Annotated in this window: 339 protein-coding genes and 5 pseudogenes (1 of these 344 only partly in view); 203 read left to right on the forward strand and 141 right to left on the reverse strand. The window is 38.0% G+C overall.

The window, feature by feature from the left end; all coding sequences use genetic code 11:
- Both OLW01_RS16040 and OLW01_RS16045 read left to right on the forward strand, forming a co-directional pair.
- Entirely contained in the window at positions 1 to 1,107 is a 1,107-nt protein-coding gene (locus tag OLW01_RS16040) for a hypothetical protein (RefSeq protein ID WP_268076966.1), read from the forward strand.
- 54 nt (positions 1,108 to 1,161) lie between these two features.
- Positions 1,162 to 2,016, forward strand: a complete 855-nt coding sequence (locus OLW01_RS16045) for a DMT family transporter (RefSeq protein WP_268076967.1) — start codon at positions 1,162 to 1,164, stop codon at positions 2,014 to 2,016.
- A gap of 247 nt (positions 2,017 to 2,263) precedes the next feature.
- On the opposite strand, the gene OLW01_RS16050 is transcribed toward OLW01_RS16045, so the two are convergent.
- Positions 2,264 to 3,244 (reverse strand): aldo/keto reductase, encoded by a 981-nt coding sequence (locus OLW01_RS16050; RefSeq protein WP_268076968.1) that lies wholly within the window; start codon positions 3,242 to 3,244, stop codon positions 2,264 to 2,266.
- A gap of 252 nt (positions 3,245 to 3,496) precedes the next feature.
- The gene (locus tag OLW01_RS16055; RefSeq protein WP_268076969.1) at positions 3,497 to 4,963 is read right to left on the reverse strand and encodes a mannitol dehydrogenase family protein; all 1,467 of its coding nucleotides are present in this window, start codon (positions 4,961 to 4,963) and stop codon (positions 3,497 to 3,499) included.
- A gap of 325 nt (positions 4,964 to 5,288) precedes the next feature.
- On the opposite strand from OLW01_RS16055, the gene OLW01_RS16060 reads away from it, so the two are divergent.
- A complete protein-coding gene (locus tag OLW01_RS16060; RefSeq protein WP_268076970.1) occupies positions 5,289 to 6,185 on the forward strand; it encodes a hypothetical protein in 897 nt (298 codons plus the stop codon).
- Between the two features lie 148 nt (positions 6,186 to 6,333).
- On the opposite strand, the gene OLW01_RS16065 is transcribed toward OLW01_RS16060, so the two are convergent.
- Positions 6,334 to 7,041 (reverse strand): FadR/GntR family transcriptional regulator, encoded by a 708-nt coding sequence (locus tag OLW01_RS16065; RefSeq protein ID WP_268076971.1) that lies wholly within the window; start codon positions 7,039 to 7,041, stop codon positions 6,334 to 6,336.
- A 441-nt stretch (positions 7,042 to 7,482) separates the two neighbouring features.
- On the opposite strand from OLW01_RS16065, the gene OLW01_RS16070 reads away from it, so the two are divergent.
- From OLW01_RS16070 to kduI, 6 genes are all read left to right on the forward strand, one after another.
- The gene (locus OLW01_RS16070) at positions 7,483 to 10,377 is read left to right on the forward strand and encodes a TonB-dependent receptor (RefSeq protein ID WP_268076972.1); all 2,895 of its coding nucleotides are present in this window, start codon (positions 7,483 to 7,485) and stop codon (positions 10,375 to 10,377) included.
- Positions 10,378 to 10,504: 127 nt separating this feature from the next.
- Entirely contained in the window at positions 10,505 to 12,187 is a 1,683-nt protein-coding gene (locus OLW01_RS16075) for a glycoside hydrolase family 88 protein (protein WP_268076973.1), read from the forward strand.
- Between the two features lies 1 nt (position 12,188).
- Complete coding sequence (locus OLW01_RS16080) at positions 12,189 to 13,838, forward strand: hypothetical protein (protein ID WP_268076974.1); 1,650 nt, start codon at positions 12,189 to 12,191, stop codon at positions 13,836 to 13,838.
- Positions 13,839 to 14,303: 465 nt separating this feature from the next.
- Positions 14,304 to 15,035: a FadR/GntR family transcriptional regulator gene (locus tag OLW01_RS16085; RefSeq protein WP_268076975.1), complete on the forward strand. Its 732-nt coding sequence runs from the start codon at positions 14,304 to 14,306 to the stop codon at positions 15,033 to 15,035.
- A 191-nt stretch (positions 15,036 to 15,226) separates the two neighbouring features.
- Entirely contained in the window at positions 15,227 to 15,994 is a 768-nt protein-coding gene (locus OLW01_RS16090; protein ID WP_268076976.1) for a glucose 1-dehydrogenase, read from the forward strand.
- A gap of 29 nt (positions 15,995 to 16,023) precedes the next feature.
- Positions 16,024 to 16,866, forward strand: a complete 843-nt coding sequence (kduI, locus tag OLW01_RS16095; protein ID WP_268076977.1) for a 5-dehydro-4-deoxy-D-glucuronate isomerase — start codon at positions 16,024 to 16,026, stop codon at positions 16,864 to 16,866.
- 97 nt (positions 16,867 to 16,963) lie between these two features.
- Here kduI and OLW01_RS16100 read toward each other — a convergent pair whose 3' ends face one another.
- The 3 genes from OLW01_RS16100 to OLW01_RS16110 all read right to left on the reverse strand — a co-directional run bounded on the left by OLW01_RS16100 (position 16,964) and on the right by OLW01_RS16110 (position 21,166).
- Complete coding sequence (locus tag OLW01_RS16100) at positions 16,964 to 18,244, reverse strand: alginate lyase family protein (RefSeq protein WP_268076978.1); 1,281 nt, start codon at positions 18,242 to 18,244, stop codon at positions 16,964 to 16,966.
- A gap of 62 nt (positions 18,245 to 18,306) precedes the next feature.
- On the reverse strand, positions 18,307 to 20,775 hold the full coding sequence (locus OLW01_RS16105; protein WP_268076979.1) for a glycoside hydrolase family 2 protein: 2,469 nt from the start codon (positions 20,773 to 20,775) through the stop codon (positions 18,307 to 18,309).
- 97 nt (positions 20,776 to 20,872) lie between these two features.
- The gene (locus tag OLW01_RS16110; RefSeq protein WP_268076980.1) at positions 20,873 to 21,166 is read right to left on the reverse strand and encodes a hypothetical protein; all 294 of its coding nucleotides are present in this window, start codon (positions 21,164 to 21,166) and stop codon (positions 20,873 to 20,875) included.
- 625 nt (positions 21,167 to 21,791) lie between these two features.
- On the opposite strand from OLW01_RS16110, the gene uxaC reads away from it, so the two are divergent.
- The 11 genes from uxaC to OLW01_RS16165 all read left to right on the forward strand — a co-directional run bounded on the left by uxaC (position 21,792) and on the right by OLW01_RS16165 (position 32,023).
- Positions 21,792 to 23,225, forward strand: coding sequence for a glucuronate isomerase (uxaC, locus tag OLW01_RS16115; RefSeq protein ID WP_268076981.1), 1,434 nt, complete (start codon positions 21,792 to 21,794; stop codon positions 23,223 to 23,225).
- Between the two features lie 30 nt (positions 23,226 to 23,255).
- Positions 23,256 to 24,242, forward strand: a complete 987-nt coding sequence (locus OLW01_RS16120; RefSeq protein WP_268076982.1) for a TRAP transporter substrate-binding protein — start codon at positions 23,256 to 23,258, stop codon at positions 24,240 to 24,242.
- 5 nt (positions 24,243 to 24,247) lie between these two features.
- A complete protein-coding gene (locus OLW01_RS16125) occupies positions 24,248 to 24,739 on the forward strand; it encodes a TRAP transporter small permease (RefSeq protein ID WP_268076983.1) in 492 nt (163 codons plus the stop codon).
- Positions 24,740 to 24,749: 10 nt separating this feature from the next.
- A complete protein-coding gene (locus OLW01_RS16130) occupies positions 24,750 to 26,048 on the forward strand; it encodes a TRAP transporter large permease (RefSeq protein WP_268076984.1) in 1,299 nt (432 codons plus the stop codon).
- A 25-nt stretch (positions 26,049 to 26,073) separates the two neighbouring features.
- Positions 26,074 to 26,556, forward strand: coding sequence for a gluconokinase (locus OLW01_RS16135; protein WP_268076985.1), 483 nt, complete (start codon positions 26,074 to 26,076; stop codon positions 26,554 to 26,556).
- The gene (locus OLW01_RS16140; RefSeq protein WP_268076986.1) at positions 26,556 to 27,848 is read left to right on the forward strand and encodes a nickel-dependent putative hexonate epimerase; all 1,293 of its coding nucleotides are present in this window, start codon (positions 26,556 to 26,558) and stop codon (positions 27,846 to 27,848) included. Before OLW01_RS16135 ends, OLW01_RS16140 begins: the two co-directional genes overlap by 1 nt.
- Positions 27,848 to 28,789: a nickel pincer cofactor biosynthesis protein LarC gene (gene larC / locus OLW01_RS16145; RefSeq protein WP_268076987.1), complete on the forward strand. Its 942-nt coding sequence runs from the start codon at positions 27,848 to 27,850 to the stop codon at positions 28,787 to 28,789. The genes OLW01_RS16140 and larC overlap by 1 nt, the downstream gene beginning before the upstream one ends.
- A gap of 79 nt (positions 28,790 to 28,868) precedes the next feature.
- Positions 28,869 to 29,681: an ATP-dependent sacrificial sulfur transferase LarE gene (larE, locus tag OLW01_RS16150; protein WP_268076988.1), complete on the forward strand. Its 813-nt coding sequence runs from the start codon at positions 28,869 to 28,871 to the stop codon at positions 29,679 to 29,681.
- On the forward strand, positions 29,668 to 30,354 hold the full coding sequence (gene larB, locus OLW01_RS16155; protein WP_268076989.1) for a nickel pincer cofactor biosynthesis protein LarB: 687 nt from the start codon (positions 29,668 to 29,670) through the stop codon (positions 30,352 to 30,354). The genes larE and larB overlap by 14 nt, the downstream gene beginning before the upstream one ends.
- Positions 30,354 to 31,040, forward strand: a complete 687-nt coding sequence (locus tag OLW01_RS16160; RefSeq protein WP_268076990.1) for a hypothetical protein — start codon at positions 30,354 to 30,356, stop codon at positions 31,038 to 31,040. Before larB ends, OLW01_RS16160 begins: the two co-directional genes overlap by 1 nt.
- A gap of 38 nt (positions 31,041 to 31,078) precedes the next feature.
- Complete coding sequence (locus OLW01_RS16165; RefSeq protein ID WP_268076991.1) at positions 31,079 to 32,023, forward strand: DUF4861 family protein; 945 nt, start codon at positions 31,079 to 31,081, stop codon at positions 32,021 to 32,023.
- Positions 32,024 to 32,116: 93 nt separating this feature from the next.
- Here OLW01_RS16165 and OLW01_RS16170 read toward each other — a convergent pair whose 3' ends face one another.
- The 3 genes from OLW01_RS16170 to OLW01_RS16180 all read right to left on the reverse strand — a co-directional run bounded on the left by OLW01_RS16170 (position 32,117) and on the right by OLW01_RS16180 (position 35,109).
- Positions 32,117 to 32,257: a hypothetical protein gene (locus OLW01_RS16170; protein WP_268076992.1), complete on the reverse strand. Its 141-nt coding sequence runs from the start codon at positions 32,255 to 32,257 to the stop codon at positions 32,117 to 32,119.
- A gap of 456 nt (positions 32,258 to 32,713) precedes the next feature.
- Complete coding sequence (locus OLW01_RS16175) at positions 32,714 to 33,784, reverse strand: transposase (RefSeq protein WP_268076993.1); 1,071 nt, start codon at positions 33,782 to 33,784, stop codon at positions 32,714 to 32,716.
- A gap of 458 nt (positions 33,785 to 34,242) precedes the next feature.
- The gene (locus OLW01_RS16180) at positions 34,243 to 35,109 is read right to left on the reverse strand and encodes a LytTR family DNA-binding domain-containing protein (protein ID WP_268076994.1); all 867 of its coding nucleotides are present in this window, start codon (positions 35,107 to 35,109) and stop codon (positions 34,243 to 34,245) included.
- Positions 35,110 to 35,476: 367 nt separating this feature from the next.
- On the opposite strand from OLW01_RS16180, the gene OLW01_RS16185 reads away from it, so the two are divergent.
- The 4 genes from OLW01_RS16185 to OLW01_RS16200 all read left to right on the forward strand — a co-directional run bounded on the left by OLW01_RS16185 (position 35,477) and on the right by OLW01_RS16200 (position 39,582).
- Positions 35,477 to 36,298, forward strand: coding sequence for a MipA/OmpV family protein (locus tag OLW01_RS16185; RefSeq protein WP_268076995.1), 822 nt, complete (start codon positions 35,477 to 35,479; stop codon positions 36,296 to 36,298).
- A 711-nt stretch (positions 36,299 to 37,009) separates the two neighbouring features.
- Positions 37,010 to 38,482, forward strand: coding sequence for a group II intron reverse transcriptase/maturase (gene ltrA, locus OLW01_RS16190; protein WP_268076996.1), 1,473 nt, complete (start codon positions 37,010 to 37,012; stop codon positions 38,480 to 38,482).
- A gap of 336 nt (positions 38,483 to 38,818) precedes the next feature.
- Positions 38,819 to 38,989: a hypothetical protein gene (locus OLW01_RS16195; protein ID WP_268076997.1), complete on the forward strand. Its 171-nt coding sequence runs from the start codon at positions 38,819 to 38,821 to the stop codon at positions 38,987 to 38,989.
- A complete protein-coding gene (locus OLW01_RS16200) occupies positions 38,989 to 39,582 on the forward strand; it encodes a hypothetical protein (RefSeq protein WP_268076998.1) in 594 nt (197 codons plus the stop codon). The genes OLW01_RS16195 and OLW01_RS16200 overlap by 1 nt, the downstream gene beginning before the upstream one ends.
- 184 nt (positions 39,583 to 39,766) lie before the next feature.
- On the opposite strand, the gene OLW01_RS16205 is transcribed toward OLW01_RS16200, so the two are convergent.
- Positions 39,767 to 40,372: an acyl carrier protein phosphodiesterase gene (locus tag OLW01_RS16205; protein WP_268076999.1), complete on the reverse strand. Its 606-nt coding sequence runs from the start codon at positions 40,370 to 40,372 to the stop codon at positions 39,767 to 39,769.
- 375 nt (positions 40,373 to 40,747) lie between these two features.
- Complete coding sequence (locus OLW01_RS16210; protein WP_268077000.1) at positions 40,748 to 41,647, reverse strand: hypothetical protein; 900 nt, start codon at positions 41,645 to 41,647, stop codon at positions 40,748 to 40,750.
- Positions 41,648 to 41,842: 195 nt separating this feature from the next.
- Between OLW01_RS16210 and OLW01_RS16215 the strand changes: the two are divergent.
- Together OLW01_RS16215 and OLW01_RS16220 are read left to right on the forward strand one after the other, a co-directional pair.
- Positions 41,843 to 41,962, forward strand: a pseudogene (locus tag OLW01_RS16215) (helix-turn-helix domain-containing protein); the annotation flags it as partial.
- A gap of 409 nt (positions 41,963 to 42,371) precedes the next feature.
- A complete protein-coding gene (locus OLW01_RS16220) occupies positions 42,372 to 44,657 on the forward strand; it encodes an RICIN domain-containing protein (RefSeq protein WP_268077001.1) in 2,286 nt (761 codons plus the stop codon).
- A gap of 613 nt (positions 44,658 to 45,270) precedes the next feature.
- Here the strand turns inward: OLW01_RS16220 and lldD are convergent.
- Positions 45,271 to 46,410, reverse strand: coding sequence for an FMN-dependent L-lactate dehydrogenase LldD (lldD, locus tag OLW01_RS16225; RefSeq protein ID WP_268077002.1), 1,140 nt, complete (start codon positions 46,408 to 46,410; stop codon positions 45,271 to 45,273).
- A 187-nt stretch (positions 46,411 to 46,597) separates the two neighbouring features.
- Between lldD and OLW01_RS16230 the strand changes: the two genes are divergently transcribed.
- The gene (locus OLW01_RS16230) at positions 46,598 to 47,512 is read left to right on the forward strand and encodes a LysR family transcriptional regulator (protein WP_268077283.1); all 915 of its coding nucleotides are present in this window, start codon (positions 46,598 to 46,600) and stop codon (positions 47,510 to 47,512) included.
- Between the two features lie 203 nt (positions 47,513 to 47,715).
- Here OLW01_RS16230 and OLW01_RS16235 read toward each other — a convergent pair whose 3' ends face one another.
- On the reverse strand, positions 47,716 to 48,645 hold the full coding sequence (locus OLW01_RS16235) for a D-2-hydroxyacid dehydrogenase (protein WP_268077003.1): 930 nt from the start codon (positions 48,643 to 48,645) through the stop codon (positions 47,716 to 47,718).
- Between the two features lie 78 nt (positions 48,646 to 48,723).
- Positions 48,724 to 49,773: a Gfo/Idh/MocA family protein gene (locus OLW01_RS16240; RefSeq protein ID WP_268077004.1), complete on the reverse strand. Its 1,050-nt coding sequence runs from the start codon at positions 49,771 to 49,773 to the stop codon at positions 48,724 to 48,726.
- Positions 49,774 to 50,112: 339 nt separating this feature from the next.
- Between OLW01_RS16240 and OLW01_RS16245 the strand changes: the two genes are divergently transcribed.
- Together OLW01_RS16245 and OLW01_RS16250 are read left to right on the forward strand one after the other, a co-directional pair.
- Complete coding sequence (locus tag OLW01_RS16245; protein WP_268077005.1) at positions 50,113 to 50,634, forward strand: DUF1439 domain-containing protein; 522 nt, start codon at positions 50,113 to 50,115, stop codon at positions 50,632 to 50,634.
- A 192-nt stretch (positions 50,635 to 50,826) separates the two neighbouring features.
- The gene (locus OLW01_RS16250; RefSeq protein ID WP_268077006.1) at positions 50,827 to 53,181 is read left to right on the forward strand and encodes a fatty acid cis/trans isomerase; all 2,355 of its coding nucleotides are present in this window, start codon (positions 50,827 to 50,829) and stop codon (positions 53,179 to 53,181) included.
- A gap of 56 nt (positions 53,182 to 53,237) precedes the next feature.
- Here OLW01_RS16250 and OLW01_RS16255 read toward each other — a convergent pair whose 3' ends face one another.
- Positions 53,238 to 54,128: a LysR substrate-binding domain-containing protein gene (locus tag OLW01_RS16255; protein ID WP_268077007.1), complete on the reverse strand. Its 891-nt coding sequence runs from the start codon at positions 54,126 to 54,128 to the stop codon at positions 53,238 to 53,240.
- Between the two features lie 105 nt (positions 54,129 to 54,233).
- Between OLW01_RS16255 and OLW01_RS16260 the strand changes: the two genes are divergently transcribed.
- Positions 54,234 to 55,229 carry a TDT family transporter gene (locus OLW01_RS16260; RefSeq protein WP_268077008.1) on the forward strand — a complete coding sequence of 332 codons (996 nt, stop codon included), beginning with the start codon at positions 54,234 to 54,236 and terminating at the stop codon, positions 55,227 to 55,229.
- A gap of 1 nt (position 55,230) precedes the next feature.
- Here the strand turns inward: OLW01_RS16260 and OLW01_RS16265 are convergent, their stop codons facing one another.
- A complete protein-coding gene (locus OLW01_RS16265) occupies positions 55,231 to 55,842 on the reverse strand; it encodes a DUF952 domain-containing protein (protein WP_268077009.1) in 612 nt (203 codons plus the stop codon).
- Positions 55,843 to 55,982: 140 nt separating this feature from the next.
- Between OLW01_RS16265 and OLW01_RS16270 the strand changes: the two genes are divergently transcribed.
- From OLW01_RS16270 to OLW01_RS16285, 4 genes are all read left to right on the forward strand, one after another.
- A complete protein-coding gene (locus OLW01_RS16270) occupies positions 55,983 to 58,133 on the forward strand; it encodes a UvrD-helicase domain-containing protein (protein WP_268077010.1) in 2,151 nt (716 codons plus the stop codon).
- Positions 58,134 to 58,310: 177 nt separating this feature from the next.
- Positions 58,311 to 58,877, forward strand: a complete 567-nt coding sequence (locus OLW01_RS16275; RefSeq protein WP_428980211.1) for a type 1 glutamine amidotransferase domain-containing protein — start codon at positions 58,311 to 58,313, stop codon at positions 58,875 to 58,877.
- A 408-nt stretch (positions 58,878 to 59,285) separates the two neighbouring features.
- Complete coding sequence (locus OLW01_RS16280; RefSeq protein ID WP_428980216.1) at positions 59,286 to 59,579, forward strand: HU family DNA-binding protein; 294 nt, start codon at positions 59,286 to 59,288, stop codon at positions 59,577 to 59,579.
- Between the two features lie 339 nt (positions 59,580 to 59,918).
- Complete coding sequence (locus tag OLW01_RS16285; protein ID WP_268077013.1) at positions 59,919 to 60,848, forward strand: sugar kinase; 930 nt, start codon at positions 59,919 to 59,921, stop codon at positions 60,846 to 60,848.
- Between the two features lie 67 nt (positions 60,849 to 60,915).
- On the opposite strand, the gene OLW01_RS16290 is transcribed toward OLW01_RS16285, so the two are convergent.
- Positions 60,916 to 61,629: a tRNA-uridine aminocarboxypropyltransferase gene (locus OLW01_RS16290; RefSeq protein WP_268077014.1), complete on the reverse strand. Its 714-nt coding sequence runs from the start codon at positions 61,627 to 61,629 to the stop codon at positions 60,916 to 60,918.
- Between the two features lie 156 nt (positions 61,630 to 61,785).
- On the opposite strand from OLW01_RS16290, the gene OLW01_RS16295 reads away from it, so the two are divergent.
- Complete coding sequence (locus OLW01_RS16295) at positions 61,786 to 62,391, forward strand: DUF2726 domain-containing protein (protein ID WP_268077015.1); 606 nt, start codon at positions 61,786 to 61,788, stop codon at positions 62,389 to 62,391.
- 46 nt (positions 62,392 to 62,437) lie between these two features.
- Here the strand turns inward: OLW01_RS16295 and OLW01_RS16300 are convergent, their stop codons facing one another.
- From OLW01_RS16300 to OLW01_RS16310, 3 genes are all read right to left on the reverse strand, one after another.
- On the reverse strand, positions 62,438 to 63,205 hold the full coding sequence (locus tag OLW01_RS16300) for a class II glutamine amidotransferase (RefSeq protein ID WP_268077016.1): 768 nt from the start codon (positions 63,203 to 63,205) through the stop codon (positions 62,438 to 62,440).
- Positions 63,206 to 63,377: 172 nt separating this feature from the next.
- A complete protein-coding gene (locus tag OLW01_RS16305; RefSeq protein ID WP_268077017.1) occupies positions 63,378 to 65,429 on the reverse strand; it encodes a methyl-accepting chemotaxis protein in 2,052 nt (683 codons plus the stop codon).
- A 304-nt stretch (positions 65,430 to 65,733) separates the two neighbouring features.
- A complete protein-coding gene (locus OLW01_RS16310; protein ID WP_268077018.1) occupies positions 65,734 to 68,157 on the reverse strand; it encodes a beta-galactosidase in 2,424 nt (807 codons plus the stop codon).
- A gap of 479 nt (positions 68,158 to 68,636) precedes the next feature.
- Here OLW01_RS16310 and OLW01_RS16315 point away from each other — a divergent pair, with 479 nt between their 5' ends.
- Complete coding sequence (locus tag OLW01_RS16315) at positions 68,637 to 69,716, forward strand: glycoside hydrolase family 117 protein (protein ID WP_268077021.1); 1,080 nt, start codon at positions 68,637 to 68,639, stop codon at positions 69,714 to 69,716.
- A gap of 163 nt (positions 69,717 to 69,879) precedes the next feature.
- On the opposite strand, the gene OLW01_RS16320 is transcribed toward OLW01_RS16315, so the two are convergent.
- Both OLW01_RS16320 and OLW01_RS16325 read right to left on the reverse strand, forming a co-directional pair.
- A complete protein-coding gene (locus OLW01_RS16320) occupies positions 69,880 to 70,683 on the reverse strand; it encodes an alpha/beta hydrolase (RefSeq protein ID WP_268077022.1) in 804 nt (267 codons plus the stop codon).
- Positions 70,684 to 70,697: 14 nt separating this feature from the next.
- The gene (locus tag OLW01_RS16325; RefSeq protein WP_268077024.1) at positions 70,698 to 71,804 is read right to left on the reverse strand and encodes a Zn-dependent alcohol dehydrogenase; all 1,107 of its coding nucleotides are present in this window, start codon (positions 71,802 to 71,804) and stop codon (positions 70,698 to 70,700) included.
- A gap of 150 nt (positions 71,805 to 71,954) precedes the next feature.
- Here OLW01_RS16325 and OLW01_RS16330 point away from each other — a divergent pair, with 150 nt between their 5' ends.
- Positions 71,955 to 72,818 (forward strand): AraC family transcriptional regulator, encoded by an 864-nt coding sequence (locus tag OLW01_RS16330; protein ID WP_268077025.1) that lies wholly within the window; start codon positions 71,955 to 71,957, stop codon positions 72,816 to 72,818.
- A 25-nt stretch (positions 72,819 to 72,843) separates the two neighbouring features.
- Here the strand turns inward: OLW01_RS16330 and OLW01_RS16335 are convergent, their stop codons facing one another.
- Both OLW01_RS16335 and OLW01_RS16340 read right to left on the reverse strand, forming a co-directional pair.
- Positions 72,844 to 73,515, reverse strand: coding sequence for an HAD family hydrolase (locus tag OLW01_RS16335; protein WP_268077027.1), 672 nt, complete (start codon positions 73,513 to 73,515; stop codon positions 72,844 to 72,846).
- A 71-nt stretch (positions 73,516 to 73,586) separates the two neighbouring features.
- Positions 73,587 to 74,198, reverse strand: a complete 612-nt coding sequence (locus OLW01_RS16340) for a GntR family transcriptional regulator (RefSeq protein ID WP_268077029.1) — start codon at positions 74,196 to 74,198, stop codon at positions 73,587 to 73,589.
- 379 nt (positions 74,199 to 74,577) lie between these two features.
- On the opposite strand from OLW01_RS16340, the gene OLW01_RS16345 reads away from it, so the two are divergent.
- The 9 genes from OLW01_RS16345 (at position 74,578) to OLW01_RS16385 (ending at position 88,566) form a co-directional block, all read left to right on the forward strand.
- Complete coding sequence (locus OLW01_RS16345) at positions 74,578 to 75,681, forward strand: mandelate racemase/muconate lactonizing enzyme family protein (RefSeq protein WP_268077284.1); 1,104 nt, start codon at positions 74,578 to 74,580, stop codon at positions 75,679 to 75,681.
- A gap of 11 nt (positions 75,682 to 75,692) precedes the next feature.
- Entirely contained in the window at positions 75,693 to 76,718 is a 1,026-nt protein-coding gene (locus OLW01_RS16350; protein WP_268077031.1) for a zinc-dependent alcohol dehydrogenase, read from the forward strand.
- A gap of 26 nt (positions 76,719 to 76,744) precedes the next feature.
- Positions 76,745 to 77,509: a 2,5-didehydro-3-deoxy-L-galactonate 5-reductase gene (locus tag OLW01_RS16355; RefSeq protein WP_268077033.1), complete on the forward strand. Its 765-nt coding sequence runs from the start codon at positions 76,745 to 76,747 to the stop codon at positions 77,507 to 77,509.
- Between the two features lie 3 nt (positions 77,510 to 77,512).
- Complete coding sequence (aldA, locus tag OLW01_RS16360) at positions 77,513 to 78,967, forward strand: aldehyde dehydrogenase (RefSeq protein WP_268077035.1); 1,455 nt, start codon at positions 77,513 to 77,515, stop codon at positions 78,965 to 78,967.
- Between the two features lie 545 nt (positions 78,968 to 79,512).
- A complete protein-coding gene (locus OLW01_RS16365) occupies positions 79,513 to 83,169 on the forward strand; it encodes a TonB-dependent receptor (RefSeq protein ID WP_268077036.1) in 3,657 nt (1,218 codons plus the stop codon).
- A 57-nt stretch (positions 83,170 to 83,226) separates the two neighbouring features.
- Positions 83,227 to 85,242 carry a hypothetical protein gene (locus OLW01_RS16370; protein WP_268077038.1) on the forward strand — a complete coding sequence of 672 codons (2,016 nt, stop codon included), beginning with the start codon at positions 83,227 to 83,229 and terminating at the stop codon, positions 85,240 to 85,242.
- Between the two features lie 105 nt (positions 85,243 to 85,347).
- Positions 85,348 to 86,901: a tryptophan halogenase family protein gene (locus OLW01_RS16375; RefSeq protein WP_268077040.1), complete on the forward strand. Its 1,554-nt coding sequence runs from the start codon at positions 85,348 to 85,350 to the stop codon at positions 86,899 to 86,901.
- A gap of 68 nt (positions 86,902 to 86,969) precedes the next feature.
- A complete protein-coding gene (locus OLW01_RS16380) occupies positions 86,970 to 87,677 on the forward strand; it encodes a SapC family protein (RefSeq protein WP_268077042.1) in 708 nt (235 codons plus the stop codon).
- 97 nt (positions 87,678 to 87,774) lie between these two features.
- Positions 87,775 to 88,566, forward strand: coding sequence for an IclR family transcriptional regulator (locus tag OLW01_RS16385; RefSeq protein WP_268077044.1), 792 nt, complete (start codon positions 87,775 to 87,777; stop codon positions 88,564 to 88,566).
- A 1,147-nt stretch (positions 88,567 to 89,713) separates the two neighbouring features.
- Here OLW01_RS16385 and OLW01_RS16390 read toward each other — a convergent pair.
- From OLW01_RS16390 to OLW01_RS16405, 4 genes are all read right to left on the reverse strand, one after another.
- Entirely contained in the window at positions 89,714 to 90,001 is a 288-nt protein-coding gene (locus OLW01_RS16390; RefSeq protein ID WP_268077046.1) for a type II toxin-antitoxin system RelE family toxin, read from the reverse strand.
- A complete protein-coding gene (locus OLW01_RS16395) occupies positions 89,991 to 90,242 on the reverse strand; it encodes a type II toxin-antitoxin system Phd/YefM family antitoxin (protein ID WP_268077048.1) in 252 nt (83 codons plus the stop codon). The genes OLW01_RS16390 and OLW01_RS16395 overlap by 11 nt, the downstream gene beginning before the upstream one ends.
- Positions 90,243 to 91,348: 1,106 nt before the next feature.
- Positions 91,349 to 92,218: a sugar phosphate isomerase/epimerase family protein gene (locus tag OLW01_RS16400; RefSeq protein ID WP_268077050.1), complete on the reverse strand. Its 870-nt coding sequence runs from the start codon at positions 92,216 to 92,218 to the stop codon at positions 91,349 to 91,351.
- 177 nt (positions 92,219 to 92,395) lie between these two features.
- Positions 92,396 to 92,896: a lactoylglutathione lyase family protein gene (locus tag OLW01_RS16405; RefSeq protein WP_268077052.1), complete on the reverse strand. Its 501-nt coding sequence runs from the start codon at positions 92,894 to 92,896 to the stop codon at positions 92,396 to 92,398.
- 94 nt (positions 92,897 to 92,990) lie between these two features.
- On the opposite strand from OLW01_RS16405, the gene OLW01_RS16410 reads away from it, so the two are divergent.
- On the forward strand, positions 92,991 to 93,863 hold the full coding sequence (locus tag OLW01_RS16410) for a LysR family transcriptional regulator (RefSeq protein WP_268077054.1): 873 nt from the start codon (positions 92,991 to 92,993) through the stop codon (positions 93,861 to 93,863).
- A 27-nt stretch (positions 93,864 to 93,890) separates the two neighbouring features.
- Here the strand turns inward: OLW01_RS16410 and OLW01_RS16415 are convergent, their stop codons facing one another.
- The 3 genes from OLW01_RS16415 to OLW01_RS16425 form a co-directional block, all read right to left on the reverse strand.
- Positions 93,891 to 95,606: a potassium/proton antiporter gene (locus OLW01_RS16415; RefSeq protein WP_268077056.1), complete on the reverse strand. Its 1,716-nt coding sequence runs from the start codon at positions 95,604 to 95,606 to the stop codon at positions 93,891 to 93,893.
- 121 nt (positions 95,607 to 95,727) lie between these two features.
- Positions 95,728 to 96,846 carry a PepSY-associated TM helix domain-containing protein gene (locus tag OLW01_RS16420; RefSeq protein ID WP_268077058.1) on the reverse strand — a complete coding sequence of 373 codons (1,119 nt, stop codon included), beginning with the start codon at positions 96,844 to 96,846 and terminating at the stop codon, positions 95,728 to 95,730.
- A 93-nt stretch (positions 96,847 to 96,939) separates the two neighbouring features.
- On the reverse strand, positions 96,940 to 99,072 hold the full coding sequence (locus OLW01_RS16425) for a TonB-dependent siderophore receptor (protein WP_268077059.1): 2,133 nt from the start codon (positions 99,070 to 99,072) through the stop codon (positions 96,940 to 96,942).
- A 393-nt stretch (positions 99,073 to 99,465) separates the two neighbouring features.
- On the opposite strand from OLW01_RS16425, the gene OLW01_RS16430 reads away from it, so the two are divergent.
- Positions 99,466 to 100,983: an alpha-L-fucosidase gene (locus tag OLW01_RS16430; protein WP_268077061.1), complete on the forward strand. Its 1,518-nt coding sequence runs from the start codon at positions 99,466 to 99,468 to the stop codon at positions 100,981 to 100,983.
- A gap of 173 nt (positions 100,984 to 101,156) precedes the next feature.
- Entirely contained in the window at positions 101,157 to 102,866 is a 1,710-nt protein-coding gene (locus OLW01_RS16435) for a sulfatase-like hydrolase/transferase (protein ID WP_268077062.1), read from the forward strand.
- A 188-nt stretch (positions 102,867 to 103,054) separates the two neighbouring features.
- Here OLW01_RS16435 and OLW01_RS16440 read toward each other — a convergent pair whose 3' ends face one another.
- Together OLW01_RS16440 and OLW01_RS16445 are read right to left on the reverse strand one after the other, a co-directional pair.
- Positions 103,055 to 104,473: a VCBS domain-containing protein gene (locus OLW01_RS16440; RefSeq protein WP_268077064.1), complete on the reverse strand. Its 1,419-nt coding sequence runs from the start codon at positions 104,471 to 104,473 to the stop codon at positions 103,055 to 103,057.
- 657 nt (positions 104,474 to 105,130) lie between these two features.
- On the reverse strand, positions 105,131 to 106,735 hold the full coding sequence (locus tag OLW01_RS16445; RefSeq protein ID WP_268076542.1) for an IS1634 family transposase: 1,605 nt from the start codon (positions 106,733 to 106,735) through the stop codon (positions 105,131 to 105,133).
- A gap of 268 nt (positions 106,736 to 107,003) precedes the next feature.
- Here OLW01_RS16445 and OLW01_RS16450 point away from each other — a divergent pair, with 268 nt between their 5' ends.
- Positions 107,004 to 107,912, forward strand: a complete 909-nt coding sequence (locus OLW01_RS16450) for a dienelactone hydrolase family protein (protein ID WP_268077066.1) — start codon at positions 107,004 to 107,006, stop codon at positions 107,910 to 107,912.
- 53 nt (positions 107,913 to 107,965) lie between these two features.
- Here the strand turns inward: OLW01_RS16450 and OLW01_RS16455 are convergent.
- The 3 genes and pseudogenes from OLW01_RS16455 to OLW01_RS16465 form a co-directional block, all read right to left on the reverse strand.
- Positions 107,966 to 108,346: pseudogene (locus OLW01_RS16455) on the reverse strand (tryptophan 7-halogenase).
- 259 nt (positions 108,347 to 108,605) lie between these two features.
- Positions 108,606 to 109,460 carry an inositol monophosphatase family protein gene (locus OLW01_RS16460; protein WP_268077068.1) on the reverse strand — a complete coding sequence of 285 codons (855 nt, stop codon included), beginning with the start codon at positions 109,458 to 109,460 and terminating at the stop codon, positions 108,606 to 108,608.
- Between the two features lie 185 nt (positions 109,461 to 109,645).
- Positions 109,646 to 110,757, reverse strand: a protein-coding gene (locus OLW01_RS16465) for an IS3 family transposase (protein WP_268076910.1) whose coding sequence is annotated in 2 segments (ribosomal slippage) — positions 109,646 to 110,496 and positions 110,496 to 110,757 — 1,113 coding nt in all. Because the reading frame shifts where the segments join, the coding sequence is not laid out codon by codon here.
- Between the two features lie 202 nt (positions 110,758 to 110,959).
- Here OLW01_RS16465 and OLW01_RS16470 point away from each other — a divergent pair.
- Positions 110,960 to 113,269: a CRTAC1 family protein gene (locus OLW01_RS16470; RefSeq protein ID WP_268077069.1), complete on the forward strand. Its 2,310-nt coding sequence runs from the start codon at positions 110,960 to 110,962 to the stop codon at positions 113,267 to 113,269.
- Positions 113,270 to 113,646: 377 nt separating this feature from the next.
- Positions 113,647 to 114,723 carry an AI-2E family transporter gene (locus OLW01_RS16475; RefSeq protein WP_268077071.1) on the forward strand — a complete coding sequence of 359 codons (1,077 nt, stop codon included), beginning with the start codon at positions 113,647 to 113,649 and terminating at the stop codon, positions 114,721 to 114,723.
- Between the two features lie 89 nt (positions 114,724 to 114,812).
- On the opposite strand, the gene OLW01_RS16480 is transcribed toward OLW01_RS16475, so the two are convergent.
- The gene (locus OLW01_RS16480) at positions 114,813 to 115,571 is read right to left on the reverse strand and encodes an outer membrane protein assembly factor BamD (protein WP_268077072.1); all 759 of its coding nucleotides are present in this window, start codon (positions 115,569 to 115,571) and stop codon (positions 114,813 to 114,815) included.
- 129 nt (positions 115,572 to 115,700) lie between these two features.
- On the opposite strand from OLW01_RS16480, the gene rluD reads away from it, so the two are divergent.
- From rluD to OLW01_RS16495, 3 genes are read left to right on the forward strand one after another with little or no spacing between them, the layout of a single operon-like run.
- Entirely contained in the window at positions 115,701 to 116,675 is a 975-nt protein-coding gene (rluD, locus tag OLW01_RS16485) for a 23S rRNA pseudouridine(1911/1915/1917) synthase RluD (RefSeq protein WP_268077074.1), read from the forward strand.
- Between the two features lie 28 nt (positions 116,676 to 116,703).
- Positions 116,704 to 117,453 (forward strand): peptidoglycan editing factor PgeF, encoded by a 750-nt coding sequence (pgeF, locus tag OLW01_RS16490; RefSeq protein ID WP_268077076.1) that lies wholly within the window; start codon positions 116,704 to 116,706, stop codon positions 117,451 to 117,453.
- A gap of 56 nt (positions 117,454 to 117,509) precedes the next feature.
- Positions 117,510 to 118,199, forward strand: coding sequence for a hypothetical protein (locus OLW01_RS16495; RefSeq protein WP_268077078.1), 690 nt, complete (start codon positions 117,510 to 117,512; stop codon positions 118,197 to 118,199).
- Between the two features lie 225 nt (positions 118,200 to 118,424).
- Here OLW01_RS16495 and OLW01_RS16500 read toward each other — a convergent pair whose 3' ends face one another.
- From OLW01_RS16500 to upp, 3 genes are all read right to left on the reverse strand, one after another.
- Positions 118,425 to 118,604, reverse strand: coding sequence for a DUF6435 family protein (locus tag OLW01_RS16500; RefSeq protein WP_268077080.1), 180 nt, complete (start codon positions 118,602 to 118,604; stop codon positions 118,425 to 118,427).
- 355 nt (positions 118,605 to 118,959) lie between these two features.
- Entirely contained in the window at positions 118,960 to 120,195 is a 1,236-nt protein-coding gene (locus OLW01_RS16505) for a uracil-xanthine permease family protein (RefSeq protein ID WP_268077082.1), read from the reverse strand.
- On the reverse strand, positions 120,195 to 120,824 hold the full coding sequence (upp, locus tag OLW01_RS16510) for a uracil phosphoribosyltransferase (RefSeq protein ID WP_268077083.1): 630 nt from the start codon (positions 120,822 to 120,824) through the stop codon (positions 120,195 to 120,197). Before upp ends, OLW01_RS16505 begins: the two co-directional genes overlap by 1 nt.
- Positions 120,825 to 121,015: 191 nt before the next feature.
- Between upp and OLW01_RS16515 the strand changes: the two genes are divergently transcribed.
- Positions 121,016 to 121,411 (forward strand): DUF2750 domain-containing protein, encoded by a 396-nt coding sequence (locus OLW01_RS16515; RefSeq protein WP_268077085.1) that lies wholly within the window; start codon positions 121,016 to 121,018, stop codon positions 121,409 to 121,411.
- A gap of 135 nt (positions 121,412 to 121,546) precedes the next feature.
- Here the strand turns inward: OLW01_RS16515 and dapD are convergent, their stop codons facing one another.
- The 3 genes from dapD to map all read right to left on the reverse strand — a co-directional run bounded on the left by dapD (position 121,547) and on the right by map (position 125,891).
- On the reverse strand, positions 121,547 to 122,371 hold the full coding sequence (dapD, locus tag OLW01_RS16520) for a 2,3,4,5-tetrahydropyridine-2,6-dicarboxylate N-succinyltransferase (protein WP_268077086.1): 825 nt from the start codon (positions 122,369 to 122,371) through the stop codon (positions 121,547 to 121,549).
- Between the two features lie 10 nt (positions 122,372 to 122,381).
- Positions 122,382 to 125,006: a [protein-PII] uridylyltransferase gene (glnD, locus tag OLW01_RS16525; protein WP_268077088.1), complete on the reverse strand. Its 2,625-nt coding sequence runs from the start codon at positions 125,004 to 125,006 to the stop codon at positions 122,382 to 122,384.
- A 66-nt stretch (positions 125,007 to 125,072) separates the two neighbouring features.
- A complete protein-coding gene (gene map, locus OLW01_RS16530) occupies positions 125,073 to 125,891 on the reverse strand; it encodes a type I methionyl aminopeptidase (RefSeq protein WP_268077090.1) in 819 nt (272 codons plus the stop codon).
- Positions 125,892 to 126,113: 222 nt separating this feature from the next.
- On the opposite strand from map, the gene rpsB reads away from it, so the two are divergent.
- The 19 genes from rpsB to arfB all read left to right on the forward strand — a co-directional run bounded on the left by rpsB (position 126,114) and on the right by arfB (position 147,049).
- Entirely contained in the window at positions 126,114 to 126,842 is a 729-nt protein-coding gene (gene rpsB / locus OLW01_RS16535) for a 30S ribosomal protein S2 (protein ID WP_268077092.1), read from the forward strand.
- 121 nt (positions 126,843 to 126,963) lie between these two features.
- On the forward strand, positions 126,964 to 127,812 hold the full coding sequence (gene tsf / locus OLW01_RS16540) for a translation elongation factor Ts (protein ID WP_268077094.1): 849 nt from the start codon (positions 126,964 to 126,966) through the stop codon (positions 127,810 to 127,812).
- Positions 127,813 to 127,884: 72 nt separating this feature from the next.
- The gene (gene pyrH / locus OLW01_RS16545) at positions 127,885 to 128,628 is read left to right on the forward strand and encodes a UMP kinase (RefSeq protein WP_428980212.1); all 744 of its coding nucleotides are present in this window, start codon (positions 127,885 to 127,887) and stop codon (positions 128,626 to 128,628) included.
- 20 nt (positions 128,629 to 128,648) lie between these two features.
- Positions 128,649 to 129,206 carry a ribosome recycling factor gene (gene frr / locus OLW01_RS16550; protein ID WP_268077096.1) on the forward strand — a complete coding sequence of 186 codons (558 nt, stop codon included), beginning with the start codon at positions 128,649 to 128,651 and terminating at the stop codon, positions 129,204 to 129,206.
- Between the two features lie 56 nt (positions 129,207 to 129,262).
- Positions 129,263 to 130,018: a polyprenyl diphosphate synthase gene (gene uppS / locus OLW01_RS16555; protein ID WP_268077097.1), complete on the forward strand. Its 756-nt coding sequence runs from the start codon at positions 129,263 to 129,265 to the stop codon at positions 130,016 to 130,018.
- Positions 129,996 to 130,895, forward strand: a complete 900-nt coding sequence (locus tag OLW01_RS16560; RefSeq protein WP_268077099.1) for a phosphatidate cytidylyltransferase — start codon at positions 129,996 to 129,998, stop codon at positions 130,893 to 130,895. Before uppS ends, OLW01_RS16560 begins: the two co-directional genes overlap by 23 nt.
- Entirely contained in the window at positions 130,896 to 132,083 is a 1,188-nt protein-coding gene (gene ispC, locus OLW01_RS16565) for a 1-deoxy-D-xylulose-5-phosphate reductoisomerase (RefSeq protein ID WP_268077101.1), read from the forward strand.
- Positions 132,080 to 133,426 carry a sigma E protease regulator RseP gene (rseP, locus tag OLW01_RS16570; protein WP_268077103.1) on the forward strand — a complete coding sequence of 449 codons (1,347 nt, stop codon included), beginning with the start codon at positions 132,080 to 132,082 and terminating at the stop codon, positions 133,424 to 133,426. Before ispC ends, rseP begins: the two co-directional genes overlap by 4 nt.
- Before the next feature lie 22 nt (positions 133,427 to 133,448).
- A complete protein-coding gene (gene bamA, locus OLW01_RS16575) occupies positions 133,449 to 135,950 on the forward strand; it encodes an outer membrane protein assembly factor BamA (protein WP_268077105.1) in 2,502 nt (833 codons plus the stop codon).
- A gap of 16 nt (positions 135,951 to 135,966) precedes the next feature.
- The gene (locus tag OLW01_RS16580) at positions 135,967 to 136,482 is read left to right on the forward strand and encodes an OmpH/Skp family outer membrane protein (protein WP_268077107.1); all 516 of its coding nucleotides are present in this window, start codon (positions 135,967 to 135,969) and stop codon (positions 136,480 to 136,482) included.
- A gap of 2 nt (positions 136,483 to 136,484) precedes the next feature.
- A complete protein-coding gene (lpxD, locus tag OLW01_RS16585; protein WP_268077109.1) occupies positions 136,485 to 137,513 on the forward strand; it encodes a UDP-3-O-(3-hydroxymyristoyl)glucosamine N-acyltransferase in 1,029 nt (342 codons plus the stop codon).
- Between the two features lie 76 nt (positions 137,514 to 137,589).
- A complete protein-coding gene (fabZ, locus tag OLW01_RS16590) occupies positions 137,590 to 138,057 on the forward strand; it encodes a 3-hydroxyacyl-ACP dehydratase FabZ (protein ID WP_268077111.1) in 468 nt (155 codons plus the stop codon).
- A gap of 1 nt (position 138,058) precedes the next feature.
- A complete protein-coding gene (lpxA, locus tag OLW01_RS16595) occupies positions 138,059 to 138,829 on the forward strand; it encodes an acyl-ACP--UDP-N-acetylglucosamine O-acyltransferase (protein WP_268077113.1) in 771 nt (256 codons plus the stop codon).
- Positions 138,830 to 138,831: 2 nt separating this feature from the next.
- On the forward strand, positions 138,832 to 139,986 hold the full coding sequence (gene lpxB, locus OLW01_RS16600) for a lipid-A-disaccharide synthase (RefSeq protein ID WP_268077115.1): 1,155 nt from the start codon (positions 138,832 to 138,834) through the stop codon (positions 139,984 to 139,986).
- The gene (gene rnhB, locus OLW01_RS16605; RefSeq protein ID WP_268077117.1) at positions 139,976 to 140,590 is read left to right on the forward strand and encodes a ribonuclease HII; all 615 of its coding nucleotides are present in this window, start codon (positions 139,976 to 139,978) and stop codon (positions 140,588 to 140,590) included. The genes lpxB and rnhB overlap by 11 nt, the downstream gene beginning before the upstream one ends.
- On the forward strand, positions 140,587 to 144,081 hold the full coding sequence (gene dnaE, locus OLW01_RS16610; protein WP_268077118.1) for a DNA polymerase III subunit alpha: 3,495 nt from the start codon (positions 140,587 to 140,589) through the stop codon (positions 144,079 to 144,081). Before rnhB ends, dnaE begins: the two co-directional genes overlap by 4 nt.
- A 101-nt stretch (positions 144,082 to 144,182) precedes the next feature.
- On the forward strand, positions 144,183 to 145,142 hold the full coding sequence (accA, locus tag OLW01_RS16615) for an acetyl-CoA carboxylase carboxyl transferase subunit alpha (RefSeq protein WP_268077120.1): 960 nt from the start codon (positions 144,183 to 144,185) through the stop codon (positions 145,140 to 145,142).
- A 99-nt stretch (positions 145,143 to 145,241) separates the two neighbouring features.
- The gene (tilS, locus tag OLW01_RS16620) at positions 145,242 to 146,636 is read left to right on the forward strand and encodes a tRNA lysidine(34) synthetase TilS (protein ID WP_268077122.1); all 1,395 of its coding nucleotides are present in this window, start codon (positions 145,242 to 145,244) and stop codon (positions 146,634 to 146,636) included.
- A complete protein-coding gene (arfB, locus tag OLW01_RS16625) occupies positions 146,636 to 147,049 on the forward strand; it encodes an alternative ribosome rescue aminoacyl-tRNA hydrolase ArfB (RefSeq protein ID WP_268077123.1) in 414 nt (137 codons plus the stop codon). Before tilS ends, arfB begins: the two co-directional genes overlap by 1 nt.
- Positions 147,050 to 147,152: 103 nt before the next feature.
- On the opposite strand, the gene OLW01_RS16630 is transcribed toward arfB, so the two are convergent.
- From OLW01_RS16630 to OLW01_RS16650, 5 genes are all read right to left on the reverse strand, one after another.
- On the reverse strand, positions 147,153 to 147,425 hold the full coding sequence (locus tag OLW01_RS16630) for a hypothetical protein (RefSeq protein WP_268077125.1): 273 nt from the start codon (positions 147,423 to 147,425) through the stop codon (positions 147,153 to 147,155).
- Positions 147,426 to 147,534: 109 nt separating this feature from the next.
- Positions 147,535 to 148,872: an RICIN domain-containing protein gene (locus OLW01_RS16635; RefSeq protein WP_268077127.1), complete on the reverse strand. Its 1,338-nt coding sequence runs from the start codon at positions 148,870 to 148,872 to the stop codon at positions 147,535 to 147,537.
- 353 nt (positions 148,873 to 149,225) lie between these two features.
- Complete coding sequence (locus OLW01_RS16640; protein WP_268077130.1) at positions 149,226 to 150,737, reverse strand: tryptophan halogenase family protein; 1,512 nt, start codon at positions 150,735 to 150,737, stop codon at positions 149,226 to 149,228.
- A gap of 99 nt (positions 150,738 to 150,836) precedes the next feature.
- Complete coding sequence (locus OLW01_RS16645; RefSeq protein ID WP_268077132.1) at positions 150,837 to 153,653, reverse strand: TonB-dependent receptor; 2,817 nt, start codon at positions 153,651 to 153,653, stop codon at positions 150,837 to 150,839.
- A 247-nt stretch (positions 153,654 to 153,900) separates the two neighbouring features.
- A complete protein-coding gene (locus OLW01_RS16650) occupies positions 153,901 to 154,935 on the reverse strand; it encodes a LacI family DNA-binding transcriptional regulator (protein ID WP_268077134.1) in 1,035 nt (344 codons plus the stop codon).
- Between the two features lie 185 nt (positions 154,936 to 155,120).
- Between OLW01_RS16650 and larC2 the strand changes: the two genes are divergently transcribed.
- Together larC2 and OLW01_RS16660 are read left to right on the forward strand one after the other, a co-directional pair.
- Positions 155,121 to 156,365, forward strand: coding sequence for a nickel pincer cofactor biosynthesis protein LarC2 (gene larC2, locus OLW01_RS16655; RefSeq protein ID WP_268077136.1), 1,245 nt, complete (start codon positions 155,121 to 155,123; stop codon positions 156,363 to 156,365).
- Between the two features lie 551 nt (positions 156,366 to 156,916).
- Complete coding sequence (locus OLW01_RS16660) at positions 156,917 to 158,170, forward strand: DUF3644 domain-containing protein (protein WP_268077138.1); 1,254 nt, start codon at positions 156,917 to 156,919, stop codon at positions 158,168 to 158,170.
- Positions 158,171 to 158,751: 581 nt separating this feature from the next.
- Here OLW01_RS16660 and OLW01_RS16665 read toward each other — a convergent pair.
- Positions 158,752 to 159,822: a transposase gene (locus OLW01_RS16665; RefSeq protein WP_268077140.1), complete on the reverse strand. Its 1,071-nt coding sequence runs from the start codon at positions 159,820 to 159,822 to the stop codon at positions 158,752 to 158,754.
- Positions 159,823 to 160,139: 317 nt separating this feature from the next.
- Here OLW01_RS16665 and OLW01_RS16670 point away from each other — a divergent pair, with 317 nt between their 5' ends.
- From OLW01_RS16670 to OLW01_RS16680, 3 genes are all read left to right on the forward strand, one after another.
- Entirely contained in the window at positions 160,140 to 160,688 is a 549-nt protein-coding gene (locus OLW01_RS16670) for a hypothetical protein (RefSeq protein ID WP_268077142.1), read from the forward strand.
- A gap of 657 nt (positions 160,689 to 161,345) precedes the next feature.
- Positions 161,346 to 164,624: a glycoside hydrolase family 2 TIM barrel-domain containing protein gene (locus OLW01_RS16675; RefSeq protein ID WP_268077144.1), complete on the forward strand. Its 3,279-nt coding sequence runs from the start codon at positions 161,346 to 161,348 to the stop codon at positions 164,622 to 164,624.
- Positions 164,625 to 164,638: 14 nt separating this feature from the next.
- On the forward strand, positions 164,639 to 166,195 hold the full coding sequence (locus OLW01_RS16680) for an alpha-L-fucosidase (RefSeq protein ID WP_268077146.1): 1,557 nt from the start codon (positions 164,639 to 164,641) through the stop codon (positions 166,193 to 166,195).
- A 648-nt stretch (positions 166,196 to 166,843) separates the two neighbouring features.
- Here the strand turns inward: OLW01_RS16680 and OLW01_RS16685 are convergent.
- Positions 166,844 to 167,200, reverse strand: coding sequence for a GFA family protein (locus OLW01_RS16685; RefSeq protein WP_268077148.1), 357 nt, complete (start codon positions 167,198 to 167,200; stop codon positions 166,844 to 166,846).
- Positions 167,201 to 167,561: 361 nt separating this feature from the next.
- Between OLW01_RS16685 and tpx the strand changes: the two genes are divergently transcribed.
- On the forward strand, positions 167,562 to 168,056 hold the full coding sequence (gene tpx / locus OLW01_RS16690) for a thiol peroxidase (RefSeq protein ID WP_268077149.1): 495 nt from the start codon (positions 167,562 to 167,564) through the stop codon (positions 168,054 to 168,056).
- A gap of 193 nt (positions 168,057 to 168,249) precedes the next feature.
- Here tpx and OLW01_RS16695 read toward each other — a convergent pair whose 3' ends face one another.
- A complete protein-coding gene (locus OLW01_RS16695) occupies positions 168,250 to 169,899 on the reverse strand; it encodes a sulfatase family protein (protein WP_326498614.1) in 1,650 nt (549 codons plus the stop codon).
- Positions 169,900 to 170,159: 260 nt separating this feature from the next.
- Between OLW01_RS16695 and OLW01_RS16700 the strand changes: the two genes are divergently transcribed.
- From OLW01_RS16700 to OLW01_RS16745, 10 genes are all read left to right on the forward strand, one after another.
- Positions 170,160 to 172,193 (forward strand): methyl-accepting chemotaxis protein, encoded by a 2,034-nt coding sequence (locus OLW01_RS16700; RefSeq protein WP_268077151.1) that lies wholly within the window; start codon positions 170,160 to 170,162, stop codon positions 172,191 to 172,193.
- Positions 172,194 to 172,368: 175 nt separating this feature from the next.
- Positions 172,369 to 174,198 (forward strand): arylsulfatase, encoded by a 1,830-nt coding sequence (locus OLW01_RS16705; protein WP_268077152.1) that lies wholly within the window; start codon positions 172,369 to 172,371, stop codon positions 174,196 to 174,198.
- A gap of 8 nt (positions 174,199 to 174,206) precedes the next feature.
- The gene (locus tag OLW01_RS16710) at positions 174,207 to 175,772 is read left to right on the forward strand and encodes a sulfatase family protein (RefSeq protein WP_268077154.1); all 1,566 of its coding nucleotides are present in this window, start codon (positions 174,207 to 174,209) and stop codon (positions 175,770 to 175,772) included.
- Positions 175,773 to 176,019: 247 nt separating this feature from the next.
- The gene (locus OLW01_RS16715) at positions 176,020 to 176,787 is read left to right on the forward strand and encodes an EAL domain-containing protein (protein WP_268077156.1); all 768 of its coding nucleotides are present in this window, start codon (positions 176,020 to 176,022) and stop codon (positions 176,785 to 176,787) included.
- Between the two features lie 217 nt (positions 176,788 to 177,004).
- On the forward strand, positions 177,005 to 177,661 hold the full coding sequence (locus OLW01_RS16720; RefSeq protein ID WP_268077157.1) for a class I SAM-dependent methyltransferase: 657 nt from the start codon (positions 177,005 to 177,007) through the stop codon (positions 177,659 to 177,661).
- Between the two features lie 606 nt (positions 177,662 to 178,267).
- Positions 178,268 to 179,743, forward strand: a complete 1,476-nt coding sequence (locus OLW01_RS16725; protein ID WP_268077159.1) for a mannitol dehydrogenase family protein — start codon at positions 178,268 to 178,270, stop codon at positions 179,741 to 179,743.
- A 203-nt stretch (positions 179,744 to 179,946) separates the two neighbouring features.
- Positions 179,947 to 180,960 carry a zinc-binding alcohol dehydrogenase family protein gene (locus tag OLW01_RS16730; protein WP_268077287.1) on the forward strand — a complete coding sequence of 338 codons (1,014 nt, stop codon included), beginning with the start codon at positions 179,947 to 179,949 and terminating at the stop codon, positions 180,958 to 180,960.
- Positions 180,961 to 180,992: 32 nt separating this feature from the next.
- Positions 180,993 to 181,832: an amidohydrolase family protein gene (locus tag OLW01_RS16735; RefSeq protein ID WP_268077160.1), complete on the forward strand. Its 840-nt coding sequence runs from the start codon at positions 180,993 to 180,995 to the stop codon at positions 181,830 to 181,832.
- A 6-nt stretch (positions 181,833 to 181,838) separates the two neighbouring features.
- Positions 181,839 to 182,774, forward strand: a complete 936-nt coding sequence (locus OLW01_RS16740) for an aldo/keto reductase (RefSeq protein WP_268077161.1) — start codon at positions 181,839 to 181,841, stop codon at positions 182,772 to 182,774.
- Between the two features lie 246 nt (positions 182,775 to 183,020).
- On the forward strand, positions 183,021 to 185,582 hold the full coding sequence (locus OLW01_RS16745; protein WP_268077162.1) for a glycoside hydrolase family 2 TIM barrel-domain containing protein: 2,562 nt from the start codon (positions 183,021 to 183,023) through the stop codon (positions 185,580 to 185,582).
- Between the two features lie 414 nt (positions 185,583 to 185,996).
- Here the strand turns inward: OLW01_RS16745 and OLW01_RS16750 are convergent, their stop codons facing one another.
- Positions 185,997 to 187,526 (reverse strand): UxaA family hydrolase, encoded by a 1,530-nt coding sequence (locus OLW01_RS16750; RefSeq protein ID WP_268077163.1) that lies wholly within the window; start codon positions 187,524 to 187,526, stop codon positions 185,997 to 185,999.
- Between the two features lie 114 nt (positions 187,527 to 187,640).
- Between OLW01_RS16750 and OLW01_RS16755 the strand changes: the two genes are divergently transcribed.
- Together OLW01_RS16755 and OLW01_RS16760 are read left to right on the forward strand one after the other, a co-directional pair.
- Positions 187,641 to 187,997, forward strand: a complete 357-nt coding sequence (locus OLW01_RS16755) for an L-rhamnose mutarotase (protein WP_268077164.1) — start codon at positions 187,641 to 187,643, stop codon at positions 187,995 to 187,997.
- A gap of 245 nt (positions 187,998 to 188,242) precedes the next feature.
- Positions 188,243 to 190,627, forward strand: a complete 2,385-nt coding sequence (locus OLW01_RS16760; protein ID WP_268077165.1) for an alkaline phosphatase D family protein — start codon at positions 188,243 to 188,245, stop codon at positions 190,625 to 190,627.
- A gap of 173 nt (positions 190,628 to 190,800) precedes the next feature.
- On the opposite strand, the gene OLW01_RS16765 is transcribed toward OLW01_RS16760, so the two are convergent.
- The 3 genes from OLW01_RS16765 to OLW01_RS16775 all read right to left on the reverse strand — a co-directional run bounded on the left by OLW01_RS16765 (position 190,801) and on the right by OLW01_RS16775 (position 194,044).
- Positions 190,801 to 192,030 (reverse strand): Vgb family protein, encoded by a 1,230-nt coding sequence (locus OLW01_RS16765; RefSeq protein WP_268077166.1) that lies wholly within the window; start codon positions 192,028 to 192,030, stop codon positions 190,801 to 190,803.
- 98 nt (positions 192,031 to 192,128) lie between these two features.
- Positions 192,129 to 193,352 (reverse strand): ABC transporter permease, encoded by a 1,224-nt coding sequence (locus OLW01_RS16770; protein WP_268077168.1) that lies wholly within the window; start codon positions 193,350 to 193,352, stop codon positions 192,129 to 192,131.
- The gene (locus tag OLW01_RS16775) at positions 193,346 to 194,044 is read right to left on the reverse strand and encodes an ABC transporter ATP-binding protein (RefSeq protein WP_268077169.1); all 699 of its coding nucleotides are present in this window, start codon (positions 194,042 to 194,044) and stop codon (positions 193,346 to 193,348) included. Before OLW01_RS16775 ends, OLW01_RS16770 begins: the two co-directional genes overlap by 7 nt.
- Positions 194,045 to 194,093: 49 nt before the next feature.
- Here OLW01_RS16775 and OLW01_RS16780 point away from each other — a divergent pair, with 49 nt between their 5' ends.
- Positions 194,094 to 194,738, forward strand: coding sequence for a DUF3299 domain-containing protein (locus tag OLW01_RS16780; protein WP_268077170.1), 645 nt, complete (start codon positions 194,094 to 194,096; stop codon positions 194,736 to 194,738).
- Positions 194,739 to 195,009: 271 nt separating this feature from the next.
- Here the strand turns inward: OLW01_RS16780 and OLW01_RS16785 are convergent, their stop codons facing one another.
- A complete protein-coding gene (locus tag OLW01_RS16785) occupies positions 195,010 to 195,417 on the reverse strand; it encodes a MerC domain-containing protein (RefSeq protein ID WP_268077172.1) in 408 nt (135 codons plus the stop codon).
- A gap of 449 nt (positions 195,418 to 195,866) precedes the next feature.
- A complete protein-coding gene (locus OLW01_RS16790; protein WP_268077174.1) occupies positions 195,867 to 196,979 on the reverse strand; it encodes an AraC family transcriptional regulator in 1,113 nt (370 codons plus the stop codon).
- A 591-nt stretch (positions 196,980 to 197,570) separates the two neighbouring features.
- Between OLW01_RS16790 and OLW01_RS16795 the strand changes: the two genes are divergently transcribed.
- The 3 genes from OLW01_RS16795 (at position 197,571) to OLW01_RS16805 (ending at position 203,379) form a co-directional block, all read left to right on the forward strand.
- Positions 197,571 to 200,423 (forward strand): glycoside hydrolase family 2 protein, encoded by a 2,853-nt coding sequence (locus OLW01_RS16795; RefSeq protein ID WP_268077176.1) that lies wholly within the window; start codon positions 197,571 to 197,573, stop codon positions 200,421 to 200,423.
- Positions 200,424 to 200,483: 60 nt separating this feature from the next.
- Entirely contained in the window at positions 200,484 to 202,025 is a 1,542-nt protein-coding gene (locus OLW01_RS16800) for an alpha-L-fucosidase (RefSeq protein ID WP_268077178.1), read from the forward strand.
- A 70-nt stretch (positions 202,026 to 202,095) separates the two neighbouring features.
- Complete coding sequence (locus OLW01_RS16805) at positions 202,096 to 203,379, forward strand: glycoside hydrolase family 117 protein (protein ID WP_428980213.1); 1,284 nt, start codon at positions 202,096 to 202,098, stop codon at positions 203,377 to 203,379.
- A gap of 8 nt (positions 203,380 to 203,387) precedes the next feature.
- On the opposite strand, the gene OLW01_RS16810 is transcribed toward OLW01_RS16805, so the two are convergent.
- On the reverse strand, positions 203,388 to 203,933 hold the full coding sequence (locus OLW01_RS16810) for a histidine phosphatase family protein (RefSeq protein ID WP_268077180.1): 546 nt from the start codon (positions 203,931 to 203,933) through the stop codon (positions 203,388 to 203,390).
- A 194-nt stretch (positions 203,934 to 204,127) separates the two neighbouring features.
- Here OLW01_RS16810 and OLW01_RS16815 point away from each other — a divergent pair, with 194 nt between their 5' ends.
- Together OLW01_RS16815 and OLW01_RS16820 are read left to right on the forward strand one after the other, a co-directional pair.
- Positions 204,128 to 204,469, forward strand: coding sequence for a GNAT family protein (locus tag OLW01_RS16815; RefSeq protein WP_268077182.1), 342 nt, complete (start codon positions 204,128 to 204,130; stop codon positions 204,467 to 204,469).
- 138 nt (positions 204,470 to 204,607) lie between these two features.
- Positions 204,608 to 204,838, forward strand: a complete 231-nt coding sequence (locus OLW01_RS16820) for a GNAT family N-acetyltransferase (protein WP_268077289.1) — start codon at positions 204,608 to 204,610, stop codon at positions 204,836 to 204,838.
- 80 nt (positions 204,839 to 204,918) lie between these two features.
- Here OLW01_RS16820 and OLW01_RS16825 read toward each other — a convergent pair whose 3' ends face one another.
- The 3 genes from OLW01_RS16825 to ygfZ all read right to left on the reverse strand — a co-directional run bounded on the left by OLW01_RS16825 (position 204,919) and on the right by ygfZ (position 208,152).
- Positions 204,919 to 206,547 (reverse strand): B12-binding domain-containing radical SAM protein, encoded by a 1,629-nt coding sequence (locus OLW01_RS16825; RefSeq protein WP_268077184.1) that lies wholly within the window; start codon positions 206,545 to 206,547, stop codon positions 204,919 to 204,921.
- A 196-nt stretch (positions 206,548 to 206,743) separates the two neighbouring features.
- Positions 206,744 to 207,232: an FKBP-type peptidyl-prolyl cis-trans isomerase gene (locus OLW01_RS16830; protein WP_268077186.1), complete on the reverse strand. Its 489-nt coding sequence runs from the start codon at positions 207,230 to 207,232 to the stop codon at positions 206,744 to 206,746.
- Positions 207,229 to 208,152, reverse strand: coding sequence for a CAF17-like 4Fe-4S cluster assembly/insertion protein YgfZ (gene ygfZ / locus OLW01_RS16835; RefSeq protein ID WP_268077188.1), 924 nt, complete (start codon positions 208,150 to 208,152; stop codon positions 207,229 to 207,231). The genes OLW01_RS16830 and ygfZ overlap by 4 nt, the downstream gene beginning before the upstream one ends.
- A 260-nt stretch (positions 208,153 to 208,412) precedes the next feature.
- Between ygfZ and OLW01_RS16840 the strand changes: the two genes are divergently transcribed.
- A complete protein-coding gene (locus OLW01_RS16840) occupies positions 208,413 to 208,661 on the forward strand; it encodes an FAD assembly factor SdhE (RefSeq protein ID WP_268077190.1) in 249 nt (82 codons plus the stop codon).
- Positions 208,662 to 208,692: 31 nt separating this feature from the next.
- Positions 208,693 to 209,076, forward strand: coding sequence for a hypothetical protein (locus OLW01_RS16845; protein ID WP_268077192.1), 384 nt, complete (start codon positions 208,693 to 208,695; stop codon positions 209,074 to 209,076).
- Here OLW01_RS16845 and nadB read toward each other — a convergent pair.
- Positions 209,073 to 210,683 (reverse strand): L-aspartate oxidase, encoded by a 1,611-nt coding sequence (nadB, locus tag OLW01_RS16850; RefSeq protein WP_428980214.1) that lies wholly within the window; start codon positions 210,681 to 210,683, stop codon positions 209,073 to 209,075. The genes OLW01_RS16845 and nadB overlap by 4 nt on opposite strands.
- Before the next feature lie 224 nt (positions 210,684 to 210,907).
- On the opposite strand from nadB, the gene rpoE reads away from it, so the two are divergent.
- The 4 genes from rpoE to OLW01_RS16870 all read left to right on the forward strand — a co-directional run bounded on the left by rpoE (position 210,908) and on the right by OLW01_RS16870 (position 213,612).
- Positions 210,908 to 211,489, forward strand: coding sequence for an RNA polymerase sigma factor RpoE (gene rpoE / locus OLW01_RS16855; RefSeq protein WP_268077194.1), 582 nt, complete (start codon positions 210,908 to 210,910; stop codon positions 211,487 to 211,489).
- A gap of 82 nt (positions 211,490 to 211,571) precedes the next feature.
- The gene (locus OLW01_RS16860) at positions 211,572 to 212,183 is read left to right on the forward strand and encodes a sigma-E factor negative regulatory protein (protein ID WP_268077196.1); all 612 of its coding nucleotides are present in this window, start codon (positions 211,572 to 211,574) and stop codon (positions 212,181 to 212,183) included.
- Positions 212,184 to 212,235: 52 nt separating this feature from the next.
- Positions 212,236 to 213,156 carry a MucB/RseB C-terminal domain-containing protein gene (locus OLW01_RS16865; protein WP_268077291.1) on the forward strand — a complete coding sequence of 307 codons (921 nt, stop codon included), beginning with the start codon at positions 212,236 to 212,238 and terminating at the stop codon, positions 213,154 to 213,156.
- Positions 213,157 to 213,612, forward strand: a complete 456-nt coding sequence (locus tag OLW01_RS16870; RefSeq protein ID WP_268077198.1) for a SoxR reducing system RseC family protein — start codon at positions 213,157 to 213,159, stop codon at positions 213,610 to 213,612.
- Here the strand turns inward: OLW01_RS16870 and OLW01_RS16875 are convergent.
- Both OLW01_RS16875 and OLW01_RS16880 read right to left on the reverse strand, forming a co-directional pair.
- Complete coding sequence (locus tag OLW01_RS16875) at positions 213,609 to 214,739, reverse strand: DUF748 domain-containing protein (RefSeq protein ID WP_268077200.1); 1,131 nt, start codon at positions 214,737 to 214,739, stop codon at positions 213,609 to 213,611. The two genes, OLW01_RS16870 and OLW01_RS16875, sit on opposite strands and share 4 nt — an antisense overlap.
- A 55-nt stretch (positions 214,740 to 214,794) precedes the next feature.
- A complete protein-coding gene (locus OLW01_RS16880; protein WP_268077202.1) occupies positions 214,795 to 214,953 on the reverse strand; it encodes a YqaE/Pmp3 family membrane protein in 159 nt (52 codons plus the stop codon).
- A 443-nt stretch (positions 214,954 to 215,396) separates the two neighbouring features.
- Between OLW01_RS16880 and lepA the strand changes: the two genes are divergently transcribed.
- The 12 genes from lepA (at position 215,397) to fusA (ending at position 230,856) form a co-directional block, all read left to right on the forward strand.
- Positions 215,397 to 217,196, forward strand: coding sequence for a translation elongation factor 4 (gene lepA / locus OLW01_RS16885; protein WP_268077204.1), 1,800 nt, complete (start codon positions 215,397 to 215,399; stop codon positions 217,194 to 217,196).
- 21 nt (positions 217,197 to 217,217) lie between these two features.
- A complete protein-coding gene (gene lepB, locus OLW01_RS16890) occupies positions 217,218 to 218,168 on the forward strand; it encodes a signal peptidase I (protein ID WP_268077206.1) in 951 nt (316 codons plus the stop codon).
- On the forward strand, positions 218,161 to 218,838 hold the full coding sequence (rnc, locus tag OLW01_RS16895; protein ID WP_268077292.1) for a ribonuclease III: 678 nt from the start codon (positions 218,161 to 218,163) through the stop codon (positions 218,836 to 218,838). Before lepB ends, rnc begins: the two co-directional genes overlap by 8 nt.
- A 12-nt stretch (positions 218,839 to 218,850) precedes the next feature.
- On the forward strand, positions 218,851 to 219,753 hold the full coding sequence (gene era / locus OLW01_RS16900) for a GTPase Era (RefSeq protein WP_268077208.1): 903 nt from the start codon (positions 218,851 to 218,853) through the stop codon (positions 219,751 to 219,753).
- A gap of 27 nt (positions 219,754 to 219,780) precedes the next feature.
- The gene (gene recO / locus OLW01_RS16905; protein ID WP_268077210.1) at positions 219,781 to 220,467 is read left to right on the forward strand and encodes a DNA repair protein RecO; all 687 of its coding nucleotides are present in this window, start codon (positions 219,781 to 219,783) and stop codon (positions 220,465 to 220,467) included.
- Between the two features lie 31 nt (positions 220,468 to 220,498).
- A complete protein-coding gene (gene pdxJ, locus OLW01_RS16910) occupies positions 220,499 to 221,230 on the forward strand; it encodes a pyridoxine 5'-phosphate synthase (protein WP_268077212.1) in 732 nt (243 codons plus the stop codon).
- Positions 221,231 to 221,258: 28 nt separating this feature from the next.
- Positions 221,259 to 221,624 carry a holo-ACP synthase gene (acpS, locus tag OLW01_RS16915; RefSeq protein ID WP_268077214.1) on the forward strand — a complete coding sequence of 122 codons (366 nt, stop codon included), beginning with the start codon at positions 221,259 to 221,261 and terminating at the stop codon, positions 221,622 to 221,624.
- 400 nt (positions 221,625 to 222,024) lie between these two features.
- Positions 222,025 to 223,563 carry a CHRD domain-containing protein gene (locus OLW01_RS16920; protein WP_268077216.1) on the forward strand — a complete coding sequence of 513 codons (1,539 nt, stop codon included), beginning with the start codon at positions 222,025 to 222,027 and terminating at the stop codon, positions 223,561 to 223,563.
- A 332-nt stretch (positions 223,564 to 223,895) separates the two neighbouring features.
- Positions 223,896 to 225,890, forward strand: coding sequence for a transketolase (gene tkt / locus OLW01_RS16925; RefSeq protein WP_268077217.1), 1,995 nt, complete (start codon positions 223,896 to 223,898; stop codon positions 225,888 to 225,890).
- 63 nt (positions 225,891 to 225,953) lie between these two features.
- A complete protein-coding gene (gene epd, locus OLW01_RS16930) occupies positions 225,954 to 226,967 on the forward strand; it encodes an erythrose-4-phosphate dehydrogenase (protein ID WP_268077293.1) in 1,014 nt (337 codons plus the stop codon).
- A gap of 139 nt (positions 226,968 to 227,106) precedes the next feature.
- Positions 227,107 to 228,285: a phosphoglycerate kinase gene (locus tag OLW01_RS16935; RefSeq protein WP_268077218.1), complete on the forward strand. Its 1,179-nt coding sequence runs from the start codon at positions 227,107 to 227,109 to the stop codon at positions 228,283 to 228,285.
- A gap of 480 nt (positions 228,286 to 228,765) precedes the next feature.
- Positions 228,766 to 230,856, forward strand: coding sequence for an elongation factor G (fusA, locus tag OLW01_RS16940; RefSeq protein ID WP_268077219.1), 2,091 nt, complete (start codon positions 228,766 to 228,768; stop codon positions 230,854 to 230,856).
- Between the two features lie 734 nt (positions 230,857 to 231,590).
- On the opposite strand, the gene OLW01_RS16945 is transcribed toward fusA, so the two are convergent.
- Complete coding sequence (locus OLW01_RS16945; RefSeq protein ID WP_268077220.1) at positions 231,591 to 232,322, reverse strand: NUDIX hydrolase; 732 nt, start codon at positions 232,320 to 232,322, stop codon at positions 231,591 to 231,593.
- Between the two features lie 613 nt (positions 232,323 to 232,935).
- On the opposite strand from OLW01_RS16945, the gene OLW01_RS16950 reads away from it, so the two are divergent.
- From OLW01_RS16950 to OLW01_RS16975, 6 genes are all read left to right on the forward strand, one after another.
- On the forward strand, positions 232,936 to 233,979 hold the full coding sequence (locus tag OLW01_RS16950) for a glycoside hydrolase family 43 protein (protein WP_268077221.1): 1,044 nt from the start codon (positions 232,936 to 232,938) through the stop codon (positions 233,977 to 233,979).
- 240 nt (positions 233,980 to 234,219) lie between these two features.
- Positions 234,220 to 234,405 (forward strand): hypothetical protein, encoded by a 186-nt coding sequence (locus OLW01_RS16955; RefSeq protein WP_268077222.1) that lies wholly within the window; start codon positions 234,220 to 234,222, stop codon positions 234,403 to 234,405.
- The gene (locus OLW01_RS16960; protein ID WP_268077223.1) at positions 234,386 to 234,616 is read left to right on the forward strand and encodes a carbohydrate binding domain-containing protein; all 231 of its coding nucleotides are present in this window, start codon (positions 234,386 to 234,388) and stop codon (positions 234,614 to 234,616) included. The genes OLW01_RS16955 and OLW01_RS16960 overlap by 20 nt, the downstream gene beginning before the upstream one ends.
- 191 nt (positions 234,617 to 234,807) lie before the next feature.
- Entirely contained in the window at positions 234,808 to 235,224 is a 417-nt protein-coding gene (locus tag OLW01_RS18445) for an endo-1,4-beta-xylanase (RefSeq protein WP_326498615.1), read from the forward strand.
- Positions 235,176 to 236,327 carry an endo-1,4-beta-xylanase gene (locus tag OLW01_RS18450; protein WP_326498616.1) on the forward strand — a complete coding sequence of 384 codons (1,152 nt, stop codon included), beginning with the start codon at positions 235,176 to 235,178 and terminating at the stop codon, positions 236,325 to 236,327. The genes OLW01_RS18445 and OLW01_RS18450 overlap by 49 nt, the downstream gene beginning before the upstream one ends.
- Positions 236,328 to 236,587: 260 nt before the next feature.
- Positions 236,588 to 237,892, forward strand: coding sequence for a GDSL-type esterase/lipase family protein (locus OLW01_RS16975; RefSeq protein ID WP_268077224.1), 1,305 nt, complete (start codon positions 236,588 to 236,590; stop codon positions 237,890 to 237,892).
- A 326-nt stretch (positions 237,893 to 238,218) separates the two neighbouring features.
- Here the strand turns inward: OLW01_RS16975 and OLW01_RS16980 are convergent, their stop codons facing one another.
- From OLW01_RS16980 to OLW01_RS16990, 3 genes are all read right to left on the reverse strand, one after another.
- The gene (locus OLW01_RS16980) at positions 238,219 to 241,581 is read right to left on the reverse strand and encodes a DUF7133 domain-containing protein (RefSeq protein WP_268077225.1); all 3,363 of its coding nucleotides are present in this window, start codon (positions 241,579 to 241,581) and stop codon (positions 238,219 to 238,221) included.
- A 328-nt stretch (positions 241,582 to 241,909) separates the two neighbouring features.
- Positions 241,910 to 242,161: a helix-turn-helix transcriptional regulator gene (locus tag OLW01_RS16985; protein WP_268077226.1), complete on the reverse strand. Its 252-nt coding sequence runs from the start codon at positions 242,159 to 242,161 to the stop codon at positions 241,910 to 241,912.
- 442 nt (positions 242,162 to 242,603) lie between these two features.
- Positions 242,604 to 243,524, reverse strand: a complete 921-nt coding sequence (locus OLW01_RS16990; protein ID WP_268077227.1) for a TIGR01777 family oxidoreductase — start codon at positions 243,522 to 243,524, stop codon at positions 242,604 to 242,606.
- A gap of 383 nt (positions 243,525 to 243,907) precedes the next feature.
- On the opposite strand from OLW01_RS16990, the gene OLW01_RS16995 reads away from it, so the two are divergent.
- On the forward strand, positions 243,908 to 244,759 hold the full coding sequence (locus tag OLW01_RS16995) for a family 16 glycosylhydrolase (protein WP_268077228.1): 852 nt from the start codon (positions 243,908 to 243,910) through the stop codon (positions 244,757 to 244,759).
- Positions 244,760 to 244,924: 165 nt separating this feature from the next.
- Here OLW01_RS16995 and OLW01_RS17000 read toward each other — a convergent pair whose 3' ends face one another.
- Positions 244,925 to 245,800, reverse strand: coding sequence for a 3-keto-disaccharide hydrolase (locus OLW01_RS17000; RefSeq protein ID WP_268077229.1), 876 nt, complete (start codon positions 245,798 to 245,800; stop codon positions 244,925 to 244,927).
- Positions 245,801 to 245,892: 92 nt separating this feature from the next.
- The gene (locus OLW01_RS17005) at positions 245,893 to 246,117 is read right to left on the reverse strand and encodes a hypothetical protein (protein WP_268077230.1); all 225 of its coding nucleotides are present in this window, start codon (positions 246,115 to 246,117) and stop codon (positions 245,893 to 245,895) included.
- Between the two features lie 283 nt (positions 246,118 to 246,400).
- On the opposite strand from OLW01_RS17005, the gene OLW01_RS17010 reads away from it, so the two are divergent.
- The 8 genes from OLW01_RS17010 to OLW01_RS17045 all read left to right on the forward strand — a co-directional run bounded on the left by OLW01_RS17010 (position 246,401) and on the right by OLW01_RS17045 (position 259,493).
- Entirely contained in the window at positions 246,401 to 247,717 is a 1,317-nt protein-coding gene (locus tag OLW01_RS17010; protein ID WP_268077231.1) for a c-type cytochrome, read from the forward strand.
- Positions 247,718 to 247,721: 4 nt separating this feature from the next.
- Positions 247,722 to 249,179, forward strand: coding sequence for a DUF7133 domain-containing protein (locus OLW01_RS17015; RefSeq protein ID WP_268077232.1), 1,458 nt, complete (start codon positions 247,722 to 247,724; stop codon positions 249,177 to 249,179).
- A 535-nt stretch (positions 249,180 to 249,714) separates the two neighbouring features.
- The gene (locus tag OLW01_RS17020) at positions 249,715 to 253,041 is read left to right on the forward strand and encodes a glycoside hydrolase family 2 TIM barrel-domain containing protein (RefSeq protein ID WP_268077233.1); all 3,327 of its coding nucleotides are present in this window, start codon (positions 249,715 to 249,717) and stop codon (positions 253,039 to 253,041) included.
- A 33-nt stretch (positions 253,042 to 253,074) separates the two neighbouring features.
- On the forward strand, positions 253,075 to 254,319 hold the full coding sequence (locus tag OLW01_RS17025) for a glycoside hydrolase family 117 protein (protein ID WP_428980215.1): 1,245 nt from the start codon (positions 253,075 to 253,077) through the stop codon (positions 254,317 to 254,319).
- A gap of 25 nt (positions 254,320 to 254,344) precedes the next feature.
- Entirely contained in the window at positions 254,345 to 255,814 is a 1,470-nt protein-coding gene (locus tag OLW01_RS17030; RefSeq protein WP_268077234.1) for an SEL1-like repeat protein, read from the forward strand.
- Positions 255,815 to 255,819: 5 nt separating this feature from the next.
- Entirely contained in the window at positions 255,820 to 256,443 is a 624-nt protein-coding gene (locus OLW01_RS17035; protein ID WP_268077235.1) for a hypothetical protein, read from the forward strand.
- Positions 256,436 to 258,448 (forward strand): alpha/beta hydrolase family protein, encoded by a 2,013-nt coding sequence (locus OLW01_RS17040; protein ID WP_268077236.1) that lies wholly within the window; start codon positions 256,436 to 256,438, stop codon positions 258,446 to 258,448. The genes OLW01_RS17035 and OLW01_RS17040 overlap by 8 nt, the downstream gene beginning before the upstream one ends.
- A gap of 103 nt (positions 258,449 to 258,551) precedes the next feature.
- The gene (locus tag OLW01_RS17045) at positions 258,552 to 259,493 is read left to right on the forward strand and encodes a family 16 glycosylhydrolase (RefSeq protein ID WP_268077237.1); all 942 of its coding nucleotides are present in this window, start codon (positions 258,552 to 258,554) and stop codon (positions 259,491 to 259,493) included.
- Between the two features lie 110 nt (positions 259,494 to 259,603).
- Here the strand turns inward: OLW01_RS17045 and OLW01_RS17050 are convergent, their stop codons facing one another.
- Positions 259,604 to 261,286, reverse strand: a complete 1,683-nt coding sequence (locus tag OLW01_RS17050; protein ID WP_268077238.1) for a cytochrome-c peroxidase — start codon at positions 261,284 to 261,286, stop codon at positions 259,604 to 259,606.
- Positions 261,287 to 261,625: 339 nt separating this feature from the next.
- Between OLW01_RS17050 and OLW01_RS17055 the strand changes: the two genes are divergently transcribed.
- The 6 genes from OLW01_RS17055 to OLW01_RS17080 all read left to right on the forward strand — a co-directional run bounded on the left by OLW01_RS17055 (position 261,626) and on the right by OLW01_RS17080 (position 271,670).
- Positions 261,626 to 265,162 carry an Ig-like domain-containing protein gene (locus OLW01_RS17055; protein WP_268077239.1) on the forward strand — a complete coding sequence of 1,179 codons (3,537 nt, stop codon included), beginning with the start codon at positions 261,626 to 261,628 and terminating at the stop codon, positions 265,160 to 265,162.
- A 74-nt stretch (positions 265,163 to 265,236) separates the two neighbouring features.
- Positions 265,237 to 265,854 (forward strand): PEP-CTERM sorting domain-containing protein, encoded by a 618-nt coding sequence (locus OLW01_RS17060; RefSeq protein ID WP_268077240.1) that lies wholly within the window; start codon positions 265,237 to 265,239, stop codon positions 265,852 to 265,854.
- Positions 265,855 to 266,148: 294 nt separating this feature from the next.
- Entirely contained in the window at positions 266,149 to 268,527 is a 2,379-nt protein-coding gene (locus tag OLW01_RS17065) for a TonB-dependent receptor (protein ID WP_268077241.1), read from the forward strand.
- A 49-nt stretch (positions 268,528 to 268,576) separates the two neighbouring features.
- Complete coding sequence (locus OLW01_RS17070; RefSeq protein WP_268077242.1) at positions 268,577 to 269,992, forward strand: 5-methyltetrahydrofolate--homocysteine methyltransferase; 1,416 nt, start codon at positions 268,577 to 268,579, stop codon at positions 269,990 to 269,992.
- Between the two features lie 264 nt (positions 269,993 to 270,256).
- A complete protein-coding gene (locus OLW01_RS17075; protein ID WP_268077243.1) occupies positions 270,257 to 270,514 on the forward strand; it encodes a Rho-binding antiterminator in 258 nt (85 codons plus the stop codon).
- A gap of 49 nt (positions 270,515 to 270,563) precedes the next feature.
- Positions 270,564 to 271,670 (forward strand): SGNH/GDSL hydrolase family protein, encoded by a 1,107-nt coding sequence (locus OLW01_RS17080; protein WP_268077244.1) that lies wholly within the window; start codon positions 270,564 to 270,566, stop codon positions 271,668 to 271,670.
- Between the two features lie 46 nt (positions 271,671 to 271,716).
- Here OLW01_RS17080 and OLW01_RS17085 read toward each other — a convergent pair whose 3' ends face one another.
- The 7 genes from OLW01_RS17085 to OLW01_RS17115 form a co-directional block, all read right to left on the reverse strand.
- The gene (locus tag OLW01_RS17085) at positions 271,717 to 272,046 is read right to left on the reverse strand and encodes a Na+/H+ antiporter subunit G (RefSeq protein WP_268077245.1); all 330 of its coding nucleotides are present in this window, start codon (positions 272,044 to 272,046) and stop codon (positions 271,717 to 271,719) included.
- Positions 272,046 to 272,315 carry a K+/H+ antiporter subunit F gene (locus tag OLW01_RS17090; RefSeq protein WP_268077246.1) on the reverse strand — a complete coding sequence of 90 codons (270 nt, stop codon included), beginning with the start codon at positions 272,313 to 272,315 and terminating at the stop codon, positions 272,046 to 272,048. The genes OLW01_RS17085 and OLW01_RS17090 overlap by 1 nt, the downstream gene beginning before the upstream one ends.
- Positions 272,309 to 272,845 (reverse strand): Na+/H+ antiporter subunit E, encoded by a 537-nt coding sequence (locus tag OLW01_RS17095; RefSeq protein WP_268077247.1) that lies wholly within the window; start codon positions 272,843 to 272,845, stop codon positions 272,309 to 272,311. Before OLW01_RS17095 ends, OLW01_RS17090 begins: the two co-directional genes overlap by 7 nt.
- The gene (locus OLW01_RS17100; RefSeq protein ID WP_268077248.1) at positions 272,842 to 274,362 is read right to left on the reverse strand and encodes a monovalent cation/H+ antiporter subunit D; all 1,521 of its coding nucleotides are present in this window, start codon (positions 274,360 to 274,362) and stop codon (positions 272,842 to 272,844) included. The genes OLW01_RS17095 and OLW01_RS17100 overlap by 4 nt, the downstream gene beginning before the upstream one ends.
- Positions 274,363 to 274,364: 2 nt before the next feature.
- Positions 274,365 to 274,715: a Na+/H+ antiporter subunit C gene (locus OLW01_RS17105; protein WP_268077249.1), complete on the reverse strand. Its 351-nt coding sequence runs from the start codon at positions 274,713 to 274,715 to the stop codon at positions 274,365 to 274,367.
- Positions 274,715 to 277,522, reverse strand: a complete 2,808-nt coding sequence (locus OLW01_RS17110; RefSeq protein ID WP_268077250.1) for a monovalent cation/H+ antiporter subunit A — start codon at positions 277,520 to 277,522, stop codon at positions 274,715 to 274,717. Before OLW01_RS17110 ends, OLW01_RS17105 begins: the two co-directional genes overlap by 1 nt.
- A 223-nt stretch (positions 277,523 to 277,745) precedes the next feature.
- On the reverse strand, positions 277,746 to 278,603 hold the full coding sequence (locus OLW01_RS17115; RefSeq protein WP_268077251.1) for a carboxylate/amino acid/amine transporter: 858 nt from the start codon (positions 278,601 to 278,603) through the stop codon (positions 277,746 to 277,748).
- 595 nt (positions 278,604 to 279,198) lie between these two features.
- Between OLW01_RS17115 and OLW01_RS17120 the strand changes: the two genes are divergently transcribed.
- From OLW01_RS17120 to OLW01_RS17170, 11 genes and pseudogenes are all read left to right on the forward strand, one after another.
- Positions 279,199 to 280,350, forward strand: coding sequence for a cytochrome P450 (locus OLW01_RS17120; RefSeq protein ID WP_268077252.1), 1,152 nt, complete (start codon positions 279,199 to 279,201; stop codon positions 280,348 to 280,350).
- 23 nt (positions 280,351 to 280,373) lie between these two features.
- Positions 280,374 to 280,682 (forward strand): 2Fe-2S iron-sulfur cluster-binding protein, encoded by a 309-nt coding sequence (locus OLW01_RS17125; protein WP_268077253.1) that lies wholly within the window; start codon positions 280,374 to 280,376, stop codon positions 280,680 to 280,682.
- 28 nt (positions 280,683 to 280,710) lie between these two features.
- Positions 280,711 to 281,967: an NAD(P)/FAD-dependent oxidoreductase gene (locus OLW01_RS17130; protein WP_268077254.1), complete on the forward strand. Its 1,257-nt coding sequence runs from the start codon at positions 280,711 to 280,713 to the stop codon at positions 281,965 to 281,967.
- A 204-nt stretch (positions 281,968 to 282,171) separates the two neighbouring features.
- The gene (locus tag OLW01_RS17135; protein ID WP_268077255.1) at positions 282,172 to 282,537 is read left to right on the forward strand and encodes an IS1/IS1595 family N-terminal zinc-binding domain-containing protein; all 366 of its coding nucleotides are present in this window, start codon (positions 282,172 to 282,174) and stop codon (positions 282,535 to 282,537) included.
- A 12-nt stretch (positions 282,538 to 282,549) separates the two neighbouring features.
- A pseudogene (locus tag OLW01_RS17140) lies at positions 282,550 to 283,146 on the forward strand (IS1595 family transposase); the annotation flags it as partial.
- Between the two features lie 209 nt (positions 283,147 to 283,355).
- Positions 283,356 to 284,519 (forward strand): hypothetical protein, encoded by a 1,164-nt coding sequence (locus OLW01_RS17145; protein ID WP_268077256.1) that lies wholly within the window; start codon positions 283,356 to 283,358, stop codon positions 284,517 to 284,519.
- 128 nt (positions 284,520 to 284,647) lie between these two features.
- Complete coding sequence (locus OLW01_RS17150; RefSeq protein ID WP_268077257.1) at positions 284,648 to 285,232, forward strand: class I SAM-dependent DNA methyltransferase; 585 nt, start codon at positions 284,648 to 284,650, stop codon at positions 285,230 to 285,232.
- 102 nt (positions 285,233 to 285,334) lie between these two features.
- Entirely contained in the window at positions 285,335 to 285,772 is a 438-nt protein-coding gene (locus OLW01_RS17155) for a DMP19 family protein (RefSeq protein WP_268077258.1), read from the forward strand.
- Positions 285,773 to 286,307: 535 nt separating this feature from the next.
- Positions 286,308 to 286,970, forward strand: coding sequence for a hypothetical protein (locus tag OLW01_RS17160; protein ID WP_268077259.1), 663 nt, complete (start codon positions 286,308 to 286,310; stop codon positions 286,968 to 286,970).
- 76 nt (positions 286,971 to 287,046) lie between these two features.
- The gene (locus OLW01_RS17165) at positions 287,047 to 287,484 is read left to right on the forward strand and encodes a DMP19 family protein (protein ID WP_268077260.1); all 438 of its coding nucleotides are present in this window, start codon (positions 287,047 to 287,049) and stop codon (positions 287,482 to 287,484) included.
- Between the two features lie 496 nt (positions 287,485 to 287,980).
- Complete coding sequence (locus tag OLW01_RS17170) at positions 287,981 to 288,268, forward strand: hypothetical protein (RefSeq protein ID WP_268077261.1); 288 nt, start codon at positions 287,981 to 287,983, stop codon at positions 288,266 to 288,268.
- A 578-nt stretch (positions 288,269 to 288,846) separates the two neighbouring features.
- Here OLW01_RS17170 and OLW01_RS17175 read toward each other — a convergent pair.
- The gene (locus OLW01_RS17175; protein WP_268073878.1) at positions 288,847 to 289,887 is read right to left on the reverse strand and encodes an IS110 family RNA-guided transposase; all 1,041 of its coding nucleotides are present in this window, start codon (positions 289,885 to 289,887) and stop codon (positions 288,847 to 288,849) included.
- Between the two features lie 171 nt (positions 289,888 to 290,058).
- Between OLW01_RS17175 and OLW01_RS17180 the strand changes: the two genes are divergently transcribed.
- The 5 genes from OLW01_RS17180 (at position 290,059) to OLW01_RS17200 (ending at position 292,944) form a co-directional block, all read left to right on the forward strand.
- Positions 290,059 to 290,547 carry a hypothetical protein gene (locus OLW01_RS17180; protein WP_251262110.1) on the forward strand — a complete coding sequence of 163 codons (489 nt, stop codon included), beginning with the start codon at positions 290,059 to 290,061 and terminating at the stop codon, positions 290,545 to 290,547.
- Between the two features lie 436 nt (positions 290,548 to 290,983).
- Complete coding sequence (locus OLW01_RS17185) at positions 290,984 to 291,163, forward strand: antitermination protein NusB (protein WP_268077262.1); 180 nt, start codon at positions 290,984 to 290,986, stop codon at positions 291,161 to 291,163.
- A 72-nt stretch (positions 291,164 to 291,235) separates the two neighbouring features.
- Positions 291,236 to 291,688 (forward strand): hypothetical protein, encoded by a 453-nt coding sequence (locus OLW01_RS17190; RefSeq protein ID WP_268077263.1) that lies wholly within the window; start codon positions 291,236 to 291,238, stop codon positions 291,686 to 291,688.
- Positions 291,689 to 291,768: 80 nt separating this feature from the next.
- Positions 291,769 to 292,347 (forward strand): HD domain-containing protein, encoded by a 579-nt coding sequence (locus OLW01_RS17195; protein WP_268077264.1) that lies wholly within the window; start codon positions 291,769 to 291,771, stop codon positions 292,345 to 292,347.
- Positions 292,348 to 292,716: 369 nt separating this feature from the next.
- Positions 292,717 to 292,944, forward strand: a complete 228-nt coding sequence (locus OLW01_RS17200) for a ChaB family protein (RefSeq protein ID WP_268077265.1) — start codon at positions 292,717 to 292,719, stop codon at positions 292,942 to 292,944.
- 15 nt (positions 292,945 to 292,959) lie between these two features.
- Here OLW01_RS17200 and OLW01_RS17205 read toward each other — a convergent pair whose 3' ends face one another.
- The 11 genes from OLW01_RS17205 to OLW01_RS17255 form a co-directional block, all read right to left on the reverse strand.
- Positions 292,960 to 296,802: a cellulose biosynthesis protein BcsC gene (locus OLW01_RS17205; protein ID WP_268077266.1), complete on the reverse strand. Its 3,843-nt coding sequence runs from the start codon at positions 296,800 to 296,802 to the stop codon at positions 292,960 to 292,962.
- On the reverse strand, positions 296,793 to 297,965 hold the full coding sequence (gene bcsZ, locus OLW01_RS17210; protein ID WP_268077267.1) for a cellulose synthase complex periplasmic endoglucanase BcsZ: 1,173 nt from the start codon (positions 297,963 to 297,965) through the stop codon (positions 296,793 to 296,795). Before bcsZ ends, OLW01_RS17205 begins: the two co-directional genes overlap by 10 nt.
- Positions 297,965 to 300,214 (reverse strand): cellulose biosynthesis cyclic di-GMP-binding regulatory protein BcsB, encoded by a 2,250-nt coding sequence (gene bcsB / locus OLW01_RS17215; protein ID WP_268077268.1) that lies wholly within the window; start codon positions 300,212 to 300,214, stop codon positions 297,965 to 297,967. The genes bcsZ and bcsB overlap by 1 nt, the downstream gene beginning before the upstream one ends.
- Positions 300,201 to 302,849, reverse strand: a complete 2,649-nt coding sequence (gene bcsA / locus OLW01_RS17220) for a UDP-forming cellulose synthase catalytic subunit (protein WP_268077269.1) — start codon at positions 302,847 to 302,849, stop codon at positions 300,201 to 300,203. Before bcsA ends, bcsB begins: the two co-directional genes overlap by 14 nt.
- Positions 302,846 to 303,592, reverse strand: coding sequence for a cellulose biosynthesis protein BcsQ (bcsQ, locus tag OLW01_RS17225; RefSeq protein ID WP_268077270.1), 747 nt, complete (start codon positions 303,590 to 303,592; stop codon positions 302,846 to 302,848). The genes bcsA and bcsQ overlap by 4 nt, the downstream gene beginning before the upstream one ends.
- A gap of 1 nt (position 303,593) precedes the next feature.
- Entirely contained in the window at positions 303,594 to 303,773 is a 180-nt protein-coding gene (locus tag OLW01_RS17230; protein ID WP_268077271.1) for a hypothetical protein, read from the reverse strand.
- Between the two features lie 10 nt (positions 303,774 to 303,783).
- On the reverse strand, positions 303,784 to 305,403 hold the full coding sequence (gene bcsG / locus OLW01_RS17235) for a cellulose biosynthesis protein BcsG (protein WP_268077272.1): 1,620 nt from the start codon (positions 305,401 to 305,403) through the stop codon (positions 303,784 to 303,786).
- Between the two features lie 153 nt (positions 305,404 to 305,556).
- On the reverse strand, positions 305,557 to 307,185 hold the full coding sequence (gene bcsE, locus OLW01_RS17240; RefSeq protein WP_268077273.1) for a cellulose biosynthesis protein BcsE: 1,629 nt from the start codon (positions 307,183 to 307,185) through the stop codon (positions 305,557 to 305,559).
- Positions 307,186 to 307,411: 226 nt separating this feature from the next.
- Positions 307,412 to 308,014: a hypothetical protein gene (locus tag OLW01_RS17245; protein WP_268077274.1), complete on the reverse strand. Its 603-nt coding sequence runs from the start codon at positions 308,012 to 308,014 to the stop codon at positions 307,412 to 307,414.
- Between the two features lie 74 nt (positions 308,015 to 308,088).
- Complete coding sequence (locus OLW01_RS17250; RefSeq protein ID WP_268077275.1) at positions 308,089 to 309,216, reverse strand: helix-turn-helix domain-containing protein; 1,128 nt, start codon at positions 309,214 to 309,216, stop codon at positions 308,089 to 308,091.
- Between the two features lie 62 nt (positions 309,217 to 309,278).
- Positions 309,279 to 310,541: a sugar MFS transporter gene (locus OLW01_RS17255; protein ID WP_268077276.1), complete on the reverse strand. Its 1,263-nt coding sequence runs from the start codon at positions 310,539 to 310,541 to the stop codon at positions 309,279 to 309,281.
- A gap of 344 nt (positions 310,542 to 310,885) precedes the next feature.
- Here OLW01_RS17255 and OLW01_RS17260 point away from each other — a divergent pair, with 344 nt between their 5' ends.
- The 3 genes from OLW01_RS17260 (at position 310,886) to OLW01_RS17270 (ending at position 318,615) form a co-directional block, all read left to right on the forward strand.
- On the forward strand, positions 310,886 to 313,429 hold the full coding sequence (locus tag OLW01_RS17260) for a glycoside hydrolase family 3 protein (protein WP_428980217.1): 2,544 nt from the start codon (positions 310,886 to 310,888) through the stop codon (positions 313,427 to 313,429).
- A gap of 510 nt (positions 313,430 to 313,939) precedes the next feature.
- Positions 313,940 to 316,954, forward strand: a complete 3,015-nt coding sequence (locus OLW01_RS17265; RefSeq protein WP_268077278.1) for a TonB-dependent receptor — start codon at positions 313,940 to 313,942, stop codon at positions 316,952 to 316,954.
- 158 nt (positions 316,955 to 317,112) lie between these two features.
- Positions 317,113 to 318,615 (forward strand): tryptophan halogenase family protein, encoded by a 1,503-nt coding sequence (locus OLW01_RS17270; RefSeq protein WP_268077279.1) that lies wholly within the window; start codon positions 317,113 to 317,115, stop codon positions 318,613 to 318,615.
- A gap of 73 nt (positions 318,616 to 318,688) precedes the next feature.
- On the opposite strand, the gene OLW01_RS17275 is transcribed toward OLW01_RS17270, so the two are convergent.
- The 7 genes from OLW01_RS17275 to prlC form a co-directional block, all read right to left on the reverse strand.
- The gene (locus tag OLW01_RS17275; RefSeq protein WP_268077280.1) at positions 318,689 to 319,405 is read right to left on the reverse strand and encodes a DUF6445 family protein; all 717 of its coding nucleotides are present in this window, start codon (positions 319,403 to 319,405) and stop codon (positions 318,689 to 318,691) included.
- Positions 319,406 to 319,531: 126 nt separating this feature from the next.
- Entirely contained in the window at positions 319,532 to 322,132 is a 2,601-nt protein-coding gene (locus tag OLW01_RS17280; protein WP_268077281.1) for a cellulase family glycosylhydrolase, read from the reverse strand.
- Positions 322,133 to 322,466: 334 nt separating this feature from the next.
- Positions 322,467 to 323,384 (reverse strand): DNA replication terminus site-binding protein, encoded by a 918-nt coding sequence (locus tag OLW01_RS17285; protein WP_268077282.1) that lies wholly within the window; start codon positions 323,382 to 323,384, stop codon positions 322,467 to 322,469.
- Positions 323,385 to 323,547: 163 nt separating this feature from the next.
- Positions 323,548 to 325,017: a decarboxylating NADP(+)-dependent phosphogluconate dehydrogenase gene (gene gnd / locus OLW01_RS17290; protein ID WP_268076756.1), complete on the reverse strand. Its 1,470-nt coding sequence runs from the start codon at positions 325,015 to 325,017 to the stop codon at positions 323,548 to 323,550.
- 319 nt (positions 325,018 to 325,336) lie between these two features.
- Positions 325,337 to 327,046 (reverse strand): sodium:solute symporter family protein, encoded by a 1,710-nt coding sequence (locus tag OLW01_RS17295; RefSeq protein ID WP_268076757.1) that lies wholly within the window; start codon positions 327,044 to 327,046, stop codon positions 325,337 to 325,339.
- A gap of 18 nt (positions 327,047 to 327,064) precedes the next feature.
- Positions 327,065 to 327,310, reverse strand: a complete 246-nt coding sequence (locus OLW01_RS17300; protein WP_268076758.1) for a DUF4212 domain-containing protein — start codon at positions 327,308 to 327,310, stop codon at positions 327,065 to 327,067.
- A 331-nt stretch (positions 327,311 to 327,641) separates the two neighbouring features.
- Positions 327,642 to 329,684: an oligopeptidase A gene (prlC, locus tag OLW01_RS17305; protein ID WP_268076759.1), complete on the reverse strand. Its 2,043-nt coding sequence runs from the start codon at positions 329,682 to 329,684 to the stop codon at positions 327,642 to 327,644.
- A gap of 296 nt (positions 329,685 to 329,980) precedes the next feature.
- Here prlC and OLW01_RS17310 point away from each other — a divergent pair, with 296 nt between their 5' ends.
- Positions 329,981 to 330,757 carry a 3-keto-disaccharide hydrolase gene (locus tag OLW01_RS17310; protein WP_268076760.1) on the forward strand — a complete coding sequence of 259 codons (777 nt, stop codon included), beginning with the start codon at positions 329,981 to 329,983 and terminating at the stop codon, positions 330,755 to 330,757.
- Between the two features lie 56 nt (positions 330,758 to 330,813).
- Here OLW01_RS17310 and OLW01_RS17315 read toward each other — a convergent pair whose 3' ends face one another.
- A complete protein-coding gene (locus tag OLW01_RS17315) occupies positions 330,814 to 332,250 on the reverse strand; it encodes an SGNH/GDSL hydrolase family protein (RefSeq protein ID WP_268076761.1) in 1,437 nt (478 codons plus the stop codon).
- A 675-nt stretch (positions 332,251 to 332,925) separates the two neighbouring features.
- Between OLW01_RS17315 and OLW01_RS17320 the strand changes: the two genes are divergently transcribed.
- The gene (locus tag OLW01_RS17320) at positions 332,926 to 333,822 is read left to right on the forward strand and encodes a sugar kinase (RefSeq protein WP_268076762.1); all 897 of its coding nucleotides are present in this window, start codon (positions 332,926 to 332,928) and stop codon (positions 333,820 to 333,822) included.
- A 109-nt stretch (positions 333,823 to 333,931) separates the two neighbouring features.
- On the opposite strand, the gene OLW01_RS17325 is transcribed toward OLW01_RS17320, so the two are convergent.
- Positions 333,932 to 334,309: a SpoIIAA family protein gene (locus OLW01_RS17325; RefSeq protein ID WP_268076763.1), complete on the reverse strand. Its 378-nt coding sequence runs from the start codon at positions 334,307 to 334,309 to the stop codon at positions 333,932 to 333,934.
- A gap of 221 nt (positions 334,310 to 334,530) precedes the next feature.
- Between OLW01_RS17325 and OLW01_RS17330 the strand changes: the two genes are divergently transcribed.
- Complete coding sequence (locus OLW01_RS17330) at positions 334,531 to 334,881, forward strand: Fis family transcriptional regulator (protein WP_268076764.1); 351 nt, start codon at positions 334,531 to 334,533, stop codon at positions 334,879 to 334,881.
- A gap of 79 nt (positions 334,882 to 334,960) precedes the next feature.
- Entirely contained in the window at positions 334,961 to 335,647 is a 687-nt protein-coding gene (locus tag OLW01_RS17335) for a phosphoglycolate phosphatase (RefSeq protein ID WP_268076765.1), read from the forward strand.
- 66 nt (positions 335,648 to 335,713) lie between these two features.
- On the opposite strand, the gene OLW01_RS17340 is transcribed toward OLW01_RS17335, so the two are convergent.
- The 6 genes from OLW01_RS17340 to cobA form a co-directional block, all read right to left on the reverse strand.
- A complete protein-coding gene (locus OLW01_RS17340) occupies positions 335,714 to 337,222 on the reverse strand; it encodes an FAD-dependent oxidoreductase (RefSeq protein ID WP_326498610.1) in 1,509 nt (502 codons plus the stop codon).
- Between the two features lie 505 nt (positions 337,223 to 337,727).
- The gene (locus tag OLW01_RS17345; RefSeq protein ID WP_268076766.1) at positions 337,728 to 339,443 is read right to left on the reverse strand and encodes a bifunctional protein-serine/threonine kinase/phosphatase; all 1,716 of its coding nucleotides are present in this window, start codon (positions 339,441 to 339,443) and stop codon (positions 337,728 to 337,730) included.
- A gap of 84 nt (positions 339,444 to 339,527) precedes the next feature.
- Positions 339,528 to 341,003 carry a NarK family nitrate/nitrite MFS transporter gene (locus tag OLW01_RS17350; RefSeq protein ID WP_268076767.1) on the reverse strand — a complete coding sequence of 492 codons (1,476 nt, stop codon included), beginning with the start codon at positions 341,001 to 341,003 and terminating at the stop codon, positions 339,528 to 339,530.
- Between the two features lie 411 nt (positions 341,004 to 341,414).
- Positions 341,415 to 341,747 (reverse strand): nitrite reductase small subunit NirD, encoded by a 333-nt coding sequence (gene nirD / locus OLW01_RS17355; RefSeq protein WP_268076768.1) that lies wholly within the window; start codon positions 341,745 to 341,747, stop codon positions 341,415 to 341,417.
- A gap of 18 nt (positions 341,748 to 341,765) precedes the next feature.
- A complete protein-coding gene (gene nirB / locus OLW01_RS17360; protein ID WP_268076769.1) occupies positions 341,766 to 344,336 on the reverse strand; it encodes a nitrite reductase large subunit NirB in 2,571 nt (856 codons plus the stop codon).
- 13 nt (positions 344,337 to 344,349) lie between these two features.
- On the reverse strand, positions 344,350 to 345,153 hold the full coding sequence (cobA, locus tag OLW01_RS17365) for a uroporphyrinogen-III C-methyltransferase (protein WP_268077297.1): 804 nt from the start codon (positions 345,151 to 345,153) through the stop codon (positions 344,350 to 344,352).
- A 505-nt stretch (positions 345,154 to 345,658) separates the two neighbouring features.
- Between cobA and OLW01_RS18525 the strand changes: the two are divergent.
- Together OLW01_RS18525 and OLW01_RS18530 are read left to right on the forward strand one after the other, a co-directional pair.
- A pseudogene (locus tag OLW01_RS18525) lies at positions 345,659 to 346,345 on the forward strand (PAS domain-containing protein); the annotation flags it as partial.
- Between the two features lie 102 nt (positions 346,346 to 346,447).
- Positions 346,448 to 346,879, forward strand: a pseudogene (locus OLW01_RS18530) (methyl-accepting chemotaxis protein); the annotation flags it as partial.
- Between the two features lie 110 nt (positions 346,880 to 346,989).
- Here the strand turns inward: OLW01_RS18530 and OLW01_RS17380 are convergent.
- The 6 genes from OLW01_RS17380 to OLW01_RS17405 all read right to left on the reverse strand — a co-directional run bounded on the left by OLW01_RS17380 (position 346,990) and on the right by OLW01_RS17405 (position 356,276).
- Positions 346,990 to 348,186, reverse strand: coding sequence for an alginate export family protein (locus OLW01_RS17380; protein ID WP_268076770.1), 1,197 nt, complete (start codon positions 348,184 to 348,186; stop codon positions 346,990 to 346,992).
- A gap of 329 nt (positions 348,187 to 348,515) precedes the next feature.
- Positions 348,516 to 349,532: a glycosyl transferase family protein gene (locus tag OLW01_RS17385; RefSeq protein ID WP_268076771.1), complete on the reverse strand. Its 1,017-nt coding sequence runs from the start codon at positions 349,530 to 349,532 to the stop codon at positions 348,516 to 348,518.
- Positions 349,533 to 349,595: 63 nt separating this feature from the next.
- Positions 349,596 to 352,259, reverse strand: a complete 2,664-nt coding sequence (locus OLW01_RS17390) for a nitrate reductase (protein ID WP_268076772.1) — start codon at positions 352,257 to 352,259, stop codon at positions 349,596 to 349,598.
- Positions 352,260 to 352,616: 357 nt separating this feature from the next.
- Positions 352,617 to 353,783, reverse strand: coding sequence for a carboxynorspermidine decarboxylase (gene nspC / locus OLW01_RS17395; RefSeq protein WP_268076773.1), 1,167 nt, complete (start codon positions 353,781 to 353,783; stop codon positions 352,617 to 352,619).
- A 9-nt stretch (positions 353,784 to 353,792) separates the two neighbouring features.
- Positions 353,793 to 355,004: a saccharopine dehydrogenase family protein gene (locus tag OLW01_RS17400; protein WP_268076774.1), complete on the reverse strand. Its 1,212-nt coding sequence runs from the start codon at positions 355,002 to 355,004 to the stop codon at positions 353,793 to 353,795.
- 639 nt (positions 355,005 to 355,643) lie between these two features.
- Positions 355,644 to 356,276 (reverse strand): RpiB/LacA/LacB family sugar-phosphate isomerase, encoded by a 633-nt coding sequence (locus tag OLW01_RS17405; protein ID WP_268076775.1) that lies wholly within the window; start codon positions 356,274 to 356,276, stop codon positions 355,644 to 355,646.
- Positions 356,277 to 356,558: 282 nt separating this feature from the next.
- On the opposite strand from OLW01_RS17405, the gene OLW01_RS17410 reads away from it, so the two are divergent.
- Both OLW01_RS17410 and OLW01_RS17415 read left to right on the forward strand, forming a co-directional pair.
- Complete coding sequence (locus OLW01_RS17410) at positions 356,559 to 360,560, forward strand: PAS domain S-box protein (protein WP_268076776.1); 4,002 nt, start codon at positions 356,559 to 356,561, stop codon at positions 360,558 to 360,560.
- Between the two features lie 515 nt (positions 360,561 to 361,075).
- Positions 361,076 to 362,446 carry an MBL fold metallo-hydrolase gene (locus tag OLW01_RS17415; protein WP_268076777.1) on the forward strand — a complete coding sequence of 457 codons (1,371 nt, stop codon included), beginning with the start codon at positions 361,076 to 361,078 and terminating at the stop codon, positions 362,444 to 362,446.
- A 697-nt stretch (positions 362,447 to 363,143) separates the two neighbouring features.
- Here the strand turns inward: OLW01_RS17415 and OLW01_RS17420 are convergent.
- On the reverse strand, positions 363,144 to 363,617 hold the full coding sequence (locus OLW01_RS17420; RefSeq protein ID WP_268076778.1) for an NYN domain-containing protein: 474 nt from the start codon (positions 363,615 to 363,617) through the stop codon (positions 363,144 to 363,146).
- Positions 363,618 to 363,652: 35 nt separating this feature from the next.
- On the reverse strand, positions 363,653 to 364,516 hold the full coding sequence (locus tag OLW01_RS17425) for an AraC family transcriptional regulator (protein ID WP_268076779.1): 864 nt from the start codon (positions 364,514 to 364,516) through the stop codon (positions 363,653 to 363,655).
- A 249-nt stretch (positions 364,517 to 364,765) separates the two neighbouring features.
- On the opposite strand from OLW01_RS17425, the gene OLW01_RS17430 reads away from it, so the two are divergent.
- The 10 genes from OLW01_RS17430 to OLW01_RS17475 all read left to right on the forward strand — a co-directional run bounded on the left by OLW01_RS17430 (position 364,766) and on the right by OLW01_RS17475 (position 378,452).
- Complete coding sequence (locus OLW01_RS17430) at positions 364,766 to 366,151, forward strand: c-type cytochrome domain-containing protein (protein WP_268076780.1); 1,386 nt, start codon at positions 364,766 to 364,768, stop codon at positions 366,149 to 366,151.
- 2 nt (positions 366,152 to 366,153) lie between these two features.
- Positions 366,154 to 367,314, forward strand: a complete 1,161-nt coding sequence (locus tag OLW01_RS17435; protein WP_268076781.1) for an NHL repeat-containing protein — start codon at positions 366,154 to 366,156, stop codon at positions 367,312 to 367,314.
- A complete protein-coding gene (locus OLW01_RS17440) occupies positions 367,241 to 370,618 on the forward strand; it encodes a DUF1553 domain-containing protein (RefSeq protein ID WP_268076782.1) in 3,378 nt (1,125 codons plus the stop codon). Before OLW01_RS17435 ends, OLW01_RS17440 begins: the two co-directional genes overlap by 74 nt.
- Before the next feature lie 16 nt (positions 370,619 to 370,634).
- Positions 370,635 to 372,083 (forward strand): DUF1501 domain-containing protein, encoded by a 1,449-nt coding sequence (locus OLW01_RS17445; RefSeq protein WP_268076783.1) that lies wholly within the window; start codon positions 370,635 to 370,637, stop codon positions 372,081 to 372,083.
- 490 nt (positions 372,084 to 372,573) lie between these two features.
- On the forward strand, positions 372,574 to 373,995 hold the full coding sequence (gene fucP, locus OLW01_RS17450; protein ID WP_268076784.1) for an L-fucose:H+ symporter permease: 1,422 nt from the start codon (positions 372,574 to 372,576) through the stop codon (positions 373,993 to 373,995).
- A 211-nt stretch (positions 373,996 to 374,206) separates the two neighbouring features.
- On the forward strand, positions 374,207 to 375,139 hold the full coding sequence (locus OLW01_RS17455; RefSeq protein WP_268076785.1) for an AEC family transporter: 933 nt from the start codon (positions 374,207 to 374,209) through the stop codon (positions 375,137 to 375,139).
- 227 nt (positions 375,140 to 375,366) lie between these two features.
- Positions 375,367 to 376,077: a substrate-binding periplasmic protein gene (locus tag OLW01_RS17460; RefSeq protein WP_268076786.1), complete on the forward strand. Its 711-nt coding sequence runs from the start codon at positions 375,367 to 375,369 to the stop codon at positions 376,075 to 376,077.
- A 63-nt stretch (positions 376,078 to 376,140) separates the two neighbouring features.
- Positions 376,141 to 376,740 (forward strand): RdgB/HAM1 family non-canonical purine NTP pyrophosphatase, encoded by a 600-nt coding sequence (gene rdgB / locus OLW01_RS17465; RefSeq protein ID WP_268077299.1) that lies wholly within the window; start codon positions 376,141 to 376,143, stop codon positions 376,738 to 376,740.
- Between the two features lie 2 nt (positions 376,741 to 376,742).
- On the forward strand, positions 376,743 to 377,879 hold the full coding sequence (hemW, locus tag OLW01_RS17470) for a radical SAM family heme chaperone HemW (protein ID WP_268076787.1): 1,137 nt from the start codon (positions 376,743 to 376,745) through the stop codon (positions 377,877 to 377,879).
- Positions 377,880 to 377,900: 21 nt separating this feature from the next.
- Positions 377,901 to 378,452, forward strand: a complete 552-nt coding sequence (locus tag OLW01_RS17475; RefSeq protein ID WP_268076788.1) for a Cif family virulence factor — start codon at positions 377,901 to 377,903, stop codon at positions 378,450 to 378,452.
- A 66-nt stretch (positions 378,453 to 378,518) separates the two neighbouring features.
- Here the strand turns inward: OLW01_RS17475 and OLW01_RS17480 are convergent, their stop codons facing one another.
- The 3 genes from OLW01_RS17480 to OLW01_RS17490 all read right to left on the reverse strand — a co-directional run bounded on the left by OLW01_RS17480 (position 378,519) and on the right by OLW01_RS17490 (position 381,314).
- A complete protein-coding gene (locus OLW01_RS17480) occupies positions 378,519 to 378,761 on the reverse strand; it encodes a hypothetical protein (protein WP_268076789.1) in 243 nt (80 codons plus the stop codon).
- A 173-nt stretch (positions 378,762 to 378,934) separates the two neighbouring features.
- Complete coding sequence (locus OLW01_RS17485; protein WP_268076790.1) at positions 378,935 to 379,477, reverse strand: Lcl C-terminal domain-containing protein; 543 nt, start codon at positions 379,475 to 379,477, stop codon at positions 378,935 to 378,937.
- A 34-nt stretch (positions 379,478 to 379,511) separates the two neighbouring features.
- Positions 379,512 to 381,314: an Lcl C-terminal domain-containing protein gene (locus OLW01_RS17490; RefSeq protein WP_268076791.1), complete on the reverse strand. Its 1,803-nt coding sequence runs from the start codon at positions 381,312 to 381,314 to the stop codon at positions 379,512 to 379,514.
- A gap of 370 nt (positions 381,315 to 381,684) precedes the next feature.
- Between OLW01_RS17490 and OLW01_RS17495 the strand changes: the two genes are divergently transcribed.
- Both OLW01_RS17495 and OLW01_RS17500 read left to right on the forward strand, forming a co-directional pair.
- Positions 381,685 to 384,174, forward strand: a complete 2,490-nt coding sequence (locus tag OLW01_RS17495; RefSeq protein WP_268076792.1) for a two-component system response regulator — start codon at positions 381,685 to 381,687, stop codon at positions 384,172 to 384,174.
- Between the two features lie 203 nt (positions 384,175 to 384,377).
- Complete coding sequence (locus OLW01_RS17500) at positions 384,378 to 385,085, forward strand: DUF6445 family protein (protein WP_268076793.1); 708 nt, start codon at positions 384,378 to 384,380, stop codon at positions 385,083 to 385,085.
- A gap of 44 nt (positions 385,086 to 385,129) precedes the next feature.
- Here the strand turns inward: OLW01_RS17500 and OLW01_RS17505 are convergent, their stop codons facing one another.
- Complete coding sequence (locus OLW01_RS17505; RefSeq protein WP_268076794.1) at positions 385,130 to 385,633, reverse strand: DNA-deoxyinosine glycosylase; 504 nt, start codon at positions 385,631 to 385,633, stop codon at positions 385,130 to 385,132.
- A gap of 309 nt (positions 385,634 to 385,942) precedes the next feature.
- Here OLW01_RS17505 and OLW01_RS17510 point away from each other — a divergent pair, with 309 nt between their 5' ends.
- The 8 genes from OLW01_RS17510 to OLW01_RS17545 all read left to right on the forward strand — a co-directional run bounded on the left by OLW01_RS17510 (position 385,943) and on the right by OLW01_RS17545 (position 394,621).
- Positions 385,943 to 386,899, forward strand: a complete 957-nt coding sequence (locus tag OLW01_RS17510; protein WP_268076795.1) for an AAA family ATPase — start codon at positions 385,943 to 385,945, stop codon at positions 386,897 to 386,899.
- Positions 386,900 to 386,914: 15 nt separating this feature from the next.
- Positions 386,915 to 387,868 (forward strand): DUF58 domain-containing protein, encoded by a 954-nt coding sequence (locus OLW01_RS17515; protein WP_268076796.1) that lies wholly within the window; start codon positions 386,915 to 386,917, stop codon positions 387,866 to 387,868.
- Positions 387,868 to 388,506, forward strand: a complete 639-nt coding sequence (locus tag OLW01_RS17520) for a DUF4381 domain-containing protein (RefSeq protein ID WP_268076797.1) — start codon at positions 387,868 to 387,870, stop codon at positions 388,504 to 388,506. Before OLW01_RS17515 ends, OLW01_RS17520 begins: the two co-directional genes overlap by 1 nt.
- Entirely contained in the window at positions 388,499 to 389,506 is a 1,008-nt protein-coding gene (locus OLW01_RS17525) for a vWA domain-containing protein (RefSeq protein ID WP_268076798.1), read from the forward strand. Before OLW01_RS17520 ends, OLW01_RS17525 begins: the two co-directional genes overlap by 8 nt.
- The gene (locus tag OLW01_RS17530) at positions 389,499 to 391,469 is read left to right on the forward strand and encodes a vWA domain-containing protein (protein WP_268076799.1); all 1,971 of its coding nucleotides are present in this window, start codon (positions 389,499 to 389,501) and stop codon (positions 391,467 to 391,469) included. The genes OLW01_RS17525 and OLW01_RS17530 overlap by 8 nt, the downstream gene beginning before the upstream one ends.
- Positions 391,470 to 391,474: 5 nt before the next feature.
- The gene (locus tag OLW01_RS17535; protein WP_268076800.1) at positions 391,475 to 393,196 is read left to right on the forward strand and encodes a BatD family protein; all 1,722 of its coding nucleotides are present in this window, start codon (positions 391,475 to 391,477) and stop codon (positions 393,194 to 393,196) included.
- A 116-nt stretch (positions 393,197 to 393,312) separates the two neighbouring features.
- A complete protein-coding gene (locus tag OLW01_RS17540; RefSeq protein WP_268076801.1) occupies positions 393,313 to 393,882 on the forward strand; it encodes a sigma-70 family RNA polymerase sigma factor in 570 nt (189 codons plus the stop codon).
- On the forward strand, positions 393,875 to 394,621 hold the full coding sequence (locus OLW01_RS17545; protein ID WP_268076802.1) for a DUF3379 family protein: 747 nt from the start codon (positions 393,875 to 393,877) through the stop codon (positions 394,619 to 394,621). The genes OLW01_RS17540 and OLW01_RS17545 overlap by 8 nt, the downstream gene beginning before the upstream one ends.
- A gap of 17 nt (positions 394,622 to 394,638) precedes the next feature.
- Here OLW01_RS17545 and OLW01_RS17550 read toward each other — a convergent pair whose 3' ends face one another.
- The gene (locus OLW01_RS17550; RefSeq protein ID WP_268076803.1) at positions 394,639 to 395,541 is read right to left on the reverse strand and encodes a LysR family transcriptional regulator; all 903 of its coding nucleotides are present in this window, start codon (positions 395,539 to 395,541) and stop codon (positions 394,639 to 394,641) included.
- Positions 395,542 to 395,715: 174 nt separating this feature from the next.
- Between OLW01_RS17550 and fdhD the strand changes: the two genes are divergently transcribed.
- The 3 genes from fdhD (at position 395,716) to OLW01_RS17565 (ending at position 402,449) form a co-directional block, all read left to right on the forward strand.
- Positions 395,716 to 396,504, forward strand: coding sequence for a formate dehydrogenase accessory sulfurtransferase FdhD (gene fdhD / locus OLW01_RS17555; protein ID WP_268076804.1), 789 nt, complete (start codon positions 395,716 to 395,718; stop codon positions 396,502 to 396,504).
- Positions 396,497 to 398,806, forward strand: coding sequence for an FdhF/YdeP family oxidoreductase (locus OLW01_RS17560; RefSeq protein ID WP_268076805.1), 2,310 nt, complete (start codon positions 396,497 to 396,499; stop codon positions 398,804 to 398,806). The genes fdhD and OLW01_RS17560 overlap by 8 nt, the downstream gene beginning before the upstream one ends.
- 532 nt (positions 398,807 to 399,338) lie before the next feature.
- Positions 399,339 to 402,449 (forward strand): ATP-binding protein, encoded by a 3,111-nt coding sequence (locus tag OLW01_RS17565; RefSeq protein ID WP_268076806.1) that lies wholly within the window; start codon positions 399,339 to 399,341, stop codon positions 402,447 to 402,449.
- A 146-nt stretch (positions 402,450 to 402,595) separates the two neighbouring features.
- Here the strand turns inward: OLW01_RS17565 and OLW01_RS17570 are convergent, their stop codons facing one another.
- Positions 402,596 to 403,213, reverse strand: coding sequence for a glutathione S-transferase family protein (locus OLW01_RS17570; RefSeq protein ID WP_268076807.1), 618 nt, complete (start codon positions 403,211 to 403,213; stop codon positions 402,596 to 402,598).
- A 167-nt stretch (positions 403,214 to 403,380) separates the two neighbouring features.
- Between OLW01_RS17570 and OLW01_RS17575 the strand changes: the two genes are divergently transcribed.
- Positions 403,381 to 404,250: a hypothetical protein gene (locus OLW01_RS17575; protein WP_268076808.1), complete on the forward strand. Its 870-nt coding sequence runs from the start codon at positions 403,381 to 403,383 to the stop codon at positions 404,248 to 404,250.
- A gap of 112 nt (positions 404,251 to 404,362) precedes the next feature.
- Here the strand turns inward: OLW01_RS17575 and OLW01_RS17580 are convergent, their stop codons facing one another.
- On the reverse strand, positions 404,363 to 405,940 hold the full coding sequence (locus OLW01_RS17580; RefSeq protein WP_268076809.1) for a sugar porter family MFS transporter: 1,578 nt from the start codon (positions 405,938 to 405,940) through the stop codon (positions 404,363 to 404,365).
- Positions 405,941 to 406,407: 467 nt separating this feature from the next.
- On the opposite strand from OLW01_RS17580, the gene OLW01_RS17585 reads away from it, so the two are divergent.
- Positions 406,408 to 407,181 (forward strand): phytanoyl-CoA dioxygenase family protein, encoded by a 774-nt coding sequence (locus tag OLW01_RS17585; protein ID WP_268076810.1) that lies wholly within the window; start codon positions 406,408 to 406,410, stop codon positions 407,179 to 407,181.
- Between the two features lie 198 nt (positions 407,182 to 407,379).
- On the opposite strand, the gene OLW01_RS17590 is transcribed toward OLW01_RS17585, so the two are convergent.
- From OLW01_RS17590 to OLW01_RS17615, 6 genes are all read right to left on the reverse strand, one after another.
- The gene (locus OLW01_RS17590; RefSeq protein ID WP_268076811.1) at positions 407,380 to 408,474 is read right to left on the reverse strand and encodes an NHL repeat-containing protein; all 1,095 of its coding nucleotides are present in this window, start codon (positions 408,472 to 408,474) and stop codon (positions 407,380 to 407,382) included.
- 296 nt (positions 408,475 to 408,770) lie between these two features.
- A complete protein-coding gene (locus tag OLW01_RS17595; protein ID WP_268076812.1) occupies positions 408,771 to 410,687 on the reverse strand; it encodes a sulfatase-like hydrolase/transferase in 1,917 nt (638 codons plus the stop codon).
- Between the two features lie 51 nt (positions 410,688 to 410,738).
- Positions 410,739 to 412,367 (reverse strand): sulfatase family protein, encoded by a 1,629-nt coding sequence (locus OLW01_RS17600; protein WP_268076813.1) that lies wholly within the window; start codon positions 412,365 to 412,367, stop codon positions 410,739 to 410,741.
- A gap of 30 nt (positions 412,368 to 412,397) precedes the next feature.
- On the reverse strand, positions 412,398 to 413,375 hold the full coding sequence (locus OLW01_RS17605) for a family 16 glycosylhydrolase (RefSeq protein ID WP_268076814.1): 978 nt from the start codon (positions 413,373 to 413,375) through the stop codon (positions 412,398 to 412,400).
- Positions 413,376 to 413,436: 61 nt separating this feature from the next.
- Positions 413,437 to 416,694 carry a glycoside hydrolase family 2 TIM barrel-domain containing protein gene (locus OLW01_RS17610; protein WP_268076815.1) on the reverse strand — a complete coding sequence of 1,086 codons (3,258 nt, stop codon included), beginning with the start codon at positions 416,692 to 416,694 and terminating at the stop codon, positions 413,437 to 413,439.
- A gap of 42 nt (positions 416,695 to 416,736) precedes the next feature.
- On the reverse strand, positions 416,737 to 417,612 hold the full coding sequence (locus OLW01_RS17615) for a family 16 glycosylhydrolase (RefSeq protein WP_268076816.1): 876 nt from the start codon (positions 417,610 to 417,612) through the stop codon (positions 416,737 to 416,739).
- Positions 417,613 to 417,933: 321 nt separating this feature from the next.
- On the opposite strand from OLW01_RS17615, the gene OLW01_RS17620 reads away from it, so the two are divergent.
- The 3 genes from OLW01_RS17620 (at position 417,934) to OLW01_RS17630 (ending at position 420,816) form a co-directional block, all read left to right on the forward strand.
- Entirely contained in the window at positions 417,934 to 418,608 is a 675-nt protein-coding gene (locus OLW01_RS17620; protein WP_268076817.1) for a putative glycoside hydrolase, read from the forward strand.
- 109 nt (positions 418,609 to 418,717) lie between these two features.
- On the forward strand, positions 418,718 to 419,713 hold the full coding sequence (locus OLW01_RS17625) for a ThuA domain-containing protein (RefSeq protein WP_268076818.1): 996 nt from the start codon (positions 418,718 to 418,720) through the stop codon (positions 419,711 to 419,713).
- 329 nt (positions 419,714 to 420,042) lie between these two features.
- Complete coding sequence (locus OLW01_RS17630; protein WP_268076819.1) at positions 420,043 to 420,816, forward strand: IclR family transcriptional regulator; 774 nt, start codon at positions 420,043 to 420,045, stop codon at positions 420,814 to 420,816.
- Between the two features lie 79 nt (positions 420,817 to 420,895).
- Here OLW01_RS17630 and OLW01_RS17635 read toward each other — a convergent pair whose 3' ends face one another.
- The gene (locus OLW01_RS17635; protein WP_268076820.1) at positions 420,896 to 421,672 is read right to left on the reverse strand and encodes a fumarylacetoacetate hydrolase family protein; all 777 of its coding nucleotides are present in this window, start codon (positions 421,670 to 421,672) and stop codon (positions 420,896 to 420,898) included.
- A gap of 231 nt (positions 421,673 to 421,903) precedes the next feature.
- Here OLW01_RS17635 and OLW01_RS17640 point away from each other — a divergent pair, with 231 nt between their 5' ends.
- Positions 421,904 to 422,164 (forward strand): DUF3862 domain-containing protein, encoded by a 261-nt coding sequence (locus tag OLW01_RS17640; protein WP_268076821.1) that lies wholly within the window; start codon positions 421,904 to 421,906, stop codon positions 422,162 to 422,164.
- 176 nt (positions 422,165 to 422,340) lie between these two features.
- Here OLW01_RS17640 and OLW01_RS17645 read toward each other — a convergent pair whose 3' ends face one another.
- Together OLW01_RS17645 and OLW01_RS17650 are read right to left on the reverse strand one after the other, a co-directional pair.
- Complete coding sequence (locus OLW01_RS17645) at positions 422,341 to 423,756, reverse strand: DUF7133 domain-containing protein (protein WP_268076822.1); 1,416 nt, start codon at positions 423,754 to 423,756, stop codon at positions 422,341 to 422,343.
- Complete coding sequence (locus tag OLW01_RS17650; protein WP_268076823.1) at positions 423,756 to 425,108, reverse strand: c-type cytochrome; 1,353 nt, start codon at positions 425,106 to 425,108, stop codon at positions 423,756 to 423,758. Before OLW01_RS17650 ends, OLW01_RS17645 begins: the two co-directional genes overlap by 1 nt.
- 318 nt (positions 425,109 to 425,426) lie before the next feature.
- Here OLW01_RS17650 and ycaO point away from each other — a divergent pair, with 318 nt between their 5' ends.
- A complete protein-coding gene (gene ycaO, locus OLW01_RS17655; RefSeq protein WP_268076824.1) occupies positions 425,427 to 427,169 on the forward strand; it encodes a 30S ribosomal protein S12 methylthiotransferase accessory factor YcaO in 1,743 nt (580 codons plus the stop codon).
- Between the two features lie 147 nt (positions 427,170 to 427,316).
- Positions 427,317 to 427,727 carry an MAPEG family protein gene (locus tag OLW01_RS17660; protein WP_268076825.1) on the forward strand — a complete coding sequence of 137 codons (411 nt, stop codon included), beginning with the start codon at positions 427,317 to 427,319 and terminating at the stop codon, positions 427,725 to 427,727.
- A gap of 42 nt (positions 427,728 to 427,769) precedes the next feature.
- Here OLW01_RS17660 and OLW01_RS17665 read toward each other — a convergent pair whose 3' ends face one another.
- The 5 genes from OLW01_RS17665 to OLW01_RS17685 all read right to left on the reverse strand — a co-directional run bounded on the left by OLW01_RS17665 (position 427,770) and on the right by OLW01_RS17685 (position 438,585).
- Entirely contained in the window at positions 427,770 to 429,284 is a 1,515-nt protein-coding gene (locus OLW01_RS17665; protein ID WP_268076826.1) for a tryptophan halogenase family protein, read from the reverse strand.
- 118 nt (positions 429,285 to 429,402) lie between these two features.
- A complete protein-coding gene (locus tag OLW01_RS17670) occupies positions 429,403 to 430,899 on the reverse strand; it encodes an Ig-like domain-containing protein (protein ID WP_268076827.1) in 1,497 nt (498 codons plus the stop codon).
- Between the two features lie 101 nt (positions 430,900 to 431,000).
- Positions 431,001 to 434,597, reverse strand: coding sequence for a TonB-dependent receptor domain-containing protein (locus OLW01_RS17675; protein ID WP_268076828.1), 3,597 nt, complete (start codon positions 434,595 to 434,597; stop codon positions 431,001 to 431,003).
- 594 nt (positions 434,598 to 435,191) lie between these two features.
- The gene (locus OLW01_RS17680) at positions 435,192 to 435,521 is read right to left on the reverse strand and encodes a hypothetical protein (protein ID WP_268076829.1); all 330 of its coding nucleotides are present in this window, start codon (positions 435,519 to 435,521) and stop codon (positions 435,192 to 435,194) included.
- A 457-nt stretch (positions 435,522 to 435,978) separates the two neighbouring features.
- Positions 435,979 to 438,585 carry a glycoside hydrolase family 2 protein gene (locus OLW01_RS17685; protein WP_268076830.1) on the reverse strand — a complete coding sequence of 869 codons (2,607 nt, stop codon included), beginning with the start codon at positions 438,583 to 438,585 and terminating at the stop codon, positions 435,979 to 435,981.
- Between the two features lie 149 nt (positions 438,586 to 438,734).
- Here OLW01_RS17685 and OLW01_RS17690 point away from each other — a divergent pair, with 149 nt between their 5' ends.
- Complete coding sequence (locus OLW01_RS17690; RefSeq protein ID WP_268076831.1) at positions 438,735 to 441,866, forward strand: Ig-like domain-containing protein; 3,132 nt, start codon at positions 438,735 to 438,737, stop codon at positions 441,864 to 441,866.
- 342 nt (positions 441,867 to 442,208) lie between these two features.
- Complete coding sequence (locus OLW01_RS17695; protein ID WP_428980204.1) at positions 442,209 to 443,819, forward strand: IS1634 family transposase; 1,611 nt, start codon at positions 442,209 to 442,211, stop codon at positions 443,817 to 443,819.
- Between the two features lie 68 nt (positions 443,820 to 443,887).
- Here the strand turns inward: OLW01_RS17695 and OLW01_RS17700 are convergent, their stop codons facing one another.
- On the reverse strand, positions 443,888 to 444,757 hold the full coding sequence (locus OLW01_RS17700) for a type 2 periplasmic-binding domain-containing protein (RefSeq protein ID WP_268076832.1): 870 nt from the start codon (positions 444,755 to 444,757) through the stop codon (positions 443,888 to 443,890).
- A 110-nt stretch (positions 444,758 to 444,867) separates the two neighbouring features.
- On the reverse strand, positions 444,868 to 447,183 hold the full coding sequence (locus tag OLW01_RS17705) for a chondroitinase-B domain-containing protein (protein ID WP_268076833.1): 2,316 nt from the start codon (positions 447,181 to 447,183) through the stop codon (positions 444,868 to 444,870).
- A gap of 366 nt (positions 447,184 to 447,549) precedes the next feature.
- On the opposite strand from OLW01_RS17705, the gene OLW01_RS17710 reads away from it, so the two are divergent.
- Positions 447,550 to 448,626 (forward strand): polysaccharide lyase family 7 protein, encoded by a 1,077-nt coding sequence (locus tag OLW01_RS17710; RefSeq protein WP_268076834.1) that lies wholly within the window; start codon positions 447,550 to 447,552, stop codon positions 448,624 to 448,626.
- 85 nt (positions 448,627 to 448,711) lie between these two features.
- Here OLW01_RS17710 and OLW01_RS17715 read toward each other — a convergent pair whose 3' ends face one another.
- The 3 genes from OLW01_RS17715 to OLW01_RS17725 all read right to left on the reverse strand — a co-directional run bounded on the left by OLW01_RS17715 (position 448,712) and on the right by OLW01_RS17725 (position 451,266).
- Positions 448,712 to 449,770, reverse strand: coding sequence for a site-2 protease family protein (locus OLW01_RS17715; RefSeq protein WP_268076835.1), 1,059 nt, complete (start codon positions 449,768 to 449,770; stop codon positions 448,712 to 448,714).
- A 38-nt stretch (positions 449,771 to 449,808) separates the two neighbouring features.
- A complete protein-coding gene (locus OLW01_RS17720; RefSeq protein ID WP_268076836.1) occupies positions 449,809 to 450,246 on the reverse strand; it encodes a hypothetical protein in 438 nt (145 codons plus the stop codon).
- Between the two features lie 141 nt (positions 450,247 to 450,387).
- The gene (locus tag OLW01_RS17725) at positions 450,388 to 451,266 is read right to left on the reverse strand and encodes a LysR family transcriptional regulator (protein WP_268076837.1); all 879 of its coding nucleotides are present in this window, start codon (positions 451,264 to 451,266) and stop codon (positions 450,388 to 450,390) included.
- A 110-nt stretch (positions 451,267 to 451,376) separates the two neighbouring features.
- Between OLW01_RS17725 and OLW01_RS17730 the strand changes: the two genes are divergently transcribed.
- On the forward strand, positions 451,377 to 452,144 hold the full coding sequence (locus tag OLW01_RS17730; RefSeq protein WP_428980207.1) for a haloacid dehalogenase type II: 768 nt from the start codon (positions 451,377 to 451,379) through the stop codon (positions 452,142 to 452,144).
- Between the two features lie 146 nt (positions 452,145 to 452,290).
- Here OLW01_RS17730 and OLW01_RS17735 read toward each other — a convergent pair whose 3' ends face one another.
- Positions 452,291 to 455,359 carry a glycoside hydrolase family 2 TIM barrel-domain containing protein gene (locus OLW01_RS17735; RefSeq protein WP_268076839.1) on the reverse strand — a complete coding sequence of 1,023 codons (3,069 nt, stop codon included), beginning with the start codon at positions 455,357 to 455,359 and terminating at the stop codon, positions 452,291 to 452,293.
- A gap of 12 nt (positions 455,360 to 455,371) precedes the next feature.
- Complete coding sequence (locus tag OLW01_RS17740) at positions 455,372 to 456,460, reverse strand: glycoside hydrolase family protein (protein WP_326498612.1); 1,089 nt, start codon at positions 456,458 to 456,460, stop codon at positions 455,372 to 455,374.
- Between the two features lie 297 nt (positions 456,461 to 456,757).
- On the opposite strand from OLW01_RS17740, the gene OLW01_RS17745 reads away from it, so the two are divergent.
- The 3 genes from OLW01_RS17745 to OLW01_RS17755 form a co-directional block, all read left to right on the forward strand.
- Entirely contained in the window at positions 456,758 to 457,483 is a 726-nt protein-coding gene (locus tag OLW01_RS17745; protein ID WP_268076840.1) for an IclR family transcriptional regulator, read from the forward strand.
- Positions 457,484 to 457,914: 431 nt separating this feature from the next.
- Positions 457,915 to 460,197: an FAD-dependent oxidoreductase gene (locus tag OLW01_RS17750; RefSeq protein ID WP_268076841.1), complete on the forward strand. Its 2,283-nt coding sequence runs from the start codon at positions 457,915 to 457,917 to the stop codon at positions 460,195 to 460,197.
- Positions 460,198 to 460,212: 15 nt separating this feature from the next.
- On the forward strand, positions 460,213 to 461,373 hold the 5' portion of the coding sequence (locus tag OLW01_RS17755; protein ID WP_268076842.1) for a sodium:solute symporter family protein. 504 nt of this gene lie beyond the right edge of the window; the window shows 1,161 of its 1,665 coding nt (coding positions 1–1,161); the start codon lies at positions 460,213 to 460,215; its stop codon lies off the right edge, out of view.

Consider the following 461,373-nt stretch of genomic DNA (forward strand, 5'->3'; position numbering starts at 1 on the left):
TTGAATACACTAACAACAACTGAAGATGAATTAAATGAACAAAAAGACACTCGACAAATGTCTTTGTTTTCGATGTTAGATGAGGCTGAAAAAAACTCCGAACAATATTTAGAATATACAAATTCAATTGGTAGCATAGATATTATTCCTCGTTTTTGGCGAGGGAAAAACGCAATCTTTACCAAAGAAGAAGCCGCTAAACGTTCAATAAATTGTACTAATAGCTACACCTTTTCAAATAAAAAGTTCAAAGCCGTTATTTCTCCTGCATTTGTGGTAAGACAAACCAAATCGGGTGAAACAGAGGAAGTATTCGCATACCCTGGTGATCGGGAAGAACTGATTGAAAAAGTGCTATTTTTAATCGCTGCAAAACAAGGTTTAAACCGAGTTAAAGTTGGTAATCAAACACGTTATGGTATTTTCTTTTCACTTTATCAAGTTAGAGAAGAACTAAAAAAAATAAATAAAACAAGAAGTTATGATGCAATTAAGGAATCTTTAACCATATTAAAAGATTCAAGAATTAAAATCATATCGGAAGGAAACGATGGCGTTGATTATACCGTCACTCATGACATATTTAGCGATGCAATTTTAGAAAGTTCAGGTGTTGGGCGTGGTAAAAATCGCTATTGGATTGGTTTTTCAGACTATTTAGTGGGCGAGATTTTAAAGTTAAATTATCGTCAAGTTTTATATAGTCGATTTACTAACTACTCAAGCGCTTTAAGCCGTTTTTTAGACTTATATTTAAGTAATGTTTGGAAAAACGCAACGTACCATGTAGCAACAAAAATTAGTTTAAACCGAATTATGGAAAATTTTGGTAAGAAACAAGTTAAAATTGATTCTAAACGCCGTGATATGCGCCAAGCATTGTTGGATCTAGAAAAAGCAGGCGTGATTAGAAGTGTGCCATATGCACAAAAAACGGTAGATTCTGAAGGAAATGAAGATTATGTTTACGAATTAGAACCAACTAAAAAGTTTGTAGATGAAATCATTAAATCTAATGCGAAACATAAAGGTTTAAAAAAATTAAGTGAAGCAGTTGAACAAGGCAATGCTCATTGGCTAGATGATAAAGGTGTCATGAAAGCATAAACATTTATCATGCTTATATTTAAACACACTCAATATTGCTAATGATAAAATTAAATGTCTAAATTTAAAATTTATATAAATGCTAGTATTGCAATGCTGGCATTTGCTGCTAACTCAATCATTTGCCGACTAGCTCTGCACAACGACACTATTGACCCAGCCAGTTTTACAACAATAAGACTACTCTCAGGCGCTATCATTTTAGTCATCATCACTCAGTTAATTCCTTTAAATAAAACAACGATTAAACCAAAGCAATCTCATGCGTGGATATCCGGCTTAATTTTGTTTATATATGCAGCTACGTTTTCTTTTGCTTATATAAATTTAGCTACCGCAACAGGTGCTTTATTACTTTTTGGTGCCGTACAAAGCTTCTTAATCGCTTATAGCTTGTATTCAAAAGAGCCCTTTACAATAAAACAAGGCATTGGCATTTTAACTGCTATAGCCGGACTTATTTATTTATTTCTACCTCATTTAACATCGCCCTCACTAACTGAAGCTATTTTAATGTTTTTATCTGGTGTTGCTTGGGCTGCCTATACATTACTTGGCAAAAAACAAGGTTCACCCATTAAAAATAATACAGATAGTTTTACTAAAGCTGCCATTATTTCAGTGGTTATGAGTTTATTTTGGCTACCTCAAATCCACCTAAGCACGCTAGGTATTGTATTAGCCATTTCATCTGGCGCAATTGCTTCAGGGCTAGGCTACGCAATTTGGTATTCTGTATTACCGAATTTAAAAGCCAGTAGTGCTGCAAGTATTCAATTAACAGTCCCTATCATTGCGGCTGTAGGTGGCATCATTTTTTTAAGTGAAAATGTAGATCAACGACTTATATTCGCTTCTATTGCCATTTTAGGTGGAGTCGGTTTAAGTTTATTGAACAAAAAAGCCTAAATAGAAGTAACCCTAATTGAACTTAAATAGATTAGGGTTTAATTATCACTCTATAAGCCAAGCTGTTTTATCTTTAGGTAAAAGATAAGGGCAAACTATTTTTTTAGAAAATATCCTGACAAAGTGGCTGATATTAAGCTTAAAATGATATAAAAGTCATATATTAAGCTATATTTATTATTTGATCACTTGGCACGCTCATTATATCAAAGCAATAATAACAAGACGGTTTTATATTTTTTACTACCTAAATACCACCGCGAATATGTTGGCGCACTGTATTTTTATAATAATCCTGTAACCTTTGATCTAAAGTCGGTGCTAAGCTAGGCATATTTGAAATGGCTGCATTGGCATATACCTGCGAGACTTTGGTACAACCTGCAATCAGCGTTGTCACTGCATCTTGATCTAAAATCCAGCGCATAGCTGCTTGCTGTAGTGATAAATCAGCAGGCAAAAATTGTTTAGCTTGCTCTGCTAGTTCAACCCCTTTTTCAAACTGGATCCCATTAAAAGTTTCTCCAACATGAAAAGCATCTCCATTTTGATTATAGTTACGATGATCGCCTTGCTCAAAAACACGATCTTTTTGCATATTGCCCGATAATAAACCGCTGGCTAATGGTAGGCGTGCAATAACCCCTACATTTTTTTGCTTGGCCAATGGAAATATTTGCTCAGTTGCCGTTTGTCTGAAAACATTAAATATAATTTGTAAACTCGTTACTTTGGTATGTTCTAAACAAAATAAAGCTTCATCAAGCATTTCTACACTGGCGCCATAGTGCCTAATTAGCCCCGTTTGTTGCAAAGATTGTAACCAGTTAAAAATTTCGCCATCAAATAACACGTCACGAGGAATACAATGTAATTGCAATAAGTCCAGTGCATCGATGTCTAAACGTTTTAGTGAACCTTCGATATTCGCTTTGACTTTTTCAAAGCTATAGCCGTCAGGAAATAATGCTGCATCTCGGCCTACTTTGCTTGCAATATAAGGTTTTTTGGTTTGCTTTTTTAACCAGTTTCCAATTCGTGTCTCACTTAAACCTGCGCCATAAACATCTGCCGTGTCTAAAAAGTTTATGCCATTGTGCATGCCTGCATCTAAAATATCTTCAGCTGTTTTATTTTCAATTGCGCCAAAATCATTACCCAGTTGCCAGCAACCCAAGCCGACTTCAGATACCGCATAGCCACTATGGCCCAATACTCTTTTTTTCATTTGAATGCTCCCAGATAAGTTATGATTTGAGGGGTAAGTAAATAGATAACATTTTATAAGATATTAAGTTCATTTTAGCTAAATCCAAAATATAGTCAAAATGAATCTAAGGTGGCGTAAATTTAAGTTAAAGCGGATTATTTAATGAGGTGAAATTAGTGTTAGCAGGGGAGGTGAAGGCTGTTAATGTGACAATGATAAACGACCAGAATCGCTGCACTTATCAGCACAACGATTCTTTAAGTTAATTTTTTACGATAGGGCGTTTAAAATATTCTGCTCGTCAGACAACACTTTTTTATAAGCTAAACTAACTTGCTTGATGAGTTCATTATTAATAGCTGACTCTTTTGAAAAGATGCTGCACTGCTGTATAAAGAGTTCAATATCATGGTTAGCATCTTCCCTAAACTGAGCTAACAAGGTGTTAAGTTCAATCGCTATAGGGTCATTAATTTGAGATTTCGCTTGCTGTTTTAAGCGTAAAAAGCGTATCCAGCTGGCAACCACTAAACTTAACAGTGGAGCTGATTTTTTTGATTTTATCCGTTCAATAAGCGGGGTAATGCTGCGAACTGGTACTTTGATTGAGCCATCAAACGCAATTTGTGAAAGGTAGTGTTTGATATTTGGATTTTCAAAACGCTTAATAATCGAATCTGCATATTCGTTTAAATTTAGCTCTTTTGGCGCTTGGATTGTTGATAAAATTTCATCTTGCAATAAGCGCTGCAAAAATGACTTTATTTTGGTGTCGCTCACGGCTTCATAAACCGTTTCATAACCTGCGACACTGCCTATATAAGCCATCGCTGAATGTAACCCATTTAACACTCTTAATTTAGCATGCTCATACCTAGCTACATCCTGAGTAAAGATGACACCAACTTCTTCCCAGTTAGGTAACTCATCTTTAATACAATCTTCAATGACCCATTGAGTAAAGGATTCTCTTTGAACGGGGGCTAAATCCTCAAATCCGAGTTCGGTTTGAATTAGTTTAACGGTTGAATCATCTGTTTGCGGCGTAATACTATCCACCATAGTGCAAGGGAAAGCGACCTTATTTTCAATCCAGTTTGCTAACGCTGGGTCAATTTGGTTAGCAAATTGCGTTACCGCATTTTTTAGTTTTTTTCCGTTATCGGGTAAGTTATCGCATGCAATAATATTGAACGGCTTCAGATCAGATTCAAAACGCAGCTTTAAAGCTTGAACTATGATACCAATAGCCGATTTGGGCGCCGATAAATGATTCAGATCGGCTTGAATGAGTTCATTTTTTATATCTAAATCACCTTTTGGATTTAAACAGTAGCCTTTTTCAGTCACGGTTAACGTAACTAATTTAGTGGAACTTGCGGTTAACCGGTCAAGCACTTGTTCTATTTGCTCCGCAGCGACTAAAACTTCTTTAATGGCGCCAATCACTTGATAGCCAGGGTTTTGATCTATTTCAGCAATGGTGTAGAGGTTATCTTGAGTTGCAAGTGCACTCTGCAACGTTTTATTTCGCATTGATACAGCACAAATACCCCAATCGCCACCAAATTGATTCAAGGCTTGCTCAGTATAAAAAGCTTGATGCGAGCGGTGAAAAGCACCCAAGCCTAGATGTACTATGCCAATATTTAGCTCAGTTCGGTTATATTGTGGCAAACGTAAATTTACAATATTTTTATTTTTTATTTGTTGTAGCGATTGATTATTGAGTTTCATCTTATTCTCCGAATTGACTGAGTTTGATTTACTTAAGCAAAATAAATCACTGAACAGGCTATATTTATTTTATTGGCCTTACCACCCTACATGTTAAACTGAAAGTGAGTTTTTTTCATCTGTTATTTGTTAAATACGCGGGTTTTTGCGTTTTACCCGACATTAATCTGTTTACTAAAAGCAAGATCCACAAATTAAAAGTGTTAATTTGGTAAGGCCACTTTGCTATTTGTTGCATTCTGAGTGGTGTGTGCTAACATCTTGTTAACGTGAGTAGTTGTATGATAGTAAAACAAACAGAAATAGCATAAAGGTGTTGAATTTGATGCGATATAAAAATGAATGGTTGACAGTTTTTAGTTTGGCCTTAATTACTGGATGTGGTTCTAGTGGTGAGAATCAAGATAAAGGTCAAACAGATAACGTAGAGAAACCTGCTGAAATTGTGGTTAGTACCACTAAATTAGAGGCTGATGGTCCTGATACCGGCCTTAATGCTTATCAATTGATTATTGATAAATTTGGCCCTGGTTCGATAGAATCTCCAGATTTATATGAAAGTGATCACCAAACAGATACTCATATTATTGAGCAAACAGATGATATAGTTGGGCCTCATTTTGTGTTTAAGATGCACAAAGAGCAAGATGGAAATAAAGGAGAATATATTGACCGTCAACGAAACGAAATTAAAATTTTTGATCGTTCAGATAACGCTTTAAAAGGTTTTGAGGGTGAAACTTTTGAATATGCTTGGCTGTTTAAAGTAGATTCTCAATTAGAGTTATCTAAAAATTTCTCTCACTTTTTTCAATTAAAAGCAGTAGGCGGTGATAGTAGCCATCCTATTTTGACATTAACCGGGGTTGAAAAAAGTGGTAAAAATACGCTACAAATTCGTTACAGTCCTTATGTTTCAGACCAAATTTTAGTTGCTAAAGACTGGCTTGAGTTTACGGATAAATGGTTGAGTGTGACTTGCCGGGTAACTTATGGCGAGTTTGGCCAATTAACATTTGAAATTAAAGATTATCTTGATGACTCTGTGCTTTTATCTGTTAATAGAACTAACCTTGATTTATGGCGCGGCACTAAAAATAGTGATTTTGTCCGGCCTAAGTGGGGAATTTATCGCTCACTATCAAATAGTGAAAGTTTAAGAGAAGATGAAGAAACAGTCAGATTTGCTAATTTTTCTATTACTGAACTGGTGATTGAATAAGTTAAGACTGAGCTTATAGATTGAAAAGGGAACGGCTTCTTTTCAATCTATGCTGTGTCTAGCCCGCTTTAATCTTTATGGGGGACTTTATTGAAGTTACCTATTTTTTAATGAGTTGGGCATATACGCATGCTTGCAACTATAACGCTTATTTTTCGAAGTGTTTGGCAGCATTCATGGTTGCGTTTTCAATGTGTACTTTCATTGCGTATCTAGCTTTTTCTGGGTTACGTTGCTCAAGTGCAAAAATAATCTTTTTATGATCATCAATAGAAGGATGAACGCCTTCTTTACGAATTTGCTGTAAAAACTTATTACTTAAATCAGAGTTAATACGTAATTGCCATAACCAGTCTATCGTTGCGTAAATGGCACTATTTTGACTTGCCTTAGCTATGATCAAATGAAATTTTCTATCGGCTTGCTCGGAGGCGGTCGGTAACTTTTCTTCTTCTTCCATCTCTTCGATTAATGCTTTTAGTTCGGTAATTTCATCGTCAGTAATCCGAGCTGCTGCCAAAGCGCAAACCTCCGATTCTAAAATATAGCGCATTTCTAAAATTTCAAATGGGCCTATACCTTTATCAGTTAAAACGATATCTTTTTTATCGGCTTTTGCTGAGACATAAATGCCTGAACCTGTTCTGATCTCTATGACTTGTGACAGTTCAAGCGCTATCATTGATTCGCGGATTGTCGGGCGGCTTACTCCTAGCTTTTCTGCCAACTCGCGTTCAGACGGTAATCGGTCACCAGGTTTAAAAACATTGGACTCTATTAAGGATTTAATTTGATCGGCAACTTTGATATAAAGCCTATCTGATTTAATGACTTGAAATTGATTTTCCCCACTCACAGAAATTTTCTCCCAATAATGACTGTTATAAAGGTTTATAGCAGTGAGAATAACTTAAAATTAATCTTACCACTTTACCATAATTTGCGATTAGAACGAATGCTAATCAAAGGTTTATTCACTTAATTACCGTTTTATTTTTGCATTTATCTTAAGTTGATTTAATTGTTATCTAATTACTCCTATCAATTTCTTGATATATAAAATCGTACATCTCTGTTAATTGACTTACCAGTTTACCAATTTCTATTTCAGCAAATAATTAAGCTTTTATTTTGGATTTTTAATGCTTATATTGGTCAATTTATTCCAAAATAAGCGTTTTTTTGTTTTTTTTATGTAAAATATCTTTTAATAACTTGCATTGAATAGGACTTTTGCTATATTGGTAAGGCCACTAGCCGTTAGCGGTGAGATAAATTTAAAACACAGGTACTACACATGAATCATATTAAAAAGTTGTCAACACAAAATGCAGGTTCAAGATCTGTACTAAAGAAAACTTTGTTAGCGAGTATGTTGAGCACATTATTACTTCCATCATACACCATGGCTGCTGAATCCGAAGATGCAGATTCAATTGAAACCATTACAGTGAGTGGTATTGCCGAGTCATATCGTAACGCCATCAATGAAAAGCGAGCAGCTCCTACCATTGTTGATGCTTTATCCAGCTCAGATATAGGTGCGCTACCGGATTTATCGGTTGCAGAAACACTAGAGAGAATTACGGGTGTAACTGGGGATAGATTTAAAGGTAATGCCAGCGAGATATCAATTCGTGGTTTAGGTCCATTCTTGGGGTTTTCTACTGTAAATGGTCGCGCTATTTCATCGGGTAGTGGTAACCGTTCAGTGGCTTTTAGCCAATTTCCATCGGAGTTGGTTAATGGCGTAACTGTATATAAAGCACAAACGGCTGATTTGTTAGAGGGTGGTGTATCAGGCTTAATAGACTTAGGCACTATCAGACCGCTGGATTATGGAAAAGAAAGATTACAAGCTGAAATTAAATTGGCTTACAACCCATATCAAGCTAAGTTTGATGGGGATGACGGTATTGGCCAAAGAAGTTCGCTTTCATACACTAATACTTTTGAAACTGATAATTTAGGTGAAGTTGGTTTTGCGATTGGTTATGCCGGACGACGAACCTCATCACCAGAAGAAAGCTATAATACCAGTTCAACTTTAAGAAACTGTAATTCTGATTATTTATTGGATGGTGGTAGTAATTGTAGTTTCGAAGGTGGAGCAGATGGGAATGCTGCGGCCAACGGAGGAGAAGCTATCGACGGCGATTATTATTTTATCCCTAATTCATTTTATTATCGCCAAATGGAGTCAAAAGAAAAACGAGATGCCGCTATTTTCGCTTTACAATGGCAGCCTAATGAGGATGTTGACGTCAATATTGATGGCCAATGGTCAGATCGTAATTATTTTGAAGACAGACATGATCTTTATTTTGATGATGGACGCCGCCGAATTCATGATTGGGAAACCAATGATGACCATATTTTAACCAGTTACAGCGGTGAGTCGCGTATTAGTAGCTATGGTGAATACCGAGTGCGCGATGAGGAATACAAAGGTTTAGGTGCCAATGTTGAATGGCAAGTTAATGATAATTTTAAGTTAATTGCAGACGCAGCTTATTCAGGCACAGAACGCTGGCAAACCCGAACTTATGCCCGTTTCAGAAGTGACCGTTTATTTTATCAATGGCAAGCTGGCAATGGTGATGACTTTGCCACCGTTAGTAATGTTTATACTGACAACGACGATCCAACTGGTAGCAGTATTGACTGGCTAAGCGAAATTCAAGACTTAAGCTTTTTTGGTGCTAATAGTGAAGCCAGAAGTTACCGTTTTGATATTAAAGATAGTATAAACAGTTATAAACTAGACGGTATTTATACCTTTGACGAAGGTTTTTTCAGCTCAGTTAAAATGGGGCTTGCTTCATCATCACATAAACATCTTAATTACCAAGAGGAGAGTCAAAGTTTTGCAACCCCTTCTGAAAATAACGACGCTGTTGTTGCTCAACTAAAAAGCGACTGTCAAGTTGACTGGCCACAAAGTGATTATGGCGATGATGCCAATAGTCCAGTATCGACTTGGGCTCAATTTGATACTAAATGTGCACATGCTTTAATTCTTGGCGATAATCAACTCGATCCTTCACCTAAAGATCCGACATCAGGCGATATTGACTTGGTGGAAGACGTTACTTCAGTTTATGCCGTGGGTAATTTTGTAACAGAAGTCGGTGATAAATTTTTAACCGGTAATATTGGTTTACGTTATGTCACAACAGATGTTACTTCGCAGGGGATCAGCACAGGTTATAATGTCGTAACAGGCAACAACGGTGCGATTGATTTGGTCTCAAATGGTGATGTTGAATATACGACGTTTAAAAACTCGTATAGTAACTTATTACCTAGTCTTAATTTATCATTGGAATTGAGTGATGATTTAATTTTACGAGGGGCTGTATTTGCTGGTATTTCAAGACCTGATATGTGGTACTTAGGCGCAGGCCGAGACATAGGTATTAATAATTCTGATGAAGATTTTACCACGGTTGAAGATGCGATTGAAAATCAAGTAACTGCTCGCGGTAATCCAAATCTTGAAGCCATTGAGTCAAATAACTATGACCTTAACTTAAGTTGGTATTATGAGTCAGACACTATGTTGTCTGCTGCATTATATTATAAAACCTTTAATGCCAAATTTGGCACAACATCAGCTGATGAAGATATTAGGATTGATGGCCAAACCTACACCACAACGGTTCAAGGGATCCCAGAAGTGCAAGATGAAGACTCATCTATTAAAGGGATTGAGTTAACCGCGATGCATAAGTTTAATTCATTACCAGCTCCGTTTGATGGGCTTGGGATTTCCACTACTTACAATTATGCAGACTCTGATTTTGAAACGCCTGAAGCAGGCGGCTCAATTACTCAGGAAGCACGAGATATGGTTGAACCGGGGAATTTGGCAGGCTTATCTAAGCATAACTTCACTAACCAAGTTTATTGGGAAAGCGATGATATTTCGATTCGATTATCTTACAAATATCGTTCTGAATATTTAAAACCGTTTGGCGCAAATTTAGCTCAAACTAACCGTTTTGTTGATGACACTCAATCTGTCGATTTAAGTACATCATACAAAATACATAAAAACTTTAAGCTTAAATTTCAGGCGCTTAATTTAACCAATGAATCTTATGTAGAGCAACGTGTTGCTTCTGAGTCATATAATAGAATTGAATACTCAGGGGTTAAATATTACGTTGGTTTACAGTACAGAATGTAAATTTAGCTTGATGTTTATTTAATCAATCCTCCAGTTTTAGGCTGGGGGATTTCTTATTTTTATGGCAAATACAAGCAGACGTTTTAGTGCCCTTGGTATTGTTATTATTTTTAGGAAGTTGGCCAATATGAAAAAACGAATTAGTTTATCACTTAGTCTTGCATTCGGCTTGTTAGCTTGCGGTGAGCAAGTAACAAATGAAAATATCAATCCAGTTAAGCCCAAAGCAGTAGCAGAATCGCCGGTTAAGGCAGATTCAATTTTTACTGAAGAAACAGCAAAACAAAACTTAACTTTTATTAAAAATCAGTACCTTAAAATGCTACATCAGATTGATTCTGAATCGGGTGTGGATTATGCAAAAGGTTGTTTGTCGGATGACTTGGTTTGTTATCCAAGAGCGTTAGAGCACGATAAGATATATATGGAAAAACCGGAAAAGTGGACAAATGGTTTTTTCCCTGGAGTGCTTTGGAAGTTATTAGCCGCAAAATCGGATATTCAGAATTTTACGCCAGATGAGCAGCAGACACTATTGAAACAGGCTAAATTTTATCAAGCAGCTTTGATTCCAGAAGCCAAACGAGGTAGCACTCATGATTTGGGCTTTATTTTATATGACTCTTTTGGCGAAGCCATTGATGCCAAAGTTTTATCTGAGCAAGAGTTGAGTTTATATCAGCAAACGTTAGATGAAGGGCGGCGCACGCTAGTGACAAGATTTGATCAGGAAAAAGGCGTGATTAAATCTTGGGATTTTTTGGCCAAGTTTCCGGCGCATTATATAAAAGATAATAAGATTAAAAAAACCTATTTCAATACTCAGGGAACCTGGCAATACCCTGTAATAGTAGACAACATGATGAATTTAGAGTTTTTATTCACAAGTGATAATAAAAATCAGCAAAATATAGCTTATCAGCATGCCAAACAGACGTATCTCAATCATTATTTTTATCAGGACAATGATGTAAATAAAGATTATCCGATTGCGTATCACGTTTATGATTATGCCTCAGATAAGCCGGGGAACTGGCAAGGTTTAGGGAATGTATCCGCTTGGGCAAGAGGTCAAGGTTGGTCGCTGTATGGCTTTGTTACTGTGTTAGAGTTTTTTAAACAACAAGCTCCAGAGTTAACCGATTTACCTGATTTTGAACAGCATGTTGAAAAGCTAGTGCGTTCAGTAGAGCGTCTAATGGCAACTCAAAATGCTTATGTGCCTGATTGGGATTTTTTTGCCGCGGCAGATAACGCACAACAATTGGCGGAAAACCAATCAAAAAACACTTTGGTATACCATAGAGTGTTAGATTTATGCGATTTTGAAATTGCCGATAATATACTACCTTATAAGGGTTATCGTCCGATCCAGTTTTCAGCCGATTTATTAGCGGAATCAGATTTAAATAAACTAAGCCAATTAACCTCTGTCTACCATGAACCTTTTGTGCAGGGTGAGATGATAGCGCCTTGTGGTACTCAGGCTTATCAAGATCTAGGCACTCATATCCCTAAAGATAGCTCGGCCGCAGCATTAATGGCCGCTGCATTATATCGTTTGGCGCAAATCACCGAATCAGCCAGCAAAAAAACGCATTATATTGAATTTGCTGACAAAATAATGAATGAGCTAAGCAATCAATACCTAACCTCTAAAACGCAAAATAAAAGCTATCAGCAAGGCTTTGTATTAACTCATGCGACGGGTAATTTACCCAATGGCAGTGAAATAGATACCGCTATTGTTTATGCGGATTTTTATTTTTTAGAAGCTAATATGCGTAAATTAGCTTTAGCAGGAGAGTAAAATGAAATATGGTAAATTAAATACTTGGTTGCTCTGTGCTAGCTCAATGTGTTTAAGCTTAAGTGCTGCGGCAACAAAGCTAGAAACGTATTACCCTGATTATTCTTATGCGGGTTATCAAAATAGTGAAGCTGAACCCAATACGGCTCATTGGAAAGTGATTAATGTGGATGATGAAGGCTTAACCGCTAATGATGGTTTAGATGATACGCAGGCATTAAAAAAGCTGATTGCGTCATTAGCCTCATCAGATGAACCTGTTATTTTACAATTTAATGCGGGACGGTATATTTTATCTGACATTATCTTTATCAAACGCAGTCAATTACTGATTAGAGGAGTGGGGACCGCAAGCGATAATGCACTGGCGACTGAGTTTTATTTTCCAAGGCCGTTAATGTATGCCCCACAGCCTCAAGAGTTTGACGAGCTCGCTGAATATTTAGTTAAATTTAATAAAGTGCAGAAAGAAAAAAAGCACAATATTAAATTGCCATACTCACTCTATTCTTGGTCTGGTGGCTTTTTTTGGACAGCAGCACCGGGTGATCGCTCAAAAGCTTATCTGGCCGAATATGATAAACAGCCAACCCCGTTGGCCTTGATTGAAGAGACTAACGCCGGCGTTAAAACCTTTAAGGTGGATCAGGTTGAACAATTAAAGGTTGGGCAGGTTGTGCAAATTAATTGGTATAATAAATCAGGTAAAAATGGTTCATTATTAAACACCTTGTATGGCGATAAACTGGACAACATAGGTTCACACCACTGGAACTTTCCAGATAGAGCGTTATCGCGCCAGCAAACAGAAATTGTCAACATTAAAGGCAACCAAGTCACAATTAAAACGCCTTTAATTCATCCGGTAAAAGCACAATGGCAAGTGAGTTTAACTAACTGGAATCATATTCATAATGTAGGGTTTGAGCAGTTTAAAATAACTTTCCCTGAGCACCCGTATGTGGCACATCATGTGGAGCCTGGCTTTAATGGTATTTATTTAACCGGTTTATATAATGGCTGGGTGAAAGATGTGCAAATTACTGATGCAGATAGCGCGATATTAACTGAAAAAGCCGCCAACATTACCATTGAAAGGGTGCAAACAAAAGGTAAAAGTTTAGCCCATTATTCAGTACAAATGGGAGGTGTTCACCATGTATTGGTGAAAGATCTGATTGTTAAAAACCCAGTTATGCATCCACTTAGCTTTAATACATTGGCGAATAATAATGTCTATTTAAATTCAGTGGTTGAGCAAGTGCCCGTGCTTGATCAGCACTCAGGCGCCAATCATCAAAATTTATTTGATAATATCACGGTTTATGCTGACCTTGAAAAAGGACAAACCAGTTACCCGCTGTTTAAAGGGGGCGGTGCTGGTTATTGGAAACCATCACATGGTCGTTATTCCACATTTTGGAACATCTCTGTGGTATTTAATAGCCGACCTGAAACGACTCAGCCCATTATTTTAAATGGGATGAAAGATGGTCCGGATGCTCGTTTAATTGGCGTTCATGCTAATTTACCTGTTGAAATTAGCTATGGCCCTGATGCCATTATTAAACACACGGGTGAGTATTATCAGGCGATACCTTCGTTGTTTCAGTATCAATTGCAACAGCGTTTAAAGGGTCAATCGAGATAATCTTCTTGTAGTCATATAGGTTAATAAGGCAGGGCGTTATCAAGCACGCCTTGCTATTTCGGGCACACTAAAAATTAAGCTCAGCAGATTGAATTTTAATTTAATCATTAATCACAAACTTTTTATCTAAAGTGCAGCTAAGAAAGCAAAAGTTGAAGGTTATTAAATAACCACCTAAACAAAGGTGGTTATTTTTAATGATAACTTGTATGATAACTGATAAGTTGGTAATAAAATGTCATCAGATTGAAGATGATTACGACTAGGCTAAAAGATAAATTGCGTTTGTTGTGAAGTTAAAATACGATATCTCGGGTTTAATCTCGTATTTTTGATGGGCTTAAAGCCTAAACGATAAAACATCAAGCGTATTTTTTTGTAAAACAGATGAGCTTAATACTTGAATTCAAGTTATGTTAAAGCAGAATGTTTTACGGGAATTAAATAAAATAAAGAGAATTAAATTTGCAGTCACAAGCTTTTTCAAAACTGAGCCGAACTTATAATTTAACCACAGAGTTGGCTGATTTATTACGTCAAAGAATTACCTCAGGCCAGTACACTGTCGGCCAAAAGTTGCCGTCTTCTAAATATATAGAAACGCAGGCAGGCGTAAGCCGAAGTGTTGTGAGGGAAGCCGTTGCTCAGTTAAAAGCCGAAGGCATATTAACCAGTAGGCAAGGCGTTGGGGTGTTTGTTGCGGAAAAGCCTGCTGATAATGCATTTAAAATTAATGCCTCAGAGTTTGCCTGTATTTATGATGCAATTAAAATTTTAGAATTGAGAAAAGCGGTTGAAACCGAAATGTGTGCAATGAGTGCCCAAAAACGGACCTCGGCACAATTAGCTAAAATAGAGGCTAGTTTCGACATGATTAGCCAAAAAAATCAGCAAAAACTAGACTCTATTCAAGAAGACTTTGCGTTTCACAAAGCCATTGCAGAAGCGGCCGATAACCCTTACTTTTTACGTTTTATTGAATTTATTGGCGCTGGTGTTGTGCCTGCACGAGAGATAGTCACCCAAGGGGTTGATACTCAGGTTTCTGACTATATTGAATTAATACAAGCTGAGCATGAGCAAATTGTTCGGGCTATTAGGTTAAAAGATAAAGACTTTGCCCGTGCGGCGATGAAAGCGCATTTAGATAACAGCATTGAACGCCACCGGGAAATAATTAACCTCAACTCGGGTTAAGGTTACTTAAACAAGCTGAGCTGGAGCGTTAATTTCAGCTGAAGTAGATTCATCCTATTAGGGCTTAATCTATAATAGAAGTTACATTAGCAGTCATATTAGAATTAACATAAGCAAACCTAAGTTGTACATAGTTTGCACTATTTTAACTTGTCATATAACATGACATCTAAAGGTAATTGGAGTTATCAATGTCAACATTCGATTTATTTTCAGTCACAGATAAAGTGGTATTAGTAACCGGTGCAAGCCGAGGTATTGGTAAAGCATTAGCTGTAGGTTTTGCTAAAGCAGGTGCAAAAGTGATTTGTGCCGCGTCAAGAGAAGGTGGCACAGCTGAAACTGAAGCTGAAATTAAAGCACTTGGCGGAACAGCTGCCGGGGTTTTTGCTGATTTATCTGATCATCAAGCCGTTGAAAAAATGGCAAATGATGCGTTAGCTATTTTTGGCAAAATAGATGTACTAGTGAATAACGGTGGCACGATTGCAAGATACCCAGCAGCAGAATTTCCATTTGCTGAATTTCAAAAAGTAATTGATGTTAACTTAAATTCATTGTTTTTATTAAGCCAAATTGTAGGTAAATCTATGTTGGCACAAGGCTTTGGTAAAATCATTAATACGGCATCAATGCTATCTTATACTGGTGGCTTAACGGTGCCAGCTTATACTGCTAGTAAACACGCGGTTGCCGGGGTCACTAAAGCCTTAGCAAACGAATGGGCAAGCCAAAATATACAGGTTAATGCAATTGCACCGGGTTATTTTGCAACGGACAATACGCAAGCGTTAAGAGATAACCCAGAGCGAAACCAAGAAATTAAAAAGCGCATCCCATCAGGCGAGTGGGGACAGCCTGAGCAATTAGTGGGTGCAGCAATATTTTTAGCGAGTGAAGCCAGTAATTATGTTAACGGTCATATCTTAGCCGTTGATGGTGGCTGGTTAGCTAGATAATTATTTAACAAATTTTAGAGGTATTAAAAATGAGCACGCAATACGAAACGCGCTATGCAATTGGCGCAAATGAAGCAAAAGCATTTGATACAGAACAATTAAGAAGTAACTTTTTAATTGAAGATTTATTTAAACCAAATGAAATTAAGTGGGTATACACTCACTACGATCGTCATATGGTAGGCAGCGCCTTGCCAGCAGATAAGCCGTTAACATTAGACAGCATTGATTCACTAAAAAGTCAGTGGTTTTTATCACGCCGCGAGCTAGGTATTATTAATATCGGCGGTGAAGGCACGGTTGAAGTTGATGGTGAAGTTTATACTTTAGGTAATAAAGAAGCGCTTTATGTTGGCGCTGGCGACAAAAATGTGGTTTTTGCAAGTAAAGATGCAAGCAACCCAGCTAAATTTTATATGAACTCTGCAGCGGCTCATCATGCATTTCCAGATAAAAAAGTCACTAAAGCTGATGCAAACGTATTGAAACTAGGCAGTAAAGAAACGGCCAATGAGCGTGAAATTAATCAATTATTAATTCATAGTGTCGTTCAAACTTGCCAGTTACAAATGGGTTTAACCGTACTTAAACCGGGTAGTGTTTGGAACACCATGCCGTGTCATCAGCATGATAGACGTATGGAAGCTTATTTATATATCGACCTACCAGAAGATCAAGCGGTCGCTCATTTTATGGGTGAACCTCAGCAAACTCGCGTAATGTGGGTTAAAAATGAGCAAGCCATAGTATCACCACCTTGGTCAATTCATAGTGGTGCGGGTACTTCAAACTATGCCTTTATCTGGGGCATGTCAGGTGAAAACTTAGATTACGATGATATGGACAAATATGGTCCGGCCGAAATTCGTTAAGCTTAAGTTTATCGTAAGTGAGCCCTTTTGTTGCTAAGCAGTGAAAGGACTTATACGATGACACCACCTCAGCAGAGGTGGTGTCAATAGAGATGGTTTAAATTAAAGGTATATAATTAACATCATTTGGTTTTGTTAACCAGATAACGGGATGCCGGATAGGTAAATTTCTCACCACTTCATATTCACTCGGATCAGCTTCAAAAGGCAACCAAGCTTTTAAATATTTAGGTTTTTGAAACGCAAAAGCGGCAAAAATGATGCTGTTTTGCCGAACGGGCCAATCATTCCAATATTGAATATCTGGTGCTAAAGGCCAGGCGTTTTTATTTAAAATGTAAGGTCGCATAAATTCAACAGCAAGCTGCATGCCGCGTCCGTCTGCTAACTTAAAGTGCCACAAATCATTTTGCTCATTAGAGGCTATTTGTGCAACCCCAGCCATAATATCTAAGACAAATAGTGAATAACCATAAGGTTTAGTTCTGGCAAGTTCAGCAGGAAACCCACCTTGTTGATCCATCATTTCTGTTAAGTAAACTTGTTTAAATTGCTGGCGAACCCAATTTATGGTTGATTGGTCATTCACTAAGCGTGCAAATGTAGCCGCTTGTAGTGACCAAGCAACGCCATGGTTATTAGGGTGGTGCTTTTCAGTTAAGCCATATTCATGTGTATTTAGCCAGTTCAGGTAACTTGAAAACCAAGCTAATATTTTGTTTTTATCTTCTGGGGTAAATACATTGGCTTCAATTAAAAAAGGAATACTTTTAGCTACTTCAACCAAATGTACCGTATCAATAATCCCAATGCTGCGGCCAGAGTGACGTCCTTTAATGGCTTGTCCATATAATAAGCTGGGATTCATGCGGGTTTTTTCATCGGCAAACCAAGCGCTGACATGTTGCGCTGCTTTATCAGCATAGGTTGTATCTGAACTAATGATATAGGCTGATGTTAAACTGGCGACAATTTCGCTAAAACGCATCAGCGAAAGCCTGTGTTCAACAAAATTATTGGGATTTGATTCTCCATCTCGTCGAATATAAGGGGCACTGATATCATCAGGATCTGGCCACCAATAATCCCCCTCAGAATAAAAGTCGTGTAAACCGCCTAAGCTGCGTTCTGCTTTATCTGCGGTAATCGTTTTAACGGGTGAATTTAAATACTGGTCGGCTTTTTTTATTACTCTAGCGCTTTCGCTAGTAAATAAATTAAAACCATTGTTTAAGGTCGGATCAGCAATCGAAGTGCTTGTTTTGTCAGAGGTGAGTCCCAAATCTGTTTGAGCAGAGGTGCAACCTAATATTGGCAGTAAGATACAAGTGGTTATTGCTAAATAGGCTGTTGTCCGTTTTGATATGTTTTTTAACATTTAAAGCTATCCTTTTTTGTGATAAAGAAGGGCGCTTTGAGCCCTTCTTTCTTTAATAGCGTTTATTTAGCGGGTAAGCGCAAATAAATACCTTTCACATTTTGTGTTCTGAACTCTATCGTGGTTTCTTTATTACCCGGTATAAACTCAATTTTGGCAACCCCACTGGCAATTTCAATAATGCTACTACCGGTTGGTGTGCCTTGGTTTTCCACTAATTGGCCGTGGCCTTCTAAGTTAGAAAAGTAAGCTCTTTCTGAATAATTTAAAACCCGATTCTTATTTTTATCTAAGGCTTCAACTGTGATTAAATAATTGCCATTGGCTAACTTTTTGTAGTTCATTGCAAAATGATCTTGTTTGCCATGTTTGCCCACTAAATAAGTCACCTTGAGTTGATCTTCTGCAACTTGTGAATCGCTATTAAAGCCCTTGACTGTTAACTTATTTTCGCCGTTGTTAAAAGGTGTTTTCCAAACTAAGCCGCCTGCTGGCACTTTGTTAACATCTTTTGTTTTACGTCCTAAAGATTGACCATTTAAGAATAGCTCTGCTTCTTGAGTGTTACAATAAACCGTGACATCGCGGCCTTCTTTTGGTCCGTTTCTGTGTGTCCAAGTTTTAGATTCGATATAACAAAATGGTTCTGTGGTCCAGTAGCTTTTAAAGACATAATAAACATCTTTTGGATTACCGGCTCGGTCAAATAACCCTTTTTGATTAATATACGGGATTGGATTTTCTGGACGCAATGGGGTGCCAAAATCTTTTACAGCCCACTGTGCAGTACCTGTTAAACCTGGCAAGTTTTCAGATACTTGTAAATGCCAATCAAACAGGTCAACCATATAATTTTCATTCCAATCTGAATCTTTAGCAACGCTTTTTACAACGGCCTGATTCATCGCTTCTTCAACAGAAGCTTGTGCACCTCGCATACCTTTTGCTGAGATTGGTGTTTCTGTATGGCGACCAACATGGCTAGAACCACCGTACTCCATATGAATAAAGTTAGGGTATTTTTTAGTTGAGTTGATGACGGCTGCTTCATATTGACTGTAAGAACCTCCGTACCAACCAGCCCAAATTGACGGTGAAAAAGTGTCAACTGTCGTTGCACCTGGGTAGTATTTTCGGATACTGGTTAATCGGCTAGGGTCAATTGATTTTGTTAACTGATTTAAATGCTGCAAATAAGGCATAATCACTTCGTCAGCACCGCCACCTTCAAAGTCTTCTTCCCAATAAATTTCATTACCGAGTGACCAAAAGATAATGCTTGGGTGATTAATATTTTGATTGATTTGCTCAACCCAAAGTCGCTCTGTATTAGCTTCCCATTCGGCGCCGCCTTTGCCACCACGACACCAAGGCAGTTCATCCCATAAAATTAAACCCAGCTCATCTGCGGCTTTATATATTTCAGGATCTTGAGGGTAATGGCCTAAACGAACAAAGTTAGCGCCCATTTCTTTAATCATTTCCATATCTTTTCTGTGTTGCTCGTTTGATAAAGCCGCACCGACACCCGCGCTTTCTTCGTGCCTGTGAGTGCCGCGCAATAACACACGTTCACCGTTTAGTAAAAAGCCTTTACCTGGTATGGTTTCAAACCAGCGATAACCAAATCGTTCGGTTAATTTATGCGTTGCTTTGTCTTTGTTTAATAGCTGAACCTGCACTTTGTATAAATTAGGTGTGTCTATAGACCATAACTGTGGCTTTGCGAGCGGATCAAAATCAAGGTTTACTGTTTGATTTTTAGCAGCAGCCAAGGCTTGATTGTTTAATTTTTTGCTTTGAATGATTTCTCCGGCAGGTGAAATTAAATGAGCAATTAAACTTAAATCTGGATTGATTTTAGTTTTATTTAATTTAACTTCGATTTGAGTTTTTGCCGATGATTTAGAAACCTGTGGCGTTTTAATCGTTAATTTATCGACATAATGGGTTGGTAAGGTTTTAAACCAGACGTCACGGGTTATACCACCATATAAGAAAAAGTCAGACTTTTGTGATGGGATTAAGTTTCTGTTGTAGCGATTAGAAACGCGCACCATCACATTGTTGTCCCCTTGGGTGACCCAGTCTGTAATATCAATTTCAAAACCCACATAGCCGCCAATGTGTTCACCGGCTAATTGATTATTAACATATACCTGAGTTTCGTAGTTGGCGCCTTCAAAATAAAGCACAAAATGCTGCTGATCAGTGCTGGCTAAATGAATATTTCGCTTATACCAGCTTGCGCTTCTGCGATAACCTGGCTCTGCATCTATGGTATCGGTTGCATTCCAAGTGTGAGGTAAATTAAGGGTTGTCCAATTAGCATTCGCCAGAGCTTGTGTTGGCGTGTTGGCATCATTTTCTAAATAACCCCAACTATTGTTAATTAAAACGGTTGAACTTTCGCCTTGAGCATTTGAATTAAATGCCATTGCGTGGGCGGTTCCTTGAACCTGAAGTAAACTAATAAAGCTAATTAAAAATAAATTAATAAGCTTCTTGTTTAAGTGAACGAAATTACGCATGGTAGTTCCTTAAGTGATTAATATAAACATAAAAGGTCGCAGCTTTTGACTGGGGTCTGAGCCACTATTGGTTGTGTTGGTGAAACTAGGTTGCAAATCATAATTTATTGGTGCTGTTTATCGCTTGCATGATTTGTTTAAACTGGCTTGCTAAATTAGGGTAATGCGTTGTCTTTTTATATTGTTGTTTTTGAAAAAGAGGTTGCGCAGACATTAAGGTTTTTTGAGTGCCAGATAGGCAATTTATGCTGCTTGTTGTTGCACAGAGGTGATGATTGAGTTTAAGCCAAATTTTACTCATTGGCTGAGTTAGAGCAGCTAACGAATCAGCTAATGAATAGCGTGCTATACTTAAATTATTATTTTTAATGCCACCTGATGGTAAAACCATTTTATCGTTAACCTTTGAATGAATTGAGGTTAAACAGGCATTAACTGATTTGATTGTGCACTTAAATATGGCACTAAAATAAAGCGGAATTAAGCTTAAACTGACAGGGAGGGATTTTTTAAGCTTAATAGTATTAGAGCCTGTAGGCAATATCGGAGCAGTTAAAGATAGTCGAAGTTGATATGCAGTAATGCACTTAGTTAGCCATATTAGGCGATAAATGTTTAGCATTATGGTTCCTCAAAAAATCTTTCATCAGGTAATGTGGCATTACCAATTTATAATATCGACTGGTTATTCATCTGTCAATGTATAAACTGAAACCTTTTTTTTACATTTTAATGCTAGTTCAGGTTACTATTAATGATTTTAACGGGTCGTGTACTATTTACCGCATGGCAGATTATGGTCAAAAAATGGCTTCTTTACTTTTGGTAAGGCCACTTGACTGAGGCTGCTTTTATTAATAAACTAACAAACATGTAATATAAATTAATTTTTTATTGTGAATGATGATTAAGGCAAGTGGCTATCAAAGATAAGATGCTAGCTTGTTTGCTGCGCAGAATCATAAATATGAATGCAAATTAAGCCTGAGTCACCCAATTTATTAGAAGGTATGTTTATGGATAATTCAATCTCACCCTTACACCCGGATCGGCTCTTTAGTACCGACCCAGCGGCTCGCCAGTTAAGCCAAGCGTTATATCACTCAATTGCTAAATTACCTATTATTAGCCCTCATGGCCATACCGATCCAAGCTGGTTTGCAGATAACCAAGCCTTTAAAAATGCAACTGAATTATTAATTATCCCTGATCACTATGTTTTTAGAATGCTTTACAGCCAAGGGATTTCTTTACGTGACTTAGGCATACCCACAGTTGATGGTAGTGCCACTGAAACTGACTATCGTAAAATTTGGCATGTATTTGCACAAAATTATCATTTGTTTATTGGTACGCCATCTAGAATGTGGATGGATTATGTGTTTATTGAAATATTTGGCTTGAAAGAAACTTTATCTGCTGCAAATGCTGATTTTGTTTATGATCATATTAACCAGTGTTTAGCCACTGATGCCTTTAAACCGCGAAAGTTATTAGAAACCTTTAATATTGAATTATTAGCTACGACTGAAAGCGCAATTGATGACTTAAAACACCACGCTAAATTAAAAGGCACGTGTATTGAAAATACGGTTATTACCACTTTTAGACCGGATGATGTGACTAACCCTGAATCACCCAAGTTTATTTCTTCTTTAGAAAAACTTGCTGAGATGACCAAAGAAGATACTTTTAGCTGGCAAGGCTACTTAAATGCACTGCGTAACCGGCGTGAATTTTTTAGAGAGCATGGCGCAACGGCAACGGATCATGGTCATGCTACGCCTAAAACCGCAGATTTATCAAAATCTGAATGTGAAAACTTGTTTAGTTTAATGATCAAAGGCCAGTTTACCCCAGAGCAAGCTGAGCTGTTTAGAGCGCAAATGTTAACTGAACTCGCAGGCATGAGTATTGAAGATGGCATGGTGATGCAAATTCATCCGGGCAGTTACCGTAACCACAATGAGCCTTTATTTAAAGCATTTGGTGCAGATAAAGGGGCTGATATTCCGGTGCAAGCTGAGTTTGTTAAAAATTTACAGCCGATGCTGTCTAAATATGGCAATGAAGCAAATTTACGGGTGATTTTATTTACCCTAGATGAATCTAACTATACACGTGAATTAGCACCACTGGCAGGCCATTATCCATGTTTAAAACTAGGTCCGGCTTGGTGGTTTCATGATAGCCCAGAAGGCATGTTGAGGTATCGTCATTCAGTGACAGAAACTGCTGGTTTTTATAATACAGTTGGTTTTAACGATGATACACGGGCATTTTTATCAATACCAGCCCGCCATGATGTCGCCAGACGAATTGATTGTCGCTTTTTAGCTCAAATGGTTTTAGAGCATAGAATGTCAGAAGCAGATGCTTACAAACTGGCAAAAGATCTAACGTATAACTTGGCAAAAAACGGTTATAAAAACACTTTGCAAACAGCCTAGTTAATTGATTCTATGCTTTGGAGGCGTTACATGATTAAGTCTATTATTCTCTTGTTTAGCATGGTAAGCACTTGCTTATGGCTGACCAGTTGTTCAGATTTGAATGATAAAACGGTATTAAGAATTGGCCATACTCTAGATTTGGATCATAGTGTGCATAAAGCCATGGTGCATTTGGGTAAACAGTTAGAACAATACTCAGGCGGCACAATGGCACTTAAAATTTATCCCAATGCACAGCTTGGTAACGAACGAGAAATGGTTGAATTATTACAAATAGGCTCGTTAGCGCTCACCAAAGTGTCGGCTGCCACCATTGAAGGTTTTGTGCCTGAAATGAAAGTATATGGTATTCCATATGTTTTTATTGACCGAGCGCATCGTTGGCGTGTTTTACAGGGCGAAGTCGGTAAAGCCTTATTAAAAGAAGCTGAAAAAGCCCACTTAGTGGGGTTAGGGTATTACGATGCAGGCAGTCGCAGTTTTTATTTAACCAATAAATCCGTTAAAAAGCCAAATGATCTAACAGGTAAAAAAATACGAGTGATGGAAAGCAGAACCGCGGTTAATATGGTTAAAGCGTTTGGTGGCTCGGCGACCCCTATTTCATTTGGTGAGTTATATGCAGCTTTGCAGCAAGGCGTGGTTGATGGGGCTGAAAATAACCCGCCTTCATTTTATTTATCACGGCATTATGAAATTGCTAAAAACTATACCTTAGATGAGCATACCTCAGTACCGGATGTGATTTTAGCAAGCAAACACGTGATGGATAACTTAAATGAGCAGCAAAAAATGTGGCTCAATGCGGCAATAACCGACTCTGTTGAATTACAAAAAAAGCTATGGCGCGAATCTGAAGAATCAGCACTGAGCGCCGTAAAAGCCGCCGGTGTTGAAATTGTCTATCCAGATAAACAACCTTTTATTGATGCGGTTCAACCCATGCACGATAGCTTAAAGGGCACACCTATTGGGGTTTACCTTGACAGCATTAAACAACTGGCTGCGGAGTAATTAAGATGAAAACGCTAACAGATTTAATTGATAAACTATTACAGCTTTTGTTGATTGTTTTGAGTACGACCATAGTGGCTTGTGTGACTTGGCAGGTTTTTGCCCGCTATGTTTTGCAATCTCCAAGCTCTGTCACCGAAGAACTCGCTCGGTTTTTATTAATATGGATTGGTTTATTTGGCGCAGCTTATGCCTATCGCATGGGCTCACACCTAGGGTTAGATATTTTAACTAACCGGATGAAACCAGTAAATAAACGTGCAGCTGACCTATTTTCAAATTTAACAGTGTTGTTTTTTGCCGCTTATGTCATGGTGTTAGGTGGTATTTCACTGGTTGCATTAACCATGGACCCTAGCCAAATATCAGCCTCGTTAGAGATTAAAATGGGTTACATTTATTCAGCTGTCCCTATTTCAGGTGGCTTAATTTCATTGTTTGCGATTGAAAAGATTTATATGCGTTTAACCCAGCCAATTAATACAGCTGAGTGCTAAGGGGAATTTTGTGGAATATTCAGGTTTAGTTTTAATTGCGGTATTTTTTGTATTGTTGGCATTAAATGTGCCGATTTCATTTAGCATAGGGGTGGCAACGGTTGTCACTATGTTGATCAGTATAGATTTTGTGCCAGCGGCAACCACAATCGCCCAAAGGTTAGCTGGCGGGATTAATAGTTTTGCATTGTTAGCAATTCCATTTTTTGTTTTGTCCGGATTAATTATGGGACAAGGGGGGATCGCCAAACGGTTAATTGAATGTGCGATGGCGCTCATTGGTATGTTACCCGGCGGCTTAGCCCTAGTAAATGTGCTGTCTTGTACCTTGTTTGGTGCTATTTCAGGTTCAGCGGTTGCGGCTACCAGTGCGATTGGTAGCTTTATGATCCCGCAGATGGAAAAAAAGGGTTACGATAAAAACTTTAGTGCGGCGCTGACCGCATCGGCAGCCACCACGGGCATGTTGATTCCACCGAGTAATATTTTAATTATTTATGCGATTGCTAGTGGTGGGGTTTCGATTGCCTCTTTATTTGTGGCCGGTTATTTACCGGGCATTTTAGTGGCTTTATCACTGATGTTGGTTTGTGCTGGTTATGCCAAAATGAAAGGATATCCGGTTGAAGCAAGATTACCGTTTAAATTGGTTCTAGAAAAAATAATAGCGGCTGTTCCTAGCTTATTATTAATTTTTATTGTGATTGGCGGGATTATTTCGGGTGTATTTACCGCAACCGAAGCCGGTGCTATTGCTGTGGTGTATTCATTAATTTTATCGGTTGTGGTTTATCGTGAAGTTAGTTTGCCACAACTCCCTAAAATTTTATTAAAATCGGCAGAAACCACCGCCATTGTTATGCTGCTAATTGGCGCTTCGTCGGCGATGTCATGGATATTATCGTATGAAAATATTCCACAAACTATCAGCGATACCTTATTAGCGTTAAGCCAAAACCCTTTTATTATCTTATTAATTATTAATATCACTTTACTAATTGTGGGGGCTTTTATGGATATGACCCCTGCGGTATTAATTTTTACCCCGATTTTTTTACCGGTTGCTGAAGCTTTGGGTATGTCGCCATTACATTTTGGTATTATGATAGTGTTAAACCTATCCATTGGGCTTTGCTCTCCACCGGTTGGCTCTGTGTTATTTGTTTCTTGCGCTGTGGCTAAAACCAGTATTGAAAAAATTATTAAACCGTTAATCCCACTGTATATAGCCATGTTTATTGTATTAATGCTGGTCACTTATATACCTGCGATTAGTGAATTTTTACCAGGCTTATTTGGGTTAGCTTAAACACTTAAAACAAATGGAAAATATTATGATTTATATAGTGATGGGTGTGAGCGGTTGTGGTAAATCGTCAATTGGCCAGTTATTAGCAGATAAATTGGATTTAGCTTTTTATGATGGTGACGACTTTCACCCTCAAAGCAATGTTGAGAAAATGTCTAGTGGCATTGCATTAAATGATCAAGACAGAAAACCTTGGTTAGAGGCAATGGCTCAGCATATGCTGAATTGGCAGCAGCAAGGCGGGGCTGTGTTGGCGTGTTCGGCACTTAAACAAAGCTATCGAGATATTTTGCAATCCACTTTGGGTGAACAAGTTAAATTTGTTTATTTAAAGGGCAGTAAAGCCTTAATAGGTGAAAGATTAGCTGCGAGGCAAGGCCATTTTATGGCAGCTTCATTACTAGACAGCCAATTTAATACGTTGGAAGCGCCAGAGGATGCGATTATTGCACCCATTGAACTCACGCCAGAGCAAATCGTAAATCAAATTTTAAAGAGTATAAAATAATGACTTATCCTATTCACACGGTTGATACAACTAATGGCATTTCAGATCAACAACTTACTGTGTTGCTTGATGAGTTTATTAAACAAAAAGCGGCAAATGCAAAGCGTATATTAATTTTACCGCCGGATATCACCCGTTTTTACTCTAAGGCAGGTTTTATTTCTGCTTATTTATATGAAAAGTTAAAAGATCAGGCCGAGATTTATTTTTTGCCCGCGTTAGGCACACACGATCCAATGAGCGATGCTGAAATTGACGTCATGTTTGGTAAAAAAATCCCTAAGTCGCTTTTTATTCCGCATAAATGGCGTACAGATGTTAAAAAATTAGGCGAAGTTAGCTCAGCTAGAATTAATGAGTTATCTGAAGGTAAATTGGATTACAGCATGGATGTTGCAGTCAATAAACTAGTTGATGAAGGCAATTGGGATTTAATTGTTTCAGTTGGGCAAATTGTGCCGCACGAAGTGATTGGTATGGCTAATTACACTAAAAATATTTTAGTCGGCACGGGCGGCTCAGACACCATACATAAATCACATTTTTTAGGCGCCGTGTATGGCATGGAACGCATTATGGGCCGCACCAGCACCCCAGTGCGTAAAGCGCTCAATGAAGGTTATGATCAATATTTAAGTCATTTACCCATCGAATTTATTTTAACTGTACTGGGTAAAAAAGAGAATAAACTGGCGCTGCAAGGGGTATTTTGTGGTGCTGAAGAAGAGACCTATGTTGAAGCCTGCAAACTCAGTCAAAAGCTCAACTTATCTTTATTAGCTAAACCGATAAAAAAAGCGATTGTGTATTTAGAGCCATCTGAGTTTAAAACCACATGGCTTGGCAACAAAGCCATTTATCGTACTCGTATGGCTATGGCTGATGCAGGTGAGCTCATTATTTTAGCGCCGGCTTTACACCGATTTGGTGAAGACATGGAAATTGATGCGCTAATCCGCCAATATGGCTACCGCACCACAGATGAAACCCTACAAGCCGTAAAAGCAGACAAGCAACTAGCCAATAATTTATCGGCGGCTGCGCATTTAATTCACGGTACATCGGATAATCGGTTTAATATAACCTATTGCCCGGGTGATGGGGTGAGTCGGGCAGAAATAGAGTCGGTCAATTATCAATACTGCCATTATGATGATATGGTGAAAAAATACCCGATTGAAACCTTGCAAAATGGCTGGAATACCATGCCTGATGGTGAAGAAATATTTTATGTCAGTAATCCGGCATTGGGTTTATGGTCAACTGAGTCAGGTTTTAACGGTACAAATTAATGGCACAAACGCTTGATCTTAAACAATCGCCTGCGGTGGCTAAATCTGAGCTTTTTCCAGAGCTGAGTCATATTCATTTAGATGTGGTTGGTGGCATAGCGGGCGATATGTTTATTGCCTGTATGTGCGATACTTTTCCAGTGTTAGAAGCTAAAGTACAGTCGGCCATTAAACAGGTTTTGCCGGCCCAAATAGGTGAAGGCAAGTTTTGGGCTGAAACCAATGCAGGCATTGGCGTTAAGCGCTTTAAATTAACAGAGCCTGCTAATTTGCAAGCTAGCCAGTCACAAAATCAGCTGCAAAAAATAAAGTTGCTTAAACCTATCAAATCCATGTCAATTGAATTAAAGCAAAGCGCTGGCGAGATAAAACCTTCGGTTTCTGCAATCATAAGTAAAGATGCAGATTTAAGCCATTCGCATCAGCATACAACCTATAAGGCACTGAAAAACCGGATTGATTCAAGTACATTAGCCGAGCCCATTAAGCAAATTGCCGCCAGTATTTTAAAACGCCTAGCCATTGCTGAATCAAAAATTCATCAACTCAGTTTAGACGAAGTGCATTTTCATGAACTGGCCGACTGGGACTCATTAATGGACGTAGTGGGTGCTGCGACCATTATCTCTGAGCTTAAAGAGGTTAGTTGGAGTGTATCAAAACTACCTTATGGGGGTGGGGTGATTCAAAGTGCTCATGGGTTAATTCCTGTACCTGCGCCAGCAACGGCTGAAATTTTAGTGGGCTTTAGCTTTTTTAGTGACGGCATTTTAGGCGAGCGAATTACCCCAACCGGTGCAGCTATTTTAGCTGAATTAATTGACCCACATGCTCAACCGGCCTGTGCAGCTGGGCGCATGTTAAAAACAGGGTATGGCGGAGGACAAAAGCGGTTTGCAGGTTGTCCTAATATTTTACGGGCTGTGGCATTTAAAAAGTAAGTGTTGGCGCCTGCGCATGTTAGATCTGGCCGCTAATGTTAAACTAAGTGCTAAATTAAAGTAACAAAGGGTAAGCCTTATGAGCATATTGCAAAAGTTAGATCAATTAATTGCACAGCTTAATCAATATCAAAATTTAAGCATTGCAATTAGCGGCGGTATTGACAGCATGCTGTTATGCTATGTTGCGCATGCTTATTCTAGCGCCAAAGTGTTGGCTGTACATGCGGCATCACCGGCGGTACCTAAAGCGGCTTTTGAGCGCGTTGAGCGCTTTGCTCGTGAACAGAACTGGCCACTAAAAATCATTGATGCCAATGAATTTTCAGATCCTGATTATTTAAAAAACCCAGCTAACCGCTGTTATTTTTGCAAAAGTAATTTATACAGCCGGGTGGCGAGTGTATCGGTCGGTGCGATAGCGTCTGGGACTAATATGGATGATCTCTCTGATTATCGACCAGGATTAAAAGCCGCGACCGAAAATAAAGTTGTTCATCCTTATGTTGATGCCCAGCTTAAAAAAAGTGATATTTATGCACTGGCTGAGCATTTAAATATTAAAGATTTAGAACGATTACCAGCCCAACCTTGCTTAGCTAGCCGAGTTGAAACTGGCCTTAATATAGTGGCTGAAGACTTAAGTTTTATTGATCATTGTGAAACCCAAGTTCGTCAATTTTTACCGAATATAGCCGATGTACGAACCCGAATGACTCACTCAGGGGTGTATGTTGAATTAAGTGAATTGCCACCTCAGCAAATATTAAGTCAGCTTAGCCAATTAATTAAACAAATTTGTCAGTCGAATGATTATTTGTTTGCGGGCGTTCGTTTGTACCAAAAAGGCTCCGCATTTTTAACAGAAGATAAATTTTATGCAGCAGTATGAATGGGATTATGATCGCCATCAAAGAACCAATATAGGCGAAGCCGTTTATTGTGAAAGTAAATCAGTTGAGCAAATTCAGCTTATTTTAAACCAGCACATTCAAAACCAAGCGAACGTATTATTGACGCGTTTATCGGCCGAACAATTCCAGCTGCTTGACGCTGACATTCAGCAAAAACTGGATTATTGTGCTATTTCAAAAACGGCGATATTACAGTCTAAATCGGCTCATTTGGCCGATGTTTCCCCCTTTTTTGCTAATTTTAAAGTGGGCATTATTACCGCTGGTACTTCTGATATTGCTGTGGCGAGTGAAGTTGCTCGAACCTTGTCGTTTAATCAAATTCACTCTGAAATGATTTGTGATGTGGGTGTGGCAGGTATTCATCGTTTATTAAATAAAATAGATAATATTCGTCAATTTCCGGTATTAATAGCGTGCGCAGGCATGGAAGGTGCTTTGTTTAGTGTGCTGACTGGCTTAACTCATGCGCCTGTTATCGCTGTACCCACCTCAGTTGGATATGGGGTTTCTAAGGGTGGAAAAACCGCGTTAGAAAGCGCGTTGGCCAGTTGCGCACCCGGTATTACCACAGTCAACATAGATAACGGCTTTGGCGCAGCTTGTGCGGCCATTAAATTAGCCCACATGTGCAAACAGTGGAGCCAGTAATGGATATCGCAAATTTAAGTATTTTATTATTGGCTTTAGGCATGGGCTTGCTACATGCATTAGATGCTGATCATGTTATTGCGATGTCAACGATTGTGAGCTGTGAAAATCGGTTAAAACGTATTGCTCAATACTCAATGTTATGGGGCGGCGGCCACGGTGGTATTATTTTATTGGTGACCATAGCTTTTATTTATTTTGACTGGGCTTTTCCGCAAACTTGGTCTTTGTATGCTGAAAAAACCGTGGGTATTTTATTGATTTTACTGGGCGCACAATTATTGTTTAAAATTTATGTTTCAAAGTTGCAATTGCTTTGGCACAAACATGGCAATTTAGCGCACTTTCATTTTGTAAAGCGAGATGAAATTGAGGCTCACCAACAAATCAGCAAACATAACCTTTGGCAAAAGCATAAACCTTTATTGGTAGGCATATTACATGGACTTGCGGGTAGTGCGCCCATGTTAGCTATATTACCAGGGATATCAGGTCAAAGAATGAATACAGGGTTGGCTTACGTTGCAATTTTCACATTAGGCTGTCTGGTAGGCATGTTAGCGTTTGGTTTAGGCTTAGGCTTGTGCCAGCGTAAACTAGCTCACATACACCTTGGTTTTAGCAAAGTTTTGCAAACCTTTAGTGGCGCTATCTCATTAGGTATTGGCTGTTACTGGTTAACTTAAATTGATCATTTATTCGTTAGTAAAATAAAGGTGTCAGAATGAAACTAATATGGCAAAGAACATGGAAAATAAGTCATAAAAACTTCGCTAAAACGATTTTAGTTTTAGCGGGCATGAGTGCAATAGGCTGTGCGAGTCCAGATAAACAACAAACTGAACTAAACGCTGAAAAGTTAAATAAAGCGAGCACTTTTGCGCGTTTTGTGCCTGAGCGTAAAGACGATTTTGCCTGGGAAAACGATTTAATTGCGTTTAGAGCTTATGGCCCTGCCCTGAGACCTTCAGCAGAAAATGCAGGTACAGACTGTTGGTTAAAACGGGTGGATTATCCGGTGATTGACCTTTGGTATGAGCGTGCCCAAAATGGGGTCTCATATCACAAAGATAATGGGGAGGGGCTAGATAATTATCATGTGGGTCGTTCAATGGGATGCGGCAGTACAGGGATTTGGCTAAATCAAACATTGGAGCAGCTGGAAACTTACACTAGCTGGAAAATATTAACCCAAACCCAAGAAAAAACCGTGTTTGTTTTAAGCTACAACAAAACGATAAACTCAACTCAGTATCGAGAAGAAAAACAAATAACAATTGAACTGGGCAAGCGTTTATATCAGGTTCAATCTCAGTTTTTTGTTAATGATAAAGTCGCCGCTAATTTACCGGTCGCGATTGGGTTAACCACTCATGATGAAAAAGCCGCAGTGACTTATAATGTTAAAGCAGGTTGGCTTGCCGCGAGTGAAAATTTAGAAGGGGCTTATTTAGGAACCGGCGTTTTATTAGCGCCAAATTATCCTATTAATCAAGTAATCAATCAGCTAAGCAAAGGTCAAAAAGACGCAGGCAACGCCATGTTAATAACACAGACAGACCAAAATGGCCGAGTTAAATATTGGTCAGGTTATGGCTGGGGGAAACAAGGCGACATCAGCAATATAAATGATTGGGCCGAATATTTAAATCAGTTTACAGCACCGTAATAAAAAGTATTTAGCAGCCTGCGTAGATACCATGTCTCACAACCAGCTTCAAGTATCAATTTAAGCTACTTGAAGCTGGTATTCAGTTTGATTTTATACAACACCAAAACAAATCTGCATCAGCTTTCGCATATTTGCGCCTATTGCTTGCGTTTGAGTTTCACCTAGCTTTAATAAACTTTCTTTTTGTTGCTTGACACTCAAGTTGTACCGCCCAGCAACTATGGCTGCCATATACAATTTTTCTCGTAATCGGACTGGTTCGTTTTACTTAAGGAGATCCGGCCTTTGAGCCTGCCTGGTTCATGAAATTTAGGAATCAATCCAATATAAGCGCCTACCTGCTTGGCGTTTTTAAATGTTTTGGCAAGCTAATTCCAAAGCTAACTCCAAAGCCAGCCATCTATAAACAATCCCTGTCAACTAACTCCAAAGCCAGCCATCTATAAACAATCATAAAAACAGTTGCTTAGTGATTTGTTGTCTTTGGGTTCGTTGGTTTTTATTCATGAAATTTTTAAACTTGGTAGTGATTTAACGGATGTGTCTTGTATCTTGTATCAGTTAGCTGCTGACGGGTGAAATTCAGCCGTATTGGAATAGATTTTAGTATTGTTGGTCAATTTTAGACACAAGCATGTCGGCAATTAGATTGCACGTTAAAATAAAGGCTTTGGACTTCATTTGAATTTAGGTTTGCAGCCTCGGCTTTGTTTTAGTGATGCCTTTTACGCGTTTGAGTTGATGGGCTTTAGCATAGTGTTGTAATTGAACCGCTTGACCAATGGAATGGCTAAAATTTGTTTCAATAGTACTGGCAAATTCAAGCCAAGATTCATCTGTTAAACCTAATCGTTGGACAATGGAAGGGATATTAGATTGAATAAATCCACGTTTATCTTGGCGGATTTGATGGCCAGTCCAATCGACTAATTCGACATAATCAATTAACGAAAATGGAATATGACTGGCATCCCGTTTAAAATTAGGTGCTAGTTCTTGATTTGATTTAACAAAGGGTAATAACTCAGCGTTACGAACTGGATTTAACGGATGGGTTGCTTTTGAATTGGATTGTTTTGAATTTACAGTTTGTTTTGCTTGCTCAGTGCTAGCCATAACAGGGACTATCCCTAATCGTTCCTGAATAGAGGTAAAATCAGAGGTTTCCGGTGTATCTGCCATTTTGGCACGAATCGGGTTTAAATCAACATAAGTCATACAAGCTAATACAGCAACTTCATCTAATAAGGCTTGCGACTTAAACCGACCTTCCCAAAAATGCCCTTTACAATTATCTTCTACGTTTGCTTGTCTCGCGATAAACTCATTTAAAAAACGCATAAACCAACTGATACTGGTCAGTCTTTCCCGATAATCAGCGACACACCCATCCAATACAAATTGATGACTTTTGGGTAAAGCCTCACCCTTGATATAACGGGCAATAATGGGTTTAGGCTGGCAAACACAATGCCAACGTTTTAACACTTCATCTTGGGTTAATAATTTGGCTTTATCCGTATTAACCCGTAACACCAAATGATAGTGATTACTCATAATGGCATAAGCGGCAACATCAATACAAAACACAGAGGCCAGAAACTTAATGCGTTCAATTAACCAAAGTTTACGGTGGTCAAAGTTTTTTTGCGTTAACTTATCAAAACCACACAAATAACCACGGCGTACACATCGGGCAATGCAGTGATAATAAGGCGTATCGGATAATGAAATTAAACTGCTTCTGGGTTTAGCCATAACAACACTCTAAATAACTGTTTATTTAATCATGCGTGGTTGGATATACAGTTAAGTTTGGCAGTTGAAGATGATTTGTCAAATTTGGATAGTCAGAAAGCTAGCATTAGAATCTAAGTTATTGTAACTTAATGTTTTTAGGTGTGCCTGTCTTATGAGTTTCTAAATAACTGTTTATTTAATCATGCGTGGTTGGATATACAGTTAAGTTTGGCAGTTGAAGATGATTTGTCAAATTTGGATAGTCAGAAAGCTAGCATTAGAATCTAAGTTATTGTAACTTAATGTTTTTAGGTGTGCCTGTCTTATGAGTTTCTAAATAACTGTTTATTTAATCATGCGTGGTTGGATATACAGTTAAGTTTGGCAGTTGAAGATGATTTGTCAAATTTGGATAGTCAGAAAGCTAGCATTAGAATCTAAGTTATTGTAACTTAATGTTTTTAGGTGTGCCTGTCTTATGAGTTTCCTCTACCAAAATATGACTTTACGAGCTTGCGCTTACTTCTACTGATAGGCAGCCTTGCCCCGTTAGACATCTCACACCAAGCTTTATTGCCTGAAATATGCACTCTAAAAACGTGATTTTTATGCACCCAATGAGAACGATGTATCAATACACCTTCATCATCAAGTACCTCAGCTATTTGGTTTAGAGCGCCAAGAATCAATGTATTACCTTTCGTCATTTTCACATTGACATAATGAAGTTCGGAGCTAATTGAAATAATGTCTAGGCCTAGCGCAACCGGAAGTCTGTCATAGAATTCCGTCCTTAACTTCTTTAGCTTTTCTATCTCTAGTTCGTTTTCTGTTTGACGCGGATTATTTTGTGGAGGCGGATTATTTTTCTCAGTAGGAAGTTTGTAAGTGACATTGAGAAGTAGAGGAATGTTAATCAAAAACCAGATCGTAATTATGCCTGGTGTCACCTCTAGAAACTCTGATATTACACGATAAATAGGACCTTGTTGGTCAAGCATATCGATCCGGCTGTCTGGTTCATCCTCTAAACCTGGAAACCAATAATCAATTGATGCAAAAATGGGTGAAACAAGCACTGCTCCCAACAATCCTGAAACTAATAATAGAAAGTATAAAGGGAAATGCTTTTGGGGCATCTTAGTCGTTACGTAGCTGGCAAACATCAACCCAAGTAATGCTGCCGTAATTTGTAGGAACCAAAATAGTAGTCGTTGAAAAAAGTCTAGGCCATCAGAAGATTCAGGCTCCATTAAAGTAAACAATATGGTGAGGCCTAATGCCGTTAGGGCAAAACCACTCTTTAACGGTGCCCTCCCTAAGACTGTGTCGCTCACTAACATTTATTATGCTCCCAAAATCGTTTAGCAAGTATTTATACAATGAACACGAAACGAGAAAGTGAATTTTTGTATGAATGGTTATTTTTTTTATTAACTGCTGATGAACATGGTCGAACAATCAATCGCCATTCATACATGAAATTGACAGCTTCTACATTTTTAATATTCATCGCGAACCTAACATATATACTTATATTAAGGTTAAAACACTGATTTGCATTAACTATTCAAATAGGCAAATGTCCGAGGTTATGATGCAAAAAGAGTAATTAACCGTTGTGTGATCCACAAAAGCATATTAGGCTGTAAAATGTGGCACATCATCGTAAACTTACAATTAATTAGAACAATCTGGAGTTACTTTGACATGAAAAAGGTTATTTTATCAATATTCTGTGTTTACTGTCTGACTTTTCAATCAGCATGGGCACAGGACAATAATGCAGCCTTGGCTCCTTTACCCTCGCTTGACGATTTCACGAAAGGGGAAGATGGTTGGGCCTTCGGACTAGGTCTAGGTGTTGAATATGAAACTGCATACGAAGGATCAGATGAATTCGGATTGGAACTTCAACCGGCTGGTGCCGTTCAGTGGCGAAGTGGTGACAATATTTTCTACTTTGCCGGAGAGGCATTTGGTTGGCGCGGTCTTCGTGATGACAACTGGCTGCTAGAGGCTTTACTGGGCTTTGAGGAAGGCCGAGAAGAAGGTGACTCTGACGATGGTCATCTTGATGGGCTAGGCGAGCAAGACGAGGGCTTTGAATTAGTGCTTCAAGCGCGTCGTGCATTCACTTCCGATTGGCGCTATTGGTTGGTTGGTCGTGTAGTGACGGGTGGTGATGGAAATCTAGGATTATTTGGTGTGGGCCGCCGTTTTGGAGACCAAATCGATGGCACCGGCCATGAAGTAAATGTAGTAGCAGTTTTTCATGATAGCGAATACGCCAACAACGGTTTCGGCATAGACGCAATGCAAGCGGAAACCTCTAGATTACCTGCCACGTCAGTGAGTGGTGGGTTACGCTCAATTGGTATAGATTATAGCTTCCGACATTACATTAATGATAATTGGCAGATTTACGGTGAAGCACTTTTCGAATACTACAGTAGTGACGTTCGAGAAAGCCCAATTGCTCGTAGTAACTACGAGACCGAAGTAGGCATTGGGTTCATTTATATATTTTAACGTCAATGCTCACTATGCCGCGGTCTTCTAAAAGCACGAAGCAGTAAATCAATCTACCGAGACCAAATGGCCGCATCTATCGTAACAGCGGATGTTCAATATCAGCATATTGAATAACCGCTTTTCGCTCATTTTCGACGCTCGACTAAACTCTTTTTGGGGCGTGCGACGTGAAGTCGTATGAAGCGCTGTTCACCGCTTAATGAGTGAATAGGAGCCTGAATAAAGTAGCGGCTCTGACAATGTAACGAAGGTTGGTATGCGCCAATCGGGATCTAAATCGTGAGAGGACGATCCTCCTGATAACCACAAATCGGGTGAGTGCTAGGCAGTCAGTATGATGAACATAAGTGAATCCGTGTAAGGTGTGTTATATGACGAAACAGCGGAAGTGGTTAATACGCTGTAGCCAAAAGGCACGAGAGTCGGAAAGAGATTGCCCCATGCTCTTTCGTGATCACTGAACTCTCCGCACTATAGCGGGCATCTAACCTGACATTGCGCAACATACGGAACACGGTAAGCCTGTATCACTCCCTCTGGGAAAGCTTATATGGCCGATAGTGATGCAAGTAGAGGATGTTGGAAAAAGCAAAGGCTGGATTATAATGATGCAGATACAGACGTCTGTCTGGCACGAAAGTGAGCTGACTTCCGACTGGTCTTCCGTTGCAAGAGAATTTGAAGAACTTTATTCAAGGAGAAACGCAAATGATGATTTCAAAAGAGATTAGTGCCTCTCCTGACAGTGCTCAATGGCAATCCATAAATTGGAAAACTGTTGAGTCACACGTTTTAAAGCTTCAGATGCGTATTGCAAAAGCAATAAGAGAAGGTAAACACGGCAAAGCGAAAGCGTTGCAGTGGATACTGACTCACTCGCATTCAGCAAAACTTCTTGCTGTTAAGCGAGCATCACAAAACAAAGGCAGTAAAACGCCCGGAATAGACGGCGTCATCTGGAATACGGATACGCGCCGCATGAAAGCAGTCAATCAATTGAGCAGAAAAGCTTATCAAGCCAAACCGCTCAAGCGTATCTACATCCCTAAGAAAAACGGCAAGCTCAGACCTCTGGGTATCCCGTGCATGGTCGATAGAGCGCTGCAAGCGCTTCATCTTCTCGCACTAGAGCCTGTGTCAGAAACACTTGCCGACCCAAATAGTTACGGCTTTCGGCGCAACAGAAGTACTGCTGATGCTATTGCTCAGTGTTTTCTCTGTTTGAGTAAAAAGCAATCCGCACAATGGGTTCTTGAGGGAGACATCAAAGCCTGTTTCGACAAGATTGGGCATCAATGGCTTATGAATAACATAGCTGTAGATAAACGAATGTTGGAACAATGGTTAAAGTCTGGCTTTATGGATAAAGGGTTGTTCTATCGCACTGACGAGGGAACACCACAAGGCGGAGTCATATCTCCAACCTTGATGCTAATTACTCTTGCAAGGCTTGAGAAACGCATAAAGTCCACCGCACTTAAAAATGGGGTGAGAGCCAACTTTATTGGATACGCCGATGATTTCGTCGTCACTTGCACTTCAAAGGACGTGCTGGTGAGCGATATCAAACCGTTGATTGCTGACTTCTTAGCAGGAAGAGGATTAACTCTCTCCGAAGAGAAAACGCACATTACTCATATCAGCCGTGGTTTTGACTTCCTAGGTTTTAACCATAGAAAGTACAAAGGAAAACTGCTCATTAAACCGAGTAAGTCCAACACGTTGATGTTCTTGAGTAACTTGCGCGAACTCATCAAAAAGCACGCAACCACCCCCGTTAACGATCTAATCAAGTTGATAAATCCGAAACGCAGGGGGTGGTCGAATTACTATCGACACTGCGTTGCTAAACAGATATTCGGATATGTAGGTCACAAACTATTCCTAGCGTTATGGCATTGGGCGAAAAGGCGTCATCCAACAAAGTCAAAAACTTGGATCGCCATGAAGTACTTCATCAACCGTCAAGGCCAATGGCAATTTCACGGTTGGCAGAAGAACATGAATATTGATTGTCAGTTCAATCTATTTCAAATAGCTAAGGTGCCAATAGAGAGACATGTGAAAATCAGGGGTGCCGCTACGCCTTTTGAGCCTCAATACCAAGAATACTTGGCAAAGAGGAAGACAAAGAGGCAATGTCGTAACTCTTGGCATGAACTTACTCTCGCTGCTTTATAAATTGCTGGGTCCCAACGGGTGCCTTCGTGAAGGCTTGAGCCGTATGCAGTGAAAGTTGCACGTACGGTTCTTAGGAGGGCGGCACTTGGCAACAGGTGTCGCCTATCCGACAAAAATGTTTTTAGGTGTGCCTGTCTTATGAGTTTGATCAAATTTATACCAGCTACTTAGTTTTGTAAAGCCAGCCGGATTTCGGTATTTAAAAGTGATTGATTTTCGATAATCTTACATTCCGTAACTTAAGTGTTACAGAGCTAATTTAAGCAAGGGATGTTTATCAATATTTGCAATATTAAAAAGATAGGCGGATAATTAACCTTAAATTTAGGAGGGTATATGACTATTGCAGAATTAACAGCTCGTGTTCAAAACGCAGGCAAGAACCGTGATCATACACAACGCGTTGAGCTATTAAAAAAAGCGCATGTATTAAACTCGCAAGGTAAAATTGACCCACGTTTTTTTAGCAGCTCAAACGTTAAGGCGACTGAAAATACAAATAAATAATGTACTCATCTAAACCTGCTATTGTTTATGGCTTTCATGGCTTAGACAAAAATACTGCCCTTAATATACTCTTACAAGAAGACAATTTTCGTCACAGTACTAACAAATATGATTGGCTTGGTAGTGGCGTTTATTTTTGGGAGAATAATCTAGAGCGCGCTAAGCAGTATGCAATCCAGGACAGCAAACGCAAAAATAGCTCGATCGAAAAACCATTCGTTTTGGGTGCCGTTATTGAGCTAGGCAATTGTTTAGATTTACTAGACCAAAAATATAATGATTTTCTTAAAGTTGCATACACACAATTAAAGCAAGATCTCGAAGCGGAAGGAATTGAGATCCCGATAAATAAAAGGTTTAGCTCCAATGATTTTGATTTTAAAGCTCGCGAGCTTGACTGTGCTGTAATAAGATATGCATGTGCATTAGCTGAAGATGCTGGAGAACCTTTCGACTCTGTAAGAGCTGCGTTTATTGAAGGAAACCCACTTTATGAGGGCGCAAGGTTTTATTCTGAAAATCATATCCAATTAGCCATCATAAATCCTGATTGCATTAAAGGTATATTTTTACCTCGTGAGAAGCAAAATTAATCTACAGTAGTAGGTCTGGTTAAGCAGCTTTGCAGACTTTCAAGTCAGCAACTTTAAACTTCCGCTCATGGCACTATTAAGCTTGTCAGTATGATATTTTTATAGGGAAACTTTGGTTTGATTTTTGGTGTTGCTGAAAATACAACAATTAAATTAAATCTACAAAAGAAATTAGAATGACACTTTATTGCTTATTAGCATCTAAGTTGCCTTCAAAATTGGCTTGAGTCACATGTGCCATTAACTCAGGGAAAAACATCAAAAAAATACTTTCTAATTCATCATAATGGTTTTCTATATCTTTAATGCTGCCACTAAATTGATTGTTAAATCGAATCCGTCGGCTGATATTATCAAGCGCTGTGCCAATCGAGGCAAAATGAGCGTAAGATGCGAACCAATCTTGCTCAATTATTTTGCAGGTAACCAACTTCATTCTGGCTGGCATAACGGATTGACGCTTTTGTAATAAATCGTAACTTTGCTGCTTAAAGGTTGCAAAATCGTGTGTCGAAAATTGCTGCCAATGCTTTATTAAAAAGTAATCAAATAACACATCAATAGCGATCCCTGAAAACCTTTGTTTTTCTGCTGAAAAAACAAGTTTAGCTTGTTTAACTAAAGCATGTTGGTCGGTAAATTTATCAACCAGATGATGATTTTTTAAACCACTTAATACTGTGTTTGGTAACGTGTTAATATCAACCCCACGACGAAAATCACCCAATAGATTGCCATAGTGGGAATCCGCCGTTGGTTGCGCTAAAAACAAATGAGCTAAATAATTCACTTAAATTTAAAAAGTTGGTTGCTGATATGATTAGCATACTCAACAATAAAGCAAAGATAAATATAGCGCAGCTAGTATTCTTTTTTACGCGGTATGAATTAGGTAGTAAAAATAAAGTTTTGGTATGAGCATGATGATCACTGGATGTTTTGGACAAAAAAGTGTGAGAGATTTTTAAATCATAATCTCTCACATTGCCTTTTTAAAACAGTTTTTTTAAAGCGGTCTCTTAAAACCACCTCTAAAGATAAACTTTCAACTTATTTTAAGATAGATGATACTAGGCTTTAATGATATCTCAGGTGTTTTAACGTGTTTAATCATCGACATTAAGATAACGCCAACTGAGGCTATTTTGGCATAGGTTTTTGCGATTTATTTTTGCATAATCCCTTCACCGATGAATTGCTTCAATTTTTGCGGGCTGCCATTTTCATCTCCCAACAACAAATAGTAAACCATGCCTGCATCTGAAAAATCGGCTTTATTATCTGGATGACGCTTCATTCGTTGGTAGATCCAAGCAACACTTGGATCTTTGTGATCTTTCATCCATTTCCATACAGACCAATCTTGTTTCGAGTTCCACAATAAATTGACATCCCACTCAGCATTTTGGTCTTTAATTTTTCGGTAGTTAATACGGTTATCGCTCAGCGAAATTGCTTCTTTTAATGTATGGTGTTTTTCGCTGGCAGGGACTGGTTTTTTATCAAATTTAGGATCGCCTCGGCGTAAATGATTATCGTTGTAACCACTGTGAGAAAGAACGTAAACATGAGACAGACTGTCAGAGTTTCCTTGAGCAATAACCTTTTGAACAGCGCGATAAAAGAATTCTGCAGGGCCCATATGAACAAAATATAAAGGGTCGTCTTTAGTGGAAACCGAAATAACAGATGCTAAATGAGCTAATGCATTTTGATAATCTGCACTAACATCAAAAAATTTATCTGGATTAAAATTCCACTGTTCGATCGCACCTTGTACGCCAATATCCATTTCGTTTATGGCACTGGTATGTTCATCTGAATTCATAAAATTGTTATATGAATAGTGCACTAATTTGTTGTGCATTCTCAGCTTAGCGATTATTGCTAATGAAACAGGTGTAGCCCCCCAATCATCTGGGTCTGCTCGTGGCCAAAAATGGAGCTCGTCTGGTTGATTATTCCCATCAGCGCTGATTGCTATTCGATTATTTTTGTAGTTCCAACCAGCCGAAAACGCACTGGTCGTTATTAAAAATAACATCATTGTTAATAAAATTTTCATTGCTTAAACCTTACCTTACAGTGAATAACATAACCACTATGGCTATTTTGTTTGCATTTAGTATACACATGTAAATTTACCTTTTCATTAATGAATCGTTGAGGTGTCCTAAATTAGGATAATAAGTGCAATTTCTTAGATTAAGTGGCCAGCTGTTATAATTCGGCCATTTTCTCGCCAAAGGAAATTGCTTTAATGAACTATAAACAGCTGACACAAGAAGAACGATATCAGATTTACGCTTTAAAGAAAGCAGGAATGAATCAAAAAGAAATAGCCGACGAGTTAACTCGTTCGCCCTCATCTATTTCGAGGTAAAGTTTTTTATTTAAGTGCAATTAATTAGTCGTATTGTAGTCACCAAGAGATCAATTGAGGATATTAAATGATCAGTAAATAAGACACTAATTATAGCACCAAAATTTTCATTTCTCGCCAATAAAAATACTTTTTAATTTTAGACACTACCGAATCTTTCAATCTGCGTAAATTATAAATATTACTTATTATATAATGGGTTAACATAAATTATTCGCGTTAAGTAAGCATTTTAGCCTTCTGAGTTTAGATTGTAAAAAGGCTAATTAGTTTTAAATATATCACACATAAAAAACATTTAATTAACAAAAGCATTGCAACTGATTACTTTTAATGCTTATATTGTATGTGATTTTTTTGATTTAAATATAAATTAAAGACGGTAACTACAATAAAGAGGTATTCAATGAAGACAACCTTAGCGCGTACACATGTAAAACTAGGTATCACAATAGCAATGTCATTATTGGCAAGCCAGCTTGCTTATGCAGCCACACAAGCAACAATTGATTTAAAAACACAAAAATTTATTGGAGGAATATCAGATTTAGACAGAGGTAAGTATTTTAATATTCATATGACGCCTTTAGAAAACAAAGTCACTCAAGCTGAATTAAACTATTTAGTAAACGATTTAAACGTTGGATTTGGTCGTCAATTTTGGAGTCCGTTTTCAGTACATAGCGGTGATGCGCCTTATCCTTCAGCTGCCAGTGCGCAGTCAGCAGGGTCAAATAATATTAGCTCAATTAAAAACCATGCTAGTTATCCATATTATTCGAAAAATATGATAGTGACTGAGCATCCTAATAAAATTTTTGTTTTTAACGAAGATCCTAATTTAGGCGCTGAATGGGCGGCAAATTATTTCAAACATTATTTTGATAATCAGACAAGACCTAAGTTTTACGAGCCGATTAACGAACCTTTTGTTCATGCGGGCGAATTTAACTCTGATCAAGCAGCCGTTCGAACTCAAATGACCGAGCTATTTAAAGCAATAGGGCAAAAATTTGATCAACAAAATATCGATACAAAAGTGATTGGATATTCCAGTGCGTGGCCATCAATGGAGCTATGGGATTTTGGGCATTTTAACGGCCGAATGAAAATGTTTATGGATGAAGCTGGGCCTTATATCGATTCGTTTTCAGTTCACCCTTATGATGGAATAAATGTAACTGGAGCAAGCAATGAGCGCTCTGGGAGTAATTTAGAATCGATTTTAGATTTATTAGAAACATACAGTTATGTTAAGTGGGACACAGTTAAACCTGTCACCATAAGCGAATACGGTGGTATTGAAGAAGGATATGGTAATACATATTCTGATATTCGTTCGGCGCAGTCTCTCGCGTCACAAAATAAAATGTTAATGCAGCTATTAAATCGTCAAGATCGTTTGTTAACCTCTATTCCATTTAATACAGGTAAGGCTGCCTGGCACTATAATGCGGCTAATAACTGGAATCCATATGGTGCTGCCGTTTTACGCCCAGATCCAAATAGCATAGTAAATGGCGAGCCAACTAATTTCTTTTGGACCAAACGGGTAGACTTTTATCGTTTATGGTCTAACGTGAAAGGCAAGCGGGTAAAAGTTGAATCAAACAATCCGGATATACAGCTAAATGCATTTGTCGATGGTAATAAAGCTTATGTAGCAATAAATACCTTAGCTGATTATTGGGAAACAGTTAATTTAGATTTTGCGAACAGCCTTGGCAATATAACTAACGTGCGTAAAAAGCGTTTAGTTGTACGTAAAAATGCTGCTCCAATATACCAAGACGTAAGCGCGAGTTTACCAACAAGCTATTCAATGGAGCCAGGGGAAACCATAATATTTGAGCTTACTTTTTCAAATAACATCGCCTTTGATAATACTTACAACACGGCACATTATTATGCGCCTCAACATTTAGTTGCGATTAATGCTAACCAAAGCAACAGTTTTACCTTTAACGGGGTTAATGTAGCGGCTGGCCAATCTGTTTTGCGTTTAAGTATGGGCCGTGTTCATGGTAAATCTTTTCAGCCAACCGTTACTGTAAATGGTAGCCCAGTTCAAATTAATTTAAACTGGGCTGGTGGCAGCCAAAGTTCAAGAGATGAATTTTTTGGTGTGATAGAGGTACCTGTTGATAACAGTTTATTGCAGGCTAATAACACAGTTAATATAACATTTCCCGATGCCGGTGGCCGTATAGCTTCTGTTGTATTGCAAGTTAATAACGACTCCGAAGTAGGGAGTGCAGGCATTCAACCACCATCAACTTATACAACAGTTACATTTAATAGTAGCGGTAAATGTTTAGACAATACTGCAGGTGATTTAAACGATGGCAATCAGCAACAGCAATGGGGTTGTTATGGCAGTGGTAATCAGTTGTTTTTGTTTGAAAGTCGTGCTGGTGGATACTGGGGGTTGCGTAATCAGGTAAGTGGTAAATGTATAGACAAAACAAATTCAACAGCAGATGGCGCAATTGTTACTCAATGGGCATGTAGCACTAGCAACGATAACCAAAGCTTTGAGTTAATTGATTTAGGCGCTGGATTTTTCCAACTTAAAAATAAACATAGTGAGAAGTGTTTAGATTTAGTTGGGGGTATTAATGGAACCGCTAACGGGACCAAAATTAGGCAAGCGACGTGCTCGAATAGCCTGTCGCAAAAGCTCAGTTTTTAATCCCTAATATATTTAATCAGACTGAATAAATCTTCAGTCTGATTATTTCAAATAATCTTATGCGTTTATTCAAAAGCATCATCTTAAGATTTAATTTTTTAATGGGTGATACAAAGTTTATTACTAGAGCAGCACCTGACATAGTGTGTAATGATCCTTAGTGTTTTTGGCAATGGCCGTAAACGAATAATTTGTGGTTTATAATATAACGTTGTTTTTATTTGTGTTGGATCAAACAATATAACAGATTGGAGCTTCTTGTTGGCATTTTTTAAGTTTTCGATTTTTAACTGTTCAGCAAAACAATCTACTTCGTCTATCATTTCAATTGTTAGGTCGTAATTGCCTACAACAAGATGATGAAAATAAAAGGTGCTATACAATGGGAAATTTAGGGTTTGTGTTTGGAATAATAGGTATGTCGCTTGGGATATCCGGCTTTGTATTTTCTATAATATCAATGAATAAAGTAACTAAGCTTGAGGAAAAATTAGAAACGTTAAATGTTATAAATTAGCTTTTGCTCATTTCACGGTATGATTTAGGTAGTAAAAAAATGCGCTATTTTAAGATGGATAGCGCACCTATTTAAAAATTACTTTAATGTAAACAGTTACTTCAATTTAATGAGCGAATCAGCGTTTAAATCAGTAATCTTTTTTGCACCTGTCAGTGTCATCGCAACTCGTAATTCTTTTTCATATAAATCAATTAGGTTTTCAACGCCTGCCTGACCTTTTGCCGCTAAGGCATAAATAAATGAGCGACCTAACATAGTACAATCTGCGCCGAGTGCTAACATTCTGGCGACGTCTAAACCGGTTCTAATACCGGAATCGACCAATATTTTAATATCGCCTTTTACGGCATCGGCAATCATAGGTAGTGCTTTTGCTGATGATAAAACGCCATCTAATTGTCGGCCCCCATGGTTAGAAACCACAATACCGTCCGCGCCAAAACTAACCGCATCTTTAGCATCATCGGCATCTAAAATGCCTTTAATGATCATAGGGCCGTCCCAAAAATCACGGATCCACTCTAAGTCTTTCCAAGAAATAGAGGGGTCAAAATTATCGCCTAACCAACCAATGTAATCATTTAATTTGGTTGGATTACCGCGATAAGTTGAAATATTACCTAGGTCATGTGGCTTACCTAATAAACCCACATCAAGTGCCCATTGCGGATGTGTCATTGCTTGTAAAACACGTCTAAATGCGGCGTTTGGGCCGCTCATACCTGAATGCATATCGCGATAACGTGCACCTGGAACTGGCATATCAACAGTAAAAACTAAGGTTTTTACGCCTGCGGCTTTGGCACGTTCAAGTACGTTTTTCATAAAACCGCGATCTTTTAATACATACAACTGAAACCACATTGGGCGATCAATTGCGGGCGCGACTTCTTCAATTGGGCAAACAGATACGGTCGACATAGTAAAAGGAATACCTTTGTTGTCGGCCGCTTTAGCGGCTTGTACTTCACCGCGGCGTGCGTACATACCCGTTAAGCCAACGGGTGCTAAAATAAGCGGTAAATTGAGTTTTTCGTTAAATAAATCGCAGCTTAAATCAAGCTCCGACATATTATTTAATACCCGTTGTTTTAAAGCAATGTCGGCTAAATCTTCGGTATTGCGTTTTAGGGTATGTTCGCCATAAGAGCCGCCATCAATATAGTGAAATAAAAATGGGGGTAATTTTGCTTTTGCTGCTTTGCGGTAATCGGTTGAGGCTGAAATGATCACAGTTTAAGTCCTATTATTTACATATTAGCCTTGGCTGGCGTGAGTTATATGTTGCAAGTTAGCAGGGTGCCAAGGTTATTATTTGCGTTTATTTATTTGATGTGCTCAATTTATCGCTTTCTTTTTTATCAATAAACGGAAATAATGAAAAACACTATTTCCATAAATGACATAATAGTTAAAGATGATGCAAGCAGATGACTTAATTTTGTTTTCACAAGTGATTGAACTCGGTAGTTTCAGCAAAGCAGCAGAGGCCAATAATTTAACTAATTCAGTGGTGAGTAAACGAATTGCCCGGTTAGAAGCTGAGTTGGGTGTGCAGTTATTATATCGAACCACGCGTAAATTAACGGTCACTGAAGCGGGTAATTTATTGGCTGTGGGGGCTAAAAATGTTGAGCAAGCCAAAGCCGATGCCCTAGCTAAAGTATCTGGCTTAGGTGATGCAATTAGCGGGCATATCAAAATGTCGGTGCCGACCATTTCTGGTGATTTGCTATTGGCTGATGCAGTGGCTGAATTTTGTAATTTGCATCCGGGTTTAAGCGTAGATATGTCGTTGGATAATAAATTTGTTGATTTAATTAGTGGTGGATACGACTTAATTATTCGTACTGGTTATTTAGATGATTCTAGTTTAATTGCCCGTCATATTATTGATTCACAATGGGTCGTGTGCGCTTCACCAGATTATCTTAAACGCCATGGTCAACCTAAGCAGCCAAACGAGTTAAAGCAACATAATTGTTTAAAATATGCTTATCAGGCTTCGGGCGGTAATGAATGGGAGTTTAAATCGGCCAGTGGACATTATTTTGTTAAGGTGAATGGCTCATTCTCAACTAATAATGCAACGGCTTTACGTAAAGCTGTATTGGGTGGCCATGGCATAGTGTATGTACCTAGGTGTTTAATTTATGAAGACATCTGCAAAGGCGATTTAATTGATGTTTTTCCTAAGCTTGTAGGAAAAAAACTCGGCGTATATGCGGTGTACCCTTATACCAAACATCCGCCTAAAAAAATAAAAATGCTCATTGAGCATATTAAGCAGCGATATTTAGCCATATCTGAATATTTTATAGAGCCCACAAGCTGATAATGCATAAGAGCAGAAGCCAGTAAAGCTTAGCTATGTTATAGGGTATGTGGGGTAAGCACTACGTCACGTCGCTCCATTTTATCCCATTCCAGCTAATAAGCTGCGTATTACATTGATTATTTCCAGATTAAAACGACGGCTGTTAACCGCCGAATTTTTGTTTGCTATCGCTTGGTCAATCTAAACTCGTCGCTACCCGCTTATAATAAAAAAGACTCAATATTTTTAGCCACTAAATTAAGTACTTTTTGCTGGGCTTGCTGGCTGGCCCAAGCGATATGTGCGGTTATTTTTAAATTATCTGGTTGTGGGTTTAATAAAATATGATCAGGTGCTGGTGGCTCTTGGTCAAGCACATCCAGTATAGCTGCGCTGATTTCATGGTTATTTAAAGCCGACAATAAGGCATTGTTATCAATAATGCCACCTCTGGCGGTGTTAATTAGCACGCTGTGATTTTGCATCTGTTTAAAGGCTTGGGTTGAAAATAAATTTTCTGTGTCTTCAGTTAGAGGGCAATGTAGCGAGACGATATCAGCGTTTTGCAGCATGGTTTCAAAGCTGACTCTGTCTGCTCGTATATTGTTTGCGTTTGGCCGTTCAGCAACCAGCACTTTCATATCAAAAGCACGGGCAATACTCGCTACTTTTTGGCCTATATCACCATACCCTAAAATACCTATGGTTTTACCGGCCAGCTCATCAAAATAATCACTGTGCAGACAAAAAGTATTGCCTTGCTGCCATTGACCGGATTTTACTTTTTGATTATTAATACTGATTTGACCAAAATGCTCTAGCAGCTGTGAAAACACATATTGGCTAACAGAGTGGGTTGAGTAGCCGGCTACGTTTAGCACTTTTATATTCGCTTTTTCCGCGGCGGTAATATCAATATTGTTGGTGCCAGTTGCGGCAACACAAATCAGCTTTAAATTAGGTAGTTGGGCGATAATTGCTTGTGTGATGAGCACTTTATTCGTGACGATGATATCTGCGTTTTGACAACGCGTAACAATTTCGTCCGGCGGAGTATGTGAATAAGCAACAAAATGTTCAACGCTTTTTTCAATCGCGGAAAATGAAACACTGGGTATAAAGGTATTTTGATCTAAAAAAACGGCTTGCATATGACCTCGCTGCTTATGCTTCTTTTAAAAATTGATTTGCCTAAAAATTGTGAGCTTAAATTAATGTTGAAAACTGGGTTATTCTCCGGCAAATGGGTAGCTAACGCCCAATTGAGCACGGATTTCATCCATAATATGTAATTGTTGCACTGTTTGTTGCTCAGAAACAAGCGGGCTTTGTATCAATCCTTGCTTAATACAACGTTCCGCTTCTGCTATTTCATATTCAAAACCATTAATGGCTAATGGTTCGTTAAATACTTTAATCGGTGTTTCGTTATCTTGCTGATACAAGCTGGCGTTGTTGCTACCCCAAAACATATTATCTATTTTAATTTGTCCCTCAGTGCCATAAATCCATAAACAGTTTTCAGTTTTAGTGTGAAAATTACAACAAAACTGCGCATATTTTTTAATTGTGCCTTGTTGGTATTGCATATTAACCATGGTTAACTCATCAACCCCAGATTGGCCAATATTGCCCATTGCTTGAATGCTTGGGCTAATTAAAGTTTGTTTGGTTTGGTCCGTGCTCAATGACTGATTAATAAACCAATCTGCGGTTGCTACATTGTATATACCCATATCAAGCAAAACGCCGCCCGCTAGAGATTTATTTAACCATCTTTCATTGCTGTCGGCTGGCATTGGAAAGCCAAAAGTTGACTGCACATATTTTAGTTCACCAATATCACCTTGCACTATCCATTCTTGGACCGCTTGGTACACAGGCAAAAATAAAGTCCACATAGCCTCCATTAAAAATACGTTTTTTGTTTTGGCTAGTTCAAAGAGCGCTTTAGCTTGAGTTTGATTAATCGTCAGTGGCTTTTCGCATAGCACCGATTTTTTGGCCATTAAACATTGTTTAATTTGTTCAAAATGAAATCTGTGTGGGGTGGCAATGTAAATGGCGTCTATATCGTCGTCATTTAGTAGTGTTTGGTAATCAGTATAGGTTTTAGCAATGTTGTGCTCTTTAGCAAAGGCTTGCGCTCGGTTTAAATCTCGGCTGGCGACTGCGTGTAATGTGCCAACAAAATCTGCTTGGGTGGCTTTGGCAAATTGCGCTGCTATTCTACCTGGGCCAATTAATCCCCATTTGAATGTATTTTTATCTGATGTCATTGTCGTCGATTTTCCAGTGATATTGTAAGTTTGAATATATCACTATTGAAAGTGAAGGTGCAAAATTTGCTGTTATTAAGGCATTAATCAATTTGCGTTAGGGTAAACTTGCAGCCTTGTCTGCGCAAATAACCTTGTAGCTTGTTATATGTTATAAATAGTTGCTAGGTGGGAGCAAATGCACAGATTTTTATGCTGGTGCTTCTAGTTTTAATATTTTTACTGTATTTAATTTAGTCTGCGTTTATCTATCATTTTGTTTTGATATTCGTCTATCAAATTTATTTCAGATCTGACATTGAGATACAAACTGACTTTACTTATTTTTAGGAGCGTGCGATGAAAACAAGCATTATTGGCTTATCGCTGATGTTTTTATCATTGCCAACATGGGCTTTTTCGGTGGTGATTAGCCAAGATGAATTGCAGGCTAAAGTGGCTGAGTTAATGCCGTTAGAAAAACGAAATTTTTTAATATCATTGGTTTTTTCCAAGCCACAAGTTGATTTGGCGGTTGGTAATAATCAAATTGGTATTTCGTGTCAGTTAGATGCGCTTGCGTTAGGTACATTAGAAGGTTCGGGTTCAACTAAAATTGTTGGTGATTTAAGTTACCACGCTGAGACAGGTGAATTTTTCTTTAAAAATTTAAAAATTAGCACCTTAAAAATTAAAAATTTGCCTGAAGAGTATTTACCTCAAGTCACCCAAGCCATTGAAACTATGCTGCAAAATGCGTTGGCAACTTATCCAGTTTATCGGCTTGACGAAAATGATGCCAAACAACAGCTTGCTAAATCTATGATTCAGTCAATTGAAATTAAAAATCAATTATTGGTGATTGAATTAGGGGGTATTTAGCCCCTCATTTATAGCTTAACGCTATTGGCAATAGTCGTTGCTTTTTTAACTAATCCAGCATAAATCACAGCCAAAGCTAAATCCGTTTTTATAAAAGTAAATAAAACATCATTTAAACCACGACTTAACCAGCTGATTTACTTATAATTCGCACAATTAAGAAATAATAATTTGTTGCAGTAGGCTGGTGGTATGTTGAAAAAAGTTTTATTTGTGGTGTCGATTTTAATTTTACCAGCTTGCGCTATGCTCGGTTTTGGTTATTACGATCAAATGTTTGGTGAAGCTAAAGTACAAAACAGAATGGTGGCGCCAGATAGCTTAGAAGGACAAGCTTTTTTAAATGATGTAAAGCCTATTGTCGAGCAGCGTTGCGTGGTTTGCCATGGTTGCTACGATGCACCTTGCCAACTTAAAATGTCTTCTCCTGCCGGTATTGACCGCGGCATTAACCAGCAAAAAGTGTACAATGGTACACGATTATTAGCGAGCGAACCCAGCCGCTTATTTATTGATGCACATAGCACTCAAGCTTGGCGAAATCGAGATTTTGAACCTGTCTTAAATGAAAGAGCTCAAACTTCACAAGCCAACCTAGCAGCGAGTGCTTTGTATAAAACATTGGCGTTAAAGCAAAAACAAGCCGCTCATTTAAACGAAACCGACAACCAAATTTTAGATAAAAAGTATGATTTTTCTTTAAATAGAGCACAAACCTGTACTTATGTTGAAGATTACGATAATCATGCTGAGCAAAATCCCCACCTAGGTATGCCTTATGGCTTGCCTGCTATTTCAAGCGATGCGTTTAATACGTTAACCGAGTGGTTAGCGCAAGGTGGTAAAATGGCTGATATTGCCCAACCATCTAAAAACACCTTAGCTAAAGTGGCTCAGTGGGAAGATTTTTTAAATCAAGATTCATTAAAGCAGCAACTTATTTCGCGGTATATTTATGAACATTGGTTTTTAGCGCACTTGTATTTTAAACCGATAGAGGGTCAAAACGAGCAGCCAGCTCAGTTTTTTAAGCTAGTTCGTTCTAGTACACCGCCCGGTCAACCACTTGATATTATTAGCACTCGTCGACCTTTTGAAGATCCAAAAATAGCGCGAGTTTATTACCGTTTTATGCAAGACAAAACATCTGTATTGGCTAAAACCCATTTACCTTTAGCATTGTCTGAACAAAAATTATCGCGGATTAAACAATTATTTGTCGAGCCAGATTATCCAGTGACGCGGTTACCAAGTTACGAAATTAAAAAATCTTCAAATCCTTTTGTTAGTTTTGCGCAACTACCAGTCAAAGCGCGCTACCAATTTATGTTAGACGATGCTCAATTTATTATTATGGGGTTTATTAAAGGGCCAGTTTGCCGAGGGCAGGTAGCACTCAATGTAATAAACGATCATTTTTGGGTGGTATTTGCTGATCCTGACTTATCCGCAACTAAAGCTGTTAACGATTTTTTGCTTCAATACCAAGAAAAACTTTCGTTACCTGCTGCAGAAGATAGTAACGCACTGCCCATGAGCAATTGGGTTAAATACGCAGAACGTGAAAGCGAATATATGGCAGCTAAAGCTAAGCTGGCTAATCAATTGTTTGAAAGTGGCGAACATTTAACAGAGAAGCTTATTTGGCAAGGCGATGGCTCAAACGATAATGCAGCGCTCAGTATTTTCAGGCATTTTGATAGCGCGTCAGTGGTAAAAGGTTTAGTAGGACAAGATCCTAAAACGGCATGGATTATTGACTATCCTATGTTTGAACGAATCCATTATTTGCTAGTGGCGGGATTTGATGTGTATGGCAATGTCGGACATCAATTATTAACGCGTTTATATATGGATTTTTTACGGTTAGAGGGTGAGCGTAATTTGTTAGCCTTGTTACCAAAAAATGAACGTCAACCAATTAAACAGTTTTGGTACCGTCGGGCAGACAAAAATTTAGCTGAGTATTTAAAATCGAAGAAAAATAGTTTTAATCAGCCTAGCGGAATTGAGTATCAAACAAAAGATGTGCAAGCTGAGTTGTATCAACTAATAAAAACACGCTTAGAAAAGGTCAACAGCCAAACTTACCAAATTGAAACCGATGAGCCTTTAGCTAAATTAAATAAATTGCCCGCGAGAGCCGTTAACTTATTGCCACCAGTATCTGTGATTATGGTTGAAGAAAACTCACAACATCAAGTATTTAGTTTACTGCACAATAATGCACATTTTAATATTTCAAGTTTATTGGATGAAGACGGACAGCGAGCTTATAAAGAAGATTACGCCACTGTTACCCCCGGTTTGATTGGCGATTATCCACAAGCAATTTGGTACCTGAAAAAAGCGCAAGTGGATGATTTTATGAGCCAGCTTGCGAACCTAGATTCTGAAAAAGCTTATCGCAAATTAAAAGCCGAATATGGGATTAGACGGACTCACCCTGACTTTTGGCACTATAGTGACTTGTTACATCAAATTACTAAAAAGCAACGCGGGATTGAATACGGCTTGTTAGATTATAACAGGCTTGAAAATCGTTAATGCGTATAGCAAATTTAGGTGAACCCCAAACACGCTCTTGCTGAAATCTTGCATATTCAAGTGGCTTGGGTATAGGAAGTGTTAGGATTTAAAATAGTGATTAATTGTTTAATCTGCGGTAAATTTTGATTGGCTTTGGCATAAACAATAGAGAGCTGTCGGTTAATGGTAATTGGCATATAGATTTGTGCTAATTCAGCATTTTTTAATCGGCTATAACATGCCAAACCAGACACGAGTGCAATGCCCGCATTTTTCGTTACAGCTTGCATAATCGCATCTAGATTGCTCATTTCGAACCGTATTTGGCATTGGTTTAGGTGTGGGCGCAAATGATGATCAAATTGCTCTCGGCTGCCAGATGCGCTTTCTCTAACAATCCACGCTTGTTGGTCTAAGTCTGACCAGTTGAGATGCTGGCCTGCTAATGGGTGTTCTGTACTGCAAATCAGCTTCATTTGATCGCTTTGCCAGTGGTGCTGAATTAAACCGCCTTGAATACGCTCACTTTCAATTAACGCAATATCTAACTGATAGTGTTGTAGCATATCTTGCAATATCTGACTGTTATTCAATTCAATTTTTGACTGAATACAACCTGCTAGTTCACCGCTTAAATATTGAGGAAGTAAGTAGTTACCTATGGTTCGGCTAGCGCCAATTCTAACTTTGTTTAATTCGCTACTGGTTTTAAATAAGCTTTTAAGCTGTTGCTGTCTTGCTAGCATTTCTAATGCGATAGGTCTTAATTGTTGGCCATGAGTATTTAAAATTAATCGCTGTTTGTGGCGTTCAAATAAAGCCGCACCTAGGCTGTCTTCCAAATTTTTTAGTGCTTGTGAGGCAGCGCCTCGCGTCATAAATAAGGCCTCAGCCGTTTGGCCTAAATTGGCCGTTTCGCTCACCGAACAAAAAACAGATAACTGTTTAATTGAAATATCAGCCATGTAGTTTTCCTAAACAATGTGTTTAAACTTATTCGATATTATTAAATTAATCGAATTGGCACAATAGCAACATCAGTTAAACGTAGTGACAGAGGTTAAACCATCATGTTGTATTTCACCCGCCAAATTAAACATATTCCAACCCCACTATGCGGCTTAGCGCTGGCATTGGTGAGTTTAGGTAAATGTGTAGATGATCGCCTTATCTTAAATGGGGTTTTAGCAAATAGCACAGCAGGCATTGCAATTATTTTATTGAGTTTGGTTTTTATTAAATTTGCTGTCAGCCCAGCTCGTTTTATCGATGATCTTAAACACCCTGTGGTGAGCAGTGTTATGCCAACGGCCGCTATGTGTTTAATGGTGATTGCCAGTACGTTAGCCGCTCGATATGAGCAGTTAGGGTTAAGTTTGTGGTATTTAGGCTTGAGCCTACATATGATTTTTTTAGGGTTATTTGTTATTTTTAGATTGCCCAAGTTTCAAATTCAGCACTTAGTTCCAAGTTGGTTTATTCCGCCTATTGGCATTGTGGTTGCGGCAGTCACTTGCCCTGGTGAAGCTCAAGTAGCGGTCGCTAAAAATATTGTTATGTTTGGTTTGTTAGCTTATGTGGTGATGCTTATTCCGGTTTTATATCGCTTAATTTTTGTTGATAGTTTACCGGATGCCGCTAAACCTACAATTGCGGTTTTAGCCGCGCCAGCGAGTTTAACATTAGCTGGATATTTAACGGTATTTGAACAACCTAATATGTGGTTGGTCGAAATGTTAATGGCGGTGGCTTTGTTAATGACCGTTTTAGTTTACAGCGCTTTTATTCACCTATGTCGTTTGCCTTTTAGCCCTGGCCGAGCTGCTTTTACTTTTCCGATGGTTATAGGGGCGGTTGCTTTGTATAAATGTGCCGCTGTATTTGCAACGTTGGATGCCAACAATGCCCACTTAATTTACAAAATGGCAGACATTGAATTGATAGGGGCCTGTATTATGGTGAGTTATGTTGCTTTGGGTTATTTAAAAGCCATGCAAAAAAACTTGCAGCAAGCGCGTTTTACTAAGGCACAAGCTGGCAGTTTAACCCAAGTTGAAGTAAGCTAAATTATAACTCAAAATCACCATTTTTATTGGTTGAAATAGGCAAGGCTTTGACCACAGCATTGATATTAAGCGGTCCATAAATGTGCGGATAAAGCCCGCCTTTTGCAGGTTCGTATTTGACAGTTGATAAGATTTTTTCTTTTTCAACTGTTAGCAATAATGGCTTGTGCGTATTTTTATAAAATTTATTCGCCACACGGTTTAATTGATTTTTTGGGGAGGCGTGAATAAAGCCTTCTGTTTTTATGCTATCTCTTATTAATTGGCCATTTTGTAATGCTTGTTCATATTCAGCTTGTGAAGAGAGTAAGTAAATATAAGGGCTAAGCTCCCCTTCAAACATGCGAACAAACATTTGAGTTATTGTTTTTTGTTCTTCACCTTTATATAGGTAATTAACTCTATACTGGCCGCTTAGCTTATTATTTTTTAAGGATTGCGAAATAATACTGATTTCAGCTAAAGCCGTTAAATTAGTATCTGTTAGCCAAATCTGTGAGCCTGTTAATGTATTTTGCGAGTGAGTACTTGTAAACGAATAACAGTGTCCCAGCGTTAATTCATTGTTTTGTTCAGTTTGTAAAATGCAATTAACTGCTGTTTTTGAAATCATATAAATCCTTAATTTATTGATTGTTTAAATCTAATTGAAAGAGAGTGTAATGATTAACATGAGTATCGCAACGTAAATACCTGTTTATTAATTAAGGTTTTGCTACACTCTGGCTTCTTTTTATCCTAGTTATATTTTATATGAATCTCAGCCAACGTAAGTTGTATCGCTTTTGGCAGCAAGCCAGAGGCGCAAAGCAGCTTGTCACCCTTGAACCTGAAAACATTTTACTTGAGTTTAACCAGCAGTTTATTCAATTAGATTATGCAAATATTAAGTCGTTGACAGTTAAAAAAGGTTGGTGGTTTTCATCTATTTGTATTGAGCTTAAAAATGATAAGACGCTAATTTTAGATGGTTACTTGTACTCAGCCTTACGAGCGTTTCGGAAAAATATTTTGGGCCGTGTATTAAATTATTATAACGAGTCGCTTGATTGGCAAGATTATTTATCCGCGCTAAGACGTTTGGAATCTAAACAGCATTATTTTTCAAGCCATGAATGGCAGCCTTTGGTTGAGCTATATTCGCTGGCAGCTCAATTTACCAGCTTGAATATTAAGGCGAATGATATTAAACATCCGCTAGCCAACCAAGTATTTGCGTTGGCTAAAAAAGTGAATTTGTCTGAGATAAGCGAAACCGCAAGAACGGCGCATAATCAGTTAGTAGTGGCTAGGTTATTAGCAAAAAACAAAGCATTTTTTGATGTGATTGAAAAGCAAAAACTTACTCAAAACCAACGCCAAGCTTGTGTCACAAATGACGATCACACTTTAGTCATCGCAGGCGCTGGAACGGGTAAAACCGCAACTTTAATCGGTAAAGCTGGGTTTTTAATACAAGCTCATTTAGCCCGGCCTGCACAAATTTTAATGCTGGCATTTGGGCAAAAAGCAGCGCTGGAAATGAATGAAAGGATTCAAGCTAGATTAAACAACCAAGCTGGCGATCTTAAAGCCAGTACATTTCATGCATTAGGTTTTGAGATTGTATGCCAAGCTCAGAAAGCAAAAAAACAACCCGAACTTAAGTTATCGCCATTGAGTTCAAACGCTTCGCTACTAGCAGATTTTATTAGTGATTCTTTAGTGCAAAACATCACTGATAATTTAAGTTACAAACGCATGATTAACGAATATTGCCATCATCAATTTTCAAAAAATGCAACTGATGTACCCGAAGATATTCATACGCAGCACTGGCAATGGCGCGCATTGGTGTCGCTAATTATTCGCTTTTTAACCTTGTATAAAGAAGGCGATTATTCGCTAGCTAATATGCAAAACTTGCTCGCAAAAAAGGACAGTAAAGACTTTGACGAAAATTATTACAATTTATTGTTTTTAAAAATTTTTCAGCCGTTATTACAAGCTTACCAATTACATTTAAGCCAGAATAATGAAATAGATTTTGCTGATATGATTTTATTGGCTATTGAAGCGATTGAATCAGGCGATTATCAAACTCAATATCGTTATATTTTAGTTGATGAATTTCAAGATATTTCAAACGGCAGAGTTAAGCTACTAACGGCATTATTGGGAGCCCACCCCAATGTGCGTTTATTTGCGGTAGGAGATGATTGGCAGGCAATTTATCGTTTTAACGGAGCAGATTTAACTTTATTTACCCAGTTTAACCAGTATTTTTCGCCATCAACTCAAATTGCACTTGATAAAACTTTTCGTTTTAACAATAAAATTCATGACATTAGCAGCCAATTTATTAGCGAAAACCCTGCACAAATTCCAAAAAAAATTAAAACTCACCAACAGCAAAATTCACGCGCTGTGCATTTAATTGATGTTAGCCAATTGATCGCCAATCCAACTGAATATGTAACCCAATCAATAGAACAGGCGTATCAATCACAATTAACTTATTTATTAACTGAGTTAAATCAGCAGGCGCAAGCCAGCGCATTAGCCCAATCAGTATTATTAATTGGTCGTTTTTCAAAGGCTAAAATGCAGATGTTTAAATCATTTAATATTCAGCAGCATCAGTATGCTTGGTTAGATATTCGTTATGTGACTGCCCATGCAAGCAAAGGGTTAGAAGCTGATCATGCGATTATTATTGAGGTAGATGACAGAGTTTTCCCCTCCAATCGCAAAACTGAAGCTGTCTTAGAAATGGTTTTGCCTAGCGCAGAGCATTATTTACATGCTGAAGAACGACGACTGTTTTATGTGGCGATGACACGGGCAAAACATCAGGTATTTCTTTTATATAATGCACGTCAAATGAGCTGTTTTATTGATGAATTGCAGACTTTTTTCGAGTAGTTCACACTTTTAAGTTGAAATAGGCTGGTATCGTCCTCAGGTTTGAACTTAACACTCGCTGTAAATACTAACGAGTAACATCAAGTAACAAGCGATGTTGAATTAATCTTTTGGTGATTATTTTTTAATGATTTCCTTTAAAGGTTAAATTTTTGGAATCTAGAACAGGAGTTAATGATGACAGTTAAAAATATTACAGGTAAAAAAGTCGCTATTTTAGCAACCGATGGGTTTGAGCAAAGTGAATTATTTGAACCCCGAAAAGCTTTGCTAGAAGCGGGCGCAGAAGTTGATGTTGTAAGTTTAGAACAAGGCGATATTACCGGCTGGCAAGGCAAAAATTGGGGTGATAGCATTAAAGTTGATAAAACGTTAGATGAAGTCAAACCCGAGCAATACCACGCTTTAATGTTACCCGGTGGTTTAATTAACCCAGATTTATTAAGAGTTAACGAACAAGCAGTGCAGTTTGTGAAAGGTTTTTTTGCTGGTGATAAACAAAAGCCAGTTGGGGCAATTTGCCACGGTCCTTGGTTATTAGCAGAAGCGGATGTCGTAAAAGACCGGAAAGTGACTTCATACGCGAGCATTCAAACCGATTTAAAAAATGCAGGTGCGAATTGGACTGATGCCGAAGTTGTAGTGGATAAAGGACTGGTGACCAGCCGTAAACCAGACGACTTAAACGCGTTTAATCGAAAATTGGTTGAAGAAATTGCAGAAGGCCAGCACAAAGCGGCGTAATTTTTGGTCTTAATTTAAACGCTAATTCAAACTAATGTATTTTAGTTATTTTAATTGCGAGTGCTGATCTTACTGAGTAAGTTCAGCACTCGCTTTTATTTGCTCCTGCATAGAACTCTATCTTTATTTAGCTTATCTGAATTCTCGTAATTATATTTAAGTGTCAATTAATTGTAAGTTTGCTTTAGCGCTTAAGCTTTGCTATCGCTAAATTAATTTAACTTTGGCATATTCAAAGATATTTATTTTAGCGTTGCAGCGCTTGATTTGCTTGATGTGGTGCTTTTTTGTGTCTAATTATTTAGTCGTGCATTCAGATTTATTATAATCTTGTCTTATTTTAACGATTTTTCAACTCACAGGCATTGCAATTGAGTATTAACTTATATAAATTCTATTGCTCAAAGCATATATGAGGAAAATAAAATGAATAAATCGGAGCTCGTGAAGCAAATTGCCGAATCGGCTGATATCTCTCAAAATGACGCTAACAAAGCACTTTCATCTTTAATTGAAACAGTGACGACTGAATTATCTGAAGGCGGTCGTGTCGATTTAATTGGATTTGGTTCGTTTAGCTTAAAGCACCGTAATGCTCGTGAAGGTCGTAACCCTTCAACTGGCGAAACTATCCAAATAGCAGCAGCTAACGTACCTTCGTTTAAAGCGGGTAAAGCATTAAAAGAGTCTTGTAACGCTTAATGTGCTGTTATGATTAGTTGTTTAAATTTAATGAGTTTAAACAACTAATCCATTTTTATACCGGCTTGTTGTTAACGTCTTAATTTATATTCCCGCCTACCTTTTCTCTTTGATTAATTGTTTACAATTGTAGTTTGTGGTTTAATTTATCCATTATTTATCGTCTATTATCTTAGGTTATGCTGATAATTTTATATTTGAAGCGGCAAGTTGTAGAAGATTATTCTTACCTGCATTAAAATAGCTAAATAATAATGATGAAACGCATAAGGTTTAATGATAACAGTCTGCGCTTTCGCTATTTTAATATTCTAATCCGAATCAATTCTAGGGAGATACATGAGCTCATTATTAGCACTAGGTGAAGGCATGGTGGAGTTAAAGTTAAACTCTGAACAGCAGTTAATTCATAAATATGCGGGCGATACCCTAAACGCTGCCATTTATGCTAAACGTTGGCAGCCTGAAATTGATGTGCACTTTTATTCTGCGGTAGGCCAAGATATGTTCAGCGTTCAAATGTTAGATTATTTGAAAAGCGAAAATTTGGCGACCGATAGTGTGTTAACCACAGAACAAGCCAATATTGGTATTTATGCTATTCAAACTGATGATACGGGTGAGCGTTCGTTCACTTACTGGAGAAGCGCATCTGCCGCTACTCAAATGGTTAAGTTATTAGTGGCACAAGGTGGCGCTGATACCTTGCCTCAAGCCGATTGCGTATTTTTTAGTGGTATTTCGCTGGCTATTTTATCGGACGAAGATAAAGCAGGCTTGTTTGATGTGTTAGAAAAACTAAAAGCCAAAGGAAGCAAGATTGCGTTTGACCCAAATTACCGAGCTAAAATGTGGCGTAATCAAGCTCATGCCATTGAATGGATAGTTAAAGCTTATCAAGTGAGCGATATTGTTTTACCAGGCTTAGACGAACACGAAGAATTATTTGAACATAATAGTGTGGAAGACGTGCAGTCATTTATGCAACAAAATGGTGTGTATGAATATGTGATCAAAGCAGGTAAAGACGGTGTTTATGGGTTTAGCGGTGATGAGTCTTGCCATGTACCTTTTAACCCAGCGCCTAAGCAAGTTGATTCAACTGCGGCAGGTGATTCATTTGCGGGCACCTATTTAATCTCTCGAGTAGCAAAAAACAGCCAAGTTGATGCGATCAAAAACGCAGATTCAGTTGCCAGAGAAGTTGTGCAGCACCCTGGAGCTATTATGGATAATGAAATTTATCAACAGACTTTTAAAGCTGGATAGTAGTCCTCTACTCACAAGTATAATATTGATAAATAACAAGCCGCTCATTTAAAACGAGTGGCTTTTTTTATGGATATTGCTCAAGCGCTTGATGTGATATTGAAGGGGCGGGCGTTTGTCCTATTCTGGCTGCGCTGTAATGTAAGTTAAATACATTAAAATAATGGTGTAATAGCTCTGATGCATTTTGCTGTTGGCATTGTTTTAAAGCCTGAGCTGTTGCTTCAGCAGTCGACAACTGATGAGCGTGAGGGGCTTTACGTAGCTCGTAACTGGCTTGTTGATTTAAGCTTAAATCTAAAGTGGGGTAAGGCTGTAACCAAGGGCTTAAGTTAAATATTTTTTTGCTTTGTCGCCAAGTACCATCAATAACAATAAGGGTGAGTTTTTTATTACCCGCCGCCTTTACCGGCGATTGATAAGCAGTGCGGGTGGCTTGTGTGGGGTACAGTATCACCACGAAACGGTTGGGATCTTGTAACAGCGCAAGTAAAGCTTTTTCAGGTTCAGTTCGAGACCATTCAAATGCAAAGCAGTTATTTGGCAAAATATCACTAATTAACTTGCCGGTGTTGGTGGGCTTTAATATTTCATCTGTATGCATCAATAATACTAAATCCATTTGAATATTTAGTTTACGTTTCCAGCTACAAATGCAGGCAAATTGTGCTAAATGACAAGATTGACAGCGAGCGACAGAAATACCTCGCGCCAAAAAAGGTCGAGTTGCTCTGGCAAGTCGTTTGGTACGTAATTGAGAAAACGAATATGAATTATGCATAATAGTCTTATTAAAAGCCGTATTGGCTGATTATACCTTGTTTTTATTAATCTTGAAGTATTTGGCACAAGCTTTGCTTTGACCACTGGAGCAGTCAATAAATAAACGGATCGTCAAAATTTTGATGCGATCAACATATTATCAGTGGAGTCGATTATGGAATTAGTCATTATTATTATGATGTTGGTATTAGTGGTTGTCGCAACAGTCGCGATTCGGTTAACGCAAACCGGCACACCTTTTCCATATCAGAAAAAACCAGCTCTGTTTACTGAAGCCGAACGTGCATTTATGCTTAAGTTAGAGCAAGCAGTGGGTGATCAATTTAGAGTGGTCAATCGAGTTAGGCTGTCCGATATGCTAATAGTGACTCAAGGTATGGATAAAAGAGCAGAACAGGCGGCTAAATTAAAAGCATCGGCTAAAACGCTTGATTTTGTGTTGCTCAACCGTCATACGCTTGAACCCGTTGCCGCGATAGATTTAGTTAATACAGAATCAAAGGTTGGTTACAAAGCGAAAGCCGATTGGTTTGTGCGTGGCGCGCTAGAAACCGTAGGGGTTGCACATGTGCGAATTAAAGTAAGAGCTGGCTATAAGTCATCTGAAATACGTGCTTGCTTAGCCGGAAAAATGGGGGCGAGCCAATTATCGCCATTAAATGTTCATAAAGCGGCTTCACGCGGCCCTACACGGCCTATTAAGCCTTTACGTGATATTAATGTCACTCAAGGTGGTCGTTCACAAGCGGCAGTTGCTTAATCCGTATTTTGAATCAACCCTGAACGCATTTTCAGGGTTTGTTATTTTAGCTAACTAGCTCGCCTAATTTAAATAATGCAGATTCACCGGGTTGCATTTTTTTCCAGCGTTCATCGTTTGTCAGTGGCCTAGTTGCGATCACCGTTACCACATCATTTGGGCCGGTTTCTTTTTGAAAATCAATCATCATATCTGCATCAATTAATGTTGCTTTGCCAAATGGCGCACGGCGTGTGATCCATTGTAAATTGTTAGAGCAATAAGCTAGTACATAAACACCATCGGTGAGTAGCATATTAAAAACGCCTTTTTCGCGTAGCGTTTGTGATAATTTAGCAGCGTAGCGAAATACGTCTGTCATATTTGATGGACAACTTGGATATTTTTGCCGGATTTTATCTAGCAACCAACAAAACGCCAATTCACTGTCTGTATTGCCCACTGGTCGGTAATGTTCGGGTTGTAAATCTTGATAATTGGATAGTTGGCCGTTATGAGCAAATGTAATTTCACGCCCCCAAAGTTCACGTGTAAAAGGGTGAGTATTCTCTAAACAGACCGGTCCTCGGTTACCTTGTCTAATATGACTGATCACAGATACACTTTTAATAGGGTAGGCTTTTACCAATTTCGCGATTTCAGACCGACAGCTAGGCTCAGGATCTTTAAACGTCCGACAGCCTTTACCTTCATAAAATGTAATGCCCCATCCATCTTTATGTGGACCAGTATTGCCTCCTCGTTCTAACAAACCAGAAAAACTAAAGCAAATGTCCGTCGGCACATTAGCCGACATACCCAGCAATTCACACATTTATTTATTGCTCTTAATTTGATGTATTTCGCGTTGGAAAAATAATTTAATGTGCGTATTGTTCAATACCCGGCTGGTAAAGGCAAGCTTGATTTAATGGATTTTGTTTAAGGGGTGAGCAGCTGCCAAGTTAATTTTGACAGCTGGTTTGGTGAGCAAAGTCAGGTATTGTTTAGTGTGTATCAAATTCGTTGATGTAATTATTTAATTTTTCGCCTGTCTCTTTAAGTTCAAATGATGCTTTTTGTGTGTCTGTGGTTTTTTGAGTGACTTTATCGGCATCGTCTCTGATGGCGATAATTCGTTCATTAATTTCATTTGATACGCTGGTTTGTTCTTCAGCAGCGGTGGCAATTTGTACTGCCATTTGCATAATTTGATCAAGCTCTGTTTTCATAACTTCAAAAGCTTGTGCATTCTCGACAACGAGCTGAATGGCTTTATTGCCTTCTGTTTGTAATACGTTCATTTTATCTGTTGCATTGCCAGCGCCATTTTGCAAGGTTTCAATTTGACTTTTTATTTGTTCTGTCGACTCTTGTGTTCGGCTTGCTAAACTTCTAACTTCGTCTGCGACTACTGCAAACCCTCTGCCTTGTTCGCCCGCTCGGGCAGCTTCAATGGCTGCGTTTAAAGCTAATAAATTAGTTTGCTCGGCGATACCTTGGATCACATTGAGCACATTGCCAATAAGTGCAGCTTCATCGTTTAACGCCCCTACCACTTGGCTAGTGTGGCCTAATTCCTCAATTAAGTTTTCCATGGTTTGTTTACTGGTATGTGCATTTTTGGCACTGTTAATTGAGATTTCATGAGCTTTATGCACAGTATCTGATGTGGTGCTTGCCATATTCGCCACTTCTTTGATAGTCGCTGTCATTTGATTGATTGCGACTGAGATACTGTCTGTTGCCTCTAATTGACGGTTAGATAGCTCTGATGATTCATTCATTGCGCCGCTAACGATATTCGTTGTATTTTGAATGGTTTGGGCTTCAATAATGACGCCCTTTAAGGTGTGATTAAAACTGCTAATTAATCGATTAAAGCTGCTAGACAATTCTGCTAATTCATCTTTTCCTGAATCTTCTAACTTAATCGACATATCTTTAGTATTCGCTAATTCGGTACAAGATTTAACAACTGTTTTAAGTGGGTTAGTAATACTGCGTGCAATTAAATAAGAAACCAAACTGATTATGACAACTAAAATAATCAAAAAAGCGAACGTTTGATAAACTAAAAATTGCGATTCGGCCAGTAGGGTATTTTTAGTTTTCACTAGCTCATCAGACACTATATGAGTGGTTTCGTTATATATGTCGAAAACATTAGAAGTGATCGAGTCCCAGTCAATAGCGTTGTCAATAGTTAATGGCTTATTGACGGTTTTATAGATATTACTACGAGCTTGTAGTGCAATTTTTTCAGCTGTTTTATAATCTGGGTTGCTGACCATTTTATTGTAAGCATTTAATGCAGTTTCAGATGCAAAGCTTCTAAATAGTTCTAAATTACTTTGTGTTTTTGTGGCACTTCTAAAAATTTCGCCATAAATATAAACATCTAATGTCATATTTTTTGCGGTAAAAATAAAGTTATTATGAAGGCTGTTTTCTACGTTAGCCGCAACAATATAGTAATAAGCATTAGCTAGTTTTCCTAAAGCTTCGTCTTGAGTTGAAATAACGACAATTTCGCTCAAGCTTAATAACAGGCTGCGGATAAAGGTGGTCATTTCATACATAGTATGTATGTCCTTACCCAGTTGCGTTTTAAAATTTGAGCTCATATGGACTTTTTGATCAGCCGCTTGGCGGTAATACTGGAAATTATTTATCATGACTTTAAGGTTGTTAATCTGTGCGTCTAAAACCTTAAATTTCGAAAGTGATTGGGCTTGTTGATTAATAAAGGTTAAATAGTCAGCTTCTTTTTGTTTAGCAAGGCGACGCGCGTCTAGCATTTTATTTTTATATAAGTTTGTTGTTTCAGCTGAGCTATCTATATACAACCTGCTATAAAAGGTTTCTTTTAGCGTGGCATTTATGTAGGGCGTTGTAACATCTGCATAATTTAGCACTACATCTAAATCTTTCATTTTTGCTTGTTCAGTGTAGGCGTTATTGAGCCTTTCTATTGATAAACCCAAGGTTGCCAGCAAAGGAATGAAAACCAGCATGATAATCTTTGTTTTGATTTTAATTTGGTTGAGAAACTTCATAATTTATCTCTTATCAGTCGTTAGGCCTAAGGGGTGATAACCTGAGCTTTACCCAGAGCGCAGATTGATTTTTTGTCAAAATGGTTATCGGCTTGTAGTGGCGTCGCTATTACATGTTTAAATCTTGTGGTAATACCAGTATAGACTATCATCTTAATTGTTGTTTGTTAACAATATGTTTGAGTTTATGCAATTTTATAATTAGACGTTAGGATTTTATAAATTTAGAAGGTAAAAAAGGAAATTACGTTAAATAAAAAGCAGCTAATGTCCTTATTAACTGCTTTTGTGGGGAGTTAAATGATTACTCTGTATCTAATGATGTTTTACCTTTTAAATCACTAAAGCGACGTTCATACAATTCGGTATGTAACTCACGCGCAGCTTTAACCATTGCGTTGTATGGAATATCAGTCACTGATACAAAACCAACATTATAGTTTTCGCCATCATAAGCGCGGCCAGTGATAGGTGAATCTAAATATTGGAACCAATGTGCGCCAATAAAATAATCATTGTCTATGATTGAGTGCATATAGTCTTTATACATACGAGCTCTGTCTTCTTGACTTGAGGCATGTACTAAACCTGGATGGAAGAAACCAGAAGCTGTTGTACCCATATGAAATTCACCAATGACGGTTGGCATATCTAAATCTTCTAAAAATGCCCATTTGTTTTTAGTTAAACCTTCTTTATAAAGGTTAAAGCTTACAACATCGACATACTCTTTAGCTGCCTGAACAACTGGCATTGGCATACCCCAGTCGGCAAATCGAACACCCATATACATGTGATTAGGCATGTATTTTTCTAACTTAGCATCAACAATGCGGAAGTATTCACTGGCATACTCAAACAAAAGCTTTTGGTAATCCTGAACTTGTGCCTGATTTTTTTCGTTTAATGTGCTGTCAAATCCACCTTTTTGGAAAGCATCCCAAGACGCAATTTGGGTATTCCAAGCTTGGTTTAATCGCGCAATATCACCATATTTAGCTTTCATTTTTTCAGTAAACATGTTTTTAGTAGGCGATTGTGCACCATCGCTGGTTAAGGTATGAATAACGATACCTAGCTCTGAAGTTTTAGATTCAGGACGACCCCAGCTTTTTTCGTTATCAATGAAAACACCCACACACCAAGGGCTGTTGTTAACTTCTTTTGCAACTTGTTTAATGGTTGCTTCGGCTCTTTCTTCAAATTTAGGATCGAATACATCTGGTAGTCCACCCCAGAAATCGTTGCCGCTCGAAACGGTTTTAAAATCACCTATGATCCAACCATTTGCAAAATATGGAATACGCTCATTGTCGTAATACATAGGGTCAATCCAGTTACCAAATGAGGTAAAGCCCCAACTTAGCATGCGGTCAACGGTCACTTTTGACCAATCTTCTAAATAAGAGTAGGGCGTGGTTTCACCGTATTTACGCTCAAGGTTAGCCATGTAAAAACTAAACACTTCACCGTGCTCTAACGGGCCAGAGTGAGCGCCGCGTCGATAGCCGTAGTTGCTTGATAGTGGATCACTATAATCAGGTAACCATTCAAACATGTCTGCTCGAGTTTCTGAGGCTAAATGGCGGGTTGGAATAGCTTGTTTTGGCGGCGGATTTAAACCTTGTGAATCTTCTGGAGTCAATTCGTCAGCCGTACGCTGGTTGATGGCATTTTGGTCAAAATCATAACCGGTAAAGGTGGTGGCATTAGACATACGCACATTATCAATACCTGTTGTGAAATATAAATAACCTTCAGGATCAACTAACGACCATTTATCGCCGACTTTTTCGGTTCTAAAATAACCAGTAGCTTCTAATTTAGGGCCAGCTTTCCAACCACTAAATTTTGAGCGATCTTCAATTTTTTCACCGTCGTTTAAGCGCGCAAGTTCTTTTTCTTTAACGGCTTGTAACTCTTTTAACGAATGAATTTTTTCTTCATATTCTAAACGAGTAGGTTGACCAAATTTATCAACAATGTTTTTTAAATAATCAGGGTTCATTTTTGGGTGAGGCATTAAGCGGATATTATCTATTGTTACTTCTTTATCATGCAGATTGTTTTGTACGCTTAATGAAATACGTTTAATACCTGAGGTATCTAAATTTTTAGTTCCCCACATCCAAATAAACTGAACTTGGTCTGATTCCCACGTAGCTGGGTTTGAGCGTAGGCCTGAACTTAAATTAAGCTCAACGTTTTCGCCATGCTCATTGTCTGGGCTAACTAAATCGTGTCCAGCCATTTTTGAATAATAAGTTTTGGCGTCACCAACTGGTACACTGACGCTTCGGGTATAAACCTGCCCTTTTTTGTCGTATACATTTAAAAATAGCTGAGTTGAATATTGACCTTGGTTTGAAATATCAAAAGCAATGCTAAAGCTTTTATGTTTGCTCCAATCCCAAGTACCTTGAGCAGGTACAAAATCGATAGAAGCATATTCGTGCGCTTTTGAATCAAATTTAACTTGTAAAGCTTGTTTGCCGTTTGTAATCCCTTGATTGTCAATTAAGCTAACTTTGGCATTTTTAGTTTGAATTTGTGCTGGAACTGTACCAGATTCAAAATCGAATAAAGATTGTTGTGCTTTAATAGTTTGCTCATGCTCTGCGTTTGGTTCACTTGATTGGCAAGCGAGTAGTGAAGCACATAAAACCGAAACGGCCGATAATTTAGCGTTGGTGCTTAATTTACTCGGTCTATCTTGTGTACTTTTCATAGGTTATCACCTTCAACTTAATATGATATGTTTTTAATTGTACAAAATAATGTTAATAGTTAACAAAATATATTGCTATTTGTAAAGCTATAGCTTGCTTTTTGTATTTAGTTCATAATGTTTAACCATTATGTATTCATTGTTAAAGTTGTTGTTTTTTGACCCTTTGGCTTGAAATCAAAGTGGTTTATTTGCGTTACACAATGTTTAATTGTGTAACGCAAATAATAACGATGAAGCTAAAACTGAGTGAGTATTTAAGCTAAAATAGCGTTATTTAACTTAACTCATTTAACACAAGTGTGAATTATGACATTAAAATTGTTAACAATAAACTATTTTTCGTGTATATTGCGTTTTATATAATTTAAACGGTTTAACAGTTAGCTTGAGGCTTGCTACCGAACGTATTTAAAGAGATAAAAAATAAATATACGGTTTAGCAACTTACCATGCAAAAGTACTGATAGAGGTTAAATATGTCGGAAAAAAAATTAAGTCTTGCGAGTAAAAGAGCAATCGAACGCGGCTATGATAATAAAGGTTCTCAATGGTTAATTGAATTTGATGTAGAGCCTTTAAAAGGTGATTTTGAATTTGAAGACGGCGTGATTAGACGTGATCCAACAGCCGTTATTTTGGTTGATGGTGTATACCATGTTTGGTATACCAAAGGCCAAGGCGAAACCGTTGGCTTTGGCTCAGATAATTTAGAAGATAAAGTATTCCCTTGGGATTTAACCGAAGTTTGGCACGCAAGCTCGACCGATGGTATTACCTGGAAAGAAGAAGGTTGCGCAATTGGCCGTGGCGAAGCTGGATCGTTTGATGATAGAGCTGTATTTACGCCTGAAGTTTTAGAGCATGAAGGTCGTTATTATTTGGTGTATCAAACGGTTAAAACACCCTATACCAATCGTCAATATGAAGAAATTGCAATGGCGCATGCCGATTCACCTTTTGGGCCGTGGGTTAAACTTGATGCGCCTATTTTAAGCCCATCAAAAGATGGCGAGTGGGATGGCGATGAAGACAATCGTTTTCATGTAAAAAGCAAAGGTAGCTTTGATAGCCATAAAGTACACGATCCTTGTTTGATGTACTTTAATGAAAAGTTTTATCTTTATTACAAAGGCGAAACAATGGGTGAAAGCATGAATTTTGGTGGCCGTGAAATTAAACACGGGGTTGCCATTGCCGATAATATTTATGGTCCTTATGTTAAGTCTGAATATAATCCAATTTCAAACTCAGGTCACGAAGTTGCGGTTTGGCATATTAATGGTGGCATAGCATCATTAATTACCACAGACGGTCCTGAAAAAAATACCATTCAGTGGGCTAAAGATGGCATTAATTTTGAGATTATGTCTCATATTAAAGGCGCACCTGAAGCATTAGGTATTTTCCGTGATCCAGAGAATAAAGATATTGAAGCGCCAGGCTTACAGTGGGGCTTGTGTCATAAATATGATGATAGTTGGAACTGGAATTATATTTGCCGCTATCGTATTACGCGTCAGGTATTAGATGCAGGCACATTCCAAAACTCAAATTAATAAGGTATTAAATTGAGTGCTAAATTCAAATGGTGCTAACTCTCAGTTAAGTAGTCGTGCTCTGATGAGCAACTAAAGCAAGGAAGCTAGTCCTCAACCTTGGGGACTTTAATAAGCCCGAAGTTCCAGCTCGGGCTTATTTTTTATATCGTCTTTTTATCTCTTACAAACTTTGTTCAATGTCGGCAAAAAACTTAACCGTTTTTTGTACATGTAAATGCCAGTATGCCCATTCATGTCCGCCAGAAAATTGCTCAAATAAATAGGGTATTTGGGCATCTTTTAACTGTTTTTCAAACTGTAAATTGCTTTCATACAGCACATCGTCTTGCCCACAGTCAAAACGAATTTTAGGCAGCTGATGGTGATTTTTCTTAAGCCAATACATCACATCTGCTTCAGATGAATGTTCACATTGGTATTCACTGAGCGGCGTCTCAACAAAATGCGCCATATCGGCTAATTTAGTAATGGCTGAGTGTGCTGAAATCCCGTTAAATAAATTTGGGTATTTAGCCCCCAATCGCAGCGCACCATAACCCCCCATAGATAAACCTGAAATATAAAAATGGCTGTTATGGGTAACTGAATCCAGCGTTTGCTTACAAGCATCAATCACATCTTCAACAATCCACTTTTCATAGTTACCCGCGTTCAACGAGGGCAAGTATGCGCTGCCATCTAGTCGGCCGCCATCGGAGGGCATCGCTAGAATAAACTCAGGGATATTTAATTCAGCTTTTACTTTTTCGTAAGCTTTATCAATACCGCCTAAATTCATCCACACCCAGCTATTGCCATATACACCATGTAATAAAATAATCACCGGCAAGTTTTGACCACTGGCATTAACATTATAAAAGTTAATGTCATGACGACGTTTTAAATGAGACGAATGTACAGTCACCATTTGCGTATTGTTTGGCGTAAACTCAGGGTTTGAAACTTCAAGTCGTTGTATTGTCATTAGCCGCTTCCTGATTAGTCTATTACTACAACACCTTTGGCAATACGTCCATTTAGCATGTCGTCAAAGCCTTGCGCGAGTGTTTCTAAAGTGTAAGTTTTGGTGACTAATTCATCTAATTTTAATTTTCCGCTTTGATACAGATCTAAAATTCTTGGAAAGTCACGTTCTGGGTTACATTTGCCATATAATGGATTGATATAAATTTTATCCCACTCAAATAATTCACAGTCAAAGTCGATGCGTTGTTCAATGCCGCTGGCTTGTACCGCTGTGCCTGCGCTTCTAATTAAAGCTAAAGGTGCTGAACCTAAGGCTGGAATGGCGGTGCATTCAAATGCGTAATCTGCACCTCTGCCGCCGTTTATTGCTTTAACCGCTTGGGCTACTTTTTTAAAGTCTACGTCGTTTTTTTCAGCAATAACACCATGAGTCGCTCCAAATTTTTTCGCTTGTTCTAATCTGGCTTCGCTAATATCTATGGCGATTACTTTAGCCGCACCTGATAAAGCTGCGCCTTGAATTACGTTTAAACCAACGCCGCCACACCCGATAACACAAGCGGTAGAACCGGCTTTTAAATCGGTCGTGTTAACCACGGATCCCCAACCGGTCATGACACCACAGCCAACAATTGAGGCTGATTCAAATGGAATATCTACCTCTGTTTTAACCACTGCGGCTTCTTTAACTACTGTGTATTCGCTCATGGTGCCTAAATGAAATGAGCGCTCAATTGGATTGTTATTATGCTGGCTGGCTTGACCATGGGCGTGGCCTGCTAATCCGCAGCCACAAACAGGTGAGTTGTTTTCACAAATGTGCGCGTTACCTTCTAAACATTGAAAGCATTGGCCGCATGGAATGGCCCAGTTTAAAATAACCTTATCGCCTACATTAACTTTAGTCACGCCTTCGCCGATTGCCGTTACCACGCCTGCGCCTTCATGACCGACAATAAATTCTTTGTTCCAATTTTGGATTGAATCCCAGTCAGTATGGCAAATGCCGGAAGCTTTTATTTTTATTTGTACTTCACCATGAGCAGGCTCGCCTACATCAACCGTGGTGAGCTTAAAGTTACCTTGACCGTCTGAAATAATAGCGCGAGATTTAAGCATAATATGTTTCCAGTTGTTTAAATTTATAATAATAGATTGAACCATGAGTCGCTTACTAATACTGTTAAATCACCACTGATAAATGTCAAATAATTGCTATTTTTTGAATTTTTGGTTTAATGGTAAAAGCACTCACTGATTAAGGTTAAAATGAAACCAGCAAAAGTCTATTGCGAGCCATTTTGCATTCAAAAGGGCTATAACTTTGAAATTCACCATGTTCAATACGATCAAGGCGATGATTATTCATGTTTTATGCACTTTCACGACGTGCATGAGATTATTATTTTTGAACAAATAGATGGTGTGTATTTTTATAGCCAAGGACAGTCTGATTTACATGATAATGACGTGGTTTTTACACCCAGCTTAGAAACGCATGACTTTGAACTGAGTGACGCAAAAAAATCTTGGTATATTATTCAATTTTTACCTGAATTTTTAGAAAAGGAAGGCTTGAATGAAGCCGCATCGTTTTTTCAGCATGGGATGCATTTACGGCTCGATAACACGTATTTAGCTGATCTTAATATTCAAGTTAAGTGGTTAATGCAGGCCTATCAACAAAATCCGCATAGCCAAAAAAGTTTAACTCTACTGAGATTAATCTTGTTATGGTTGTTTGAAAATTCAACACCTGTTACAGCACCTAACACCCAGCCTGTAAAAGAAACTTCTGGCTATAATCGGCTTAAACCGCTTATCGATTTATTTAGGCATCAAACCTATGTTGAGCTTAATTTAGAACAGGCTGCAGAGCTTTGTCATTTATCGCCTTCGTACTTTTCAAGGCTGTTTAAAAATGTTTTTCGCTGTAATTTTTCAGAATATTCAAACCAACATAAGCTATACAGTGCAGCGCGTATGCTAAGCCAAACTAATATGTCGATTACCGATGTGAGTTTTGAGTTAGACTTTTCAAGCCCATCTCATTTTATTGCTTTATTTAAAAAGCAATTTGGGGTGACGCCTAAAAAATATAAATCCGAATTTACCGCAAGGCTACAAAAATAACTTTTTAGATTATGATAAAGATAAGCTATATATTATCTAATAAAAAATGGGCATCTTCAAAACTATCGAACACATACGCACACTGGTTTAATAAGTCAGCCGGCAGCGGTAAATAATCAGGAATGGCAACGGTTTGGCAGCCAGCAGCAACCGCGGCCGTTACACCGGCAGTCGAGTCTTCAAACACTAAACAGTTTTCAGGCTTTACGTTAAGTTGTTCACACGCTAATAAATAACAATCAGGCGCGGGTTTAGCGTGTTCAACCTGATCTCCGGTAATAAAAGCGTCAAAATGGTTTAAATATTCTGTCCTACTAAAACTCAATATAGCGGCATCTCTCGCACTTGAGGTAACCAAAGCAATAGGCACGTTAGTCAGTAATAGTCGGTCGAAAAACGATTTAAACCCGGGTTTAAGTGGAACCCCTGCGCGTTTTTGTTGATCGATGTAATCTCGGTTATGGCGAATAAATTCATCCATTGGGAAATCATCGCCAAACATAGCTTGTGCGCGTTGATAGCACTCAGTCGCCCTTACTCCAACAAATTGATCATACATTTGAGCTGTAAAGTGAACATTGAAAGCTTTGGCGCTGTGCACCCAAGACTCACAATATATTTTTTCACTGTCAAATATGGTTCCATCTTTATCAAATAAAACCGCTTTTATTGGTTTGCCTATCGCTACCTGAGTCATTATAAAATTAGCAAATGTTTTTGTGGCGTGGTTAAAACGACTATTAAAGATAACCACAAAAACACTTTTTATTATTTTATATTTTTGCGCAGTGACGCGATTGCTTCTTTCACATCTTGTTTGCGTAACCCATCTACAATGTGTTTATGTTCATCAACTAAGGCTTGCGACGTTTTAATTCGCTTGTAGTTCATGCGCATACGCATCACGATTGGATACCAAATATTGGTTAAGTCTTCACCGCCAGCCAGCTCAACTAAATACTGATGAAATTCAACATCTGTTTTAGTTAATTCAGTGAACTCTTCGCGATCAAAGTGATCTTGCATCCGCTCAATAATTGATTCTAACTCTTGAACATGCTTATCTGTGATTTTGGTCACCACGTTTTTAATCGCAAATTCTTCAATTTTACGGCGAATATCAACGTTCAATTTTTGCATTTCAGCAGATAATGGGCTGCTAACTGACGAACCAACATTGTTACGGCTTACCAATAAACCTTCTTTAGTTAACTTTAACAATACATCACGGATAGGGCCGCGAGATACACCAAAGCGTTCAGCAAGTTGTTGTTCGTTTAATTTTGTATTGGATGTTAACTCACCCGAGATAATGTCAGACCGTAAAGCATCAGCAATTTGCTCACGAACCGGTACTATTTTATTTACTTTGTTATTCATATTTTATAGTCCAATAATACGACAATTACGATGTATCCAGAGATTGTAAACGAAAAAGCGTCCGTAACGAAGTTTTTAATACAATTTTGAACTATTTTTTAATATACAAGGGTAGATTTTAACTGATATTTGATTTTTTCGATTTATAGATAAAAAAATCGAATTTAAATTACGATTTAAAATAGGCGTTAAGGTTCTGATTTTCTGTGTGTTTTTAGATAAACGTGCGGATATTAAATAATAAGTATAAACTTATGATAAAAATATGTTTGAAATAAATTGTTAACAATGTACAATTAATTATAGGTTTAATTAGTATTGGATATAAAACGTGAATACTTCAGTGGGCAAAGAAGCTAAATTAGTGAGTATAGATACTATGAGTTCTATCATTAAATCAGTGAAAACTGAGTACTACCAAATCCCTTTGGCAGAAGTGCTTAGCGATGCAAAACATGGCGATCATACTCATTTTGAATTAGTGGTATGCAAGATCAGTTGTCATGATGGCACTGAAGGCGTGGGATATACGTATACGGGCGGCACTGGTGGTCGCGCTATTTATTCGTTAGTAGAAGATGAACTTAAACCTTTTTTATTAGGAAAAGATGCAAGTCGCATTTCTCAGTTATGGGAAGGCATGATTTATAAACTGCATTACGTGGGTCGTGGTGGTTTATTAAGTTTTGCGATTTCAGCTATCGACATTGCATTGTGGGACATTAAGTGTAAACAGCTAGATCAACCTTTATGGAAAGTAGCGGGTGGGATGAACGATAGAACACGCTGTTACGCTGGCGGAATTGACTTAAATTTCAGCCAAGAAAAACTATTAAACAATATCCAGGGTTATTTAGATCGCGGTTTTAAAGGCGTCAAAATTAAAGTGGGTAAAGCCGATTACCGTGAAGATGTGCAAAGAGTTGCCGCCGTACGTGAATTAATTGGTGATGATATTATTTTTATGGTTGATGCTAATTACTCGTTAACCGTTGAGACGGCGATTCGTTTTGCTAAAGCTATTGAACAATATGATATTAAATGGTTTGAAGAGCCAACTATACCCGATGATTACCAAGGTTATGCTCGAATAGCACAAAGCACCAGTATTCCATTAGCGATGGGTGAAAACCTACATACAGTTTACGAATTTAATTATGCCATTCAACAAGCTAAGTTAGGCTTTTTACAGCCTGATGCATCTAATATTGGTGGTATTACAGGGTGGATGAAAGTAGCAGAGCTAGCTTATGCGAATAATTTACCTATTTGTACGCACGGGATGCATGAACTTCATGTTTCTTTAATGTCTTCTCAGCCGCATGCTGGCTATATGGAAGTGCATTCATTCCCAATTGAACAATATATTACACAACCATTCGTGGTTGATGAAAATGGCCTAGCCGTTGCACCCAATGTAGCGGGAACTGGCGTCGAGTTTGATCCAAGTTTAGTGGGTCAGTATTTAATAAAACAATCTTAGAGGTTTCACAAATGATTGCAGCACAATATGTTGGTAATAAAAGTTTTGAAATTGTACCGGCAACAGATAAAAAACCTGATGCTGATGAAGTTAAAATTGCAGTTGGTTATGTAGGCATTTGTGGTACCGATATGCACGTTTACCATGGTGTGATGGATGCTCGAGTTAATCCACCGCAAACAATTGGTCACGAAATGTCGGGCACTATTGTTGAAAAAGGCGCAGACGTTACTGGTTTTGATATTGGTGAAAGAATCGTTGTTCGCCCACTTGATTGGTGTGGTGAGTGTCCTACTTGTGAAGCAGGCTTGACTCATATTTGTCAAAATCTGAAATTTATGGGTATAGATACGCCGGGTGCATTCCAATCTAACTGGACTGTAAAAGCGCGTACATTGCATAAATTGCCTGCTAGTGTAAGTTTAAAGCAGGGCGCATTAATTGAGCCATTATCAGTTGCTTGTCATGATATTAGTCGCTCACGTTTAAAAGCGGGTGAAAAAGCGGTTATTTTAGGTGGTGGCCCTATTGGACAACTAGTTGCAGCTGTTGCGAAAAGTGTGGGAGCTGACGTATTAGTATCAGAACCAAACGAAGCACGCCGTGCATTTGCTGAAGAAAAACTAGGGGTTAAATCGGTTAATCCTTTAGAGCAAGACTTAGCCGCTTATGTTGATGAGTGGACAGGCACTAAAGGCGCAGATGTCGTATTTGAAGTATCAGGCGTAAAACCTGCTATTGATGCGATGACTCAAGTAGCCGCTCGCCGTGGTCGTATTGTGATGGTTGCAATTCATTCGCAAAAACCTGAAATTGATTTATTTCAATTCTTCTGGAAAGAGTTAGAGTTATTAGGTGCTCGTGTATACGAAGGTGCAGATTTTGACTGGGCAATTGATTTAATTGCAACGGGTAAAGTTGATGTTGAACCTTTTATTAGCTCAGTTAATGGCTTAAAAGATATCGGCAATGCATTTGCTAGCATGGATAACAATCCACAAGGTATGAAAGCCCTTGTTGAATGTAACGCTGAATAATTGAAACCAATTTTAGAGGATTAAAAATGTTAGATAAATTTAGCCTTGAAGGCAAAGTTGCACTAGTAACAGGCGCAAAACGTGGTATTGGTAAAGGTATTGCATTAGGTTTAGCGGCTGCAGGTGCTGATATTATTGCCGTTTCTGCTAGCTTAGAGCTTGAAGGCTCTGAAGTAGAAAAAGAAGTTAAAGCATTAGGTCGTAACTTTAAAGCGTATCAATGTGACTTTGGCGATCGCGAAGCACTTTATGGTTTTATCAAAGACGTAAAATCAGATTTTCCTAAAATTGATATTTTAGTGAATAACGCCGGCACTATTTTACGTGCACCTGCCGCTGAGCATGGGGATGAGTTATGGGATAAAGTAATCGACGTTAACTTAAACTCACAATTTGTATTAAGCCGTGAAATTGGTAAAGATATGGTTGAGCGTGGCAGCGGCAAAATTATTTTCACCGCTTCATTATTAACATTCCAAGGTGGTATTACTGTACCAGGTTATGCAGCGAGTAAAGGCGCGATTGGCCAATTAGTGATGGCGCTTTCAAATGAATGGGCTGGTAAAGGCGTTAACGTTAACGCAATTGCACCTGGTTATATTGACACAGATAACACTGAAGCCTTAAGAAATGACCCTGAACGAAGTGCTGCTATTTTAGGCCGTATTCCGCAAGGTCGCTGGGGCAATCCAGAAGATTTTAAAGGCCCAGCTGTCTTTTTAGCATCAGACGCTGCCAGCTATGTAAACGGCACGACTCTATTAGTCGATGGCGGTTGGATGGGGAGATAATCCATGAGCTTAATAAAAAACAATTTAAATTTTGTTAATGGTGAATATATTGCCTCTAGTTCGAATGAAACGTTAGAGGTATTAAGCCCAAGTACTGGTGAATTGGTTGGTACTATTCCAGCTGGTTCAAAAGAAGATGCGAATCAAGCTTTAGAAATTGCAGACAAAGCACAAAAAGATTGGGGTAAAAAAACGCCACGTGTTCGTGCACAAATTTTACGTCAATTCGCAGCTTTAATTCGTAAAAATACCGAAGGCTTAGCGAATCTTTTAGTGCAAGAGCAAGGTAAATTAATTGATGTAGCGCGTATGGAAGTAAATGTAACCGCTACATTTATTGAATATGCGTGTGATAATGCGTTGACTTTGCAAGGCGATATTTTACCGTCTGACAATGAAAACGAAAAAATCTTTATCCATAAAGTGCCTCGTGGGGTTGTGGTTGCTATTACAGCTTGGAACTTCCCGTTAGCGCTTGCTGGCCGTAAAATTGGTCCGGCATTAATCACGGGCAACTCAATTGTTGTTAAGCCAACCCAAGAAACACCATTAGCAACATTGGCGTTAGGTGACTTAGCAAACCAAGCTGGTATTCCAGCCGGTGTCTTAAATATTGTTAATGGTACAGGTTCAGTAGTGGGTCAAACGTTATGCGAAAGCCCAATTACTAAATTAATTACCATGACAGGTAGCACCCGCGCAGGTAAAATTATTTACAGAACCAGCGCTGAATATTTAACACCAACCATGTTGGAATTAGGGGGTAAAGCACCTATGGTGGTGATGGAAGATGCTGACCTTGATAAAGCTGTAGATGATGCTGTAGTCACTCGTTATGCTAACTGCGGCCAGGTTTGTACTTGTGCAGAACGTTTATATGTTCATGAATCTGTATATGACCAATTTTTAGAAAAATTCTTACCGAAAGTGAAAGCACTTAAAGTCGGTGATCCTATGGATCCGAGTGTGGATATGGGACCTAAAGTAAATCCAAATGAAATTGCGAATATTAAGCATATTTTGGAAGAAGGTCTTAAACAGGGCGGTAAGGTTGCGTTAGGTGGGCAAGAAGCTAAAGTTGAAGGTTTTGATGGTGGTAACTGGTTTGAACCTACGGTGGTTGTGGATGTTAAACAAGACAATGTTTTAGTTCACGAAGAAACCTTTGGTCCGATTTTACCTATTATTAAAATTAGCAGCATAGACGAAGCGATTAAGTACACTAATGACAGTGAATATGGTTTATCTGCTTATCTGTATACCCAAAACTTAAATTATATCCATAGATCAATTGCTGAAATGGAAGTAGGTGAGGTTTATATTAACCGAGGTATTGGCGAACAGCATCAAGGCTTCCACAATGGTTGGAAACAAAGCGGCTTTGGTGGTGAAGACGGCAAATATGGTTTAGAACAATACGTAGAGAAGAAAACGGTTTATTTCACCGAAAGTCTTTAAGTACGAGTTTATATGATTAAAAAACCGCTGAATTTTCAGCGGTTTTTTTGTATCTGAATGTTAATAACCCTTCATTTAGCGAGTACAAGAGCGGGTTTAGTTATAAAAATATAATCCAATTAACAATGCGCTTATTCCACCGTTTAAAATTCAAAGATTATTTAATCGTTTCCTATAGGGAAATATTGTTAAGTTTTTTTGACTCTTACTAAAAACTCATGCTGATCGGGTTAAATATAATTGTCATAAATGCATTTTTTTATAGAGTTTTTTTATTGAATAATTATCAACTTAAACCATTTAAATTGCTGTTTTATATGGTATTTTTGTTGAATTGTGGCTTTTATATATAAATGTAAAATTATGGTTGTGATTAATTTGTAAAAAGCTGTTGATTTAAGTTAATTGTTGACAATATACTATACACATCGAGTCTAAAATGTTTATTAAACCTTTACTCGTTGTCTTAATTTTATGTAAAAAATGCGGTTATAGATCAAAGTTATAACCAGCTTAAATGTAAAATCCTTGGTGGAGATGAAAAGATGTCAACAATTCGAGAGCGATTTAAGTTAAGTGCGTTATCGATTGCAGTAATAAGTAGCGTTAGTTTTAATGCGTTTGCTGCCGAAAACGAAGAAGCTGATAATAATAAAAAAGAAAACGAAGAAACTGAAGTAATCGAAATCCAGGGCTTTCGAGGCAGCCTTGCGAAATCAATTAACGATAAGCGGTTTTCTAAAAACATAGCCGATACCATTAATGCTGAAGACATTGGTAAAAATACTGACCAAAACATCGCAGATGCGCTTGGTCGAGTAACGGGTGTCTCTATTGTGAGTCGTGATGGTGAAGGCTCACAGATTTCAGTTCGTGGCGCTTCTTCACAGCAAAATAATATATCTATAAATGGTCAACAGCTCACAACAACTGACTTTAGCCAAGCGGTTGACTTGAGCACCTTTTCATCTGATATATTGTCACGTTTAGAGGTAGTAAAAACACCTAGTGCCGATCATGACGAAGGCTCATTGGGTGGTAGTGTAAACTTGGTTACTGTTAAGCCATTAGATATACCTTACACCATTAAAAACTTATCTATTCAAGGTCGATATAACGATTTTGTTGACGAATCAGATTACAAATTACAATTTACAGCATCAGAAAAGTTTTTAGATGAGACTTTGGGTGTTGTTTTAACAGCTTACACAGAGACCAAATCAACAAGACGTGACCAATACCGAGCTGAGAATTTTGTTGCATCAGAAACAGTCGATGTTGCTTCTGATCAAAACAATAATTTGCTTTCTGGTGTACGTGCGATTGAACCTTCAAACACTATGTATGAATTGAATCAATCTGACACAGACCGAAAAGGTTTAACCTTAGGTGTTCAATGGTTACCGAATGACGCAAGCCAATTAACGTTTGATTTAACTTATACTAAACAAACAAAAGAAACCATGTACGATGCTGTATTAACTCGTCGTACAGGCAGTAACAATAGTAACTTGGTTGAAGGGGAAATTCCGTTAAATAACTATTCAGGTTTCATCGCTGATTCAACCGATCCTCAAGAAGACTGGTATGTTATTGATACCGACACAAATACATTCATAAAGAAATTAGATCGTTTTGGGGCAGGCGATATTCGTCGGTCAGAAGGCGGTGATAAACAAGAAAACTTAAATGTTTCTTTAAAGTATGAGTTAGATATTACAGACGATTTACGTATGACCACTCAAATTGGTCATTCGAATAGTAAATCAAATAATCTACCTAATGCATGGACAAACATGCAAAACTTTCAACAAGTAGCTGGCCCGTTACTATTTGAGGTGCCTTTAGAAGAACTTCAACCAGTTGGTTTTGACTGTACTACTGGTACATGTGAAATGGTGACAGGCGACCAATTTTTGGATTTGGGTGAGCATACTTCGGAATTTACAGACGAAAATGGCGAAATTCAAGCCGGTTGGTATGATAATACCAATGTTGTGACAGGTTATAACCCTGGTGATTTAAACTCTTATCATCTAGGTTTTATTTCGGTTAAAGATACCACAGTTGAAGATACGCTTAACAATGCTCAAATTGATTTCGACTATTACTTAGATTGGGGGCCAATTACCTCTATTGAATTTGGTGGAAAAGTCAGTCAGCGCGAAAAATATGTTGATAACCAAACCTATACCTTTACATCATCCACTCAAACTGAAGTAATTACGGATGATTTTGGTAATGCGATTGTACTACCAAGTGGTCCATTAAGCGGCATTAGCGGCTCAATGATTGCGGATGAAAATGGCTTACCGTACGATGATTTCATGGATTCTTTAGGTTATGGCCGTAGTGCAGCAACACAAGGTTGGACACCTATCGATGTTATCGAAGCTCGAGATCGAGTTTTGAGTGACGAAAACACAGTACCGAACGTCGACGATACCAATACGCGTGGAACCGATTTAAATACGCAAGCCGTTTATTTTAAGACAAATTTTGAGTTAATGGATGGCCGTTTAACCGGTGACCTAGGTGTGCGCTATGTTAAAACCGAAGTTGAATCTCGTGGTTATGCGGGTGCTAACTTTTGGTCTCATACCGACTTTAATCTAGAGCGTGAATTCGATCATGTTAAATTAAAAGAATTACGAGATACTTCACTACCTGAATGTCGTCCGGTGAATGTCGAAGAGCGGCTTGGGTATAACAACAAATTTGAACGTGTTGATGGTTTAGGTTGGGACACATCATCTGGTCCAGATCCATCTGGCTGGACCAGAATTGAAGACCAAGGTGCTTGTTACGACCCAACATATGCCACTTGGTACGATATGGTTACAGATGATATTGCAGATGCAGATCAAGAAGTACCAGAGATGGGTTGGGATCAAATGTGGCGATATGCAGATGTTTCAACCTCTCACATTAATGGTTGGGACAGCGACGTTATCACCTGGAATGGCTCTACACCGGGTGCTCGCGACTACGTTGGATTTTTACCAGAAACCATTGAAAATAAGCGAACTAAATCGACGCAAGCCACTGGTAGCCATAGTTATACAAATGTGTTGCCTAGTTTAAATTTAAACTATGCATTCTCAGATGAATTTGTTGGTCGTTTTGCTATTTCTAAAACCATGACTCGTCCAGAAATTGATCAGTTACGACCTGGTTTCTCTTTAAAAGAAAATGCTTATTGGGGTGGTGGTAGTGTTTTTTATGGTAGTAGTGTTGATATGTACAACACTCAATTAGAGCCATTAGAGTCTAATAACCTTGATTTATCGTTAGAGTGGTACTTTAACCCGACTTCAATGTTAAGTGTTGCCATCTTCAATAAAGATATGAAAAACTTTACGGATATTAGTTCAGATATTACCTATTTGACTGATTTAAGAGAGTTTGAAGGCACAATTGACGCATCAAGTATCACAATGTTAGCCGATGACTCACTACCAGATAGTGGTTTAGATGGTTGTATGCCAGTTCGCTCGACAGCTGATGCTTTCAAAAATCGAAATGATCCTTTGGTACTGAGTAATGACTTGAAAGATCTGTGTCAACAATTTCAGATTAACAAGGTAGTTAATGGTAAGGGCGCAACAATAACCGGTTTAGAACTTGGTTATTCTCAAACTTATGACTTCTTACCTGGTGTATTAAGCGGTTTAGGTGTGTCGGCTAACTATACTTACCAAGATAGTAGTTATGATGCGGATATTTCTGATATTTCAGGTGAAAAATTGCCAGAATATCCAGTAGCAGATACGCCTGAGCATACCTATAACTTAACCACTTTTTGGGAACAAGATGGTCATCAAATACGCTTAAGTTACAGAGGTTCATCGGATTCTTTAGTCGGAACGGACTGGAATACAGGCCAGCGCGGCCGTACTTGGAATCAAGGGTCAATCTGGAATGAAGGCCGTGACAGCTTAGATTTATCTTTATCTTATAAGTTGAATGAGCAAATTAGCTTTACTTTCCAAGCGGTTAATTTAACAGATGAAGCTTACAGAACGTATTTTACAAGTAGAACATTAGAAGTGCAGCGAGAGTACGCCGACAACGCTAATGGATATAACTTTGTTGCTTTAGAAGAAGGCAATCCATTAGAAGGTGATGCGACTAAATCTCGAACTTATACCAAATATAAAGTGGGTACTACTTATCGTTTAGGTATGCGCGTTAACTTCTAAATTAAAATTCTAATGGCGCACAAAGTGCGCCTAAACAAAGATTAAATGGTGTTTATTATGAAATTATTTAAACAATCTCTACTTGTTGCTGCTGTTCTTTCGGGTTTATCTGCATGTTCGGAAGAGGATTTTACGCCTAAAGCCCAAGTTAATGAAAATGCGCCTACTCATGGCGGCGATATCGACGTAACTATTAATGAAAAAGCTGATTTTCAGTTTCTATATATGCTGGGCACGCCAGAAGGTAAAATGTCTGGTGAAGGTGTCGCGGTAGATTTAGATGCAAACCCGTTAACCGTAACAGATATTGTTGTTAACTCAGACGATACGACGGGTATTGAAATGGGGGCTTTAAAAGTCGGGGTAAGACCTGAACTTTTAGTGGACCAATTAGATACGGGCGATACACATACAGTTACAATTTCTTATAAAGTAAGCGATGGTGTAAATACCGTCGATCGTAATATGGTTATTAATATCACTGGTGAAGATTTTGCGCCTGAATTTGAAAGTGACATTACAGCTGAATATAGTAAAAGTGATGCGAAGTCGACTATTGACCTTTTGGATGGCACCTCGGATAAAGATGGTGAAGCACTCACTATTGGTAATGCAGAAATTACCGCCACTCAATTACCTGATTCGGTAAAAGACGTAGCTGATGTTGTTTCAATTGATGGTAATAATCTAATTGTGGATGTACCTAAAATAAAAGACAAATTAGCGATAGGTCAAACGTTGAAGTACGAGGTTACATTTGACGTGCAAGATCACAATCATAATATTTCACGTACTGCTTTTGTAAGCATTATTGGGGTGAGTGATGTACCAACTGCGCCAACGGTTAATGCAAAAAAAGTATTCGAAACGTCAACAAGTGCCGGATTAGTTAACATGAGTTTAGTGTCTGCACCTGAAATTGTGGATGATAATTTAGATCCATTAACAGTTGATTTTTCAGATGTAGTACCAACTGGAGAGGCACCGGCATTTAAATTTGAGAAGTCAACTGCAACTCATATTAAATTTAATCCAGCAATATTTTACTCATATGTGGATGAAGGACAAACTAAGACCTTTACCTATGACTATAAAATATCAGATGGTACATATACGGTAGATTCCGAATTTGATATTAAGGTCACTAATGATGGTTTTGAAAACTTAATTACAAACGGAAGCTTTGAAGATGGATTGACTGGATGGACTAGTGCAAACGGGTTCGTAACTGTGAGTGAAACACCTACACTAAATATAGCAAAAGAAGATGCTAAATTCGCTGCATTTTCAGCCACAGATACGTTAAGCCAGTCGTTACCTAACTTAGTTGAAGGTGAAACATATGTACTTGAATTTAAAGCACAAGTAGGTAATGGTTGGGGAGCTCCTAATAACGCTATTATTTCTGGTGATAAATTAGTTAATGGCGAAGTGCAAGGTGGGCAACCTCTATCAAGTCGGGGCATATTTGAACATGGTTTTGGATCGACACGAACTTATGCTTTAGCTTTTACCGCAACGACTAACGTGAAGTTGGAGTTTAAGGCTACTCAAAATGAAGCTATGGAGCTAGATGATGTTCGTTTATATAAACTCCCTTTCGAACAAGCTAATAACTTAATTTCAGCAGCGGATTCAACCTTCAGTAACGGTGCAGGCAACTGGGTATTAGGTAATGGCGCGACTGTAACTTCTGATGGGGTTTTTGATTCTGGAATGTCAGGAGATATACGTACTATTTTACCTTTCGATGCTGGAAAGTTTGAAAACGGTAAGAGATATTTAGTTACTATGTCAATTGATGTCGATAGCGGTGTTAGTGCCTTGGAGCATAAATTTCGTTTATCACTAACAGACATAAACGATGTTAATACAACATTTAGCGGCGGTGCTAATAGTGGTATTTACGTATTAACAGACGAAACTCAAACTTTTACAGCGATATTGGACTCAACCAATTCAAATATTGCAGATTGGGCTACCCGTGATGTTGGTTTGAATATAGGCACAAACGTTTGGTCTCCTCAATCAAATTATTATATTGATGATGTTCGAGTTGTAGAAATTGAATAATAATTTGAAACTATTTTAAATTTAAGCCCTTTGCTAGTATTGAGCTAGTAAAGGGCTTTTTTGTTTTGATTTATTCCTATTTTTAAGTATGCGAAGGCTATACAAATGACGCAGAAAATCCAAAATATTGCCATTATTGGTGGCGGAACCGCGGGCTGGTTAACCGCGGGGATATTAGCTTCACGTTTACGAAATCGCATTTTAAATAAAGATTTAACCATTACCTTATGCGAATCACCGAATATTCCCACTATAGGGGTAGGTGAGGGCACTTGGCCGACAATGCCCGCAACTTTAAAAAAAATGGGCATCTCCGAAACTGATTTTATTAGAGAATGCGATGCTTCGTTTAAACAAGGTTCAAAATTTAATGGATGGGGAAATGATAGTGGCCAAGGTTTTTATTATCATCCGTTTGATACACCGGTAGGCATGCTCGAAGGGCTCATTCCAGAGTACTGGCTACAACATACAAATCAGAAAAGCTCATTAGCGCAACTATTTAGTCCGCAAGAAGCGCTCTGTGAAGCTCATATAGCGCCAAAATCTATTACTCACGCAGAATATGCGGGGGAAGGGATATATGGCTACCATCTAAATGCAGGCGCGTTTTCTAAATTTTTACAAAAACATTGTGTTGATCGCTTAGCTGTAAATCATATTTTAGCTGATGTTGTAGATGTGAGTTTAACGCCATCTGGTGATATAAATAGTGTGCTATTACATGAATCAGGCGAACTTAAAGCAGATTTATTTATTGATTGCACGGGGTTTAAATCGTTACTTTTAGGTAAGGCTCTGGGTGTACCCTTTAAGCCAGTAACAGATGTGTTATTTGCTGATACGGCTTTAGCTGCACAAGTTAATTATCCATCTGAAACCAGTCCTATTTCTTCGTGTACTCAGTCTACTGCTCAAACAGCGGGTTGGATATGGGATATTGGTTTGCCTACGAGGCGAGGCACTGGACACGTTTTTTCAAGCCAGCATACCACTACTGAACAAGCAGAAATTGATTTACGACAATATATTAATAACACAGGCGGCTGCGGCGATGATATTTCAGTTCGCAAAATTGACTTTACCGCTGGTTACCGAGACAAATTTTGGCATAAAAACTGTGTCGCTGTGGGCCTATCAGCAGGATTTTTAGAACCGTTAGAAGCTTCGGCACTGGTATTAGTAGAACTTGCGGCTAACTTTATTGCTGAGCAACTCCCCCCTACAACAGATACATTATATATTGCCGAAAAAAGGTTTAATGATAAATTTAAATATCGATGGGGGCGAGCGATAGACTTTTTAAAATTGCATTATATTTTAAGTGATCGTAATACGCCATTTTGGCAAGATAACCGGTCAGCGAATTCAATCCCAGAAAGACTACAAGAACTCATGCAGTTGTGGCAATATCAGGTACCAAAAGTGTCAGATTTTGAAACCGCGGGAGAGTTATTTCAGGCTGCTAGTTTTCAATTTGTTTTATATGGTAGTCAATTTAAAGCAAATATTTTATCGAAGCTTACGCCCGCTGAAGTACAATTTGCAACGGAGCAGCTCAACAAAAATACAGTAAAGACAGATAGGTTGTTATCATCCTTACCTAGCAACAGAGTATTACTTAATAAAATTTATCAATTTGGCTTAAGTAAAGTATAGTTTGCTTCAATTGAGCAGCATAAAATTTAAGTGCATTCGATATTAAAACAATAATGAGGAAGTGATCGGTGGAAAAACAAGATATTCAATTACTTGATAAAGTAAAACATAAAGATATTAAAATAAACACTCAAGCGGTCGATGTGTTGCAAAACCAAGTTAATGTTGCATTTGTTGTTGTGAATGAGCTCAGCGCCATCACACATGAGTACCCTATTTTTATTACTAAAAACCCAAATACAGGTCAGTTTCAGTTAGTGGCATTATTAGGTTTTAAGTCGGGTGAAAATTTATTTATTCAAGACGGTAAATGGCAAGCAACTTATTTGCCACTAGATATTTTACGTCGCCCGTTTCAAGCCATGTTAGAAAAAGAAGGCGATACCTCATCAGGCCGTATTGCTATTGATATGTCAAGTGAGCAAGTGCAAACTAACAAAGGCGAGCCTTTGTTTAATGACGATGGCTCAGCAACTGAATTTTTACAGCGCGTTCAAACCTCATTTTCACAACTAATGGGTGGTACTGAGCGTACCACTCAAATTTTACAAACCGCAGGTGAATTGGGGTTAATCGAGGGCATTAATTTAGATATTGAGTTACCAAACGGTGAAAAAAGAGGCTTAAACGGCCTATATGCATTTAATCAAGAAGCAGTGACTTACCTGACAGGCGCTAATTTAGAAACCTGCCATCAGCAAGGGGTATTACAGGTATGCCACTTGGTATTAAGTTCTGGTTTGCATCTTAATAAACTCATTAAATGGGCAAGCTAAACCCTGAGTTTAGCTTGATTCATAGTGGGTTTAATAAACGATAACCTCTAAAATAATAGGCCCCATAAATTAGTTATTTAAAAACAAGAGAGACACTTTGAGCGATAGTCAAAACACGAATCAAACCAGCAAACCAAATAAATATGCTGTACCAGCTCTAGATAAAGGCTTAGATATTCTTGAATATTTAGTGAGCCAAGAATTACCTCGTTCGCAAACTGAAATTGCTCAAGGCCTAGGCCGAGGTGCAAACGAAATTTATCGAGTATTGATTGGACTAGAGGCCAGAGGTTATTTGATTAGAGACGAGCTTTCTGGCCGCTATCGCTTATCGCTTAAGTTGTACAACTTATCACGCTCAATGTCACCCATTGAACAATTACGCCAATGCGCGCTCCCTCACATGGAAGATTTAGCAGTTAAAGTTGGACAATCGTGTCATTTAAGCATGTTGTATCAAAGCCAAACTATGGTCATTGTACAAGCACGCAGTCAGGTGCCTGTGTCGGTTAATATTGCTGAGGGTTCTTTGTTTCCAACAATGACGACAACATCGGGTAAGGTATTGCTTGCTAACAGCAATGATGAGGTTCAGCAGATGATTCTTGAACGAGATAAATCCTATAAAAGAATGTCAAAAGCTAAAAAGCAAACCTTGGCAGAGGAGCTTAAACAAATCCGTGAGCAAGGGTTTCATCGAGGCGAAAGTGAAAATACAGAAGGGGTTTGCGACTTAGCCGCTTTAGTCGGCAGACCTAACGGCAAAGTAATCGCCTCGTTAGCGGTTTCTTCGTTAACGAGTAGAGTGACTAAACCGATAGATGAAGCTAAAATGAGCAAAATGTTAATGGATACAGCTAAAAAAATAAGTGAACAGCTAGGTTGCTAATAATTCTTTGTTGCTGACAAACTAAAACGAGTTATAGCAGCGTGATACTTTTTATAGCAGTGCCATCGTTATTTTGACCCCCAAAATCAGACATTTACGCGACTCAAATTTTCCATTGTAGGTTGTGGTAAGCCAAAGGCGCACCCAACATTTTGGCATACTATATAAAATTGTTGGGATTCACTCCGTTCGACCCAACTTAGGCGCTATTGGTCAGGCGGTTCAAATTACAACACTATGCCAAAGCCCATCAACTCAAACGCGTCAAAGGCACCAACAAAACAAAGCAGCGGCTGCAAACCTAAATTCAAATATAACCCAAAGCCTTTATTTTAACGCGCAATCTCATTGTCGAAACGCTTGTACCTAAAATTTACAAAAAATACTAAAATCTATTCCAATACGGCTAAATTTCACCCGTCAGCAACTAACTGATACAAGATATCAGACACATCTGTTAAATGATTACCAAGTTTAAAAATTTCATTAATAAAAAACAGCGAGACCAAAGGTAAAAAATCACTAACCAACTGTTTTTATGCTCTTTTATAGGTGACTGGCATTGATTCGTGTCATCGTTATTTTGACCCCAAAAGCAGACATTTATGCGACTCAAATTTTCCATTGTAGGTTGTGGTAAGCCAAAGGCGCACCCAACATTTTGGCATACTATATAAAATTGTTGGGATTCACTCCGTTCGACCCAACCTACAGAAAATTAAACAACTAAATTAAACAGCAATGTCGCCTTAACAATCAACTACAATGACAGCCACTTCTAAAAAGATTAATATACAACAACTTACCAAGTGATTGAGCTATTTTTTCAGTTGATTTTTAATTACTGCTTCTCTCAAATACGCCGCATATCATTCAGTTTGGATAAAAAATAAACGCTCTATATATTCAAATCTTTCAATACGGCCATTTTTATAACTTAACCGCCATTTTTGAATTAAAAAAACCAACGAAATCAATTAAAGTGCCGCCTATAAACCAACAGCAAGCAACCAAAAATAACACATTCAACGTAAAAGCATCCATAACAGGTTGTTTTTATTTGTCTTTATAGGTGGCTGTCATTTATATTTGCTGGGTGTTTGGGGGCTGAAGGTTAGATACTCTCGGCTACCCGATTATACTGCGGTTACACTAACCGTGACGCTAATTTTTTATAAATAGCATTTTTATCACGTTTACCAACGGCTAAAACGTAAATGACTACTTCATTATCAATAACCTCGTAAGCTAATCGATAACCAGCAGTCCGCAATTTGATTTTATAAACAGACTCGTATCCGCTCAGTTTCGCTGACGGTACATGCGGATTTTCTAATCTCTCTGCAAGCTTTTTCTTAAATTGCGTTTTGAGTGGGTCAGCCAATTTGTCCCACTCTTTTTTAGCTGCTGGAAGAAACTTTAATTTATAAGTCATCTAAGTTGACTTCAATAGCACCAGATAGATTGCGACGACGATCTTCTACGACTTTAGCTAATTCATAATCATCAACAACATCCATTAGCCACTCATAAGTTTCGGCTGGTACTAAATATGCAGCTGGCTTATTATGATTTAATATTGCGATCGCAGAACCATCGGCTTCATTAAGTAAAGCTGTGGGATTTTTTTTAAGTTCAGAAATACTCGCTGAACAATCGGCTAGAACTTGTCTCATAACAACCACCAATTAAGCATTAAATTTAGCTCTTATTTTAGACCTAATTAAATTATTAAGCCAGAAATTTATTTAGCGGTATAACGCCACAATAAGCGAAGCGGCCAGATAATGGTTGGTTAAACTTGTTGAGGAACGAAACACAACCAACCATTATCTGGCCGCTCTTCATTGCCTTGTTAAACGAAGCCGTTATGCGGCAGAATAAAGCGGTTGTGGCTTTAATTAAATAACTAAAAATGCATAAGACAAAATGCATAAGACAGGCACACCTAAAAACCATAACTTACAGCAACTTACCGACTAATTGAACTGTTTTTATGTTCTTTTATAGATGGCTGTCATTGATTCTATTGGCTGACAAGTCAAAACGAGTGATAGCAAGTTTATATTTTTTCTAGCAGTGTCATTGTTATTTTGATGCGAAAATCAGACATTTATGCGACTCAAATTTTCCTTTGTAGGTTGTGGTAAGCCGGAGGCGCACCCAACATTTTGGCATATTTTATAAAATTGTTGGGATTACTCCGTTCGGCCCAACCTACAGATAATTAAACAACTAAATTAAACAGCAATGTCGTCTTAAGACTGCTTTATTAAGGTAAGTCGACACTTAGGCGTTTGGCAGTTTACGTCTGCAACTCGCTCATGGCCGATATGAATTTTCATAAACTTATTCAATTTTGCTTTGTAAAATAAGATACATCTATAAAAATAAATTTGACTCCATTTAATGTTGTGTTAATGTTAATTTGTTTTATGTTAACAATTTAGGTGTGGCTATGTCTGAGTTTGAAGCTGTGTATAAAGATTATGTAAAAAATCGTTCGCAAAGTGAGCGTGCCGTTAATTGTGTCCAGCCGCCTGAATTTAAAAGTTATTCTGTTAATCCTCTGCGCGTTAAATTAACGCAGCTCCAACTACACTATAAACAAAAATTTAATCGCTGGTTATTTAGCGCTTTCATGAAAAGATGAAATAAATCGATTTTCAATTAACTAAAATTTGACTGGTAGGTTTTACAAAATTAAAAAAACTGAATAACCGCTGCTTTCAACTAAATTAATCACTCGCATTAGCCAAAAGCAGAAGCTATTTAAATTATTTTAAAGCGTTTTGATAAAACTTTCTAAACCTGCTTTTGACGCTTTAATGGATTGCATAGGGGTTAAACCTTGAGGATATTCTTCTTGCTCAATTACTAACCAGCGCGTACCACCATAAACCATGTCAGCATTTACTAGTTTTGCCCAATCAAAATCATCTTGTCCGATAATTACATTTTTACCTGTATTGCCTTGTGTTCTAATTTTAATATGGGTGCTTAGTGTTCGGTTTGGATAGGCTTTAACATAATGAATTGGATCTTTTCCGGCAAAGTTAACCCAACCAACATCCATTTGTAATACCATGTTTTTTGGTGTGTTTTGCGCTATGTGATCCCAAAAAGTTTGTTGATTAAAGTCAGCAAACTCTTGAGCATGGTTATGATAACCAAAATGTATATCTTGTTTGGCTAATTTTTTAGTTAGTTGGGTGAGTTCAGCGGTTAATTCATCGATTTTTTCTGGGTTAAATGCGCGGCTATCAAATGGAATAAGCACTAAATCAACACCTACCCGAGTTAAAAAATCAATTGTTTGGTCAAATTTATCGGCCTTTAATTGTTTCATCGACACATGTGCGCCGCTGGCTTGTAACCCGAGTGATTTTAAAAACTGCTTTAGTCCCTCGGGATCGTTTTTATAAGGGCCAAAATCGCCAGCAAACTCTACGCCTTTGAAACCCATATTAGCTATTTGGGTTAAACTACCTTTAAAATCTTGTTTCACATGCTCTTTCACAGACCAAAGTTGTACACTAATGGGTGGTACTTTTTTGGCTTTGGCGACAGTATTGGCTTGCTCTGAACTTGTACAGGCGCTTATTAAGGTAAAACTGCAAATCGCAAGCAGTACTTTAAGATTAAATTTCATATTGTTTCCTTTTATCCATAATGCCGTTAATTTAACTGCATTATGTTGTAAATGAAACCATTTTTATAAGTTTATTTAATGTTACCAGTAGCATAGCAGTAAGACTAAATGGGTTGATTAAAGCCTTGGGTTATTTACATGGCCCAAGGCTTTTTGTATTGCAGTTTATAAGGCAAATTAATAAGCACCAGCGGCGTAAGTTAATTCGTAGCTGTGGCTATAAATTTCTAAAATGTTGCCAAAGGGGTCTTCCATGTAAATCATGCGGTAAGGCTTTTCGTCTGGGTAATAATATCTCGGTTCAGGCATTCTTTTTTTACCGCCAGCGGCCACAATTTTTTCAACTAATTCTTCTAAATTAGGATCTTGCACACAAAAGTGGAAGACACCGGTTTTCCAATATTCAAAATTGTTTTCAGGTTGTTGCTGGTTTTCAAATTCAAATAATTCAACGCCGATCCGGTCACCGGTTGAGAGATGGGCAATTTTAAATTTTTTCCAATTAGCACCAAATACATCAGTACACATTTCGCCAATTGGACTATCGTCTTCAATTATTTCAGTGGGCGCCATAATTTGATACCAACCTAGCACTTGGGTGTAAAATTCAACGGCTTTTTCAACATTTGGTACCGAAATGCCAATATGTGAAAATGATCTTGGGTAAGTTGTACTCATACTTTTTCCTCCAATTAATTTGATGGCTTAAGTATAGGATGGATGATAAAGTATAAAAAATTATCATTTATTATATTATTAAGTATGTTTTGTAATGATTAATCCCGTTTGGTTAAAAACATTTTGTACGTTAGTTGAAGTAGGTCATTTTACACAAACTGCTGAAAAGCTTTTTATGACGCAATCAGGTGTTAGCCAACATATTAAAAAATTAGAGCATCAGCTGGAACAAGCTTTATTGCAAAGGAGTGGAAAATCTTTTTCATTAACGGATGCTGGCGAAAAGCTTTATGTTAAAGGGCAAGCCTTATTAAAAGCAGCGGACGAATTAGAGGGCTTAATTAAACAAGATGAGCCCAACGTAGGCCTAGTAAAGTTAGCTTCTCCGGGCAGTGTGGGGTTAAAACTATATCCGCATTTACTCACAGTGCAGCAAAACCATCCTAAATTAATTGTTGATTATAGATTTGCGCCAAATAAAAATATTGAACAAGATTTAATCGACCGCAATATAGATTTGGGGTTAAGTACTGAGCTAAGCCAAACGGCTAGTTTAATTAGCCAAAAAATAGCAGCTGAGCCTTTAGTTTTAGTGACTTCGCATCAGATTGAAGTTGTAAATTGGTCGACGTTATTAGCGCTGGGTTTTATCTCACATCCAGATGCCGCACATCATGCACGTTTACTGTTAAGTGAAAATTTCACTCAATTTGAACATATTGACCAATTTATTTATAAAGGTTTTTCAAATCAAATCAGTTTAATACTTGAGCCCGTCAGCAAAGGATTAGGCTTTACTGTGTTGCCGCTATATGCAGCTAAAGCCTTTCGCCATCAAAATTGTATTAAAATACATTTACTTGAACAAACAGTGAGCGAAAGCCTTTATTTATGTTTTAATCGGCGTTCTACCTTGGCGAGTAGAGTTAAATTTGTTCAATCTGAGATAATAGATTATTTAAACTGAAATATCGTTTTACCTTTTATTTATCAGCTAACATTTAGAAACCACAGGCGTTAATCCAACAGTTGAAACGCGCTCACCCACCATACCTCTAACAGTCAGTCTTACGCCAGATAAAACAATCATGGTTTCTAAATTTAGCTCTGATTCAGCTTTATTTTTAATGAGTGCATCTAATGTAGAATGGCGATCGTGCGCTAAATCTATGCCATACGAATCTAAAATATCTTGTATTTTGGTGTAGCCTTTTAAGCATAGCTCTTTATTTAAAAATTCAGTCATTGCAATATCAGTGACAGGTGAAAATACATATTCTACAAACGGTCTTAATTCTGGTCTGATCACCATAAAGACATGATCTTGTGCTTGCAGCATACTTGAACCCCTTGGCGCAATCACTTGATGGCCACGTGTGATCATTGCCACTACCGTATTATCAGGTAGTGCTAAATTTGATAGATATCGGCCGACAGCTTTTGAATTATCAGCAATGGTATATTCGACAATTTCGGCGTCAACTTGATTGAGCGCTGTTATTTCAAGCGTTGCAGGTGGGCTTTCGCCTGGTTTTTCAATTAACCCTAATTTTCTGGCCGCAAATGCTAACGTAGAGCCTTGAACGGTTGCCGATAATAGCACCACAAAAAATACCACATTAAAAATAAGGGCCGCATTAGGCAAGCCAAACAATAGTGGAAAAATAGCTAAAATAATGGGTACAGAGCCTCGTAGCCCCACCCATGATACTAAGGCAGTTTCACGGAGTCTAAATTTAAATAAAGCTAAAATAGGCGCAACTGCCAAGGGTCGAGCAACAAAAACTAAAACGCTCGCAATCATGAGTCCTTCTAACCAAATATCCAGTAAAGAGGTTGGGTTCACTAATAAACCTAACATAACAAACATGGTAATTTGACTAAGCCAAGCTAATCCATCGTGAAATAAGAAGGTGCTTTTTTTGAAAACAAACTGACTATTACCAATGAGTACGCCGGTGATAAATATAGCTAAAAACCCACTGCCCCCTAAATTAGTGGATAAACCAAAAGATAATAAACCGCAGGCGGCGACCATGACAGGGTATAAACCAGACGCACCTAGTTGCACTTTATTAATTAATTTAATTGATCCCCAGCCCACACTTAAACCAATTAGCGTGCCCACGCCCATTTGCTGAAACAGTAAATGGAGCAGGTCTAAGCCTATTTTTGAGTCGTTAATAATAATTTCGAGCAAACCTATAGTTAAAAAGATAGCCATAGGATCATTCGATGCACTTTCTATTTCTAAGGTCGAGGCCAAGCGTTTGTTTAAATGAATACCGGCGTTTCTAAGTAGCGAAAAAACCGCCGCGGCATCAGTTGAACCAACAATAGCGCCCAGCAAAAAACCTTCGTAAAGTGGTAAATCTAAAATATAGGCTGCGGCATAACCGGTAAGACCGGCGGTAATTAACACCCCAAAGGTAGCTAACATGGAGGCCGGTTTCCACACAGATTTAATGGATCGTTTAGACGTTTGTAAACCGCCATCAAACAATATTAAGGCGAGGGCGAGTGTGCCTAGCGTATGGGCAGCGGCGGCATTATCAAACGCAATGCCAATGCCATCTTCGCCAGCGATCATCCCGATCAATAAAAATAGCACAAGCACAGGTAAACCCAAGCGTGCGGAGAGCTTGCTAGAAAGAATGCCAAGTAAAATGAGCACGGCAGCTAATAAAATAAGCTTGTCGATAAAAAACATGAGATGAATATCCTTGATCAGGTTTATCATTCTTTTAAAAATGATAAACCTAGTTTGATTATCCTAAACTGAGGCTTAAGGCTTTTGCAGTTATCATGATAATCAAAATATGATAAAAAGGCTATCGACACTCGCGTTTTACTTGGATTTTTCGGGTTCGAATCAACCACATATAAATACCTGTGATTGATAAAATTAAAGGAATAAGCCCGGTTATGCACCATAAAATTTTACTGGTTAATCCAGCAAAATTACCAAAATGTAAACGTCGGAAGCTATCTAACGTTAAATAGCCTAAATCTGCTTGTCTGGCATCAAAATGACTCGCATAATTACCGGTTTCTCTATCAAATACCATATAAGTTGCATATTGGCTGGTGAGAATACTGGTGTCGGGCACATCACCATACCAAACAAACGCACCGTCAGGCTCAAATGGAAACGTTAGGTAGGTTGGCTCAAAACGATCCATTTTTTGCTTAATTACATTAAGTTGTTGATCAATTGAAACACCAGTGGAATAAAAGTTTGTATCCATAGGCACTGGCGTCGGCTCTTCATGTGCATGTTCAATTTCTTCATGGTAAATTTCAACAAAATTAAAATAAGCACCAGTAAATGCGACAATCAGTAACAAAGGGGAAATAACCACGCCATTAAATTTGTGAATATCGCTTAGCATGACTCTTAGGTGAGCTTTCCAGCGCACACTAAATAGCTTTTTAATAAAACGCCATTGTAAAATTAAACCTGAAATGCCTAAAAATAACAAGATAAGCGCATAGATAAATCCTAGCATAACGCCAAAGTGTTCATTTAAAAAAGACCTGTGGTTTAATAGCAAAGTGTAATGAAGTTTGAGTATCCAATCGGTCAGATAAAAATCGTCATGAATATGGGGTTCATCCAACAGTTTTCCGGCGTAGGGGTCTAAATGCACTTTATACCAATCGTTGGTGCCCCGTTTTATTACATATACTCGGTCGGCTTCGTGTTTGTCGTCAAAAATTTCCCATGTACCGAGATGAAAATCTTTTAGTGAGCTTTCCAGATAGGCCTGTAACTCATCCATTGATTGGCGTTGCTGTTTTTCAGTTGTTACTGTTACTACCTCGGGCATCAATAACCGGTCAATTTCAACTTTAAATACCAAAATTGAACCTGTAATTGAGATCAGACAAATTGGCAACAGTGCAAATAAAGCTAAATAGCTGTGCCATTTAAATAATGTTTTTTTCATTTATTCTCACATGATAAATAAAAAGGCTGCAGGTGAAGGCAGCCAGTTGATCAACAATTCGGGCGTGTTTAGCTCAAATTAAGCTTATTAAATTTAAAAGCCAACTTGGATCCCTAATTCAAAAGTGCGATCGGCACCCATCCAGCAATTGTCTGCGTCATAACAGGCACCCACAAAGCGTTTGTCAGTTAAATTACTTACGCTGCCGGTTATTTGCACATCATGATTTGCAAGTTTATAAGCCATAACCGCATCTAACAATGTATAAGATGGGACGGTGTCGGTGTTATATTTATCTAATTGGCTTTTACCTACGTAGCGAGCACCACCACCTAACATTAAACCTTCGAGTGTATTTGAAAAGTAGTAGTTAGCCCAAACAGAAGCCATTTCTTGAGCAACCCAAACGGGTGTTTTACCCACTAACTCCGGATCAAGTTTATCTTTAGTCACTTCCATATCTAAGTGAGTGTAATTAGTGGTTAGTATAAAGTCGTCTGTTATTTGCGTATTTAATTCAAATTCAAACCCTTTAGACTCTACTTCACCCGTTTGTGTTTTCAGTGCAAAATCAGGCGTATTCACCACAACATTTTGTTTGGTGATAATAAAATAAGCACTAGAAAAAGTGAGTGAATTATCATCAGATTGGTATTTTAAACCGAGTTCTTTTTGCTGAGCTGTAGTTGGTTTAAAGGTTTCATTCGTGACCGAATCTACTCCCGATGCTGGTTCAAATGACTCAGAGTAATTTATGTAAGGGCGCAAACCAGATTCAAAGTTGTACATTGCTGCAATTCGTCCAGAAAACTGATCCTGGTCTATTTTTGTATTACTGCCGTATTCGCTACCGTTATAAACATTATCGGCTTTGTCTTGACTGTTAAATTTATCAAAGCGTGCATTTAATATAACCGAAAGCTTACTAAATTTAATTTCGTCTTGTGCGTATAACCCTTTTTGTTGAATGTTGATATCATGCGCTTCTGAATAAAAATCAATGGGCAATTGGGTAATATCTAGTAAATCATGATTAGGATTAGATAAATCGATGGAAGCCGTTTGTGTGCCTAGCGTATCTTGATAATTTACATCAGATTCTGAATCTTGATAATCGAAACCAAATAACAAATGATGGGTGACGTCGCCAGTATTAATTAAACCTGCCAATTGATTATCGAGCACAAAACCTTCTATATTCTCATTTGTGCGATATGCTGAGCGGGTTAATGTTTGTTGATCGTCAGCTAAGCCATTATTGTACAGGTTGCGCTGTTCGCCATGCGCATCGGTAAATCTAAATTTTTGTAAAAAAGTCCAGCCGCTTTCAAATTGATGGTTTAGTTTATACCCCAACATCAATACTTCTCGTTCAAAGTGGTTCCAATTTTTATCACCAGCATAGGCATCAGACGCGAGTTTGCCATAAGGTGCAGAATAAAGCGTTCCTACGGCTGGCAAGGGAGTAGAAGGCACCATTTTAGGATCGTTTTGATAATAAGCATTTAAACTTAAACTGGTTTGCTCAGACAAATTTAAAGTGACTGTAGGGGCAATTGTTATTCTTTCATTTTCAGTTGTAACTTGCTGACCATCTCGCTTTTTGCCTAATAATACTAAACGGTAATCTAGTTGTTGATGAAGTTGACCGCTTATGTCTGCGCCTAATTCTAACATCCCGTGGGAGCCGATAGTGGCTCGTACCATGGCTTGTTCTGAGCCAGTAGGATATTTTGCTACTTGATTAACTAAGCCGCCCGGAGGGACTAAACCGTAAAGCGATGAGGCAGGCCCTTTTAAAACCTCGATTGATTCAGTGGCAAATGCATCCACTTGAGGATATAAATTCCACAAATTATTTGTTAATAATGGCAAGCCATCATAAAAGCTTTGGTACGTGTCAAAACCGCGCATATTAAATTGGTCGAATATGGTAATACTGGCTCGGCTTTCGGTGGTCACACCTGAAACATACCTTAATGCTTTTGTCACAGAATCAGCTTGGCGCTGGTTGAGCAATGCTTGATCAAGTACGGAAACACTAACCGGCGAATTAATTGGGCTTAGCGTAGATTTAGTGGCGGTGCTGCGATAAGACGCTTGGCCAATGACGTCGATGCGTTCAATTTCGTTTTCAGAGTTTTGTTCGGCTGCATAACCGACTTGACATATTTGAGCTACGCTCACCGCTAAAATAGCTTTATTGAAGGTATTTAAATATTTCATCGAATTTCCTGATTACACGGCAACACAAAGCATTAACTGCCAAAAGTCGAACTCGCGTTTTTACTAAGATATTTACACGGTAATATTAACGTTAATGATAATTGTTATCAAGCGCATTTGAGTTAAAAGACTGTAGGTCATTAAATATTAATAAACTTTAATTTCAATTTTAATCATCAACTTTGAATTAAAATGCCCAACTGAAAATCAAAAATAAAATATTAAATTTATATACAAATAAAATGGCTTGTGTTAATTTTTAATCCATACAACATGAGAGAGTCCATTAAATGATGTGATAATTGCTCGTTAACTTGCCATTGCTTTAGTGAGTGGTTTTTCTCGAATGTATACTATATTTGCAAACGATTAAATTTAAATGGGGTTCGAACCATGAAGCATATTAAACTTGGAACACAGGTATTCGCGACGGTTGCTAGCGCATTGTTAGTTGCGTCTTGCAGTAAAACGCATTCCACGCCCAGTGAACCACAAGCTAACAAATCGAATAAGTTAACAGCTGAGTATCAAGCAAATTGGGCTTCGGTAAAACAGCATCAAACACCACAATGGTTTTTAGATGCCAAATTTGGCATTTATTTTCATTGGGGGCCTTACTCAGTGCCTGCCCATAAAACCGAATGGTATTCAATTTGGATGTACAGAGAAGGTCATCCGATTCGTGAATATCATGAAAAAACATATGGTTCGTTAGATAAATTTGGCTATAAAGATTTTATTCCCATGTTTACCGGTGAGCATTTTGATGCCCAAGAATGGGCGGCTTTATTTAAACAAGCAGGTGCCGAATTTGCGGGCCCAGTTACTGAACATGCGGATGGTTTTGCCATGTGGGATAGTGACTTAACACGCTGGAATGCTAAAGACATGGGGCCTAAAAAAGATATTGTGGGTGAAATGTCAAAAGCGATAAAAGCGCAAGATATGAAGTTTATTGCTACTTTTCATCATCAGTGGAAGTATGCATGGTATCCGACTTGGGATGAAAATACAGACGCAGGTCAAGCCGAGTTTGCAGACTTATATGGCCCTAAAGTACCCGAAGGTACTTTTGTGATGGCGGATAAACCGACTAATCCACTGCCAGATAAACAATTTAACCAAGACTGGTTAGCAAGAGTAGTTGAAGTGGTTGACAAGTACCAACCGGATCTTGTGTATTTTGATAATAAAATGGATATTATTGACGAAAAAACACGGCTTAAATTTTTAAGTTATTACTACAACCACGCGGATAAAAATGACCAAGAGGTTGTTGTCACTTATAAATTCCACGATTTGGAACCAGGTTCTGCGGTATTAGATTTAGAACGTGCACGTATGAGCGATACTAAGTCATTTCCTTGGTTAACGGATGATTCAATTGATTGGGATTCTTGGTCACATACGAGTGAACCCAATTACAAATCAAGTAATCGTTTAATTGATTTTTTAGTTGATGTCGTGAGTAAAAATGGTCGAGTCCTATTAAATATTACCCCAACGGCGCAAGGTAAAATTTTACCTCCGGTTAGAAAGCGCCTAACAGAAATGGGCCAATGGCTTAATCAAAACGGTGAAGCTATTTATGGCACAAGCCCTTGGACAATTTATGGCGAAGGCCCAGCAGAAGTTGTTGAGGGGCACTTAAGCGAACGCCAAAACAAAGACAATACCGAAAAAGATATTCGTTTTACCACAAAAGGTGATGCGCTTTATGCAATTGTATTAGATTGGCCAACTGAACCAGTAAAAATTCGTTCATTACGCACATTAGATAAAGCGATTAAGTCGGTTTCTTTATTGGGAAGTGACGAAAAAATTCAATGGCGTCAAACCGATGAAGGCTTAATTATTGAACCGCCTACTCAACAGATAGGTAAGCACGCATTTGCATTTAAATTAAAGTAGTTCAATGACTTATCCTATCAGAATCAGTTATTAAACGAATACAACTTCACAAGGTGTCCTAGATAGGCTAAGACACCTTGATACCTTTCTTTACAGCGCCATTACAATAATTTGTTGCAATCACTAAAGTGGTAGGTTAATTTGTCTTTAACTATTGTTAACAATTGACCATTATGAAGACGATTTATATTTCATTTCTCACTTTGTTGTGTGCTGTCATTTCTACGAATGGCTATAGCGCCGAACAACGCCCTAATATTTTAATTATTTTATCTGATGACGCTGGATATACCGACATTGGTAGTTTTGGCGGTGAAATCGATACGCCTAATTTAGATCAACTCGCGAATGAAGGTATGCGATTTAGCCAACTTTATAGTAATGCGAGGTGTAGCCCAACTCGAGCTACATTATTGACTGGCGTTGACGCAGCACATGTTGGTTTTGGTGGCGGCGTTGTGGGTGACTGGATGCGAGAATTTCCGTTTGAAGCTCACAGAGGTCGTTTGCCTTACACTCAACCGCTAATATCAGAGTTACTAGCAGGTAACGGCTATCAAACGATGATAGTTGGCAAATGGCATTTAGGAGGCAGTTATATTAAACAGAATCCTAAACAAATGTCAGCATATTGGGAAAAGACGCATCCGGGCATGAAGTTAACGCAGGCTGAAATGGAGCAAGAATATTTAGCGCTACCCCCACAAAGAGGCTTCCAAGAGAGTTTTGTTTTTCATGGTGCACAAGGCAATTTATTTTTTACCCCAGGTGATAAACACAATTACTATGAAGGGAATAAAAAAGCCAACATTCAATACGATAGTCACTATACAATGCGTTGCTATACCAATAACGCGTTTAACAAAAAGCGCTATGGCGGTTGTGACGGTCAGTCAGGTAAAGCATTTTATGCAACCGACGGTATGACCGACAGAGCCATTGAAATGATTAAAGATGCTTCTAAAGATCCTAAACCTTTCTTTATGTATGCCGCGTACCGTGCTCCGCATAAACCCTTGCAAGCCCCTGAATCTTTAGTGCAAAAATATTTAAAGCGATATGCTGATTTACAAAAAGTGGCAGATGATCGCCATCAAGGGCTAATTAATGCTGGCTTGTTTTCTGAACAAGCTAAAATTGTAAATAATAATGGTATGTGGACGCACCAAGATAAAGACAAAATTGAAAAGTTTCGGCTTCAGTCAGCGATACATGCTGCCATGATGGAAAAAATTGACGATAATGTCGGCAAATTAATTCAGAGCTTAAAAGATACTGGGGAATATAAAAATACGCTGATTTTTTATTTATCAGATAATGGCGCTGCTTCACATATTGGTGATTTAATGAATTCACCATATCGAGGCGTTAAAGCACTCCTTTGGGAAGGGGGAGCGCGTGCACATGCTATTGCGGCTTGGCCTGAGGTGATTAAACCTAATACCATATCTGACGATTTAGTTTGGGTTGGCGATATCGTGCCGACGCTACTTAATATTACAGATACTCAATTTCCAGCAACATTTCGTGAAACCCAGCCCAGAAAACCAGATGGCAGAGATGTGGCGGGTATACTTAAAGGTGAAAAGTTAGCGCCACCTGAAGCGATTTTCTTTAATGATAAAGGCCAGCAAAGTGTAATCTATCAAGGCCGTTGGAAGTTATTAATTGAGCCTGGTTGGTATTTGCAAACGCTGGCAAAACCCGGCATTGTTAAAGCGCTTTATGATTTGCATAATGATCCAGGCGAAACAACAAATTTAGCTGATTCTAAGCCTGATTTAGTTAAAAAATTAGAAGTTATGTGTGAAAAATGGAAAGCTGAAAATAAAATTGTGGATTATGCAAAACGCATAAAATTAAAACCAAAAGACCCTTATTAACCCAAGTTTTGGATAACCTGTACTTTAAATAAGGTGATTTGAATAATGTTAGCTGAATAACAAAAGTTAACTCAGATTATGAATTAAAATAATAACGCCACAAACGTGGCGTTATTTAATCTATTATCAGTTTTTACGTTTAACGGTATTAATTCAGCTCATACTGTTACTAACATAAAATCATAGAGTTACTCTTTAGCTTGCTCAACGACCACTACTTCGTTGGTATTTGAATGATAAGGTGATGCATCGTTAGTGCTTTCAAGTGTTGCATCAACATCATAACTTTCAAAGTTATCTTCATATACAATCACTGTGCCCGCAATATCTGAATAAATTTTAATATCATCAAGATAAAAAGCAGTCGGGACGGTCGCGTCATTATCGCCTATTTTGAAACTTAAATATTGTAAGCCGTCTTTAGTTAACGATAAATCAGTTGAAGCTGCAGAAAATGCATCTGTAGTGACCGGTGTACCGTTAATACTAGCAGTGATAATAGGCTGTACTGTGTCTGATGCATTGCTTGCATCCCAGGTAAATTCTACGTTAACCCACTCATCGCCGGTGAATGTTGCTGCAACATCAATATCGTCTTGGTTACGAATTTGATAAGTCCCTTCATTCATTCTTAATTCAATTAAGTCTTTACCCGTACTGACGGAACTACCGTATAACCCAATGTACGCATCTTTAAAGTCAGTATCAGTGTCATTTGGGTTGTTATTTTGTGCGCCTGCTTCTTTTTTAAATGAAAGCGTTAATTTACCGACTTGAAGTGGATCGATATCTTGATCGGCCAGTTTTAATCTTAGCTCACCGGTATCGCTGTCTTTCGTATCGGTTAATTTAGCCACTTTGCTAACGGCTGAGCTAGACGCAGAACCGGTAATGGTAATCACAATTGAGCTGGTGGTACCGTCGGCTGATTCAATTTCAATGGTATCTGTAAGGGTATCTCCTTCAGAGACTAAACCTGATACATCGGTATTGCTGGTGGTTAAGGTATAAACCCAAGCCCCATTGTCATCAATTGAAAAAGTACCATAGCTGCTGGCTTGGCTAACTTGGCTTACCAAGGTGGCTTCACCTGAATCTGGATCGATAATTGTCACAGTGCCTGTCACATCATCGCTAGTATCGTTTTCGATAGTTTTAGCTTGTTCACCACCAAATGTTGCAGGCGTATTAGTTGGGTCAACACCCGTTATCGTGATGGTGATGGTTGAGCTTGTACCATCAGCAGATGTCACATTGATGGTATCTGTTAAGGTATCACTTGGGCTAGTTAAGCCGACAACGGCGCTTTTACTGGTATCGAGTGCATACGTCCAATCACCATTTTCTTCAACTGAAAATGTGCCATAAGTGGTTGAAGTAGCAGATTGTGACGTGGCTTTGGCTTCACCTTCATCAACGTCGTTAATCACTAATGAGCCTGCAATGTTAGTGGTAGCGTCGCTAGATAATTCACCCGTTATATCACCTGAAATACTAGCTGGTGTATTTTCAGGTTCATCTGCACTATTGTCATCATTCGTATCTAAACTACATGCTGAAAGTGAAAGTAGCATGCCTAATGTGATTAAGTTGGTTTTCATTTTCATCGTTTTATCCCCTGGGTTGCTAGTCTAATTTAGTCGGCTTAATTTACTTAACTTCAATTACTTAACGTTAATTACATTCCCTTTTTATTATTTTATTGTCTTACAATTTTTAATGGATAGCTTTAACCTTGCTATCTAATTAGGTTCTTACTTTCATGTTTGTGAAATTAATAATGAGATAAAAATATAACAAAGGTTAAACAATAATCAAAGATGTTTTTTACAATTAACTTGGTTTGTTGTAATTTAGGTTGTGTTAATTGGTAATACAATTTTTTTATTTTCAATGTTAAATTTATAAAATTCAATGTGTTGGGAATCGTTAAATTGAAACTGAAAGTTGAAGTTATTAATCGCTATAATCAATGAATAGTTGATGTAAACATTGATTGTTCGGTTAAAATTAAGCACTAAAGCGTGTTGTTTACATTTTTGTATAACAGAGATAGTTCGGGCGAAAGATTTTAATGTTTATTAATGAGTTTATTATTATTGGTTTTGCACTGGATTTTAGAATCAAAATTTATGCTTTAATGCTCTGAACATACAGATATCAGAATTTAAAACAGGACAGTAAGAGCGCAAAATGCCTAATAAATAAAATTTAACCTAATTATTTGTAATTTATACCTTTAAAACCGATCTTCCGCACCACTTTTAGGAATAAATTTTTTGATAGTGATGACCTAAGCAATTAATAATGGTGCGGTGACGTTCCTCTAAATTGGCAACGAATTTAGTTTTTTCGTTGATATATATGATGGTGATCCCTTGAAAGCATTGGAACACCCAGCGAGCGGTGGGTTTCTGATGGGGTTTGTATTTCATATCAGGGAAGTACTGCTCTTGCTCTACAAGTTGTTTGCGGATCTGATGCTCCAAGGCTGCATATACCATTAAACAGACCGTCATCACCATTAATAATGCTTCTATTCGTTCTGGCTTTTTCAAGAAAATGGCGTTGGTTAAAAAGTCTGGGCTCTTCAGAAAGCGGAAGCCTTTTTCTACTGATTGCTGTGATTTATACGTGCTGAGCATTTTATCCATGGTTAACGCTTCACTCATGTCATTGCTGGCAATGATAAACAGCCCCAATTGTTCCAATGCCGCTTGGCGTCGAGCCAGTGGAGTAAATAAACGCCCTGTAATTTGGTAATCAATCCGTATCGGGTTTTCATTTTTTTTAGGTCGCCCTTTTCCGGCAAATACGGGGACTTTTTCAACTTGCCCTTCAACATCACAGAGTATTTGTTTCTTTTTCCATTCCTCCAATGACTTTTGTGCATCACCTTCGCAAGCAAATATTTTTTGACTGAGTTGTTTAAAGCTTTTACGTGCTTGCTCTGCTTGTTTGTGCATGCGCTTACTTAACGTATGTGTTTCGCGTTTAGCAGCTTGCTCACTGCGTACTAGCAACCACTTTTGCTTTACGCCACCATATTCACATTCATGAAACACGCCTTCGTAGCCTGAAGATAAAGGCGTAAAACTTAAAGTCGGAGCTAATTTGATGAGCGTTTTAGCTTCTTTGAGTGTTTGAGGGACACGCGTGATAAATAGTTGATTGATTTGCTGTAAATGAGAAAGGGATTCTTGAACATATAAAGCAGCATCCCCCACCAAGTAGCGACAGCGTTGTGCTGCCTTTAAGCTATTCACATGGGCTTTAACTATCTTTTTAAACCCATCCATATCATTGCAGTTGCCACTGGCGGGTTTCATATAAACCGGAATGCCGGATTGATTTTCACAGATGAGGTTTAAAACCACTTGGTTTAAGTCGGGGCGGTGGTCGCGAGAATACCCTTTGGCAATGTGGATAGTATTAACATCATCATCCACATCGTTTGATTGACCATCATAATGGAAGCTAGTGGAGTCTAAATGTAGTGATTCTCCGCCCAGACCAAGGTGACTAACAACCGTTTCGCCGAGATCTTGGTATAAACTGGATACACCAAATTCATACAGCTTGTCTAAACATCGACCTAACGCATCATCATTGATTTGCTCAGCCTTGACGCCTTCACCAATTAAGCGCTCAAGTGGCTTATCTTTAAAGTACTCACTGTACATGTGTAGCGTTCGGCCAGTAAACCCCAAGCCATTTATCACCATAGCCAAAACCAGTTGGCCAAAGCTTAAAGTACGATCGTTTGATTGACCGAGTTTACGGTCAATTAAGTCGACCAATTGGATTTCATGACAAAAACCAGCAACCAAGCCGTGATGTTCAAGTGTTTTAGTAAAAGGGTTAGGCATTGTGATCACCACTCTCAAAAGAGAGTAATAGATCAAGATCTGGGATCTAGGTCAAGGCTTTTTTGAAATAATGCGATCAACTGAATAAAAAAACACCAAAGTTAATTAAAAACTAGGTGCGGAATGACGGTTAAAATGTCGGTGATATTGGATGGTAGGTCCAGAAAATAATCGATAGTTGATTTTAACGCAGCAACGCCTCAGTATAGTTATTAGCCATTTCAGTGGATGGTAAGCGCATTTTTAATATAACTACATTGGGTAAAATATGGAAAATAAACATCACGTAGCGGAACAAGGTGCGGCTGAAATTCCGCAAGAAGCGTTTGATTGGTACGACGACTATGCTCATGGCGGCATGGACCGTCGTACCTTTATGAAAAAATTAGGGACTTTAGTCGCGATTGGGTACTCAATGTCGGTGCTCACATCTGCGTTGTTACCTAATTATGCGTTAGCAGAACAAGTCTCTTTTAATGACGATGATATAGTTGCAAGTTATCAAGAGTTTGACTCGCCAAAAGGCCACGGGAGTGGGCGCGGCTATTTAGTTAAACCAACAACTGAAAAAGCTCACTATCCGGTGGTGTTAGTGATTCACGAAAATCGAGGTTTAAACCCTTACGTTAAAGATGTTGCTAGGCGGCTGGCTAAGGCGGGATATATGGCGTTTGCTCCTGATGCTTTACACCCTGTTGGTGGTTATCCTGGTAATGATGATAAAGGGCGTGCTTTACAGAAAAGTTTAGATAAATCCAAAATTCAACACGATTTTGTGGCTGCCGCACGGTTTTTAAAATCGCACCCATTATCAAATGGTAAATTAGGAGCCGTTGGTTTTTGTTTTGGGGGCTACATGGTGAACTACTTGGCGGCAATAGATAGTCATTTACTTTCTGCTGGTGTACCTTTTTACGGAACGCCTGCCGCGGAGCCCCTTAGAAAAAACATCAAGGCACCGTTGCTTATTCAACTAGGTGAGCAAGATGAGCGGGTTAACAAAACGTGGCCAGAGTACGAAGCAGATCTTAAAAAGGCAGACGTTGATTATCAGATGTATCTGTATAAAAACGCAAAACATGGTTTTCATAATGACTCAACGGGTCGTTATGATCCTGAAAATGCTGAATTGGCTTGGCAACGAACGCTCGCCTTTTTTGCCAAGCATTTGCGTTAATCATGACTAAAATTGTGGGTTTTTAGTTAACCAATGGTAATTTAGCTCATTGGTTAACTATCCGGCTGTGCTTGGCAATGCTGCTTTATAAATTGGCTGTGGGTAGGCATTTGCGCGACTGATTTTTCAATAACTTCTTTAACGTGTTGCATCCGGTAGCTAATTTCTTCATCTGATAACGAGTCCGCTAGTGGATGATATTTTTTCGGAATTAAGCCTTGTCCTATCATTACTGCAAGCCAACTTGATTCGTTGAAGAGCTCGTCATTTTCTCTAAAAATTCGACCGTGGCTTTTAAAAAGGTCAATTTTACGCTGCAAATTTTCAGGCACTTGCATGTTACGGGCATAATTCTAAAAAGGCGTATCGTTTCGATTTGTGATTTTATAATGGAGAATAATAAAATCTCTAACATATTCCATTTCTTGCTTTATGAATTGCCTAGAGTTTGTCTGGTACCAATTTGTATATAAATTGGTTTAATTATCATAGTTGTTTGCTGTCTATTTGGCTGGTGATACAAGTATTGAACCGAGCCACAATAAAACAGCGACGGGTGCTTAACTTAACCAACCCTAATTTAACCGAACAAACCCCAATACAGCGAACGATATTGTAGTTTGATCCGGTCAATGAAGATTATTAATTGCGTCATTTTCATCGTTACGCATTTTAAACTTGTTTTAACCCAAGTTAATTAATACATTTGACAAAGTCATCACTAAAAGCTTTGTCTTTGGCGTAAACCATCACGTTTTTAGATCTTACTTGGCCTTTTTTGTAAGTTGAAAAATCAAAATCTTCACTTAATTTGTAGCTCACTGAATCGCCATTAGAAAATCCGGCATAAAAACCTAAATTTCGTAGTATCGCCATACCAGCGGCTGCGTCCCAAACATTTAGACTGGCGTAAATGCCAGCCATTCGGCCTAAAGCTAAATAAATATACGGAAAAACGATACTGTAATAAGTGGTGACACCACGGCTTAAACCCGTTATGGTTTTTGTTTTAGCCGTTAGCTGATTAATAACTAAAACGCGCGATGGGTGATCGCAATTATCTCTAAGATCACTTGAAATAGGTTTTAGTTCATCAAACTCAGGTAGTTTACCTGCCCCTTTTGCGTAATAACTCTGGCCGTCTTTTGTAATAATGGCTTCATAGGTGCCGGGTAAAATAATACAGCCTTCACTTATATAGCCTGCTTTTGCAAAACCAATAGAAATTCCCCAAAGAGGTGTTAGTGAAGCGTAAGGTACGGTGCCGTCAATGGGGTCAATAATATAGCAATCATGTTTAATGGCTGATGCTAATTCTGCTTCAGATAACTCTTTAATGGTTTCTTCACCAATGACACTAATATTTTTAGCTTTATCACTCAGTGCTTCAATAGCCATGCTTTCAACTAATTTGTCAGCTTGGGTTACAATTGAGTGATCCGGTTTTATTTCTGTTGTGAGCTTTTGTTGTTCATCTAATGCTGTAATTGCGAGTTTACAGGCAGTTTGATAAACAAATTCGGCATTCCAGTTAGATGGATTTGGCAAGTGGTTTCTCCCAAGTAAAAATAGAATGGTATGTTAAGGCGTATTGATTTTTTAATACAAATATCTTATCCAAAAAATCAGCGTAGCGTGGCTTAATTTTTATCGAAAATGATAACAAATAAAAAACGGACTTGTCAGTTTAATCTCAGTTGATTGCTTCATTTGAGCCGGTAATACACCCATTTTTAATTGACGCTAAAAGTAGAAGGTTGCGTTATTAAAGCCTGTTTGTATTTCGGTGGTATGCCACCAATTGCCTTATTTGGTCGTTCATTGTTGTAAAACCATAGCCATTCTGTCGCATGATCTTGCACTTCGGCAATACTGCTGAATAAATACTGGTTCAGCCATTCGTAGCGAACGGTGCGGTTATACCGCTCCACATAAGCATTTTGCTGTGGGTTGCCTGGTTGGATAAATTTTAGTTCAACATCATGTTTTTCAGCCCACTCAGCCAATAACGCACTGATATATTCCGGGCCATTGTCACTGCGGATTTGCCTGGGCTTTCCACGCCATTCAATAACTTGATTGAGAGTGCGGACAACACGTTCAGCTGGCAGCGAGAAGTCTACTTCAATCGCCAGACCCTCACGATTAAAATCGTCAATGATATTGAGTAGCCTGAAGCTGCGGCCATCAACAAGCTGGTCATGCATAAAATCCATAGACCAACACTGGTTTATCGACTCAGGCACAGCAAGTGCTTCAGGTTTATCCCGTTTTAAGCGCTTCTTAGGCTTTATGCGCAGATTAAGCTCCAGCTCCCGATAAATCCTCAACACCCGCTTATGGTTCCAGCCAAAACGTTTCACATTACGTAAAAAGTAAAAACACATACCAAAGCCCCAACTGCGGTGATTTGTCGTTAGCCAAAGCAGCCAGTCAGCAATTAGCGCGTTCTCGTCACTCAGTTTGGCCTGATAGCGATAACAGGTTTCGCTAATCCCAAACAAGGAACACGCTAACTTGATGGCAATGGAATGGTTTTGCACCGCCTTTTGCGCCAACTCCCGTCGGCGCGACGGCTTTACCACTTTTTTTCGATGGCCTCTTTGAGGATTTCAGCCTTTAGTCGCTCCTCGGCATACATCTTTTTAAGCCGTGCATTTTCGGTTTCCAGCTCTTTTAATCGGGCCATCATGGACGCATCCATGCCGCCAAACTTGGCGCGCCATTTATAAAAGGTAGCCGAACTCATGCCATGCTCGCGGCATAGCTCCGGAACCGGCGCACCGGCTTCCGCTTGTTTTAAAATTGCCAGGATTTGGCTGTCGCTAAATTTTGATGTTTTCATGCAGAATCTCCTGCGTTTATGTTACGAGAAAATTCTACTTTTGACGTCAGTTATTTTTAGGGTGTATTACCAGCCTACTAAAAATAAATACATAGCTTCGGCTAGATTGTTATGAATACCTATATAAAAACGGTTATGTATAATGTATATTGTTAACTAAGTTTTATCCGGTAATATTTTTTAAACAATTTAGGTTGAGAAAATGATGAAATTCAAAAAAAGGCTACTTCCTATATTATGTGCTGCATTTAGCAGTGCTGCGGTAGGTGTTTTAACAGGCTGTGCCAGTCCAGAGGTCAATGAAACCTTACAGTCTGAACAGGTTGATTTACAAAACCAAAAATTATTATTATCGCCGGTTTTATTAACTAATGACAAAAATTATTCTGCGTTGTACTCAGTACAAGGCTCAACATTAAAACGTTTAACTATGGATGTTGAGATAGAACAAAATTATGCCAACATTAGTGTTTATGATGGCGACAGGTTAATTGCAGATAATTTAAATATACCAAAAAAAGGCAAGCATCAACTTAACTTGTTAGTCGATTTTGAATCAAAAGGCGAAAAAAACTTAACTTTTGTGCGTCGTAGTGCTGATGTTAAGCTGCTTAACGTTCAATTTGAAGATGTAAGTGGCCTTGTTTTACCTAAATTTAAAGATCAATCTAAAGCACTTGGCTTTGAAACTGAAGTGACTTATAAATATGGCGGACCATCGATTGGTGATGTAGATAATGATGGAGACTATGATCTAGTACTCAATAATCATAATCATGTTCCAACTCAATTAGTCACCAATAATGGTGACCAACCTGTTGATATTAAAAAGTTATTTGATTCCCCATTAGATTTTCATGGTTCAACGGTAGGCGACTACGATAACGATGGCGATTTGGATATTATGGTTGCTCAAGGTGGTGCTAATGGCACGAATCCGACCTCATATATTTTGCTTAAAAATGAAAATGGCGAATTTGTAAATGCGTCACCTGAAGCTGGTATTTTAACGCCAGCTCGTGGCCGTTCACCGCGTTGGATTGACTTAGACTTAGATGGGGACTTAGATGTTGCATTATTTAACGCTAAAACTCCGAACTATGATGGCCCTAGACATTTATTTTATGAAAACAATGGCGATGGTACTTTTAGTCAAAAAACGATAGACGGCATTGAACATGCGGCTGGTGAACGCTTATTAGTGACTGATTTTAATCATGATAATATCGACGATATTATTGTTTTTTCACCGATAACACTTTGGCAAGGTACAGGTGATTTTAGTTTTACTGATGTGACAAAAACTAAATTACCTAAATCGCTTATTGGGAAATCTGGGTATTACGGCGGTGCTGATATAGATGCAAATAATGATGGTTTGCTTGATTTGTATGTGACAGGCGGTCGCACACATTATCAGTTGTCGCGTAAATCAATTGACTTTAACCCGAAGACTAAACGACTCGATATCCGAGACGATGGTGAAAAAGGCACAACGGCGGTTAAATTTAAGGCAGATGGCGATATTCGATTATCTGATATGGATTTAACCTATCGCCAGTACAATGACGGTTTTGCAATCTTTTTAGGCCAAGACAAGCAACGTAAAATTGTTAAAGCTAAAGGCTTCATGCCAATTCAGTTACCAAAAGAAATGAAAAACGCGCCTAGTGAAATGAGCATTAGTCCTGAACAAGCTGCTGGTTGGCCCCAAGAGCGAAAAGTGAACGGATTATATATTGGACATTTAGGTAACGGTGAATGGAAAGCTGAATGGGTTCGAGATCAAAATATTTATTGGACTGTTACTTTCTCATTAACAGGTTTAAATGATGTTGAGTATGATTGGCAAGCTAATAACCGTAACGTACAAGACCGCCTGTTAATTAACCAAGGCGACAAATTTGTTGATGCAACTCAAAAGTGGAATATACCGTTAGGCGCTAATAGCTGGGGTGTTACCCGAGGTGACTTAAATAACGATGGTTGGCAGGATTTATTTGTTTATCGCTATGGATATTTAAACGAACGTGTCGCTGATTTAATGCTAATCAATAATGGTAAAGGCAGCTTTGAAACTTTTACCGAACATGGTGCATTTGACGCTACAGATACAGGCCATGGCGATATGGGCCAAGCTTTTGATTTTAATAACGATGGCTTACTAGACATGTTAAATGGCAGTGAGGAAGAGGGAACTTGGTATTTGTACAATAACCAAACCCAGACGCCAGGTCATTATGTTTTATTTGATCTAGGTTATAGTCCTAAACATCATGTTGACCCATATTCAGCTCTGGTTACCATTGAAACGGCTTCAGGTAAAAAATATCAACAACGAGTTGGTTCAGCTGGGGCTGTGCATTCTCAAAGCCTACTTGATATTGTGCATTTTGGTTTAGGTGACGAGACCCAGATTAAATCAGCACATATTCGTTGGAGAAACGGCGAAACGGCTGAATTTAGCAATCTAAAAGCAAACCGTTTATATAAAAGTGAAGATGCGCAATAAAACGTAAGCGTTTTGTTGCTGTTTACATTTATTAAATATTAAGCACTCGCATTAATTTACTTGGTTCAAGAAATGATGCGGGTGCTTTTTTATTCAGTTGATGACAAACATTACGACTATGCATTTATTTGTTTCGGTTTGAATTCAAAATAGGGGATTAGCAAACTTCTTTTACGTCGGGAAAGGCTTCTGCGATGGCTGCATATTCATTAAACCGAGTTGAGGTTAACCTAGTTGCGCTCACAACTGGCCTTGCCTAAAATATTAATAGCGGCTTTTTTAATGATAATTTTTTATTGGGGTTCGTTTAACATCTTTCTGGTCTTTCTGAATAAATACTGACAATATATCAATAAATAATATAGCTGGATCATTTTATGCCTTTTACTAATAACCCGGCAGTGAGACTATTGATGACTCTCGCCGCTTTAGTCATTATTTTAGCGGGAATTAAAACCTCCCAGCAGTTAGTTGTGCCATTTTTGTTATCACTTTTTATTGCGATAGTCTGTCAGCCGGTCATTAATTTTTTACAGGGTTTTAAAATTCCTAAAGTGTTGGCTGTGGCTTTTGTGATTATTGTGATTTTAACCTTAGGGTTTTCACTTGCTAGTTTAGTCGGCCAATCGTTAAACAGTTTTAGCCAAGATTTACCTGAATATAAAGCCAAATTACAAGATGAAATTGGCTGGTTTACCAATCAGTTGGCCAGTTTTAATATTCATTTGAACCGACAACAATTTGTAGAATACTTTGATCCGGGCGCGGCTATGTCTTTGGCTACCAATATGCTATCTGGTTTAGGTAACACGTTGGCAAATGCGTTTTTAATTTTAATTACCATTGTTTTTATGTTGTTTGAAGCTGATGCCGTAACGGATAAGTTGCGCCGCGCTTGGCGTAAACCGACTCAACATATTGAGAGTGTGTATTGCTTTTTACGCTCTGTGAATCATTATTTAGCGATTAAAACGATTATTAGCATAATAACGGGGATTTTAGCCGGTTTGCTTTGCTGGGGACTGGGGGTTGATTATTTTGTGCTTTGGGGCGTATTAGCTTTTTTGTTTAATTATATTCCTAATATTGGTTCTATTATTGCGGCAATTCCTGTGGTGTTGCTTTCCTTTATTCAAGTAAGTCCGTTGGCTGCGGGTATTGCGGCTTTGGGTTATTTGTCAATTAATACGATTATGGGTAACTTTGTAGAGCCCAAATATATGGGAAAAGGTATGGGGCTATCTAGTTTGGTGGTATTTTTATCCTTGATATTTTGGGGTTGGTTGTTAGGAACCGTTGGTATGTTATTGTCGGTGCCATTAACTATGGTTGTTAAAATTGCGACTGAGGCTTCTGAATCGACCCGTTGGTTTGCGGTATTATTATCAAACCAGCAAGAGCTAGAATTTATGGAAGAAAAGCACCGTAAAAGCAAATCTGTTTCTGTGAGTTAAGCCAGCTAAGCATTAGCTGCTAATAAAAAAGGTCGCAATTTGCGACCTTTTTTATGTGGTTAATTTTTACAAATCACCGTGGGGTAGTTTTAATTAACTAATGGATTATCTGGATAATTTAGTTTTAAAACTTGATAAGTATTGTCGTATAAATCAGTTAATTCGAGTTGATCATAGCTGACTAACATCATTTCTAATGCGTTTTCTACTTGATCTGTATCCCCTAAATTTTCAAGTACATACTTAGCACGGTTAGCTGCTGCTACATAAGCGCTTCTACGCATGTAATATTCTGCTACTGCTAATTCGCTTTTGGCAATAAAGTTTTTAGTGTAGATCATCCGTTGGCGTGCATCTTTGGCGTATTGACTTTCGGGATAATCAATCACAATTTTGTTGAAATCACTAAAAGCTTCTCTGTGTTCAGTAATATCTCGATCAAAACGTTCAATACCGACCATTTCTTGGAGGGCATTTTTAGCTGCTTTCAAGTTAGTTAGGCCACGCATATAATAGACATAATCAATGTCTGTATGAGTGGGATTTAATTTTAAAAAACGGTCAATAGAGGCAAGTGCCTGGCTGGTATTGTCGGTTTTGTAATAAGAGTAAATTAAATCAAGTTGAATTTGGTGAGAATAAGGACCAAATGGAAAACTGGCATCAAGCGCTGATAAAATTTCAGCTGCACGTACATAGTTACCCTCAATGAGTAAGTTTTTTGCTTCTAAATATTGTGATTCAACCGCAGATTGCTCGGCGACTACGACTTCGTCAGGCGCACTTGAGCAACCTGCAAGCACGGTTAAGGCCAATGAAGAGGCGATTAGGGTATGCTTAAAGTTCAACTTGACTCCCTCTTTTTCTAAAAAATTATGAGTTCACCCCTATCGGGGTTACAATTAGGTTTTTGCGCATTCTAACTCAGGGTGAGCAAACTTGCACCGTTTAATCAGTAATATACCCAGAGAGCAATTATGATAGAACAAATTTCATTAACTGGTACCTTGCCTGAGCATGCAATTGGTAGTCGGTTAGATCAAGCAATTTCCGAATTGTTCCCCGAATATTCACGTTCTCGGTTAAAAGAGTGGCTTTTAGCCGGACAAATTAAAGTAAATGGGACTGTTGCAACAAAACCAAGAGAAAAAGTCATTGGTGGCGAGCTGATTGAAGTAAACGCTGAACTAAAAGTTGAAGTGGAAGCGGTGGCTGAAGACATTGAGCTAGATATTGTTTATGAAGATGACGATATTATGGTGCTTAACAAGCCAGCCGGTTTGGTTGTTCATCCTGGTGCGGGCAACCGAAATGGTACTATTTTAAACGCGTTATTACATTATTATCCAGAAATTGAACAAGTTCCTAGAGCTGGCATCGTTCATCGACTTGATAAAGACACAACTGGTTTAATGGTAGTGGCAAAAAATTTAGTAGCACAAACTTCGTTAGTGAGCCAGTTACAAGATAAAACGGTCACACGCGAATATGAAGCGCTAGTAAATGGTTGTTTAACCGCGGGTGGGGTTGCGGATTTTCCGATAGGCCGCCATCCAGATAAGCGTACCATCATGGCAGTGGTTGCTGATGGCAAACCAGCAGTAACACATTTTCGTGTAGCTGAAAAATTTAGAGCCCATACTCGGTTAAGATTGCGTTTAGAAACTGGCCGGACACATCAAATCAGGGTGCATATGTCGCATTTAAAACACCCGTTGGTTGGCGATATTGGTTATGGAGGCCGTGCCAGACCGCCTAAAGGCGCAGACGAAGCATTCCGTGAACAGCTGCGAGAGTTTAAAAGACAAGCGCTACATGCTGCCATTTTGGAGTTAGAACACCCAGTAACTGGTGAATGGATGCAATTTGAGGCGCCGATACCAGAAGATATTCAGGCGATGACAGAAGCTTTGCGTTTAGATACTCAGTTAAATTCAACCAAAGACTATTAACTGAGCATTAACTTAAGGTAAATTCATAGTGTTTTTTGCAAACTGGCCGGCGCCTGAGTCGGTAAAAACGATTCAAACTACACGATTTGGCGGGGTGAGTCAGCCGCCATTTAATAGCCTGAATTTAGGCACACATGTAGGGGATAATCTAGATTGCGTTAAGCAAAATCGCGCTTTAATAAATGCACCGGGCTCTATCTGTTGGTTGGAACAGGTGCATGGTCAAGAGGCTATTGAATTGCCCTCTCAAACCAATTTAGCTTATCCACCACAAGCTGATGCAGTGTATACATGTTCACCAAACCAAGTTTGTGCGGTTATGACTGCTGATTGTTTACCCGTCCTATTAACTGACTCTGAAGCTCGTTTTGTTGCGGCTGTTCATTGTGGTTGGCGTGGTTTAGCTTCAGGCATTTTAACTAAAACTTTAACGACTATCATTTCAAAAACAAAATCGCCGTTAACTCAAATCATCGCTTGGTTAGGACCAGCTATTGGCCCTTTAAAATTTGAGGTCGGTGATGAGGTTAGACAATGTTTTATTGAAAAAAATTTAGCTTATCAAAACTGCTTTATTCAATCGAGTGCGCTTAAACCCCATCATAAATGGCTTGCCAATATTTATAAACTGGCAGAAATAGAATTAAATCAGCTAGGTGTTATCCAAATTTATTCGGATTATGAGTGTACAATGAATCAACCTGAGGATTATTTTTCGTACCGCCGAGACGGTCAAACTGGACGTCAAGCAAGCTTAATTTGGCTACAAGATAACTAACGTGTGTTTTTTAATTTTAAAGAGAGATATTTAATCGTATTTACCAAGGTAAAGGAATGCTTAAAAAAATTTATGATGATATGTGGGATGAGTCGTATCAAAAAATAATGGCAGGACAATATCAAACAGATCCACTGATTAACGACCCAAGCGATACACGAAGAGGGGTGACAGCCTTAGCTTATTTGCAAAATAATAACAGGGAAGTGAGCTTAAATATAAATCGATTTTTATCGCAATTACAAAACATTGAACCTAAGCAATATTACTACCCTGAAAATGAATTACATCTCACTATTTTATCTATTATAAGCTGTATATCTGGCTTAAAACTCAGTGAACTCAATACAGCGTTATATCTAGAAATTTTTAATCAATGCATGACAAAAGTTAAACCGATAGAGATTCAATTTAAAGGTGTAACAGCTTCACCTTCTTGCATTTTAATTCAGGGTTTTCCAGTTGGTGATGGTTTAATTGATCTGAGACACGAGCTTAGACAAAAGTATAAAGCATCGGCCGTGCATACCAGTATTGATAGCCGATATGCCCTTTCTACTGCTCATCTCACCGTTGTTCGATTTTGTTCGGCGTTAAAAAATAAACAGTCAATGATGCATTTGTTAGCGCAATACAAAAATTATGACTTTGGCCAAGTGTGTTTTAATGAGTTTGAATTAGTTTTTAACAATTGGTATCAAAACTTATCGGCAACAAAAGGGTTAGGCCGCCACAATGTGCGGTAAAAAATAAGATTAACACGCCCTAATAATAAAGAACGAGTCTGTAAATCTATTCCACGATAATAAGCATGCCTGAATGTTGTAAAAATTTATTGAGCTTTCTCCCTTAAGTTGGTATTTTTTTAGCCTAACCGATTTGATAAACGTAGAAGAAAACTCAATGAGTGTCAATCGCATGTTGTCGGATTGGTTTACCGCTAGGCTCAAAAAGCTAGCTGAAAATGTGGTCTATGTTTTTGGATCGGCTTGTCGTTTTAAAATTTGCTCTTTTATTTTTTCAGCTTCAGCGGTGATCATTGAGTAAGATTTTATATCGCCTCTACGCTGAGCATGCATAGCTTCTTCAAGTTTACTTTCATAAAGTTTGTTCAATTTTTTAACTGGATCTTTCTTAAATATCGAAAACATATTGATTAGCCTTTAATTTAATATATAAGTCTATACGTTACGTAATCTGTTTCGGTTTAAAATAATTTATTCAATGTAAATAAAAACATAACAAGAGCGTATGGCGTTAACCACTATCAGTAAAGTATCGCGTCTTACGTAATGTGCGCAGATAATACAAACATTATGACTTTGGCTGCGTATGCCTTAATGAGTTTTGATTGGTTTTTAACAATTGGTTTTTAACAATTGATATTAAAACTTATCGGTAACAAAATGGTTAGGTCGTTACACTGTTCGATAAAAAAGTGCGGTAAAAAAGAACGCAATAGGCTAATAATAGCTTAAAGCGTTCTTATGTTATGTCATAGCAGATTTAAGTACTTTTGGTCGGTTTAGCTGGTGGTAAAAACCAATTTAACATGATGCCGACAATGGCACATAAACTAACACCTTGTAAGCTAAATGCAGTACTACCAAATTGCATTCCGCCAATCCCAAATACTAGAATTAACGCAATGATGCTTAAGTTACGCGGCGCTGTTAAATCAATTTTAGCTTTTGCGAGCGTGTTTAGGCCCACCACCGCGATTGAGCCAAATAATAAAGTCATAATGCCGCCCATAACTGGCGTTGGAATCGTTTGTAGTAATGCCCCCATTTTACCTATAAAGGCTAATACCACCGCAAATACCGCAGCCCATACCATTACCTTAGGATTAAAATTACGGGTAAGCATAACAGCCCCTGTTACTTCTGAATAAGTCGTATTAGGTGGGCCGCCTAATGAAGACGCAAATGAAGTCGCAATGCCATCTCCTAACAATGTTCGGTGTAACCCCGGCTTTTTAAGAAAATCTTTTCCGGCTACTTGGCTAATTGCCATCATATCGCCAATATGTTCAATTGCTGGGGCAATAGCGACAGGGATCATAAATAAAATAGCTTGCCATTTAAATTCAGGAAAAATAAAGTTAGGAGCGGCAATGATGTTGGCATTTTTTACCTGACTAAAATCAATTAAGCCGAGTGTAAGCGCTAAAACATAACCAGCGAGAATACCGGATAAAATGGGCAATAAACGTAACATGCCTTTTGCCCAAACGGCGACCACCAGAGTGACTGCAAGTGATGTCATCGCTAATAAAATAGCCTGATCTTGAGCCATTAGTACAGCTGAACCATCACCGGTTTTTCCTAGCGCCATATTAACGGCAACGGGCGATAAAGCTAAACCAATTACCATAATAATTGGCCCAACGACGACAGGTGGTAAAATTTTATGAAGGATCTCTGCCCCTTTTAACTTAACCAAGGCGCTGAGCACAATATAGGTTAAACCCGCACAAAGTAAGCCGCCCATGGTAGCTTGAACACCGTAAATTTCTTTACAAGCGATAATAGGGGCGATAAACGCAAATGACGAGGCCACAAAGACTGGCACTTGGTTTTTAGTCACAAAGTGAAAAATTAATGTGCCGGCACCGGCAGTAAATAGTGCGACGTTGGCATCTAGCCCGGTAAGCAATGGCACTAAAACCAAGGCACCAAATGCGACAAACAGCATTTGAGCACCGGTTATAATATTTTTAGGTGAAAAATAGCCTGTCATTAAAATGTACCAAATATCTTATCACCGGCGTCTCCTAAACCCGGAATAATGTAGCCGTTTTCATCTAAACGGTTGTCGAGCGCTGCAGTGAAAATTTCAATATCGGGGTGAGCAGCTAAGGTTTTTTCAACTCCCTCTGGTGCGGCTACCAATACGATAACTTTAATTTGCTGGCAGCCCGCTTTTTTTAGCATATCGATAGTGGCTATCATTGAACCACCAGTGGCAAGCATAGGGTCAATTACTAAACTGATACGTTCATCAATTTTACCAACCAGTTTTTCAAAGTAAGGTACTGGTTCGAGAGTTTCTTCATTTCGTTGTAAGCCGACCACACTCACTTTAGCTGCTGGAATTAACTGAGTGACCCCTTCCATCATACCCAGTCCAGCTCTTAAAATTGGCACAACAGTAATTTTTTTTCCTTTAATATGTTCAACTTCTAACTGGCTGCCATCCCAAGCGGTTATAGAATTGTTTTCTAGTGGTAATTCTTTAGTGGCTTCATAGGTTAATAAAGCGCCAACTTCAGATGCAAGTTCACGAAAACTTTTAGTGCTAATACCCTGCGCTCGCATTAAGCCTAATTTATGTTGAATTAATGGGTGTTTAATTACTTTGATGGTCATATGGCATTTTTACTTAAATAAATTGTATCGAAATTATACCTCAAGTTATCCCAAGCTAGAAATAATCTATTTAGCGAATTGATTATTTTTATTTTAAACGCTCGATTAAAAAATTGTTTTTGGATCAGCTAAAGAAAACACGATTAATAACTGTTATCTTATCGATAAATTTCTACTTAAGAGACAAATTTATGCCTGCTTCACTTACGCCACAACGCATTGCTGAAATTGAAAAATTTAATTTAGAACAGAGACTAAAATATACCCTCAAAGAAATTATTAAAAACGATGAGATATGGATATTAACCGACGAAGCGGGCTGTATGATGCTGACCGTGGAAGATGAAGATGGCATTCCTATTTGGCCTAACGAGCTGTTTGCTAAAAGCTGGGCGGTAGATGAATGGCAAGCCTGTATAGCGACACCGATAAAGCTTGATAAATGGCTTAAAGATTGGACACCTGGTATGTTAGATGATGATTTAGCTGTGGTCGTATTTCCAAAGCAAGATGAACAAAGCTTGTTATTGTTTGCAGATGAATTTGATTTTGAATTAAAGCAACAGGGTAAAAAAGCAATCAAGTAGGCATAAATATGTATATGGAGGCTTAACGCTTTTTACTCAATGACGCAAAAACGGTATAAAAAAACGACGATGAGATTGAATATGCTCATCGTCGTTTTTAAATCATATTTAACGCATTATATTAGTCGATGTTAATTAATCGATACTACGTAATAACTCGTTAATACCGACTTTAGAGCGGGTTTTTTCGTCTACTTTTTTAACAATTACAGCTGCATATAAGCTGTAAGTACCGCATTTTGATGGTAATGAACCAGATACCACTACTGAACCTGCTGGTACTCGGCCATAATGTACTTCGCCAGTTTCACGGTCGAATATTTTAGTGCTTTGGCCAATGTAAACACCCATTGAAATAACTGAGCCTTCTTCAACCACGACCCCTTCAACAATTTCTGAACGAGCGCCGATAAAACAGTTGTCTTCAATAATAGTTGGATTAGCTTGTAATGGTTCTAAAACACCACCAATACCAACGCCACCAGATAAGTGAACATTTTTACCAATTTGAGCACATGAACCAACGGTTGCCCAAGTATCAACCATTGAGCCTTCATCAACAAATGCGCCAATGTTAACGTAAGACGGCATTAATACCGTATTTTTAGCAATGAATGAACCTTTACGAACTGCAGCGGGTGGTACAACACGTACGCTATCAGCTTTAAATTGCTCAGCAGTATAGTTTGCATATTTCATATCTACTTTGTCGTAGTATTGTGTTTCGCCGCCAGCAATAGGCGCGTTGTCACGGATACGGAACGAAAGCAATACTGCTTTTTTCAACCATTGGTGAACAACCCACTCACCAGAAATTTTTTCAGCAACGCGTGCTTTACCGCTATCGATTAATTCGATTGCTTCTTCAACTGCGCTTTTTACTTCGCTAGTAACAGTTGCTGGAGTAATATCAGCACGATTTTCAAACGCGCTTTCAATGATAGTTTTAATATCAGACATAAGTTATCTCTTATTTTGAAGGATTAATTTTTAAGGCTGCTCTAAGCTCACTTGAAACGGTTGATTTTTCTTCATCCGTTAACGGCTCACCACTTTTATTGGTCAATACAAAAAAGTCTTCCGCGCGTTCACCAATGGTCGCAACTTTTGCAGCATGGATAGTAATATTGTTATTAAAAAACACCCTGCCAATTTTAACCAGTAAACCAGGGGTATCAAGTGCTTCTATCTCCATTCGGCTTCGTTTGTCGTTTTTATGTTCAACCCAAGTGATATTTGTTTGAATTTGGAAGGGCTTGATTATTCTGGGGATACGATTAGGGACACTTGGCTCTGATTGATTTTTGACCGCTTCTTTAACCGCATCTTGAATATCTTTAAAGCGTTTTTTAGTTGCTTGATTGCCTTCTTCTTCCAATACGATGAAGGTATCTAGTGCATAGCCATCGTTGGTATTCATAATGATGGCATCATGAATATTAAAGTTTTTTCTATCGAGTGAAGAGCAAATACTTGAGAACAAGTAATCTTGATCTTTATGAAATACAAAAACCGCAGTGCCGCCCGGATGTACTTGATTATTAATCGCGATAACAAGCTTATCGGTTGCGGTTTTTAATATAGTTTGTGTATGCCAACTGATTTGTTTGGCTGAATATCGTAAAAAATATTCGTTAGGAAATGTTTGCCATAAGCGTTTCGCCTGAGCGCTTGATACTTTAGTATGTGTAAGCTCTTCAAGGGCATCTTCGCGTTTTTCTTGTTCTTGTACTTCGGTGGTTTCAGGTTTTTCAAGACCGCTTCGAAACGCATTTAAAGTGCTGGTATACAGCTGCTTAAGTAACGAGGCTTTCCAATCATTTAATAAAGTTGAGTTGGTTGCCCGAATGTCGGCCAGTGTTAAGGCGTATAATAAATTAAGGTGAGTTTCATCGTAAGTTCGCTCACAAAATTCGTAAATAACTTGCGGGTCGTTAATATCTTTTCGCTGTGCAACCACAGACATTAACAGATGATTTTCAACCAACCACGCCACTAATTGGGTATTGCTTTTTGATATGCCATGCAGTTGACAAAAATCTTTTACGGCTTCACTGCCAAGCTCTGAATGATCGCCACCTTTACCTTTACAAATATCATGGTAAATAGCTGCAATATAAAGCAATTCAAGTTTGGGGTAGTTATTACATATCGCACTACAGCGTGGAAAATCGTCTTTAAATTCTGGCTGAGTATATCTAAATATATTTCGAATGAGGCGGTTGGTGTGTTCATCTACAGTGTAACTGTGGAATAAATCAAATTGCATTAAACCAACGATGTGCGCCCAGTCATGTGAATAAATGGCCATCACCCCATGTTTATGCATTAACTGCCAGCTTAAGCCAAAAAAGTTAGGGTGTTTAAGCAATTTCATAAAAAGGTGGCGACAGCTTTCTAGCTGACACAATTCAAGCGTTTCATAACGTCGGCGCGCATTTCTCAGTAAACGTAGAGTGCTTGAATGTAAACCTGTTATGCCTTTTGCTTCGGCAATGGTTAAAAACATTTGCAGGACACCCGCAGGCATTTCAAATACTTCTTCGTGGCGTGCTAGTAGCAAGCCGTTAGTGATTTCAAAATCTTCTGTTAATTTTTTACGCTTCCAAGGGCGAAAACGAATAACAAATTCGTCAGCAAAATATTGTAATAGCACTTGGTTGAGTTCGCCTACTCGGCGGACAATAACAAAAAAGCGCTTCATCATGGTTTCGACTGCTGTTTTGTTTTCGCCATAGCCTAGTAAATTAGCGACTTCAGGCTGATGCTCAAACAATAAGCGGTTCTCACTGCGCCCAGCTACCATATGTAGAGCAAAACGCATATGCCATAAAAACTCACGACAATCTTGCAATTCTCTGAGCTCTTCAGCTGTCATAAAGTTTTTTTGAACCAATTGATCGCCATCAAATACTTTATAGTGTTTTTTAGCAATCCAGCCGATATTTTGAATATCTCGCAAACATCCTGGGTTTTCTTTGATATTAGGCTCAAGGTTGTAGCTGGTATCGTGGAATTTTCTATGCCTGGCTTGCTGTTCTTCTACTTTTGCTTTGTAAAATTTTATACTCGGCCAAAACTTTTTGTGGGTAATTTTGCTAGTGAGCTGCTCAAATACTTTTTTATCACCTATTAAAATTCGAGATTCTAATAGGTTAGTAGCAATAGTTATGTCTTCTTGAGCTAGTTGGATAGTTTCTTTTAGCGTACGTACGCTTTGCCCAATATCTAACCCTAAATCCCACAGCGCGGTGACAAACAAACTCACTTTTTGTTGAATGTCTTTATCAATGGGCGTTTTAGATAAAATTAATAAATCAATATCTGAGTGTAAGTTCAAATGGCCTCGGCCATAACCACCAACAGCGCATAAACAGAGCTCAGGAGTGGTATCTAACTCTAGTATACGCCAAATTCGCTGAATGAGATTATCTACAAAAACGGCTCTGCCCAACACTAACTTTGCAATGGGCTGATGCGTAAAGTTGTTAGTTAACCATTCGTGGTAGGCATCTACCTGTTCCCGTAAGGCTAGTATATTGTCTAAAGATTCAAATGCTTGAACTTTATCTATGTAATGTTGATGACTGCTCACTATGCTCACTTTGCTGTTGTTTTATTTTTATCTAAATTTCGCTCAATAACTGGGTGATAGTGTGTGCTATCGAATACGAGGAACGGTTTCTTCTGATCGTAATGTCAAAATTTCACAGCCTGTTTCTGTTACTAGCAAGGTGTGTTCCCATTGCGCGCTCAGGCTACGATCTTTTGTAATCACAGTCCAGTCATCTTTTAACAATTTTGTTTGTCGTTTACCCACGTTTACCATAGGTTCAATGGTTAAACACATACCAGCTTCTAAGACCGGTCCGGTGCCAGGTTTGCCATAATGCAAAACTTGTGGCTCTTCGTGAAACTCTTGGCCAATACCATGGCCGCAATATTCACGTACAATCGAAAAGCCTTCTTTTTCAGCATGTTTTTGAATCGCGTGGCCAATATCACCTAAATGTATACCAGGTTTAACCATATCGATACCAATGTACAAGCATTCTTGGGTATTTTGCATTAAACGTTCTGCTAAACGCGTTTTTAAGCTTGAAGGCCCCACTAAAAACATTTTGCTGGTATCACCATGATAGCCGTTAATATGTTTATCATCAGGTGAGTTTTCATCATATCTTACAGTGACATCGATATTGATAATATCACCATCTTTCAGTGTTTTTTCTGCTGGAATGCCATGACAAACTACATGATTTACAGAGGTACAAACGGATTTAGGAAAACCATGGTAGTTAAGCGGCGCTGGGTATGCTTTTAACTCTTGTGTGATATATTCATGACAAATGCGATCTAATTCGAGTGTGGTAATCCCTTTTTTTACAAAAGGCCCAATCATCTCAAGAACATCTGCTGCCATTTTACCGGCAACGCGCATTTTTTCTATTTCTTGCGGGGTTTTAATTTTTGCAGTCAATTTTGTGCCTCAATCGGGTTTTTTATAGCTATGAGCTATATAAAAATTGTTGTTTTAGGCTGTCTATGGTATAAAGCGCGCCGACAATTCGCAAATGAATTGTCAAAACAATTTTAATTAACCACACACACATACTGCAACGTTGTCCGGGGTGCCTGCTTTTTAGTCGGTCGGATGCAGCGGGTATGTGGAGGCTCAACCCCAAATTAAATGAGGAATATTATGCCAAACGTTTCAATGCGCGACATGCTTAAAGCCGGTGTTCACTTCGGTCACCAAACCCGTTACTGGGAACCAAAGATGAAACCTTACATTTTTGGTGCGCGAAACAAAATTCATATCATCAACCTTGAAAAAACAGTTCCTTTATTCAACCAAGCATTAACTGAGTTGTCTAAAGTTGCGTCTCGTAAAGGTAAAATCTTATTCGTTGGTACTAAACGTGCAGCTGGTGGTGCAGTGAAAGAATCTGCATTAAAATGTGACCAGTTCTACGTAAACCACCGTTGGTTAGGTGGTATGTTGACTAACTGGAAAACAGTACGTCAGTCAATTAAGCGTCTTAAAGATCTTGAAACTCAAAGCCAAGATGGTACTTTTGAGAAAGTGACTAAAAAAGAAGCTTTAATGCTAACTCGTGAAATGGACAAGTTAGAACTCAGCCTTGGCGGTATCAAAAACATGGGCGGCTTACCTGACGCGCTTTTCGTTATTGATGCGGATCACGAGCACATCGCAATTAAAGAAGCTAACAACTTAGGAATCCCTGTAATTTCTGTAGTTGATACTAACTCTAATCCTGACGGTGTTGATTTTGTTATTCCAGGCAATGATGATGCTATCCGTGCGATTCAACTTTATTTAAATGCTGCAGCTGATGCAGTAAATGAAGGAAGTGAGAACAACTTGGAAGCTCAAGCAGAAAAAGACGGTTTTGTAGAAACTGAATAATTCTGTTGTAACAACTGATTTGTATAATTAAACAGGGGCGATAGCCCCTGTTTATAACCAAGTGATTGAAATCATAAATATTAATAACTTGGTGACTAAGATATTTAACGAGGAAATCGAAATGGCAATTACTGCTGCTCTAGTTAAAGAATTAAGAGAGCGCACTGGCGCTGGCATGATGGATTGTAAAAAAGCTTTAGTTGAAACTAATGGCGATATTGAATTAGCAATCGAAAACATGCGTAAATCTGGCCAAGCGAAAGCGGCTAAAAAAGCAGGTAACATCGCAGCTGAAGGCACTATCATCATTAAACAAAAAGATGATCTTGCAGTATTAGTTGAAGTTAACTGTCAAACAGATTTTGTTGCAAAAGATAAAAATTTCTTAGCTTTTGCTAACGATGTAGCTGAAGGCGCAATTGCATCTAAAACCAGCATTGAAGACCTACAAGCTCAGTTTGAAGAAGCGCGTGTTGCCCTTGTGACTAAAATTGGTGAAAACATCAATGTTCGTCGCATTGAGTACATCGAAGGTAGTGCGTTAGCGCAATACACTCACGGTGAGCGCATTGGTGTAGTTGTTGCTGGTTCTGGCGACGCTGAAACACTTAAGCATGTAGCAATGCACGTTGCTGCAAGCAAGCCTGAGTACGTTAACCCTGAAGATGTACCAGCTGAAGTAGTTGAAAAAGAAAAAGCCATTCAAATTGATATTGCAATGAACGAAGGCAAGCCAGCTGAAATTGCAGAAAAAATGGTTACTGGCCGTATGAAGAAATTCACTGGCGAAGTATCTTTAACAGGTCAAGCTTTCATTATGGAACCTAAGCGTTCTGTTGGCGATATCTTAAAAGAGAAAGGCGTAAGCGTTTCAAACTTTGTTCGCTTAGAAGTAGGCGAAGGTATTGAAAAGAAAGAAGAAGATTTTGCTGCTGAAGTAGAAGCCCAAATGGCTGCTGCTAAAGGTTAATCAGCATTATATTAAAAGAGCCGCGCTTGCCGCGGCTTCTTTTTGCCATATTATCACTAAATGGAAATAATTATGAATCCTAAAACTGAATATCGACGTGTACTTTTAAAGTTAAGTGGTGAAGCCTTAATGGGTGATGAAGGCTTTGGTATCGACCCTAAAATTTTAGACCGTATGGCTCAAGAAATAAAAGAGCTGGTTGAATTTGGTGTTCAAGTTGGGATAGTGATTGGCGGCGGTAATTTATTCCGTGGCGCAGGTTTGGCTAAAGCAGGGATGAACCGCGTAGTCGGCGATCACATGGGTATGTTAGCAACCACAATGAATGGTTTAGCGATGAGAGATGCTCTGCATCGTGCCTATGTGAATGCACGTCTTATGTCTGCAATTGAATTAACCGGTGTGTGCGATACTTATAATTGGGCCGAAGCCATTAGCTTATTAAAAGCAGGTAAAGTCGTTATTTTTGCAGCAGGTACAGGTAACCCATTTTTCACAACTGATTCAGCAGCTTGTTTACGAGGGATTGAAATTGAAGCGGATGCTGTGTTAAAAGCGACTAAAGTGGATGGTGTTTATTCAGACGATCCTGAAAGCAACCCTGATGCAACTTTATATACCCAATTAACTTACCAAGAAGTATTAGAAAAAGAATTAAAAGTGATGGACTTAGCTGCATTTACTTTAGCAAGAGATCACAGTTTACCTATTCGAGTTTTCAATATGAATAAGCCAGGTGCTTTACGTCGTGTTATCATGGGTGAAGTTGAAGGCACATTAATTGACCATTCTGAAAACTTTGAAGCAAATAATTAATTTAGTTAGGAAGCATTCCCATGTTAAATGACATTCAAAAAGATGCACAAGTTCGTATGAGTAAAAGCATTGACGCTTTGAAAAATCAATTGGCTAAAATTCGTACCGGTCGTGCTCACCCAAGTTTATTAGATAGCATTAGCGTACCTTATTACGGGGCTGAAACACCATTAAATCAGCTTGCGAATGTAACGGTTGAAGATTCAAGAACATTAGCGTTAATGGTATTTGATAAGAGTGTGATTCAAGCCGTTGAAAAAGCAATTTTAACTTCAGATTTGGGCTTAAACCCTATGTCTGCTGGCACGACTATACGTATTCCGTTACCACCATTAACAGAAGAACGTCGTAAAGATTTAATTAAAGTGGTACGTGCTGAAGCTGAAAATGGCCGAATTGCAATTCGTAATATTCGCCGTGATGCTAATTCGGACGTTAAATCTTTATTAAAAGAGAAAGAAGTCAGCGAAGATGAAGCAAAGAAATCAGAAGACGTCATTCAAAAAACAACTGACGACTTTATTAAACAAGTAGATGTAGTACTTGCGACTAAAGAAAAAGAACTTTTAGATATCTAATTATAAAAATAGCGCCTGCCTGTATGGTTTAGGCGCTTGATAAAAAATACATCTACATGACTACAACTGCTTTAGATAAACTCAAAAATATTAGCCCTGATGTATTACCGCGCCATGTTGGCATTATTATGGACGGAAATGGTCGGTGGGCTAAGCAGCAACATAAGCCCCGCACATTTGGACATAAAGCTGGGGTCGAATCAGTGCGTGCTGCGGTTAGATTTGCTCAGCAGCATGGCCTTCAAGTATTAACCTTATTTGCTTTTAGTAGTGAAAACTGGAAAAGACCAGCGCAGGAAGTTTCTGTATTAATGGAGCTTTTTATGTTGGTATTAAGCCAAGAGGTTAAACGTCTTAATAAAAACAATGTTCGTTTACAAGTTATAGGCGACACCAGTCGGTTTAGCGCCCGTTTACAAAAAAAAATTAACGAAGCTGAAAAGCTCACTGAACAGAATGATGGGTTGGTATTAGCTGTTGCCGCTAATTATGGTGGTAAATGGGATATTATTCAGTCAGTAAACAAGGTACTTGAGCAGACTCCTAACACAGAAATCACAGAAGCTGAGATTGAAAAAAATCTTAGTTTGTCACAATTTGCCCCACTAGATTTAATTATAAGAACTGGCGGCGATCAACGGATTAGTAATTTTTTGTTATGGCAAGCCGCTTACGCTGAGTTTTATTTTACCAATGAGTTATGGCCTAACTTTAAAGAAGACAGCTTTGCACAAGCCGTATTGTGCTTTGTTAATCGCCAGCGGCGGTTTGGGCTGACAGGGGATCAGATTGAAAACGCTCAAAAACAATAAAATTTCTAAAACCAGCACACTGAGAAAGCGAATTTTAACCGCGCTTATTTTATTACCGCTTGCGTTGGTTGCTATTTTTGAATTGCCATTAATACCTTTTGCTATTTTCACCGCTATTATTATGTCTATTGGTGCGTGGGAATGGGGACCATTTATTGGTTTTTGCAATAAACGCAGACGCGTGCTACTAATGGCAGCATTGATAGGATCTATGTTTGGCTTTGCTCACCTTTCTGGGCTAATTGCGAATGGGCAAGTTAACTTATATCAGGAACAGGTTAAAACCGCGTTGTGGTTGTCACTTGCTTGGTGGGGCTTAGCACTGATTTTGGTGATCACTTATCCTAAATCATCGCGTTATTGGCGCGGATTAAGATGGATGAAGGGCTTGTTTGGGTTATTTACTTTATTACCAGCTTGGTTAGCGATTAATATTATACGAGCTAATCAGTATGAAATTGATGCTGAACGAGGTGCATGGCTTTTATTGTACGTTTTTGCGTTAGTTTGGGCTGCTGATATTGGCGCTTATTTTGCCGGTAAAGCCTATGGTAAAAATAAATTAATGCCTAATGTGAGCCCAGGTAAAACAATTGAAGGCTTTTTGGGTGGTTTGATCGCCAGTACCACACTTATTTTTCTGGCGCTGCAAACTTCACTTTTTGTTGGTCATAATGGTTTGCAAGTGGTGTTGGTATCGTTGGCTGTTGTGTTTAGCTCTGTGTTGGGTGATTTATTAGAAAGCATGTTAAAACGTCAAGCTGGTGTAAAAGATAGTGGTACTATCTTGCCGGGGCACGGTGGTGTGCTCGATCGAATTGATAGTTTAACCGCAGCTTTACCTGTATTTGCCTGCCTTTACTTTTATTTGATATAAATGAAAAAAATAGCAGTTCTTGGCTCAACTGGCTCAATCGGCCAGAGTACATTAGAAGTTGTTAGGCAAAATCCTGATGAGTTTTCAGTTTTTGCATTAGCAGCTTATTCAAAAGTGGATATCATTTTTAAGCAGTGCCTTGAATTTCGCCCCGCTTATGTTGTTTTAATTCAATCTGAAGCAGCTGCTGAGCTAGCACAAATGTTAACGCTTGCTAATTGTGCAACCCATGTTTTAGTGGGCTCAAACGAATTAAATCAATTGGTGAGTGTTAGTGAGCTTGATATTGTTGTCGCAGCCATTGTCGGTGGTGCTGGATTAGCTTCTACGTTAGCAGCGGCTCAAGCTGGTAAAACTATTTTGTTAGCTAATAAAGAAGCGCTGGTTATGTCAGGGCGTATTTTTATTGATCAAGTTAAACAAAGCGGTGCGCGTTTACTACCAGTTGATAGTGAACATAATGCAATATTTCAAAGTTTATCTGCGGACTATCAAAAAGATTATCTAAATCAAAATATTACCGACTTTGGTGTACACTCCATTATTTTAACCGGATCCGGTGGACCATTTTTAAATACCCCGTTAACTGATTTAGAACATAAAACGCCAGCTCAAGCTTGTAAGCACCCGAATTGGTCGATGGGGCAAAAAATCTCAGTTGATTCCGCTACTATGATGAACAAAGGTTTGGAATTAATTGAAGCCTGTTGGTTATTTGATGTTGCGCCAGATTTTATTGAAATTTTAATTCATCCTCAGTCTGTTATTCATTCAATGGTGCGATATATAGATGGCTCAATTATGGCGCAATTAGGCGCACCAGATATGAAAACACCGATTGCACATTGTTTAGGCTTTCCTAGTCGTATTGAGTCTGGCAGCGCACATTTTGATTTTATCAAAGCAGGGCAATTTAATTTTCAAGCACCTGACTTTGAACGTTTTCCTAATTTAAAACTGGCTCAGCAAGCATTTTGTGAAGGTCAAGAAATGACCACAGTTTTAAATGCGGCAAATGAAATACATGTTGATGCTTTTTTGAATGAAAAAATTAAATTTACGGATATTGCTAAATATAATCAATCGGTTATGGAAAAATTACAGCCGAGTAAAGCAAGTGATTTAAGTAGCATTTTTGCGATCGATGAAGAAGCAAGAGCACTGGCTTTGCAAGGAGTTAGCACGTGAGTTTATTATGGAATTTGGTATCTTTTATCGCTGCGATTGGTATTTTGGTCACCATTCATGAATATGGGCATTATATCGTGGCGCGCTGGTGTAACGTAAAGGTTCTGAAATTTTCAATCGGGTTTGGCAAAAGCTTATATTCATGGCGCAATAAAAATAATACAGAATTCACTATTGCTGCGATTCCATTAGGGGGCTATGTACGTATGTTAGATAGTCGCTTAGATGAAGTAACTGAAGATAACAAAGCGAATGCATTTGATCATAAACCTGTCACCCAACGTATTGCAGTAGTAGCTGCCGGTCCATTATTTAATTTAGTTTTTGCGGTGATCGCACTATGGGGTATGTTGTTAATTGGTGTGCCTGAAGTTAAGCCTGTCATTGGGACCGTATTGACTGAGTCTCCCGTTTCGCAAAGTGAGATAAGCTCAGGCGATGAAATTATTTCGGTTAATCAACACCGAACGCATACTTGGCAGCAAGTTAATATTGAGTTAATGGACGCGCTAGGTGAACAAAATTTACAATTAGCGGTGCAACCGCAAGGGCAAAGCTACCAAGTTGAGAAAACGATTAATTTGTCTGATTGGCAAGTTGATCCAACGCAAGGTAACCTAATTCAGGCATTAGGTATTATGCCGTATCAACCTCAAGTGTTGCCAACTATAGCGCAAGTTTCAGAAAACTCGCCCGCAGCACTCGCAAATTTAAAGCAAGGTGATACCATAGTCAGCTTTGCTGGTCAGCCATTTGATTGGCAGAAGATGTCAACTTGGATTAGACAGCATCCAAATCAGAATTTAAGCCTTGTGGTTGAAAGAGATGGCAGTGAGTTGGAACTTTCACCTCAGTTGGGCGTCAGACAACAAGGCTCACAAAGCTATGGTTATTTGGGGATAGCTCCAACCATGGCAAGTTGGCCACAAGCACAGAGATTTGAATTAAGTTATGGCATTTTCGATGGATTACATCAAGCAGCAGTGAGAACCTGGCGTTTGATTGAATTGAGTTTTTCAATGATTGGAAAACTCATCACCGGAGATGTTTCTTACAAGTCATTAAGTGGACCTATTTCAATTGCGCAAGGAGCGGGGCAGTCGGCAGGCTTAGGTGTTGTTTACTTTTTGAGCTTTTTGGCCTTAATTAGTGTAAATTTGGGTATTATTAACCTTTTACCTCTGCCAGTACTTGATGGTGGCCATTTAGTTTATTACCTTATAGAGTTTGTAACCGGCCGAGCAGTGCCAGAAAAGGTACAAGAAGTAGGATTTAGAATTGGGGTAATCATCATTTTTAGTTTGATGAGCATTGCCATAGTTAACGATTTATCTCGTTGGTAAGATAAAGAAGTTTGAGTTTCGAATGACAATTAAAAAATCAATATTAGCGTCGGCAATTGCATTAGGTTTTTCAGGTCAAGCATCTGCAATTGAAGAATTTACAATCGAAGATATTCAAGTTAATGGGTTACAGCGAGTTGCTTTAGGGGCATCCTTAACTTATATCCCTGTGCAAGTGGGAGATAAGTTAAATGATTTTCGTTTAACTCAAACAATTAAAGCGCTTTATTCATCGGGTCATTTCGATAATATTGAAGCTTACCAAGATGGTCAAACTTTGATTATAAAAGTATCAGAGCGTCCGACTATTTCTGAAATTGAGTTTGACGGTAATAAAGATGTTAAAGAAGAACAGCTGCAAACTAACTTAGATGATCAAAATATACGCATTGGTGAGCCTTTAGATAAAACCACTTTAACTCAACTTGAAAAGGGGCTAGAAGACTTTTATCAAAGTATTGGCAAATACAATGCATCTGTTACCGCAAAAATCAGTCATTTACCGCGTAACCGAGTTAAACTTACGTTTGAATTTGTGGAAGGCGATGCCGCTAAAGTTAAGCAAATTAATATCGTGGGCAATGAGCTGTATTCAGACGAAAAATTATTAAGCTTATTTGAATCAAAATATGATTTACCTTGGTGGCAATTTTTAGCAAATGATCGATATCAAAAACAAACTTTTACCGGTGATATCGAAAAATTGGAAAGCTTTTATAAAGACCAAGGTTATGTTCGTTTTTCAGTAGACTCGACTCAGGTTTCTTTAACACCGTCAAAAGAGCAGGTTTATGTCACCTTAAACGTGAAAGAGGGTGAAAAATATAAACTGAAAGATGTTAATTTTATCGGTGATTTGGTTGGACTCGACAGAGCAATTAAAGCGTTAGTTCCACTGCGTGAAGGCAATTATTATAATGCAGCTGCTGTTACTTACAGTGAAGAGACCATTACTAATTATTTAGGTGCATTTGGTTACGCTTATCCTGAAGTTAAGACTATCCCTGAAATTGACGATGAAAATAAAGAAGTTTCATTGACTATGTCGGTTACCCCAGGTAACCGAATAAACGTTCGTCGAATTGATTTTTCAGGCAACTCAGTGACCGATGATGAAGTACTGCGTCGTGAATTACGTCAATTTGAAGGTAGTTGGTTATCTAACCGCTTATTAGAAGGTTCAAAAGCACGTATTGCTCGACTTCCTTATGTCGAAAACGTGGAATTTGAAACCATTCAATTGCCAAATGAACCAGACCAAGTTGACGTTAAATTTAACGTCACCGAACGGCCTTCCGGTTCATTTACCGCTGGTGTGGGTTATGGTGACTTAACGGGTTTGAGTTTACAGCTTGGCGTGCAGCAGCAAAACTTCTTAGGGACAGGTAATAGCGTTGGTATTAGCGTGAATACTTATAGCTACCAAAAGCAAGTGAGTTTAAGTTTCACTGACCCTTACTTTACTGTAGATGGTGTGAGTTTAGGTGGCTCTGTTGGTTATAGCGAAATAAATTACGGTAACAGTTTTTCCAACTCAGAAGATTATGAATTAAGCCGTATTTCTTCACGTTTGACATTAGGGTATCCGCTTGATGAAACCAGTCGTTTAAGTTACGGAATTGGGTATTTACATAATGAAATGTCTAATATTTCTCAGCCGTCTGAGCAAATGCGAGACTTTTATACCGTTTATGCCGATCCGGGTGATAAATTAAATCAGTTGGTTTTTGATAATTATGAACTCAGTGTCAACTGGATGCGTTCAACGCTTAACCGTGGCTTATTCCCAAGTGCAGGTTCAAGCCAAAATGTAGGTCTAAAAATCGCAGCACCAGGTTCTGATTCACAGTTTTTTAAATTTACCGCAGAAGACAGACATTACTTCCCGCTATCGCGCGATCAGCGTTGGGTCTTTATGACAAAAGCTTCATTGGGCTATGCAAATGGTTATGGTTCAACGGGTGGCAATGATCATATATTGCCTATCTGGGAGTTATTCCGAGCGGGTGGTCAATCAACGATGCGTGGTTTTGAAAACAACGTAGTGGGGCCTAAATTATTTTATCGTCAATCACAAACTGCAACGGGTATTCCTGACCAAACTGGCGAAAATGGTAGTATTTTATTAGGTCCTGAGTTTGATCAAATTACTAAATATACCCGTAACGGTAATGCTGCCATCTCAAATGGTGGTAACGCACAAGCATTGGCAACTTTAGAGCTGATATTCCCAATTCCATTTACCGAAGAAACATCTAGTTCAGTTCGTCCAAGTATATTTATGGATATAGGTAATGTTTGGGATACAGAATTTGATTTTGATCGTTATAGTAATTTATCTGCCAGTCAGCTAGATAAATTAGATGACTATTCTGATCCAACACGTTATCGTGCGTCTGCAGGTATGTCTGTTCAATGGATATCACCAATGGGGCCGATTGTTTTTAGTTTCTCAAAACCATTAAAACGATTTGATGATGACGATACAAAATTTTTCAGCTTTAATATAGGCCAAACTTTTTAACATTAGGAGTACTAACATGAGAACTTATAAAAAGGCCGCTGCACTTTTATTAGCATTGGCAACTGGGGCATTTTCACTTCAAGCTCAAGCAGAAAAAATTGGGGTAATTGACGTTCAGGCTGTATTCCAACAGTTACCACAAGCAGCTGCGATTGAATCTACTATTAATGCTGAATTCAAAGATAGAATCGAAGCGGTTCAGCGCTTGCAAACAGACATTAAATATTACATGGATAAGCAGCAGCGCGAAGACACCACCATGGGTGACAAAGACAGAAAAGAACTCGAAGACAAATTACGTGCTTTAGGTGCTGAATACCAAGAAAAAGCTAAGCCGCTAGAAACTGAACTTCGCCGTCGTAAAGCTGAAGAACAAAACCGTTTATTAGGTATGATTAAACAATCAGTTGATAAAATCGGTAAAGCTGAAAAGTACGATATTATTTTACAAAATACAGCGGTTGTTTATTTAGGTGATGAATCTGATAATTTATCACAAAAAGTCATTGAAGCTGTCAGCAAGCTTAAATAATAATGACCGCAATTAAGCTCTCTGAACTGGCCTCAAGAGTTGGGGCTGAATTGGTAGGAGATGGCGACCATATTGTTGAAACTGTCGGTAGCATTGATGATGCTACCGCTTCGCAAGTTACTTTTTTAACAAATAGTCGTTACGTCGACACCTTAAAAACAACTCAAGCCGGTGTGGTAATATTAAAACCTGCTGACGCCGAAAATTTTAAAGGTAATCAACTCTTATCCGATAATCCTTATTTAACCTATGCATTGGTGGCTCAATTACTTGATTCAACGCCAGCCGTTGCTAATAGTATCAGCCAACAAGCCCATATTGACGCTAGTGCAAAAGTGGCGAGCTCCGCCAATATTGCCGCTTTTGCAGTAGTTTCTAAAGGCGCTCAAATTGCTGAACATTGTCAAATAGGAGCCAATTGTTTTATTGGCGAAAATGTTGTGATTGGACAAGGGTCTAAATTATATCCTAACTCTGTGATTTATCATGATGTGGTGTTAGGCAAAAACTGTATTATTCATTCGGGTGCTGTAGTTGGTTCCGATGGTTTTGGTTATGCGCCTGATCAGGGACGCTGGATCAAAATACCACAAGTTGGTACTGTCATTATTGAAGATGAAGTTGAAATTGGTGCTAATACGGCCATCGACAGAGGCGCTATTCATAATACAGTCATTAAAGCTGGCGTTAAAATTGATAACCTAGTGCATATTGCACACAATGTTTCACTTGGCGAAAATACGGCTTTAGCTGCAGGGACTAAAATAGCTGGTAGCACCAAAGTGGGTGAGCGGTGCACCTTTGCAGGTTGCGTTGCGGTGAATGGTCATATTGAAATAGGTGATGACGTTCATTTTACGGGTACTAGCATGGTAACCACGTCATTTAAAAACGCGGGTGTTTACTCGTCTGGTATTCCAGCTGTAGCTAATAAAGACTGGCGAAAAAATACAGCAAGATTACGTAAAATTGATATCTTGTATGATAAAGTCAAACAGTTAGAAGCCGAACTTAAAAATTTACAGCAATAATTTTAAACGTCGCATCATAGTGCACTGCTATGTATAATGCGGCCACAAGAACAATGATTAAACAGGAAACATCATTTTGAGCAATGAACTTAGCCCAATCGACATTCAGGAAATTTTCACTTTATTACCACACAGATATCCATTTCTGTTAATTGACCGAGTGATTGATTACAAACCTTTAGATTACTTACACGGTTATAAAAATATTTCAGTTAACGAGCCTATTTTTACGGGTCATTTTCCTGAAAAACCTATTTTTCCGGGCGTTTTAATTGTTGAAGCCATGGCTCAGGCAACTGGCGTTTTAGGGTTTAAGTCGATGCAATCGGTTGAAACACAATCAGCTGATCAAGAAGAATTATATTTATTAGCGGGTGTTGATAATGTTCGCTTTAAAAAACCAGTCACCCCGGGCGATCAATTACATTTACATGCTAAATTTTTAAAAGAACGTAAAGGTATCTGGAAATTTGATTGCCGAGCAGAAGTTGACAATCAAATCGTTTGCTCAGCTGAAATCACCTGTGCTAGAAGAGTAATGTAATATGATTCACCCAAGTGCAATAATCGATCCTTCAGCAAAAATTGGTAAAAATGTTGAAATTGGACCATGGACTTGGATAGGCGCCGATGTAGTCATCGGCGACGGATGTGTGATCGGCTCACATGTTGTGATTAAAGGCCCAACTGTGATTGGCGAACATAATCGGATTTTTCAGTTTGCATCCATTGGTGAAGATTGCCAAGATAAAAAATATGCAGGTGAACCCACTCGGTTAGTGATTGGCAATAACAATGTATTTCGTGAATCAGTCACAATACATAGAGGCACGGTTCAAGATAACAGCTTAACCCAAATTGGTGACGACAATTTATTCATGGCTTATGTACATGTCGCGCACGACTGCATGGTAGGCAATGATAATATTCTTGCTAATAATGCAACCTTAGCGGGTCATGTTCATGTAGGCGACCATGCCATCTTAGGCGGGTTTACTGGTATTCATCAGTTTTGTAAAGTAGGTAGCTATTCATTTTGTGGTGTTGGCTCTGTGGTGGTAAAAGACGTGCTGCCTTATTTAATGGTGGCGGGTCAAAATGCAGTGCCTCACGGCATGAATTTCGAAGGTTTGAAACGTCGCGGATTTAGTAAATCAGCTATTTTAGAACTCAGACGTGCCTATAAAACCATTTACCGAAATGGCTTAACCTTGGCCGATGCGACCGCGCAATTAGAGCAAGTTGCTGAAAATGAGCCTGCGGTTAAACTCTTGGTTGATTTTATTAAAGCATCTGAACGCGGTATTATTCGTTAATTATGTCTCAACAAAAGTTGAAGATAGCCATTGTCGCCGGAGAAAAATCCGGCGACATTTTAGCAGCCAATTTAATCCAAACCCTCACTCAAAGGCTAAACCAAGCCGGTTATCAAGTTAGTTTTGAAGGTGTAGCAGGCCCATTAATGCAGGCCCAAGGTTGTAAAACCTTATTTGACATGGAAGAACTGGCCGTAATGGGACTAGTTGAAGTGTTAGGCCGCTTGCCCAGATTGTTATCGATCCGAAAGCAGCTCAAGCAACATTGGCTTAAAAACCCACCAGATTTAATGATAGGGGTCGATGCGCCTGATTTTAATTTAAGTTTAGAGAAATACTTAAAGCAAAATAATATTAAAACTGTGCATTATGTGAGTCCTTCAATTTGGGCTTGGCGACAAAAACGTGTATTTAAAGTAAAAGCCGCAACCAATTTGGTATTGGCTTTATTGCCCTTTGAAAAAGCTTTCTATGATAAATATCAGGTCCCATGTCGATTTGTTGGGCACACACTAGCTGACCAAATTCCCATGCAAACAGATGTACTAGCTGCTCAAAACGCATTGGGTTTATCACCTGAATACGAGTATATTGCCGTACTGCCTGGCAGCCGGAAAAGTGAAGTTGAATTATTATCACCAGTGTTTAGTCAAGCTTGCCAGATTTTACAGCAAAAATATCCCAAACTTAAATTCATTAGCGCTTGTGTTAATGAAAAACGTAAAGCCGAGCTACAAAGCGCTTTTTCTGAATTTGCACCGCAAGTAGACATTCAGTATTTTGACAATCAGTCGCGCGATGTGATGGCAGCCAGCAAAGCGATTATGATAGCTTCAGGCACGGCTACGCTAGAAGCCGCGTTAATTAAAAAACCTATGGTGGCTTGTTACAAATTTAAACCATTGTCTTACTTTATTTTTAAGCGGATGGTAAAAATAAAATATTTTTCATTGCCCAATTTAGTGGCAAATAAAGCCGTTATTCCCGAATTACTGCAAGATGAACTAACAGCTGAAACTTTATTAGCTGCACTTGAGAATGTAATGCGCCATAGTGATGAAATGCTTCAATCATTTGTTGATATTCATCAACAACTCAAACAAAATGCAGGCGAGCAAGCAGCCCAAGCGATAGACGAATTATTACATGCAAATTGATTTTGACTTTGAAAAAGAACAACATTTACAAAAAATAGCAGGTGTAGATGAAGTCGGACGAGGCCCATTAGTTGGCTGCGTGGTGGCTTCTGCTGTTATTCTTGACCCTGCCAACCCTATTGTCGGCCTGCGTGATTCAAAAAAGCTGAGTGCAAAAAAGCGTGCAGCATTTGAAATTGAAATAAAAGAAAAAAGCTTAGCTTGGGCTGTTGCTGTTGCCACCCCAGCAGAGATTGACCAAATTAACATTTTACAAGCTAGCTTTTTAGCGATGAAGCGCGCCGTAGAAAGTTTATCGATTATTCCTGATTTAGCTTTGGTAGATGGTAATAAAACCCCAGATATTGCTATTCCGGCACAAGCTATCATCAAAGGTGATGACTTAATTCCAGCCATTAGTGCGGCCTCTATCTTAGCCAAAGAATATCGAGATAGAGAAATGTATGCATTAGCAGAGCAATATCCGGTTTATGGTTTTGATAAACACAAAGGTTATCCAACTGCTCAACACTTGGCCTCATTAGCACAGCACGGCGTAATTAGTGCTTATCGTAAAAGTTTTAAACCCGTTAAACGATTACTTGATGAGAATCATAACCTATGATCGATCCTAAATTTATTCATTTACGTGTTCACTCAGATTTTTCTATGGTGGATGGCTTAAATAAAGTCAAACCCATAGTGTCCAATATTGCTGAGCTAAAAATGCCGGCGGTTGCGGTAACGGATCAAGGTAACTTATGTGGCTTAGTGCGTTTTTATGGTGCGGCAAATGGTGCAGGAATAAAACCGATTGTAGGAGCTGATTTTTGGGTTAAAAGTGACGAACTAGGTGATGAGCTTTTTCGTTTAGTGGTACTAGCTAAAGATAATCAGGGCTATAAAAATTTAACCTTACTCATTTCAAAAGCCTACTTGAGAGGTTCAATTCAAGATAAACCCGTTATTGATAAAAATTGGTTAATTGAACACGCCGAAGGGCTTATTTTATTATCGGGTGGGCGCGAAGGTGATTTAGGGATTGCGTTGATTAAAGGCAATCAAAATATGGCGGATAAAATTACCCAATTTTATCAAACTTATTTTGCTGATCATTATTATATCGAGTTACTTAGAACTGGTCGTGAGAACGAAGAAAGCTATTTACATATGGCGGTAGAGTGGGCGCAGCAGCACGATTTACCAGTTGTTGCAACCAATGAAGTCTGTTTTTTAAAAGCCGAAGATTTTGCCGCGCATGAAATCCGCTGTGCCATCCATGATGGTTATACGCTCGAAGATAAACGCAGACCTAAGCGGTACTCAGAGCAGCAATATATGCGTTCTGAACAAGAGATGTGTGAGCTATTTTCTGATATTCCAGAAGCACTGGCAAACTCAGTTGAAATTGCCAAACGTTGTAATGTGACCATACGTTTAGGTGAATATTTTTTACCTAGTTTTCCAACAGGTGGCATGTCGACGGAAGATTTTTTAGTTAAAGTATCGCAAGAAGGTTTAGAAGAAAGGCTCGAATTTTTATTTCCAGATGCTCAAGAGCGACTTGAAAAAAGACCAGAATACGATGATAGACTTAAAATTGAGTTAGAATGTATTAACCAAATGGGTTTTCCCGGTTATTTCTTAATCGTTATGGAATTCATCCAATGGAGTAAAGACAACAATATTCCAGTCGGCCCAGGCCGTGGTTCAGGTGCTGGTTCATTAGTCGCTTATGCGCTTAAAATCACAGATTTAGATCCATTAGAATTTGATTTACTCTTCGAACGATTTCTTAACCCTGAACGGGTATCCATGCCCGATTTTGACGTCGACTTTTGCATGGATAGGCGCGATGAAGTAATAGATCATGTCGCGCAAATGTATGGCCGTGATGCGGTGTCACAAATTATTACCTTTGGTACGATGGCAGCTAAGGCGGTTGTTAGAGACGTGGGTCGGGTGTTAGGCCATCCGTTTGGTTTTGTTGATCGTATTTCAAAATTAATCCCGGGTGATCCCGGTATGACATTAGCTAAAGCCTTTGACGTTGAATCCAGATTACCCGAATTATATGAAGCAGATGAAGAAGTTCGTTCGCTCGTTGATATGGCTCGGATATTAGAAGGCACTACCCGAAATGCCGGCAAACACGCCGGTGGTGTGGTTATTTCTCCAACTACTATTACCGATTTTGCACCGCTTTATTGTGATTCAGAAGGTAAACAGCCAGTCACTCAGTTTGATAAAAACGATGTTGAAGAAGCAGGTTTAGTTAAATTTGACTTCTTAGGCTTGCGCACACTGACGATAATGCAGTGGGCTATTGATATGGCAAATGTTCGCTTGCAAAAAGAAGGCAAGCCGGATATCGACATTACCGCTATTCCGATTGATGATAAAAAGAGTTTTGTTACTTTAAAAAACTTTGAAACGACCGCGGTATTCCAGCTTGAATCACGCGGAATGAAAGACTTAATTAAACGTCTGCAACCCGATTGTTTTGAAGATATGATTGCATTGGTGGCTTTATTTAGGCCAGGCCCATTGCAATCAGGCATGGTTGATAACTTTATTGACCGTAAACGCGGGCGTGAAGAAATCTCTTACCCAGATGCTCAATACCAGCATGAATGTTTAAAAGAAATTTTAGACCCAACCTACGGTATTATTTTATACCAAGAGCAGGTTATGCAAATTGCGCAGGTGATGGCGGGTTATTCACTTGGCGGCGCGGATTTATTGCGCCGTGCTATGGGTAAGAAAAAGCCTGAAGAAATGGCAAAACAGCGCAGTACCTTTGCTGAAGGGGCGGCTAATAACCAAATTGATCCCGATCTTGCAATGAAGATTTTTGATTTGGTTGAAAAATTTGCGGGTTATGGTTTTAACAAATCTCACTCAGCAGCTTATGCTTTAGTGTCTTATCAAACCTTATGGATGAAAACGCATTATCCATCTGAGTTTATGGCTGCAGTATTATCAGCAGATATGGATAATACTGACAAAGTGGTTACGTTAGTGGATGAAATTGAGCGAATGAAGCTTAAAATTATTCCACCTGATGTGAACCAAGGGTTGTACAAATTTACCGTAAATGAACACGGAGATGTCGTGTACGGTATAGGCGCAGTAAAAGGTGTGGGTGAAGGCCCAATTGAAGCTATTATTGAAGCGCGTAGCAAAGGTGGCGCATTTAAAGATTTATTCGACTTTTGCGCCAGAGTAGATTTAAAACGGGTAAATCGCCGCGTATTAGAAAAACTAATTTACGCAGGGGCTATGGATGCATTAGGGCCAAAAGATGTTAAAGGCCCACATCGCGCCGCGATTATGGCAACATTAAGCGATGCGATGCGCGCTGCTGATCAACATGCAAAAGATGAAATGGCCGGTCAAACCGATTTATTTGGTTTATTAACCACAGAGCCTGAAGAAGTTGAGCAAGCTTTTGCAAAAGTGCCTATGTGGCCCGAAGAAGTTTGGCTGGATGGTGAAAAAGAAACGCTCGGGTTATATTTAACGGGCCATCCCATTAATCGTTACCGTAAAGAATTAAAAAATTACGCAAGTGCCAGAATAAGTGAGTTATCACCGACCAGACGAGATGAAGAAGTGGCAACTGCCGGTTTAATTATCGGGGTTAAGATTATGGTCAATAAAAAAGGCCGCCGCTGGGGCATTATTACGCTAGATGATAAAAGTGCACGTATTGATATTCGATTTTTCCCAGATATGTATGATGAATATGAAGAGCTGCTGGTAAAAGATAAAATAGTGGTTGTGGCGGGTCCGGTTGAGCATGACGATTTTTCGGGCGGCTTAGGGATGACAGCCAAACGTATGCAAGATATTGTGCAATTGCGTGAAAAACACGTAAAATCAGTCTCGGTTAATTTAGTGCAAAATAATTTGCCAGCGAATGCGATTGAACAATTAACAGAAAAGCTAACCCCCTATAAAGAGGGCGTTACCCCTGTTATTTTTAACTATTTACGCGATAATGCAAAAGCGGAAATTAAAGTTGGTGTACAATGGTATGTGACACCGGCAGATAGTTTGCTGTATGATCTACGCCAAATAGTTGGTGAAACGCAGGTTTCGTTAGTTTTTTAAATAAGTCATTTTGACTTGATTGATGTTAATTTATATTTAAACGTCGTTGAATGGAAGTGTTCGGCGATACAGTTGAACTTAAATAGGGTAGAAATACATCCATGAGCTTAAGTTTTCTTGAATTCGAGCAGCCGATTGCTGATCTTGAAGCAAAAATTGAAGAGTTAAAAAATGTCACCAAAACCGGTGGTGACTTAAATATTGATATTGAAGAAGAGATTAATAAACTCAGACAAAAGAGCAAAGATTTATCTGAAAAAATCTTCTCAAACTTAGGTGCATGGCAAATCGCGCAACTAGCGCGTCATCCTCAGCGTCCTTATACCCAAGATTATATCGACCGTGTATTTACTGAATTTGATGAACATGCCGGTGACAGAGCTTACGCTGATGATCCAGCGTTAATTTGTGGTACAGCACGTTTAGACGATATTCCAGTTGTGGTGATTGGTCATCAAAAAGGTCGTGACACTGCTGAAAAAATAAAACGAAATTTTGGTATGCCTCGTCCAGAAGGGTATCGCAAAGCGCTACGTTTAATGGAAATGGCTGAACGATTTAAAATGCCAATTATCACCTTTATTGATACGCCGGGTGCTTATCCTGGCGTGGGTGCAGAAGAACGTGGTCAAAGCGAAGCGATTGCTAAAAACTTAAAAGTGATGGCGAGATTAACCGTGCCAGTTATTTGTACTGTAATTGGTGAAGGTGGTTCTGGCGGCGCATTAGCTATTGGTGTGGGTGATAAAGTGAATATGCTGCAATACAGTACTTATTCTGTTATTTCACCAGAAGGTTGTGCATCTATTTTATGGAAAAGCGCAACAAAAGCTGAACAAGCCGCTGAAGCGATGGGCATTATTGCACCACGCTTAAAAGAATTAAATTTAGTTGATAATATTATTGAAGAGCCGTTAGGTGGCGCGCATCGTGATTTTTCATTGATGGCACATAATATGAAACAAACTATTAAAGCTCAATTATCTGAATTACAAGCGCAGGATAAAGAAGCGTTATTAGATCAGCGATATCAAAAACTAATGTCTTTTGGTTACTGCTAAGCTGGGCTTTGCTTTACTATTTCAAAACCCGCTAATGCGGGTTTTGTTGTTTTTATTGGCTGGTATTTTATTTACAATAAACTCGGTAACAACACACTTATGTTATTGAATACAACTGAACTGAATCAACTTGAACATTTTAGCCAGCAACAAAAAACTTTATTTGTGGGTTTAAGCGGTGGAGTTGACTCTGTCGTTCTGTTAGATGTGTTATATCAGCTCAGTCAAGACAAAAGTAACAACTTAACGTTTAATTTAGCGGCTATCCATGTGCACCATGGCCTGAGTAAAAACGCTAATACTTGGCAAGATTTTTGTTTTAAATTTTGTCAGCAGCGAAATATTCCGTTTCAGGCTCAACAGGTATCACTTATTCGTGATAAGCGGCAAAGTTTAGAAGCACTCGCGCGCGAAGCCCGTTATCAGATTTTTAGTGAACTGAGTGATGAGCACAGCGTGCTCGTGACCGCTCAACATTTAAATGATCAAGCTGAAACCTTTTTATTAAGGCTTAAACGCGGTAGTGGCCCTACGGGCTTATCTGCCATGGCTCGTTTAAGTGATTTACCCAGTCAAAATAAGCAAAGTCGAATATTGTGGCGACCTTTACTTAAAGTCAGTAAAACCGATATTTTAGCTTATGCAAAACAACACCAGCTCACTTGGATGGAAGATGAAAGTAATCTTAATAATGATTTTGATCGTAACTTTATCAGAAACCAAGTATTACCATTAATAGAAACTCGCTGGCCTGAATTTCAAACCTGTATTGCCCGTAGCGCAGAGCTATGCCAGCAAGAGCAAAGTATTTTGGCTCAGGTCGCGCAACAAGACTTAGCCAGTTTAAAACTAAAAAATGCAAACCATAGCATTGATTTGTTGGCTTTTAACCAGCTAGACAGTGCCAGACAGAGTAATGTACTCAGATATTGGTTAAAACAATTTAGCGAGCCAATGCCATCGCAAGCGGTATTAGAGCAAATCAGGCAAAATAGCCAAGCGAGTATTGATCAGCAGCCTAAAATTAAATTAGGCCAAGGCGAATTGTGGCAATATAAAAAAGGCCTTTATTATATTAGCCAAGTGCAAATTGCTGCACTTAACAACATCCCGCATAACCTGGAGCTTGAGGTCAGCAAGTTAAATTTAGGCAATCTAACTTTAGATAAACAAGCTTTAGATAACCAAGCTTTAGCCAAACGGACTGTAGATAAACAAGCAGAGCCAAAAACGGTACTGACTTTATCTAATGGTCAGCAACTGGAAATTAATTGGCGCGCACTCGGTATTCAGCTACATCAGCAAGATAAAGTTACGATTGAATTTAGCCCGAGTTTAAAAACCAAATGTCGGCCAAAATATCGTCATTGCAGTAAGAGTATAAAGCAATGCTTACAAGAGCTTGAAATACCAATCTGGCAAAGGCCACATATTCCCTATTTATTTATCAATAACCAACTTAAAGCAGCAATTGGCTTTTGGGAGTGCGAATAATGTTATTTATTTCTAATTCAGTGTCTATCCCGTATCGCGAAATTGAGCTTAATTTTGTGCGTTCGCAAGGTGCGGGTGGGCAAAATGTGAATAAGGTCAATACCGCGGTTCATTTACGGTTTGATATTAACGCTTCCAGTTTACCTGAGTTTTATAAAGAAAAACTGTTAAACCTGAATGATAACCGACTGACAAAAGAGGGCATTTTAGTGATAAAAGCACAAAGTGAGCGTAGTCAGGATGATAATCGTCAACAAGCTTTAGCGCGTTTAGCGGAACTGATTCGAAGTGCAAATAAAGTGCAGCGTAAACGGATTGCCACTAAACCTTCTCGTTCAGCTAAACGTAAACGAGTTGATAATAAAACGAAACGAGGCCAAGTTAAACAAAATCGAAAAAAAGTGAGTTTTTAAATTCATTACTTAATTTAGATTGGATTTAACCTCAGTTTAATGGCTATTTTTTACCGCTACTTATCTTATTTGTACTTTGTGGATGGCTAACCTGTATTTATATTTAGATTTTTTCGGATCTATTAGTCTGCTCTTTTTTATATCGATGTTCTGTAACATGCCACATGATAACGCTAAAAAGTAAACCTGCTATCGGCCAAGTAATATAATGACTAATCGCGGCACGTGTTGTAAAACCTTCAGCAAACGGCTGGTTAAAAATGGCCATCATGATAAACATGGGTGAGCCATAAGATAAGAGTCCGGCTTTTAGAATAAAGTTTAACTTTCCTTTTAAACGTGTTTCTCTCCATTGTTTAAACTGTTCATCATCCATGCTATCTAAGCCTCATTATTTTTAGTTTAAATAAATACTAAATGCGTAAACTCGTTTGTTCACGCATTGAGTATTATTTCGCCATTAATTCAGGCTTATTTATTCGGGTTTAGTTAAATTTAAATCTTTGATTATTATTACCTGTGCAATTCCACAGCTGAATTTTAGCACCATTAGCTGTTGAAGCGCCGCTTACATCTAAACACTTTCCGCTATTTTTTGCTCGGATTTCAAAATAGCCATCGCCTGTGTCATTGAGTTTCCATAAGTGGTTGTTATTGCCATGGTTACAAACCCATTGATGAATAGTCGCTCCGTTGGCTGTATTGCCATTATTTAACTCCATACAAAGTTGGCTGCGCTCTGACTGAATAGAGTAATCACCGTTGCCCACAGGGTTAAATTTAAATTTTTGATTGATATTATTATTACTGCAGCCCCATTGCTGATAGGTGCCGCCATTTGAAAGTGAACCATTTTTTAAATCTACACATTTGTTACTGTGTTTAAGCTGCAGTTTGGTATAACCGTTTGATGCGCTGTTAGCACTGGCCGTTGCCACTGGTTTATATACGCGTATCCAATCTACGTACATTTTATTTTTACTGCCGTCTGCTAAGTCAGCGTCACTCGCGACATGGCCGGCATTTGAACGCCATTCATGATCTTCGGTATCAATAATAATATAAGCAGATTGATCCATATTATATTGGCTTTTATCTAATATGGCGCCTGTGTAATCTTTATCTTTCATGACGACTTGTGCCCAAGAGCCATCAGGTGTTTGCACACCATCTATGTAAAATGTAACTTCAGTTGGGCTTTTCCAATATACGCCAAACCGATGGAAGCTATCTCGCCAATAGCCGTTGTTTGGGGCTGAGTTATGAGTTTGATCATTATAATCGCTGATGATGCTATTGTTTTGATGATCACGGAAAAAGACATGAAAATTAGTTGACATATTTTTTGCAAACCAAGTGTCATTTGCGCCGCCGTATACTTCTACAACATCAATTTCACGTTCATCTGTATCACTGAGCAGCCAAAAATTAGAGGATAACTCTAAGTTACTGACTTTTATTTTAGCTTCTAAAAATATTGGGTAGTTGACTTTTGTTTTTGATGTTATCACCCCAGCATGAACCTTATTTGTGCCTGCTTTTCTGCCGGCTTCTATAATTAAATTTCCATCTGCTACCCAAGATTTATTTGGATTCCACTCAGTTAATCCTGGCCCCAGCCAGCCATTAAAATACGTATCATTCCATTTATTGGTGAAGCTAGCGGGTTTACCTGTGTAATTAAAGCTATCTGAATAATTAGTTTGTAATTGCCAAGTGTTACCTGCACCTGCATTGGCTGGGATTGGCGTTGAGTCCCAATCGGCTGCTTGAGCAGAAATACAAGTACATAATCCGGCTGTTAAAGTTAACAATTTATTCATTTTATATCCTATGTTTGTTAGTGATTCTACATTTTTCCTATTGAATTCATTTAAATGAAGACAGTTAACAATTATTGTTGGAGTATGAAAATATGTCAAACTTAAGGTTTATGAAATGTTATTTATGTGTTTCAGTTTGCGTTTTTTATAAAGCTATCCACTGGAATAAATTTTAAGCGGATAGCTTGAATTGGATAAATAACTTTAACTCGGTTGAATGAATAGGTTTCAAACGGTCTTTGTTCACGGGGACTGCGTTAAATTCACTTGCATACAACCCCATGGATGGGGAGGTAGAGCGACGTTGGAACCTAGCTATTGACGTATGAATTTGCCAGGTCCACGCAAAAATGTTACTTGATTAGATTATTAAGGTACTGCTTATGATCACGCTGTTGGCGAGCGTTGTTTTGCAGCGCTGTGTAGGAGTCATGCATGGCTTTTTCAATCAGTGAAAAATTAGAGCGTTCAATTAATGGATCTAGTGAATTTGGGGTAACTTGCATGCCCGCTAATACGGCGTACCAACTGTCGCTGGCAAATAAATCTTTAGGGTTATCCATCAGCCGGCCTTGGCTGGTAAATAAATCTAACTTTTGTGATAACGATGCCGGAATAGGTAGGTGTTGCCACATTTGCCAGAATTCAGAGTCGGTTCGTTTTGAGGTGCAGTAATGCAAAACAATAAAATCACGAATGTTAAGGTATTCGTTATCCATTAAACGATTATATTCATCAATGCTAGGCTGGTGTAAATTTTTATCTGGTAAAGCTTGTACAAAGTTAAGCGCTGCACGCATGATTAAATAAATACTGGTGGATTCAAGTGGTTCTAAAAAACCGCCAGATAAACCAATAGCAACACAGTTTTTATGCCACATTTTATTACGTTTACCTGTTTTAAAACGAATAAGTCTGGGCTCAGTAATGCAGTTTTCTTCGCCTACGCGATTTAGTAATTGCGTTGTGGCGGCAGCTTGGTCAATAAAATCATCGCAGTACACATAACCATTACCGGTTCGGCTTTGTAGTGGTATTTGCCACTGCCAGCCTGCTTTATCGGCTTTGGCAATGGTGTAGGGCGCAATATTATTACTGGGCTTAGTTTGTACTGCAAGCGCACGATTAACAGGTAAAAAAGATTGCCAGTCTTGGTAACCAACACGGAGTGATTTATCAATTAATAATGCTTTTTGTCCGCTACAATCAAAGAAAAAGTCGGCGGCTAATACGGGTTGAGTATCTAATTTGAGCTGTTTTATCGCACCGCTTGTTGTGAGCTCTGTATGGGTTACATTCGCTTTAATATGCTCAACGCCTAACTCTAAACTATAAGTTTTTAAATATTCTGCCACTTTGCCTGCGTTAAAATGCAAAGCATACGATGAGGCGCTTAAATTTGTTTTTTCACCAGGGCGGGGTGCATAAAACTTACCATGTTCAGCTAAAGCGACTGAAGGTGAAAAATCACTAAATTGATATTGCCCCTGGTGTTTTGCATGTTTTAACCAGTGTTGATAAAAGGGTAAGTTGTCGATCGCATTCCCAATTTTTCCAAAGGGGTGCCAATAACTGTGCCCTTGCTGCAGCCAATCATCAAACCGAATCGCAAGTTTAAAGCTGGCGTCGGTTTTATTGATAAACTCAACTAACGGAATTTTTAGATAGGTAAGCATATCTATAATAGATGGAATGGTGGCTTCGCCAACGCCAATGGTAGGTATGTCGGGTGATTCTACTAATTTTATTTTTACATTTTTAAAGTGCTTTAAACTATGCGCTAAAATGGCAGCGGTGATCCAACCTGCGGTTCCTCCGCCGACAATAACATATTCTTCAATGCTTAAACTGTCCGTAGATTGCAAATTAAAAGCTCCTTGCCCCCAGCATTGTTATACCGGGGAAGTTATAGGGTTAATTGACATTTTTTATGTTTAAGCGAATACTTTAGCTAAATATTTAGCTTAATACTTCACCGTGATACCCGCTTGAAAACGACGACCCGAATATGAAACCAAAGTAACACGTTCGCGAATGTCTGCATATTCTAACGTATTTTCATTGGTCATATTAATCACTTCGGCGCTGAGTGTGACGTTATCGTTAAGATCATAAGAGGTACTTAAATCTAATTGGCCATAAGCGTCAACATGATGTGGTAAGCTGCCGCCGTTATTGCCTTGGCGTAAATTTAAAAATTTGTCACGCCAGTTATAAGCAATACGCGCCTGAAAAGCATCTTTATCGTAAAAAGCGATTAAGTTATAAGCATGTTTAGATAAACCTTCAACACCAGTGCCGGGTGATTGAACGTTTTCTTGTTCAAATGTATCCACATTGTCATCTTCACTGTCGCTGTATGTGTAGTTGGCTTGTACACCAAAACCATTTAACCAGCCTGGTAAATAATCAAAGTAGTGTAAGCCAGCCACTTCTAAGCCGGTTACCGAGCCACCTGAACGGTTCGTTTTTTCGGTGACTAATTCCTCTAACGGGCCCCAATCTTCAATTGATACGCCAGTTGGAACTCTAGTCACTGATTGTGAAATAAACGAATTTATTTGCTTGTGGAATAAACCAACGCTGTAACTGTTACCTGAATCATCGTAATGTTCTAACGATAAATCAAATTGATTAGCTTCATATGGTTGTAAAAATGGATTACCACCCGTTTGTGCAAAATCACCTGCTCGAACATCTGAATAAGTACGATCAACACCAATATCTTCAATAGCTGGACGAGTAATTACTTTTGCCGCCGCCCCTTTTAAATAATAACCATTGTTAAAGTCTAAACTCACGTTCAAGCTAGGTAAAAACTTGTTATAACTGGTGCCTTTATTTAGCTCGCCTGGCTCTGTGTATTCAACATCTAACAATACGCCATCGGTACTGGTTCCGTTACTATAATCTCGGGTAATTGAAATACGTTCTTTACCATGACCAAATGACTCGGTTTCAGTTGAGACGTATCGCACACCGAAATTACCTGACCATAAAAAGTGTGTATATTCGCCTTCAAAATTGGCTTGCGAATAAAGCGCAATAGTTTCTTCGGTATTTCGGACTGATTCGGTTGGGCGCGGTGATTCAAATGCCCAGTTTGGCTCTTTTCGTAAATCGCCAATTGCATCTTTATAACCTGGCAAATCGGTAATGAGTACAAAATCTCTTGGAAAATCGCCCTCTACGTCTGATAAAAAGTCAGCTTCTTTATTAATTTTGAAAAATGAATCATCTAAATCCATTGATGTGCCGCAAATATTAACGCGTTCATCTTCTGGTAAATCTTCATTTGAACAATGGTATAAGTTATTAAACACTTGTTGTGATTTTTCGCGGTCAGTATAGGCGACACCCATATCAATCGAGCGAATGTAATCACCGTCTAGTTCATAACTGGCATCTAGCTTAAGCTCTACCACTTCATCTTCTAAATTACGATAATCGGTATCATTCCAGTGTGCTCTAATAGCGGCAGGATCGCTGGTGTCGACTGTTGAATCTATACCTATAACATCACTGCCTTGGCTATCAAATTTAATATAGTCTTGACCAATAATTAAGCCTAATTCCTGATTTGGTTGATATCCAGGATCCCCCGGTTTAACACTTTGATCGACATCTGGATTAACAAAATGTGGTACATATTGGTTGAGTGTAGGAGTTGCTTCGGCTTTTGAGTAAGCTAAATCTAAATTAAATTTCCATTGATCTAAATAATATTCTGTATTCCAACCCAAAGCTAAAGTATCTGAGGTTTCGCCGCGTTGCTGGAATAAACCATCAATCGGACTGGCTGGTTTAGTGGCTGCGAGTGCAGTACCCTTTGGTGATACGGTAACATCTTGCCAACCTGCATATTGTAATGGTACCTGAATACCGTTGCTGACAGCTTCACGACTAAAATCAGAATACAATACATCAACTGTATGGGTTAAATCGAGATTGGGGGCCCACTGAACTGTGGTATTAAAGCTAGTGCGCTCGCGGGATTCAATATCTGAGCTATAAAATGCGCGGCCCGGATACCATATTTTACCACTAGTGACGGCATTGCCGTTTGTATCTGTGATAGGGCCAGGTGCCCATTCTGTATTGGAAGCTTCAAATGTTTCCCAAAAATTTGAACCAGCTGAGTCTATTCGGTTAGTGACTGACAAGTGAGACACACCAACCAACACTCCGAAGGTATTATCTAAAAAAGTATTACTGACGATGCCTGAAAACTTAGGATCAACTTCTTCTGATAAATCGTTATATTTTGCATGAATAGACCCTGCGGCTTGTAAACCGGGAGAGCGTAACGGGCGTGCAGTTGTTACGTTTACATAAGCCCCTAAACTGCCTTCGGCAATATTAGCGCGAGAGGCTTTTATAACGTCAGCGCCTGAAATAAGCTCAGACGGTAATACCTGAAAGTCGAACTCACGACCACGATCTGTGGTGGCTATTGTTCTGCTATTGACTTTTACAGCATTAAATTTTGGCCCAAAACCACGTACTGTTACTTTAGCGCCTTCACCATTAGTTCGTGAAATTGAAACGCCAGTAATACGTTGTAGCGATTCTGCTACGTTTTGATCCGGAAATTTACCAATATCTTCGGCCACAATGCTATCTTGAATTGACGGTGCATTTTTTTTCATGTCCATTGATTCAGTTAAACTACTTCGAATGCCACTGACCTGAATGACTTCGGTTGTCTCTTGTGCTGCTTGCACTTGCAACGCGGCACTGACAGCAACTGCTGCTGGCAAAAGGGCGTACTTTAATTTCATATCTATTCCTAATATATAAATGAGACACTTCATATACAAACATATATTAGATTCGCTAAGATAGATAGTGTAATGTTAACAAAAAGTATCATTATTTTGTGCTAAATGTGTTTTAAATCAAAATAATGAGTTAATGCCTAATACTTTAAAAAAACGAGTACCCAAGAATGAGAGAAAACCGAAAAATAGCCTAAGGCCATTTTAGGTAAATATGTTTAAATTAAATTGGTTTAGGTAAAGCGAAAAATTAACAGATCTTAGGCGCTGTACCAGTTGATTCCCGCGTAATTAATTCTGGCTGAATGGTGCAGTTTTTACTAATAAGCGCCTGACTAGCATTCTCGATTTTAGCGATCAGCTTATGAGCGGCATATTCAGCCATTTTTTGTACGGGTCTTTTAATCGTGGTGAGTGGCGGAATAATACGTGATGCAAGTAAATTATCATCAAATCCACAAATTGATAATTGCTCCGGAACTTTAATGCCTAACTGATAAGCAACTTTTAGCACACCAGATGCCATTTCATCGTTATTTGCAAAAATCGCAGTGGGTCTGTCTGTTAATGCTAATAAATGTTGTCCTGCTAAAATACCGCTTTGATATGAATTATTACCTTCAATCACATACTGAGCCGGAATAGAATGGCTGATTGTTTGCAACGTTTGGGTAAAGCCTTCAAAGCGCTCTTTTGATGAACGGTAATTTAATGGGCCGGTGATCATCGCGATTTTTTGATGTTTTAACGATACTAAAAAACGTGCCATATCAGCCGCGCCATAGCGGTCGTTAGACATGACAAAATTCTCAGTATTTTCGGTATGGCCAGAAACTAATCTAACATAATGAATGTCGTTGTTATCCAGTTCTGTTGCTAAATCGTCTATTTCAGATGCAGGTGGTAAAACAATAATGCCATCTAATTTAGAGCTTTGGATAAAATTAAGCACTTCTTCATTAAAATTAGGACTTTTATATTGGCAAGGATGTACCACCAATTCGTAGTCTTTTTGGCCACAACAGGCCAAAATGCCACGCTGGGCTTCATTAATAAATAACGCGTCTTGATTATCATAAACTAAACCGATTAAGTATGACCGACGAGATGCCAAGCCACGCGCTTGTTTGTCAGGTACATAATTGTGTTCAGCAATAATTCGTTCAACATTTATTTTAGTTTTTTCGCCTACTTTTGGTGAGTGATTTATAACGCGGGATACGGTTCGTTTTGATACGCCAGCTAAACGGGCAATGTCATTTATTGTTATTTTTTGTTGTGCCATATTGTTGTAATCGTTTGAGTATTATTTTTGAATGACGTTTATCTATTGATAACATTATTTAGCGGCGAAATTGCGATAAACTTAAGTTTAACGCCTTAAGTGCTAAATAGTTTATCATAATATAGCGTCAGCTTAATCAAAAACTAGAGTGCTTGCACATTTTAACCCAATTACGGAGTCATCGTTTGAAGCTAACAGATGCAGATTATCTTCATTTAGACATTACGGCCGGCATCAGCGGTAATTTATTTATTGCCGCCGCCTTAGATGCATTTCCTCAATTACAGCCTGAACTTGAACAAGTTTTGGCGTTATTATGCTCCGCGTCATCGACTCAACTTAAGTTAAATAAAGTGGTTGAACATGGCGTTTGTTGCAGCCAACTTGAGCTTAATTTTAGCCCGAAAAGTAAGCAAACAAACTACTTTGTTAGTTTAAAAACAAGCATTCAAGCGTTAAATATTCAGGATGAAATTGCTCAAATTGCAATTAATTTATTAACGATTTTAGCGACCGCAAAAAGTAAAATTCAAGCTATAAAAACCAACCAAGTGACTTTTGATGAGTTGCCTGAATTAAACTTATTATTTGAATTGTTGGGTTCAGCTATCGTTATTTACCGTATTAATCCGTCCGTTTGGTCAATATCTGATTTGCCTATAAATCAAGGAGTTATCCAAACGCCTAACGGCCCAAGTTTACAACCAAGCCCGTTAATCGCTGAGTTGTTAAAAGGCTTTTTATGTGTGCCGTCCAATCATAATGTGCCATGCACAACCGCTATAGGTGCAGCCCTTTTACGTTATCTTAAAACACAACAGCCAGTGGATACGGCTAACAATAAAATACAGTTAGCACAAACAGGCTACAGTGTTTGTTATCCTAACCATAACTCGTTAACCGAAAATAAAGACAATACCAATAGCCCCACCAGCAAACCCGCATTATTGCGCTTAATGTGTTATCAAAAACAACCGATAAAAAAAGAACAAAATTTAACAAATCAAGCCGTAATTTTATTATCATTTGATATTGATGATATGACAGCAGAAGAACTGGGTTGGGCGATTGATAAATTAAGAGCTGACAGTAAAGTAATTGACATTACTGTTAACTCGGTAAGAGGCAAAAAAAATAGATTAGTTGAACAAGTGCAAATTGTATTGGCGCCATTAAATTTACAATCCGTTACTGAAGATTGCTTTAGGTTAACCTCAACCATTGGCCTACGTTGGCATTATGCTGAACGATTTTGTTTATCGCGTGAGCAAAAAATATTGAACCAAAACGGAGCAACTATTGGCGTTAAATTAGTCACCCGGCCCGCTCAACATAACGAATTTGAGCAGACAATAAAAGTTGAAAGTGATGACTTAGCTCATTGTCAGAGTTTATCCGAGCGACGGAAATTAAAACAACAATTGGAATAAATGCTCAGCTAATATATTTAAAAGTATTTGCGCTATCAAAGTATTTTATAGGGACAGATTGAATAAAATTAGGAGCAACCATGCGCGAATTAACGGCAACTCTATTTGTACCATCATCTCTTAGCTGGGTGTCACTATAGTGCTTAGTTCAGTTCTAATTGACTCGATAAATTGAGATTTAGCATCAATAATTCCGTAAACTCAAGTTATTGCTTACTTATACAGTTATAAATGGTGATGTACCAAAAACTCAGATTATTTCTCGCTTTATTTTTAACAAGGTATCGGTTTCTTAGAGATAATAGAAATTAACAATATGATTTTATTTGTTTTTTATTACAATGAGTTTACATAACGACCCTATATTTGACTCGCTTTACGATTGGCTTGGTTTCTATCTGAAAATTCTTGTTGCTTTTTAAAGAGTTAATGCTTAAGTTTATGAAATGATTAATTTAAAGCTTATTGGAATGGCGTTGTTAAACTCAATGTTAAAAAGTTCTATACGCTCTTCTAATGAGTAAGCTGTTAAATGGCAAATGGAATCTCGCATGAGTAGATACGATAAAGTTGATTTAGCTTACGAATTTTTAGTAACTAAAGAGAAAGAAAGTGAAGCATTTACCATTGAACAGCTCGTTAATGAAACAGGTTGGAAAGCAGATACATGTCGAACATATCCTTCTAAGAGATGGCATCAATACGTTGAAAAAGATGGCGATCAATATTCAAGCTCTGGAATTTCATTTTTAAGTAAAGATGAATTTAGAGCTGTTCATAGTCAGAAGCTTCAACAAACAGCAGACTTATCTTCAAAAGGTATTTTGCTACATAAAGCAAAAGAATTTGCACTACTAGCAGTGTCAACATACAACAATCCGTATACTGAATTCAAAACCTACGGTTTTATTGTAAATATTGTAATTGCATACACGGCGCTCATGCATGCCGTTTTTGAAAAAAGAGGCACAAACTATTTTCATCTCGATGAGACAGGTAAATCTGTTTTAATTGATGGAGAAGAAAAAGCTTGGGAGCTATGTGAATGTGCAGATAACTATTGGAAAGGAATAGAGTCACCTGAGAAATCCAATATCAAGTTTCTAATTGGTCTACGTAATAAAATTGAACACAGAAGTTTACCTGCTATAGATCTAGCTGTTAGTGGTGAGTGTCAATCCGCTTTAAATAACTTTGAAACGTTATTGGTTGAAGAGTTTGGAGACGAACATGCTTTAACTGCTAGTTTAGCTATAGCAATGCAGTTAACTAGGATTTCAGAACAAGCTCAAATTGATGCGTTAAAACAACTCCAAAAAGAAAATTACAGGGTTGTCCGAGAATATATGGAAACGTATAGAAACGATTTAAATGATGATGTAGTTCAAAGCCAAAAGTATCGTGTGAGAGCCTTTTTAGTCCCTAAATTAGGTAATCATGCAAGTTCTTCTGATTTTGCGGTTGAGTTTATAAATGTAAATAAGCTAACTGAAGATGAACTTCAAAATTATGAGCAAGGTGTTGCATTTATAAAAGGGGTTGAAAACCCCTTTAAATTGAGACCATCTAAAGTAGTTGAGTTAGTTTCGAAGAAAGTCGACCATTTTAATATTGCACTTCATACCAAGTGTTGGAAATTCTACGAATCACGTCCAAGAGGAATTGATAGGAGTTTTAAAGGTGAGTTTGCCGCTTTTGTTGAAGGTTTTGAGGGCTATTTATATTCAAATCAGTGGGTTAACTTTCTAATTAAAGAATTAAATAATAATGAGAAACTCCAATTAGCCAAACAGCAAGCCATTTAACAAGGCAATTAAAACGGAACTAAAACAGTGGGTTAGGTTTTGCTTCGCTACACATTATAACCCACTATTCTAGTCCGCTTATTGCGGCGTTGAGGCTGTAGAATTACTCGTTTTTAGCCGATAATTCTTCCTCCAATTCAATTTTTCCTCTCATTTTTCATTTTTGTCTGTGTTCTCTATTTTGGGATTTTTTATCAGCAATATTTGTAAATTGGATTTTATAATGGAAGCTAAGCTGTTTAGGTGTTTTTTAGCGGGGAGAGGGTGCCGTTTGACTCTGTTTAGCGATTCTAATGCAGGTTATTTCTGAGCTTTTCGATATTGTGAATATAAAATCCAGCCATCTACAAAAGATATTAAAAACAGTTGTTTAGTGATTTTTTGTCTTTGAGCTCGCTATTTTTTATTAATGAAGCTTTTAAACTTGGCAGTGATTTAACGGATGTGTCTGGTATCTTGCGGCGAACTGGTGAAATTCAGCCGTATTGGCGTAGATTTAAGTATTGTTGGTCAATTTCAGGCACAAGCGTTTCGGTAATTAGATTGCGCGTTAAAATAAAGGTTTTGGGTTTTATTTGAATTTAGGTTTGCAGCCGCAGCTTTGTTTTAGTGATGCCTTTTACGCGTTTGAGTTGATGGGCTTTAGCATAATGTTGTAATTGAACCGCTTGACCAATGGAATGGCTAAAATTTGTTTCAATGGCACTGGCAAATTCAAGCCAAGATTCATCCGTTAAACCTAATCGTTGGACAATGGAAGGGATATTAGATTGAATAAATCCACGTTTATCTTGGCGGATTTGGCGGCCAGTCCAATCGACTAATTCGACATAATCAATTAACGAAAATGGAATATGACTGGCATCCCGTTTAAAATTGGGTGCTAGTTCTTGATTTGATTTAACAAAGGGTAATAACTCAGCTTTACGAACTGGATTTAAGTGATTGGATTGTTTTGAATCGACTTGAGTCTGCTTTGCTTGTGTCGTTTCTTGCTCAATGTTAGGTATAGCAGGGGCTATTCCTAATCGTTCCTGAATAGAGGTAAAATCAGAGGTTTCCGGTGTATCTGCCATTTTGGCACGAATAGGGTTTAAATCAACATAAGTCATACAAGCTAATACAGCAACTTCATCTAATAAGGCTTGCGACTTAAACCGACCTTCCCAAAAATGCCCTTTACAATTATCTTCTACGTTTGCTTGTCTCGCAATAAACTCATTTAAAAAACGCATAAACCAACTGATACTGGTCAGTCTTTCCCGATAATCAGCGACACACCCATCCAATACAAACTGATGACTGTTAGGTAAAGCCTTACCCTTGATATAACGAGCAATAATGGGTTTAGGCTGACAAACACAATGCCAACGTTTTAACACTTCATCTTGGGTTAATAATTTAGCTTTATCCGTATTAACCCGTAACACCAAATGATAGTGATTACTCATAATGGCATAAGCGGCAACATCAATACAAAACACAGAGGCCAGAAACTTAATGCGTTCAATTAACCAAAGTTTACGATGGTCAAAGTTTTTTTGCGTTAACTTATCAAAACCACACAAATAACCACGGCGTACACATCGGGCAATGCAGTGATAATAAGGCGTATCGGATAATGAAATTAAACTGCTTCTGGGTTTAGCCATAACAACACTCTAAATAACTGTTTATTTAATCATGCGTGGTTGGATATACAGTTAATTGTGGTTGATGAGAATAATTTGTCAAATTACAAATTGAAAAAATAGTTCAATTAGTCTGTAAGTTGCTGTAAGTTATGGTTTTTAGGTATGCCTGTCTTATGGGTGACAGGTTTATTTTTTGTATGATAAATAGACTAAAAACGCGTTTCTACGTAAAATCTTGATAGGTTTCACCATTGATTCGGTGAATTTTTTGACGTAGCGAACGATAATTTTTTAAGGGCGAGGTTTTTCTACAGTCTCGTTACATGTAGTCAGCTATGGATGAATTTATATCAATAATACAGTTCCATACAGCGATACCTTTTGGGTACTTGCTATTTTCATTGCTTTGGTTAGGTACTGTCGTGTGGGCGATAAAAAATATTGTTAGTAATCTCTGGGCAAGAAATTTTCGTGGGCCAAAGATTTATATTGCGGGGAGCTTACTAATAGTTGCTGTCGGGTATGCATACGCAAGCATAAAATACTCAGAAAATATCAATATGAATCCGTTTTTTCAGGAGTCTGTTTTAGTTGGTGAGTGGGATTATGGAAACTCTAAATTAGTACTTAACCCGGATGGTACAGCTAAAATCAACCTTAGTAATTCATTGCTAACAAGACTGAATATAGATAATGGCGAAGGATATTGGCGCAAAGAAGGTGACTTTAATCTGGTACTGGGTAGTAATGCGGTGAACTTTGTATCAAAAAACGGACTTCTTCGAGTAATACAATATGCAGATAAATATCGGTTAATTATCGAAGATTACGAAGATCCTGACATGTGGGATGGAAGTCTTGGTTTTAAACGGAAAATCATGTAACAAGCGGCTCCAAAAATATAAAAGCCAGCCATCTACAAAAGAGTTTAAAATCAGTTTTTTAGTGATTTTTTGTCTTTGGATTCATTGGTTTTTATTAATGAAATTTTTAAACCTGGTAATCATTTAGCGGAGGTTTTTAGGTGTGCCTGTCTTATGCTTGCCGAACCTATGCTGCGCGCTAGTTGAGCTGAAGCAAGGATTTATCTACATATCCTGAAATAAATTCACAAACTACCTTTACTTCCTGAATTCAAAGTCAAATGCATCGATTATTTCTTTTGTTTTTAGCTTGTTGATTCAGATGTTTTTGAGTACTTTATTACTAAGGGTTTCTAATTAAGCTGTTGGTATTCAAATAATTTCTATCAAAGTACTGTAATGAAACAGTGAAGCTATGGCTTCTTTATAATAAACATTACAATTGACTACAGATCGAAAATGAATATGAAACATATATGAAAAAGCTAGTTATTATTCATACCCTTAATTGCTTGGTATATAATCTAAAAAATTTTGAATCGACCTAATTTTCATTTTAGATTTATCAAATTTATACATTAAAATGCTATTTTTCTACATGTAGTTAGTTAAGATGATTAATTATAATTACTGTTCTCTGTTGTAATTATTCATTCTTATCAAGGTAGTGAAGGTTAAATGATTTATACTCTGCGTTATACGCTATTATTAGGTTTGGTTGGTCTGATTTCCTGTACCACTTTACCAACCTCGAATAAAACTTCCCTCCCCACAATTAAAAACAATAAAGACTGGCAAAACCCTAATGTATTAGGTATCAATAAACTACAACCACGAGCAACTTCTTACTCATATTCTAGTAAAGCATTGGCGGTAAAAGCAAAACGACAGCTGGCGAAAATTAAAAGCTTAAATGGTAAATGGAAATTTCAATATAGCGAAGACGTTAGCCAGTCACCTAAAGAATTTTATTTAACTGACTTTAACAGCAGCCAGTGGCAACACATCGAAGTGCCATCTAATTGGGAGTTACAAGGCTTTGGTCAGCCAATTTATACCAACTCAACTTATCCTTTTCCGGTTAATCCGCCCTATATTGATAGAGAAAACGCGATAGGTTCATATATTCGAACTTTTGAAGTACCGCAAGCATGGCACGACCAACAAATTATTCTCCACTTTGGTGGTGTTTCTTCCGCATTTTATGTTTGGGTAAATGGAGTCAAGGTTGGCTATAGCCAAGATAGTGCTTTGCCTTCAGAGTTCGATATAACAGATTATATCCAAGATGGTAGCAATACATTGGCTATACAGGTTATACGCTGGAGTGATGGTAGCTACCTAGAAGATCAAGATCATTGGCGGTTAAGTGGTATACATCGTGAGGTATTGCTACTAGCTCAGCCTAAAGTGGCCTTAAACGATTTTGCAGTTCGTACTGTTTTCAAGGATGGCTACAGTCAAGCGCAATTACAAATAAAACCTGAGATATCAAACCTAGCGCAAACGTCACTTGAAGGTTGGCGTGTTTCTGCGCAATTGTATACACACGATGAGCAACCGGTATTTAATAAGCCTATTTCTGTTAGCGCCAAGCGAGTTACCCGTATGGTGTGGCCACAAATTGATTCATTGCCATTTGCTACTATGTCCGGAGAGGTCGAAAAACCTTTCCTTTGGTCATCAGAAACACCTTATTTGTACACCTTAGTTCTGAGTTTGTTAGATAGTAATGAGCAGCTAATAGATGCACGCAGCACTAAAGTCGGTTTTCGAGACGTTAAGTTTGATGATAAACAACAGTTATTAATCAACGGCAGAATGGTTAAGATCATTGGGGTAAATCGACATGATCATCATGTTACTAAAGGTAAAGCATTAAGCCGCGCTGATATCGAACAAGACTTCAAACTATTAAAGCAATACAACTTTAATAGTATTCGTACTGCACATTACCCGAATGATCCCTATGTATATGAGCTTGCTGATAAGTATGGGATTTATGTTATGGATGAAGCCAATATTGAAAGTCACGGTGTGGGCGGTTACTTTGCTAATCAGCCGGAGTGGAACAACGCGATATTAAGCCGTGTCGTCAATATGGTTGAGCGTGATAAAAACCATCCATCAATTATTTCTTGGTCTTTAAGTAATGAATCTGGAACAGGCCCTGGATTTGCCGCAGCGGCGGCATGGATTAAAGAAGCAGATCCTACACGATTCATTCATGATCAAGGTGCGCAAGGTGACCCGACTCACCCGAATTATGTACCTTGGAACAATGAACGCAGAGCAAGGCTTTATGATCCAGAACGCAGGCAACAAGGATACGCTGTTGCTGCTAACCCTACTGATAGGCCTTTTGTCGATGTTATAAGTCGCATGTACACGCCAATTGATGAGTTCAAAGAAATGGCGGAAAGCCCCCATATCAAACGACCATTGATGCTTTGTGAATACGCACATGCCATGGGGAATTCGTTAGGAAACTTAACAGAGTATTGGGATTTATTCTGGCAAAAAGACAATATCATAGGCGGGTATATTTGGGATTGGATTGACCAAGGGATAGAGAAAAACCATACTGATGGCTCTAAATATTTGGCTTATGGTGGCGATTTTGCAGATAAACCCAATGATAGTAATTTTTGCATTAATGGGCTGTTAGATTCATATCGTCAACCTAATCCGGCATTGCATGAGGCCAAGTATGTTTTTCAGCCTATCAAGGTTACAGCGTTGGATTTAGCGCAAGGAAAAGTACAGATAACTAATCGTTTGTTTTTCACTGACTTGTCCGCTTATCAATTGCGTTGGACACTGTCAGCCGATGCTGACATTTTACAGCAAGGTAATTTACCACCTGTCCATTTAGCAGCACAAGCTAGTAAAACTTTGAAAATTCCTTTTGAGGACTTTCAACCACAAGCGGGAGTTCGCTATTGGCTGCGCTTAAGTATGCATTCTAAGCAAGATGAATTGTGGGCTAAACAAGGTTATGAACTTGCCAAGGCCCAGTTTGAATTGCCATTTTACAAAGCTAAACCGTTGAAGCAAATATCGAAAAAGCCTTTGGCAATTACCCAAGCTAAAGATAAATTACAGATTGCAAACTCTGACTTTAAAGTCGAGTTTGATAAGCAATCAGGTTATTTGTCTAAATATATTGCATTAGATGGTAGGCAACAAGATGTTTGGTTAGACTCTGCTCTTCGCCCTAACTTTTGGCGTGCGCAAACCGACAATGATCGTTTAGGTTGGCGAACTCATAATCACAATAAAATTTGGCGAGATACCTATAAAAAGCTCAAGCTAGTAGCGTTTGACGTTAAGCAAATAACCGCTGCAAAAGTGCAACTTGTGAGCCGTTTTCAACTTGATAATCGAATTAAACTGCAATTGTCGTATTTGGTTTCTGGAGATGGCTCAATTGACGTACATTTTGAGCTAGATGCCGAGCAATCCTTACCTGCAATGCTGCGCGTAGGATTAACAACTACCACGGCAAAAGAACTAATCAACATTCAGTTTTATGGTCGCGGACCGTTTGAGAACTATATTGATCGCAATTCCGCAGCCGAAGTAAGTATTTATTCTGGAAAGATCGGTGACTTTATTCACCACTATGTTTGGCCACAGGAAAATGGTAATCACACCGATGTTGACTGGTTGAAATTAACTAATCGAACGGGTAGAGGTTTAATGTTTGATGGCAAGCAATTGTTGAGTACTTCAGTTTGGCCTTGGTCACAGCAAACATTAGACGCGAGCCAACATACATATGATCTTAAATCAGCCAAAACCAGTATCGAGAGTAATACCGTTAATATCGATTTAATTCAGACAGGAGTAGGGGGAACCGATACCTGGAGTCCACATGCCGCCCCTTTAGAAAAATATAAATTAAAAGCCGGCCGTTACGCTTATCAGTTCACTATTCGACCGCTACAGCGCTAAAATTTGGAATAACAATGAAAACAAAATTAAAACACGTATTACTCACATTATGTCCACTTTGGTTTGCAACGTCTGCTGTAGCGGGTGGAGATAAGCTTGACGGTAAATACTTCAATACCAGTAACCAATCATTGGTTCAGTATCAAATTCCAGAGTGGTACAAGGACGCTAAAATTGGTTACTGGTGTACATGGGGTGTTTATTCTGTCCCTGCTTTTGCGGGTGATCATGCCGCAGAGTGGTATGGCCGTTGGATGTACAACGTTGACGATGGTTCGGGTAATGAAAAAGGTCAAGGGTTTGAACGCCGTGGTTTAAAAACTGCAGCTTATCATAAACAGAAATATGGCGATCCTTCCAAGTTTGGCTACAAAGATTTTATCCCTATGTTTAAAGCCGAAAAATGGAATGCTGACGAATGGGCTGATTTATTTGTTGAAGGCGGAGCCAAGTTTTTTGTATTTATGGCTATGCACCATGACAATTTCTTAATGTGGGACTCCAAACATCAGCCCTTTAATTCGGTCAATATGGGACCCAAACGCGATTTTACCGCAGAAATGAAACGAGCCGTTAAAGCTAGAGGTTTACATTTTGGTGTTTCAAACCACGCAGCATGGAATGGTTCTTTTTTTGAGTTTAACCACCGCAATGGTTTTGACGGTTTGAACAAAGAAAATCAGGCGTTATATGGAACAGGTAAAGTCGATAGGGAAGCTGTCGAACGTTGGTGGCAAGTGACCACTGAATTAGCAGACAAGTATCAACCTGATTTATATTACTTTGATTGGGGTTGGAATCTTGGCGCATTTACCGAACACGACAGAAAACGATTTTTAGCGCACTATTACAATAAAGCAATTGACTTGGGCAAAGGTCGATTTCCAGCACCAAATGTTGCCGTGAATTATAAAAACCGAAAAAAATTACCTGTAGGTTCAGCTGTACTTGATTTAGAACGCGGTGGCATGAAAGGCCAAGAAAAGTTCTTATGGCAAAATGATACTTCACTAGGCTTACATAGCTGGAGTTACGCTCCGGATGAGGAGTATCGTAGTGCCAACCAAGTTGTTGATATGTTGATGGACATAATTTCTAAAAACGGGGTTCTTTTGTTGAACATTGGTCCCAAAGCCGATGGTTCAATTCCTGCCGAAGCCGCCGTTCCCGTTAAAAAAATTGGTAAATGGTTAGCTAAGAATGGAGAAGCTGTTTATGCGACTCGCCCATGGCAAATCTTTGGTGAAGGCCCCACAGTCCCAAGTGAAAAAATGCATGGCGATCAAGTGGAATATACCGCCAAGGATATTCGATTTACCCGCAGTAAAGACAATAAAAACTTATACGTTACTTTTTTGGGGTGGCCAGATACTGCAAATGTCCCCTCTCTCGCTAACTTAGATTTAAGTAATATACAAAACGTAACACTGTTAAGTAATCAACACTCGGTTAATTGGAAACAAACCCCTAATGGGTTGAATTTTGATCTAGATGCTGTTTCCAATGTAGATAGAGGTGATTACGCTTTTGTGGTGAAAATAGAATTTAAAGGGGCTGTGCCTAATTTGTAATTAAGATAATATTTTGAAGTTAGCCGCACCTTTCTATGCATTGTAGGTTTACTGCGGTTAATAAGCCGGAAAGTAAAACAAATAGCAATTTGGCAGCAAAAAAAGGTCGTTAAGTGTATATGTGCGTTTAAAATATTAGGGCTATAGCCGCAGTTAAAGAACTGAGTTACACAAAGATGATTTTCTATAGATTGGGGGACTACTTAATACTTAAAAAATACTTAAAAGCCAGCCATCTATAAAAGAGCATAAAAACAGTTAGTTAGTGATTTTTTGTCTTTGGGGTCGTTGGTTTTTATTAATGAAATTTTTAAACTTGGCAGTCATTTTACGGATGTATCTGATATCTTGTATCAGTTAGCTGCTGACGGGTGAAATTCAGCCGTATTGGCATAGATTTTAGTATTATTAGTAAATTTTAGACACAAGCACATAAAACTTAAGAAAACTTAAAAGCCAGCCATCTATAAAAGATAATAAAAACAGTTAGTTATTGATTTTTTGCCTTTAAGCTCCTTGTTTTTTATTAATGAAATTTTTAAACCTGGTAATCATTTAGCGGAGGTTTTTAGGTGTGCCTGTCTTATGCTTGCCGTTGTCAGAGTTTATCCGAGCGACGGAAACTAGAACAACAATTAGAATAAATGCTCAGCTAATATATTTAAAAGTATTTGCGCCATCGAAGTATTTTATAGGGACAGATTGAATAAAATTAGGATCAACCATGCGCGAATTTACGGCAACTCTATTTGTACCATCATCTCTTAGCTGGGTGTAATGAGTTGTGCATCCACATTTTTTACAAGTATGGTAGGTTCGACGTTTTTTACCCCATTGGTATTCATTGGTAGGTGTGGGCGCTTTTATTATTACATCTTCTTTTGTGAAATAAGCCCATAAAGCGCCGATTTTATTGCACAGTGAGCAATTGCAGCTGGTTATTGAATCTGGCGTTTTTTGCGACTTAATTTTAATTTCTCCACAGTGGCAGCTTGCTTTAAACATGCTTTTTCTTGTATTCCTTTCTCCGGCTGAAATCAGTATTTTGAAGTAACACGGGTATATGCACCTTACAATCTGCCAATTAATGATGACCATTATTTTGATTAAATAGAGCAAACAATGAAGCTGCAGAATAGACACAAGTATTAATTGAAAATCATTAGGCTAATTATATCAATTAATAAATTGTAAAAAGTTATAAAAATATAAACCAATTATGGGCTTTTAGCTATTTTTATGGCGGTTACGCGGTTTAGCTGAGGCTATTTTACTCAATATGGCTTGAACTTTTCAGTTTCAGCACAATCTAGTTAGGAGCGATATCAAATTTTGATCGCGCAAACTCAAAAAAGGAGCGAATAACATGGCAACAGTTACACTTAAAGGCAATGCAATTCAAACTTGTGGTGAGCTACCGGCAGTGGGTAGTAAAGCGCCTGATTTTACCTTAGTTAAGCCCGACTTGAGCGAAGTCAGCTTAGATGATTACTCAGGTAAAAAGTTAGTATTAAATATTTTCCCATCGGTTGATACGCCAACTTGTGCGGCTTCAGTGCGTCAATTTAATGAAAAAGCAGCATCTATTAACAATACCCAAGTATTGTGTGTTTCTGCTGATTTACCTTTTGCTCTAGCTCGTTTTTGTGGCGCTGAAGGTATTGAAAATGTTGAAGCGGCTTCTGGTTTTAGAGCGAGCTTTGGTCAAGATTATGGTTTAACATTTTCAACTGGACCATTAACTGGTGTGTACTCTCGGTGTGTTGTAGTGTTAGATGAAAAAGGCGAAGTTATTTATACCGAGCAAGTATCTGAAACCGCTGATGAACCAGATTACGAAGCAGCTTTAGCTGTACTGTAAGTTAACAGACGATTATTTTGTTAGGTATGGTGGTGTTAGGTGTTTAACGAATAAATGCCTACATAAACTAAAAGTGTTTAAAACACTTTACTGCAAATTGAGTACAAATAAAAAAGGCTGACGCTAACGTCAGCCTTTTTTGATCTAATTGAGCGATAGTAATTGAGCGATAGCCACTCAATTAAAATGATAATTAATCATTCCAATGCGCATCTATAATTTTTTTCAATTTAGGATGATTTTCATCTGTTTCATTGTATTTTTCGCGTTGACGCTTTAGCTCGGCTTTTAGTTCAGCAACTACATCTTGGTATGCTGGATCTTTGTAAACATTATTTAATTCTTGTGGATCTTTGCGTAAGTCGTAAAGCTCCCAAGCGACAGGTGTTTTAATGTTGTTGTTGTGAAGGCCTGTCTTGTTAACCCATTTTTGATCATAAAAAGGTAATTCAGGATCAACAAACCCAGCACCGTAAAACATAATTAACTTATAGTCTTTGGTACGTAAACCAAAGTGGGCTGGCACATCGTGGTACATTCTATGCGTCCAGTAACGATAGTAAGTTGCGTCCCGCCAATCTTCAATTTTTTCGCCTGCTAACGCGGCTTTAAAGCTTCTACCATGCATATCGTCTGGAATGTCACCGCCGACTAAATCAATTAAAAATGGTGCAAAATCAGTATTGTTAATTAATAAATCATTGGTTTGACCTGCGTTATCAACCCTTGGGTCATGAACAATAAATGGCATGTGGATTGATTCTTCGTACATCCAGCGTTTGTCTTGGTAATCATGCTCGCCTAGCATCATGCCTTGGTCAGAGGTATAAACAATAATCGTATTTTCGTATTCACCTAAATCTTTTAAAGTTTGGATTAAACGCGCTATGTTATCGTCGACCCCTTTAACACATCTTAAATAGGCTTTTAAAAACTTTTGGTAAGCTTGATGAGTAAATTCTTTTTCAGGTAAATTTGGATCAACACCTAAATCAATACCCATGCTACGACGATTATGGCGTTGTGAAATTGAGGTGCCAATATCGTTTACCAAACTGTCGTTTTCACCGCGTGTAGCAATTGAGCCTTGCGTGGCTAATTGTTTGTATAAATCGACTGGTTCAGGAATGGTTACGTCTGCTAAATACGATTCGTATCTAGGTGCATATTTAAAGTAATCATGAGGGGCTTTAAACTGATGCATTAAAAAGAATGGTTTGTCGTTTTTGCGATTTTTTAACCATTCAATACTTAAATCTGTAACTACGTCTGATGAATGACCTTTATAGCGGTTTTCGTTTTGTGGCCAAGGTTTGTCGCCCCGTACGCGGAAAATAGGATCAAAGTATTGGCCCTGCATTTCTAGTACTTCATAATAATCAAACGCGCCAGGCTCTTTTTTAAGATGCCATTTACCGATAATAGCCGTTTCATATCCTGAGTTTGACATAACTCTAGGGAGGGTTTGTTGCTCGGTTGATAATGAACCTTTTAAGTCTAATACACCGTTTGTTTGGCTATATTGTCCGGTTAAAATACTAGCGCGGCTAGGGGTACAAATAGAATTAGTAACAAACACATTTTTAAATAACATGCCTTCGTCGGCGAGTTTATCTAAATTTGGGGTTGGATTGAGTTTAGCCAATCGCCCACCGTAAGCACCTACTGCTTGTGCTGCATGATCGTCCGTCATAATGTATAACACATTCATTTTTTGATCTGTCATGGCTTGGCTTTTGGTTTCTGACATATCCGTTTTTTCAATATGACTACAGGCAGCCATACTTAATAAACCAATTGCACCCAAAAGCCGATTTAATTTAAATTCTGCTATAAATTTCATATCGCCTCTTTAATTTAAATTTAATCCGGTTTATTCCCATATAAAATAAACTGGATTACAAGTTTGTATATTGAAAACAATCTACTGTTTAAAATGTTACCGCTATGCTTTAGCATTGTAAATTTTTTATTCAAATTTATATCATTTTTTACTAACTTATTTGTATAAAATATGTTTAAATTAAATTTAAAACGTATTTATTATATATAAATTGGTGTCGTATGCTAAATAAAATCAGAATAAAAACAAGAATTTTACTTTTGGTCTTTATTCCTCTCGTTGTGACCGCTTATTTATCATTTGAGCGCTATCAAAAAGCCAATGACGAACTACAAGCATTAGAAAAAATAGAATTATTACTAGGCTACTTAGAGCAGGTTTCACCCGTCATTAGTGCTTTGCAGCAAGAGTGGTCATTTACCAAAAATTATTTAGGCCCGGGTAAACCTGATAATCCGATAGGTCTTGAATACAAACAAGGTATGATGGATGCTCGTGCAAAAGTGGATACACATTTATCTAGCTATCTAGCATTTGTTAAAAATAAAAAAGCGGACTTACAAAATTTTAAATTACTTAACGAGCAAGTTAACGCAATAAAAGTAGCCTTTGACGTTCATGAAAACGTTAGAAAACTGGCAAGCTTGAGGCAAAAAAGTTCAAAGCAATATAAAACTGCTGAAGGTAATATGATTTGGACGCTGTTTGAAATTAAGCGATTAGTGGAGCGTTTAATTGATAGCACCAACCAGGTCGTTTTGTTATCTGCCCAAAACCCTAGGTTGGTTTTATTGGCTAATGCCTATCAAAATTTAACTCTAGCAAAACATATTTCAGCTATTCAAACCGGCACAGTTGAAACCGCAATCACATCATTCATGTATCCTTATATTTATGGACAATTAGTTAAAAATGAAGCGTTAGAAAAACTCTACCGCAATAATTTTTTACTTTTTGCGTCTGATTCGAGTAAGCATTTGTTCAACAAAACATTATTTAATACCGATTTTAACACTTACGCTGCAAAAACGTATGAATCTCTACGACGAGATGTGATAAGTCAGCTCAACAAAAAAATTGAAATAGATATAGCGCATTGGCTTTCTGTTTCAGAAAAAATCAACTCAGGTTATCAACAAGTTGTTGAGCAAGTCGTTAATGAAATTGTCAGTGTTGAAAAACAATTATTGGCCGAAGCCAGACAGCAAGTGCATCAAACTTTAATTGTACTATGTTTACTTATTTTGATGATTGCTGGCGTTTCTTATTTGATTATTCGCAGCATCAATAAGCCAATTCAACAAATGGAGCTCGTATTTACAGAGTTGGCGCAAAATAAAGATATGAGCTATCGAATTGGCATCCAAGGCGAAGATGAATTGAGCCGAGTTGGTATTGCATTTAATAGCTTAGTTGAGAGTTTTGAGATTGCTTTAAAAGGGGTTTTTAAACAAGCATTTGCGATTGACCAAACGACCTCGTTGGTGTCTAGCGCAATGGCTGAATCAATGTCGTTATCAAACCGACAAAAGGAGGCGACAGAGAGTGTTTCGGTTGCGGTAAATCAAATGTCAGCCACCATTGAAGAAGTATCTGAAATGGCCCAAGCCACGTCCGATACGGTTCAAAGAGCTCATAATATTTCAATTGAGAGTGAAAATAATGCCCAAGTGAGCAAAGATATTATGCAAAACTTGATTACTGAGTTAGCGAAAACCAGTGATTTAGTGCGTAATTTAAATAATGAAGCGGCTGAAATTAGTCAGGTGCTTAATGTGATTCAGGCAATTTCAGAGCAAACTAACTTGTTAGCCTTGAACGCGGCAATTGAAGCAGCTAGGGCCGGAGAAATGGGTAGAGGTTTTGCCGTTGTAGCAGATGAAGTTCGTAATTTGGCGCAGCGTACTCAAGATTCAACTCAAGAGATTAGAGGCCAAATTGAATCTTTAGTAGAAGGTGCCGAAACCGCGTCTAACAATATGATAGCGCTTCAAGAAAATGGTCAACAAGCCATTCAGGTGGTGATTGAAAGTACAGATGCATTTGCGGTACTAAAAAATGAGTTTGACCAAATTACCCAAATGGCTTCGCAAATTGCGGTTGCAGCAGAAGAACAAAGCTCGGTATCAAATGATATTAACGAGCGTGTGCACGCTATTAAAGATGATACTGACAGCTTAACTGCGCATGCCAATAACACGCTTGAAGCCACCAAAACCTTAACTTCAAATGGTCATAAATTAGTAGAACATATTAAAATTTTTAAAATATCAGAGCAGCACAAACAAGACTAACAGGGAAATTCAGGATGAAACAAATCAAGTTAATATGCGGTTTAGTTGCAGGGTTGAGGTTAGTGTTTGGTTGCGCTTTAGCGCATTTGGACAACGGGTCATTGATATTTTGGATTTAAGCAGGGTCTTGAAATCTACAATTGAAAATTTTGTAAATAATAGGTTTTTATACGAGATGAAATTAACCAAAAAAATTGTTAAATCCGCATTTTGTTTTAGCTTAATTGCAAGCACACTAACAACTGGTTGGGCTAAAACCGAGCAGCCTAATATTGTTTTGGTAGTGAGTGATGATCAAGGTATAGGCGATTTTGGCTATAACCATAATCCCATTATTAAAACCCCAAACTTAGATGAATTAGCGAATGAATCGGTTCATTTAACTAACTTTCATGTCGACCCAACCTGTTCGCCCACGCGTGCTGCTTTGTTAACGGGTAAGCATTCGTTAAAAGCGGGTGTATGGCATACCATTTTGGGTCGCTATATGTTGGGACCAGAACACACAACGTTGGCTGAAGCACTTAAAACCAAAGGGTATCAAACGGCTATTTTTGGTAAATGGCATTTAGGGGACAACTATCCGTATCGTCCACAAGATCAAGGCTTTGATAATGTACTGATTCATGGCGGCGGCGGGGTAGGCCAAACCCCAGATTATTGGGGTAACACACAGTTTGATGATACTTATTATCGCAATGGTAAAGAAGAAAAGTTTGAAGGCTACGCGACCAAAATTTGGTTTGATGAAGCCATAAAATTTATTAAACAAAAACATGAAAAGCCTTACTTTGCATATGTAGCGTTAAATGCGCCTCATGGGCCTTATCGTGCACCAGAAAAATACATTAAAGCCTATGAGAACATGGGGCTTTACAATGATGTAGCAAGTTTTTATGCGATGATCACCTATATCGATGAGCAAGTGGCCCGTTTGCGTCGTGTACTAGAAACCACTGAGCAAGCAGACAACACCGTATTTATTTACATGACAGATAATGGTAGCTCTTATCGATCTAAAAAGTGGGCAGATGAACTGACTGAAAAAGATAAAAAAATAGCAGATAAATTTCCAAGTTGGCAGCCTAATGCGGGCTATAGCGGCTTTAAAGGTGAAATACATGAAGGTGGTCACCGAGTCCCTATTTTTATTGATTATCCAAATGGTCAATTTAAAAACCAACGCATAAATACATTAACGGCGCATTATGATTTATTTCCAACTTTACTTGAATTAGCAGGTGGGCAGGCTGATGATTCATTAGATGGTCAGAGTTTGGTTAAATTATTTAAACAGGGGCAGGACACAGATTTAAATGGTCGCCAACTCATAGTTACAAATCAAAGAGTTGATCAACCTAGTTTTAATCGCCCGTTGATGATTGCAAAAGATAAATGGCGTTATTTAAGATTTTCTGAAAACAAACAAGCTTTATTTAATTTAGCGGATGATCCTAAGCAGTTAACCGATGTTTCAAAGCAGCATCCTAAATTAGTTCAGCAGTTTCAGGCTGAATTAAAAAATTGGTGGCAGCAAGTTTCAAACGCAGGTTTTGTTGACCGCTATATTCATGTGGGTAACCCAGCTGAAAACCCAGTTAGACTTAATGCGATGGATTGGATGGAAGTACCAGATAAACAACCCGTGCCTTGGTTTATCGGACATCAGCCAGCAGCGCTTGAATATGACTACACCCACTGGTTAACACAAGAAGATAAATATCAACCACTGCCTTGGTATATTAATGTTGAGCAGGCGCAAACTTATCGTGTTAGGGCTTATTTTCATGACAAACCGGCAGGTACTCCTATTCAAAAAAAATATTGTGTGATTGAAACTCAAAACAATAAATACGTAGAACCGATTTATGGCCGAGCGGCATATTGTCAGGCGATGATTAAATTAAAAGCCGGAGAACAAAAAATACGAGCTTGGTTTACTGATGATAAAAGCGGTCAAGCCGAAGAAAAAACCGCCTTTTATTTATATATTAAGCAGGAGTAAAACTAATAATGAAAACTATTTTTAAATCAATGTGCGTACTGGCACCTATGATGTTATTGGGCGCCTGTTCGGTTGCAAATGACGACAAACCAATTGTGTCTGACTCTGATAACAAGTCTCAGCAAAAGCCTAATATTGTTATTTTTTATGTTGATGATTTAGGCTACGGTGATTTAAGTGCGTATGGTGCTAAACATGTAAAAACACCTAATGTAGACGAACTTGCCAATAATGGTATTCGTTTTACTGATGCTCATAGCTCATCGGCAACTTGTACGCCGTCGCGCTATTCGTTATTAACGGGTGAATATGCGTTTAGAAACAAAGCCTCTGTGTTAAAAGGCGATGCCGCCATGATTATAAAACCCGAGCAGCCTACATTAGCAAAAGTACTGAAAAAAGCAGGTTACCAAACTGGCGTTGTGGGTAAATGGCATTTAGGTTTAGGCGATGGCACAAAACCAATTGATTGGAACCAAGCAGTTAAACCCGGCCCACTTGAAATTGGCTTTGACTATAGCTTTTTACTGCCTGCAACAGGAGACAGAGTACCGACGGTTTATTTAGAAAATCATCATGTACTTAATTTAGAAAAAAGTGATCCGCTAATAATCGACTATGAACAAAAAGTGGGTAATAGGCCAACAGGTTATGAAAACCCAGAATTAGAGCGCCAAGCAGCAGATCATCAGCACAATAAAACCATTATTAATGGCATAGCCCGAATAGGTTGGATGCAAGGCGGACATAAAGCCGAGTGGAAAGATGAAGACTTTTATAAAGTGTTTACCGATAAAGCGAATGATTTTATCCGCCAAAATCAAGTTGATCCTTTTTTCTTATTCTTTTCGTTTTCAGATATCCATGTGCCAAGATTACCGAATGAGCGCTTTTTAGGGAAAAGTGGTATGGGGGTTCGTGGCGACTCTATTTTACAAATGGACTGGATGACAGGGCAGGTGGTTAAGCAATTAAAATCGCTTAATTTATTGGATAACACCCTGATTATTTTTACCAGTGATAATGGCCCTGTATTAAATGACGGTTATGACGATAAAGCGGTTGAATTATTAGGTCAGCATAAACCGGCAGGCCCCTTCCGAGGTGGTAAATACAGCGCATATGAAGCTGGTACTCGAATGCCAACGATATTGCACTACCCTAATCAGGTTAAGCCGGGAGTTAGCGATGCGCTAATGAGCCAAGTTGATATTTATGCATCAGTTGCTAATTTAGTGGGTATTGATTTAAACCAAGACGAAGCCATTGATAGTCAAAATCGGTTATCTGCTTGGTTAGATGCATCAGAACCTGGTCGCCAATACCTACTGGAAGAATCTTATACCTTGTCATTAAGAGATGGGCAGTGGAAATATATAAAACCGACTGACAAAAAGGCAGCTTGGGTCACCAATGACAAAAATATTGAAAGCGGGTTGTCACCCTCTGCTCAGTTATTTAATTTAGCTCAAGATCCACAAGAGCAACATAATTTGGCGATGAAAAAACCACAAAAAGTGAGCGAGCTTAAGCAAAAACTCGATGCGATTGTTAAGAGAGCTCAACGCGAATAAATTTGCGATTCGTTTTGCAATTTAGCGCAAACTCAGGGTATGCCCCTGAGTTTGCTATGTCTTTGTTGAGATAGTGTTTTTGGACTAGAAGACACCTCAGCTTATTGACCTTTCCATCATTTTATATCATCTTGTATACTATTGATTTGCAATATATTTGCGCAAATACTATTTGCAGGATTACCTTTTTATGTTTGCTCTGGATGAGACATACAAAATGGATATTATATTTTAGTTGAGAGGTTGTATGAAGGAAAATAGAATAAGTGATGACAGAGCCTCGTGCAGCCAATGCATAGATAAAAACAACCTTGATTTTGACTTTACCATGGCATTTCAGCCCATTATTAATGGTCGTACTAAGCAAATCTTTGGATATGAAGCATTGGTTCGTGGTTTAAACAATGAGTCCGCCTATTCCATTATATCTAAAGTGAACGATGATAACCGTTATTTATTTGATCAGTTATGTCGGGTTAAGGCGATAAAGCTTGCATCAAAACTCGGGCTTGAATCCATACTCAGTATTAATTTTTTACCAAAAGCGATTTATAAACCAGAACGCTGTATACGAACGACGCTAGAAGTGGCTCAAAAATATGGGTTCCCAATTGAAAATATTATGTTTGAGTTTACAGAATCTGAAAAAATAGAAGACAGTCAATTCGTAAAAGACATCGTCGAATATTATGAAATTCAAGGATTTATAACTGCCATTGATGACTTTGGCTCTGGTTATGCTGGCCTTGGCTTGTTAGCTGATTTTCAAACCAATATTATTAAGTTAGACATGGGGTTGATTCGCAATATACATAATGATAAACCAAGACAATTTATTGTAAAAAATTGCTTAAATTTATTTCGTGATTTAAATATCACGCCTTTGGCCGAAGGAATCGAAACGAAAGCAGAAATGAATTGGTTGCGTGATGCAGGTATTGATCTTATGCAAGGCTATTTATTTGCAAAACCTGGTTTCGAGAGTTTGCCGCCAGTAAATTTCAGCGAGTTATAAAAAGCCGCTAAAAGAGGATAATTGACCAATTGTACATTTTTGAATTACCCCGTTGTTAGCCAAACTGCCAGTATGCGTGCATTTTAAACAGTGATGTTGAGTTGGTGATTAAATACATTGCCATATTAGTGAAATACTATACTCTAGCAACACACTCGCTTTGTCATTTAACTAACTTAGATAGTTGGCTCAGCGTCCAATTCTTTGGGACCATTTAATGACAAAGCTACGTTTATGTTATCAGACTGTAGAGCTTGGTAAAACGGATATACATTTATGCACGTTACGTAATACGCAAGAATTTGAAGACCCAGAGGGCGTTGCCGAAAAGTTAGGTATATGCTCGGCCTCATGGCCAATGTTTGGCGTTATTTGGCCATCTAGTTTAGTACTGGCTCATTTTATTGCAGATTATGATACCGGCACAAAACGAATTTTGGAAGTAGGGTGTGGTATGGCGCTATCTAGCTTGCTTTTGAATAAAAAAGATGCAGATATTACCGCAACAGACTATCACCCGGAAGTGAATAAATTTTTGCAACGTAATGCGTTGTTAAATGAAGATAAAGCCATCGCTTTTGAACAAGCGAATTGGGCTGACACCACAGATAGCCTTGGGCTATTTGATTTGATTATCGGTAGTGATCTTTTGTATGAAGATAACCATATTGATTTGTTAGCTTCTTTTATTCAGGCTCATGCCAAACCTGCCTGCGAAGTCATTATTGTTGATCCGGGGCGCGGTAGAAAAAACAAACTAAGCGCTCGTATGCAACACTTTGGTTTTTCGTTTTCTCAACAAATACCTACCCATACTTTATATTTGGATAAAAAATTCAAAGGACATATTCTTAAATTTGTCCGTTCAATTTAAGCAAAAACCAAGATAATTTGGCTCATTATCATTGAGTCAAATTTATATTATTGTGCAGAGTTGTTTGAATATACCGGTTCAGTGAAGGTTTTTGAGCTTAATTTTTGTTAAGTTTGCCTCATTTACTATTTTGTTTGTAGCCTTCCCTTGCTTGCACATGATGTCTCATTTTTCACTAATTTTAGATTTTTATCCATTAAATGACCGCTATTTCCCAGTTCCTTCATTAAAAATCAACTGCACTGTTACTGAGTACTGAGATAGTCAAATTCTTCAATCCAAACATGATTGGTTTTTTATCAGTAATTCTCAATATTCTATCTAAATCTTGTCGTTATCTAATTATTCAAAGCAAAAATTAAATCTCACATTTTTGTTTATTGTATACAATTAATATTTTGTGGGCTAAATTTTAAGAATATAGCGTTAATTTTTGAGTGTTTTTTGCTCAATATCGGTTATTTTGTTAATTTTAAGATTAAAGTTTTTTTATTTTTGACTTCAAGATTGCAAATTTTACTTTTAGTAGTATCATTTACATATAAAATTTAAAGGTTATATATGATTGTCTTCTCTTGAGTAGGCAGAAATAGCAGAGGTTTATGAATGAGATTATCGTCTAAAAATTTAGCCAGCATCAAAGAGGCGGTTAGCGGGCAGGAAAATATGAGCTTGCCTGAGTACAACAGAGATAACACAGATATTGGAATTGTTCATTTAGGGCCAGGAGCTTTTCACCGTGCCCATCAGGTTGCTTATACGGAATCTGTCTTAAACCAATTTGGTGGTAACTGGGGTATTTGTGCAGTATCTATGCGAAGCACGGGTGCACGCGATATTCTTGAACCTCAAGACGGTTTATATACGTTAGCAATACTAGATCAAAAAATTGAATACCAAGTTATTGGTGCGATTAAAGAAGTTTTAGTGGCAACCGATCAGTTACCACAAGTATTAGAGCGCATGGCAAGTGAGCAAGTTAAAATTGTAAGCTTAACCATAACCGAAAAAGGCTACTGTTTAGATACAAAAGGTCAGCTTGATCTTAAGCATGTTGATATCCAGCATGATTTAAATAATTTTCAAACACCCAGGTCAGCCGTCGGTTTAATTGTTCAAGCCCTTAAACTGCGTATGCAAAACAATGTTGCTGCTTTTAATGTCATTAGTTGCGATAACTTACCGAGTAATGGCCATAAACTAAAAAATGCAGTGCTTACATTTGCCAAACAGCAATCAGTAGAATTAGCCAATTGGATTGAACAGTCTGTTAGTTTTCCATCTACTATGGTTGACAGCATTACGCCTAAAACAGATGAAAACGTCATTAAGCAAGTGTCAGAAGCTTTAGGTGCAGATGATCAATGGCCAATTCAACGCGAAGCATTTTTACAGTGGGTTATTGAAGATACGTTAACAGGCGATCGCCCAGCGTGGGAGAAGGTTGGGGTTGTATTTAGTAATAACATTGATGCATTCGAAAATGCTAAATTACGTATTTTAAACGGTCTACATTCTACGTTAGCTTACATGGGCTTATTGATTGGTTTAAACAGTGTTAAAGATGCGATTTCTAATCAAGCTTTGTATAACCATTGCCAGCGTTTATTAAATGAAGAAATTATTCCGTCATTTACGCCGCCAGCTGAATTGGATGTAAATGAATATGCAAGCGACATTATTCGTCGTTTTGAAAATCCACAAATTGTGCATTTGCTAAGCCAAATTGCATGGGATGGTTCACAAAAAATACCGGTCCGTATTTTGGGTACATTAACCGATAACTTGCGGGCGGGTAGTTCAATTAAATTATTAACCTTAACGGTTGCTGCTTGGATTCATTTTATTCGATTAACGGGTAAAAATAATGGTGAGTTAACGGATCCTTTAGCAAACGAATTATTGCAGTTAACCAATGATTTTAATGGCGATGCGGCACATGATGTTAATCTTTTCGTTTCGTCTGATTTGATTTTTACTGATGAATTAAAGTCATCTGAATTATTTTGTAACACATTGGTTGAATGTTACGAGCAACTTGCTGATGTTGAGCGAGAAGGCTTATCTGTATTAGTGAACTGAGTACAGTAATTTATGTCAAAAGCAGTTTTAAACTGCTTTTTTGTATTAATTAGCCAAATGTTTACTTTTGTATTTTGTAATCATATCTAAATGTTTGGTTTTATTTGTGATTGATTTTGTAATAGAATTCAATCTTTATATGTCTATTTTTATATAATAATAGAGCGCTAAAGCAGCATCTCTATTAATGGTGGGTAACTATGATGAAGTCAATTGTTTGTTTAGAACCGGGAAAATTAGAATCTCAATCTATCGATAAACCAACCCCGGGTGCGGGTGAGGTGCTGGTAAAAATTAAAGCGATTGGCATCTGCGGCACGGATATTCATGCTTATGGTGGTAACCAGCCTTATTTTCAGTATCCAAGAGTATTAGGTCATGAATTATCGGGCGTGATTGAATCTGTGCCTGAAGGTAGCGATTTAAAAGTAGGCCAAGCGGTTTATGTTATTCCATACCTTAGCTGTGGCGAATGTGTTGCATGCCGTAAAGGTAAAACGAACTGTTGTAGTAATATTGAAGTGATTGGCGTACACCGAGATGGTGGTATGTGTGAATATTTATCAGTGCCAGAATCAGCGGTAGTGACGGCTGAAGGACTTGAATTTAGCGAAATGGCACTGATTGAATGTTTAGCGATTGGTGCGCATGCAGTAAGACGAGCAGAAATTAGTTCAGATGATACCGTTTTAGTTTTAGGTGCAGGCCCAATTGGGATTGGTGCATTACAATTTTCGCAAGTACAAGGCGCAAAAGTGATAGTGTCTGATTTAAGCGAAGATAAATTAAAATTTTGCCGTGACGAATTTAATGTTGCGGGCACCGTTAATGGTAAAAGCGATGTTAGAGCTGAGCTAGAAAAATTAACTGATGGCGATTTTCCATCAGTTATTATTGACTGTACGGGTAGTGTTAAAGCAATGCAGTCAGCATTTTATAATTTAGCGCATGGCGGTAAAATTGTTTTTGTAAGCGTTGTTAAGGCAGACATCACGTTTAATGATCCTGAGTTCCATAAACGTGAAACGACATTACTGGGTAGCCGCAATGCAACTAAAGAAGATTTTGAACATGTGGTTAGCTGCATGAAAGATGGTTCGGTAAAAGGCCATAGCATTGTTACCCACAAAGCCAAATTTGACGACATGATTGAATTATTCCCAACTTGGGTAAACCCAGAAACGGGTGTTATTAAAGCCGTTGTTGAATTAGATTAAGGGCTAGCGAATAGATAAATAAGGTTTAAGTAATGAACATTGATTCTCATCAACACTTTTGGCATTACGATGCCCAAGAGTACGATTGGATAGATGACAATATGTCAGCTATCCGGCAAGATTTTTTGCCTAAAGATTTGGCTAAAACTTTACAAGAAAACGATATGCAAGCCTGCATTGCAGTGCAAGCGCGTCAATCTTTAATTGAGACAGATTGGTTATTACAGTTAGCTGATGAGAACGACTTTATTCAAGGCATTGTCGGTTGGGTCGACTTACAAGCTGACGACATTCAAGCCCAGTTAGCAAAACTAATAGATAAACCAAAATTACTTGGCTTTAGACATGTTATTCAGGGCGAGCCAGATCCTATGTTCATGTTATCGGATAACTTTATCCGTGGGCTGCAGGCATTAACCAAAACCGATTTTATTTACGAATTATTGGTCACAGCCGAACAATTACCGCAATCCATTGAACTAATCAATCGGGTACCTGATTTACCTATCGTGATTGACCATATCGCAAAACCAAAAATTGCTTCTGGCGAAGCTTTTGCAGAATGGGTAAACGCAATGAAAACACTGGGTTTACACAATCACATTTATTGCAAAGTATCAGGTATGGTGACCGAAGCGGATTGGAAAAACTGGACTCAAGCTGATTTTAAACCTTATTTAGACACAGTGTTTGAGGCATTTGGACCCGAGCGAGTTATGTTTGGTTCAGACTGGCCTGTGTGTTTGGTCGCTTCAACTTATCAGTCAATGAAATCTATTGTTGAAAGCTATGTTAAGCAATACTACCCAGCTTATTTTGAACAGGTTTTTGGGCTAAACGCAGCTTCATTTTACAGATTAAATAAAAGGTAGTTTTTGATGCAATACAGAAAATTAGGTAATACCGACTTATCGGTTTCTCGATTAAGTTACGGTGCATCACCTTTAGGCAGTGTGTTTCGAAATATCAGTGAAGAAGAAGGTATCCGAACCGTACACACAGCAGTTGATATGGGCGTCAATTTAATTGATGTGTCGCCATATTATGGCCAAACCGTAGCTGAAACTGTGTTAGGTAAAGCGCTAAAATCAATTCCACGCGACAAATATATATTATCAACCAAAGCCGGTCGATACGGCGCTGACTTTCAAGATTTTGATTTTTCGGCCAAACGTATTCGCTCTTCACTTGAAGAAAGTTTAGGTCGGTTAGGCGTAGACGGCGTTGATATTTTATTTTTACACGATATTGAATTTGCGAATTTAAAACAAATTTTTGATGAATCGCTCCCTTGTTTACAAGCATTAAAAGATGAGGGTAAAGTTAAACATATTGGTGTAACAGGTTATCCGATTAAAATTTTTGACAAAACCATTGAGAATTTTGATATTGATTGCATTTTAACCTATTGCCGTTATGCATTGTACGATACCTCGCTCGAGCCATTATTACCTAAATTACAAGACAAAGGCGTAGGTGTTATTAACGCATCGCCAACGGGTATGGGGTTATTAACTCAGCGTGGTGCGCCGCCTTGGCACCCAGGTAAGCCAGAGTTACTCGATGCAGCGAAAAAAGCGGTTGAGCTATGCAACAAAGCGAATGTGGATATTACTGAATTAGCATTACAGTTTGCAATTGACCATGACACAATTGCTTCTACTTTAGTGGGTACAGCCAACCCGGTGAATATTCAAAAGAATATCGAATGGGCTGAAAAACCACTTAATGTTGAATTGGCGCAAGAAGTGAGAGCATTATTTAATAATATCGATGTGACTTGGCCATCAGGTCACCCTGAAAACCAAGATTAAGCTTTCCTACCACTTTACATGCCTTTATAAAATAAGCCGTTCACGCTCAGTGATCGGCTTATTTTGTTAACCTGCTTTTTTCTTTAACACTTTTCCTAAACTTTAAACTCTATAGTCTGTGTAATCTGTCTGATTCATCTTTAATGAAAAGTACCACAAGAAAGTGTTACTTTTTTATATAAATATTGTTTTTTATATTTAATTTTAGGCTATATTGGGTCACATCTTTAACGAAGTGGAAATTGTATGATGACAAGATTTAGTTTCAATTTACAAAAACAATTGAGCGCCTTGATTATGCTTTTAGGGTGTTTGGTGAGTGTTATCAGCCTAAATATACAGGCTAAAACGCTAACTGACTTTAATTTTAATTGGCAATTTAAATTAGAAGACACAGACAAAGGCTGGCAAACGGTGCGTTTACCGCACGATTGGTCAGTGGCGCTTCCTTATACTAAAGCAGGCGCCGCAAGCACTGGTTTTAAACTTGGCGGTATAGGTTGGTACAAAAAGCAATTTAACCTGAACGAAAAAGATAAAAATAAAGTCTTCTGGGTTGAGTTTGACGGTATTTATAATAATTCAAGTATTTGGATTAACGGTCATCATGTTGGCGGTCGCCCTTATGGTTACACTAGCTTTAATGTCGATATCACTCCGTATGTTGTGTTTGATAAAGCCAATGAAATTAAAGTAAAAGTTGACAGAACAGCCTATGCGGATTCACGCTGGTATACAGGCTCAGGTATTTATCGTAATGTGAGATTAGTTAAAGCAAATTCTGTTTATATCCCACAATGGGGTATTCAAGTAACTACCCCTAAAGTGGGGGTGCAAAACGCAAGTGTTTCAGTTAAAACCCAGCTAACCGCAAAGCAATTTACCGGTGATAGCGCGAAAGTTGTGGTTGATATTATTAATCATAATGGCGATATCGTTAGCCAAAGTTCAAAACAAATTGTATTAGCGCCAGATCAAAAAATTGAGTTAAGCTCTGATATTAAATATCCTGATTTATGGTCACTTGAACATCCTCATTTATACCAAGCTCAAGTTAAGGTATATCATAAACAAAAACTGATCTCACAAGATGTTCAATCATTTGGGGTGCGCTCAATTGAATTTGATCCTAACTTAGGTTTCTTTTTGAATAACAAGCAAGTCAAAATTAAAGGGGCGAACTTGCATCACGATGCCGGTGCATTAGGTGCAGCTGTACCAAAAAGTATTTGGCGCTCAAGGCTTAACAAATTAAAAAGCATTGGAGTGAATGCGATCAGAATGGCGCATAATCCACACGCACCTGAATTATTGGCTTTGTGTGATGAAATGGGCTTTTTAGTTAACGCCGAAGCTTTTGATGATTGGGACAGGGCCAAAGCCAAAAGCAAAGTTTATTTAGGTGATAACCAAGCAAAAGGCGAAAGTGTGGCTTCTTACGCTGAGCATTTTAACGATTGGGCTGAGCGTGATTTAAAAGCTATGCTTAAACGAGACTTTAATCACCCATCTATCATTATGTGGAGCATAGGCAACGAAATTGAATGGACGTACACTTATTATCCTAAATCTGTTTCGCACCATGAAGATGGCACCAGTTATTATGAAGACGCCCCAGATTTTGATCAGCAGCGTATCCTTAAAAACATTAAAAAATTCAATCCAGACAGTGAAGACAATTTAGTAAAAATTGCTCATCAATTATCTGATTGGGTGAAAGAAATTGATACTACTCGTCCTGTAACCGCAGGTTTAACACATCCATCCGTTGGCTTTGCTACAGGTTATGCCGACGCATTAGATTTAGTGGGTTTTAACTATCGCGCAGCAGCCTATCAAAAAGCGCATGAAACTTATCCTAATAAAGTCATTTATGGCTCTGAAAACTGGGGTGCTTGGCGTGAATGGCGTGACGCGGTTGATAAAGAATATATTGCTGGTATTTTTATTTGGACAGGGTTTGCATACAAAGGTGAAGCAGGACCATTACCGCGCATGGGACTTAATATTTCATTATTTGATTTTGTTGGTAACAAAACGCCACGTGGTCACTTTTTTGAAACGCTCTGGCAAGACAAAGCCAAAATTTATTTAGGTACAACACCCGCTGCTAGCTCTGAATTTAGTTTAGTGAAAACCGAAGACTCTGAAAAACCTGAATGGCAGTTTAAAAGCCGGACTTACCCACCTCATATTTGGGATAAACTTAGAATGTGGGAATGGTATGACATTGAACCATTATGGGATTATGCTGAGAATGAAAAGATTGTGGTGCAATCTTATACCAATACTGAAACGGCTGAGCTGTTTTTAAACGGTAAATCACTTGGCAAAAAAGCCTTAGCTGATTTTAGCGATCGTGTGATTAAATGGATGGTACCTTATACAAACGGTCAGCTTGAAGTCGTCGGTTACAACAATAACAAAGCGGTTGTTCGTACCCAATTAAATACGCCAGGTGAAATTGAAAATATTCAATTAAATGCAGAAAAACAAACACTCAAAGCGGATCAATATGACACAGTGATTGTTAATTTAACGCTATTAGATAGCGCAGGTAACTTAGTTGCCAACGCAGCTGAAAAAGTTAAATTTGTGGTGAGCGGTCCAGCAGAAATATTAGCGGTTGATAATGGCTCTGAATTTAATATTCAAGACGTATTAACAGATACCTTGGTCACTGACAGAGGCCGTGCGAGTGTTATTTTACGTTCAACTGCACAAGCGGGTGAGGTTAAAGTTAAAGCTGTAATGGGCGATATCAACTCAGCAGAAATTAAGCTTAAATCAAAGTCAGCTTCTTTATAATTAACTAAGTTAGTTATTAGTTAATCCAGCCTTTAAGTAAGCGTTACCACACATTTTGAATGTTTGTTCAGAGCTTGTGGTAACGTATTTAGTTGTTGCTGACCTGAATTAAATTAGGTGAGCAGCCAACACAAGTTTTAATGCTGCTCATTTCTGTTAATGCTTTCTAGCGCTCGCTTATTTCTTATTTTGTTTCGACTCTAAGATAAAATAATGTCTTACACCTTGTCTAAACTCAGGGTGTTGAAGGCTCTTGTCTTAATTTGTTAGCTCAATAGGGGATTTATTCGCGTCCACACTAATATGACTATGATAAAAGAGGGGCAACGATAAAAGAGGGGCATGAATAGAGATGATCATAAATAAAGGGGCAGTTACAGTGGCTAACGCCCCTTTGCCCCTTGCTGAATCGATTTATAGCGTAACGCCATTTTTCCAAATTGAAATTTCACGGCTTTCGTTAATTTCATTATTCGTTTGTTTGCCGGAGGCTACTTCAAGCAGATAACTAAATAGTTTATCTGCGCATTCATCAATATCTACATCTGAATCTAAAATTTGACCTGCGTTAAAGTCAATCCAATGTGGTTTTTTGTTGGCAATTGTTGAGTTAGACGAAATTTTTACCGTGGGTACCGGAAACCCAAGCGGTGTGCCGCGACCCGTGGTAAATAAAATAATGTTTGCACCCGCGGCTGCTAAAGCGGTTGATGAAACAGCATCATTGCCTGGGCCTTCTAATAAAGTTAAGCCTGCGTTTAACGAAGCGTTATCGCCATATTCAATCACTTCGTTAACAATGGCTTTACCGCCTTTTTGAATTGCGCCGAGTGACTTTTCTTCTAAGGTGGTTAAGCCACCTTCTTTATTACCCGGTGACGGGTTTTCATAAATTGGCTGGTTATTATCGATAAAGTATTGTTTAAAGCTTTGCACTAAATCAACGGTTTGGTCAAAAATTTCTTTTGAGGCACATCGATCCATTAATACTTGCTCGGCGCCAAACATTTCCGGAGTTTCGGTTAAAATAACCCGACCACCATATTGGGTGAGTTTATCTGAAATTCGACCCACAATTGAGTTGGCGGTTAGTCCGCTAAAGCCATCAGAGCCACCGCATTTCATCCCTAACGTTAATTTAGAGACGGGTAAGGTGGTTCTTTGATCGTTTTTCATCAGCTTTAATAAGTCTTGAACTTGCTCTAAGCCGTATTCAATTTCGTCGTCAACTTGTTGAGAATTAAAATATCGAATTCGCTCAGGATCTAAGCCCGTTGCGCTGGCCATTAACGCCGATAATTGATTGTTTTCACAGCCTAAACCAATCACAATAACGCCGCCAGCATTTGGGTGTTGCATTAAACTAGCAAGTAACTTTTGGGTATTTGATAAATCATCACCCAGTTGTGAGCAACCAAAAGGATGAGTTAAAGCAACAAACGCATCGGCTTTATCTGCGTGTTTGCGCATGCATAATTCGGCAATACGTTTAGCCGACTGGTTTACACAGCCAACCGTATTAACAATCCAAATTTCGTTGCGGATACCGACTTTGCCATTTTTACGCAAATAACCGTCAAAAGTAGGAATTTGAGTTTCATCTACAGGTTTAGGCAGTTCAATACCTGGGTAGTGATATTTTTCATTGCCCGACAAATTGGTTTTTAAATTATGGCTATGTACTTGCTCACCAGCACTAATGGCGCAAGTCGCGTGGCCAATTGAATAGCCGTATTTGAACACAGCTTGATCTTGAGCAATATTTTGAATGGCAATTTTATGACCCGCAGGGATATCACTCAGTGTGGTTATTGATTCCCAAGGCGTTGGTAATTGAGTGCCGGCTTGCAGTGCATTAATTGCTACAATAACATTGTCGTCAGGGTGAACCTGAATCACACTTCTTAATGTTGGGTTGGTGACTTCACCTTTATCGGTTGACATAATATTTCCTACCTAATCTTATCGGTTTTAAATATGATAACCTATTTTTATATATATTTTAATATGTATCACGTATTATAATCTGTAAAATTAACTGAGTAACAGGAGAAAGCTTTGGCTAACAATAAACGTATTTGTCTGGCATTAGACCTAGTCGATGATGCGACTTTAATTTCTGAGTATATTGATTATCATCAGCCGCAAAATGCTTGGCCACAAATCACCCAAAATATTCGCGATAAAGGCATTATTGATATGGAGATATATCATGTGGCTGATCGCCTATTTATGATTATGGAAGTAGGTCCTGATTTTGATCCAAATAAAGCCCCCGCAACTCAGGCCGGGATCGAAAAAGATGAAGCGTGGGAACAGTTAATGTGGAAATATCAAAAAGCATTAGCTTGTGCCAAACCAGGCGAAAAATGGGTCGAGATGCAAAAGATTTATGATTTAAAAAACGCACTTTAAAAATAAAATCCTGTTATGCGGGATATTAAAGCGATTAGGCTATAATAATGCTCACGTTATGGTGGGCATTTTTTATTTATTTTTTATTCCTTAGTTAATTAAAACTATTTAGTTATCATTGTGTTAGCTGTTTTTCGTTAAATTACCGCGACTAAAAGTTGTAAGGGTTGTGTAAATTGGTTGGCTGTTAGTGATCATTTTTGTATAATTTGTTTATAGATAACTGTTAACAATTTGGATTTGTCATGAGTCATAAAATAACACGTCGAGATGTGCTTAAATTTGTAGGAGCTGGTGTTGTCGTCGGTGGGGTTGGCTGCGCACAAGTACGTACAAGTACTGAAGATAGTTTAAATGAAAAACAAAAATTACAACAACCTGTAAAAACAATTGATAATTGGTCGAATACGCACGACAGAGTTTGGTTGGGTGGCAATTATTGGGCAAATCCAATGGAAGATTGGCGGGTTCGTGATGGGCGTGCTGAGTGCATAAACCCTGGCGGAAACCGAAGTATTCATTCTCTTACCCACCAAATAACCAATCCAAAAGCCTCTTTTTCAACCAGCGTACGATTACAAAATTTAAAACCTAACGACAATGATGGTGGCGCAGGCATTCGATTAGGTGCAAAAAGTGAAATTAACGAATATCGAAGTAATTGTTTTGTACAACAAGGTTTAGATATTGGCATTGTTAAAAACACTTTATTTATTGGCAAAGAAACTCGAACGTTAAAAAAACCGATAAATACCGATGAAGTTGACTTAATTATTACAGGTACACCTCAGGTTGGCGCTGTTATGTTACAGGTTGAAGTAAAACAGGCTAATGAACAAATCCAATTAGGTACAATGAATTTATTGGTATCGGGTGATGAAATTACCGGTAATATTGCGCTTGTAAGCAATTTACGTTTACCTGCCACTACACATCAAAGTGATTTACCTGAGCATAATGGTAGCCGTTATCGTTTTAGCCAATGGCAAATAGAAGGGGTTGCATTTAATCATGCGCCTGAACAAAAATTTGGGCCTATTTTATGGACAATGTATTCACTGAGCGATTCGCGCAGCGATGAAGGTTTTGTGATGAAACTGAGTGCGCTGCTTGGCCCTATGGGTCAAAAAGATAACCAAACGGTTGAATTGCAGGTGAAAAAAAATGGTCAGTGGCAAACACTCCAGACCGCTAAAATTGATCCTAATGCGGCTATGGTTAATTACCGAATTACAAATTGGAATGAGCAGCAAAAAACTGAGTTTAGAGTGGTTTACCAAGAAAAACATAAAGATGGTAGTGTAACCCCTGATATTTATTATGGCAGCATTGCCGCTAACCCGGTAGGCCGGCCACTTAAAATGGCATCCTTAACTTGTCAAAATGATTATGCTTTTCCTTATCAACCTGTAGCTGAAAATATTATTAAATTACAACCTGATTTGGTGTTTTTCTCAGGGGACCAATTGTACGAAAGCCATGGTGGTTTTGGTTATGTTAGAGCTCCAGCACAGCGCGCTACGCTAAATTATTTAAGAATGCATTATCAATTTGGCTGGTCATTTAGAGATGCCATGCGCCATCAACCAACCTTGTGTTTACCGGATGATCACGATGTGATGCAAGGGAATTTATGGGGTGAGGGCGGCGCAGCGATGCAGCATATTGAAAAAGATCCAAGTGCATCTGTACTAGGTGGGTATATCCAGCCTGTCGAAATGATAAACGTAGTACATAAAATTAATACTGGGCATCACCCTGATGCTTATGATCCTACCCCTACCCCTACGCCTCGTGGTATTAGTAGTTATTTTGGTGAAATGGTGTACGGAGATGTCGGTTTTGCTATATTAGCTGATCGCCAGTGGAAAAGTGGACCTGAACGCATTAATGTTGAAGTTGGCGTCACCGGACAAGATGAAGCGCCAGAATATATTAATCCAGATTATGATATTGAAGGGCTTAAATTGTTAGGTGAAAGACAAGAAAGCTTTTTGAAAAAATGGGGACAAGATTGGCGTGGTCACAAGCTAAAAGCTGTGTTAAGCCAAACCGTGTTCGCTGGTATTGCAACGCATCAGCCAAGACCAGACCGATATTTAAAATATGATTTTGATTGTAGCGGCTGGCCTGCATCTGCTCGTAATCGGGCAATTGAGATAATGCGTGATTCAATGGCGTTGCATATTTGTGGCGATACGCACTTAGGTACACTCTCGCAATACGGCGTTCACCAACAACGTGATAGCAACTGGGCATTTTGCAGCCCAGCAATTGCAGCTGGATGGCCGCGTTGGTGGAACCCAGACTCTATCAATTTAAGCTATCAAAACCGACCTGATCATGGCTTAGATAATACTGGTGAATATTTAGATGCATTTGGTAATAAAATGTATATTTATGCGGTTGCTAATCCAGTCGTTGGAAAATCAGCAAACCGTTATGTAAAAGCGCATGAAAAAGGTAGTGGTTTTGGGGTGATTAGTTTTGATACTGATGCACTCACTTACACTATGAGTGCTTATAAGTTTTTAATTGATATCAAAGATACACAAGCTGAAAATCAATACCCAGGTTGGCCTGTAACCATTCACCAAGCGGAAAATAAAGGGGATAACCAGTTAAGCTAACCTATAAGTAGCACGGGTATATAGCTTTGCTTTATTGATATATTCACCAGCCATAAATCGCTGTTATATAAATTAATTATATTTCAGCGATTTTTTATTAATCTTTATCGTTACCCAACTTGTCGTTTAAAATACATATTAAAAATTTAGTTTGTATTCGGTAGTATAAGCTATTATTGAGACCAAGTGATTTCAGCTAATTGATTGGTGGCTGTTTGGTGAATAATAAGCCCATTATTACCCATGCGCATATGCCGAATTAAACCTGAGTACACGCCTTCTTTACTAGGGATTGGCCAACTTTGCATGGTTTCGCTATTGAGATCAAATCGGACTAAAGTTTCAGGTCTTTTAGCTGATTCGTTAAACCAAATTGCATTATCTGCGTATTCAATTGCATAAGGGTGGCTATCTGCACCGCTGGGGTTATCCCACTGTGTGATCTTTCCATTTTTTGGATTATAACGGCCTAGCTTACCCACGCCTGAGTTGACATAAAAAATCATATCATCTGGTGTAATCGCGAGTCGTCGGGTGTGGGTTTGAGCGCCGGGAAGTTTAATTTCGGTGAGCTTCATTGAGTTTTTATCTACTTTAATTAAGCAGTTGCTGCCATTACACGACACCCAAGGCGTGCCTTTAGAGTCAAGTTTGATACCATAAGGACGAGCACCTTTGGTCGGTAATGTAACTAATTGAATATCGCCAGTTTCAGGTTCAAGTTTACCAATCATATTACTGTGCTGAAGGGTAAACCAAAATCTTCCTTTGTTATCAAATACCCCGGTATGAGGGTCACGCGCTTTTTCATCCGGCATTTTAAAAACTTTAAATGTCTCAGCTTTTAAATCTAAATATCCCACAGTGCCATTTTTATTCCCTAAAAACCAAGGTGTTTGATTTTTATCTAGTGATACGCTGTGCGCATAAGTACCACTTGGTAGTGTATATTCTTTTATGTCGCCAGTGTTAGGATTTAACCGACCGAGAATATTTCCCCATTGGCCGACCCACCAAATAATACCATTTTTACCTTGTACCGGATCTCGAGCTCGCTGCCCGAGTGTCGGTACCTGCCAGTACTCAAAGTTAAGCTTAAGATCACCTTTAATAACGGTAGACTCGCGCTTAGTATTCACCGGATAATGCTCAGCTAAATACCCAGTTATATTTTGAGTGAGCTTTTTATCCGAGTTCGTATTAACCATGTAGCTTATAAGAGTTTTCCAGTCTTTTTGGCTATAACCCGAGCTATGCTTTAAATTATTCAAACTATGGCAAGTAGAGCAAAGCTGATCAACGAGTTGCTCCGGCTTTTTATCTGCGGCTGATACAGGGGTAAATATGCTCAATAACGCTGTTACCACCATGTATTTTTGAGATGAAAATTTACGCTTGCTCATACTATCTCCTAGTTTTTTATAATTAACGCAAAGCATAGCCGATAAACCGTTACCATGTGTAATAACGCTGAGCGATTTACAAATCGATTTAAGTTATTTTAGCGAGCCTGACGATAGGCTGAAAAAGCTGGAATTAAAGCCGTGACAAAAGTGGCGAATATGATCAGCCCAAGTGTTTCAATGCTACTTTGTGTGAAAATATTGGCAGATAAAAATAGCCCAAATTCAGCGGAAATCCAGTCTCCCAAATAATATAAACTTAAGCTAATCAAGCTAATAGCCGAAATTGCACTGAGCATAACTAAAATCAATGCTTCGACAACAATGAGAGAGAAGATAATACTTGAGCCAGCCCCCATTATTCGTAGCACTGAAATTTCAGCTTTTCTTTGTTCCATACTGGCTAATAGCATAGTACATAAGCCAATTAGAGATGAAATCAATACCAGAAAACTAATGACTCTCAAAACGTTTTCTAGTGTCCTCATTAGTTGCCAAAGTTCAGCCATAGCTACGCCGGGTAAAATAGCCATCAGCCTGTCGTCTTGCATTTGGTTAATACGGCGTTGTAAAGTAAAAGTCGAAAACTTTGATTTTAAACCTAACATTACTGCGGTAATGGTTTTAGGGTAAATTTGCTCAGGCGATATTTTATCTAAGTTAGCTATTAATTTTTTTAAATGCGCGGGCGGTAAATGAACAGCTTCTATGCCTGCTAATGTAACATGCACACTTTTATCAACAGGTGTACCGGTTGGCGTCAAAATACCACTTACTATAAAAGGTGAGTTTTTATGCTCTTTAAAGCTGCTTGACCCTATGCCATGTGCAATAACAATACGATCACCTACTTTGTAATTTAATTGTTTAGCCACCTCAAAACCGAGCACGGTTTCAAATATCCCGTTAAATGCCTGACCTGCTGCAAACGTGAGTTTTTGTTGATGACCATACTGAAAGGACTTAAAGTATTCTTTATTAGTGCCCAGTACTCGGTAACCTTTATGCGAGTCACCCAATGCAATAGGAATTGCCCAGCTAACGTCTTTATGTTTTTGTAGTTTGGCAAAGCTCTGGTATTGAATATCGTTAACCGCAGAGCCCATTCTAAATACTGAATACAATAATAGATTAAGTTGGCCACTGGGTGCGCCTACAATTAAATCAATACCACTGGTTGAGCGACTAAAACTCTCTTTGGCTTGGGTTCGGATATGTTCAACGCTAAGCAAAACCGTCAGGCTAATAAATAAGGATATAAATGTTAGGCTAACTGTTTTGCCTCGTGATTTTAGGCTATTCCACGCAAGTGACGTTAACATGATAAATACAGCGCTTGACTAATGGAATGAATGTTTAAGCTTTTATCAAAATAGCGTTGCAAACTTAAATCGTGGCTAACAAAAATGAGCGTCGTATCAAGTTGTTCGCAGATTTCTAGCAAAATAGACATAAACGCATCTTTAGCATTAGCATCTAGCGCAGAGGTAGGCTCATCGACCAGTAATATATCGGGTTTGTTAACTAAAGCTCTCGCTATGGCGACTCTTTGTTGCTGACCAATACTTAATGATGAAGCCGCTTGTTTACTTAGTGAAGAAGGTAATTTTAAACGAGTTAATATCTGTTCAATAAATGCTTGGTTGTGGTCGAGACTGCGTCCAGAAAAATACACAGCTAATTCAATATTTTTTTGCACACTCAGATAAGGAATTAAATTAAATTGTTGAAAGACGACCCCTATATGATTGGCTCTGAATTTGTCGCGTTTTCGTTCTGATAAATCTGAAAAAGGTTGCGTTAAGATCTTAATGTGGCCTTGATCGGGGGTTAAAGTACCTGATAATAAGTTTAATAATGTTGACTTACCCGAACCTGAATCACCATATAAAAAAATTCGTTCACCGGTTTTTAATTGCCAATTTGGGATACTAAGTTGTAAATTTTTTTTATTGTAAGCAAATTTAAGGTTTTCAATTGTAATTGCCATTTTTTGGGTGACGGTGTTAGACATGGACAACGATTATCATTAATATACTAAAATAGGAGTGTTATGTTATAACATGTTTTTTATGCTGGGTTCAAATTTAGATATTATGATGAGAATAATAAGTAAATACATTCACTATAGCTTGTTGCCTATATTAGTTTTAGCAGCGATTTTGATCGCTTGTCGTGTATACGCCCAAGACGAAGTTAATCAAATTTATCAATCGGTTGAATGGACAGAACTGATGCCAAAAGATGATTTAGACGCACTGATGAACCCACCTGATTATTTACTGGACATAGCAGATGGTACTGAAGATGATTCTTTACAAGCACTTTCAAATACAAAACAACTAGACGATAAAACTAAACGATATGAACAGGCGTTAACTTCATATCGGGTGTCTCCGGAATATAATAATAAAAATATTCGCATTGCTGGATTTGTTGTACCTGTTGAAGTTGATCCATCACAAAAAGCAATTAGCTTTTTTATTGTGCCTTATTTTGGCGCTTGCCTGCATATGCCACCGCCGCCACCCAATCAGATTATTTATGTTGATTATGAGCAAGGCATAAAAATTGATAATTTGTATGATCCATTCTGGTTTGAAGGAAAATTAACCATTAAAAAAGTAGAAGCTGACGTTGCTTCATCAGCATACCAGATGAACGTAAATCAAATATTAGCCTACGAAGAAGAAGCGCAAGCCAATTAGCGTCAACTAAAGTTATATTTTGAGTTAAAAATGGGTTGGTAATGGCTTAGCAATGAATATAGTCGGAGTTTAAGTTATTTTTTGCAAACGAAACCACCTGTCATTTTTAGCACTACTGTCTATTTAGGCTTAAACGAGTGGCTTTATTTTGACATATTATTTTAGATGTCGTTGGTTGCTTTGCATGTTCAGTGCGGCCTTGAAAAAATTGTGAGTTCAGTTGCACTTGAAATGCGCTATATGTTCAACATAATTTAGCGGTTACACTCTGTTATTTTTTGTTTGAGGTATTACATTGATGTTGTTTGCTGAATTTAAAATTTCGAAAGTGTGCATATGCCAGTATGCTCGCAGTGATAACCGTTAATATAATTTCAAGTTGCTCGCCAAGTACTTTATGCCCCAAAATTGCAACAATGGAAAGCGTAAATAGGGCACTTAAACCAATCCAGAGTACCAAGCTATTCTTGTGACGGCGATAACCTAAAAACAAAGCAAATAAACCAAGCGGTACCACAATATAAAGTAGCCCTTTATGAAAAACTTCATGATCAATGTTTAACACTGCCGACAACGAAGGAACCAAGACGATTATAAAAGGAAAAAATAAGCAATGAACAACACAAATAGAGGATAGTGCTATTGCCAATTTATCGCTTAACAACTGAATTTTAAACATGCAAGGTTCCTGTGAAATTTGGATATGAACTAAGACAGACGAATATGGTGACGGAAAGTAATGTTATAATATAACATTTTATCGCAGAGTCAATATTTAGTTAGATTCATTGTTGTATATTAAAGCTTTAGGTTGAGATTAACGGATGAAATTTCAATAAAACAAATTTAAACCAGATGATTAAATCTTAGATAATAACGATAGCACTTTGTTTTTATTTGATGGCTTAGAAATTTTACAGCAATAATAAAAACCATCTACCAATAAAAGAAAAACAACGAGTTAGTCATTTTTTGTCTTTATCCGCGTCGTTTTTATGGCGTTTTTAATTTGGCGACGACTTAGTTTGTTCTGATTTTGGCTTCCCGTGCTGATCGCTAAATCCATTTAGGCAAACCATCCATACATTAAATATTGTTAGCCAGTTGTCATCGTAATCTGAGGTTAAGTTAATGTTGGTGTTTTTTACGGTAGCTAAGCGGTGATTGATTATAGGCTGTTTTAAAAACCCGACACAAATGTGGACCATGACAAAAGCCAGTTTCCTCGGCAATTTGTTCTATTTTTTGATTTGAATTACGCAGTAAATTTTCTGCTTTTTTTAGACGGAATTCCAATAATTTTTTATGGACACTGGTGTTTAAGTGTTTTTTAAACCTCTGTTCGAGATTTCTACGTGATACCCCTAAATACTTGGCGACATCGTTTGTACCTATAGGGTTTGTTAGGTTATTTAACAAATACTCTAATGCTTCTTTTACGATTAAATCCCGAGCAGCTAACAGGTTGGAGCTTTCTCTTAATGTAATACCAGTTGGCTGAATGTATTGAATTTCTGGTGAAACCTTTTCGCCACCGATAATTCGGTTTAGTAGCAAAGCGCCTTCATACCCAATTCGTTCGTGATCATGGTTAATACTTGAAAGCGGGACTGGCATGTTGTCACAGATTAATGCGTTATTATCTACCCCAATGACTGAGAAATCATGAGGCACCCGATAACCAGCAGACAAACACGTATTTAATAGCCATGCTGCATCGTTATCATTATACGCGAATAGAGCACAGGGTTTATCTAACGTATCTAACCAATATTTTATATTGTCATAACTTTGAGTTGCTGCGCCAATTAATTTTGCTGGCGGCTTTAACCCTCTACTAACTAGTTCTTGTTCAAAACTTTCACAACGCGCCTCTGCAACTGGGTTTTGCTGATGACAAAACCAACCAAACGACTGATGGCCATTTTCACAAAAATGCACTGCCGCTAAACGTCCAATACAATCGTTATCGCCCGATATTCTTGGGAGTGGTAAATCGGTTCGCCAAATTGATAAATCAACACATGGAATTTTTGACTGAACCACAAAAGACTCTAATGCTTGATTAGCATTTAATGAACATATTATACCATCTCCTTCCCAATGAGTTGGAATTTGAAAAGGGCTAAGCATACTGACATTTAAATGCCAACCAAGGTCTCTGGAAGCTTTTGCTATACCGCGATGCGTTGCCGGGTGGTAATTTCCGAGCAGCATTAAAATTTTTTTAGGTGCTTTCATATTCGCAATTATGCAAGATATCTCAGTAATGGTCGATTTTTGACTAAATGGTAAAAAACCATATTGCGCAATTATATAGTAAAGCTAAAACTATCTACAAAGTATCATTTTGTTAACTATTCCTTTTATTTTTTAACATTTTAGTCGTTATTTACCCCCTCAGGCATTAATAAGTAACCCGAAAAATTACGCTATTATGCAATTTTTCACCCATATCAAGTGAGGTTTTTTTTGCGTTATTTTGCAATTTTATACTGAAATTGCATATATTGCTATGTTGTTTTTTTTCTTATATGCTTAACTTGAATATAGTTAATTGTAAACAAATTGGTTTTGGTTTGCTTTAAATACGCATAGTTAAGATATGGTTGGCTACGCTATGGGTGAAGGCTTCCTGCTAGAGTTGAGAGTAGTCAAAATTTTATATGGTGACGTTGCCGCGGGCATATCAATTGTTGACGGTCGTATGTTTTTTAAGCTTTTAATCAACAAGCTGAAAGCCGGTATTGAAAACCTTTGTTACCTTAAATATGAGAAATGAATGAATAATTTAATTGTTGCTTTTTACAAAAATAATGAGAGTGCCCACTAATGAAATGTTTAAAGTATTTAATGGTATTTATAGCCTTACAGTTAAGCTTTTTAGTCAATGCGGCTGATATTGCTGCGCAAAGAGTCTATCTGTCTGGCAAAAACACATCGGATGCAGTCGACTGGCAATTTAAGTGTGATAAAGGTCGTAAGTGTGGTGAATGGACTAGCATTCCAGTTCCGTCAAATTGGGAGCAGCATGGGTTTGGTCATTACAATTACGGACATGATTTACCCAAAGAAAAGCACGATGAAATAGGCACCTATAAAACCACTTTTTTTGCTCCTAAAGCATGGAAAAACAAGCATGTGCGCTTGGTATTTGAAGGGTCAATGACAGAAACAAGTGTATTTTTAAATGGTAAAAAATTAGGCACTACTCATTTAGGCGGTTATGTGCCATTTCGTCATGATTTAACCAAAGAACACGAGGCATTTAAGTATGGCGAAGAGAATGAATTAACCGTTGTTGTTGCGAAAAAGTCAACCAATGAAAGTTTAGAGCATGCTGAGCGAAAAGCAGATTACTGGGTTTTTGGGGGTATTTATCGACCCGTTTATCTTGAGATTCAAAATAAAAGTTTTATTAACCGGGTGGCGATTGATGCCAAAGCGGATGGGACATTTAAGTTAGATGTATTCCCGCAGCTAAACTACATTACCAAATTTAAGAAAACGCCGCCTATTTATGTCGATGAAGTATATGCACAAATTTATTCACTAGATGGCAAAAAATTGGGTCAGCCGATGTCTCAGCCGATGATACATGGTAGCGGACGTGTTCGTTTGACTACGCAAGTAAAGGATCATCAATTATGGTCGCCTGAATATCCTACTTTGTACGAAGTAAAGGTTGATTTACGCAAAGATGGACAGGTTATATCGCGATATACACAAGGTTTCGGTTTTCGTACTTTTGAGCTAAGACGTCAAGACGGCTTTTACTTAAATGGTAAAAAAATACGAATTAAAGGGGTTAACCGCAACGTATTTGATCCTATATCGGGCCGTGCAGTAAGTACTCAAAAAGTGTGGGATGACGCTCGTGCAATTAAGTCAGCGAATATAAATTTAGTCCGCTCGCATTTACCACCTACCACTGAATTTATGGAGGCTTGTGACGCGCTAGGTTTATTAGTGATTACAGAACTGACGAACTGGCATGATCCCTGGATTGATACACCGATTGGACGCAATATTGCTTATGAATTGGTAACGAAATACCAAAATCATCCATCGGTGATTTTATGGGCGAATGGTAATGAAAGCGGGTTTAACTTAGAAATTGACGACATTTACCATTTAGTCGATTTACAAGATCGCCCAGTGATTCACCCTTGGACCAATTTTGAAGATATTGAAACGTTTCATTACCCAACTTATAAAGAGTTTAAAGAAAAACTAGCCAAACCAACGGTTTATTTGCCTACAGAGTTTTTACATGGTTTATACGATGGCGGTCATGGTGCAGGCCTAGAAGATTACTGGCAAGCAGTGATGCAGTCGCCAACGGGCGCGGGTGGCGTATTATGGTGTTGGGGCGATGCTGCTTTATCTCGTACAGATAAGAACGGGGAGATGGATACAGCGGGTAATATGTCATCTGACGGCATGGTCGGGCCTAATGGCGAGAAAGAAGCTAGCTTTTATGCCGTTAGAGAAATTTGGTCACCAATTCAAATTAAGCAGCAATCTTTAACAAGCGATTTTTCAGGCAAAATAACAGTTGAGAATGGATATTACGATACCGAATTGAACAACTGTACTTTTAAATGGCGTTTAGTCAATTTTTCAAAACCATCAAATGAGACAATTAACGTGAACATAATGGCCTCTGGTTCCGTGAGTGGCCCTGCGGTGCGTCCAGGTGATTCTGGTCAGTTAAATTTGAATTTACCAAAACAGTGGCAGCAAGCCGATGCATTAGCATTAACGGCAATAGATCCACATGGTATGGAAGTGATGGAATGGTCGCTTCCAATAGAAAAAGCTCACACTGTATTAGCTAAAACCAGCACGAAAATTGAAAAAGTAAAGGGTAATCCATTTGAATTAAAAATGGGTCAACAAGTTTGGAAGTTTTCTGAAAAAACAGGCTTGTTAGAGAGCAGTTATTATAAGGGCAAACCATCTGGGTTAGCGAATGGGCCATTATTATATGGTGCCACTGAGAATGAACAGTTAGATTTTTCAGCTAGTTGGAAAGCTTCAGCTTATCAACAAGGTGCAGACTATATTATTAAATCGACCAATGAAAAAGACGATTCATTTACTTGGACGCTCACAAATCAAGGAACGGTTACGTTAGATTATGATTTTTCTGAGGTGGAACAAAAGCTCAAATATTTATCGTTGGGCTTTGATCTTCCAGAAGATAATGTGGCAGCCAAAACTTGGTTGGGTAATGGTCCTTATCGCGTGTGGGCTAATCGGCTTAAAGGCGTGCAATATGGCATTTGGCAGAATGATTATAACGATAAGCTAACTGGCTTAAATTTATGGGGTACCCCAGAATTTAAAGGCATTTTTAGTGGCATTAGTTGGATGAAATTAGAGTTAAAATCGGCTGGCTCATTGTTAATTGATCCTAAAGAAAATAGTTATATTGGGGTATTACGCCCAAGTAATACGATTCCCAGTGTGTCAGTGCATCCTAAAAAACTACCGAGAAAAGGGAATGAACCGCTGCACGCTGTATGGAATTATCCGCATGCGGGTGGTTTACATTTTTTCCATAAATTACCAGGCGTAGGAACTAAGTTTATGTACGCAGAAGAAAGCGGGCCGCAAGGTCAGCCAGCGCAAGTGAATGGTGCGTTAACCGGAAAAATCACTTTTCAACTTAATCCATAAAAATACCGGCGGTTAGCGCTATAACGGCACTGAACGCTGCGTTAAATTCAGGAATATGAAGTGAAAATCAATAACATTAAATCATTATTTAGGTTAAGTCGGCATGCGCTAATAACCGGTGTTATTTTAGGTGTATTAGCGTCGTGTTCTACGTATTTAACCAATACTGAACGTACTTACCAAGCAAACTGGGAGTCGCTGTCAAAACATGAAGCTGCCCCCGAGTGGTTTCAAGATGCTAAGTTAGGTATTTATTTTCATTGGGGGCCTTACAGCGTTCCTGCTTACGGAAGCGCGTGGTATCCGGGAAATATGTATCGCAAAGGCCACCCAGTTTATATGCATCATGTAAAAGCATATGGCCCTGTTTCTGACTTTGGCTATGAAGACTTTATTCCTATGTTTAAAGCACAGCAGTTTGATCCTAGTGAATGGGCACAATTGTTTAAAAGTGCAGGGGCTAAATTTGCAGGTCCAGTTGCTCAGCACCATGATGGTTTTGCCATGTGGGACAGCCAGATTAATCCTTGGAATGCGAAAGCTAAGGGGCCAGAGCGAGATATTTTAGGTGAGTTATTTACTGAATTAAAAAAGCAAGATGTTAAAACGATAGCTACTTTTCACCACGCTCGAAACGGGCAGCGTAATAAAACGCCGCTTGCAGCAGGGATGACAGATTTTAATAGTCACTATCCGTATTACGAAGGATCCCCTACGACAACAACTGATCCTAAACTACGCAAGTTATTTGGTAATTTTGAAACAATAGATGAGTTTAATCAATATTGGTTAGCTCAAATAAATGAGGTGGTTGATAACTATTCGCCGGATATTATCTGGTTTGATTCATGGATGAATATGCTACCGGAATCATACCGCCAAAAAATGGCTGCTCATTATTTTAACCATGCAAAAAACACGAACCAAGAAGTGGTAACCGTTCATAAACATAATGATATGCCGATGTCTTTAAGCGTATTAGATTTTGAGCAAGGTGGGCGCCGTGACATTCATCCTATGCCTTGGATGACGGATATTACGCTTGGTGATAGTCGTTGGTCTTATATCGAAGGCGAAAAATATAAACCTGCCGAACTAGTTGTCCGCAATATGATTGATGTGTGGAGCAAAAATGGCATTGTTTTATTAAATGTATCGCCCCGCGCGGATGGTGTGATTAATCAAACGCAGAGAGCAGCATTGAAAACCATTGGTGATTGGTTGCAAGTTCATGGAGAAGCAGTATATGGCACGCGACCATTTGATACTTATGGTTATGGATCAGCACATAGTGCATCTAGCTCACACGACGGTCAATCAGCAAAAGTAGAATACACAGCAAAGGATGTACGATTTACTGTCGCTAAAAATAACAAAGCTATGTATATCTTTTTCTTAGGTGAACCTAAGCAAGGTCAAAAAATTAAAATTAAGGCGTTGGGTCGTCATCGTTATGCGCCTCGATCAGCCGTTAAAAGCGTTAGTTTGTTGGGGAGTGATGTTGAAGTGAAATGGCAAGATGATGCCTATAGTTTCAATCTTGTAATGCCAACTGTCGCAATGAACAACATTGCCACTGTATTTAAATTAGAGCTTGAATAAATTGGTAAATTGATTGAGTTAATTGGTTTGTGAGCACTGATGAACGATTATAAAAAAGAAGGTAAAGGGTATGATGAAAAAAACACTATGGTTAGTATTAAGTATGACTGCCTCACTAACTGCGCTGGCTGACGGTCGGGATATGTTTGGGGCATTTCCTTTTGATTTACCTGACAAAAAACCAAATAGACCTTTAAGCGCCGCGCTTGAACGCAATTATGATAATTACTTATCGCCTCGCCAAGAGGAAAACGAGCTATATTCTTTATTTAAATATACCGAATTAACAGGATTTGACTATCACGGTGGCGATGGGACGGTATCGCGTCGTGATCCATCTAAAATTATTTTTGAAAATGGCCAATACTATGTTTGGTACACCAAAAGGGAAACCGAAGAAATACCGACGGGATTAGGAAACGCACATTTAGCCACTGACACGCGACCCTCCGCTGATTGGGATTTAGCCGAAATTTGGTATGCAACCTCTAAAGATGGTATCACTTGGGAGGAGCAAGGAATTGCTGTACCTCGTCCGCCAAAACCAAACGTGGGTTGGCGTTCAGTAGCTACGCCTGACATACTAAAGTGGAAAGACAAATATTATTTATACTACCAAGGGTTTGTTGAAATATCGGGCAAAGGCGATAGTGATTGCCCAGTCGCCGTTTCTGTGGCGGATTCTCCCAATGGGCCGTGGAAAGCCCTTAATAAAGTGATTATTCCTAATGGTAAAAAAGGCGAGTGGGACCAAAATGCAATTCACGATCCCTATCCATTAGTCCACAATGGTAAAATTTATTTATATTATAAGTCAGATTTCGACCGTATCCGCGGTAGTAAAGATCGCGCTATCGCAGTACGAATGCAGGGGTTAGCAATTGCTGAAAATCCGTTAGGGCCTTTTGTTAAACACCCACTTAACCCTGTTTTGAATTCGGGTCACGAAACGGCACTTTTCCCTTTTAAAGAAGGGGTTGCAGCACTAATTATTCGTGATGGTAACGAACGTAGTACGGTGCAATATGCGCAGGATTGGGTTAATTTTAATATCGCTTCTGTTACTGAGTTAATGCCAAATGCTGCTGGATTATATGTACCTGATGCATTTACCAACACTGAATATGGCCAAGGAGTTACGTGGGGACTTTCGCATTTTACGGTAGCAAATGGTTGGGACAAAAATCACTCAATTTTAACGCGTTTTGACACTGATTTAAGTTTAAAAGTGAATGACCCTGAAATGAAACGACACAATTATCATTATTCGCCAGCCCATCATTATAAATTTGGCTTGTCAGCTCAACAGAAAAAACGGATTGCAGAGCAAAATAAAAAATTACAGAAACAATGATAAGTTTGTTAGTTTTCGAGTTTGGTAATGCCCCAGTAGGCATTGCTCTTAGACTTTAAGACCCAACCCTTTTGAATTAATGGCTTTCTAATATAGCGGTTCATGTATCCATGGCCAAATAGCACAAGGTTACCTCGCTTTTTAGTCATTTCTATTAGTTGGTCAGCGGCTATATTTGCTCGTTGTTTGGCTTGTTTAAAGGTTTCAAATGAACCTTTAAATCCAAGCATCCATAACAACCTTGATAGGTAAACCCAATTCCAAGCTTTTAATTGAAATGGTAATTTATACCTAGGAATTTCCATTTCTCTAAAAAGCGGATCAATTTTTTCTGGTGTTTTATTTAAGTAAATGTCTGCTGAATGCATAGCTCGTTTTAAATCACTTGATATCGTATAAAAAGTTTTATATTGAGGGTTTATAATTTCAGGTCTACTGCTGGCGGCAACATCAGAAAAATTGTAGCGCCTAATCCAGTTTGTATACCCATGAGCATTTACGATTGGATTGTTTGCCGAGCTTGGTTTTCCATGCCTAATTAAGACTATTTCCATTCTAAACCTATTATCTATGTACGGGACAGGTAACTGTTTGCTAGAACCCTTTAAGAAAGAAACATTAGCTGAGCGTTAAATTTTCGCGCTTGAATGTTTGATTATATGTTTAATTTGTTCTAGTTCTGGGTTTTAGGTTAGTTTGATTATAATTTCAGTTAGCGACATTGTGATAGTAAAATATGAATTAATGTATGAACAATAAAAATGGAAAAATTTATATAACGCAATTTATGGCTAAATTAATTATCCGAAAATTTAAACATGGCGATGAAGCCGAGTTAAAAGAACTGCTATTGAATACAATTACGCGCGTTAATGTTATAGATTATTCACCTGAAGAAATCCAAGCATGGACGGGAAAAGTAACTAATGAATTAATTTGGCAAAAACATATAGCAGCAATTAACCCCTTTGTAGCTTTAATTCAGAATACCATTGTTGGTTATGCAGATTTGCAAGATGATGGTTATATAACCTCAACCCGGTTTAATGAATATGTTTCAAACGGCCTTTTTTCACGGGGACTGCGTTAAATTCACTTGCAATAGGCTAGCTATTGACGCGTGAATTTGCCTTGTCCACGCAAAAAAATTCTCGTTAGAAACCATGTAGAGCTGTGAGGTTAAATCATTCAATTAGTTAGAATACACCTTAACCCGAGTTGAGGTTATATAGACCATTTTTATTGTCACTGGCAATATCAAGGAAAAGGTATTGGTAAGGCGTTCATGCAAACTATAATTGAAGCAGGACAAAATCAAGATATTGAACGTTTGTATGCACAAGTGAGTATGACCGCGAGGCCTTTTTTTGAATATTTTGGCTTTACGCTTGTCTCTGAGCAGCAAGTCAAAATTGTTGAACAAAAGCTCACCAACTTTGTAATGGAAAAATGGATTTAGCGGTCATTTTTATGGCGCGGGTATTAACGTCTATTTTCACTGCACGTTAAGTTGAAAATAGACGTTTAACTGATGCGTATTTAGCTTAAATGTCTTTGTTGGCGTTGAGCAAATTTATTTTGGCTGGTCGATTCAGTTTGTTGCTCTGCGTAGAGTTTAAGGGTATCAAAACGGCTTTTTAATTTTGATGCTGCATAATCTTTTTCAATTTTTGAGATAACCAATTGGTGCCTTTCTGGAAATAAAGCTTCAACAGCTTGTGATACCAACTCGTAAAGTCGTTTTAAGTTTATTTGGTGAGTTTGTCCTGTTTTTTCAAACAGCCAGTTAGTCATTGCTAAAAAGTCATCAAATGGATTATCGGCTAAAATATGTGGTAGCGAATGTTTGAAGCGTCCGGAATTACTAATCATATCCCAGTATCTGGCGAAACGATTTACTAGCTGCATAGTTGAAAAATCTACGCGGTCTGTACTTAATATATTAAAAGGCGGTAATGGATTAAACCGTAAGTCAAAGGCTTGTGTATGGCGAATAATAGGACTGCCTTTTAAGCGTTTTAAAATACCCAGTTGAATTTCGTGTGGTCGGCATTGGTAAAGTTCGTTAAAGCTGTCTCTGAAACTTTCAAAGGTTTCGCCCGGTAATCCAAAAATAAGATCGGCATGTATGTGGGCGTTGGTATTGTCTTTAAGCCAAATTAAATTTTCTTTAGATTTAGCGTTGTTTTGTTTACGGCTAATATTGGCTTGAACTTGCGGATCAAAAGTTTGGATACCAATTTCAAATTGTAAGCTGCCTTCTGGAAATTGAGTGAGTAGTTCTTTTAATTTTCGTGGGAGATGATCGGGTACAACTTCAAAATGCAAAAAGAGATCATCACTCATTTTATCTAAGAAAAACTGCATGATTTGCATCGTTGTTTTAATGTTTAAATTAAAAGTTCTATCAATAAATTTAAAGTTTCTGGCCCCTCGTTGATAAAGAATTTCCATTTGTTCTAAAAATAGCTCGAGTTCAAATGGATTTGATGCCGTATCTAATGACGATAGACAAAATTCGCATTTAAACGGGCAACCACGTGAAGCTTCAACATAGAGCAAACGGTTTTTTAAATCTTCATCGCTGTAATATTGGTAAGGTAATTCAATGTCGGTGAGTGCAACAGGTTTGGCGTTAAGCACTTTTTGTTCAGGTTCGGTTTTATTAAAAATGTCTTTACATAGCTTATAAAAGCTTAAATCGGCGGCTCCGGTAATAACATAATCTGCCGATTGGACGATGGCTTGTTGCTCGGTTTCGTAGCTGACTTCAGGACCACCTAATACGATTTTTATTTCAGGGGCGACGACTTTTAATAAGCTAACCACATTGGTAGTTTCTACTATGTTCCAAATATAAACACCAAATCCGACTATTTCAGGTTTAGCCGCTAAAATTTGTTCAACAATATCGATAGGGCGCGTTTGTATAACAAACTCTTTTATTTTGGCGCAGCTTTTTAACTCTTTTAAATTTGCATACAGGTAACGTAAACCAAAGCTGGCATGAATAAATTTAGCATTAAGTGTTGCAAGTACGATTCTAGTTGAGGTGTGAGCGTATCCATCATTTTCTTGCTCGGTTTGTTGAGCTGCATTAGACGGTTTATTGTCTGGTAAATGAATAGGAGTTATTGCGAGCTTAGGATCGAATTGTTGCGTTGCCATATTGGTTCTTAATTACCTAGAAAAATCTAGCCGATATGATACAGCAATCATGCGGTTGATTCAGTATCATTTTTAGTAAATTAGCAAAGGGGGTGTGCTCAGTTTTTAATTTTTCTGTATTTTGAGATATTTAATTTAAACTAGGTGAATTTTAAAAAGCCATTGCGCTCACACAATGGCTTTTAAACAGGCACTTTTAGTGTTCGTGCCCACAGCCGCCTTCAGCATGCACATGACCGTGTGCTAATTCTTCTTCGGTTGCTTCACGTACTTCAACCACATCAACATCAAAAGTTAATGTTAGGCCTGCTAATGGATGGTTACCATCAACAGTGACAAAGTCATCTTCAATTTTTGTGATAATAATTGATTGCTCGCCTTGGTCTGTACTGGCACGTAATTGCATACCTTCATGAATTTCTTCAATTTGGTCAAATACATCAATTGGTAAACGTTGTACTAAACCTTCGTGGTGCTCGCCATAGGCGTTAACAGGTTCAATTGTGCAAACAAATTTGTCACCCGCTTGCTTATCATTTAATTCAGCTTCTAAACCCGGAATTAAAAAGCCTTTGCCCTGAATAAAATTAAGTGGGGCTTTGCCTTCTGACGTATCAAGAATCTCATCATCGCTGTTTTTAACTTGGTAGTGCATAGAGACAACAGTATTGGCTGCTATTTTCATTTACTTTCCTCATATTCTAGCGAGTAGGGTAGAGCGGACAGTTGCACGGTTTTGCTACTATCGTCTTTTACTCGAATTGACGTGGTGATATTAGTATCGGCAGCGAGTACTGCAATACCAAAAGTTTTTTGATCTAGCTGACAACTGTGAATGACTTCTCCAGCTCTGCGCCAACCTGAGCCCGCTTGAATTTCTAGAGTTGAACCCAATTCAATAGGATCTTCACTGCTAAACCCGAAACTGGCTTTTTTGTTTTTGCCCAAATAACGCATTCGGGCGACGGTTTCTTGTCCCATGTAGCAGCCTTTTTTAAAGCTGATAGCGCCAATAGCGTGGGCATTTAACATTTGTGGAATGTATTCACTTTGGTGCTCTACTTCAATAAAAGGCCAAACGTGTTGACTTACTTTCGCATCAAAGTAGGCGGTATCTTGCTGGTCTAATTGTGCAAGCTCTGCTGGTAACTCGGCATCGCTAGCGCGCACAAAAAGCCCAAGATCTTGACTCATCAAGCATAGGTACCCATTAAAGATAGGCGTAACTTGATTAAGCGGTGTCTCAGCAAGCCCTTGCTTGTTAAGCCATTGAATTAGGCTTTCACCTTGTAAAGCTGATATTTTCCATTCACTGGTTGGAGCCTGGATTTCAACTTTTGAAAACACCCCAAATTTTTGCAGTGCTTGTGCTGACGCTGCAATGCTGGATGTTTTTTGAAACAATAAAAAATTTTGCTCAACAGGCATTAAATAAAATAGTGACCAAGTTTTACCTTTAGCATCACAGTGACAACCAAATGTGGCATCTTGTTCGCCAAGCTTAGCCACATCACAAGTGACTTGGCTATTTAAGTAGGTGGTTTGATCTTGCCCTTTAATCGAGATGGCTTGCCAGTTGGACAGTCTGATATGTGAAATAGACATGAATAACCTCAATGGTGAATAGCTAGTTATAAGTGCGCACTGCTACCAATTGTAAATACGATGACAACCTACATTGACAATATCGAGCTGTTACCTCAACAATTGTCAAATAGACAAATATCTAAATGAAATATCTTATTGTAGCAAACCGAGAGGCGCAAAATATACCGTCATTTTTGTTATTCACAGCATTTATTTATTAGATCGCTTACTTTAAGCTATGCTACTTATCATTATTTTATTTTCTGGGTATTTTATTTATGGAAAACGTTTCTAGACTTAGGTGGGCGTGTCGCCGCGGAATGTTGGAGCTTGATGTGATTTTTATGCCGTTTGTTGAAAATCACTATTTGCAGTTACCTCAATCTGAAAAAGATGTTTTTCAACGTTTACTTAATGCGGACGATCCTGATTTATATGCTTGGTTTATGGGGCATCAAACCTGTGATGATCCTGAATTTGCAAAGATGATTAAAAAAATACATAAATTAAACGGTGCACTCGTTTAGGTTAGATATTAAACCGAGCCAGCAGTATTTTATGCTGGTTAGCATTGGCGTTGTTTTACTGACGTTAAGTTGTGCTATTGCGTTTATTCCAAGGTGGTCCACTTGGTCGTTGATTACATTGCTTTTTAGTTTTTGTATGGCTGGCTGGACGTTAATGCATATTCGCACAACGCTTTATCAGCCTACGGTAATGTTGTTCTCTGATGATAACTGTGTGATTGACGATAAGGTTTATCAAGTCGCTTTCCATAGTTTTTATTTGGGAGATTGGTTTTGGCTTAAGTTGGTCGATAAAACGCTAGCCAATAGCCAGCCATTATATATCGTTTTAAGTCCAAATATGATTGAGCAACCTTCAAAATGCCAGTTAAAGCGCTGTTTAAAAAGAATAAACAGCGCTAAAATTAAAACTTAGAATTTATCGGGTGTGATAATACTAGGTGTTGGATTGTCTTGTAACTCAGGGTAATCTAAGTTGTAGTGTAAGCCTCGGCTTTCTTTACGCGACATGGCACAGCGAACAATTAATTCAGCTACATCTAGTAAATTTCTTAACTCTAACAAGTTATTTGAAACTTTAAAGTTCGCATAATATTCTTGCACTTCTTGTTGCAGCAGTTCAATTCGACGCATCGCACGTTCTAGTCGTTTATTAGTACGAACAATACCTACATAATCCCACATGAGTAATCTTAGCTCGTGCCAATTGTGTTGAATGACGACTTCTTCATCAGAATCAGCTACCTGGCTATCGTCCCAGTGCGGTATATCTGGGTAATGAGTTTGGGTCATGGGGGTTGATAAAATGTGTGAAGCCGCGGCTTCAGCGAACACCAAACATTCTAATAACGAGTTGCTCGCCATACGGTTTGCGCCATGTAAGCCTGTATAAGCTACTTCGCCAATCGCATACAGACCAGCTAAATCAGTTTCGCCTTGCATATTGGTAATAACCCCGCCACAAGTGTAATGAGCTGCGGGCACAACCGGAATAGGTTGCTTGTGAATTTTAATGCCGTACTCTTTACAGCGTTTATAAATATTGGGGAAGTGCTGTTTAATGAAACTTTTTGGTTTGTGACTAATATCCAGGTACATACAATCGGCCCCGAGACGTTTCATTTCATAATCAATGGCTCTTGCAACAATATCACGTGGCGCAAGCTCGGCCCGATCGTCAAAATCAGGCATAAATCGGCTGCCATCAGGCCGCAGTAAATAAGCCCCTTCGCCGCGCAGCGCTTCCGTTAATAAGAAATTTCGAGCATCAGGGTGGAATAAGCAGGTAGGATGAAACTGGTTAAATTCCATATTTGCAACTCGGCAACCTGCACGCCATGCCATTGCAATACCATCACCACTGGCAATATCTGGGTTTGAAGTGTATTGATATACTTTGCTGGCCCCACCTGTGGCTAATATTACTTTAGTGGCTTTAATCACTTCAACTTGTTCTTTGTTTCGGTTCCAAACGTAAGCGCCATAAACGGCTTTTCCGGTTTGCTTTGTTGTTCTTGAAGTAATTAAATCAACCGCATTGTAACGTTCAAATATATGAATGTTTTGGTGTGCCTGAGCACTGCGGATTAAGGTTTTCTGGACAGCTTTACCCGTGGCATCAGCGGCATGCAAAATACGTCTGTGGCTATGGCCACCTTCACGGGTTAAATGGTATTTTTGCTGGCCTTGTTCATTAGTGACGGTATCAAAAGGCACACCGTAGCTAATGAGGGTTTCTAAACTGTCACGGGCGTTTTCTGCGGTAATTCTGACCGCTTTTTCGTCACATAAACCAGCTCCGGCAACAAGTGTGTCTTGTACATGTGATTCTATGCTGTCGGTTTCATCAAATACCGCTGCAATTCCACCTTGTGCATAATAAGTTGAACCTTCTTTAAGTTTTGATTTACTAAGTACGATGACATTAGCTTTATCCGCAAGACGTAATGCTAATGTTAACCCGGCAGCCCCGGCGCCAATAACGAGTACGTCGCATGTATGTTCAACTTGGTGATTAATCATGGTTTTAATGACTCAGTGTGAAAACGATTTTTGATTCAAGTGGGCTATTTTTACATTTAATTTTATTTTATAGAACTTTTTAAAGTTTAAATAGTCTATTAATTACAAATAGCCCAGATTAAAGCGATGAATACTTAGTGTCATTCAAATAACGCTTATTCAAATAACTGGGCAAGAGTATAGTATGATGCATTATTATCTTGCAAACAGGAGCACAGACCTAGATGAACTTAGATGTTACCGACCAACAGTTGGTTGAACGTGTTCAGCGTGGTGAAAAGCAAGCATTTAACTTGTTGGTTCAAAAGTACCAGCACAAAATCACCAATTTAGTTGCTCGCTATGTTAAACATCCGGGCGATGTTGCAGACGTTGTACAAGAAGCTTTTATTAAAGCCTATCGTGCTTTACCTGGGTTTAGAGGTGAAAGTGCATTTTATACTTGGCTTTATCGAATATCGGTCAATAGCGCAAAAAATTATATCGCGTCTCAAGCGCGTAAAGTCGCGGTGAATGATATTGATATTGGCGATGCTGAATTTATTGATAGTGCGGATTCACTTCGTGAAAATAGTTCACCAGAGAATTTGCTGATGTCGGATGAGGTAAAACAAACAATTTATAGCTCAATTGATAATTTGCCTGATGATTTAAAAACGGCAATTACGCTTAGAGAAATGGATGGCATGAGTTACGAGGAAATCGCAGATATTATGGATTGTCCTGTTGGGACGGTGCGATCACGTATTTTTAGAGCACGTGAGGCAATTGATAATAATTTACAACCTATGTTAAACCGAGCTTAAGCTAATTGGGATTGGTTAACAGTTTTAAAATGTGCAAGTTGAATAAACTTGTTGTTTTTTCGAGCAAATAAGTGAAGTGAGTATGAGTTCAAAAGTGAAAGAAAATATTTCTGCTTTAATAGATGGCCAACCTGACCAAGGTAAAACGCTTGATAAGTTAAAGCAGGATTCAAAACTTGCTGAGTGCTTTGGGCGCTATCATCTAATTGGTGATGCGATGCGAAACGAATTGCCAGCTCAACTTAATTTAGACATAGCTGATCAAATTGCTCAAGCGATAGACAAAGAGCCGGTTGTATTAGCGCCAAACGCAAAGCATACCGCTGCTGAACAAACGGCGACTGAAAAAGTCAAATCGAACAAAGTGGTTAGTTTTTTCCGACCTGCTATGCAATATGGGTTAGCGGCTTCATTTGCAGCAGCTTTAGTAGTTGGATTTCAAGCAGAAGAACAAGCGGTTCATGTTCCTCAACCTGTATTACAAACATTCCCGATCGGTGGTGCACTAGATCCGGTTAGCATGCAAGAGGTTGAAGCTTATCCGAGTATCAGCTCAAATGAAGCAGCTCTGCAACGACAGCGAATTAATGCGTATATTATGGATCATGCGCAGCAGCTTAAGACGCGTCAATACAATTCATTAGAAGCAGCAGAGGAAAGTCAACCTGAACAAGTTAAACCGCCAATCAATTAAAATAATCTTTTCGCTGACCTCAAGTTTGGCTAGGTGGGCAAAATACTTGTTAGTGGCAAGTTGCCTGATTTATAGTACAGCTTGGGCACAGTCAGATGCTAATGCTTGGTTAGAACGCATGAACCAAGCTATTAAAACGCTCAATTATGAAATGTCATTCGTTATTATTCAAAATGACAAAGCGGATCCTTGGCGTTGGTTTCATGGCACCATTGATGGTCAAGAGCGCGAAATTTTAACTTCGCTTAATGGACCTGGCCAGCAACTTATTCGCAAAGGTGATACGCTAACGTATCTGCAACCAGAGCAAACCGCTTATAGTATTAAAGATACGGTTTCGCATGGGCCCTTGCCTGAAATTTTGCGAGCTGATTTACAGCAAATTAAAGCTTCATACGTGGCCCATTTGATGGGTAAAAGCCGGGTTGCTGGCCTGCCTGCACGTTTAATTAGAGTTATTGCCAAAGACGATAATAGATACAATTATTGGCTATGGTTACATGAAAAAACGGGGCTATTGTTAAAAGCTGCTATTGTTTCAAGAGCAGGTGAAATTTTGGAACAATTGCAGGTTTCACATTTGCAAGTCACAAATGAAGCCAGCGATATATTACATGAAATTCACCAAGCCGATTTACCAGAAGCCTTTACCATTAAAAATAGTGCGCCAATAAAAGCAGTTGACTGGGACATCAATTGGATGCCAAACGGGTTTGAACCTGTTAAAGTTGATCGCCACTATTTGTTTGGGCGCAAGCAATTGGTTGACTATGTGATGCTTTCAGATGGTGTCGTCTGGTTTTCTGTTTACCTAAGAAGAACTGATGGAGAAGACCAAATTCCAAGTGCGGCTTTAAGTTCTGGCGCCAATAGTTATTTAACTAAAAAGATTAATCAGGCTGAAGTGACTGTGATAGGTAAAATTCCGTTAAAAACAGCAGAAAAACTGATCAGCTCTATTCGGTGGGAATAGATGTTATACGAAAAAGCGACAGTGATAGAGCGGTACAATAACGATCTAATTTGGGTCGAAACTCAAATTAAAACGAGCTGTAATGCCTGTTCTCATAATTCTGAATGCGGTACAGGCATGATTGCAAAATCTTTAACGCCTAAATCAAATAATGTATTGGTTGAATGCGCTCATGAAGTGGCTGCTGGAGAGCAAATAACAGTTGCTGTGCCGGAACAAAGCATAGTTTCGGGTGCGTTTATTTTATATGGTGTGCCTTTATTTTTGTTTATGGCGGCATTAATTGCCAGCCATTTTCTAATTCAGCTTGAGCTAATTAGTTTAGTGATTGCTTTGTTATTTGGCTGGCTAGGGTTTTATTTTGCGAGGCCTTTAACTAAACGCTTTAATCAAAACCAAAACTTGCCGTATGTAGTGCATGAACCTGCAGGATTTGTGTGTGTACAATCTGACTAGTCATTTTCTTCAATTTCATTTTTTTCAAATGAAATAATATTATCTACTTTCATTTCAAATGCTTCGACAAATGCATTTTTAATCAGTGAAATTAACGTGGCGAGCGTTGAAACTTCAGCGTTATCCAAGGTTCCGCTGATGGGAATGCGCGCGGCCACTAAATCACTATCGTTGTTTTCTAAAATATTGCCAAATAGCTCCATCGTGTTTTCAAAAATAAAGGTGAGTGGCCCATCGTCGTCTTGTTCAATATCTTCGCGCCATGAAAACACATTTAAATCATAAATTCCTGCTTTTAAATAACCATCAATTTGACCGTCTTTGCAGACCAATTCCATAGCACCATCAATCGCACCAGCTTCTATATCAAATGGGGTGTAAAATTTAATTGCAGAATCTATGTGTTGAATTGGAAACCGTTGCATTTCGGCATTAAAGTCAAAGTTGGCTTTTTTAGTTAAAGTATCAAGTTGCCCCTTTAATTTTAGCGATGATTCACCCATTAGCTTCCCAGTAAAAGTAAATTGAGACGCTAGGCTTTTGCTGAGTTCTTGGCTATTGGTGATATTGGTTGCTTGCCCATGCAAATCAGAAATATAAGTGTTGGTTTGGTCTTCATTTTTCGAGTTTATTAAGGTGATTTTTCCATCAGAAATTGACACTTTATCAATCGAAAATAATACAATATCATTGGCGAGCCCAATCCAAGTATCTTCGTTAGTAAGTTTTTGGTGTTCATCTGTTGGTGTGACATCGGGTTCGTTATCATAAATGACAATTTCTGGCTGTTGTATTTGCATTTTCGTGACGATATTACCGCTAAAAAGTGCAGACCAAAGCAAAGATAAATCGAGTTGTTTAATACTTAACAAAGGTTTTTTGTTATTGTCTAAATCAATTGCATAAATGGCAATATTTTGTATGTTATAGGCGCCTCGATAAAGTTGTAAATCGACATCGCCAATTGAACCTGTTATCCCCTCTGCGTTTTGCAACGAACGGTTGGCTATTTGCTGGACGAAAAATGGCGCCAGAAGACGCAAAATAACTAAAACAATAAGGCTAAAGCACAGCAACTTTAACCTTGTTTTATACTTAGTTTTGGTTGCTGTGCTTGAAGTTTCCAATATTACTGCTCCATTATTGGGTTATTTTTACTTAACTTATTGTAAAAATTACGGGCTAACGTTTTGCAATGATCCAAACGGCATGAATAATCCCCGGAATATAGCCTAATAATGTAAGTAATATATTCAGCCAAAAAGCCCCGCCAAGACCAACTTGCAAGAACACGCCTAGCGGCGGTAATAAGATAGCGAAAATAATCCGAATTAAATCCATATTTTTCTCCTTAAATGAGCTAGTTAAGTATCACGATTGATTACGATGCTAGCGTAAATTAGCGATGCTGTTACATCGTAAGTTTTTTAACTATAGATGATGTAGGCAATATTCGTACCTTAATTTACAATATTGAGGCATAAAGTTGTTTTTTGAACAAATGGGTTTAATATATTTTGATTTTTAGCTGGATTAATATACAGAAATTGTATTGTTTTTGTTCACCTTGTATATATGCATTTAGGTTAAAGCTTTTGGTTTACATCAAGCACTTAGCCCAAAATTAAACAAAGCTTTATAGCTAAAATATAAAGTGTATAATGGCAGTAATTTTTACCGTTTACGAAAGTTTAAGTATTGGCTAACCGTTTTGAACATTTATTTTTGTTGAGCCAACGACACAATACACGACTTAAACCTAATCGAATTTCAGAGAGAATAATTTGAGTACATTCAAACACATACGTAACTTTTCCATTATTGCACATATCGATCACGGCAAGTCTACTTTATCTGATAGATTAATTCAGGTTTGTGGTGGCTTAACTAGCCGTGAAATGGCCGCACAAGTGTTGGACTCGATGGATATTGAGCGTGAGCGTGGTATTACCATTAAAGCACAAAGTGTGACCTTAAATTATACGGCAAAAGATGGTGAAACATACCAGTTAAACTTTATTGATACGCCAGGCCATGTTGATTTTAGTTATGAAGTTTCACGTTCTCTAGCGGCTTGTGAAGGGGCGTTATTAGTTGTTGATGCTGGACAAGGGGTTGAAGCTCAAACTTTGGCTAACTGCTATACCGCGATTGAAATGGAACTAGAAGTGGTGCCTGTATTAAACAAAATCGATTTACCACAGGCTGAGCCAGATAGAGTGGCTGAAGAAATTGAAGATATTGTCGGGATCGATGCATTAGATGCGGTGCGTTGTTCAGCAAAAACGGGAATCGGGATTGAAGATGTACTAGAAACCATTGTTCACCGCATTCCGCCACCTGAGGGTGAATATGATGTACCTTTACAAGCGTTAATTATTGATTCTTGGTTTGATAATTATCAAGGTGTTGTATCGCTTGTTCGAGTGATGCAAGGTGAAATTAAAGCCGGCGAGAAAATGAAAGTGATGTCAACTGGCCAAGAGCATGTCATCGACCAAATTGGTATTTTTACCCCTAAGCAAACAAAAACAGGTGTCTTGCGAGCAGGTGAAGTAGGTTATGTTATTGCAGGGATTAAAGATATTTTAGGTGCGCCTGTTGGTGATACTATCACGAATAGCCGAAAACCTGCTGAAGCGCAATTACCTGGCTTTAAAAAAGTTAAACCTCAGGTTTATGCAGGTATCTTTCCGATTTCGTCTGATGATTTTGAAGATTTGCGTGATGCTTTAGGCAAGTTAAGTTTAAACGATGCATCACTTTTTTATGAACCAGAAAGTTCGACTGCACTGGGTTTTGGTTTCCGCTGTGGCTTTTTAGGTATGTTGCACATGGAAATCATTCAAGAACGTTTAGAGCGTGAGTATGATATCGACCTCATCACGTCAGCACCGACAGTGGTTTATAAAGTAGAAGAAAAAAATGGCACAATCAGCATGGTTGATAATCCATCTGATTTGCCGCCAGTTGGCAATATTGAAGCAATTTATGAGCCGATAGCTGAATGTAGTATTTTAGTGCCTCAAGAGCATTTAGGTAATGTTATTACTTTATGTGTAGAAAAACGAGGTGTGCAAAAAAATATGAGCTATCACGGTAACCAAGTGAATTTGGTTTATGATATTCCGATGGCAGAGGTGGTTTTAGACTTTTTTGACCGTTTAAAATCAACCAGCCGTGGTTATGCCTCGTTAGATTATAGTTTTAAAAAGTTTGAACTCTCTGACATGGTGCGGGTCGATATTTTGATTAATGGTGAGCGAGTCGATGCGCTTGCGTTAATTACACACAGAGACCAATCACAATTTCGTGGACGTGCAATGGCAGATAAATTAAAAGATTTAATTCCTCGCCAGATGTTTGATATTGCAATTCAAGCGACCATAGGTGCGCATGTTATTGCGCGAACAACGGTTAAACAGTTGCGTAAAAACGTTATCGCTAAATGTTATGGTGGTGATGTATCTCGTAAGAAAAAGCTTTTACAAAAGCAAAAAGAAGGTAAAAAGCGAATGAAGCAACTTGGTAACGTTGAAGTGCCTCAAGAAGCATTTTTGTCTGTGTTAAAGCTTGGGAAATAATATTAAAAATTAGGAACTTATATGGCCAGCTATTTTTCGGTTTTATTGTTTGTATTAACCCTTTCGACTGGTTTAATTTGGTTGATTGATGCCAAAGTGTGGGCACCTAAGCGCAAGCAAAAATTAGCAGCAGTGCAGGCAAAATCGAGTGTTGAATTAGATCAAAAAACACAAGACTCTATGTTGCAACAAAATTCGGTCGCCGAATTTTCGCAATCGGTTTTTCCGGTTATTGCATTTGTATTTGTGCTTCGTTCTTTTTTATATGAACCGTTTCAGATTCCATCTGGTTCTATGATGCCAACTTTACTGGTTGGTGATTTTATTTTGGTTGAAAAATTTGATTATGGCATTCGAAACCCAATTGCCAATAATATTTTAATCGATACAAACTTGCCGGAGCGTGGCGATGTGGCTGTGTTTAAATACCCAGAAGATATCCGCTTAGATTACATAAAACGAATTGTGGGTTTACCGGGCGATCGGATTATTTATCGCAATAAATATTTATATGTATTACCTGCCTGTGGAGAAAATACCGAGTGTACTGATCAATTTCAAGAAATGAAAAAGACTTTAGTAAACAAAGGTGAATTTACCCAAGGACCATACTCGTTAGATAGATACGTTGAAGATTTAGGCGGCGTTAAACACGACGTTTTATTGAATTACCGTATGCCTGATATGTCGCCACGCTACTTTAAGCAAAGTGCGACCGCTCGCAATGATGAGTGGATAGTACCAGAAGGGCATTATTTTGCGCTTGGGGATAATCGCGATAATTCAACAGATAGCCGTTTTTGGGGGTTTGTTCCTGAAGAAAATTTAGTGGGTAAAGCTGTCTTTATTTGGATGAGTTTTGAGTTTGAACGCGATGAAAGCGATTGGCTACCTTCTTGGTTACCAAGTAATATTCGTTTTAATCGTATTGGCGGTATACCAGGAGCAAGCCAAATTGAAAGCAATGATTAACCCACTAAACAAGCTGAGTAAAGCCATTGGTTATCAATTTAACAATGAGAGCCTGCTAGAGCAAGCTTTAACGCATCGTAGTGCAAAAAGTGTACATAACGAACGCTTAGAATTTTTAGGTGATTCGATTTTAAGTTTTGTGATTGCGGAGCAGCTCTATATTCAATTTCCAAAATGCAAAGAAGGCGATTTAAGCCGGATGCGTTCGACTTTGGTTCGAGGTGAAACTTTAGTTGAATTAGCTCAAGATTTTTTGATTAGTGACTATTTAACTCTAGGGCCTGGTGAACTTAAAAGCGGAGGTCATAGACGGACTTCTATTTTAGAAGATGCGGTAGAAGCCATTATTGGCGCTATTTATTTAGATTCAGATATTAACACCATTAAAACCATCATTTTAGATTGGTATGAAAGCCGTTTAAAAGCGTTAAAACCCGGACAAGAGCAAAAAGATGCAAAAACTCAATTACAAGAGTGGCTGCAAGGGCGTAAGCAAGAATTACCCCAATATCAAGTTGTGAGTATTACCGGAAAAGATCACAAACAAACATTTTGCGTCAGTTGCTGTATTGAACATTTATCTCAATCAACTCAGGGTAAAGGTTCAAGTCGCCGCAAAGCGGAACAAGAAGCAGCACGTGCTATGCTAAATCAATTAACTTCATCTTAGGCTAAAACTGATATGACAACTCCAGAAACATATTGTGGCTTTGTTGCCATTGTCGGGCGACCTAATGTCGGTAAATCTACTTTAGTAAACCGAATTGTCGGTCAAAAAGTGAGTATTACCTCTAGAAAAGCACAAACGACTCGTCACCGAGTCCTTGGTATTCATACTAAAGGGGCTTATCAAACTGTATATGTGGATACACCTGGTTTGCATTCAGATGAAAAGCGAGCGATTAATCGTTTAATGAATCGAGCAGCACATAGCTCAATCTCTGATGTTGCTTTGGTTCTCTTTATGGTTGAAGGCACACATTGGTATGATGACGATGAAATGGTGCTTAACCGTATAAAACAGGCGGGTGTGCCTTGTGTTTTAGTGATTAACAAAGTAGATAACGTAAAACAAAAAGGTGAATTATTACCGCATTTACAAATGTTAGCTAGCAAACACGATTTTAAAGATATTATTCCGATTTCAGCTGAAAACGGTGAACAAGTTGCAGATTTAGAAAAAATTGTTGAGGGCAACTTGCAAGCTTGTGAACATTATTTTCCTGAAGATTATTTTACCGATCGTTCATCGCGTTTTATGGTAAGCGAGATTATTCGTGAAAAATTAATGCGTAATACGGGCGATGAGTTGCCTTATGATACGGCGGTTGAAATAGAGCAATTTAAACACCAGCCTAACGGTGTATTAAAAATTAACGCCGCTATTTTAGTGAGCCGTGAACCACAAAAACGAATAGTGATTGGTAAAGGCGGTGAAAAAATTAAAGTGATAGGCCGGGATGCCCGCATGGATATTCAAGATATGATGGGCTGTAAAGTTTACCTTGAACTTTTTGTAAAAGTAAAATCTGGTTGGGCAGATGACGAAAGAGCGCTTCGCAGCTTAGGATACGGCGACGAATAACGTCGCTCATTTTTCACGGTTTAATTAATGCAACAAGCAATAGTTTTACACGCAAAACCTCATCGTGAAAACTCATTTTTATGCCAATTACTCACCGAGCGAGACGGACGAATAACTGCCTTTGCTCGGCGCAGTAAAAACCAAGCCCATTTAACCCCTTTCAATTTATATTTAATTCATACTGTGCAAGGCCATGGTGAACTGTTTTTTATTCAAAGTAGTGAACTTGTTAAATCAATGGACACATTAAAAGGTGCTCGATTGTATAGTGGTTTGTATATTAACGAGTTGATTGCTAAATTATTGCATCAAGTGCTACAGCCTGAGCAATGTCTAGACTGGTATATTCGCTGCTTACAAAATTTACTAGATGATACACAGCCAATAGAACCCAGCTTACGTTGTTTTGAGTTAGATTTAATTGATGAGCTGGGATTAGCGCCCGATTATTTTCATTGTGCCATAACGGGTAAACCCCTAAATCCGCACGCTTATTATCAGTTTCAACCTGATTTAGGCTGGGTACCCAATGCTAATCATTTTGGTGTTGCTTCACCTAAATTAACGGGAGAGCAAATTCAGCAAATGGCGACTCGTTCATGGCAAAATGGCACGACGTTAAAACAAAGCAAAATATTTATGCGTTGGTGGTTAGATATTTTATTAATGGGCCGACCATTAAAAAGCCGAGATTTATTTAAGTACAAGCGCTAATAACTTACTATTCGAATTAAGAGAGAATCGCATGAAAGAAATTTTACTAGGGGTTAATATTGATCATATTGCAACCCTTCGCCAAGCCAGAGGTACCAGTTATCCAGATCCAGTCCATGCGGCAGCTGTAGCTGAACATGCAGGTGCAGATGGGATCACTATTCATTTACGTGAAGACAGACGTCATATACAAGACAGAGATGTAGATGTGCTGGCGCAAACCATTCAAACTCGAATGAATTTAGAAATGGCCGTGACAGATGAAATGATTAGAGTCGCAGAGCGAATTAAACCAGCATTTTGTTGTTTAGTACCCGAAAAACGTGAAGAGCTAACAACCGAAGGTGGCTTAGATGTAGCCGGCCAAATCGATAAAATGATCACAGCGGTTGAACGTATAACCGCTGGTGGTACCCAAGTATCATTATTTATTGACGCAGACCATTTGCAAATTGATGCGGCTAAAAAATCAGGCGCAACTTATATTGAGTTACATACCGGCGGTTATGCTGATGCAAAAACTGAAGCGGCAGCAGAGTCTGAGCTAAAACGTATTGCAAAAGCAGCGGCCTATGCCGATTCAATTGGTTTAAAAGTGAATGCCGGGCACGGTTTACATTACCATAATGTAAAACCTGTTGCCGCTATTCCACAATTAATTGAACTGAATATAGGGCATGCGATTATCGCCCGTGCTGCAATAGACGGCTTAGCAAAAGCGGTAAGTGATATGCGTGCTTTAATGCTAGAAGCCCGAGCTTAAGCTTAGCTAAATTGGAGCACGATTAAAAATGGCTATTATCGGATTAGGGACAGATATTGTTGAAATTGCCCGATTTAAACCCGCCCAGTTAACCAAAATTGCAAAGCGGGTTCTGACCCAATCTGAATATGAATTATTTTTACATCATAAACAACAGCAGCGTTTTTTAGCTAAACGCTGGGCTGCAAAAGAAGCAGCCGCTAAAGCCGTAGGTACAGGCATAGCAAAAGGTGTCAGTTTTCAGGATTTTAACATTTCAAACTTGGAATCTGGCGCGCCTGTAATGTCTATAAGTGGGGTGGCTGAATCCTTACTTAAGCGTCCTTTTAAAGTTCACATTAGCATATCGGATGAGCAAACACATGCTGTTGCTACTGTAATCATTGAGCGCTAAGCAGTGACATTTATGATTAGCAAATTAGAACCTTCCTTTATTGCATCTCCTGACTGACAGCTACATTTTTAATGTAGCTGTCTATTCTAAAATTAATATCACAATAAAAACTTTATTTTTGTAAATTAATACGTACGTTAAATGTAAGTTTATACTTTCATTAGTTTTAAGTGACCTCAATAATTGCGGCCCTCCCCAGCAGAATTAACCTAGGTATACCTTAATTAACGACTGTGACTATTATTTTAGTGACTTTCTGAATTATTTTTAGGATATAACTGTATTTTAATTCTGGACTGGTTAATTTTGTCTATAAAACTAAACTTAATAAATATCACACCTAGGACGCTACCAAATTATTGGTATGCAGTTTATTAGAGATACATAGAAGGATTTAGTTATGAAAAAATATTTAATTTATTTATTGGTACTCAGTTTGACTGCTTGCTCTTTAGATTTTGGCTCTGATAATGATTCAGATCCAGAAGAATTTAAAGTGAGTAATACATTTAATGTGGTCTTATCTGGTTCGCAAGAAGTGCCCAGCGTCACGTCCGATAACAAAGCAGAAGCTATTATTGAATATGATGAAGATCGAATGCAGTTTAGAGCTAAGTTAGATGCCACCGAAGTGGATAATTTTTCTGCTGCTCATATTCATCAAGGTTACGTAGGCACGAATGGCGACGTTGCTTTTGCTTTTGAGCCAAGTGAAACCTCGGGTATGTATTATATTGAAGAAACTATGTTAGATCAGGCCGCAGTAGAAGAAATGCTGGATGGTGGCTGGTATGTCAATGTTCATACTCAAGAGAATCCCTCCGGTGCTTTACGTGGACAGATTTTAACAGATGATTTTATCCTATTCACTTTTAAGTTATCAGGCGAGCAGGAAGTTCCGGCAGTCGATACAAACGCCATGGGTTATGGCTATGCGACTTATCATCAAACATCTGGTGAGTTAGATTTAAAAGTGACAGCGATGGCGCTTGAAGGGGCTAATGCAGCACATATTCATACGGGACGAATGGGTACAAATGGTGGCGTTGCAATTGCATTATCACAAGGTGCAGATGCATCTCAATGGGTAACGCCTAGTGAAACCATGATAGATAGTGGCACGGCCGAAACTCTATTATCGGGTGGGCATTATGTGAATGTACACACGAGTGAAAACCCATCAGGTGAAATTCGTGGTCAAATTTTAGCGGATAACTTTGCGTTAGTGACCTTTGCTTTAAATGGTGAACAAGAAGTACCAGCGGTTAGTACAGATGCAATGGGCAGCGGTTATGCTCTGATTGATATGAATGATTATGCGCTTGAATTACAAGTTGTGACTTCTGGGGTAAGTGATGCCACTGCTGCCCATATTCATACTGGTCGAATAGGCACAAATGGAGGGGTATTAGTGGGATTAGAGCAATCTACAGATGATATGAATGTGTGGAAGGCGCCTGCGAATACTAATTTAACCGAAGCTGTGTTTAATACTTTAATAGATGGCGGACATTATGTGAATGTGCATACACCAGCTAATGCGGGTGGTGAAATCCGCGGTCAAATTTTAACGGATCATTTTAATTTACTGACATTTCCTATTAGTGGCAGCCAAGAGGTGCCAGCTGTTACAACAGATGCGATGGGCAGTGGTTATGCTTTAGTGTATTTACTTACGAATGAGCTTGAGCTAAAAGCGGTGACTTCTGGGGTAAGTGATGCCACTGCTGCACATATCCATGCTGGTATTTTAGGTGTAAATGGCGATGTCGTCGTTGCGCTTGAGCAAGATAGTTCAGATACTAACATTTGGATGACACCAGATAACACCATGCTTGAGCAAAGTGTTTTAGATACGTTTCTTGATGCCGGTCACTATATTAATATTCATACGCCAGCTAATCCGAGCGGACAAATAAGAGGACAAATCGTCTTTTAATTTTAAGCCTATCTTTTACCCAATGAACTAGCGCAGATTTAAATGTTAACTGAATTTAATCTGCGTTTATGTACCTACTGACCCGAGCCATATTTTGTCTGACGATGCACAAAAAATTAAATTTTATTCTTTAAATAGTATATTTAATAATTAACCTAAATCATATTTGTCTTACGATACTCGAAAATAGCCGATATATGCGATAAATATTTGCACTTAACGTTTGTGTAAGCGAAAATACCCCCCGATTTTATACTGCTGAAATTGAATATGATCGGCAGTCATTTTATATATTCGACGCTACCAAGAAATGGTTAACTTAAGGAGTTAAAATGTCGTCACGCAAAGAACTTGCTAACGCTATCCGTGTATTGAGTATGGACGCGGTTCAAAAAGCTAAATCTGGTCACCCGGGTGCGCCTATGGGGATGGCTGACATCGCTCAAGTATTATGGTGTGATTTTTTAGACCACAATCCAACAAATCCAAAGTGGCCAGATCGAGATCGTTTTATCTTATCTAACGGTCACGGCTCAATGTTGATCTATTCATTACTTCATTTGTCAGGCTACAACTTGCCTATGGAGCAATTACAACAATTCCGTCAAATGCATTCTCAAACGCCAGGTCATCCAGAGTATGGTTATACTGAAGGTGTTGAAACCACGACTGGTCCATTAGGCGCAGGTGTTTCTAATGCAGTTGGTTTTGCTATTGCTGAAAAAACGTTAGCAGCACAGTTTAATCGTGAAGGCCACGATATCGTTGATCATTTCACATACTGTTTCTTAGGTGACGGTTGCTTAATGGAAGGTATCTCTCATGAAGCTTGTTCTTTAGCTGGTACTTTAGGTCTAGGTAAATTAATCGCATTTTGGGATGACAATGGCATTTCGATCGACGGTCATGTTGAAGGTTGGTTTACCGACGATACACCTAAACGTTTTGAATCATACGGCTGGCACGTTGTTGAAGGTGTAGACGGTCACGATCCTGAAGCAATTAAAGCTGCTATTGAAGAAGCTAAATCAGTGACTGACAAACCAACAATGATTTGTTGTAAAACAATTATTGGTTTAGGTTCGCCTAATAAATCAGGTAGCCATGATTGTCATGGTGCTCCATTAGGTGATGAAGAAATTGCAGCAGCACGTGAATTTTTACAATGGCCACATGCACCGTTTGAGATTCCGTCAGACGTTTATGCAGGTTGGGATGCCAAAGAAGCTGGTACTGCAAAAGAAAAAGCTTGGGAAGCTAAATTTGAAGCTTATAAAGCGGCTTATCCTGAGTTAGCAGCTGAGTTTGAGCGTCGTGTTATTAAAGGTGATTTACCTGCTGATTTTGCTGAAAAAGCGCAAGCTTTCATCGCTGAAACACAAGCAAAAGGTGAAAAAGTAGCATCACGTAAAGCATCACAAAGTACTATTGAAGCATTTGGCGCTATCTTACCTGAATTATTAGGTGGTTCTGCCGATTTAGCCGGTTCTAACTTAACATTATGGTCAGGTTCGAAAGGTATTCAAGATGATGCTGCTGGTAACTACATCCATTATGGTGTGCGTGAATTCGGTATGTCAGGTATCATGAACGGTATCTCATTACACGGCGGTTTTATCAACTACGGTGCAACTTTCATGATGTTTATGGAATACGCACGTAATGCGGTACGTATGTCTGCATTAATGGGCATTCAAAATATTTTTGTTTATACGCACGATTCAATTGGTCAAGGTGAAGATGGTCCAACTCACCAACCTATTGAACAAGTCGCTAATTTACGTATGACACCAAATATGTCTACATGGCGTCCTGGTGATGCGACTGAATCTGCAGTGGCATGGAAAGTAGCGGTTGAACGTCAAAAAGCGCCAACTGCATTAGTCTTTAGCCGTCAAGGTTTAGCGGCTCAAACGCGTACTGCTGAACAAGTCGCTAACATTGAAAAAGGTGGTTATGTATTAGTTGATACAGACGGTACACCAGATGTTATTTTAATTGCGACTGGTTCAGAAGTTGAATTAGCGGTAAATTCAGTTAAAGCATTAGCTGACGAAGGGATTAAAGCACGCGTTGTTTCTATGCCTTCAACGGATACTTTTGATGCACAAACTGCAGAATATAAAGAATCAGTATTACCAGCTGCTGTTACTAAGCGTGTTGCAATTGAAGCAGCTCATGCTGACTATTGGTACAAGTATGTTGGTTTCAACGGTGGTTTTGTGTGTATGACAACCTTTGGTGAATCTGCACCAGGCGGTGAGTTATTCAAGCACTTTGGCTTTACTGTTGAAAACGTAGTTGCTACGGTTAAAAAATTAGGCTAATTATTAGCTTTATGAACTGAAAAAGGCAGGCTTTAAGTCTGCCTTTTTGCGCTTGGAGATACCATCATTATTAGAGTTGCGATTAATGGGTTTGGCCGAATTGGACGAAGTGTCGTTCGTGCAATACATGAATATGGCCTAGCTGATGAGTTCAAAATCGTCGCGATTAATGAACTGGCTTCACCTGAATCTATTTTACATCTATTAAAATATGACACCTCTCACGGTAAATTTAATGCCGATGTCTCACTTGAAAATAATCGCTTGCAGATTAATGGTCAGCTCATTCAATTGTTGAATGAACAAAAAATATCTGAATTACCTTGGTCAAACATGCGAGTTGACGTGGTTTTTGAATGTTCAGGGCAAGTTTCTGGGTTTGAGGATGCTTTTGTTCATATACGTCAAGGTGCAAGCAAGGTATTATTATCTCACCCAGGTGATAATAACATGGATGCGACTATCGTTTACGGCGTTAATCAACAAGTATTAACGCGCCGTGATAGGGTCGTCTCTGCTGCGTCTTGTACCACCAATGGCTGCGTCCCAGTGATTACTGTATTAGATCAAGCCTTTGGCATTGAAAGTGGCAGTATTACAACAATACATTCAGCCATGAATGATCAGCCGGTTATTGATTCTTATCATCAGGATTTAAGGCGGACACGAGCGGCTAGTCAATCAATTATTCCGGTAGATACCCGTTTATCTGCGGGCATTGAAAGAATTTTACCCAAATTCCAAGGTCGGTTTGAGGCTATTTCGGTTCGTGTGCCAACAGTCAATGTGACCGCCCTAGTTTTGAGTATTACGATTGAAAAAGAAGCAAGTATCAACCAAATAAATCAAGTTATTAAAGAGGCTGCATCGAACGAGTTAAAAGGCATATTGGATTACACCGAAGCGCCTTTGGTGTCTATAGATTTTAATCATGATCCACATTCATGTATTTTAGATGGTACTCAGACTCGAGTAAGTCATAATAAATTAGTCAAAGTTTTAGTATGGTGTGATAACGAATGGGGTTATGCTAACCGCATGTTAGACACATGCCGAGCAATGATGTCCGCTGAATAAATCGGCGGCAAGGAATGATTAACATCAATTGATGGTAGCTCAATTGATGCTTGTAAAAGCAATCATGTTGTTAATTTCAGTTATTGGGTTTTAAACAACATAATAAATTTATATTTTAAAAATAATTGGAGATTCGCTTATGTCAGTAATCAAAATGACTGACCTAGATTTAAATGGCAAAACGGTTTTAATTCGTGAAGATTTAAATGTGCCTTTTGATGATGCACAAAACATCACATCAACTGTTCGTGTAGATTCTGCTATTCCAACCATTAAAGCTGCGCTAGAAAAAGGCGCGGCTGTATTGGTTATGTCTCATTTAGGTCGTCCAACGGAAGGTGAATTTGAGCAAGTGTATTCATTATCACCTGTGGTTGCATACTTAAATGAACAATTAGATGCACCTGTTCGTTTAGCAAGTGATTATTTAGATGGCGTTGAAGCAAAAGCTGGCGAAGTTGTCGTATTAGAAAATGTCCGCTTTAATGTTGGTGAAAAAGCAGATGATGAAGCTTTGTCAAAGAAATTAGCCGCTTTATGTGACGTGTTTGTAATGGATGCATTTGGTACTGCTCACCGTGCGCAGGCTTCTACTCATGGTGTTGCTAAATTTGCACCTGTAGCATGTGCTGGTCCTTTATTGGTTCAAGAGCTTGATGCGTTAGGAAAAGCTTTGGGTAATCCAGAGCGTCCGGTTGTTGCTATTGTTGGCGGCTCAAAAGTTTCTTCTAAATTAACCGTATTAGATGCGTTTTCTAAAATTGTTGATACTTTAGTCGTTGGCGGCGGCATCTCAAATACTTTCGTTGCTTCTGCAGGTAACGAAGTGGGTAACTCTTTATACGAAGCCGATTTAATTCCAGAAGCACAGCGCTTACGTGACACCACTGAAGTTGTATTTGCAACAGATGTACGTACAACTCGTGATGGTTTTAGCGATTGGAGCCATGACTCTAAAACTGAAACGAAAGCAGCTAGTGAAGTACAAGCTGATGAAGAAATCATCGATTATGGTCCAGAGTCTGCAGCTCGTGTAGCTGAAATTGTTAAAAATGCAAAAACGGTTATTTGGAACGGTCCATGTGGTGTTTTTGAATTTGATGCATTTTCAAAAGGTACAGAAACAGTGGCTAAAGCCATTGCAGAAAGCCAAGCGTTTACCATTGCCGGCGGTGGTGACACATTAGCGGCAATCGATAAATGGGACTTAGCAGACAAAATTTCTTATGTTTCAACTGGCGGTGGTGCTTTTTTAGAATTTGTTGAAGGTAAAGAGTTACCGGCTGTTAAAATTTTACAAGAAAGAGCTAAAGCTTAATTAAGGTAGTGATTTAAAACAATCGCTACATCTCTAATCAGCGAGTACGAATTTTAAACAAATTCTACTCGCTTTTATGTTTTATCTGGCTTAAATTAGTCATATTTTTTATTTACAGGCTTGATTGATTCCTAATCTGTTTTTAGGTTATTTAGCCAGCTCCCATATTGTGGTAGACTGCGCCCGTTAATTCATATTCCCACATTAAATAATAAGTAACTGCAAGTTATTGGCGAATTGATTTTACGATTTATCTAACCAAAAAAATGGTTATATTTTTGTAATATATTACAGACACAGCGGTAGGAAATTTAGTTTTTTCGCTGGAAAGAAACTAATTGCGTAAGAAAAGAAAAAATTTCATACATTTTTCTAAAAATCCTGTATCCTATCGCGCATTATATACCCAAGTTATCTGAAGAACTGATTTCTGCAGAGTTTTGGTATAAATTCTTGACACATAATTAGTAGAGTAAAACAATGACTGATTTATCTAAATATAGAAATATTGGTATTTTTGCCCACGTTGATGCGGGTAAAACTACCACCACAGAACGTATTCTTAAGTTAACCGGTAAAATCCATAAAATTGGTGATACTCATGACGGTTCAACTACAACGGATTTCATGGATCAAGAAGCTGAGCGTGGTATTACGATTCAATCAGCAGCAACTACATGTTTCTGGAATGATCACCGTTTAAACATCATCGATACGCCTGGACACGTTGACTTCACGGTTGAAGTATATCGTTCATTAAAAGTATTAGATGGTGGTGTTGGTGTTTTCTGTGGTTCTGGTGGTGTTGAGCCTCAGTCAGAAACTAACTGGCGTTATGCAAATGATGCAGAAGTTTCTCGTATCATTTTCGTAAATAAGTTAGACCGTATGGGTGCTGACTTTTATCGCGTTGTTAAGCAAGTTGAAACTGTTTTAGCAGCTACTCCGCTTGTTATGACTTTACCAATTGGTATTGAAGATGACTTTAGCGGTGTTGTTGACGTATTAGAACAAAAAGCATATATCTGGGATGATTCTGGTTTACCTGAGAATTTTGACGTAACTGATATTCCAGCAGATATGGTTGAAAAAGCGGCTGAATACCGTGAAGCTTTAATTGAAACTGCATTAGAGCAAGATGAAGATTTAATGATGGCATACCTTGAAGAAGGTACAGAGCCTACCATGGATCAAATTAAAGATTGTATCCGTAAAGGTACACATAATTTATCTTTCTTCCCAACTTTCTGTGGTTCTGCATACAAGAATAAAGGTATTCAATTAGTATTGAACGCTGTTACTGATTATTTACCGTCTCCTACAGAAGTTCAGCCACAAGAATTGACTGATGAAGAAACCGGTGAGCCAACTGGCGAAGTTGCTACTGTTTCTCTTGACGAACCGTTCCGTGCTTTAGCATTCAAAATTATGGATGACCGTTTTGGCGCATTAACCTTTATCCGTATTTACTCAGGTAAATTGAATAAAGGTGACACTGTACTTAATGCGGCAACAGGTAAAACTGAGCGTATTGGCCGTATGGTTGAAATGCATGCAGATGAGCGTTCAGAATTATCTTCAGCCCATGCTGGTGACATTATCGCTATTGTTGGTATGAAGAATGTACAAACGGGTCATACTTTATGTGATCCTAAAAATGTTTGTACACTTGAACCTATGATTTTCCCAGATCCAGTTATCTCAATTGCGGTTGCACCTCGTGATAAAGGTTCAACAGAAAAAATGGGTATTGCAATTGGTAAAATGGTTGCAGAAGATCCATCTTTCCAAGTTGAAACTGATGATGATTCAGGCGAAACCATCCTTAAAGGTATGGGTGAACTTCACTTAGATATCAAAGTAGACATCTTAAAACGTACTTACGGTGTTGAATTAGATGTAGGTCAACCACAAGTTGCATACCGTGAAACTATTACTCGTGAAATCGAAGATAGCTACACGCACAAGAAGCAATCTGGTGGTTCTGGTCAATTTGGTAAAATTGATTATCGCATCAAGCCAGGCGAAGCAAACTCAGGCTTTACTTTTTCTTCAACGGTTGTTGGTGGTAACGTTCCTAAAGAATTCTTCCCTGCAATTGAGAAAGGCTTCAAAGGCATGATGGCAGAAGGTGTTTTAGCTGGCTTCCCTACATTAGACGTTGAAGTAGAATTATTTGACGGTGGCTTCCACGCCGTGGATTCATCTGCAATTGCATTTGAAATCGCAGCTAAAGGTGCATTCCGTCAATCAATGCCTAAAGCAGGTCCTCAGTTACTTGAACCTATCATGAAAGTTGACGTATTTACGCCAGAAGATCATGTTGGTGACGTTATCGGTGATATTAACCGTCGTCGTGGTATGATTAAAGACCAAGAAGCGGGCGCAACTGGTGTTCGTGTTAAAGCAGACGTTCCATTATCAGAAATGTTTGGTTACATTGGTCACTTGCGTACTATGACTTCAGGTCGTGGTCAATTCTCAATGGAATTTTCACATTATGCAGCTTGTCCTAACAATGTTGCTGATGCAGTAATTGCAGCTGAGAAAGAGAAAAAAGCAGCTAAATAATTTAATTATTATTTAACGCTTAAAAAAACCACTACATGAAATTGTAGTGGTTTTTTTGTATCTGTCGTTTGGTGAAAAATAATGCGCGACAGATTAAGTTTTATTGACGTTATATAAACCCAATGTATTAGTTAGAATACTCCTTAACTCGAGTTGAGGTTAGTTAACTTTTATCCAAGCTTCGGGAAAATACAATATTAGACCTTGTTAACGTTTGAAGCACGTTAATATGCAGCGACTAACCTAAAGAAAAATTAAAATATATTAAAAAGAAGAGGTGAAGGTGTGCTTAGAGATAATAATTTAAGAGAAACTAAGGTCTGTTGACGTTTGGAGTACAAATTTTGTTCTAACTAAACGCTTTTTGATCGCGACGCGAGATATGTAGCATAGTTATTCTATGTCAATATCGAGCACAGCTACCGCATCCTGCTCACGCTAAGTACCTGCATCCATGCAGGCAACAAAGAGCAAAAAGCGTTTAGGACGAACCCGAAGGGCAGCGTTTGTTTAGCATTTCTACTGTGTTGCCCCACATGGATGTGGGGTAAGGTGACTTTGCAGGAGCATAAAGTCTTTATAGCTCATTTATGTAGCCCACTACACGTCAATCGCTATGCCTTGTATAAATACCAAACAAACTGCTGCAAAATTGTACCCAAAAGGTCAACAGACCCTAGGTAAAATAATAATAACCTTGCCCCGTAAGTTAACGCTTTTTGTTCATGTAAAATTTAATATTCAAAATTAAAACCAAAATCTTTTAGCTTTTCATAAACATTGATATCAAAACGGTATAGAGTGGCCGCTCTGTGTGCCACATCTTTTTGTTTTTCTTTACAGTTTATCAATAAATTCATTTTCTGGATCTTTCGGCGGAAATTAGGTTTGTCTAATTTAATATCTAAAATGGCTTCGTATATTTCTTGTAGCTGTAATAAGGTAAATTTTTCAGGTAATAAACTAAAGCCGATAGGCTCATGCCGAACTTTATACTTTAAATGTTCAAGTGACGCTTGCACTATTTCGTCATGATCAAAAATCAATTCAGGTAATGCTTTCACATCAAACCAAGCAACCTCATGGGTATTCTCACCATGGATAATATTGGTTTCTTCCAGTCTAACTAATGAATAGTAAACAACGGTAATAATTCGTCGAAGCGGGTAGCGGTTAACTTTACCAAATGTCGCAAGTTGATCTAAGTGAAAATTAGTAACTCCTGTTGCTTGTGTTACGACCCGGTAAGCAGCTGTTTCTAAATTTTCATCAAGTTTAACCCAATGCCCAATTAATCCCCATTTATTGGCAGCAATACCATGCTTATATTTAGCGAGTAATACTTTTAATTTGCCCTGATCCATAGCGTAAATTAAGTTATCGACTGATAAATTTTTCATACAGTCATCTGGCAGTTGTTCTTCTTTATCCATTTCAGCAGCGAGTAGTTGGGTTTTATTATTCATTTATAGTCTAATTTTTCTTTTACTGTTTAAAAATTTAAGGGCCAAATCGTACAGCGAGAGGACTTGCTCTGATAAAAGGTTATTCAATATTATTTTTACAATATTGAATTGGTGCAAATATACTTTAATTTATAACCGAATTATTATCTGTATTAAACAAGTTGACTATAACATATTGTCATTAAATTTTATAGGTAGATCTCAAATCACCAGTCTAGATTAACGTTAGCGATATGCTATGCCCCAACTAATTTAAAAATCATCTTCGATTTTAAGAAAGTACCTAACAAATTTATTTAAATATATTTTAAATTCAGCAGGTTAGTGAAATTTATACATGTTGCTTTGTTTCCCTAGTTAAAATTAGCGGTGAACATATAAAATAATTTATTGAATAAAATATTTTTATCAATATTAGTCATCAAAAAGGAAGTTTCGAAAGCTCAAAAATTAAATACTTTATTATCTCAATGATTTATTTATCTAATTTTCATACGATTTCAATCTTATTGTTTATTTGACTATTTGTTTGTGGGGCGTATAATTAAAGGATTAAAAGTTAACTGTATTTTATGTAATCAATTGGTTACACAAGCGTTATTGAGAGGGTGAGATGCCAAAAGGTACTAATGTAATAAAAAGTGATGCCGAGCTTAAGCAAGCGATGGATTTAAAAAAAGCGAATAATTTAATTGCAATAGCGCCTCCTTTGGTTACGCATATTTATACCGCAGACCCTTCTGCGCATGTTTTCAATAATAGGATTTATATTTATCCATCACATGATATAGAAACAGATCAGCCACTTAATGATAATGGCGATCAATACGCCATGAAAGACTACCATGTACTTTCTTTGAGTGATGTTAAGGGAGAAGTAACTGATCATGGAAAAGTGCTTGATGTGGATGATGTACCTTGGGCGAGTTGTCAAATGTGGGCTCCAGATGCGGCACATAAAAATGGTCATTATTATTTGTATTTTCCTGCGCGTGATCACGATGGCATCTTTAGGCTAGGTGTTGCACGTAGCAAACAACCGGAGGGCCCATTTACAGCTGAACCTGAAGCAATACAAGGAAGTTTTAGTATTGATCCTGCGGTGTACCAGGATGGTGAAGATTACTATATTTATTTTGGTGGTATATGGGGTGGTCAGCTTCAAAATTGGACAGAGGGTAAATTTAATTCAGTTGACAATTATCCTCAAGATAATGAAGCAGCGATCATGCCAAAAGTCGCTAAACTATCAGAGGATATGCTGCAATTTGCTGAGCCAGCCAAAGATATTCAGATTCTTGATGAAAAAGGAAATTTGATTCAGCAAGGGGATACTCAAAGACGATTTTTTGAAGGACCTTGGGTACATAAATATGATGGGTTGTATTATTTTTCTTACTCTACAGGCGATACTCATATGATTGCATATGCAACTAGTGAATCTCCCACTGGCCCTTTTACTTATCAAGGCGTTATCTTAGAGCCCGTTGTAGGTTGGACTACACACCATTCAATTGCCGAATACCAAGGAAATTGGTACTTGTTTTATCATGATTGTATGTTGTCTGGAGGGCAATCACATCTACGTTCGGTTAAAATGACAGAGTTAATTCATGATGATGATGGCAAAATTAAAACCATACAGCCTTATAAATAAATGGCTATTTTATTAACTTCAAGCCGCTGATAGTTGTCCGAATTCAGCGGTTTTTTTGATCTTATAGTCAATTATCTTCAAATGTTATTAATTTTTAACGTTTTATTGACATATAAATAAAAAGATGTTTATTATTTTAATCTTATAATGTCAATTTTACTAAAAGGTTGTTCATGAAGATTAAAAATAAAATAAGCATATTACTAGCAACTATTATAAGTATTTCTGGTTGTTCTATTGATGAAGATGAAATTAAAAAACCTCTTGGTGAAAAAAAACTATAACCAAGATGAAGCTGATAGCACAGGCGAAGACGAAAGCTCAGACGAAGACGAAAGCTCAGACGAAGACGAAAGCTCAGGCGAAGAGGAAAGCAAAGGCGAAAAGGATAAACCAGAAACGGAGAATGCTGAATCCAGATTTTGAACAAGGTAATGCATCTAATTGGCTTACCAATGATAGTGTTTCGATTATTGAAGCCTCAACTGAAAAAGTACACAGTGGCGCTTATAGCGGTAAAATAACTGGACGTACAGACTCATGGAATGCACCATTGCATAGTTTGGTTGGTCTGCTTGAACAAAATAAAGCTTATCAAATGTCTGCTTGGGTTAAGCTCGTTAATAGTTCTGATTAAACGGTTAAGCTAAGTGTTAAAGTAACTTCAAATGGTAAAGATGAATATATAGCAGTTGCAAGTGCTCAAGCTAACAATAGTGGTTGGGTCGAGTTATCAGGCACTTTTAATAATAATATTGAAAATAAAACAGATATATTTATATTGAAGGACCAGCCAGCGGTATTGATTATTATATTGACGATATCTCAGTGAAATTGGATCCTTTATCTAATTTGGCCGAGTTTTCGCCAGTCACAGTCGACAGTTTAAAGTCATTAACTCAAATCCTTATAGGTGTTGCCGTACCTGCAGGTCAAGCAAGTAATAGTGTGCTTACAAGTAGCAAACGTAGTTCCGTTGTAATGAAACACTTTAGCCAAATTTCTGCCGAAAACATAATGAAAATGGATGCATTGCAGCCCAGTCAGGGTACTTTTAATTTTACAGAAGCTGATGCGTTGGTTAATTATGCAAATAATAATGGGCTAACATTACATGGCCACGTATTGGTTTGGCATAGTCAAATTCCTACTTGGATACAAATTTTTCCGGTGATAAGTCAGCTTGGGTTGATATTATGGAGAATCATGTATTTCAAGGTGCCAGCCACTTTGCCGGAAAAGTAGCAAGCTGGGATGTTGTAAACGACGGCCATGGTGAAGACCAGCGTCAAGCGTCTGTTTGGCATCCAAATATCGGTGATGAATTTATTGAATTCGCTTTTAAAAAAGCCAGAGAAGCCGATTCAGATGCTGAACTTTATTATAATGATTATAATATATCTTGGAATGACGCTAAGCTAGATGGAATTGTTGAGATGGCTAAGCAGTTCCAAGAAAATGATATTCCACTAGATGGAATTGGTTTTCAAATGCATATTAACGAGGCTCTACCTGATAAAGTTCAGTTTGCGAAACAATTACAGAAAGTAGTCGATTTAGGCTTGAAAGTTAAAATTACTGAGCTTGATATCCAAATGAATGACAACAATTGCAATGGCCAACTGACTCCCTTTATTGCAGAAAAACAAAGATATTTGAATATTGTAAGCACGTATTTAGCTGTTGTTCCTAAATCACTTCGTGGTGGTATTACAGTGTGGGGCATAAGTGATAAAGACAGCTGGATTACGGCATTAACAGACAACACAGATTGGCCATTATTGTTTGATAATGATTTTAATCCTAAGCCCGCTTTGCAAGGTTTTGCAGACGCACTAAACGCTGACCCAATGCCAGAACTAGAACCAAATGACAATGAATCTGAAACTAATGATCCGGTGGAGTTAATTAACAATTCTGGTTTTGAAGCGAATAACACAGCTCCTTGGTTTGGTCATGGGGAAACCCAAGTTGAATTAGAATCGGCGCATGTTTATCAAGGCCTATATTCGGCTAAAGCAACGGCTAGAACAGATAACTGGAATGGGATAGCACACACGGTTACATTAGAAGCAGGAAAAACGTATTTAATGTCGGCTTACGTAAAACTTGCCAATGCAGAGTTAGATAAAGCATCTTTAAGTGTAAAATTAACAGATGACGCAGGCGACCATTACAATTCAGCTGCGTATCAAGTAGAGGTTAATAATACCAACTGGACTTTATTAACGGGTGAATATACACATACTGTTGATGGGACGGATGCTGGGACTTATATTTACATAGAAGGAACTGCCAGCGGGGTCGAATATTATATTGACAATATTTCAGTCACTAAAAAACGATAATGGTGAAGATACAACGAGCTTAAATATAAACGCACTGCTGAGTTTGTACTAGCTTAGTATGAACGCACAGTGCTTACCATTATCGCTATGCGCCAATAAATAAAGGGTAGAGGAATAAAACGTTAAGCTAAAACACTTATTTCTTGCGAATGCCACATTAAAAATATTTCATATTATATGAAATGATTAAAATATGGTTAGTTTAGTCATTTTAATTTATGACTTAAGTCTTTCTTACTATTACTTTTATAAGGTATTTTATGCTTAAACTTAAACCGTTTGGATTCATTGTTGTGGGAGTTTTGAGCACGGCCTGCTCCGACAATAAAGCAATTAAGCAAGATTTAAACATAGGCTCAAGTACCGATAAAGTCATTTACCACAAAACATTAAAAGGTGAGACAGACATATATCTTAAGCAGCAAAATAAGGGCGCTAAGATCCTGACTAATTCAGTACTAAAAATTGAACCTGGTCATGGGAAATTAACTCAGCTTACATCTGATACTGATAAAACATTACATTTAAGTTATCAAAAAAGCGATTCATTGAATTTATATACTCAGTCAAAGCCGGCGCTGAATCTATCACGCTATTATTCTGCGGGTGTATTGGCATTAGATGTTAAATTTGAAAAAATTAAAAAAGCTTCGATTGAAATTGGTGTCAGCTGTGTACACGCTTGTCGTTCAAAAATTAAGTTAAGGGATTGGGCACAGGATCGCGATGGCAAAGCTTGGCAGCCACTTTATATTCCGCTAAATTGTCTGGTTGAATCTGCTGACGCACTGAATCAAGTGAAGACGCCATTTCATTTAATCACCCGAGGTAGCGGAGATATTGAATTGCGTAATATTCGTTATACCAATAATCAAGATGCTAATTTTGATTGCATAACTGCGGACAAACGTTCGGTTACTGCTAGTATGCTCAATGAATTTTGGTCGGTTAGTTGGTGGGCTAAACGCCACCAACAAAAACTTGATGAAGCTCAACAAAGCGATCCTGATTTAATTTTAATCGGTGACTCAATAACTCATGGGTGGGAAAACACCGGGAAATCGGTTTGGAAGACGCATTTTTCAGATATTAACTCGCTGAATTTAGGTTTTAGCGGCGACCGTACCGAGAACGTGATCTGGCGCTTACAGCATGGCGAAGTGGACAACTTAACACCTGAACTTACGGTTATTATGATAGGAACGAATAACACGGGTCATCGGTTAGACAAGCCCGAGTATATAAAAAATGGGGTTGCTAAAATAGTTGAATTGTTAAAGCAAAAAATCCCACATAGCCCAATTTTATTATTAGCAATTTTCCCACGTTCAGCTCAGCCTAATGACGTTGAACGACAAAATAATGAAATTACTAACCAATTATTGAAAAATTTAGCTAACCAACAAGGTATTTTGTTTGCGAATTTTAATGATGCGTTTTTGGATGAAAATGAAGTGCTCAGTACAACAATCATGCCTGACCTATTACATCCAAATAAACAAGGCTACGAAATATGGGCGCAGCAGCTTAAACCTTACATTAGTCAATATGTAAAAAATAAATAACCTTTGGTTAGTATTGGCCAGAGATTATGAGACGCAATGTCACATATGTTATCGAGCTAATTAACCTCAACGTGGTTGAATAATATGTTTCAAACGGCCTTTTTTCACTGGGGTGAGGCTGCGTTAAATTCACTTGCATACAACCCCCATGGATTGGGGGAGCTAGCGCTTTAGTCGGAATTAATACAACTAAAGCGCTAGCTATTGACGCGTGAATTTGCCTTGTCCATGCAAAAAATTCTTGTTAGAAACTATGTAGAGCTATAAAGTTAAATCATTCAATTCGTTAGAATATACCTTAACCCGAGCTCAGGTTAATTATTATATCAATGTCCAGATTTAACCCTTTTACCTTTTAACGTTTGCAAATAAGCTAATACATCTCTAATTTCGGCTTTGCTTAAAATATATCCCATTGGTGGCATGCCTGATGTAGGTCGTTCAATGTGTTTAATTTTATTTTTAGTAAATGTTTCAGTTTGGTCATTGTCTAATTTTAATTGAATTTGTTGCTCGGTTTCAGAAACAAATAAACCACTTATTTTGTTATTGTCATTAAGCGTTAAAGTAAAAGTACCAAAGTATGGCGCTATAGTCGCGCTGGGTTCTAGTAAAGCTTGTAGTAAATACTCAGCTGAATAATTTTGTCCGACATTCGTTAAATTTGGCCCAACTCTAGAACCGCTACCGTTAATTTTATGACAACGTAAACATTGTGATGCACCACCTGTCATGACAATTTGTTTGCCTTTTTCAATATCACCGCCTACTAACGTACTTTGGTATTGCGCTAATAAATCGAGTTTATTTAAATTTGCTTCGTATTGTGCAGCCATTTGGTTAAGCGTTTGGTTATTGCTGTTTTTTGCCGCTGCAACCAGCTCTATTGTTAAGCTAGGTGGGTGTTGCCCTGATAATAACTGCTGCATTAATTGTGTTAATTTTTTTTCTATTTGTGTATTTGTTTTTGCAGGCATGGTTGCTAATGCAATTTTTTGTTCATCAATTGATGAGCTCAGATAGCCTTCAATGTAATTTAAAGCTAGGTTAGGCTTGTTAGCTAAAATTAAGTTTAATGCACCCTTTTTAACTTTAATTGATGAATCGGCTAATAATTTAGTCGCAATATTAACGGCTTGCTCTTGATCATTTGATGCTAATAAATTTAAAGTTTGAAGACGGGTGTTAATTGGCGATTCGTCATCAAGCGTAATTTGTTTTAATGTTGGTGTTGCAACTTGGTATTGATATTGTTTAGCTAAGCGTAACGATTGAACCAAAGGGAAACCTTTTTTAGATTTAAGTAATTTAGGCAAATAAGTTTTTACTAAATTATCAATATTGGTTCGGTTGGTGTTCATGTTACTAGGTAAACCCGTTATCGAATCAATTGGGTTTTTCTCGTACCAAGCTTCAATAGCGGCAAGTGCTTCTGTAGCTAATCGTGCAGGTGTATCAGGATTTAATGCAAATTTTAAAATTTGTTTAGCATTATCGAGTTTACCTTCATTAAAATTAGCATTAATAATTCTGTGGTGGGTATAAGCCAAAGCGGGTTTTTTGTGTGCTTTAAATTGATTTAATAGACCAGCAAGTTTAGCTCGTTCAGATAAAAGTTGTAAATCACTAATTGCATAAGCCGCTTCTCGAACTAACCTGTTTTTCTTATCGGTTAAAAAGTAGCTAAGTTCGCCATCTTTTTGCTTACGAAGTGCTAACAACACAGCCATTCGAACATATTCAGATGAGTGATTTTTGTATTTAATCCACGCTGATTTATCAATACCAGCTAAAGCCATTACTAAACCATGACGCAGCCATAAATCTTGCTCTTCAACTTGATTTAATTTATTAATGATGGCATCAACGGCATTAATTTTACCTATTTTTCCAAGCCCAATAGCAGCATACATGCCAACCTGTGCATTATCGTCATCAAGTGCTTTAATTAATTCAGGTTCTGCATTGGCGTAGCTGTGATCAGTTAATACACGGGTAGCTTGCGCGCGAATATGTGAATTATCATCAGCTAATAAATTAACAAGCGATTTTAAATTATCTTTAGAGATATCACCTTGAAATACAAGTTGGCTTATACCCCAAATACTGTGAATACGAGAAAATAAGTCTTGGTGGCTATTTTTAGCAATTTTTTTAAATATATCGAGTGCAGCTTTACCTTGTTTAGCCATTTCAAATTGCGTCAATTGACGAATTCGTTGGTTGTCATTTGATAAATGTTGAGCGAGCTGTGACAAACTTAGATTGTTTAGATTATTGACTAACCTTATATTTTTTTGCTCCTGTTCAACTTGTCCTGGTTTTTCTAAGGTATAAATTGCGCCTTCTCCTTCAGCGTTCCAACCACCAAAGTTAAACTCTGCAATATAAAATTTACCATCTAAGCCAAAATCAATATCAGATACATTAACACCACGGACAAATTCGGTTGGCTCTGAGGTTAAAAATGATGCGCCATTTTTATGTGTTTTTAATGAAAGGATATATGAGCCATCACGCGAACCCGCAAACGATGAGATAAAAAAGGTGTTTTTCCACTCGTCACCCAAATAATTGCTTGGATTGTAAGTAATGCCAGAAGGGCCAGTATAAAGTTGAGTAATACTTGGTAACATAAATGCTGGTTGGTCATCGTTGCGTGGCAATGACATTTTTTTCACGATCCAAGCTGTGGGAACTGTCTTTTTACCTGCATATTTATATGAACGAAAACCGAGTTTTTTACTAAAACTCATAATATTTTGGTGTCCTGCATGCCAACCAGAGTCGCCGCCTTCAACTAAATGGTTTATGCGCTCAAAATCCCCATGGTCACCGTCGTTTTCAGCGGTAAACAAATTGCCAAATTCGTCAAATACCAACTCGGTTGGATTTCTTAATCCGGTATAAAATACTTCTATATTTGAACCATCTGGGTTTGAGCGAAATACAGCACCGACATTTTGACCATCAAACTCCTTGCCTTCTTTATTGGTAAAATAATAACCTCTATCACCAATTGTCCAATACAAACGGCCATCTGGACCCCAAGCTAAACCGTGCATGTCGTGCCCCAAAAAACTTACCCGCGTACCAAAGCCAGTTTGTAAAGACGTTCGTTTTTCAGCCAAGCCATTTTGATCTTTATCTTCCAGTAACCATAAATGAGGAATATTAGTGTAATATACTTTGTCATCACGCGTGATCACACCTGAACCAATTCCATCAAGTGGGTCATTAAAATTGTCCGCAAATAGTTTCGCAGTATCAGCGCGACCATCTTTGTTGCTATCTATTAATAAACGTATTTGATCAGATGTCTTAGTGTAATAAGACATAGGTTTAATATTTGAATAACCTTGGTATAGCTTAAGCCTGTCTTCTAAAGTTTTAATTTGAATGTCTTCAATGGTCTGTTTTAACGGAAAACCACGCACATCATCTACACCGTGATAAGCCCTATGAGCTTCAGCAACGTACATTTTGCCTTGAGGAGACAAGGTAAAAAAGGCAGGGTTGGTTGTTTTGTCAGGGCCAGCCCATAATTTAAAGTCTAAATCCTGAGGCTTTTTAACCGTTGAAAAATTTAATTTAACAGCTTGTTCATCCGCTTCACTCGCAGCGGCAATTTGATTTACGATAACTGCGGCAATTAATACACTTATATTTCTAATTTTTTTATTTAACATAATGACAAACCGAACTAAATCCATTTCAAATAAACAACACAATTGCATTTATAATACATATTGTAAACATTTTAAAATATAATTAACTCGGATAAAACTATAATCAAATCGTCATTTATCTGAAACTATTTCAACTAATAGGCAAAGGCGTGACACAGCTGAATAATTAAATTTAAGTGAACTGATTATTAGTCTTATTTTTTATTGAATTTGAGGACGCAGGCGGCTAAGAAAACGGAAGAACATTAAGCGCTTAAACTTTATTTTAGCTTGATACAAATTTAATAAAAATTGGAGCAATTAAGAGTTTAAGCGGCTTATTAACAAATTAATCGACTTGCAAACTGATCAATTTATTTACTTGTTGATTAAATTTTTGTGGGGATGAGTGTGGATTTTGTTTGTGCCAGCAAATTTGCAACATAGTAAAAAATTGACTGGCACTAGGCTCACTTTTACCAACGACCCAGTTGTGATAAGTCGCACGTGAGACATTTACAGCCTGATATAAATCTTTTTGGGATATGCCAAGCGCTTTACGGGTTTGTTCAAGCGTGAGTCCCGAGGTTAGTATATTCATAGACAGAATCTTGTTATGTGATAATGGAATACAGTTGGTAGGACAGACCCCCAACACCAATTAATAGCATAGCAATGCTCTTTTTATCCAATAGCCCTTAATGAGCATATTTAAGCTGACCCTGGCCTTTTATAAAGGCTGATTTAGTTTTAACGCCTTAACAAAGCGGGTCGTTAAATAATATTGGTAATAAATAAGTAGAGCTAAATACAGTTACTTTATAACACGAATTATTTGGGGGGAAAAGCGACATTTATTATTTTTATAATATTATCAAAGCGTTGCTAGGGTAATTTATAATATGAACCAAGAGAACATTGTCTTAGGTATGTCATAAATAACGAAATTTAGTGATCTAAACGAATTATTTCTAACAAATTTTACAGATACACAAACGTATTTTTGTTGATACCGTTATACAGTATGCATCAGGTGATGTTATTTAATCAGACTCACTTATGTCTCTATTGGTAGATAAACATTGAGTTAATGCTGATTGTAAATCTGGGTAACGAAAATGAAAGCCTGCATCTAATAATCGGGTTGGAATAACAGCTTGCCCATCTAACAATAATGTAGACATTTCACCAAATAAAAATTTCATCACAAATTGTGGCATTCGCATTACATTTGGTCGATGCAAACAGCTCGCAAGTGTTTGGCTAAATTGATTATTATTTACTGGATGTGGCGCTGTTAAATTGTAAACACCAGCACATTGCTTATCAGTTAGTAAGTGTTCAATAGCACTGGTCACATCATCAATATGTATCCAGGACATCATTTGCTCACCGTCGCCAATTGGTCCGCCTATACCTAATTGATATGGAATTTTCATTTTTGTTAATGCACCGCCATGTTTGGCCAGCACAATACCGGTACGGATAATACATAAGCGGGTCTGATCTTTAAGTTGGTTGGCGATTTTTTCCCATTTTACGCATACCTTGTGAGTAAACTCAGGATTAATGTCGTTATGTAATTCGTCGATCACGGCCGACGGCTTTTGACTACCATAAAAACCAACCGCAGAGCCAGATATAAAAACCTTAGGTTTAATTGAGCTTTGGCTAATTTTATCGATTAGATCTTGGGTTATTTGCCAGCGGCTTTGACAAATTTTTTGTTTTTGTTTATTGCTCCAACGTTTATCTGCAATAGGTTCGCCTGCCAAATTGATAATGGCATCAAAGTTAAATTTTTCAATTAAATCAAGCGAAACATAGGCTTCAATATCATGACCTAAGGCTTCAAAAGCATTACTTGGCGCACGGGTTAACACGCTAATTTTATGATTAGGTTTAAGCTGCCGGATTAAATGGGTGCCTATTAACCCTGTTCCCCCAGTGAACAATATTTTCATTATAATCCTATGGATTCTGGTGCTTGCGATAATAGTTTGAGCGCTGACTTTATAATAGTGCTAAACACTTATTTAAGACAGCGCTAAATCAGATTTTATCTTCTATATGCTGCTCTATTAATTTTTTGCCTTATGTCTTATTTATCAGACAATAAAATCCAGTGAAAGTTTAATTTTTAACCATTGTATTTCAATTTAATATCATTTGGTGTGTCTTCAATACATGCTTTAAATGCGGTAATACATATATAATTTATGTTTTTTTTGAAAAAATATTTTACAAAAATGAGATCTTTAACTAACATCTCTTTGTGTTTATGTAAATTGTTTATTTTATATATAAACACAATTAAAAATTATAACTAACAATTAAGAGGCATAATATGGTTAAAAAGAAATGGACTTATATGTTATTAGGGATCACCTGTTTAATCGGGCCAATTGTAGCTCAAGCTAACTTCACTCCTCAGCTTGATGGCACTGGTAATTGGATTAAAAATCAGAAAAATTGGCAATTTAATAGTGCGGTTAGCGATGAATTTAATCAAGCGGGAAATTGGCAAACACCAGATACTAATAAATGGAATCGGTATCATCCAACCGGATGGTTAGGAAATAATAGTTTTACATATAATGGTAACTTGGCATATACGCATAATGGAAATTTGGTTTTAGAAGCCAGAAATGGGGCAAATGTCGGTGATAAACACAGTACTGGTATTGCATCATCAAAAGCCAGTTTTAAGTACGGTTATTTTGAAGTAAAAGCTAAAGCTGCAAATAATAATATTGCAAGTAGCTTTTGGTTTTTTAATCGAAATGCAAATAATGGTCATCAATTTGAAATCGATGTTTATGAACACTTTCCGTATCAGGGATGGAATAGCCATAAAAAAATGAAAAGCAATATTCATTATTTTATTTGGTCACAAGAAACCGGCAATGTTGATCAAATTCCTAACTACGAGTCTCCTGTTGATATGCCAAATAATGGTGTAGTAACTGATTGGCATGTATATGGGGTATTACGTGATGAATCTAGTATTCGATTTTATGTGGACGGCGTTAATGCCAGAACCATTTGGAAAAGCCAAGTAGCCCCAGAACATTGGCCGGGTGATAAGAGCATGCCAGTTATTTTAGACATCCTAGTTTATGATTGGCAGCAGGGCGCAAATGAGCCAAGCCAAAACTATTCGTTTTACTATGTTGACTACTTTAGAGTATGGAATTAATTTAAACTTTGTTTTTCAACTAGACGAAAAGTAGATTTTATTGAAAATAAAGGCTTTAATCGCAATTGTCTCGATTAAAGCTTTATCTATTTTAGGGCGTATACGTGTGGTAGGGCAGTGGTTTAAATTGAGCTTAAACCACACAAAATTGAATATTCAGTAAGATTAATTAGCAAAGTTTGCTAATCGTTTTATATCTTCTGGCCACTGATTGATAGGGCGTAATTTAATATCTTTATAGTAAACTTCAGCGCCTTCTGACTGCAGCTGCAATTGACCTTGAGTTAATGGATTGTCATCTTTATCTTTTGAGTTTTCAATTACCATAACCACATAATCATTAACCACAAAAACGGCTTTATCATTTAACGTAAATAATTCTACTCTGTTCCACTTACCATTTTCAAAATCAGGTTCGTAGGCAGCATGAATATAACCTTTTGCAGGAACTAGGTTCTTGCCATTAGGTTGATAAGTCATTTTGTCATTTTTTAACTCGCCTTTAAAATCGGCCTGTGGCCCCGATAGCGGAATATAATCGCCAAAGTCAGTTTCTTGAATTTGTAATTCATGGCAGGCTTTCCATACTTTCCAAAAAGCGCCGTGCGGTCCTTGGCAGTGAAATAATAAACCGCTGTCTTTTTTAGCTTTCAGTCTGGGTGCCCATTTTTTATCGCCCCATTTTACGAGTAAACTTAAATGATAATTTTCATATTGCTTTAATGTGGTAAGACCGGCGTATATTTCACCTGTAATACTCAACACAGGTTCTCCGTTAATTTGCTGAACCGAAACCACATTTTTAGGATCGTTATTTAAACCTAGCGCATTAGTTGGGGTTCCGTGTTGATTTAAATTACTAGCGGTAAAAGTATTATCAGGTAATCCTTTTACGCTTGAATGGGGGATCCCCATCCAAACTTCCCATTGTGATAAATTATTATCTAATAAATATTGCCAATCGTCTGTTTTTGCATGGAGTTGCAGTGAGGTGAGGGTCAATAATAAAGACGCCGATACCTTTATTAGTTTAGCTTTCATTTATTTATCCTTTATCTTTTTATTAATTGGGTTTATTCATCGGGAAAGTAAAATCAGAACATAGCAATACAAAAATGGCGATACTATAATCACTACTTAACTTTGCCAATATCTTCTGCAAATATTGAATCGCTAATTGAACTATTTAATTTTTTATTATCAAGTGAACGAAGTAAACTACCTTTAAACCCCGTTATTTCAATGGTTTCAACATTTTCGTTAGGTTGTTCTTCTTGGGCGATTACGACAGATGGTGCTAATAATCCTAGGTGGGTTGCAATTATTAACGCGGTTGGCTTTAAACTAAAATTTTTCATATCATCACATCCTGTTCATTTTTGAATTTTAATTTTCACTTGTGAGTTTAATGTTTTCATAAACGGAATTAATTTTCTAGTGGTTTTGTTAATTTATATTTAATTAATTAATGTGTTGGTGTAACATTATATTAATTCTTTTATAGGGTCTGGTCTTATCTTGTTGTTTTCAAATAATAAAGATAATAATGAGTTATAGTTTTAGGGTGTTTAATAAATGATATCTTGCCGTTTTATTTTAAATGTAAAAAATTTAAATCATATAGTAATTATGATTTTTGTTTTGTTTAGTTGTATAGGTTTTGTTCACGCTCAAAGTTCAAAAGCATTGGATGAACAAATTATTGAAATGAGTCAACAGCCAAAACACCTTAAAACAGGACAAGCCTTGTTTGATACTGTTTGTGCGGCTTGTCATAAGAAAGATTTAAGTGGTGCAATGGGGTTTAATTTAAAAGATGGCGAGTGGGTTCATGGCTCAAAACCTTCACAAATATTAAATAATATTAAGACAGGCTTTGCCGAAGCAGGTATGCCAGCTTTTGGAAGCATGTACAGCACTCTTCAGCTTAAGCAAATTGCCGCTTATGTGCTGTCTAAGCGAGAAGGTTGGGATAATTTGACTTATAAAATTTATCAATTACCAGCGAGCAAAACACGTGATTTTTCCCAAATTGAAGGAGAAACACCCGTTAAATCAGGTCAAGCTTTTAATAACTTAGCGGATTTAACGATGCCAGAAAGTAAAGAGTTTGCAGCGGTTTATGAAGGTGATTTTTATAATTTTAAAGAATTTGATACTTTATTATTTGCCCCCGCTCCACAAATGTTAGTTGATGTTTATATTGATGGTAAGAAAGTTGAACCCGCCAGCGGTTGGCAACGTTATTGGCCACTAAAACGAGGTAAACAGCATTTAAAAATTAAGATAATGACGCCTCCTTTACCATTTCCTAAATGGACCAATACCAATTTATCGTTAATGGTGACGAATGCGGATAAAACCATTAAATATTTCCCGTTAACGACACGTGCTCATCAAGCTTTATCTGGTACTAATTTTGAAGTTAAAGCGACAGACAAAACACTTGTGCAGCGTAAAGTGGTTGTGGATTTGCCCGTTTATAGTATTGCTGTTGGACTCCCACAAAAACTAAATTACGGATTTAATACTAAAAGCTGTGCAATCGTTGGTTTGTGGCAGGGCGAACTATTAAATATTGGTCCTAACATTAAAGGAAGGGGACAAGATGCAAGTGTCCCATTAGGTGATTGGTTATTTAGTTACCCTCAGCAGCTAAAACCAGAAAGCGAATGCGAATATATAAAATATAGTCGTCTTGGCCATACAAAGTTTGAATTTATGCTAGATAAAGTACGTTTGTCTTTAACTGCAGTGGCGCAGTCAAACCAAGAAATTAATTTTGAGTATCAAGTGTTGGCTAATCCTGAACAAGTTAAAACGCTTTCGTTTAAATTGCCGGATAGTGAAAAAATTAATTTTACTATCTCCGCAGGCAAAATAGATAACGGCAGTTTAACGCTAGATATTAAGAAAAATAAGCAATTTAATGTATCAGTTCAAGTGGTAGGAGACTAATCATATGTTCGTATTTTCAAAAATTTGTAAAACTTTAGTCACTTCGCTTGGGATCACCACAGCCTTATTAAGCTTTAATGCAACGGCTAACGAAAAATATATGCCTGACGGCTATTCAGTTGAGACGATTCAAACGCCTAAAGATGTCCTGTTTCATGTGACGGGTTTAGATACGGCTGATAATGGCGATGTGTATGTAGTCACACGATTAGGTGAGGTATGGAAATTAGCTAACAAACAGTGGAGTAAGTTTGCTGATGGCTTACACGAGCCAACAGGTTTGCTAATAGACGATGATGGCTCCGTTATCATTGCCCAAAAACCAGAATTGACCCGTTTACTTGATGTTAACCAAGATGGCACTGCAGATGAATATATTAAAATAGCAGACGATTGGACTTTTCATGATAACTATCATGAATTTAATTTTGGTCCGGTAAAAGATAAACAAGGTAACTATTATGGCACTTTGAATTTAAGTCATGGTGCGCCTAAATCTTTCTCAATGGGAACTATGGGTAGCGCAGGCGGTTATCGAGGCTGGGCTTACAAAGTAACCCCTCAGGGTGAATTTAGTCCATACGCTTATGGTTTACGGTCTCCTGCTGGCATTGGTATAAGCCCAGAGCAAGAGCTCTTTTTTACGGATAATCAAGGTGACTGGGTTGAGACATCTAAATTGCATATTTTGCAAGAAAATAAATTCTATGGTCATCCGATTCCCCTTATTGATCATCCGGATTATACCGCTGATAAAATTCGCTCAATGACACCGGAACAATTAGACAAAATGCGCGAAAAACCAGTGGCTTGGATTCCGCATATTGAGGTAGCTAATTCACCAGGTAACCCCGAATGGGATACCACTGAAGGGCAATTTGGGCCTTTCACAGGGCAAATTTTTATTGGTGACCAAACTCAATCTAATATTTTTAGAGTGATATTAGACAAAGTAAATGGCAGCTATCAGGGCGCTGTTATTAATTTTGTTGGTGGGATGCAAAGCGGTAATATCCGGACTAAGTTTGATAGCCAAGGCCAACTTTGGGTTGGACAAACGGCACGCGGGTGGGGCGCTAAAGGTGGGAAGCCATTTGGTTTACAAAAAATTGTATGGGATGGTACAAACCCTTTTGAGTTACTCGATATAAAATTAACTCAAACTGGTTTTAAGCTTAATTTTACCCAAGCGCTTGATCCGAACAAAGTGACAAGCGATCAGTTAGCGGTGACGCAATGGCATTACTTATATAGCGGTGATTATGGTTCGCCTAAACAAGATGTTACCTCGTTAAAGATTCAGGATATTAGATTGTCTCAAGATCGTAAGACACTTGAAATCGATTTACCGTTAAACCCAGATAAAGTCATTGAAATTGATTTTTCTGGATTACAAAGTGAAACGCAGCGTTCAACCAGTGTAGGAAAAGTTTATTATACGCTAAATCAATTACTTAATTAGTTTATCTAGTGTTTTTATTAATACATGCGCGCGTGAGCTAATACTATTTTTAATTACAAACGCAATTGTGTAATGGAGCGATTGCGTTTTTTTATATCTTTATTGCTAGGGTCTGTTGATCTTTTGGGTACAATTTTGCAGCAGTTTGTTTGGTATTTATACAAGGCATAGCGATTGACGTGTAGTGGGCTACATAAATGAGCTATAAAGACTTTATGCTCCTGCAAAGTCACCTTACCCCACATCCATGTGGGGCAACACAGTAGAAATGCTAAACAAACGCTGCCCTTCGGGTTCGTCCTAAACGCTTTTTGCTCTTTGTTGCTCGATATTGACATAGAAGAACTATGCTACATATCTCGCGTCGCGATCAAAAAGCGTTTAGTTAGAACAAAATTTGTACTCCAAACGTCAACAGACCCTAGCCTGCGACTTGATTTACATTTTTAAATTTACAAGTAAATACAGTTAATTGTATACAATTATGCTTTTAACTTGTTAAAATGAATTTACATAGTTTGATAGGATATTTTATATGCAGGTTCGTTTAAGCTTATTGTTAGGTGTTTTAGCGACAACTTTAATTTCAAGTTGCGCACAAATAAAACAGCCTTCCAAACAACTTCAACAGTTTGAGTTAGGTAAAGATTGGGAGACCCCTGAGGTGATTAGCCGAAATCGTCTACCGACTCGAGCGGCTGTCTATTCATATGATCGAGTTAATGCAGCGCGGTCTTTAAACCGCGAAAAATCTAAGTTATTAAATTTAAATGGCCAATGGTTATTTAAATACCAACCAGATGACGAAAATATTGACCAATCATTTGCTCAAGCTGAATTTGATACTGATGGTTGGCAGCAAATTCCGGTTCCTTCTAATATAGAGCTTGAAGGTTACGGAATACCTTATTATACCAACACCGAATTACCCTTTTATTCTACGCCAACTAATCCATTACCTAATACAACGCCAAAGATTAGCAAAGCTAATCCTGTTTCTTTTTATATAAAAACTTTTGAATTGCCTGAAAATTGGCAAGACCAGCAACTTATTTTACATTTTGGCGGGGTGTCGTCTGCATTTTATTTATGGGTGAATGGTAAAAAAATAGGTTATAGCCAAGGTAGTCGGCTACCTGCAGAGTTTGATGTAACAAATGCAGTTAAACAGGGTAAAAATAAAATTGCCTTGCAAGTCATGCGCTGGAGCGACGGTAGCTATTTAGAAGGCCAAGACATGTGGAAAATAAGTGGTATTCACCGCGAAGTTTTACTACTGGCTCAACCTAAAATTGCGATTCAAGACTATTTTGCAAAACCTAAATTATCAGCTGATTATAGCCAAGCTGAACTGCAAATTAGACCTTTTTTAACCATAAGCGATAACCAAAAATTAGCCGGATGGAAACTTAAGGCTGAATTATTTGAAGCAAACTCGGCAAGGTTAGCGACTAAAGCACTTGAAATTGATGCTGATCAGGTTATGCAAGGTTACCCTCAACGTGAAAATATTCAATTTGATTTACTGAACTTAAAGCTTAAACAACCTAAACTTTGGACGGCCGAAGCCCCTAATTTATACACTTTGGTTTTATCTTTATATGATCAAAATAACCAATTGGTTGAAGCTAAAAGTAACCGGGTTGGTTTTAGAAAAATTGAAATTGATTCACAAACCGGTGAATTACTCGTTAATGGTAAAAGCATCAAAATAATGGGCGTAAACCGCCATGATCACCACGCTATTAGAGGAAAAGCAGTGACGCGTGCTGATATGTTGCATGATGTAAAATTAATGAAGCAATTTAACTTTAATGCGGTACGCACAGCGCATTATCCGAACGACCCTTACTTTTTAGAACTCTGTGATGAATACGGTTTATACGTGATGGATGAAGCGAATGTTGAAAGCCACATGTTCGGCGGTCAATTTTCTAACTCAGTGCAATGGTTACCGGCCATCACTGACCGAATTGCACGTATGGTACAGCGAGATAAAAATCATCCATCAATTATATCTTGGTCGCTAGGAAATGAATCAGGTATGGGGCCAGCTCATGCGGCGGCAGCTGGCTGGATAAAAGATTTTGATAACAGCCGTTTTGTTCATTATGAAGGTGCACAAGGCCAGCCGGATCACCCTGAATTTGTTCAGCCTCCACGAGGATGGTACTGGGTGCCAGAAACCTTAAATCAATTAGATAGAGTGAGCCCGCTAGCGAATCCGGATGACCCTTTTTATGTTGATGTGATTAGTCGCATGTACCCCAGTATTGACTATTTAAAAGGCTTATCAGACAACCCTCATATGTCTCGTCCAATTTTGATGTGTGAATATGAACATGCGATGGGGAATTCATTAGGTAATTTAGATGAGTACTGGGACTTAATCTGGTCTCGTAAGAATTTAATTGGTGGATTTATTTGGGATTGGATGGATCAAGGTTTAGAGCATCAAACTGAGCAAGGTGAAACTTATTTAGCTTATGGTGGTGATTTTGGTGATGAGCCCAATGCAGGGGCCTTTAATCAAAACGGCATTGTAGATTCATATGGCAATGCAACACCAGAGTTGTGGCATGCGAAATATGTTTTTCAGCCAATTCAATTTATTGCTGACGATTTGGCTAAAGGGCAGATAAGTATTCGTAATCGTTTATTTCATAGTAACCTTAAGCAATATCAAATTCGTTGGCAGTTATATCGCGATGGGCAAGTGCTAAGTGAAGGGGAATTACCTGCGTTAGATATTGCAGCCGGTACACAAACATCGCTTAATTTAGCTCAGCAATTATCGCTTAATGAAACCTTTGAAAAGCATCATCAAACAGGGGCGCGTTTTTGGTTAAGATTAAGTGCTCATTTAACACAAGACGAAAAGTGGGCCAAAGCCGGGCATGAAGTTGCTAAGCAAAAATTTGAACTACCGATTAAACCTTCGCTTAACTCAACTGCTGATAGCAAGCATCAGTCATTAGACTTAGCAGCTTATGCAGATTTATCGATTAAACAAAATAATCAGCAAATCACGATTATAGGTGAACAGTTTAAAGCCAACTTTAATAAGCAAACGGGTGAATTAATTGAATACCAATTTAAAGGCGACAATTTGATAGCCGCCCCCCTTAAACTAAACTTCTGGCGTGCTCAAACAGATAACGATAGAGGCGGTTGGCAAACTCACAAAACGCTAAAAGTATGGCGTGATATGGCAGATAACTTAGCGTTAAAACAATTTGAATTGGTGTCAAGCTCGGCAAAAAAGGTGCATATAGCGGTTAGTAAAGCATATCAATCGGATGTGCAAGTTTCGCTGGATTACCATATCTTCGCTAATGGCAAAATTCAGGTGTCTATGGCAATGGATGCGGATGAGAAAATGCCTACTTTACCTCGAATTGGGATGCAGCTTGGCGTAATACAGGCATTTGAGCAGCTTAGTTATTATGGTAAAGGTCCGTTTGAAAATTATGTAGATAGACAATCATCAGCTGAAGTTGGCGTTTATCAAGCTAAAACAGCTGAAATGACGCAAGCTTATATTGTCCCTCAAGAAAACGGGAACAGAACACAAGTGGATTGGTGGAAACTGATTAATCCTAATACCAAAGTTCAGTTAGTGATTGATGGAAAAGAAAGTTTAAATATGTCTGTTTGGCCTTGGTCGCAAAAAAACTTAGATCAAGCAAAACATACTTATGACTTAACGCCTCAGGGTTTTTACACCCTCAATATTGATTTAAAACAAGCAGGTGTAGGTGGAACTGATTCATGGAGTAGCTTAGCTGCGCCTATTGATCAATATAAAATAAAGCCTGGCCAGTATCAGTATTCGTTTAGCTTACAAGCTGAAAACTTATAAGCTATGAATTCAAACAATAAAAGGGTATTGAGCATGTTAAAAAAATTAAGTCTTTGGTTTATGCTAAGCATAAGCTTTTTGAGTTGGGCCGACGCAAATAATCCCGTCGCTTTTCCATATCATATGCCGATGGAAAAGCCGGATATGCCTTTAAGTAAAGCCATGAATAGAGCGTATCAGCAATATTCTACGCCCACTTATCGACCTAACCAGTTATTTACTCAGTTTAAATATACTCGGTTATCAGGTTTTGATTATGCAAACGGTGACGGTACTATTACCCGGCGCGATCCTAGCAAAGTGATAAAAGCAAATGGTCGCTATTATGTCTGGTATACCAAAAGACAAACTCATACTCCACCACGCGGTGCAGCTAAATCAACCGAGAGCATTCCTTCGTCTGATTGGGATCTAAGTGAAATTTGGTATGCAACGAGCGAAGATGGCTTTAATTGGCAAGAGCAAGGTGTTGCGGTTAAACGTCCGCCAAAACCAAATGTAGGTTGGCGCTCGGTTTCCACACCTGATATTTTAGTATGGAAAGGGAAATATTATCTTTATTATCAAGGTTTTTTAGAAGCTTCTGGTAAACATGGTGATGATTGCCCTGTAACCGTATCTGTAGCTGATTCGCCTAATGGTCCTTGGAAAGCAACCAATAAAATTGTCATTCCAAATGGCGCGAAAGGTGCATGGGATCAAAGTTCAATTCATGACCCTTATCCGCTTGTATACCAAGGAAAAATATACCTTTATTATAAATCTGATTTTAAAGCACAAGGCCAAATTGTAAGGGCGCAAGGATTGGCAATTAGTGATGACCCACTTGGTGGATTTAAAAAACATCCGCTGAATCCAGTCATGAACTCCGGACATGAAACCACCTTGTTTCCTTGGAAACAAGGGATAGCCGCTTTAGTGATTCGTCACGGAAATGAACATAATACCATTCAGTATGCACCAGATGGCGTTAATTTTGACGTGGTAACCACAGTGTCTATGATGCCATTTGCCGCAGGCCCTTATATTCCAGATGCATTTACCGATACTAAAAACGGTCAAGGTATCACATGGGGATTATCACATTTTACTTGGCAAGGTACGCGAGATACCAGACATACTATTTTAGCGCGTTTTGATTGTGATTTAGCACAACATATTGATGAACCCTCAATGCGAGATACTGAATATTATTTATCAGCTGATGTTTATTTTGAGCAGGGTTTAGGCTCGATAAGAGCAAAACGCGAGGCCATGAATAAAGCTGAACTACGATAGAACATAGGGTTAGGGAGATAAATAAATGAGAAAACGGACAATAAACTATCAATTAGCGCAGACCGTGCTACTTGCTGGTGGGCTTTATTTAACCAGTACATTCAGCCATGCGGGTATAGTTGAAGCCACCCAAGCAGTTGAAAAAAAGGATTTTAAAACCGCTCAAATAGAGTTTGAAAGTGCAGCTGATATTGGTAATGCAGAAGCTCAGTTTAATTTAGGTGTGATGCATTTTCAGGGGCAGTTAGGCCAAGTAGATAAAATAGAATCAATGGCATGGTTTTTTTTAGCCAGTGAGTATCAATATCCAAACGCGAGGCGGTTTGCCGAAGAGATATATGGTTCTCTTGAAAAAAGTGAGCAAGCAAAGGCGATTACATATACGGAACAAAAAATTGCGGAAATAGGCGCTCAAGCTTTAACAAAAAGATTGTATCCAGTGATAACTCAATCAAAAGCTGAAAAACAGGTGATCACTCAAAGTGCTAAAATGCTGGTGCAGGGGGAGTTGTATTATGATCCAGGTAGTTTTGCACGGGCAAATAATAATTCGGCTATTCAGCGCTTACACAGAAATCCATCACTAATCAACAATCTGTCTAAAGTTTTAGTGAATGATGATTCGGGCATGGTTCAAATTCAATATGATGTAGCAGTGGATGGCCGAGTGCGAGAGCCGGAGGTGGTATTTTCATGGCCTAAAGCACGTTTTAATAGCGCTTCAATTGAATCATTGCTTAATTCGACTTTCAAACCAGCATTTAGCGCTCAAAAGCCAGTGACACAATACGGACTCGTACAAAATTTCTATTTTGGTGTAAATGGCGTGGTTTCGTTACGTGAGAGTTATCCAAATTTATATAAAGCGTTTAAAAAGTTGCAAAATGCCGCGGATGAAAACGTTAGTTCTAAGTATTTGTATGCATGCTTTTTAAGAGGCTATAAACGCCTGTTGTCAGAGAGTGAGTACGAATCATTTGAACCGATTTTACTAGAGCTAGCAGAGCAAGGCGTTAATGTTGCACAGTTTGATTATGCACAATATCAAATTTATGAAAAAAATGACTTAGAAGCAGGTTTACCTTGGCTAATTAAAGCTGCAAAACACGGATATGCAGATGCAGAATATAAGCTTGGAGATTTAGCGATGCAGCCTACCTCAGCTTATCTGAAACAAGATTACCAAAAAGCAGAATATTGGCTAAGCAAAGCCGCTAAGCAATCCCATAGGTTAGCGCAACATAAATGGGTTGAATTAAAAGTGCTTAAGAAAAATGTAAATAAAACATTTGCAACACAAGCGTTAACCTGGTTTAGCGAGTTAGACGATGACGCTCGTACACCGAAAACTTACTATTTAATGGCACAAATGCATTTGACACTGGATGACCAATCTAAAGCTAAAAAGTATTTAAGCCAAGCCGTTCAAATTGGCCAAGACTATCATTGGAATGTAGCCGACTGGAAAAAACTGCAAGCTCAATTAAATGGATAACCTGAATGAAGCGTTTAAAGCGATACTTGTGCTTATTATATGCCAGCCTAAGTTTGCTGGCTTGTAGTGTTGCGATAAAACCGTCCACTCAAATCGATATTCACGATAAACAGGGCAAACAATACACAGGCTATATTTTAATGGGCTTTGACACCTTGTCGCATATAGAAGCTGTGCACATTGATGGAGTTATTAATTTAACATATGAACCCGACAGTGCTCAGCTAGATAACCAGTTTGTGTTGGCGCAAGTGCCAATTGGTTCTTATACGTTTACTCAAGTTGAAACTGGCATTAAAAAATATGAGTTGAATGATGAGTTAAAATGGGATTTTGACGTGAGCCCGGGCCGCATAAATTATATTGGTAACCTTGAAATTCAAGAGCATCTTATGCTGGGTTATTATCAAAAGAATGTGGTTGAACTCGTCAATAAGTCCTCATTTGCAATCCAATACTTGCAAGCAACCAAGCCGTCATTATTGAAAAATATCAAGCTTGTTTATCAAGGTCCTGGAAACGATACATTTATTGATTATGTACAAAATCAATTTTATTTAAATGCGTCGCTAGCAATGCCTAATAATGCTTCCGCTAGGTCATCTGCTGAGGTATTAAATAATGAGTAATATGTTTTTGTTAACATTATTGTTAGCGCTTTTTTCAGTCGATGTATCGGCTCAGCATAAACTCTTGTCAGTTGAATCTTTATTTGTAAAACCGACTTTCGGCTATGCTCAGCTTAATTCTTTGGGCAATAAAATTGCAGTTTATGGTTATGAAAAAGGCGATTTAAGAATTAAATTATTAGATTTACATCAAGGCGATGAACAGCTTATATTTGCAGCTAAAAAAAATGAAAACGTTCATGTAAAAACGTTGTTTTGGTTAGATGATAATATTTTTTATTTTGAAACCCGACACAAAAATAATACGGCTAATCAATTTAATAAGTGGTTGGTCGAAATGAATAATCTTACTCAGGATTTTAGCTTGCGGCGGATTAATTCAAATGGCTATGTGATTGATCCTTTGCCAAATGAAGCTAAAAAACTTTGGTATGCCACTTATAAAGGACGTCGTTCAAAGCTTAAAATTTATAAAACGGATTATCGTGCTTTGTTGCGAGATAACTTTTCAAATGAGGTTGAATTTGAATCTACTTTAACCGATGCAAATGATTATAAAACCGATGCCAATCACCAAATTCGATTCAGCCATACTTATGATGAAGAGAAAGATGAAGTAACTTATCGATATTTAGATGCAGATAAAAAATGGCAGTCACTGAAGACTTTAGATCCTCTTGAAAATGAATTTACCCCAATTGGTTTTTTAAAAAACGGTAAGCTAGCAGTAATTACTAACCTAAATTCCGATTTGAAATCTGTGTACGAATTTGATGTAAATACACAACAGCTTGGTAAAGTGTTATATCAGCATCCCAATTATGATATTGAAAGTGCTCAACTAGATGAAAAAGGAAGCTCTGTTTTATCCGCTAGTTACTTCGAGCAAGGCAAGTGGCAAACCGAGTACTTTGATGAAAAATTTCATTATTACAAAAAATTGATCCAACAAACGTTTGCAGATCAGCAATTTTATTTTATGTCGCATAATCAAGCTAGAGATCGCTTTATTTTTAAGGTTTTTTCTAGCGATCAGGTAGGACAGATTTATTTTTTTGATGCCCAAACCAAACAAGCAATGTACTTAGGCAGTGAAAATAATTACATTCAAAACGTAAAATTTAGCCCAACAAAAACAATTAAGGTAGAAACGAGTGACAAGCAGTTGATTGAAGCCATGTTAACTCGGCCTCAATTAGAAGCTGACAATCACGTTTTACTAGTCATGCCGCATGGTGGGCCAGTTGGAGTTAGAGATTGGAAGTATTTTAATCCAGAAGTCCAATATTTGGTAAACCGTGGGTATAGTGTTTTGCAAGTCAATTACAGAGGCTCTGATGGATATGGGAAAAAATTCTTAGATGAAGGACGCGGTGAATTTGGTAAAACCATTGAGCGAGATATCAATACAGCGGTAAAGCAAGTGACTAGCACTTCAAATTATCAGCATATCTGTGCGATAGGTGCCAGTTATGGCGGCTACTCAGCGGTGATGTTGTCAATTTTACACCCGAGTGTTTATCAATGTGTTATTGCGCGTTTTGGTGTGTTTGATTTACCTTTAATTTTTAGTGACAGAAATAGCAAGCTAGATGAAAAAGTGACAAAACGCTGGGCGCGTGTTGTGGGTAAAAATGATGAAAAACTATTGGCACATTCACCGGTTTATTTAAGTAACAAAATTCAGAATCCGGTTTTAATTACGGCGGGCAGGTTAGATAAACAAGCCAGTTTTGAACACAGTAATCGGCTAAAGTATGTGCTAAAAATGCATAAAGCGGACGTCGAATCTGTGTATTATAAATGGTCAGGACACGGCCATTCACAATTGCTGGCTCAACAACATGAATTAGCTTATATTGATGATTTTATTCGACGTAAGCTTAACTTACCCCCCCCAATCGGTGAGTATTCTAGCGATATCCAAGCGCGCGAAGCTTTATTAATAAAAGCAGGTTTAGCTGATCCTGATTTGGTATTTATTCCAAATAATAGGGCACCTTAAATTAATTAAATATGATTTATTTGATTTGTATATAAATTATATTGGTGTTTGTAAGAATTTTTATGTATATTGTCAACAAAATAAATAAGAAATAAAGGTAGTTATGAAACATAAGTTACTTGGCTTCGGGCTAATATTAAGTCTATCAGCCTGTTCAAATATAAATCAAATAGATGCCAAATCTGCTAATGTTAGCTCACCAGATTGGCAAGCGGTTCCATTGCCTGCTAAATTAGCTGAAGCCTATCAATGGCAGCCAGTTGGATTTATCAGCGATGATTTTAATTATGAGCAGAAAAATAAAGCTTTTTACCAAAAGTGGTATGACAACCATATACGGGGCTGGAAAGGACCGGGCGCAACCTATTTTAGTGCAGACCATAGTTTTATCCAAAATGGCCAGCTGGTATTAACGGCTGCAAGCGTGCCGGCTAACCAGCAAGGTAAAACCATTGATTATGGTAATTTCAAAACTAAAAAAACGATTTACACTGGTTTTGTTACCGCTAAACAAAATATTGAATATCCAATCTATGTTGAAGCTAGCTTAAAAGTATCGAGCTTAGCGTTGGCGAATAATTTTTGGATGTTAAGCGATGACGACAGAAACGAAATTGATGTCACGGAAACATATGGCGATAGTGATAAAACAGTGACTCATATGTCAACTAATTATCATATTTTTAAGCGTGATCCTGTAACCAATGACTACCTTGAAGATTACGGCCACAAACAACAATTTGCGACCACTGCTGATAAAGCTAAATTAAATCAAGATTTTCATCGTTTTGGTTTTTTCTGGAAATCGCCTAAATATATGGAGTTTTATTTAGATGGAAAACTGGTACGGACTTTAACGGATAAAAATGATTTAAATGACCCAGACGGACATTTTATGGACAGAGGCATGCGAATTATTTTTGATATGGAAGATCATGTTTGGCGTGCGCGAAAAGGAATTACACCGAGCAAAGCTGAGTTATCAGATCCCAGTAAAAACAAAATGTTTGTAGATTGGATTCGAGCTTATAAACCTAACTTGTAATTAAAGTTAACGTAATAAAATGATGAAGCGCCGTTAAATGGCGCTTCTTCTCGCGCGTGCTTGTCTTGATATGTAATAAATAGCCTATTGTTCAAAAGCAATATAAATACCTACCTGCCGTTATTATCTCTTTTAAACCGATATTTAATAAATAGCCACCCTAAAGAGCCGAATGTAAAAAATAGTATGACACTTATCCCAATTTTCATTCCAATTAATAACAACTGATTTTTTGAGTAAGGCAGTTTAATATTCAATGTGATCGGTGCTGAGGGCTTTAATAAAGCATTACGGGCAAATAATTTATATTGATAGTTTTGACCTGCTTGAGCGTTCATATCAATAAATGGTGGTTCTGCTTGCCAAAAATGATGCCCGTCACTACGGACTATTTCAATGTCAGATGGCTGCGTTTGGTTTGGGTTCCACCAACTGATTTCAATTTGATTATTATGGTTAATTTTAATGCTGGCTTGCGTAATCGATAGAGCAGGGGAGGCATTTTGTGTTTCAGATCTTAATTTAGGCCGATCAAAAGGGAAGGTTTCATTTTGAACTCTAGGATCGGTTAGTGAGTTGGTTAAAAATGCAATAATCGCTTTGCGTTGAAACTCGGTAAACTGAAAGTTATATTTTTCGCCATTGGGCAACTGACTAGCGATAGAGTCAAAACGAATACTAGCATAAGCATCCATTACTTCATTTAAACTCGTAAACTGCCCTGTGTGCATAAAATGGGTTTTAAGTGCTACATTACGAAGACTTGGCGTTTTCATGGCGCCAGCGTCCTGTTTTTTTGCAGAAATTAATTGATGACCTTGATCTGCATTTAAGCCTTGTATACCTATGTTATAAAACTGATTGTCGGTAAATAAAGGAGGTTGATGACATTGGCTACAACCACTCTGTTTAAAAAATTCGAAGCCTAAATTCTCTTGGTAACCCAGCTTATGTTGACCTGCCATTGCTAAGTCCCACGGTGTTTGATTGGCGATTAAGCTTCGTTCATAAGTGGCAATGGCAAATGCAATCCGTTTAAGGCTAATCTGTTTATCACCAAATGCTTGCTCAAATAAATATGGATACTGTTTACCCTTGACTAATGCTTTTGTTATGTCATCAGGTAATTTATTCGCCAGCGCTAAAGGCCTAGTTTGTGATAGTTTTTGAACAACTTCAATGGGTGTTTGCCCTTGTTTTGCCATTTCAACCGAACTCATTAATGGCCCTAATACTTGGTTTTCTAATGCGCCACCTGTTTTTATCGCAATTGTTTTTTTCTCTGGATCAATAAATTCTGAGGTTGCTCTACCATCCCAAAAATTATGTTTAGCCCATACGCCTAAAAAATAGCTTTGCGAGCTGCGATTAGTCACTTGGCGTTGGTTAGCAAATACGGGGTGGACTATTGGTTGACCTAGTGAATTGCGTGTTAGTACACCAATGCTACCTACAATATCATCATCCGTTTTAAATTGTTGATCGTAGCCTGGAAACCTACCAACACGGTTATCTGCACCACCGCTTGCGGGTAAATGACAGCTCCCACAAGCTATTGAATTGTCGGTTGATAATTGCTCATCCCAAAATAATATTTTTCCTAAAATGCGTTTAGATTCCTGAGGTGGGTTTTCGTTTGGGTAAGAAACCTGTGGCAAAGAATAATTTTTTTCTCCAGCAATACTTAAACCGCTAAAGACAATAACCATTAATAACATTGTCGTTAAAAACGAAGCTATAACGACAGGGCTTCGTTTAAAGGCAAAATGTCTTTTTTGTAATTGGGCTGGCATAAAATTAATAAATTCACTTATCTGATAGTTGGATATGCGGTGTTTAAGCGACATAAAACAATGAAAAAATCGATATGTTTTAATTTATATATGGTTTTTTGTATTTTTATATAAGTTTATTGTTAATTGCTATTATTTGATTTTATCGTAATTTTAACACCAACGGAAATAATTACTGACGCTCATATAACAAATAGCAAATAATAAGTTGTCTTTATATAAAATATGTTATTTACAAGTGAAAAACTATAATGTTAATATTATTTTAACATTATGTTTAATCTAGTCTGTTGATTAAGCTGTTTACGATTTTCAGGCGTTACTCGAGACGATAATAATATGCGAATTAAACGACCTACAGTTATAGCCAGCTTGTTAGCTATTTCTACTTACCCAACCTTAGTCATTGCAGATAATACCCACATCAATATTGATACGAGTATGCAAAAATTTATTGGCGGACACTCAGTTTTAAATCGAGATAAATTTTTTAATTTACACTCTACGCCAACTAGCAGTGAGTTCACGCCAAGTGACATTCAACTAATTACCGAAGAATTAAATGCTGGATTTGGTCGCTCATTTTGGAGCCCTTTGTCTGCAAGTGGTGATACATTTTATCCAAGCACCGAGTTTGCGATTGAACAAGGTGCTAAAAATATTCAAAACCAGCAGCAAAATGATTTACATCGGTATACCGATAATCGGTTAATTGTTACTGACCACCCTAGAAATGTAATGCGCGAGGGTAATGATCCAGTTGAAGGCGCGCGCTGGGCTGCCGACTATTTTGAACATTATTATACTGATGAAAATCGCCCGTTATATTATGAGCCCATGAATGAACCTTTTGTGCACGCGCAAGATTTTGTTGAGGGCGTCTGGGACCCAGAGCAAAACGCAATTGTACAAGATCAAATGACAGAATGGTTTAAACAGATTGCGTTAGAATTTGATAACCGTGGTTTAAACACCCAAGTGGTTGGTTATTCATCAGCTTGGCCTTCTATGGAATTAGATGATTTTGAACACTGGAGATCGCGACAAATGCGCTTTATGGATTTGGCGGGCGACGAAGTTGATGCATTTTCATTTCATTTATACGATGGGGTTAATGTAACAGGGCAAGACAATAAACGCTCTGGCAGTAATGCAGAAGCGATTATGGATTTAATTGAAACTTATAGTTATTACAAGTGGGATAAAGTAAAACCGCATGCATTAACTGAATACGGTGGCATCATTGACGGTTATGAGGGGGTTGATTATAGCCCAGAGCGAAGTTCACAAGAGCTTCGAGCTTTGAATCACCTATTATTTAGTGCGCTTGCCCGTGAAGATAGGTTGTTGACTTCTATTCCATTTATTAGCGGTAAAGCTGAATGGTTTTATCAGGCAAATAATTTTCAGCCATATTCTGCTGCTTTATTTAGACCTGATCCAAGTAAAATTGTGGGCAATAAAGTAAATGGTTTCTTGTTAACTGAAAAAGCAAAATTCTTTCAGCTTTGGTCAGAAGTTAAAGGCAAGCGGGTTGCAATTACCGAGCAAGATCCAGATTTAGCCAGCCAAGCTTTTGTTTATGGCAATAAATTATATGTAGCGTTGAATAACTTAGAAACTGATACTAAAACGGTATCACTTAATTTTGTTAATAATTTGGATAATTTGCAGCAAGTTCAGCTTAAACGATTGAATGTACCGTACAGAGAAGCTGCCATTTTTACTGACGAAATACTAAGCTCAGCACCAAGTACTTTAAACTTAGCCGCAGATGAAACGGTTGTACTTGCTTATCAATTTTCAGAACCACTTGAACAAAATTCAAGCTTAGCGGTAGACACCTATTACGCCAAAACGCATTTACAACCGATTAACGCCAACACTCCGATTGGGTTTGAAATTAATGATGTTGTATTAAACCCAACGCCCACTTCTTTTACTGATTATTTCTCTAATCAGTTTGATTACAATGCACAAGCGAATGTAAATCAGAATTCACAATTACAAAGACAGCACACGGTTTTATTGAAACGTTTAAACGCTAAGTTTAATCAACTGGTTGCTCGCTCGCCTGATAATTGGCAAAACGATGTTAGATTAAAAGGCTTGGTAAAATCTGCTCAGCGCAGCCCAGTAATACAGCAAGCGTTGCAAATGCATTATCAACAACATGGTTTTAATAGCAGCGATACCATGTCAACTTTACGAATGAGCATTGGCCGAAAACATGATAAATCAAAACAACCCGTGTTATCCGTTAATGGCCATATTATAGAAGTACCTAATGATTGGGCCGGATATGACCAAGCTAGTCGCAGTGACTTTTTTGGTGCTATTGAAATTCCGATTCCAACTAAATACTTAAAACAGAATAACCAAATAAGCGTCACTTTTCCTGATGAGCAAGGTCGGGTGAGTTCTATGGTATTAGAGGTTGCACAAGAAGCTGAATTGCAACCAATCGCAACAACAGGTCTTAAGCTAACGCACCCTGATATACAAGATGGCATTTTAGCGATTAACAAAGATAAACCTCGGCGCTTGCACGCACAGGTATTACCTAATAATGCCAGTGTACAGCAAATTGAATGGACATCGCTAACCCCCGACGTTGTGCGTGTTGATGACAATGGCATTGTTACTCCTATTCAACCGGGCTCAGCGACAGTGGTTGCGACAACAGCCGAAGGTGATTTTAGTGAACAAGTTAATGTTGAAGTGCTTGATCAAATTTCAATCGCAAATACGGTGACTATTATTGAAGATACCTCGGATGAAATCTCATCGGATACCTATCAAATTAAAATAGCTTACTCAACCAATAAAGACAGAGACATTGCACTTGAAATGCGTTCTCCTACAAATGAATGGCTAGGGGAAGCTCGAGTTACGGTACCGGCGGGTGAAGGAGAAACTCAAATTACATTTAACCTGCAAGATACATTACCCTCTGGCTCCGGTTATCGTTGGACAGCAGGTTTAAGAGCGATTGATGGAAATTGGCGTACTAATGTTGATTCACATTCTCTCAGTGGGATTGTGATTCATGATGAAGATTGGAACATTACCGATGATTCTAGTGTTGAAGTGTTATCATCGGTTGATAATTTAACGGTGGCGCCTTCTTACAAAATGACAATTCAATATAGAGCCGTCGTTGAAAGTGATATTACGTTTGATATTAACCATCCAAGCGGATGGGTAGGCGGCACCCGAACAACTGTTCAGCCGGGTACGGGCAGTGTTGATTTAACCGTTTGGCCAGTCAATCCAATTGTTGCTGATGACGGTTACCGTTTTAATGTGGCTATTCGTGAAATCGGTGGGAATTGGCAAACAGATTACGCAAATTTAGTGATTGAAGATATCACCATTAGCGAACAAGACTTGCCAGATATAGATAACAACTTGATTGGGGATTTAAATCCAGACTTTGAATCTGCTTTATTGTCACCTTGGACATTGGCTTGGGATGCAGCTGGCAGTGCCAATATTACCACAAGCGCTGCTTTTGAAGGCGATTATGGGTTATCAATTGATACCAGTAGTGGCAAAGTTGGTATTTTGTTAGATAGCTCGGTTTTACCACAAGACCTATATCAGCAAGGCCAACAAATTAAGCTGTCGTTTTATGCAAAACGCGCAAGTGCAGGTGGCTGGGTAGGTGGTTTTACCCAATTTTGGAATAATGCTAGCGGTTGGATCGGCTCGCCGCAAAAATGGTTTGAGATTAAATCAGAATGGAGCAAAGTTGAATTTGTGATGGATGGTGAAAACTTTGCCCCGGGCAATACCAATATGCAGTTTAATTTTAATAAAACGGGCGAGTTATTTTATATCGATGATTTTAAAGTTGAGATAGTTGAAAACTAAGCCTGAGCCCACTTTAACAAAAACAGCCTGTTGTTTGTCATACACAAATAGCGGGCAACTAAAATGAGAAAAAAATGAATATAATTAATCTAACTAATACAACAAAAGCAGTTTCTGTAATTTTAGCCAGTTTATTATTTAGCTTTAACACTTATGCTGGACTTATTATGAGTCCGGCCCAAAGTAATTATTCGGCAGGTGATAGCATAGTTTTAGATATTAGTTATCAATTTGATGGCAGTGAGACCGTTTCTGATATTTCTGAATTTGATTTCGACTTCAATTTTAACCCGGATACAGTCAGTTTTGAGCAGTTTAACCTAGCGCAGCCTTATTTAAGTCTGGTAAACAGTAGTGATGCCTGGTTGGAGGTATTTCCGGATAACAATATTGGCAATGTGTTTGGCAGTTTGTATTATTTTGGTATTGATTCGGCTTTTACCGGTACAGAAACATATTATAATTTATTCAGCCTCGAGTTCATTGCTTTAGAAGAAGGGCAATTGAATTTAACATTTAATTATTTAGATATATATGGGTTTTCTGATGGTTCGACTGGCCCTGATATTGATTTTTTAGACCCAGATCAATTTCCACGACCAGATGTTTCAATCAGTGTGCCTGAACCTAGTACAATTGCTTTCATTTTGTTGGGCTTGATTTTAATTGGCTTTCAACGAGTTAAAAATTGAACCGTTGAACTAAAGCCCGATTTAATTTTTTGTACTTAACCATCAAGGATGATGGCATACCTTACCTAGCTCTAATCTTATTAAATAGATGACAACCTTAAACAATTTATTTATTGGGTCACTTTAACTCCCTTTTCTACTTTTTATTTGTATAAATATTATTCAAATATACCTTTCTGCTCCTCTGCTTGTTTTTATTTGGCATAAAGCTTTGTTCAGCTCTTGCTTTAGGTATTGTTACAATATAACATAACTGAAACTGTTGTTACTGTATAACATTACGTAGAGGCTCGGATGTACAAAAAAAATAAGCTAGCTGTTTTAATTGCTGGTTTGCTCCCGGTTATGGCGGCAGCTCAGCAAATAAGCGGCACTATTGTGAATCAGCAGGGGCAGCCTGTAAGCAATGCGAGTATTAAAATTGAAGGTACAAGTTTACTGGCTAAAACCAATCAAAATGGTGAATTTAAAATAGCCAATTTAGCAGCCGGAGAAAATAAACTACATGTGGTTGCAAATGGGTTTGCGCATTTTCATCAGCACGTTTATGTACCCGAAAGTGGTTTAACCGATCATATGGTTAAACTAAAACGTTCACCTATTGAAGTGATTGACGTAGTCGCTTCGCCATTGCATATGTCTGTCATGGAATCGGCCATTCCGGTGAATGTAATCGCAGGCGAAACTTTAAGACGGCAACAAGCCGCAACCTTAGGTGACAGTTTAGAAAAATTGGCAGGTGTTAATACCAATTTTCATGGCAATGTGGCTAGTACACCTATTATTCGAGGTTTGAGTGGGCCGCGTGTTCTTATTGCGCAAAATGGTTTAGATGTAGGTGATGTATCGCGTGTGGGCCCAGATCATTCAGTCTCAAGCGAAGCTTCAACCGCTAAACAAATTGAAGTTTTACGTGGGCCGGCCACGCTATTTTATGGAAGCGGTGCAATTGGTGGTGTAGTGAACGTGGTTGATGGACGGGTTCCTTCTGACAATGAAACGCGTGGTGAGTGGCAACTTGAAACCAGCTCCGTTAATTCAAAAAAATTAGCTTCATTTAATGCCACGACGGGTTTTGATTCTGTTGCTTTTTATGCGGATGGATATTGGCGTGAAGCTGATGATTATGAAATACCGGATGGCACAGTAGAAAATAGTGCGGAAGAATCGAATGGTTTAACTTTAGGCACTAGTTACCTGTTGGACAATGGTCATGTTGGTATTTCAGTTGAGCAATTTAATCGAGAATACGGTATTCCGGGTCATAGTCATGGTGATGAAGATGAAGCAGAAAATGTATTTGCAGATTTAGACCAGACCCGTATTCAGTTTTTAGCAGAACTAGATTTAACCAATCCTATATTTAACCAGCTCAATATTCGAGCTTCAAGTAGTGATTATGAGCATGCTGAAATAGAAAACGGCAATGTAGGCACAATATTCGAAAGTTCTTCTGAAGAGTTACAAGCAGAGCTGCATCATAATCCATTTTATGATTGGCGCGGTGGTGTTAGTTTTCACTATAAACACAGTGAGTTTTCTGCACAGGGTTCGGAAGCATTCACACCACCTTCTACATCAGAAACATTTGCCATTGCTTTTATGGAAGAAAAACACATTGACAATGTTTTATTTCAATTAGGTGCGCGAATAGAGCAAGTTGAATTGAGCGCAAAGCAAGTATTATTGCCTGAGTTGTTGACCCATGCTCATGCTGATGAAATTGAGGATGAAGACAGTCATGATCATGACGATCATGCTGAAGACACAGGCCATACGCAAGTTTACTCAGTTGAGCATAAATTTACACCAATGAGTTTTTCTGCGGGGGTCGTATGGGACTTTATGCCTAATTATAATATGGGGTTATCGCTCTCTCGTTCACAAAGAGCGCCATCAGCCGCAGAGCTATTATCTTTTGGTCCGCATATTGGAACGCGATCATATGAAGTGGGTGCTTTATTTGATTTAACAACATCGGGTGAAGAAGCTGAATTCGAGCTAAATCATCATGCAATCGAATTAGAAACTGCACATAATGTTGATTTTACGTTGCGTAAAACACAAGGTGATATTGGTTTTGTGTTTAACGCTTTTTATAATCAAGTTGATAATTATTATTATCAAAGCGCGACTGGTTTGTTTGCAGAAGTATCACATGATCACAGCGAAGAGTCTGACGATGCGCATAATCATGAGGCGCACGATGAGCATGCATCTGAGCTACCTGTTTATGCGCTTCAAACTGAAGATGTGATACTGCAAGGTTTTGAAACTCAAATTGCATGGCAGGTTAATGATGAATTTAAAGCCAGCTTATTTTCAGATTATGTGAGAGCGAAACTGCAAGACGGCGGCAATTTGCCACGGATCCCACCCTTACGATTAGGTACTCAGTTTAGTTATCAAAATGAACACTGGAATGCCCAACTGGATATTACCCGTTATCAAGAGCAAGACAAAATTTCAAACTATGAGCCATCAACCGATGGCTATACCTTGGTAGATGCAAATGTCTCATATGATTTATCGTTATTTAATTTAGATACTCAGTTATATCTAAAAGTAAAAAATTTAACCGATACTGACGCCAGAGTTCATACCTCTTTTCTTAAGGATTTAGCGCCGCGTCCCGGACGAGACGTGAGTGTAGGGGTCCGTGGTTATTTTTAACCTTATCATCTTATTTTCATAAATTAATTGTTAAACAAGGATTAACAGCATGAACAAAATGCATTTAAATTTATTGGCAGCGACTATCAGTGCTTTACTCTTATCAGCCTGTGGTGATGCAGAAACCACAATAGTACAACAGGATTCAATAGAGTCTGGTGATGATCATGACCATGATGACGAGCACGATCACGGAGATGGCTACGAAATTGAAAGTGCAGGCCGTTTGGCAGTTTTGTCGGCTGATGCTAATCAGACATACATCTATGATCTAGACGACAACAGTCTATTGGATAATTTTGCACTAACATACGCTTCATCCTCTTTATCATCTTCTGCTGGTTTTCGTTATGCGGTGATTAATAGCCGTGGCCAAGATCAAATAGAGTTTATTGATGGCGGTTTATGGCAAGAAGACCATGGTGAGCATTTGCACGGATATAAGCAAGACCCTGCACTTACAACTTATAAATTAAACGGTAGCCGGCCAACGCATTTGGTTAAGCATGACGGCAAACTTGCGGTATTTTATGATGGTAATTCAGAAACAGGCGAAAATTCGTCAGTTCAGGTATTGAGCGATTCAGGTATTGCGAATGAAACAGAAACGCTAGCTGAACTAACCTATGGTTTTAGTATGCATGGTGTGGCCGAGCCAAACGGCGAACATCTGATAGCAACCATACGTCGTGATGATTCATTAAGTACCTCTGCTAATAAAGTTCTACCGGATCAAGTTGGTCTTTATCATTTGCATGATGGCGAATATGAGCAAGAACACGTTTTTGAACTCACTTGCCCTGATTTACATGGCGCGGCACAAAATGAAGCTTATCAAGCATTTGGCTGTAGTGATGGGGTATTAATTACGCAATTCAATGAAAATGACCCTAGTTCAGCTAAGGTTGCGAACATTGACGTTTTAGATGGTGTGCGCGTTGGCACTCTATATGGGCATCATGATGTTAATAATTTTATCGGCATTGCTTCTTCTCATGGTGGTGGGGCTGCTATTGTTTTGAATATTGACCCAGTTGGAAATTCAATGGAAGAAATAGATTGGCAGCCAGTGACAGGTGCTCAACCAACTGCGTATTCATTTTCAGCAGATGGCGAACACTTTTTGATATTAGATAATCAAGGTTATTTAACCCTATTATCTGCTCATAATCATGATGGTGAGCAACATTGGGAATTTGAAAAGCAAATTGATATCTCGGAAGAAGATGTTGCTGATATGCCAGAAGATTTGTCGTTTAAAATGAGTATTTCGCAAAATGAGCCTTTGGTATATATTGCCGATCCAATTAGCAAGCACATATTAACGATTGATATAGAGACTGCAGAAACGGTTTCTGATATTGAGTTAAACTATATGCCAGCTTCTGTTACATGGTTAGGCATTAAAGAAGATGAACATGAGCACGAAGAAGATCACGATGAAGATCATGACCACGACCATTAATATAAATTGAGTTTATACTCATAAGTCATTTCACCCACAAACTAATCCGCAGCCAGTGTATTAGTTTGTGGGCTTATCTAATATCCTTATCTTTTATTTTAATTTGCCCACGCCAGCAGTAATAAATAAAATTAAGCGTTAGCAACATACGTCATATCATGTTTTTTCAAATTACTCATTTTTGCTTAGAGTATATTACTATATTAGTTAAAATACGCTTTAGCCCGAGTTGAGGTTAGTTATCATTTTAGTTGGAGTATACAAGTGCCAATTCGTATTAGTTGTGATCAATATGATTATTTTGAAATTGTGTGTATGCGACAATCCTTTATTCAGCTCACTTTAGAAAATAGCCAAATTGAAGTTGGCTATGCGCTAGATCTAATCTTTGATTCAAAGCATCAATGCGAAATGCTAAAATTAAAGCATGCCGGACAAACTAAATTGATTGATTTATCAAAAATTAAGAAGCTCGAGGCTGTTAATAATAACGCGGCTCATAATTTTAGTATTCAATTTTAGCCGTTTTTAGATGAAACAAATAAAAATAATTAGATAAAAGAGAGTAACAATGAAAAACATAAAGTTATTGAGCTATTTTATTTTAGCCTTTATTCAATTTTATGGCATGAGTACCAGTTATGCACTGCAGCTTATTTCAGCCGATAACGAACGTTTTTTATATACTGGCCGGGTTGAATATTCTGAGCCAAAAAAACCAGTATTATCGTGGCCAGGGACCAGTGTTAAAGCCAATATTTCTGGTGATAAACTGGTACTGATAATGGATGATGAAAACGGTAAAAATTATTTTAATGTGATTGTTGATGGCCAAGACCAATTCCCAGCTGTGATTGAGCTCAAAGCTGGTTTGCATGAATATGATTTAAGTTATTTATTGTCGGGGAAAAATCAAAAAATAACCCAAATTGAAATTTTTAAACGCACAGAAGGGCATGAGGGTGGCACACAATTTTTGGGATTAAAATTAGCAGATAAAGCAAAAATATTATCCCCACCACAAGCGCTTTCACGTAAAATTGCCTTTTTTGGTGATTCAATTACTTCAGGCATGGGTAATGAAGGCGCGAATAATGGTAAAGACGATTTAGTGTCTGAAAAGAATCATTACTGGTCCTACGCTGCGATTACAGCTCGTAATTTAAATGCTCAATTTCATACAGTTTCATTAAGTGGAATTGGCTTTATGGTCAGTTGGTTTGACTTTATTATGCCCGAATATTATCAGCAAATATCTGCATCGGGTAATAATGATACACAGTGGGACTTTAGCCAATGGCAACCCGATGTTGTGGTAGTTAATTTAGGTCAGAATGATAGCTGGTTAATTGATAACGAAAAACGATTACAACCTGAACCTAGCGAACGCGATATTATTAATGCTTATAAATCTTTTATGATTAATTTAAAAACGCATTATCCAAACGCACAATTTATATCAGCGTTGGGTAGTATGGATGCAACTAAACCAAGTCGAAAACATTGGATTAGATATATTAAAACCGCTGTAAATGAACTTAATCAAGCTAACAAAACTTCAAATATAGCCTTTATCACATTTGATTTTAATGGGTTTCAAGGCCATCCAAGAGTGGCGCAACATATTAAAAATGCAGATAAACTCACAACTAAAATTAAATCTTTAATGCAGTGGTGATATATCCGACAGCAAGCTGGCTCAAAATAACCCAAAACCCTTTGGGTTATTTTTCAATATTGTTTAACCCTTTAGTTCGAGCTTCAGCTTTTAAATTATGATGAATTGCTGATTTAATTAACATATAACCACTAATAGGCGCAGTAATTAGTAAAAATACCGAGATTAAAATTTCTTTAAAACTAAAGTCTCCATGGGTCACTGAAAAATAAACCATGCCTGCAATTAGTATACAAGCCATTCCTAAAGTGGTGGCTTTAGTTGGGCCATGCAAACGCATAAAAAAGTCAGGCATTTTGACTAAACCAACGGAGCCGATTAAAATTAAACTGCCGCCAATTAATAATAAAATTGAAATTATCCATTCGTATATCATTATTCTATCAAATCGCCTCTTAATAAATATTTACATAAAGCCACTGTGCTAACAAATCCTAGCATGGCAATTAATAGCGCGGCTTCAAAATACAAACTGGTATCGTTATGCACACCATATAAAACAATTACCGCTATAGTATTAATGTACATAGTATCAAGTGCCAAAATACGATCAGGAATAGACGGACCTTTAATTAAGCGCCATACGTTGAGCAGCAAGGCGACGCCTAGCATTGCAAATACAATAATAATCACTGTGCCTAACATTGGAATATCTCCTTTAGCGGGGCTTCGTAACGTTGCTTAATTTCCTGAATTAACTCATTTTCATTTTTTAAATCTAATACATGTATCAATAAGTATTTTTGCTCAAGGTTAGCATTATCAATATGATTTTCAGTAACAGGGTAAACTTCTGCACTGACCGTACCTGGGGTTAATGAGACCGTGCTCGCAAGTAGAGTAATAGGCAAAGCTTCGGTCATATCTAACGGCACTTTTACAAAAGCTGGACGCAATTTTTTATTAGGTCCTAAAATTAAAATAGCGACTTGGACATTAGCCGTAATAATATCGTACAGCACAGTTAACAACTGCTTGAGTGCTAACAAAGGCTTATTAACAAATGCGTGTTCATCTCGAAAAGGCTCAGTGAGCAAAGGGATCACAAATGCCAGTACGCTACCTAAAATTAAATGACCAACAGATACACTATTGTTGAGTAATAGCCAAACCAAAAGCAATAATAAACTGGTCGCAGGCGCTGGAAATATTTTTAAAGCGGTTGCTCGATTCATGATAAGCCTCCAACTGTTTGGGTTAATAGTTGAATATTATGCAATTGCATAGCAGCATCCTGACAAAATTTAGTAAGCGGTTTGGCAAATATAACCATTAAAGGGGATGCCAATACTAATGCATAAGTGGCAACTAATTGAGCAGGATGAACGGCTTTAGCATTGTTGACATCAGCTTTATCTGTTGGCGAGTTTTTATTTTGCCAAAATACAATTGAACCAGCTCGGGTAATCGCAATTAATAAAATTAAGCTAGCGGTAAGGTAAACAGGCCAAAACGATTGATAAGCTTGATGTTCGTAAGTTGTTTTTAGTATCCAAATTTTTCCGACAAAACCAGACAAAGGGGGCATACCGATTACCGATAATGCGGCAATAAAAAAACCAAAACCTAAAATAAACGGTTGGTTAATGGCGCGACCTGTTGTAATTCTGTCTGCAACTTTTCCGCGCTGGCGTGCAATTAAATCAACTAATAAAAAGAGTGCTGCACAGACAAGTGTTGAGTGGACTAAATAATAAATGGCAGCTGCGGTTGCATTAACCTGTTGCAAGCTGACTAATGCGGCCAACGTACCAACAGAAACTAATACTAAATTAGACACTAATTTGCGCATATTTTGACTGGCTAAAACGCCAATAGCGCCAACTACTATAGTGGCTAAAGCCGCAATCCAAATTACATTTTGTCCCATGGCTGCTAGCTGGCCGCTATTTTCGGCAAATAATAAATTATAAACGCGTAATAAAGAGTAAATCCCAACCTTAGTCATAATCGCGAATAATGCGGCAATCACAGGCATAGCCGTTGAATATGTATTAGGCAACCATAAATGAAGCGGTAGCAAGGCAGCTTTCAACGCAAATACGATTAATAAAAGTGAGCCCCCAATTTTAGCAATATAAACATCATCGCCGGTAAGTTGGCTTATTTTATTGGCCATGTCTACCATATTTAGGCTGCCAACGACACCGTATAAGGTGCCCAGAGCAATTAAAAATATTGCAGAACCTATCAAGTTAATCACCACATAATGCAAGGCTGCGCGGGTATTTTGTTTGTCGCCAGCATGCATTAGCAGCGCATATGAAGCTATTAGTAATACTTCAAAAAATACAAATAAATTAAAAATATCGCCTGTTAAAAACGCGCCATTTACACCCATCATTAAAAACTGAACTAAAGGATGAAAAAAGTTACCTTTATTATCATCTCCGGCGCAGCTGTATAATACGCAACAACAGGTTAAAAACGCCGTTAAACTGGTTAAAATTACAGCCAATTGATCAGCCAACAAGACAATACCAAAAGGCGCTTGCCAGTTGCCTATAGCATAGCTTATTGGCCCCTGAGCAATTACTTGGCACAATACAATCAGGCTAATAGCTAACGTAATAAGTGATAAGCAACAGGCAGAAATACGACGAATTGCTACGTTTTTACCACACGGGGGTAATAACAAAAATAGCGCGCTAATAAGCGGAAATAAAATGAGAAAAACGACTAAGTGCTGCATGGTTAGTTTCTCTTACCTGTTTTTAAAGCCGGCTGTTCTTGGCTGTTGACATAATCATTACCTAAATCGGCACGGGCTCGAATCGCTAAAATAACCGCAAAAGCAGTCATTGCAAAACCAATCACAATGGCAGTTAACACCAAGGCTTGCGGCAGTGGATCTGCGTATTCAGTACTATTGCTTAAAATAGCGGCTTTATTTATCCATAACCGGCCGGATGCAAACAAAAATAAATTAACCGCATACGATAACATCGTTAGCCCAAGTACAATGGGAAAGCTTCGTGCTCTTAATATTAAAAAAATACCACAGGCGACTAATACCCCAACACAAATTGAATATAACAATTCCATTAGCTGTTTCCTTTTTGTTTTGGTTCGACAACCGCTGAGTCATTTGTAGTTAGCTTTCCAAGGCTGGCCAAAATCATCATGGTTGCGCCAACAACAGTAACGTAAACCCCTAAATCAAATATCATGGCACTTGCTAATTCAGTTTTACCAACAAAAGGAATATCAAAATATTCAAACCAGCTTGTTAAAAATGGTTTACCGAAAAACAAGCTACCAAAGCCGCAAATACAGGCAATTAAAATACCGATTGCGATAATTTTTCGATAGTTAATTGCGAGTCGTTCGGCGATCCAATTAGAGCCATGCGCAATATATTGTAAAATAAAGGCAGTCGCGGTAACCAAACCGGCAATAAAACCACCCCCAGGCATGTTATGCCCTCGTATAAAAATAAAGGCAGACACCAATAAAGCTAACGGTAATAAAGTTTGCGAAATGGTTGCTAGTAGTAAAGGGTATTTTTCTTTTGCCCATTTCCGACCTTCATGATCGGTTGCAGGCATAAATAAAGGTAAATTCACTAATAATTTATAAATCCCTAATGCAGCAATCCCTAATACGGTAATTTCACCGAGTGTATCAAACCCTCTAAAATCTACTAAAATAACATTAACCACGTTAGTGCCACCGCCGCCAGTTTTCGCATTAGCAATAAAAAAGTCTGAAATAGATTCAAGTGGACGCGTAATAATGGCATAGCAAATACTCGCAATAACAACACCGCAAGCCGAAGCGATAAATAAATCTCGTAAGACTCTAATAGAGCTAGACTCTTTGGGCGTTCGTTGAGGTAAAAAGAACAATGCCAACATTAATAGAACAATAGTAACGACTTCAACGCTTAACTGAGTTAGCGCGAGGTCGGGCGCTGAAAATCGCGTAAATGCAACTGATACCATTAAACCAACGACAGAAATCATTAATAGCGCGATCATTCGTTGACGGTGCCAAATAACGGTAGCGAGTGCGCCAGCAATTAATAAACTTGTACCAACGGCGTTAAACATATCGATAGGGTGCGGTTCGTTTTGACCTACCAGTTGTTGCATTTCAAATAAAGGCGCCCCGGCACACACTAAAACCACAATAATTAACAAAATGGTATAGCGCTGTAATGAGCCGTTTTCAAATTGGTTGATTCGCGCTTGGCTCCATTTTATGAGCTTATATAAAGCTTGCTCAAACAGAAGTTTTGCACTGAGACTTGGCAACGAAGCCTGAAATTGGAATAAAAACCGGCGTTGAGTGTAAATAAATAAGCCACCAAAAACGGCCACGCCACTCATTAACAACGGTAAGTTAAAGCCATGCCAGATGGCGATTTCAAATACAGGTGTGTTGTTAGTTAACACCGCTTGAGAAGCAACTTGTAATAACCCATCCACAATAAAGTTTGGAAACATGCCCACCAATAAGCATAAGGCGACAAGTATTTCAATGGGAACACGCATATAGCGCGGTGCTTCGTGTGGCGTTTTGGGTAAATTAACTGGCTCACCATTAAAAAATACATCGTGTATAAAACGCGCCGAATAAGCCACAGATAAAGCGCCAGCAATAGTTGCAAGCACAGGAATTAACCACGACATAGAACCAAGCAATTGTGAGTGTAGGGTTTCTGCAAAAAACATTTCTTTAGACAAAAAACCATTGAGTAAAGGCACCCCAGCCATTGCTGAAGCAGCTACCATCGCGAGTGTTGCGGTATAGGGCATAAATTTCCACATGCCATTGAGTTTACGCATATCTCGGGTGCCGGTTTCATGATCAATAATCCCCGTTGCCATAAAGAGTGATGCTTTAAAAGTAGCATGGTTAATAATATGAAAAATCGCGGCAACGGTTGCCAGTTCGGTATCTAAACCTAATAACAAGGTAATTAAACCTAAATGACTAATAGTTGAATAAGCCAATAAGCCTTTTAGGTCGTGTTTAAACAGCGCAACATAAGCACCCAAAAGTAAAGTTGCTAAGCCGGTTAAACTGACTAAGATAAACCAAAGTTCAGTACCCGCTAAAGCCGGATAAAAACGAGCCAGTAAAAAAATGCCTGCTTTTACCATTGTGGCAGAATGTAAATAAGCACTCACAGGTGTTGGTGCTGACATGGCATGCGGCAGCCAAAAATGAAATGGGAATTGCGCCGACTTAGTAAAAGCACCAATTAAAATGAGTACTAAAGCGACTTCATACCATTGGCTTTGTTTAATTAACGCTCCGGCTGCCAGTACATCGTCTAGTTGATAACTGCCAACAATATTACCTAAAAGCATTAAGCCTGCTAGCAGCGCTAAGCCGCCAGCACCCGTAACCGATAGCGCCATTAACGCACCTTTACGGGCTTCGGCTTTTGCTGACCAATAACTGATTAATAAAAACGAACTTATACTGGTTAATTCCCAAAAAAACCATAGTTGAATCAAGTTGTTAGAAAGCACTATACCTATCATGGCTGTCATAAACAGCATTAAGTAAGCGTATAGCTTAGCTAATGAGTCTTTTTCGCTTAAATAATAACGCGCGTAAAAAATAACTAAGCAACCTATGCCCAAAATTAATAGCGCGAATAAAAAAGCTAAGCCATCTAAACGGAAACTGAGGTGGATATTGAGTTCGTCAAGCCAACTAATATGGCTATAAACGGTTTCACCGTTAAATACCGCAGGAACATGATAAAAGCAAAGTGATAGCGCAGCAACTGGCGCTATCAGCGTTAAAGCAACCGCTTGATTTCGACTTAACTTAGCGGTTAGCGAGGAGATCAAACTGCCCAAGATGGTCAGGATAGGGATCCAAAATAACGCCATATATTATTAATCCATGTTATTATAATGTTTCAAAACAATGCTCACATCAGCGAGATAATATGCTTATATTATCACGTATTAGCTATTGAAATGTCTATTTATTTAGCTTGATACGAATGATGAACATAAACTAAAAATAGCTTGCTACACTATATATGTAAATAACTTGAGCGCATATTAAATAAGTAAATTATGACAATCAATCGACTTTATTATGAGTTGGCTATTTTTTAGCTGACTTTAATAAATATTGATTAACCCATAGTGCCAAACTAATGATTAATCCACCAATGGCTAATCGCCCAATATCAGCATCTCTATTCCAAATGAGCACATTAACAATAATACCAGCGGGGATCAGTAAATTATTCATGACCGCCAATATGCCAACATTAACCAAAGTGGCCCCTTTATTCCAAGCAAAATAGCCTAAACCAGATGCAATTAACCCCAAATAAATAAGAATTCCCCATTGGGTAGATGTGCTGGGAAGCTTTTCAAAATTGCCAAAGAGCCATAAACAAACGCTAGCAACTAAAAAGGCGCCAATAAAAAAACAGCCAAAAATCTGATGTTGATTAATACCAGAGTGTGTTTCAATTAATTTTTTATAACCTACTTGGCCGCTCGCAAAACATAAATTAGCAGCTTGCACAATGAAAAAACCGGTAATGAAGCCTTGGTTAATACCATCAAAGCGGATAGCAACGGCACCTAAAATTGCAAGTGAAGCCGACAAGAAAAAAGTAGGGTTAAATCGGCGCTCAATTAAATCGTTTAATAAAGTGACATATAAAGGCGTCATTACGGTAAATAAGAGTACCTCAGGTACGCTAAGGTATAAAAATGAGTGGTAATAAAACCCGTACATAGCCCCTAATTGAATCGCGCCAATTAGCATTAAACTTATGCTGAGCTTTATGTTAAGTGTACGTAATCTTAAAAAAGGAATGAAAATCGCACAGGCGAGAGAAATTCGAGTCCATACTGAAAACCAAGGGTCGACTTCTCCAGCTAAATACACACCAATTAAACTAAATGAAAAAGCCCATAAAAGGGTCGTGAATAATAAATAAATCAAGGTAAGAGATCGTTTTATAAAAAAATGTACCTGTTATTTTGAAGGCAAAATGACCTAATTACCAGTCCAGATTGTTTCAGCTGTTGAGCGTTTTTTGAATTAACCTCAACTCGGTTTAACGAATAGGTTGCAAACGGCCTTTTTTCACGAGAACTGCGTTAAATTCAGTTGCAATACAATCCGACAAACGGGGAGGTAGAGTGTGGTTGGAACTAAAGTCGAGACTATTGACGCATGAATTTGCCTTGCACACGCAAAAAATTCTCGTTAGAAAGCATGTAGAGCGATAAGGTTAAATAATTCAATTAGTTAGAATACACGTTAACCCGGCTTGAGGTTAAATTAGGCAATTTATAAAATTAAATTAAAACAGAGTCGAATCACTAAAATATGATATTAAATAGACATATTTAGCTTAAATTCGTCTATTTAGGCTAATTTATGACAAATATATACTATTTTTTAGCCGTCATTCGACTATTTTTAAGCTCCCTAAGCCCCTATACTAACTTCAATCGTTAACCATTTGTTATACATTTAAGCAAATGTGTTTTTTTGCGAACCCGCTAGAATTAGGCAAAGTGAGTTAAACAAGATGAAAAAGAGTGAATTTCCAGATCCGTTCGAACAAGCGCGTGTAGAAAAAGGCTACGGCGAGATGAATGATCAAGATGATCCCGTTACTATGTTATTGCGATTAAAGGACGTTCGTAAAACCGCTCATAATTGGAAAACTTTCCAATCAGGTGCAACGCCCGGACGTATTGTTGTTCCCTCTGAAGTTAATATTAGAGACACTCGCCAAATTCCATTTGAAGTCGATCCACCTATGCATGGCGATTATCGAAAAATTCTTGAACCTTGGTTTAAGCGCCCACTAGAAGCGGAATATCAAGCCCAATTAAAGCAACAAATTAATGAAATAGTGGATGAAATGCTTAAGCTTGATTCAGTTGAAGTCGTTGAAGAGTTTTCGCTACGTTTGCAATCAAGAGCACTTACTTTGTTGTTAAACATTCCATATGAAGAAGCAGAAGTTTGGATAGGTTGGGGCACCCATGTATTTAGAAGTGAAGGGGTGGCACTTGACGGCGATAAAGCGAATATTTTATACGATTATATTGATAAGCAGATCGATCGTGCGATTGAAAAACCGGGTGATGATTTATACTCAGTGTTATTAGCATCTGAAGTAAACGGCAAAAAATTAACGAAAGAAGAAGTTAAAGGCGTCATGATTTTAACTTTTGCGGGTGGACGAGATACAGTCATTAATGCGGTCACTAACTCAATTGCTTATTTTGCTGAACACCCAGAGTCTTTAGCCAGATTAAAAGCTGAACCGGAAATTACGGGGAAAGCAGTTGAAGAGTTAATTCGTTATTTTGCTCCGCTAACGCACATGGGCCGTGTGGTTACTGAAGATACGCAAGTATGTGAACACGCTAAAAAAGCAGATTCAAGAGTTTCTTTATGTTGGGCATCAGCTAACCGTGATGCGGGCGTATTCGACAAGCCAAACGAAGTGGTATTGGATCGTAAAATTAACCCTCATGTGAGCTTTGGCTTTAGCCACCACAATTGTTTGGGTGCGACTCATGCTCGTCAAATTATGAATATTTTATTAAAAACTTTAGCTGAAAAAGTATCTTCAATTGACATTTTAGAGTGCGAAGAAAACATTGAAGATTTAGATCAATTCCAGCGCAAAGTAGGCTACGACAGCCTTAACGTTAAATTTAATTAAGAACAGAAATACAGAGGTTTACCATGGCTAAAATTACATTTATTACAACCAATGATGAAAACATAACAGTTGAAGGCGATTCTGGCTCAGTAATGGAGCTAGCAGTACAAAATAATATCGCTGGGATTGATGGCGATTGCGGCGGTGTTTGCTCGTGTGCTACTTGTCATGTGCACGTTGACCCAGAATTTGTCTCGCAAACAGGTGAAGCCAGCGAAATTGAAAAAGACATGCTAGAGCTTGATGATAATGCGAACGAATTCAGCCGTTTATGTTGTCAGCTTGATGTAAGTGACGAGTTAGATGGTGTCATTTTACGAGTTGCACAATAATCTATTTTAATAAGTGAGTTGATAAATTATGTCTGAACAAGCGAAAGATAATCAAATCTGCGTCGTCATAGGCGCAAGCCATGGCGGGGTAAATTTAGCGTTTAACCTGCGTAAATCAGGTTGGTCGGGCGATATTATCTTATTTGATGCCGATCCAGCGCTGCCATATCACAGGCCGCCACTATCTAAAGCTTATTTAACCAGCTCAGATAGTATTGAAAACAATGCATTAAAATCGGTGCAGGCATATGAAAAAGAAAACATCAGCTTAAACTTAGGGGTAAAAGTTGCAGCCATTAACCGTACTGAAAAAACCATTACTTTAGATGACGGTAGCTTCCAACCTTATGATAAATTAGTCATAGCAACGGGCGCACGTCCATTAATGCCGCCCATTCAAGGGATTGAACAAGCAAATAATTTATATCCGCTACGCACGGCGGCAGATGTTGATCATATTCGCGCTGCATTTAATCGTCTTCCCCAACAAAGAGTGGTCATTATTGGCGGCGGTTATATTGGCTTAGAAACTGCAGCATCAATGAAAAAATTGGGCGCTGACGTCACCGTATTAGAGCGGGAACCTCGAATTTTAGCCAGAGTAACAGCACCAGAAATGTCTGAATTTTTCCAGAATTTACATGCGCAGCACAAAGTGGATGTATTTACAGGCAAAAATGTGATTTCTATTGAAACGGCTCAAGCATCAAATCGTGTCGTTTGTTCTGATGGTAGTGAATACCCAGCAGATATTATTATTGTTGGGGTTGGTATTCGAGTTAATTTGGAATTAGCTGAAGATGCTGGTTTAGAGATTGAAAATGGCATTCGAGTTGATCAAACAGCTTGCACTAGTGATGAAAATATTTATGCGATAGGGGATTGCTCATTCCATCATAATCCACACTATGATCGCAATATTCGTTTAGAATCGGTTCAAAATGCGGTTGATCAAGCTAAAGTTGCAGCAGCCGCTATTTGTGGCAAAGCACCCACTTACGATACTATTCCATGGTTTTGGTCTGATCAATACGATGTTAAATTGCAAATGGTTGGTTTATCAACTGGTTATAATGAGATTTTAATTCGTACGGAAGATAGCGATACACATAAATTCTCGGTTTGGTATTTTAACGATGATACTTTGTTGGCAGTAGACGCAGTAAATTATGCAAAAGCTTATGTACTAGGCACCAAGTTTATTAAAAGCGGTGAAAAGCTAGATAAAGCCAAAATCAAAGATATTGAAGTAGAATTAAAACCTGCCAACCTATTAGCTAGCTAAATAATTTATATTATGGATTCATTGAAGTAAATCATAACTAACACCATAACCAGCGACTGAGCATTTACTGCTTGGCTACTGGTTATGATGTTAGATATGATTTTTACTCCTCGCAATTAAAGCTGTGTAAAATTGGCTGTGTTCCAGTTGAGTGTTGTTAATTGAACTATAATTAATCTACGCTTAGATTTTCTGGAGCTAATTATGAGCACTCAGAGTTTTAATGCTGTTAACACCAACCTCAATTCCCTCAGCTATAAAGAGCTTAAGCGTTTACGCCATAAAGTTGAAAGCTTAATCTCAACAAGCCATACAGGGCAAGTTATATCTGATCGAGAAGAGCAAATTAGTCATTGTCCGCACTGTGAAAGCAAGCTTTTCATTCGTTATGGTTGTACTGCAAAGGGTCACCAACGGTTCAAATGTAAAGCTTGCAAATCAACGTTTAGCACACTAACCGGTGCCTCACTTTGTGGTATGCGATTAGAAGAAAAGTGGCAACAATATTCTGATGGGATGTGGTGTACTACAAAACTCAGACAAGCAGCACGTGAGTTAGGTATCAATTAAAAAACAGTTTGGAAATGGCGCCACAAATTATTGACTAAACCTAAACAAGACCGACAAAGAGCACTAGCTGGTATTGTGGAAGCCGATGAAACTTTTATCAATGAATCCTACAAAGGAAAAAAGCAGATCCAGCATCGAGAATCACGAAAACGAGGGGGAGGTAGCGCACCGAAAGTGCCTATTTTCCTTGCTTTAGATAGGCAAGGTCATGTTACGCATCAAGTATTAGAAGGCAACACTAAAGAGCAATTAGAATCAGTCGTAAAAAAGGTGTTGAAGCCAGAAAGTGTATTTTGCACAGATGGTAATTTAAGTTACGTATCAATTGTTCAACACTTGGACTTTGAAGTTGAACATAAGCGCCTAATAGGTCTAGACAATGAACGAGTTAAAGACGGGGTTTACCATATCCAAACCATCAACAATTGGACAATGCGTTTCAAATCTTGGTTAGTACAATTTCATGGTGTAAGCACAGAATATTTAGAAAATTATATTGCTTGGTTTCGACAAATGGATCAGGTCAATCAATTAAGTTGGGTTGATTACGCGTTAATGACGAGGATTAACAACACACAACTGGAACACAGCCATAAATATACAGTTTAGTTGTTGTGCTCCCATATTCAAGAAAATGAGCGACGAGCGCACTTTCTTTTTTCTGAATCTCTTTAGCGTCAATAAAAAATTATAGTTGGCAATGCATTACGTTATTTGTTAAAAATAGATTTATTAATACATGAGCGTGACATCGGCAGAAATATGCGCGACGCGCGCACTATAAAATTGTTATGCATCTAGTCCAAATCGGAGTATGAATGGAAGACTACTTTATTAATCAAGAAGCAATATCTCCATCGTGCCTAATGAAGATATTACAAGGTGACAAACTCCCTAAAGAAGGAATGATGTGGGAGTTTAAAAACGAGTTAAAGCCTATAGACCTATATTGTTATTTATACGCTAAATATGGCCCTCCTAACGGAATCCAAAGTCTTCTGCGCTCAGATGACTCCGATAACTTAATTCATTGGGAGTGGGCGCTTGCAGGTGAGCATGGAATTACTATGATTCAAGGCCAAAACTTTCGCAGTGAAGTTCACCTGATGGGGCATTTCAAAGATAAAAATATTTCAATAGAAGACTTTATTTCTCAAATAAAATCAGACATTGGTAATCACGGAAAGAAAATATCTGAACTTAGAAAAAATTTAGAAAAATGGACACAATTTGTTAACCCTTATAAACGTATAGAATCTGCTGTAAATCAACATTTTGAGAAGTTAAATGACCTTGCCTTAGATCCGATAAAAGACAAAGTTCCACACCCTACGACTGAAGAAGAATGGAAAACATATGGAGATAGACTTTCTGCAGCGTCAGATAAATATAGCTATGCAGTTGGTTTGACATTTGGTTTACGTTCGATGCTTCCGGTACTGGCAGAATCATTTGTTAATTTAGTACTTTTTATACTCTGCAGGCCGGATATAAAGTCAAACTATAGACTTTTTCAATCAACTATCAGGCAAGCTATTGATATACGAATTCAGTCTTTACATATTAACTGTATAGGATTTGAATCAGCTATTGATTACTCGTCATCTGAATGTGGTAACTTTCACACTTTAATGAACGATAGAAATGATTTACTTCATGGGAATGTGGAGGTTAATAAGCTATCCATTGGTGATGTGTTTTTTAATAAAAATGTTCCTCTATTTCTCCAATATGAGGATTTTTGGGATAAATCGATCGGCGTATCTTTGAAAAGTGTTAAATATGATGGGATAAAAAGTGATAGAGAGGTTGTTGCTAACTTTATCGAATATATCTTAAGTAAACTAAAGCCCGAGATAAGAGAGCAAATAGAGATCATAATGGATAAAGGACAGCTTGGTTTTAATCATAAAACAGGCAGAGTCGGTATATTGTTTCCTGATCATATGGTGGATTTTAGAGCCGTATTTAAAGATGCATAACAAGGTGTTTAAGGGCGGACGCATAAAGGTTGGCTTGCGCTCATTCTTCGCTAATTATAGCCAACCATTATTTGCCGCTTAACACGGCGTTAGGCATTTAGATAAACTATGAACTTTTGGAGAGTATTTTGAGTAACGAGTGGGATGAGTATGCTGAAAACTGGGATGTAGATCCTACCGTTGAAGAATATGCAAAAAATGCATTTTCAGAGCTTTTAGAAAACATTGATATTAATGGTTTAACTGTTCTTGATTTTGGCTGTGGTACGGGAGCATTAACTCAACTTATGAGCCCAACAGTTAAAAGTGTTGTTGCGATCGATCCATCTTCAGAAATGATAAAGCATTTGGATAAAAAGGCGCTAAATAATGTATCGTCTATATCTGGCTATCTATCAAAAGAGTTAGTTCAAGCCCTTCCTGAGTTTGAAAACAAATTTGATCTAATTGTTGCATCATCTGTTTGTGGTTTTCTACCAGACTATGAAGCAACTTTGAGTTTATTAAAATCCCTAATAAAAGAAGATGGGGTGTTTGTACAATGGGATTGGCTTTCAAATGATGATTCATCGGGTATGGGGTTATCGGAGAAAAGGGTAAAACAGGCATTTGTAGCAAGTGGTTTTGTGAATACTAGAGTTAATAGTCCTTTCATAATGAGTAGTTCAAAAGGTAATATGCCTGTTTTAATGGCTATTGGTAAAAATGCCTAACAATTTGTTTAACAAGGACAAAATACAGTTGGCTGTTTTCGTTCCTCAACATTTTTGCCAACTATATTTTGCCCATTAACAGGGCGTTAGCAGGTAAAAGATATGCATCAAAACTATTGGCCTTTCTCAGAATCGTATATTGATACAATTACCTTCTATGATTCGCCTGAATTGTATCTGCTTCAATATGAGTCTGTAGACCCGATCTCTGCCCAAATGTATGTTTTATATTGGTGCCAAGCTGAAGTCTTAAATGGTGGATTAGCGCAGTTTTTTGCAAACTCGACTGGTGTTATTGCACCTGAGGCCGCTTTGGCGTTGCGCAGCATAGGCATGCTCAAAATGGCGGAAAAGTTAGAAATTGCGATGAAACTATTTGGTGAGGTTTATGAACGGAATCGGTCGAAACGAATTAGTATTTTAAGCAATATTGAAGAGCAGCTTGACTTGCTCGATGATGATTTCATTGATCAGCTATATGATGAAAATGGCGGTTTGGAAGCACAAGCTAAGAAGTATGTGATTAACAATGCCTGCTAACAAGCCAAGTCAGCGGGAATTTTACTCGCTGAACAACGCTCATAAAATCCCCTGCTTGGGGCGTTATAAGACAAAGGAAACTCAGTGAACAAGGTTGTTATCAGTATCCTTTCAATATTACTCCTGCTAACCAACGTGTTTTGGTTGTATCAGAGTTTGGATAACGGTGTCTCTTTAACTTACATGAAAGCAAGCCTAGAAACCCAAACTAAAATATCGGAGCAACTGTTCGTTCTAACAAATGCGCAGCTCATAGGTAAAAGCGTCAACGAAGTTGATAATACTGTTCCACTGGATATTTATGGCTCTCGACCATTCATAAAAGATGATTGCTTATATTATGGTAGCATATGCCTAATTGTTGGCACCAATGGCACTATTCAGGGTTTTAAGTAACATGTCTTATAACAAAAAAATTAAGCTCGCCCGCTGCGCGGGCTGGGACGCAAACACGCAGGGCGGCTTCGCCATTATGCCCTACGCGTCTGCGCCCCTTATTTAAAAGTTAAGCACCAAATGTAATCGGAGTTTGAAAATGATTGAAGATCCAAATGTTATCCATAGCATGATTAAAGATCCCGCATACTTTCAAGTTGCGTTTTACATAATAAGTCCTCTTATTACATTTCTTGCAGTTTCAGTTGCTTATATGGCTATTTATAGGCAATCAAAGCCCAATGTACTAGCGCATTACGAACCAAGCAACAATGCTGGAAGTGTAATAGATTTAGTTATTTGTAATTACGGTGGTGGCACTGCCAGAAATGTGAGTTTTTCCATACCGATCCCAATAGGTTGTTGGGGTATTGAAAAAAGCGATAAGGTTGATCCTTCGGAATTTTTAGATATCAACATTCCAGTATTAGTTTCTGGCAAATCATTGAGATATCAAGCTGGTCAATATGGAGGGCTATCATCGCAACTTGGTGAAAACCTCCCTGTCACTGCGAACTATAATTATCGGACACCGTTACGGAGAAATAAGAAAGGCAAAGATATCTCTATTCTTGACATAAAATACATGGCAAGAATGCATTCAGCTAATAGTCCTGCTTATGACCTCGCAGATGCAATGAAAGGCCGTAACAATACAATTTTCTTAAAGACTAACGACCAGTTAAAAGCGGTGAATAGCAATTTAGCTAGGATCGCTAAGGTGTTGGAAAATAACATTAACACCGAAAATGGAAATGCCTAACAAGGCGTTGCTACGGAAAATTTACTCGCTGGCGCTCCTAAATTTCCGCAGAGCGCGGCGTTAGCAGGTAAAAGATATGCATCAAAACTATTGGCCTTTCTCAGAATCGTATATTGATACAATTACCTTCTATGATTCGCCTGAATTGTATCTGCTTCAATATGAGTCTGTAGCCCCGATCTCTGCCCAAATGTATGTTTTATATTGGTGCCAAGCTGAAGTCTTAAATGGTGGATTAGCGCAGTTTTTTGCAAACTCGACTGGTGTTATTGCACCTGAGGCCGCTTTGGCGTTGCGCAGCATAGGCATGCTCAAAATGGCGGAAAAGTTAGAAATTGCGATGAAACTATTTGGTGAGGTTTATGAACGGAATCGGTCGAAACGAATTAGTATTTTAAGCAATATTGAAGAGCAGCTTGACTTGCTCGATGATGATTTCATTGATCAGCTATATGATGAAAATGGCGGTTTGGAAGCACAAGCTAAGAAGTATGTGATTAACAATGCCTGCTAACAAGCCAAGTCAGCGGGAATTTTACTCGCTGAACAACGCTCATAAAATCCCCTTCTTGGGGCGTTATATGCCAAAGGAATAATATGAGTAAAAGGAAGTTTTGGGCAGTTGTCTTAACTGTCTGTTTTATCACTCACATTCTTTGTTATTTTCACTTCGTATATACCGGCGACACCGTTGCGGCCATTTTTGGGTATTTTGCATCTCTAGTCGTTATGCCGTTCGCTTTTATCGGTGTTTTAGCTATCGCATTAATATCGTTTCTAAATTTCAGTACAAAACAAAAATGGGCTTTATTTCTTGCACCTACAATTACCCTAGCTAGTTTTTTAGTGTATTTTTATTATGTAATTCAATACGGTGGGCCTCATTAGTGCAACTGGCATATAACAAACAAATTATGTCACTCGCTGCCGCTCGCTGGGACGCATACACGTGCGCGGCTTCGCCATTATTGCACACGTGTTTGCGCCCCATATTTGGAAGTTAGGTGAATATGCGAAAGATTTTAATCTCGAGTTTACTAATAGTTAGTAATGCTAATGCAACACCTCAAGATGAAGTTAATTTGGTACGCTCAAAAGAACAAGTAATTGGCTGCCAATTTATAAATAATATAGATTTAACAAACAGAAGAAAAACTTTGGGTTTGATTAAATATCTTAAAAATGAAACGCATCGCTTAGGTGGGGATACGCTTTTGTTTATTACTAAAGTATTAAATGAAACTTATGATACCTCTGATGTTAAAATAAAAGACATGAAGGTTTATAAGTGTAAATAATTCACCTAACACATATGAGCCTCCCCGAGGTCACATATGAGCCTCCCCGAGGTCAATAGGTAATAATGATCTTTTCGGCAACTTTTCGGTTGTCGAATCCAAGTTAATCAGCAAAACGATCTACTTCGTCTGTCATTAATGGCTGTCAGGTAACAATCGCCTACAGCAAACACATATAGAGGCTCTCTTATAGCGGTCTCACCACAAGCCTGTTTTGTTTTAATCCGTTAAGTTAAACAGAGGGGCACTACGACTAAATGGATTTAGGAGGTAGGGCGACGCAGGAAGCCAAAGCCGAGACATTCATCGGTTAACCTTCATATGGCACTATTCAAGTTGGCGGGTTTAATAAATTACCCAGTTAGTAGCAGGCTCAAAGAAGGTGTAAACGATTTTGCTGATTAAATTAAATGCACGCCAACCGGATGTCTAATCAAGGCCAAGAGGCTAGCTAGCGGTGAAACATAAACCCTGATGAACCTAATTTAATGGGTTAGTTACGAATTAACGCAGGATTTAGTGTGTTTTCTGCTTAAGCTTCCAGTTAGACGTTCAGCTCATCCGGTTGCGTGACTGACTTAACCTAATAATCGTGTTTCATCGAATACCTTTTTATTTTTAAGCATAAAATAGACACAGCGTCCTAACTTATGAGCCAGCGCAGATAAGGCTTTTGCTTTGCTCATTTTCTTTTGTAACTTAACTAAATATTTTTGAGCTTTTTCATTGCCGCGCAAATACAAAACGGCCGCCTCAGAAAAAGCCCACTTGAGGTGCTGATTACCAATTTTATTGCCTTGAGTACCGTAAGATTTGCCAGCCGATTCAGCTTTGCATTTAACTAATCGGCAATAAGACGCAAACTTTTGAACGGAATCAAAACGCGCAATATCCCCAATTTCATAAATAATTGTTAGCGCAAGGATTTGACCAACACCAGGAATGGATTTGAGTAAATGGAAATCGACCGGATTATGCTGTTTGGCTTGTTTTTCGATATACCATTGGATTTTAGACAGTTGGGCATTGATATCACTAATCAAATTTAAATCTAAATCGATATTGGTTTGGATTGTTTTATCCTCGAATAAGCCACGCATTTGTTCTCTAGCATTGGGATAGCGCAGGTTTAAATTGTTGGGTGGTAAATTGTATTGTCCAGTCGTATTTTTTACATGCGCTTTTAAATCTGCACCAAAACGCATGATGCGCATTCGACGACGTAATAAATCGCGTGTGGCGCGCATATTTGATGGGTAGACATAGGCTAAAGGAAAGGTGCCACCCCGAATCAAAGATGCAATTTTAAATGAATCAATTTTATCGTTTTTAGCTTTCCCGCCATGAATGGCTTTCATGTAAAGGGCATGGCCTAAAATAAAATCAATGCCATGCTCCTGACAAAAATCAGATACCCAATACCAGCAGTGCATACATTCGACGCCAACCACGATATTACCAATGTAAGGTTCGAGTAATTGAAGTAGTTTATCAGGTGTTGCTTTAATTTCTTTGTGTAGCACTTTGTTGCCATTTTGGTCTAAAATGCAGACATATAAAGAACGGGTGTGTAAATCTATTCCGCAGTAATAGGGATGCATGTTATTGTAAAAATTCATTGAGTTTTCTCCTTGTAGTTGGCGCTTTTTAGCTTAGCCAATTATGGCAGGCTAAAGAGGAGGCTCAATGAGTATCAAGGCACTCAAAAGGACAAATAACAGTTGGTTTTGCTCCTTCGTCGCTTATTTTAACCAACTATTATTTGCCCATTAGCGGGGCGTTATATTTTTATGATGAATCGAGCATTATTTATATTTTTATTTACTTTTTCAGGTGCGCTCAATGCAAGTGTTCAACTAGATTTTAAATGGTTGCCACTTAAAAAAATCACTTATGAAATTTCTATACCTCATCCTTTTGGTGAAACTATATTAGAGTTTTATCCAACAACTGATTCAGATAGAAGGATTCGAGAATTACGGATTTCTACGGCTAAACATGGTTGGTTCACTCCTAATATAGAACCTTTAAAAAAAGAGACATCAGTTCAAGTAAAAGATATTGAGTTTATTATCAAAGATGCTGCGGTAAATAAAGATGGAAGTGTTAAATATTTTGAGTTTAATATTTATTACGGCGCTCCTAATAAGGTTAATTGCAATGGTAGAACAGAGTATGTTCCAAATAGTAAATTATTAAAGGTTTTCGCTGACGGCGAAGTGTCAATAACGGAAGATAGAAGTTATTTTGAATTATGTGAGGCGTTAAACAAAATATAATATATAAGGATATGTTGCGCGAAGCCGCAACTTAATCCTATTGTTGGACCGTTTCTCTGCATCCTGCAGTCACGGCATTAGTGCATCCTTGCACGTCACAAGCCCGGTGTTGAGTTCTGCTTATATAAGGAAATAAATCGGTTTGTCGTCATGGCTGACTTTTTTCAAGGCGAGTCTAGGTTAAATAGCCGCAATCAAAGGCTGAGTTTTAACTGGCGGGGCTTTAAAGATATGTTAAAGTATTTTCATATTAAACCACTTCGGGTCAGCAAACGGCTGATTGCAGTAGATTGGTATTAGGGGGCTTTGTGTTTTACACGGGCAATGATATTAATGAAGAGCCGGATGCGGTAATTCCGCACGTCCGGATCTGTATGGGGGCGGCTCAATAATGGGTCGTTCTACCATGACGTAGTCATTAAGGATATTTCAAATTATGGAAACTATTTCAAGTTCAGGCTCATACTTCGTTGGCTGGGGAACTCTAGCTTTAATCAATGCAGGTTTAGCGCAAGGTAAAGGTCGCAAAGGCTTAAATTGGTTTCTAATTTCCATGCTATTGGGCCCAATTGCAACATTCTTACTTCTGGTTATGGAAGATCTAAAATCTTTATAAAACAACTATTAACAAACAAAGTAATCAGACGCGCAAACAGCGCGCCTGTTTCTTTGAGCCGTTGGCATAAGAATGAATAAGATATCATTTAAAGTTGAGGATCGTAAAAAATATGATTCTGGCTATCAGGAATCTAAAGTCAATATCATTATTGACGGTAAACCTTTGACAGAAATTATGAAAGAATATGAGATGCCAATGGCTACAAAGGAGGGAAATCCGGCGCTTGCAGGGGACTACCATGCTATTGAAGTTTCATCTTCTTCACTCAAAAAATATTACCTTGGAAAAGATGAAGCAGATTGGGGGGATGAAAAAAACAAAACTGCAATACTAGGTTGTAGTTGCGGTAATTTAAGTTGTTGGCCATTGCTCTGCAAAATCAACATTCAAGGAACTAAGGTCGTTTGGTCGGATTTCGAACAACCCCATAGAGATGAGGATTGGGATTATTCGACTTTTGAAGGCTTTATGTTTGATAAACAGCAGTATCTTAACGCAATAGATGCAATGGATAATGCCTAATAAAGCGCAGTCTTGGTCTGCCGGACGCTCGCAACTCGCGCCGTTGTGCTTTGCGTTATATACCTAATCAGGAGAGGCATTTGAATCAAATAGATAAAGTACTAAGTTTTATTGTTGAAATCGAAAAGCTAAAAGATGTGCAGCGTAAAACTAGACCTGTTGGACTCAAACGATATGAAAATTCTGCCGAACACAGTTGGCACGTTTGTTTGTCTGCTTTAATGCTAAAAGATTATGCCAATGACGATATAAATATTGATAGAGTCATTAAAATGCTCTTAATTCATGATCTCGGTGAAATAGATGCAGGTGATACCATTATTTATGCCAGTGAAACACAAGAACTCAAAGATGAAGAGGCCTCAGGAATTAATCGCATATTATCTTTATTGCCTGAAGGTAAAGGTGAGGAATACATGAGACTTTGGCTCGAATTTGAAGCAGGAGAAACACCTGATGCAATTTATGCCAAAGCAATTGATAGAGTGCCGCCATTATTACATAACCTTCACGATAATGGTCATAGCTGGAAGAAAAATGATGTGCCCAAAGAAAAAGTTCTTACATTAAATAGTCGGATAGCAAAGGGCAGCGATGAACTTTGGAGTAATCTTAAAGAGAAGCTAGAAAAAGCAGGAGACAAAGGTTTCTTTGCGTAGTTATATACCTTTAAGATTTTGCTAATTGTAAGCTATAAATCTCTACAGTTGTATTAGACCATTACAATGTGTAGTGGCAGAATAATTTGCTCATCTGATTAGAGATGCCTCTAATAAATCGTCAGCAGTTTAATGTGGTTTTTGGCATTATTAAGTCCACCGTGATGAACCCTACCTTATTGTTTTGCAAGCACTACTTTGTTTAATTAAAATCCCAACATGCAATGTTGATGTTGTTGGCAAAAATATCATTTATATAACCGCTGTATATTGAAAAAATATTAATATGTTTTATGCTAAATTTTCAATATCAAGATTTTTTGACAAAACAAGTTTATTGTATAGCTAAAATTTAACAGGAGGTTTAGTGTGCCGTATAGTAATCGTAGTGAATTGCCCTCATCAGTAAAAGATAATTTACCTAAACATGCACAAGATATATATAAAGAAGCTTTTAATAGTGCATGGGATACTTACAAAAACTCTGAAGACAGAGATTCAGATGATGATCGCGAAACAGTCGCGCACAAAGTAGCTTGGTCAGCGGTTAAAAATACCTACCATAAAAATGCAAACGGAGATTGGGTAAAAGATTAGCTTATTAAAATAAGTTTAAAATGCTTGATAGGGTGTGATGGGTTTTGGTGGTGTATATAGGCGGCTGGGAGAGTTGCCAAAATAGTATCTAAGATATAATTGCCCATTTACGGGTTGGTAAGCATTGGCTTTTTGCGCTGAAAAGTAACCACCAATAATCCAGTTTTGATTAAGTTTATATTCAACGGATGCTGCTAAACGATAGCCTAAACCGGCACTTTTATCGGCTGAAAATCGCGGGTTAATATCGGTTTGATCTGTTAATTGTTGAGCTTGTTGTTGTAAGTCTGCATGTTCAGGAAAATACGCTATCGTATCTTCTTTTGAGGTTGACCAAGAAGCAGTCGCAGTTAATTGATAACTGAGTTTAGCCCAATTACCCTGAAACGTTATTGGAATAGACGTTCCCCAGTAAGACTGCGGGCTATAATAGCCCCCATGACCAAAAGTTTCGCCACTTAAATTATGTTGGTAAGACCAATGTAATACATTACTGCCTAAATTAATTTCATGATTTACGCCCTGATAAAAGCGATAATATGTACCGCCCATAACCCTATAACTCTGATTAGATTTAACATTTTCTCCGCTATACTGATAGTAATCCACTAATCCCCAAAATCCCCAGCGGTTCCCCAAATCATGAGAAAGATTAACATTAAGGCCTGTGCGTCTAACACCGCCAAATACTTTGTTTGAGTAAGGGTCAGTTAATCCTGAATAAGCTAAAACAGAATCATTTAAGGCTTTTCGTTCAAGTTCAATGCCATAAGATAAATTTTGAATATTTCCTTGATACTCAATACCAAATAATAAATCATTTACTTTAAAGCCTGCAGGTGAAATCCCTAAATTAAATCGCCAGTTGGTACCTTGCCAACCCACAGCTAAATCAATCCCTTCATCTTGTTTTTTGTAAATTTGGTTAGCGCAATCTGACTGACACAGCAATCCAGTTCCCAAGTTATTAATACCTGTTTCGGACACGAGTTGAATCTCTGGATCTTGGATTTTTTCAAGATCTAATTTGGTAAAAAAATGACCTTGTTTAAAAGGTAACCAAAGGGCTAATGGTAAAGTTGATTGAGAAACTGATGCACCAGTATTGGTGCTGGTTTGACTAGACGCTTGTATTCCTAATTCAAACCAGGCTTCGTTTTTAATTTGCGCTTGTTTAATTTGGTTAAGGGTATTTTTATAATACCAAGTGTCGTTGTCTGCCTGTTGCGAAATTTTATTGCGCCACTGGTTAGCAAGTTGTGTTTGGTTTTCAGATTCGGCAACTTGAGTGGCCCAGTAAGTGAGCTCAAGATCATTTGGGTTTTGGGTAACCCATTGTTTGGAGATTGCTAATTTTTGTGTGTTATTCATTTTGGGCAATAGCTTGAGCGTTCGCTTTTTTTGATAAGCTGATAAGTTGCTTTTTTTGGCGATTATTGAATTTAAAATACGATGCTTGTTTGAATTTATTTGTGACTTATTCAAAGGTGATGCGTTTATCTCTGAATCATTTTCTAAATCAGTTTCTAAATAATCCAAAGCTAAATTAATGGGCAGCTCATCAGTTGAGTTTAATAAAGCGATATAGGGCTTTGCCTTATTTATTTTTTTATTGGTTAAATAGTATTGCGCCAACAGTTGCTTTGGCACTGGGCTGGCCGGATAATTATTGGCCAATTGTTCAATGCGCACTAGCTCTGATTGTTGGCTATGCTTGGCATAAAATTGATTCAATTGCCCCCAACTTTCAAGTTCTGCTTGGGTTGCATTGAAGCCCATCTCAAGCTGGGAAAAATGTTTTTTGAAAGCGGAGATATAACCTTCATTCAATAGCCAACTGCAATATTCCAGTTGCCAGCTTAATGGCAGCACATCTGCTAATTTATTCCACGGTTTAAGTTCGCTTTGAATTAATTTTATGGCTAAATACGCTTGATCATTGAGGTACGCGAGCTGAGCTAAATTTAATTTTTGTGATTGAGTGAAACCAGACGTTAAATGTGCAAACTCTGTTAGTGGTTTAGCTGAACGTTTAGGTGCTTCTATTATTTGCTGAGCTAAGTTTTGGTATTGAACTTGATGCCGATATTGCTTACTTAACTGAGTGATTGCAGGCGATTTTTGTTTAGATTGTTTCATCAACTCAACAGCTGATTGATAACGATTTTGGCTACCTAAAAACAATGCATTTGCATATACAAACTCGTTTAACTTAAGTGCTTTAGGGTATTGTTTTGTAAAAACCTGTTCAGCTTTTTGGATGTTATCTTGTTGAGCGTAAATTTTAGCTAAGTCAAAACTTAACCATGCTGGGTAAGTTAGCTTATCTATGCCCTCTGATAAAATGGAAATCGCCAGCCTTGTTTCATTATCAGCCAGTGCATTGGCTCCAGCTTCACGATACTTTTCGGCCATAATGCGGTTAAACTCAGTATTTATTTGTATCTTTTGCTGAGCCGATAATCCATTAAAAAATTTCCAAGCTTGTTTAATATCAGCTTTAGAGTTTAATAAATTGAGCATACCCAACTGAGCTAAAGCATGGTTAGGATTTTGTTTTAGGACAGTTTGAAATAGCTGTTTTGCTAAATTAGATTTGCCTTTAAGGCGTTCTATTTCTCCCTGATAATAAATGCTAGCAAGTTCACTAGGTTCAATTTTTTTTGCTTTAGTTAATATTTGTTGGGCTAAATCGAGATTATTATTATTTATTGCAATGCGGACCTTTGCTATTTGTTCCCAATATTTTGCTGTGTTGAGTAATAACCGCCAAGTATTAGCATCAAAAGCTTTTGGCGCTAAGTCTAGCGCTTTTAAATAATGGAATTGCGCTGTTTTGTGCTGCCCAGTTCGCATACTCAATAATGCTTGGCTGGCATGAATTTGTGCATCTTTTGGGTGGTGTTTAAGTGCTTTATCAAATAAAACTTGTGCTTGTTGATATAAACCTTGGTCAGATAATTGTTTGGCTTTGAACCAAGCGCGATAGCCAGGATCAGCAAGCTGCATTTGTTTATGCTGATAAGCTTGATTGAAATTACCGATAGCCAACTGTCCTTTTTCACTTTTTGGATAGTAAGTTTTATATAATTTAACCCATTGTTGGCTATTTTGAGTGTAGGGTAGGCGGTTAATTGCTCTTAACCAAATGTCTTCTGTATAAATTCGATACCGCTCGTCACGGGCATATTGCGTTAACGTTTGATAAGCACTTTGGTTATCGGGCGATTGTTTTAGTAAAAAATCAGCATAAGCTAAATCAAGCTCTGCTAAATTGGAAAATTCTTGTCTTAATTTTTGGTATCGTTGCTTCACTTTGGTATTAGAAGTGGTGCTTGCATCAAGCCATTTTAAATATTCAAGTTGATATTCAAGACCGGGTAAACCTTGGCTAAAAATGCGGTCGTAAAGCGCAACTGCTTTATCTGGTTGGCTGGTGATTGCCAATAATCGTGCCTCATTTATTGTTGGTTTTAACCGACCTAGGGTATCAATTAAAATTTGGGCTGTGGCCTGACATGAATTAGTTTGTGTTAGTTTTTTAAGTTGAGCAAGGGTTTGCCGCGCTAAAGTGAGTTGATTATTAGCAACCTGATAGCGAATTTTAGCGCAATAAGTTGGCGCTTGATGAGGTGATATTTGAATTAACTTATCAAGCGCATTTTTGGCCAGCGGGTCATCTTTTTGTAAAAGTGCACGCTTTAGTTGTTTCGTTAAAAATAGGGTAGGCTCTTTATCAATAGTGTAAGGTTCGGCTTTAATTTGAAAGCTCAAATTTAACCCTAAACCCAGCAGACAACCCGCAACGATTTGCGTTAACTTGCCTAACGTAATTAAACGGATATAGCTTAATTGCATGCTTTGTTAAGCCAATGAGGTATTGTTTCGCCCGCTTGATTAATGACAAACCTTTGGGTTAATACACTTTGAGAAAACAAGCTAAGCACAGAATCGTAGTATCTCCCTTTATTTTCACCAAACTGACCCGTGTTTATTTTTTCGATAAAACTTTTAAAAAACTCAGGTTTAAGCTCTTTAAGCATAGGTGCTACCGCCATTTGAAAACCGACAGGACCAACGCCTTGATAAGATAAATCAGTCGCAGAAATGTATTCAGGCATAAACCCTAACGATACGATTTTATCGGCTAAAGGCATAAAATGAGTATTTAATTGCTGTTTAATTGTGTCATTTTTAGTGTTCGGATTGGCGGTTATGTTAGGGCTTATATTATTCCAAAGGTAAACGCGAATCGCATTATAACTGCCTTGTTCGGTCGCGGATTTGTTGTAAAAAATACCTTTTTCTGGTGAATAATTTAGCCAATCAGCCGCAGCACCATTTTGTGTGCTTTTTAACAGTAATTGGGTACTGCTTTGATGTAATTTAGGCCAATGTGAATCTGGAAATCGTTTTGCAAAATACCGACTAATAAATAATGGTGAATAGCTTGGATTTAATTTAACTGAATTTTTATTTTCGAATCCGTAAGGCGCAGGTAATAATGTCCAACCCAAGGTGTCAATATAACTGACTTCTTCACGTAAAATACGCATTGCCATTACGCTGGCAAGTACATCGTAGTACCTGTCTTGCCATACGTTAGCTGCTTGAGCTAGGGTGTAAGCTATCCACAAGTCAGAATCTGATGCAGGATTTGAATCTAAAATTTGATACTGATCGTTTTTGTTTTTTCCCCATTTCCAAGCCGGTAATCGAGTACTTAAATCGCCTTCGGCTAGGTGTTGTTCTGTCCATTTTAATAGTCGATCAAATGCAGCTTTATCATTTGCGAGCAGTGCGAAAAACAATGCGTAAGACTGACCTTCAGAGGTCGTAATATCTTCTTTTGAGCCAAGGTCAATTACTCGACCTTGTTGGCTAATAAAATCTTGCTTAAAGCTTTGCCATTGTGGCCAATTGCAAGCCACAGGTTCAGATTTAACATTAAAACTCAATGCTAAAATAAGTGAAGTGATAGCATAAATTAGTTTGTTTTTAGCGGATAAAGGTTTCAACATTACTCATCTCCTTCGGCTAAACGTTTTGCCGTTAATACTTTTAATAAGCGCCAAATGATGACAGATAAAACCAATAAGACTAAAACTGATAGTAAGCCTAATATAACTGGATAATCTGACAGGTGATACCAAATTAATTGGTGGATGGGCAAGCTGCCAACATAATAATTATCGTCGGTTTGAATGTGGGTAATGCCATATTGATTAATGACATTGGCAGCGCCTTTGATTTTATTAAGCGACTCTTGCTGTTGAAAAATTTCTGTTGTTAGCTGATAACCAGCATTTGAATTGGCGTATAAAGCGACAACGGTTCGCTCGCTGTCGTACGGCGACTGAAAGCTTAAAATACTGGCTAAATCACCGCGACTTTTAAGCTCAATGTTAACTTTTTGCTCGGTCTGGCCAGGATATAAAGTCCTGTTGAGCTCGTTTTTGTATTGTGAAATTAAAATATCTGACTTTTTGCTGCCTTGTTTTATTAAACTTTTCGGCTGTCCAATAATCAATAAGTCGTAGTCGTCTGCTTTTATGTCGGATAAATCATTTTTAATTGTGATGTAGCTAGCCGGATAACCGGTAGAAGCACTCATATGGGCAATTGTATTGAATAATAAATCATATTCATTAACTGAGCGATTTTTGCCAATTAAAACTAAGGTCTGCTGTAGATCTGCATATTTGGTAAATGGAAAACCAGACTGTGCAAAAGCATGTAAATCGGGCATTTTAATATAATGTTCATAACCTGCTAAGCTTACGCTCGAATTTTCATCAATGCGGCCATAATTACTATCTTTAGGTGCAGCTGAACAGGCTCCGGATTTAGCAATTGCGAAGCTAAAGTCGAAGGTAAGCACATTATTGGCGCTGAGTTTAAAACTAGGTATTTCGATTGATTGCGTACTTTCACCGGGAGTAGGCTCGGCAAAAGGAATCGTTAAATTGCCTAAATTCCATTGGTCTTGATGGTACTCTTCTAGCATAAAGCCTTGCATAAATTGCCCATTAATTAACAAATTTAAGCGAGTATCTGTAATGCTTTTACTTGGTGTGTATCGATAGAGTAAATCTAAATCAACACCTTGGTCACGCCAAATAAATAAATCGGGGGCAAACCTTAGGTTCAATGAACGAGCAGCAGAGCCCATTCCTTTGACTTGAAGTTGATCTGGAAAGCTAATTAATTCTGAAAATTGAACTGTTTCACCACTGGTTATCCATCTGGGGGCATCATAAGCTTTGCGCTTTTCAATTAAAGGTGGCTGGCTAATTTCAACGCTTCGGCCCACCATAAGCTTACTGGCATGCGCTAAACTTAAAGCGGCTTGTTTAACTTGTTGTTCATCTTTACCAAGAATGAGTAATATTTTTTTGTATCTAAATTTAGGGTTAGAGATGATCTCAACGGTTGGTTTTTCTACCAGCGGGTAGTGTTGTAAAAAATCGGGGCGGCTCTGATTGTCTGCGATAACAACCGCATGCTGACTAGGAAGCTGGTTGATACTGGTTTTTATGTTAGATTTTCGCCAGTCGGCGAGTTGTCCAAACCAACTGCTAACAATAGCCGCACTTTCTAGTGTTGTTGTGCTTGGTTGCTGGCCAAATACGATGGGTAAATCTAACATTTTGTTTAAACTATCATAGAAAAAAGGTGCAGGTAATAATGCCAGCTCACTATCGACAGATAATGCTTGATAAGTTAAATTTAATTTAGAATTACGTGAGATTTCAGCCCAAATATTTTTATTAAAGTCGTCTTGACACTGCTCTGTATAGTAACCAACCAGCTCATATTTTATTTGATTATAATCTTTAAGCACATCAGCTTGTAGCGGAATAGACCAGTGTTGCTGTGAATTGAGCGCATTGGTATCGGTTTGTTTAGGTAAATCTAAAGTCGCCATTAAATAATCATTTAAATATAATTTTATATGCGATAATTCAGCCAACAGAGCGGGTGAGTAATTAATTGAAAAATCTAATGCGAGTTGGTTAACTAATGTATCTGGATGAATTGCAAACTCAGCAATGGCGTTAGGTGATGTTCCTGTCATTCGAGTGGTGACATTATTGAGCTCAGTTATATTTAGTGCCTGGTCATAGCGAGCGGCAGGTTCTGGGTAGCCTTGTTCAAAAATTGATTTATCCGCCATAGGCGTCAGCTGAGATGCATTTGTTTTTGCAATAAAAAGGATACTGAGCGTAATCCAAAGAGAGATTAATTTAATCATTTTAACTATATTCATTGTTCTGCTCTTTATTGGGCTGTTTGGGAAGAAAAGAGTAAATAAATTCACCCGTCGTCGTAAGCAATAAAACAAAAGGTTTAGCGACTTTAGGTGCATGAAATAACATGTTTTGTACGCCTCGCCAACTGGCACTGAGAATTTGTTTAAAGCTATAACTTGGTCTGTCATGTTGAAACTGTTTTTGCCAATCTAGCCATGCGTCCGCTCTTGAGAATGTCGCCAAGACAAACTCTTTTTGTTTTTCTAAAGGCATATCCATTAAGATAGCGCCTAGTTTATTATCTCGGGCATTAATAATTTTAATCGGAAAAACGGCTTGGCGATCGCTATACATGAGTAATAACTCAATTTCATCTCTGGCCAAAATAGTAAATTCGCTATTATCTAATAAGGTTAAACCGACACTTTTATCTGAATAGTCGGTTAATTCGCATAATAAAGTATGTCCGTTTTTAAGCCGGATATGTCCTTTAATTTTTGCCTTTATTCGATGCGAAGCTCGTATTTGTTTTGCTTCTGCGGCAACCGCGACTGCTGCGCCTAAAATAACTAAGTTATAAGCCGTCCAAGCCATACTAATAAGTAAAACGCCCATCTCGGCTGCATCTGCAAACCACAAACGAATAAATGCAAAAATGAAACCAATTAAATTGATACTAAACAAGATAAAAGAAGGTGTGGATATATTCCAATCGTAAAAGTCAGTTTCATTTAACCCACCTTTTTCGGTGACATTAAACTTACCTTTATGAGGGGCCATTAATGCTACTGTGGTGGGTTTTAAAATATACCAAGCCAATACAGACTCATATACTTCGCCCCAAAAAGAGTACCTGTATTTTCCTTGAATGCGTGAGTTGGTTATTTTTATTTGAATTAACGTAGGGATTACATACAGCATAATGGCTACGAACTCTGCATGAATAATATATGCATTAAAAAATATCAAGGCGAGTGGCGCTGTTAAAAATATAATTCGGGGAATACCTGCTAAAAAATGCAGCATAGCGTTTAAATAACAAAGCCGTTGCTTTAGTTTAAGGCCTTTACCGAGTAGGGGATTGTCTATTCTAAATATTTGTGCCATGCCGCGCGCCCAACGAATTCGTTGACCAACATGGGCCGATAAACTATCGGTTGCTAATCCCGCGGCTTGTGGCACGTTAATATAAGCGGTTTTGTATCCTTTACGCTGCATTCTAAGTGCTGTATGTGCATCTTCGGTTACGGTATCAAACGCAAATCCGCCAATTGATTCTAAAGCGGCTCGCTTTAAAACCGCACATGAACCACAGAAAAAAGTGGCATTCCACATGTCGTTACCATCTTGAATTAAGCCATAAAACAACATATTTTCATTAGGGACTTTGGCATGATTTTTTAGGTTTTTTTCAAACGGATCGGCAGAAAAAAAGTGATGTGGTGTTTGCACCATACAAACTTTTTTATCTTTTATAAATTGTCCAATTGTAAGCTGTAAAAATGAACGTGCTGGGATATGGTCACAATCGAAAATTGCAATATATTCACCTTGGGTATATTGCATTGCATGGTTCATATTACCGGCTTTGGCGTGGGTGTGCTCTTTACGGATAATATATCCAGCCCCCACAGATTCTGCAAATTCTTTAAAACTATCACGACAACCATCATCTAAAATGTATACATTTAGTTTATCTTTTGGCCAATCTAAACTTAGTGCAGCTAAGGTCGTTGGTCTAACCACATTTAATGGTTCATTATAAGTTGGAATATAGACATCAATGCTGGGCCAGCTGTCGCTATTTTCAGGTAGGGGTTCTACTGGTCGTTTTAATGGGTTGATTGTTTGGAAATAGCCAAGAATTAACACTATCCAAGCATAAGTTTCGGCAATGACTAAACCGATTCCTAATAGAATCGACTGCCAATCTTGCCAACCTAAGGTTTCGGTATAACGCCACCATAAATAGCGTGAAGAACTAATGACTGATAAGGTAATCATTATAATTGTGGCAAGCTGTCCGGGCACTTTTCTCATTGGGTAGGCAACCATTAAAATAAGCGCCATAAAAGCAGCTTGTGCCGGTATATCAAACGGCACACTAATAAAAATAAACAGTGCTAAACAAATCAAGCTTATTGAAAACCAGCGTGATAATTTATAACGCCATACTCGTTTAAGCCAGAGATGGCTTTTATAATTATTTTCTTTTAGCCAAATTCGGCCAAAATGCTGAACTATATAACGGTCGAATAATCTTATTTTTAGCCAAGTTTTTCTTAGGTTATAGTTTATTTTGGGCCACAGCAACGATTGCCTAGACTGTCTGAAAGTTAACAAATACAGGGTTTGTACAATAAATCGGACAGGGTCAAACAGACTAATTTTCTCGGGTTTTATTTGTGGATAATGGCGGTAAAATTGAGTTTTTAATTGCGCTTTGTTAACGACCCTGAAATTAATAAATAACGATAAAATATAAACCAGCAACGGCAGTAACAACGAGGTAATACGGGTTAAACGGTAGTCTTGAAATAAACGTGTGTACCTGAATTTATAAAGCCGAATATACTTAGGCTGAATAAACAAAGCGAGTAGTTGATAACCCAGAGTCCAATGTTTAGGGATGCCTAAAGATGCCCAAATCATGTCCTATCCTTGGAAATATTTCTCTGAGTAAGCAAATGAGCCAACCAAGCGGATAACCGTTCAAAATCGGCACGACAACTATTTGCCGGATAAAGAGCCACGGCTTGATTACCATGAGTAACTGCAACTTTGATGGCTTCATCAGTATTAATAAAAACCGGACTTAAGCAATCAAGTTGCTGGCGCCACAAAGTAAATAAATCAGATTCAACTTCAGAGTGCGCGTTATATCGGTTAATTAAAACATAGTGCTGTGCTTTATATTTCTGTTTATCCATAAAAAATTTTTGATACAAAAGACTGTGGCAAATACCGTCACAATTAGCTATCTCTAAAATAATATCGTTTGAGTTTAGATCTAACGCATTAAGTTGCTGACTTTGTCCTGCATCAAATAAAATCCAACTATTTTTAGGCAAATCAAGCTTACTACTACTATCAATAATAGTTTGCGCGCACAGCTTTGCTTGCTCGCCCAAAGATTCACCATAGGGCAATATATTAATATTGCTTTGGGTTTGATAAAAACAATATGGTAATGCTTCAAGGTCGTAGGCATTTTGCCAACCAATTTTTGATTGCCATGGAATTGCAAAATGCCGAGCAAGCTGGTTTTGTGAATCTAATTCAATAACTAAAGTTATTTCATTGCTATCGGCCAAACTTCGCGCTAAATTTGCGACCACTGAGCTAACCCCAGTACCGCCTTTAGTTCCGGTCACAAAAATCCGTTGATTCATCATATTATTTAGACTGAATGCACGTTAATATTTGGTGTACTAAAAAATACTTTTTCTCAATTTCTTTGGCTTGTTCATTACGTTTTAATTCAACAAAATTGATAGGCTTGATAAGCGCTTCGTTTAATTTTTGCCAATCATTTTGCTGATTTGGCACGACTTGCACAGGCTTGAAGTTTGTCATCTATTGCTCACTATATTCCCGGATATACCATCCAGTCGCGATTATTTAACTTGATATAGGGTTTATTTTTATAATTCATTAAAACAGCACTTTCGTTTTCAGCTACTAACTCAGTTTTTGGTAATTGATTGGTTAGCATGTTTAACGAAACAGAAGTATCAAATGCGTTCGAACTAATCGCTCTTTCTATTAACGTAGAAAGAGCGTAATGACTGTAACTGCCCTTGATGTAAAGCGGTGAGCTACGATTTGTTTGTTTGCCGATAAATTTAATAGCGACTGGCACGTTAACAATGTTTGGACTAGGGATTTCACGTAAACCAGAAAATTGCATTTTATCTCCTTTAAGTGCAGCGCCATGTTCAGGAATGACAATTAACATGGTAGGTCTTGCGTTTAATTCGATTTGTTCTATAAACTGCTTAATGTCAGTAAATAACATTTTTATTCTCAGGGTATAACTTTCAATATCATTCAATTTAGGCTGATTAATGACTTGGTTGCCATCGTGTAAAGTAATTGAATTATAGTACATAGCTTGAGGCTGATTTTTGTTTTTATGTGCACTTAACCATTGATTTAACAAGCTAATATCACGATATACAGGTGTATCATCAAAAGCATATTGTGCAATATCGTTATTTTTAAGTGGCGTCAGTTGGGCATTTAGATTGCCTTGATTTTGTAATAGACCAAGGAAATTATCAAAATGACCATCATGATTCATGGTTAAATTGGTTTGATAGCCCAGCTTCTTTAAATTTTCAAATAAGTAGCATTGGGTTTCATCGGTTTTTGAAAATAATTCTGAGTGGGGGACATGACCGCAGCTTGATCTTAAGATGCGCAGTGCTGCCGGCCCGCTGTATGAGGTTGCCGCATTAAACTGGTTAAAAACAATATCAAAGTCATTCAGTAATTTTTTTGAATCAACGCCTGCGGCTGTCAAATCAGCATTGGATAAAGAACAAATATTCAGTATCAAAATATCAAATGCCTGTTGGGGTAGCTCGTTTGGAATTATGTCAGGTAACGTTTTTTGCTGGCTATAAAATTGATTTAAAGCTTGCTCTGGCGAGTCTGCCTGTAAAGGGCTATTGATTTGTTGCCTAGGTTCATTTTGATTAACTAAATCGTTGGACTTATTTTGAACGCTTGTTTGCACGATTTGTTTGTCTTGAATGGCAGAAAATTGATTATAGGTAGGGATAATAATAAGCCCTAGCAAACTAAAGGTCGTAAATCTAACCCACTTTGAAAAATAAGCATAAGCTGTGGTCGCAATCATAATAGCGAAAACCATGCTCGTATCGATAAAGCGCCCAGTAAGATTAAATAAATAGTCTATGCTAAATTCTGAAAGCAATTCAAGATTACTGGCAAAGGTAGAAACAGGCGGCAGCCAAGATTCACTATAAATTAAGGTAATAGCGAAAAATACAGCCAAAGTGTGCTTGGCAGTATTAATATATGAGCTTGAAAAACTAATCATCAAAACACAAGCAAACGCCAAATTAGCAACGAAATTGATTTGGATGTAATGGTTTAAGTGTAGCCAGAGCTTAATTAAAAAATATAAATTCCATAAGCCCAACCCTGTAAATTGCCAGTATGGGTGTTGCTTACTCATGCTTTTTCCCTTTGTAAGGCTTAAGTAATTTGTGCTTAAAGCTCATTTGATAAATGAAACGTCGTATTTGATGTGTCGCATTTTTAGAAACGAGACAAAAAACAAAACCAAAGAAAAATGAAATTACAATCACAAGAATGAGCTCAACAATATTCATTCAACCGCCTTAAACTTTAAAGGAGATAAAAAAGGTTCATCGGGTATTTTTACGTTTGGACTGTTCATTAGTTCAATTTCGAATGCATCATATACATTATCCATCACCAATTTATGGCTTAAATATTTTGAAAGATCAGCTTCATGTTTTAATTCGCTATTGGCCAGTAACTGGCGGCAAAATCGCTGAACATCCAAATGTGATGTGGTAATGGATTTTGCGAGAAAAAAATCATCAATGTCTAAATAAAATAAATGTTCTAGCGCGGTTTGTACATCATTGGCTCGACAAGCACTCAAATACAATACAATTTCATCTTGATAATTTGAAAAAAAATCGCCATTACGTTTTAAATGGATCATTTTTAATGCATGGACAGGCCGAGCACTAGGCAGCAGGGTAAGACGCACTAAAGCTGCGGAAACAGAAAGACTGTCTGCATTTTCACTACTGCGGATCACCTCTTCACAAAATTGATGAATACTACGATAGCCAAATGATTTGCTTGATTCAATTTTATCGGAAATAAAGCTAAATTTTTCTGGTAACTCACGGGTAAATTTGAACCCTTGAATTGATTGAATTCTTGATATGAAACGGGAGGCTTGATTAAAGTCGTATAAAATTAAATTAACACCCGCAAGGTAAAAAATACTTTCGTCTTTGTGTCTAACCATGCCTTCTATATTTTGCAGCACAATTTTAAGCCAAGCACCTTGCGTTTTTCGCAGTGTGTAGCAAATTTTAGCCAAATCAATAACAGACTGATCTTTGTTTATTGTGAAAACGACAGTAGCAGAAGATAATTGTTTGGCAACCTCATACAACTGCTCGTTATTTTTTACTCGTCGATAGTTTTCTGGGATTTGCTCAAACGAATCAACAGCAGTTTCAACTACCCAAACTTCATTTTCATCTAATTGTTGGTTATCGAATTCAGTAGATTCTGATTCAGATGGAGCAACATAAGATGACAATTTAAATAAATTTTCATCAAAATACAGTTTGAATTTTTGATTGTATATTAATCCACTCACTTGATGCCAAAAAGACAAATTTAATAGTTGTGAGCCTGAATAACGGCTGATATTTAAAAGACCACTAATAGTTTTTGAGTAAGTGAAGAGACGTTCCGTTAATGCACGATTAGAGGCACCAGTTATGAGTATGATTAAATTTAGCTGCCAGTTAACAGCTTGCCGATTGAAATAATTTATAATGTTTTCTAACTCCGTTTCATCAGTCGCATTTAACACTGCCCCCGAGAGATGAATAACACAGTTAGCGTGCTTGAATTGTGGGTAAACTTTTAGCTCTTTAAACAGTTGCTGAAAATACTTCAAGCTAAAATTTTCTTTATTTGTCTTTGCAGTTTCAAAAAAATGTAATCGCTTATGCTGTTCTAAGAGCTTAAACGTATCAATGTCAGGCTTTTGAATCGACTCAATGACAATATCAAGATCTTCTGAGATAACGAATAAATCGTGTTGTTTAGACAATATCGATTTTAATAAATTATTAATTAAAAATCCTGATTGGGTGACTTGCTCCGATAATAAAAAATAATGGTTTGCATGAGAAAAATTAATACTGCTTGGTGTATCGAAACTGCCCAAACCATACATGCGAAATCCTAGGTAACGTATTTAAAATTATAGTATTTTTATTCTAGAGTAATTTCTTTGTTTTACAAACTGATGCAGTTCATATAATTAGAATAAAAATCCAAATTTTTAATTGAAGTTTTAAATGAGTTAATTATTTAACAGGTGAGGAGCATGTACATACCTAGATTTAATTTAACATAATATACATTATAGGCTTTTTAGAGTGTGCTTTAGGCTTATGCCTTTAGAGCAATTCATTTAAATATTGGCTCATTTTGTTTTGCATATCCTCGAACGATTGGTTTTTATTATGTTTGTTGTCTTTGCAAGCTTGAATATAAACCATTTTAAGTGTATTTGTGATTAAGCTCTGTTGCTCTGAATTAAGTTTTTTTACAAATACTTTAAATGCATCTTGGGTTGATAAGCCCGAGGTTGGGTTTTCATCTGAAAAATCTTTCAATATAGCTTGGCTTGCGTTATCTGGCTGGGTTAAATACTCGATGAGTTCGTTGTAATTATCCAAACCATGCAGAGTTAATAACCTCGATAAACGAGATATGGTATTTTCGTTAATGCTGAAAGTACTACGTCGATTTTTTTTATTATATTTATAATTTGCGTATTTAGATGCTAAACGCCTTTGGTACTCAGGTAGCATTAGCGGCTTAAGTTTTTGTAGTGCCTGCTTGTAGTCAAGCTGTAAAATAGCTTCAATAAATGCTCTTTCGGGCGGTGTTTGCAAAAAAGCGTGATCAGGAAAGTAGTCTAAATATTTTGAGTTGGTCAAAATAGATTGGACAAAAATAGGCCAAAATGTGGCATTCTCTTCAATTTTAGAAATCATAATTTATCGTATGTGATTTTTAAATGTTTTGTATTTTCAGACTATCACACTCACATAGCCCAACCAAATTATATTTATTTAGCTATAGATTTACGGTACTGACTAGGTGTCATGTTGAATTTCTTTTTAAACAGTGTGTTGTAAACTGATTTACTATTAAAGCCTGAATCATAAAAAATTTCTGTAATGCTACGATGGCTGAGTGCTGGATCTTCTAACAAAGCTTTTGCTTCGTTAATTCGATAATTATTAATAAATTCGTAAAAATTGACATGATAATAACGATTAATAGTAGCCGATAAATCTTTGCTTGGTATATCTACTTTTTCCGCCATGCGTTCGAATGATAAGTTGGGGTTTAAATACAACTTTTCTTGTTCCATGGCAACTTCGAGCTTTTCAACATATTCCATATTGATCGGTTCTTTATTTACTATTTTTCTTTTTTGGGGCTTTGGGGTCAAAAAATGATTTACAGCTAAAAAAACCACCACGTTAATCAAAGCAAATAGCATGTAATAATCACTAATACCAATAATTTCAACGACGTTGTAGTATTTTAACTCCCAAATTGAGTGATATACTTTTAATATACTTAGTAACAGCTCCCAGCTTAAAACGGCGGTATACGCAATAATAATTGGTAACATCCACGGTGGGGTTTGTGCTGGCTCTGGTTGTTTTATATTGTCTTGTAACAATTTGATTGCTAACGCCATATATATGAGTCGAATAAATTTAGCTAATAAATCAACGCTGACAAATTCTAACGATGCGAAGCTGTAATTACGGATTAACCCGTCTTTAATTGGCAAAGGTAACCAGTAAAACGACACTACCAAGTAAATCATAAAAATGAGCGCAGGCAGTAAATGCAATAAAGTTTTAAGCTGTAATTTATAGGTGGGTTTTATATTGCAATAGATGTATAAAAATAAAAGTGGTGCATCTAGCCAATAGGAAAAATTAAATACAAAAAATAAATTTGGCGATAATTCTAATACCCAGTACCTAAATGTACTTCCCCATAATACGAGCTCATGTAAAGAAATGCTGGCACGAATAATAAAAAATGCGATTAATAAATAGGTTGTTAAAGTTTTTGTCTTTTTTGACCAGCCTAAAAAAGCGACAATCGCAAAACATTCAAAAGCAGTCAATAATAAAACTAAGTCATGCAGGTTAAATAATGTTTTATCCATTTGATCTTAAAACCTATTTAAAAATCGCCAAATAATACTATTAGTTCATATTAAATCAATAATTATAATTGACGACTATAGCTACAAGCTTGGCGAATTGGCTTGCTAAGCGCAAAAAAGCCAATATAGATATAGCACAAAGCAGGTACAATAAATGAAATTTGGACATGCCAAACATCAGCGACCATGCCTTGAAGCAAAGGTAGAATCGCGCCACCTACGATAGCTAAGCATAATAATCCAGATGCTTGACTTGTTTTTGAGCCTAGGTTAACTAAAGATAAACTAAAAATAGTTGGAAACATAATCGAGTTGCATAGGCCTGTCAGTAACACTGCATACATGGCAAGATAGCCTTGTGTATTAATTGCTATAAGTAGACAAATCATCGAGGCTAAACTATTAAAAGCCAACACATATCTAGCTTTTACTTTTCGCATGATAATGGAACCGATAAAACGACCAATCATAGCACCACCCCAGTATAAGGCGATATAGCGAGCCGCTTGTGATTCATGTAAACCCGCTATATGAGGCTCCGCGATAAAATTAACTAAAAAGCTTCCGATAGATACTTCTGCACCAACATATAAAAATAAACCAATTACCCCTAAGACTAAATGTTTATGTTGAAAAATTGAACCTGTTTGAATTTCTGGTTCATCATTTTGCGATTCTATTTGTGGTAAGTTTAATTTATAAAATAGAACCGCAACTAATAATACAGTTAAAGCAATGACCATATAAGGAATTTGTACTGATTCAACTGAGTTTTCGGTTTCAGTCAGTGAAGCTAAAATAAAAGCAGCACCAAATAAAGGAGCGATAGTCGTGCCTAACGAATTAAAGGCCTGAGTCATCGTTAGTCGTTCGGATGCGGTTTCCGGTGAACCTAAAATAGTAACATAAGGGTTAGCGGATACTTGCAGCACGGTAACTCCGGATGCAAGCAAAAATAATGAAGCTAAAAAACAAGGATAGGACGCAACTAACGCCGATGGATAAATGGCAATACAACCCAAAGCAACCCCTATTAGCCCTACTACAATGCCGTTTTTATAACCAATTTTTTTAACGAGAGCACCAGCGGGTAATGAGACTATAAAATAAGCGCCAAAAAAACAACTTTGAATTAACATCGCTTGCGTATAGTTTAATGAAAATGCTTGTTTTAAATGCGGTATTAAAATGTCATTTAAACTGGTTAAAAACCCCCAAATAAAAAATAAACTAGTTAGCCATATCAGTGAACTGACATATTTAGGCTGTATTGAAGATGAGTTACTCTTCATTTCATTAGAAACATTGTTAAAGGCACCCGCCATAAAAACTCCATTAATAAGTTAAATTTTAATATTTACAAAATATTAAATAAAACTGTTCATAAAGGCGTCTTAGCAAAACATAAATTTAATAAAAGAACGTTCTTATAATAACAAGAACACTAATTTTTATTTATTTTATGTTTTGATTTTTATTGAACCAAATTAATTATTTTCATATACATCAGTCAGTTAAATGTTTTTATTTATATCGAACGTTCGAGTTGAGGCATTGGCTGTGTTATTGACGAATAGGCATAACAATTTAATTACACTTTCGTTTTATTTTGTAATTTAAATCATTATCAGGAGTACAAATTTTGAAGTATGCCTATCTTAAATCAAAAATGAGTTTGGCTTTAATCGCTGCACTTAGTTTGAATGGTTGCAGTCATATAGAAGTAGAAAGTGACCAAGAGTCAAATAATGTAAAGTTAAGCTCAATTGCCGATCCGGATAACTGGCCGCATGTAGTCAGTAAAGTTAAAAAAAATGAGAAAATAGAATCTAAGATTACCAAAATACTCAATAAAATGACGATTGAACAAAAAGTGGCTCAAATGATTCAGCCTGAAATTCGAGCTTTTGATATCGAAGATATGCGTAAGTATGGCTTCGGATCATATTTAAATGGAGGGGGAGCATTTCCAAATAATGATAAATACGCAAGTATGCAAGATTGGGCTCATTTAGCAGAAGAAATGTATCAAGCTTCAATTGATGACAATTTAGATGGGATTGATATTCCAACTATGTGGGGAACTGATGCCGTGCATGGGCATAATAATGTAATTGGAGCTACCATTTATCCGCATAATATCGGACTAGGTGCAATGCATAATCCTGATTTAATTGAAAAAATTGGGGAAGCCACCGCCAAAATTGTCCAAGTAACAGGTATTGATTGGGTATTTGCTCCAACTGTTGCTGTTGTTCGAGACGACAGATGGGGGCGCACGTATGAAGGTTATTCAGAAGATCCAAAAATTGTTAAACAATATGCGAGCGCTATGGTAGATGGGTTGCAAGGTAAAGCCGATAGTAACTTTATGGCTGACGGTACAGTGATTGCCACTGCTAAACATTTTTTAGGTGATGGCGGTACTTATTTAGGGATAGACCAAGGTAATAATTTATCATCTGAAGAAGATTTAATTCGTATTCATGCACAGGGTTATATCAGCGCCATTGAATCAGGCGTTCAAACTATAATGGCATCTTTTAATAGTTGGCACGGTGAAAAGATGCATGGTAATTCCTCGCTTTTAACAGATGTATTAAAAGATCGTATGGGATTTGATGGTTTAGTTGTTGGTGATTGGGATGGTCATGGTCAAGTTGATGGCTGTAACAATGCTAGCTGCGCCCAAGCGATTAATGCTGGGGTTGATATTATAATGGTGCCTAATGAATGGAAAGAAATGTATGAAAATACAGTCGCTCAAGTTAAATCTGGTGTAATCCCAACTGCACGAATTGATGATGCAGTGCGTCGAATTTTACGAGTTAAAATGCGGGCAGGCTTATTTGATAGTGAATCGCCAATTAAGCGTGCGTATGCTGGGGAGCAAACGCTATTAGGTGCAAAACAACATAGAGCACTAGCTCGCCAAGCGGTACGAGAGTCCTTAGTTTTGTTAAAAAATAACCAGCAGGTTTTGCCTATTAACCCTACCCAACATATTTTAGTTGCAGGCAGCGGTGCAGATGATATTGGCAAGCAAAGCGGTGGTTGGACAATTTCTTGGCAAGGTACAGGTAATCAAAATTCTGATTTTCCGGGAGCTAGTTCTATTTTTGATGGGATTAAACAAAAAGTGGATGCGGCAGGTGGGCACGTTGAACTTAACCAAGCTGGTGAGTTTGAACAAAAACCCGATGTCGCAGTTGTTGTATTTGGCGAAAACCCATATGCAGAAGGTGTTGGTGATATAAAAGGAATTGAATATCAAAGAGATAATAAACGGGATCTCCAATTACTTAATCGGCTAAAAGCACAAGGTATTCCTGTGGTTTCCGTATTTTTATCAGGTCGCCCGCTATGGGTTAATGCCGAAATTAATGCATCTGACGCTTTTGTCGCTGCTTGGTTACCTGGTTCTGAGGGAATAGGTGTTGCAGATGTATTGTTAAGCAAACGAAATGGCGAGGTTAATTATGACTTCAAGGGCAAGCTTTCCTATTCGTGGCCTAAATCAGATGCACAAGTGTTATTAAATATAGGAGATGAAAACTATGAGCCACTTTTTGCTTATGGTTATGGGTTAACCTATCAAGACAATATTAATTTAGCTAATAACTTAAATGAAATAGCTGAAGTTAAATTTGAAAAAGATTTGGATGCACCAGTCACTTTATTTGATTCACAGCCCCAACAAGATCTAGGATTATATTTAGGTGATCAGGCTAGCTGGGCAGTGCCAGTTGCAACGAGCATAGTGACTACGCAGGGCTCTAATAATTTGCACTTAAAAACGACGGATAAAAATGTACAAGAAGATGCACGGCAGCTTAGTTGGGCAGGTAACAGCGTCGCAACTAGTTATTTAGCTTGGAGCGAGCCACGTGATATGTCTGAATATTTACAAAATAATACAGCGCTTAAAGTTAATATTCGTGTGGATCAATTGCCGACAAACAGCTTTAAAATTAATATGCAATCAAATGGTAAAAAAGCTGGGCTTGAGTTAAATAATTTGCTACAAAATCTATCAAAACATAAATGGAATACAATTAGTGTTGCGCTAAAATGTTTTGAGCAAGCAGGTATTCAGTTCACAGACTTAAGATCGCCTTTTGGTTTCATCACGAGTGGTAAAGCCAAAGTTTCTTTTGCTGAAATTAGTTGGCAGCCTCGCTCAGCAGATAACGCTGATATTAATTGCCGATAATATTCACAAATAGATAAGCAATCACACCATAGTTTATTCAATAATAAACTATGGTGTTTTATCAAAAGCTGTAATTTACGCTTTGCGCATAAACCTTAATCTTTTAAGGTTTATGCTAAATAAAAGTTAGTCTGCTTTTTCCTTTTGAGTATTACATATCATTTACTACTTAAGTATAACTCACCCGGCATGACTGAAATTACCCCAAATTTTTGAAACTAAAATGTAAATTTATTGATGTTAGGTTATTAGTTTTAAAAAAAATAAATGTTTTTATTTTCAAAATCTTATGAAATACGAAAAGTTCTTGTAATGCATCAGAACGTTCGAATACTATATTTTTTAACGATTAAAACGATTTAATTAATGCCTGCACGTAGCCTGAACACTCTCTTTTCATTTTTGTTAATGAAAAGTGTATTGGCACAACTTTGTTTGTATCTGGCTGGCATAAAATTTTAGTAAAGTTAGATATGAAAAATTTTTGATTAACACTCAAGGGTTGAACACATGGGTAAAAGAAGATTTAATAAAACTCAATTAGCTGCACAGGTTTCGTTGTTGCTAAGCGCTAGTATGTTACTGCCAGCACAGGCTGCAGAGAATAATGAAGATATTGAAGTTATAAATGTAAAAGGTATTCGTGGCAGTATGATCCGTGCTATGGATGTTAAGCGCGATAGTTTTGGCGTAGTAGATGCAATTTCATCTGAAGATATAGGGAAATTTCCGGATACAAACTTAGCTGAATCACTGCAACGTATAACTGGTATTTCAATCAATCGTTCAGATGGTGAAGGCGCACAAGTTACAATTAGAGGTATGGGGCCTTCGCGTAATTTAGTATTGTTAAATGGGCGGCAAATGCCTACCCCTACTCGCTCATTTGATTTTTCAGATCTTGCATCAGAAAGTGTTAGCGCTGTTGAGGTATATAAAACGAGCAAAGCTTCAATTCCTACGGGGGGGATGGGCGGAACGATTAATATTATTACCCCTCGCCCGCTAGCGAATCCTGGTTTAAATGCTTCATTTGGTGTGAAAGCCGTAAATGATCAATCAACTAAGAAAGGCGATAATTGGACACCTGAAATTTCAGGAATTTATAGCAATACATTTGCCGATGACACTTTTGGGGTAGCCATTATAGGAAGCTACCAAAAACGTCATAGTGGCAACTCAAATGCTTCCGTTGATTCCGGCTGGCATACTTTTATTTCTGGTCAGGATATGGATGAAAACGGCAATCCTTTACCGGGCGCTTTACCTGATATCGAACCTGAAGGCGCTACTTTAAATAAGCCGACTGAAGGTTTGATTTATGGTGTACCGCAAAACTTAGTATATCAGCTAAATGAAGCCTATCGAACCCGTGTAAATGGTCAAATTGTCTTAGAATATAAACCTTCAGGTGATTTAACTGCACGTTTAGACTTTACTCATTCATCAAAAAAAATAGATCGTGAATTAACCGATATGTCAGCTTGGTTTTCACGTGACTTTAGCTACTCAACCTTAATTTGGTCAGACCCGGATTCAAATGGCGTGGTTTATCCAATGCAATACCAAGATACTGATGCGTATGCACAAGCCAAAGTAGGTGAAGTAAATGGCACAGGCATTAACTCAGGTCGTTCTTATTCGGGTACAAAAAATACTAATAACTCTATTGGCTTAAACTTAAAGTACCAAGTCAATGACAACTTAAATATTGAATTTGATTATCACGATTCAGAAGCTAAACATGAACCAAACAGTGCTTATGGTTCATGGGGAACGCTGGCTTTAATTTCTCAGCAACGTATTCGCCAGACAACTGACTTTACTCAAGAATTTCCGGTGATGGATTTTGACTATCCCGACGGAATTGAAGGATTTGAACCGGAAGACATGCTAGCTGCCGGCAGTAATTTTGGGAATAACTATGAAGTTTCTGATGTAAAACAAACACAACTAAAAGGTAAGTATTATTTTGATGAAGGGATTGTTGAAAGTATTGATTTTGGCTTAAATCAAACCAAAGTTGCAAATCATTCAAAATATGCCAGTGCAACTCGAAATAGCTGGGGTGGTGTTGGTGATCCAGCTGATTTTGACGATAGTTGGTTCAGTAAAGAAAATTTAGCAAGTCAGTTTGATAAAATCCCTGGCCATTCAGATCCAGATTTAACACCACATTACATTGATTGGGATTTTGAAACCTTAGCCAACTTTATTGCGCAGAACTTTTCAACTGACAATACCACTGAATGGCCCTGTGGTCCAAGATTCTGCGGTGGTGATAATTTTACCACTGACCGAATTACTGAAGAGGAAATGACATCTGCGTACGTGCAAACTAATTTATTATTTGATATTGGTGATATGCCCGCTAACCTTGTTGCGGGTTTTAGATATGAAGAAACCGATACTTTTGCTCAAGCTAAAGTACCGGCGTATTCAGGCGTACGTTGGGCGAGTGAAAACGAAATTGCATTGATACCACAGGAAGATGATACTGGCATGGCCGTATCAACTTATACTGAAGAATCAGGCGATTATAGTAATTTTTTACCTAGCTTCGACTTCGCAGTTGAACCTATGGACGATGTAAAACTTCGAGCGTCTTACAGCAAAGCCATTTCACGTCCAAGTTACGGTGATATGCAAGGTGGTAAAACCCTAGGCACACAAATGACAGCGGTTGAAGGTGGAGGTTCGCGCGGCAACCCTGCATTATTACCCTTGCAATCAGATAATTATGATTTAGCAGTTGAATGGTACTATGATGAAGCTAGCTATGCTGCGTTTGGTTTTTTTCGAAAAGACGTTAAAAATTATATAGGGACTGAGACGGTTATCGAAAATGCATTTGGATTACGCAACCCAGGTGCAGGCCCCAGAGCGCAAGCTGCTCGAGATACAGGGTTAACGTCTAATTTATTAATTCGTCAGTATATTGCGGAAAATTACACTCAGGGTGTGAGTATTGATGAAAATGGGAGTATTACTATCGTCCCAATTGAAAGCGGAGATTTAGCAGACCCATTAGCTGATTTTAGAATATCAGTACCAACTAATAGCGAACAGACAGCAACTTTATATGGTTATGAAATGGCTGTTCAACATGTATTTAGTGACACTGGATTTGGTATTACAGCAAATGCAACCATAGCAAAAGGTGATGTAGATTTTAACAATGCGGTATTAACACCACAATTTGCGATCGAAGGTTTTGGTGATTCAGCTAACTTAATTGGTTTTTACGAAAATGACAAGATGTCGTTACGCATAGCGTATAATTGGCGTGATACCTTTTTAACGTCAACTAATGCTAATGGTCGAAATAATCCAAGATACACTGATGCGTACGGACAAATCGATGTTAACTTTAGCTATGATTTATCTGAGCATTTACAGGTATTTGTAGAAGGTATTAATATTACAGACGAATACACTCGAGAACATGGACGGCACGAACGTATGCTACTTAATTTACGTCAAATGGCCCCCAGATATAATATCGGAGCTAGATATACTTTTTAGAGCATAACTTAGTAGAGCGGTTATTTTCAAAAGCACTACTTAAGGTTTATTTAAAATCTGACTTTGTGCTATCAATAATCGCCCTACTGCTTTACATCTAACTTTCCTCTGCAGTGTGGAGGAAAGTTAAAACAAAAAATTAGATTTCAGGTTTTATTATGCAGCAAAATAACGATCCAAACCCACAGGCAAAACTTAAAAATATTATTATTGCTGGTGGCGGTACAGCCGGTTGGATGACAGCTGCTGCATTTGGCAAATTATTTGGAAAAAGCTTAAATATTACTCTGATAGAGTCTGATCAAATAGGTACAGTTGGAGTTGGTGAAGCGACTATTCCTACCTTAATTTATTACCATCGGCTACTCGGCTTAGATGAAAGAGAGGTGATGGCAGCAACTCAAGCCACTTTTAAGTTGGGGATTCAATTTGAAAATTGGCGCGATGTAAATAGAGATTATTTCCATGCTTTTGGTCAAACTGGGCAAGATTGCTGGGCTTGCGGTTTTCAACATTTTTGGCTGAAAGGTCAAACTCAAGCGATAAATTACCCCTACGCCGATTACAACTTAGAATTACAAGCTGCGCTCAATAACAAGTTTTCACACTTACCAGACAATGGTTTAGGTTATGCTTTTCATTTAGATGCGACTTTATATGCAAAATATTTACGTACATTTGCTGAGAAACATGGGGTCACGCGTATTGAAAGCAAAATTACTAAAGTGAATCAAAATATACAAACCGGTGATATTCAAAGTTTAAGTTTAGAAGGCGAGCGTACAGTAACAGGGGATTTATTTATTGATTGTACTGGAATGCGTGCTCTGTTAATTGAACAAACGCTAAATACGGGGTTCGAAGATTGGTCCCATTGGCTACCATGCGATAGTGCATTAGCCGTGCAGACTCAATTAACTGAAAAACCAAAGCCATATACCCGCTCAATTGCCCACCCTTTTGGTTGGCAGTGGAAAATACCACTACAACACAGAACAGGTAATGGTTTAGTCTACAGTAGTAAATTTGTAAGTGATGAAACCGCGACACAAACGCTTGAACAAAATATAACAGGTGAAAAACTAACTGATATTCGTAAAATAGATTTCAAAACTGGTAAGCGCCGCCAGCAGTGGCACAAAAACTGTGTGGCGATAGGTTTATCGAGTGGCTTTTTGGAACCTCTTGAGTCGACGAGTATTCATTTAATTTCCGCCAGTATTATTCGTTTAATGCAAATGCTACCCCTAACTAAGGGAGAAAAATGTAATATTAATGAATTTAATAAACAAGCAGAGCTTGAATTGATTGGCATTCGTGATTTTATTATTTTGCATTATAAAATAACAGAACGCCTTGATAGTCGATTTTGGCGACACTGCGCCAATATGGATATTCCACGAACGCTAAATGACAAAATTGAACTTTTTAAAGAAAGCGGGCGCGTATTACGCGAACGTGATGAGCTATTTGAAGACTCATGGCAGCAAGTCATGTTAGGACAAGGGATAGTACCCAAAACCTATCACCCGATTGCTAATAGTATGTCATCGCCCGAATTGACACGTTTTTTGCAGGCTATCAAAGGTAACATTCAAAAAACGGTTGCTAGAATGCCTGATCACCAAAAATATATTGAGCAATATTGTGCGAAACAATAACTAGGGCTTATTCAGCTTATAAGTCAATTTTACCTGACCATTAACTTACTAGGGATACCTTATATTTGAATGCTTACTTAAATTCAGCAAAAATATTGGCGGTTAAACGCCCTGTCTCTGAGTTCTTAGATAAATCACTTGGTTTAATTAATCCTGAATGCAGTAAAGTTCCAGGATAAATGACTAATCTGTTTTGTTTGTAAGTGATTTTACCTAGTAAAGTAAACTCTTCGGTGCTGCCATTTATATATGCTTGATATGGTAAACCGTACTTAAGTTCATGCTCTTCGCGGGTTATGCAATATTTAGTTAAATTATCTTTATCGATATTTTCAAACCCAGTAGGCACATGTCGGTAAAAGCCTGTTCCGCCAAATTCCCCCAAATTAATATAATGCATAATCGCAAACTGTCTTTTATTAAGGGCATCAAAATGTGGAATACATTGATGTTTAGTTAAATTTATAGGGGGTTGATTAACTAGTGAGAAGTAACAATTATCAGCCGCTATCGCTTTCACTGGCTCCAGTCTATACGTTTTAGTAATAATGGAACTAAGGTGCGTTAAAATAAAGTCAACGTAGCTATCTTTCAACATAGCGCGGACACCTGGGTAATAAGTATTTTTTTCCTGCTGAAATTGAGCTTTGCGAGCGTGCTCTTGTATTACAGATATATCTGCCAAAAAATTATCTATTAAAATTACACTTGTTTTCTCTGAGCCAATGCGCAATAAATGACATTTAATATTTGGATGTAAAGCAAACGGTGCTATTAAATTATTTTGCATTAAAATCACACTTATCTCTTATCTGTTAATAAACCAGTTATTAAAATGAGACAATTTATATCAATTAAGAACATAAGATTGCCACACTTTAATACTGGTCAAATAAACTTTGAGCTCTAATATTGATTAATTTTTATTGAACCTCATCCAGTTAAAATTCCATTCATCATCAATAGCTTCTAATTTAAGTGTTTGCTCTCCTGTAGTTTCAATTGTGATGGTGTGGCTAACTGTTTGCCATGTTTGCCAGCCGCCGGTGACGGGAACAGATACTGTTGCAATTTGATTTTCGCCCAACGACATAGTAAAACCACGTGAGCCTGCTTCAGTAGCAAATCTGAATTCAACATTATATTCGCCAGCTTCTGTTATATTCACCAAATATTCTAGGGTATCTCCCGTTTGCGCATGGCCTGTATTTTGGCCACCCCCTTCATCTGATGTATTCTCAAGCTCAAAACCTGTTTGGGCAATATAATTTTCAGCTTGGATGAGTCCCGGAATCTCAAATGCAGAAAACGCAGAAGCGACTTCTTTTGAATAGTAGCTTTCATCTGTTTCGTTGAGCGCTGTCACCGTGTAATATCCAGTAACCCCTTCTGGTTTGTCAGTATCTGTATAGTAATTACTTTCAATGCCTTGGGCGATTAACTGGTAATCTCTACCTGAAACATTTGAGCGATAAACATTGTATTTGGCACCATCAACAGCCTTCCAGCTTAAATCTATTGTATTAGTTTCTTCATCTTCAACTAAAGATAAATTGACTGGACGATATGGTAAGTCAAAAATAACGGGTGGTTGCTCTGCCGTTAAGGCATCAATTACCGTTTGATGCTTGTCATACTCTATTGTTGACTGAAGTTTGAAATAATTTTCAATCTCTTCTAGTGATGAATTATTTAAATCAATGCTAGGCATGGCTGAACCATTTACATCTTGTCCATTAATTGGTTCAGCAGGTAATAGATAAACTTCAGCCCAAGTGTCTTTTGAGCCTTTATCTGCAAAATGGCCGCTCAATAGATAAGACTCTCCACCAGTTAATTCAACTTTTTGGTACGCACCGCCATTAACAAAACCACTCCCTTCTAATGCGGAAATGCGTAATACTGAATTATTCTCATCTTGAGGGTAATTAACTTCTACGGTTAAATTGTCCTCCTCTGCGGTGTTATTAGTGGCGCTCCATTCTAACCAAGCAGAATCTGCATCGAAGCTGCTATTAGCAAGAATATTATTGCCTGTAGACTGTTCAATTAACTGAATATCATCCAGTTGAATGTCTTGACCACCACCAAATGATCCACTTTTAACAACTAAATAAAAGCTTTGATCATCATCAGTGGGTGTGACAATTTTTGCTGGTTGACCACAGGCTTCATCAAAATTATTATCCCAGCCAGCACAAGCCCAAGTATCAGCTTTAGCTAAAAGCCTATCGCCTTTGTTTGTGACTAAACCCCAAGTGCCATTTCCTTGGCCACCATCTCGTGACATGACTTTATAAGACCAAACAGTTCCAGCCCAGCCTAGTTCATTATATTTATCAAAAGTGGCACGAGTAATAGCGCCACCTTGTTCACCTAACCCTGTCCAAGGTTGCATTTCACCAACTAGAAACGGTGTTTGGATATTGTCAATTTTCTCGTCCCATTCGCACATACCAGAACTACCGAGTAAACCACAAGTTAGCCAGTTTCTTTGTGTTTTATAACTAATACCTAGATCATCAAATATACCTGGGTAAAAGTGCATTTCTAAGGCAACGTTTTCTAAACCTTGCTCAGCGGGAAGACCATATGCTTGAATGCCGGAATTATGGCCCGGTAAAATAACAATTGTATTCTGGTCAACTTCTCGAATAGCTTGATAAAGTTCAGTTGAGACATCTGCTAAATTTTCAGCATCGGTGCCCCAAGGTTCATTGATTAAGCCGTAACCTGCAACGGTTGGTTCGTTTTTATAACGCTGTGCAATTTGTTGCCATAACCACTTTGTTCTCTCTTGGTTTTCTGCCGCTAATGCAAGATCTGGGTTTGTTTGATCTCCACCCCAAAATTCATTTAAACCTGTGCAACCACTATGATGTTCCCAACCTTGCCGTCCAGCTGCGCCATGTAAATCTAAGATGACGTACATATTTCGAGCTTTTGCTTCAGTTATCGTTTTATCTAAATAAACCCATGCGTCATTTCGCAGTGTTTTTGGCTGAGCGTCATTTTCAATTAAATCGTAAGGGAAAGGTAATCTTAATAAGTTAAAACCTGCTTCAGCAATGATGTTCCAATCTCGTTCGGTAATATAATTATCTCGATAGAGATCCATTAATCTTTCTTTTTCATCAAAACCGAATCGTTCTGTTAATTTTGCTTCAAATGAGCACTGGTCCTCTATTCCATCGCCTACAGGGTTATCACCTGAGTTCATCATCCAAGTTTCAAGTGTTAACCAATTTCCTAAATTAATACCACGTAACGAAACTACTTCATTTTGCTCGTTAACCCAATACTTACCCTCTTGTCTTAGCCGCGAAAATTGTTCTTGACCAGCTCTGGGCGCAGTAAAACTATGATCTGGTTCAGTTGGATAAACCGTAACCCCATTATTTTTATTAGCATCAGTCGAATTTAAATCACAACCTGTCGTAGCAATAGCGAAACAAGCTAGTGCGACAAATTTGCCTAATGGTTTAAATATAAATTGCTTTTTGTGTTTGTCTATCACGATAACGCTCCAACCTTATTGTTATTTATTGGCTTATCAAATAACCTGAAAATTAAGCTCACTGTAGTAGTTTAGCTTTCAGTTTATTTATGCTGATGTTTGCTATATTTTTTCATGAAATCATAAAACATACTCGCAACATTAAATTAACCAATTAAAGCGTGATCGGCTTCCGAATAAAGCAAAATAAGTTAATCGAAACGTTCGAACAAATGAGACAAACTTATTTTATTTGGAATAATAAACAACTTAATTATATGAATTATGGTCAGTTGTAATTTAAGTATCGTATGTGACTTTTTATGCTTATTCACTTTACAATAAGAGAGTAGTATTACTTTTTTCTACAAGCATATAAATATAAAAATGGACTCAATCTTTGGTAATCAAATTTGCTGCTATTTTTTATTTGTAGTGGATGAGGTTTTGGTGTTTTTAATTCAGTTTTCAAATTGACATGCTCGCCATGCCCTAATGCAATAATAGGCAATCGTGGCCGTATGGTTATTTTACGTTGTTCAAAAGCCACGTACATTTTTGGTTCTACTGGTTTTGGTCTTATATTCTTCAGTAAAATGCCTGCGTCTACTAACCGATCAATTTTATTTAATACAGTTTCAATACTTAATTGCCATTCTTGAGCTGATGTTAAATCGGGCGGGTGATTCATTCGGCCATGTAATTTCGTTTTATAAGCATCAATATCGTCAATAGTTTCGTGATTAAAATCAACATTCCAACCAAAACTTGCATTTAACATTGGTTCTGAATAACTGACTATATGTCGTTTTAACATGCCATGGTTTACCATAGGTAAAGCTTTATAAATTAGATCGTTTCTAACATATTGCAAATCCCCTTTTGTTGTTTTGAACTCATTTGGTTTGCCATAACGACTTATATATTCACTTAGTTCAGTTTTTAGTTTGTTAATGGTTACTAATTTTTCTTCGATTTGAGTAAAAACGTCCGGATGGTTTATTGAGATCAAGCCTGGGTATCTAACGACATGTTTGACTATGTCACCTGCATCTAGTTTGAAATGTAAATAAGCTGCTTTTGATAAATCTAAACCTGCAGATTGAATGATAGGAGATGTTTTTTGTGTAGGGTTTAATTGTCCAATTTGATAACAATAAGCTTTTATATATTCGTGGTTTTGTTGTAAATATTGGTTTAATTGTTTTATTTTTTGAGTAAGCTCTCGAAATTTATTCTGACACTCAATAATATGTTGAATTTGCACACTCATTCTTAGCGACCTTTTGAAAAAACTTTTATTGTTAGATGTTGTTATAGCGTTGCACAATTTATTATGATGTACGTTTAAAACATTGCCAAACTTGCGTGTTGGGATTATATCACGTTAAAGAAAAAGCGAGTCGTGAAACTCGCTTTTAATAACAAATACTTAATTAAACATTATAAGTGGTTGAAGCTGTATCACCGCCACGACCAGTCCAGTTGGTGTGGAAAAACTCACCGCGTGGTTTGTCTGTACGCTCATACGTGTGCGCACCAAAATAATCGCGCTGAGCTTGTAACAAGTTAGCCGGTAGACGAGCTGTTCTAAAGCCATCAAAATAAGTTAATGCCGCACTTAAACAAGGCGCTGGCACACCGTTGGCAATTGCAGTACCAACAACACGTCGCCAACCTGCTTGTGCACTTTCTACTGAACCTTTGAAATAAGGGTCAAGTAGTAAGTTATTTAATGCTGGGTTGTTATCGTATGCTTCTTTAATTTTACCTAAGAAGGCAGAACGGATAATACAACCACCACGCCACATTAGTGCAATGCCGCCGTAGTTTAAGTCCCAGTTATATTCTTTTGCAGCTTCGTGCATTAATACATAACCTTGTGCATACGAGGTCATTTTTGATGCTAATAAAGCTTGGCGTAAGTCTTCGATAAAGGCTTTTTTGTCGCCAGTAAATTCAACTTTAGGGCCTTCAATAACTTGAGACGCTTCAACACGCTCATCTTTTTTCGAGCTAATACAACGCGCAAACACAGATTCTGCGATTAACGTTAAAGGCACACCTAAATCAAGTGCAACAATACCAGTCCATTTACCGGTGCCTTTTTGGCCAGCTGTATCTAGGATTTTTTCAACTAAAGGTTCACCGTCTTCATCTTTGTATGCAAAAATGTCACGAGTGATTTCAATTAAGTAGCTGTCTAGTTCAGTTTCGTTCCACTCTTTAAATACTTCGTGGATTTCGTCTGCAGACAAACCTAACACGGTTTTCATTAGTTGGTAAGCTTCACAGATTAACTGCATGTCACCGTATTCAATGCCGTTATGAACCATTTTCACAAAATGGCCAGCACCACCGTCACCAACCCAATCACAACATGGAACAGTTAAGTCGCCATTTTCGTCTGCTACTTTAGCTGAAATACCTTGGAAAATATCTTTAACTGCTGGCCATGCCTCTTTAGCACCGCCTGGCATAATTGATGGGCCTTTTAATGCGCCCTCTTCACCGCCAGAAACACCAGAGCCAATATAATGCAAACCTTTTTCAGCTAAATAAGCTGTTCTTCGGTCTGAATCTGGGAAGTGTGAATTACCGCCATCAATAATGATGTCGCCTTTGTCTAAATGCGGGATAAGTTGTTCAATAAAATCATCAACAACTTGGCCTGCTTTTACCATCAACATGATTTTGCGTGGTTTTGCTAATGATGAAACTAGCTCTTCTACGCTCTGGGCACCGCGAATGTTTTTGCCTGCAGCACGGCCAGATAAAAATTTCTCTACTTTACTATAACTACGGTTATAAGCAGTTACTGTGAAACCTTTTGATTCCATGTTTAGAACCAAGTTTTCACCCATAACAGCAAGGCCAACTAGGCCGATATCTGATAACTCTTTCAAAATAGCTCCTTAAGATGATGCTATATATTAATATTTTGTGCCATTTTTCAGGCGTCCGAGTAGTTTAACATTTGCAAAATTTTTTAGTAAGTATAAGTTGATGATTTGGCAGGCAAAACGAAAGATTATTTTTTAATTATTTATAAGATAAATATATTAAAGCTCATTTTTCAAACTTCAACAATCACGATTAAGGTAAAGTGAGTGAAATAACCACCTAAAACCCGTCATATTATTAAATTATGACGGGGCTAGATTTATATGAAGATAATAAATTAAGTGTCCAAATTAACGTTTTACCGGCACTTAACATTATTGGTTAAGGCGCTCTAAAGTTTTCGACTAGTGCTTGTATCCTTTTTGGCGCAGGCCCTGTAAAGCTGTACACGATTAAAGCGACCAAAAAATTAACTAAGGCACCCACTGCGCCGAATGCATTAGGCGAAATTCCTAAGAACCAGTTTTCGGGCAAACTGCCTAAAAATTCAGTGCCGGGTATAAACATGATGCCCTTGTGCTGAAATACATAGAGCATAGTTACGCCAATCCCCACAACCATTCCGGATATTGCCGCAGTGCCATTCATTTTTTTAATAAATATGCCCATCATTAAGGCTGGAAAAATACTCGATGCCGCTAGGCCAAACGCCAGCGCCACTGTGCCAGCCGCAAACCCGGGCGGGTTAAGGCCTAAATAACCGGCAACTAAAATTGAAACAGTCATCACTATACGCCCAGCAAGAAGCTCTTCTTTTTCTGTCAAATTAGGTGTGAGTACTCCTTTCATTAAGTCATGAGAAACAGATGAAGATATGGCTAATAATAAACCCGCTGCCGTAGATAAAGCTGCCGCTAAGCCACCCGCTGCGACCAAAGCAATAACCCAGTTAGGTAAATTAGCGATAGCAGGATTTGCTAAAACCATAATATCACGATCCACTTTGGTCATTTCATTGACATTCTCATCGGCTGAATATTGAATTTTACCATCCTGGTTTTTATCTTCAAAAGCCAATAATCCTGTATTTTCCCAATCTTTAAACCACTGGGGTCTTTTTTCATATTCAAGCGCCTGGCCCGATGCAGGCTCCACCGTTTGAGTAAAATTCAATCGCGCCATTGCACCGACTGCTGGAGCAACTGTATATAATAAGGCGATAAAAATTAATGCATATCCGGCAGAGGTTCGAGCGGCTTTGGCGCTGGGCACGGTAAAAAATCGCATAATAACGTGTGGTAAACCGGCCGTTCCTATCATCAGCGATAATGTATAGGCAAACATATTTAAACTACCGCCCATATTATCTGTTGTGTATTCTTTAAAACCTAAATCGGTGACAATCACATCGAGCTTATCTAACAAATAAACACCACTACCGTCTGCCAGTGTGCTACCCAAGCCTAATTGAGGAATAGGGTTGCCTGTCAATTGGAGCGAAATAAATATAGCAGGCACTGTATAAGCAAAAATAAGCACACAATATTGAGCTATTTGGGTGTAAGTAATGCCTTTCATACCCCCCAAAACCGCATAAACCCAAACGACTATCATGCCAATCGCTAAACCTAAACCGTAGTCAACTTCTAAAAAGCGAGAAAAAGCAACGCCCACTCCTTTCATTTGACCAATAATGTAAGTCAAAGACGCAATAATCAAACAAACCACAGCAACAATTCGAGCCGTTTTTGAATAATAACGATCCGAAATAAACTCTGGAACAGTGAATTTTCCGTGTTTGCGCATATAAGGTGCTAGGAGCATTGCCAACAACACATATCCGCCTGTCCAACCCATTAAAAAAACAGAACCACCATAACCTAAAAATGCAATTAAACCTGCCATAGAAATAAAAGAAGCCGCGCTCATCCAATCTGCGCCGATTGCCATCCCATTTGGAATTGGACCTACTCCACCACCTGCTGCGTAAAACTCGTCGGTCGAGCTTGCCCTGCTATACCAAGCAATAGCAAAATAAAGTGCAAATGAGCCAAATACCGCAATGTAAGTATATAGTTTTAGTTCATCCATAATAGTTACTCCGACTCATCATCTTTTTTTATATTTTTTATCCAGTTGATTCATCTTGTAGGAATACCAAAATATGAGTGCAACAAATGTATAAATAGAGCCTTGTTGAGCAAACCAAAAACCCAGTTTATAACCACCTAAACGGATTTCATTTAAAGGTTCTACTAAAATAATGCCAAATCCGAATGACACCGTGAACCAAATAATCAAACAAATAATAATTAATCGAATGTTGTCAGCCCAGTATTGTTGTGCTTTGTGCATCCCTAATCCTTTGTATTTTATTTTCGCTTAAAGGTATAATTAAACAGAAAATTCACATTAAAACAACACAAAACACATTAATATTACTTTGGAATCCTGTTTAATGAACGACTCATCAACAAAATAGTGGATTTATGACACCGTAAAACCATATATTTAAATGTTTGAAAATAACATGGTGAGATGATTGGGATGAAAATAATTAAAGGAAGAGTAAGAGGAAGAAAAAGTATAATTAATAAAATAAAGCACTCAATTAATCTTAATTGAGTGCTTTAATGGATTTGTTTGTTTAATCAACAATTGAAAACATATTTTGACTAAGCTGCTTTTAAACTGCGATACCTGTATGCCTTAATAACGCATCAACTTGCGGCTCGCGACCCCGAAAAGCTTTAAATAATTCCATAGGTTCTTTAGAACCACCCATTTCTAAAATATTATTTAAAAATGATTGACCGGTTTGCTCATCAAAAATACCATTTTCTTCAAACAACGAGAACGCATCAGCAGACAAAACTTCGGCCCATTTATAGCTGTAATACCCTGCCGCATAACCGCCTGCAAAAATATGACTAAAACCGTGCTGAAAGCGATTAAATTCAGGTGGTTTAACAACCGCGACTTTGTCTCTAACTTGATCTAATTTTTGCTGAACATTGATGCCTTTTTGCGCGTCATATTCTAAATGCAATTCAAAGTCGAATAATGAAAATTCAAGTTGTCTCAACATCATCATTGATGATTGAAAGTTTTTCGCCGCTAGCATTTTATCTAATAAATCTTGTGGTAATGTTTCGCCGGTTTCGTAATGGCTAGAAAACATCGCTAATGCTTCCGGCTGCCAGCACCAATTTTCTAAAAATTGACTTGGTAGCTCAACGGCATCCCAAGCAACTGCATTAATCCCGGCAACAGCACTTACATCAATTTGAGTTAACATATGATGTAAACCATGCCCAAACTCATGGAATAAAGTTTCTACTTCTGAATGAGTGAATAACGCAGGCTTATCCCCGACCGGTTTATTAAAGTTACAAGTTAAATATGCAACTGGTAATTGCAGTTCGCCATTTTGTTTGCGTCTTTGACCAACACAAACATCCATCCAAGCGCCACCACGCTTACCTTCTCTGGCATATAAATCAAAATAAAAGCTGCCTTTCAATTGATCATTTTTATCAAAAATATCATAAAAACGAACGCTTTCATGCCATACTTGAACTGAGTCACGGCGTTTAATTTTAATTGAGAATAGCTTTTCCACAATGCTAAATAAGCCGTTAATTACATTATTTTCAGGAAAATACGGACGTAAAACTTCATCCGAAATAGCATACTTTTGTTGCTTCAATTTTTCAGCATAATACGCCATATCCCAAGCATTTAATTTATCTAAACCATGTTGCTCTTTTGCAAAAGCGGTTAACTCGGCCAGTTCTTGCTTAGCCTGAATCTGGCTTTTATCACTTAGGTCATACAAAAAATTCAATACTTGCTCTGGCGTCTGTGCCATTTTCGTTGCTAAAGATTCTTGGGCGTAATTGTCAAAATCAAGCAATTGGGCTAATTCGTGTCTGAGTTTTAATGTTTCGTCAATAGTGGCTGAATTATCCCACTTGCCTGCGTTAGGACCTTGAGCAGATGCTCTTGTTGAAAATGCTTCATACATCTGAGCTCTTAGTTCACGGTTATCAGCATACATCATCACGGGTAAATAACTTGGAAACTCTAAGCTAAATAACCAACCCGATTGATTTTTTGCTTTAGCTGTTTCGGCTGCTGCGGCAATCGCACTTTCAGGTAAACCTGACAGTTCAGATTCATCAGTGACTAATTTGCTCCACCCCTGGGTTGCATCAAGAACATTATTACCAAACGCAGTCGCTAATTCAGATAAACGCTGTTTAATTTCACCAAAACGTACTTTTTTGTCGTTATCTAATGAAACACCCGATAATTTAAAGTCACGCAGTGCATTGTTAATCGCTTTTTGCTGAGCTTGATTTAAATGCTCAAACTCGTCACTGTTAGCCAAAGCTTGATACGCTTTAAATAACCCTTGGTGCTGACCAACATAAGTACTATATTCAGACAACAAAGGCAGGCAAGCTTCATACGCTTGTCTCAACGCTTCGGTATCTGCAACCGAGTGTAGGTGAGAAACAGGTGACCAAATTTTGCTTAACTGATCGTCAACTTCATCTAATGGTTCAACTAAGTTTTGCCAAGTATATTGTTGATCTTCACTAACTGTTTTTTCAATCGTAGCTTTGCACTGGGCAATTGTAGCTTCAACAGCAGGTAATATATGCTCTGGCTTGATCTCATTAAATAAAGGTAAGCTGGTTTCACGCAATAGCGGATTCGACATGGTATTCGCTCTTTTTATATTTGCCAAAAGGTATAAGGTCGGGACGGTCAAGCTTAATTACAAGCCCTAAATAAAGTTTATTTTAATGCTTATTTTATTTTCTGCCCTAATTTATGTGTAAAATTAAACATTCATATAAACATAATAAATGAATAGAGTTTAGCTTGTAAATTTGTTGTAATAATAAATAGGCTGACACTCGGCTGAATAAACTGCTTTTAGTCGATTCAAACAGTTAATAAATGAGAATAAATCCTATCGAATTTATTTAAAGACACGACAACTTGGGAAATACTATGAAAAAAATTTATCAATCTTGCTTGTTACTATCCAGTCTGGCATCAACCGCTTTAATCGCACAAAACAATAACCTTCCAGCTCCAGGGCTAACAGAATTCTGGAAACCCGTGCCCAAGGTTGTCACCCCCACGCCTGTTCCCTCTGACGCGGTTGTCTTATTCGACGGAACTAATTTAGACCAATGGCAACACAAAGATGGTAGCGCGGTAAAATGGACAATGAAAAACGGTGCTATCACAGTAAAACCTAAAACGGGCCCTATTGTAACCAAACAAAAGTTTTGTGATGTGCAGCTTCACATTGAGTGGCGTTCACCTGAATTTACACCAAACAAAACGGGCCAAAATGCTGGCAATAGCGGGATATTTTTACAAGGTCGTTACGAAGTTCAAGTACTCAATTCGTATAATAACCCGACTTATTCGAATGGGCAGGCTGGTTCAATTTACAAACAAAGTATTCCATTAGTCAATGCCAGTAAACCACCAATGCAATGGCAAGAATATGATATTATTTTCAATGCGCCTAAATATAATAAAGCAGGCGACTTAACTGACAAAGCCCATGTTACCGTGCTACATAACGGAGTATTAGTGCAAAACCATACTGAAATTCAAGGACCCACTGTTTATCGTGGTAAACCTTCATATCCATCGGCTTATGAATGCGCGCCCTTATTGTTGCAAGATCATTCTGAGCTAGTCAGCTATCGAAATATTTGGATAAGACCCATCAGCAAGAATATTTTAACCGGCATGAAACCTAAAAAATAAATACAAAAAACATTCATACATAGTGTAAGTTCACTATGTATGAATACAATAACCCGTTAACCGGCTCTAGGCTCTACTTTAATTAACTGCCAGTGATGTGTTTTGGTTTTGCTCACTTGGTGAATTTGTTTAAATAACCTCTCAATTTCTTCACGCATTTTGCTTTCATCAGGTAATAATTTAAAGTAATTGTTAACCTGGCCTAATAAATACTGATACCAGGGTTTATCTTTACTTTGTTCAACATGTGAAAGCAAAGCTGCTTTAACGGCTGCTAAATCATTTTTATCCACTTCCGGGTATTTAGACAACATTGAATATCTGACATGAGCAACATTTCTCAGTTTAGCTGACAGCTTAAATCGCTTATCATTTAAGTTCATTATTTTAACTGCTTGTTGATACATAGGCGTATTAGTGACACTTAATAAATCAACACCTTCAGCTAATTCATCAGCACTAAATTGAGCGATAACCTGGTTATCAATTAATAATTGATAATTGCCGGGCACTAAATGTGTGACGGTTAATATTTGCTGATTAAACTTTTCTTGAAACGGCACCAAATCCAGTGCTGGCTGCTGTTCGGCTTTTACCGGAAAAGGTAAACTTAGCTGTTGGCAACTAAATTTAATCTGATCCGGCTTAATGAGCCTATCTCCCACTAACGGGCAGTTTTGTGTATTAATTTCATTTTTATTGTTGGCATTAATCTCAATTGAAGCCACCTGTTTTTGATTAACATCACCTTGTAAAAACTGGGCTTTTAAAAATAAATAAGACATCACAAAATGTCCTACAGCGCCAGGGTGAACCCTGTCTTTGCCTACCAGTGTTGCGGCGGGTGATTTTATTTGCATTTGCCGATTAAGCTCAGTCATCGGCCGATTAAAATCAACAAACTCAATATTATATTCAGCGGCTAATTGCTTAAGCGCAGCAGCATATTTCGCAAGCTCTAAATTAATACCTTGTGCTGCCGGCTTTTTAAGCTGTGCCGTTTCATCATAAATAGACGGGCCAATCAGCACCACATGGCTGCCTTGTTTAAGCAATTTTTCAATCAACAAACGAGTATGCTTTAGATACCTGTTTTTAGCCGCTTCACGTTGACTCAACAAATCAAGCGTTAACTGCTTGCCGTTATCAAGCTGAGTTTGCGTTAAATACAAATCACGGGCGACATCATTCATACCTAACATAATAGTGGCACTATCAGGCTGATGTATGGCAATATCTGCATAAAACCTTTGATACGTACCTACCGCGGTATCACCCGAAATACCCGCGTTGTAGTATTTAATGGTCTTTTCCGGAAATCGGGTGGCATAATATAAATAAATATTTTTGTGATAACTACCACCATGGGTAATAGAATCACCAATAAATAGGACTTGTTCATCACTTGAAAATGGCGAAACATCAGCCATCCCTGCACCGCTTAATAATAAGCTACCAATAAAAGCGAGTTTTTTATATCCGTTTAGTTTCATAAAGTGATTGTCTTTCCCAAAGGTAGTTAACTAATAATTTAAATTACCTATTTATATATAAAAAAACAATTAAATTATACCTATTTGTTTAGAGCGTGTTGACGTTTGGTGTACAAATTTCGTTCTAACTAAACGCGTTTTGCTCGCGACGAGAGATATGTAGCATAGTTATTCTATATAAAACCGAGCACAGCTACCGCATCCGGCTCACGCTAAGTACCTGTCTCCATGCAGGCAACAAATAGTTGGAAGCGCTCAGGACGAACCTGAAAGGCAGCGTCCGTATGGCTTTTTTACGGCTTGCCCCACATGGATGTGGGTTAGATGGTTTTGCAGGAGCACAAAGTCTTTATCGCTCACTTATGTAGCGCACTACACGTCAATCGGTCTGCATTGTAATTGTATAAAAAACACACGAAATGCTGCAAAAATGAACGCGAAAGATCAACACGACCTGGTTTAATTTTAAAATTTATTTCGCCTGTCAAAATCACCCACAAAAGTAATGACTATAACGACTAAAAATAATTCTGGTCAAAGCCACATTACCGCCCATATACATGGGATTAATAGCCAAAATGATATCGTTTTTCAACTGGCATTTTATTTACTCAGGCGATATTATACGCCCATCAAATCAGCCCGGTCTGGGCGCAAAATTCAATGGAGAAAGTTGTGGCATCTTTAGCTTCTATTGGTGAGTGCATGTTAGAGTTAAATGCAACCGATACTTTAAATTTTAAACGTTCATTTGCTGGCGATACTTATAATACAGCCGTTTATGCTAAACGCTGGCATTCACGTCTAAATGTACATTATATTTCAGCTATAGGAACTGACAATCTAAGTAATGAAATGCTGGCGCAATGGAAAGCCGAAAGCTTAAATACCCAATATATTGCCAGAACAGCAGATGCCCAACTTGGCATTTATGCAATTACCCGGGATGATAAAAATCAGCGCTGTGTTTCATACTGGCGAAAAGAGTCTGCCGCTAGCCAATTAATGTCGCTTTTAAAGCAACAAAATATCCTTGCCGAACTGCCAAAATTTGATTACGTATATTTCACCGGTATTAGTTTAGGTATTTTATCTGATCAAGGCCGCACAGAATTGCTTGAGCTGATTGAAAAATTACGTAACCAAGGCTCAACTATTGTATTTGACCCTAATTACCGTGAAAAACTTTGGCATTCGGATGAAGATGCGATCAGCTGGTTAACAAAAGCTTACCAGTTAACCGATATTGCACTGCCTGGGATGACAGATCATAAAGCGGTGTTTAAACATGAAACGCATGATGAAGTCGCTGAATTTTTACGTAATTTGGGCTGCAAAGAAATTATCGTAAAAAATGCTCAAGACGGAATTTATGTATTTACCAGCGATGAAGAATTTTGTTACTCAGTAAGAAAAGATGCACCTTGTATCGACACAACAGCGGCAGGTGATTCATTTGCTGGCACTTATATCGCGGCCAGAATGGCTGGCGATGATGTTTTATCTGCAGTTGAAGCTGGTGCAGATGTCGCAATAAGTGTTGTTAAACATGTTGGTGCAATCACGCACTAGCACATGCAAATATTTACATCACTTTCAAATAAAAAGGTGATTAATGCTTAATCACCTTTTTTATTTTTTGTTTATGAAACTAGGGGCTATTGATCTTTTTGGTACAATTTTAAAATAGCCACTTCATTGCAGACTCTTTGCTATCAAAATATTTTATTTCACCTGAAATAAACCAATCCGCTAATTTAGCCATTTTTTGCTGCCAATGTTGATCGCCTACAATGGCAATTTTGCCAAACTCGTTACCGTGTTTTAAGCCTAATTTAAAATCATCCCATGCGGCTCTTAATTCCCAACCGTCTAATTCAGTGGCATCTAACAATATTTTCACATTAGCTTGTTTTATGCCTGCCAAGGCCGATTCTAAAATTGGGGTAATTGTTTGATAATCATCATGCGTTAAAGTACCGGTAGCCGTTAGCTTAATAAAAATATCCGCATTGACGCGCTCTATCCCAATCGTAATCCCCTGTATTTTGTGACTCATATTCAACCCTCCTTTTATTTATGCATCTATTTACGCAGCGGCTATTTAAATTCAAATAAAAACTCAATAAAAATATAGTGGCTTAAAGACACAAATAAAAGCCACAAACTGCGAATACATTCAAAATGATAACGATTAAAATATAATTTGACCCGGTATGAGCGAGCCTAAAAATAAGATAAAATTCATTCACTTTTGGGAACCTAGGCTAACAAAATTATATGAATAAAAAACAGATTAAAAAAACCGAAAAGCAAATTATTGAACAACTTACCAAGGTTTGTCATTTAGCATTAGCTCAAATAGAAGGATTTGTTTGGCTTACTCATAAAGTAAATTATGACCAATTACAAAGCAGCTTAATCGTTATTTGTGTGTTTGACACACAGGCATCAGCATCACAAGCACAATTAAAACAGCAACAAATAACGCTTAAAGATTGGATTGTTGAACATTTAAAAACCGTTAATATTTGCTTAAACAAACCCGATAAACAAATAAAACTCGATAATGAACAGGCCTGCGAAAAGCAACATCAAGGCAACTGGCACGCAAGAATCAGCCAACTTTAAACGCAGTCATGACTTTTGCTCAATAACTGTTAAAATACCAGCTTTATTACCAGCTTTATTACCAGCTACAGGCATTCATGTGAGCTTTACAAAAGATACTCTACTATTTGATTTAGACGGCACTTTAGTTGATAGCGCGCCCGACTTAGCACTTGCAGTTAACGATACGCTTGTGCAACTGAATTTATCAACTTACCCAGAGTCAACCATTCGATGTTGGGTTGGCAATGGCGCTAAAGTTTTAATTGAACGAGCTTTAAGCGGCAGTGCCACTATATCTGCAAACTTAGATCCCGCGCTAGCCGACAAAGCACTCGATTTATTTTTAACCAGTTATCAAAATAATTTATGTATTCATTCTAAATTGTATGACGGCGTACTCAGTAGCTTGCAAACGTTAAAAGCTTTAGGTTATAAATTGGCAGTTGTTACCAATAAACCAGAACGTTTTATTGAACCTATTTTAGCTGGTTTAAATTTAACTGGATTATTTGAAGTCTTAGTTGGTGGTGATACTTTAGCGCAAAAAAAACCAGATCCATCCCCACTTCATTTTGCTTGCCAGCAAATGAATGTCGCCATCGAGCAATGTTTAATGATTGGTGATTCACGTAATGATATTTTAGCGGCCAAAGCAGCGGGCACACAAAGTGTTGGTTTAACTTATGGCTATAATTATGGACAACCTATCGCCGATTCAAACCCAGAGTGGGTATTTGATAATTTTGCTGATTTATTAAATATACTCGAGCCCGTTAATAGCTAACGGGTTAATTTGATCATCTTGAGATTCAGGTTTCAAAAACAACAAATATCGCAACGTTAAGCCAGCCTAAATTTGGCGGGCCAAAGCGGATGGATAGTTTCTTTGCTCTGCAATTTGACTAGCCAATTCCACCACACTTGTTAAGCTCACCGAAGCGGTAACGGGTAAATAATGTTCAGCTAAATGGCTTGGATGAACGTCATCGTTCAATAAATTAATTTGCTTTAACTGTTGTAAAATTGTATCTGACGCCGCTAACGCTGATGACGCCTTAACAATTTCAGCACGAGCATAATATTGACCATAAAAAGAAACATCAGCGGCTCTTAACTTAGGATCTTCACCCGGAATTTGCTGTGCGCCATATAAAGGTTTAGCGGCCACAACCGCCTGACTAAATTCAGGAATATACCGCGACACATGCGAAATAGAACCTAAAGTGCGCTGCGCAACAATGGGTTCTGGCCAACCGTTTTCAATTTTATTTAAATAAATTTGAGGTAATTTAGGCTGTGCACTTTTTGCTTCGCTTTTAACCAAACCATTTTCAAATAATGTAATATCTTGAGTCATCCCGTGCAACTGAAAATATCCATCTGGATAAGGTGTAAGCTGAGCCATCCCTTCAGGTGTACCTCGCTCGCCGTGAAAAATTACTTCAGGCCATTGACCTTGGCAATTTTCCCATCTTGCGACATATGCCGCTTTAAATTCGACTAAACGCTGGCGAGGCACTTTTAACATATCGTCTAATGTACCACTTCTAAAACCGCAAGCATTAATCAAATAATCAAAATGCATTTCTTTAGTCTGATGATTTAATATATCGAGTATGCTGACTTGCCACCTAGCATGATTTTTGTCGTCATTTTCTTTTATATTGGTTACTTGTGTATGCGTTAACACATCGCATTTTGATAGGTTCGCAGCGGCTAAACTTGCCAACGCCGAAAAACGAAAGCCACTCAACCCATACTCTTGTACTAAAATTACTGGGTATTGTAGTTTGTCTAAATCCAGTTTACGAGCAACCGGAATTAACCAGTCTTGTGCACAAATCGCTTGTTTGGGTAGTGGTTTTGTTGCGAGATTTTCTAACTCTAATCGACTAAATGTTTGAAAATATTGGTCGGGTTCACCTAACCTTTTTTTATCGGGCTGCTCTGCCACTAATTGCTTGTATTGGCGGCGTAGCTTTTCAAGTCTGGGTAATATTGTACTGGGTGACCCTTTATCATGCACAGGAACCGCAATCACGGTAGGCCGAACGTTTACACACTGAGGAAACGCGCTAATCATATCGATTGACTGATTCAGTAAAGTTAAACATTGTTCATCGGAGATATCTCGATAAAAGCTACCACCTGCATGTAAATGACAAATTGGTGGGCCATTCACTAAACTGTCACTTTGCTCAATTAACGTCACTTTAATGCCGATTTCAGCCAAACGTAGCGCAATTGTAGATCCTGCAACACCGCCGCCAATAATAGCAACCGAGCCGTTTTGTGAACTTCTAATGTTTTGTGTTTTTTCAGTGATGGGCATTAAATTAGATGTAATTACATTATTCAAAAGTACAAACCTTTACAACAGGTCAAGTTAGATTCAACCGCATAATATCATACCGACAAAGCTATTTTACTGTGCCTGTAAAAAACTTGCACTGAATTTCTGAACTGACTTAAAGGAGCAGCCCACCATTTATGCCTTTTAATCCTAAAACATGGTCTTAAAGTATAAAATGTGTACCGCTCAACCAATTTGATATATTGATATCCCTATACGGGCAAAATGGTGAAAAAGTTCATTACTTTAAATGGAATTAAAAACCAATAAGGGAATATTTTTAACTTTCAACTATTTAACCTCAACTCGAGGTAAGGTGTATTCTAACTAATTGAATTATTTAAGCTGATAGCTCTGCATGGTTTCTAACGATTGTTTTTGCGTGGGCAAGGCAAATTCACGCTTAATTAACTAACCTCAGCTTTGGTTCCAATGTCGTTCTCCCTCCCCCATCCATGGGGTTGTATGCAAGTGAATTTAACTCAGTCCCGTTGAAAAAGACCATTTGAGGTTAGTTATTAAAAACCAAATAAATCAATACAAAATTAAGCAACAATAAAATCACACTACTCATTTTCCAAAACTGAAGTGGCTCGCGTTTCATAAAAGATTGCTGACTATGCTGTTTTATTAAGTTTGAGTTAGGTACGGCAATATCGGCTAAAAATTCAGAAAAAGCTAAATAGCGATGTCTAGGATCCGGCGCACAAGCTTTTTTAAGCGCCAAATCTAACCAGGGTGGAATATCTGAGCGATTAACCGTTAACGACTGATACCGCCAATATTGATAGTTATCAGGTATTTTATTGCGTAAATCACCAATTTTAAATGGTAATTTACCCGCCAGCATTTCATAAAAAATAACCCCGATAGAGTAAAGGTCAGCTTGAAAATTGCCTTTTTGACCCATCAAATATTCAGGGGCGATATAATCAACCGAACCGACCGGGCAAGTTTCACTAATGGGGTTGTTAATTTCTTCTAACCCTTCAACCGATACAGTACCAAAATCAATAATTTTAATTTGACCAAATTTATCAATAATAATGTTTTCTGGCTTTAAATCCCGATGAACCATGCCATTTCGCTGAAAATAACGTATTGCTTGAACAACCTCTGTCATTATTTTACGAACTTCATTTAAGCTAGGAGCTGGATTATCAGTCATCCATTGACGTAAATTTTGTCCGCCTAAAAATTCGCATAAATGATACATAAAAGGACTTTCAGCGGGTCTGGGATAGATCTTCATGATGTTTCTGTGTTTAAGTCGATTACCAATCCATTCTTCACGTAAAAATCCATCTAAATATTCAGGGTCTTCTCTAAAATTATCCGAGGGCATTTTAAGGGCATATTGCTGCCCTGCATCATCCTCTACTAAAAAGACATGACTTCGAGTACCACTAAATAGCACGCGGCGAACGGCAAACCCATCAATATTTTGACCGACTTCTAAAACAGGCGGAATAACTAATTTGGTAAGCCGGCGATGCGCTTCATCCACTTCTTCATGCGGTAATTCATTAATTTTAGCAATAAAACAAGATACGTTATCGTCACTGCCATTTTGAATTGCCAACTCAACTAGCTGTTTTGCCGTTTTTGTTAAATCCTGTGATTGTTTAAGTTCACGTTTAATTTCATCCGTTGAAACAAAATGATGAAAACCATCGGTCGTTAAAATAAAAATGTCTTCGGGATTTAAATCATCAATCGTGTGGTAATCAACCTCTAAATGGTTATCTATACCCATTGCACGGGTTAAAAACGCTTGATGGGATGATGGATGTACATGATCGCGAGTTAAACACTCTAATTTATCATTTCCCAGACGATAAACTCGACTATCACCAATATGAAAAATATGCGCAGTACAAGATTTAATCACTAAAGCGCTAAAAGTACAGACTAAACTGTCTTCGTACGTTTTTTGATTTTCGTTAAACAACCAACTATTTAGAGCCGTTAATACCCTTGCTGACGATTTATTCACCCGCCAGCTGTCTGGGGTTGAATAATAATCAGTGACAAATTGGGTGACACAAATTTGCGCTGCTTCATGTGAACGGCGACTACTACTTACGCCATCAGCGATCGCCAGGGCAACGCCTTTATGCTCTAAAGCTAAGCCTTTTGGGGTTTGACCTGCAAAAGCATCTTGATTAACAGGTTTTATACCTGCTTGGCTACTGCCACCAATTTCAACTTTTAATTGTGGTTTCATCCGGAATTAACTCTATGTGCTTTCTCTCAGATACAAAAAAGCGAAGTCTAAACTTCGCTTTTTAAACAAGGTCTATATAACCGCTTAATGTGAGCTTACTTTAATCAACTCAACCGTGCCATCTTCTTTTACTTCAGCCATTTTACCTGTTGGTTCTTCCATAAAAAATAAAGTAACAAAACCAACAACCGCAGTTGCAGCTATAACTAAAAAGAAGGTCGATGCATCAACAACCGAATAAATGGTTAAATAGGTCACTGCACCCACATTACCGTATGCGCCTGTCATACCCGCAATTTGTCCCGTTAAACGACGTTTAATTAAAGGAACCACTGCAAATACTGCCCCTTCACCAGCTTGCACGAAAAATGAGCAAGCCATCGCCGCCACAACAGCTACCCAAATCGGCCAGCTGGCATTAATTAAACTCATTACAAAATACCCCAACGCTAAACCTGCCGTTAAGATTAATAAGGTTTTTTTACGGCCAAATTTATCTGAAATAAAACCGCCACCCGGACGAGACATTAAATTCATAAAGGCATAAGCAGCTGCAACCATACCCGCAGCGGTTGCCGATAAGCCAAAAGTTTCAGAAAAGAATAGCGGCAGCATAGAAATTACCGCCAATTCAGAGCCAAAAGTTGCGTAATAAAGCACATTTAATACGGCTACTTGCTTAAATTTGTAGCGTTGGATTTCTGGTACTGGCGTATGAAAAATATCTTTATTCACATCGTAAGCTTTGTAGCTATCAACAATAAATAATGCAATTAACCCAGCATAAGCCATTAATGCGGCATTGGCTGAAATTAACTCAACGCCTTGTGGTGATAACTTCCAAGTTAACAAAGCTAGCGCAAAGTACATTGGCAGTTTCATCACAATTAAAAACACAAAATCGCCTTTGCTGGTCACTTCCATACCACCAATATTTTTAGGACGAAAGTACGTTGAACCTTTAGGTGTATCTGTCACGCTTTTGTAGTAAACAAATGACCAAATTAAACAAATTACCCCAGTCAGTGCGACGGCATATCTCCAGCCATCTTCACCGCCAACCCAAAGTGCTACCCAAGGTAACGTAAACGAAGCAGCAGCTGAGCCAAAGTTGCCCCAACCACCGTACAGGCCTTCAGCTGTGCCTAGCTCATTGTGTGGAAACCATTCACTGACCATTCGAATACCAACCACAAACCCTGCGCCAATAAAACCTAACAATAAACGAGCCAAAGCGGCTACTTCAAATGTTTGTGCAAATGCAAACATAAAACAAGGCATTGCCCCAATAAATAAAATGGCAGAATAAACTATTCTTGGGCCAAATTTATCTGTCAACATCCCCACAATCACTCGCGCAGGTATTGTTAATGCAACATTCAAAATGAGTAAAGTTTTAACCTGCTCAGTCGTTAAACCAAGCGAATCTTTTATCGCCATTAATAAAGGTGCATGGTTGTACCACACAAAAAAGGTAATAAAAAACGCCATCCAAGACATGTGGAGTATTTTCATTTTCCCGGTAAATGAAAATAAATTAAACTTGGTGCTGTGATCCATAGTTGTAGCCTCTGTAATTTAAAAATCGGTTTTTGTAGTTCAGATTTTCAAGTTTAAAATTTTTATTCTTTTTAAGTTTTTAAGCTTATGAGTGATAGAGCGCGATTAAATATCTAATGCATTTTCGCTCGACCGGTTTAAAAGCGGTGTCACTCATAAATTGACCTTAATGCTTAAAATAAAAACCAATTTAACGGTTGTCGTTTACTAAATTGCTGATTCATTAAGGCTGCGTTTTAATAGAAACCATTTTATTTAACAACAAATTAAAAACTGAACTTACCAATATTTTTGAATAAATTAGCCAGCTTAATCGCGGGCTAAGTTAAACCACACCTGAACTTAATGTCATTGCTTTAATCGTTAATTAATTCAGGGTGATTCCAGTCTCGTAATTTCAATAATTTTCGGTTATATATTTACCGCAAGCTGTACTTTATCTTGCTCAACTCTAACCTGATATGCTTTAACAGAAGATTCCGGTTCTTCTAAACACTCGCCTGTGGTTAAATCAAAATGCTGTTTATATAGAGGGGAAGCAACCGTAAGTTTCCCCTTGTAATCAGCGACAATGCCACGTGACAATACATAAGCATTACCACAAGGATCATAGTTTGAAATTGCATAAACCTGATTTTCATCATCTAAAAAAATGGCAACTTGTTCTCCATCGTGCAAAGCACAAACGCCCGTGTTTTTAACTAAATCAGAAAACTCACAAATATTATTCCACGCTTGACTCATCTTAAATTCCTCCAATGCTTAAACAGTTTCAACTTCAGTTACATCAAGTGTTTCGATAATTTCACCTTTACCAATTTTAGTGCGGGCCTGGGTATCAATACGCGCACGCGCTTGGCCTCGTTCAGCCACATAAGCCAATGAGTCATCGGTTGCATCAGAGTTGATAAAGTGAGCAAAACGCTTGAGCCTTTCTTTGCTGTTAATGGTTTTTTTCCATTCACATTCATAATTGTCGATAACGCGTTGCATGTCGGCTTCTAAATCTTCACAGATACCTAATTTATCATCAACAATCACAGATTTAAGATAGTCTAACCCGCCTTCCATGTTGTCCATCCAGACAGAAGTACGCTGCAAACGATCGGCCGTATGGCAATAAAACATATAAAAACGGTCAACATATTTAATTAAAGTTTCATCATCTAAATCAGTGGCAAATAAATCAGCATGGCGAGGTTTCATCCCACCATTACCACAAAGGTATAAATTCCAACCTTTGTCTGTCGCAATAATACCGACATCTTTACTTTGCGCCTCAGCACATTCTCGGGTACAGCCTGAAACAGCCATTTTTACTTTATGTGGTGTGCGCATGCCTTTGTAGCGCATCTCTAATAATACCGCCATAGAGACCGAATCTAGCATGCCATAACGACACCAAGTTGACCCAACGCAAGATTTAACCGTACGCAGCGATTTACCATAGGCATGACCCGTTTCGAATCCAGCAGCAATTAGCTTTTCCCAAATCACTGGCAATTCATGTAATTGAGCACCAAAAAAGTCGATACGTTGACCACCAGTTAATTTGGTATATAAATTAAATTCTTTACCAATTTCGCCTAAGGTAATTAACTGATCCGGCGTTACTTCGCCTGCCGCCATACGTGGCACAACTGAGTAGGTGCCGTCTTTTTGCATATTGGCTAAAAAGATGTCGTTAGTATCTTGCAACTGCAAATTATCATCCGACAAAATATAATCATTCCACTGTGTTGCCAGCATTGAGCCAACCGCTGGTTTACAAATTTCACAACCTTTTCCGTGACCATGTTCAGCAATTAACTGATCAAAGGTACGAATTTTTTTGCTGCGTACTATGTCAAATAACTCTTGACGAGTGTAATCAAAGTGCTCACAAAGGTTGTTATTTACTTCAACGCCCATCTCGGTTAAGGCCGCATTCATTACCTGAGTTGTCATTGCTGCACAACCACCACAACCGGTCACCGCTTTAGTACAAGATTTAATCCCAGCTAAGTCAGTACAACCGCCTTTAACGGCTTCAAAAATATCGCCTTTTGAAACATCGTGACACGAACAAATTTGTGCCGAATCTGGCAATGCATCTACACCTAACGCAGGCGCTGTACCCTCCATTGCAGGTAAAATAAAGGCTTCTGGTGAGCCAGGAATTTCGATGCCTCCTAGCATCATTTGTAATAAGTTACCGTAAGCATCCACATCACCTACCATAACCGCGCCCAATACTTTTTTATTGTCTTCAGATACAATTAAACGCTTATAAACACCTTTGTGCTGATCTAAATATGTATAACTTAAACTATCAGGGGTTCTGCCTTGAGCATCACCAATACTGGCAACATCTACGCCAAGCAATTTTAACTTGGTACTCATATCAGCACCGATAAACTCGATTGGTTCACCTGTGATATGAGAAACAACCACTTTAGCCATTTGGTAACCTGGCGCCACTAAACCATAAATTTTGTTATCCCAAAGTGCACATTCACCAATCGCATAAATATTATCAATAGAGGTTTGACAGTAGTTATCAACCTGAATACCGCCCCGTGGACCAATATCAATATTAAATTGACGAGCTAATTCATCTTGTGGTCTGATCCCAGCAGAAAAAACAATCATGTCCGTTTCTAAAAATGAACCATCAGCAAAGTTCATGCGGTATCTGCAAGTTTCGCCTTTCACAATTTCCGTGGTATTTTTTTCAGTGTGTACACCAACGCCTAGGCTTTCAATTTTATCTCTTAATAATTCACCGCCACCTTCATCAAGCTGAACGGCCATTAAACGGGGTGCAAACTCAACTACATGCGATTCTAAACCTAAATGTTTTAGCGCATTAGCGGCTTCTAACCCTAATAAACCACCGCCCACAACAACCCCAACTTTACTGTCTTGAGCTGATGCAGTTATCGCTTCTAAGTCTTCAATAGTTCGGTAAACCAAACAATGCTCTTGTTCACGACCCGGTACTGGCGGCACAAAAGGATATGAACCGGTCGCAAGAATTAATTTGTCATAAGACTCTTCACGGCCACTTTGAGTGACAATTTTGCTATTAATTGAGTCAATCTCAACTACTTTATCGTTAACGATAAAGCGAACGCCATTTTCGTTATAGTAATCAGGCGACGTTAACATGAGTTCTTCAACCGTCTTACCCGCAAAGTAGTAAGATAACTGAACTCTATCGTATGCTAACCGAGGTTCTTCCGAAAAAGTGATGATTTCATATTGTGCATAATCTGGATGTTCAACCATGTTTTCAATAAACTTATGGCCAACCATGCCATTACCCACAACAACTAATTTTTGCTTGCTCATTTTTAACCCTCTATTAAGCTGATAACTGCGTACATTGAGATTGCGTACTGGTTAAAGTACCAAACCAATGAAGTGACTCGGCCAATTCGACCACCTGGCCTACCACAATCAAACTTGGCGATTTTAAGTTGTTGTGTTTTGCCATTATTTCTAACTCTGCAAGTGTGCCCGTAAACACTCGTTGCTCATTACGACAACCGTTTTCAATTAACGCGGCTGGCGTATTGGCCGATAAACCATGTTGTGTTAGTTGCGTTGTAATTACCGGCAACTTACTTAATCCCATATAAAAAACTAATGTGTGATTAACTGCAGCCAAAGCTTTCCAATCAATCATTAATTCTTTTTCGGCATGAGCAGTAACAAATGTGCAAGCTTGTGAAATACCACGATGAGTGACCGGAATACCGCTATAGGCAGCAGCGCCAATGCCAGATGTAATGCCAGGAATCACTTCAACTTCAATCCCGTTTTCACGCAAGATCAGCATTTCTTCACCGCCGCGGCCAAAAACAAAAGGATCGCCTCCTTTTAATCGGCAAATTGAAAAACCTTTTAGTGCTTTTTCAACTAGCAGTTCGTTGAGTTTTTCCTGAGGGATGCAATGGTTGCCCATTGCTTTACCTACATAAAATGCAGGTGTATCTGAAGGGAATAAAGCACGCACATCTTCGCTAACTAAGCGATCGTATAAAATGATATCGGCTGTTTGGATACAGCGCAGCGCCTTTATTGTAAGTAGATCGGCATCTCCTGGGCCTGAACCCACTAAAGAGACTTTTCCAACATCGTTGTTTTCATTTACTAACTTAAACATCATTGCACAAGCTTCGTATTATTAAGATACAAGCTAAATTGCAAGCTAAGTGCCAATTTTAAAAATAACTTAAAATAATTAATAACTAGTTGAAATTAATGCATTATATTTTATTCTTAACGTTATTGATAAAAAATTTAGAGCTAATTCAATTCCAAACAAGCAAATATTTTTTTAATTATTCACTGAGTTGAAGCACACTGCACCAAACTAAGTCATGATTTATTTTGTGGTGGCTGTAAACACTTTAATATAAAATTTTAAAGCTTAGTGACAGCTCAAATAACATTATTAAAAATTGATCTTATCTGTACCTACAAGCGTATTTATACAAAAAATAAACTATAATATTTATATATAGTTAACGAAACTCGCTAATAGCCTGCCGGTATTAAATAAGGGTCAATTCATGTTTTTTAAAAATAAAGCGCTATTAAATGAAATAGAGCAATTAAAGGCTCAATTACAAACTTTCCAACAAGTCCAAAACGATCTAAAAACAGAGATGTTACATATTGCGTTAAACCCAAACGGCGACATTATTGATACTAATCAAAAGTTTGAGCAGATTATTGGTTATCGCGCGGGGGATATGCTTAATACTCAGCTAGAATCTTATATTTCATTTAAATCAGTTGGTTCTGAGCACTGCAATAATATGCTCCAAGCTATTATCAAAGGTGCTCATTGGCACGGCGCGTTACAGCTAACCAAACAAAATGATGAAGACATATGGTTACGTGCAATTCTTCAGCCTATTAAAAATAATGTTAATGAAATAACCTCCTACTCTATATACGCAACCGAATTAACGAATACGATCAACTCTGCATATGAACAAGAAGACATGCTAAAGGCGCTGCATCGTTCATCGGCTGTGATTGAATTTAACCTCAACGGCGAAATTTTAAATGCCAATGATAATTTTTTAAATGCCGTTAACTACAAAAAAAGCGACATTATCGGCAAACACCATAGAATATTCTGTACGCCAGAAGATGCGGCTTCAGCTGAATATAAAGAATTTTGGAACAAGCTAAAGCGTGGTGAGTTTATCTCAGGTAGATTCTTAAGATTAGACAATTATGGTAATCAAATTTGGCTCGAGGCCTCTTATAATCCAATTCATAATTCGCATGGTGAGCTTTATAAAATTGTTAAATTTGCAACTTTAATTACTGACCAAATGAACCAAGAAAATGCTATATCAGAGGCAGCCCAAGTCGCTTATAGCGTCTCTCAAAAAACAGATACACACGCTAAACAAGGACGTGAAGTAATAGACTCAACCATTTCAACGATGGAGTTACTGTCTGAACAAATGAATTTAGCAGGCCAAAGTATCAGTGAATTAGACAGCCAATCACACAAAGTAACAGACTTAGTTAAAAGCATTAGTGGCATTGCTGATCAGACGAATTTGTTGGCATTAAACGCGGCTATTGAAGCTGCTCGAGCCGGTGAACAAGGCAGAGGGTTTGCGGTGGTAGCGGATGAAGTAAGACAATTAGCATCAAGAACCAATGTCGCCACAGAAGAAATTGTCAGTGTGGTCGCCGAAAACCAAAAATTAACGGCTCAAGCAGTTAAAATTATTGAAGAAAGCCAAGTAAAAGCAGAGGGTGCACTTAAACTTTCAAACGAGTCTGGTGGTGTATTTAATCATATTCAAACTGGCGCCCAAGAAGTAGTCAACGCCATTGGTCAATTTACCCAAAAACTATAACGATAAAACGTTCAAAACGAGCCAGTAAGTATGCGTTAAATAATCATACTTACTGGCTCAATTTTTTCAACAAATATCATTTGCTAGCTTTAATCAAGCCTTAGGTAAATTTAAAACCCAGTCTGTAGCCACAACCAAAGTCTATCTGTATCCGCAACCGCAATAGTATCTGAACTAAAAGCTGCATATTTAATACCAGTTTTAATTGCACCAAATTGAGTCGCGGCGACTAAATTAAGCTCATTCCCCAAATCAGCTGAGCCTTCATCTGTTTTAAAGTCATGATATATAGCCGTTAAACCAATGCCTGATATTTTGGTTGATACACTGGCATACGTATCTACTAACCCCATACCATTGGCGGGAGAGTTGAACGTACTGCCTAAAAATACATCTGCAAAACCATTAAATTTATGCAAGGTTGCCAATGGCGTGGCAAAGTGTCCCTGCCCATTATCTGACCCCAAAGTTTCCTGACCCAATTTAAGTGTCACGCCATTGACGATTGCACCCGCTTCAATTGCTATATAGTGGGTGTCTACGTTTAGGGTTTTGTTATCTTGTAACGCATATTCAGCTGAATATAAAAATGGAATATCGCTCGCCGTTTTGCCGCCAAAACTGACCCCATAGGTATTCATTTCCTGAGTCGCTTCGGGTGCAATTTTATAACTATATGCAACAGCTTTCCCCAGCGTGGTATTATAAGATAAATTTACCAGTACAGTGTCGGCCTCTACGTCTTTTGTTTCGCCAAAAATTCGGTTGTGTTTATAAACATAAGCAAGATTCGCAGAAAAATCACCCGCACCATACACTAAATTTAGCGCATCAAAAGTTTGTCTATCTTGTCTCCAACCCACATGACCAACATGACGGTGTCCGTCTAATGTTAATACTTGGCGACCTAATTTAGCCGTCAATCCATTTGCGGCATAAGCGATGTAGGCTTGGTCTAGTTCAGTAAATTCAGGATCAGATATTTCGGCATATTCATTTACGACACCCGCTAATGTGGTTTTATATTCGTCTTGTCCTAAAACCTGACGATTGTCTTCAAATTCAATCAAGCCACTAAAGCCTGAAACGGATGCAGTTTTAAACCCTAAACGGGTACGTAAAGTGAGCGCGGAACCATCCAGATCACCTGTTTCTGCATCTTCATATCGCAAGCGAAAATCTCCAAAAGCTTTACCTTGTTTAAAGGCATCGCTGAACGACTCCGCCGCAAAGCTTGGAACAGAAACAGCACCAGTGCTGAGAATTGAAACAATAGCAAATGCTATTTTAGATTTTGTGTGTTGCATAAGTCACTCCCAAGTAACATTTATTAAGATTAAAAATAAACTGTTTTGAAAGTGATGCTGGGTGAAAGCTGAATTAAGATTACTCGATTTTCAAACCTAAGGTCAAGCTTTTTAATTTATTTATTTTCACTTTAAAATCATCAAGTTAAGCATAATAAATCTGGATTATTTTCGTTATCTAAAATGAAGAATGAAATTAGGCATAAAACGAAAAGTGTGTTTTATATTGTTAGCCCTTGAGAGGATTTCAGCCATTTTAAAGGGTTAACTTTAAATAAACTTAACCCTTATTTTTTTAATAATGGTTTTAAATAACGGTGTCTGATCATTTAAACCAATGGCCAGTCTGTTATAGATCGAGACTGCCAAATTTGCTCTGCCTTTTGTAAACTACTAGCAACCGCTTCTTGTTTATTATCCATCGTATAAAATTCAGATTGAGTTAATAACAACATAATACTAATAGTGCCAATAATCGCTTGAGTTGCGTATTCGTTATTTTCTTGTGCCATCCAAATCGTTTTCAACGACGATACATCCAATTCTCTGGGTTTTACTTGCCAAGTTTCTAACCTGGCCGGTAAAACGAATTCGTTTTGAATCCCTTTGCGACAACAATGTAAAGTGGCTGCTCGCTCTGGGTTAAATTCAATTTCGCCGCCTTCTCCTCTAAAACAAATAACATGATTATCATTCGTTAATTTAGCGGTGTCTGAATGACGAATATCAAAATGTTTATGGTGCACGCCATGTAAGCTGTAAGTCGCGTTTAATGGGTTTAACATTCGGGCTAACGTATTGGCCGATGAGCGTAAACCAAAAAGCGCGCGTAACTGAATTAATTGGTCTAGTTTTGGGTGAATATCCACCAGTTCAATATAACAAAAACCAAACTGCGCGAGTTGCTGCTCGGCCTCGGTTTTGTTAGTGGCGGGGACAATCCCAAATTCAGCTAAGCATTGTTTTAAATACAACCGTTTAGAATCGGGTTCTGCGGTACCGTGAATCGCAATTTTTATTCCCTTTTTAGCTAACGCCATAACTGAGAGTAAAAACCAAGGTAAATGACGTCGTTTACCAGCATAGCATCCCATATCTAAATCAACCGATAAACCGTCAAATTTTGAACTAGTATACCCGCGACAAGCTTGCACAAAACCCGCTAGTTCTTCAGCAGTTTCTTCACGCACACGCAACAACATTAAAAATGCACCCAGTTGCTCTGGTGTTACTTTGTCATCTAATATTTGTTGCATGGCATCAAAGGCTTGTGATTGAGACAAGGTTTTACCCGCTCTTTGGCCCCGACCAATTAACTTAATATATTCTTTAAATGCGAGCTTCATTATTTATCTATTTATTGGTTTGTTTGCACTCATGATACCATTCAATTGTGGTCAAAAGCTAAATTAAGCAACTGCCGCTGGGCAATGTTGTTTAATAAGTCCACTTAAATCTGTTTTACATGAACCACAATTAGTACCGCATTTTAAACGCTGACCTAGTTTGTCGACACTATCATCACCATAATCTACAATCGCTTCAATAATTTGCTTCTCACCAACTTTGAAACAACTACAAATCTGGCGACCTTTTGAAACTTCTGGAGTTGGAATTGCGGTAATTAATGCTTTAATTTCTTCGCGTCCAAATGATTCTAACGCAAACATTTCACTTAACCATGATATATCTTGGGCAAAAGGCGAAGCTTGAACATAACATACAAATTGAAGTTCATTTTCTTGATAGCAAAATATTCTAAATTCTTTGTTGTGTAAGTTTTCAACCCGAATCCATTCCCCTTCACTATTCGCTCTTTGCTGGCACCAATCTAGCCAGTCTTGAATATCGCCCTGCCCTGAAAAGCTGGCACTAAAACCAGCTGCGTTAGGTGATTTAGCCCAGTAATCTGAATCGACAAATAATGGATTTTTGCCAACCATAAAACCATAATAATCAGCGGGGTAGGCTTCAATATTAACCGCTGCGTGCTTTAATTCAGGTTGACCTGAGACAGGATCAACCACACTGGCAAATAAACGATTAATATTGGCGTTAGCAGCAAATTGTTTGTTCCAATGCATAGGAATAAACAATTCTTTTTTGCGCTGCCCTGAATCCACTTTAACTTTAACTAAGCTTTCACCTGTTTCAGAAAAAACACGCGCTATGGCACCATCAACTAATTCAAGTGCACTTGCATCATCAGGGTGAATAGCAACAAAGGGTTCGCTAATATGAGCGGTTAATTTAGCGGCTTTACCTGTACGGGTCATTGTATGCCATTGATCTCGAATCCGTCCGGTATTACAAACAAACGGATAAGCTTCACTGGTTTTTTGTACCGGATCTTTAGCTTCAACCCCAATAAATTTTGCTTTTTTAGACGCGGTAAAAAACCGGCCATCGTCAAACATACGCGCTCGTCCAAGCGGATAATCTTTAGTAACCGGCCATTGAATCGGTCTTAGTTTATCGTATTGAGTTTGATTTATTCCGGCTAAACCACTAATGTCAAAATCGCGCTGACCGTTATTTTCAAACCCAGATAATCTGGCATGTTCTTCAAATACGTCTACTGGGTGGGTGAAATTAAAACCACGATTAAAGCCCATTGCTTTGGCGATGTCACAAATAATTTGCCAATCGTGTTTTGCTTGGCCAGGTGGCGGCATAATACCGCGCTGGCGCGAAATTCGGCGCTCTGAGTTAGTTACAGTGCCATTTTTTTCTGACCAAGTCGTAGCTGGAAACCTTACATCGGCCCACTCCATGGTATCTGTATTATCAACACAATCTGACACCACGACTAAAGGGCAAGCTTCAAGCGCTTTAGCCACTTCGTTGCCATTAGGCAAACTCACCGCTGGATTAGTGGCCATAATCCAAATCGCTTTAATGTCGCCTGATTTTACTTTTTCAAACATATCTACTGCTTTAGCGCCTGCCTTTTTTGCGATCCGAGGGGATTGCCAAAACCGCTGTACTAAATCAGTATGTTTATCGTTTTCAATATCCATATGAGCAGCCAACATATTAGCTAAGCCACCAACTTCTCGCCCGCCCATAGCATTGGGTTGGCCGGTAATAGAAAAAGGCCCATTACCTGCACTTCCAATTTTACCTGCCGCTAAGTGGCAGTTAATAATAGCATTGGCTTTATCTGTTCCCTGGCTGGATTGGTTAACCCCCATACAATAAAAAGTAACCGCGGTTGGGCTGTGTGCAAACCATTTATAATAAGTTTCAAGTTCTTGTACTGTAATATCACAAACCTGAGCCACTTTTTCTAAGGTCCACAATTTGCTTTGCTCAAGCGCTAACTCTAAGCCTTCGGTCGACAAACTCACAAATTCGTTATCTATTAATTGATTAGCAAATAAATAATTGAGTAAACCATTTAATAACGCCACGTCTGTGCCGGGTTTAATGGCTAAATGTAAATCAGCCAATTCGGTTGTTGCACTTTTTCGTGGATCAATTACGACAACTTTCATATTTGGATTTAGCTGCTTGGCACGCTCCATCCGTTGAAATAATACCGGATGTGTCCACGCAGCATTAGAGCCCAGCAATACTAAACAATCTGTATCTTCTATATCCTCATAATTACAAGGCACTGTATCTGAGCCAAAAGCCCGTTTATACGCAGCAACTGCCGATGACATACACAAACGAGAATTAGTGTCTATATTCGCGCTGCCGATATAGCCTTTCATTAATTTATTGGCGACATAATAGTCTTCAGTTAATAACTGGCCGGATACATAAAATGCAACAGAATCAGCCCCATATTTAGCAATAGTTTGATTAAACTTGTCAGCTACATGTCTAGTCGCTTCATCCCAAGAAACAGTAGCATTAGCTATCATGGGCTGCAGTAATCGCCCTGAAAGATCATTTGTTTCTAATACAGATGAACCTTTTATACACAAACGTCCAAAATTAGCGGGATGCTCTGAAGAGCCATCAACTCGAGTTAGCTTTGAATCATTAACGGTTACGTCAATGCCACACCCAACACCACAATACGGACACGTGGTCTGTTTTAAATTAACTGCTTTTTTGTTCATCAAATTTCTTACCTAAATTTGGTTGTATTTCCGCCTTTGGAAACGCAACATAAACGCTCGAGTTTTTGTTTACCCGCCTTTGGATAAAACAAAGAATGCAACTAGAGTGCCAAATAATTAGGTCATTGTTTTATATATATTTTATATGTATTAAAGCTAAAAAATTGAGTTCAAAAAACAACTAATGGTTCATCATGCACCATATTAGTACATCGCTTTAATTAAGAATTAGAAGGTAAGGCGACAAGTATAATAAGTAAAGTAAAAATAATCAGATAATTGAAATTTGATTGATTAGCGATAACAAAAAGAACCGGATAACCAAAGTTATCCGGTTCTATGTATTTAGTTTAAGCGTTACGATAAGCGATTTTTAAAATCTTCATACCCAAAGGTTTTAACCAAATTCACCTTATCAGTTTTCGAATTCCAAATCGCAATTGAAGGTAAACCTATGCCGTTAAAAGTCGTTGTTTTCACCATAGTATAATGCGACATGTCATCAAACATGAGCCGCTGACCAATGGCTAAAGGTGAATCAAATGAATAAACCCCCATAACATCACCAGCTAAACAAGTTTGCCCACCTAGGCGATATTTAAAAGCTTTTTCATCCGGCTGGCCAGAGCCAAAAATATCAGCGCGATAAGGCATCTCAATCGTATCTGGCATATGGCAAGTTGCAGATGTATCTAAAATCGCAATGTCTATATCGTTACGAGTTAAATCAAGCACTTCGCACACTAGCACCCCGGTATTAATCGCAATGGCTTCACCAGGCTCTAAATATACTTGTACGTCATATTTTGCCTGAAACTGTTTTATGCGCTCAATAAGCGCCTCAACCGGATAATCTGCAGCGGTAATATGATGTCCACCTCCAAAATTAACCCATTTTAAATTTGGGAGTATATTGGCAAATTTTTCCTCAATGACATCAAGCGTTCGCGCTAAAGGCTCAAAACTTTGCTCACATAGTGTATGAAAATGTAGACCGCTGATGCCATCCAACGAATTATGTTCAAATTCAATTGGCAAAATGCCCAGCCGTGAACCAGGCGCACAAGGATCGTAAATTTCAGTCGCCCCCTCAGAATGCATAGGATTAAGTCTAAGTCCAAACTCTAAGCTAGGTTTTGCCTGTTTGGCTTGTTTAATTTGCGGTTGAAATCGTTTCCATTGCGCAAAAGAATTAAATACAAGATGATCAGACAAATTTAAAATTTCTGATATATCTTGCTCAGCAAAAGCGGCACTGTAAGTATGCACTTCACCGTTAAATTCTTCTTTACCTAATTTAGCTTCATGCAAGCCACTGGCACAAATACCCGTTAAGTATTTATCAATTAAAGGCGCTAAACTAAACATTGAAAACGCTTTTAATGCTAATAATACTTTAGCACCAGATTCATTTTGAATCCGGGCTAAGGTTTTGAGGTTATTTTCAATTGCAACTTCATCAACAACAAAACAAGGCGATGGTACTCGGCTGCTGTCAAAATGATGAAAAGATTGACTATTCATGAATGGCAACTACTTAACTAAATTAAAATTTGGGTTTTCAATAACTTGCCAAGGTAAACCTTGTTCATTTAATTCATCCATAAATGGGTCTGGATCAAGTTGCTCTATGTTCCAAACACCCGGTTTTTTCCATTTTCCAGACATAATCATTTTAGCCCCTATCATCGCCGGTACACCCGTGGTGTACGAAATGGCTTGCGAGCCAACTTCTTGGTAACAGTCTTGATGATCTTTAATGTTGTATACGTAAACCGTTTTTTCAACGCCATCTTTAATACCTGTGACTAAACAGCCTATACATGTTTTACCTTTGGTGCGTGGCCCTAGCGTTGAAGGATCAGGCAGTAGCGCTTTTAAAAATTGAATGGGTACAATTTTTTGACCTTCAAATTCAATCGCCTCTATGCCAGTCATACCCACATTACCTAGCACCTCAAGATGCTTTAAGTAATTTTGGCTAAAACTCATCCAAAACTGTGCTTTTTTAAGACTCGGAAAATGTTTACCCAAAGATTCAAGCTCTTCATGATACATACGATAAATATCGTATGTGCCTACTTCTTCTGGGCAGGTAAACGACTGGCTTGTTGAAAGCGCAGGCGACTCAACAAATTCACCATCTTCCCAATGTCGGCAAGTTGCGGTTACTTCACGAATATTAATTTCAGGATTGAAGTTAGTCGCAAATGGGTAGCCGTGATCGCCACCATTTACATCAATAATATCGAGTGTGTGAATTTCATCAAAATAATGCTTGGCAGCGTAAGCAGTAAATACATTGGTTGCGCCTGGATCAAAACCAGAACCTAATAATGCTGTTAAACCCGCTTTTTCAAATTTTTCTTGATACGCCCACTGCCATTTGTATTCAAATTTAGCTGTGTCTAAAGGTTCATAATTTGCCGTATCCATGTAATGAACACCTGCCTCTAAACAAGCATCCATAATGGTTAAATCTTGATATGGCAAGGCTACATTAATAACCAATTCAGGTTTTGTTTGGTTTAATAGAGCGACTAAAGCCGGCACATTATCAGCATCTACAGCGGCTGTTTTTATGGTTTTTTGCAGACTTTTTTCAATTTCATTTGCGATCTCAATACACTTAGACTCAGTTCGACTGGCAAGAATAATCTCACCAAAAACCTCAGCATTTTGCGCACATTTAAAAGCAACTACTCGACCTACGCCACCTGCACCAATAATTAATACTTTTTTCATATTTACCTTACGGCTCCAAATAAAATAGCAAGTTTAGACTAAATACACATTTTTAGTTGACTAAAAGTTTAGACAACCATTGTTAATCGAAATAAATATCATTTGCAATAGATACAGATAAAAATAATATCATTCTTGTGATGATAGTGCTTTATTTCACATTTTTAACCATAGCTAAAAGATGGTCTTCAAATTCTAAAAAAGCCGATTAGCACATTGTGTAAAACGAGTGAAATGTACTTGCAAATTACCTAGCCGTCTAGCATTAATATTAAATTTATTTAATCTCTTTTTAGTCCTGCTTTAAGCTAATATTAAATCAATGCCCAAAGTGTTATTTTAACGTTTATATACTGTTTTTAATGATTATAAATACATCGACTGGGGGGCTAAATTAAACTCACAACTAAAAATAAAAACTTGAGCCTTAGCAATGTTTTTATGAGCTTAATTTTATAGCTAAAAAAATGGAAAGATTACAGAAAGGATAACAAAAATGCCTCACCAACAAGCTAAATTCATAAAATTTGTTTACACAATAGGCAATTAAAAAATTAAGCGCTTTGCTATCGTTTTTAGCCAAAGCGCTTAATTGAGTAAAGCGTTAGTAGCTAACGCTTTAGCTTTAAAGTTTAAAAATTATAAACGAGATTTTACAAATTCAGCTATTTTTTCATCTTTACAGTTTTCTAAGAAACAAGCTTGAAACCTCTCACCGCCGATTGCAGTTTTAACTAACTCAGGGTCTAATGACTCTAAAGCTTGTAAATAATCTTTAGCGATGTTTTCTTTCACTGTCTCCAAAATACTCGCATTTTCGTTTTGAGAAGCTTTACGTTCTGGCGGGTAACCTTGACCTTTTTCACCCGCGAACGCTTTTTCAAATATATAACGAATATTTAATTCAGCGCCCCAACCAAAACCTTTAGCGAAAGGTAGTGCGAGTGCGTTACCATTATTAATTTGCGCAAATAAATAAGCATCTGACGGGTCAATACAATAACCACAAGTAACCCCAGGGTATGCATTTAATGACAATAAAGCACCTTGACCCGTACCGCACCCTGAAATAACAAAATCGACCGCACCAGAGTTTAATAGTAAACTCGCCATAATACCTAAATGAATATAAGTTAAACGATGATCGTTATCGCCGTTCATACCAACGTTAAAAACACTATGTCCTTGCTCGGCAGCAACAGACTCTAGTTGCTCTAAAACCACAGGGTTTTTGCCTGCTTGACTAAACTCATTCATTAATGCAATTTTCATAACTCACCTTTTAAGATCGCTTACATAATAATACAAACCAGTTTACATAAATTCGGTTCAACTTGCTACCGGTAGCAAACCATAAGCCACGAAAAATAACAAATAAAGTAAATCCAAATTATATTCATCCTAATTTATAATTCAAAATAAATAACTAAATGACATACTTAAACTAAAACGATTGTACTGCACTAAAATTTAAAAATGCTAATATTAAATTAGCCACAGAGATAGCATAAATATCGCTTAGTTTAGACAAAGCCAATATAAAAGGTTTAATGGATGCAAATACCACCAATTCCTGATAACGAAATACAACGTTTAGACGCTTTGTATTCAACGCAGCTACTTGATAGCCTCCCAGAAGAAAGGTTTGATCGCATCACCCGTTTAGTTCAGCAATGTTTTGACGTACCAATTGCTTTAATTTCATTAGTTGATATGGACAGACAATGGTTTAAATCAAAACAGGGATTAAATGCATGCGAAACCCCTAGAGAAATTTCGTTTTGTGGCCATGCAATTGCCCAACAAGATATTTTTGAAATCCCTAATGCGCTAACAGATGAGCGTTTTAGTGATAACCCGTTAGTAACAAACGCACCCGCTATTCGGTTTTACGCAGGCATTCCATTAATTGTAAACCAAGAATCCATCGGTACCTTGTGTATCATTGATGATAAGCCAAAAAAGTTAACTTCCCAACAAAAGTCTCAGCTTTACGATTTTGCTCATTGTATCACCGAAGAAATCAATGCACGCAACGCGTTAAAATTAAGCCAAGAACTCATTGAGCACCGTGGCCGACTCAATAACATTTTACAAGCCATACCCGATTGTATTTTAGCCATTGACCGAGCCGGTTTTATTTTAGACAGTAACGAAAGTTTCAATCAAAGGTTTGAAATACAAAATACAACAGGTCAGCATATTTCATTAGTTATACCTCTTGAAATCTCTAACCAAATTATCGACTTAGCAGAGCAAGTTTTAAAAAACAAACCGGTTCAGCCAATTAACTGGCAGTATACCAATAAGCAACACAGCCACTATGACCTTGAGTTACAAGTTAACCAAATAACGGCTAGTGAAATACTGTTAATTATGCGTGATGTAACTGACTTTGTTCAAAGCCAACAATCACTTACAGTTCAAAAACAGCGTTTACAAGATATTATTAGCGGCACTAAAGTTGGAACTTGGGAATGGAATGTAAAAACCAGCCAAATAATCGTTAATGAACTTTGGGTTGAGCAATTAGGCTACCAACTTAATGAATTAGAGCCCATTACTTTTGAAACCTGCCGCAAGTTAATTCATCCTGATGATTTTGCTAACGTTGAATTTTTATTAAATCAGTGCTTTAACCGCCAACGCGAATTTTACGACTGCGAAATTAGAATGCAGCACAAAAAAGGGCACTGGGTTTGGTTGCATGACAGAGGTAAAGTGGTTAGCTGGAACCATGACAATACGGCAAAATTAATGTCGGGCACCCACACTGATATCTCTGAAAACAAACAGAATTTACACGAATTAGAGCAAAGCAATGCCTGGCGACGAGCCATTGTAGATAGCGCCCACTCATCAATTATTTCAACCGATATATCAGGGATTATTAAAAGTTTTAGCAAAGGGGCGGAAAACATGTTGGGTTATACTCAAGATGAAATCATTAACAAGCAAACGCCAGCCATTTTGCATGACTTTGACGAAATCGTAAGCCGCAGTCAAGACTTAACAAAAGAATTGGGTTACCCAATTAAAGCTGGCTTTGATACCTTTGTTGCAAAAGCTAGGTTGGGTGCGGTTGATGAAAACGAATGGACCTACATTAGTAAAGAAGGTCGCCGCATCCCAGTTTACTTATCTGTTACTCAAGTTTTAAACCGTGACGGTAAAGCGACAGGTTATTTAGGCATCGCCCGAGATATCAGCCAACAAAAGCAAACTCAGCAAGCTTTATTAGAAAGTGAAACCAGGCTCAGATCCTTGTTTGAGCTCTCTCCTATCGGAATTGCCTTAAATGATTTTAAAACTGGCCAATTTTTAGATGTTAACCAATCACTACTCACCTCCGCTGGTTACAAAAAAGCTGACTTTTTTAAACTTAGCTATTGGGATATTACCCCTGTTGAATATAAAGATGATGAAGAAAGACTCCTTCTTCAGCTAGCACAAACCGGCCAATATGGGCCTTATGAAAAAGAATATATTAATCAGTCAGGTAAACGCTACCCAGTATTACTCAAAGGGATATTAATTAAAGACAGTTCTGGTCGAGAGCTCATTTGGTCAATGGTTGAAGATATTTCTGAGCGTAAACAACAACAGGAAGTCACCAAAAACCTAACATCAAGATTAACCATAGCGACAGATGCAGCCAACGTAGGCATATGGGAACTCGATTTAATTAAAAATGAACTGGTATGGGATAGCACCATGCATCAGCTTTATGAAATTGACCCCACCCAATTTTCAGCCACTTTTGATACATGGCAACAAGCATTACATCCAGACGATCGTAGCGATAGTATTTTAAATGTTGATAAAGCCATTAAAGGCCTGCAAAAATTTGATACTTTGTTTAGAATAATTTGCCCTGGTAACAATATAAAGTGGATTAAAGCCGCAGCCGATGTGCAATACAATAAACAAGGCGAAGCCATTCGATTAATAGGCACAAATTGGGATGTTACCGAACGGATACTAAATGAGAAAAAGCTGCTTAAAGCAAAAGATGATGCCGAAGTAGCCGCCAAAGCCAAGAGTGAATTTTTGGCTAATATGAGCCATGAAATCAGAACACCCATGAACGGTGTTTTAGGCATGTTAGATATTGTTTTAAAATCACATACGCTCAAACCACAACAGCAACAACAAATTGAAATTGCACATTACAGCGCCACTTCGTTACTAGGAATTATTAACGATATTTTAGACTTTTCAAAAATAGAAGCTGGTAAATTAGATTTAGAACAAACCGAATTTAGCTTGCTTGATATATTTAGCCAAGTGACTGAATCTATGGTGAATATGGCATCTAAAAAGTCACTCAATTTAGTGCTTGATGTTTCACAAATGCCAGCCGATGTCGTCATTGGCGATCCAGCAAGATTAAAACAAATATTGTATAACCTAATTGGCAATGCGATTAAATTTACCGATAAAGGTGAAGTACGCATCAGCACAACAATAACTAAACCCAGTTTACAACAGTACCCAAATTCAAATAACACAACCTATGTACTTAGTTGTGCCATAACTGACACGGGTATTGGCATTCCAACCGATAAACTCAACTTGTTATTTGAAGCTTTTACCCAAGCAGATAGTTCAACCACTCGCCATTATGGCGGCACAGGTTTAGGTTTAACTATTGTGCAGAAATTATGTAAATTAATGAATGGTCATATCCAAGTTAACAGTCGTGTCGACCAGGGCAGTACGTTTGAATTTTCAGTTTTACTCGAAGACGCAGGCAAAACCTACCCGACTCCTTGGACTGGTATTAAAACCGCCATCATAAGCAACAACCAATCTTTCGCAACCACACTTAATAATCAACTAATCAAATTTGGTGCTGAAACCAGTTTATTAAAGCTCACTGAAATTGAACCTAATAGCGCACTACAATATGATTACTTGTTTATTGATCAACACCAACTAAAACAGTTAAGTGCATCAATAATTGATACCGCAAAACATAAAACCGAAATGGTTATATGTTTAACCGAGCTATCGGAGCCAAATAACCTTAAAAATGTATCTCAGTTTACTGAATTCGCTAAATTAACAGCGCCAATTACGCCTAACCAGTTGCTTCAATTACGTCCGCAAAAAAGCCTGTTAGATAAAGAATTAAGCGCTAAAAAGGTTCAAAACACTCAATTAAAAGGAAATGTATTACTGGCTGAAGACAACGAAATTAATCAATTAGTAGTGCAAGAAATATTATCTAAACTCGGTTTACAAAGCGTTAGTGTGGTTAACGGCAACCACGTAATTGAACAATTAAAAAGCATTCACAGTGCAAAATTTGATTTAATTTTAATGGACTGTCAAATGCCGGAATTAGACGGCTACCAGGCAACTATGGCTATTAGGCAAGGCGAGGCCGGTAAACACTACCAGAAAATTCCGATAGTGGCGCTTACTGCCCATGCAATGAAAGGTGATAGAGAAAAGTGTATTGCCGCAGGTATGAATGAATACATCACTAAACCGATTGAAAAAACAGATTTAATTGAAAAATTGTCATATTTTTTAAGTGACTCTGTATAAATTTAACAGTTTGGGATAACTGCTTGGATTAGACTCTAGCTTGTTTGCATTTGACGGTAGATTGAATTCACACTTAAATCCCGAAGATTTTCACCTTTGGCTTAGACAGTTTAAAATGATGTGTCAAAATTGGCTAGTCAGAAAGCGAGTATTTAAATCTAAGTTATCGTAATTTAATATTTTTAGGTGTGCTTTGTGTTATCAATTTTTTCATTTTCCATGTTTATACCCCGTTTTAGTTCTTTAAATCACGGACTCATGCCAACCAACGCGTTTTTTATCTGAACACCTCGGTTTGCTGGGATATAATATTTACATTAAAACAAAACAATTTTTGAATCTTTTACGCATACATAACTACGTTTTATTTAACCCACCCTATTAACGAGCAAATAAAACAAGCGCCTGCTTGTATTTAACCATTGTGAGTTTATTAGGCATCATTTTTGCGTAGATTTTACTCAGTTTATTATACAATTAATCTATTTTTTAAATCATCAACCGAGGGGATATTTATGTTTATACAAACCATCAAAACCTCTGGATTATCACATCTTTCATATTTTGTGGCCTCTAATAACCAGGCTGTGGTTATCGATCCAAGACGAGATATCGATGCCTATCTTAATCTTGCTAAAGAGCATGAGTGTCAGATAACGCATATAATTGAAACCCACCGCAATGAAGATTTAATTAGTGGTGCCCCGATCCTTGCTAAGTCGGTTGATGCACAAGTACTTCATGGTCCAAACGCGGATCAGGAAATTTCATACGCAACCACGGTTAAAGAAGGTTATCAACTCGACATAGGTGATCTCTCGCTAGAAGTAATAGAAACCCCAGGCCACACTAAAGATAGTATTAGCATTTTAGTATTTGATAAAGATTTTAACCAAGGCCCAGTTGGTATTTTTACTGGCGATACCCTGTTTATCGGAGATGTAGGACGAACAGATTTTTATCCGAGCGAAAGTGAACACGTAGCAGGCTTACTGTTTGATAGCTTACAAAAGATTAAAGACAAAGCCAGTATGTCAATTATATATCCCGCCCATGGCGCAGGTTCAGTTTGCGGTGAAGGGATGGCAGATAGAGAGTTTTCAACTGTACAACACGAAATGAAGAACAATCCGTTAATGCAAATTAATGATAAGTCAGCATTTATCCAAAAGAAAATTGCAGAGCATCACTACAAGCCCCCCTATTTTGCCGATATGGAGCAACTTAATGCCCAAGGCGCACCTAACTACTCAAGTTTTCAGGCAACTTCATCTGTTAATATTACGCAGCTGGAGAAAATGCGCCAACAAGGGCACGTTTTAATTGACGTCAGGCCAATAGAAGCATATCTAGGAGCTCATGTCCCTAATAGTTACAGTCTCCCACTTAATATGATAACGGCTTATGCGGGTTGGTTGTTCTCACTTAATGATAATATTGTAATTATTGCGAACGATCAAAGAATGGCTAGCTGTGCCGCATTACATTTTGCACGTATTGGATTTGATAATGTTAATGACTATTTTGCTACTAATATGGCAATGGTGGCAGCGACCGGCCATGATTTTGCTACATTAGATGTAATTGGTGCCGAACAAGTTAACCGTTTATTAGAAAGTGATTGGCAATTATTAGATGTTAGAAAAATAACCGAATATGAAAAAGCCCACATCGACTCCAGCGAACATATCTTCTTGGGGCATTTAGCTAATAAAATTTGTGAGATACCAAAAAGTGATAAATTAATAACCATGTGTGCAAGTGGGATTCGAGCGACCATTGCGGCCGCTTATTTGCAAGCGCAGGGATATCAAAATGTTAAAGTATTTTTAGGCTCTATGGGGGCTTGGAAAGCTAAAAATTATCCCACTACAAGTTGTAATTAAAAGTTGTAGTAAAAAATTATAGTTAAAAATCGACTCTAATAAATTACAAACCTAAATTTTGTTAATAAAGGCATACGTACGGGTTTACAATAATGTAAACCCGTATTTGTTAATTTTTAATTATGTCGGTAAATCGCCTCGTATTGATAAAAATGAGTTCGTCCGCCTCAAATTCATCAGAAATTTCTGAATTTAATGTCCATTTACCTTGGTTTGGTTGAGATAAGATGAGCGTACTAATTGCGATGAGTGTTTTTATACGGATTCACTATAAAATTTCCTATATATAGGTGAGTTTTGCTTGTTTTGAGCTTTTTGAAACAAGCTTTACCTTAAAATCTTAACATGGTTTTTATATAAATAACACAATTCAAATTTAAAAAAATAAATTAAATCTAACGTAAGCATTCATTAAGTGAATGTTTTGAGTGGGATAAACCTGTAAACTTAAGTTAACCTCAATTCGGGTATAAGGTGTATTCTAATTAATTGAATTATTTAACTTTATAGCTCTGCATGGCTTCTAACGAGAATTTTTTTGCGGGGACAAGGGAACTTACGCGTCAATAGCTAGCCTCGGCTTTGGTTCCGACGTCGCACTACCCCCCAGCTATGGAGGGTGTATAAAAAGGTACTTAACGCAGTCCCGTGAAAAAGACCGCTTGAAACATATTCATTAAACCGAGTTGAGGTTAATTTATAACAATAAGGCATCGTCAATTGGGTGAAAATGCGTAGCCGCATTCATTAAGCTAGCAGCGCTCAAGGCTGGAACACCATAAACTTCAACTGGAATCTGGTATTTACTGCGAATCTTATTAAGCAAAATATCAAAATCACCGTCTCCTGATACTAATACCATTAAATCTGATTCGGCTGCCGATTCCATCATATCAATCGTAATACCCACATCCCAATCACCTTTGGCCGAACCATCTGCGCGTTGGATAAAAGGTTTTAATTTAACGTCAAAGCCAATCGCTCTAAGAATCGTTTGAAACTGTTTTTGTTTAGTGTCATTGCGGTCAACAGCGTAAGCGTAGGCATTAATAATGGTGCCTTGAGCACTTATTTTTGCCCAAAATTTATTGTAATCAAAGTTCTTTTTATAGGCGCTACGGCTTGTATAATAAACGTTTTGTACATCAACAAAAATACTAATTTTTTTCATATATAAACAACTTTACCTTAGAATAGATTGAGCTTTTATTTATATTTAGATTTAAATTTTGAAGGCGAAAGCCCAACTTCTTGTTTAAAATTTTTGGAGAAATGATAAACATCTAAATAACCGGTTTTGTCTGCAATTTCTGAAATAGATAAGTTATTTAACAGTAATAATTGCTTAGCAAGCGAAATTCGTTTTTGCAAAATATAACGTTTAGGCGCAATATTAATCTGTTGTTTAAAACTACGCGAAAAATGCTCCGCGCTCATATTCATTTGTTCGGCCAGCAACTTTATAGATAACGTATCAGATAAATGCGCTTGAATATATTTTAGTACCGGCAAAAATCGCATATATCCAGACATTGCTTGCTGCTTAACTTGCTCAACAATATCATCTGCGAAGGGTAAAAGTAACTCAGTTAACAACATATTACGCTTTAGCAACGCTGCCACCTGCGCTTCGCCAGCATCAACAGACTCAGTAAGCTGTGTTAAACAAGCAAGCGTTTTATCAACCGAATCTACTTTTATTTCTTTAGGCTGAGCAAATAATGAGAATAAATCTAAATCCCCATCAATCAAAGCATGAAAATGCACCCAATAAAAAGATAAATGTTTAGCGCACGCATGTGATTTAAGTGAATAAGGTGGAATAAAATATAAATGGCCAGGCTTCATTACAATGTCAAAACCATCAAATTCTAAAACCGCTTCACCTTCTGTGACGTAATAAATACGGTTGTAATGATTTACAAATTGCGTACCCGTCCAACTACTATCAGTTTGCATATAATAAGCGTAATAAACATGCAGTCTTAACTCTGAAAACAAAGTATTAGCTGAAATATTGCTCCAAACAAAGCCCCCAGAGCCAGTTTCAAATTCATCTGCTAAATCCACTTTAATTCCTTATAAATTGAGTTTTAAATAACAAATTATTAAATAATTTCAACAAAAAAGAGTCTTTTCTCAAATAAATACAAAACGGCATTAAACCATAATTATATGATTTAAAATACTTTTAATTGATTATGTGATATCTCAGCCAACGCCAATATCAATTTTATACAAAAACAAGTCAAATATAGCAATTGTTACATATGATACACAAGGTTAACATTTAAAAATATTTGTTAATTTGAGATTGATATGGATTTAATTACCTTTTTTGGCCGTTTTCATGTTTTGGTACTGCATTTACCTATCGGTATTTTATTAATGGCAGCCGTTATTGAAATGAGCTGTGTTGCATTTAATAAACCTCGAACCAAAACTTTGAATACGATTTGGTTGTGGGGGCTTATTTCAGCTTGCGGTGCAGCGCTACTCGGTTATATGTTGTCGCTCTCTGGTGGCTATAGTGAAGAAGCGGTATTTACTCACAAAGCATGGGCATTTGCTGCCATTTTCTGCGCATTGATTTGTTGGATCTTTTTCTCTAAACAAGCCATCCAAACCGGTCCGAAAAAAACAGGGTTATCTGCGCTTATTTATAGTTTGTGCAGTGTTCAGTTATTTTTATTATTTTCGACCGGCCACTACGGGGCAAACATGACCCATGGTTCAACTTATTTATTTGAATACGCGCCTAATCCGGTAAGAACCTTAGCCGGTATGGAACCTCACGCTAAACCTCGACCTAAAGTAACTCAATTAGAACAAGCCGATGCTTATTTAGATATTGTAAAACCGATTTTGGAGCAGCGCTGTACAGGCTGTCACAATCCAGAAAAAAGCAAAGGCAAGTTAAACTTAACCACCCCTGAAAATATTTTTAAAGGCGGCCAATCTGGGCCTGCTGTGATTGCCTCTGATTTACATCAAAGTGAATTATATAAACGCATTACCCTTGATAGCCACGCCAAAAAGTTTATGCCTGCAGGCGGCAAGCCGCCATTAACTGACAACCAAGTTGCCACATTAGCTTGGTGGATTGAAAGTGGTGCGCCGGTGCAAACCACACTTGCAGATCTCACTTTATCTAAAAAAGCACGTTCTATTTTGTCTGTCAGTTTAGGGCTTGAGCAAGCCAAAGGGGGCTGGCCGCTACCAAAAATAGAGATGATTCCAAACGCCGTGGCTGAACAGTTAACCCAACAAGGTTTTATGATCAAACAAATAGCTAAGGACATTAACTACTTAGATATAGATTATTCAGTATCTCGCCAGCCATTAACCAACGAAGCGCTTAATGGCCTATTAAGTATAAAAGAGCATGTGGTGTGGTTAAATTTAGCTAACAGCCAAGTAAGCAATGAACAGTTAAAAGTGTTGGCTCAATTTCCTAATTTATTAAAACTGCATTTAGAAAAAAATCCGATTAGTGATCAAGGTATTGAGCATTTAACAACACTTAACCAATTACAGTATTTAAATTTGTATCGTACCAATATTACTAATACCTCACTTAATACATTAGCGTCGCTACCTAATCTTACTCGCTTATATACAGGTGAAACTAAAGTGACATCAAACACCAATGCGTCATTAGCGCCAAGTGTGTCAACCAGTGAAAAACAAAACAATAAGGGTTAAAAATGAAAGATATAAATCAAAGTAAAAGATCTTTTATTAAAAAAAGTTCAGCCATAGGCGCGGGACTCATGATGGCAAATATCAGCACATCTGTTCGTGCCCATGAACCCGAAAAGAAAAAACCCGCTCAAGCTGGTCGTTATGCGCATGGTCAAATTGTGGGTCATGGTGATTTTAAATACAAAATCAACTACCACTGGGGGGATTTGGACCCAGCTAAAACACCGGTTGAAAATTCACACGGCTTAGCGATTGATTCCAAAGGCCGGATTATTTTAGTCACCGACAGCGACGTAAATAACTTTATTATTTACAACAAAGACGGCAAATTATTAGACGCTTGGGGCACCCAATATCCAGGCGCTCATTCCGTTAAAGTGGTCAATGAAAACGGTGAAGACTTTATCTATATCGTTGATGGTGGTTGGGTACTAGATCGCAATCGAACCAGCAATAAATGGAAAGGAAAATGGTATAAACAATCTGGCTTTGTTTCGAAATTAACCATAGACGGAAAGTTAGTTTATACCTTAGGTCATCCCATGACAATTGGCATTTATGAACCAGGTCAGCCATTTCAACCCACTGACATTGCGATCGCACCCAACGGTGATTTGTATGTAACAGATGGTTATGGATCTGATTATGTTATTCAGTACGACAGCAATGGCCGCTATATTCGCCATTGGGGTGGATGGCAAAACAATGATTCCAGCCTAAATTTAAAAAATACCCATGGTATTGGCGTTGATTTACGTGACAAAAATAATCCTCACTTACTCATTAGTTCACGCGCAGAGCGTTGTTTAAAGCAGTATTCAATGTCAGGGGAATTTCTTCAAAATCTCGAGCTACCTGGGGCTTATGTGGGTGGTCCTATTTTTAAAGGAGATCACTTTTATGCCCCTGTTTGTTGGTCACATATTAATGGTAAACAAGCTGAAAACTCAGGCTTTATCACTATTTTAGATAAAAACAATAAAGTTGTCTCAAACCCCGGCGGTACTGAACCTGTTTACAAAAATGGCGTGCTGCAACCCATGCAAAGTACCTTTGATGTGTTTAATCATTGTCACGCAGTATGTGTAGATGATGACGAAAATTTGTATGTCGGCCAATGGAATGCCAATCAAGTTTATCCAATTAAGCTGGAGCGAATTTAATATGCATTTTAACCATACTCTTATCGCTAATTTAGCTAGCCTTAATTTAACGAAAAGTCGTGCCCTAAAAACGAGCTTAGTTTTATTATCGGGTGTGGCGCTTAGCGGTTGTTTTGATAATGCTGCATCAGAAGCAGAATTTGAAAAACCGATCCCTGATGTGGTCGATTTTAACTTTGACGTAAAGCCGATTTTGTCAGATACCTGTTTTTTGTGCCATGGTCCTGATAAAGAAAATGCAAAAGCAGGTTTGAGCTTAGATACGTTTGAACACGCAACAACGCATATGACCGATAATAACCAACCAGCTTTAGTTGCCGGCGATCCGGATGCATCAGAAATATTTCAGCGGATAAGCTCAGATGATCCTCAAATGATCATGCCACCCCCTAATTCTAATTTAAAACTTGATGCTCGCGAAAAAGCCATTATTAAAAAATGGATTGAACAAGGCGCTGAATATAAAAAACATTGGTCCTACATAAAGCCCGAAAAAAAATCCTTACCTGAAACAAAAAACACCGCGTGGGCAAATAACCCAATCGACCAATTTATTTTAAAGCAAATTGAAGATAATAAATTATCTCCTAATGATAAAGCCGATAAAGTCAGCTTAATTCGCCGCGTTAGTTTTGATTTAACTGGCTTACCCCCATCGGTGGAAGAAGTAGAACAATTTGTAAGCGATAAATCTGATAACGCATACGAAAAATTGGTTGACCGCCTAATTGCAAAACCGGCTTACGGCGAGCGCATGGCACAAGAATGGCTAGATGTTGCACGCTACGCCGATACTCATGGCTACAGCACAGATTATTATCGTGACATGTCACCCTACCGTGACTGGGTAATTGATAGCTTCAATCAAAACCGAAAATTTGACGAATTTATTACCTGGCAACTTGCCGGTGACTTATTACCTGACCCTACTGTTGAGCAAAGACTCGCGACTGCTTTTAACCGAGTTCATGCCCAAAATGGCGAAGGCGGGATAGTGAATGAAGAATTTAGAGTTGAATATGTAAAAGACAGAGTTCAAACCTTAGGCACAGGTTTATTAGGGTTAACCATGCACTGCGCGCAATGTCATGATCATAAATACGACCCTATTTCGGCTAAAGCCTATTATCAAACCGGTGCATTTTTTAATAGCGTGGATGAATCTGGACAAATTTCGTACGATGCTAACGATATTCCAGTGCCTACCATGTTAATGCCAACTGATGAGCAAAAACAGACACTCGCCCAACTTGAAGCAGAAGTAGCAAACAAAAATAAGGCACTTGAGCAATTAGTACAAAACAATCACGCTGAATTTGAAAGCTGGTATCAGCAAATCAACGCTGATAAATCAGCTAAAAATAAACTAGATACAAGCGCCGATGATGCATTAATCGCCCACTATCCACTTTCAAAAAGTGATAACAATCAAAAAATCAGCAACAAAGTTAACGCAAAACAGCCGGGTAAAGTTATTTTTGGCTCAAATATCAAAAAGAAAGAAGGTCCAGCGATGCAATATTGGCCTGCAACGGTTACAAACCAAGCCAATGATGATCGCCAAGCCATTTTGTTAAATGGTGATGATCCACTTTATTTTCCTGATTTAAATGACTTTAAACGTTCACAACCTTTTACCGTTAGCATAGAAACCTGGTTGCCAGAAGCGCTTAAAGAAGGCGTATTATTTCATTACAACAAAGCTGGGATTTTATATAACTTTAAAGGTTTTGATGTTGGGATTGAAGATAACCACTGGCATGTTCGCTTAGCGCATACTTATCCGTTTAACTCAATTTCACTAAAATCAGTTAAACCAGCAGCACGTGAACAATGGCTTAGTGTCGCATTTTCTTACGACGGCTCTTCAAGCGCAAGCGGGGTTAAGTTTTACATCAATGGCGAACCTGTCGAGATGCGCATAGAGCGGGATAATTTGTATAAAGAAATTAAACACACCCGCGAGTCTGTATTAAAAGAAATTGCACTTAAAGTTGGTGCAAGATGGCGAAGCCGAGGGGTCGCAAACGCTTTTGTAGATAATTTAAAAGTGTTTAACCGTGGCTTAACGGATGTTGAATTAACGTCTGTGACCGGTGGAAATGGTTTAGCGAGCGCAACAAAAGAACAATTATTTGAATATTATAACGCCAAATTAAGTCCTAGTTACAAAACGGCAATGGCTCAATTAACACAAGCCAGACAAGCCTATAGCGCGGCTAAAGAGTCGGTGCAAGAAGTGATGGTAATGAAGGATATGCAAACCCCACGACAAGCTTATATTTTATTACGAGGCGGTTATGCAAACCACGGTGAACCAGTTGAACCCGGTGTGCCTGAAACGGTATTACCTTTTGATGAAAACTGGCCTAGAAACCGTTTAGGCTTAGCAAAATGGATTACCAGTAAAGACAATCCATTAGTGTCTCGAGTTGTGATTAACCGTTATTGGCAAATGCTATTTGCAAACGGCATAGTGCGCACCCCTGAAGACTTTGGTAACCAAGGCAAGCGCCCTACTCATCCAGCATTATTAGATTGGTTAGCCGTTGAATTTGTTGAATCTGGTTGGGACGTAAAACACATGATAAAACTCATGGTGATGTCGTCAACTTATCAGCAATCGTCAAAAATTAGTGAAACCTTAGCGCAAAAAGATCCCGAAAATACCTTATTTGCCAGAGCACCCAGCGCGCGATTAACCGCAGAAATGTTACGCGACAACGTATTGGCTGCCAGTGGTTTATTAGTTGATCGCGTAGGTGGAAAAAGTGTGCATCCGTATCAACCTAAAGGCATTTGGAAAATGAATAATATGGATTACGAGCAAGGCCATGGCGAAGCGCTATACAGACGCAGCATGTATACCATTTATAAACGTAGTGCGCCGCCGCCAAATATGACTAACTTTGATGCGCCTATGCGTGGTCATAGTATTGGGGTTCGCCAAGCAACCAATACACCATTACAAGCGTTAACTTTATTAAATGATCCACAAGTTGTTGAAGCAAGCCGAGTATTAGCCAGTAACGTTATGGCGGCTCAACCAGATGTAAACAAACAGCTTAATCAGGTGTTTAAAAAGTTAACTAGCCGTTCAGCGAGCGATACTGAGCTTAAAATTTTAAATCAAATGTATCAGGATATTTTAGCTTCGTTTAATCAAAACCCAGATAAAGCCAACGCGTTATTAAAAGTCGGCGAAACCCAAGTAGCAAACGATTTAGATACGATTCAATTAGCTGCATTGAGTTCAGTTAGCAATATGTTAGTTAGCCACGACGCTGCTGTTATTAAGCGCTAATCAGGAGTAAATTAAGATGACACAATTTAACAGACGTCAATTTTTAACAGGGGCTGCGGCAGGTTTAGGTACAGCTGCTTTAGCATCTGTACCTAATGTGGCGATGGCCAAAGACTTATCGTCAGTTTTAAAACCTGAGCAAAACCCAGAGATAAACGGAATTTTAGGTAAACCTCATATTCCAGCAAAAGCCAAACGCGTCATTTATTTGTTTCAAAGTGGCGGGCCATCTCAGCTTGAAACTTTTGATTACAAGCCCACGTTAAATAAAATGCACGGACAAGAATTACCGGCAGAAGTTCGAGGCGGCCAGGTATTAACTGGGATGAGCGCCCAGCAATCATCACTGCCGCTAGCCGGTTCTATTTACGGATTTGATCAGCACGGTGACTCTGGCGCTTGGGTCAGTGAGCTGATGCCCCATACCGCTAAAATTGTGGATGATCTTTGCTTTGTAAAATCAATGCACACCGACCAAATTAATCATGATCCAGCCATTACGTTTTTACAAACTGGGTTTCCAATAGCAGGTCGCCCAAGTATTGGTGCTTGGCTTAATTATGCGTTAGGTACAGACAATAACACTTTACCCGGCTTTATCGTTATGGTGTCAACCAATGCCGGTGGCCAGCCTTTATATTCAAGATTATGGGGCAATGGATTTTTACCTTCAATTCACCAAGGGGTACAATTTAGAGGGGGTAAAGACCCAGTATTATATTTAAACAATCCCCCTGGGCTTGATTTAAAAGATCGCTCACAACTCATGCAGCATCTTAAAAAATTAAACGAAGAAGCATACGCACAATGGCACGATCAGGAAATTCAATCACGAATTGCACAATATGAGATGGCCGAGCGGATGCAATCATCTATTCCAGATGTGACTGATTTTTCTGACGAGCCTGAATGGGTGTTTGAAATGTATGGCCCTGATTCACGTAAACCCGGTACTTATGCCGCCAATTGTCTATTAGCGCGTCGTTTAGCTGAACGAAATGTTAAATTTACTCAGCTTTATCACCAAGGGTGGGATCAGCACGACAACCTGCCTGGGGGCATTAAAAATCAGTGTAAAAATACCGATCAGGCCTCAGCTGCATTAGTAACGGATTTAAAACAACGCGGCTTATTAGATGACACTTTAGTAGTTTGGGGCGGCGAATTTGGTCGAACTAACTATTCTCAAGGTAAATTAACTGAAACCAATTATGGACGAGATCATCACCCTGGCTGTTTTACTATGTGGATGGCTGGCGGCGGTGTTAAAGCAGGCTTCAGCCATGGTGAAACAGATGAGTTTGGCTACAATATCACTAAAGATCCAGTCCATGTTCATGATTTTCAGGCAACCTTGCTACATTTAATGGGAATCGATCACGAAAAATTAACCTATAAATACCAAGGGCGCCGTTTTAGGTTAACCGATGTACACGGCAAAATAATTAAGCCTATACTAGCATAGGAAACCAGCATCAATACCTAAGGTGTATTGATGCTTGGAGTACAAATTTTGTTCTAACTAAACGCTTTTTAATCGCGACGCGAGATAGATAGCACAGTTATTCTCGACAATATCGAGCACAACTACCGCACCCTGTTCACGCTAAGTACCTGCATCCATGCAGGCAACAAAGAGCAAAAAGCGTTTAGAACAAACCCGAAGGGCTGCCTATACAGCGGTCTAACTGGCTGGCTTAACCCAACCTCAAATAGTCTAATGCTATTGCCTTTAGGTTATTGCACGTTAAGCTATTGATACAAAGCGACTCACCGCTTTCAGTTTAAGTAGCCTGAATTCTGGATAAGTAACTTCAGGTAGAAAATATCAACGCTTTTTTAGCGGTTTGATATTTCGCCATCACATTATTTTTAAATAAAATTCACATTTGCTCTTTAATTTTATATGAAAATGTGATTTTATATACAAATATAAAGTGAATATTGGAGTATAAATGAGTACAACAACCAAAAATCCGGACGATAATCTCGATAACGTCTCTCAAACCAGTAAGCCACCGATTATCGAAAAACGATATTGGTTTTCATTTGTTTTAGTCGCATCACTTTTCCCGCTATGGGGTTTTGCAAACGATATTACCAACCCTTTGGTTAAAGCATTTAAAGATATATTTTTAATTTCAAATGCTCAAAGTAGCATGGTGCAATTCGCATTTTATTTAGGCTATGGCATTATGGCGATTCCAGCCGCCATATTTATTCGAAAATACAGTTACAAATCAGGCATTTTGCTAGGGTTGGCTTTATATGCAATTGGCGCTACTTTGTTTATTCCTGCCAGTGTTTATATGGAATTTTATTTCTTTTTAGCGGCATTATGGATATTAACCTGCGGTTTAGCTTTATTAGAAACCACGGCAAACCCTTATGTGCTTTCTATGGGTCATCCAGATACCTCAACCCAAAGATTAAATTTAGCCCAAGCATTCAATCCTATTGGTTCATTAACCGGCATGTTTATCGCCTCAACTTTTATATTAAACAAATTACAAGTTGAAGAGTTTAGACAAGCTGAAAAAGCCGCTCATCCTGAATACGCAAATATGTTGCCTTCTGATGTTGACGCGCAATTAGTTCAGGCATTAAATGACTTTTCAGTTAACGAACCCGTTGCTCACAAAGCAATGCAAGCTGCAGATTTAGCAACTGTAAAAGGGCCTTATGTGGCTATTGCTGTGGTGGTTGCTATTGTATTTTTAGGATTTTTATTTAGTAAATTACCAAGCACTATTAGCCATAAAAACGATTTTACGGTTGATGAATTTAAAGCCACATTTAAGCGTTTATTAAGCAATGGCCGCTACATTGAAGGTGTTATCGCACAAGCTTTTTATGTTGGCGCACAAATAATGTGTTGGACCTTTATTATTCATTACGGCATGACATCAGTCGGTTTAAGCGCAGGCGAAGCACAAAGTTATAATATGATTGCTATGGGTATCTTTTTGGCGAGTCGCTTTATCTGTACCTTTTTATTAGGCTTTATTCGCCCGGGCCAACTATTAATGGTATTGGCAGCAGGCGGCATTGCTTTAACTTCTGGCGTAATCTTTTTAGGTGGAATGCCAGGTTTGTACTGCTTAATTGGGGTATCTGCTTGTATGTCGCTTATGTTCCCTACCATTTATGGTATTGCATTAAAAGGTTTAGGCGACGATGCAAGTCTAGGTTCAGCTGGTTTAGTGATGGCAATTGTAGGCGGCGCATTAATGCCACCTATGCAAGGTGCTTTAATTGACGGCAGTTCAATTATTGGTGATATTCCAAGCGTACAAACCTCATTTTTCTTACCGATGATTTGTTTTGTCATGATCGCACTATATGGCTTTAGAGCTCATGTAAAATATAAAGCTTAAACGCCATTAGGTTAACCTTGAAACCGCTTAAATAAATTAGGCTAAGTCCTATCACTTTATTAAGCGGTTTTTTGTTTTTCTACAAATCTCAATTTAACAATAACCTCAAGTATCTCGCTCCCTTTTAATATATCGCATTCACGGATTTTATTAGCTGTTTGCACAAAACCATTTTACACTTGTTAATATTTTTCATATCTGGGATGAACTTTTGTCATTAATTAGCCATTTTCAATCAGCAATCGGTGTAACTGGCCCTGTTTTAATAATTTTAGTCATGGGCATGTTTTTAAAAAGAATCGCTTTGCTTAATGCAAATTTTGTCCAGATTGGTAATAAATTAGTCTTTAATGTGGCTTTGCCCAGTTTATTATTTTTAAGCACAGGGTCAGGGTCTATTACCCAAAATTTAAATTTACCTTTAGTTATTTATGCCGTTTTAGCGACGGTTGCTTCTGTGCTTGTGGTTTGGTTAATTGCGCGTTCGACACTTGAGGCTTCAAAAGTTGGCGTATTTACTCAATGTGCTTTTCGCGGCAATATGGGCATTATTGGTTTAGCCCTGTGTGTTAATGCATTTGGTGATCAGGTGGTTGCAAAAGCCGCGGTATATCTTGCGTTTTTAACCATTGTTTATAACCTGCTATCGGTTTTATTATTAAGTAACTCAAAATCTAACGTACTTAAAAAAATAGCCAAAAACCCATTAATTATTGCAATTGTCTGCGGTGGTGCCTGGTCATTGCTAAAAATACCAATGCCGAATGTCATGCAATTGTCACTTGGTTACTTATCTCAACTAACATTGCCGCTTGCCTTGTTATGCATAGGTGCCAGCTTAGATTGGCATAGCTTTAAAGCAAATCATCAACAAGCGTTAGCGGCCACTTGCTTAAAATTAATTATTTTGCCTGCCAGTATTGTTGTCATAGGTATTTATTTAAATTTTGCGCCTGAAGCGCTAGGCATTTTATTTTTAATGATGGCGACACCCACCGCAGCGGCAGCTTATGTTATGAGTAAGCAAATGACAGAGCATGGTAATTTAGCCGCTGAAATAATCACACTCTCAACTGCATTAAGCCCACTCACTGTAACTCTAGGACTTATTGTACTCAGCTACTTTGAATATATACCTAGCTAACTTAGCTGATTAACGACCAAATAGTTAACTAGTTATCATTAATGAAGCACACTTATACATATAAGCCATAAATAAATTGAGCTTAACAATCAAATCAGTCTAAAATTAAGGTTATCTATATTCATTCTAATTGATAAACGGATTTATCCAATAAAGCTTAACTGAGTCTGCTTTTGATAAAATTTGTTTTTCATATTGGAGTTATTTGCATTATCTATTTGTTCACGATGCAAACGAGCTTTGCTCAACCCCAATTAACTTATTATACTGAAAACTACCCCCCTTCTAATTATTTAGAAAACGGTAAACTGACCGGTGTTTCAGTTGAAACCCTAAAAGCAATTTGGCAACAACTCAATATACCCGCCCAACCTATTCATTTAGTTCCGTGGGCTCGTGGTTATAAGATTGTCGAGAACACCCCAAATACGGTGCTATTTACAATGGCAAAAACAAAAGCCAGAACACCTCATTTTAAATGGGTAGGGCCTTTGTATATCGCAGAGCATTTATTGATTTCTGGTAAGCAGTTTAAGGCTAAAATTAATTCAATGTCCGATGTTTACAGCTACTCAATAGCTGCAATCAAATCTGATATTTCGGAAATCACGCTAATAAAAAAAGGCGTGCCTAACGAAAAAATTGTTAGAATTAGTCAGTTACGGCAAGGTATATTAATGCTCACCAACGACCGCATAGATTTAATGATTATCTCTCGCTCTGCTTTAGGTAACCTATTAAAAAACCACCAAATTAAAGAATCAGACATTCAAATTGTCTATTCGGTAAATCGTTTAGGTAACTACTTTGCTTTTCATAAAGATACGCCAAATAATCTGATTGACCAATTCCAGAGCACATTTGATCAAATTTATCCTATCCGGAAAAAAATTAATAAAAAATACAAGTTACTGACACCCGAACTTGGTATTCAATAACAACAAACAGTATACTGCACGCCATTGTTATCCAACTTGAATAATCTCCTTATGCCAAACACTGTGCAAAAAATTGTGCTCGCCACCGGAAACCAAGGTAAAGTAAAAGAATTAAATCAAATGCTGGCCACAGCCAATATCGAAATAATTGCTCAGACTAAACTCAATGTCGTTGAAGCAGAAGAAACTGGTTTAAGCTTTATAGAGAATGCAATTTTAAAAGCACGTAACGCATGCCAGCAAACAGGATTACCCGCGATTGCCGATGATTCAGGCTTAGAAGTAGATTATTTAAAAGGTGCGCCCGGCATTTATTCATCGCGTTATGCAGGCGTATCAGCCAGCGATCAGCAAAATCTTGAAAAGTTGCTCAATGCGCTTAAGTCAGTTCCTGAATCACAACGAACCGCAAAATTTCAATGTGTACTGGTTTACATGCGCCATGAATATGACCCAACACCTATTATTTGCCAAGGCAGCTGGGCTGGTCGTATTACAACACAGGCCTATGGTGATAATGGCTTTGGATACGACCCAATTTTTTGGGTTAGCGACCATAACTGCACCAGCGCGCAATTAGATTCAAGCGTTAAAAATAAAATTAGCCACCGAGCAAAAGCACTCGCACAACTAAAACAACTTGATTTAAGGGTTGCGCCATAAATATGCATTTACCCCCGCTTAGTTTATATATTCATATTCCATGGTGCGTGCAAAAATGTCCTTATTGCGACTTTAATTCACATGCGGTTAAAAGCCCGATTCCAGAAGATGAATATATCCAGTGTTTGATAGAAGATTTATTACAAGACAAACACTTAGCCCAAGGCCGGAGCGTTCAAAGCATTTTTTTTGGTGGTGGCACACCTAGCATTTTTAGTGCCCACGGGATAAAAAAAATATTGAATGGGGTGAGCTCAATTTTAAATTTGGCTGATGATTGTGAAATTACCTTAGAAGCAAACCCTGGAACTTTTGAAATTGAAAAGTTTAAAGGTTTTAAAGACGCGGGCGTTAATCGGTTTTCTATCGGTGTACAAAGCTTACAAAGCCAACAACTAAACTTATTAGGTCGAATTCATAACCCTGAAGAAGCAAAAGCCGCGGCCAAATTAGCAGCGAATATTGGCTTATCATCATTTAATCTCGATTTAATGCATGGTTTGCCACAGCAGTCGCTCAAGCATGCTTTAGCTGACTTGCAGCAAGTTATAGAATTAAACCCGCAACATATTTCTTGGTACCAATTAACCATTGAAGAGAACACTTTATTTGCCTCTAAGCCACCCAAATTGCCAGGTGATGATGTTTTATGGACCATCCAATCAGAAGGGCAAAAACTACTCGCTAAACATGGGTACCACCAATACGAAATCAGCGCCTATGCTAAGCCTGGATTTGAATCTAAACATAATTTAAATTACTGGCGATTTGGCGATTATTTAGCAATTGGTTGCGGCGCCCACGGCAAAGTAACCTTAGCCGAGTCAAAACAAATTATGCGTTATGAAAAAGTAAAGCATCCAAAAGGCTATTTAGCGGCTGGAACTGAATACACATATCGTGCTAAATATATCGAGCCAGATGACTTGCCATTTGAATTTGTAATGAACCGGTTTAGATTACAAGAAAAATGCGCCAAGTCAGACCTATACCAATATACAGGACTACAGCCAGAACAAATAAAAACGATGATGCAACAGGCAATTGATAAAGGCTTGGTCAGTGAAACATCGACCGACTGGACAGTCACGCCACACGGGCATAGATACTTAAATGACTTGTTAAGTATTTTTATTTAATTTAGCGAAGAGTTGAAACCTATGCATCTATTTTTTAAATTCATTAACGGTTTAATACTTGCTAGTTTGTTAACTGCTTGTCAGTCCACTAGCCAACAACAAAAGCTCAATCCCGAAGAAATCAAAGAACAGACCGGACAATATTTAAAAATCTATGCATTTAGGGAAGATTTTGATCAATTTTTAAGTTTTTATGCAGAAAATGCGGTGGTTGAAGATGTTATTCGCGGTGAACAAGTGAACGGATTAGCCGCCATAAAAAACTTTTTTAATTGGGATGACAACGAGTTTTCTATGGGCAACTCGGTAACTCACTTAGTGACCGAGCAAATTAGCGTTACGGGTAACCAAGCAATAATCCAAGGTTACTTTATGCCATTTGAATATGCAGGCGTTACGTTAGGCCCATGGCGCTTTATCACCCGTCTAGAATTTAACGAGGCGTTAAAAATAAGCAAACAAACAGATTGGATAAACTACACGCCAAAAGTTATTTTTAACGACAGTCCAAACGCCAACTTGAAGCTTAAAATACCCAGCTATTATTTTTTAAACCCAGCAAATTCTAAATAATCTAAATAATCTGAATTCTGGATAAAACAATTGTTATTCAGAACTCAGTTTAAAAATCAATAAATACTAATGAGATTGAGTAGAACCAACATGCTGTTTATATTCTTTATGCATTCGATATAACTGGGCTCCTAATAATACAAACAAGCTACATAAAATAACTAAAATTTTCTGCTCGGCTGTAAGCTGTGGTACCAATACAAGCAATAATGCGGCAATAAAAATTGGCGTTAATAATACTAACAACCATAATAAACGCGCATTGGTTTTTTTAGGTTGGCTGTGCTCAGCTAAATTTTTATAATCCATTTTAAAAGTCCTTATTTACAGTTTTACTTACTAACACGTAAGTTAACTAAATCCTTAGGCTTATGCTCATAGCCACATTTAACAAATTTAAATTATAATTAGTTAAATATACTTCAGCTTCAGTTTATTAAGCCCTTGCTTTTAATTTAGACAATGCTTGCAAATAATGCGAATCAATCTGGTGTAAAATCATTCACTTTTCGCACTAGCCTAGTTAATGCTGTTGAGGATTTTTTGTTTTCAAAGTTACTGCCCTCATCAAATTGGACGGCCCACACATAATTTGCTGAATTTTGATTAAAAACCGGTGTTGATGTCCAATAGTCTTCCGCTTTCATAGTGGGAAATAAATCAAGGTTTGCTGCAGGCGCTGCACATTGGCGCTCAATAATTGACATCAATTCTTTAAGATTGGGCAAGCGCCAATCGCTAAACCCAGCAATTTCAGTTTGTGAGGCTTGTTGTAAACTATTTTGCCATTGGGCATCGCTCGCACTGCCGCTACAGGTTTTTAAACTCTCGTTCCAAGATTCTCCTAAATTACACATGCTCCACATTAAACCTGTGCTTGTGTCCGTGACTATGCCCTGCTCTTCATCAATTACAAATTCATCTGCGTTTACAGTCGCTTCAACGCTGTCGCTACAAAATGCAAAGCCAAATGAGCTATACAGAGCTGACATTAAAATTGTCGCTAAAAAGGTTTTATTACACATATTATTTCCTATCAACTTATTCACCCTTTTTAATTTATTCACGAACCAATAAAACAGCGGCTGCATTTCGTTTTTTATAACTTTCTTCATTACCGGTTGATAAATTGACGGCCCAAGCTCTTGGTGCATTTGGCGTTGCTGGATTTGACACTCCAAATAAACTCGATGTTTTTGTCCAGTAAGGCGTATCTACTTTCGCGTGATTAGGCCACAGTTGTGTTTCATCCGCACCCAGCGCCAGTTTATCGGTGACTTCACCATAATTTAAAATAGAAATAAGTTCTTTAACTGTCGGTAATCGCCAATCATCGCCCCCACATAAATTAGCCGCATTAACAGCATTAACGTAAGCTTGCGTATTACACTCGGCTAAATTTGCATTAATAAAACACTGAGCTTGAATATCTGCATCTGTCGGCGAACTGCTCACGCCTTCGTCGCCGCCATTTGTATTACCCGGTTGGTACCAAGTAAAGGTATGAGTATGAGAACGTATGCCTGAATCTGTTTTAATTTCCCAAATCAGGCCGGTCACATTATCTCGTATGCAAGCAGGTGTACCTGAGTTAATTTCTTCCCCTGAATCGTTAATTAAATCAAAATCAAACCCTAATTCACCTTCACCATTTTTAGCTAATTCCCCATTTAAATTTGCCCGATCTCGGCCTATTTCGGCATCTTGATTAGGATAGTTTCCTGGGCAATTACCAATGGCAATATTATTACTGTCGCCATCCGCACAGCGGGTAATACCCGTATCGTTAATGCCATCAAACATTGAAATGGGCAATACAGTCACAGTGACAAAATCTGAATTTCGGCGTTCACTTAATAGGTTTTTCGCGGTGAATTTAAGCTCAAAATGACTAGCTTCTGCCACATCCGGTGCTTGAAATTGAATTCTGGCTTTGTCTGTCCCTGCAATATCTAGCGGAATATCACCAGAGGTTTGAGTCCATAAAAATTCATTATTTTGGCCATTTGAAACTGTCCCAGTTAACGTTACAGATTGCTGTTGATACACAACAAGGTTGTGGCCTGCATCAACCACTGGCGCGGAACGATTTTCGGGTAAAATATCAATCGTAATGCTTTTAGGGGATACACCCCCATTAGTATCTGTTACTTCTAACCGAAATTCTAAAATAGCAGATTGACTGCTCCAGTTAATCAGTTGGCCGTCGGCAATTAAACCTAGTGCGGGTGTAACCCCTGCCTCAATTGGAAAATCAGCAATAATGCCATCATCAGGTAAGCCAGTTAAACTCACACCTGAGATTTGCTCAACCCTAATTTTAGCAGACTGAACCAGTTCACCATCTTCTGCGTCTAACCAAGTTGCATCAAAGCTAAAGCCCTTGCCTGAGTCAATAACTCTGTCTGAATCATCTACAGTTAAATCAATAATAGGCAAAGTATTGTCTGAGATAATATTGAGAATAATTTGATCATTAGCAGTTTGTCCATTTGCATCAATCACTTTTAGCGTTAATAAAACAGAATCTAATTGAGTTTGGTCGTCTGGCAAAGTAAAAGTGATATTGGCAGTATCCGTTTCAGATAAAGCGCTGTTATATTGCTCAGGCTGGGCCGACCACATGTAAGTAAAAGGCGGGTTAATGCCAGTCACTGTACTATTAATTTCCACTTCACCGCTTCCAATTGGCAAATTTTTATCATCACCCAAAGCAACCCGTAACGCATCATCCGGCGAATTAGGTTCTGTATCCTTGCTTTCTAGCGAACCAGAACAACCGGCAATCATTGTCACCAAGCAAACAATATATGCCGCAAAGCGCCATTGAGTACTTATTAATTTAAGCTGACTTAACATCATAAAATTCAAAACCGTCAAAAAAACATCAATGCGAGATGAAAGAACACACGATTTAGCCACTTAAGTAGCCAAAAGTGCACCTAATTTGTCTAATATAAATTTATTTAGCAAAATTCATTCCATGTAAATTATTTTTTGTATATTTTACGTTAAATTTAATCTTCGCGATTCTCATCAAAATTTGCTAATCTCGAAAAGTTAAATTCACGTATTACAAAGGCGTGTTTATCTTTGTTTATAATTTGAGCTGCGAAAAATTGTCTTAGGGGCAAGGCAGAAATAATGCAAAGATTCACACGCTCTAGTGATTAGATTCCCTAATAAATATAACTAAAACTCGTGGAATATAAGCTTGATAATGAATCCGTTAATGAAACTATTACTTGTTAATAGCCACCCTGAAAAAAGCAAAAAGCTACTATTGCATATTGAAAAAACGAAAGTTTTTGAAGTTATTCAAGTATCCAGTGCTCAACAAGCGATAAAATGCTTACGCCAACAAGTTATTGACGTGATGGTATCTGATATTGATATTGATGGCTTTGACGGTTGGCGCTTATCCAGAATGGTACGCTCAGGTATTTTTCAAACCAATGAAAATATCCCTATTATTATTGTCGCTTCAACTTGGTGTGAGCATATTGCTGAAACAACAGCCCGCGAATTTGGTATTAACTATATGCTGCCTTTTCATGAACTTGAAAAATTGCCCCAAATTTTAGCTGATGCAATTTCGTCTGATTTAAAGCAAAACAGCAAAGTTAGTTTATTGGTCATTGAAGACAACGAAGAAATTCGCGAAATTATCGAACGAATTTTAAAAAATCGATTTAGTATTGAAATGGCCGAAACCGGTGAACTAGGTCTAGCGTTATGGCGACACAAAAAACATGACATTGTATTGCTTGATGTCATGTTACCTAAAATGTCAGGTGAGCAAGTACTTGATATCATGTTAGCAGAAAACCCAGTTCAGCCCGTGATTGTAATGACAGCCCACGGAAGCACCGAACTAGCAGAAAAAATGATTATTCAAGGTGCTGCCGATTTTATCAACAAGCCATTTAGGGCTGAACAACTTAGAAAAGTGTGTGATATCGCATCACGCCGTGAAGATTTTATGATTAGCAATCAGCAATTTGCTAATAAAGTAAATGAGTTAAAACAAAGAGAAATCGCATATCGTCAAATTTCACGTACCCATGCTCAACTACTTAATAATTTAAGCACGGCAGTATTAGAGCTAAATGAACAAGGGCAGATTCAATTTTTTAATAAAGCTTGGCAAAAACTAACTGGGTTTTCAGCTAGCGAAAGTGAGCAAGAATACTTTACCCACTTTCTGCACGATAAATTAGATCGCAGTCCAAATTCAACTCAAGCAAAAATAGATCAATTATTAAGTTTTAATGTTGAGCACAGCGCTTTAGAGTTTCAGCTAGCGCATAAACAAGGCCACGATATATGGGTAGAAGCCAGATTTAGCGCAACTCAGTCTGAGCAACAAAAAGTCACTATTACCGCAACTATAGATGACATCAGCAAAAGAAAAACAGCAGAGTTTCAGCTAGAGCATTTAGCCCTACACGACCCATTAACTGGTTTACATAACCGCTATCATTTTGATAGTGAATTGGGTCGTTTAAGTAATGAATCAAAAAATGAGCAAACGAATCATGCTCTGCTATATATCGACCTCGATCATTTTAAAGTGATTAATGATTCACAAGGGCATCACCAAGGTGACATTGTGTTACGTGAAGTTGCAAAAGTGATTGAAAATAAAATACGTGCAAACGATTTGTTATGCCGCATTGGGGGCGATGAGTTTGCCGTATTAACTCACGATACCAATACCCTAGAAGCATTTGAGTTAGCCGAATCGATTTGCCAAGCAATTAAACAAAGCCATTTTCAATTTAACGAACAAGTTTATAAAATTAGTTGTAGTGTGGGCGTGGTTTCTGTCAACGGTCTTGAAGAAAACAGTCACGAATATTTAAAGCAGGCTGATATTGCTTTATATGTTGCCAAACATCGTGGCCGCGATTTAGTCCATATTTATTCAAGAGAAGATCAAGACAGTGAAAAACTAAGAGACACCATAGAATGGATTCATCAACTACAGCAAGCCATTATTAAAGACAATATCATTTTTCACTTTCAGCCAGTTGTTGAAATAAAAACCGGTCAAATAGCTTATTTTGAAGCCTTAGTCCGACTAATTATCGCAGGTAAAGTCATTTTTCCCGGTCATTTTATTCCGTCACTTGAACGTGCTGAAGACATCAAGTTACTCGATCATCAAGTTATCGCTAAAGCTATAAAAACGTTAGCTGACTATCCGCAACTCACCAAACTTGCGATAAACTTGTCGGCTCATGCATTTAGTGATGAAAACCTACTGCCATTTATTGAGCAAAAATTAGCTCAATATCAAGTTCATCCAACCCGATTGATTTTTGAACTAACCGAAAGCGCGAGTTTAAGTAATTTATCAGCGACTCAGCGAATGATTGAGCGTTTAACGCTCATTGGCTGTGCGTTTTCAATAGACGACTTTGGCACGGGTTTTAGTACATTTAGCTACCTTAAAGAACTACCAGCTAAAAGCGTTAAAATTGATGGTAGCTTCGTCAAAGATATGAAAAAAGATCCAATAGACAAAGCTTTGGTTAAAGCTATTTACGACATTTCAAAATCGTTAGGCAAGCAAAGCGTGGCTGAATTTGTTGAAGACAGAGAAACATTAGAGTTGTTAGCTGAATTAGGAGTTGACTATGCACAGGGTTACTTTATCGCCCGTCCGGTTCCAATTGAACAAGCCTTAGCGATAAAGCCTAATCAATGGCTGAATTAAGCTGATATAAATAATGTAAATCTCTAATAAAATTAAGCATGAGTTCGAAGTTCTACAGTACACGAACAATTTTTAAGATGTTAATTGACAAAAATAGGTGGAATAATAAAGGCTCGACTTGCATTATTTATCTATTACTCTTGAATTGCTAAACATTAGCAATTCATTAAAATATCACTCAAAATTACAAAAGTAACCTGTTTATGTACGCCATTAATCCAAATTTTCGGTGCCAAGTACGCCTTGTTGGTATAGAAAAAACGCCAGTTATTATTTTAGACCAGGTGTTAACGTCGCTAGAACCAGCAATTAACTATGCCGTTAGCCAAGCCAAGTTTAAGTCAGAGCAACAAACCTATTATCCGGGTATGAGAGCAACAATAGACCAAGCGTATCAGGACTTAATTGTGCCTTTTATTCATTCAATTATCACCGAATACTTTACTGTTCCTCAACCACACAAAATAGCACTAGATGCTGGTTACTATTCGCTAATCTGCCGCGCAGAATCTATGTTAAAACCAGAACAATGCATACCGCATTTCGATAGTAAAACCGCTAATTATTTTGCGATTACTCATTATTTAAACCCAGGCGATTTTAGTGGTACGGCTTTTTATCGCCACCGCCAAACCCAGACCGAAACCGTAACTGAGCAAAATGTAAAACTCTATTTTGATTCGCTTAATCAATATGTAGCAAACCAAGGTATGCTCCAGCAAAAATACTTTAGTAAATCAGATGAAATATTCGAATTAATTGAGCTCGTACCTTATCAAGCCAATCGAATGTTAATTTACCCAGGGGCTTTACTTCATTCGGCCTTTGTCGATGATGTCAGTAAAAATGTGATAATCGATCCTAAAAAAGGCCGTTTAACCGCAAATTTATTCATTGAATTAACCAATTAAACGAATAAGTGCTTTTTCTGAGTTCAATATATACTCACATTGCGCTAACTAAAAGCAAGTTTCCACTGGGCCAGTTTTTGTTCAAATGTCATACTGGCATGGGCAGGGCTCGTTGAAGGCATAACTTGATGCTTTATTTGAACCGCCCAGTCGGGTAAATAAGGCATGACTTTTTGCTTGTATAAAGTCGCTGCTTTTTGCCCATTAAATAGCAACATTTCAATATTTTCATATTGTTTAAAACAAGGTTCAAACTGGTTTACTTCTAGCTCACTTCTTTTAATCGCTGAGTCTAAGCTACCTTCTCGATAACAACTTGCAATTACATCCCATAACCCAACGCCCGCCCGGTTTAGATTTTTAATTTTTTCTGGATAAGGCAGTTGTGGATCAAACCCAAATATATCGGCCATAATAGGCCAAAATGCATTTCTTGGGTGAGCATAATAAGATTGTTTTTCCAGTGAAATAACACCCGGCATACTCCCCAGTACTAGGAACTGACAATTTGGTGAAATTTGTGCGTTAAAACATTCTGCTTTTGTCATTTTGTCTCTTATTAGTTTTATCTGATCTTTAATTGTTTGGTCTTCGGCTTAACAATCAAATTAACAATTTAAAATAATAAAATTTGCTATAATTTTAGCCTTCCCAGCTTGTATTTTAGCTTTCCAGCCATATATCTTACTCACTTAAATAAAAATTAACATTTAATGAAACTCATTGAAAGATAATGAGTCAGACAGTCATTAGTTAACCTGAGTCCAATTGAATTAATACATTTGGTCTTAAATGGCGTGACACTTAAAATTTCATTAAACCATTTTCATTAAACGATAAAATAAAGAATAATATATATGGCAGCAGAACAATTTTCTCAACTAAAAACCTATTTAGATTCTCAAGTCATTGGCCAGCCAGAATTAACCGAAAGTATGTTAATTGCTTTATTAGCCGATGGCCATTTATTAGTAGAAGGCCCTCCAGGCTTAGCAAAAACCCGAGCCATTAACGCTTTGGCAAATGGCATAGAAGGTGATTTTCACCGCGTTCAGTTTACACCAGATTTATTACCGGCCGATTTAACAGGTACCGACATTTATCGACCAGAAGATGGTACTTTTGTTTTTCAACAAGGCCCTTTATTTCATAATTTAATTCTTGCCGATGAAATCAACCGAGCGCCAGCTAAAGTACAATCTGCTTTATTAGAAGCGATGGCAGAGCATCAAATTACTGTGGGTAAAAAAACCTACCCACTACCCGATTTATTTTTAGTAATGGCAACCCAAAATCCACTTGAACAAGAAGGGACTTACCCACTGCCAGAAGCACAGCTCGACAGATTTTTAATGCATTTAGAAATTGCTTATCCAGGGGCTGAAACTGAGCAGGCTATTTTAAAATTAACCCGCGGTGAAGCCATTAACGACAGTAAAATAGTTGCCCCGCAGCTTAATCAACAAGCTATTTTTGAAGCACGTAAGCAAGTGCTACAAGTTTATATGGCGGATGAACTAGAAAGCTATTTAGTTGACTTAATCATAGCAACCCGACAACCAGAAAAATACGATGATCAATTAAAACAGTGGATTGCTTATGGCGCTTCACCTCGCGCAACTATCGCATTAGATCGTTGTGCTCGAGCAAAAGCTTGGTTAGCCGGTCGCGACTTTGTGACCCCTGAAGATATTCAAGCCGTATTTTATAATGTATTAAGACATCGCTTATTGTTAAGTTACGAAGCTGAAGCTGACGGAATTGAAGCTAATGATGTTCTTAACCATATTTTAAAACTGGTTGCCGTTCCTTAATCATATTAAGTCATCATGATAAAAAAAATACATCCGCACTTGGCTTGGTTAAAACAGCTAAAAGCCAATGGGGTTAATGCTGCTAAACACGAGTTACTTTATTATCGTGGTAAAACTGCGTTACTCAAAAATTTAGCCCCTAAACAAGCCCAAAAAGCGCATTTGTCTGGTCAGTATGTATCTCAACATAAAGGCCGTGGCATGGAGTTTGATGAAGTTCGTCACTATCAACCCGGCGATGATATTAGAATGATTGATTGGCGGGTAACCGCTCGTACGGGTAAAACTCATACAAAGTTATTTAGAGAAGAACGCGAACGGCCCGTTTTTATTTTGACTGACTTGTCTGAATCAATGCAATTTGGTAGCCAGCTTTTGTATAAATCGGTGCAAGCCTCTCATTTAGCTGCGCTCTTAAGCTGGAATATAAAACAACGTGGAGATCGACTTGGAGGGTTAGTGTTTAGCCATCAGCAGCATGTTGAGCTTAAACCAAAAAGTCGTCAATCGGGCGTATTACATTATATTCATGCACTTGACGCTTTAACTTCAGAGCAGGCTAAAGTTACTCCTGATCCACTTGATTTTAGTCAAGCCTGCGCAAGATTACGCCGGTTGGCTAAACCCGGCAGTCTAGTGATTATCATAAGCGACTTTCAACAATTAAACGAGGCGGCCGTTAAGCAACTCAGTTTATTAGGCCAACATTGCCAGTTGCAAGCATACCGTATATTCGACCCACTTGAACTAGCATTGCCTAACGTGAATATCCGCCAAGTGCTCAAAGTTCAAAGCAACCAGCAAAATCAAAATACCAGCGGTAATATTGTACTTGGAGACAAAAAAGAAGCGCTAAAATATCAACAAGAAGCGTTAAATTTTATGCAGCAACAACAAAAACAACTGGCGCGTTGCCGTTGTCCGCTTACCGATATTTCATCTGCCCTGCCATTAGAGGAGCAGTTATAATGCCAAGCAATGCAAACTCTACTTTAGCTGCTCAGTCAACTGGCACTCAAAATACCTTGTCTCCAACAGCACAATTGCAAAATTCAGCTATCGACCCAAATGCGGCTGGATTAGCAAATCCTGCACAAGCAAGCGACCCTATGGCTGCATTTAAAGATTTACAAATGCCAGACCCGATTTCTTGGTGGCCTTTAGCTTGGGGCTGGTGGGTTGTTATTGCAATTAGCTTAATCGCTCTAGCTGCATTTATTTATTTTTTAGTTCAGCATCAACAAAAAAAACGCGCTAAAAAACAAGCAATTAAACTGATTAACCAATTGCCAGCCAGTGCCACAACCATTGAGTTAAATCAATTGTTAAAACAAACCATGTTAAGTTATTATCCTCGCCAGCAAGTCGCACAGTTAAGTGGTAAAACTTGGTTAACCTTTTTGCTTGCCCAGCTACCGACGGCTAAAAAAGCTACATTTAACCAGTCACTTTCGCAATTTAGTCAGTCACTTTATCAACCGAATAAATTAATCACTAACGATGATAAAATGCTAATTACTCAGTATATTAAGCAAATAAAAATCAAACAAGTATCTACTAAAAACACCATTAACAATGAGCTTTCAGGGGAGGCAAAACATGTTTGAATTTGCTTGGCCTCTCAGCTTTTTTTTATTGCTATTACCATTTTTAATGCGATTATTACCCGCGGTGCAAAACCAGCAGTCAGCTGCATTAAAAGCACCTATTTTAAATTTCCATCAATTACCAAATGCGCAAAATACTGCGCAAAAATCTAAAGTTAAATTATTTTTTGCAAGCCTAATATGGATTTTATTAGTGACAGCTGCTGCGCGTCCACAATGGTTAGGAGAGCCAATCAACATGCCGACCGAAGGCCGTGATTTAATGTTGGCGGTTGATTTGTCTGGATCAATGCAAATTGAAGATATGAAAGTACAGGGCCAAACCGTTGATCGCTTAGTTATGATTAAAAGTGTTATGCATGACTTTATTAAACGCCGCGAAGGTGACCGACTCGGGCTTATTTTGTTTGCAGATACCGCTTATCTCCAAACTCCACTTACCTTTGATAAACAAACCGTCACACAAATGTTAAACGAAACTGTTATTGGTTTAGTCGGCGATAAAACCGCAATTGGTGATGCTATTGGTTTGGCAGCAAAACGTTTTGATAAAAAAGAGAAAAGTAATCAAATATTAGTCTTATTAACCGATGGTCAAAACACGTCGGGTCAACTAGAACCTATGCAAGCACTTGAGTTAGCCAAACAACAAGGTATAAAAATATATACCATTGGTGTAGGTGCAGACGAAATGATGGTCCAAAGCTTTTTTGGCTACAGAAAACAAAATCCATCACGCGATTTAGACGAAAATATGCTCAGCCAACTGGCCGAAGAAACCGGTGGCCGATACTTTAGAGCTAGAGATGCCGAATCACTTAATCAAATTTATCAAGAATTGAATAAACTAGAACCTATTAGCGATGAAAGTTTGCAGATGCGACCACTCACCGCACTTTTTTATTGGCCGCTGGCTATCGCCTTATTACTATCGGCTCTGCTTGCCGTTCAGCCCATCCTTATTAATGTTTTAAATCGAGGTTTTATAAAACATGGCTGATTTTCATTTTTTACGTCCTTATTGGTTTTTCGCACTAATCCCACTTATCGCGATTATTTGGTCATTAAGACATATCAAGCTTAATAGCTCAGGTTGGTTAAATATTTTACCTAATCATCTAGCTAATCATTTATTGGTTGGTTCAGAGCAAAAAGCGCCTTTGCCTGTATTATTAATTGCCATCACTTGGCTTATTAGCGTAATTGCACTAGCTGGGCCGACATGGCAAAAACAACCTCAACCCGTATTTGAAGCCCAAGCTGGTAAAGTCATCGTATTGGATTTATCTATGTCTATGCGATCAGACGATATTAAACCAGATCGCTTAACGATGGCTCGCTTTAAAGCCATTGAAATTGCCCGCCAAATTAAAGAAGGCGATTTAGGTTTGATTGCTTATGCTGGTGATGCGTTTACCATTAGCCCTTTAACGCCTGACAACAAAAATATTATTAACCAAATTCCAAGCTTATCGCCCGAAATAATGCCTGTGATGGGTAGCAACGGCTTATTAGCAATTGATCAAGCAGTTGAATTATTAAGCCAAGCCGGCTATCAGCAAGGTGATATTTTTTGGTTAACCGACGGGATACATAGCGATGAATATAGTTCAATTCAAAAAACGATCGCAGATACCCAATACCGCCTATTAACTTTAGGTGTAGGCACACAAGAAGGCGCTCCAATAAAGTTACAAACTGGCGAGTTATTAAAAGACGCCAGAGGCAGCATTGTAGTGCCGAAGTTGCATAATAATCAGCTCAAACAACTTAGCAAAATTAACCAAGGCTATTACCAAGACATTAGCGCAGGCGACAATGATATAGAAACACTCATTAGTAAAATGCAAAGTGCAGAAAAAATAAAACAGGAACAAGCAAAACATAAGTTAGGCGACCAGTGGCAAGAAGCTGGCCCTTGGTTTGTATTAGCGCTGTTGCCTTTAGCCGCTTATGCTTTTAGAAAAGGTTTAATTTATCTGGTCCTTGTTGGCTTTTTAAGTGTACCAACCAGCTTTAAAGTAAGCGCCAACCCGTTAGATAATGCGTTTTCAACGCGAGATCAACAAGCTTATGAAGCTTTAAAATCATCTAATTTTGAGCAAGCATCGGAGTTAGCTGAAGACAAAAAATTAAAAGCGGCAGCTTTATTTAAACAAGGCCAATACGAAAAAGCGATTGAAGCTTACGACAATTTAAACGACGCTGATGCACTTTATAATAAAGCCAATGCTTATGCTAATTTGGGTGAGCTTGATAAAGCCATTGAAACCTATGAACAGGCATTAAAACAGCAGCCTGACTTTGAAAAAGCAAAAAATAATAAAGCATTAGCTGAAAAATTGAAGCAACAGCAAGAACAGCAACAAAACTCAGATCAAAATTCTGAGCAAAACTCAGATCAGAACTCGGATCAAAATTCTGAACAAAACAATCAAGGTCAGCAAAGCCAGAATTCACAAGAGCAAAATAACGACCAAAACGGTCAAAGCCAAGATCAACAAAATAATTCAGAACAAAATCAAAGCTCAGAGCAACATTCGGAACAAAACTCTGAGCAATCACAAAACCAAGATCAGCAAAATTCGCAAGAGCAAAATAATCAATCACACCGCTCAGCCCAAGATATGGCTGAACAACAAGAACAAGAACAGCAACAAACGCAATCAGAATCTGAATCCAATGAACAAAACACTGATTCTGCGCAACAACCGCAAGCCCAACCTGCGCCGTCACAAAACGGTGAACAAAACGGTAAACAAAGCGAAAACGAACAAGTAACAGCTCAACCACGCGAGCTCACCCCTGAGCAAAGAGCCGAACAAGAAAAAAATGAAATATACCGTCAACTACTCAATAAAGTAGAAGACGATCCTTCTTATTTAATCCGTCGAAAAATGCAACTTGAATACGAAAAACGACGTAGAAGTAACGCACCTAAAGGAGTAACACAGCCTTGGTAAATCGAATGACTAATATAATAATAATTTGCGCCAGCGCTTTATTGAGTTTTAATGCTGCTGCCTTGTCTCGAGTCACTGCCAGTGTCAACGAAAATCCAATTCAACTGAACGAATCAGTCGATCTTGTTATAGCCGTTGATGATAAAGTTGACAGCGATGCTTTTGATTTTAGTGTTTTAGAATCTAACTTTCGTTTATTAGGCACCTCGGTCAGCTCTGAAACTCGAATGATTAATTTTAAAACTACCCGAATTACCCGTTTTACCACACGTTTGATGCCTAAAAAGGCGGGCAACTTAACCATTCCAGAATTTAGCTATCAAGGGATCAGTTCAAATCCTATTAGTTTGCAAGTTACCCAAAACGCCAGCTCAACTGACGACAATAAACGCATTTATGTTGAAACTGAACTAAGCCAAAACGATGTTTGGTTACAGCAGCAAGTCACCTACACCACCCGCTTATTTCTCTCTGTTCAAATCTCAAGTGGGAGTTTAACGCAGCCAGAAATTGAAGGCGCTTTGGTTGAACAAGAAGGCAAAGATAAAGAGTACGACAAAATTATTAATGGGGTGGCTTATCGCGTAATTGAGCGAACTTATAAAGTTATTCCACAACGTAGTGGTCAGTTTTCTATACAAAGTCCAGTATTTCAGGCAGAAGTGGTCGAAAATGCTCGTCGCCAATTTGGCTTTAACCGCACCAAAACAATTTCACGTGTCGGGCCTGATCAAACTTTAAATGTAAAAGCCATACCTAATCATTATGTCGGCCATTGGTTACCGTCTGAAATGGTCATGCTAAACAGTGAACTTGAGCCAAAACAGCAAGAATATTATGTCGGGGAACCTATCACCCGCGTCATTACTTTGTCAGCGCTAGATGTAAGCGAAGAGCAGCTACCTGAGATTAATGCTCAATATCCGGCTGATATTAAAGTGTACCCGGATCAAGCTGAAGTCAGAACTAATTTAAGAGGGGATCAATACATTTCACAACGTGTAGAGACTCAAGCGCTTATTCCGAGTCAAGCCGGCAGCGTCACGTTACCCGCTATAGAAATAACCTGGTGGAATACCAAAACCGAAAAAATGCAAACAACTCAAGTTGATGCGCAAACCATTAACGTGGTCGCAAATCCTAGTATGGCGTCGACGCCAACTCAACCCGCTCAAATTATGACACCGCCAGCCCCGAATCAGGCTGATACAGAGTTATCTAATTCAGCCGAACCAGATACACAAGATGATAGAACCCTAACACCGGCTTCGCCCGCCCCCGTCAGTGCATGGTCATTAAACTATTTAGTTATTTTATTCGTAAGTCTATGGTTAATCACTTTAGGTGGCCTATTGTGGGTCTTATTTAATAAACAAAAAGATAAATCTGATGTAGGCCACGTCAACGATCACAGCCAATCAGAAAAACTAGCTTGGTCTAGATTACAAAAAGCTTGTCAAAAGAATCAAATTGAACAAATTCAAACTCAATTGCCAATATGGGTTGCGGCAATTTACCAAACCCCAATTGCCACAAGCCATCAAGCATTAGCACAATTAGATAATCCAAACGTGAACGAGCAAATAAATGCAATGCAAGCCAGTCGATTTTCACCGCAAGGTAATCATTGGCAAGCGCAAGCCTTGCTGATAGAGCTTAAAAAAATCCGCCAAACCCAACTTACTAAACAGCAGCCTAATACTCATTTAGCCAAACTTAATCCATAACGTTTGCTGACTTTGGTTCAATTTAATGGTGCACTTAAACAAATATCTTTGCTTGAGTGCACCATGGTCAGCTAAACTCTAACAAAGCACCTTTCCTTAAAAAAATGGCTACGCCTATGATTGTGGATTTTTTACGAAAGAAAAAGCCAGCTTGTCAGGTCAATTCTGATATGAGCAAAAAACAGTTCAAATACGAAGCACTAGTACAGGCTTACCATAAAGATATTTACCGATATGCTTTTTGGTTAACTAGAGATCAACACATTGCCGAAGATATCACGCAAGAAGCTTTTTTGCGTGCATGGCGTAGTTTGGATAGCTTACAAGATGATAAAGCCGCAAAGTCTTGGCTAATTACCATTTTACGCCGTGAAAATGCCAGACGATTTGAACGTAAACAATTTGATATGGCCGATGTAGAAACCCAATCAATTGTCGACGAACATAGTTTAACAAACGAACAAAATACCGAACAAGCTTGGTTGCGCCGCCAAATCAATCAATTACCAGCTGAATACAGCGAACCACTGTTAATGCAGGTAGTCGGTGGATTTAGTGGTGAAGAAATTGCTGACTTACTCAACCTAAACAAAAACACGGTTATGACAAGATTATTTCGAGCTAGAAACATGCTAAAAGAAGCTGTTGAAGCGCAACCTAGAGTAACGAGGTCTTCTAATGGATGATTTAGAATTTAGACGACAATTATATGCATCTCCCAAAGAGCATAATAGCGAGGTTAAACAAGCCATTTTAGCTGATCCTAACAAACGTCAATTTGCAGATGAAATGCTGTCATTTGAACAAAAATTAGAGCAAGCTTATCAAGTCGATGTGCCGGATAACTTAGCCAGTAAAATTATTTTAAAACAAACCCTTGATAAACATAAGCAAAATGATAAAAAACGTAGTCGTTGGCATCTTGCAATTGCAGCTTCAATAGCCTTTATGGTGGGTTTGAGTTTAAATGTAGCTCAGGTTAATTTACCTGGATTATCAACTAACGCCACCACTGAGTTAACTAATTTAATGTTAGAGCACACGCATCAGGATATTACCCGCCATTTTCAAAGCCCACAGGCCATGCAAAATGCTCAGGTAAGCTTAGCTAGCATTAATCAAAAGTTAAGCCTTTATGGCGCTCAATTAAACGATTCTTTTGGTATTGTTCGCTCGGTTAATTTTTGCCAGTTGAAAAATATACGCGCCTTACATTTAATTGTTCAAGGGAATGCAGGTTTGGTTAATATTTTTATTATGCACCCAAATCATTCAATGTCTGAACTGCCCGATATAAAAGATGATTTGTACAAAGGAAAAGGGCAGCGCTACCCTACTGCCGATCTAATGTACATTAGTGATAAACAAGAAAACTTAAAACAAATTCAACATCAGTTTGAACAACAACTCAAATGGCAGGCTTAGGCTGCTGTTTGAGTTGATTAGAGCAACGCAATAAAGGCATCGATTGCCGGTGTCATTTGCGCTCTGGTGATAAATACGGTTTCGCCAGAATCTATTCCTTTTATCAACTGGTAGTGGATATCAAACATTTGATAAACCGAATGTGCAATTCCGGTACTCACAATTGCACATCCAATCCCCTGTTTTACCGCGCTCACTAAATGAAACAATGAATCTGTTTCTAGCAAAATGTTAAAATCTAATTCACTTTTTGCCAATGCATTATCAATGTACTGCCTAAATTGCATATTTTGACTGAGCAAAACTAATGGCAACAAATGTAAATCAACTAAGTTCAGCTGGGCGTTAACATTAGGTAACTGAGCTGGTGTAATTTTCTTTATATTTGTGTTTAAATTTTCTGCAAACAAGACCGCCATTTGAGGATTGCCTTGCGGGTAAACATTAAAATGTCGATACTGCACCTGAGTTAAACCATCATTAAAACCTAATCCTATATCTATTTGATGCTGCTCTAATTGAGTAATGAGCTCATTATTGGTCGTCACATTCAGCTTAATTTTCATTTGAGGATAATGCTGATTAAAACGCTGAATAATTGGCATTATATCTACATTAGACTGCGGCACTATTCCAATGCGCAACTGGCCACTTAAAGTGCCATTAAAAGCGGTTAGAGCTTGTTTTAAAGCAGCTTGCTCCTGCAAAATTTTTTCAGCATACGCCAACACAATTTGGCCTGCTTGAGTTAAGGCAACAAATTGACTCCGCCGAACAACCAGCTCCGTACCCATGGTTTTTTCTAAATTAGCAATACTGGCAGATAAAGTAGGTTGCGTAACATGACAAGCCTTAGCGGCTTTAGCAAAGTGTTTGGTTTGTGCCAGTTCATAAAAATAATTTAACTGTTTAATATTCATTTTATTGTTTACGGCCGTCGCTGTGTTGAATTTGGGGGTTAAAAATTACAGTCATTAATCTATTAAAATATATCATAATGATAGATTTTATCTATCAGTCTATCGATATCTTTCATTGGTTTTAGCTGGCCGAATTAACTAAACTTAAATCAAATTATTTGACCCTTGGATCAGATGACACAACATAATCCGCCAACCTACAAAGTTAACTCTAACCTTTGCCATTTAGTGGAAGAGGTCGCAACCGCCATCAACATTAACGGAATTAATTATGCCGTAATGATGATGACGCCTGATGATTATGAAGACTTTGCAATAGGTTTTTTACTAACCGAGTCTATTATTGCTCATATTTACGATGTGCATGACATTAATTTAAGCCCTTCTTCGCAAGGAATGAATATAGAAATCACAGTCGCAAACCGTTGCTTTGAAATGCTTAAACACAATAAAAGGCAACTAGCAGGTAATACTGGATGCGGTATTTGTGGCGTAACGGCTATCAAACAAGCTTTACCCAAATTCCCTAAATTGAGCCCCAAAGCACCCGTTCAATTAACGAATTTATCTCACCTAAAACAACAAATGCAGCAACACCAAATAAAAGCGAAAACCACAGGCGCAATACACGCAGCATTTGGCTTAAATGCACAGGCGCAAATTCAACTTTGTAGAGAAGATTTAGGTCGTCACAATGCGTTAGATAAACTCATTGGTGCTATGCTACGGCAAAAACAACGCTGTGAGTCGTTACTCGTAACCAGCCGTTGCAGTAGCGAATTAATCAATAAAGCCATTTTATTTGGCGCCCAAAACTTAATTAGTTTGGCTTCACCCAGCCGACTAGCGGTTGAACGTGCGCTCGAACATAACTTAAACCTAATCCATATCCCAAAACAGGATTCAGCGATTATTTATTCTAATATGCAACCCCCTTCATCAAATGGAGCAATTCATGTCTAAACTACATAAAAAACCTCAAAAAGCCGGCGGATTTGCTTCAGTTCAGTCTAGTTTTAAACATGTGTTACAAAGCCACAGAGCAAAAGATAATATAAAAAATTTACTACGAGTAAACCAAACTGATGGTTTTGATTGCCCCGGATGTGCTTGGGGTGACAGTAAGGAAGGCAAATTTCAATTTTGTGAAAATGGCGCTAAAGCCGTAGCTTGGGAAGCCACCAACAAAATTGTCGACTCTGCATTTTTTGCAAAATATTCCGTTAAACAACTTGCCCAAAAAAGTGATTACTGGCTTGAATATCAAGGCCGTTTAGCTGAACCCATGCGCTACAATAAGCAAACAGGTCATTATGAGCCTATTTCTTGGCAACAAGCTTTTAAACTCATCGCAGATAAGCTCAACAGCTTAGAAACACCGCATCAGGCTGAATTTTATACATCTGGTCGAGCCAGTAACGAAGCCTCCTATTTATACCAGTTATTTGCCCGCTTTTATGGCACAAATAATTTGCCCGATTGTTCCAACATGTGTCACGAAGCTAGTGGTATTGCCTTAAACAAAGCCATAGGTGTCGGTAAAGGTACAGTGGTATTAAATGATTTTGACCAAGCAAACGCCATTTTTGTATTTGGTCAAAATCCAGGAACAAATCATCCAAGAATGATGAACGCACTGCGAAAATCCGCTAAAAAAGGTAGTAAAATTGTTAGCTTTAATAATTTAAAAGAAGTCGCGCTTGAAAAATTTGCCAGCCCACAGTCGCCTACAGAACTGTTGACCCCCGCCGCTACCCAAATTAGTCACCAATATTTAACCCCCAAGCTGGGTGGCGATATGGCCGCTATTCGCGGCATGGCAAAATATATAATTGAAAACGAGCCAAACGCAGTTAACCTCTCATTTATTGAACAACATACCCAAGCATTCAATGACTATCTGCAAACCATAAAAATCACCAATTGGGCCACAATTGAAATACAATCTGGATTAAGCCAAGCTGAAATTACTCAAGCCGCAAAAGTGTTCGCCAATAGTGAACGGGTTATTAGCTGTTGGGCAATGGGCATAACCCAACACAAGCATTCGGTGGACACTATTCAAGAAATTGTAAACCTACATTTGCTCACCGGCCAAATGGGTAAAGCAGGCGCTGGACTCTGCCCAGTACGCGGTCATAGCAATGTTCAGGGCAACCGCACTATGGGGATAAATGAAAAACCCAGTGCAGAATTTATTGACAACTTAGAGCGCTATTTTAAGCGAGCTTTTATACGAGAAGCCGGACATAATGTATATCAAGCTTTAAAAGCGCTAGCGCAAAAACAAAGTAAAGTTTTAATTGCATTAGGCGGCAATTTAGCAGCGGCGGCCCCTGATACAGACTTTACATACAAAGCAATGCAAAATGCAGAGCTTAATGTACAAATTAGCACTAAGTTAAATCGCAGCCATCTTATGGTGTCAACGGATGGACTTATTTTACCTTGTTTAGGTCGAACTGAATTAGATGTGCAACAGGCGGGTTTACAAAAAATAACAGTGGAAGATACCTTTAGTATGGTACACGCCTCTACCGGTATGAGTGAACCTATTTCTAAATTATGTTTGTCTGAAACTGATATTGTGGCGCAAATAGCACATGCTACTTTAGGTAATAACAAGAGCTCGCTAGATTGGCTCAGTTTACGCGATGATTATGCTAAAGTTCGAGTCTTAATTGAAAATACCATTGATGGTTTCAAGGATCTTAATCAAAAAATAGAACAACCAGCCGGCTTTCATTTACATAATAGTGCGGCCAATCTTAAATGGAATACACCCAGCAAACGTGCTCGGTTTAATGCCAGTCAGTTACCTCAATCAGTCATTTCAGATTGTTCCAGCCAAGCTAAAGCCATTAGTGCCCAAAACCAGCAAACTGTTTTTGTATTACAAAGTTTGCGCTCGCACGATCAGTACAATACAACTGTTTATGGCATGGATGACAGATACAGAGGTATAAAAGGCAAGCGTAATGTACTTTTTATTAATCCCAAAGATGCACAAGCGCTTAATTTAACTGAAGAACAGCTGGTAGATATTCAATCTATTTGTAACGATAACAAAACTCGTCAAGTAAAGAATTTTAGTTTAGTATTTTATGATATTCCCGCTGGCAACTTGGCCGCTTATTACCCTGAAACAAACCCTTTAGTACCTATAGAGAGTGTTGGTATTGATTCACAAACGCCAACCTCTAAATCGATTCCTGTTATTTTGAAAGCGACTGAATCGCAATCAATTAAGCTACAATCTTTATAGCGCTTTTAACTCGATATTTGTAGCTTGAAGTAATTTTAGGGCAAATTCACAGCTGACCAAGCTAACGTGCTTGGCAGCCGTAGATTATTATCTCCCTCTAAATAAATGACTGTGTATCTGCCCTCATTTTTCAAACTTTTACCTTAATTTACCTCAATTCGTATTAAGGTGTATTCTAACGAATTGAATGATTTAACCTTATCGCTCTGCATGGTTTCTAACGAGTATTTTTTGCGTGGCCAAGGCAAATTCACGCATCAATATCTAGCCTTAGCTTTGATTCCAACGTCGCTCTACCTCCCCTATCCATGGGATCGTATGCAAGGGAATTTAACGCGGTCCCCATGCAAAAAGGCCGCTTGAAACATATTCAGTAAACCAAGTTAAGGTTAATTTAGGCTTGATAGTACCCAATAACACAAGTTTACAAACAATTACGCAAAAGTAGCAGCAATTGAAGGTAATATTTGTTATTTTTATCTATAGTTACGATTATAAGAAGTAGAAACACAATGGATACATTGAACAAGCCATGCTAATTACCTCTAAGACCTCTTCACTCAGGCATTTTTTTGCTGGCGCTATCGCGTTTTCTACACTAATTTCTGCTATTTTGCTGTTTTTCTTAATCAATCAAGTTAAGCAAGATGTAACTAAAGAAGTTCAGCATGAAATGCAAACCCAACTGGATATGCGAAAAGATCAGCTCGAACAAGAGCTATTTCGTGCAAGACAATATGCTCGTTTTCTAAAAATATTGCCGCCTATCTCCGGTATTATAAGGGCCACAGAAAACCAAGGCGTTGACCCCAAAAATAAAACAGCCATCAGCATTTGGCATAAAAGGCTAGAAACCATTTTTAAAGGTTTTTTATTAAATTACCCTAATGTTGCCCAAATTCGTTATATTGGTGCTGCCGATAATGGCCGTGAGTTGATTCGACTTGACCGAAAAATTGACGGAATTCATATCATCAAAGATGAAGATATGCAGCAAAAAGGCAATAAAAATTATTTTATCGAAACGAGCCAGCTTAAGCCCAGCCAAACCTACATTAGTGACTTAGAACTGAATCAAGAATTTAATCAAGTAGAATATCCTTATTGGCCCACCTTTCGTTCATCTATGCCGGTTTATGATAGCAATAAGAACTTTTTTGGTTTGGTTGTTATTAATTTTAACGCCGACGATATGCTCAACCAATTAAAGAGTGAACTACCTGATTATTTATCGATGTATTTATTAAACAAAGATGATCAATTTATTATTCACCCTAATAGCCAATTCGACTTTGGATTTAATTTAAACCAGCCGGCTACATGGCAATCGCAATTTTCAACTTTACAAAACCAAGACTCGGCTTTAACTAAAGTCATTCAACAACAAACTCAGCAACCTTGGTATATCTTAAGCCGACATATAGAGCTAGACAATTATATCAATGGCCGTCAACTAAAAGTCATTGTCGCACTAAGTGATGAAAAGCTTAACCAGCTTATTTATCAGCGGGCACAAAATTCAGTTATTAGCGTTTCTATTATTTATTTGGTTATTATTATTTTATTAATGTTTTACCAAACTAATATTCGTAACAGTATAAATTTAAACGCAACTCAAGCAAAACATGCAGCTATTATTGACAGCTCGTCAGATGCCATAATTTCAATGGACAACAAAGGCATTATAAAAGCGTGGAACCATGCCGCTGTCACTATATTTGGAAACAGAATAACGCTTGAGAGCAGTACCAGTTTAGTTGATTTAACGCATGCAGATTCCCATACTGGGCCGCTAGTTGATGGCATTAAAGCGATTCAGGATGGCGAAAAACAGGCAAGTTTTGAGCAATCTATCACCACTGATAATAATATACACCGCATCATAGCCGTGACTTTATCTCCTATTTATTTAAACGGAAAGCTTAAAGGGATAGCGGCCATTATCCGAGATATAACCGAGCAAAAAGATAACGAAAATAAAATACAAAGCTTAAACAGTTCACTTGAACAACAAGTTTTAGAGCGCACCCAAGAGCTCGAAATTGCCCGTAATGAAGCCGTCTCAGCAAATCATGCCAAGAGCAGTTTTGTGGCTAACATGAGCCATGAAATTCGCACGCCAATGAATGGTATTTATGGCATGCTAAAACTGATAAAACAAGATCCATTAACTGAAAGACAGCAAAACTACCTTAAAATGGCAGAACTGAGTGCTTCTAACCTAACTGCACTCATTAACGATATTCTCGATTTTAGTAAGATAGAAGCCGGTAAACTCGATTTAGAAGAGGTTGAATTTAATGTCTTAAATGTATTAAGCGAATTAGCTGTTTCAATGGCATTAAAAATTCAAGAAAAAGGCATAGAATTTGTTTTCGACGCGGCTGACATTGAACAACAAATTGTAATTGGTGATTATCATCGACTTCAGCAAATTTTAATTAATTTAATTAACAATGCAACTAAGTTTACTGACCAAGGTGAAATTGTATTATCGGCCAGTAGTAAGATTATCGATGCCAAAACGGTTGAATTTATTTGCTCAGTAAAAGATACGGGCATAGGGATTTCAGCTGATAAACAAGCACTATTATTTAATTCATTTTCACAGGCTGATAATAGCACCACACGTAAATATGGCGGTACTGGTTTAGGTTTATCAATTACCCGACAGTTATGTGAATTGATGAACGGTGATATTGAACTACACAGCGTAGAAGGTAAAGGCAGTACCTTTACCTTTAGCTTAAAGTTAAAACGTGCAGACAAACCTAAACTCGCTGAAATTCCAACTCTAAACATTTCAAATTTAGCATTTGTGCTAATCGATCAAAATGAATCAAGTCGCCAAGCGATCAGTGAATTACTCAAAAGTTGGCATGCCGTTGTATTTGATTTTACAGATCTAGACAGCGCTGCAAAACAGTTAGAAAAACAAGCAGATTATGAATTTGTTGTATTAAATCAAAACGCGTTGGATACCACTAAAACAAAGCAACTTCAGCAATTGTTAGTTAAACAAACCAAGCCAATTGCCAGCATTGTGATGACTGATCAGAACAAACGCATTCAAAAAATTAGCGATATACAATCTAATAATTTATTTAATATTGGTAAACCTGTTGTGCCAGCTGAATTATCTAAGGTAATCGGTAAATTATTAAAAAGTCAGTCTGATGAAACTAAGCTTATTCAGCAAAACCCTTTAGCATCCCAAAATACGCAATACCAAGGGCTTTCAATCTTAATTGTTGATGATAATGAGATCAATCAAGCAGTTGCCGCGGGTATTTTAGATTCATGGCAATTAGATATAAAACTGGCCAACCACGGTGAAGATGCAATCGCTCAGTTGATTCAATTAGCTGATAAAAACCCACCACTGCTTATTTTAATGGATTGCCAGATGCCGTTGCTCGATGGCTACAGTGCAACCGAACAAATTAGAAACGGCGCTGCAGGTGAACTGTATAAAGGAATTCCTATCATTGCAATGACAGCCAGCGCAATGGCAGGTGACCGTGAAAAGTGTTTAAACAGTGGCATGAATGATTACTTAACTAAGCCCATTAATGCAGCTGAACTAGAAAAGAAAGTACAAACTTGGCTCAATATTGCGCGTAAAAGGCAAAACTGTGATTAAAGCGTGCCCATCTTTGTTTATAATATGAGTTTAGAGAAAATAAGACAAAAATTCACACGCCTAACAAAACCCAACTAAATTGAGCTTATTTAGGTAAAGCCATAGGTGATTGTAAAAACCATGGCTTTGTCTTTTACTCACAAAAGTTAAGTTGGCATGGTTGATTTCACAATCGCTCGTTCGCGGTGTAAATCGACTGCGGCCAATAAATCTTTATAGGGTGTTAAATCGTATAAATTTCTAAATTCTACCCAATTTACGAACGAGACAAGTGCAATACTGGCATAGCCCCAATGGTTAAACCCGCCCTGCTTAGCTTGCTCATTTAACCAAGTTAACACATCAGGAATGCGCTCTAGCTGTAATTGAAAAATTAATTTATCTTTAGAAATTTCAAATTCAGATCGCTTGCCATAAAAAATAACGATCAGCGAGTCAACTACTGCGTCTACCCCACTCACTAAATTAAGTTCGTCGAAACTGGGTGGCGCTAAATTAAATTTATGCTGAAGATACTGAGCAATTACATGAGAGTCATATAATTTTTGCTCACCATTGATCATCATCGGCATTTTTTTTAGTGGGTTTAGTTTAGCGTACTCAGCCCTTGCCTCATCATTGTATAAGTCAACAACTTCAAACTGATAGTCTTGTCCTTCAAGTAACATTCTAATCCGGCGAACATAAGGTGAAGGAATCGAGCCGTACAAAGTAATAGCCATAAATGAGTGCCTTTTAAGTGTGGTATCAATAGCGATTGACATAAAAACTAATCAACTGAATGTAAGCATTAATGTATGGATGATTTGTTTTAACCCAATGGTTACGCGAAAATTTTTCTAATTAAGTTTTCGCTCATGTCCTTAAATTTGGAGCAATAGACTATAGTCTAATAAAGATTATCCAAGCCGCGTGAGTCTAAGGTTAATATATGAATTTACGTCACCGTCATTTTATATCCATATTCGTGTTTAATTTTAGTTTGCTTTTTAGTGGCTGCCTGACAGCTAAATCTGTAGATATTAATATTAGCGTTTCTCACGCGGTTTACCTGACTTATCAAAAATGGACACAAAATACATCTTGTGCACAAATAGACACATTTAGCGGTGACTTTGTACCGCGTAGTGCAATTGAACTCGTTATTTTTTGCAAAGCGTTGCAAGCATCGGGGCTAGAGTACAAATTAAATATAATAGAATCAGGCAATTATTCTCGTAATTTATGGCTTCTAATCAATCAAGGATTTCACTCAGTTGGAGAAACCGTTTGGCGCAAAGAAGCAGAAAACATAGCCGTTTATATCAGTGAACCTATTTTTGCCAAAAATGAATTTGAAAAGGCTTTATTCACTACCAGGAATCATCAGTTGTTAAGCATTCCACCAACTCTACTTGCCAAACAATTAAAACACTTTGTCGGTATAACACCTCAACATTGGATTTACGACTGGCAAGCACTAGAAAAAATAACCCCCATTCGAGTAGATGCACCCAATCAAATTTCCATTCATCGAATGTTACTAGCTAAACGAGCCGATTTTTGCTTTGGTGAATTTAGTCACTCAATGAATTTTCAGTTTGAAGATATGTCACTCGTAAATTTACCCGGTGTAAAAATTGTTTTTCCTGATAGCCGCCATTTTATCATTACCAAACAAGCGCCCAATGCAAAACAGATTTTTGAGGCACTAAATAAAGGCATTGTTATCTTAAAAAAACAAAATGTAATAGATAAAATTTGGGTTAATACTGGTGTAATTAATCCATTAGCTAAAAAGTGGCTCACACTAAATCAATAAGCAGTATCTTAATTAAAAAAATGGCTTAGCAAATTAAATTGCTAAGCCATTAGTATTAATCCTGTTTACTTATTATGTCTGGTGCTTAGTATACAAACAGACCAATCATTAATTAAGCTGCCTTATCACCGCCAATTAATTCTTCAATTTCTTCAATGGTTTTACCTTTGGTTTCAGGCGTAATTTTAGCCATAACTGCAAATCCAAGTAAACAAAAAGCGCCATAAGCTAAAAAGGTATAAGTTGCACCTAAGTTTTCAAGCTGCCATGGGAATAAGGTTGGTACCACAATACCACCAAAAATAGTGGCAACTAAGGCACTTGAGGTGATGGCTACAGCACGCACTTTAGTTGGGAAAATTTCAGAAAATAAAATCCATAAAATAGGCCCTAACGAAAAGTTATACGAACAAACAAATGCAATAATCCCAACTAAAACTAACATGCCTTGTATGTCGGTGCTTTGTAGTAATAAATCATTCTCAATTAAAGCAAAACTATCGCGACCAATAGCATCAATTACCGCCGTTTTAAAATTAATATCGCTGGTATATTCCATGCCAATCAATGGTGTAAGCGCCGAGGTATCTACACTGGTAGATAAACTATTGATTGCTTCCGCGCTAATCATATAGGTGGCATCATAAAATCCGTAAGTAACCAGACCCATACTAATTGCACAAGTGACTAAACCACCTAATAATATTTTACGACGTCCTAGCTTATCAATCAGTAATAAAGCCATTACTGTAAATACAGTACCAATTAAACTCACCCAGATAGATTGTAAAAATGCAGATTCACCACCACCAACTTGTTGGAAAATCATGGGCATAAAGGCCAGTACGGCATTCATACCAGATAAAGATTGAATAATGGCCATAAATACGCCAATTAACAACGCCATTCGCATGCTTTTGCTAAAGAGCGCTTTTAATTGCTCACCATAACTTAACGAGTGCTCGGTATTTTCTAAACTATGAACAATTTGATTAAATTGTGTTTCGACTTCGTTTGCAGGCACCAATTTTTTAATAACTGAATGTGCTTTCTCTTTACTATGGTTAAGCATTAACCATCTTGGACTTTCAGGAATAAAGAAGAGCAATACAAACCAAATCACAGCTGGAATTGTTTCTAAACCTAACATCCAACGCCATACATTAGCTTCATCCAAACCTATCATTTGTGACCAAGATTGACCGGCATTCGCAATTTCAACTAGATAATAATTTAAAATGGTTGCAGCTAAAATACCTAGTACAATATTAAGCTGATTTAAACCTACTAATTTACCACGCATTCTAGGCGGGGCAATTTCACCAATATACATAGAGGCCAAACTGAGTGAAGTAAACGCTAAACCACCTACCAAACGAGCTGAAAATAAACCAAAATAACTGGTTGCAAACGCGGAACCTATGGCTGAAATAACATACAAGCCCGCAATAATCATTAAGGTACGTTTACGGCCAAGTTTGTCACAAAAATAACCCGCAACGAGTAACGCGATTAAAGCACCATAGTTAGGTGCTGCTGCAATATTGCCTTTTTCAATTGCGGTTAATCCAAATTCAATACTGGTATATTGAAAGGTCCCGGATATCAGCATGATATCCAGACCAAAAATAAAGCCGCCTATGGAGACAATAAAGGCATAAAAAAGTGCGTTTCGACTTGATTGATACATTTTAAAATACTTCTCTATTTATATTACGTTTAATTGGCTTAACTTGAATGTATATTCAGTTTAGTGTGGATTAATGTAAACACCCGCCCCCTATTGTTAAATAAACGTATCAATTTGACAACTTATTTTGTCTTAAATTTTCAGTTTATTGTCAACATTATACAATTTAAACAATAAAATAGCCAGTCACCTATCCAAGTGTTTAACTTTTAAGAAACGAATTAGACGACAATTCTACTTTTCTTAAGTTGCCACTTTATTTTTATACAAATAAAATATTCATATAAAAACAAAATAAACTTGAATTAATTGTCAACATCATACATTATTACAGACAGTACACCTCAACTTGGAATGATAATTTAGCTAAGTTATTGAATAATTTATGTTTACAATAAATAACCAATAACAAGCCAGTTATTATTGCAAGTTGAGGTTAAATGTCACACTAACTCGGAGCTTTTAAAATGAGTACACAAATATTAACACCTGAACAAATTAACGACTTCCATCGTGATGGGTATGTCATCGCACGTGGATTTTATTCAACAGAAGAAATTGAACGTTTACAGCAAAGAGCATTTAATGATGACTCGTTAAATGAAAGAGCTTGGCACAAAAAAGATGCTTCAGGCACCGTTAGTAAAGTGTGCTTATGGCAAGATGCAGGTGATGATTTATACGGTATGTTTGCGCGTGGCCGCCGGATGGTTGACTCAGTAGAGAAAATTCTAGGTGAAGAAATTTATCACACCAGTACAAAAGTGATGATGAAAGAACCATTCGTTGGAGGTGCTTGGGAATGGCATCAAGATTTTGGTTACTGGCACAGAGACAACTTTTATTTATACCCACTGCAAGTGAGTGTTATGGTTGCGATTAACCGAGCAAATAAAGAAAATGGCTGTCTGCAAGTATTAAAAGGTTCACACCATATTGGCCGAATCGATCACAATAAAACCGGCGATCAAAAAGGTGCAGATATGCTATTTGTTGAAGAAGCATTAAAACATCACGAACTAATTGATGTTGAGTTAGCACCGGGCGATACATTATTTTTCCATTGCAACTTATTACATAAATCGAACCAAAACCAATCGTCTGAGCCCAGATGGTCAATGATTAGTGCATTTAATGCAAAACGTAATGTCTCGTTTAAAGAAAATGAAGCTGTCTATTATCCGCTTCATAAACTGAACGACGATGCGATTATGAAGTGGCAAGCAAACGAAACCGCTTAACCATTAAGCTCAGTTTGTTCCCTGTAACAAACTGCCACTAACCAATCCCCAGCAAAAAGCCGATGATGCTTAGCTTTAGTATCATCGGCTTTTTTATTTTAAATTTTCCTAGTCTGTCTTTTTAACCCCACAGCCATGTGTAGGCGCGAAGCTTGCTCGCGCGGTTTTAATTTATATACAAAATTTGATAACGCTGAGTTATTTTATCTTTTCCAATTTAAATGGATAAGTATTATTAGCACGCCATTGACCCACATATAAATTTCCGTCGTCGTCAATTGCGATACCATGTACATGGTTAAATATGTCCCAGGTGCTGACCATAGGTTGCAACGCTCCATTTATATATTCAGGTTGCGTACCACCTAAGTTAGCCACTATTTGATTATTTTTATCAAACACTGAAATAAATCCCGAATCGACCGCATTTTCATCGTTATAATGTGACCAACATACAGGTGCAAAAAAGTGATCGCCGCTATAAACAGGCCCCCCAATGTAAGCGCCTGGGGTTTCAATTTTTTCAATAAATTGGCCGTCTAAAGTAAAGCGTTTGAGCGCTTGTTCAAATCGAGAGCTGACAATTAAATGTGGGTTTTCAGGTGAGCGTAAATCAACAGAAACGCCATGTGTATTCACTAAGTTATAATTTGGATCACTATTATCTTGACCGCCCCAATGGCGAATATAGCGTCCGTTTGAGTCATACTGAATTAAATAATCTGATCCATAACCATCCGTCACGTATAAATCACCGTTTGGTGCTATCGCGATATCAGTTGGTCTAAAAGGCTGATCTGGGGTGTATATACCAATGGTTTGTGGATGTGAAATGGTAAATAATACGCGCCCATCCATTGACAACTTAGCAATAAAACCGGCTTGAGCTATCACTTTATTATAAGGCGAATCCCACTCATTATATGATTTTCCGTCCCAATGACGATTGCTAATCCAACCTGAATCAACCACATACATAAAATCCTCACCGTTTTCATTCACAATTTTAATTGAATGCGCACCCGGAAATTGGCTTCCCCAAGCGTCAAGTAACTCGCCCTCTTTGCTGTATACGATAAAGTTATTTTGCGGGTGATCGGTCACCATAATTAAACGGCCTTTTGAATCAAATGCCATGTCATGGCAATTTTCAACTGGCGTTTGCTTGGCGTTTAAACGGCCCCACTGCGTATTAACTCGGTATTGAAAATCGCCTTGACCGATAATTTGGCCATGCGGATCACAACCTGATTGCGGGGTAGGATTAAGTGAATTTGATTTTAAATCTGTCATTGGCAATGTACCTTAAACTAATGGTATTTGTTTGGCTTAATATCAACTTAGGTGATGAATAAGCTCAAACTAACGTATTAAACTTATTCAATAACTTAAAGCTTACTTAATAATAGCTTAAATTAAATGTTAACAATAACCAATGGTACATGATTTAAATATAAATATAAAATTTATAAAAGAATATAAATAACCTAAACTCTAAGTAACGAATTGCTTTCTAGTGGCTTTTTTTACTTACTACTTCGTTAAATAAGCAAAATCGGAGCAAGTTAAAAACTGGCTCCGATTTAAAATTACTTAACCGTTAACTTTTTCACGGCTGTGATACCGTCCGTATAAAAAGTTGGATTACGGTTGCTTGCAATTGGTTCTGCATCGTCCCATGAGTAAACGCTAATTTCGACTTTTCCTGCTTTATGGCCAGTGACTTCACCAAACTTATTCACGCTGGCAATATTAGAATCGCTAGACACCCATACCACACCGTCACGTTTGGCATTTTTTGGCCATACTTGAGCATTTAAGTTTATCGTTTCGCCTACAGATAAACTTGATTTATCCGATGTTATCGCCAGTTTATTCACTCTAACGAGCTCGTTTTCTGCCAACACTTTACCTAATTCTGTATAAGCTTTGTGTTGTTCTGGCGTTAAATTGTTAATATTAAGGCCACTGTACCGACGTAGGCCCCAACGTAATTCTACATAGCGGTCACCTTCGCGTTCTAACAAATCTGTGCGTAAATCAAAAAATCGGCCGTTAGGAAAATATCGGCTCGGGCCATAACGTTTAAAATTTTTGTTAAACGCAAATCGAATTTTGACTGGATCAGTTTCCGCTGTATATTTTTCGTTACCAATAAACCAGCTATATATATTATCTCTAGGTTCACCCGAGGCGCCCATTGCTTGCTGCCAAAAACTAATACCATCTAAATCTGTGGCTTGTGGTATTTCAATACCCGCCGCTTCCGCAATAGTTGGAAATACATCGGTTAGATAAACCAAACCATCATAACCACGAGTATCGTTAGATTCAGCTGGAATGGTGCCTGGTTGATTTAACACCATGCCAACATGTAATCCATTATCAGCGTTGCCACCTTTTCTACCCGGGTAAACACTGCCATCAGGCATCACATGTGCAAAAATTTCTTTGGTGCCATTGTCACCCATGACCATAATTAAAGTTTCTTCTCGTAACCCCAGCTCATCAATTTTGTTAACCACTTTACCAATTAATTTATCTGTGTATTCAATCATGTCAATAATGTATTTAGGATCATCGCCTGTCGCACCATTTCGGCTATGCGGCGTTTCATCAAAATTATCAAAAATCGAATTAGGTTTAGTGTCTGGCGTGGGTTTATGATCATCATGAACCAGCGCCATTGGGTAATATAAGAAAAAAGGTTTATCTTTGTTACCTTCTATAAATTGTAAAGCGTGACGGTTAAAAATATCGGGGCCGTACCATCTTCTACCCGTTTCTGGATCAAGATCAGTACGCCCTTGGTAGTTTTTAATTTCGCCGTTAATGACTAAGTTTGGGTTAATAAAACGCTGACCTTCATCAACCACATCAAACGCGACATAATCGTCCCAACCAAATTCTGAAATATAGTCTTTGCCAGCAATTTCTTTGGTACCACGTGTCTGTTTCCACTTACCATACATGCCTGTGGTGTAGCCAGCTTTTTGAAAAACATCACCGAAGGTAATATCAGATGCATGTTGTGATTTTGGACGAAGGTAGTTTCGATCGTTATTTTTACCGCTCATTAAAGCAATGCGCGTATTTTCGCAAATAGGATGCGTAAACGCATTTTCTACCCGCAAACCGCTTTGTGCTAGAGCATCTATATTAGGCGTGCTAAATTTTTTATCAGGAAAGTGGCCTCTTACTGAGCGAATCACATTTGAGCCATATGTGGTCATGCCATAATGACTTAAATCGTCAATTAAAATCAGAACCACATTGGGCTTATCACCTGCTTTTAATATCGGGCTGACAAGTTCAGCTTCTGATGTTTGCTCAGTTGATGAAGCAGCCGAATCAACTGAATTAAATTTTGTTTGATTGGTGCCAGTTTGGCTACACGCTGACAGGATAATAGCCGAGCATAAACCTGTGATTAAATGCTGATACTTTGATTTAACTTTTGATTTAATTAAGGTTTTAAATCTACCTTGTTTGTCAATCTTACTCATACGATATAACCTAATTTTGATTAGTGAAATTGGCTGACTTATTAACTTTAATTACAAAGCTTGATAAATATTTGATAAATCAAGCGGATCCTTTAACTCGGCTTGTAATGCCATTAATGATTTAAATAAGTCTTTAGTTTTTTGTTGGTAATCTGGCTGTTGGGCAAGATCCTTTAATTCCTGTGGATCACTCGCTAAATGATACAAACGAACAACCTGCGCTTTCGGATATACGATTAATTTATAGCCATCTTGCTTAATCATGCGCTGTAAATCGATATAGCCACCATATATTTGAGGGTAATTAGATTCAGTTTGCTGACCACGAGCCAAGGGTAAAACTGAATTAAAAAACACATGTTCTGGCTTTTTACCGCCCGCTAAATCTAATGCGGTTGCCATTGCGTCCTGAATATAAATATCTGAATCATTAACAACCCCTTGATCAAGATCTGGACCTGTTATAATAAAAGGGGCTCGTACACTGTGCTCATATAGGTTCTGTTTGCCAAATAAACCATGTTCACCCACAGCTAAACCATGATCTGACGTAAAAATAAGATACGTATTATCCATAACTTTAGCAGCATTCAAGGCGGCTAAAATATCACCAATTTGCTTGTCCATATGCGAAATAGATGCATAATATTCTTTAATATGGGTTTGAACCGCAAATTCAGTTCGAGGAAAAGGGGCCAGTGCTGAATCACGCAAACTAGGTCCATTGCCTATTTGTTCTTGATATGGATATTTAGGTAAGAAACTCTCAGGCACTTTTATTTGCTCCACCGCATACCAATCTTGATAGGCTTGAGGCGCCTGACGTGGATCATGCGGAGCATTAAAAGCAATATACATGAAAAAAGGCGTTTCTTTTTGACTGGCCTGTTTAATAAATTCAATCGCATCATCACGAACCACTTCACTCCAGTGTGTTCCCCCTTCGTAATAACCACCAAATCGAATATCTGTAGGTGACCATGAATCATCATTAGCTGACAAAGGCCGATTATAGCCAACTGGCATAAAATCAGCGTAGCTATCATATTTGCCTTTCGCTAAATCTGAAAAATGATTAACCATTGTAGGAAAATCCCAAGCATCTTGTGGCATACCCGCTCGCACATGCTTTACATGGTCAAATACGGCCTCCGCTTTTATATGAACATGCCACTTGCCTGTCATATAGGTTTGATAGCCTCTGGCTTTCATTTGATTTGCCCAGGTGGTTTTTATACGAGTGGCTTTATTTTGTGGTTTTTCTAATGCTTTTGCTTGCCATAAAGATCGGCCTGTATTGAACATAGCGCGCGAAGCTAAGCAAACAGCGCCATTCCAGCCGCCCATGTTATATGCATGGCTAAAAGTAACACCTTGCTTTGCCAATGCATTAATATTGGGGCTAATAATTTGGGTGTTGCCTAAACTTGCTAAACTATTTACAGATTGATCATCAGACAAAATAAAAACAATATTTGGTTTAGCTCTGTTTTTAGCTTGCCCTACTGCAGCGCCATTGGAATGATAATGCTTGTTTGGCTTTCTCGTTTGTTCTTGAGCACTAGCTTGCTGCCAGCCCATGAATACATTAAATGGTAAGCCAATTAATAACAGACATTTAATAAAATCTCTTAAACGGCTTTGTATCTTGAATTCAAGTATTAATTGGCTTAATCTCATTGCTATGCTCTTATAATTTTAAATCGGCTTTTATTCTGCAACTAGCTTATAAGCTCGTATCCATTCAACCTGCATCGCATTGCTACCATCTGTTGCAGCAAGCTCTTGTGGGGTCGGTGTGCCGGGTTTACCGTCGCCCCAATTCCAAATTTCAGTATCCATAAATAAGGTCATGGTTTCGTTAAACGGAGCCGGAAATTCGAGTTTATCCGTTTGTGGGTGGCCAGGTTCTTTAACTCGGTGAAAGTCACTTACCCGTTTACCATCTAAATAGATATAAGCATAATCTTCATTTACCCACCAAATACCGTAAGTATGCCAGCCATGTGCTGCGCCATCAGGTGCTTGCTCATTTTTTATAGCGGCTAATTCAATCGGGCCATTTAAATAACCAGGTTTGCCAAAACCATTTGGAAAATAATGAAAGTTAGTACTTAATCCTTTTTCAAAGTTTTTAGCGCCTTTTTTGGGTGCGCCGATGGCTTCGATGACATCAATTTCGCTAAATCGACCTTGCATCCAAAAAGCAGATGTCGTCGCTAACATAGATGCTTTCATTTTAACTTCGTAATATCCATACGAAATAGGCTGTTTAGATGAAACAACCGAGGTACCAACCCACTTTTCTTTTGAGGGGCCATTCGCTTTGCTGTATAAAAATAATTTACTATCTTTAATTTCAACGTTTTCGGTGTCATCGGCATGCTCGGCTTCAACGTAAGCACCTGGACGGTTCTCACCTGAACCATTCCACCAATTATGTTGCGCTTGCCATTTAGTTGCATCCCAATTCTCAAATTCGTCACTAAATTGAGAATTGAGTTGCCATTTCATCCCCGCAGGCGGTGTAGGTAGCTGTGCTAATTCGCTGCCCCACTCATAACCGACATCTAGTTGAGTTTGATCAGTTGAACTATTGTGAAAAGGCGGCAGTGAACACGATAGCAGTGTGCTGCTCAATACCACACTCATCGCGGCTAAACTCATTGTTTTATTTAATTGATACATAAGTAGACCTTATAAAAAACTGCCACCTTTCATAAAATAAGTGGCAGTTTTAATATTGATATTAATCAAATTTAACGGGAGACAAAGTAAAGCTGTATTGATAATGTCCTGGGAATATTTTGTATTTATCAATAGGTGCAGCTTTAGGACTCCATGAATCAGTACCACCCACACCAGCTTGAATTAAATCAATATTAACTGTGTAAGCACCTTGCTTAACTAATTCATTGGTATGTGTACTGTTTTCTAAATTTTGTGCCGACCAAGGCCAAACCGACATGCTTAATGGCTGTTCACCATTGATCACCAAACCATGACCACGTGCATCCATTAAATCTAACCAATCAATATCAGTATGGTTACCGTTTTCCTGAGGACGGACATAGTTATGTACAAACTGCTCTACTTGGCCTGAATATACACCCATTTCAGCGCCTTGGTTTCTGTCTATATAATTTTCAAATGGCCCTTTACCTAAGAAGCTCATGTTGATTAGCTTTTTGCTCACATTGGTCGTCATCCCAATACGTAAAATAGATGGAAGTGATTCATCAGCGGTAAAATCAAAATCCACTTTCACATCGCCGTTACCAGAAATTAAATAACTCAGCGTTAAATCAACTTTACCTTTATCTTGTAATTGAGCCACTATTTTTACTTGCTGCTCTGACGTGTGATTAACCTCAAAATTAACCAGAGATAATTTTTGTGGCGCATCTTTCCAATAAGCTAAGGTTTTAGCGGTTTGCCAACCTAATCTGTCGTTATCTGTTTCTGGTCGCCAAAAGTTAGGTGTAAGTGCCGATTCAACCAAAACTTGGTTTTTACCCGAAGCACGGCTGGTGTATTGTGTTAAATAACCGGTTTTTGGATCAAAGCTAGCACTAAAATTATCATTTTTAACCGTTACTTTGGTTGAGCTCTTTTCCAACTGAACGCTAGGGTAATCAGCTTTCGGTTGTGATTTAGCTTGATAAAAAGGCAATTCAAATTGCGCTTTGGCTAACTCAAATCCAGCTTTTGCCCATAACTCGTCTTTGCGGGTATGTAAGCTTAACCGTAACCAATACTTAGCACCGGCTTTTAAGCTGGGTTTAGTAAAGTTAACTTTAACCGTCTTTTCAGCTTGTGGTGCAATATCAACCTGCGCTAACTCGCCTTGTTCAATTAATTTACCATCTTCGCTTAATGACCAGCGGATATCATATTTATTTAAGTTAACAAAAAAGTTTCGGTTTTTAATGTTAACTTTGCCTTGAGCTAAGTCTACCGCAGTCACTTTAATAGGCTGGAATACATATTTAGCTTCTTCAATTGGCGGTTTTGGATTGCGATAAGAATCAATAATCCCGTTAATACAGAAATTTGAATCATTTGGTTTATCACCAAAATCACCACCGTAAGCTAAAAAGGTATTGCCTTGTGCATCTTGTTTTTCTAACCCTTGGTCAATCCAATCCCAGATATAACCACCAATTAAATTATCATGTGCCCAAACCATATCCCAGTATTCAGCTAAATGGCCGACTGAGTTACCCATAGCATGTGCGTATTCACACATTAAGATAGGACGATCAATATAAGGGCTATCAGCTAAGCCTTTTAAATCTTCTAAATTAGGATACATTCGGCTGATCACATCAACAAAAGGCGGATCGGTCGGGTTAGCTAAAGGTGTATGGCGCTCTTCGGCGCTATTCCATAAATCCACTAAAGGACTATATTTTGGATGATTTGGATCGCCTTGTGCGCCTTCGTAATGAATAAAACGAGTTGGGTCAAAATCTTTCACCCAGCCTGCTGCGGCTGCAAAGCCAGGACCTGTGCCTGATTCATTACCAAATGACCAAGAGATAATAGAAGGATGATTTTTATCACGCTCAACCATATTGGCTACACGCTGCACAATTGAATTTGTCCACTGTGGTAAATTGGCCAATTTGCCGCCCACACCATGGCTTTCAATATTGGCTTCATCCATCACATAAATACCATACTGATCGGCTAACTGATAAACATATGGGTCGTTTGGATAATGCGCCGTTCTAATTGAATTAAAGTTAAACGTTTTTAATAGCTCAAAATCACGACGAATATCTGCTCGGTTTAATGCTTTACCTTTAGTGACATGATGATCATGACGGTTAACACCAATCAGTTTAATACTTTGCCCATTAATCAGTAACTGGCCTTTATCGTTAATTTTAACGTCTCTAAAGCCCACTTTCACACTGCGAGCTTCAACTAATTGCTCTTGTTTATTTTTTAACGACAACGTTAGGGTATATAAATAAGGCGTTTCAGAAGTCCAAAGTTTTGGATTATCTATTTGAGCTTCTAATACCTCAAACTTAAATGTATCTCGCTGAGGATAAACCACTGGACTTAATTGGGTGGCTTCAATATCAAGCTCACTGTCTAAAACGGGTTTATCATTGGCATCGTATAATTGCGCAGATAAACTCCAACCTTCAATATTTTGTTTATTTAAATTAGTTAATTCTGGATTAACCTGCAATTTAGCTTTACTGTAATTGTCAGTTAATACCGTACGTACCGCAAAGTCATTAATCGCCACTTTAGGCTGCGCTAATAATAAAACTTCACGCTGAATACCGCCTAAACGCCAATGGTCCTGATCTTCTAAATAACTGCCATCGCTCCAACGGAAAACTTGCACAGCAATGTCGTTTTTACCTTTTTTAACATAGTCTGTTATATCAAATTCAGCTGGTAATGCACTATCTTGGCTATAACCTACTTTTTCACCATTCACCCATAAATAAAAGGCTGAGGCGACGCCACCAAAATGCAATACTACTTGCTTATTAGCCCAATCTGCTGGCAATTCAAAACTTTTTAAATAAGAGCCAACCGCATTTTCACGATCGATTTTTGGTAAGTTAACAGGAAACGGATAGGTAGAATTGGTATAAATTGGCTGGCCATAACCTTCTAATTCCCAATTTGAAGGAACTGTAATATTATCCCAGTCTTGGCTATTAAAATCAGACTGATAAAAGTCCAGCGGTCGGTTAGCTGAATCAGCTACAAAGTGAAATTTCCACTGACCATTTAACGATAAAAAATTCGCTTGATCGCGATCGCCTTTTAAAGCTGATGCTTCACTGGTAAATGAATAAGCCGTTGCTCTGGCAGGCATTTTGTTAATTTGAATAACATCGGGATTTTCCCAATCGTTAATTTCACTCGCTTTTTGTGCAAAAGCATTGTGACTAAACGCCCCCAACAATAAAAGAGACGAAACAGCAAATTTTCGTGTTAGCTTCTGTGCTAACGGCAATCTTACTTGAATCATAATTTTTATAACCAATTTAATTAAAAAATAAAATTTAAGCTGTTATGGCTTAACCGGTTGATAAGTTCTTACCCAATCAACACGCATGACATTCTTGTGCGGATCATTTAAATTTTCTACTTTAGGCAAACCTATATTTGGTACACCCGCACTAGCCCACGGAAATACTTCAGTATCAAAAATCATTTTAAGAGGCTCTGAAAAAGGCACTCTGGGCTTAATTTCCATTACTTTTTTATCGTTGTGATAAAACCAAAGCGTGTTCGGATCTTTCCACCAAAATCCATACACGTGAAATTCATCACGGCCACGAGTTGACATTTTATATTCGTTGGCTAAAGGTTTTCGGCCTTTAGCTGGACCATAATAATGTGTATTTGCGTGGTATTGATATGGTAAATCAGCTTGACGGGATTCAACTGAAGGATTACCTATATGTTCTATAACATCGATTTCTGAGTATTGACCTACTCTAAACCAAAACGAAGATGTCATAGATAATGAAGACGCTTTTATTCTGGCTTCATAATAATAACCGGGTTTAGCTTGCTTTTTTTTGCTTACACAAGCAGCAGAATTAACCCAAATATCCTGATATGGATCATTCACTTTTGAAGGCAATGTTTTTAGCGTAGAACGTAATAACAATTGCCCGTCCTGAACATAGCAATTACCTTTTTTAAATGCAGATGGCGCTCTACCTGACCAATGAGGATGATAATCGTCCCATTTTTGTGTATCTAAAACGGTCTGATTAAATTCATCCGTTAATTCATCAACGACTTGCCATTGCTTGCTTTCAGTCAATTGAGGTGGTGCAGCTATAACTGCAACACTCGTACTACTTAATAGCAGCAATAAATAAACGCAAAACAACTTATGGCCTTGCTGAAAACAATTCGTTATATTTTTTAACACATCAGCCTCATGAAATAACCTTAATAATCAATTATTTACTCTATATGTTAAGTAAAAAATCCAAATTGATTACAAATAATAGGTAAATCATACAACAAAAAACCAAATAATCATATTTAAAATTTATAATTCAGATACAATTTTATATCGCTAAATTGATAATATCAGAAATTCGATAACATCAGATGCCCTTGTTAGGATAATAAAAAAGTTTAGCTTTTATAAACAAAACAAAGTTTTCACTTGCAAATCGCTATATTTATTTACATAATTGCAAACTAACATTAAACACAAACTAACTCTCCAATAGAGGAATCAGACATGAAAAGCTCAATTTCTCAGCTTATTTCCTTCGTTAAATACTTATCAGCACTTAGCTTATTAAGTCTCTCCTACTTTGCATCGGCGGCAGACCCCGTATCTACCTATATCCATCAAGGCAAAGCGGTTTCTCCCTGGAAATTACAAGTTGGCAATGGGCTTAACTGGAGCATTCCAGTTAAAAACCAAACCGGTGAAACTGAACGCGCAAATTTAACGGTAAAACCAGCTAAAAAATCGACCAAAGGAGATGCATTGAACGTAAAATGGCTTGGTCGTGAAGTCAAAAATCAATGGGGTGGTAACCTTTTAAACGACTCAAGTTTAACCATAAATAAAAACAAAGTGGACATCTCTAGCGTTGAAGATTTAGCTGCTATTAACTTTGATATGAGGGTATTACGCAAACCCAATAAAGTGACCAGCTTAACACTTCGTTGCAAGTATACGAATAAGTGTGAGGGTAAAATTGTACTTAATAAATTATTAGATCAAATGCCTGAAGATGAATGGAGCCAATTAACGCTACCTTTAAATTGCTTTAATCCTGATGGCGAGTTTGACTTTAGCCAGCTAACAGACATTATAATAAGCACCCAAGGCAAGTTAGAATTTGACTTAGCACGTGTCGACTTAGTAGCGTTACCTAAAGGTCATAAAGGCTGTAAAAAATAATAAAACACAAACAAAGTTAAACTTTAGCCAGTTTTATATTACAAGACATCTCCACCAAAGAATCAACTAATATACTGCTGGCTTTTTCTTTTATTAACAGGACGAAAAAATGAAGCCCTACATTAATACCGCTGTTGCTATGTTAAGCGGTTTGTTATTACTAAGCGCATGTTCGCAAAATACCAACACCCCAACGCCTGATAACAAACACAACAAAATCAATGCGTTAATTATAGACGGTCAAAATAACCACGGTAACTGGCCAAAGTCCAGCGTGATGATGCAAACTAATTTAGAGCAAACGGGTTTATTTAATGTTGATATTAAACGAACTCAGTTTACTTGGAAGGGTGAGAATTTAATTAAAAAATTTCCGATAGATGGGCCTAAAACCACTGCGTTAGAACAACCTAAAACAGACCCTAATTTTATTCCTAATTTTAAAGATTATGATGTCGTCATCTCAAATTTCGGCTGGAAAGCGGCAGATTTACCTAAACAAACAGAAACCGCTTTAGCTGATTTTATTGAAAATGGCGGTGGTTTAGTCGTGGTTCATGCCGCTGATAATAGCTGGCCTAAATGGAAAGCTTTTAACAAAATGATAGGTTTAGGTGGCTGGGGTGGCCGCAATGAAAAAGATGGACCTTGGGTTTATTACGACAAAAACGATAAACTCATTCGAAATACGCAGCCCGGACATGGCGGCGGGCATGGTCCACAACGCGAATTTTCAATTAAAGTAAGGGAACCTAACCACCCTATTACTCAAGGCCTGCCTCCTGTATTTATGCATGCAAAAGATGAGCTGTATGAAAAATTACGAGGGCCAGCTGAAAATATGACAATTTTAGCAACGGCATTTTCAAATGAAAACCCACAAGCCAACGGGCGCCACGAGCCAGTCGTTATGGTCATTAATTATGGCAAAGGTCGAATTTTTCACACCACACTGGGTCATGGAGATCCAGCTCATGAATCCGTTAGCTTAATCACGCTAATTCAACGCGGAACTGAGTGGGCAGCAACCGGTAAAGTGAGTCAAGCAGTACCAGCTGATTTTCCAACTGCTGAGCAAAGCCAACGCCGGCCTTTTAGCCTGTAACCAATAATCTATCATTTAAATAGGTTGGATTATTGACGTTTAGTAAGCCCCAAAAGGCTTCTTTAATTTTGAATTTTTTCTGTACCACTACACCTAAGAGAGGTAGTGGTATGGCAAAAAGCAAAATTTTTATCGCTCATTTATGTAGCGCACTACACGTCAATCGCTCTGCCTTGTATGAAAACCATACATACTGCTGCAAAAATGAACGTGAAAGGCCAACAAACCCTAGTTTAGAATTATTATTTAAATACATTATAAAAAGATGTAAAATCAAAAATATTACTTACTTATACTTAAAATTTTTGTAACCTTGGTGCCTAGAAAATATGGAATCTAAAAATAAAAAATACTCAGCTCCAGCGCTTGAAAAAGGAATAGACATACTTGAACTCTTGTCTAAAGACTCGTTTGCACTGAATACTGCGACCATTGCTGACAGATTAGGCCGCTCCAGTGCCGAAATTTATCGCATGTTATTGGTTTTGGAACAACGCGGATTTATTAGTAAAGACGAAGAAGATGAAGGCTACAGAGTTACTCGTAAATTGTTACAACTTGGCAGTGAACAAGAACCAATTAAAGACATTATGGAATACTCAATTCCTGTCATGCGAGCTTTAGCTGGTAAAACCACGATGTCATGTCATATCGCGGTTGATTCAAATGATAAAATAGTCGTTATTAACCGTATAGAAGCCGCGGCTACACTGTCTTATTCTGTTCGAATTGGCTTTACTAAACCGATTATTGAAACCGCATCAGGCCGAGTATTATTTGCATTTCAGCCACCAGAAACCAGAGAACGGTGGATAAAAATGCTGCAAAACCATCATCCTGAATCTCAAATTAAAGATTTTGTAGCCGATTGTAAAAAGGTTGCAAAACAAGGCCATGTATTATCACCCAGCCCCTTTGTTGTGGGTGTGACTGATTTATCAGTCCCTATTATGGACGGCGATCATGCAATTGCTACTATCAACGTACCTTATTTACAACGTAAACCTGAAGAAATAACCGTTGAAGAGACACTCAAACTATTAAAAGAAGCGGCTGAAAATATTTCAAGCGCTATTACTTATGGCATTGTAAAGCCTTTATAGTTGCATAAAAAATCATCGAAAATTAAAAAAGCACTCTCGTTGAAGTGCTTTTTTATTTATTATAAATAAAATTAACTTATTATTTTTTATCGATAAACTTAACTTTATATTGGCCTAATTGCTCGTATTCGATCTCAGCGTCACCAAATTCAAATTCAACAATGCCCGCAAACGACCCTGTAATAATCGCTTGTCCTTTTTTCAATTCAAAACCTTGTTCTGTCGCATAATTAATAAACCATGTCAGCGGAGCAATCGCTTTTTGATTAGGGTGCTTACCGTGAAATTCACGCGTTTCGCCATTTTGCTTCACTTTAATTTGCACATCAGTACTTGAAAAAATCGCATTTTTATCTAACTTAGGACCAAGATATAAACCTTGATTGGTTAAACCATCTGCTAATTTTTCATAAAATACTGGCGTTGTATTTTTTGCATAACGATTTTGCATTAATTCAAGAGCCATATGGCAGCTTTCAATGGCATCAGCGATGTCTTCATCTGAATACCCCCCTACTTTAGCGGGTAGATCGTTAGCCAATACAAATGCAATTTCTGGTTCTACCCTTGCTTTATCATTATCAGCCATCAATTCACATGTTTGACCTGTATTAAGAGTATTAGCAAAAATAGGAGACATCACAATTTGGTCATCTGCCGGAGGCAACAAGCATTTCCACCCAGCAACTGCATGGCTATGCTGTTCAATAAGTGCTTTTTGCACAGCCAATGCAGAATCTATATTGTAAGGCCTTACAGATTCAGGTAAGCAATCAAATTGCGCATTTTTTTGCCTGCGAGATAATAAAATTTCAGCAGTTTGTTGAGGATCAATTGTAATATTCTGTGTCATCATTTTTAAAGTAACTCTGTATTGTATTGTTAGTTATATTTACCCCACTATAAAAGTTTAATCGCCCGAGTCAATCTAATAACAGATTATCCGGATTCTAGATGTATACAAATTAAATTAAAAACTTGTCATTAATTTTCAAATTTAAGAAAATTTAATTTAACAACAAATTAACTTTAATGTATCATTAATATTTTATAAATATTGCTGCCGATAAATTAAGGGTTTTGGATAATGAGTTTAAAAGGTTTTTTGCTATGCAGCATCATCGCTGCTGGTATTATCACAGGATGCGGTAAACTCACGGCTAGTCATTACAACCAAATAAAAGCCGGAATGGATTACAATGAAATCAATACCATTTTAGGTGTGCCGGATATGTGCGCTAATGAATCCAAAATAAAACAATGCCGCTGGGGAAGCAAAAGTGAAAACATAAAAGTCACTTTTATTAATAATACAGCGACCTCAATCGCTCAAAACAACCTTAAATAATTGGATAAAATAAATTTTTTCGCACAAAAAATTTATAAACTACAAGGCATTAATGTAGCGGGTTGATATACAACCCACTACTTTTGATGATACTTATGCAGCATTCAAAACTTATCAATAAAACGTCCATACCCAAAAGCCAACTTGTCGTAACTAGCTGGTTTCTTTAATTCAGTTTAATAAGTCGAATTAAGCGTGTAATAAACTTTGCTAGACGACGCTTTTCGTTTTGATTGGCTTTGTAAAGCAGAAAAATCTATCGCAACAACGTTGCCGGCCTCTAACGGCATAGTGAGTATGATCTCTTTTTTATCTTTCGACAATTCAACCGAGGTAATATTAATATTTTTCAGGTTTACTTTATCTGAACCATATTTTTTATGATAATGATAGTGCCATTGCTGCGCTTTAAAGCTCTCTGTTGTGACTGAGCTTGCATCAAGCGCTTCTGTAAAAGAAATTTTAAACCCTGTCTTAGTTAAACTAATATCTAATAATTCAAAAGGATTAGTACCATCCCAAACGACTTTTTGTAGACCAAAGGGTTTACCGCCATCTGACCCCCAACCCCGAGCTGTTTGACCTACCCAAAGCTCACCGTTTTTATCAAATTCGGCACGAATGTTTCCGCTTTGAAACCCATTCATAAAATTGATCGCCGCACCTTGATATTTACCATTCACTTTTTCTAATAACACACGGAAAATACTCGACATAGTGAGATCAGGCATAAACATTTGCCCTTTAAATGGACCAAATTTCCCTTCGGTTAAGTCCCATTCAGGATTACCTGGCGATTTAGAAATTTCACCATGTGGCAACTGAACAATAGGCAACTCCCGCATTTTATCTAAATCTTCTACTGTGTATTTTTCTTCCCAGCGTCTTGGTACATCAGGCAGGCTCACTAACGAACTTGGTTCACCGTAAAACTTGCCTTCTTCTAACAAATGGATTTTAGATGTTCCTACCCAAGCACCTTGATTGTCAGAATAAAAAATTTCTCCTTCAGGGCTAACCCCTATTCCTGCTGGCGAACGAAGTCCCCACGAATAGGGTGTAAATTCACCTTCAGGACTGACCTTATAAGCGAAGCCACGATAACCACCCCAGCCGCCTTGAAAACCAATATTTAACGTACCATGTAAATACCCTTTTTTATCTTTAACTGGTCCAAAGTTAAACTCGTGATAATCGTTATGAAATTCCCAGCCACTGGCTACGTGGATGTAATCTTCAGCAACCCCATCATGGTCAATATCAACTAATCGGGTGAGCTGAGGTTTGTTGGCGACTAAAATAGTACCATCATCATCAACCAATAAGCCGGTAGGTTCGTGTAACCCAGATGCAAATTGACTCCATTGTTTTCCTTTTAAAGTCCAAACGTCACCAAAACGGGTAGCAAAATATAACGTACCATCTTTATCTGAATCTAAACCTGTAACGTGAAACAAGACATCTTGAGGTGTTTCGATCGTCTGTAAATGATAGCCGTCTGGCTTATACACTTGTTTTGCCATTGCTGGCTGAATAGTTAAGCAAGAGGCAAATATTAAACCAGCAGCAATTTTTAGTTTTTTATTTAACATTATTTATCTCCTTTCCAAGCTAACTCAAGCGCGAACTTAGCGTGCTGTTTAATATCAACAACCCATTGTTTATCTGTTATTTTTCCTACGTCTGCCGTAATAATAACTTTGTCAGACACAGGTAACTTGAAGGCTAAGTTGCCTTGTTTTTTAGGATTTTCTAATATTTGATATACAAAACGAATTTTGTTCTTCGCACTCGTATCAGCTTGTACCGATAGCACAATACCATTAACAGAAAATTGGAACTCTGGCGAACCATCAATACGGTATTTAATAAACTCACAAACTTGCTCTTTAGCGATATCTGGGACAATTTGCGCTGGAAAGTGATATAGCCAATCACCTAGTGGAATACTGCCGTCTTTACCTCGACCACCAATATTGGGGCCTACATTTAATAAATCACCTTGCCATAAACCATTAATGGCACAACTACGACTATTAAAAGCATAGTTAACTTTTTCTGGAGCACCGACCGCGATAGAGTACGGCGGTAATTTAATAATTTTCTTCTGTTGAACAACGTATTTATTGGCAGCTTTTACTTCGTAACTCGTATTTTTACTTTCTTTACGGGCTCGAGTTGAAACAGGAAATAGTTTGATGGTGTTGTCTGCATTAACCACGTACAACAGAATGTTACGGGCCCCCTTCCATTTAATACCCGATTTACCGGTCACATAAGTAAATTTAAGATGTTGCTTGCCTGGTTTTAACAACCAGTGTTTTTCCCAAACAGAACCACTTGCATCTTTAGCCGTTTCACCATCAATTTCTAAATCAATAATAAAATCTTTTACACCAAAGGCATGTAAATAAACTTCTTGGTCGGTGGGCGCATGAAAGTCTCCCTCAAATACAATTGCGTAATGAGGTATTTCAGGTAATTCAAAATCAGGAAAATTATGCTTAATTCGTTCTGATTTCACTTTATCGGACTCATCAAATGTTAGGTCATCAACGCCATCTTGTTGGTAAAGTGTATAGGTTAAGTTTTCAAAACCTTCACGCTTCGAAAGTATATAAGCAATTAATGCATGCTGATCTTCTGCGCCAATAACCGACCCAAAACCAGGCATTTTTGAAAAGCCGTTTTGCATATTTTTAAGGATTTGTGCAGGTTCTGAACCATGTAACCATTCTGCATCTTTAAGATTAACACCCGCTGCACCAGATAAATCTTTTTTATGGCAGCCAGCACAAAAAACATTAAACGTTTCCTCACCTTTATTAATCACTTCCGTATTCTGACTTAAAGACAATAACTGCTCATTTACGTCATTAGCCTGAGCGGGTAATGCCGTCATTAACAAAATAAAGAAATAATATCGAAAACAAGATTGCGACATAAAGCCCCCAAATAGTTATATTGCTGACAACAATATAAAAAATTAACACCAACAAACATGTAAACACATAATAACAAATTCACATGTAAATCGCATCATTTATTTACAAAGCAGCATAAATAACAATAGCCAAATCTTTCGTATTTATCCTGGTGTCTACACTGCTTCGTATTTAAAACACTCTATCCATAAATTTGAGTTTTAATATAAGCAGGTACCTCAGTAATTTATTGATGTTTACATGGTAATTTTAAAAAACTTGTCCATAATAGTCGGATATTTTATATTGATTGTTGCAAACCAAATACTGAGGAAATCATGTCTGAACAAACCTTTATCAAGGGCAAAGACTCGGCGCTTGAAACATCTATTGAAACCATGCAAAGCAAACTAAAATCTTTTGGTTTTGAAGTTGAAGAAGCCTCTTGGCTAAACCCAGTTGCAAACTGCTACTCGGTTCATATTAAAGATCCAACTTGTGGTTTAATGTTTACCAACGGTAAAGGCGCAACAGACAAAGCTTGCTTAGCCAGCGCGCTGGGTGAATATTTTGAGCGTTTAAGTTGTAATTATTTTTTTGCTGACTTTTATTTAGGCAAAGAAATCAGCGAATCAGAATTTGTCCACTACCCAAACGAAAAATGGTTTGAACATGACGGCGAGCATATGCCAGCCGGTTTAATGGATGAAAGTCTTTGGGACTATTTTGATCCAAATCGCGAATTAACACCGGATCAAATTTTTGATTGGAATTCAGGCGTTGGTGAACGAGGAATTTGCGCAGCGCCTTATCACAGGGTGCGTGACGGTAAAGACATTTATATTCCTATTAATGTCATTGCTAATATTTTTGTGAGCAATGGTATGTCTGCTGGTAATACCCAAAACGAAGCTAGAGTGCAGGGCTTATCTGAAGTATTTGAACGTTACGTTAAAAACAAAATTATTGCAGAAGGCATTTGCTTACCGGAAGTACCGGCTGAGGTAGTCGCCCGCTTTCCAAAAATTGAAGCCGCTTGTAAAGCGCTCGAAGGACATGGTTTTCACCTTAGAATTGCGGATGCATCATTAGGTGGTCGTTATCCGGTAATGAGCGTTACCTTAATCAATCCAACCGATGGTAGTGTATTTGCCTCTTTTGGCGCACATCCCAGTTTTGAAGTTGCGCTTGAGCGTACGGTAACCGAATTATTACAAGGGCGCAGTTTAGATCAACTAGATGTATTTCAACCCGCTTGTTTTGATGAAGCAGAAATTGCCTCGCCTCATAATATTGAACTTCACTTTATTGACTCAAGTGGCGTTATCTCATACGACTTTTTTAAAGACCAAGCAGATTACCAATTTGCAGATTGGGACTTTGACTCTGACACAGCGACTGAATACGACACACTAGTTAATTTAATTCACGATATGGGGTTTGATATTTATATATCAGATTACCGTCATTTAGATGTTTACGCTTGCCGAATTTTAGTGCCAGGTATGTCAGACATTTATCCGGTTGATGAATTATTGTGGAACAATAACAACGACGGTGCTTTATTTAGAGAAGCGTTTTTAACTTTGTCTGAATTATCAAATGATGAATTAGCTCAAGTATTTGAAGGGTTAGAAGAAGGTGGTTATAACGATGCACTGGCAGCAGCTGAGTTTATTGGTTTAGCACCCGATGCTGGCACTTTATGGGCCGATATGCGCTTAGGCGAATTAAAAGCATTAATTGCCCTAGCAATGCAAGATGAGCGAGCGCTTGATTGGGTTAGCTGGTGTTTACATTTAGATCAATCAAAACCAGATTATGTCCGTAAATACCGCTGTATTCAGGCTTTATTAGAAATAAAATGGGATGAGTCTAAGGAATATGCACCCTACTTAAAATCGCTGGGCTTAATGTACGGTGATGATTTAGTTAAATTGTGCCTTGATATGGTGGAAGCTAAAGTGGTATTCCATGGCTTACACTGCCCTGGGTTAAATCTCGAAGGCTTTAATACACACCAAAAATTATTAGCTGGCTATAAAAAATTACAAGCGGCTAAAACCACAAATTGGTCATAACGCTTTTTACTAATTAACCTTGTCTAATATAGCGTTATTTTATATAGCGTTATTTTATATAGCGTAAGCCAGCTTTAAGCTCACTGATTATTCACTATTTTTAGTCAATATCCAGTGAGCTTTTTATTTTTTAATCAGGAGAAAATAATGATTTTAGCTATGTTTAGCATGGTATTGTTAACCTTTGTGGTAGGCTTTTATACTTTTTATGTGCGAGTCAACAGTGTTAAAAAAGGGCTATTAAAACCCCGTTATTTTTTACTGATGCAAGATAACGAACCGCCCGAAAACGTGATTAAAACATCCCGCAATTTCAGCAACCAGTTTGAAATGCCTATGCTGTTTTATGTCATTTCAACGTTAATCCTAGTCACTCAAACTGTAACAGAATTCACTATAACCTTAGCTTGGCTTTTCGTTATTTTTAGATCTATTCATGCTTGGATTCATTTAACTTATAACCATTTATTACATCGAATTATTGCTTTTTGGCTAGCCAATATTGTGGTTCTGGCGATGTGGATTGATTTGCTGATTCGATATTATTTTACCAAATAATTCAATTCGGTTTTTGCTAGTGATAACAAAAACCGACTTAATCTAGTTTAATTTAAGGTAGGCTTGATGTTTAGGGATACGCTTTACTTCTTGTGATATCGCATATTTTACGTTATCAAAGAACAACTTGGCCTGTTCTACACTGGGCGTATTAGCTGATTGAATCAAACCATCAAATTGACCCGGTGTCGCCTTAATATATCCTTGACCCACTAGCAATTGTAGCCAACTACCGTAACTGAACAAGGCATCTTTTTTAAGGCTTATTTTACCTGTTGCGCTAAACTCAGCCAATTTTTGCTGTAATGATTCAGGAATAGGCATATTTTTACAATAACGCCAAAACTGAGAATCTTGGCGTTCAGTGATATGATAATGCGCCACTAAAAAATCTCTGATATCAAGAGCATCTTGCTTAAAAGCCAAATTAAATTGTTGCGCTTCTTCTTGCATATACACACCGTGTAACAGCGAATTTTTTAGTTTTACTGCGTATTTATGAATTAAGTGAATGCTGGTTGACTCAAGCGGCTCTAAAAATCCACTTGAGAGGCCGATTGCGATACAATTATTAAACCAAGGTGTTTGCAAACAGCCTGTTTCAAATCTTAACTGTTTGGGCTCAGTGATTGTTTTGCTCTCTAATGCTTGGGTTAATTCCGATAAAGCTTGATCGTCACTCAAAAACTGGCTTGAATAAACATAACCATTACCCATTCTGCTTCGCAAAGGTATTTGCCAGCGCCACCCTGAGCTCATCGCAATTGATTTGGTATAAGGTGCAATATCCGCTAGGTTTTCTGTTTGTACGGCAATAGCTCTGTCGCAAGGCAAATAGGCTTGCCAGTTGTCAAACTCAATCGCTAAAGCCTGTTTACTTAATAAGCCTTTCGCGCCTGAGCAGTCCACAAAATAATCAGCTTTAACCTCAATGCCAGAGTCGAGCATCACAGACTCTATTTGTTTACCCGCTTTAACCTGAACGCTTTCAACATTAGCTTGAATATGCTTCACGCCCAATTTTTTGCTGTATTGCTTTAAATAATTCGCCAATAAACCCGCATCAAACTGAAATGCATAAAATAAATTAGATAACGGAAAAAATGCATTCGGATTTGAACTGTCAGGAATAGGTAAAGCAGGACAAAATCGGTTTTGATAAGCGGCAACTGCAGAGGGAATAAAATCAGTTAAATTTTTAATGTTTAACTTATTGGCATAAGCCAACCAGAGATCGCTAAAAGCAATATCTTGATAATCTGTACCTAACACCCCAAAAGCATGCATATAGCTTTCACTTGGTTTTGACCAGTTTTCAAAGTGAATGCCGTATTTATAAGTGCCTTCTATGTGAGCTAAGAATTCAGCTTCGTCTAATTCAAGGTACTTAAGTAGCTGAATAATAGGTGGAATAGTGGCTTCACCCACTCCAACAGTTGGAATATTTGGCGACTCAATGAGTTTAATTTCAAACGCATCGCCCGGTAAACCTTTAGCTAAAACTGCAGCACTTATCCAGCCAGCAGTCCCGCCACCCACAATTGTAATAGTTTGCATATTATTTTATTTCGGACTGTTATTGAGATGACTTAAGCTTATCTTGTTTTATATATAAATACAAAAAAGCCCATGTAAAAACATGGGCTTTTCGCAGCTTAAAGAGATTCACTGCTTGCTATTTAACTTCTCTTAATTGGATATTGTCAATATATACATCAATACCATTAACTTCATCTTTAACTAAGTAAAAATCCAAACGAGCTTTAGCAGGATCATGTTTTACCCAGTCTTTTGCTGGCTTTTCAATGGTAACGGTTGTCCATTCTGTGGTAAAAGCAAACCAACCCTCCCAACGATCTGCCCATGCACCTGCAACAATGCCTCTAAAGTAACCCTCACCACCAGCTTTATTAGATTTAATATCAAAAGTGACACGGTAAGTTTTATCATTATTAGCACCTAAGATTTGCGGAAAGTCTGCAGCGGTTAACACCAAGCCGACATGCTTATCTATGGTATCACCCGTTTTAATATGTACACCATAGTCACCTTCGCTTGCGGCTTCTGTTGTCACTTCAAGTGTTGTATCAGCCGGTGTTTCCCAATACCGCCCCCACAAACCCATTTTTCCGAGTTCAAAACTGTGGTTTAATCCATACAAATAGTTTGAATTTGCAACTACATTGACCGTAACATCGTCGTTCAAGCCTTGTTCTTGAGTACGAACTCGGGCAACTGAAGCCCCTTTAAATCGAGAAACACCAGTTAACATCCCACTTGAATCAATTGTAAAGACCCCTTCGTTTGCAGATGACCAAGTTACGTTTTTATTTGAAGTTTCTGTTTCGTTTTGAAACATAACATTAGCGCCTAACTGAAGTGTACCACCCTCTTCAACTGATACCTCATTAACTATCTCACCGTCTTGAGTAATTTCAACCCCGATTGGTTTAGTCGAATTGGTTACAATTTTAACCTGTTTTGTCGCAACTACTTCTCTATCTTTGGAAGTTGCAGATATTTCAACCATACCTTCAGCAACGCCTTCAACCATGCCAGATGAAATATCAACAGTTGCAATTGTTTCGTCCGATGACGACCAAGTTACTTCTTTAAACGTTGCATTGTCTGGTTCCACTTCTGCATTAAATTGCGCCATTTCACCAACTGGAATTTCAATATCATCGTTTACCAGAATATCAATTTGAGATACTTTATTTTCAGCACCAAACACTCGAACATAAACACTACGCTCGACTAAAGTATCTGAACCGTTATCTATTACGTAATCGAACTGGTAGCGTAAACTCTCACCATACTCAAGTACATCGGCCCAAGAAGCAGGATTAATAATAATATTTTCAGCCTGTTTAGTTATCCCTTGAAATGGGATATCAGGTTCAGTGGGTAATTTAACTCCGTCTTCATCTTTGGCAAAAATATGCTCAAAGTCACGGGCAAAAATGCGATTACCTTCATTTTTTACATTACTTAATAAGCTATATTTTGCAGCAGGCTGGTCTTCTGCAACCACTATTTCAAATTCACCCGGCGCGACAGTCACTGGCGGAATATTATTTGATGACTTATCATCATTGTCACTGCCACAAGCTGTTAGGCCTGCCATAATGGCTAACGCAATAACTGACTTTTTTGTTAAAATTGATTTCATAATAATTACCTAACTCATTGCATATCCCGTTAAACAGGACATTTAATCATTCTGATTCAGGTGCTTTGATTGTATCTTAGCAAAGCACCACCAAAGCTAAATTAAAACTGGACTCTTACTCCTAAACGATACTGACGACCGGTAGTGTATTGAGTCACCGTTCTACTGGTATCAACACTGCTATCATCCATTGGATTCCCTTCATCATAAGGAATCACATTGCCTTCATCATCTCGCATACCTAAATCCATAGAGGTACTAGTAAAGAAAGTTCGTTTATCAGAGTTGGTTAAATTTAATGCGTTAAAGCTAACTGTGATGTTTTCGTTCACTTTATAGTTAGCAGATAAGTCGACTGTTGCACGCGCGTCGTCCCATAAAGCCCCATTGGTTTGGCCCCGGCTTGCTAACTGAATAGAATTATATCTATGTGTCAATCTCACAAGGTGACCATATTTTTCCCAGTATATAGCCGTATTAGCTGTATGCTTGGGGGTGTAGGCTTGAGGTAGTGCTTTAAGTAATTTACCTGATTGTTCAAGTACTTCAGCCTCTGTTTCTGAGTCTGCGTAGGTATAGTTAAAATCAAGACCTAAACCTGATAATTCTCCCGGTAAAAAATCGTAGTTTTGACGATATGCAAATTCTAAACCTCGGGTCTGAACGCCAGCGCCATTACGTACAATAGAGGCTTCAACCATTTCACAGCCAAAAGTTAAACTATTTCTAAGTTTATCTTGTACTACCCTATCTGGCATACAATCTGAATTTTCAGGTGTCATACCATCTGCCATATTGATAATAAAATCTTCTAGGTTAATAGACTCTAAATCATAATCATGGCGTAAATCTTTGGTATAAAAACGCTCTTTGACAGTTTCAGTAAAATCAACCATATCTTTATTGAATAAAGCAATGGAAACTTGACCGGTGTTATTAAAGTACCATTCTAACGATAAATCTAAATTGGTTGATTTTAGAGGTTGCAAATTAGAATTTGGCGCTGTCATACGACTGTATTCACCCCAAACGTTTTCATTATATGAAAAACCTGGTCTTAACTGATCAAATCCAGGTCTAGCCATGGTTTTTGATGCTGCAAAACGACCAATTAATTCATTACTAATTTGATAATTTAAGTTTAAGCTCGGAAGCCATACGTCACTCTCGCCATTACCTGTACTGCTAAAAATTCGCTGCTCTCGACCTTCATTAAAACGTTTTTGAGTAGAAGTATCAGTATGACGATAATTAGCCCACCAGCTTCGTCCTGTATAACCTGCTGGCACAGGTTCTGATGGATCTAACATGACTGTATTTTCAGGCTGTCCGTTTGGGTAAGTCTCTGCGATTTGAGCATCGTAACATGGATATTGATTTGGCACTGGGCCATCATTTGGACCATATTCTTTATCGCCCACAATATTTGGGGTTGGATCAAAAATTTGATCAACTGCATCTGTAGTACCGTTTAGTGCATTGAGTTCTTCAGCTGTTTTTGTGGTATATGTACCATCAATTCTAATCGTTTGGTTGGCATTGCTAAACGGCGTACATGCATCGTTACTGGGGTCAAATAGTCCATTTGCGACTAATTCATGAGGTGTAAAAATTTGGTCGCCATTAAAGAATTTAACTGACGAATTACCAAAAGGTGAAGCGACTTCGGTATGCACATAGCGAATACCCACATCACCGCTTAAGCGATCGTCTAAATATGCAAAATTCGCTTTAAAATAAAGTGAATGATTATCTTGAATAGTGCGGCGGCTGCCACTTTCATCACCAATTAAAGTTGAGTTTTCTAAGCCGAAAATTTCACTAAATGCTTTGTCGGCATTAATTAAACCCCAACCTTTCAAAAACGAGCTATCATATTGCGAGCTATTGCCGACTAAACCATGCATAAAGTCATCAACCGGTAAAGTGCCGTCGTCAATAATGTCTGCTACATAAATATCCGCAGTTGATTGACCGGAGACGGGTTTGCCTGTTTCTGGATCAAATACCGTTTCACCTGCACCTTGGAATTGTTGGTACTGAGTGTAAACGTCTTTATCTCGTTGTGAAACCTTAGCACCAAATTCAAATTGAGTGATACCCGCTAAATCAACGTCCCAATCAAAATCAAGAAAGATGCTTTTATTTATATCCACTGTTGTATTATTATTTTTTGCAACAAAACCAACATGCGAAGCATATGGGTCTAGTGGGTTAAAACCACCAGAAGCGATATTAGCCATGTTGTTATTAATACCACCTGGCACATAAATATAATCTTCAGTTGACGTTACAATTTGACATTTACCTTGAGTACAGTCATAACCGATTGGCTCTAAATAATCGAGAGGTGTGTTTGCCAAGACCTCACGTGGAATAGTACCCCAGTTGTTTGTAGTAACAATACTATTAGGCGTGGTTTGATAGTCGGTTTTAGAATAACCTGCTGTTAAATCAACTTTTAAATTATCAGTAATATAATGTTGAATTGATAAGGTAGCGACTTTATTTTCAGTTTCATTACCGCCTTGATTACGACCAAAACCACCACTACCAAAACGGTTTAGCGATTTAACTAAGTTATGATTTTCAGTATCAACTACCCACCAGTCTTGCTGAGGATCCGCTTCTAAAGGCAATAAAAGCGGTTCGCCATTTTCAGTTGTTAGCTTTTCTCCAGTTACAGGATTAATGCCTTGGCCTAAACTACCAACGGTTAAATTATCAAAGTTATTGTTAGTATTGAAATTCGGCGCTTTAATACCAACGCTATGATTATCGTTTGACACTTCTTGTTTTGAATAACTTAAATCAAGTTGAATGTCTGTGCCGTCGCCCGGAATAAATTGAAAGCCAGCGTTAATAGTTTGTCTATCTCGCTGATTTTGGTTCAAATTGTATTGAATCGTTTTGCGTATAATAGCAACTGTATCTTCTTCAATTAAGTTGCCATCTAAGTCTCTTGCACCACCTGCGCGAACATCTACTTCTTGATAAGGTTCAAGCCAGTCACCTGTTACCTCATCCCGGCGAATAGATTGAGTTTCATCTGACGCAGTAACAATCACCCCAAAAGTATCATCAAAAAACTTATGCGAAATAGAGCCTGATATTTTACGATCAAACTCATCATTATAATCATTATATTTACCTTGTACTTCTAATGATAATCTATCTTTTTGTAAGTTTAATGGCTTAGTTGTTTTCAATACAACATTAGCACCTAATGAGCCTTCATCGTGATCGGCACTGGATGTTTTATATACATGAATAGAAGATAAAATATCTGAAGAAAAAGAACTTAAATCAACGCCTTGATTAGGATCGGCACTGGTTAAAGCAACGCCGTTTAATGAAATCTGGTTTAAGTCTGCACCTGCACCCCGTACTGAGATCTTAGTCCCTTCACCATCTGTTGTTTGAATTGATACACCCGTTACCCGAGATAAAGCATCTGCGATATTTTGGTCCGTATTTTTACCAATATCCTCGGCAAAAATAGAATCTACAACCGTTTTAGCGTTACGTTTGTCGTGTATAGATTTAAGCAAGCTGCCACGATAACCCGTAACCTCAATCGTTTCTGTTTCATCTGTTTCATTTTCTTTTGAATCATTTTCGGCAGCATAAGTGTTGCCTGCAAATAACAAAGGCAAAACAGCCAAAGTTATAGGTTTTAGTTTAAAGCTTGTAGACATCAGTTCAATCTCCAAATGGTCATTCACTTATTGTTGTATCTAAAGGTTATAGCAGAGCATGGATACAGCTCATTATTTAATCCTGCTAATACCAATCTTTTAAAAAAACAAATTTAAAACATTAGATACAATTATATTACATAATCCACCATGGATTTGTCAACAAACATATGAATTTATATTTGAACCAAAAACTAATATTAATAAATATAATCACAAAAAATTAAGAATATCTTTATTACGAGATAAAACAATCATGTAATCAATTGATTTAATTTAACTAATATAAAAAAATAAACTCAAATTAAATATACTTTTTACTGTTAACAAATTACAATATTCAACATTAAGCAAATTAAATATTTCAAATTTGATTTTTAAAGCTTTAAAGCCTAATAAGTTTATTTTTTATTTATAAAATGAATAACATTTAAATGTAAAAACTAATGAGCTCAAAGGAGTTGTATTTAAGATCTGTTAAACTAAGATAATGTTTAGCAAATGGCAGTGTATATTTAGAGGATGTTTATGTTGTAAAAAACAAAAACCCGATCATTAAAACGGATTTTTGTTATTTCTTAACTAAGAAGTAGTTTATTCAAAATGACAAGTAACTGTAGTTGCAATTATCACTTCTTCGTAACCTTGATTAGGGTCGTAATCAGAAAAATCAAAAATCCATGAATTTGTCGGATCGTCATATCTCATATAAGGCCCATGAGCATGCGAAAATATTCCGCCAACCCAGCTATCAACCTGGCCCCATAGAGCACCTTTATCAACGCACCATTGATGCGCAGAATATGCATCAATCTGATAACTTGTTTGACGCGGGTCATTATATGTCTGTGAAGTGACTGCTTGTGCACTCACTGACAACGCGGATAATACACCTGTGAATGTTAATAATAGTAAATTTTTCATTAAAAGCTCCATTTAATTAATAAGATATTTAATATTTTTATGCTACTAATTTAACCCAAGCGACATAATAAAATTAACGTTGAAATGTTATAAAAAAGAACAAACTGTCTTTTTATGCTTATATTTTTACGACAAATATAACGCTTGGAACTTATGTAAAATAAATTCCGATATTTCAAACTTTAGATCAATTTACATTTTATTTACATATGTAATTGAAAGTTATTTCAGCAGCTTTATAAAATTAGCCAATAAAAAAATAAAATCAAATACAAATTAACTTTATTTGACAATATCTATCAAAGCTAAAAGTGAAGTATTCACTATAGTGTATCTGTAGAGGTTTAAAATAATAGCGTTCATAATTGTTTGCGAAACTGTCTGTATCTCTTTTGATAGATAAAGCAGAGCGAAAACTTGCATTTTCGCTCTGGTAACTAAATCAAGTGTGGGGCTTTTATTTAAGCGTGAGCTGAATAGGGTTTGATGTAAGTGCCCCTTTTAACGTTATTTGTGCTTTTGTCGCTGTAAATTTGCTTTGCACTATTAGTAATGCTCGACCATGTTTGGTTTTAATTTGGGTGCTCAAATGGCGTTGTATGTTATCACTGGCACCATTATCAACCCCGAGTAAACGCAAGCTATTGGGGAGTTCAAATTGAATTAACCCTTCTTTATGTTTAACTGGGTTGCCATTTTTATCTATTAGTTGGGCAACAATATGCGCTACATCGTAACCATTTGCATTGAGTTCAGTTTTGTCTGTTGTTAATTTAACCGCAACGGGTTCAGCTGCTGTATTGAGCTGTTGGGTATATTTTTTTCCATCTTTCCATGCAATCGCAGTTAAAGCGCCAGCTTTAAACGGCACAGCCCACTTTAATATCCGATCTGGATTGTCGGTTAAATTGCGCTTACCCAAACTAACCCCATTGAGCTTTAATTCAACTTCATCAAGATTGGTATAAGCTTCAACAGAGATTAACTGTTCAGTCTGATAATTCCAGTGATTATTTACATCTCGCCATGTCCATTTTCCTTTTTTCCAGCTACCGTCTGTTTTTTCAACTAGCTTGGTATTTTTAACAGTATAAGCAGATTCAGACATAGGCTTGGTGGTTAAATAGATATGAGGTTCATCATTCCACAAGGTCTTCATCATATGATAACTAGGCTTTTTAAACCCAGCAAAATCTAACATCCCTGAGTTTGTGCCTTTTCTAGGCCATCTTCCATTTGATTCACCTAAATAATCTATTCCAGTCCAAACAAAAATGCCTGGAATATAATCTTTTTCTAAAACATGCTGCCATTCATGCCATTGCACCCAGTTTTCTGTGCCTAAAATCATTTTTTCAGGGTAATGTTTATGTCCATATTCATAAACAGATTGACGATAACTGTAGCCAATAACATCTAATGCGTCGGTATAACCGCCTACATGGCTGGCGGAAGGTGTCACTAAATTAGCGGTCACTGGTCGGGTTAAATCCATTTCACGAGTCCATTTAGCTAACTTAGCGGCCGTTTTTTCAAGTGCCTCACCTTTAACCGACGTTTCGTTTAATGCTTGTTTAATTTGCTCTGGTGTTCGAGGCGGCGCGGACCAATAATAATTAACGTCTTCTGGTGTATCTTCACCCCAGTATCCAGTTGCTTTGGTATACCTTGGGTAAGTCCATTCAATTTCGTTGCCTATGCTCCACTGAAAAATAGAAGCGTGATTTCTATCGCGTTTAATGGTGGCTTTAAGATCTTTTTCTGCCCATTCAGCAAAATAATCACTATAACTTTGAGTTTCGTGTGCCCCGTCGCCTGTTTGATTAAAGTTTTTACGTTTATCTTTTGGGTTATGCCACTCATCAAAAATTTCATCTTGGACTAAAAACCCCATTTCATCACACAATTCTAAAAATTCTTTTGAAGGCGAATTGTGTGCGGTTCTAATCGCGTTTACGCCAGCTTGTTTTAATTTGCTTAACCGACGTTTCCAAACGCCTTTAGGCACAGCCGCCCCTACTAAACCAGCATCGTGATGTAAATTAACCCCTTTAATTTTAATGTTGCGCCCGTTTAGATAAAAACCTTTATTAGGATCGTTTTTAAAATAGCGCACGCCAAACTGAGTTTTAATACTATCTAGCAGTTGCTCGCCTTTATAAATTTGAGTGCTGGCTGTATATAAATTTGGCGCATCAATGTCCCATAAATTAGGGTTTTCAATAGTCAATTCGCGGTTAAGTGTCGCTGTTTGTTTAGCTTTAACCATTAGCGTTTGTCGCTTTGAACTAACAAGTTGACCATTTGGGTTGAAAATCTGAGTTTTAATATCCAAAGCTTCAGCTTTGTCTTGGCGGTTATTAATTTCAGTTTGCAATTTAACCCAGGCTTGCTCGTCTGTTATTTTTGGTGTAGTGATATAATCACCCCAAATTGGGATGTGAATATTATTATTTGTAATGAGTTTTACATTACGATAAATACCTGACCCTGTATACCAACGTGAATCTACATATCGGCTGCGATCTACCTCTACCGCAATCACGTTTTGTCGGCCATCTTTAAATAAATATGGCGTTAAATCATAGTGAAACGGCACATAGCCATTCGGTCGGTAACCCAGTAAATGGCCATTAACCCAAACTTTTGAGTGATTATAAATACCGTCAAACAAAACTTGTACAACTTGCGCATTAGGGGTTTCAAAATGTTTCCGGTACCAAGCTTTGCCAGCTGGTAAATAGCCAGTCGCACCCGACGTATTTTCTTGAGTATAATCAGCTTCAATACTCCAGTCATGCGGCAGCCTCACATTTTTCCATTGGCTATCGTCATAATTAACCTGATAACGATTGCCCCCCTCAGATAAACTAAATTTCCAATCAAAATTAAAATCTTGATTGGCTGTCGTTTCCACCTGAGTTATTTTTTGAGACCCTGTATTTTGTTTAGCCGAAGCCTCAGGAGAAAGCAATTGGCTACACCCCATCGACATAATTCCTGCACAGGTAACTATAATCGCTTTGCCAAAGCTGAATCCTGTCATATTCATTTTATTGTTCATTACAAAAGCTCTCCCCACGCTAAACGCCATTTTTATCAACTTAAAATTACAATTAAAACATATAATTTACATCCTGGTTATTCTATGCAAATATGATTCATAAATAAATATTAATTTTTATATATAACATTTAATATCAGGTTACCTCAATGATAAATACATTTAAAATAAAACCATTGGTTGCAGCAATGCTGATCCACAATTTAGCGGCTTGCGGTGGTAGCAATGAAAAAAACGATGATCCTAAGCAAACGCCTATAGATAACAGTGCGCCCACTGTCACAAGTGAATTAAATTTTGAATTTATCGAATCAAGTGAAATGCAAACTATTGAGTTGCTGAGTGGCGCACAGGATATAAACGGTGATAATTTAACAGTAATTAATTGGCACGCTGACAGTTCAAATCCAGCAATAGAAACAGCACGCACAGCCAATCAACTGACAATAACGCCTTCAGATCTTGCTGATACGTTAAATGAAGGCGAAAGCCAAACATTTAAATTTAGCTATCAAATTAGCGATGGGGCATTAACCGTTGATCAACAGCTTAAAATAATAATAAAAGGTGTGTCCGAAAAAACAAATGCAACTCAAGTAATAGTTACCACCGCACTTAACACCCTGCAATATTATGAAAATTCAGCAATATTACAACGCGATAAATTTTTTAATATGCATGACAGTTTTTCTAAAGGTTACACCGAAGCGGTAATAAAATTGTATGTAGATGAGCTTAATATTAACCAAGGTCGGCAATTTTGGTCACCGATAGACGTTGCTACGCAAATTGCTGGTGAAAGTAATTACCCTGAGACGAGCGTAGCGCAGCAGCAAGGGCCTGCTAATGTAAATAGTTATCATGCAAACCCATTGACAAAATTAACCGGTGAACAAAACCGCACTGTGATGACTTCACATCCAAAAAATAATATGAGCGTTAACAATAATCCGGTTGAAGGTGCACGTTGGGCCGCGGATTATTTCGAACATTATTACGATGATGCTTCGCTACCGCTTATTTTTGAACCTATGAACGAACCTTTTGTCCATGCATGGGAATATCAATCTCAATATAACAACAGTGATCACGAAACTCGCCAACACATGACAAAATGGTTTAAAGAGATAGGTAAAGCCATTGATAACCGTCCTGCGTTAAAAAACCTCAATGTAGTGGGCTATTCCGCTGCTTGGCCGTCAATGGAGCTACCTTTTAATACGGGTAAATATTTTGCCCATTGGGAAAGCCGACAAAAGCTATTTATGGATGAAGCTGGCCCCTATATGGATGGTTTTTCTGTGCATTTATATGACGGTATAAATATTATTGATGACAGTGTAGCAGATGATACCAGTGAAATTCGTCGCAGCGGGGCCAACGCACAAGCGATTTTAGATTTAATTGAAACCTACTCTCATTATAAATGGAATACGGTTAAGCCTCATGCCATTACCGAATATGGCAATATAGTTGATCGAGCGCCTAATGAAGTTGATTATAACGAAACCGTTAATAGTCAAACTATGCGTTCAATTAACAACATTTTGATGGAGCTGTTAACTCGTGAAGACCGAATTTTAACCTCTATTCCATTTATTGCAGGTTACACCACTTGGTATTGGCAAGATCCAAATAGCGGTAATGGTCAACCATACAATCCTTCAATGTGGCGCCCCGATCCAGAAAAAATACAATTAAATGCTGATACCAACAAATGGGAATTTAAAAACCCGCAAGATCCTAATAACTATTTATTGACCAAAAACCATCTGTTTTATGCATTTTGGAAAGATGTTAAAGGCCACAGGCTAGCCATCTCCTCTCCAGACCCTGATGTACAAACCGCAGCCTATGCCTATAACGATAAAGCTTATCTGATCATCAATAATCTTGCAGATGAAGTTAAAGATATTCAATTAGATATTAACGCGCTAACCGGATTTAATTTTGAGGCAGTTGAGCTTGAAAGATTAACGGTTCCGGTAAATACAGCAGCAACCCACACCAGTAAAAACCTGAATATAAGTGGTGCGTTAGACGGTACAGCGCATTCCGAGCTTGCCATAAAATTAGCTGTGGGTGAAACCATTAAATTTACTTTAGATCTGGATAAAAACGTCCCAATAGACCAAACATTACAACGTAAAACTTATTATGCAAATGAGCATTTACAATCGATAAATGCGAATCAATCCATTAAATTTAATATTAATCATGTTCAATTAACCAGCAAAGATACCCAACCGTCATCAGCCATGCTACGAATGGGATTGGGTCGAGCCCATACTGGCTCAAAACAGCCAATTGTAAAAATAAATGGAACGCAAATAACAGTTCCTGAAAATTGGGCTGGTTATGATCAAAAAAATCGTAAAGAAGGCTTTTTTGGCGCCATTGATATCCCTGTCCCTTATGAATTAATCGCTGAAGATAACGAAATTACTTTAACTTTTCCAGATGATGGCGGTAAAGTCAGCTCATTAATTTTGGAAGTTAATAATCAAATTGATAACCTAGTTATCACTGAAATCAAAGTTAACGAAAACCAGATTTTAAAAATAGGCAAAACCTTTCAAGCAACCAGCCAAGTTCTTCCAGATCATGCGCCTAATAAAACAATTTCTTGGGTTTCTTCTAATGAAGCTGTAGCAAGAGTGGATAATCAAGGTTTAGTCACTGCGGTTTCTCAAGGTACAGCTGAAATTACAGCAAACAGCCATAATGGACTCAGTAGCAGTTTTATCTTAACAGTGCCAAAGGCAGACGCTAACTTACTAGCCGATCTGAATACGGATTTTGAAGACGGAGATATCACGCCATGGGGGAAATTTTGGCAAACCGATCTCACCAGCCAGTTTGACATAACAAACGATGCGGCCAAAACGGGTAATTACGGCCTACAAGTTAACATTAACAATGATGATAAACCGAATGGTATTTCACTTAGTAGAAACACCTTGCCACAAATTTTTGGTGAAAATCAAAACCGCCAATTTATGCTCATGTTCGACATAAAAATTAACTCAAGCGAGCTGGCCAGTATTCCCATGAAATTTTTTATGGTACCGCGTAATGATAGCACCGGAAAAGATGAATGGATCTCGCGGATCGAAAAAAGCATCTCAGTGAATAATACAACTGGGTGGCAAACCATTGAATTGCAATTTGATGAAGCCAACTGGGGGGAACACTTAGCACGCATGGAGCTTTATTTTTCGGCTCAAAGCGGCGCAATTGATGCGCACGTTGATAATATACAAATAAAAATACTGGAATAAAAAACGCCCTGTGCAAATTTATTAGCCTATTTTAACGCGCAAAAAATTAGTATTGAAAAATTGAAATGCTCGGCATTAAAGAAGCCGTAAATTGGCAACTAAACCAACAAGGTTTAGTGATAACTCATACTGAAACCTGTGCCGAGCTAATTTTCAATTGGTTATAAATTTTGCGTTACCATGTAAGAAAGTTTGGCATTACAAGCTAACGCTTATAACCGTCATTCCGCACCTAGTTTTTAATTAATCTTGGTGTTTTTTTATTCAGTTGATCGTATTATTTAAAAAAAGACTTGACCTAGATCCCAGATCTTGATCTATTACTCTCTTTTGAGAGTGGTGATCACAATGCCTAACCCTTTTACTAAAACACTTGAACATCACGGCTTGGTGGCTGGTTTTTGTCATGAAATCCAATTGGTCGACTTAATTGACCGTAAACTCGGTCAATCAAACGATCGTACTTTAAGCTTTGGCCAACTGGTTTTGGCTATGGTGATAAATGGCTTGGGGTTTACTGGCCGAACGCTACACATGTACAGTGAGTACTTTAAAGATAAGCCACTTGAGCGCTTAATTGGTGAAGGCGTCAAGGCTGAGCAAATCAATGATGATGCGTTAGGTCGATGTTTAGACAAGCTGTATGAATTTGGTGTATCCAGTTTATACCAAGATCTCGGCGAAACGGTTGTTAGTCACCTTGGTCTGGGCGGAGAATCACTACATTTAGACTCCACTAGCTTCCATTATGATGGTCAATCAAACGATGTGGATGATGATGTTAATACTATCCACATTGCCAAAGGGTATTCTCGCGACCACCGCCCCGACTTAAACCAAGTGGTTTTAAACCTCATCTGTGAAAATCAATCCGGCATTCCGGTTTATATGAAACCCGCCAGTGGCAACTGCAATGATATGGATGGGTTTAAAAAGATAGTTAAAGCCCATGTGAATAGCTTAAAGGCAGCACAACGCTGTCGCTACTTGGTGGGGGATGCTGCTTTATATGTTCAAGAATCCCTTTCTCATTTACAGCAAATCAATCAACTATTTATCACGCGTGTCCCTCAAACACTCAAAGAAGCTAAAACGCTCATCAAATTAGCTCCGACTTTAAGTTTTACGCCTTTATCTTCAGGCTACGAAGGCGTGTTTCATGAATGTGAATATGGTGGCGTAAAGCAAAAGTGGTTGCTAGTACGCAGTGAGCAAGCTGCTAAACGCGAAACACATACGTTAAGTAAGCGCATGCACAAACAAGCAGAGCAAGCACGTAAAAGCTTTAAACAACTCAGTCAAAAAATATTTGCTTGCGAAGGTGATGCACAAAAGTCATTGGAGGAATGGAAAAAGAAACAAATACTCTGTGATGTTGAAGGGCAAGTTGAGCAAGTCCCCGCATTTGCCGGAAAAGGGCGACCTAAAAAAAATGAAAACCCGATACGGATTGATTACCAAATTACAGGGCGTTTATTTACCCCGCTGGCTCGACGCCAAGCGGCACTGGAACAATTGGGGTTGTTTATCATTGCCACCAATGACATGAGTGAAGCGTTAACCATGGATAAAATGCTCAGCACGTATAAATCACAGCAATCAGTAGAAAAAGGCTTCCGCTTTCTGAAGAGCCCAGACTTTTTAACCAACGCCATTTTCTTGAAAAAGCCAGAACGAATAGAAGCATTATTAATGGTGATGACGGTCTGTTTAATGGTATATGCAGCCTTGGAGCATCAGATCCGCAAACAACTTGTAGAGCAAGAGCAGTACTTCCCGGATATGAAATACAAACCCCATCAGAAACCCACCGCTCGCTGGGTGTTCCAATGCTTTCAAGGGATCACCATCATGTATATCAACCAAGACACTGAGATCGTTGCTAATCTTGAGGATCGCAATCACACGATCATTGATTGCTTAGGTTATCATTACCAGAAAATTTATTCCTAAAAGTGGTGCGGAAGATCGGTTATAATGCCAAACTTAATAAAAAATAATTTTTAGACAGTAGAGAAAAATTAAAAATCTTCGACTGAAAACCATAATCGTTTGTCGTTTAATGGCGTCTGAGGTGACAGTTCAGGGTTATTTAGCTTTAATATAGTGCGTTGTTTTATATTGCTTAATGCTAAACCTGATTTAATCATAGGGTGCTGGTAAAAAAACCGGTTAAACTCACCTGAATTTATCGCTTTATTCAAGCCTGTTAAAATATTTTGATGTAGCTTTTGATTATTTTTATTTACAAAAAAATAGGCTGGTAGCGGATAGACTATCATTAAATTTCGCTCAACTTGTAAAGGTAAATTTGGATGTGCTTTCATTTCAGACCAAGGTGAATAGACACTACGGGGTAAATAATCAAAGCGGCCACCTTCAAGCATATAAAATAAATTTTGATATTTAGTGGTGCCAACCACCTTCAGGCCTGCTTGGGCTAAAATATTAGCATCAACCCAACTAGATACCTGTCCTGCTTTAAGCTGAGCTAATTCATTTATGGTATTAATTTGGTTAAATTTATCTTGATTGCCTTCACGAATTAAAAATATCCGATGCCCGAGTAAACCTTTAAATAAAGGAATACGAATAGGTAAAAAGCGATTTTCATATGCTTTAGAGGTGCCAACCCAAGCAACATCTATTCGGTTTTGTTCAAGTTCATTAAGTAATGTAGTTTGGGTTAAATAGTCAGGTTTTTCGACAAAAGTGTACGCTGTATCAGCATATGATAAAGCAAGTTTGAGCAAACTTAGCTGATACGCTTCTTTACCAGAATTAATTGCGTTGTGGCGAATAGTTTGAGCATAAACGCTCGCCATTGCTAGATTAATAAACAAAAAAATGAATAAGCCGTTTAATAGGCTGTGCTTAAATTTCGCCAGCATCTTAAATACCTCACCCCAAGTTTTTAATTAAATGCATGTAAATAAAAAACGACAGTTAATTTAGATCAACTGTCGTTTTTTAGATGCAAAAATAGCTCGCCTATTGCTTACTATTCATTTGCAGTCCAACTAGAACCAGGGCCAACATCATCAGCTGAAATAACATAAAGCTGGCTTGCATCGGCACCAATATTAGCTTGAGCACCTGAACCATTATATAAACCTTGTGCATTCGTTGTTAAACCTGCTTCGCCAGCATTTCCAACCATTGTTGAAATATCAACCGTACCGCCGTCTGTAATGTCTGAAACAAATACATGGTTGTCAGTTTTGGTTGAGTTTGAATTTAACGAGCATCCAAGACCACTAAAATCAGCCGATTCAGTGCCAACCATTTTGCTTAAACTGGTGTCAGCAGTCGATGCAATTAAATTGCTACTGGTATTTAAGTACGGAGGAAATCCAACACAACTTGCATCTCTATCATCAAAACCAACGGCTTGGGCTACATTAACGAGTGTATTGTTACTAATAGTCACTGCTAGTTCAGCACCTGTGTAAGTTGCAATCGCAGCTTCATTCCCACTGTTATCTAACATATCGTCATGAATAAAAATGCCACCACGATCACCGCCTGTATAAGCATCTTCAGCAATATAGTTGTTCGTAACGGTATGGCCTAATGCTGATAAGGCAATACCGCCTGATTTAACCCCTTCACCTGGAATAATAATATTGTCAGAAACCGTATTAAACACCCCATCTTCAAGTGAAATCATGCCCACTGAATTAATTATGGTATTGCCTTTAATGGTGTTTTCGCCGCCTTGTACTTTAATGAGACGCTCTTTTACTTCCACCCCATCAAATAGATTGTATTGAATTGTATGTTGACCAACCCCTTTAGAATCGTCACCTGTTGAACGGCCAACTTGAATAGCATAAGCACCACTATTAGCGCTGCTACTCGGGGTAATATTAGTAAAGTGATTATATTGAACTACATTGCCTTGATCTTGATCAACGTCTGTATTGATATAAATTGAAATTGGGCCACTCTTATCATTGGCTGAATCACTGCCAGAGAATAAATTACGCTCAACTATGCTGTTGGTACCTCTTAACTCAATCCAGTCAAAGCCTGTGCCACCAACATGATCTTTAAATATTGAATTACGAACGATGACACCATCACCATTAAGCAGTAACATCGCATCTGTTGAACTTGAAGATTCACAGGCTGTTTCATTTGAACCTGCATCTGGTACTAGCGCATTATTTTCTTCAAAAACTAACCCATCTACCATGGTATTATCGCCTTTAAGCGCAATACAAGTTCTACCTTTAATAACCGCGTCACTGTTTTTAGTGCGCGTTAATTTAACGCCATTGGTTGAAACCAATACACCATAAGTTGTTAAATCTCCGGCATAATTTGCATCATAACCCACATCAACATATTCACCGCTTGCCAGTGCAATAACATCGTTTTCAGCGGCATTAGCAACTGCCGTCACTAACTCAGCTCCGCTGGTAACAACAGTCGAATAAACTACATCATTTGCTTGCTGGGTTAAGGTTTTATTGCCGCTGTTGTAAGTTACAGTAACTGATAATGTTTTTTCTAAATCTTCAGCTGTTACGGTATAAATTTGAGCGGTCGCACCGCTGATTTCAGTATCATCTGCATACCATTGAAATGCGGCAGTTGCATCTACACCACCAAAAGTCGCAACTAATTCAGTGCCAACCGTAATATCATCAGTTTGACTCATGGTTAAACTAAACGCCGTTGGATCAACAATCGCATTTGTTTTATCTGACACCGGCATTTCAACTAAACCTAAATTATCAGTGTAAGTTGTTTGCACAGAAATTTGCTTACCAACATCAGCCATTGTGGTTGTATAGCTTTGTGCCGTTGCACCGCTTATCTCATTGTCATCAGCCCACCATTGGTAATTAATCGTCGAATCAATACCGTCAGTATCGCTTACATTAGCTGTTAATTCAGAGCCAAATGCAATGACACCATCATCTGGTATACCTGAAATCATCACTACCCCATCAGCGGTCATTTCTGGCACGATCGCTGGTGCTTTAATAATTAAACTTTCATCGTTACCACTATCGTCAACGTATTCCGCTCTAACTGAAATTGCAGTCCCTACTTCGGCTGCGGTGACCGTATAAGTACTTTCTGTTGCCCCTTCGATAACCGTCGAATCAGCCATCCATGTATAAGTAACTGCATTGCTTAAACCATCATCATCTGCAACCGTCACCATAAGCGCTTGGCCAACTTCTGACTGGCCATTAATTTCTATTGTGCCACGTGAATCTGCCGGACCAAAGTTATCGTAAACTCCGTCACAGCCGGTAGTTAATAAGGCAGCAACCGATATTGCTATTAATTTTTTATTCATATTTATTTCCTACTTGATTTTTGACTTAGCATAAACGAGATTAACGAAATTGACTTACAATAAGTATCAATTTGTAAAACACCAAAGTCAACATATTTTTAAAAAAAACAGAACAAAAAATAGATAAAACAACCTAAATAACGCTATTTTGGGTAGAATATTATATTTAGTATCTATTCAAAATCGTAAAATTGTTAATAAAATACATCTATAACCTTTGGCACAAACACTCAAACAAACCTAAATTGTAAAACAAATAAAAAATAAAGTATGAATTCAACTACAAAATATGTAATATACTTTTCAACAATTATTATTAATTTAATTTACAAATTACGATTAATGTCACTATCAAAGAGGCTATACATGAAAAAAATAACTTTGGTTGCGCCTATCACATTGGCGCTATTAATTGCTTGTGCAAATACATCGTCAGATGATCAAAGCAAAACGGCTAATGTGCCAGCAGGCAAATTTGATCTAAGCCAGTGGAAAATTACGCTGCCTATGGATGGCAACAAAGATGGTAAAATTGACGAAGTCAGTGTAAAGGGCTTAAAAGATTACAGTCACCCTGACTTCTTTTATTTAGACGAAGACGAAAATATGGTATTTGCAGCACCCAATAAAGCGATTACCACAGCAAATTCATCGAATACGCGAAGCGAACTGCGCCAGATGATCCGCGGCACTAATACTAATATTAAAACCAAATATCCGCTTAATAATTTTGCCATTGCTGCGCATCCTTTATCAAAACGATTTGGTTCAGTAGGTGGTAAATTAGAAGCCTCGTTAAAAGTAGATCACGTTGCTAAACGCGCCAAATATCCAAATAAACCACCCGCATTTTCAGTTGTGGTGGGGCAAATTCATGCCGGTAAAGATCAAAATTTAATTGATAAAAACTTTGGGTTTGGCTGGGGTAACGAGCCAATCAAAGTGTATTACAAGAAATGGCCGCAACATAATACGGGCTCTGTTTTTTGGAATTACGAACGTAATTTAGCAAAGGATGATCCTAACCGTACCGATATTGCATATCCTGTTTGGGGGCATACCTGGAAATCACCAGAAAACCCAGGCGAAAATGGCATCGCATTGGGTGAAGAATTTAGCTACGAAATTAATGTACATGGCAGCATTATGCATTTAACCTTTACGGCAAAAAATAAACCAACGGTAAAATATGCTATTGATTTATCAAACAATGTAGATGCTTACGGTAAAGTTGACGAGCTTGATAACCCTTATGGTTACACAGGTGATTGGCATTATTTTAAAGCGGGTGCTTATAACCAATGTAGCTCAAAAGATGCAAAAGGCGGTTGGTATACAGCCTGTCCTGGTACGGGTGACTGGGAAACAGACAAGAAAAACGGTGATTATACTCAAGTCACATTCACCAAACTAAAGCTCAGCCCATCTACTGAGCCAAAATAAGCTGCCAAAATATTCAATTAGCCTAACTCGGCCACTTAATGGCTGAGCTAGGCTACCTTGTTTTTTTGCTGTTTATTAACTCTGTCTATTGACTTAAAATTTTCAATGGTAAACTTAATATAGCACTGTCAGAATCAGCAAAAGCATAAATAACCCCAATATGCCCCAGCAAAACTAAAACATACCAAGCGGCCGAAAAGATTTGACCATACCTGTCTAAAGGCAATAAGTGAGACAAATGACGTTGCTGCCACTGCACTGCGGTTTCAATTAAACCAAATATTAAAAAGAAAACTAATAAAAATAATCCAAACAAATAACTAATAAATGCGCCCAATACAATGCCAGCGGTGCAAACAGATAAACCAATCCAAGACCGCATTGAAAAGCTAATGCTTTTAATCACATGACCACCATCAAGTGGCAATATAGGTAATAAATTAAACAGATTTAACAATGAACCTAATACCGCTGCACCGGCAAACAATTCTAACCCCGTCATCCCATATAAAATTAGGCACCCAATCGACATTATCAGGCCAAAACAAGGGCCCATAATTGAAATCACCACATCTTGCCAGCGAGTATTAATTTTATCGTCGGCAACGGCCAAACCACCCACAAAAGGAATCAAATAAATACCTTTTGTTTTTATCCCAAAATATTGCATCGCTCTAACATGACCGTATTCGTGCGCGACCAAGCAGGCAATTAATACCAAAGCAAATTCAAATGAAAATAACCAAGCGTAACCCGCAACAGAAGCACTTGCCAATGCCACTTTAATTAATTTTGCGCTTTTAAATAATTTAAAGCCTAATGCCGCTAAGCCAAACAAACGGGTTTTGGGTTTAGCGGATTCAACCTGCAATTGAGGATTAAAAAAATTGCCTGAATTCAGCCTTTGATTATCTTGCCATAATTGATAATTAACCCCTTTATCTGTCATCTGCATATTTAAACTCATATGATGACTTTGCTGTTGTGGCATTAATTCAAATCTGTGTACAACTTCTGGTATTTTCAAGCTTTTTAAATCGACCTGACTCACCACTTTTTCACCCCAGTAAAGGCGCTGAATTGCGTTTTCATCCATAGATAAAACTAAAGGCTGCCCGAATAGCTCAAGCGCTAAAATTTGCATTTATTTTACTCATTAAATAGTAATCGTTATTAAAACCGTTATTTAAGTTGAACGTTCCGCTTTAAAAAATTGACTCGGCCGACCGACATCCCAATACCACCACCTTTATAAGCAATTGCGACTTCTAAATTAGGGTGGAGTGATTTAATAATATCGCCACCTTTCACAAATAAAATATCGGTCGCACCCATATTTTTTATGTAGTTTTCATCTTCTGAAATTACCACAGTCGATGCATCTGGCGTTTGTTGTGACTGATAAACTAAATAATCAAAGGTAGGTTTATCGGAATCAAATTTTTTATTAATTGCGATATAAAATTTGGTATTTAAAAATTCGGCGATAAAGTGTGATTCATCAAGCTTACCTTGTTGAATATCCTCACTTAATTGCTGAAAGGGAGTTAACTCAGTAGTTTGGTTTTCTGGTGTGCTACTCATAATACTCAATGCTGTATTGGAAAAATGCGTAATCATAAAGTTGACTCAGCACTAACTCAAGCGATAAATATTCAATCAAGCATAATAACGCTGCAAAACCAACGCTAAGCGATTAATAGTGCACGTAGATTAACCGCATTCAGCCACCAATAAATATAATAATGACTTAAACTCGGTTCATATCGTAAAAATCGACTGCGTAAATGAATAAAATACTTCTGTTTTACGAGTCGTTAAACTATTTTGCGGCTTTAAAAACCAAACGGGCGCTTGATTGTCTGCTAATACAGAGGGTAAAACCTCAACCAAACGACCCCTTTTAAGTTCGTCGTGAATCGCAATATAGGACTTAATGGCAATACCGTGCCCTGCAAGTGCAGCTTGTGTCATATTGTCTGAATTAGAAATAGTAAACCGAGTTTGCGCGTTAAAGTGAACCACTTTATTACCTTGACGCAATTTCAGTTGTCTTTGCCAAGGTAAGCAAACCCAATAATGTGCCGCCAATTCATCTACATTTTTTGGCAAGCCATATTTTTCTATATAGCTTGGGGCGGCACATAACAATCGGTGATTATCAACCAGCTTTCTTGCTAATAGCCCAGAATCTGACAATTTTCCAACCCGAATCGCCACATCTTGAGCGTCGTCCACGACATTAACCAATTGATCGGTAATTAAAAAATCTAGCTTTAAATTTTGATACTGCTGCTCAAAATTCAATAAGTTTGGCATCACATATTTAGAAAAGACCCAAGGCGGCATTGTTACTCTTAGCAAACCACTGACAGATGAACCACGTGCACCAATTTGATATTCAGCGTCATGCAAAGCTTGAATTACTTCGCCAGCGCGCTGGTAAAATACCTCACCAGCTGGAGAAAGCTTAAAGTTTCTACTATCTCGAAAGATCAACACTGTCGACAATGCCTTTTCTAACTTGCTTAGCCGATGACTGACCGTAGCGGGTGATAAGCTTTGACTACTGGCCGCCGCCAACACGCCTCTGTTTTCCACAATCGCAATAAATGTTTCTAGATCATTTAGGTTATACACAACATCCCCAGTGTTTAATTTATTCGAACAAAGCTTTCACTTTCAGCCTGTTCATTTAACTTTATAAAACTATATACTGTCGATAATTTTCATACAATAGGACTTAATTAATGCGACTACGTAAGCAAACTGTGCTATCCCTATTAACACTCATTATTTCTTTTTTTGGAGCAAACGTAATGGCAGATACACAACCTCTTCCAAAACCCAAGGTCATTATTTTTGATGTAAATGAAACCTTGCTAGATTTAGAAAACATGCGGGAATCAGTTGGTAAAGCTTTAGCTGGCCAACAACAGCTGTTGCCACTTTGGTTTTCAACTATGTTACACCATTCATTAGTCACAACTGTATCTGGTGATTATCAGGATTTTGGAGAAATCGGCGTGGCAGCACTCATGATGGTAGCCAAAAATAATCAAATCGATTTAACCCCAGAGCAAGCGAAAACTGCCATTGTTACACCTCTACTAAACTTACCGCCTCATGCAGATGTAAAATCAGGTTTAACCAACTTAAAAAAACAAAAATTTAAACTGGTTAGTTTAACAAACTCATCTAATTACGGCGTTAAAACACAGTTTGAGAACGCAGGTCTGACTCATTTTTTTGACAACCGTTACAGCATTGAAGATATTAAAATTTATAAACCGGATTTACGTGCGTACGAGTGGGTATTAAAGAAACTGAATGTTAAACCAGATGAAGCACTAATGGTTGCTGCACATGGCTGGGATGTAGCAGGAGCCAAAGCCGCAGGCCTGCAAACGGCTTTTATTGCTCGCCCGGGTAAAGCGCTCTATCCACTTGCACAACAGCCCGATTACATCGTAAATGACGTCAACGAACTGGCTAAGCAATTACAAAAAAAGTATTAAGTGGTTGAATATTCGGCGTACGTGCTAATTCATGCCCATGTATTAAAGAAAGCCAGCATTCAATTGATTAAACCGAGCTGAGGTTAAAACAAAAACGGTTGGCAATATGCTGCCAACCGTTTTTAATTTTAATTCATTTAATGAGTTCATTTTGCCAATAACGAATGAGTTTGAACGGGCGTCCAACTACTATTTGTTTTACCAGTGGTTCGCTGCAATTGATAATAAACCGTTTTCTGGCCATCGGCTAAATCAGCAACTATCATTCCCCGGCCGGAAGTCGTCGATATTTTATCGAGTTTATCCGCTGATTCACCATACCTTAACCTATAGCTTTTATCGTCAATCTTGCCATCAAAGCCCAAAATAAATTTTTGATCCCGAATCATCGAGTGCCAGATAACGGGCGGCAATAATTGTTTAGACGCTTTAACTCTCGCAGGACGAGACGGCTTACCTTCACCAGCGCCATTAATCGCAACTAATACGACAGAAGCGTCACCTGCATTATTGGGTAAATCAAGTTCAATGTATGGGTCAATTGTGGTTTTGCTCTTATAAATTTGACCATTTTGCTGCGTGAGTTTTGCAAAATATTGAGTACCCGGTTTTTGATCGCCAATAAATACTCGCACTTTTTGGTTGCCGGAATCGTCAACGCCTGTCAGCAAATTTTCAATTTCAGCTTGCTTTGGTAGTGTAAAGTCGTGGGTATATGTATATCGGGTAAAACCATTCGTCGACAAAAGCTTCACCGCTAGCTGGCTCACTTGTTTTGTCACATCGGCTGACCAATGAATTGTATCTGACCAGCGGCCAGAACTAGGCGTTAATAAAGGCAAGTCTTTATGGTGCTCAGCCAATACTTCGCCCTTTGCATCCAGTAGCTGCCAGCTTAGCTGATAGCCTTGCATTCGATAGCTTGGGTAATCTTTAGCCCCTCTAACCATAAACTCAACGTGAGCTTGACCTGAATTTAAATCGATTTGAGTTAATTCAAAGTCTTTCACCGGACTTAATCCTTTTTGCAAGGTGGCATACCCTCGACGCTTTTGACGCCATGCATTAACGATACCCCAAGAACGGTTCTCTTCTTCTAATGTTTGAGCATATGCGCTGCGATAATCATTAAACGACCAAATAGATGTACCTACAACATGTGTATTGCGTCCACGTAACATCTCATGCCACGAGTTAAAGTTAGGATAATCATTATCTAAACTTGCATTTTCAAAGCGTTCTAAGCCGTATTCAGAAACAAATAATGGTCTATTGGGCCAACGTTCAGCAATAGTAGTAATCACTTTTTCAGGATCTTTTTGATAAATGTTCTGCATCATCAAATCGCTTAAACCAAGCGGATCATTTTCAGCGGTGTCATTTTTATAATAACCAGTATTACTCACATTAGTTACTAATCTGTGTGGATCTAATTCTTCTTTAACATATTTCACCATAGTCTCGACATACTGATAATGATGGGATAATTCGTTACCAACACTCCAACCAATAATACTTGGATGATTAATATCTCGTACAACCATTTCCTTTGCCCACTGTTTTGTAATCAGGTAGTCAGGCGCAACAATTTCAGGATTGTTTAATTCTCGTACATTAATTTCTTCAAATAATAAGATGCCTTTTTCATCACATAATTCGATAAGCTTTTTATTTTGTGTGCCATGCATAATGCGCATAAAATTAGCGCCAGCATTTTTCATTAATTCAACATCTTTCGCCAACAATTCATATGGCTCAGAAGAGCCCCAATAACGATGATCACTAACCCTGTTGTAACCGCCAATTCGCACAGGATCTCCGTTTAATAACATTTGAGTTTCAGTTAATTCAATTTTACGAATACCGAACCTATCTTTTTTAGTATGAACCACTTTATCATTTTCAGAAATACGACTGGTTAAATGGTACAAATTAGGTCTATCAAAATGCCATAACTTAACTTGCTCTTTACTTAAAGCGCTCGTTAACTCAAATTCTTTAATACTATTGGCAGCAACTTCAACTTGAGAATGTAAATTAGTTAGTACTGCTTGCTCACCTGCGTAGCTGATATCACCACTAAAATTAAACGTTCTATTATCTGAGCTTACATTTTCAATACGTACTTTTATAGTTAGAGCAGCTGTGCCTTTCTTTAAATCTGGTTCAGCATGAATATATTGATAAGTGACTCGGGCATCTTGAGTTTTAACCAAACTGACATCGCGAATAATACCGCCCCAGTTCCAAGTCGCACCTACCATTGGAGAGTTATCAGCTTGAACGGCTAAAATATTATTACCTTTTGTATTTACAGCATCAGTAATATCAATTTCAAACGGTGTAAATCCGCCTTGATGACTGCCAACATATTCACCGTTTAAATAAACTGTAGCGAAATGATAAACACCTTCAAAATGCAAGCGTAACTTTTCGTTTTTCTTAATTTGCCAATCATTAGGTAGCTCAAAATGCTTACGATACCAACCTTTACCGGTATAGGTGCTGTATTTATTAATCATGCCCCAATGACCAGGCACTTTTAAGTCATACCATGTACTGTCATCAACTGTTATTAAAGGTGCAGAAGCTTTGTTTTTCTCAGCTTGTAAATAGGCTTTTTCATCAATAGGACGCAACATTACCGCATCAATAATCACTTGGCTTTTACTACTTGGTGCTGCTGAAACGTAATGCTTTTTATGGGCATCGATATGGTAAATACCTAAACTTACCCACTGACCATCTCTATTACGCTGATTAATATCATGCTTAGTTAGTCCTCCGCTATGCTTGACAGCGAAAGTATTGTGTAGTCCGAATCCAAACGGATAATAAATAAAATGCTCATAGTAGCCAGCAGCTAAGTTCTCTGGAAAATAATATTTAGCGTTATGGCTATGATCATTATTTTTAGACCAATGATATACATGACTATTGCCCCACTGCCTAGAGCCACGAGCTCCCTCTTTGCCTATTTTCCAATCGCCATTTAACTCCACTAAATCAGTGTCTGTATTATCAATAATGATATCTTTATCTGTTGGTGAAATATCCCGATAATTGGAGCCATCACCCAAAAAAGTATTAAATTTCCAATCGCCGCTGAGCACATAAGACTGCTGCACAACGTCCTTTTTTTGCTCGCTTGTTCCAGAGCAACCCATTAAACTAATAACAGACAACAAAAAAGCTAACTTAAGATAAAAAAACATAAATGGACCTACTTATTTTAATTCTTCGGGGTCAAGTAACGGAATGTGAACGTTAAACGAATGTTCACGCGTTCTGTCAGCGGCGCAAAATAAGACAGCAGGTGTACCATCTTTAAGCCAAAGCTGTGGTCTTTCTAAGTGGTTTATCTTTTCAATCCCATTTTTTTGCCAATTAATTTCAATTTTTGAAACCAAAGGGTTATCCGCTTTATGCCAATCAAATCCATCTTTTGACTTAAATAAAGCCAATGATTTGCCTTGTTTAGTAAAAGCACCACGCATGTCTTTTACAATTGCCCAAAACTCACCATCTTGGTGCCAAATAAAAGGGTCTTCTGCTGGAAATTTATCATTTTTAGCAGTAAATACTGGATCAGGGTGTTTAATAAACGGACCCGTTGGTGACTGAGAGGTCGCCACCAAATGCACAACCGGACCGCCTCCGGGCAGGGGTTTATGTTTGGCCACGGCTTTATATACCATTAAATAAGTGCCATCAGGTTTTTGGGTTATAGATGGGTTACTCACCATTAATGCATCCCAGGCATTGTCATCTGGGCTAACATCAATTAAAGGCTTGTCAAATCGTTGCCATGGACCATTTGGGCTATTGGCAACAGCTACCCCAATACGTTGATTATTACGATGAGAATAATTAAACCCTTTCATTACCTTACCGTCTCCAGTATTGCCCATATAGTATAGGTAATACTTATCCCCAAATTTATGTACCGTTGGGTTGTGTGTATCTAAACCGTCCCAGTATGTTTTTCCACGAGCGGGCAAAACAACATCACTATGTTTATAGGGCCCTAAAGGATTATCAGCAACCGCATGTGCAATTTCTGAGTGGGTAAGCCAAGCATTATGACCATATTCTTTCGGCCAACGGCTATAAAACAAATGATATTGCCCATCATCTCCTTCCACCATACTCGCACCCCAAATAAAATAATCAGGGTCGCTAAAAATTGCGGATTCAGGTACAGGCTTCATCATTTTAGATAGCTCAAGCGCTATTTCTCGTTCAGTTTTTGTTGTGCTGCTACAAGCCGTTAGGCAGAGTAAAAGTGCCGATATTATAAAAATTTTCATCATCATGACCTTTATCCTGTTATGCAGGAAACCGTTTTTAATATTATATTTTTGTGCAGTGTATTTTTACTCATACACAAAAATAAAAACACAATTAAAATTCACCAGTAAAATAGTTAATTTATATTACATTATTGTTGCTATATGTAAAACATTTTTTATTTATTGTTAGGCTCAACTTAAGTTTAATTAAACGCACTTATCAATTTACAACAGTCAAAATATCTCCATAGCGGATTAAATTTACATTATCCAGAGGCGTGTTAAAATTTAAGCCAAACTGCGCCATAAAAACTAAATTAAATGACTAATGAAAAAAAGCCCCAATTAAACCAAAGTTTAATTGATGGCATTGCAACATTACAGGAACTTGCTTTATCAAAAGACCCTGTTGGCTGTCGCGAGCTCGCCAGAAAGCTTGATATGGAACCAACTCGAGTCAACCGGTTGCTGCAAACCTTGGATCATATTGGCATTGCCCGCAAAACCTCAAAACGAAAATATACATCTGGCTCTGGCATGCATGTATTATCAGCTCAAGCCTTATTTGCTTCTGGTTTAATCAACAAAATTATTGAACCACTGGAATCCTTACGTAAATACAACCTGATTATTGCTCTGGGTATGTTATGGCGTGATCATGTCAGCTATTTATACCACGCAGCCCCAGGTATGGAATCAGTCAACGCACTCGGACGCTTGGGTTTATACCCGGCATCTAAAGGGGGAGTTGGTATGGTTTTACTGGCAGAACAACCCGACCATTACATTGAAAAAACATATCAACACAAGCATATAGAAGGTTTTGGTGAAGATTTTTCAGCTTTTATGGCTAGCATTAAGCAAATCAGACAACAAGGCTATTCTTATATACAAACCCAAACAGATAAACATACTTTAGCTGTTGCCGTGGGTGAACCAGCCTTTTGCGCTATTGCCCTTTCAGGTTGGATCCCTGAAAATTCAGTTGCAGAATTAGTGCAACCGCTAAAACAAGTTGCCCAACAAATAAACGAAATTGCCCACTAGTTTACTGGGACGTGTTGATCTTTGCTGTATAAATTGTGTTCTAACGAAACACTTTTTAATCGCAGCGCTGGTTTACTTCAGGCATCCTTGCCTTACGCTAAAGCCAGCAGAGCTGTTTAAAAACATTCCCGATTTTTTTGTGTAGGCCTAGTGGGCTAAGTCAAAAAATCATACAGCAAAGATCACCACGCCCTACATAATTAATATAAACGTGATTCAATAAAGCAGGCAATTGAACCAAGTTCGTTTTTACCCCACCCGCTGCATGCCTTATTCACGTTAAAAACAAACATTCTGTTTAATTTATATCCATTTTATTTCTCTATCTCAAAATTCATTTTAGGCTTGCATAACGCTAGAGGCTATTGATAAGATTGAAAAACAAATCTATTATAGCAACAGTGTTAAATTAATTAACAATTTGAGTCTTTATGCAAAAAACACTTTTCAGTCAACAATCCAGAGAAAACCGTTTAATTGAACTAACCACAGACACAGTTATTGCAGGTGGTGGGCTAGCCGGAGTATGTGCCGCCATTGCTGCTGCCAGAGCGGGTAGCAAAGTTATATTAGTACAAGACAGACCCGTATTGGGCGGTAATGCATCTAGCGAAGTACGCTTATGGGCATTAGGCGCGACTTCACATATGGGTAATAATAATCGTTGGTCACGTGAAGGCGGTATTATTGATGAAATTATGCTGGATAATTTGCGTCGTAATAAAGAAGGTAACCCAATTGTTTTTGATACCGTCTTATTAGATAAAGTGGTGCAAGAGCCCAATATCACTTTATTATTAAATACTGCCGTTTATCAGGTGAACAAAAAATCTGATACCAAAATTGAAAGTTTGGATGCTTTTTGCAGCCAAAACTCAATACATTACCAACTCAAAGCAAATTACTTTATTGATGCAACAGGCGATGGCTTAGTTGCTTTTAATGCCGGTGCCAGCTTTCGCATAGGGGGAGAGTCTCAAGCTGAATTCGGGGAAAAATTGGCCCCCGAAAAAGAAAGCACAGAATTATTAGGCCATACAATTTTCTTTTATTCCAAAAGCGCAGACCAGCCAGTTGAGTATATTGCGCCCTCTTACGCTCATTTAGATGTTGAAAATACCATTCCACGTAGCAAAATTATGAGTGAAACAGACGCCGGCTGCCGTTTATGGTGGATTGAATACGGAGGGATCCGAGATACCATTTATGAGACAGAAGATATTAAGTGGGAATTATGGCGAATTGTATACGGTTTATGGAACTATATTAAAAACAGTGGAAAATTTGAGGGCGTTGAAAACTTAACGCTTGAATGGGTTGGCACCGTACCCGGTAAGCGAGAAAGCCGCCGTTTTGAAGGCGAATATATGATTAAGCAACAAGACATTGTTGAGCAAAGGCAATTTGAAGATGCAATTTCGTTTGGTGGTTGGGCCATTGATATCCATCCGGCAGAAGGGGTTTACAGTGATAAACCAGCTTGTAGCCAGTGGCATTCAAAAGGCGTTTATCAAATTCCTTACCGCTGTTTTTTGAGCAAAGATATTGAAAATCTGTTTTTTGCTGGGCGTAATATTAGCGCTACTCATATGGCGTTTGGCTCAACACGAGTGATGATTACTTGCGCACACGGTGGGCAAGCCGTGGGTACAGCCGCGGCTATGTGCCAGGAATTAAACGTTCAACCTAAAGCACTACTAGAAAAAACAAAGATGAAAACCTTACAACAAAGGTTAAATCAGTTTGCACATGGCATCCCAAATATTCCGTTAGATACTCAAGGTAGCTTAATTGATCAGGCCAAAATTAGCCCATCCAGCACACTTGCCTTAAGCGAAATTCCATTTAACGGTGACTGGTTGTCATTAGACATGGCCGCAGCCCAAATGTTGCCGCTGCTTGAAGGCCCAGCAAATAAAATTAAAGTTCAGGTTAAAGCACAATCCCAAACTCAGCTCACATGTGAATTACGAGTGAGTGAAAAAGCTTATAATTATACGCCTGAAGTCAGTTTAAAAACCTTATCTTTTGATATTGCCAGCGGTGAGCAAATAATTGAAATTGATTTAAGCAATGTCACCACCGCAAATCAATATGCGTTTTTGATATTTCATGCTAATGATGAGATAAGCATTAAAACATCTCAGTCTCGAATAACGGGATTGCTGAGTGTCTTTAATAAAGTGCATAAAGCGGTTTCAAATAATGGCAAACAAGAAATGGATCCCGTTTTTGGCATAGATTCGTTTGAATTTTGGACACCACAACGACGTCCTAAAGGTCATAATATTGCAATGTCGATTGAACCAGCATTAGCTTGTTACAGCGCTGAGCAATTAAAAAATGGGTATATGCGTCCATGGCTTAAATCAAATGCTTGGGTAGCAAAGCCAAGTGATAAGACCCCTCATATTAAGTTAAACTGGTCTGAGCTAAAAACGATTAAAGGGATTAAGCTTTATTTTGATACAGATGCCGATCACGCGCTTGAAACCGTATGGATGCCACACCAAGATAAAATTATGCCCTGTTGTGTTCAAAATTACTTAATAAAAAACAAAACAGGCGAAGTGCTTTATCGTCAAACTGAAAATTACCAAACCGTCAATCACATTCAATTTGATCAGCCCATTGAAACTGATGAATTAATCATAGAATTAGAGCATCCATCGGAAAATTCGCCAGCTGCGCTATTTGAAATAGATGTATTTTAAACCGGAGTTCATCAAATGACTGCTATAGATATTGGCGTAATCCTAACTTTTACTTTGCTAGTGGTAGGCTGCGGTTTAAGTTTTTCTAGCTCAGGTAAAAATATAAAATCTTTCTTTTCCGCCGGCGGTGCCTTACCTTGGTGGATGAGTGGATTATCTTTATATATGAGCTTTTTCTCCTCCGGCACTTTTGTGGTCTGGGGTTCAATTGCTTATAGTTCAGGTTGGGTTGCAATCACCATTCAGTGGACCATGTGTATTGCCGGTTTTATCATAGGCTTTTTTATTGCGCCCCGTTGGCAAAAAACCAAAGTGGTTACCGCTGCAGAATACATCCAACTCAGGTTGGGTAAAAAATATCAGAAAATTTATTCTGCCATCTTTTTAACTATCTCCGTATTATCTACCGGCGCATTTTTGTATCCAGTTGCCAAGTTACTTGAAGTTTCAACCGGATTACCACTGAACACAACTATTATAGTTTTGGGCCTAATAATACTGGCATATACCGCCGTTGGGGGGTTATGGGCTGTTATTGTGACTGATATTTTGCAATTTGTAGTATTAGCAGCAGCGGTCATTATTGTAGTACCACTCGCTTTTGGTGAAATTGGTGGCGTGGCTAATTTTATAGATAAAGCACCTGAAGGTTTTTTCTCGTTGGTTAACGACGAATACACCTGGGCCTTTATTTTTGCTTTTGGGTTATATAATTTGTTTTTTATAGCGGGTAACTGGGCCTATGTTCAACGTTACACCAGCGTTGCAACTGCGAAAGGTGCAAAAAAAGTAGGCTGGTTATTTGGTGCCCTGTACACTATCAGTCCAATAATCTGGATGCTTGGACCCATGATTTATCGGGCACTTCACCCTGAACTTCAAGGGTTAGCTGACGAGGGCGCGTATTTATTAATGTGCAAACAAGTATTACCAGTTGGCATGTTAGGATTAATGTTAGGCGGGATGATTTTTGCGACATCCAGCTCAATTAATACAACGCTAAACATTGCGGCAGGTGTTATTACTAACGATTTATACAAACAATTTAAACCACAGGCGTCTCAGCATAGCTTAGTAACCGTTGGCCGAATCGCTACCATCTTGCTCGGCATAGGGACTATTGTAATCGCATTACTAGTGCCCAAAATTGGGGGTATTGTTGAAGTTGTAATGAGC

It is taken from the genome of Catenovulum adriaticum (assembly GCF_026725475.1).
Lineage (GTDB): Bacteria > Pseudomonadota > Gammaproteobacteria > Enterobacterales > Alteromonadaceae > Catenovulum > Catenovulum adriaticum.

Bases quoted from the DNA above. Each gene is read 5' to 3' on its own strand.
- OLW01_RS17530 (WP_268076799.1), top strand. From the start codon at position 389,499: ATGGCTGATTTTCATTTTTTACGTCCTTATTGGTTTTTCGCACTAATC.
- OLW01_RS16420 (WP_268077058.1), bottom strand. From the start codon at position 96,846: ATGAAAAAAACATTATTTAAATGGCACAGCTATTTAGCTTTATTTGCA.
- OLW01_RS16290 (WP_268077014.1), bottom strand. From the start codon at position 61,629: ATGCATAATTCATATTCGTTTTCTCAATTACGTACCAAACGACTTGCC.
- OLW01_RS17170 (WP_268077261.1), top strand. From the start codon at position 287,981: ATGCGAAAGATTTTAATCTCGAGTTTACTAATAGTTAGTAATGCTAAT.
- OLW01_RS17600 (WP_268076813.1), bottom strand. From the start codon at position 412,367: ATGAGATTAAGCCAATTAATACTTGAATTCAAGATACAAAGCCGTTTA.
- dnaE (WP_268077118.1), top strand. From the start codon at position 140,587: ATGATCGATCCTAAATTTATTCATTTACGTGTTCACTCAGATTTTTCT.
- OLW01_RS16980 (WP_268077225.1), bottom strand. From the start codon at position 241,581: ATGTTAAATAAAAAAATTAGAAATATAAGTGTATTAATTGCCGCAGTT.
- cobA (WP_268077297.1), bottom strand. From the start codon at position 345,153: ATGTTTAAGTTAGTAAATGAAAACAACGATGTTGGAAAAGTCTCTTTA.
- hemW (WP_268076787.1), top strand. From the start codon at position 376,743: ATGCATTTACCCCCGCTTAGTTTATATATTCATATTCCATGGTGCGTG.
- OLW01_RS17610 (WP_268076815.1), bottom strand. From the start codon at position 416,694: ATGATTCAAGTAAGATTGCCGTTAGCACAGAAGCTAACACGAAAATTT.
- OLW01_RS17065 (WP_268077241.1), top strand. From the start codon at position 266,149: ATGTACAAAAAAAATAAGCTAGCTGTTTTAATTGCTGGTTTGCTCCCG.
- OLW01_RS16165 (WP_268076991.1), top strand. From the start codon at position 31,079: ATGAAACTAATATGGCAAAGAACATGGAAAATAAGTCATAAAAACTTC.
- nadB (WP_428980214.1), bottom strand. From the start codon at position 210,683: ATGATTAATCACCAAGTTGAACATACATGCGACGTACTCGTTATTGGC.
- OLW01_RS16105 (WP_268076979.1), bottom strand. From the start codon at position 20,775: ATGCGTAATTTCGTTCACTTAAACAAGAAGCTTATTAATTTATTTTTA.
- rpoE (WP_268077194.1), top strand. From the start codon at position 210,908: ATGAACTTAGATGTTACCGACCAACAGTTGGTTGAACGTGTTCAGCGT.
- tkt (WP_268077217.1), top strand. From the start codon at position 223,896: ATGTCGTCACGCAAAGAACTTGCTAACGCTATCCGTGTATTGAGTATG.
- OLW01_RS17460 (WP_268076786.1), top strand. From the start codon at position 375,367: ATGCAAACGAGCTTTGCTCAACCCCAATTAACTTATTATACTGAAAAC.
- OLW01_RS17730 (WP_428980207.1), top strand. From the start codon at position 451,377: ATGCGACTACGTAAGCAAACTGTGCTATCCCTATTAACACTCATTATT.
- OLW01_RS17265 (WP_268077278.1), top strand. From the start codon at position 313,940: ATGGGTAAAAGAAGATTTAATAAAACTCAATTAGCTGCACAGGTTTCG.
- OLW01_RS17100 (WP_268077248.1), bottom strand. From the start codon at position 274,362: ATGCAGCACTTAGTCGTTTTTCTCATTTTATTTCCGCTTATTAGCGCG.
- OLW01_RS17295 (WP_268076757.1), bottom strand. From the start codon at position 327,046: ATGGATGAACTAAAACTATATACTTACATTGCGGTATTTGGCTCATTT.
- OLW01_RS17710 (WP_268076834.1), top strand. From the start codon at position 447,550: ATGAAAAAAATAACTTTGGTTGCGCCTATCACATTGGCGCTATTAATT.
- OLW01_RS16950 (WP_268077221.1), top strand. From the start codon at position 232,936: ATGCCAAAAGGTACTAATGTAATAAAAAGTGATGCCGAGCTTAAGCAA.
- fusA (WP_268077219.1), top strand. From the start codon at position 228,766: ATGACTGATTTATCTAAATATAGAAATATTGGTATTTTTGCCCACGTT.
- OLW01_RS16300 (WP_268077016.1), bottom strand. From the start codon at position 63,205: ATGTGTGAATTGCTGGGTATGTCGGCTAATGTGCCGACGGACATTTGC.
- OLW01_RS16945 (WP_268077220.1), bottom strand. From the start codon at position 232,322: ATGAATAATAAAACCCAACTACTCGCTGCTGAAATGGATAAAGAAGAA.
- OLW01_RS16375 (WP_268077040.1), top strand. From the start codon at position 85,348: ATGACGCAGAAAATCCAAAATATTGCCATTATTGGTGGCGGAACCGCG.
- recO (WP_268077210.1), top strand. From the start codon at position 219,781: ATGCAACAAGCAATAGTTTTACACGCAAAACCTCATCGTGAAAACTCA.
- OLW01_RS17350 (WP_268076767.1), bottom strand. From the start codon at position 341,003: ATGGATCACAGCACCAAGTTTAATTTATTTTCATTTACCGGGAAAATG.
- OLW01_RS16650 (WP_268077134.1), bottom strand. From the start codon at position 154,935: ATGGCACAACAAAAAATAACAATAAATGACATTGCCCGTTTAGCTGGC.
- larE (WP_268076988.1), top strand. From the start codon at position 28,869: ATGAGCATATTGCAAAAGTTAGATCAATTAATTGCACAGCTTAATCAA.
- OLW01_RS16495 (WP_268077078.1), top strand. From the start codon at position 117,510: ATGCTTAAAAAAATTTATGATGATATGTGGGATGAGTCGTATCAAAAA.
- OLW01_RS16880 (WP_268077202.1), bottom strand. From the start codon at position 214,953: ATGGATTTAATTCGGATTATTTTCGCTATCTTATTACCGCCGCTAGGC.
- OLW01_RS16170 (WP_268076992.1), bottom strand. From the start codon at position 32,257: ATGGCAGCCATAGTTGCTGGGCGGTACAACTTGAGTGTCAAGCAACAA.
- OLW01_RS16935 (WP_268077218.1), top strand. From the start codon at position 227,107: ATGTCAGTAATCAAAATGACTGACCTAGATTTAAATGGCAAAACGGTT.
- OLW01_RS16750 (WP_268077163.1), bottom strand. From the start codon at position 187,526: ATGTCAACCGATAAAGGTGAAGTCACCAACCCAACATTAAGAAGTGTG.
- OLW01_RS17270 (WP_268077279.1), top strand. From the start codon at position 317,113: ATGCAGCAAAATAACGATCCAAACCCACAGGCAAAACTTAAAAATATT.
- OLW01_RS17080 (WP_268077244.1), top strand. From the start codon at position 270,564: ATGAAAAACATAAAGTTATTGAGCTATTTTATTTTAGCCTTTATTCAA.
- OLW01_RS17685 (WP_268076830.1), bottom strand. From the start codon at position 438,585: ATGAACAATAAAATGAATATGACAGGATTCAGCTTTGGCAAAGCGATT.
- OLW01_RS17620 (WP_268076817.1), top strand. From the start codon at position 417,934: ATGAAAAGCTCAATTTCTCAGCTTATTTCCTTCGTTAAATACTTATCA.
- OLW01_RS16475 (WP_268077071.1), top strand. From the start codon at position 113,647: ATGCCTTTTACTAATAACCCGGCAGTGAGACTATTGATGACTCTCGCC.
- arfB (WP_268077123.1), top strand. From the start codon at position 146,636: ATGTTATTTATTTCTAATTCAGTGTCTATCCCGTATCGCGAAATTGAG.
- OLW01_RS17055 (WP_268077239.1), top strand. From the start codon at position 261,626: ATGCGAATTAAACGACCTACAGTTATAGCCAGCTTGTTAGCTATTTCT.
- OLW01_RS17040 (WP_268077236.1), top strand. From the start codon at position 256,436: ATGAGTAATATGTTTTTGTTAACATTATTGTTAGCGCTTTTTTCAGTC.
- OLW01_RS17180 (WP_251262110.1), top strand. From the start codon at position 290,059: ATGATGAATCGAGCATTATTTATATTTTTATTTACTTTTTCAGGTGCG.
- OLW01_RS17405 (WP_268076775.1), bottom strand. From the start codon at position 356,276: ATGAAAATTGCATTAATGAATGAGTTTAGTCAAGCAGGCAAAAACCCT.
- lpxB (WP_268077115.1), top strand. From the start codon at position 138,832: ATGTCTCAACAAAAGTTGAAGATAGCCATTGTCGCCGGAGAAAAATCC.
- OLW01_RS16680 (WP_268077146.1), top strand. From the start codon at position 164,639: ATGAAAACAAAATTAAAACACGTATTACTCACATTATGTCCACTTTGG.
- OLW01_RS17630 (WP_268076819.1), top strand. From the start codon at position 420,043: ATGGAATCTAAAAATAAAAAATACTCAGCTCCAGCGCTTGAAAAAGGA.
- OLW01_RS16275 (WP_428980211.1), top strand. From the start codon at position 58,311: ATGACAGTTAAAAATATTACAGGTAAAAAAGTCGCTATTTTAGCAACC.
- OLW01_RS16060 (WP_268076970.1), top strand. From the start codon at position 5,289: ATGCGATATAAAAATGAATGGTTGACAGTTTTTAGTTTGGCCTTAATT.
- OLW01_RS16810 (WP_268077180.1), bottom strand. From the start codon at position 203,933: ATGGAAATAGTCTTAATTAGGCATGGAAAACCAAGCTCGGCAAACAAT.
- OLW01_RS17325 (WP_268076763.1), bottom strand. From the start codon at position 334,309: ATGAGTCACAAAATACAGGGGATTACGATTGGGATAGAGCGCGTCAAT.
- OLW01_RS17255 (WP_268077276.1), bottom strand. From the start codon at position 310,541: ATGGCGGGTGCCTTTAACAATGTTTCTAATGAAATGAAGAGTAACTCA.
- OLW01_RS17435 (WP_268076781.1), top strand. From the start codon at position 366,154: ATGAAAGATATAAATCAAAGTAAAAGATCTTTTATTAAAAAAAGTTCA.
- OLW01_RS17740 (WP_326498612.1), bottom strand. From the start codon at position 456,460: ATGATGATGAAAATTTTTATAATATCGGCACTTTTACTCTGCCTAACG.
- OLW01_RS16815 (WP_268077182.1), top strand. From the start codon at position 204,128: ATGAACAATAAAAATGGAAAAATTTATATAACGCAATTTATGGCTAAA.
- ispC (WP_268077101.1), top strand. From the start codon at position 130,896: ATGAAAAAAATAGCAGTTCTTGGCTCAACTGGCTCAATCGGCCAGAGT.
- OLW01_RS16315 (WP_268077021.1), top strand. From the start codon at position 68,637: ATGTCGGAAAAAAAATTAAGTCTTGCGAGTAAAAGAGCAATCGAACGC.
- OLW01_RS16325 (WP_268077024.1), bottom strand. From the start codon at position 71,804: ATGCTTAAATCTCGCGCTATTATTTCAGACGGTCAAGGTAACTTTAAG.
- bamA (WP_268077105.1), top strand. From the start codon at position 133,449: ATGACAATTAAAAAATCAATATTAGCGTCGGCAATTGCATTAGGTTTT.
- OLW01_RS16160 (WP_268076990.1), top strand. From the start codon at position 30,354: ATGGATATCGCAAATTTAAGTATTTTATTATTGGCTTTAGGCATGGGC.
- larB (WP_268076989.1), top strand. From the start codon at position 29,668: ATGCAGCAGTATGAATGGGATTATGATCGCCATCAAAGAACCAATATA.
- OLW01_RS16435 (WP_268077062.1), top strand. From the start codon at position 101,157: ATGAAGACGATTTATATTTCATTTCTCACTTTGTTGTGTGCTGTCATT.
- OLW01_RS17515 (WP_268076796.1), top strand. From the start codon at position 386,915: ATGATAAAAAAAATACATCCGCACTTGGCTTGGTTAAAACAGCTAAAA.
- pdxJ (WP_268077212.1), top strand. From the start codon at position 220,499: ATGAAAGAAATTTTACTAGGGGTTAATATTGATCATATTGCAACCCTT.
- OLW01_RS17625 (WP_268076818.1), top strand. From the start codon at position 418,718: ATGAAGCCCTACATTAATACCGCTGTTGCTATGTTAAGCGGTTTGTTA.
- OLW01_RS17520 (WP_268076797.1), top strand. From the start codon at position 387,868: ATGCCAAGCAATGCAAACTCTACTTTAGCTGCTCAGTCAACTGGCACT.
- OLW01_RS17185 (WP_268077262.1), top strand. From the start codon at position 290,984: ATGGAAACTATTTCAAGTTCAGGCTCATACTTCGTTGGCTGGGGAACT.
- rnhB (WP_268077117.1), top strand. From the start codon at position 139,976: ATGCAAATTGATTTTGACTTTGAAAAAGAACAACATTTACAAAAAATA.
- OLW01_RS17095 (WP_268077247.1), bottom strand. From the start codon at position 272,845: ATGAATCGAGCAACCGCTTTAAAAATATTTCCAGCGCCTGCGACCAGT.
- OLW01_RS16050 (WP_268076968.1), bottom strand. From the start codon at position 3,244: ATGAAAAAAAGAGTATTGGGCCATAGTGGCTATGCGGTATCTGAAGTC.
- OLW01_RS16070 (WP_268076972.1), top strand. From the start codon at position 7,483: ATGAATCATATTAAAAAGTTGTCAACACAAAATGCAGGTTCAAGATCT.
- OLW01_RS17380 (WP_268076770.1), bottom strand. From the start codon at position 348,186: ATGCAACACACAAAATCTAAAATAGCATTTGCTATTGTTTCAATTCTC.
- OLW01_RS17015 (WP_268077232.1), top strand. From the start codon at position 247,722: ATGTTCGTATTTTCAAAAATTTGTAAAACTTTAGTCACTTCGCTTGGG.
- OLW01_RS17245 (WP_268077274.1), bottom strand. From the start codon at position 308,014: ATGATTTCTAAAATTGAAGAGAATGCCACATTTTGGCCTATTTTTGTC.
- OLW01_RS16405 (WP_268077052.1), bottom strand. From the start codon at position 92,896: ATGAGTACAACTTACCCAAGATCATTTTCACATATTGGCATTTCGGTA.
- OLW01_RS16960 (WP_268077223.1), top strand. From the start codon at position 234,386: ATGCTGAATCCAGATTTTGAACAAGGTAATGCATCTAATTGGCTTACC.
- OLW01_RS16245 (WP_268077005.1), top strand. From the start codon at position 50,113: ATGAAAACAAGCATTATTGGCTTATCGCTGATGTTTTTATCATTGCCA.
- OLW01_RS16500 (WP_268077080.1), bottom strand. From the start codon at position 118,604: ATGTTTTCGATATTTAAGAAAGATCCAGTTAAAAAATTGAACAAACTT.
- nirB (WP_268076769.1), bottom strand. From the start codon at position 344,336: ATGAGCAAGCAAAAATTAGTTGTTGTGGGTAATGGCATGGTTGGCCAT.
- tpx (WP_268077149.1), top strand. From the start codon at position 167,562: ATGGCAACAGTTACACTTAAAGGCAATGCAATTCAAACTTGTGGTGAG.
- OLW01_RS17635 (WP_268076820.1), bottom strand. From the start codon at position 421,672: ATGATGACACAGAATATTACAATTGATCCTCAACAAACTGCTGAAATT.
- OLW01_RS17580 (WP_268076809.1), bottom strand. From the start codon at position 405,940: ATGTATCAATCAAGTCGAAACGCACTTTTTTATGCCTTTATTGTCTCC.
- upp (WP_268077083.1), bottom strand. From the start codon at position 120,824: ATGACCATCAAAGTAATTAAACACCCATTAATTCAACATAAATTAGGC.
- OLW01_RS16995 (WP_268077228.1), top strand. From the start codon at position 243,908: ATGGTTAAAAAGAAATGGACTTATATGTTATTAGGGATCACCTGTTTA.
- OLW01_RS16635 (WP_268077127.1), bottom strand. From the start codon at position 148,872: ATGAATAAATTGTTAACTTTAACAGCCGGATTATGTACTTGTATTTCT.
- OLW01_RS16630 (WP_268077125.1), bottom strand. From the start codon at position 147,425: ATGGATGATGAACAGTTTAAACAATGGAGAGAAACACGTTTAAAAGGA.
- OLW01_RS16045 (WP_268076967.1), top strand. From the start codon at position 1,162: ATGTCTAAATTTAAAATTTATATAAATGCTAGTATTGCAATGCTGGCA.
- OLW01_RS16695 (WP_326498614.1), bottom strand. From the start codon at position 169,899: ATGAAATTTATAGCAGAATTTAAATTAAATCGGCTTTTGGGTGCAATT.
- OLW01_RS16740 (WP_268077161.1), top strand. From the start codon at position 181,839: ATGCAATACAGAAAATTAGGTAATACCGACTTATCGGTTTCTCGATTA.
- OLW01_RS17745 (WP_268076840.1), top strand. From the start codon at position 456,758: ATGACTAATGAAAAAAAGCCCCAATTAAACCAAAGTTTAATTGATGGC.
- OLW01_RS16390 (WP_268077046.1), bottom strand. From the start codon at position 90,001: ATGACTTATAAATTAAAGTTTCTTCCAGCAGCTAAAAAAGAGTGGGAC.
- OLW01_RS16780 (WP_268077170.1), top strand. From the start codon at position 194,094: ATGTTTTTTATGCTGGGTTCAAATTTAGATATTATGATGAGAATAATA.
- OLW01_RS16515 (WP_268077085.1), top strand. From the start codon at position 121,016: ATGCCTGCTTCACTTACGCCACAACGCATTGCTGAAATTGAAAAATTT.
- tsf (WP_268077094.1), top strand. From the start codon at position 126,964: ATGGCAATTACTGCTGCTCTAGTTAAAGAATTAAGAGAGCGCACTGGC.
- OLW01_RS17665 (WP_268076826.1), bottom strand. From the start codon at position 429,284: ATGCAAACTATTACAATTGTGGGTGGCGGGACTGCTGGCTGGATAAGT.
- OLW01_RS16470 (WP_268077069.1), top strand. From the start codon at position 110,960: ATGATGAAATTCAAAAAAAGGCTACTTCCTATATTATGTGCTGCATTT.
- OLW01_RS16825 (WP_268077184.1), bottom strand. From the start codon at position 206,547: ATGGCAACGCAACAATTCGATCCTAAGCTCGCAATAACTCCTATTCAT.
- OLW01_RS17525 (WP_268076798.1), top strand. From the start codon at position 388,499: ATGTTTGAATTTGCTTGGCCTCTCAGCTTTTTTTTATTGCTATTACCA.
- OLW01_RS17230 (WP_268077271.1), bottom strand. From the start codon at position 303,773: ATGACAAACTTCAAGCCTGTGCAAGTCGTGCCAAATCAGCAAAATGAT.
- OLW01_RS17650 (WP_268076823.1), bottom strand. From the start codon at position 425,108: ATGTCGCAATCTTGTTTTCGATATTATTTCTTTATTTTGTTAATGACG.
- OLW01_RS16775 (WP_268077169.1), bottom strand. From the start codon at position 194,044: ATGTCTAACACCGTCACCCAAAAAATGGCAATTACAATTGAAAACCTT.
- OLW01_RS17475 (WP_268076788.1), top strand. From the start codon at position 377,901: ATGCATCTATTTTTTAAATTCATTAACGGTTTAATACTTGCTAGTTTG.
- OLW01_RS17715 (WP_268076835.1), bottom strand. From the start codon at position 449,770: ATGCAAATTTTAGCGCTTGAGCTATTCGGGCAGCCTTTAGTTTTATCT.
- OLW01_RS16285 (WP_268077013.1), top strand. From the start codon at position 59,919: ATGAGCTCATTATTAGCACTAGGTGAAGGCATGGTGGAGTTAAAGTTA.
- nspC (WP_268076773.1), bottom strand. From the start codon at position 353,783: ATGAATAGTCAATCTTTTCATCATTTTGACAGCAGCCGAGTACCATCG.
- OLW01_RS16685 (WP_268077148.1), bottom strand. From the start codon at position 167,200: ATGTTTAAAGCAAGCTGCCACTGTGGAGAAATTAAAATTAAGTCGCAA.
- OLW01_RS16860 (WP_268077196.1), top strand. From the start codon at position 211,572: ATGAGTTCAAAAGTGAAAGAAAATATTTCTGCTTTAATAGATGGCCAA.
- OLW01_RS17735 (WP_268076839.1), bottom strand. From the start codon at position 455,359: ATGTTTTTTTATCTTAAGTTAGCTTTTTTGTTGTCTGTTATTAGTTTA.
- OLW01_RS16110 (WP_268076980.1), bottom strand. From the start codon at position 21,166: ATGGTTTTACCATCAGGTGGCATTAAAAATAATAATTTAAGTATAGCA.
- OLW01_RS16240 (WP_268077004.1), bottom strand. From the start codon at position 49,773: ATGACATCAGATAAAAATACATTCAAATGGGGATTAATTGGCCCAGGT.
- prlC (WP_268076759.1), bottom strand. From the start codon at position 329,684: ATGTCGAATCCGCTATTGCGTGAAACCAGCTTACCTTTATTTAATGAG.
- OLW01_RS16675 (WP_268077144.1), top strand. From the start codon at position 161,346: ATGATTTATACTCTGCGTTATACGCTATTATTAGGTTTGGTTGGTCTG.
- OLW01_RS17670 (WP_268076827.1), bottom strand. From the start codon at position 430,899: ATGAAATCAATTTTAACAAAAAAGTCAGTTATTGCGTTAGCCATTATG.
- OLW01_RS16870 (WP_268077198.1), top strand. From the start codon at position 213,157: ATGTTATACGAAAAAGCGACAGTGATAGAGCGGTACAATAACGATCTA.
- OLW01_RS16805 (WP_428980213.1), top strand. From the start codon at position 202,096: ATGATGAAAAAAACACTATGGTTAGTATTAAGTATGACTGCCTCACTA.
- OLW01_RS16340 (WP_268077029.1), bottom strand. From the start codon at position 74,198: ATGAATAACAAAGTAAATAAAATAGTACCGGTTCGTGAGCAAATTGCT.
- OLW01_RS16710 (WP_268077154.1), top strand. From the start codon at position 174,207: ATGAAAACTATTTTTAAATCAATGTGCGTACTGGCACCTATGATGTTA.
- pyrH (WP_428980212.1), top strand. From the start codon at position 127,885: ATGAATCCTAAAACTGAATATCGACGTGTACTTTTAAAGTTAAGTGGT.
- OLW01_RS17640 (WP_268076821.1), top strand. From the start codon at position 421,904: ATGAGTTTAAAAGGTTTTTTGCTATGCAGCATCATCGCTGCTGGTATT.
- lpxA (WP_268077113.1), top strand. From the start codon at position 138,059: ATGATTCACCCAAGTGCAATAATCGATCCTTCAGCAAAAATTGGTAAA.
- OLW01_RS17720 (WP_268076836.1), bottom strand. From the start codon at position 450,246: ATGATTACGCATTTTTCCAATACAGCATTGAGTATTATGAGTAGCACA.
- OLW01_RS16795 (WP_268077176.1), top strand. From the start codon at position 197,571: ATGAAATGTTTAAAGTATTTAATGGTATTTATAGCCTTACAGTTAAGC.
- fucP (WP_268076784.1), top strand. From the start codon at position 372,574: ATGAGTACAACAACCAAAAATCCGGACGATAATCTCGATAACGTCTCT.
- lpxD (WP_268077109.1), top strand. From the start codon at position 136,485: ATGACCGCAATTAAGCTCTCTGAACTGGCCTCAAGAGTTGGGGCTGAA.
- OLW01_RS16055 (WP_268076969.1), bottom strand. From the start codon at position 4,963: ATGAAACTCAATAATCAATCGCTACAACAAATAAAAAATAAAAATATT.
- OLW01_RS16760 (WP_268077165.1), top strand. From the start codon at position 188,243: ATGAGTCATAAAATAACACGTCGAGATGTGCTTAAATTTGTAGGAGCT.
- OLW01_RS17000 (WP_268077229.1), bottom strand. From the start codon at position 245,800: ATGAAAGCTAAACTAATAAAGGTATCGGCGTCTTTATTATTGACCCTC.
- OLW01_RS17675 (WP_268076828.1), bottom strand. From the start codon at position 434,597: ATGTCTACAAGCTTTAAACTAAAACCTATAACTTTGGCTGTTTTGCCT.
- OLW01_RS16320 (WP_268077022.1), bottom strand. From the start codon at position 70,683: ATGACAATACAACGACTTGAAGTTTCAAACCCTGAGTTTACGCCAAAC.
- OLW01_RS16670 (WP_268077142.1), top strand. From the start codon at position 160,140: ATGGATGAATTTATATCAATAATACAGTTCCATACAGCGATACCTTTT.
- bcsG (WP_268077272.1), bottom strand. From the start codon at position 305,403: ATGAGTAAGCAACACCCATACTGGCAATTTACAGGGTTGGGCTTATGG.
- OLW01_RS17165 (WP_268077260.1), top strand. From the start codon at position 287,047: ATGCATCAAAACTATTGGCCTTTCTCAGAATCGTATATTGATACAATT.
- OLW01_RS17090 (WP_268077246.1), bottom strand. From the start codon at position 272,315: ATGTTAGGCACAGTGATTATTATTGTATTTGCAATGCTAGGCGTCGCC.
- OLW01_RS16100 (WP_268076978.1), bottom strand. From the start codon at position 18,244: ATGTTAAAAAACATATCAAAACGGACAACAGCCTATTTAGCAATAACC.
- OLW01_RS16845 (WP_268077192.1), top strand. From the start codon at position 208,693: ATGCTGGTTAGCATTGGCGTTGTTTTACTGACGTTAAGTTGTGCTATT.
- OLW01_RS16075 (WP_268076973.1), top strand. From the start codon at position 10,505: ATGAAAAAACGAATTAGTTTATCACTTAGTCTTGCATTCGGCTTGTTA.
- OLW01_RS17315 (WP_268076761.1), bottom strand. From the start codon at position 332,250: ATGAAACTAAACGGATATAAAAAACTCGCTTTTATTGGTAGCTTATTA.
- OLW01_RS16450 (WP_268077066.1), top strand. From the start codon at position 107,004: ATGGAAAATAAACATCACGTAGCGGAACAAGGTGCGGCTGAAATTCCG.
- OLW01_RS17260 (WP_428980217.1), top strand. From the start codon at position 310,886: ATGAGTTTGGCTTTAATCGCTGCACTTAGTTTGAATGGTTGCAGTCAT.
- OLW01_RS17190 (WP_268077263.1), top strand. From the start codon at position 291,236: ATGAATAAGATATCATTTAAAGTTGAGGATCGTAAAAAATATGATTCT.
- era (WP_268077208.1), top strand. From the start codon at position 218,851: ATGACAACTCCAGAAACATATTGTGGCTTTGTTGCCATTGTCGGGCGA.
- OLW01_RS17445 (WP_268076783.1), top strand. From the start codon at position 370,635: ATGACACAATTTAACAGACGTCAATTTTTAACAGGGGCTGCGGCAGGT.
- OLW01_RS17700 (WP_268076832.1), bottom strand. From the start codon at position 444,757: ATGCTGGCGAAATTTAAGCACAGCCTATTAAACGGCTTATTCATTTTT.
- OLW01_RS16920 (WP_268077216.1), top strand. From the start codon at position 222,025: ATGAAAAAATATTTAATTTATTTATTGGTACTCAGTTTGACTGCTTGC.
- OLW01_RS17660 (WP_268076825.1), top strand. From the start codon at position 427,317: ATGATTTTAGCTATGTTTAGCATGGTATTGTTAACCTTTGTGGTAGGC.
- OLW01_RS16505 (WP_268077082.1), bottom strand. From the start codon at position 120,195: ATGACAGGCTATTTTTCACCTAAAAATATTATAACCGGTGCTCAAATG.
- OLW01_RS17750 (WP_268076841.1), top strand. From the start codon at position 457,915: ATGCAAAAAACACTTTTCAGTCAACAATCCAGAGAAAACCGTTTAATT.
- OLW01_RS17590 (WP_268076811.1), bottom strand. From the start codon at position 408,474: ATGACAGATTTAAAATCAAATTCACTTAATCCTACCCCGCAATCAGGT.
- acpS (WP_268077214.1), top strand. From the start codon at position 221,259: ATGGCTATTATCGGATTAGGGACAGATATTGTTGAAATTGCCCGATTT.
- OLW01_RS16090 (WP_268076976.1), top strand. From the start codon at position 15,227: ATGTCAACATTCGATTTATTTTCAGTCACAGATAAAGTGGTATTAGTA.
- OLW01_RS16080 (WP_268076974.1), top strand. From the start codon at position 12,189: ATGAAATATGGTAAATTAAATACTTGGTTGCTCTGTGCTAGCTCAATG.
- OLW01_RS17125 (WP_268077253.1), top strand. From the start codon at position 280,374: ATGGCTAAAATTACATTTATTACAACCAATGATGAAAACATAACAGTT.
- OLW01_RS17565 (WP_268076806.1), top strand. From the start codon at position 399,339: ATGCTAATTACCTCTAAGACCTCTTCACTCAGGCATTTTTTTGCTGGC.
- OLW01_RS17085 (WP_268077245.1), bottom strand. From the start codon at position 272,046: ATGATATACGAATGGATAATTTCAATTTTATTATTAATTGGCGGCAGT.
- OLW01_RS16715 (WP_268077156.1), top strand. From the start codon at position 176,020: ATGAAGGAAAATAGAATAAGTGATGACAGAGCCTCGTGCAGCCAATGC.
- OLW01_RS16185 (WP_268076995.1), top strand. From the start codon at position 35,477: ATGAAAAAGGTTATTTTATCAATATTCTGTGTTTACTGTCTGACTTTT.
- OLW01_RS17585 (WP_268076810.1), top strand. From the start codon at position 406,408: ATGAGTACACAAATATTAACACCTGAACAAATTAACGACTTCCATCGT.
- OLW01_RS17680 (WP_268076829.1), bottom strand. From the start codon at position 435,521: ATGAAAAATTTACTATTATTAACATTCACAGGTGTATTATCCGCGTTG.
- OLW01_RS16745 (WP_268077162.1), top strand. From the start codon at position 183,021: ATGATGACAAGATTTAGTTTCAATTTACAAAAACAATTGAGCGCCTTG.
- OLW01_RS16175 (WP_268076993.1), bottom strand. From the start codon at position 33,784: ATGGCTAAACCCAGAAGCAGTTTAATTTCATTATCCGATACGCCTTAT.
- OLW01_RS16985 (WP_268077226.1), bottom strand. From the start codon at position 242,161: ATGAATATACTAACCTCGGGACTCACGCTTGAACAAACCCGTAAAGCG.
- OLW01_RS17690 (WP_268076831.1), top strand. From the start codon at position 438,735: ATGATAAATACATTTAAAATAAAACCATTGGTTGCAGCAATGCTGATC.
- frr (WP_268077096.1), top strand. From the start codon at position 128,649: ATGTTAAATGACATTCAAAAAGATGCACAAGTTCGTATGAGTAAAAGC.
- OLW01_RS17020 (WP_268077233.1), top strand. From the start codon at position 249,715: ATGCAGGTTCGTTTAAGCTTATTGTTAGGTGTTTTAGCGACAACTTTA.
- OLW01_RS16975 (WP_268077224.1), top strand. From the start codon at position 236,588: ATGCTTAAACTTAAACCGTTTGGATTCATTGTTGTGGGAGTTTTGAGC.
- bcsA (WP_268077269.1), bottom strand. From the start codon at position 302,849: ATGATTTGGGCATCTTTAGGCATCCCTAAACATTGGACTCTGGGTTAT.
- OLW01_RS17155 (WP_268077258.1), top strand. From the start codon at position 285,335: ATGCATCAAAACTATTGGCCTTTCTCAGAATCGTATATTGATACAATT.
- OLW01_RS16310 (WP_268077018.1), bottom strand. From the start codon at position 68,157: ATGAAAAGTACACAAGATAGACCGAGTAAATTAAGCACCAACGCTAAA.
- OLW01_RS17605 (WP_268076814.1), bottom strand. From the start codon at position 413,375: ATGTATCAATTAAATAAAACAATGAGTTTAGCCGCGATGAGTGTGGTA.
- OLW01_RS16705 (WP_268077152.1), top strand. From the start codon at position 172,369: ATGAAATTAACCAAAAAAATTGTTAAATCCGCATTTTGTTTTAGCTTA.
- OLW01_RS16140 (WP_268076986.1), top strand. From the start codon at position 26,556: ATGACTTATCCTATTCACACGGTTGATACAACTAATGGCATTTCAGAT.
- OLW01_RS17005 (WP_268077230.1), bottom strand. From the start codon at position 246,117: ATGAAAAATTTTAGTTTAAAGCCAACCGCGTTAATAATTGCAACCCAC.
- bcsZ (WP_268077267.1), bottom strand. From the start codon at position 297,965: ATGTTGAAACCTTTATCCGCTAAAAACAAACTAATTTATGCTATCACT.
- OLW01_RS16735 (WP_268077160.1), top strand. From the start codon at position 180,993: ATGAACATTGATTCTCATCAACACTTTTGGCATTACGATGCCCAAGAG.
- OLW01_RS16255 (WP_268077007.1), bottom strand. From the start codon at position 54,128: ATGGCTGATATTTCAATTAAACAGTTATCTGTTTTTTGTTCGGTGAGC.
- OLW01_RS17570 (WP_268076807.1), bottom strand. From the start codon at position 403,213: ATGTCAATCGCTATTGATACCACACTTAAAAGGCACTCATTTATGGCT.
- larC (WP_268076987.1), top strand. From the start codon at position 27,848: ATGGCACAAACGCTTGATCTTAAACAATCGCCTGCGGTGGCTAAATCT.
- OLW01_RS17070 (WP_268077242.1), top strand. From the start codon at position 268,577: ATGAACAAAATGCATTTAAATTTATTGGCAGCGACTATCAGTGCTTTA.
- OLW01_RS17505 (WP_268076794.1), bottom strand. From the start codon at position 385,633: ATGACAAAAGCAGAATGTTTTAACGCACAAATTTCACCAAATTGTCAG.
- uxaC (WP_268076981.1), top strand. From the start codon at position 21,792: ATGGATAATTCAATCTCACCCTTACACCCGGATCGGCTCTTTAGTACC.
- OLW01_RS17490 (WP_268076791.1), bottom strand. From the start codon at position 381,314: ATGATGTTAAGTCAGCTTAAATTAATAAGTACTCAATGGCGCTTTGCG.
- nirD (WP_268076768.1), bottom strand. From the start codon at position 341,747: ATGAGTCAAGCGTGGAATAATATTTGTGAGTTTTCTGATTTAGTTAAA.
- OLW01_RS16125 (WP_268076983.1), top strand. From the start codon at position 24,248: ATGAAAACGCTAACAGATTTAATTGATAAACTATTACAGCTTTTGTTG.
- OLW01_RS17250 (WP_268077275.1), bottom strand. From the start codon at position 309,216: ATGGATAAAACATTATTTAACCTGCATGACTTAGTTTTATTATTGACT.
- OLW01_RS16120 (WP_268076982.1), top strand. From the start codon at position 23,256: ATGATTAAGTCTATTATTCTCTTGTTTAGCATGGTAAGCACTTGCTTA.
- OLW01_RS17510 (WP_268076795.1), top strand. From the start codon at position 385,943: ATGGCAGCAGAACAATTTTCTCAACTAAAAACCTATTTAGATTCTCAA.
- OLW01_RS17205 (WP_268077266.1), bottom strand. From the start codon at position 296,802: ATGCAATTAAGCTATATCCGTTTAATTACGTTAGGCAAGTTAACGCAA.
- OLW01_RS16335 (WP_268077027.1), bottom strand. From the start codon at position 73,515: ATGACTCAGGTAGCGATAGGCAAACCAATAAAAGCGGTTTTATTTGAT.
- fdhD (WP_268076804.1), top strand. From the start codon at position 395,716: ATGACACAACATAATCCGCCAACCTACAAAGTTAACTCTAACCTTTGC.
- OLW01_RS17035 (WP_268077235.1), top strand. From the start codon at position 255,820: ATGAAGCGTTTAAAGCGATACTTGTGCTTATTATATGCCAGCCTAAGT.
- OLW01_RS17420 (WP_268076778.1), bottom strand. From the start codon at position 363,617: ATGAAAAAAATTAGTATTTTTGTTGATGTACAAAACGTTTATTATACA.
- rpsB (WP_268077092.1), top strand. From the start codon at position 126,114: ATGCCAAACGTTTCAATGCGCGACATGCTTAAAGCCGGTGTTCACTTC.
- OLW01_RS17025 (WP_428980215.1), top strand. From the start codon at position 253,075: ATGTTAAAAAAATTAAGTCTTTGGTTTATGCTAAGCATAAGCTTTTTG.
- OLW01_RS16415 (WP_268077056.1), bottom strand. From the start codon at position 95,606: ATGTTTTTTATCGACAAGCTTATTTTATTAGCTGCCGTGCTCATTTTA.
- OLW01_RS17030 (WP_268077234.1), top strand. From the start codon at position 254,345: ATGAGAAAACGGACAATAAACTATCAATTAGCGCAGACCGTGCTACTT.
- bcsB (WP_268077268.1), bottom strand. From the start codon at position 300,214: ATGAATATAGTTAAAATGATTAAATTAATCTCTCTTTGGATTACGCTC.
- OLW01_RS16645 (WP_268077132.1), bottom strand. From the start codon at position 153,653: ATGAAATTAAAGTACGCCCTTTTGCCAGCAGCAGTTGCTGTCAGTGCC.
- uppS (WP_268077097.1), top strand. From the start codon at position 129,263: ATGACTACAACTGCTTTAGATAAACTCAAAAATATTAGCCCTGATGTA.
- OLW01_RS16830 (WP_268077186.1), bottom strand. From the start codon at position 207,232: ATGAAAATAGCAGCCAATACTGTTGTCTCTATGCACTACCAAGTTAAA.
- OLW01_RS16660 (WP_268077138.1), top strand. From the start codon at position 156,917: ATGAGTAGATACGATAAAGTTGATTTAGCTTACGAATTTTTAGTAACT.
- ycaO (WP_268076824.1), top strand. From the start codon at position 425,427: ATGTCTGAACAAACCTTTATCAAGGGCAAAGACTCGGCGCTTGAAACA.
- OLW01_RS16305 (WP_268077017.1), bottom strand. From the start codon at position 65,429: ATGAAGTTTCTCAACCAAATTAAAATCAAAACAAAGATTATCATGCTG.
- OLW01_RS17595 (WP_268076812.1), bottom strand. From the start codon at position 410,687: ATGAGTAAGATTGACAAACAAGGTAGATTTAAAACCTTAATTAAATCA.
- OLW01_RS16840 (WP_268077190.1), top strand. From the start codon at position 208,413: ATGGAAAACGTTTCTAGACTTAGGTGGGCGTGTCGCCGCGGAATGTTG.
- OLW01_RS16270 (WP_268077010.1), top strand. From the start codon at position 55,983: ATGAATCTCAGCCAACGTAAGTTGTATCGCTTTTGGCAGCAAGCCAGA.
- OLW01_RS16370 (WP_268077038.1), top strand. From the start codon at position 83,227: ATGAAATTATTTAAACAATCTCTACTTGTTGCTGCTGTTCTTTCGGGT.
- OLW01_RS16180 (WP_268076994.1), bottom strand. From the start codon at position 35,109: ATGTTAGTGAGCGACACAGTCTTAGGGAGGGCACCGTTAAAGAGTGGT.
- OLW01_RS16250 (WP_268077006.1), top strand. From the start codon at position 50,827: ATGTTGAAAAAAGTTTTATTTGTGGTGTCGATTTTAATTTTACCAGCT.
- OLW01_RS17285 (WP_268077282.1), bottom strand. From the start codon at position 323,384: ATGAGTGTGCAAATTCAACATATTATTGAGTGTCAGAATAAATTTCGA.
- OLW01_RS16445 (WP_268076542.1), bottom strand. From the start codon at position 106,735: ATGCCTAACCCTTTTACTAAAACACTTGAACATCACGGCTTGGTTGCT.
- OLW01_RS16210 (WP_268077000.1), bottom strand. From the start codon at position 41,647: ATGAAAATTTTATTAACAATGATGTTATTTTTAATAACGACCAGTGCG.
- OLW01_RS16770 (WP_268077168.1), bottom strand. From the start codon at position 193,352: ATGTTAACGTCACTTGCGTGGAATAGCCTAAAATCACGAGGCAAAACA.
- rluD (WP_268077074.1), top strand. From the start codon at position 115,701: ATGATAGAACAAATTTCATTAACTGGTACCTTGCCTGAGCATGCAATT.
- OLW01_RS17560 (WP_268076805.1), top strand. From the start codon at position 396,497: ATGTCTAAACTACATAAAAAACCTCAAAAAGCCGGCGGATTTGCTTCA.
- OLW01_RS17060 (WP_268077240.1), top strand. From the start codon at position 265,237: ATGAATATAATTAATCTAACTAATACAACAAAAGCAGTTTCTGTAATT.
- OLW01_RS16330 (WP_268077025.1), top strand. From the start codon at position 71,955: ATGAAACCAGCAAAAGTCTATTGCGAGCCATTTTGCATTCAAAAGGGC.
- OLW01_RS17540 (WP_268076801.1), top strand. From the start codon at position 393,313: ATGATTGTGGATTTTTTACGAAAGAAAAAGCCAGCTTGTCAGGTCAAT.
- OLW01_RS16235 (WP_268077003.1), bottom strand. From the start codon at position 48,645: ATGCAAGCCGTTTTTTTAGATCAAAATACCTTTATACCCAGTGTTTCA.
- OLW01_RS17500 (WP_268076793.1), top strand. From the start codon at position 384,378: ATGTACGCCATTAATCCAAATTTTCGGTGCCAAGTACGCCTTGTTGGT.
- OLW01_RS16395 (WP_268077048.1), bottom strand. From the start codon at position 90,242: ATGAGACAAGTTCTAGCCGATTGTTCAGCGAGTATTTCTGAACTTAAA.
- OLW01_RS16665 (WP_268077140.1), bottom strand. From the start codon at position 159,822: ATGGCTAAACCCAGAAGCAGTTTAATTTCATTATCCGATACGCCTTAT.
- rnc (WP_268077292.1), top strand. From the start codon at position 218,161: ATGATTAACCCACTAAACAAGCTGAGTAAAGCCATTGGTTATCAATTT.
- OLW01_RS17535 (WP_268076800.1), top strand. From the start codon at position 391,475: ATGACTAATATAATAATAATTTGCGCCAGCGCTTTATTGAGTTTTAAT.
- OLW01_RS17310 (WP_268076760.1), top strand. From the start codon at position 329,981: ATGAAAAAAATTTATCAATCTTGCTTGTTACTATCCAGTCTGGCATCA.
- OLW01_RS16200 (WP_268076998.1), top strand. From the start codon at position 38,989: ATGTACTCATCTAAACCTGCTATTGTTTATGGCTTTCATGGCTTAGAC.
- OLW01_RS17385 (WP_268076771.1), bottom strand. From the start codon at position 349,532: ATGAAGCTCGCATTTAAAGAATATATTAAGTTAATTGGTCGGGGCCAA.
- OLW01_RS17330 (WP_268076764.1), top strand. From the start codon at position 334,531: ATGAATAAAAAACAGATTAAAAAAACCGAAAAGCAAATTATTGAACAA.
- OLW01_RS16720 (WP_268077157.1), top strand. From the start codon at position 177,005: ATGACAAAGCTACGTTTATGTTATCAGACTGTAGAGCTTGGTAAAACG.
- OLW01_RS16295 (WP_268077015.1), top strand. From the start codon at position 61,786: ATGGAATTAGTCATTATTATTATGATGTTGGTATTAGTGGTTGTCGCA.
- OLW01_RS17050 (WP_268077238.1), bottom strand. From the start codon at position 261,286: ATGCCAGCCCAATTACAAAAAAGACATTTTGCCTTTAAACGAAGCCCT.
- OLW01_RS16725 (WP_268077159.1), top strand. From the start codon at position 178,268: ATGAGATTATCGTCTAAAAATTTAGCCAGCATCAAAGAGGCGGTTAGC.
- ltrA (WP_268076996.1), top strand. From the start codon at position 37,010: ATGATGATTTCAAAAGAGATTAGTGCCTCTCCTGACAGTGCTCAATGG.
- OLW01_RS17430 (WP_268076780.1), top strand. From the start codon at position 364,766: ATGGATTTAATTACCTTTTTTGGCCGTTTTCATGTTTTGGTACTGCAT.
- accA (WP_268077120.1), top strand. From the start codon at position 144,183: ATGAGCTTAAGTTTTCTTGAATTCGAGCAGCCGATTGCTGATCTTGAA.
- OLW01_RS16345 (WP_268077284.1), top strand. From the start codon at position 74,578: ATGAGTTCTATCATTAAATCAGTGAAAACTGAGTACTACCAAATCCCT.
- OLW01_RS16430 (WP_268077061.1), top strand. From the start codon at position 99,466: ATGAAGCATATTAAACTTGGAACACAGGTATTCGCGACGGTTGCTAGC.
- OLW01_RS17400 (WP_268076774.1), bottom strand. From the start codon at position 355,004: ATGAAAAAAGTATTAATTATTGGTGCAGGTGGCGTAGGTCGAGTAGTT.
- OLW01_RS16425 (WP_268077059.1), bottom strand. From the start codon at position 99,072: ATGAAATATTTAAATACCTTCAATAAAGCTATTTTAGCGGTGAGCGTA.
- OLW01_RS16790 (WP_268077174.1), bottom strand. From the start codon at position 196,979: ATGAAAGCACCTAAAAAAATTTTAATGCTGCTCGGAAATTACCACCCG.
- OLW01_RS16955 (WP_268077222.1), top strand. From the start codon at position 234,220: ATGAAGATGAAATTAAAAAACCTCTTGGTGAAAAAAAACTATAACCAA.
- OLW01_RS17415 (WP_268076777.1), top strand. From the start codon at position 361,076: ATGTTTATACAAACCATCAAAACCTCTGGATTATCACATCTTTCATAT.
- OLW01_RS17410 (WP_268076776.1), top strand. From the start codon at position 356,559: ATGCAAATACCACCAATTCCTGATAACGAAATACAACGTTTAGACGCT.
- OLW01_RS17645 (WP_268076822.1), bottom strand. From the start codon at position 423,756: ATGTTAAATAAAAAACTAAAAATTGCTGCTGGTTTAATATTTGCCTCT.
- lepB (WP_268077206.1), top strand. From the start codon at position 217,218: ATGGCCAGCTATTTTTCGGTTTTATTGTTTGTATTAACCCTTTCGACT.
- OLW01_RS17135 (WP_268077255.1), top strand. From the start codon at position 282,172: ATGAGCACTCAGAGTTTTAATGCTGTTAACACCAACCTCAATTCCCTC.
- OLW01_RS16265 (WP_268077009.1), bottom strand. From the start codon at position 55,842: ATGATTTCAAAAACAGCAGTTAATTGCATTTTACAAACTGAACAAAAC.
- bcsE (WP_268077273.1), bottom strand. From the start codon at position 307,185: ATGTATGGTTTGGGCAGTTTCGATACACCAAGCAGTATTAATTTTTCT.
- aldA (WP_268077035.1), top strand. From the start codon at position 77,513: ATGAGCTTAATAAAAAACAATTTAAATTTTGTTAATGGTGAATATATT.
- OLW01_RS17550 (WP_268076803.1), bottom strand. From the start codon at position 395,541: ATGAATATTAAACAGTTAAATTATTTTTATGAACTGGCACAAACCAAA.
- OLW01_RS16785 (WP_268077172.1), bottom strand. From the start codon at position 195,417: ATGTTTAAAATTCAGTTGTTAAGCGATAAATTGGCAATAGCACTATCC.
- OLW01_RS16355 (WP_268077033.1), top strand. From the start codon at position 76,745: ATGTTAGATAAATTTAGCCTTGAAGGCAAAGTTGCACTAGTAACAGGC.
- OLW01_RS18450 (WP_326498616.1), top strand. From the start codon at position 235,176: ATGGAGAATCATGTATTTCAAGGTGCCAGCCACTTTGCCGGAAAAGTA.
- bcsQ (WP_268077270.1), bottom strand. From the start codon at position 303,592: ATGATGAATCAACGGATTTTTGTGACCGGAACTAAAGGCGGTACTGGG.
- ygfZ (WP_268077188.1), bottom strand. From the start codon at position 208,152: ATGTCTATTTCACATATCAGACTGTCCAACTGGCAAGCCATCTCGATT.
- OLW01_RS17275 (WP_268077280.1), bottom strand. From the start codon at position 319,405: ATGCAAAATAATTTAATAGCACCGTTTGCTTTACATCCAAATATTAAA.
- OLW01_RS17105 (WP_268077249.1), bottom strand. From the start codon at position 274,715: ATGGAATTGTTATATTCAATTTGTGTTGGGGTATTAGTCGCCTGTGGT.
- OLW01_RS17575 (WP_268076808.1), top strand. From the start codon at position 403,381: ATGAATTTACGTCACCGTCATTTTATATCCATATTCGTGTTTAATTTT.
- OLW01_RS17390 (WP_268076772.1), bottom strand. From the start codon at position 352,259: ATGAACAAAAAAGCAGTTAATTTAAAACAGACCACGTGTCCGTATTGT.
- OLW01_RS17130 (WP_268077254.1), top strand. From the start codon at position 280,711: ATGTCTGAACAAGCGAAAGATAATCAAATCTGCGTCGTCATAGGCGCA.
- OLW01_RS17175 (WP_268073878.1), bottom strand. From the start codon at position 289,887: ATGAATTTTTACAATAACATGCATCCCTATTACTGCGGAATAGATTTA.
- tilS (WP_268077122.1), top strand. From the start codon at position 145,242: ATGTTATTGAATACAACTGAACTGAATCAACTTGAACATTTTAGCCAG.
- dapD (WP_268077086.1), bottom strand. From the start codon at position 122,371: ATGTCTGATATTAAAACTATCATTGAAAGCGCGTTTGAAAATCGTGCT.
- OLW01_RS16765 (WP_268077166.1), bottom strand. From the start codon at position 192,030: ATGAGCAAGCGTAAATTTTCATCTCAAAAATACATGGTGGTAACAGCG.
- OLW01_RS16195 (WP_268076997.1), top strand. From the start codon at position 38,819: ATGACTATTGCAGAATTAACAGCTCGTGTTCAAAACGCAGGCAAGAAC.
- kduI (WP_268076977.1), top strand. From the start codon at position 16,024: ATGAGCACGCAATACGAAACGCGCTATGCAATTGGCGCAAATGAAGCA.
- OLW01_RS16410 (WP_268077054.1), top strand. From the start codon at position 92,991: ATGATTAATCCCGTTTGGTTAAAAACATTTTGTACGTTAGTTGAAGTA.
- OLW01_RS16400 (WP_268077050.1), bottom strand. From the start codon at position 92,218: ATGAAATTTAATCTTAAAGTACTGCTTGCGATTTGCAGTTTTACCTTA.
- OLW01_RS17495 (WP_268076792.1), top strand. From the start codon at position 381,685: ATGAAACTATTACTTGTTAATAGCCACCCTGAAAAAAGCAAAAAGCTA.
- OLW01_RS17045 (WP_268077237.1), top strand. From the start codon at position 258,552: ATGAAACATAAGTTACTTGGCTTCGGGCTAATATTAAGTCTATCAGCC.
- OLW01_RS17705 (WP_268076833.1), bottom strand. From the start codon at position 447,183: ATGAATAAAAAATTAATAGCAATATCGGTTGCTGCCTTATTAACTACC.
- OLW01_RS16230 (WP_268077283.1), top strand. From the start codon at position 46,598: ATGCAAGCAGATGACTTAATTTTGTTTTCACAAGTGATTGAACTCGGT.
- OLW01_RS17440 (WP_268076782.1), top strand. From the start codon at position 367,241: ATGATGACGAAAATTTGTATGTCGGCCAATGGAATGCCAATCAAGTTT.
- OLW01_RS17145 (WP_268077256.1), top strand. From the start codon at position 283,356: ATGGAAGACTACTTTATTAATCAAGAAGCAATATCTCCATCGTGCCTA.
- OLW01_RS17545 (WP_268076802.1), top strand. From the start codon at position 393,875: ATGGATGATTTAGAATTTAGACGACAATTATATGCATCTCCCAAAGAG.
- OLW01_RS17345 (WP_268076766.1), bottom strand. From the start codon at position 339,443: ATGAAACCACAATTAAAAGTTGAAATTGGTGGCAGTAGCCAAGCAGGT.
- OLW01_RS16260 (WP_268077008.1), top strand. From the start codon at position 54,234: ATGTTGTATTTCACCCGCCAAATTAAACATATTCCAACCCCACTATGC.
- OLW01_RS17480 (WP_268076789.1), bottom strand. From the start codon at position 378,761: ATGGATTATAAAAATTTAGCTGAGCACAGCCAACCTAAAAAAACCAAT.
- OLW01_RS17120 (WP_268077252.1), top strand. From the start codon at position 279,199: ATGAAAAAGAGTGAATTTCCAGATCCGTTCGAACAAGCGCGTGTAGAA.
- OLW01_RS16990 (WP_268077227.1), bottom strand. From the start codon at position 243,524: ATGAAAATATTGTTCACTGGGGGAACAGGGTTAATAGGCACCCATTTA.
- OLW01_RS16350 (WP_268077031.1), top strand. From the start codon at position 75,693: ATGATTGCAGCACAATATGTTGGTAATAAAAGTTTTGAAATTGTACCG.
- OLW01_RS16730 (WP_268077287.1), top strand. From the start codon at position 179,947: ATGAAGTCAATTGTTTGTTTAGAACCGGGAAAATTAGAATCTCAATCT.
- OLW01_RS17485 (WP_268076790.1), bottom strand. From the start codon at position 379,477: ATGTGTAATAAAACCTTTTTAGCGACAATTTTAATGTCAGCTCTGTAT.
- OLW01_RS16365 (WP_268077036.1), top strand. From the start codon at position 79,513: ATGTCAACAATTCGAGAGCGATTTAAGTTAAGTGCGTTATCGATTGCA.
- OLW01_RS16135 (WP_268076985.1), top strand. From the start codon at position 26,074: ATGATTTATATAGTGATGGGTGTGAGCGGTTGTGGTAAATCGTCAATT.
- OLW01_RS17160 (WP_268077259.1), top strand. From the start codon at position 286,308: ATGATTGAAGATCCAAATGTTATCCATAGCATGATTAAAGATCCCGCA.
- OLW01_RS16440 (WP_268077064.1), bottom strand. From the start codon at position 104,473: ATGAAAATGAAAACCAACTTAATCACATTAGGCATGCTACTTTCACTT.
- OLW01_RS17300 (WP_268076758.1), bottom strand. From the start codon at position 327,310: ATGCACAAAGCACAACAATACTGGGCTGACAACATTCGATTAATTATT.
- OLW01_RS17110 (WP_268077250.1), bottom strand. From the start codon at position 277,522: ATGGCGTTATTTTGGATCCCTATCCTGACCATCTTGGGCAGTTTGATC.
- OLW01_RS16220 (WP_268077001.1), top strand. From the start codon at position 42,372: ATGAAGACAACCTTAGCGCGTACACATGTAAAACTAGGTATCACAATA.
- OLW01_RS16580 (WP_268077107.1), top strand. From the start codon at position 135,967: ATGAGAACTTATAAAAAGGCCGCTGCACTTTTATTAGCATTGGCAACT.